Raw genomic sequence first — 461,373 nt, 5'->3', positions numbered from 1 at the left:
CTGGTTTTCTGCCACTGTTGAAGGGATTGTAAATAAGTGGCGAGGCAGAAAAGCAGCTATACATAGACGTGAGCAAGTGATTCGGCAGGGCCGTGGCATAGAGTTTAAAAAGCTGGGGCATGGTTATTGGGGAACCGTCAGTCAGTATATACCTGACGGGGAAGGGCGAATTAACATTGTTAAAAAAATTGCTAAAAAAAACTACTCTGATCAGGAAGTAAAGATTCTGGAAACGTTGAGTGGCTCTGATCACTGTGTTTCCATAGAAGAGCAGTGGAGTGATGATAAATATCATTATATAGCCATGGAGGATGCTGGTCTCGATATCGGTCGTTTGGTATACCGAAAAAATGGACGCGTTGGAGTTTACAAAAGAATGAACCATCTGGTCCGTATTTTTAAACGGAATGAGGGCTTTAAGGGAATCAATGAGATAAATGATGAGAGACTCTTATTTAAGAGTGTTATCTTTCAGAGCCTGGAAGGCTTGAGGTATATGCATGAGAAAAAAATTGTACACAGGGATATAAAGCCTTCAAATATAATGATTACCTACACCGGGCAGGTCAGAGTCGGCGATTTCGGTTGTGCAGTGGGAGTTGATGAAGCAACTCGCTTTAACGGTGATTTACGATATCAGCCTCCGGAAACATCCAGGCTCAGAAAAGGCAGCTATACAGAAAAAAGTGACATCTGGATGCTGGGTGCAACGATGACTGAAATGATATTGGGGAAGAGTGTCATCATGGGTTTTTTCAGGTTTGGTCCCAGGAATGTCACAGAGATTTTCGCGAGAATTGATAAGGCTTCAGCCTCAGAACGCATTTCAAAAGACACCGCAATGTTGCTCAAATCAATGCTGGCGGCCAATCCGGACGACAGGCCATCAGCTAATGAATTGCTTCTTAAAGACTACTTCCAGAAAGACCTGGAGAAGTTGAATCAGCTTCAAAAAGGATGGAAGGGCAGGGTTGGCGATTACCCTGATTTTAAGTTTAATGCTCATGAATGATAGCATTGAGTGGAGTATGGGTGATAGGCAATATGCATCACCCTTACCTTGTTTACTTTGATTTACCACCTTTCTTTTGGAAAAACTCAGGGTATCTACTCTTCAGTATGTCAACTATTTTATTCCTTGCCACTTGATTTACTTCGGGGGGTAGCCGGTCTTCCATTGTGGCCTCAGGATTATCTTTGCAATAATCTGTTTTGGCGTCTTGAATCATTTCTTTGATATAAAAGCCCAGTTTTCCCTGTGAAGATAATTCGCCCAGTTTGGAGATGACATTGATCATCCGATTCTCTGTCACATATTCGATAAAACCGGGGAAAGAATAATTATCTGTTTTTCTATCTGATTTATTTGGTTTAGCAATCTTGAGATTAAACTTGCCTATTCGATCACCTTTTTTCTCTATTTCCAGATATTGTTCTGCCCTTTTTTTCAATAAAAACGGACGGCTACCTCCTTTTATTAAAAAATCACAAGGCTGAATAACAATGCCTTCAATAAAGTCATGGACGGTCGGTGGTGCTGCAGCTGCAGCTTGTGAGGCAGGGGCTTCCGTGTTCGTGCTGGCGCGGGTAACTATGTTTTCCGGATCAAATGCCAACGCTTCCGTAAACGACAAATCGGAACGCAGAAGCGGCACAGGTTCTAATAAGTCAAATTCCATGTCTTTCATAAAGCCAAGAAATCGCTGGTGTGTTTGTGGTTTGCCATCCATTTCAATAATGAAGGGTGAAAATTTTTTCTCACCATAACTAATCCGTCGATTGATGTCTGAGCCAAAATACTCTCCTCTTAATGTGAGTGACTCACATCCTATAGCCTTGAGTGCAGACTGAATTTTTTTAAAGTCACCCAGATATTTTTTAAACGTCATAGGGGCATCGAAGAAAGGTTTTTCCGCCCTGACCTCTTGGTTTCTTGAAAAATACCGAATGCTATCAGCGCTGATCATAACGTTGAAGTTAGCACCATCCAGCTTTTCTGAAACGACATACAGGGCTTCGCTCAACCCGGGTTCACGTGCGAATATTTCATCGATGTATGATTGGTTTTTGCAGTCTTCTATGGATGGAAAAGGTTTAAACTCCGCTTTTATCTCTCTTTTTTCCAGATCCTTAGCATTGATGTCAGAGCCTTCAGGAAAGCCGCCGGGCTCGTTTGCTGCCAAATAGCCGTTGCCGACAGAAGATAGTGCAACCGGTTTAACCGCTAAACCGGAAAATTGGGCGGTAAGCTCTGCACAGGACTTACCTGCGTCATCCTGATTGGTGGACGAAGCAGAGACTGGCGGAGTATTTGCTGATAATGTTGATTGTATCTGGTGCTCCACAGGTTCGCTCCTGTAATTATTAAAGGCTCTATTTTGATTACGAACTGCTCTACAGTGAAAACTGACTGTAGGTCACGAAAAACAAGGATTGGGCAACATTACCGGACAATATGCTGACAACCTTTGTAGATAAAGGGCTTCAGCAATGTTCAACCCAGTAGCAGTCTGAAATCCTACAAGAGCCTTATTAAATTACCTTTCATTTGTTATTGAGACGCAGCCCGGAAGCTACGTAACCCAAGGTAGAGTAGCAGGTTGTTGGCAACCATCCAGTAAGGAGTGATTGATAATGAATGCTTGACTTCACAGATATGCTTGAATCATTTGCTTATTCAAACCAACTATTCTGCCACAGCAGGGTAGCCTCTCGACGAGAAGTGCCGTCCTGTGAAATTGCATTTAACCTGCAAATAATCCCGGCAGGATTGTTCGCGAATCAGCGCTCGTGTTATCTTCTCAGGTTAAACTACTGTGTTTATAGTCAGGGATTTCAGGGAGCCGAATGGCAGAGTCGGTCAGTAAAAAGAGTCATCAGTCGGATGAGAGCCCTTGGCTCGATGAGGGGCATCAGCCAGGCAAGAGCCTTCAGTCAGACAAAGACCCTCAGCCCATGAAAGGGCTGTCAGAAGAGTCTGCTTCCACACGACGGCGCAAACATTCAAACCAGGGCGCAGCAGTGACAGACATTCTCGCATCACGAGTGCGTGAAGGCATTATGTTTGGTTGGTTGGTACTGGCCGCTTTTCTGGCGTTGGCGCTGGCCAGTTACACCAAGGTTGATCCCGGCTGGTCTCATGTTGGCTCGGTTAAAGATATTGCCAACAGTGCTGGCAGAATCGGGGCATGGTCTGCCGATTTGCTGCTGACTCTGTTTGGGTTTCTGGCCTGGATGGTGCCGGTTATTCTGGTGGTCAAGGCGATTAAGGTTTTTCGCTGCCGACATGAACCGAACGAATGGAACGCCTGGTTGCTGTTGATTCGCAGTGTGGGCGTTATTCTGACCATTGCTTCCGGCGCAGCTCTGGCTTCACTTCACTATCATGCGTTAAGTGAGCTGTTTCCCTCGTCCAGCGGCGGTATTATTGGCGAGTTGCTGATTCAGCAGTTCCTGCCAGCTTTCAATGTGACAGGCAGTACACTGCTGCTGATGGCTTTGTTTCTTCTGGGCATGACGTTTTATACCGATCTTTCCTGGTTTCGTCTGATGGATAGTGTCGGCTATTGGAGTCTCCGTCTTGCCGTGTACTGCAAAGAGCAGTTGATCGCGCTTTATTTTGTGTTGAAAAAGAAGTTAGAAGCCAGAAAGCAAAAGCAGCCTGAGAAAAGTAATGTACCGCCGGTTAATAAGCAGGAACCTGCGTTAAAGCCTCAGGAGACGCATGCGCCTCCCGCTTCACTACTGGTGGCAGAGAAGACAGTCGATAGGCCCGAGGCTCCGGTCATCATTCCTCCTCCAGCGAGGGAAAAGCCGTTTCCACAGGTTGAAAATACGCTGCGTGGAAGTTTACCAACTGCTTCGTTGCTCGATGACGCCCGACACTCCGGTAAGGCCATGAGTCAAGAGTCATTGGACGAAATGTCCCGGTTGCTGGAACTGAAGTTGAAAGACTTCAACGTTGATGTCGAGGTCGTTGCCGTTCATCCCGGGCCGGTCATTACCCGTTTTGAGATTCAACCGGCACCCGGCACCAAGGCCAGTAAAATTACCAATCTGGCCAGTGACCTGGCACGGTCTCTGGCCGTGGTCAGTGTTCGGGTGGTGGAGGTGATTCCCGGAAAGTCGGTGATGGGTATTGAGATTCCGAATGATGACCGTCAAACCGTTTTCTTCAGCGAAATTATCTCGTCCAGAGCGTTTGATGAAGCACAATCTTCGATCAGCCTTGCGCTGGGGCATGATATTTCCGGTCAGCCCGTGATTGTTGATCTGGCCAAAATGCCCCACCTTCTGGTTGCCGGTACCACGGGCTCTGGTAAGTCTGTTGGTATCAATGCCATGATTTTGTCCATGCTGTTTAAGTCCAGCCCGGAAGATGTGCGATTGATCATGATTGACCCGAAAATGCTGGAGTTGTCGATCTATGATGGTATTCCGCATCTTCTGGCACCGGTAGTGACGGACATGAAAGAAGCGGCCAACGCCCTGCGCTGGTGTGTTGCGGAAATGGAACGTCGTTACAGGCTGATGGCGCACATGGGCGTACGCAACATTGCCGGTTATAACCGGAAGGTGAGAGATGCCATGGAAAAGGGTGAGCCGTTGTATGATCCCTTTTATCAGCCCGTTTCTTCAGAACCTTTTATCTCTGAAGACAAGCCACCAGAGTTAGAGACACTGCCCTTTATCGTTGTCGTCGTTGATGAATTTGCCGACATGATGATGATTGTCGGTAAAAAGGTTGAAGAACTGATTGCCCGTATTGCACAAAAGGCCCGGGCAGCCGGTATTCATCTGATTCTGGCCACACAGCGTCCATCGGTGGATGTTATTACCGGTCTGATTAAGGCCAATGTTCCCACACGCATCAGTTTTCAGGTATCCAGTAAAATTGACTCCCGAACCATTATCGACCAGGGAGGGGCTGAACAGTTACTGGGTCATGGCGACATGCTCTATCTGCCCCCGGGGACCAGTGTTCCTGTTCGTATTCATGGGGCTTTTGTTGCTGATGATGAAGTACACCGGGTGGTTGCAGACTGGCAGCAGCGCGGTGCTCCAGATTTTGTGGAAGAGATTCTCAATGGTATCAGCGAAAGTTCTGAAGGCAGTGCCTTCTCTGGCGGACTGGATAACAGTGAACAGGACCCGCTTTATGATGAAGCCGTTGCCTTTGTCACCGAGTCACGCAGGGCGTCCATTTCTTCGGTGCAGAGACAGCTGAAAGTGGGGTATAACCGGGCTGCTCGAATGATTGAAGCCATGGAGGCGGCAGGTGTCGTCAGCCCGGCATTGAGTAACGGCAATCGTGATGTCATCGCTCCACCACCGCCCAGGCATTAATTATCCGGATAAGTTCATTTATATGATCAAGACAACGCGGTTATTTACTGTTTTACCTATGGTTTTTGCTATGAGTATGCCGACCTGGTCTGCTCAACACAAACCAGTTCAATCCCCCTTGCTGGCCGGGGCTGAAAGCACTACCCCTGCCAATATGAAACATGACATGAACGCCGTTGGTGAGCTGGCTAAAAAGCTGCAGGCCATGAATACGGTCAGTGCCAATTTCTCTCAAAGTACGATTGATAAAAGTGGTCGGCCCAAAGTTGAGAAAGGGAGTATGCAACTGAAGCGGCCCAACCAGTTCCGCTGGAATATCACTTCACCGTTTAATCAGGAGATCATTGCCAAAGGTGGCAAACTCTGGATGCTTGACCCTGACTTTAAGCAGGTGGTGATTAAAAAGCAGAACAATCAGTCAGGACCGACTGCCGTCCAGCTGCTCAGCGGTGATGCCAGTGAGTTTCTGACAGAGTACGCTGTGACTCGCATGAACTATGGCCCTGAGGTGGTTTATACCTTGCGACCTCATAAAGCATCGGATCTTTTTGAAATGCTGGAAATCCATTTTTCCAGAAATGAGATCTCGGCCATCAGTATTGTGGACTCTCTTGGTGGTAAGCGACGAGTTGACTTTACCCAGGTGGATCTCAATCAACCGGTAGATGGTAAGTTGTTTGAACCGGACGTGAAGACATTAGAGAAGGCCGGTTTTGATATTATTGATGAGAGTGGGGTATGACCACACTCTTTGATGCCCCCGCTTCTGCGCGCTATGAACCCCTGGCGGCGAGAATGCGCCCGGGTAGACTCGATGACTACCTGGGGCAGGAACATATTCTTGCCAGGGGAAAACCGCTACGGGAAGCTCTGGAGCAGGGCATGCTCCATTCCATGATTTTCTGGGGCCCCCCGGGTGTCGGCAAGACAACATTGGCCAGACTCATTGCTACGAAAACCGATGCCCATTTCGAAACTCTTTCTGCCGTGCTCTCCGGTGTTAAAGATATTCGCGAAGCGGTGGCAAGGGCAAAGGATGAGCAGCGGTTTTATCAGCGAAAAACCGTACTGTTTGTTGATGAGGTTCATCGTTTTAACAAATCCCAGCAGGATGCTTTCCTCCCTCATATAGAAGATGGCACCGTTATATTTATCGGGGCCACCACAGAAAACCCATCATTTGAACTGAATAATGCATTGCTCTCCAGGGCCAGGGTCTATGTGCTGAAGTCGCTTGGGGAGGAGGCGCTTGGTCAACTGGTGGACCAAGCGTTAACCAATCAAGAAAGAGGGCTGGGCGGTAAGGGCATTCGGCTTGAGCAGAATGCCAGGGAGATTCTGATTCGCTATTCTGACGGGGATGGTCGTAAGGCCCTTAATACGCTTGAGGTTGCGTCTGACCTGGCTGAGAACGGCATTATCACTTCGGGTGCTGTTCAGGCCATTCTTGCTGATACAGGTCGTCGTTTTGATAAAGGCGGTGACGCGTTTTACGACACTATTTCAGCGTTTCACAAGTCTGTGCGGGGCTCTGATCCGAATGCGGCACTTTACTGGGCCGCTCGAATTGTTGACGGGGGAGGGGATCCGCTCTACGTGATTCGGCGGCTGGTGGCCATTGCCAGTGAGGATATTGGCAATGCCGATCCAAGAGCCCTGGAGATCACCATTAATGCCTGGCAGGCATTTGAGCGGCTGGGTGCTCCGGAAGGGCTTTTGGCCCTGGCCCAGGCAACGGTCTACTGCGCCAGCGCACCGAAAAGTAATGCGGTATACAAAGCTTGGAAAGCGGCATTGGCTGACGTTAAAAACAGCCCGTCCTATGAGGTACCTCATCATCTGCGCAACGCACCTACCCAATTAATGGGAAGTCTTGGCTATGGCAATGGTTATCGCTATGCTCATGATGAACCTAATGGCTATGCCGCAGGGGAGCGTTACTTTCCTGACGAGATGGATGTTCCGGACTATTACCAACCGAATGATCGGGGACTGGAGATTAAGATTAAAGAAAAGTTGGCCTGGCTCAGGCGTCTTGATGAAGATAGCACACAAAAACGGTAGCCTTATATCATATTATCCAATCATATTTCTTGGGCGTCTAAAAAAGATAACCTCCTGAATTGAAAAAAAGGACTATTCTATGTTGACAAATACTTCGATAACAGAAACCGGGTTAGATAGAACTATTCAACTATCAATAGATTCCGAATCAAATCAGCAAGCGACCTTTAATGATTTACCTGTCATAATAATCCAAAAAATCGCTTCTAAATTACCTTTGCCCGACGTTATACGATTAAAACATGCATGTAGACATGCATATCATTCCATTAACGAATACGACATTAATAAAGCAAAAACAAGATACACAGTTGAATTCAAAAATATGGAGAATATTGAATTCGAAAATCCAATACTTTATACAAAAGGTATGCAGCTATTTCATTGGAATAATGGAGTATTGGATATTGAAAAGAATACGCTTCCAAATATCAAAAAAATTTCCCATAGATTTGATTTAAATGAGTTCTCACTTCCCGGGTATGAGATTTCTAAACACAAAAGCAGCGGCTTGAATGATCCACTCTCCATACATACTGGACAACTTGAAAACGATCTGTATTTTGTACTGACTCTTAACCCCAGGCTATCATCACATTTTGTAGAATACAGTCACGAGCATCAGATGATTGGGTATGCTGGTGATAATAATCCAACATCCTATCCTGGTGAAAATAATCATGCTATGTACTGTGGAAGAACGTATGAAGGCGCAATCAAAACCTATGAGTTAGTATGTAAAAACTGTGACCTGGCAATTCACATAAGAGAATTGCTGGGATTTCAAAAAAAATACTATTGATTTTGATATAGTAAAAAAACATTTCATGACTATGATTTGCAAATTCAGTATCACTTGTCTGTAAGGATTCTCTGATGAAATACCCGTATATGCTGAACTACCTTTCTGTAGCAGCTGGGGGAGCCCTCGGGGCATTGGCACGTTCACTGATTTATGAGTGGTATGCAAAATCCGGAAATGAACAGTTGTTCCCGCTGCCGACGATAACGGTAAACATTATTGGGTCGTTGCTTATCGGGATTACCTGGTATTGTCTGGCAGAAAAAAGTCTGCTTCCTCCGGTCTGGAGGGATTTCACCACAGTAGGCTTTCTGGGAGCATTAACCACCTTTTCTACTTTTTCGCTGGATGTTTTCCGACTTTTTCAGTCCGACCGGTTGGTTGAAGCAATTGCCTATGTGTTGGTCAGCGTAATCTTATGCCTGGTTGGCACTTGGCTGGGTTACCAGGGTATTCGGGTGATCCTGAACGGCTAACTGCCATTACGTCCTGCTCACTATCTTTATCGAATGTCTCCGAGTCATGGTGTATGATCAGCAAGTTATCTATGACAAAAATCGTACACGTATGAAGTGGCTTGTCAGGATAAAAAAACCGTCGTCCAATCAGTTAATTTGGTAGGAATATGCTAGACCCCAAAATCGTTCGCAGCACTCCTGAGGCTGTGGCGGAACAGCTGTTAAAGAAGCACTATAAACTGGATGTTCAGCGTCTGGTTTCTCTGGAAGAGCGTCGCAAGTCGCTTCAGGTTAAAACTGAGCAGCTGCAGAGCGAACGTAAGTCGGGTTCCAGGGACTTTGGCAAGATCAAGGCGCAGGGCGGTGATGTTTCGGCACTTAAAGAGCGCATGGATCAGGTCAATGCCGAGCTTAAGGAGAATGAGCGGGCTCTGGCAGAATTACAGGATCAACTGAACAACATGCTGCTGGAAGTGCCTAACCTTCCAGATAGCTCCGTACCAGAAGGTAAAGACGAGAACGATAACGTTCTGGTTCGTACCTGGGGTGAACCACGGAAGTTCGAGTTTGACGTCAAAGACCACGTTGATCTGGGCGGAGTGCTGGGCCTGGATTTCGAAGCGGCCGCTCATATTTCGGGCTCCCGGTTTGCCATGCTGCGTGGTAAGATTGCCCGCCTGCACCGTGCGCTGGCTCAATTTATGCTGGATGTTCAGACCACTGAGCACGGCTATGAAGAAGTCATTACTCCGCTGCTGGTTCATGATAAAGCGCTTTACGGCACTGGCCAGTTGCCAAAATTTGGTGAAGATCTGTTCAAGACGGCCTGTGATGATGACACCGGAACTGATCAGAAGCAGTTTTTCCTGATTCCTACCGCGGAAGTAACCCTGACTAATCTGGTGCGTGAGCAGATTGTTGAAGCAGATCAACTGCCAATCCGTCTGACGGCGCATACTTCATGTTTCCGCAGTGAAGCGGGCAGTTATGGCCGTGATACCCGGGGTCTGATTCGGCAGCATCAGTTTGAAAAAGTTGAAATGGTACAGATCGTCCATCCTGAGAAATCCTACGATGCCCTGGAAGAGATGACCGGACACGCAGAAGCCATTCTACAAAAATTGGGTCTGCCTTATCGCGTAGTTGCACTGTGTGGTGGTGATATGGGCTTTGGCGCCGCCAAGACCTATGATCTTGAAGTCTGGCTGCCAGCACAGAATCAGTACCGTGAAATTTCCTCCGTGAGTAACTGTGTTGATTTCCAGGCACGACGCATGATGGCGCGTTTCCGCAATGAATCAGGCAAGCCGGAGCTGGTTCATACACTGAATGGTTCAGGCCTTGCAGTGGGTCGTACTCTGGTGGCTGTGCTGGAGAACTGCCAGGATGAAGAAGGCCGGATCCATATACCATTGGTGCTCCAGCCTTATATGGGCGGATTGAAGATTATAGAGTAATCTTCATGGTAAGTAGGGCTTCCATACAGGAAGCTCTACTTATTCTTATCTAGTTCTCGTCCAAAAACACAACCAATTGAAAACTGTAGATTTTATCCTGAAAAATTAAGTGGAGCCCTACTGCTATCTGGCGACTAAACTTCCCAAGAGCAAGAAACATAAGGGATTGCCAAAAACAGAGGACTCCAAATGCGCAAAAAACGCAACCCGCAGTGTAGTATGGAACTCCATTACGTACCTCATGAAATCTGCTCCCAGCTTTCCGGTATCTCGCAATGGCTTGACGCCCATCCACAGTTCAATGACTGGATTTATGAGGACTTAAGTTCTGGTGATAAACAGAACACTGGGCGGAACGGACTATCAGCAGAATCCGTTCTTCGTGCGGCACTCCTGAAACAGTATTTGAATTGTGATTATGACTACTTGTCGTTTGTTTTGATGGACTCCATGCTCTTTCGAGACTTTTGTCGCCTCGAACCAAACCAGCGCCCCAGTCGCTCCAGTTTGCATGGGCTCATCAGCCTTCTTACTGCATCTACATGGGAACGGATTAATAACTGTCAGCTAATGACCGCTAAAGATCAGGGTATTGAAAAAGGGCGCACTGTGGCTATTGACAGCACAGTCACCGAATCGGATATCAAACCTCCTTGCGACAGTGATCTTTTAGCCAGTTCCGTTAAAGAAATTTGTCGGCTGCTGGAACGGGGACAAACACTGACAGCGACACCGCTTTATGAATATACCCATCACAACCGAGCCGTAAAAGATGCGGCCAGAAAATGCATCTACGCTGGCAAAGAAGAGCGGCATCAGCATTATAAAAAACTGCTGCAGTTGACCCGAAAATCCCGGAAGGTACTTATCGAAGCTACTGTCACGCTAGCAAACGCCCGTCAGCAGGGGCAGTGTCTCCTGGCTGATGATGCCGACAAGTGGCAGGCAGATGTGGATCACCTGTTACCCCTGGTGGATGCAATAGTCTCCCAGACAGAGCGCAGGGTCTTTAAGGGTGAAAAGGTGCCAGCCCAGGAAAAAGTGGTTAGCCTGTATGAACCCCATACGGATATCATCGTAAAAGACAGGCGGCAAGTACAGTATGGCCATAAACTGAACCTGGTTCAGGGAAAAAGTCGATTGATCCTGGACCTGGTTATTGAGGAAGGTAACCCAGCGGATTCGGACCAATTCATTCCGATGATGGAAAGACAAAAAGAAATTTATGGTCGTGTACCTCGCCAGACAAGCGGTGACGGCGGATACGCGTGTCGCGCTAATTTGGAAAAAGCCAAGGCCATGGGAATCAGCGATGTAGCTTTTAATAAGAAGCGCGGACTTGAAGTCGAAGAGATGACTAAAAGTCAGTATGTGTATAAAACGCTCTTTCGCTTCCGGGCAGGTATTGAAGCGGGAATTTCGTGGCTAAAGAGATGTTTTGGGCTATCACGTTGCCACTGCAAGGGTTCTGAGCGTTTTGATTCTCATTGCTGGTTATCGGTGGTCTGTTACAACCTGGTGATTCTGGCCAGACACCCGGCACCATCCTGATAGCCACCTCCACGCTACATGAAAGTACCTTTCCAGCATGGTGGGAGGATGTTTTCTGCCTGCTTTTCGCGTTTTTCTCCAATATCCGTCCCAGATTAGAGAAAAAAAGGGAAGAGTTTTTGCGGCTCTCTGGAATTTCAGGAAATATCAAAACGCACGTACAATCTAATTATGATTGCCTGATGCGTTTTTGGACGAGAACTATCTAAGGTTTTTAAGCGTCGGCGTCTACAGCCAGATTTTTCAACCAGTATCTTGCCAGTACCCGGTAAAGCACCAGAATCGCTTTCGTCACTTCTTCCATCAGTGCACAGAGAAACACCAGATACAATGGCCAATGCCAGATATTCACTGCTGCCCAGGCCAGAGGAACACCCACACACCACATGCCAATCACATTGATGGCTACCGTAGCTTTCACATCACCGCCACTGCGCAAAATTCCAATAATTCCCGTCAAATTGATGACCCGGATACAGAGGGCAAAACCGGCAATGATGAGCACTTCACTGGCCATTTTTAAGGTGTCACCTTGAAATTTGCCGAACATTTTAACGATCGGCTCATTGAAGATCAGGGTAATAAAACCAATCAGCAGGGCAATTGCCGGGGCGGCCAGCATGAAATAGCGACTCTGTTTCCAGGCAAGCTCAAATTCTCCGGCACCGAGCTCTTTGCCAAGGATAATCGAGGTAGCGATAGCGAACCCGATAAACAGGGAAATCAGAACGCCTTCAACGGAAGAAATAGCGCTCATCACCGCCAGCTCAACAACCCCCATCTGGGCAAACATCAGATTGTAAAGAACCAGGCCAAAAGACCAGAGACCATCCTGAATCAGCATGGGGACACAAATACCAATATATTTAATCCAGTGTTGGCGATTGTTGCATTGCAACAGGTCAGCTTCAACTGGTATCAGGCCAGGACGAACAGCAAAGATGTAATAAACGAGTAAGGCAACCTGAATTAACCGTGAGATGGTTGTTCCCCAAGCCGATCCTGCCACTCCCAGCGCCGGAAAGCCAAAGTGGCCATAGATAAGCAGATAATTAAACAGCACATTCATAAGAATGGTGATAAAACCAATGCGAGTTGGGGTTTTTGCATCGTTATTGGTTCTCAGCAGTGCTTCCAGCGGGATGGTGATCGCCACGCAGAGGAAGGAGGGAGCCGTGATAATCAGATAACTGCTGCCCAGCGCTTTTAGCGTCTGGTCATTACTGACCAGCCCCATGATCTGTTCTGGAAAAAGCAGGTAGATAATGGCAAATGGTGTGGTGATAGCCAGTGCGGCAATAATGGTCTGAACCAGCGTCCTGCGCACGCCCTCCATATTTCGGGCACCAATATACTGCGCGGCCAGAATACTCATGCCACTGCCCAGGGCGGCAATCAGAATCAGATTAAAAAAGAAAATCCGGTTACCCATACCCACGGCGGCAACTTCTGTTTCCCCCAGCAGAGACACCATGAATATGTCAATTAACCCAAGCATTGAAAACATCATGGATTGCAGGGAAATTGGCAACGCCAGCTGCCAGAGATTGCGCAGGAAGTCCCTGTTTGGGGCTTTATTTTCAGTAGTTTGGCTGGTCATAAAGGAACTAACAACAGTAGAAAAAGCTTTATCGTCATGTTTGATATCAACTGTACTCTTTTAGTCGCATAAGATAGAAGTCGGAATTTTCCTTATTTTCGTTCTTTATATGCTTTTTATAACTTTAAAGAAGGCTCTTTTCGGGTTACAGACTGCTCTGCAATGAAAATTGGCCAAAGGCCTTGATATACAATGCCTTCAGGAAACTGCTGGCTAAATATTGCCAAGCCCTGCCACAGGAGGATTCCAGCCTGATTTATGAAATCAGCAGTCTGCAATACGAAAAGAGCCTTAAAGAATATATGATATAAAAACATTGTTGTCTTTGTTCTACCTTATGTTGGTAAACTCGTGGCATTCGAGGTTTGGCCATCTGCACTAACGGCCAGAACGGCATGAATTAACCGAAAAATAACGAGATGAACATGGACTATCTGCCATTATTTCTACAGGTACGTAATCAGCGCTGTCTGGTTGTGGGGGGGGTGAAATTGCCCTGCGTAAAATCAGGCTTCTCAAAGCTTCCGGTGCCGGTGTGCGAGTGGTGGCCAGAGAAATCTCTTCAGATATTCGTGAGTTTCTTGCCAGCAGTGATGACCAACTGTTGGAAAAAGTATTTGATAACCATGATCTGAACGATGTCTGTCTGGTCATTGCAGCAACCGATGATCAGGAGGTTAACCGGCAGGTGGCAATGTCGGCACAACAGCGACAGCTGTTCGTTAATGTGGTGGATGATGCGGATGTCGGAAATGCCGTAATGCCGGCTATTGTTGATCGCTCGCCAGTGGTGGTGGCTTTTTCTACCGGTGGAAAGGCTCCGGTGCTTGCCCGTCTCCTGAGACAGAAACTGGAAACTCTGTTGCCCCGGGGATATGGCCAGCTGGCTGCCCTGGCCGGCGAATGCCGTGATATGGTCAAGGCAAGGTTCAATCAGATCAATGACCGACGGTACTTCTGGGAGAACGTGTTGGCAGGTCCCGCTGCAGAAAAAGCACTGGCGGGTGATCTGCAGGGTGCCCGGAATTGGATTGAGCAGACTCTGGAAAACACAGCGGAGCAGAAGACCGGTGAAGTGTATCTGGTGGGTGGAGGGCCAGGTGATCCAGACCTGCTGACGTTTAAAGCGCTCCGGTTAATGCAGCAGGCTGATATTGTGCTTCACGATCGGCTGGTCTCTGAAGATGTTTTGGCACTTTGTCGTCGGGATGCAGATTATATCTATGTTGGTAAAAAGCGAGATAGACATGCGCGCCCCCAGGAAGAAATCAATGCACTGTTGGTCGAATTGGCCAAGGAGGGCAAGAGAGTTCTGCGCTTGAAGGGTGGTGACCCCTTTATTTTTGGGCGTGGTGGCGAGGAGATCGAAACACTGGCCAGTGAGGGTATACCTTTCCAGGTGGTGCCAGGTATCACTGCTGCTTCTGGCTGCGCCAGTTATGCCGGTATTCCCCTGACCCATCGGGATCACGCCCAGTCTGTTCGCTTTGTCACGGGGCACCTGAAAGGGGGCAGCTATGCGTTGAACTGGAATGAAATGCTGGATCCTGGTCAAACGCTGGTATTCTATATGGGATTGCTGGGGCTTTCCCGTATCTGCGAGGCGTTAATTGATCATGGGAGGGCTGAACAAACACCCATTGCCTTGATTCAACAGGGTACAACCCGGAACCAACGGGTTTTTACCGGAACGTTGGCTACGATTAATAAAATTATTGAGTCTGAAAAGGTAAAGGCTCCGACAATCATCATCATTGGCGATGTGGTTCGCCTGAGAGACAAATTAAGATGGTGTTAGCTGATTATTATTTTGGAATTTTGTATTGGACATGAAATACAGGTGCAGAGAAATCTCTGCAGTTTTCGTATGCTCGAGCTGAAGGTCTGATGATGTAATTGATTCCATCTATGGTTGTGAAGAACTTATAGTGGTTTTCATTGATGTCGTCCTGATTATGTCTTTTACCACTGTGACCTCGTAACTCACTGCTTATTACCGGATGATGCCTGGTGACATAACGGTTTATCGGCAGATATGACTTGACAGAATCGGGATTCACCTCGATAAAATCATGCTTGATATATTCAGGCTGTTCCTTGGCTGACTGTAACTGAGTTGGAGATGGTGCCATTTTATACTTACTGATTTCATCACGGCTAAAAGGCACATGTAGCTTTGTTAGCATAGTGTAATCATAAGGGGTGATTTTTCTGATTATTTCTGGTGATTTAATCAACGTATATCCATAGGGGGTATCTACTGCAGGCATGATATAAAGGCAGTTTTCTATATGGCATATGTCCTGATTTATGTCTTTTACTATTGCTTGCTTCAACGTTGGATAGTGTTGATTGAGAAATAAGGAAAATGGACTGTTATTTATTAGTGACAGGATGTTTACATCTCGTTTAATGGATATGGCCAGTATGGTGACAGGGCTTCCTTTATTATAACTCTGATGAAGGTAGCGACTGGCTGCAGCGATGCTTGGGGTACTGTATAAGCCAATACCATATACTTTGCGCTTTTGGTTAATGGTTTGGGGTTCAAAAAATCTCTCTTTCAGAATGGAGTTTCTACTGCGACCCATTTCATCATTTACGCAAGTGTATTTTCCTGCACGGAAAAAAATATTCGTATCCGCTGTTTTTGGGCAATTTTCATTTTGTATGAAATTTCTAATTGCCTTTTCTGTGGTGATATTGAATTCCGTAAATAAAGAAATTGTGCGTAAGTCCAGATTTATCTTTCTGGAAGCAAGATCATGAAACTGTTGAGGTAGATAATTGGATCTCACCTTAAATCGATCAGAAATAAAAGTGGATATATCTTCTTGGCTGAGACATTCAATTTCATGGCCTCTCAGGGTTTGGCATTCATCATCTAAAATATCGAGCAGCAAATTTACTCCCTGCTCAGTCGCCCCGGGATTAAGAAAAGATCGTATTTGTGACCGTATTATGCTGCGTTGCGACAAGTTGCTGCATAATTCAGTTTCACTGGTGTCCATGGGTTCATCTTTTATTGCAGGTACATTATCTCCCGGGTAAGGAAGAACATGGTGGCTGCCAAAATATGAACCTGGACTGTCGGTTCGGGTGGTTCCGGATGTAAGAGGGGTGGGCTCCGGGTTAGGATTAAAGGACAGAGGGTTCATTGCATTAAACTAATCTAAATGGGTTTTGGTATATTCCGTGCCGCTTAAGGAATATACCATGCGAATAAATTATTCGACGTTGATCTAACATGACAACGCTATTAATGGATCTGGATAAACAAACTGATAATTTAGTGCTTTCTTCAATTTATCACAATTCACCAGCCGGTAGGGCATGGGTTTATCAATAAAAATGGGGGGCTCAATGCCCATGATTTCACAGGACCGGGTGTAAAGCTGACGGCGGGTAGGGTGCTCATCCGCTGAGGCATTAAAGACTTCTCCATACAGGTTTTTGGCAATAATCTGCTCGATGATTTGCAGGCAGTCTTCACGGTGTATCATATTCACCGGGTCGTCAGCCCCGCCCAGCTCTTTGCCAGAAAAATAGCGGCCAGGTTGATATTCACCGCCAATAAGGCCAGAAAAACGAAGCACCGTGGTTTTCAGCTCGTCGTGTTGAGTGAACAGCTCTTCAATATCCAGCCATGCGGTATCAGAGAATGGGGACTCGATGCGAGCAGCATCTTCTTCGGTTACTTCAACATTATTTTGGGGGTAAACAGAAGTTGCACTGACCAGAATAATTTTTTTCACTCTGGACTGATCAATGTGTTTAAGCAGTGCTTTCATCTGGCGAAGGTAAAAGTGAGGTTGCCCATCGCCTTTTCCGGGTGGAATGTTGATGAAGAGAATATCGGTATCAAGAAACGACTCGATATCGCCCTCCGGTTCTGGTGACAGGCCGATCCTGTATGGCTCCATGCCAGCGGCAGAAATCGCTGCCATTTTTGCCTGTCGAGTGGTAGATCCTTTGACTGGATAGCCATCTTTCACCAGTCGATCGCCTAATGGCATGCCCAGCCAGCCACAACCCAGAATGCTGATGGTTTCTTTCATTATTGGTCTCTTGCTTGTCGAGGAAAAGGGCGATGAATTACAAATGCGAACTATTTTCGCTGATTGTTACCATAAATGAAACGGTTTTGAATAACCCAGTTATCCGGTAGGGATTCTCTGGAGCGTTCCAATGGCATAGAATAGCCGTGAAATTAATAGAGGAAGTGTTGCGTTGAACATTACATTTACTGAAGCCGCACAGAAGTATCTTGCCCAATTATTAGAAAAGCAAGGGGTTGAGGGGATTGGTGTACGCCTGTTTGTCAGTAATCCCGGCACACCTCATGCGGAAACCTGCCTTGCATACTGTAAGCCAGGGGAAGAGAAAGAGGGTGATCTGACGCTGGAGCTTGAGTATTTTAACTGCCATGTTGAAGGTTCCAGCGAACCTTTTCTTGAAGAAGCCATTGTTGATTTTGCTGAAGACAAGCTGGGTGGTCAGCTGACCATCAAGGCGCCTAACGCCAAGATGCCTAAAGTTAATCACGACAGTCCTTTGGATATGAAAATCAACTACTTCCTGCAGACAGAAGTAAACCCCGGGCTGGCTTCACACGGTGGTGTAGTATCACTGGTGGAACTGGATGATGGCATCGCTGTTCTTCAGTTTGGTGGTGGTTGTCAGGGGTGTGCTGCGGTCGACATGACCCTCAAGGATGGTGTTGAAAAAACGCTCATGGAGCGTATTCCAGAATTGAAGGGCGTGCGTGATGTGACCGACCACAGTAATACTGAGAATGCTTTTTACAAATAAAGCAGACCTTTTCGACGACGGGAGTGGCGTTCACTTCCTGACAGATGTTCTTTCTATTGATACCGTTGGATTCAGTTTCACCTTATGAAGTCTCCTCTTATTACCCGTGCCGGAAAAGAAACGCTTGAACAGGAGCTTCAGTATCTTTGGCAAGTCAAGCGGCCCGAGGTAACCCAGGCTGTTTCCGAGGCAGCTGCCCTCGGGGACCGGAGTGAGAATGCAGAATATAAAGAAGGGAAGCGACAGCTCCGTGAGATTGATCGCAGGATACGCTATCTCAGCAAGCGGCTGGAAATCCTGAAGGTGGTTGATTACTCGGCAGAACAGGAAGGAAAGGCATTTTTTGGTGCCTGGGTTGAGTTGGAGAGTGAAGAGGGTGAAATACTCCATTGCCGTATAGTGGGTGCTGATGAGATTGATACTAAAAACAAGCACATTACCATTGATTCACCAATGGCCAAGGCAATGATTGGGCGTCAGGTGGATGATGAAATCGTGGTAAATGCACCGAGTGGACGTAGAATCTGGTATATCAACAAAATACAGTATCAACCTTTTTCAGACGATGAATAGTCAAAGCTATGGTTTTTCAAGCTTTATTAATGGTATTTCTACCCTGTTTTGCGAAAGGGTAAAGATATCACTATAACTCTTGGGTATAATGGTGTATCTTTTTGCCCTTTTTGATATCCCAAACTCATTCAATCACCCAGTAGTCCAACGGAACTGTGAAGCGTTATAAACAGGCCATTTTATCCAATTTTTTTGTCACCGAAGACGGCAGTGCTGTACGCCATTTGGTGGAGGCAAATCTGGATATTGAGTCAAGAAGTGACCGTACGCTCTGTACCGAAGTCCTGAACAGTGATTGTCACTATGAGGTGCTGGTTAATGGCCACCTTTCCAGTGTCTGCATGATCTGTTCAGCCATTCTCGACCGCAGGATCAGCAATATGCCGGTCGAGCGTAAAGTCGTTTATGGTAAAAAGCAGGCTATGGATATCTATATTCCACCGGATAACCAGTTATCCCTTCCGGGCGTGATTGAGCCTGTTGCGGACGAAGAGCGTAAAATGATGGCTCTTATTGAAGAACAGCCCGAACAAATCGAACTGTTTATATGAGTAGGCATTGGTTCTACAGGGAGTGACTAACGGCGTCCTGGCAGAACATCTTTCAATTTATCCCTCATGCTGCGAAGCGTCTTCTCCGTCGTTTTCCAGTCAATACAGGCATCGGTAATTGAAACCCCGTACTGCAGGTCATCCAGGCTGTCAGGCATTTTCTGATTGCCCCAGCCAATATTGCTTTCCACCATCATACCGACAATTGATTTATTGCCTTCAATGATCTGGTTAGTGACATTCTCCATCACCAGTGGTTGCAGGGCAGGGTCTTTATTGGAGTTGGCATGAGAGCAATCAACCATGATGTTTGGCCTGATGCCTGCTTTTTTCAGTGCTTTCTCACACAGTGCCACACTTACCGAGTCATAGTTTGGCTTGCCATTGCCACCACGCAAAACAACATGGCCATAAGGGTTACCTTTGGTATGGGTAACGGCTACCTGTCCCTGACCATTCAGTCCGAGAAAACGGTGTGGGCTGGAAACGGACTGAAGGGCATTGATCGCCACTTCCAGTCCGCCATCGGTGCCATTTTTAAAGCCAACGGCAGAGGATAGGCCGCTGGCCATTTCGCGGTGAGTCTGTGACTCAGTCGTTCTTGCACCTATGGCAGACCAGGCAACCAGGTCCTGAAGATACTGTGGGGAGATTGGGTCGAGTGCTTCCGTAGCGGCAGGAATACCCATTTCGGCAACCTCCATCAACAGGCGGCGACCAATATGAAGACCTTCTTCAATTTTAAATGAGTCGTTTAAATGCGGATCGTTGATCAGGCCTTTCCAGCCAACCGTGGTTCTGGGCTTTTCAAAATAGACGCGCATCACCAGATACAATGTGTCATTCAGCTCTTCTCTGAGTGCTCTCAGCCGACGGGCATAATCTTTCGCGGCAGCAACATCATGGATTGAGCAGGGGCCTATTACCACAAACAGACGATGATCCGTGCTATCCAGAATGTCCCTGATCACTCCACGACTTTCAGAAACGGTTTTTGCTGCGACTTCCGTCAACGGAATCTCAGATTTGAGGCGCTCGGGGCTCAGCAGAATTTCCTGAGATTCAATATTGAGGTCTTCAATGGGTAAAACAGCCATCTGCACGATTCCGTATATAAAAAACTCGTTTAACATATCCTGATCAGTGGCGAGAGCTGATGCTGTAATTTCCACTGGTTTGATGAGGTTTTTTCACTTTATTCAAACTGACACAGGCCTGCAACCCTGGAAAAGTTTAAAAAAGGTATTTCAGGCCCAGTCCCAGCAGAATAATGGCCAATATGATGCGCATGAAAGTATCCGGCAGCTTCATACCGACACGGGTTCCCACATAGATTGCCGGAATAGAGCCCATCAACAGGCTACCTAACAGAATAAAGTCAACATTACCCAGCCAGATATGGCCAAAGCCTGCCAGTAACGTCAGTGGTACGGCATGAGCCAGATCGCTCCCCACTACCTTGACAGGTTTCAGCAGAGGATAGAGGAGAACAATGGCTGCAGTTCCCAGTGCTCCTGCCCCAACCGATGAAAGCGTGACCAGGACACCGAGGAAAATACCGGTCATAAATGTCAGAGGCGTCTGATACGCCTGTGGAATCATCGAGACACCGGAGCGCTGTCTTCTTTTCAAAAAAGGACCCATGAACAGCGACAGAGCAGTGAGGGTTAACATTATCCCAAGGCATAGTGTAAGGATCGGGCTATAATCAGCGCTTCTGTCAAAAAAAACCTTGAGTAGAACAATCGTCAGGGCTGTTGCAGGAAGACTGCCAGCACAGAGAATTTTGACCAGTGTCCAGTCAATACTTCTCTGACGGTGATGGACAATGACTCCGGTTGACTTGGTAATGGCTGCATACATCAGATCCGTGCCGATGGCGATATGGCTCGGGAAACCAAACATTAACAGCAGTGGTGTCATCAGCGAACCACCGCCAATACCTGTCAGGCCAACCGCAAATCCAACGCCGGCACCGGTGGCAATGTATGTTAGAAAATCCATAAGTATCCTGAAATTTATGGTCTAAAGTTATAAGTGGCCAAGGCGATGTTTGAAAATATTGACCAAAAATCGATGATTCGCTGGTAACTATATTGACTGGCTTGTATTCTGGAAAAGAATTTAATGTCATTTTTTTATACCTTATAGAACTAACGGATCCTGTCTCACTCTGTTCACTTTTGTCAGCACAACCTGCCTGACTGGAGGCCATCAATGAAGCTGCAACAACTGCGCTATATCTGGGAGGTCGCCCACCACGATCTCAACGTATCAGCTACTGCGCAGAGTCTATACACTTCTCAGCCCGGTATAAGTAAACAAATCCGGCTTTTGGAAGATGAACTTGGCGTTGAAGTTTTTGCCCGAAGCGGAAAGCATCTGACACGCATTACCCCGGCCGGTGAGAAAATCATTGATACTGCCGGTGAGATTCTGAGAAAGGTTGAGTCCATCAAGCAGGTTGCCCAGGAATTCAGTGATGAGCGCAAAGGAAGCCTTTCCATTGCGACGACTCACACTCAGGCTCGTTATGCTTTGCCAGGAATTATTCAGCAGTTTATTGATCAGTATCCCGATGTTGCTCTCCATATGCACCAGGGAACCCCCATTCAAATTGCCGAAATGGCGGCAGACGGTTCTGTTGACTTTGCTATCGCAACGGAAGCACTGGAGTTGTTCAACGACCTGGTGATGATGCCATGCTATCGCTGGAACCGCTGTGTATTGGTGCCCAAAGATCACCCGTTGACCCAGGTATCTGAATTGAGCCTGAAAGACATTGCCCGATATGCCATGGTAACTTATGTATTCGGCTTTACCGGTCGCTCCAAACTGGATGAAGCTTTTATGAATGAAGGGCTGTCGCCAAGGGTGGTGTTTACTGCGACAGATGCCGATGTGATCAAAACCTATGTGCGCTTGGGACTGGGTGTTGGAATCATTGCCAAAATGGCTTATGACCCTGAGCTTGACTCAGACCTGGTTCCGATGAGCGCAGATCACCTGTTTGAGCCAAGCATAACCAAGATCGGCTTTCGACGTGGTACGTTCCTGCGTGGATTTATGTACGATTTTATGGAAGAATTTGCCCCTCACCTGACCAAAGATGTGGTTCAGGAAGCTATACATCGCCATAACAAGGCGGAGGTTGATGAGCTTTTTTCACATGTTCAGCTGCCAAACCGGTAGTAATGTCTGAGCGGCTTGGTTCAAGCCGCCCTTTCCAGCACTTCCTTCACAAGCTTGAAATAAACGGTGTAAATTACCGGCTCGCTGCCTCCTTCTTCGACAATAAAAAAAGGTGCCTTATCTACCTGGTACATCTCTGCCAGTAATGTACCTGTACTGCCCGGATCATCATCAATAGCAGTGACAAATTGATCAATCCGATTAATATACCCTGAGCTTTCCAGTCTTTCCTGTACTTCCCGGCATTTTTTACAGAGATGGCCATCGGCCATTATCTTTTTAACCATGGTGATTTTCATCATCAATACTCCCAAGAGAATTGTTTTCATTGACCGAGGCTGCCATTGTAGCAACGGCTGTTTAGTCAATCATAGAATCAATACTTATATTTATAGGTTCCTATGCTATATTTTTGCCAAATCTGGCAGCCCGCAACACTGACTCCTTCGAGCCTGGCAAGGTCTTGAATAGTGGTGAATTCACCATGTTGGTTATTAAAAATAGGGTCTTTGCCCACAGGATAAAACAGTGCAGAACCATCTTACTCGAAATTTTGACTTTAATTTTTTTTCCCGGTTGTCACAGTCAACCATTAAGTCATGAAATCCCCTTGGCGGATTTGAATCAGGAAATGCAGTCTTCAGTTTCAGATGCAGGTTTTTATCCCGTTTACACTTGGTATCCCGCAACGCCTTCTGGTCATCGGCTCAGGATATATATTGAAGGTGATGGCAGGGGATGGCTTCGGTCGGGTCGAGCCTCATATGACCCAACACCATTAAATCGCCTTGTTCACCATCTTATGATGCACGATCTTTCCCCGGATATTGCTTATGTATCTCAGCCCTGCCAATACAAAATGGGTGCTGCCTGTAACAGAAATGTCTGGACGTTTGGGCGCTATAGCCAGAAAGTAGTTGACAGCATGAATGCGGTGGTGTCAGACATCAAGGCTAAGGGGGGATATAAGACACTGGAACTGGTTGGTTATTCTGGTGGTGGGACTGTTGCGCTGCTAATGGCCGCAACGAGGGACGATGTTATTTCCGTTCGTACCATTGCAGGAAACCTTGCCCCTCATTTTACCAATCAATTACACACTGCTTCAGCAATGCCGTTGGCGTTAAATCCTTCTGATTTTCGAGCAAAGCTGATGAGTGTACCCCAGATTCATTTTGTGGGGACTAATGATTCAGTTATACCCGAAACAGTCAGTCGTCATTATGCAAACACCATTGCAGACACTTCCTGTGTCACGATTAGCTCCATCGAAGCAGATCATCAAAAAGGGTGGATAAATTACTGGCCTCAACTACTTGCTGTCGAACCCCGGTGCAAAAGGTAGTTAATCAAATTGTTGATATGAACGGGTACCAGAACCTGCGGGCACTTTGTTAAGAAATTTGCTTTCCAGTGAATTCATCAGATTGGTCACTTTGGTAATGGATTCCTGGTATTCGTGTTCACAGTTTGAATCGGCAACAATCGCTCCTCCACCCCAGCAGTGCAGCTCACCATCTTTGGCCAGAATGGTTCGGATCGTAATACTGGTATCCATATTGCCATCACAGCTGATGTAGCCAATGGAGCCGCAGTAGATGGTGCGGGCCACCGGCTCCAGCTCCCTGATAATCTGCATGGATCGTATTTTCGGGGCACCGGTGATTGAGCCGCCGGGGAATGCACTTCTTAACAGGTCAAATGCATCATGATCCTCCAGAAGCTGACCCTCAACTGTACTGACCAGGTGATGAACATTGGCATAACTTTCCAGAGCAAATAACCGGGGAACAGAGATCGTACCTGTCTTACAGACCTTGCCCAGATCATTTCTCAGCAAGTCAACAATCATTAGATTTTCCGATTGATCCTTCTGGCTATTTTGCAACTCTTCAGCAATAGCACGGTCTTCTTCAGGGGAATGGCCTCTGGGGCGAGTGCCCTTGATCGGGTTGGTGGAAATATGGCCACTTTCCAGTCGTATAAACTGCTCTGGAGAGTGGCTGAGAATGGCCAGGTCGGGACGTGAAATAAACGCTGAGTAAGGTGCTTTGGTGATGGTTCTGAGTTTTTTATAGGCCTCCCACGAATTGCCGCTATAGGGGGCAGTAAAACGCTGGGTAAGATTAACCTCATAGCAATCTCCCGCCGTAATATAGTCCTGAATTTGCTGAAATGCCGTCTGGTACCCCTCACGGGTCTGTGTCGCGGTGAAGTTGTTGAGCAATTTGAATGACGGGCTGTCTGAGGGTTTAGCCATCTGATCAATAGTCGTCAGGATTAAATTTTTCCATGACTCTGATATGTCGGGATGAAACACCAGACAGGCCCGTCGTTCCTTGTGATCAGATATCAGTGCCCAGTGATAGCATCCGACGGACATAAGCGGTGTTGAAATATCACGATGGGCTATTCGACCTGACTCAAGGTATTCACACAGTTCATACCCCCAGAAACCAACCATACCGCCAACAAAAGGCAACCCCGCATTATCGACTTTGCTCATAGCATGCAGTCGATTCGATAAATGTGAAAAAGGCTCTGTTTCAGAAAGTGTTTTTATTTTTTGCTGAATGAGATCTTCAATAATCAGATCACCGCCTGAAGTGAAGGTAAAGTGTATTTCGGGGGCCGCAGTCATGATGTCATAACGGCTGAAATCGTCCTTATGAATTGCCCGGTTACCATCAAATGCCGAGCTATCCAGAAAACAGGGAAAAGGGAAATTAATAAACTGTTCAAAGTAGAGGCTGGTGTCGTCTTTATAGTCCAGTTCCAGGATCGTAAGAGTCTTCATAGAGGTGTCCGAACAAAACAGCTGGCATTTTAACCGGGGGCGGAGTGCAATGCTATCGTCAACAACCCATGAACCTGCAATGAAAAGATATAAATATCATTAGGCTTGGCAATTGCGGTAATTTTAGTGACAAATAGTGGCAAAACTTCCCTGTCAATTGCTCATAAAACCGTTTGAGAGCCTCTTAACTCATACTGTGACCATCAAACTCCAAAAGCCTGAATGCATAGTTGGTGAAGAGGGTAAGCATGTACACCTTATAGCAAGACCTGATTACCACCGACCCTACGTCGTGAGCCAACTGCTATAATAAACGTCGATAGTCATGTGTTTTGGAGGTAAAACTGATGTGTAAAAACACCATTCAGTTCCAAAAAGGCCTTGGCATTATGCAATTTCTGGCTAATTACGGCAGTGAAGAGCAGTGTGAGAACGCGCTGTCCTCTTGGCGCTGGCCAGATGGCTTCCAATGCCCGAAGTGTGGCTCCCGCAGTTTCTGCAAGCTTCACCGGAAAGCTGAATTCCAGTGCAATTGCTGCCGTTGCCAAACCTCGCTTACCAGTAACACTATCTTTGACTCAACAAAGCTGCCTCTAGCTACCTGGTTTCTGGGTATCTATCTCGTCACCCAGAATAAAGCGGGGATTTCTTGCCTGACGCTTCATCGACAACTTGGCATTTCCTACAATGCCGCATTGCGCATGAAACACAAACTCATGCAGGTCATGATGGAAAGAGATAACAGCTGGCAGTTGAGTGGTTTTGTTCAGATTGATGACGCCTATTGGGGCGGAGAGCGCCACGGAGGCCGCCGGGGCAGAGGCTCAGAGAACAAAGCCCCCTTCGTGGCCGCAGTTCAGACAGATGCTGATAACCACCCTATCTACATGAAGTTCAATGCCGTTGATAACTTCCGGCGAAAAACCATTCAGGAGTGGGCAGAACATGCCCTGAAAAAGGGTGTCCGGGCCGTCAGCGATGGCTTGTCCTGTCCTGTTTTCCGGGGTATTGAAGATGCCGGATGCCAGCACACAGCCATCATTACCGGTGGTGGGCATGCATCCATGGAGAATGAGTTGTTCACCTGGGTAAATACCATGCTGGGAAACGTGAAAACAGCGATTACCGGTACTTACCATAAGCTCGACCCCAAGCATCTGGGCCGTTATCTATCAGAGTTCAACTATCGGTTTAACCGGCGTTTTGATATGCCTTCAATGATCTCAAGGCTAGGTCGGGCTGCAGTCAATACAGCACCGATGCCGGATCGACTTCTCAAACTGCCAGACGTCCAGTGGAAACCGGGTTAGCCATCAACCGATAATTGAAAGTCAGTTGACGTATTAATATCATTATTTCGAATGATGATGTGGGTCTTTGCTTGTTCGGAGCGGTTATGAAACCGAATTTAGTTGATAATCTGGAGAACAAGCCGTCATGATGCCTGCTCCACCGGTAATACTGGAGAGGTTCTATTATTTCTTTACCGGGTTATAGACATAAAGAATGAAAAGCTGCACGTATATTCTTAAATTATCTTTCCCTGTGTCATGACGTACGATCAGTGGTAATCAGGTAGCAAGATAGGAGCATCGAAGGCGATGTAACATCCGTTAATTTCTCAACCAGTACTGTTATAGGCTGTAGACATTGGTGCTTCAGGGTTGGTAGTAGGTGTTGGCATTAGGGTTGATGATAACTCATCTTTATTCTGAGTACTTGAAGATAGCCAGGGAGCACTTGTGGTTCCTTTAAATTCAGGGGGTTCTGAGATGCTGGAAGATATAAATTGCAGAGTAGAAGGGAGAATGGTGTTGTTAGCAGTTATGCTTGCTCCCCCCCCGGGGGTATCAGGTAAACCCCTGGTATTATTAGACAAGGGCGAACTGACATGTCTGAACTCTAATTGCTTACTGTTGGCCAATCCAAATCCCAGTCCTAACCCCAGGCTTCCGATAATGACCACACCGATGCAAATGCCAACGGCAAGTTTTCCTTTGTTTGAGCTAAAAAATCCTCCTGTACTGTGATCTGTACTTGTACCTGAACCCGGAGCCGTTTTATCCTCGCTTTGAGGTAGCATAGATATTGATTCATAAGATGAATTGTTTATCGTCGTTTCCAAGATATGACACCATTTTAGTTTATTAGAGTTACCTTCAATTCCGTGCTATCAGCAAGGAACGTAGGTCCATTGCTCAAACAGTTTTCAGCCCAGCTCTTTTCAGCCCAACTCTTCTGACCGTTAAGCGCAGAGAAAGTAAAAAACTGTCTGCGGGATTAGCTTAGTCTCTTAACTCAAGACAATGCAGTATTCCTGAGATGTTTTTTAAATAAGCAATTGTGATCAATATAAAGTTATTTACCCTTTGAGCTTTGAGTTAATAGGTTGTTTTAAATATAGGTAGAAGCGCTAATTAAAGTTCGGTATAAATACCTCAGATTAAAATGTTGTCAAGGTTGCATCATGAATCAAAAGAATAATGCATTAGTTCGGCTGATAGCAGAGCAGGGTATTGTCACCGCTCCCGGTGTTTACGATGGTATTTCTGCTCGCCTCGGTGAGGAAGCCGGTTTCTCGGCATTATACGCTAGCGGTGGTGCCATTGCCCGCAGTACAGGTGTACCTGATATCGGTTTGCTGACACTGACTGAAGTGGTTGACCGGGTTCGTCAGATCGTTGCAGCCACCTCCCTGCCCGTGATTGCCGATGCGGATACCGGATTTGGCAATGAGGTGAATGTAAAGCGCACCGTTGAGCTGTTTGCCAATGCGGGCGTCAGTGCTTTTCACCTGGAAGACCAGGAGTTTCCAAAGCGCTGTGGGCATCTGGACGGCAAGTCTCTGGTATCTGTTGAAGAGATGTGTAAAAAAGTCTCGGTTGCCAGGAAATATGCGGGAGAGGTCACCGTCATCGCCCGTACTGACGCGATTGCCGTTACCGGCTTTGAAGAGGCAATAGATCGTGCCAGAGCTTATGTCGAAGCAGGTGCGGACATGCTGTTTGTTGAAGCGCCACAGACCATTGAACAGATTGAAGAAATTGCCAAACAGGCTCCCGGTCCCAAACTGATCAACATGTTCTACAGTGGTAAAACGCCGCTTGTGCCTACGGAAGACCTGAAAGCGATGGGTTATCAGCTGATCATTATCCCCTCTGACCTGCAGCGGGCTGCCGTCACGGCGATGCGTGAAGTTCTGCAGGTGATCAGACGTGACGGTAACAGTGGCGCTATCGCCGATGGTATGATGACGTTTCAGGAGCGTGAACAACTGGTGAAAACCAACGCCTTCCTGAATCCATAAATAGTCAATTTGAGGGAAGTCGTTTTTCAAAGAATCACCATAATTCCCGGTGAACGAAATAAATAAAGGCTCTTTTCGGGTTACAGACTGCTCTGCAATGAAAATTGGCCAAAGGCCTTGATATACAATGCCTTCAGGAAACTGCTGGCTAAATATTGCCAAGCCCTGCCACAGGAGGATTCCAGCCTGATTTATGAAATCAGCAGTCTGCAATACGAAAAGAGCCTAAATAAAAATGGAGAAGTACTATGTCTACGAACTCTGGTGAAGAAAAGAAGGGTGAAGAAAAGAAAGGTGAAGAAAAGAAAAGTACAGAAAAGAAATTAAGCGGTGCCGGTCTGCGTGGTCAGTCAGCGGGTGAAACCGCATTGTGTACCGTTGGCAAAACCGGTTCAGGCCTGACATACCGAGGTTATGACATCAAAGAGCTGGCGGATAAGGCCCAGTTTGAAGAAGTCGCCTATCTTCTGCTTTATGGCAAACTGCCGAACCAGGCTGAATTGACTGCCTACAAAACCAGGCTCAAAGGGCTTCGCTCTCTGCCCGATGAGCTGAAAACGGTTCTTGAACAGATACCTGCTGATGCTCATCCAATGGATGTGATGCGCACCGGTTGTTCAATGCTGGGTAATCTGGAAACCGAGCAGGATTTCTCCGAACAGAATAATCATATTGATCGCATGCTGGCCATTTTCCCGGGCATGATCAACTACTGGTACAACTTCAGTCACAATGGTGTTCGGGTTGATGTCGATACGGAAGCCGATTCCATCGCCGAGCAGTTCCTGTGGACCCTACACAACAAACAGCCTGAGCCACTCCACGTCCGGGTAATGCATTCTTCTCTGGTGCTTTACGCCGAACATGAGTTTAATGCGTCAACATTTACTGGTCGTGTTTGTGCTTCAACCCTTTCTGACATTCACAGCTGTGTGACCGGCGCAATCGGTTCACTACGGGGACCTCTCCACGGCGGCGCTAACGAAGCGGCTATGGACATGATCGAGAACTGGCGCTCTCCGGATGAGGCCGAAGAGAAGATCATGGGCATGCTGGCCCGCAAAGATAAAATTATGGGCTTTGGTCATGCCGTTTATCGCGAGTCTGATCCGCGTAATGCCATTATCAAAGCGTGGTCGCAGAAGTTGTCTGAACAGGTGGGTGATGAGTATCTGTACGCTGTTTCCGAGCGCGTTGAGGCGGTAATGCGGCGTGAGAAGAACCTGTTCTGTAATGCCGACTTCTTCCATGCTTCTGCCTACAACTTTATGGGCATCCCTACCAAGCTGTTTACCCCGATCTTTGTTTGTTCCCGGGTTGCTGGCTGGAGTGCTCACGTTATGGAGCAGCGGGCTAACAACCGGATTATCCGCCCATCTGCAGACTACATCGGACCTGAGAGCGCGGATTGGCTGGCGATTGAAGACCGCGATTAAGATCGCAAAGCGCACAGAGGAAATGATATCTTTGTGCCCTTTGTATGCTCCGTGGTCCATAACAATAAATTTCTTGCCCGGTGGACGTTCGACGTATGAACACTGATTTTCGTAAACCCTTACCCGGCACACTGCTGGATTATTATGACACCGGTGCAGCGGTGGAAGCGATTCAGCCGGGCGCCTGGAAAACCCTACCCTATACCTCCAGAGTGCTTGCTGAACAACTGGTGCGTCGCGGCGATCCGGCCATCCTGACTGATTCCCTGAAACAGATCATTGAGCGTAAGCGTGACCGGGATTTTCCCTGGTATCCTGCCCGTGTTGTCTGCCATGACATTCTTGGCCAGACCGCCCTGGTTGACCTTGCCGGATTGAGGGACGCCATTGCCGGGCAGGGTGGTGATCCTTCCAGGGTGAATCCGATTGTGCCAACCCAGTTGATTGTTGATCACTCTCTGGCGGTTGAGTATGGCGGTTATGATCCGGACGCGTTGGAGAAAAACCGGGCCATTGAAGATCGCCGGAATGAAGACCGTTTCCATTTCATCGAGTGGACCAAAACTGCCTTTGAGAACGTTGATGTGATTCCTGCCGGCAATGGCATCATGCACCAGATTAACCTGGAAAAAATGTCTCCGGTTATTCAGGCCCGTGCTGGTGTCGCTTATCCCGACACCTGTGTAGGCACCGACAGCCATACACCGCACGTGGATGCCCTGGGAGTTATCGCCATTGGTGTTGGTGGCCTGGAGGCTGAAACCGTGATGCTGGGTCGTCCTTCCATGATGCGTCTTCCTGATATCGTGGGTGTTGAGTTGACAGGTCAGCGTCCGCTAGGCATTACCGCGACTGATATCGTGCTGGCCCTTACCGAATTCCTGAGAAAAGAGCGTGTAGTGTCATCCTACCTTGAATTCTTTGGTGAAGGGGCGGCCAACCTGACCATTGGTGACCGTGCAACCATTTCCAACATGACACCGGAGTTTGGAGCTTCTGCCGGGATGTTCTATATCGATGAACAGACCATTGATTATCTGAAGCTCACCGGGCGTGAGCCGGAGCAGGTGGCGCTGGTAGAAAATTATGCCAAAACGATCGGTCTCTGGGCTGATGATCTGAAAACCGCTGAATATGAGCGAGTGTTAACCTTTGACCTCTCGACGGTTTGCCGGAATATGGCCGGGCCTTCCAACCCCCACCGCCGTTTACCAACCTCTGAGCTGGCCAATCGTGGCGTTGCACGACCCTATAAAAAAGACGAGGAAGAGCAAAAAGGTTTAATGCCCGATGGTGCCATCATCATTGCTGCTATCACCAGCTGTACCAATACCAGTAACCCCCGTAATGTGGTTGCTGCCGGTCTGGTGGCTCGTAAAGCCAATGAGCTGGGGCTTAAACGGAAACCCTGGGTGAAATCTTCTTTCGCACCAGGTTCCAAAGTTGCCAGGCTCTATCTTGAGGAAGCAGGGCTTCTTTCTGAAATGGAAAAACTGGGCTTTGGTATTGTCGCCTATGCCTGCACTACCTGTAACGGTATGAGTGGGGCTCTGGATCCCGGAATTCAGCAGGAAGTGATTGACCGGGGTCTGTATGCAACGGCCGTTCTCTCTGGCAACCGTAACTTTGATGGCCGGATTCATCCCTACGCAAAGCAGGCATTCCTTGCTTCTCCGCCATTAGTGGTCGCTTATGCAATTGCTGGTACTGTGCGCTTTGATATAGAAAAGGATGCTCTGGGTACAGATAAAGATGGCAATCCCATTACCTTGAAAAACATCTGGCCGAGCGATGAAGAGATTGATGGGATTGTTGCTGAATCCGTGAGACCGGAGCAATTTAACCAGGTGTACATTCCCATGTTTGATCTGGGTAAGGTGGAACGGGCAGAAAGTCCCCTGTACGACTGGCGCCCCGGGAGTACCTACATTCGCCGCCCGCCTTATTGGGAAGGTGCTTTGGCTGGTGAGCGCACCCTGAAAGGTATGCGCCCTCTGGCGGTACTGGGTGATAACATCACCACAGACCATTTGTCACCGTCCAATGCGATCCTGGCCAGCAGTGCAGCGGGGGAATATCTGGCGAAAATGGGGTTGCCGGAAGCAGACTTTAACTCCTATGCCACGCATCGTGGAGACCATCTGACGGCGCAACGGGCCACCTTTGCCAATCCGAAACTGCTTAATGAGATGTGTCTGGACGCGAACGGTGAAGTCAAGCAGGGCTCTCTGGCCAGAATTGAGCCAGAGGGTAAAGAAACCCGTATGTGGGAAGCCATTGAAACCTATATGCATCGTCGTCAACCGCTGATTATTATTGCCGGAGCTGACTATGGGCAGGGCTCATCCCGTGACTGGGCTGCCAAAGGAGTCCGGCTTGCCGGTGTTGAGGCCATCGTGGCAGAAGGATTTGAGCGTATCCACCGGACCAATCTGGTGGGCATGGGGGTACTGCCGCTGCAATTTATGGCTGGTACAACCCGCAAGACATTGGGTCTTGATGGTACTGAAACCTACGATGTTATTGGAGAGCGGACACCGGGAGCAACGCTGGCACTAATGATTCATCGTGCCAGCAGAGACACCCTTGAGGTACCGGTAACCTGCCGTCTGGATACCGCTGAAGAGGTATCTGTATACGAAGCTGGTGGTGTTCTGCAGCGCTTTGCCAAAGACTTCCTGGAATCCGAAGCTGCTGCCTGATTCACACAGGATTCTGTTGCCACGCTCTGTGTGGCAACCCCTAAGTGTTTTTTATAGACCCAAGCCTATGCATTCCCACCAGAGCGTGGGAACGAGGACTGAGAAAATGTCGCACCCTCCACAAATAAAAATTTCTGCTACTTATATGCGGGGCGGAACCAGTAAAGGCGTTTTTTTCAATCTCACGGATCTGCCAGAAGCTGCCCGGGTTCCGGGCAAGGCTCGTGATGCTCTACTGCTCCGGGTGATTGGCAGCCCGGATCCCTACGGTAAGCAGACTGATGGTATGGGTGGTGCCACGTCCAGTACCAGCAAAACGGTAATCCTTTCGAAAAGCACTCAGCCAGAGCATGATGTCGATTATCTCTTTGGTCAGGTAGCCATTGATAAACCTTTCGTAGACTGGAGTGGTAATTGCGGGAACCTGACCGCAGCCGTAGGTGCATTTGCCATCAGCAGTGGGCTGGTTGATGCAGAACGAGTACCTGACAATGGCATTGCACCGGTACGAATCTGGCAGGCTAATATCAAAAAAACCATTATTGCCCATGTGCCAATGACCAATGGCTCGGTGCAGGAAACGGGTGACTTTGTGCTGGATGGAGTGACTTTTCCGGCTGCTGAAGTTCAGGTTGAGTTTCTCGATCCTGCTGATGGCGAAGGAGCCCTGTTCCCGACAGGTCATCTGGTCGATGATCTGGAAGTCCCCGGTGTTGGTACTTTCAAGGCAACCCTGATCAATGCAGGCATTCCTGCTATTTTTGTCAATGCTAAAGACATTGGTTACCAGGGGACTGAACTTCAGGAAGTGATCAATGGCAATGAGAACGCCCTGGCCATGTTTGAGAGTATTCGGGCCCATGGAGCACTGCGGATGGGGTTGATCAGCAGTCTGGAAGAGTCCGCTATTCGGCAACATACGCCAAAAGTCGCTTTTGTTGCTGAACCCAAAAGCTATCTTTCTTCCAGCGGCAAAGCAGTTTCTGAAGATGATATCGACTTGCTGGTCAGGGCATTCTCCATGGGTAAACTTCATCATGCCATGATGGGAACTGCCGCTGTGGCCATTGGTACGGCGGCTGCCATTCCGGGAACTCTGGTTAACCTGGCTGCCGGCGGTGGTGAACGAAACTCTGTCCATTTTGGCCACCCATCGGGGACATTAAAAGTTGGGGCAGAAACCGTGTTGATTGATGGGCAATGGTCGGTGACCAAAGCGATCATGAGTCGAAGCGCAAGGGTATTAATGGAGGGCTGGGTCCGCTTGCCAGTTGAATGAAATTCTCCGAAGTACCCAATAAACCCGGCAGGAAGTTAGTCATGAGAGTTTGAACTCATAGTGAGGTCAGGACGCCACTGGCCAGTAACTTTACAATCAGTGCATTCAGCATGACCAATGGATTGACACCAAACGTAACGCCAAGGTTTGGCTGATTATCCCGTGTAACAAAACCAACGCCCGGGACCAGCTCACGAGGATCCAATTTTTCTTCATTAACGATATTGGCGGTTTCTGAACAGGTCGGATATATTGATTTCGGAATAATGTTTTGTTGTATATCGTTCACGAATCTGGCGCCATGGCCACACCAGTAGATAATCTCTCTAACTGCTCGTGACAGCAGTCCATCTTCATTCATGGCCTGACTCACTTGCTCTTCTGTGAACAGGGGAAACGCCTGGTGAAACAGAGTGACCAGGATTGTCTTTAGTTTATGCTCATGAATCAGCACGGACTCACTGTTATCGGAGTCGAACTGTTTTTGAAAACAGAGTGCATATTGCAATATCAGCCCCTGGGCATTTTTTGCCAGTTCTGAAAATGCCACCTTGGCGCGATCCTCTGATTTTTCAAAATCAAGAAATTTCTGACATCTGCTGGAGAAAAAATAATCTTCACCCAGCTCAATCATACTTTTCGTATCGCCCGAATCCCGCATGCCTACCAGCCCCACATTGGGATGTTGTGCAGCTTTTGTCCACTGAAGCATCCGTCCCTCGCTGGTGGCGCCCACATAAGACGATAGGACATGGTGTTTCCGGTTAGTTACTGAATCATGGTCAGCTGCCATTACTGCTGGAGCATATAATCCGCGACTGAATAAAAGACCACAATCATGGGCATACTTATAGAGTCCGTCAACAATCTGATCTGCCTCTGTTACGGGATTAAGATCGTAGGGGTATAAATGATAAGGCGCATCTTTTGTAGATTTCAGATGAAGGCAATAACCTGTCTTGCCATCAACAAAGCGACATTTCTCCTCCAGTTTGGCCTTTTTGGCTGGACTTGTGAATGTTACCAGATTATTTTGCACATCATCCCAACGGTATTTTCCGACCACTTTGGGAATCGAGCTTTTCAAGCCATGCCGACTGGCTATCTCTGCCATCAGGTTAATTTTATCGCCCTCTTTTGTGAGTTCTTCCGGTCTTTCCATATCGCTGAGAAATTTCAGATAATCCCAGCCATCATCCGTATGCTGAATAGCCAGCGTTCGTCCATTCACCAGGATAGATTTGTCCATGAATGATGCTGTCGTGGGAGGTTCCGTCCACCCCTGCGGACTGCCCAGTTTTTGCCAATCATTATCAAACTGATTTTCCTGTGGCTGATAATCTTTATCCAAGGATAACAGTAACTGCCAAATATTAGGGCTTTCCATATTATTCAGAGGGTGAACAGGATTGGGAAACAAGGTTTCCCGCTGTTTTGCACAATGAGGATTAGTTAACCAGTTTTTTATCACATGAATTCGATGGCTCTGAGGCGCAAGACGGAGAAATGACTCAATGATGTCAAAATGTAAAGTAGTGACGCTTCTGGTATACGCTACAAAACGATCATAAGAAACCGGTGATGTTGTCAAAGCCTCATTATGAGGATCAGGCCACAAGTCCGGACGATAACTTTTTAGTTTGGTTGTAAAGGTTGCCTCTTTCTTACGATGTTCCGATTCGGTCCGAATCCATGAAAGACCATCGATCAGAAGCCAGTCCATGAACTTCATGAAATCATCTGGCCGGTTCAGGCCATTACAGCATTTAGCCTTGCTGATCAGGATGTTCCAGGGCTCACTATACTCAGCATTTTGCTGTAAAAGATCGCTACTGTTTGTCCAAACGACATCATTCATTACCGTAAAAATTTTTCCCGCCCACAAGCTTACATCTCCCAGAACTAATTGTTTTTTATAGGCCGGTCCTGACCAATGTTTCAATTCACAACTTCCTTCCTGGGAAGTGGACATTTGTTCAACAACAAAATGGATAAAATCCAGTTCTATTTTGTCTGGAAACCGGCATTGTTGGTGCAAATGTTTTCCGTATTTATTGGGCAAGATCCATAAATAGGGAGCGAATCGATTCACAGTGCTGGCAAACAATCGTTCATTGGTCAAACCAGCCTCTTTGGCCATCAGAAAAAGAGAATTTTCAAGACTGACAGAGGCTTCTTTAAATGCCTGTCTGGTCAAGTTAATACCCATTTCATTCATTATTTCAGTGGATTGGTGCAGTCCTCCCAAAAGAGCAGCCATTGCTATTGGCTGCTGTTCATTTTTACAAAATAAACCAATGAGTTTGCGAGCTTCTTCCCGTGAATGTTGTGCGATAGCTTCAAGAACAAATACCATTATGAAGCTGTTTTTGTATCTGTTGACGCTTGCGCGATTAGATAATTTGTGGTTGCGGTAGCTATGCCTGATAATGTCTTCAATCATCCTGCTGGTATTACATTCACCACGGAGATAATTAAAGAAGACCATTAACCTTCTGTATGAAGCTGTCGGTATTGACTGTGCGATTGCTTCCTGAAATAGTCCTTCATTAACGGTTCTGGAAGTTAAAATCGTTTCGGTAAGCATGTCAAAGCGGGTATCAGCGTCAGCAAAAATAGCCTTGACGAATAACAGGTCCGGGCAGATCGGGCTACAGTTATCCACCAGCTTATTCATGGTATCGAAAGGGAGGTAAACAGTAGACTCAGGATTAGGATCAACCCAGACTGATGTTTGCCGGATGGGAAATCCTTGTTCAATAATATAGGTTAGTACTTCCAGGTTATCTTTTTCAATCCCCGCCCAAATAGCGATATCCCGTGCTAATGATTGAATATCATCCGCTATTTCTTTTCTCAATTGAGCATCATACTGTGTATTGTATTTCTCCCCGTTTAAGGTTTGACGATTAATATATTTATTGATCTTTATTTTAAACTTATCGACTTTATCCATTAAACCAGAATTAATGTGCAATTTATCAAATTGCTGATCAAGTCTCTTTAGTTCTGCTACGAGACGTTGTTTTTCAATATGTTTTGAAGAAAGTAATTCCAGCAGTTTTGGTTGATTTACTGCGCTATCACCAGAATTGATATCTACTATCTGATTATCTGTGGTCTTATCTTTTCTTCTGATAGCATTTTGGATGTCAGGTAAGGAGTGATTAATTGTAGATTCGGTAAACGCAGTCAAGTCATCCAAAGCTTTAGGGTTGGTTCCAGATGCTCTGGTATTATTAAACTGCGTACAGTTAGAAAACATGGATTTTGCAGAACATTTCCGGATGGCACCAGGGGTGATTCTTGAGATAGAGAATTCGCGGTTTAGAACTGGACGGGGTATAGATTCAAAGTTGGCAGGATTTATGGATCTGTCTTTAAATTCAGCTGACCGTACAGTCATTAATTTATGACTCCCTGCCCCTGTGCAAGGGCCAGATTCATAAGTTAACCTGGAGCTGGTCGTTTTATTGGTTAACGCCTCTGTTATATCCATTTATTTGTCCGTTTTTTGTTCACTTTTAGGTTCCATAGAATTATTGGACAATGAAACGAAAAAAAAATTCCAATTCTCGGAGTTGCAAGGAAATGATAGATGTTGTTCTCAAAGGACAGATGAGCAGTCCTCAGGGCCTGTTGCACTTTACATTATGATTATTTCAGCCTTCTTGTCAGATTGGCCTGATCCATTATCCGTGTGGCAATCTCTTCGACCTCTTCGACGGAAAACTCCGTCGCATCGATACAGCTATTTTAAATATTGTCATCGAATCGAGAGATTCTGACATCACGTGAAGCATGGCTCATTCCCGGTCGCCCTAAATAACGTTTTTTTCTATAACAAGTCACTGTTTCACAGGAATTTTCATAGGTTATTATGGTTGATGACTAATTGAGCAATCTTTCGGAAAGTACTGATCTAAAACAACTAATTTATTACAAAAAGGCCAAGGTTTTCTTTCATTTTTGCGGTAATATCCGGCCCCATCAAAGCGTTGGGACATCGTTCCATTTGACCGCCATTCATACTAACCCACCCTGACGGAGAAAACTCCAGTGAGAAAGACCAAGATCGTCTGTACCATCGGCCCTAAGTCTGAGTCCCATGAAATGCTGACCAAGCTGGTCGACAATGGCATGAATGTGATGCGACTGAACTTTTCCCATGGTGACTTTGACGAGCATGGTGCCCGTATTGCCCGTCTGCGTGATGTAATGGCTGAAACCGGTAAGCGTGTTGCCATTCTTCTGGACACCAAAGGTCCTGAAATTCGTACCGTGAAACTGCACAGTGGCGATGACGTCATGCTAACTGCAGGACAGGAATTTACCCTGACAACGGACACGTCTGTTGTTGGTGACAACACCCGTGTAGCTGTTACCTATGCTGGCCTGACGGCTGACCTGAAGGCAGGTAACACGGTCCTGCTGGACGATGGCCTGATTGAACTGACGGTAAAAGAAGTCAAGGCGCAGGAAATCGTCTGTGAAGTTAAGAACAATGGCGAACTGGGTGAAAACAAAGGGGTAAACCTGCCTGGTGTTAAGGTTAACCTGCCGGCTCTGTCTGAAAAAGATAAGGCAGACCTGATCTTTGGTTGTGAGCAGGGCGTTGATTTTGTCGCTGCCTCATTTATCCGTAAAGCCAGCGATGTGAAAGAGATCCGTGAGCTCCTGGATGCCAACGGTGGTAAGGAAATCCAGATCATTTCCAAGATTGAGAATCAGGAAGGTGTTGATAACTTCGACGAGATTCTGGCCGTTTCTGATGCCATCATGGTCGCCCGTGGTGATCTGGGTGTGGAAATCCCGGTTGATCAGGTGATCTTTGCTCAGAAGATGATGATCAACAAGTGTAACCGTGCCCGTAAGCCGGTTATCACTGCTACCCAGATGCTGGATTCGATGATCAAGAATCCTCGTCCAACCCGTGCCGAGGCCGGTGACGTAGCCAACGCTATTCTGGACGGCACCGATGCCGTTATGCTGTCCGGTGAGAGCGCCAAGGGTAAGTACCCGGCTGAATCGGTTGCGGTAATGGCAACTATCTGTAACAGCACTGATGGCAGCATGGAACTGCGTGTTGAAGACTTCGATGCCGAGATCGACAATTATCGCAGCATCACCCAGGCGGTATGCCGTGGTGCCGTCAAGACGGCTGATATCCTGGCGGCCAAGCTGATTATTGTTGCCACTGAACAGGGTAAGTCTGCACGTTCACTGCGTAAGTTCTTCCCCAAGGCCCAGATTCTGGCACTGACGTCTTCTGAAAAGACCGCCAACCAGTTGAGCCTGAGCAAAGGCGTTACCACTAGCCTGGTCCCACTGCAGGAAAACACTGATACTTTCTACAAGCTGGGTAAAGAGCTGGCTGTTAAGCACGGTTTCGTTCAGTCTGGTGATCTTGTGGTTATGGTTTCCGGTGCTCTGGTTGAGTCTGGTACAACCAATACTGCTTCTGTGCATGTGATCGATTAATTCCTGAGCTCTTTTTGAGCTCATCTTGCCTGCCCTTTCCTCATAAAGGATGAGGGGCAGGTAAGCATCGAATCAGAATACGTAAATCTTCCATCAGTTATCCTGCCTGATAGTCAGCCCGTCAATAGCCCGGTTTCTGATATCCAATAAATACTTTCGTGTTTACTGCCGACAATAAGTAGCATCAAGTTGCTTATGGGTTTCTGCAAATGAAGGGAATCATTTTCACTGAATTCATTGAAATGGTGGAATCCCGGTTTTCCGTTGAGGTCGCAGAGCAGATTATTGCCGCTGCTGAGCTCTCATCCGGCGGAAGCTATACATCACTGGGCACCTATTCACACCAGGAAATCCTGAATTTGGTGACCAGGCTTTCTGCCGTCAGTGGTGCCAATCCTGTCGATCTCCAATGTGCTTTTGGGGAGTATCTTTTTGGTCGTTTCAGCCAGGTACATCCTGAATTTTTTCAAGGGGTAAAAGGTTCTTTTGAATTTTTGAGTAAAGTGCAGGGGTACATCCATATCGAGGTCAGAAAGCTCTACCCTGATTCCAACCCGCCAAAACTCACTTGTAAACCTATTAATGAACACTGTATGGAGTTGCACTATGAGTCTCATCGTCCATTTGCGCCTCTGGCTCTGGGGTTGATCAAAGGGTGTGGGATGCATTTTGGTGAGCGCCTGAATATTCATTATGAGCCACTGACAGGAACCGGTGACGGTACCGAAGCTCGTTTTCATTTGACCATTGAAGGTTGATTGCGGATGGACGAGAAAGGCTGGCAAAAACGCTATGAACGGGAAAAACTTGCACGCCTACAAGCTGAAAAAATAGCCGAAGAAAAAACCCGGGAAATCTATTACCGCAACCTTGAATTGAAAAAGCTTGCTGAGAGCCTTGAAGAGCAGGTAAAAGAACGCACTCATCAGCTTGAGGTCAATAACAGTCGGCTGATTGAATCAAGAAATACACTGCGTGCACAACAGAGAGAGCTGCGGGACATCAATCAGCGTTTACAGGATAAAGCAACAGAACTGGAAAAAATCAGTCAACACCAATCCCAATTTCTGGCCAATGTATCTCATGAATTGAGAACACCGCTGAACAGCTTGATGATTCTCACCAGTATGTTGGCTGAAAATCATGAAGGTAATCTGACCGCTGACCAAGTCCAGTCAGTACAGATAATTTTCAACAGCGCCAATGAGTTGCTGGAAATTATTGAGGATATACTGGATATGTCCAGGGTCGAGGCCGGAGAACTCAGTATCCATTATGAAGATATTATCCTGGGCGATATATGGCGTAGTTTGACCGATCAGTTTATGCCTGTCAGTAAGGAAAAAGCGATCAACTTTGAGGTAATCAGTGCTCCCGACCTGCCAGAATGGATACATACAGATCGTAAACGTCTTAAACAGATCCTCAAAAATCTGCTGGCCAATGCTTTTAAATTTACGGCCAAAGGTGGGTCTGTAAGACTTCTGATTCATAAAGAAACCTGGCGCATTGGTAAAGACTATTCATCGCAGGGGCTCGTTTTTCAGGTAACTGATACCGGTATAGGTATTCCCCGGCAACAGCATGAAACTGTCTTTCATAAGTTCAAACAAGTTGATGGATCGTCCGGTAGAAAATACGGCGGGACTGGACTGGGCCTTTCCATTTCCAGAAAACTGGCACGTATGCTTGAGGGTGAACTCACGCTGGAGAGTGAAGAGGGCAAGGGATCTACTTTTTCATTATTGCTGCCACCCTTAACGCTGGTTACAACCGAAGAATCCACTCGACAGGTTGACAGTGATTTTTTTCTCGTCAGCGAAGAAGATATCTCCGAGCCCTTTTCAGGACAGGAAGTGTTACTGGTGGATGATGACCTGAGGAACAGTTTTGCCCTGTCACGCCTATTGGAAAGTCATGGACTCCGGGTTCACCTTGCGGAAAATGGACAGCAGGCACTTGATTTCCTGAAACAAAACAAACAGATTGATTTGCTTCTGCTGGATTTGATGATGCCGGAAGTCGATGGCTGTGAAGTGCTAAGACGACTCAGAGGGATGATCGAATTTCGCCTGATGCCAGTGATCATTCTGACGGCCAGCGCACTCAAAGATGATGAAATGCGTTGTCGGGCCGCCGGGGCAGATGACTATCTGCAGAAGCCTGTGGAAACCAGGGTATTAATGGATCATATTCGCAGCTGGATTGCTGTCTGACTCAGATTGGCTGACGGTTCTTCGGTGGTCATGTTGCTTGTAATATTGAAGCGTATTTTTCCGCATCAACATTACCTCCACTGCCAATAGCAACGACGGTTTTATTCTCAAAAAGTGCCGGGTTTTTCATAATTGCGGCAATGGCAACAGCACCACTGGGCTCTAGCACCAGATTCATCTCGTGAAAACTGAGCCTGACGGCATCATGCGCTTGTTGAGCATTGACTGTTATGCCTCTGACACCGGTTTGCAGTACGATGTCCAGGTTGGCAATACCGGGCTCCAGGGACAGTAAAGCATCACAGTCACACAAAACATGACCTTTGGCGCGGGAGCGCCTGCCTTTTTCAAGAGAGATACCCATCCCCTGGTAGCCATCGACTTCAACAGCCCATACCTGGGTACTGCTATCAAACACCAGGCTTGATCCCGCCACCAGGCTGCCACCACCAACGGGGCAGAGAATATGATCACAGGTTTTCCCGGTCATCGCCAGCTGTTCCTGAAGCTCCAGTGCTACAGATGCCTGGCCAATAATGATCTCGTTGTCATCAAATGGGTGAAGCAGGACCGCACCATGATCATGAGCTATTTTACGGGCAAAATCACTGGCAGCTTCCTCACGTGACGGTTCCTTGCCGTGGCAAAGAATGACCTCTGCACCATAATGCCTGGCATTATGTATTTTTGATTTGGGGGCGTCATGGGGCATCACCAGTTTGACCGGTATGTCCAGAAGCTGGCCGGCTGCTGACAGGCCAGCGGCAAAATTTCCGGAAGAGTACGCGATAACACCTTGTACTTTCTGACAATCTGTTAAATTTAACAGTCGGTAAAATGCACCCCGAAACTTAAAGGCCCCGGTAATTTGCAGAGACTCGGCTTTTATCAGCACTTCTCCCCGAATCAGTTCACTCAACGTGTCAGACTTTAGCAGGGGGGTTGTGCGCACATTGTTTCTTATTTGCTGAAAAGCATGATTTAACTTCAGGCAATCAGGAAGCTTGTTAACATTCGGTACTGCTGACATAACCTTGATATCTATAACTTATTGAAGGCAACCGTGCATGGATGTTGCTGTAGACTTTATAAGATAGTCAAAATTGGCTATCAGGTTTGAAAAGGTCAGGGGAGACAGGTTATACCGGCAACTGGAATATCCTGTGAATCGCTCTGAAACATCGGAATCAATGTGTTGCTGGATATCATTAAGGCTAGGACTTACGCATTGATGACACCGATAAATTTTGGTAGGAGGTGATCCTTCCCCTTTGCAAAACTCTCAATGAAAGCGCCTATTGTCTCTTTAAACAGCCCCCGTTGGTGCTGATAAATATTCGTAAACTCCTGCTCTATCTGCATTTTCTGGAGATAAACAAAAGCTAAAATTGCAGCAAATATATGGTTTCTGACGGGTCGTTCGCTGCGAACCTGAAAGTGCTCAATATGGCAAACCTGCTTGATCGCCCTGTGAAACTGTTCGATCTGCCAGTGCTGGTCATGGATCTGCTTGAAGTCATTGCGTTCAAAAGGGACTTCCTCTGGCAAGTAAACCACGTAGTGGCGACGCTGGTCTTTTAGCATCGTCCTGAACAACCGGATCTTACCGAAGTCTTTGAGCCATACATCCAGACCATTGTCGGGGATGTCGAGGTGTTGAACCTGCTGCCATTTACCTTTTTCCAGTGATACTGTCCTGTTTTTCTCAACGGCAAACATAAACCCAGTCTGATGGTTTTTAATCGTCTTCAGGTTAGTCGTGCAGCTGTACCAGGAGTCACCGGTAACGAACGCTGGCTTCAGCCCCCATACCAGCACTTCAATCAACATTTCACGGAAGTAGTCGTTTTTTGTCTTGTCTTCCGATTTGTCGTATATCCTGTAATTCACCGGCATATGGCGCCCGGATACGTCGGTGTAATAAAGGGTGATGAGGTTAACTCCCTTAACCACTCGGTGATGTTTACCCGACCAAAAGTGGCCAACCAGTGCCACGGAGTAGCTATAAGGTTTGTCGAGCACGCTGTCATCAACGCTCAGGGTGCCGCCAATAGGGTTTAAACTTTTGACTGCTTCATCGTACATATCTTTGGGCTGATAGTTTTCACGCTTAAGAAAGCGGTTTGCGCTATCGTGAGAAAAGTCGGTAACCTCGGCCAGTCTTGTGCATGTTGATGATTTTGGCTCACTAATCAAAAAGCCAATGTATTTTGCAAGAGTGCATCGTGCAGTGGTCGGTCGAGTGGTAGTTCTCACTTTCATCCCTGAAGACATCTGTTTTTTGGCATTATCAAATTTTAGAGCCTGTTGTCAATGCGTAAGTCCTAAAGGCAATTACAGAGTCCGCAAATCCTTAAAATCTTCTGGTCTTGCAATGGTCAAATTAGTTGACTATTTTCACAAGCCAATGCAGCAATCTTTATATGATGAATGAATCCGCAACTTCAAATTGAAAGTACTAATCTTTGATTGCCAATATAAAACAGGAGCGAACCAGCAGCATGTACCCTGCCAATGTTAGATCATCTCACTTTGTCCACCTCGATCATCACAGGGAAGATGTACACAATGCTGGCCATCATTCTGACGGGGACGATTCGGGAGAGGGTTGGCAGGTGGTCGGTGGATCAGGGAAGCGTAAAGGCAAAAAGAAAAGTCATTCAGGTTCTGCAGGCAAGTCTGTTGCCGGGTATTCCTCCAGCGCTGCCCGCTATCATGTTAATCCCCGATCGGGTAGGGTGCAGGGGCAGAAGACTGTGGTCGAAAAAGGTCTGCAACTCCGGTGTTGTCAGCCTTCAACCCCGGCCCGCTTGCCAGTGACTGATTATGCCAGAGGTGACGATTCTACTGCTCGTCAGTTAACTGCTGTGCAAGGGAAAAACAAAGTTAAATTGACACCTCTGGCGACCAGGCCCCGTTATGAGACTCCGCTGATTGATATTGGTGCCAATCTGGTTGGAAACAACCGTTTTCACGACTTGCCCGGGATGGTTGCTGATGCTGCCCGTTCAGGGGTTCGCACTATAATCATCACCGGCTCTTCTATTCCAGTATCCAGAGCGGCCCATAATGAGGTAATGAAATGGGAGAATTCCTCCCCTGTGCCAACTAGAGTAACTGACCACTTAACAGATAATGGCGCTTTCTCTGAATCCTCACGATGTTCTTTATACTACACCGTGGGATGTCATCCTCACCATGCCAAAGACTTTACCTGGCATGGTGGAATCCCGGCGATGAAAAATATCCTTGAGGAGGATCACAGTAGCTGCATCGCAGTGGGTGAGTGCGGGCTTGATTACCATCGTATGTTTTCGCCTGTTGAAGATCAAAAAGACGTTTTCCGGAAACAACTGGCAGTAGCTGTGGAAATGAAAAAACCGCTGTTTCTTCATGAGCGGGATGCTCATGACGATTTCATGGAAATTCTGGGCGATTATATAGAGCAATTACCCGCCAAAAACATGGCTTGTGTTCACTGTTTTACCGGCAATGACAAGGCTCTGCATAACTACATTGATCTGGGGTGCTCCATCGGAATCACCGGCTGGATTGCCGGTAGCCGGAATCGTGAACTGGTGGAAGCACTGCGTTCTATTGGCTGGGATGTTCTGCGGGACCGTCTTATGGTTGAGACTGATGCACCGTTTTTACTCCCCTTTCAGGTGATGTCCAGAAAAGATACTCCAGGGAAGGGCAATCAAAAAAGAGTCAATAATGTTCCTGCTAACCTGCCCTATGTGATCCATGCATTGAGCCTGGTACTGGATGTGGATGCAGAAGAGATTGCTGCTGCAACCACTCGGAATGCCAGGAATATATTCTCTCTTCCAGACTGAAACTCTATCTTGAACGCTCACCTGTTTATGGCAACCAACAAACGGTAAATTGGCAGTAACTATTCAGCACTGAGCAAAGGCATATTACAGTAATTCCGAACAGCTCTATGAAGTGATTGATATATGTCCATTCCCTGTTTTCTGGCAGACGACAAATAGCTGCGAATCCGTGCAAACATAGAACCACCGTCTGCACTCCTGAAGCAGCCTGAGATTTTCTGCTTTAACTTGGCCATTCGAACATCCCGCTCACTGCCATTGTTATCGAAGGGAATGGTAAAATCTGACATGAAGCGCAGTGTCTCAGCCTTGAACTCAGTGAGTCGTTTGAAGAGATTGTAAGCTTTAGTATTCTTGACTTTCTTGCGCTTAAGCTCCTCTCGTTGCTTCTCCATATAGACGACTTCTTTCATTAGAGCCCGCTGAAGCAACCGGTCATAAATCTTCTCGATTCGTTCACAGACAACACTTGGCATCTGTAGCATACCTATGGTCTTAAAGCCCTTGCAGTAATGCCAGGAAAGCCTCAGTAGCTTCATCAATCGCAACGCCAGTTGATTGCTGTCCCTATCAACAACACCCAAAAGCTCCCTCAGGTGATGGGCATTGCAAAGTACGTGAGTTGCCGCATATGCAAAATAGGATTTCCAATGATCATGAACCAGAACGCCTGCAAATGTTAGCAGTATGCCCATCGTGTCCATGGCCTCACGACCTCGCTTTTCAGACAAGTAGTAGAGCGTCCATTGTTCATCCCGCATAACGTGTAGCCAGTGCAAAGAGCCCTCGGCCCGCATACCCGTTTCATCGGCTCCGGCAACAGACGATTCCCGCAAGGCGTCACGAATAACCTCTTCAGTAGAAGCCAGATTTTCATAGGTTCTGGCCACAAAATTGGCGACAGTGCCTGCACTTACACTCATTTTATAGAGAGTATTAAAATACTCTGACACGCGCTTAAAAGGCAGGAAATGGTATTGGTTAAGATAGACGGCCATAGCCTGTGTGGCTGAGCCATATTGTGCGGCAGCGGTAACACCTTCCGGGAATTCAGCCTGATTCCGACAACCACAAGTGCAGATTTTTACTTCAGCTCTATGGGCCGTTACTTCAAATTCACCCGGTCTCCCTGGTTCAAACACCTGTCGTTCAATATATTTGACCGGCTCACTATCAAGAAGAGACGCCTGACATTTATTGCATTCTTTAACTGGAAGGTACTCAATATAGTCAGGGATATCGACCTGTTTAAGACAAGTGCCCTGATGCCCTTTCTTTCCACCGGCTTTATTACCAGAAGACTGTCTCAGACTTTTAGGATTGGGTTTTTCATCCGATGGATCGGTACCTTTATCTGCGGAAAGGTCGTCAGAATGATCTGGAGAATTACTGTTTTTAATCGGGTAAGGGCCGGTCTTTCTCCAGCCCTCCCCACAGCACCCGGCATGCGGGTCCGCACCGGGCGGTTCAACGATGATGGTGAAACCTGATCCATAAGTCTTTCAATGAAACAAGCCCAATTTTCGCGAGGTAACTGTTATTCAGTGCCTGTTGTACCGCATAGGTTTTACTCAGACGGTAATACCCTTTGCTGCTGGCTGCGATCTTGGCGGCGTTAATTTTATCAACGCCTAACCTGACCAGATTCTTAAAACGGGTTTTCGGCTTGCGCCATTGCTTCAGAAAGCAGCAACGGATTCGCCGACGTATCCATTGATCCAGCAGGGGAATTGGTCGGTGATATTCCGATAACCGGAAATACCCCATCCAACCCCGGATATATTGTGCCAATTTGCGTAACCGATGTTGCATTGAGACACCCCAGCGACGACTGGTCAACTTGAGTATCCGGTATTTGAATCGGTCCAGACACTTCTGGGCCCAGCGAACTTTCTTCCCTGTGAAGGTGAAACTCAGGAATTCGCTTTCTGTTGCTTTCACAACTTTACTTTTCCGGGAGTTAATCTTCAGTTTCAATTTGCGTTCAATGAATTGGGTAATGCTGTGCATCACCCGATCCCCTGCACGCTGACTTTTGACGAGAATCACAAAATCATCACAGTATCTTGCAAAGCAATGACCCCGATATTCAAGCTCCTTGTCGAGTTCGTCGAGGACCACATTAGACAGCAAGGGTGATAAAGGCCCACCCTGTGGCATGCCAACCCTGGTCGGGTAGACATTGCCCTCAATCATGACACCGGAGCGCAGGTAGCTACCAATCAGTTTCAGAAGGCGTTTGTCGCGGACCTTACGGGAGACCCTCGACATCAAAACGTCGTGATTAACCGTATCAAAGAATTTACTCAGATCAACGTCAACAGCGTAATGAAGCCCCCGGTTGATCAACTGCTTAACCTGACGGACTCCGTCGTGTGCTGACCGTCCCGGTCGGTAGCCGAAGCTGTTTGGAGAGAAACCCGGATCAAAGACAGGGGTCAGCACCTGCACAATGGCCTGCTGTATGACCCTATCCATCACGGTAGGGATTCCCAGCAAACGCTCACCGCCGTCCGGCTTTTCTATAACATGTCGGCGCACGGGTGATGGCTGGTAGGTTCCGTCCAATAAGGCTTGACGCACTGAAGGCCAATGCTGTTTGGCAAAGTCTGGATAAGCTTCAATAGTGACTCCATCAATACCCGGAGCACCCTTGTTGCTTTTGACCTGTTTCCATGCACTTGCCAGATTAGCCGGTTCAAGTACGCAATTTAGTAGATCATGGTTCAAAGCTGGTTAAAGATTCTGTCGCCAAGTACGGTGAGTCGCCGGACGGCTGCATCGCCTTGAGGGAATCAGTCTCCTCTTTGTCGTCGATGTTCGGCCCTTCGCTAACGACTTCCCATCCGTTAATGGCTTCTGTCGTACAGCTACTATGGCCTCTGCTGACTTCTGTCCAATCACCACGCGGAGTTACCTCTGCTGGCGCTATTGGTTGCCATCGGGTTTGCTCGAACAGGATGATGAGACCTGTTCGCCGAGCCTGTTGTAACCAGTGGCTGAGAACTGGGAATTACCAATCGCATGTTGAACAGATCTCCCCGGATAAGGACATGAACTTTCAGTGCACAACCGCCGCATTTACCGTGTCTCACGAACCATAGGGCTTTGTGATCCTTGGCTCACTCGCCCAGAGACTCAGCCTTATATGCGATTTCTGTACGTCGGCTCGCACCTTTGCACTCAGACTGCCTCCGCACAGCCCCTCGCGGGACTGCACTTGCCTTAAGCTAGTGGTTGTCATCAGCAGGCGTCTTTACCGCCAGTCAGATGTAGGTTCTCCCACAGGGGACTTTCACCCCATCAGTTCATGCCCATGCCGGGCGTACCAAGGTTTTTGATAACCATCAGACGATGGCGGCTTGCTGCTGTTTTGACTGTTCTTGCCAACCTTTTCTTCCAATTCTCGACATCGCTCTTCCAGACAGGCAACTCTCATCCGCAGCTCTGCATTCTCTTTCAAGAGAATCTCAGCCGACATAGTTGCGGGTAGTTCTGGAATCATGCTGGCGAATATTGTGGAAAAATGGTGCTTAAGAGGATGGTATAAAAATCAGAAAATTCCAGATTTATGTGGGGGTGCTGAACAGTTACAATTGGCATATGGCAACAATATTGACAAACACCGGTTGTGCAATTGCAATTTGTTGATGATTGAACTTATTCATAAGGAACATGTCTAAAATTTCGTTATTCAATTTGACAGAGGTTTGTGTAGATGTTTCCAATGATTCCCGGGATGCCTGCTTATCAAGCTTCTGTGCTGGGAAGTCAAAAAGCCTTTGATGGTAAAGGCAATAGTTCAAAAGGAGCTGCGGATCTCGACATAAAATTCAGCTCTGACTTCGCGAAGCACAGTGCTATTCGAATTCTAGAAGCACAGTGCTATTCGAATTCTATACGATGTCAAAAACTTTGTAAGATCACCGCAGACATACCACGAGGATGTGAAAGCGCTCCGGCATTTAATTTGTAACAGGTGGCTTGTCCCCTCAAGCATCGGTAAGACTTTTGCTCTTCGACAACCCAGCACTAAATACGCTGGGCAGCAGACAGCGCAAATCCTTACGGAGGTTGATTCTTTTCTGACATCCAAATTCACCTCTCTTGAGGATGGAGTTGCGCTCCGACGTTTACTTAATAAGAAGTCATTTGTCAATTCATCTTCAGGGGCTGGCAGCATGGTTCATCACAGAACAAAGCCAGAAGTTTCAAACCCTCTGCATTCGGGGTCATCAACAACCTATCAAAAAGTAATAGATAATTATGATAAGTTGGTGGAAGGTCTCTATGATTACCAGATAAAAAAACTGGCACGCAGGCTTACAAACAAAGGTGTTATTTCCAGTGGTGAGTTTTTTATTGTCTGTAGTAAACCAGCCGGTTCATCAAGGGCCAGGTCGCTCCTTGATATGGTAACCATGCCGAGTAATCCCAGGCTGTCACCGGACACAGCAGCTTCCAGGTTTGAACAAGCGCTAAGACTTGTGAATCCTGAGCTAGCCGGAAATATTTTCAATCATCAAGGATGAGCCCCATCTTCGATCAGGGGCTCCGGGTTCTAACGATTAAAACTGCTCTTCTTCCGTAGAACCGGTTAACGCGGTTACCGATGACTGCCCACCCTGGATAATCGTTGTCATATCATCAAAATAACCAGTACCAACCTCCTGTTGGTGGGCAACAAAGGTATAACCTTTTTCAGCAGCACCAAACTCTGGCTCCTGAACCATTTCTACGTAATGCTTCATCCCTTCACCCTGAGCGTAGTTATGAGCCAGTTCAAACATGTTGTACCACATGTTGTGAATGCCAGCGAGGGTAATGAACTGATACTTGTAACCCATATCGCTCAGTTCTTGCTGGAATTTGGCAATGGTTTTATCGTCCAGGTTTTTCTTCCAGTTAAAGGATGGTGAGCAGTTATAAGCCAGCAGTTGATCCGGGTACTCTGCTTTGATCGCTTCAGCAAACTTGCGGGCTTCATCCAGGTCTGGAGTTGCGGTTTCACACCACAGCAGATCGGCGTATGGTGCATAGGCAAGACCACGGGCAATAGCCTGATCAATACCAGCCCTGGTCCGGAAGAAACCTTCAGGCGTTCTTTCGCCCGTCAGGAATGCGGCATCGTAAGGATCGCAGTCGGAAGTGATCAGATCAGCGGCGTTGGCATCGGTACGGGCCAGAACGATGGTTGGTACATCAGCAACGTCAGCGGCCAGTCGAGCAGCAATCAGCTTCTGTATGGCTTCCCGGGTTGGCACCAGTACCTTGCCCCCCATGTGGCCACACTTTTTAACGGAAGCCAGCTGGTCTTCAAAGTGTACACCTGCAGCCCCGGCCTCAATCATGCCCTTCATCAGCTCATAGGCGTTCAGTACACCACCAAAGCCTGCCTCAGCGTCCGCAACAATCGGGGCAAACATGTCAACATAGCCTTTATCGCCGGGCTGCTTGTCGGCATTCCACTGAATCTGGTCGGCACGATGGAAGCTGTTGTTGATGCGTTTGACCAATGTCGGGACGGAGTCAACCGGGTAAAGCGATTGGTCAGGGTACATGGCACTGGCCGAATTATTATCTGCAGCGACCTGCCAGCCGGAAAGATAGATCGCTTCAATGCCTGCTTTAACCTGTTGGACTGCCTGGCCGCCAGTGAGGGCACCAAGACAGTTTACATAACCTTTTTTTGACTGGTTGCCATACACCAGATCCCAGAGTTTCTCGGCCCCCTGTCTGGCAATGGTGTTTTCGATGTTGACAGAACCTCTCAGACGGACAACGTCTTCCGCACTGTAGGTTCTTTTTACATTTTTCCAGCGCGGGTTCTCCGCCCAGTCCTTTTCAATGCGGGCAATTTCTTCAGAGCGATTGTAACGCGGCTTGTTAGAAAAGTAGCGAGCCATCTTATTTTTCCTCCCCCGGAAAGCGAGGCGTTGTTATGCGACCGTGTAACTGTTCAGCACCCCCACATAAATCTGGAATTTTCTGATTTTTATACCATCCTCTTAAGCACCATTTTTCCACAATATTCGCCAGCATGATTCCAGAACTACCCGCAACTATGTCGGCTGAGATTCTCTTGAAAGAGAATGCAGAGCTGCGGATGAGAGTTGCCTGTCTGGAAGAGCGATGTCGAGAATTGGAAGAAAAGGTTGGCAAGAACAGTCAAAACAGCAGCAAGCCGCCATCGTCTGATGGTTATCAAAAACCTTGTAAAAACAGTAATTCTCCAGATCATTCTGACGACCTTTCCGCAGATAAAGGTACCGATCCATCGGATGAAAAACCCAATCCTAAAAGTCTGAGACAGTCTTCTGGTAATAAAGCCGGTGGAAAGAAAGGGCATCAGGGCACTTGTCTTAAACAGGTCGATATCCCTGACTATATTGAGTACCTTCCAGTTAAAGAATGCAATAAATGTCAGGCGTCTCTTCTTGATAGTGAGCCGGTCAAATATATTGAACGACAGGTGTTTGAACCAGGGAGACCGGGTGAATTTGAAGTAACGGCCCATAGAGCTGAAGTAAAAATCTGCACTTGTGGTTGTCGGAATCAGGCTGAATTCCCGGAAGGTGTTACCGCTGCCGCACAATATGGCTCAGCCACACAGGCTATGGCCGTCTATCTTAACCAATACCATTTCCTGCCTTTTAAGCGCGTGTCAGAGTATTTTAATACTCTCTATAAAATGAGTGTAAGTGCAGGCACTGTCGCCAATTTTGTGGCCAGAACCTATGAAAATCTGGCTTCTACTGAAGAGGTTATTCGTGACGCCTTGCGGGAATCGTCTGTTGCCGGAGCCGATGAAACGGGTATGCGGGCCGAGGGCTCTTTGCACTGGCTACACGTTATGCGGGATGAACAATGGACGCTCTACTACTTGTCTGAAAAGCGAGGTCGTGAGGCCATGGACACGATGGGCATACTGCTAACATTTGCAGGCGTTCTGGTTCATGATCATTGGAAATCCTATTTTGCATATGCGGCAACTCACGTACTTTGCAATGCCCATCACCTGAGGGAGCTTTTGGGTGTTGTTGATAGGGACAGCAATCAACTGGCGTTGCGATTGATGAAGCTACTGAGGCTTTCCTGGCATTACTGCAAGGGCTTTAAGACCATAGGTATGCTACAGATGCCAAGTGTTGTCTGTGAACGAATCGAGAAGATTTATGACCGGTTGCTTCAGCGGGCTCTAATGAAAGAAGTCGTCTATATGGAGAAGCAACGAGAGGAGCTTAAGCGCAAGAAAGTCAAGAATACTAAAGCTTACAATCTCTTCAAACGACTCACTGAGTTCAAGGCTGAGACACTGCGCTTCATGTCAGATTTTACCATTCCCTTCGATAACAATGGCAGTGAGCGGGATGTTCGAATGGCCAAGTTAAAGCAGAAAATCTCAGGCTGCTTCAGGAGTGCAGACGGTGGTTCTATGTTTGCACGGATTCGCAGCTATTTGTCGTCTGCCAGAAAACAGGGAATGGACATATATCAATCACTTCATAGAGCTGTTCGGAATTACTGTAATATGCCTTTGCTCAGTGCTGAATAGTTACGCGACCGTTTAAATTCAAACAAATGTTTGATTTACGCCGACCATCCTAAACACCTGAGAAAGATTCTGGTAATTTATAAGCGTTATCTTGGGTATTTATAAAATGAATATTGCGCGCGTTGATCTGAATTTGATGGTTTACCTGGATGTTCTGCTCAGGGAGCGGAACGTAACCCGTGCCGCTGAACAGTTGGGCATTACCCAGCCCGCTATGAGCAACGGGCTGCGCAGACTGCGGGAGTTGTTTAATGACCCTCTGTTAATCCGGACCAGCGAAGGGATGACCCCAACAGAACGTGCACTTGAACTACAGCCACTGATTCGTGATGCATTACTGGCCATGGAGAAAACGATTCAGCCAAAAGAAAAGTGGCTCTTGTAGGATTTCAGACTGCTACTGGGTTGAACATTGCTGAAGCCCTTTATCTACAAAGGTTGTCAGCATATTGTCCGGTAATGTTGCCCAATCCTTGTTTTTCGTGACCTACAGTCAGTTTTCACTGTAGAGCAGTTCGCAATCAAAATAGAGCCAGAAAAGTTTGATCCTGAGCTCAGTCAGCGGGTATTCAGGATCATGGCTTCTGATTATGCGGAGTCAACCCTGATTCCCCTGGTGTTGAAACAGGTTCGCTCATTGGCACATCATGTGACACTGGATGTTTTAACGCCCAGTGATGTGAGTTTTCACGACGTAGAACAAGGCTGGGTCGATATGGCCATTAACCGTTTTGACAGTCTGCCCCAGTCGTTTTATCAATCCCGGATCTGGCAGGATGACTTTTCCTGTGTGGTCAGTAGAGAAAACCCGATACTGAATAACTTTACTCTGGACACCTATCTTCAAGCCCGGCATATCTGGGCCAGCAAAACCGGAATGGGTGTTGGTGTCGGAGTTAATCCTGAAGATGTTCAGCGACTGGGCTGGGTAGATGAAGCACTGGCTGCTGTTGGCAAAAAACGTAAAATCAGTGTTTTTACCCGCCATTATCAGGTGGCAATGCTGTTATCTGCCCAGAATGATCTGATCGCTACACTTCCCAGTCGGCTTGCGGATATTGAACGCTTTAGTAGAAAGCTCGCCGTTGTCAGTCCCCCGTTTGAAATTCCATCATTTGATCTATCCATGGCCTGGAGTCCTTTGCTGCATCATGATTCTGCGCATCAGTGGTTGAGACAGATAATTAAATCAGTGGCTGAAATGTGAGGCGACTAAAGTCATTGCGAGTGTTAACTGGAAATATCTCCTGGCCTCATTAACATGGAGGGTGGAATTGTTGTGCTTGAGAGAGACTATAGAGCGCCTGTGAGAGTTCTGCCTGCCGATTCGTTGACTTTTCCTTGTACATGGTTGCAGCATACTATACACGTCAGTTGCATAATAATGATAATCAGGAAGTGAGGTTAAAATGACTGAACGCATCCAGAAAGGCGGCCTGCAGGTAGCGCGGGTACTCCACGATTTACTGGTGAATGACATTGCTCCGGGAACCGGGGTTGATCCGGATAAGTTCTGGCGGTCACTTGAAGCGCTGGTTAATGACCTTGCCCCTGAAAACAAAGCACTTCTGGCCCGTCGGGATGAGCTTCAGCAGAAGATTGATGCATGGCACCGGCAAAACTGTTATACCGAAGAAAATATGTCTGAGTACAGGTCATTCCTTGAGGAAGCAGGTTATCTGCTGCCTGAGGGGGATGACTTTTCCATCTCCACCACCCATGTTGACAGTGAAATAGCTCGTCAGGCAGGACCCCAGCTGGTGGTTCCCGTTATGAATGCCCGTTTTGCCTTGAATGCTGCCAATGCACGCTGGGGTAGCCTTTATGATGCGTTGTATGGAACGGATGCTATTCCCGAAACTGAGGGTGCTGAAAAGGGGAAAGGGTATAACCCGATTCGTGGCAGGAAAGTGATTGAGTTTGGTCGTGAATTGCTGGATACAGCGGCTCCACTGGCTTCTGGTAGCCATAAAGAAGCCGCTTGCTATCGGGTGCTGGAAAACAGTCTGGCCATTTCGCTTGAGGATGGTTCCACAACATCCCTGAAAGAACCGGAAAAGTTTCTCGGCTATACCGGAATACCTGAAAATCCAGGCTCAATACTGTTGAAAAACAATGAATTGCATATTGATATTCGATTTAATTCTGAAGGTGTAATCGGAAGAGATGATGCTGCGGATATTCAGGATCTCATCGTTGAGGCTGCCATTACCACCATTATGGACTGCGAAGATTCAGTGGCGGCAGTTGATGCAGAAGACAAGGCCCTGGTATATCGCAACTGGCTTGGGCTGATGAAAGGCAACCTGGAGGATACGTTTGTTAAAGGTGACAAACCGGTGACCCGAAAGCTGAGTTCTGACCGGTATTACACGGCACCAGACGGTGGTGAACTGGTCTTACCCGGCAGAAGCCTGATGTTTGTACGAAATGTTGGCCACCTGATGACCAATGATGCCATTCTCGATGCCCGGGGTAATGAAATTCCGGAGGGCATTATGGATGGTATGTTCACCTCCCTGATTGCTATCCATGACCTGAAGAAAAAGGCAGGTAGCCAGCAGAACTCCCGGGAAGGCAGCATTTATATCGTCAAGCCAAAGATGCATGGGCCTGAAGAAGTCGCTTTTACCTGCAAGCTGTTTTCCCGTATCGAAGCGGCTCTTGATCTGCCTGCCAATACTTTAAAGGTCGGTATTATGGATGAAGAGCGCAGAACCTCCGTCAATTTGAAAGCCTGCATCCGCGAGGCCAGAGAGCGTATTGTCTTTATCAATACCGGTTTCCTGGACCGTACCGGGGACGAGATACACACCAGTATGGAAGCCGGCCCTGTTATTCCCAAAGGGGAGATGAAACAGTCCACCTGGATTCAGGCCTACGAAGATCATAATGTTGATATTGGTCTCCATACTGGCCTGCCTGGCAAAGCCCAGATTGGTAAAGGTATGTGGGCGATGCCGGATGAGATGGCAAAAATGATGGAGCAGAAAATAGCTCATCCCCTCTCAGGAGCCAACACCGCCTGGGTACCTTCTCCCAATGGCGCAACGCTTCACGCCGTTCATTATCACAGGGTTAATGTTCTGGCTCGTCAGGAAGCACTGGCCAGTCGTCAAAAAGCCAGTGTTGATGACATTCTGCAAATTCCGGTAATGAATGATCCTGGTAAATTGTCCGCAGAGTTGATCCAGAAAGAGCTGGATAATAACGCCCAGGGGATTCTTGGTTATGTGGTGCGCTGGATCGATCAGGGCGTTGGCTGTTCCAAAGTTCCGGATATCAACGACACTGGTTTAATGGAAGATCGTGCCACACTGCGAATTTCCAGCCAGCATATTGCCAACTGGCTTCGTCATGGTATCTGTTCAGAAGCGCAGGTAATGGAAACCATGAAGCGTATGGCGGTGATTGTAGACCGGCAAAATGCCACTGACACAGCTTACCAGCCCATGGCGCCAGACTTTGACAAGAGTATTGCCTTTGCTGCGGCCTGTGACCTGGTATTCAAGGGTTGTGAGCAGCCTAACGGTTACACCGAGCCTGTACTTCATAAACGCCGGAAAGAGTATAAAGCCGCCAATCCAGCTTAAAGACTGCCCGTGAATTCAAAAAACACACTCTCAATCAATTGGTTACGACGTTAATTGAGAGTGTATCCTCAATTTGACCAACGCTTCTCCCTATACTAATTTTCTCCAAGATTATCTTCTAAACCTCTTTGTTGAATGTTCCTATCTGATAAAGAGATAACCCTTTAACCGTTTTTCTGGTCTTGAGAATGGATATCGTATCCTCTCATTCAGTGCGAAACTGGATAATCACTGTTGCTGTTCTGTTGATTTTGCTGATCGCTGGCTATTTCTATATCGAATATCAGAAAAAATACCCGAACACCAATGATGCCTATGTTCATGGAAATATTATTTATATAGCGCCACAGGTTGGTGGTCGGGTTAGTATTGTCAATGTAGATAACTACGAGTATGTGCATGCGGGTGAGATGCTGATTCAGATTGATCCGGCGTCCTATGAGGCACAGCTCAATAAGGCAAAAGCTGCTTATCAGGTAGCGACAGAGGAAAACGAGGCTGACAGTGAGGGTATATTGGCAGCCAGCAGTAATATTTCCACTGCCGCAGCAAAACTGCGAAAAGTGCAATTAAACTTCAGACGTACCATGACACTGGTTGCTGAGGGTGTTCTCCCTGAGGAAGAGGCTGACACCGCCAGGGCCGCACTGATTACCGCACAGGATGCCCTGGCCAGTGCAAGGGCGTTTATGGCACAGCTGGTTGCTGAGCAGGGGGCTGAGGGTGAAGAGGCGCCAGCCGTTCAGGAAGCCGCCGCTACGTTAATGTTGGCCACCCTTAACCTGTCCTATACCAATATTTCCGCCCCTGCAGATGGAGAGCTGGGTAAAGTCAATATCCATCCGGGCAGTGTCGTAAATGAAGGGCAGGCCCTGATGCCATTGGTAGTTGCGGAAAGTTACTGGGTTCAGGCTAATTTCAAGGAGGATGATCTTGGCAGAATTCAGCCAGGCATGTCGGCCAGTGTTGAGCTGGATATGTATCCGGATAGCACGTTTACCGGCACCGTTGAGTCAATTTCACCGGCCAGTGGTTCTGCTTTTTCTCTACTCCCTCCCGAAAATGCCACCGGTAATTGGGTGAAAATTACTCAGCGCTTTCCGGTTAATATACGTTTGAAAGATGCTGATAATCAGCGGGGCAAAGAGCCACTTAGAGTAGGAGCCAGTGCCACGGTAACGGTGGATACCGTAGTCACTGCTAATGAGCCCTCCCATGAAAAATAGTGTTAGCCGGCAGGCGGTCACCATCACTATTATCATTTCCTCGCTGATGGTCATTATTGATACGACGGTAGCGAATGTTGCACTACCTGACATGATGGGATCCCTGGGAGCGACCTCAAATCAGATTACCTGGGTATTGACCAGTTTCACCATGGCGGAAGCCATCTGCATTCCTCTGGCGGGTTTTCTGACTCTGCGCTTTGGTGAGCGTCAATTACTGCTGTATTCCATTGGTGGGTTTGTGGTGATGTCTGCATTTTGTGGTCAGGCTGATTCACTGATGGAGATGGTGTTCTTCAGGATATTTCAGGGAATATTCGGTGCTTCTGTTATTCCGATGAGCCAGTCAATTCTTATGCAGGTCTATCCCAGGGAAGAGCGTGGACGTGCCATGGCTTTATTCTCCATTGGGGTTATGGTAGGGCCGGTTCTTGGTCCGGTGATTGGTGGAATTCTTACAGAACATCTGAACTGGCGCTGGGTTTTTTATATTAATCTGCCAGTTGGCATTGTCTGTCTATTTCTTATATTCAAAAACATACTGATCAGTAACCGTGGCAAAACTTCCATCGACTGGCTGCTGATTTTCAACATGGCCCTGGGTATTGGCCTTTTGCAAATGGTGCTTTCCCAGGGTAACGAAAAAACTGGTTCAGTTCGAATTTCATCCTGTTTTCTACCATTGCCAGTGTGCTTTTTATTATTGCCTTTGTTTTCCGCTCTTTTCACACCAAGGGAGAGATTGCACCGTTATGGATGCTAAGGGACCGGAACCTGGGGATTTCATGCCTGATCGTCAGCTGTTTTGCTGTTGGTACCTTTGGCGTACTACAGCTGCAACCCATGCTGCTTCAGGAGCTCCTGAATTATCCGGTGGAAACTTCCGGCTTTATTATGGCCCCCAGAGGTATTGCATCAGCAGTGGTTCTGATTATGGCTGCTCCTTTAATGGATAAGCTGGATAACCGGATTATGATATTTGTCGGTCTTGTGCTTAACGCCATTGGCGTCTGGCAAATGAGCCGATACTCCCTGGAAATTGATCCGTTCTGGATTATCCTGCCTTCTTTGATTCAGGGGGCCGGGCTGGGCCTGGTTTTTGCGCCATTGTCAAAGATGGCATTCTCGACACTCAGGCCAGAACTTATTCCCGGTGGTACCGCAATGTTTAACCTTTGCCGAACCATAGGTTCTTCAATTGGTATCGCCGTCATCAATACCTACTTCAGTTATGTGAAGCAGTTGGAGTGGCAGAGTCTGGGAGGAGCTTTGTCATTGGATAACAAGCTGTTACAAGATTATGCTGCGGTAAAGAGTGAAGCAATAACAAATACCAAATTTCTCGAACAGATTGCTGCCCTGCTCAAGCAGCAATCGACGATGCTGGCGTTTGTCTATTGCTTTATGCTTATGGTCTTTATCTATCTGACACTAATGCTGCTGCTGCCACTTCTCCGGGAAAAAACCAAAAGCAGTACATCATAAACCGGTTAAATGGCCAGGGCCTGTTCTACCGCATTACCAACATAGGTGGCTGGTGTCAGCGCTTTCAGGTCGGTCTTCACCTTGGCAGGAAGTTCCAGACCGTCAATGAATGTTGCCAGAGTCACTTTGGTAATGCCTTCCTGACCACGGGTCAGTGCCTTGAGCTTTTCGTATGGCTGTTCGATACCATAGCGGCGCATGACGGTCTGAATTGGCTCTGCCAGTACTTCCCATGCATTATCAAGGTCATGCTCAAGACGGGCAGGGGAAGCTTCCAGCTTGCCAATGCCCTTCAGAGTTGCGGCATAGGCAATCAGACTCTGCCCCAGGCCAACGCCCATATTGCGCAGTACCGTAGAGTCTGTCAGGTCCCGTTGCCAGCGGGAAACCGGCAGTTTGGTGGCAAGGTGCTGCATAATAGCATTGGCGATGCCCAGGTTGCCTTCCGAGTTTTCAAAATCAATCGGGTTGACTTTGTGGGGCATGGTTGAAGAGCCTACCTCACTGGCAACCGTCTTCTGCTTGAAATACCCCAGAGAGATATAGCCCCAGACATCCCGGTCAAAGTCGATCAGAATAGTGTTGAAGCGGCAGATGGCATCATAAAGCTCGGCAATGTAGTCGTGAGGTTCGATTTGGGTTGTGTAGGGGTTCCATGCCAGGCCCAGGCTGGTGACAAACTGTTCGGCATGTTCAGCCCAGTTCACTTCCGGGTAGGCCGACAGATGGGCATTGTAGTTACCGACAGCACCATTGATTTTCCCCATGGGGACAACGCTTTCAATCTGTGCCAGCTGACGTTTCAGTCGGTAAGCCACATTAGCCATCTCTTTACCAAGAGTGGTAGGAGAGGCGGTCTGGCCATGGGTTCTGGATAGCATGGGCTGGTCGGCATGAGTCCTGGCCAGCTGTTCAATGGCCGAGATGATGTTACGCATCTCAGGCAATACGACCTCTTCCATGCCAGTTTTCAGCATCAGGCCATGGGAGAGGTTATTAATATCTTCCGATGTGCAGGCAAAATGGACAAACTCACTGATTGTCGAGAGCTCATCATTCCCCTGAAAGCGCTCCTTGATCAGGTATTCCACCGCTTTAACATCGTGGTTGGTGGTGCGTTCAATCTCTTTCACCCGCTCAGCTTCTGCCATGGAGAAACCACTGACCAAACTATCCAGCAGCTGGCTGGCTTGTTCAGAAAGTGCCGGAACCTCGGAAATAGCAGAGTGGTTAGCCAGGGATTGCAGCCAGCGAACCTCCACCGCAACCCGAAAGCGGATCAGTCCATATTCACTGAAAATGGTTCTGAGGGATTGGGTCTTATCACCATAACGGCCATCAATGGGAGAGACGGCGGTCAGTGCATTCAGCTCCATGTTTTATGCCTTAAGCTCGGAGGAAAAGGGCGAATGATAACGGATACCTCAGTCAGATTCTAATCATTGGCCGGTTGGCCTGAATCAGAATGCGGACCAGGGGTAAAATCACAGGCGACTTTCCAATTCAGTGGATGAGTCAGGCACCGGGAAGTGCCCTTTGAAATTCAGCTTTACAGTCGCTTGAGGCCATCAAGTAACTTGTTTCGGCTGATGAACAGGTGCCAGCGACTGCCACCACACTGGCGCCAGAGAGTGGCAGAACGGATACCGGCCAATAAGATAGCCCTGATCCGGTTAGCGTTCACCGGGTTCTGCAGGTAGCGCATATCGCCAGCCACCTGTATTCGGGTTTTAAAGGTGCTGATGGTATCCAGGTAGATGCTGGCCAGACTGGCAATCACATTTTCGTGAAGCATGCCAAAATGTTCTACCTGTTCTTTGGTTCTATTGAGTCGCTCACCAATAGTGCTCAACATCTTTGGGTTACGACTCAGCTTTTTCTCGATATGAATCAGAGCCAGCGCATAGCGGATAACATCACCCTGAATGGCAGAGCTGTCCCTGCTTAACACGGACTCCAGGGTTTTTCGCCCCATGGCCAAACCATCGAAACCACCGTAAACCTGTGAAACATCATCCGGTGAGGTTACAAAAATACTGTGGATGGATGGGGTCAGAGCCTCTTCACTCAATTGCCCGGTCCTGGCCAGTTTGTCTACCAGCACTGCGGCTTGGAACAAGCCAGATAATGCAGCCGCCTGATCCTTTGTAGAATATCGCACCAATCTTCTTCTCTGGGGTTTCCGTTGTCGTTGAAAAGGTTTCCAGTTTCATCAAGGTTAAGCTGATGCTTGAGCCCGTGTTTCAATAACACCGCCGCCAAGGCACACATTCTCACCGTAAAGGTCATCATAAAAGACCACCGACTGGCCCGGAGTCACTGCTCTTTGCGGTTGATCAAAGATAACCCGGTAATCACCGTTGGCTTCCAGGGTAAGCGTACAGCCTTGATCCTGCTGGCGATAACGCACTTTTGCCTTAAGCTGGCAGGGCATCTGTGGCGCTTTTCCTGAAACCCAGTCAATGTGAGAGCAGGTCAGACTCTCTGAGAAGAGCAGGGGATGATCCTTACCCTGACCGGCGATCAGCACATTTCTTTCAAGGTCTTTTTCCAGGACATACCAGGGGGCTTCATCGGCATTTTTCAGTCCGCCGATCCCCAGTCCCTGCCTCTGGCCAATGGTGTGGTACATCAAGCCTGAGTGTTCACCAATCACTTTGCCATCTTCCGTTTCAATAGCACCAGGCTGTGCCGGCAGGTACTGCTGCAAAAAGTCCTTGAAGCGGCGTTCGCCAATGAAACAGATGCCCGTGCTGTCTTTTTTGTTGTGGGTAATCAGACCGTGTTCTTCGGCAATGCGTCGAACTTCAGTTTTCTCCAGATCACCGACCGGGAAGAGCGTACGGGCAATCTGTTCTTCGCTTACCGCATGGAGGAAGTAGGTTTGATCCTTACTATTATCAATCCCTTTCACCAGATAGCTATGGCCATCACGGTTCACGCGACGGCAGTAATGTCCCATTGCTATGTAATCGCTGCCGAGGGTTAGTGCGTAATCGAGAAAAGCTTTAAACTTGATCTCTTTATTACACAGAATGTCAGGATTCGGAGTTCTGCCGTTTTTGTATTCATTGAGAAAATGTTCGAAAACATTATCCCAGTATTCAGCGGCAAAATTGGCTTTATGTAGATGAATGCCAAGTTTATCACAGACTGCCTGGGCATCGGCCAGATCGGTCATTGCCGTGCAGTATTCAGACCCGTCATCTTCCTCCCAGTTCTTCATAAAAAGTCCTTCCACCTGGTAGCCCTGCTGTTGCAGAAGCAAAGCGGATACGGACGAGTCAACACCGCCGGACATGCCAACAATCACTTTGGTTTGGGAAGGATGCTTTATCACTGGGGTATACTGCCACCTGTCAAAAAATAGCGGGTCATTTTACCGTTCCCGGTAAATAAGCGCCATACTGCTGGAAATTTATAGTGGTAAATGCAGATAACGGTTTCGCTTTCGTAACAAAACGTCATTTATTCCTGGCTAAGGATGGTATATGGTATACGCGTTTTTGTGCGGTCAACTTGCCGCTGTCAGTAATTTTTCTACCTTACTGACAATGTTGTTGGATATGGCTGCATGCTTTAAATAACGACAAGAAGCGTTGAACCAGTCTTTCATCTGGTCAAACCGATGTTTAGCGAACGGAGTTGATAATGGGATACCAAAAGATCAAGGTGCCTGCCAACGGTGACAAAATCACTGTCAACGAGGACCTCTCCCTGAATGTTCCTGATACCCCAGTTATTCCTTATATCGAGGGCGATGGTATCGGTGCTGACGTTTCACCAGCCATGCTGAAAGTTGTTGATGCTGCTGTGAAGAATGCCTACAAAGGGCAACGTAAGATTGAGTGGATGGAAGTCTACTGCGGTGAGAAAGCTACCCAGGTTTACGATGACAATACCTGGCTTCCGGAAGAAACGCTTGAGGCGCTCAAAGAGTATGTTGTCAGCATTAAAGGTCCTCTGACAACGCCCGTTGGTGGCGGTATCCGATCATTGAATGTGGCTCTGCGCCAGGAGCTGGATCTGTTTGCCTGCATTCGTCCTGTTCGCTGGTTCAAGGGCGTACCAAGCCCGGTAAAAGAACCTGAAAAAACCGACATGGTTATCTTCCGTGAAAACTCGGAAGATATCTATGCGGGTATTGAGTGGCAGGCGGGCAGTGCCGAAGCCGATAAGCTGATCAGCTTCCTGCGCGATGAAATGGGCGTTTCCAAAATCCGGTTTGAGCAAGATTGTGGTATTGGTGTCAAGCCTGTTTCAAAAGAGGGCACCGAACGCCTGGTGAAGCAGGCGATTCAGTTTGCCATCGATAACAACCGTCAATCCGTTACCCTGGTTCACAAGGGTAATATCATGAAATTTACGGAAGGCGCCTTTAAGGATTGGGGTTACCAGACAGCGGTTGACTACTTTGGCGGCCAGCCTCTTGATGGTGGTCCATGGCATACTGTCAAAAACCCGAATACCGGTGAAGATATTGTCATCAAAGATGTTATTGCTGACGCGTTCCTGCAACAGATTCTCCTGCGCCCTGCAGAGTATGATGTCATTGCCACCCTGAACCTGAATGGCGACTACATTTCTGATGCTCTTGCTGCCCAGGTTGGTGGTATCGGTATTGCCCCTGGTGCCAACATCGGCGCGCCAACGGCTGTATTTGAAGCCACTCATGGCACTGCCCCAAAGTATGCAGGCCAGGATAAGGTGAACCCGGGTTCTGTCATTCTTTCTGCTGAAATGATGCTTCGTCACATAGGCTGGAATGAAGCGGCTGATCTCATTATCAAGGGTATGGATGGTGCCATCGATGCCAAGACCGTTACTTATGATTTTGAGCGACTGATGGAGGGCGCAACGTTAGTTAAGTGCTCTGAATTTGCCGATGCAATAATTAAACATATGTAAGTTTTCAGTTAACTTTTCATCAGTTAAAGCCGGAAATTCATTTCCGGCTTTAATCTTTGTCTGCACCTTTTGATGATCCTTATCTCCGTTGATCTTCCGCTGCTGTCGGTCATCCGATTAATTTCTGACAGCCCATCATTGTGATTTGCTCAAGTATCTTTAAAATGTTTAGGGGAGTAATAGGGAATTCGTCAATTTCTTAGTATATGAGTACTAATTTATCTTATGTTATCAAATGTCTGTAAACCGTGCCGATCAGTAATTTGTGCTCGTTGTTTTTTATGATTGGCTTTTTTTCTTGCCGGTGGTAAATACTGGCGGTGCCATGATTGTGCTGTTGGTTACCAGACAGTTAAGTTGCAAATTGAAGGTTGGCAGTCATAAAACCATGAGTAATCTCGAACTGTTTCGTCTAAGCTTGGAAAAAGAGGGAGAGGAACAGGAAGGTGATCTGGGCGTTGCAGTCGTTCCGGAAAAAACCAGACTGGCACCCCCTCCCATGTATCAGGTCTTGCTCCTGAATGATGATTTTACACCAATGGATTTTGTTGTTGAGGTACTGGAGAAGTTTTTCAGTATGCCGGAAGGGAAGGCGACTCAAATTATGCTGATGGTACATACCCAGGGAAAAGCCGTTTGTGGTGTATACAGCAAGGATGTCGCGGAAACCAAGGCTCAGCAGGTTAATGAATATTCCAGAGAAAACGACCATCCCCTGCTGTGCAAGACAGAAAAGGCCGATTAGCGTTTTCAAGGTTACACCATATGCTTAACAAAGACCTCGAAGCTACACTGAATAATGCATTTAAGGATGCCCGTGATAATCGTCATGAATTCATGACGGTTGAGCATCTTTTACTCGCTTTGCTTGACAATGAGTCCGCAGCAAGAGTGCTTGTTTCCTGCGGAATTGATCTTAATAAACTCCGCCAGGATCTCATTGAGTTTGTCAGCTCAACGACACCATTAATACCTGATGATGACAATGAGCGTGAAACTCAGCCAACCCTTGGCTTTCAGCGAGTGCTTCAGCGTGCTGTTTTTCATGTGCAAAGCTCCGGCAAAAAGGAAGTTACTGGAGCAAATGTACTTGTTGCTATTTTCAGTGAGCAGGAAAGCCAGGCTGTTTACTTCCTCAAGCAACAGGACGTGGCTCGCATAGATGTCGTAAATTTTATTGCCCACGGGATATCCAAGACCCCGGGGCAGGAGCTTGAAGAGCTCGGTCATGATCTTGCTGATGATATGGAACCCGAGAATAGCAGTGGTGGCAGCAAGAATCCCCTCAAGCTTTATGCTACGGATCTGAATGATCAGGCGCGCCTTGGTAGAATTGACCCTCTCGTTGGTCGAGCTGAAGAAGTTGAACGTGTCTGTCAGATTCTTACCCGTAGACGAAAGAACAACCCTTTACTGGTTGGCGAGGCCGGAGTTGGGAAAACGGCCATTGCGGAAGGTCTGGCTCGAAGGATTGTTGATGGTGACGTGCCTGAGGTTTTGTCCAAGGCTGTTGTTTACTCTCTTGATTTAGGGTCGCTCCTGGCTGGAACCAAGTACCGCGGTGATTTTGAGAAGAGATTCAAACAGCTTTTAGGTGAGCTCAAGAAACTGGATCATGCGATTCTCTTTATTGATGAAATTCATACCATTATTGGTGCAGGCGCTGCGTCTGGTGGAGTGATGGATGCATCAAACCTTCTTAAACCGATGCTGACTTCTGGAGATCTGCGTTGCATTGGCTCTACTACGTTTCAGGAGTTTCGCGGGATCTTTGAAAAAGATCGGGCGTTGGCAAGAAGGTTTCAGAAAGTGGATATCATCGAGCCTAATGTGGAAGACACCTTCCAGATACTTCTCGGGCTGAAAAAGAAGTTTGAAGAACATCATGTTATTGAGTATCAGGATGAAGCGCTGAAAGCAGCGGCCGAACTGGCAGATCGCTACATAAATGACCGTCATATGCCAGACAAAGCTATTGACGTTATTGATGAAGCTGGTGCGTATCAGAGGCTTCAACCTGAGTCTGAACGAAAGAAAATTATTGATGTTGATGATGTGGAAAGCATTGTCGCCAAGATGGCTAGAATTCCGCCAAAGTCTGTTTCTTCTTCTGACAAAGAACTGCTCGGTAAGCTTGAACGTAATCTGAAGATGGTAGTTTTCGGGCAGGATGATGCGATCACTTCATTATCCACAGCTATCAAGCTTTCAAGAGCAGGGCTCAAAGCACCTGAAAAGCCTGTTGGCTCCTTCCTGTTTTCAGGGCCGACGGGTGTAGGTAAGACAGAGGTTTGTCGTCAACTGGCTAAAGCCCTGGGTATTGAGCTTGTGCGCTTTGATATGTCTGAGTACATGGAAGCTCACACTGTGTCGCGTCTTATAGGCGCTCCCCCTGGTTATGTTGGGTTCGATCAGGGAGGCCTTTTAACCGAGGCAATTAATAAAACACCTCACTGCGTACTGTTACTTGATGAAATAGAGAAAGGGCACTCCGATGTCTTTAATCTGTTACTGCAGGTTATGGACCATGGCACATTAACAGACAACAATGGTCGTAAGGCTGATTTTCGTAATGTGATTTTGATCATGACCACCAATGCTGGTGCTGAAAACATGACCAGAAGCTCAATGGGCTTTCTTGAACAGGATCATACGACTGACGGCAATGAGGCCATTAAGAAAACCTTTACGCCTGAATTTAGAAATCGTCTGGATTCCATCATTCCTTTTGCCTCACTGAATGATGAAATTATTAAGCATGTGGTTGATAAATTCCTCACTGAACTTCAGGCTCAGCTTGATGAAAAGCGGGTTCAGCTGGATGTTGATGAAAAGGCTCGTAGCTGGCTGGCGGAGAAAGGATTTGATCGCCAAATGGGAGCAAGGCCTATGGGGCGTGTTATTCAGGAACATTTGAAAAAACCCATGGCTGAACAAATCTTGTTTGGAAAGCTTGCTGAACACGGCGGCAATGTGAAAGTGACTGTTCGTAAAGGGGTACTGCACCTCAAGTTTGAGGCAACCAAAAGCAGAGCTTCAGATCTTGAAGCTGTTGATGGTGGAGCAGGTTAGGAAGGACGGCAGGTAGGTGCTCAGCGTTGAGCACCGCAGTTAGCGAGAACGGTAGGTTATACGACCTTTAGTCAGGTCGTATGGAGTCAGTTCCACCTTTACCAGGTCGCCAGTTAGAATCCGGATGTAGTTTTTGCGCATTTTTCCCGAGATGTGCGCAGTAACAACATGGCCATTTTCCAGTTCTACTCGAAACATTGTATTGGGTAAGGTGTCAATAACGACACCTTCCATTTCCAGACTCTCTTCTTTTGCCATTAAATAACTACCTCAAAGGGGTTGGTACGGCTTGGTTAAATTTGTTGGGCATTCTGCCTGAAAACAGCCTGCAAAGCAAAGCACCCTTTGCTGTCGCAGGCGTATTATTTCACTTGTCTCCACTCCTGACTGATGTAAAGGTCCACAGGACGGTATTCAATTTTGTATTTCATTTTCTGGCAGTTGCGGATCCAATATCCCAAGTGGAGATAAGGTAATCTCAGCTTCTTTGCCTCAGCTATAAGCCATAAAATACAATATCGACCAAGACTTCGTTGTGAGTAATCAGGGTCATAAAAGGTATAAATCGCAGAAAGACTGGTTTGTAAATGATCCACAACCGATACCGCAAGCAACCGTTCATCCAAACGAAACTCATAAAATGATGTGAATTCGGTACTTTCAACCAAAAAAGAAGTGTATTGCTCAATCGTTGCAGGATGCATATCACCATCCTGATGGCATTGATTGATATACTTCTCATAGAGTAGGTAATGCTCATCCTGAAACTCTGCAGAAACTTTGGAAATCCGAAGTGCTGAGTTGCGATTCCAGGTCTTTCGTTGCGTCCGTCTCATTCGAAAGGAGTCTACAGGGATTCTTGCTGGTATGCAGGCTTGGCAGGTAATACAGTGGGGGCGGTAAATATGCTGACCACTTCGCCGAAACCCAACTTCAGCAAGCTCGCTGCACAACTGTTTAGTCAGCAGAATTTCCGGATCCATGAACAGTGTGGTTGCCTGCTCCTTTGGGAGGTAACTGCATTCATGGGGTTGCGTAACATAAAACCTGAAATTCTTATACTGGCTCATTATCAAAGGTCATTCCATTGCCATACTTGTTTCCAGTTTGCACAGGAAGGTGTCTGTGAGCAATAGCGCTCCAGATAATCCAAAAATCTGGTTCTTGAAATCAACTTGGCTCCCAGAGAGTCAAGATGATCTGAATAGACCTGACAATCAATCAGTTGAAACTGCCACACTGAAAGTTGTTCAGAAAGGGCTGCCATAGCAATTTTGGATGTATTACTCTTTTTGCTAAACATAGATTCTGCAAAAAAAATGCGCCCTAAAGCTACTCCATAAAGACCTCCAACAAGGCTATCTTCTTGCCAAACCTCGATAGAGTGTGCATGCCCTGCATCATTTAACGCAGTGTAGGCATCGATCATCGCATGGGTAATCCATGTTCCTTCCGAATCCCTGTGAGTGCTTGCGCAGGCTGCTATAACAGCAGAGAAATCGTAGTCAAATGTAACCTGGTAGAAATTCTTTCGGAGTAGTTTTCGCAATGAACGAGATAGTTTCAGCTCTCCTGGCTTCAGCACCATTCTTGGGGATGGTGACCACCATAAAATAGGGTCGCCCTCATTAAACCATGGGAAAATGCCTTTCTGGTAAGCCATTACCAAGGTATCAACCTCAAGATTGCCACCAATAGCTAACAGGCCGTCAGGCTGCTTTAGTGCATGATCGAGGGATGGGAACCCGGTAACACGATCTGGCAAAAGTATTATTGTGTCAGACATTATCTAAAGTATTGCTTTGTAAAGCTGTTTGGGTACATTAGTGCGGTGTATCATAATTTACTGCCCTATATCAGACTACCTTATAACCTAGGATTAGCCCATAAATTTACAAGTTAGCCAATAGCTGCAATTTGATGAGAAAGTCATCTGTTTTTTACAGTTCTCTGTTCATTTTTTCAGATAAACCTTTCCATATCTTTTTTTATGTATTAGACTGAATCTTCTAGTCTACTGATATTCTGCTTTTAACCAGCCGCTTAATGAAGAATAACTCATATCTTCTTAATATTTCTCTCGTTACAGTGCTAAATTTTCGCGCTGGTGGAAGCTTTTTATTATTTCCTATCTTTTAAAACTCCCCGGAGGTAATCGAATCTATGGGTACCCTGAGCATGGGCGGAAGCATTGATACAAGCAGTGAAATGGATATCATTGAACAGCAACGCCTGGCAGCTCTTATTGAAATTACAGAACAGCATAACCGGGAGGTAAGCCAGCTCAAATCGCGCCTGGAAACTGCTGAGAAGAAAGCTGAAAAAGCTGCTGCCCAGCTGAAGAACATGGAAAATGAACTGAAAGATCTGAGAGCCAGCAATCCTGATCGAATGAAGAAGCAGATCAAGCGTCTTCAAGAACAGAACCGCACGCTTACTGGTGAAAATAGTGGCCTGAAAACCAAGCAAAAGCAGCTTACCCAGCAGCTGAATACTGCAAATCAGGAGCTTGAGCAACTGAAGTCTGAAGAAACTGAAGCAGAAACTGATAAGGTGTAATTCCTTAAACTTGATTACTAACCTCAAGTAGTAACTCTCAGCAGGTACAGTAGGCATCCGGCGACTCCTCACCCCATATTTGGGTTGTTGCCGGCAAGTGCATTGCGAGTATTTGTTGTTGTCGGACCGCCTTGTAAGCCTTAAGTAATCTCTTCATAGCATGAGCAGGCTCTATACAGACACCAGCATTTCTGATGCCATCCCAGCACATTTTAATTAGACTGACTTTTGGCTTTACTCAACAGCAGGAGTGCATGTATGGATGATTGGTTTTCCTGTCAGTATGACAGCATTGATCATATTGAAAAATCCTTTGCCTTTAAAAAATACTCTCGAGCTATAGCATTCTGCAACACCATAGCCTGCTTGGCAGAGGCTCATGCCCACCACCCACGAATTGTAATTGAGTGGGGCAAAGTGACTGTTGCCTGGGGAACTCATCATTCAGATGAGGGTAGCGGCGTGCTTGCTATTGATCGAGCACTGGCACAACGCTGTGATGTTTTATATGAACAGATCAATACCCCCATTTCTTGATTTCCTGAAACCAGACCCTTGGGTATTCAGCCGGGGGTTATCTTGATTTCAGAGTGAGTAAATGTAAGCGGTTGGAGAATCGCATCTACCCCTAATTCCACCAATCCACTATTTTCAAATCATCGGCTTCGAGGTTCATGAGCAAAAGGCGTTCAACGCTGGCACCTTTGGCCTGTTGTGGAAGTTTGGCAAGCACATACCGGGACCAGTCGTAAGGCTCCAGACCATTGGCTTTAGCCGTTTCCACCAGGCTATAAAGTACGGTGCTAACCGGTGACGCACAGCCAATTCGCCAGTGCGCCATTAACCACAGGGCTTATTTTGCGGCTTTCCCAAACAATGGAATGCCCGCTTCTTTCGCCCATTCAATTATGCGTAATTCCTATAAATCATGACTTCTTTGAATTTTTTTTAATATTATAAAAAGATCTTAAGCTTTAATGGATGTTTTCTGATTCTGAATCATACTTACTGTGCTGGTTGGATCAGTTCCCCCCCATGATCACACCAGCTCAGGTTTATAATAACCTTGATATTCGGATTGTGCACCCATGTTTCACTCCTAATGGTCTTAGCCCGTGTATTCTTCCCCCAGAATCACGGGTTTCTTTTTGCCTGATATTCCTGATCTGTAGCTTAGAATCAATAACTTACAGCATTATCCTTACTTCAGTATCATTTTTGCTTTTCCGCATGTACCGCTAAAAAACGCTAAAAAAACTTGGCGAAAACTTGGCAGAGGTACACAAAGCCAAGTTTTGAGAATATAAAAAAGCCGGTCTATGATTTGACCGGCTGCATAATTGCGGCAATACTTGCCCTGTCGCGTCTGACGGTGTTGGTAGCACTTTGAGGCGGGGCAAGTTCCCGATCAGAAATGCGCGGCTTTAGAGCCGGGTGTCCTGATCTATAAAAGACCGCTTGCGGGAAAAATCAGGAGAGTGCCTTAAGCTCTTACCAGCCCCCGGCACCACTCTCATAATAATAAGTTTCAGTCAGTTAATTTTTCCTCTAACTGGCTGATGACCTGATTAATCATTCCAAGAGCAAAATCCAGCTTTGTTAAGGCTGCAAGATCGTCTGTACTTTCAAAACAATCATAACGTGCTGAATGGTCTTTTTTTGCAGAACAAGCCAAGGCTTGCAGTTTTTTCAGTATGCTGAGTGGATGGTTCATTTTGCGCCTCAATAACATCTCGTAAAAAGTGGCGCGATAGTGAACCTTGGGGCAATAACAAGAGTTGATCTAAATCAATTTTGGCTCTTTTCGAATTCCGAACTGCTGAACTATCCTTGGTGGATATAATTAGCCATCGCCAGCATTGACCATGAATATAGGCCGAATCTCAGATCTCATCAGTAATGACACCTGCTTTGAGATGATCCGTGAGAACCGCTGGCCAGATGGCACTGTTCTCTGTCCGCACTGTGATTCTGAGAATGTCAAAAAGAATGGACACGACAATGTGCAGGTAGAGTGCCAGCACTATTACTGTAGGCTAAGTTACCGTTAATGGTTGAATCAGCTAAACTCCCATAAAATCTACGTTGTAGGGGAGTGATATGCAATCTGAACTCTTCCAGAATTTTATTGATTCCATTTCAACATTAACCAGTGAACAGCGAGACATTCTTAACAACTCGCTCCTTAGTACTCAAATAGAGGTTACCGAGGTAGTAGAAACCACTGACTCTGAACCTGTTTACAGTGAATCTATACCCAATAACGATAATGCAACACCTGACGTAGAAAAGAGCATACTTGCCCAATTTGCCGAAAACCCCAGGTGCCCCAAATGCAAAAGCCATAGCGTTGGTCGCTGGGGCATACGAAATGGCCGACAGCGCTACCACTGCAAGACTTGCGACTCAACGTTTAACGCCTTTAGTGGAACGCCTTTGGCAAGGCTCAGGCACCCTGAAAAATGGAACAAGTACCTCGCAGGTATGACTCACTCTATGGTCTTGCGACCAGCTGCTGCTGAGAATGCCATTGACTTGAAAACTGCGTTCCGCTGGCGTCACCGCTTTCTTGAAGTGATTAATAATGATCAAGCAGAAGAGCTTTGTGGCATTACTGAGCTTGATGAAACATTTTTCCGTGAATCCTTCAAAGGGCAAAGAGAAGGCCTTCCACGGCCAACCCGAAAGCGGGGTAATGATCCCAACAAAGCCCGAAAAGTCCCGGTAATGGTGGCTCGGGACCGTAATCGAAATACCGTTGACGGTGTATTAGAAAACGAAAGTGCTAATGAATTGTGCAGGCATTTAAATGGCCGCATATCGATACAGGCCACGGTCTGTGCGGATGCACACCTCGCTCACGAAAAACTTGCTGACAAGCTTGGATTTGTCTTCAAGGAGCTGGTGACATCAGCAGGTCAACATGTTGTTGAAGGCATCTACCACATCCAGACTGTAAATTCTTATCACAGTCATTTAAAACGCTGGATTGGCGGCGTATTCCAAGGGGTTGCAACTCGTTACCTTCCCCATTATCTGGCCTGGAGGCGAGAACTGACGGCAGCAAAAAAATTAACTGTTGGCCGGTTGATCAGCAGAATTACTGAACATTGGTGCTTCCAACCATTAACGGTAACTTAGCCATTACTGTAAGTCCTGTAAGCGCTACTTCGATGACCTGACAAATACGGTTTTCGCAGGACACCACCGACCACTCAAAGTCTGGATTGCCTGTCTCTATTTAATGGGGCTGAACGTCTCCAACAGCCAGATAGCTCAGGAACTTGATCTGTGTGTCAGTGATGCACACCATATGACCACAGTCTTACGAAATGGTGTTGTTGACCGAAAGCCTGAAGTGATTCTTGATGGCGAAGTTGAATTCGACGAGGTCTACATTGTAGCTGGTCACAAGGGACACCCTGAAGCATTAAAAAAATCTGGATCGTCCACCGAGAAAAAGAAGGCTTAAAGGCGCTCCGGGCCGTGGGACTCTTGAAAAAGACAAACCGCCGGTATTGGGAATGATTCAAAGGGGAGGTCAGGTCATTATCAACATGCTGTCGAACGTTAAGAAGGCGACAATCGAACCATTTATCAAGAAACACGTAGCCCCACAGAGCCAGATTTATACCGATGAATACAACATCTATGATGACCTTGAAAGCTGGGGCTTCAGACATAAAACGGTCTGTCACGGCAAAGGTGAGTATGCTCGTGATGATGACAAAGACGGTATTTACGAGGTGCATGTTAATACTATGGAGGGGTTTTGGTCACTTCTACGCTCGTGGCTAAGGCCTCACAGGGGAATATCCCAAGAGGCTTTACCCCTTTACCTTGGCTTTTTTGAGTTTTTGCATAATATTGGCCGAAGAGGCAAAAGTCTTCTTCAGCCCTTAGTCAACTTGCTGGTTACATAGCAGTCTGGAATTGGAAAAGAGCCTCAATTTTTTAAAAAAGTATAACTCAGGCTCGACTTTAGAGTTTTAAGAGCACAATAGTTCCGGCGCATAATCTGCTAAAAGCAACCATCCCCAATGACGAAATTCGAGATGGTTGCCATGCTCACTTCAGATCATCAAGTAATCCTCAGGGAGCTCGCTTCATATACAACCTTTCTTGCTGGAGCGCTATCATCAACTGCAGTACCAACGTTCTGCGAACTGCTGTTCGGTTGCATGCTTTCAGCCGACGGCTTTGTTACACAGGCGTTGTTAACAATTGATTTTCATTGTGTGTGGAGCAGCTACCACCACTGGCTATCTCAGGGCAAGTGGCAATGGAAGAACTTGGCACGCCACTTGATCCGTCTGGTCTGCTCCAAAGCTCCTGAGAATCAACCTGTGGTCCTGGGGCTTGATGACTGGGTAATCGAACGGTTTTCCGACAAAGCCCCTGCTTGTCGTACACATCATCAACACAGCAAGAAACGCAATCGGCCGACGTACATCTGGGGGCAGTGTTGGGTTTCCCTGGCCATCATATTTGAGCGGGCTGCAGATGAAGTATTTACCGCCATACCGGTGATCTCATTTCCGACACCAGCTTCAGGTAACACCAGCAAACTGAAAATTGCCGTGGCCATGCTCAGGGTGGTACGCAATGAAGTGAAGGATCGAGTGCTACGCCTGCTAACCGATTGCTGGTATATGAACTGGACACTGATAAAGCCAGCTCTGGAAATGAACATAGAAGTTGTTGGTCAGATACCTTCAAATCGGGCCCTCTATGCTTTGCCGCCAGCACCCACCGTAAAGAAGCGAGGGCGCCCAAAAAAGTACGGCATCAAGATGACGACAGAACAGGTTAAGAAACTGCCGGAAGAAAAAGCAACAGTATGGATGTACGGCAAATTTCGCAAAATACGTTATCGTACCCTGATCTGTCGCGCCAGATTCCTTAAAGGTCGTGAAGTACGCGTCGTCTGGAGTCGCTTTGAAAATGACAAAGGTCTGACCGAAAGCAGAATATTCATCTCGACCAATCCGGAACTTGAGGGACTGGAGGTGCTTCGTGCCTATTCCCGGAGATGGCCGGTAGAGCCAATGTTTCACCAACTCAAACATGCTTTTGGCTGTTGCCATTTATGGCAGCAGAAATTGCGAACACTGCTTCGATGGATGCATTTGAAAATGGCAGGCTATGCATTATTGCAGTTATTAACCGTTTGTAAAAATCAGGCATGTCTGAATATTTCTCGGATACCCTGGAGAAGCCCGGATACAACCACTGCAGGCATGATGAAAATTGCTCTTTCAGGAATTATTCCGAGGTTCTCTATTCGCAAGGGCTGGAACAGATATAAGCAAAAATATGAGTTCAATTTTCGCGATCTGATCGACCAGTTAATACCGGATAATTCAGAAGCAGCATAACTAAAGGCTTTTAGGCAAAAAACGGAAGTAATAACGAACTTGGAAAAACAGTTCACTGATTTCGGCTTGCTTCACTATAAAAAGCTGACCGAATTATCGTTTTATACAGACTCTAAAGTCGAGTAACTCAGGGTTATTGAGAGAAAACCGGCATCAGTTAGGGGTTTTTCTTGCGCTATCAGTTCCCGCAACAGCTATTAAAAATAATGGCAAGGAAGCGCATCAGTGAAAGGAGGGTAGCAGCACTGGCAGGCGTGTCTCAGCCTGCCGTGTCCAAGTGGTGTAGTGGAAAGTCAGTGCCAAGGCTCGACACTTTCTATCAGCTTTGCCTCATCCTTGAGTCATCGCCTAATGAGTTGCTTGGGTGGGATACTCAGTGATAAAAATTCAATCCTTAACCTTTTTCGAGCAGGTGAAAGTGTCCAGTTATGGCTTTATGGCTCGCAGATTTAGAGATGCCCGTAAATTTGCCCGCCTCTTCAGAAGTGCGATTGCATCAACGTCATTTTCAGGTATAACCAGATACCGCTCCATTAATTTCAGTATCTGGTAGTCTGTTGCCTGCAGCTCTTCCTGTTCGCGATAGTAGCCTGTCTTAAGGTAGACATTAAGCTCCACCCACTGCACAGAAGCCTAATCTTGTACGCCCTGAACAACCATCCCGTGCAGGGTGTTCTCGTTTCGCATTATTTCCCCAGAAGTCCAGTAGCTTTTTAATGCATGAGACCAATGACTTTCCTGCATTTATCAACGATGAAATCACATTACCAAACAGGTGAGTCCCACTTTTCATCACCTTGTGCGTCGAGATTTCCTCAATGCTCCCACTTTCACAGAGGTTCGCCTGTGCAGCATGGGCAAGGTACCTTTTCAACGTCACAACCACAAAGGACATCAGAATCAGGCTAAACACCAGTGTCGCTGATTTGGTGTTAAAACGATGCCACCCTGAATAGGATTTGATCTCTTTGAAAATCAGCTCTATCTGCCACCGTAGACGATAGGCCTGGAGCACATCACTCAAGGTGAACTCCACCCGGTTCAGGTTGGTCACAACGAAAACCCACTTCTGTTTTTTGTCATTCCAGCGGACAACCAAGCGGAATGGCCAGGCTTTGAATCCCGGCCATTCTACATCCAGGTCGAGGCACTGGTCTTTGGGGAAGCCAGACAGTACATCCTTCAGTTTTTGTCCTTTGTAGCGATTGAGATTCTTGCCATCCTCCCGTACCGCGCTGAGTATCGTCGGGTTGATACTCTGAGGTGCCTTGCAGATAAAAGAACCCTCCCTGTCATCAATAGCGGCAAAGAGTTCCAGCTCAAAATAACCGGCATCCATTAGCATCAGGATATAGGCCATGGATGTTGGCAGTGGTGGCAGACAGTCTCTTTCTGAACGGGTATCTTCAGTCAGCTGCACCCGCACCAGGTTGTTGGTGAGAAGATCCATTGTCGTATGAAGCTCGACGGCAGCAGGACTGACCGTTGAGAACCTGCCGGGAAATGCTTCTTTCAGGGCATCATAGACAGCTTGTGACGAACCGTCCTGAATCAGAATGTGCTCAAACTCTGAAAATGGACTGTCTTCATCAAACGCCATGACTTTGCGGGAAAATATTTCCAGACACTGCACCCATAGCCACAGGATAAGAGTAGGCAGCGCGTCCTTTTTAGCTTGATTTGCCCAAGAACGATAAGAGACATTCAGCCCCGTCAACTCGTTAAATTTACGGTGTAGATCCGCCTGGGTATCGCAGTTTCCATCACCAGCGAGGGCATCGATCAGTGAGAGGATAAAATCCAAAGGACGGATATCTCGCTGTCGTATAGTAAAACCAAGCTGTTCCGCCATACTTAGGAGTTCTGACCGGTCGAAACAGGTCAACAGTTTTTTTCAACTAATCTACTATTTGCAGTACTCATCTTGTTCAGCCATTGATAATGGTTTCGAAGCTTTATTGTGGCTGTTCAAGGTGGGTTCTGCCGCCGGAAACGAACCTTTTTTGAGCTTAATGTCTACCCTAAGAGTAGCCTGTAGCCTCCTCATAGGTCATATAGACAAGCAGAACTTTATTATCCTTGGCCATTTGAACTTGCTGTGGATGCAAGGCAGTATCAATCAAGAATACCGTAGTTGCTGTGTGCAGCATGGGCGTTGTAGAGCTATCAAATGAGTATGTCCTTATGTCCTCATCTGGATCATTTGCAATAATTTTTATAATTTTATCCGCAAGCCTATTACATGCTGTTTCATCTCCAACGAAGTTCAGCTTCGTGCCTTTCCAGTCGTCAGGGGTGATGTTGTAATAATTAACCTCTGTCATTTACAGCCGTCCTTTAATCGTTATGGTGGGTACTGTCTGAGCGTTATTCGCAGCGCGGATACGAATGCCGGTAAGTTGCCCTGAATAATTGATGACTAAGTTCTTGGTAAAGAATTTCTCTCTTACTACAGAAGAGCTGTATGTGTGGCAAACAGGGTCTGAACCGGGATGAAACTGAGTGCAACACGTTCTCTTGGCTGTCCCCATTACATCACGGACTGAATCGTAATCAGTCCTTGGATTCCAGGCGCCCAAAGCGGTTATAGACCCATCTTTGGTAATGCCTTCTATGACAAAGGTGGATGGGTACTCGGTTCTATCTGTACAGGGAGAACCTGACCTGCAGTCGTTCAGAGACCAGCTCAATAAATATTGTAACTGTTCAGCACCCCCACATAAATCTGGAATTTTCTGATTTTTATACCATCCTCTTAAGCACCATTTTTCCACAATATTCGCCAGCATGATTCCAGAACTACCCGCAACTATGTCGGCTGAGATTCTCTTGAAAGAGAATGCAGAGCTGCGGATGAGAGTTGCCTGTCTGGAAGAGCGATGTCGAGAATTGGAAGAAAAGGTTGGCAAGAACAGTCAAAACAGCAGCAAGCCGCCATCGTCTGATGGTTATCAAAAACCTTGTAAAAACAGTAATTCTCCAGATCATTCTGACGACCTTTCCGCAGATAAAGGTACCGATCCATCGGATGAAAAACCCAATCCTAAAAGTCTGAGACAGTCTTCTGGTAATAAAGCCGGTGGAAAGAAAGGGCATCAGGGCACTTGTCTTAAACAGGTCGATATCCCTGACTATATTGAGTACCTTCCGGTTAAAGAATGCAATAAATGTCAGGCGTCTCTTCTTGATAGTGAGCCGGTCAAATATATTGAACGACAGGTGTTTGAACCAGGGAGACCGGGTGAATTTGAAGTAACGGCCCATAGAGCTGAAGTAAAAATCTGCACTTGTGGTTGTCGGAATCAGGCTGAATTCCCGGAAGGTGTTACCGCTGCCGCACAATATGGCTCAGCCACACAGGCTATGGCCGTCTATCTTAACCAATACCATTTCCTGCCTTTTAAGCGCGTGTCAGAGTATTTTAATACTCTCTATAAAATGAGTGTAAGTGCAGGCACTGTCGCCAATTTTGTGGCCAGAACCTATGAAAATCTGGCTTCTACTGAAGAGGTTATTCGTGACGCCTTGCGGGAATCGTCTGTTGCCGGAGCCGATGAAACGGGTATGCGGGCCGAGGGCTCTTTGCACTGGCTACACGTTATGCGGGATGAACAATGGACGCTCTACTACTTGTCTGAAAAGCGAGGTCGTGAGGCCATGGACACGATGGGCATACTGCTAACATTTGCAGGCGTTCTGGTTCATGATCATTGGAAATCCTATTTTGCATATGCGGCAACTCACGTACTTTGCAATGCCCATCACCTGAGGGAGCTTTTGGGTGTTGTTGATAGGGACAGCAATCAACTGGCGTTGCGATTGATGAAGCTACTGAGGCTTTCCTGGCATTACTGCAAGGGCTTTAAGACCATAGGTATGCTACAGATGCCAAGTGTTGTCTGTGAACGAATCGAGAAGATTTATGACCGGTTGCTTCAGCGGGCTCTAATGAAAGAAGTCGTCTATATGGAGAAGCAACGAGAGGAGCTTAAGCGCAAGAAAGTCAAGAATACTAAAGCTTACAATCTCTTCAAACGACTCACTGAGTTCAAGGCTGAGACACTGCGCTTCATGTCAGATTTTACCATTCCCTTCGATAACAATGGCAGTGAGCGGGATGTTCGAATGGCCAAGTTAAAGCAGAAAATCTCAGGCTGCTTCAGGAGTGCAGACGGTGGTTCTATGTTTGCACGGATTCGCAGCTATTTGTCGTCTGCCAGAAAACAGGGAATGGACATATATCAATCACTTCATAGAGCTGTTCGGAATTACTGTAATATGCCTTTGCTCAGTGCTGAATAGTTACTAAATATTGAACCACTATAGGAATAACAGCAGAGCTATCCCCAAACCGCACAAAGTTTTTGTACGCGGTCTCGCCTGCAATCTCAACCTGACCGTCTCCGGTGTAGTTGTAGGTCGCTACGGCTAGACTGGCGCTGGCATCATAAGAAATTATTTCGTATTCCTCTCCTTTGTTGTAGAAGTAGCGTATTGTGCCAACCCCCTGATCGGCAGTGGTTGGGGAAACAACCACATTGGAGCCAGATACTATAAGAGACCCTTCTATCACACCTCCCATAACTCGTGAGCCCTCAACAATGCCGCCCGATATATTTGATCCAGTTATATCTCCTGAAATGCGCGCATTGACTGCATAGAGAGACCCATCCTTGCGTACCTGGAATGGCGCTGTATCAGCTTCAAACCATTCTGCTCCCGACCAGAACCGAATCTCATTGATTGCTGGGTTTTGAGGGTCTACCGAACCATTCATACCTGCGGTATTACTCCCAGAGCCAGCAACAACCCTCATGGATGCATTAAACTCACGCCCGGTAAACGTGCCGCCCTCCACCTTTTCCGAGGTAATGCAGTTAGCCTTTAACATCGGAGTTTCGATATAGTCATCACCAATCACGGTTTCAAGAATCTGATCCGCTTTCGCTTCAAACTCCCCGGAAAAGGCAAGCCCGGTATTTCCCCAGTTATCAGCCCATGCCAGCCTGATAAACCAGTGAGAATCAGTTGGCACCGTAACACTGGTCAGCGCATTAACCGAAGTATGCAGCAGATTAGCCGCCGAAGGCTCAAAGCCTGAAGTCTGCGAGCCGTAAACTCTTAACTCCCTGATATCCGTATCAGCAGGCGTTGCGCATTCAATCATCAGGGTATTGAGCAGGCCGGTTACTTTTACACTACTCGGCACTGCTGGCACTGGGTTAGATGCTGTCAGCTCTCTCCAGGCACCAGAAACATTATTGCCATTCTCGGCACAAATCCGAAAGGTGAGCACACGTCCTGCAGTGTCCCGCTCCGCATCCTGATAGCTGTATTCGTAGCTTGTGAAGGTATGGTCAAGGTAAGCCTGCCTAACCACTCTGTCAGCGTGAATGACTTGTATCAGGTATCGAGCTGCAGCTGCCTCTCGCTCCCACTTCACTTTCAGCCCATTACCAGTGAAAGGCTCCGCCAGTAACGGCACCACTTGCCCAGGTGTATCGAACTCGCCGCCAGCGTTGACCTGAATCTCTGTCCATTCACCAAGGAGCGCACCGATACCCGCAACGCGAGCCGTGACCATGCCCGGATCGCATGAAAAACTGTGACTTGTCACATAGCTGGTTCCCGTTCCGGCAGGTTGCCATGTTTGCCGCCCGTCTTTGCTGTATTCGATCAGGTAGCGCTCAGAGTTGGGAGCCTGCCGCCAGCTGAGATTAATAACCGGCTGTGTGGTTGTGCCTCCCTGCGTTGCCCGTAAATCTTCCACCTTGCCGGGTGCAGGGTTAGGCAAGCCCAGATCGGGAGAAGGCGGTGGAGCTTCGCCAGAGTCGGCAGAATGTACCGTGTCAGATTCAATAAACCCGCTGATCTTTACGGTGTCATCATTGGCCGGTTGTACTGACGTGACTCTTACCCGCTTTGACCAGTTGGAGCCCTGGCCAATCATGTAATGGCTTGGCTCTGCGCTGTAAGTGTCAGTAACGATTGCAGGCAGGTCGCCCAATACCCGCACACGGTTAACGCCTGCCTGCTCAATCTTCTGAGGGGCTGAGGCTCTGCCGTATTTATCACGAATAGCAATGTACCAGTTTTCACCGGGCAGACTGATCTCATTGCCCAGTACCAATACATTCTCTTCAGCCGCCATCACATAGCCAGAAAACATCTGACCATTGCCCAACAGGTCGTGATTGACCAGCACAATCGAGCCGTAAGAAGGGATATAACCCTCGACGCCGGTCTTAAAGCTGACCATAACGCGCCGCTCACGATTGGAAGCAGCCAAGTACATTCCCTCGCGCCATGCCTGTTCGTGACTGGTGCAGCCAAACAGGCTGATCTCTTCGGGATTCTCGGCAGTTTCACCGGGCAGCTCGCAGAGAACGGTTTGCTCTTTGTAGCCTTTCTCTCTATCCCAATAGGTTGCCTTAACGCTGTCACTGGTGCGCTCAGAAGGCATCACGTAGTCAATGGACAGGTCAGAGTGTAGTGGTCAAGTAAAAATGGACACCTGATTAAGCCGCTTTCCTGAGTTCTTGTTGTTCAAAGTCCACAGGGCTCATGTAACCAAGATAAGAGTGAAGTCTGCGGTTGTTGTAGAACAAAATATAATCAACAACTGTCGCCTCAACATCTGCCCTTGTTTCGAAAATATAATGGTCAGTCCTTTCTCGTTTCATACTGCCAAAAAATCGCTCCGTTACTGCATTATCCCAGCAATTTCCCTTACGACTCATACTGCATATCATGCCGTATTCCCTGAGCTGAGCCTGATAGTCCAGCGAGGCGTACTGGCTTCCCTGATCTGAGTGGTGAAGCACTCCCGAACCAGGCTTACGACTCCACCACGCCATTCTCAAGGCTTCCAGCGGCAGCTCTGTGGTCATACGCTTGTCCATTGACCAGCCTACTATCTTCCGGGAATAGAGATCCATAACCACTGCCAGATACAGCCAGCCTTCGCGAGTCCATAGATAAGTGATATCAGTCGTATAGACCCTGTTTGCCTCTGTGACAGCAAACTCCCTGTTCAGAAGATTTTCTGCTACCGGAAGCTTATGCTTGCTATTCGTCGTCACCTTGAATTTTTTTGCATACTTCACAACCAGTCCCAAGCGCTTCATCAGTGTTGCTGCTTGATAGCGGCCAATATTGTAACCCTTGCCTTGCAGGGCTTTTGCCATTCTCCGGCTGCCATATGAGCGATCGGAGTCGATAAAAATTTGTTGTGCATCAGACTCCAGGCGGAACTGCTTGGCCAGAGAGTCCTTCTGATGTTCCTGTTGATTCTGCCAGCGATAAAAGCCACTGCGCCCAACCTGCATTACTTTACAGAGCACCTGCACCGGATAGGCCTCCTTCTCCTGTTGTATAAATGCAAATCTTACAACAGGTCTTTCGCGAAGAAGGCCGTCGCCTTTTTTAATATTTCCTGTTCCATTTTCAACTGGCGGTTTTCAGCTTCCAGCTCTTTTATTCGCTGCTGATCAGGCGTCAAAGCTTGCTGCCCTTTGCCTGGAAAAGACATTTCCTTTTTTTCATCCTGTTCCCGTATCCAGCGTCTCAGGTTGCCATCATTGATACCAAGACTTCTGGCAACCTCTGTTACAGCCTGCTTCTGCTCCACTACCATGGCAATGGCTTTACGCTTGAATTCCGGAGAATAATTTTTACGCTGCTTTGTCACTTTCTACCTCGTCACTAACTGCACTATTGTGCTTAACGAGGTGTCCTAAGTCATTAAACCACTTCAGTTTCTAATGGTTCCTGGATCGTAGACAGAACACTGGGATCTTTTACGCCGTAATGTCTGCGAAATTGAACGCGGCGTTCAATGAAGCATTTTTCAGTCTCAGGTCTCATGACTAAACGGCCTATTAAGATTTTCTATAGAAATATTAGCCGTTAATTGCTTTAGCCTATCTATTCAATGATGGCTTGAAGCTTTGCCAGGACTTCATTAACCAGTGCTTCGGGGGCACTCTCAACCTTCCTTGATTGCCTGGCCCTGAGGTCAATCATCCTCACGCCATTAATGAGCACTACTCCCTGAGTCTCTGTTCCCGTTCCCATCAATGGAACAGTAAAACCCTGTACACGGGCATAATTACCTCCCTGAGTAATCGGAGCAACCAGCGTAGAGCCAAGGCAGTTAAATGCTTTTACAGAAAGTACAAGGCAAGGTCGGCTCTCTCCTTGTACTTCTGATCCTGACACCGGGTTTAAATTCACTCTGACAATATCGCCACGTTCATAAACGCTCAAAGCATTTCATCCCCAGCAGGCAGGATAGAATCCCATTCGGTTAATTCTTCTGGCATTGAGGCTGACAGATCACATTGGGCCAGCAATTCATCTATTGAATAGTGTGGCCGGTTGGTAGCCTTGGTGATAACCAGGCTGTTCTTAACTTCCGCGATAACAACACTGTCACCGTCTTTAAGGTTCAGCCTTCTCAATAGCTCTGATGGTATGATGGCTCCTGATGAATTACCAATCCGCCTGATAACTGTATTCATACACAATTCCCATATTTTCACGTTATAACATATTATAACTTATTCAGGAAAAATCAAAAAAAATACTTGCAACCAATACGGTTACATTGCAACTTGTAACCAAGTTGGTTACACTTAGGGGCGAGGCAATGCAAACCGATGGGGATTAAGAAGTTCAGGCACAAAGGGCTAGAAGATTTCTTCTACGACGGAACCACCAAGGGAATTAACCCGAGGCTCTTTTCGAATTCCGAACTGCTGAACTATCCTTGGTGGATATAATTAGCCATCGCCAGCATTGACCATGAATATAGGCCGAATCTCAGATCTCATCAGTAATGACACCTGCTTTGAGATGATCCGTGAGAACCGCTGGCCAGATGGCACTGTTCTCTGTCCGCACTGTGATTCTGAGAATGTCAAAAAGAATGGACACGACAATGTGCAGGTAGAGTGCCAGCACTATTACTGTAAGTCCTGTAAGCGCTACTTCGATGACCTGACAAATACGGTTTTCGCAGGACACCACCGACCACTCAAAGTCTGGATTGCCTGTCTCTATTTAATGGGCTGAACGTCTCCAACAGCCAGATAGCTCAGGAACTTGATCTGTGTGTCAGTGATGCACACCATATGACCACAGTCTTACGAAATGGTGTTGTTGACCGAAAGCCTGAAGTGATTCTTGATGGCGAAGTTGAATTCGACGAGGTCTACATTGTAGCTGGTCACAAGGGCACCCTGAAGCATTAAAAAAATCTGGATCGTCCACCGAGAAAAAGAAGGCTTAAAGGCGCTCCGGGCCGTGGGACTCTTGAAAAAGACAAACCGCCGGTATTGGGAATGATTCAAAGGGGAGGTCAGGTCATTATCAACATGCTGTCGAACGTTAAGAAGGCGACAATCGAACCATTTATCAAGAAACACGTAGCCCCACAGAGCCAGATTTATACCGATGAATACAACATCTATGATGACCTTGAAAGCTGGGGCTTCAGACATAAAACGGTCTGTCACGGCAAAGGTGAGTATGCTCGTGATGATGACAAAGACGGTATTTACGAGGTGCATGTTAATACTATGGAGGGGTTTTGGTCACTTCTACGCTCGTGGCTAAGGCCTCACAGGGGAATATCCCAAGAGGCTTTACCCCTTTACCTTGGCTTTTTTGAGTTTTTGCATAATATTGGCCGAAGAGGCAAAAGTCTTCTTCAGCCCTTAGTCAACTTGCTGGTTACATAGCAGTCTGGAGTTGGAAAAGAGCCACCATTTTTTTAAGCCTGAAATAAGTTGCTCTGGATACTCCAGTCCTTTCCATTACGTCTCTAATGGACACTCCTTCGTTAATCATGGCCTTGGCTTGATCTCTACTCTTGTGAGGTTTCCTGCCAAATTTCACGCCTGATTTTTTGGCGGCTAAACGACCTTCGTTGGTGCGCTCAAGGATACGCTCTCGTTCGGCCTCAGCAACCGCTGCCAAAATCTGGATGATCATTGAAGTGGTTTAATGACTTAGGACACCTCGTTAAGCACAATAGTGCAGTTAGTGACGAGGTAGAAAGTGACAAAGCAGCGTAAAAATTATTCTCCGGAATTCAAGCGTAAAGCCATTGCCATGGTAGTGGAGCAGAAGCAGGCTGTAACAGAGGTTGCCAGAAGTCTTGGTATCAATGATGGCAACCTGAGACGCTGGATACGGGAACAGGATGAAAAAAAGGAAATGTCTTTTCCAGGCAAAGGGCAGCAAGCTTTGACGCCTGATCAGCAGCGAATAAAAGAGCTGGAAGCTGAAAACCGCCAGTTGAAAATGGAACAGGAAATATTAAAAAAGGCGACGGCCTTCTTCGCGAAAGACCTGTTGTAAGATTTGCATTTATACAACAGGAGAAGGAGGCCTATCCGGTTCAGGTGCTCTGTAAAGTAATGCAGGTTGGGCGCAGTGGCTTTTATCGCTGGCAGAATCAACAGGAACATCAGAAGGACTCTCTGGCCAAGCAGTTCCGCCTGGAGTCTGATGCACAACAAATTTTTATCGACTCCGATCGCTCATATGGCAGCCGGAGAATGGCAAAAGCCCTGCAAGGCAAGGGTTACAATATTGGCCGCTATCAAGCAGCAACACTGATGAAGCGCTTGGGACTGGTTTGAAGTATGCAAAAAAATTCAAGGTGACGACGAATAGCAAGCATAAGCTTCCGGTAGCAGAAAATCTTCTGAACAGGGAGTTTGCTGTCACAGAGGCAAACAGGGTCTATACGACTGATATCACTTATCTATGGACTCGCGAAGGCTGGCTGTATCTGGCAGTGGTTATGGATCTCTATTCCCGGAAGATAGTAGGCTGGTCAATGGACAAGCGTATGACCACAGAGCTGCCGCTGGAAGCCTTGAGAATGGCGTGGTGGAGTCGTAAGCCTGGTTCGGGAGTGCTTCACCACTCAGATCAGGGAAGCCAGTACGCCTCGCTGGACTATCAGGCTCAGCTCAGGGAATACGGCATGATATGCAGTATGAGTCGTAAGGGAAATTGCTGGGATAATGCGGTAACGGAGCAATTTTTTGGCAGTATGAAACGAGAAAGGACTGACCATTATATTTTCGAAACAAGGGCAGATGTTGAGGCGACAGTTGTTGATTATATTTTGTTCTACAACAACCGCAGACTTCACTCTTATCTTGGTTACATGAGCCCTGTGGACTTTGAACAACAAGAACTCAGGAAAGCGGCTTAATCAGGTGTCCATTTTTACTTGACCACTACAAGCCTGATTGGCGTGAAATGAGCGACAGGGTGGATGGTGCAAATCCAGATCAATCAGTGGACCTTTCTGGGCATTCTCCTGCCCCTGCTTCTCCCGGTGGCGACGCACCAGTTCTGCCAACGGCAGATCAGAGCGGCTGACCAGTATCACTGAGTAGCGGGGCACTGCCAGCCACTGTTTTCCGTCATGCCAGCGGCGGGTCACGACATACGTCTGCTGACGGTTCCACCCGGCAGGCTGGTGATAAGACAGGATCGCCTCTTCTGTGTTGTCACTGCGGATAGGCGTCCAGGCACTTTTGGGTAAACCCTCAATACAATCGAGTACTGGACGGCAGTAGTTGTCATTGGTGAAGCTGATAGAGAAGTCCCACGGACGGGCTTCAAACCATTCCACAACCTGTTTTCTGTAGTAGGCATTGTCCATTCTGGCCCAAACGGGGATGTCGTCACTCACCAAAGGCACGACATCATTCTCAAGCTGCTCTTGCCAGCCATAACAAACGTCAGAAGCCCCTGGGTTGAGGCTGTCTCTTGATCACAAATAGCTACCTTGTTCTATCATTTCTCACTGATAAAACAGGTCATGCTTCCACTTTCTCCTAAACCATGGTCAGAACTAACTTTTGGATGTGCTGATTTGGGCGATACTCGACGTACAAAACGACTTGTCAAAGTTGCTGCCGAGCTTTCAGCTCATACCGGTAATTCTTTGTCATCTTCATGCGAAGGTTATACCGCACTGGTAACTGGAGCTTACCGGCTGATTGAGAATGAGGCCGTAAAGCCTGAAGCAATAGCTGAGGCAGGCTTTCAGGCAACTGCCAAAATAGCGAGACAGTCTCGCCTACTTCTGGCTCTCGAAGATACAACAACCCTGGGTTATAAACCTGTCTCTTGATCACAAATAGCTACCTTGTTCTATCATTTCTCACTGATAAAACAGGTCATGCTTCCACTTTCTCCTAAACCATGGTCAGAACTAACTTTTGGATGTGCTGATTTGGGCGATACTCGACGTACAAAACGACTTGTCAAAGTTGCTGCCGAGCTTTCAGCTCATACCGGTAATTCTTTGTCATCTTCATGCGAAGGTTATACCGCACTGGTAACTGGAGCTTACCGGCTGATTGAGAATGAGGCCGTAAAGCCTGAAGCAATAGCTGAGGCAGGCTTTCAGGCAACTGCCAAAATAGCGAGACAGTCTCGCCTACTTCTGGCTCTCGAAGATACAACAACCCCCTGTGTCAGCATAGTTGTCGCCTCTCCTGAAATTAGAAATCTCAACAGGGGGCGGTCTATGAGTAATCAATGGCCCGCTATTCAGAAGAGTTCAAAGAGTCCATCATTCAGAAGATGATGCCACCCAATAATGTGCCAGTTTCGCAGTTGGTACGTGAGACTGGTATCTCTGATGTGACCCTGTACACTTGGCGAAAGAAAGCAGTATCTAAAGGAGTGCCTGTGCCGGGCGACGGAAAGAATCCAGATCAATGGACAACTGAAAACAAGTTAGCCGTAATCATTGAAACGGCTGCGTTAAATGAAGCAGAAATGGCTGAATACTGTCGTAAAAAAGGTCTGTTTGCTGAACAAATTCAGCAGTGGAAGGCTGCCTTTATTAACAGTGTTTCTGTCCAGCCTGAAAGTCAGTCAAAACAGCGTAAGGCGCTGTCTGACGAACACAAAAAAGATAAGAAAACCATCAAAAAGCTTGAGCGTGAACTCAATCGCAAGGACAAGGCGTTAGCAGAAACTGCTGCCTTGCTGGTACTCACAAAAAAGGCCCAAGAGATCTGGGGGGCGCCAGAGGACGATTAGTCTCTCTCCCGGATCGACAAAATGCTGTTAGCCTGATTAAACAGGCAGTTAAAGATGGGGCTCGTCAGTCAAAAGCCTGCAAAGCCCTTGGTCTTACAGAAAGAACTGTACAACGCTGGATGCAGGGTGATGACGTGCGCGCAGATAATCGCAAAAATGCTGACAGGCCAGAACCGGTTAACAAGTTTTCTGAAGCTGAGCGACAGGCGATTGTTGACGTCTGTAACAGCGAGCGGTTCAAAAGCCTTCCGCCCAGCCAGATTGTGCCCACATTGTTAGATGAAGGTCTCTATATGGGGTCTGAAAGGACATTTTACCGGGTGTTGGAGGAAACAGGGCAACAGCATCATCGGGGCAGTGCTGCCAAGCCAAACAGGTATAAGCCAACGTCCTGGTGTGCTACCGGACCCAACCAGGTCTGGTCCTGGGATATTACCTATCTGCGCTCTCCGATACGGGGGCAGTTTTATTACCTGTACCTGGTGATAGACATCTTTAGTCGTATGATTGTTACATGGGAAATTCATGAAACCGAATCAGCTGAGCATGCATCAGAAATGATCACTAAAGCCTGTATCAAACAGGGAATTGCAGCCTTGGAGTGGCCACTGGTTCTGCACTCAGATAATGGTAGTCCCATGAAGGGTGGCACTATGCTGTCAACACTGCAGCGTCTTGGGGTCGTGAGCTCATTCAGTCGTCCCCGGGTCAGTGATGATAACCCCTTTTCCGAGGCCATATTCAGAACCCTGAAATACCGCCCTGGTTATCCGCGCACGCCATTTGCTGATCTTGAAGCAGCACGTAGCTGGGTGCATGGTTTTGCCCAATGGTACAACGAAGAGCACAAGCACAGTGGGCTGAAATTTCTGACACCCGGGCAAAGGCATCGTGGTGAAACCAAGGTGCTTATGGCTAACCGCAGAAAGGTTTATGAACAAGCCAAAGAACGTCACCCAGAGCGCTGGGGAAAGAGGTCAACAAGGAACTGGGATCTGGCTGATGAAGTCTGGTTGAATCCCGACAGACCTGCTGATGATCAACTAAGCAAAGCCGCTTAAGTTGAGGCGACAACTATGTTGACAAACACCGACAACCCTGGGTTATAAACATGCTGTCAGATCCGAGCTTGGTGATCTTGGAGGTCCTGAAGGCTCTAAAACCAGAGGATTCCACGTCCACTCTGTCTTCTTGGTTGATGCGGATACAGAGCGAAGCATTGGGCTTATTGATCAAGAACGATGGGTTAGAGAGGACGTTCAGCGGGGGAAAAAGAACCAACGTCGTCAGCTACCTTACGAGGGAAAGGAAAGCTTTAAGTGGCAAAGAGCCTCTGAAAACACAGAACAAAGGATGGGGGGTAAAATGCCTGACATCATCAGTGTTTGCGACCGGGAGGCGGATATATACGAATATATGCACTACAAACTGGATAACCGACAGCGGTTTGTTGTAAGAGCTACACAAAACAGAATCCTGGTGGATGGCGAACTCTTATTATTTGATTCCTTAGCTCAGACTGAAGTGTTGGGGAAATATACGATAGTGGTTCCTCAAAAAGGAGGTAGAAAGAAGCGAAAGGCAACGCTGCAGGTCAAAAGAAAGAAGATGACAATACAGGCGCCGCAAAGGCCAGGCGGCAGGCCGGAACCGGTAACTATGAATATTGTGTCGGCTGAAGAGATTGGCAATGACTCCGAAGACCGTTTGCACTGGGTACTATTGACAACTGAAGATATTGAAACATTCGAAGACTGTCGCTCTATCATTCGATTTTACGAGCTCCGATGGCGAATAGAAGAGTTCCATAAGGCTTGGAAATCGGGAGCAGGAGTAGAAAGGCTTCGTCTGCAATCTCCGGATAACATTGAACGACTTGCGGTCATATTAATGTTTGTCGCTGTCAGACTAATGCAAATCCGTGAAGCATTAATGTTACCGAATGACAGGCAGCACAAAGACAGAAAGCTTTGGAGTGAAAAAACACTCGCGAATGAGGTGGTCAGTGATGATGAATGGCAGGTTCTCTGGCTAACCTATGAAAAAAAAGCGTTGCCCGATAAGCCGCCAACAGTCACTTGGCTGCTTCAAACGATTGCTCGGCTTGGTGGTTGGGGTGATTCAAAGCATACAGGGCAGCCCGGCTGGTTAGTGGTATGGGAAGGCTGGGCGAAATTGCAGGATCGGGTAAAAACCTGGCAGATAGCCCGGCAGTTCAGCGCTGGAGAGATGTGATCAAGAGTCAGGTTATAAACATGCTGTCAGATCCGAGCTTGGTGATCTTGGAGGTCCTGAAGGCTCTAAAACCAGAGGATTCCACGTCCACTCTGTCTTCTTGGTTGATGCGGATACAGAGCGAAGCATTGGGCTTATTGATCAAGAACGATGGGTTAGAGAGGACGTTCAGCGGGGGAAAAAGAACCAACGTCGTCAGCTACCTTACGAGGGAAAGGAAAGCTTTAAGTGGCAAAGAGCCTCTGAAAACACAGAACAAAGGATGGGGGGTAAAATGCCTGACATCATCAGTGTTTGCGACCGGGAGGCGGATATATACGAATATATGCACTACAAACTGGATAACCGACAGCGGTTTGTTGTAAGAGCTACACAAAACAGAATCCTGGTGGATGGCGAACTCTTATTATTTGATTCCTTAGCTCAGACTGAAGTGTTGGGGAAATATACGATAGTGGTTCCTCAAAAAGGAGGTAGAAAGAAGCGAAAGGCAACGCTGCAGGTCAAAAGAAAGAAGATGACAATACAGGCGCCGCAAAGGCCAGGCGGCAGGCCGGAACCGGTAACTAGTTCTCGTCCAAAAACACAACCAATTGAAAACTGTAGATTTTATCCTGAAAAATTAAGTGGAGCCCTACTGCTATCTGGCGACTAAACTTCCCAAGAGCAAGAAACATAAGGGATTGCCAAAAACAGAGGACTCCAAATGCGCAAAAAACGCAACCCGCAGTGTAGTATGGAACTCCATTACGTACCTCATGAAATCTGCTCCCAGCTTTCCGGTATCTCGCAATGGCTTGACGCCCATCCACAGTTCAATGACTGGATTTATGAGGACTTAAGTTCTGGTGATAAACAGAACACTGGGCGGAACGGACTATCAGCAGAATCCGTTCTTCGTGCGGCACTCCTGAAACAGTATTTGAATTGTGATTATGACTACTTGTCGTTTGTTTTGATGGACTCCATGCTCTTTCGAGACTTTTGTCGCCTCGAACCAAACCAGCGCCCCAGTCGCTCCAGTTTGCATGGGCTCATCAGCCTTCTTACTGCATCTACATGGGAACGGATTAATAACTGTCAGCTAATGACCGCTAAAGATCAGGGTATTGAAAAAGGGCGCACTGTGGCTATTGACAGCACAGTCACCGAATCGGATATCAAACCTCCTTGCGACAGTGATCTTTTAGCCAGTTCCGTTAAAGAAATTTGTCGGCTGCTGGAACGGGGACAAACACTGACAGCGACACCGCTTTATGAATATACCCATCACAACCGAGCCGTAAAAGATGCGGCCAGAAAATGCATCTACGCTGGCAAAGAAGAGCGGCATCAGCATTATAAAAAACTGCTGCAGTTGACCCGAAAATCCCGGAAGGTACTTATCGAAGCTACTGTCACGCTAGCAAACGCCCGTCAGCAGGGGCAGTGTCTCCTGGCTGATGATGCCGACAAGTGGCAGGCCGATGTGGATCACCTGTTACCCCTGGTGGATGCAATAGTCTCCCAGACAGAGCGCAGGGTCTTTAAGGGTGAAAAGGTGCCAGCCCAGGAAAAAGTGGTTAGCCTGTATGAACCCCATACGGATATCATCGTAAAAGACAGGCGGCAAGTACAGTATGGCCATAAACTGAACCTGGTTCAGGGAAAAAGTCGATTGATCCTGGACCTGGTTATTGAGGAAGGTAACCCAGCGGATTCGGACCAATTCATTCCGATGATGGAAAGACAAAAAGAAATTTATGGTCGTGTACCTCGCCAGACAAGCGGTGACGGCGGATACGCGTGTCGCGCTAATTTGGAAAAAGCCAAGGCCATGGGAATCAGCGATGTAGCTTTTAATAAGAAGCGCGGACTTGAAGTCGAAGAGATGACTAAAAGTCAGTATGTGTATAAAACGCTCTTTCGCTTCCGGGCAGGTATTGAAGCGGGAATTTCGTGGCTAAAGAGATGTTTTGGGCTATCACGTTGCCACTGCAAGGGTTCTGAGCGTTTTGATTCTCATTGCTGGTTATCGGTGGTCTGTTACAACCTGGTGATTCTGGCCAGACACCCGGCACCATCCTGATAGCCACCTCCACGCTACATGAAAGTACCTTTCCAGCATGGTGGGAGGATGTTTTCTGCCTGCTTTTCGCGTTTTTCTCCAATATCCGTCCCAGATTAGAGAAAAAAAGGGAAGAGTTTTTGCGGCTCTCTGGAATTTCAGGAAATATCAAAACGCACGTACAATCTAATTATGATTGCCTGATGCGTTTTTGGACGAGAACTAACTATGAATATTGTGTCGGCTGAAGAGATTGGCAATGACTCCGAAGACCGTTTGCACTGGGTACTATTGACAACTGAAGATATTGAAACATTCGAAGACTGTCGCTCTATCATTCGATTTTACGAGCTCCGATGGCGAATAGAAGAGTTCCATAAGGCTTGGAAATCGGGAGCAGGAGTAGAAAGGCTTCGTCTGCAATCTCCGGATAACATTGAACGACTTGCGGTCATATTAATGTTTGTCGCTGTCAGACTAATGCAAATCCGTGAAGCATTAATGTTACCGAATGACAGGCAGCACAAAGACAGAAAGCTTTGGAGTGAAAAAACACTCGCGAATGAGGTGGTCAGTGATGATGAATGGCAGGTTCTCTGGCTAACCTATGAAAAAAAAGCGTTGCCCGATAAGCCGCCAACAGTCACTTGGCTGCTTCAAACGATTGCTCGGCTTGGTGGTTGGGGTGATTCAAAGCATACAGGGCAGCCCGGCTGGTTAGTGGTATGGGAAGGCTGGGCGAAATTGCAGGATCGGGTAAAAACCTGGCAGATAGCCCGGCAGTTCAGCGCTGGAGAGATGTGATCAAGAGTCAGGGGTTGAGGCGGGCACTGGCCCACAGGTGCCCGATAAAAATACTGTGGAGCCAGTACTGCCGACTGCCGCTGTAGCCGACTTTAGCTTCCTGAAACAGATGGCCATCCACCTCAATCTCCGTTCCATCAAGAAAGATCGGAAGGTAACTTTTCTCCTTAACGACGTGTTCAATAACATCGGGGGCTACCTGTCGGCAGAGATCACGAATAACGCCGTACAACGCCTTCACAGAATCGGCCTTGAACCGGGAAAGATACTCTCCCATTCGCCTTGAGCCTCTGACATCTTCGAGGCCAAGCAGACTGACGGTTGGCCTGTCTTTTTGCAGAATATCCATATCAGAAAGGTGTCCGTTACCCGCACAGAAGTTGTAAATCAGTCCCAGCAGGCTGTCTTTATCATCACAACCTCGGTTACGTTTTTTGAGCTGGATATGGGTTGATAACTGCTCAGGCAATTTAAAACGACGGGCAAGGCGGGCGATAAAAAGAGCCCCAGCCATACCGGTTAGTTTAGCGTCAGTGAATTCGATCTCGATTTTTTCAGGCTTGGGAATTATCATCGTACTGCGTCCCTGTGTTGCACCTCGCAGGTGCTTCGTTGTTTGCACAGGTATTTTACCTGAACAGCACAGAGGGCGCTCCTTCCAGCCGACACAGCCTTTCATTTTCAAATCATTAAGCGGGACTTAAGGTAGATAGACAAAGGCATGTTTGATATTCCAGTCAATATTAATTCGCTCGATTACCCATCTGTAAGGCGCTGGCTTTCAAATAGCTTAACGTCATCGTTCGTAATCGCCACAGCAAGCCCTTATGCGTGGTTGACATAAATAAATGAAGAATGAATCCCGAAAGGGGTGAACTTTATATAAGAAGGCGTGTTCTTAGCTATAATTCAATTATTCAATTATTCAATTATTCAATTATTCAATTATTCAATTATTCAATTATTCAATTATTCAATGGATAATCCATATTTTAACTCACACTTCTTGTATCCAAATGTTCAGAAAGCGTATAAACCTGCTGTCTCAAGTAGCGGTTCAGTTTTGAATGACTATCCGCAGCGCAATGGCACGGTATTCGGACTGAAAGTTCAACAAACTACACCAAACAATCATTTAAACACCTTAAATCCGTATGGTGATAGCTTCCATAACCCATTCAGCGATTACCGCTTTCCAAAAGCGCTGGTGAGGGTTATTTATCATCAAGAACCTGAACGAAGTGAGCTATTAGGCTTATCAGATAAAACCAAGGCACAACAAAGCGACGAAAATATTCTTTATACCAGTCAATCAGGATTAAGAATCGATCGGGTTTGGAGTATGGCCGTTAAAGCGCATGCTCAGTCACACTCTATCAATGCTAATCATCCTCAATTTGATTCAACATTAAAAAACACTGCTGGAAATAGTTTTTCAGGTATGGGGCAATCAACCCCGCAAGTCTCTATTGATAATAACCTTCATCAACCAGTACCTATTCCTGGTCAAGATCGCATTGAAACATTTTCCAAGCCTGAAGCACCGGTTGCAATGATTACTCCACAACTCAATAGTGAAAAGTGTCAACAAAATAGATCTTCTGAAAATGAGTTTGATTTTAATGCTTCTGCTTCCGTTTCTGGTGAATCTCTGACTAGCTCTCCTGATAAGGACTCCCAAAAGGCTTACCGTGAATCCGAGAAAGGGAAGGCTACCCGGAAGGCTTACCGCAAGGCATACGAACAGTCTGAGAAACGGAAGGCTTACCGCAAGGCATACGAACAGTCTGAGAAACGGAAGGTTAGCCGCAAGGCTTACCTTGAATCTGATAAAGGGAAGGCTACCCGGAAGGCTTACCGTGAATCCGAGCAAGGGAAGGCCTATCAGAAGGCTTACTATGAAGTTTTCAAGAATACCGGTGATAGAGAACAAGCAAAAATTGCTGGTAAGCAAGCTACCGCTTTTATAAGAGAATCGAATAAAGCCAAGAATAGTGAGCTTGAATCAATATCCATTTTTCCTCTCCCCCCTCCGCCTCTCAGATTGACTGGAAAGTCAATAATCGAAGGGTAAGAAGGTAATGGTCGCTGTCCTCTGGATAGGCAAACGGCATAACCTGCTGGGCCTCTACGGGAGCACCATTTGGACGATCAAAATTAACGGAATACTGCCGGTTATCCGGGAGCGTTAATGTCATGGTTTTACTAACCGCTCTGGAGGTATTTTGTCTGAACAGCACAGGGAACGCTTCTTTCAATCCCTTTAGCCTTTCTTTTTCAATTCGTTAAGCGGGACTTAAGGTGGGTGGAATGAGGTTGCATCACGCGAGATTTCATGATCTACAGCGCTTTCTTTCTGTAGTTGCTCGATTTGCTGGGAGGACATGTAAAAATCTGCTTCTCGTCCCTCGAGCACTCTCTGGCCATGCCAAGGTAGTAGTCGATAATCTGCATGATGACTGTAATCCAGAAATGGATACTTGATAATCTGAAAGTAGGGAGAGTAATCAAAATCACTGGGAGTGCAAAGCTTAGGATTTCGTTGAAAAAGTTGTACGCCAGATTCACCATCATGTTTAACCAAAGGCAGGATGGGAAAATGAATAAAACTAAAGGCTTCTGCAATCATGGTTGAGCAAACGGTTTTTGTTTCCTGACCCGGAGAGTGTTGAAACAGTGAGGAGCCAAGTCTTCTGGGGAGAAAAGAGTAGGGGAAGAAGAATCTGGCAAGATCAAGAATCTGCCGGACGTTATAATCCATACCCAGCCGACTGGTCGCGTAGTGTATGACTTTCTGGCTATCGCTATAACTCAACCCTTTAGGGCGGCATATACGCAAATGCTCCCCTTCATAGTTTTTCAAGGGCTGGATTGCGGTACCAATTCCCAGTTCACTCTCAATAACCAGTTGTTCATCGGGGGAGCCTCCATAGGACTCACTGACCACCTGGCGAATTGTGTCATCCTCAATATCATGGAGTCGACCGATGTAAAGCATGGCATGTGACCATGGACTCTGAGTAGTTTGTTTAATGACTTGACTAACTCGGGATCTTCCCTCCACCAACAGGACATCGCAGGGCTTAATTTCGTGCCTGACACGTTCAAAATCACACAGGGGGCTTCCCGTGTTCTGAACATTACGGCTCAGCCAGTCAGTAAGACATCCCGCAACCATTTTGAAGAGTTTCATGCTCCAGTCCTGAGCCAATTCTTATTTCTTTATGTTAGCATTTGTTGTTATATAAATTATAAATAGAGATAAATTTGACATTTTTTTCATGTTTTCAAATGGTTAAATACAAGTGTCCACTAAATCATCAAAAAATTGTTATTCCCGAATAAAACAGAATAATGGGCCGAACAGCCAGCTTGGGAGAATGTTTTGTGAGCAGCCAATCTAATCCGGACAATATCGTTTCACATCTACAGTTTTTGAAAAAAAAGAAAGAGTTGCCTCCTGTTCACAGCTGGAACCCTCCTTTCTGTGGTGATATTGATATGCGCATCAGTCGGGATGGTCGATGGCACTACAACGGCTCCCCTATTGGCAGGGAATCAATGGTGAGACTATTTGCTTCAGTTCTCAGGCATGATGATGATGGTCACTACTACCTGGTCACTCCGGTGGAAAAAGTGAGAATTCAGGTTGATGATGTACCATTTATTGCGGTTTCTGCAGAGGTTCGCGATGGCTCAAACGGTCCTGAGTACTTGTTCAGTACCAATGTGGGCGATGAGGTGGTGTTGGATAGAGAGCATCCTTTGCAAATGATGAAGCACAAAGCAACTGGTGAGCTTGTACCTTACATCAGAGTCAGGGATCGATTGAATGCGTTAGTTAACCGAAATGTCTTTTACCAATTAATTGAAGAGGCTAGAGAAGTTGATGCAGGAGGTGGGATCGAGTTAAAAATCAGCAGTCAGGGAAGAGATTATTCGTTGGGATTTGTAGAGGGCGGTTGATCCGCCCTTATGTACGATGATTACATATTAGGGTAATTCGGGCCGCCAGCTCCTTCTGGTGCAATCCAGGTAATATTCTGTGCCGGGTCTTTGATGTCACACGTCTTACAGTGGACGCAGTTCTGACTGTTGATCTGAAACCGTTTTTCGGCAGTACCCTCATCAACAACAATTTCATAAACTCCTGCAGGGCAATACCTTTGTGCAGGTTCGTTATAGACTGGAAGGTTTTGCTTTAGAGGAATAACTGCATCTGCAAGCTGCAGGTGGCAGGGCTGATCTTCTTCGTGGTTGGTATTAGAGAGAAAAACTGAGCTCAAACGGTCAAATGTGATAACGCCATCGGGTTTCGGGTAGTTAATAGGGGTAGACTCTGCAGCGGGTTCAAGCTGAGCATAATCCGGAGTTCTGTCATGCAGGGTAAATGGTAATTTACCATTGAAGATATTTAGGTCCGTAAAGGCAAAGGCTGCGCCAAAGAGATTGCCGAACTTATGCATGGCCGGACCAAAATTCCGCTGCTGATGCAATTCTTTGTAAAGCCAGGACGTTCTGAATGCCTCATCAAACGAATCCAGCTTATTGCCACCTTCAGAACCTTCACTGACAGCTTTAAAAACCGCTTCAGCAGCAATCATTCCTGACTTCATAGCGGTATGTGAGCCTTTGATTTTTGCGCCGTTCATGGTTCCTGCGTCACAACCAATCAGGAGTCCGCCAAGGAAGGCCATTTCAGGCAATGACTGTGGACCGCCTTTGGCCAGCGCTCTTGCTCCGTAAGAAACACGTTTTCCACCTTCCAGATATTGTTTGATAACCGGACTCTTTTTGAATCTCTGGAATTCTTCAAAGGGGCTAAGATGCGGATTTGAATAGCTCAAGTCAGTAATGAGGCCCAGTACTACCTGGTTATTCTCAAGGTGATAGAGGAACCCTCCGCCCGTTGAGCCACTTTCAGCCAGTGGCCAGCCTGCGGTGTGAACAACCAAACCCTGTTGGTGTTTTTCTGGCGCAACGTCCCAAAGCTCTTTGATACCGATGCCGTAATGCTGAGGATCACGCCCCTCATCAAGATCGAAGCGGCTAATAAGCTGTTTGCCCAGGTGTCCACGACAACCTTCGGAAAAGAGGGTATATTTGGCATGAAGCTCCATGCCTGACATAAAGCTGTCTTTTTTTTCGCCAGCAGCTGAAATGCCCATGTCTCCAGTGGCGACCCCCTTTACGCTGCCATCGTCATTAAACAACACCTCTTGGGCAGCAAAGCCCGGAAAAATTTCAACGCCAAGCGATTCAGCCTGTTCTGCCAGCCAACGAGTGAGATTCCCCAGACTGATGATGTAATTACCTGTATTGTGCATGGTTTTCGGCACAAAAAGATCGGGTACTTTTATCGATTTTACTTCTGAGCGAAGTACATAAATTTCATCGGATGAAACTGGAGTGTTTAATGGGGCACCGAGCTCTTTCCAATTCGGGAATAATTCATTCAGGGCAGTTGGCTCAAAAACGGCACCGGAAAGAATGTGTGCTCCTACTTCAGAGCCTTTCTCTACAACACAGACACTGAGCTCTGTATTTTGTTCCTGTGATAATTGCATCAGACGACAAGCGGCCGACAAACCGGAAGGGCCTGCGCCCACGATAACGACATCAAATGCCATGGATTCGCGTTCCATGATGAGCTTCCTCCCTGTCGGAGTGTTATTTTTCAGACAACGATTAAAACAACTGTTTGAAATTCCTTGGCATTATACTCAGTGTTTCCTCTAATGAACAATACGTCCTTAATTCCCGCTTAAGAATGGATAGCTGATCGGATACTCTGTACCAGAAGCAAATTTGTACAGTTTTCATACAGGGTCGATAAAATGCTATCCAAATCAGCTCGTATTCATGGTGCAACCTGTGTGTTTTGCGTTCAATTATCACCCTTTAGGTAAAGCAGGGCTCCACAGCACTCTGTGTTATTCGTCAAGTCGGCAATCTTGGACTGATCAGCTGCAAATCGGCGGAGGCTTCATGTCCAGCCTGTTGCTGATCTCCAACAGCCATCCAAGATCTGCAGCCGTTTTGACGAACCACAATGTCCACTTTTTACCGCTATAGGTTAACCGGCCCACTGACCGGATCACTTTCCTGATCAGCGGGCGAATACCATGTCTTCTCTCTTTCTCTGGCAAAGCCTTGTACTGCAAAGCTCTCAGTAAAATCTGTGCCATTTGACCACAGGCGTAAAAAGCCTGATTGGCGTGAAATGAGCGACAGGGTGGATGGTGCAAATCCAGATCAATCAGTGGACCTTTCTGGGCATTCTCCTGCCCCTGCTTCTCCCGGTGGCGACGCACCAGTTCTGCCAACGGCAGATCAGAGCGGCTGACCAGTATCACTGAGTAGCGGGGCACTGCCAGCCACTGTTTTCCGTCATGCCAGCGGCGGGTCACGACATACGTCTGCTGACGGTTCCACCCGGCAGGCTGGTGATAAGACAGGATCGCCTCTTCTGTGTTGTCACTGCGGATAGGCGTCCAGGCACTTTTGGGTAAACCCTCAATACAATCGAGTACTGGACGGCAGTAGTTGTCATTGGTGACGCTGATAGAGAAGTCCCACGGACGGGCTTCAAACCATTCCACAATCTGTTTTCTGTAGTAGGCATTGTCCATTCTGGCCCAAACGGGGATGTCGTCACTCACCAAAGGCACGACATCATTCTCAAGCTGCTCTTGCCAGCCATAACAAACGTCAGAAGCCCCCGGGTTGAGGCGGGCACTGGCCCACAGGTGCCCGATAAAAATACTGTGGAGCCAGTACTGCCGACTGCCGCTGTAGCCGACTTTAGCTTCCTGAAACAGATGGCCATCCACCTCAATCTCCGTTCCATCAAGAAAGATCGGAAGGTAACTTTTCTCCTTAACGACGTGTTCAATAACATCGGGGGCTACCTGTTGCATATTCTGGTAACTCTTGAACACTCATTCTGGTAACACTTGAACACCCATTCTGGTAACACTTGAACACCTATTCTGGTTTCTTTTGAACACTTTTTGATGATTTCCAGAATCACCGTTCAAGCTTCCAGAAACGCTGTTCAACAGACCATAAACCGGTCTAATACAGCTAACAAATATCTTCTTATGCATTGATTTTCCATAACTTTGGCCGTTCTTATCTGTACCAAGAGAGGGAACCGGCCATGACAGAAAACAGGATTACCATGCGTAAGCTACTAGAAATACTCCGGATGCGGTTTGGCAGCCAACTCAGCTTCCGACAAATTTCCCGCAGTGTACGGGTCAGTGTGGGGACGGTATCCAACTACGTTAAGGCCTTTCAGGAATCGGAATTAAGCTGGCCCCTGGCAGAGGATATATCTGAGCCTGAGCTTATTCAGGCGCTGTTTCCCGATGCCTCGATAGCCAATCGAAAAGGGTTGATTGATCCTGACTGGGCTGAGGTGCATCAGGAACTGAAGCGCAAGGAAGTGACCAAACAACGACTCTGGGAAGAATACTGTCAGGCCCACCCCCTCAATGCCTACAGCTATGCCCAGTACTGTCACCGTTACAATCAGTGGCGTGGTTGTCAAAAGCGATCTATGCGACAGCTGCACAATGCAGGTGAAAAGTTATTTGTTGATTATGCCGGGCCAACCATGCCAATCATCAACCCGGACACCGGCGAAATTGCCCACAATGCCCAGATATTTGTGGCAGTGCTGGGAGCGTCCAACTATACCTACGCTGAAGCGACTCTGTCACAAAAAACAGAGGACTGGCTGGGGTCTCATGAACGGGCCTTTGAGTTCTTTGGTGGGGTGCCAGAAATTGTTGTGCCAGACAACCCAAAGTGCGCAGTTATCAAAGCCTGTCGGTACGAGCCGGATCTCAACCCATCATACCAGCACCTGGCTTGTCACTACCAGGTGGCAGTCATTCCGGCACGCCCCTACAAACCCAAAGACAAGGCCAAAGCAGAAGTCGGTGTACAGGTAGTGGAGCGGTGGATACTGGCCAGGCTTCGTCATGAAATGTTCTTTACCCTGGCAGAGCTGAACCTGCGGATACGTGAGCTGTTAATCGAACTGAACCTGAAGCCCTTTAAGCAGTTGCCAGGAACGCGACGTAGTGCGTTTGAACAACTGGATGAACCAGCCCTCAAGCCACTGCCGAAGCAATCTTTTGTGTTCGCTGAGTTTATCAAGGCCCGGGTGAATGTGGATTATCATATTATCTGCAAGGGGCACGCCTACTCGGTTCCCCATCAGCTTGCCAGGCAGGAAGTAGAAGTACAGGCGACTGAGCACTGCGTCACGATCTACGCTAACGGTAAAGTGGTGGCCAGCCACGCTCGCAAGCACACACGTGGATTTACGACGTTAGCAGTTCATATGCCGGAACGACATCGTCACCATCAGGATTGGACGCCTGAGCGTTTACTTAACTGGGCTAACGACATTGGTCAGGAAGTCTATTGTTTTATTCAATCACTGCTGGATAGCAAGGAGCATCCTGAACAAGCCTATCGAGCTTCATTGGGGCTGCTAAACCTGCAGCGGGAATATGGAACTGAACGACTCAACAACGCCTGCGCCCATGCCAGGAACATCGGGGGTTATCGGTTAAAAAATGTCCGATCAATCCTCCAGTCAGGCAAAGACCTGATGCCATTGGAGCCACAGTTAAAACAAACGACAGGTCCCTTGCATGATGATCACGAAAATATTCGTGGCGCTATTTGCTATCAATAACCGGAGGCGAACATGATCAATGAAACACTGGCTCGCCTTAGGTCACTGCGACTGACCGGAATGGCAGATGCCCTCAATCAACAGCTGGACCAGCCGGGCACCTACAGTAGCCTTAGCTTTGAAGAACGACTGTCGTTGCTTACTGAGCAGGAAGAAACAGAGCGAAACAATAAACGTCTGGCTCGGCTGCTCAGAAGCGCCCGGTTTAAACTGGCTGCCCGGATACACGACATTGACTATGAACACCCCAGAGGTCTCAAACAGAACCAGATGGCCAGCCTGTCTGGAGGAGGCTGGCTTGACCGGTACAGGAACCTGTTGATCACCGGACCTTGTGGTTCCGGTAAGAGCTACCTGGCCTGCGCCCTTGGGCACATGGCTTGTCTGAAAGGCTACAGTGTCCGGTACTATCGGATGTCCAGGCTACTGGATGAACTGATCCTTGCCCACGGTGATGGCAGCTACAGCAGGCAGTTGAAACAACTGGCAAAAGTAGACTTGCTGATTCTGGACGACTGGGGCCTGGAACCACTGACGCAGCAACAAAGGAACGATCTGCTGGAAGTCATGGATGACAGGCACGAGCAAGGTTCCACGTTGGTTACCAGTCAATTGCCCACCCGGAAGTGGCATGCCAGCATTGGTGATGAAACTCTGGCCGACGCCATTCTTGACCGGCTTATGCACAATGCCCACCGGATTGAACTCAAAGGCGAATCCATGCGCAAAAAGCTTGGAAAATTGGACGCAGTTGAACACCTGGTCTAAAAATCACACTGGGCAATGTGTAAGGAGTTCAGGGTGTTCAAATGAAACAGAATAGGTGTTCAAGTTAACCAGAATACGCACCTGTCGGCAGAGATCACGAATAACGCCGTACAACGCCTTCACAGAATCGGCCTTGAACCGGGAAAGATACTCTCCCATTCGCCTTGAGCCTCTGACATCTTCGAGGCCAAGCAGACTGACGGTTGGCCTGTCTTTTTGCAGAATATCCATATCAGAAAGGTGTCCGTTACCCGCACAGAAGTTGTAAATCAGTCCCAGCAGGCTGTCTTTATCATCACAACCTCGGTTACGTTTTTTGAGCTGGATATGGGTTGATAACTGCTCAGGCAATTTGAAACGACGGGCAAGGCGGGCGATAAAAAGAGCCCCAGCCATACCGGTTAGTTTAGCGTCAGTGAATTCGATCTCGATTTTTTCAGGCTTGGGAATTATCATCGTACTGCGTTCCTGTGTTGCACCTCGCAGGTGCTTCGTTGTTTGCACAGATATTTTACCTGAACAGCACAGAGGGCGATCCTTCCAGCCGACACAGCCTTTCATTTTCAAATCATTAAGCGGGACTTAAGGTGGCTAGTAAAAAACCGGGAGATTGAGATAAGAAATGTGGCTCTATTTGATTTCCGAACTGCTCTGCAGTGAAAATTGGATGTGGACCACGCAATGTAAGGCTTGAGGGCAAATTGCCGAGCAAAGCTCTGAGAGCCTTTAATGATAAGTGCTTCAGCCAGGTTCAATCTGGGAACAGTCTGTAATCCAATAAGAGCCAGAAATGTTTATATTTCTGAAAGAAATTAATTTTGGCTCTTGTAGGATTTCAGACTGCTACTGGGTTGAACATTGCTGAAGCCCTTTATCTACAAAGGTTGTCAGCATATTGTCCGGTAATGTTGCCCAATCCTTGTTTTTCGTGACCTACAGTCAGTTTTCACTGTAGAGCAGTTCGTAATCAAAATAGAGCCTTAATTTTTTTCGGTCAACTAACCCGAATGTTTCATAAACGCTGCTACAACCGTCATTCAGCACCCGTATCAGGAATAAATTTCCTGATACGGTCGCCCAAGAATTGAAATAATAGTCAACTGCCTTTCTTGGTACGCCCGGCATGGGCATGAACTGATGGGGTGAAAGTCCCCTGTGGGAGAACCTACATCTGACTGGCGGTAAAGACGCCTGCTGATGACAACCACTAGCTTAAGGCAAGTGCAGTCCCGCGAGGGGCTGTGCGGAGGCAGTCTGAGTGCAAAGGTGCGAGCCGACGTACAGAAATCGCATATAAGGCTGAGTCTCTGGGCGAGTGAGCCAAGGATCACAAAGCCCTATGGTTCGTGAGACACGGTAAATGCGGCGGTTGTGCACTGAAAGTTCATGTCCTTATCCGGGGAGATCTGTTCAACATGCGATTGGTAATTCCCAGTTCTCAGCCACTGGTTACAACAGGCTCGGCGAACAGGTCTCATCATCCTGTTCGAGCAAACCCGATGGCAACCAATAGCGCCAGCAGAGGTAACTCCGCGTGGTGATTGGACAGAAGTCAGCAGAGGCCATAGTAGCTGTACGACAGAAGCCATTAACGGATGGGAAGTCGTTAGCGAAGGGCCGAACATCGACGACAAAGAGGAGACTGATTCCCTCAAGGCGATGCAGCCGTCCGGCGACTCACCGTACTTGGCGACAGAATCTTTAACCAGCTTTGAACCATGATCTACTAAATTGCGTACTTGAACCGGCTAATCTGGCAAGTGCATGGAAACAGGTCAAAAGCAACAAGGGTGCTCCGGGTATTGATGGAGTCACTATTGAAGCTTATCCAGACTTTGCCAAACAGCATTGGCCTTCAGTGCGTCAAGCCTTATTGGACGGAACCTACCAGCCATCACCCGTGCGCCGACATGTTATAGAAAAGCCGGACGGCGGTGAGCGTTTGCTGGGAATCCCTACCGTGATGGATAGGGTCATACAGCAGGCCATTGTGCAGGTGCTGACCCCTGTCTTTGATCCGGGTTTCTCTCTCCAAACAGCTTCGGCTACCGACCGGGACGGTCAGCACACGACGGAGTCCGTCAGGTTAAGCAGTTGATCAACCGGGGGCTTCATTACGCTGTTGACGTTGATCTGAGTAAATTCTTTGATACGGTTAATCACGACGTTTTGATGTCGAGGGTCTCCCGTAAGGTCCGCGACAAACGCCTTCTGAAACTGATTGGTAGCTACCTGCGCTCCGGTGTCATGATTGAGGGCAATGTCTACCCGACCAGGGTTGGCATGCCACAGGGTGGGCCTTTATCACCCTTGCTGTCTAATGTGGTCCTCGACGAACTCGACAAGGAGCTTGAATATCGGGGTCATTGCTTTGCAAGATACTGTGATGATTTTGTGATTCTCGTCAAAAGTCAGCGTGCAGGGGATCGGGTGATGCACAGCATTACCCAATTCATTGAACGCAAATTGAAACTGAAGATTAACTCCCGGAAAAGTAAAGTTGTGAAAGCAACAGAAAGCGAATTCCTGAGTTTCACCTTCACAGGGAAGAAAGTTCGCTGGGCCCAGAAGTGTCTGGACCGATTCAAATACCGGATACTCAAGTTGACCAGTCGTCGCTGGGGTGTCTCAATGCAACATCGGTTACGCAAATTGGCACAATATATCCGGGGTTGGATGGGGTATTTCCGGTTATCGGAATATCACCGACCAATTCCCCTGCTGGATCAATGGATACGTCGGCGAATCCGTTGCTGCTTTCTGAAGCAATGGCGCAAGCCGAAAACCCGTTTTAAGAATCTGGTCAGGTTAGGCGTTGATAAAATTAACGCCGCCAAGATCGCAGCCAGCAGCAAAGGGTATTACCGTCTGAGTAAAACCTATGCGGTACAACAGGCACTGAATAACAGTTACCTCGCGAAAATTGGGCTTGTTTCATTGAAAGACTTATGGATCAGGTTTCACCATCATCGTTGAACCGCCCGGTGCGGACCCGCATGCCGGGTGCTGTGGGGAGGGCTGGAGAAAGACCGGCCCTTACCCGATTAATCCAACCACATGCTTTTCATGTCCATCGACCAATAGCACGTTGATACCCTGAAAGCAGAAAAACACCCAACGCGCTGTCGGGTTTTGGCAGGGTTTCCGCTTCATGTCCGGGAAAAACCGACTCTGTCGTTTTAGCTCATGCCTAATTCGATGCTGAATCGCCGCATACACTAACAGACACAGCGTCATCACCATCAGCAAGGCTTCTATTCGTTCCGGTTTCTTTAAAAACAGCGAAGAAACCAGAAACTCCGGGCTCTTCAAAAACCGAAAGCCACGCTCTACTGACTGTTGTGATTTGTAAGTACTTAGCACTTCTGCTGTACTCAGCCGACTGTCGTCCAGATCATTCGTCGCCAGCACAAAGCAACCCAGAGAACACTCTGCATCTTTGCGACAGTCAACGGATACCCAAGGATATCCGCTCACATAATATTCAATACTGTCCGGTTTAGAGCCTTTCTCCGGACGACCTACCTTGGTATAGCAGGGTTTCTCAGTAATGACAGGTTCCGCCTGACAATAAATAGTTTTCCTGATTACCACTGATCGTACGTCATGACACAGGGAAAGATAATTTAAGAATATACGTGCAGCTTTTCATTCTTTATGTCTATAACCCGGTAAAGAAATAATAGAACCTCTCCAGTATTACCGGTGGAGCAGGCATCATGACGGCTTGTTCTCCAGATTATCAACTAAATTCGGTTTCATAACCGCTCCGAACAAGCAAAGACCCACATCATCATTCGAAATAATGATATTAATACGTCAACTGACTTTCAATTATCGGTTGATGGCTAACCCGGTTTCCACTGGACGTCTGGCAGTTTGAGAAGTCGATCCGGCATCGGTGCTGTATTGACTGCAGCCCGACCTAGCCTTGAGATCATTGAAGGCATATCAAAACGCCGGTTAAACCGATAGTTGAACTCTGATAGATAACGGCCCAGATGCTTGGGGTCGAGCTTATGGTAAGTACCGGTAATCGCTGTTTTCACGTTTCCCAGCATGGTATTTACCCAGGTGAACAACTCATTCTCCATGGATGCATGCCCACCACCGGTAATGATGGCTGTGTGCTGGCATCCGGCATCTTCAATACCCCGGAAACAGGACAAGCCATCGCTGACGGCCCGGACACCCTTTTTCAGGGCATGTTCTGCCCACTCCTGAATGGTTTTTCGCCGGAAGTTATCAACGGCATTGAACTTCATGTAGATAGGGTGGTTATCAGCATCTGTCTGAACTGCGGCCACGAAGGGGGCTTTGTTCTCTGAGCCTCTGCCCCGGCGGCCTCCGTGGCGCTCTCCGCCCCAATAGGCGTCATCAATCTGAACAAAACCACTCAACTGCCAGCTGTTATCTCTTTCCATCATGACCTGCATGAGTTTGTGTTTCATGCGCAATGCGGCATTGTAGGAAATGCCAAGTTGTCGATGAAGCGTCAGGCAAGAAATCCCCGCTTTATTCTGGGTGACGAGATAGATACCCAGAAACCAGGTAGCTAGAGGCAGCTTTGTTGAGTCAAAGATAGTGTTACTGGTAAGCGAGGTTTGGCAACGGCAGCAATTGCACTGGAATTCAGCTTTCCGGTGAAGCTTGCAGAAACTGCGGGAGCCACACTTCGGGCATTGGAAGCCATCTGGCCAGCGCCAAGAGGACAGCGCGTTCTCACACTGCTCTTCACTGCCGTAATTAGCCAGAAATTGCATAATGCCAAGGCCTTTTTGGAACTGAATGGTGTTTTTACACATCAGTTTTACCTCCAAAACACATGACTATCGACGTTTATTATAGCAGCTGGCTCACGACGTAGGGTCGGTGGTAATCAGGTTATTTTTTGCGTGATTCGATGCTCTTATGTGGGCAATCGCTTGCTTACCAGCGATTTTTGCTTGTTCTCGATCACCGGTATTCTTGAAAGTATCACTGTAAGCCCTATGGTAAGCTCTCCCTTTCTCGGACTGCGGCCAGACTTGCCTGGCAGCTTTTCCTTTATCGGACTGTAAGTAAGCCCTCCATTTCTCAGACTTAGTATAATTCCTATGGTAAGTCTTCAGGTAAGCCTTCCGTTTTTCGGTTTGTGCGTAAGCTTTCTGGTAAGCCTTCCGTTTCTTAGAGTGTGCATAAACTTTCTGGTAAGCCTTCTGATAAGCCTTTCGTCTCCTGGACTGCTCGGGAGTTATTGCGAGCGTGAGGGGTAGAGGTTCGTCAGAACCGGACGATTCAGGTGCAGCAGTTTCTGCAGCTGTAACTTGCGACGGTACGTCATTATTAAACGGGGTAATTATAGCAACAGGACGGTCAACGGGACGTGATGATGGCTGAGAAAAACCAACTAATGAATTAACCGGTGGTAATTTTTGGGCTGTTTGTTGGGGGGTTGTTAAGGTTGAATGACTGAATGTCAAGTCATTATCAACAGGTCCGTTGGAAAAATCACAAGATAAAATTTCATCACTGCCTTCTAGTGAATAAAAATCAGGCATAATCAATTCATCTGTAGTGGTTGGTAAATGAGAAACTGAAAAATCACTAAGCGTTCGTGGAGGATATGATGTTCCCTGATTCATTACTTCCTGATTTAAATATCCACAATGGAGTGAATTAAGCGTTTGCGCAGAATAACCAGCGATACTTGGCTGTGAACAGGAAGTGCCAGTTGGTGCTGCGTATTCTTCTGCAAAGGCCTGCAAACAGGGGTTAGCAGAAACAAAGTCTAAGTTGAGTGTGTCCATTGAACTATTGAATTATTGAACTGTTGAATTACAGCTTAAGACTGCGCCTACATTATAAAAGTTCCTTTCAGAATCAATTTTCTGACAATTTATGTCAACCAATTATGCCAACCAAGCATAAAACTCTCTGTTCCAGAGACACAGCAGGTTGTAACGTTTCCCTATCCAGAGGACAGTAATCAATACCTTTTTAGTAACTGTTCAGCACCCCCACATAAATCTGGAATTTTCTGATTTTTATACCATCCTCTTAAGCACCCTCGACTTTAGAGTTTTAAGAGCACAATAGTTCCGGCGCATAATCTGCTAAAAGCAACCATCCCCAATGACGAAATTCGAGATGGTTGCCATGCTCACTTCAGATCATCAAGTAATCCTCAGGGAGCTCGCTTCATATACAACCTTTCTTGCTGGAGCGCTATCATCAACTGCAGTACCAACGTTCTGCGAACTGCTGTTCGGTTGCATGCTTTCAGCCGACGGCTTTGTTACACAGGCGTTGTTAACAATTGATTTTCATTGTGTGTGGAGCAGCTACCACCACTGGCTATCTCAGGGCAAGTGGCAATGGAAGAACTTGGCACGCCACTTGATCCGTCTGGTCTGCTCCAAAGCTCCTGAGAATCAACCTGTGGTCCTGGGGCTTGATGACTGGGTAATCGAACGGTTTTCCGACAAAGCCCCTGCTTGTCGTACACATCATCAACACAGCAAGAAACGCAATCGGCCGACGTACATCTGGGGGCAGTGTTGGGTTTCCCTGGCCATCATATTTGAGCGGGCTGCAGATGAAGTATTTACCGCCATACCGGTGATCTCATTTCCGACACCAGCTTCAGGTAACACCAGCAAACTGAAAATTGCCGTGGCCATGCTCAGGGTGGTACGCAATGAAGTGAAGGATCGAGTGCTACGCCTGCTAACCGATTGCTGGTATATGAACTGGACACTGATAAAGCCAGCTCTGGAAATGAACATAGAAGTTGTTGGTCAGATACCTTCAAATCGGGCCCTCTATGCTTTGCCGCCAGCACCCACCGTAAAGAAGCGAGGGCGCCCAAAAAAGTACGGCATCAAGATGACGACAGAACAGGTTAAGAAACTGCCGGAAGAAAAAGCAACAGTATGGATGTACGGCAAATTTCGCAAAATACGTTATCGTACCCTGATCTGTCGCGCCAGATTCCTTAAAGGTCGTGAAGTACGCGTCGTCTGGAGTCGCTTTGAAAATGACAAAGGTCTGACCGAAAGCAGAATATTCATCTCGACCAATCCGGAACTTGAGGGACTGGAGGTGCTTCGTGCCTATTCCCGGAGATGGCCGGTAGAGCCAATGTTTCACCAACTCAAACATGCTTTTGGCTGTTGCCATTTATGGCAGCAGAAATTGCGAACACTGCTTCGATGGATGCATTTGAAAATGGCAGGCTATGCATTATTGCAGTTATTAACCGTTTGTAAAAATCAGGCATGTCTGAATATTTCTCGGATACCCTGGAGAAGCCCGGATACAACCACTGCAGGCATGATGAAAATTGCTCTTTCAGGAATTATTCCGAGGTTCTCTATTCGCAAGGGCTGGAACAGATATAAGCAAAAATATGAGTTCAATTTTCGCGATCTGATCGACCAGTTAATACCGGATAATTCAGAAGCAGCATAACTAAAGGCTTTTAGGCAAAAAACGGAAGTAATAACGAACTTGGAAAAACAGTTCACTGATTTCGGCTTGCTTCACTATAAAAAGCTGACCGAATTATCGTTTTATACAGACTCTAAAGTCGAGTTAAGCACCATTTTTCCACAATATTCGCCAGCATGATTCCAGAACTACCCGCAACTATGTCGGCTGAGATTTTCTTGAAAGAGAATGCAGAGCTGCGGATGAGAGTTGCCTGTCTGGAAGAGCGATGTCGAGAATTGGAAGAAAAGGTTGGCAAGAACAGTCAAAACAGCAGCAAGCCGCCATCGTCTGATGGTTATCAAAAACCTTGTAAAAACAGTAATTCTCCAGATCATTCTGACGACCTTTCCGCAGATAAAGGTACCGATCCATCGGATGAAAAACCCAATCCTAAAAGTCTGAGACAGTCTTCTGGTAATAAAGCCGGTGGAAAGAAAGGGCATCAGGGCACTTGTCTTAAACAGGTCGATATCCCTGACTATATTGAGTACCTTCCGGTTAAAGAATGCAATAAATGTCAGGCGTCTCTTCTTGATAGTGAGCCGGTCAAATATATTGAACGACAGGTGTTTGAACCAGGGAGACCGGGTGAATTTGAAGTAACGGCCCATAGAGCTGAAGTAAAAATCTGCACTTGTGGTTGTCGGAATCAGGCTGAATTCCCGGAAGGTGTTACCGCTGCCGCACAATATGGCTCAGCCACACAGGCTATGGCCGTCTATCTTAACCAATACCATTTCCTGCCTTTTAAGCGCGTGTCAGAGTATTTTAATACTCTCTATAAAATGAGTGTAAGTGCAGGCACTGTCGCCAATTTTGTGGCCAGAACCTATGAAAATCTGGCTTCTACTGAAGAGGTTATTCGTGACGCCTTGCGGGAATCGTCTGTTGCCGGAGCCGATGAAACGGGTATGCGGGCCGAGGGCTCTTTGCACTGGCTACACGTTATGCGGGATGAACAATGGACGCTCTACTACTTGTCTGAAAAGCGAGGTCGTGAGGCCATGGACACGATGGGCATACTGCTAACATTTGCAGGCGTTCTGGTTCATGATCATTGGAAATCCTATTTTGCATATGCGGCAACTCACGTACTTTGCAATGCCCATCACCTGAGGGAGCTTTTGGGTGTTGTTGATAGGGACAGCAATCAACTGGCGTTGCGATTGATGAAGCTACTGAGGCTTTCCTGGCATTACTGCAAGGGCTTTAAGACCATAGGTATGCTACAGATGCCAAGTGTTGTCTGTGAACGAATCGAGAAGATTTATGACCGGTTGCTTCAGCGGGCTCTAATGAAAGAAGTCGTCTATATGGAGAAGCAACGAGAGGAGCTTAAGCGCAAGAAAGTCAAGAATACTAAAGCTTACAATCTCTTCAAACGACTCACTGAGTTCAAGGCTGAGACACTGCGCTTCATGTCAGATTTTACCATTCCCTTCGATAACAATGGCAGTGAGCGGGATGTTCGAATGGCCAAGTTAAAGCAGAAAATCTCAGGCTGCTTCAGGAGTGCAGACGGTGGTTCTATGTTTGCACGGATTCGCAGCTATTTGTCGTCTGCCAGAAAACAGGGAATGGACATATATCAATCACTTCATAGAGCTGTTCGGAATTACTGTAATATGCCTTTGCTCAGTGCTGAATAGTTACCTTTTTTTTTACCAGCTGGTGACCGGCATTGACCACAATCTGGTTGATCTCGTCCAGTATTTCCGGGGTGAACAGGGCGATATTATCCTGCAAAGTCTGGATGTGATAAGAGTGGGTACAGTACGGTCCGTGTCCGAGCATTTGCCGCAACGTACCGTGTTCATTGGCCAGCTCCTGAAGGCGGTCATAGTCACAGTTGATGGTCAGACGCAGGGAGCCAAAAATCAGTATTTTCCAGAGATCCATACCAGGGCGGCCATTGTCACGGCTGGCGGGTATCATTCGCTCAAGGGCCTGAAAAACCTGCTCTCTCAGCTCTGGGGTGACCCAGATATGCTGAAAAGCCCGCAAGAGGCGGGGTATGTCGTCCCTGGATTTGGGGTTGAAGGTGATGGCAGAGATATCGACCTCACCTAACTGCATTTGTGGCTTGATGGTTTGGCGCATTAGTGAGAAAACAGCCTGTCAGTGGAAATCTTCAATGATTAAGTTAGGCCACAGACTCCTGTTTTCAAGGGCTGATGGGTTTTCGGACAAGCACTAGTTAGCTCCTGGCCTTTCCGGCGTATAATGACCTGATAGCTAACACCCTTCTTACCGAGTCGTTTCCTGATAGTTGCCATTTCTGACTGTCGCCTTTTTACTTGTCACACACACTTTGTGTATACAGTATTGTCACATTTGACACAGTAGGCAATAGGAAGAGTCTTTATTTTACAGGGGGTTACAGGTAGGTCATTTTTTAGGAAGTATAAGCCGAAACAGGCTGTAAGGTATTGATATTAATATGGAAAATATAGATAGAAAGTTCTCCGTTGCGCCGATGATGGATTGGACTGACAGGCACTGTCGATACTTTCATCGGGTTCTCTCTGAACGGGCACTATTGTACACAGAGATGGTCACCACCGGTGCGCTGGTCTTCGGAGATAAAGACCGGTTTTTACAGCACGATGCATTTGAATACCCATTGGCCTTACAGTTAGGTGGTCATGATGCCAGCGACCTTGCCTTTTGTGCCGGGCTGGCAGAAGAGCGGGGCTATCAGGAAGTGAACCTGAACGTGGGCTGTCCCAGTGATCGCGTGCAAAATGGCCGTATTGGTGCCTGCCTGATGGCCGAGCCGGAAACCGTGGCCAATGCTGTGAAGGCCATGAAAGAGCGGGTGTCCATTCCGGTAACGGTAAAGCACCGTATTGGCATCAATGGCCGCGAGTCCTGGCAGGCGTTGCTGGATTTTGTCGGTACCGTTGCCGAAGCGGGGTGTGAGACCTTTATCGTTCATGCCCGTATTGCCGTTCTGGAAGGGCTTTCCCCCAAAGAGAATCGGGATATTCCCCCGTTGAAACCAGACTGGGTGTATAAGCTGAAAACTCAGTTTCCTGAGCTGACTATTGCCATTAATGGCGGTATCAAGACCTTTGAAGAGATAGACCATCACCTTAAGTATGTTGATGGTGTGATGCTGGGCCGTGAAGCTTACCAGAACCCATATCTGCTCTCAGACGTGGATGGTCGTCTTTATGGTGGTCAGCAACCAGTGAAGAGTCGCGCTGAAGTGATAGAGCAGATGCTCCCCTATATTGAGTCAGAGCTGTCTAAAGGGACATGGCTAAGCCACATGACTCGCCATATGCTGGGGCTTTATCATGGCGTACCCGGTGGTCGCCGCTTCCGCAGGCATATCAGTGAAAATGCTCATAAAGCCGGTGCGGGGGTTGATGTTCTGCTTGAGGCCGTCAGGCTTGTGGACAGTTTATAACATCTGTCATTGTCATCTGTCATCCGCCATCGAGCCTGAAGCAGGGGGTCAGGCTGTCGCTTCTGACTGCCTGCAGCGCTCCAGATGGTTAACCAGATCACTGAAGGCCTTTCGGTTGTTTTCATTCAGGCTCATAAGCGTCCTGTGGGCATCCAGCACCCGGGCATGGGTGGATTCCTCACTGCAGTCCTCACATTCAATTTCCTGGTATTCAGCGGTAGGGTTATCGACATCCTCAACAATGATGAAAATTCGCTCAAACCCCATGCTCATCAGGATTCTTGTGATATCAGGCTGGGGGGAGATCAGCACTGGCCGTTGGTCTATCTGCTTTCTGGCCATGATGGATAATTTGGCTAACAGGCCAAGTGATGTACTGTCGATGGTTTCAGCCTCAGAAAGGTCAACAATAACAGAACGAAACCCCGGCTGTTCAAAAACAGTCTGGAGAAAATATTCCAGACTGGAGCAAAGGGTGAGCCGAACTTCTCCGATCAGTTTCAGTACATAAGTACCTTCACTTTCGGCAAACTGAATTTTTCCCGGTGTCATAATCAGTATCGAGCCAGTATTAACATTGCGATGTCATCAGGTGCTTCCTGAATATCATTGAGTCCCAGTCGTTCTGTCAATATGTCTATGGTGTCGGCACCTTCTGCGATGACCGACAATAAATAATCTTCCTTTTCTTTAAGGCTTTTCTGGGGCAAAACCTCAAGAATACCATCAGAGAGGATAGTTAAGCTGAACTGCCGGGGCAAGTCTATAATGGCATCCTCATAGACAGCGTCTTCAAACAGTCCTACCGGTAAGCCTTTGCCCTCGAGGAAGTGGACTTTTTTGCCCGGTTCAGCGATGACTGGTAATGGAAAATGCCCGCCAAACGAGTAGGTAAGCGTCTGGTCACGGGTATTGACTATCCCGCCAAAAACGGTGACGTGTTTTCCCAGTCCGGTTTTCAGCAGGCTCTGGTTAATGTAACTGAGGACATGTGAAGGTTTGACCCTGATTTTACCGCCGTTGTCGTGATAGTCCTGCAGCAGGCTGATCGACATATGCTTCAGCAGCACCGTCACAAAGGCCGATGAGGCGCCATGTCCGGAAACATCGGCCAGATAAAAGGCAAAACTGTGGTCGCTCAGGGTGAAATAGTCGACAAAATCGCCACTTAAATAGAGGGATGGGATGATGCTATGGTCAACTTTGAAATCCTGGTATTCAAGCGGGTGTCTGGGGAACATATTCATCTGCACCTGACGGCCGGCTTTCTGGTCCTCCTGAAGCAGGGTCAGGCTGCTCTTTAACGAGTTGATGGCCTCTTCGAGGCTTGCCCGGTAACGCTTGTTTTCCATCAGTAACTGGGCCTTTTCCAGAGCCCGGTTGATGGCGTACTCTAACACCTCAAGATCAACGATCGGTTTCACCAGGAAATCGCTGGCACCAAGGTGAAGCGCTTCAACCACATCGGTCATGACGCCCGCACCGGAGACCACAATAAAGGGGATGTCACTGGCTTCGCTGCGCACCAGGCTCAGCATGGTCAGTCCATCCATGACCGGCATGCGCAGATCGCAGAGAATCAGGTCCGGTTGGCATTGACGAAAAATATGCAAACCTTGCTGCCCATTCTCCGCTTCATGGGTATTGAAACCACTTCCTTTCAGGTAAGCAACAATGCTTTCACGGACTATAGCGTCATCATCGATGACCAGAATGGTACTGCCGGTCATGGATACACCCGCAAAGTAAAGAGAATATAAGGACCAGCCTGAACCCGATGCATTCGGATAAAAAACCATATTAAAATGCCAAGTTAAGGGAAAAATACTCCCAAGCTGGCTTGGCTGCAAGGGAGAGTATTGGCAAATTGTAACTATTCAGCACTGAGCAAAGGCATATTACAGTAATTCCGAACAGCTCTATGAAGTGATTGATATATGTCCATTCCCTGTTTTCTGGCAGACGACAAATAGCTGCGAATCCGTGCAAACATAGAACCACCGTCTGCACTCCTGAAGCAGCCTGAGATTTTCTGCTTTAACTTGGCCATTCGAACATCCCGCTCACTGCCATTGTTATCGAAGGGAATGGTAAAATCTGACATGAAGCGCAGTGTCTCAGCCTTGAACTCAGTGAGTCGTTTGAAGAGATTGTAAGCTTTAGTATTCTTGACTTTCTTGCGCTTAAGCTCCTCTCGTTGCTTCTCCATATAGACGACTTCTTTCATTAGAGCCCGCTGAAGCAACCGGTCATAAATCTTCTCGATTCGTTCACAGACAACACTTGGCATCTGTAGCATACCTATGGTCTTAAAGCCCTTGCAGTAATGCCAGGAAAGCCTCAGTAGCTTCATCAATCGCAACGCCAGTTGATTGCTGTCCCTATCAACAACACCCAAAAGCTCCCTCAGGTGATGGGCATTGCAAAGTACGTGAGTTGCCGCATATGCAAAATAGGATTTCCAATGATCATGAACCAGAACGCCTGCAAATGTTAGCAGTATGCCCATCGTGTCCATGGCCTCACGACCTCGCTTTTCAGACAAGTAGTAGAGCGTCCATTGTTCATCCCGCATAACGTGTAGCCAGTGCAAAGAGCCCTCGGCCCGCATACCCGTTTCATCGGCTCCGGCAACAGACGATTCCCGCAAGGCGTCACGAATAACCTCTTCAGTAGAAGCCAGATTTTCATAGGTTCTGGCCACAAAATTGGCGACAGTGCCTGCACTTACACTCATTTTATAGAGAGTATTAAAATACTCTGACACGCGCTTAAAAGGCAGGAAATGGTATTGGTTAAGATAGACGGCCATAGCCTGTGTGGCTGAGCCATATTGTGCGGCAGCGGTAACACCTTCCGGGAATTCAGCCTGATTCCGACAACCACAAGTGCAGATTTTTACTTCAGCTCTATGGGCCGTTACTTCAAATTCACCCGGTCTCCCTGGTTCAAACACCTGTCGTTCAATATATTTGACCGGCTCACTATCAAGAAGAGACGCCTGACATTTATTGCATTCTTTAACCGGAAGGTACTCAATATAGTCAGGGATATCGACCTGTTTAAGACAAGTGCCCTGATGCCCTTTCTTTCCACCGGCTTTATTACCAGAAGACTGTCTCAGACTTTTAGGATTGGGTTTTTCATCCGATGGATCGGTACCTTTATCTGCGGAAAGGTCGTCAGAATGATCTGGAGAATTACTGTTTTTACAAGGTTTTTGATAACCATCAGACGATGGCGGCTGGCTGCTGTTTTGACTGTTCTTGCCAACCTTTTCTTCCAATTCTCGACATCGCTCTTCCAGACAGGCAACTCTCATCCGCAGCTCTGCATTCTCTTTCAAGAGAATCTCAGCCGACATAGTTGCGGGTAGTTCTGGAATCATGCTGGCGAATATTGTGGAAAAATGGTGCTTAAGAGGATGGTATAAAAATCAGAAAATTCCAGATTTATGTGGGGGTGCTGAACAGTTACCCTTGTCGATATTGAACTGGCGCAGGTCTTCCACCAGCAGGATGTCGGCGATTTTTCCGGGAGAGATGGAGCCGACCAAGTGGTCAATACGATAGGCCTCGGCGCTGTTCAGGGAACCCATCTGGATAGCCGTGATTGGGTCAACACCTGCAGCAATGGTCATACGGATCAGTTTATCCATATGCCCGTTTTCCAGGATTTCGGAAGGAATCACGTCGTCAGTACAGAAGCTGACCCGACGGGCCACCCGCGGATTGATATGCGTCACTACCTTCATATTTTCATGGAGGAAGTGGGAAATTGATGACTCACGAACCAGCAGGAACATGCCCTTACGGATTTTTTCCATGGCTTCGACATGATCGTAGCTTTCATGGTCAAGACGCACACCCGCACAGAGTACGGAGTTGAGACGGGTACCTGTGGTCATGGGGGCGCAGCCGAATATTGGCAGATTGTTCTCACCAGCCAGCTCAATGGCCTTCATGACGCCGTCATGTTTGTTTTCGACAAACTCGGAGACGGTTTCCCAGACGCCATACACTTCCGGCCATTTCTGAACTTCCTGATGCACTTCCGGGGTGACGTTAAACCCAACGGTGGATTCAGGCAGGGTGTAGGGAGCCGTGAAGGGCAGACCCCAGAACACTTTTAATGGACCCTGGTTGATTTCGTCCAGAACCTCGCGGACACCTTCCAAACCCGCTGTTACCAGATACTGATCCAGGCCGGAAACAATGCTGGTGGTGCCACAGGGCACCACGGCTTTGGCAAAGCTGGTCATGGACATTTTGCTGCACTCAATATGCAGGTGGCCATCAATCAGACCGGGCACCAGGTACTTGTTTTCAGCATCGATAATCTGAGTATTGTCACCGATATAAGCGTCAACATCTCCGGTAGCTACGATTCTGGAACGGTAAACGGCGATGTCCGCAGGGTAGATCTCTGCGGAGGTCACATTGACCAACTGGCCGTTTTTAATCACCAGGTCGGCAGGAATACGGGCAGCGCCAGCATCAATCAGGTCGCGCAGGTTTTCTTTAATCATGATGTTTTACTCAATACAAAAAAGGGCTTATCAAGGGCTTATAAAGAGCTTATAAAAAGGCGTAACGGGCCAGGAATACCACAGTCAACAGGGCGCATACCGGCGACACGTCGTGCCGTCTCCCGGAGGCCAGTTTGATTGTGGTATAGGTAATAAATCCAGTGGCAATGCCTTCGGTCAGGGTGAAACTGAAGGGAATCATCACCGTAGTGACAAAAGCCGGTGTCGCTTCTGTCAGATCGTCCCACCGGACGCGGGTGAGTTCCGAGGTCATCAGCAGCCCGACATAGATCAGGGCGCCTGCGGTGGCGTACGCGGGAATCATGCCGGCCAATGGTGCAAAGAAGATGGCCAGCAAAAATAACAGGCCAACGACTACAGCCATCAGCCCGGTGCGGCCGCCTTCAGCGACGCCTGTCGCACTTTCCACAAAAGGGCAAACAGAGGAGGTGCCCATGAATGCACCTGCTGCCGAACTGAGGCTGTCGACAAACAGGGATTTGGTGGCATTGGGATAGTTTCCGGTTTCATCGGCCAGGCCAGCTTTATCGGTCACGGCGACAAAGGTGCCGGCGGACTCAAACAGGCTGACCAACATGACCGAGATAATTACCCCCATCAGACTGAGATCAAGAGCGCCCATCAGGTCTAGCTGGCCCAGTACCGGAGCAATGCTCGGGGGCAGGGAGGCGATGCCCTGGTATTCCACATCGCCCAGTAGCCAGCCGAGAAAGGTAATGGTAATAATGGAGATCAGAACTGCCGCTTTAAAGCCACGCTGTACCAGCACCATCATCAGCAGAAAACCGGCACAGCCCAGTATAAACGGAATGGAGCGGACATCTCCGATGGTTACCATGGTGCTCGGCGTTGCCACGATAATGCCGGCATTGTGCAGACCCACCAAGGCAATCATCAGGCCGCAGCCGGTAGCAATGCCAATGCGTAGGCTTAAGGGAATGCTGGTGATGATGTAGGCTCGAAATACGGCAACGGCAGCAAACAGTAACGAGCCCCAGAAGATCACAGCCATGCCGGTCTGCCAGGCAAGCCCCATGCCGCCGACCAGCACAAAGGCCAGGTAGCTGTTCAACCCCATGGCCGGTGCCATGGCGATGGGCAGATTCTTAGGGTAGACATTAAGCTCAAAAAAGGTTCGTTTCCGGCGGCAGAACCCACCTTGAACAGCCACAATAAAGCTTCGAAACCATTATCAATGGCTGAACAAGATGAGTACTGCAAATAGTAGATTAGTTGAAAAAAACTGTTGACCTGTTTCGACCGGTCAGAACTCCTAAGTATGGCGGAACAGCTTGGTTTTACTATACGACAGCGAGATATCCGTCCTTTGGATTTTATCCTCTCACTGATCGATGCCCTCGCTGGTGATGGAAACTGCGATACCCAGGCGGATCTACACCGTAAATTTAACGAGTTGACGGGGCTGAATGTCTCTTATCGTTCTTGGGCAAATCAAGCTAAAAAGGACGCGCTGCCTACTCTTATCCTGTGGCTATGGGTGCAGTGTCTGGAAATATTTTCCCGCAAAGTCATGGCGTTTGATGAAGACAGTCCATTTTCAGAGTTTGAGCACATTCTGATTCAGGACGGTTCGTCACAAGCTGTCTATGATGCCCTGAAAGAAGCATTTCCCGGCAGGTTCTCAACGGTCAGTCCTGCTGCCGTCGAGCTTCATACGACAATGGATCTTCTCACCAACAACCTGGTGCGGGTGCAGCTGACTGAAGATACCCGTTCAGAAAGAGACTGTCTGCCACCACTGCCAACATCCATGGCCTATATCCTGATGCTAATGGATGCCGGTTATTTTGAGCTGGAACTCTTTGCCGCTATTGATGACAGGGAGGGTTCTTTTATCTGCAAGGCACCTCAGAGTATCAACCCGACGATACTCAGCGCGGTACGGGAGGATGGCAAGAATCTCAATCGCTACAAAGGACAAAAACTGAAGGATGTACTGTCTGGCTTCCCCAAAGACCAGTGCCTCGACCTGGATGTAGAATGGCCGGGATTCAAAGCCTGGCCATTCCGCTTGGTTGTCCGCTGGAATGACAAAAAACAGAAGTGGGTTTTCGTTGTGACCAACCTGAACCGGGTGGAGTTCACCTTGAGTGATGTGCTCCAGGCCTATCGTCTACGGTGGCAGATAGAGCTGATTTTCAAAGAGATCAAATCCTATTCAGGGTGGCATCGTTTTAACACCAAATCAGCGACACTGGTGTTTAGCCTGATTCTGATGTCCTTTGTGGTTGTGACGTTGAAAAGGTACCTTGCCCATGCTGCACAGGCGAACCTCTGTGAAAGTGGGAGCATTGAGGAAATCTCGACGCACAAGGTGATGAAAAGTGGGACTCACCTGTTTGGTAATGTGATTTCATCGTTGATGAATGCAGGAAAGTCATTGGTCTCATGCATTAAAAAGCTACTGGACTTCTGGGGAAATAATGCGAAACGAGAACACCCTGCACGGGATGGTTGTTCAGGGCGTACAAGATTAGGCCTTTGTGCGGTGGGTGGGGCTTAATGTCTACCTTAAGTGGGCAGATTAGCCAACAGGCCCATGGCAATGCTGCCAATGGCGGCGATCAGGCAGGTGGTGACAAATACTGCCTGGGCATCCATTCCCGCAGCGGAAAGAATCTGTGGATTTACAAAGATGATATAGGCCATGGTCAGGAAGGTGGTTATGCCGGCCATTACTTCCTGGCGGATATGGGTGCCCTTGGACCGAAGTTGAAATTGACGCTCTATCCATCCGGTCTTTTCCGGCGCAGGACATTGGGATTCAGTAATATGACGGGACGCTTCAATAGCCGCAGTAGTCATTACAAACTCGGATGGGAAATCAATGGATGATGTTGAACGATTGTTCTATTAAAAAATATTATACGAGCGTTTAAATTAATTGCATTATATAAAACAAGGGTTTGCGTAAATTACTTAACGTTGTAGGTATCTTGTGAGCGTCATGATGAATGACCAGCCCGAATATTTCATAAATAAGAGCAGGTTCCGCCCAATCACCTGATATGATTGGGTCGACTAAAAAAAAGCTTCGGAAGAAGCAATCCGGAACCTGCTATGACGAAACATACACAAGAAACCCTTCGTTTTCACCCTGTTAATGGTAAAACTGTCAGAGCTGATTTTAACGGAGGGGAGTTGTCCTCCGATTTTGGCGCGCTGCTGCTTCGTGAAATGGCCATCCGCAGCGAGCTAATTCCCCGGCTCGTCAAGGCAATCCAGGACAAACGACATCAATCCTATATTGACCATTCCATGCAGGATCTTCTGACGCAAAGAGTGCTTCAAATGGCCTGCGGTTATCAGGATGCCAATGACAGCAACCATTTGCGCAAGGACCCGATGTTCAAGCTGGCTGTTGGTCGCAGTCCTCTGAATGCCGAAACCCATCTGGCATCAGCCCCCACATTTTCACGACTCGGGAAGGGCTTGTCCCGCAGGGATATATACGACCTGGCCTACGCCTTTGCAGAGCATTTTCTCAGCAGCTATAAAAAACCGCCCAAGCTGGCAGTCATTGATCTGGACCACACAGCCAGCCTGACCCACGGTGCTCAACAGTACAGCTTGTTCAACACCAAATACGGCAATACCTGCTATTTGCCACTGATGATTTTTGAAGGTTTGAGCGGGAAGTTGATCACAGCCATTCTGCGGCCCGGGAAAACACCCTCAGGGCGGGAAAATGCCGCCATTGTTAAACGTCTTTTGACGCTGATCCGGCAGTCATGGCCGAAAACACATCTGATCATCCGGGGAGACAGTCACTTTTCCCAACCTGAGCTGATGCACGTTGTTGAGCAGGATAAAGCTGCTGATTACGTGCTGAGTAAAGGCGCTGGGCATCCAACGGCCTTACGGCCAATGTCGGATGAAAGCATGGCGGAAGCTCGCCTCTGCCTCCAGGCACGTACAGCTTACGCTCGATTGAATAAGTTACCGATACCTTACCGAGTGCGTCTGTATGGCGAGGCACAGTATCAGGCGAAGAGCTGGAAAGGGCTGGATACACGTGTCATATATAAGGCTGAAGTGAACCAGATGGGTGATAACCCTCGCTTTGTCGTAACCTCCATCAAGAATGCCTCGGCCCGGTGCATTTATGAGCAGTTCTATTGTCCCAGAGGACAGGATGAAAACTACATCAAACACCTGAAAAATGATCTGTCCTGTGATCGGACATCGGATATGAGCTTTCGGGCGAATGCATTGCGTATGTACTACGCCTGTGCTGCGTACGTTCTGCATTACGAAATGAGAACCACTGTATTGAAGGATACAGAGATGCAGAGGGCTCAGCCTTCAACAGTGATCGCCAAGCTGTTCAAAATTGCCGTTAAGGTGGTGGAGTATAAAGACCGAGTTAAGTTACATCTGCCCAGCAGTAACCCAATGAAAGTGTTGCTACAACGAGTGACGGAAGCTTTTGCTGCCATTCCAGTTCTCAGACCGGGATAACAGACACAGCTTTTCGGTTGGGGAGGCGTTTTATTGGATCAGCTGAAGGAGGTTGAGGGTTCGGTGCGCCTGGTGTCAGGTAAATCGTTATGTTTTTTGACATAAAGCCATGGCGGGACGCAATATCAATGCAGAAAAATACGCTGCTACGATTTGGCAGGCCATGTTTGTTCAAAAAAACATCAGCCGTTCGAGTTGTAGCAGCGTTTATGAAACATTCGGGCTAGGAGGCTGTCCGAGAATAGCCTGATTAAGTATAATCAGGCATTTTCTGCCCACTTTGTTGTTGCCGAAACGGATGTCATCAATCAAATTCAAAGATAACCCTGCTGATTTTGACCAGCACCTGATGTTCCCATCGAACATCTTCGACCTGCTGCCACCAGATCATGATTGCTTCGTTTTTGAAGATATCTTCAAGCATATCGACACCTCTGAAGTGGAAAAGCAGTATCACCATCTTGGCCAGAATGCCTACCACCCACGACTGATTATATCGATCCTGATCTATGCCTATAGCCATGGTGTGTTCAGCTCCAGGGAGATTGAACGGCGCTGCAATCAGGACTTGGCTTTCATGTATATCGCCAAACAGCACTGCCCAAATTTCCGGGTGCTCAGTGACTTTCGTAAAAACCAGGCCACCTTTTTTAAAAGCAGTTTCAAACAGAGCGTGCTGCTCGCCCGGGAACTACAGATGGCCTCGCTGGGCCACATCGCTCTTGATGGTTCCAAATTCAAAGCCGACTCATCAAAGCATAAGGCCATGAGCTACGCACGACTTAAGGCCAAAGAAGCTGAATTAATGGCTGAAGTTGAGGCCCTGATTAAAAAAGCCGAAACCAGTGACAGTGAAGAGGACGATGCTTATCAGCAGGAGACTGGCTACAGCATTCCTGAAGACTTGCAATTCAAGCAGGAACGGTTAGAGAAAATCCAGGAGGCCAAAAAAGCGCTTGAAGAACGGGAACAGGCCCTGAATCCCGATAAGCCGATAGACGACAAAAAGCAAATCAGCTTTGCTGATCATGATGCCAGGATCATGGGTAAAAAAGGCAGTGGCTATCAGTACAGTTATAACGCCCAGATCAGCGTCGACAGCGATAATGGTATCATTGTTGGCCAGCACATCAGCCAGCATGCCAATGACAAGCAGGAAGTAAAGCCTGCACTTGAAGCCATTGCAGAAGCAACAGATAACGCGTCCATTGGCAAAATGAGTGAGGATAATGGCTATTACTCAGGGCCCAACCTGCAAGCGTTTGATGATGCGAACATTGACGCTTACATGGCTACGGATCGACAGGAGAAGCCTGCAACAGAGGGACTGGAAGACTCTGACAGAAAGTTTGTCAAAGCGGATTTTATTTACCATGAAGCAGACGACAGCTTTACCTGCCCTGCCGGTGAGAAGCTGATTTATAACACGGCTAGCAAAGCAAAACACAAAAGCTACCGCGTCAGTAAAGATATCTGCCGGGATTGCCCGTTACGTAAAAGGTGCAGTGGTGACAACAAAGACCCGGGGAAAGTGATTCGCACAGACCGCCACGAAGCCATACGCCAGGCGATGAACCGCAAAATGGAAACCAAAGAGGCCAAAGCGGTTTATGAGCGTCGCAAGGTGATTGCGGAACCGCCTTTTGGCCAAATCAAGAACTCAGGATTCAGAGGGTTCAGTGTCCGGGGTAAGGAAAAAGTGGCTGGAGAATTTTCACTGGTCTGCAGTGCTTATAATTTCAAAAAAATTGTCAAATCGGTTTCAACGGGATCAATCCGTCTTGAAGAAGCAAAAAGGCTTAAAATGGCAGCATAAAGGCAAGCAAAAGGGTAAAAAACGCAATTTTTACCCCAAAACAGGCTAAATTTAGGTCAATATTTGATCAGCCAAGAAAATGCTGAAGCTTTCGTTTTTTCAATAGCTAGTTCTCGGACAGCCTCCTAGGAGGTTGGTTTGCCCTATTCATCTATTGTTGTGCTGACCGGTGCGGGAGTCTCTGCTGAATCGGGAATCAGAACGTTCCGGGCCAGTGACGGGCTTTGGGAGGACCATCCTGTTGAGGATGTTGCAACACCTGAAGGTTACGCTCGAAACCCCGCACTGGTGCAACGATTTTACAATGACCGGAGACGGCAATTGCAAACCGTTGTGCCCAACCGGGCCCATCAGGTACTGGCAGAGTTTGAACGTCAGTTCTCTGGGAGTTTTCTTCTGGTGACTCAGAACGTGGACGATCTGCATGAAAGGGCAGGGAGCAAGCAGCTGATTCACATGCATGGAGAATTGTTGCAGGTTCACTGTCAGGAGACAGGGCAGGTTTTTTACTGGGATCAGGATGTTACCGTTGATACTCAATGTGAATGCTGCGGTATTGCTGGTAACCTCCGCCCTCATATTGTCTGGTTTGGTGAGGTACCGTAGTTGTAGACATTACCCAAGATAATTTTAACCTCAAGCTTAGCGGTGTGGTACTGAATCAGGCTGATAAAATACGAATTAATCTAAATTATTTGTAAAGATTTCCTTTCTTTTTGTGATATATACGACGATGTATTTGTATAGCACTTTTCATCTACAGGTGAGTTAGATGTATCTAGAACATCCGTAGATGCATCTATAAGCAAATCTAAAAAAACTATACGACAATGTTTAATGTTAAAGAGGGTGAGACGTCCTCTAAGCCCCTATTTACAAGGGGTTAGAGGAGTTCTAAGCTCTTCAGAACTTCAAAGAGGAGCTGGTTATGAAGGCACTACTGAAATTTGAACCTAAGCAGGAAAAGAAGAGGCTTTTGTTCTGTAACATTGGTTACATGAAAGACTATAAAGGTAATACAGAAGATGACTGTATCGAAGGAGGTGGGTCTTTTGTAGACGAAGAAGGGTATGGTCATGAAGTATGTAACTTTGTCCTTGAGACCAACAAAAAGAATGCTTTCGGATATGTTCAGACTTCTAACAATGGTCAGATCAACATAGACCGCTTAGGGGCAGAAGCACTGGATGAGTATATAAGGGGCGTTGATATTGTCTTTACTGCAAAACATCCAGAAGGTGGTACTGTCATTATTGGTTTTTATCTGGATGCTAAGGTGTACAGGCACTATAAGCAGTTCAAGTGTACACCAGACATTTATGCTGAAAATGATATCAATGGTTATCGAATATGTGCGCTTAAGGAGAACTGCTTTCTGATAGCACCAGAGGAAAGAACCTTTTTTATTCCAAGAGGCTGTAAAGGTGGTATTGGTCAATCGAATGTGTGGTACGCCGATACACCAGAAGCTAGGTTCACTAGAAGAAGGGTACTGAAATACATTGATGCTATAGCCAAATAGTAATCACTTTTATCTTATCGAATACCAAATCTTTGTTAGTAAAGAAGGTACTCATTAAATTAAATTAACCTCTGATTCGATTATGAGTTTCATTAACTCCTTGGGTGTGTTTTGCTCTAAAGAAATACATCCAAGGATATGATCAAATATATAATGCACTTGGTTTTCTGAGAAAATGTTATTGCTTACAACATCAAAAGGTATCGAATTTGTATGTTCATATAGGTACATAAAATAAGCATCGCGTAATAAATTAATATCAAGATCATTTTTTTTATATTTTCTTGATGGAATGACATCTTTCGATATGTACAGTAACTGAGCAATTTGTTTATCTGTAACTTCTGGCCTTCGATATAAGAGATCACATCTATCAACTAGCTTTCTATTTCTGAATGGTAGTTTTTGAATGACCTCTTGTATTCTTAGCTTAATCAATTTTCTTTTTATAGAAGTGTAGTTTCTGAGTCCAGGTATTCTTATATCTATGAACTCTCTTTGTGTCATGTAGTCCAATGCTTTCGTCTTATTCCTTTCTTTATAATGCCTATATGTGTACTTAGAAGTGTATAGACTCACACCTTTATTAAATTTTGACATCTATAATGACTCCGATTAATGAGCTGCTAGGCGTGTATATCAGATGATATACCATTGGCTCTTCTGGACTGAATATGTTTGTTTCGCAGTGTTTTATGGTTGCTGAGATGTAAAATATTTCAGGGCTTCATCGTATAAACAGTTAATGTCGCTTCTATTTGCTGGGTCACTTAGATAGACATGAACTTCCACATTGTTAGTATTAATATCTATATTCTTATTGTTTGCATCTTTTGTCAGGTAATCCTCTGGATTCCCATTCTGTATACATGAACTGAATTTATTGTACTGCTTCAAATGGTATAGTTGATTAAAAACAGACGACCTTACATCAATCGCTTTTTCAATTAGGATTAGTGTGTTTTGTACGAAATATACGACGATTCCATGTTCTTGCCAACTCTGGAGATGTTCATTGTATTCATTAATATAAAAATTGTACGAAGGTAAAACATGTGAAGTTTCGAAATAGTTGAGAATTTTCATTGTTTCCATCCTCCGTTGAAGTTCTTGATGGGGGATTTTTCATTTCTCTCTCTCTGCATGTATTCAGAACCGAACGTGCTCTGTGTATTATTGGGGTTATCTTCTTTCGTACCGCCAGCTAATTCAACAATACGAGCAATATCTCTGTCCATCACATCGCTGTCTTTGAGCTCGGGCATTTTCTTTTCTTTTTGCTTAATAACAAAGTCGTCTAGCTTTATATCTGTGTATAGCTCAGTATTTGTATTGGTATTCTTAATCGTGCTAGTCATTTTATCTAATGATCCGAAATCATAATGATCAATATCATGTTTATTCTTAGTTGTAGGAATCTTCATTGATTCATGTAATTGGACTAGCTCTGCTTGTAAAGCTAGTTTGTGCTTAATAATTGACATAATGGCTTTGTCATTTCTTTGCTGGTAAGCTTCAAATAACTGTGTATCTGTATTTTTCACTTTCATATTATCGCTGTATTTTTTAAGGATGCTGTCAATAGTACTTCTGGCTATCCCTGTACTTTCAGAGATGTACTTTTTGGAGATACCTGCTTTATGACATTCCACTATTAATTTCATTAATTTCTCATTTGTTTTCTTAGGCATAACTTATCTCCTTTTGCTTTTTCTGTTGGAGTTCTTGTATCGTTTTCGCTGAGTGTTTGATTTGTCGAGAGCTTTGAGAAGTGATAATAAAAGACTGCCTGCTGCAATTGAGCCCTTAGCAATACCTGAAAATATTTTGTTAAAAGTACTAGTTTCGGTTGCTTTTTTAGCTGTATTAATTCTTCTTGCAAGTATTGCTTTTTCTTCACTTGAAGCTGCTTTGTAATTATTCTTCATTGACTCAATATCATCTCTGATAGCTTTCTGGAGTGCTTTAACATTTGAAGAAGTCATGTTTTTAGCTAATGTACTCATCTTTTTAATATTTCTTTCATTTGCTTGCTGTTCTTCAGCTATAGCAATTAAGGTGCTTCCAGCAGTACCAAACTGTCGTGTATTGTTTTGGAACTTCTTACTCTGTATGTCGACATTGAATTGTTGACGCATCAAGTCTTGAAGTTCTTGTACTTCTTTTTTGGAAGCTCTGTACTTGCCAGTGAACAAGTTTTCAATCTTCTGCATTGTACTTCTTGCTTGCATTGGTCGTATTGGTTTTGGGTCTAGTACTTCTACCTGATCATCTTTGTCAGCAGTGACCTTTTCACTGCGTTCTATATCGGATGATGTGCGTTCACTGCTCTCTGTATCTTTAATATCATTGGGGTTATGTACTGTACTATTTGTATTCAAGTCTTCATAATCAAAGTCCTGTCTGGAAGCGGTGGGAGTCTCTATTCCATAGTGAGCCTGAGCTTTAAGATTTAGCATATCTGTTGTTGTTTTATCTAAAACAGATTTCCCTGTCTCATTATCCATCCATTTACGACCATCGAAGTTGTATACTTTTGATCCTTTCTTGATCTTCGTACCTTCTGGTACTTCTTTCTGTTTGAACATGTACGATGTAGGCTGAACAACTCTATCGTTGCTTTGGGCGTATGGGTTCTCATAGTCTGTGCTGGTAAGCCGTCTAAGCCCTGTACTGTCATGTTCTATATCATATGATCCTGTTGGGTCTGAGACTCTAATAGCACCAGCATGGTATTCAGGGCGCATACCTCCTTTAAAGGCGCAATTGCCATGAGTTCTTCTTTTCTCCCAAGAGTCATCATTGCATTGAACATCACTGCCTATTCTTAGTGATGGCTTAGTTGCTTCAGTAAGAAACTCGATTGAAATATTAATCGATTCAAGTAGCTCATTATGATTTTCTTTTTGAACTGCCTCTAATATCCGTGCGTGTACATAATCCTTCATTTAACTCTCCATTTGATACCCCATGTTTCTTTTAACTATTTATTGCTACACGGATGTAGTGAAAGGGCTAAATATTTGTAACTACAAAAGGAGATTTCATGAAAAGTGAGTTCAGAACTGAAAGATACGTCGCCTTGGACATAGAAACATTTGATGTTGTTTATATTGGTTATTGCAAGGCTGATCCAGAAGTTAAGCAAGAAATAAAGAATGCCTTTGATGATCTACAGTACATAATAGAAAATACTGGATCAAATATAGATATAAATGACTTGTGTATAGTTGGTTTTAAGACGTTGGGGCTTTTTAAAGAAAACTCGACTGTTAAGAGGAAAGCTCAGTTACTTAAAAAAGAAATTGAGCATTTTGAACCAGTATTGAATATGGAAAGCCGTAAGCATACAAGGCAGAAATTAGATGAAATTAATAAAAGGGAGGATGATTAATGAATGGAAAGCTAAATTCAAAAGCTAGAATTCAAAAGCTGCCGCAGACACAAGATGAATTACAACATGATATTGATGTTTTAGATATGCAGCTTAGTAGAATGGACTCCGGAAGCGTTGATTCGAATGATAATGAATTTTCAATAGCACAGGAGCTACGTCACTTAATGGATACAATGGAAGTTCCAAGAGTACGAAAAGAAGATGTAGGCACAGATGAGTTAGTAGAAAACCCACTGCTTGGAATTGCTGCTCGTGCTGCTGGTACTGCAATAGGATCAGGTGTAGCAAAGAAAATAACTTCTGAAAGTACCTGTTCATGTGTATCTAGTAGGGATGATATCCGAGCTTGCTTAGACAACCTAACAAGTTTAGAGGATGAAGTACCTGAAGAAGAGAGAGAGTTAACTTTAGATGATGAAATCACTCTGAACAGGGCAGAACGAATTATGCAGAACACAAGTAAGGAAACTGTAGATTCACCAGAAGTTGAGCTTATGAGAAGTACTATGGATTCACTAGATAGTGATGAAGATCAGCTTATGGATCAGTTCATGGCAATTGCACTTGAACTAAAAGCAAAAGGGAGAATATGAGAATGAGTTCAAGTAAGAAACACTCTGTAGTAAATGGCCTTAATATATTAAAGTCCAAAGCTGGAATGAGCTTATCACCTGAAGTTGAAGAGATATTTTTAGATGTTCTTGATGAAATATACTCAGATGCTGCTAATGCTATGAGAGAAGAACTATCAGAAAGATACAGAAGGGATAAGGAAGATATCATAGTAGGTCTAGAAAAAATGGCACAGGATAACCTCCAAGAGTTAAAGGACTACTGTATTACTAGTGCTGCACAAGTATTAAAAAAACAAAGACAAAAAGATATGGAGGTTTTACAGCGTAAGTTAGCAGAGCTAGATGCAGATATGGCATTACGTAAAGGGGAACTACAGGATGAGATTCAGCAGAAATTAGCAGGCTTTAACCGTCTTATGGAGCATGTTGTTTCTGAGGAAATGTCTGAATTACTACAACATCTCCTAGAAGCAAAAAAGAATAATTTTGGTAGGGAAATTTATGATGCTTTCTATAAAGAGTTTATGGGTACTCAATTTAATGAGCATAAAGTTCTTTATGAAATGAAACATAAAGCCCTGAATATGAAGAAAGAACATATTATTGTTAAGCAGCAACTAGATGAAAGTAAGCAAAAGAACAGAGTCTTGGAAAAACAGAGTAGACTGCTTGAAGACACCATAAAGAGAAAGGAAGTTATCGGAGAGCTACCAATTCAAGATTCTCTTAAAAATGGAGTGTATGAGAGTTATGAGTCTGTACCTACAGAGAAACTTGATAGTGTACTTCGAGCAGCTATACAGAATGGTACTTTGTTAGACTTTTATAAGAATAGGAAAGGTAAGGAGCAGTTTTCGTCTGTGCGTACAAAAAAACAAACCTCCAAGGAGCAGTCTGCTATGGAGCCAGTACAAACCGAAGGTGATTACTTCTTAACCGATGATTACTTCTTAACCGACCTCGATAGTCTGTTAAGTAAGGCAGGGCTGCCAGCTCATACTGACACTTTGACTCGTTCAGTAACCAATGTAGGCCGTAAATGAATATTTTTAAAACGAAAGCCAGTCAATTGTTCAGCTGGCTTTCCATTTAGCGTGTTCTTCTAGAAGATAATCAATTCCTCCCTTGTGGTCATGTGAGCCATCGAAGTACTTGATCATATTTTCATAATAAACATCTGGATAGTTGTGCTGAACAGCAATTTTCCTGAATTTGCCATATCCCGGCTCGTTGTTATCTTTCCATAGTTGGTATATTTCGGGTAGATGTTTCCAAGCAAGAAGATTTAGAGGCTTTTTCTTTGTCATCCCATGCTCCCAAGGCAATGTTCCATACATATGACTGTCCTTGCCTTTTCTCCCATATGTGGGATGATCTTTTCCTTTTCTCTTGAGGATATGTCTATCTCCCATCTCTGCCTTGTTCTGCTTCTGTGTAATGAAACGACAATTGCCCATGACATATCCTCCGGTATCGCCAATACGACCTAGTTGATAGGCATTAGAGCCTCTACCTATCTGCTTTGGCTCTGTGATATCTGCATTGAAAGCCAACTGCAAATATTCATCTTGTGTTAGATCAAACGGAATGTTTACTTTTTTTGCATTTCTTTTCTTCTGACGCCATTTATTACCAAAGCCGATCATTGTCGAGTATTTGTACTTCGCACTAGAGCTTTTATTCAATTGCAAATGTCCTAAAGTGATCTGTTCATTTATCCAGTTGTTGAATTCCATATTTTCCTTTTTTTTAAAATTAAAAAACAATTAGTATATTTTAACATTTTTAATATGAGCTCATATGAGCTCAAAAAAAAGCCCAGACAATTAATTGTCTGGGCATTTTCTAGAACACATTAGGATTGTGCGTTATTGATTATACGTACTATTTATTAGCAAGTACTTTTGGTTCTCGTTGTTAATACATGCCTTCCATTTATCGCTAGCTTCAATAGATAGTTGGCGGTAAACGTCTTTATCTGCTTCAGTCTTAGCTTTTCCTCTTTCAGTAAGCATCTGCTGCATGTACTGCCATTCACCTGTACATGCTGTTTTTGCTTTAGTTCTAGAGTTCTCCTTCTGTTTCTCTGGCATAGAGTCCCATTGGGCTTGCCATAAACTGTCTTGTCGTTTTGTGTCAGCAGTGACCTTCTCACTGCGTTCTGTGTGCTGTTGTGTGCTGGTGATGGCTGATGCAGTACATGCAATCCCAAGTGCACCAGCAATTACAAGTACACGCTTCTTGTGATGAGCTGTAGGAGCTTTCCTATAAGCCTTAGTTGCATAAACAATTCCCCATAAGCCACCAGTACAAAGTGTCCCTAGTGCGTGAAGAAAGTGTTGTTTCTTTGATAAGCCATTTGATTTAGGTGAGTAGGTATTCATGATATGTACTTATGATAGTTAGAATGGAAAGGGGGCTTCCCCCTTAATTAATTAAGCGTCTTTTTTCTTTCTACTATTCTTGATTTTGTTGTACACATCTTGTATTGCTGAATCGAAAGTCCCTTTGAGTACCTCTTTTTTCATGGAGTCTAATGCTTTAGATGGATCATAATCAGCAGGTACAATCAACATAGTGTCACCATCTTCATTAATTTGTATTGGTGTTACACCGAAGCGGATACGACATACAAGTTTATCTTCACCTTCATATTGCATTATTTTGGTTTCGTATCTCATCATTGTACGAAGTTCTTCAATAGTCCTTACTGTTTCATTTGAGGTATATACCTTTTTTGCAGTTACCGCTTGAGCAAAGAAATCATTTTTAGTAATGGCCATCTGCTTATCTCCGTCTGTTATTGATTAATGTGTGTTTCTATGTGGCCTATTACAATGTCATGTATTCGTTTACTCAACTATTTCGTTATAAAAATACGATACTGATTTTTTATCTGTAACTCCGAGAATATAAAAAAGCGCAATCGTGATTTTAAGTGCTCATTTATAATTTCTAACGGGAGTTGTTAGATATCGCACATTAGGTACTACAATCATCTATACCCACCTTAGAATGGATTTTTGATGGGATGTTGGTGGTTATGGTTTGTATATGTGGGAGAAGTAAAAAAAATATTTTGAGAGCCAGGGACTGTATAGGGAATAAAAAAGAGGCTTAAGCCCCTTTTAGAATACAAAGTAAACTAGTCGATTATTGCTAGTTCGCTTTCGGTAGCTCTTGCTCTATGGAAGTGATAATAGTCATGGAATAGTTCGTTGAGTCTTTGATAGTGCTCTAATGCTGAGCCTGATGCCTGTTTGCCTTTTTCGTAGTAAAACCCGCAGAGATGGGACAGGGCGAACATTGTGGCGCACCTGCTAAATTGATAATTAGATATTGTATATTCACGTCCCCAAGTATCATTAGCAACAACGATCCTGTCTTTTTCACCTTGGTATATTGCAATTAAACCAGATTCGTCATTTTCATTTTCAATGTAATATTCCCACTGACCACCATTATACTCTGGGTTGATTTTTCCTGCTGCATTAAAAAGAATGTTTTCTAGTAGCATTGCATCTGTTCCAAGTTCCTTGAATATATCTACTTTTCTCATTGTAATGCTCGCTTAATATGCGTTGGAGTTTGTTATTAAGTACTGAGTGCCGTTGAATTCGAAGGTACAAATCTCACCATTGATTTCTAAGTCACGTCCATAGCTTTGGTAGTCGAAGTACTGTTTAGCAATATCTGGAAGTTCCATTTCCTGTATTAAATCATGTGCATAATCTTCAATGGAGTCTGTTGTGATATGAATATCATCTATGTAGGCTAAAGCATCATTAGGATTTTTATGAAGGCAATCTATTAAGTACTGGAAAGCAGCAAGTTTCTCGCCGCTTTGGTATTGGATTTCATCTATGATCTCAAAATACTCTTCTACTGAACTGCATTTATCAAATAGCTCTTGTGAACCAGTATCCCCATCTATGTACTGTACTTCATGTTCAAAATCACCGCAGAAGTGTTCGATGAGGTCAATTTGCTTAGCTGCCTGTAGCTTTACCTCATACTCTTCAGATGAGCTGAAATAGAAGTAGGAGAGTTCTTGGTTGTATGGTACTGCACATAGAACCTCCATATCCCTTGTGTTGCATGGTTTGTTTAGTTTTTTAACTTGCATGACTTACCCTATCTGTACGACACATGTCAGTTATGTAAGGTAATGTCATGCTCAGAATTGTTCAATAATTGAACGATAAAGAATTTCTATTGTGTTTATGTTCAGGGGTAAGTGCCTCGTATAGATGTATATTCTTTATGTGGTTATTTTTACGAGATAAATTCCTCAATAATCTGATATATGCAGGAATATAAGTTTTTATAATTTTTTTTGAGGTACTGGCGCAAATTTTAGAGGTCTCCCGCCATATTACGAATGCAGAGAGAACAAACGTTCATAACTGCACATAGCGTCTAGGTCTTTCTGACCAGTCTAAAAAAGTAAAACTATATATTGGGAGTTCATCATGGGTAATTTCTTCGATATCGCTAAAACTGTAAACAATGTTCGTGTAAACAAAAAGGAGCTTACAATTCAGGATAAGCGCAATATTGCAAAGCCACATGTACAGGTAAAGGGTAATGATCTGTACGCTTGGGTCAAATATGGGGTTTTCATTCTGGAAGTAAATGAGCAAGGTGATAAGAAATATGTAGTTCCTGCTGATCAATTTACTGAGGATCAAGCAAGGGTTGCAATTCAAGAGCGTATTGATGACGGAACATTTGATACCAATATTGAACGTGCATTTCAAAAAACACGTGAAATCGCTGCAAATCGTAAAAAATAAGATTCAATAATTATAATTTTCAAAACTAATAGCCCTATTAATTTAGGGCTCTATATTATAGGGGTTCAATATGTCTAGTTTTACTATTATTTCAGCTGATGTTGATTATACAGATGATGTGCATGTATCAAAACTTGCAGGTGCATATAAAGACTTAAAAAATGGTATGTCACCAGATGATGTTCAATTTAAACATCTCATCAAATATTCCGAGCTTAGTTTTTTGATTTCACATCTGAATAGGGGGTCATTACTTTGTTATAAAAATGATGATGTTGAATATTGGTATGTTGATAAGGATACCAGTTCTTTGGCTATTTCTGCTTTTTTGCATGGATATGACATTGATACAGTACAGGAAGAATGTGAATTAAGCATTTGTGAAGTACTTTATCTTTATCATTTTGTTGAATTGGATCGGTTGCAAACATTTGGTACAGATGACCCTAAAGATTACGAAGAAATCGAAAATTTCCTTCAGTCAATTATGGACGCTGTAAAGTATATTTCAAAAAATGAAACTATGAGTAAAATTTATCAATTCTTAATGAAGAAGATGAAAGTTTGGAAGTAACTCATGTTGATGTTTTTGCAGAGGATTTTGATCCTTGTAAGTTTAAAGTATATATTCCAGGATCGGAGGAATAATTTAAGTATTATCACCAAATAGGGGGGGGCGTAGCCCCCTTTTTTGCGTTTATGGCTCAAAATTTTCAATCACCCATCCAGTTCTCAGGGTGACAATTCTCACAGACAGTCATTTCGCCTACAGTTGATAGAAAAAACTGAGGTGTCCAAGATTCACACCTGTCACATTTGTACTCTATTTCTAATGAATCCTCATTTTCACAAAATACACACCTAAAACCGCTATCAGATTCATCATCTTGTACTAACATACCTTTCTGATTGCATTCTGGACAGTCATAGCTTGTAAATTCGTATAGATGAGAGTCGATCATACGATCTTTAGGACTCACCCCTCGACATAGTTCACTATGTTTATCTATCTTACCTTTCAATAATATTTGTGCTTCCTTCAGATTCTGCTCATACTCATCTGAAAGGGTCTCAAATACTTCTTGACGATCCTCATTTAACGCCAAATCCATATCATATAGATCCATACAGTCTATAAATGGTGTGATTTCCCTTATCAAATAACCCAGTTTAAGCCTCACTTCTTTTGGGTTGAAAGAGAAATCAAAGTGTTCGATATCATTTCGTAAGTCTTTTATTGAATCTATACAGTCTTCAAGTTCTGAATCTAAAAATAAAACACCTGTTTTTGTGCATTTGTGGCATTTGTTGATTTCAACTGCATCAGATACCGTTATTGTGTGAGGACGACTGTTCTTAAGCAATTTATTGAATTCATACCCATTGGAAGCTAGTTTTTCATAAGCTTCTACAATATTAAGGTTATCTATACCATGTTCTGTTTTAAATTTACTTTTATTAAGATTTCTATATACATCGCTATAGACTAAGTGCGGAGTGTACTTCTGTACAGAATACTTGAGCGTAAGTTCAACAAAATGCGCCATATGTAAGATAGCGAACTTATGTGCTTTTATATCACCATTTTGTCCTTGTTCAAATTTCGATAATGACTCATTAAGACTATCAATTGCATTTTGAACAATTGTTAATTTGTATTCCATTAGTACACCAGACTCTGATTTGTTGGGTAGTATATCTAACTAGCTGGTCGTATTGAAGACGTGGAAATTAGTGGTGCATTGCGTGAATTGCTTATTTTCATTTTTTGTGTCAGCAGTGATCTTGTCACTGCGTTCTGTATGTATTTTTTTGCGGCAGCTACATCGTAAAGTTTCGTGCAGCACAAGCGGAAAATTCTACGGAACCTAACATCTCAGCGAAGCTACCTGACCCTGAACAATTACCTAGATATGTACATCCAACAAACAAATAAGAAATGGGAAGTGTGTTCTGCTGGGATGTGATCCCAAAGGGATTGCAGTCCGAAGGGCAAATACTAACGCTGTCGCTTCCAGTTCTTTGTTGTATTGGCCTCAGGTGTGGTGGGCATAACGAAGTGAGGGCAGAGGCCAATGGAGCAGTGAGCTGCGAGTGATTGATTACTGGAAGTAATACAAGAAGGAGTGGACGCAACGCTACTATTATGTAAGTAACTAGCGGCGGAAAAAGTGTTGCGTTTCTATGCCAATACTCCCCAGATCCTCATTTACGTAGGGCTATAGGCATTTAGGTATACATCCCAGCCAATCACATCCCAGCGGAAAATGGGTTGCTTTTCTATGCCAACACTCCAGCAAGCCACTAACTCCCAAGATCATTTTCTAACCAATAACCCTCATGAATTACTCGAGCATGAAAATTGTTTTAATAAACTACGCAACAAAAAAAGCGCATTATAAGCAACTTTTGTTGTTTTCTATTAAATACAATAGAACGCAACGGCAAAGCTAATCAGGGAGAGCAATAATGCAACGATTTACTACCAAGCTATACATCAACGCAGATGATACAGAAATTAATGGTCATACATACAGAAAGGATACAATCACAGGTTTTATTAATTTAACAATAGGAATAGATGGTGTTCCGTTATTAGATGAAACAACAACGCTCTATGTTAATACAACCACTGAATTAAAAAATGACAGGCTTAATACAATTCTAGGTGCTTGGTCTTATGGTTTTAAAGGAAGACTAAAAAGCACACAATTATTCTACAAATCACATTATGAAAATGTTGTTGTTGTTTCTGGAACAGTAACTAAAGACATTAATGGAGGTAAAGGTAAGAAAGCTATTGGTTGCTGGATGGCTGCATATGATAAGCAGATATTAGTATTTGAATTACATCTTGCAGATGGGAGTATTAGACGTGTAACACAAGATGATTTATTTGATACTAATTCACATAACCAAAAAGAATCAGATTTCTTAGAGTTCGTAGTTATTGATAATACATTAGATACCAACATTAGTATTCAAATGTCTAAGGCTAAAACAGATAAGAAGGTGACAGGTAGGTTTACTGATGATCATAGAGCAGAAATACTTGGTTACATGAAAAAAGGTGCAAAGGATTCACAACTAGCAAAACTATATGGAAAGAATAGAAGCACCATGAAAAGACTAAGAGATAAATTTAAGAAGGAAGGCAAGTTATAAATATGGCAATTACAGGAGGGGTTAAATGAAATGCAAGAAATTGAACGTCTTCGTCTAATGATATTTAAATTGAAAGAAAATGGAACACCACAACATAAGATAGATGAGCTTGTTCGTGGGTGGATAAGAGAAGTTAGAGAATTAGGGAGTACAAGAAATGATTGATGATATGGAAGAATTTTTTAAAAAGGCGAAAGATGATTTCATGAATAATAATGATGAACCTAAGATTGAGCGTTCTATAGGCTTTAATGTCCAGAAGAAGTCCCGTTCTAAGTTTCTCTTGGAGTCAATACAAGCTTTTAATAGACTTGAGAATCTCGGCTATATCACTTGGAGTTAAAAAAATGCATAAAAAACAGATCCCTAGAAATTATCTTTTCATTATTAAAACTGATAATCCAATCAAAACTCTAGATGAACTAACTATACCTATTGATTACAAGTTTCTGAAAGATATGTCTAAGAAAGAGCTTAATGAATTACTACGGAATGATTTAGTTAATGAAGTTCTACATGCAAAAATAAAAAATGCAGATCAAGTAATAGCTATCAGGTTTACTATAAGTGCAGATCCAAGAGATATGTTCCCAGAGCATCAGTTCAAACAAGAGCTGCATTATTCAGGTTATAGTGTAATCCGTACTATACCGTTATGGATGTCTGAAGATACTCCAAAATTTAAGATATCAACTGAAGCTGCAAAAGCTATTAAGAAAGATATTGATAGTACTAAAATTCAAATGCATGATCAGAAGATGTTAGATGTACAAGTACAACAAATGATGTCCCAGAACCCGATGTATCATAATATTAAAAGACGATGATGACGTTATCTGTATTCATGCATCTGTTTTCAATTCTCACGAAAGGGGTTTATTTACCCTTAGTCATTCTCTAAATCCCCTTACATAACATGCTATATCAGTATCAGTACTTTAAACCTCATCCATTCCAATCACCGCAGACACCTATCACAGCATCACCGCAGACACCCATCACCCCATCCCTGTATTTGCATCAATAAATACTGTATATAAATTGGCTTTATAGGGAGACATGGTATGGAAACAAAAGAGCTACGTAAACGAAAGAAGAACGTGCTTCTTAATACAAGTGAAAGGCAGGCAGTTAGAGAATTAGTAAATCATGGCTATATGAAGGTCGATATTGCAAAGAAATTTAATGTTTCAGTAAGCACTATTGACCGTATTGTACAGGAGGGAGGTGATTAATGTCTTTATCCAATTACCATACAAGTACTTCTGAAGATGTTTTGTTACCAAGTGGCGGAATCTGGTATACAGATGTTGATGTTGAATTTAAAACGATTGAACCATTAGTTTCAGTAAGAGCTTTAACGGCTAGAGATGAGCTAACACTTTCAAACCCTACAAAGCTATTGAATGGAACAGGGGTTTCTGAAGTAATCGAATCTTGTTGTCCTAACGTAAAAAATGCATGGGTATTATCAGCTGCTGATGCAGAAGCAATACTTTTAGCTATTCGATTAGCATCTAGGCAGAAAGATTACAATCTTAATGTTCAATGTCCGGAATGTGGGCAAGATGGACTTCATACAAGAGATATTCAGAATCTTGTAGATAGAATACTACCATTGACCATTGAAGATAAAGAGAAGTACAAGATTCCATTAAGTAGCGGTGTTGTTTTGCAGCTAAAGCCTAATACACTAAAAAGCTTAGCCTATGGATTCAAAAAGAAGATGGCATTGACCAGTCTTGCAGCGAATGAAGAGGTTCTTAACTCGTTGCCACCTGAAGAGGTGATGAAAAATATAAAAAACATAGGAAATGAATTGTGTCAAATGGAGTTAGAAATCATGTTTGACTCTATTGAGAACATAGAGTTGCCAGATGAAAGATTAACAAAAGTGTATGATGCTAAAGAAATAAAAAGTTTTTTGATGCAGTTACCATCTAGTGATACTAAAGCTATTAATAAGGCTTTAGAGCCATTAGCTGAGTTAGGTATTCCCAAGGTGTTAGAGCTTGCATGTCATAAATGCTCTTATGAGTGGGATCAAAAAGCAAACTTCTATAACCCTCAGGCTTTTTCATAGCTGGTTTGCTAGAAAGCCCAGAGCAAGCCAGCATATCGTTGAATGAGTTAGATGAAAGGGCAGGTGAAATTAAAAAAAATATTGATGATATGGTTATTCATCTTCCAAATGTATCACCAACTGAGGCGTGGGAAATGCCATTTCAGCAAAGGAAGACTCTTATTGAGTCCTACAACAAAAAAATAAAAAAAGAGAATGACTCGATGAATAAGTAAGGGAGTTATATGTCAGCACTAGTAAATGCGCTCGTAGATTTGTCTAAGTCACAAAATGATTTATTAGGTATACAAGAACAAATATTAAATGAGATGAGACTAGTTACTGGTAACTCATCTAGGTCTTCTAATACTTCAAAAGGTATAAAGAATAGAATTAATTCTACTAACTCGAATCAAACATTCGATTTTACTTCTTTGTCAGAAACTGTTGGTGACTTTATGAGTTTCAATAACTCAAATGCTATCCCTGATTTAGCTAATGGACTGGGTTCTGTGATAGGGCAGTTCGGTCCGATGGGCACAGCATTTGAGTTAATCATTCAAACTGGTACTGAACTTTATAAGTACATGAATGAACAGCTTCAGCAGTATATCAATGTCAATGAGGCTGGATTGAGAGCAGAAGGTGGTATGTTGGGATTATCTAAGGCAGCAGCTCGTAGTCGTATGGACTTAGATGACTTCAGTTCAGTACTAATACAGAACTCTGAATATCTAGCAGGTTTTGGCAGTACTGCCCCTATGGTTCTTGGCGACTTGATGAGTTCATTCCGTGAAATGGAGCTTACTAATGGTCAGTTAAATATCCAGAACAAAGAACTTGCACAGACAGTAGTAGATTACATGAGTACCCAGAAGACATATGGTTTGTGGGACGCCATGACAAAAGCTCAGCAAAGACAGGGACTCCGCGAGTACATCGAAGAGCTTAATGAAATGTCCCAAGTACTAGGTAAATCCCGACGAGAGTTATCGGAAGGATTACGTGTAGCTTCTGAAAAGCTTGACGGTATGGGGACAGTTCAAGCTCTGATCAATAAAGGGTATGCCGAAGCACAAGCTCAAGCTATTACCAATGCTATAAATGCAGGTCTAGATGTTTTTGGTGAACAAGCAGATTTTCTACAACAAATGATACATAAACGTATTAGGGGGAAGGCACTATCGGATAGTGAACGTCAGATAGCTGCTGTAAGTGGTCTGATGTCTGTAATTAATGATGTTGCAGGCCAAGCACAGCAGGGTCTAATAGAAGGTGCTGAAGGGGCAAAAATTGTTCAGGATTTGGTACAAAAAGCATCCACTGAAACACAGATGAGGCTTACTCAAGCAGAGTTTGTTTTGGGTGAACAAGCTAATGTTCTTACAAGGTTTCACGCTGCTGTTAGAAGGAGTAATAAACAGGTACAAACAGCACAAGAATTGTCAGATGAATTTTGGGATACAGCAATATCCAGTATGAATAATTATTTCAGTGGGTTTATCTCAGAGCTTACCGTTTTCGGAATCGAAGGGGTTAACAGTATTAAGTTTTTCGTCGATAACTGGGATTTTGTTTGGGAAGATATGCTCAACTGGGTTAGATCGAATTTCACAAAAGACAATCTAGTTAAATGGGGCGGTATGTTACTATCGAGTTTACTAGATTCAGTAAGTAACACATTGTCGATGTCATGGGGTATGTTGTTAGACGCATTAGGGGGAATTATAGAGTTAACTGGTGCTGCTGCTGTTGGTTTGTTTGGTGATAAATTTGGTGCTGAGATTGAGAATATCTACAAAGGTATTGCTGATTCTTTATATGAGTTTTCAGATTTTCTACCAGAATTGTTTGATAAGATGAGGTCTAAGATTCCAGAGTGGTTAGGCGGGCTTAGTGATGAAGAATTTAATAAGAGACAACAAGAACGACGTAAAGCGAGAGAGGAAGAGAATAAGAGACAGCTAGAAATGGATAAAACTTATTCAAGTCGAAGATCATCATATGAAACACAATCTGAAGCAATAAAATATAATTTACGTAGCGCATTTCTAGATGATGAGAAACAATTGCCGCCAGTTCCTAAATCACAGATTGCTCCAGCACTGAATGAATATCGTGATCAATTTTCTTTCAATAAGCCAGTTGTTAAAAGTAAATCCGAAAGTGCTGCTTTACTACCTAATGATGCAATAACAAATAAACTAGATGATCTTATTAATATTACGAAACAAGGTGTTAGTACAAATAATAAACTCCTCAAGTTGCAAAAAGGGAAAGTATTCATTAATGATATTCCAAATTTATAGGAGTGGAAAATGAAAAATGCTGCAAAGGGCTTTAATCCTGTACTTTTAGATACAGAGCTTAAAAGTGATTCTAATATAATATTCAGCTCTCAAAATAATCATAATGTTAATCTGTATGATTATTTTGAACCTTACAGAAATCCATTGTTAGGATTACATAACTCTACTTGGACTGCCAAATTATACATGATGTCAGCTAGTGGTTTTAGGCAGTTTCAAAGAGACCCAAAGCAAGATGTTCCGGAGGTTGTAATTGCTGAAAGTGGTGTTACAAGCTCCTTTGAAATAAAAAATATTGAAATTAAATCAGTTGCTCCAGGTACACCAAGGACAAAAAATTCCAGTGTTCAACTAGTTGATATTGAAATTTATGAGCCGTATGGAAGAACCTTGCTTGATCGGTTGGATAATGCAGCTTTTTCACTTGGGATACAAACGTTAAGTAAAATCCCATTATTGCTAGACATTGGTTATAAAGGATATGACCCTATAACAAATAAACCAGTAGACTTAGGTGCATACGGAAGAACTTATAGGATACAAGTGCAAAATATTGATATTGACCCTGAAGGTGGTGCAGGTACAACATATACTTTTAAATGTACTTTTATGAACTTTCTACATGATCCAGATACTTGGTTTCTAGGTGAGCAGGTAGAATTTACATCTAAAAATACAGTTCAAGATTTTGCTAATGAGTTAGAGAGTGTAATTAATTCTATTGATGAGGCTCAGTTCAAAGATAGAGTTCAAACAGGAAATGGTGAAGTACAACCTGAGAGTTATCGAAAAATTATTGTTCAGCCATCAATTGGAAACCTTAAAGTTCAGAGCAAGAAAGGTACTTCGAACACTACTTGGTCTTTCGCTCCTGATTTTAGTATAGGTAAAATATTTGATTTAGTAATGGATCAAGTAATATCAGATGATGGTGTCTACAAAAGGCAGTTTATACAGGTTGTACCTGTATATGATTATGCTGGTTATGATCCAGTTAGAAAAACACCCATTTACCTGATTACGTATTATGTAATTCAATACAGTACGGCTGATAGTACAAGCCTACAGCAATTGAATATACCTGAAAGTAATTCTTTATCTGCTTTGCGTACGATACAAAATGCAGCATTAAAAAGTACTGACGGTAGATTAGGTATAAAGTCCTATGAGTATACATTTACAGGACTCAATAATGAGATACTTGATTTGAGTGCTAATTATAATGATTTGTACTCATATGTTTCTGAGAGAAACATCGAAAGTCGTTTAGATAAGAATAACAGAGATGGTTTTTACGTGTCCGACGCTCAGCCTGCCGATCCAGTGTTAGTTACATCTAATGGTAATCCGAAAAATCTTTACAACTACAATCCAAGTAGTATTGATACAGTTAATTCGTCTACTCAGAATATTAGAGATTTTAGTTCTTTTCAAAGAAATACAAGTTCTATCCAGATTCCAATTAGTTATGGAGAGACTGAAACAGCAATAGGCACAAAAAATAATAATGATAGTTTAGCTTCAGCAATAAAAAGAGTAGAGAGAAGTAATTATTATAATGGGCTACACCTACAAACTATTTCACTGTCCGTTGTTGGTGATCCGTATTGGCTAATTGGTTCAGAAGAAGAGTTTAAAGGAGAGCTTATTGATATTATTAATGAACGGAAAAGATCATTAGTGGATGGGACTACATTACAAATGGACTCCTTACGTCATGAGCCGTACTTTTTATTAAGATTCATTGACTCAGCAGTACCTGATACTGAGACTGGTCTTGCATATCCTACAGGCCAAGAAGTACAGAACCTTTTCAGGGTAGAAACTGTAGTTCACACTTTTGATGAAGATGGATTCACACAGGATATTACTGGGGTTCTGATTACCAGAACCCTCTAGTAATTTTCAGATTATTTCAACAGATCTGTTGTTTATAGCTCATAAACTGATTTGAGCTGTATAATTAGCTTGTTGATGATCATCTTTTGGGAATCATCCAGATTGTACCTCGTACGAGACATATAAAACTCTATCTCCTCAACCTGTTCTTCCCATGACATCCGTTTCATAGATGTGCCATTCTTTACTGAGTTCTCACGTTGTACCATAAGCTGTATGTTGTCTGGATGTATTGCATTTGAACCATGCTCTTTTATTGTTTTAGCATGTTCGAAAGCAAATAGCGACTTTCCACCAAATACATCATTTATTGATGTTTTAATTCTGTCAATTTCATCATATCGCCATTTAGCAAATGAATCTAATGAGTCATATGTCTCACGCTCTATAATATCTCTATTAATACTATCAGTTTCAATGTCAGTATCATCTACTACAATATGAGGGATGATCATTTTACAGATTTCAATAAAATCTGTGTCTATTTGAAACTCAATGTACTTGCCATGAATTCTTTTCAACTTTGGGTGATCAATGAATGCATGACTAATAGACTTAAAGAAATCAGCGTCTCCATAAAATCCAAGCCCAGCGTTTCCCCAGAACTCTATGCCGTATAGACCTGATTTCCTATAGAATCTATAGGACTCATAGTGTTTAGCATTTGACTGCCCTTTAAAGGTCAGGATTTTATTTAGACCTGACTCTTCAGCCGCCATTGCGAGAAAATCACGTTGTTCCTCTTTTGTCATGTTTTCCATAAACACTTTAATTCCTGAGGATCATTCTGTGTGTTTTAATTATTTTAGGTTCGCATCTATAATTTCACGAATCTCGTTTAAATGAGACTCAGTAAACATTTCATAACCCTTTGGAGCACTATTATTTAGAACAAGGTTCTTTATTACTCTTAACTTGTACTTAATCGACTCTTCACTACGATTCAGTTTAATTTTATGAATATTGGCATAGCTAAATTCATATACTTTTACGTACTCAACTACTGCCTGTACTTCTTCTTTTGTCCATTTAGTATTATTCATTAAATTCCTAGTACTCAAATAGTTATAGGTATTGTTTGATGTATCCTAAAAATCATCACCATTTAAACATAGTGTGATACGATCAGCTGTTTCGTTGTACTGCTCTATTGCACCATCTACTATTGATGGAATCCAAGTAACAACACCATTATCTTTGAAGCTTCCTGCACCAAGTGAGCCTGAGTTGGCTTGGTTAAAATTCAGCCGATCAAACTTGAACTTCAAACTACTTCCATCAATTTTCGCTGTCACATTATGCTTCAAATTATATGTGAGGTTCATTAGACCAAATGAGTCTTTCGCAACTCTTGTAGTCTGCTCAACCCCCATTGCCATAGACTCTGATGATGCAGTAAGAGCACCTTTAGCTTGTTCAGTGTTTGAGTCGTTTAACTTATATACATTGCCAGTTAAAGCACCCCTAGAGTACTGCGTACCACTGAAAGACACATCACTAGCTGAAATGTTCGAGGCGATACATACACCAAGGTCTGCTTTAGGCTGTACTTTTCTGCTTGTGCGGTAAGAAGTCATAATGCCATCTTTACCGTATATCCCTGTGTAACCAACTCCTTCAGGAGCTTCTTTAGCTTCAAAGGAACCTGTAGCACATCCAGCTAAAATTGTGGAAGCAATAAATGGAATAATCACTTTTTTCATTAATGCGTACCTTATTTTATAATTTCAAATCAATTTGATCGTAGTAAGCAGTGATTGACTATTATTTGTACATGTACTGACAAAAGTTATGAAATATTATGTTTATAAATTATTAGCACTAGAAATGTTATCAATAGGTAAATAAAGATTTAATAGGTACTTGTACGCAAATTGCAATGTATACGTAAGCAGTACATCATTCTGAGGAATGATTTTATCTTTTTTGTATTCCTATAAACGCCATTTCATCAGCTGAATTTATAATCTCACTTAGTTTTTCCATCGTCTTCCTGTATCTAATATGATTTGGTTTTACACCGGAATCAATTAATCTATTATGTACAAGTTGCCACGCTTCGCTAATTGTTATTCCGTCTAGCAGATGTGGGTTGTATAGTCCTAAATTCAAATCTCTGTAATTCATATTGAATATTCCTTTGTTATTTCTTCTGGATGTGACTATTAGATGTTCTTTCAGTCATATTTAGCGTGTTCCTTTAACAAATAATCTATTCCTCCTTTGTGATTATTTGTTCCATTGAAGTACTTGATCATTTTTTCATAGTTGATATCTGGAAAATTGTACTGAACAGCTAATGATCTGAATTTGCCACATCTAGGGGAATTATTATCTTTCCATAGCTGATATAATCCGGGGAGTTGTTCCCAAGCAGACATACTTTCTTGATTATTTTTTGCTTTGCCAGTTTTCCAAGGCAAACGCCCATATGAGGGATGATCTTTGCCTGTTCTGCCGTACATATGATTGTCTTTGCCTCTTTTCCCGTACATATGATGATCTTTGCCTTTCCTCTTGCAGCCATGTCTATCTCCCATTTCTTTCTTGTTTTGCTTTTGAGTGATGAATCTGCAATTGCCCATGACATATCCTCCGGTATCTCCAATACGTCCTAGCTGGTAATCATTAGAGGCAAGGCCGATCTGTTTTGGATGAGATAGACCTGCATTGAAAACCAACTGCAAATATTCATCTTGTGTTAGGGAGAATTCAATGTTTACTTTTTGGCTCTTTTCGGGTTACAGACTGCTCTGCAATGAAAATTGGCCAAAGGCCTTGATATACAATGCCTTCAGGAAACTGCTGGCTAAATATTGCCAAGCCCTGCCACAGGAGGATTCCAGCCTGATTTATGAAATCAGCAGTCTGCAATACGAAAAGAGCCTACTTTTTTTGCATCGGATTTCTTGCTAGACCATTTCCTTCCGAACCCAATTATCGTATTATATTTGTATTCAGCACTAGATCTTGTATTCAATTGCAAATGTCCTAATTGGATCTGTTCATTTAGCCAGTTGTTGAATTCCATATGTGTCCTTTGGTATATAGAAATAAATTGTTGGATGTGATTGTCTGAGATGAATTACACATCAGTGAATACATCAAATAATTATCTCAATGATTGTCTGAGATGAATTACACATCAGTGAATACATCAAATAATTATCTCAATGATTGTCTGAGATGAATTACACATCAGTGAATACATCAAATAAGGCTCTTTTCGTATTGCAGACTGCTGATTTCATAAATCAGGCTGGAATCCTCCTGTGGCAGGGCTTGGCAATATTTAGCCAGCAGTTTCCTGAAGGCATTGTATATCAAGGCCTTTGGCCAATTTTCATTGCAGAGCAGTCTGTAACCCGAAAAGAGCCTCAAATAATTATCTCAATGATTGCTGTGACGTAGTGATGAAGTAATTATCTCAGATGAATTACATATCAATGATTGTCTGAGATGAATATCTATTGCACATTACTTCGTAATGGCAAACAGTTACGCAATCCATATACGCTTACTCCGTAAGCTAATGAATTACTAACTGTATCTTTATTAATTAATTATTAAAGGCTCTATTTTGATTACGAACTGCTCTACAGTGAAAACTGACTGTAGGTCACGAAAAACAAGGATTGAGCAACATTACCGGACAATATGCTGACAACCTTTGTAGATAAAGGGCTTCAGCAATGTTCAACCCAGTAGCAGTCTGAAATCCTACAAGAGCCTTATTAAATATATATTGCTGAAGGTGATGTTCACATCAATCCCTGCAAAGGGACTATTGATTCAGTACTTGCTGACGGAGCCAGAACGCACCACAAATAGATCTTTAGGAAGCAGGTTAGCGGTCTCTCCCTCTGTAAGGCTTTTTATAAGCCAAACAACAAATCTGTCATCGCAACTAACGGTCGGTGATGATCTCACCTCTATATACATAAGCTATTTGTGGCAACTAATGTATATCTGCACCTCAAAGGGCGCATCACTTGGGTTTGTGTTTAAGTTTAATGTCCAAAATCTTAGTTCCTGCATTCCATCGTGGTTATAGGCAGGTTTCTTAAACTGACACGGTTGTAGCTACCTCATACATAGCTGATTATTTCACAGCACTCTGCGTTTATTTGTTAATGCTACATTGTGGGCTATTTAGGGGTATTTGAAAGGGCTAGATGTTTGGGATTTAGTAGTAAGGCTTTATTACATTATAACAAATTTATTGTGAGCAATTTCTCATATAATGGCTCATCCACTGAGCCTATTAACTTTATGCTGCTATAGATGGGCAAGCGTGCCAGCATCGATTTTCGCAGTCGTGCCAACAGTCTGTATGCTCTTCCCTTGCCATTGGCTCTCCAAACTCCTGTTCATATAAATCCCTGGACTTGTAAAATGATTTTTTTAAGTCCTGAGAATCTTCCTCTCCTCTCATGCCAAAATACGGGTAATGATGCATGATCCCACCAAATAGGGCATTGCAATCTCTTTCATAAGCCCTTGTATCTAAAATGTGGTAATGCCAAAAATTATCCATGATTTTATTCGGCACCATTCCTTTTCCGAACTTCAGACACATAGTCAAATAACGCTTGTACTCCAATTCACCACTCTCACATTGTTCGTCACTCCAGCCGAGACCTTCATCCTTTTCCTTTAGCTTCATCTTGATCATTCCGAAATCAATCTTAGCTATGTCTGGGTGTACACCTTTTGCAACGAAATACTGAATTTCATCTTCAGTAATAGCATCTGGATATACCAAATTTTTAGCTTCATGTATGGCTGATGTCATATCCTGTATTTCCTCTGTTAACGTTTATTGTTACTTAATCCAATATCTTGTTAGATGTCTGTCCTTGTCCCCTTGTATTTCTGTTCTTCCATGTAGAACTCTTTTGTTATTCAGGATTAGTACATCATTTGCTTCTAGCCTGAACTTAAGTGGTTTGCTTTCTTCGATTAATTCTTTAAGTTTCTGGAAATGAATATTTACTCTGTCTTTGTCATCCATTAACCAGTAGGAATAATAGACTTCTAAATCATTAGATTCGGATTTGCTTAGAATAGGGTGCTGCTCTGCATCATCGTCGAATACTTTATGCTCATATGCATGTATCCCCCGTAGTGCCTGCACGTCATGATTTGAAAGTTTTGGGAGTATTAGATTAGTGTCAAGGAGTACACTTTCACCACCAGCAGTACTCTGTTTATGACAGTACCATGCAATGTAATTCACTGCATGATGGTCTGTGTGAAGCTTAAGTTCTCGGTCGGATGTAACTAAAGCTCTTGAGTTTATGTTTACCTGAACTTCTGTTGTGTACACAATTTGACCTAAATCAGATGCGAACTTTTGAAGTTCTTGTATTGTGCTACCTCTAATGATGCAGTAACCATTCTCTTGAAGTCCATTTAGGGCATCTCTCATACAGCAGTACCATTCCGTTATGGGATTTTTGTTCATGTGGTCAGCAGTGAAGGTAGACCACTCTGTAGTACTTGCAAGCGCAGATGTCAGCTAAAGTCTTGTGCCTCAATCTTGTGCCTCAAGAAGTGCTATATGTTGTGGGAAACAGCACTATTCGCTGAATGTAAGGGTGATATCTGTACCACTAATGATGAAGCCATACTTCGCATACCAAAGCTCAAGTCTGCTTATGTCACCTTCCATTCGACCTTTAAGGGCTGTGACATTAGTTGCTTCACAAAGAGCTATTACATGTTGAAGTAATTTACTGCCTATACCTCTATTGCGAAATGTTGCTTTTCGGTTGAGAAAGGGTAGAAGGGTGCGTTTTTTTGTGTCTGGTCTGACATAGATATCTACTAGTGTTGCTACATCACCATCTAGTGAAATATAAGCATGTCCAAGCCTATTTCCTTCTTTGTCATAGGCTATAAGGGAGCAACCAGAAGGGCGGAATTCTTGTATCTGCTTGATGGTAATTTCCACTATCACCTTCCTTTGGTTCTAAAGTACAGCTTAAGAGGCTTATATCAGAGTATTTTGTGGTTAGGCAAGCGGTAGCTACTGACTCAAAGGCTACGGAGTTGTACCATAGTCAACTCATGAAATGTTGCCGGAGAGTGCTACCTAGCAGTGGTTTTGCCTGCTTGTACATAGAGAATTAGGTTAAAAATCAAGCAATAGCTATCGTGAACCACGCTACGCAAGGACTTCTGAGGGTGCTTGCTAAATCATCGGGCGGTAGCGTGAGTTTTATCTTCAAAGATTGGTGATATTGGACATACGATCAACATGTGTCTATAGAATCTGGTACACCACATATTCGGTGCAGAATATTCACTTTTCTTGAGGTTAAGCCAATGCATCCTATAGCTACATACAGTTGTATTCAAAAGATTACTCTAGATGCCTTATTTACAGGCATACAAAGAAAATATGATTCATTGATGTTTAAAATGAATCCAGAGTACCCAGACAGTAAACTTCAAGATGAGCTGGCAGATATAGGTTCTCTACTTAAAGAGATTAATGATAAAAGATATAATCTTATACAATGGAATGTCTTTAGTGATGCTTATAGTGTTGCTTCTAAATATATTGATATTGTGTCTAGCGTTTCTTCTATTTGTAATGACTTTCTAGGAAATCATGATCAGATTTTAATTATAAAAGAGAAGATTATTCAGTTAGGGTTTGATCATTTTAATGCAATTGGTTGCTTTCCTTTTGATATTGATTCTGATGATTACAAGGCTTTTGAGTACTTCGTAAAATACAATCAATTTAATGGTTTTTGTGATTATGACCTTCATTCAAAAGGCCACTTGGCTTTATGGTATCAAGCTAATACTCAGTTTTGCATAGACATAAAATCTAACCATGATTTTGCCGCTGCTAATGGCAGTGTTTCACCTTTTAATATATTTTTCAGTCGCGAGTTTGCTCAGAAAGTCTATTTGTATAAAAAATTGAAAGAAATTTAATTACAGTCCAGATGAGATAGGGATGTCCTTTATGAATTTGTTTGATGAGTTGTATTTGCCTGATCATTATCACGTTGGTTTTAATGATCTTAAATCAGCAGTGGATGCTTTAAATAAAAGCCTACATGAACTAGATGATAACTTTATTAATGCAGAATCTGGTGAAGTGCTTATAGTAAAGCTTCGAACTGTATACTTAGGATTGCTAAATGTTAATAACAACATTTACCCAACTGCTGAGTACATGAAAGAATTTTGTAGTGGTTTTATTGATCTTATATGTCAACTTGAAGAGTTCTCTATGATTGATGACTTTGGTATTCCTGAATTTGATTATTACAGAGAATTGGTTGTTAAATGTGGATTTGAACACTTCGAAAAAGTTTATGCTTATAGCCCGAACTCTATAGATTATAAAGCATATGAGTTTTTTGTTAAAACTGGAGCTGAAGGAGTCTATGGGAAAAAGGATTATGGCTTTTATGAACAAGAATATTTGGATCAATTGTTTTTAGAAAATAAAAAGTTATTTCTTGAAATGTATCTTGAACATGTAAGACCTATGGAAAACATGTACAGTGACATGCATTTTGGTGAAGGTGACTTGACGATAACTCGTTTCCCTTTGTTTGCTCATGAATCCTACGAGAAAGTGGTTGAGCAATATAGAAAGCTATTGGCTTTATAATCAAAAATCTACTTCAGAGAAGTTTTTATGAATAGGTTAATCGCTCTATTTTTTTGCTTCGCCTTCGCTGCTGTTTCCAATGCTGATGTAGTTAAAAAGAGCAACTCAGGTATTTGCCATGATAGAAGCTCCACCTACTACAGCAGGACAAAGAACTTCACTCCCTATGACTCCGTTCAAGATTGTATTAACTCCGGTGGGCGCTTACCCAAGGGATCAAAGTCTCAGCCAGATGGTACACTTCATAGTAGTAAAGTAAGTACATCCAGCTCCGGCTCAATCCCTAAGTACAAACGTTCATATTTTGGTTCTTGGGCTGATGATGACCGAGACTGTGTAAATACTCGCCATGAGCTTCTTATGAAGCAAAGCACCAGCACTATTGATACAGGCTCTAACAAATGCACAGTTCAGAGGGGTAGATGGTTAGACCCGTATACAGGTAAGACATTCTATAACGCTAGAGATGTAGACATTGACCACTTAGTGCCCCTGAAGTGGGCATGGGATCATGGAGCGTATACGTGGACACCTGAAAAGCGTAAACAGTTTGCTAATGACGAGGTTAACCTGTTTGCAGTACAGGCAAGTGTAAACCGTGAAAAAGGTGCATTAGGTGTACTTGATTGGCTACCACCAGCAAAGTCTTTTCACTGCCAGTACGTACTGAGGTTTACTCGTGTTGTTAAGAACTATGGTCTTGTTCTATCTGATTATGAGCAAAGGCAGTTCAAGGGACTAAAAGAACAGAAGTGCGGAAAGTAAGGATATGACATTTAACGAACTAGAAGAGTACATCTCCAAGAAGATGAAAATGTCCCATGTGTATCAGCCCGTAATGCTCATGGAGCTACTTGAGCACAGAGGGGCATGTCATCAGGCAGATATAGCTAAAGCAATACTCAGTAATGACATTAGTCAGATCGAGTACTACATCAAGACAACTAATAGCATGGTTGGTCAGGTACTCAGGAAGAATGGTGTTGTTCAGAAAGATGGAAAGATGTACTCCTTGAATGGCTTTGACTCATTATCTGAACTAGAAGTACAAAAGTTGAAGCACCTGTGTCAGAAACGGCTAATAGACTTCATCGAAAGTCGTGGTGATTCTGTATGGTCGCATAGGAAAAAGTCATCTGGATACATAAGTGGCACTGACAGATATGAAGTACTTAAAAGAGCAAAGTTTCATTGTGAACTATGTGGTATTTCAGCTCAGGAAAAAGCACTAGAAGTAGACCACATTATCCCTAGAAATTGTGGTGGCTCAGATGACCTTACTAACCTTCAAGCATTGTGTTATTCATGTAACTCAATGAAGAAGGACAGGGACGATACCGATTTTCGAGTAGTACGTGAATCATATGAACACAGAGAAAAGGGCTGTCTCTTCTGTGAAATACCCCAAGATCGAGTTATTGCCTCTAATGAACTTGGGTACGTGATTCGTGATGGATACCCAGTAACTGAAGGACATAGCCTTATCATCCCTAAGCGACATGCTGAAACGTACTTTGACCTTGGACAGGCAGAAGTGAATGCTCTGAATCAGCTGTTACAGCAGCAGAAAGTAGCACTACAGGAAAGTGATTCGAGTATTACAGGCTTTAATATCGGATTGAATTGTGGTGAAGATGCAGGGCAGACAATATTTCATTGCCATATGCACCTGATACCAAGAAGAAAAGGGGATGTAGAAAAGCCTAAAGGTGGTGTAAGGCATACAATCCCAGGCAAGGGAGAATATTAGGGATTTGAACTACTTACCCAATAATTTGTCTACAATTGGTTCTTATAAAAAGAAATAAAAATTAAAGGATTATGAAGATTAGGTAATATATTCAATGGGTTACAGAAGGCGGTATAGTTCCGGACAGTCACAAGCTATTGAGCACGTAAGAGCATTCAATGCATTCTCGGCAAAGCTCGGACCAGTTGTTAAAGATGTACAAGGTGCATTCTTCGACCTTAGTAATAGGCAGCTCAATGAGCTTTTTAGTAGGTATGGTGAAGAGCACAGTCTAAAGGCAGAAAATTATGCTCGTGAGACTTTTCCTAGGTGGAAAAGTGGTGCGACCAAGATGTCTGGTCAGACTATGGAGCGATTGCTTAATCTTGTTCCAAAGTACTTAACATTTGATCAGAGATACGAAATCCTTAAGAGGCTATGTTTGCACTTTGAAGAAAAGGGCAAAAATGAATATGTTCGTGTAGATAAGGATGATATTCAGGCAGGTATCAATAAGTTAGATACTGCAATTGCTTCTTTTCTCGATTTTGATATCTTGAAGCACCTTCCATCACACGTTACTGAAACAGCTACTTGGTTGAATGATAATGACGTGGTTGCTTCAAGGGCACTGCTATCTCAGATTGATCAAGAGAGGGCAAGGCAAATAAAGGCTATTGTAGATAAAAATAGACCTCATTTGATTAAGATGCTTCAGTATCCAAATAATACTCGTTTTCGTGAGCGTATTGAATTTCCTAATGGGGGGATAACTGTTGAGCTGTATAAAGATTCATTTTGTGTAGTTGCTAGCTACCTTTATGACTCACCAGAGCACCCAGATGTAAGAGCACTTAGAAAATTTAGGAATGATTACCTGTTGGAAAATAAGCTAGGTACATTATTTGTGGATTGGTATTACAGAAAAGGATCTAGTGTAGTTGTCTTTTTGAAAAATCATAAGCTAATTGGAAAGGCTGTTAAGTCATTGTTAGCTGCATTTGTGTACTGTATAAAAAGGAATAATAAGAATGTCTGATAATAATCCATTGCAAAAGGATCAAAGTTCCAGCTCAAATACTAACAGTACAGAGGTAACTCAGCGAACACAAAACACTGATCTTGCACCTGCTGATTTATTGAATAATGCAATGAGGAATCTTACTCAAGAGCAGGTAAATGCTATTTCACAAAAAGCAACTGATGAAGCTCTACGACTACAGGTAAAGCAACAGGAACAACTACTAGATGAAGAGGCTGCTAGAAGAGAAACATTAACCCATATTGATACTTTTAATGACTTATCTAAAGAGGGGCGTGCTACTAGACATCATGTAAAAAGCTCTATGAAAACAGGTTCTGGGACAAGGGACATAGAGAGCAAGTCAGGAGCAACTTGTTTTGTAGCTACATGTGCCTTTGAAGGGCAACATCACCCAACTGTACAAAACCTTCGTTACTTCCGAGATAGTACTTTAGCTAATTACAAGCTCGGTAATAGTTTTATTCATTGGTACTACAAAAATGGTCCGATAATGGCTAAAAAACTTGATAATATGCCCATTTTTAAGCCGTTTGTGCGTTATTTTCTTAATGTCCTAGTAAAGTGCTTGCCAAAGCCTGAGTAAAATGAAGGTCTTGTTAATTTGTAGCTTTGTATAAAGCGAAAGGGCAGGTAAACTGCCCTTGTAAAATAGAAGTCAAAGAACGTTGTGATGTCTTAATGCAAGGAAAGCATTAATATCACGTGAGTACATATTCATAGCCTCAGTGCGTATCTCTTGAGTAATATATTCTTTGCTATGTACTACTTTATATGAGTAACCAGAATGCTTGATAACCATAGCAACAACAGCATCTGAATTTTTAATATTTTCTCTTCTTGCTTCAATAAGAATCCTCTCTAATGTTACTGCGTCCTTACCATTAGATGTCATTCTTTGTAATATATGTTCTATTACATGTTTTTGAGCATCAGTTAAGGATTTCTTTTCAGTTTGCTTATCCAAAATGTCAACAAGAAACCTCATATTGCTAGTTGTCAATGCAGGATCAGGCAAAAGCTTTTCTAATATTTTCTCAAACATTGTTTGACTATAGTCTTCTTTCTGCATGAGCCAGCTTAAGACAGCACCAGCAACTGATTCAGCATTTAGCCCGCCAGTGCTACAAATGATAAACCACTCGGAAAACTCATCTATATCAATTACCTTGTTAGCATACATCATAAACATCAACTGACAGCTATTCAGAGTGGTAATACCTATCCTCAGTGAAAGTGATGCCAAGTTAGGGTCATCTGTAACAAAAAAACGATCCTCGTGCCCATAACATGCGAGAAGACTATCCCTTGAGCTTGCTTCAAGTATTTCTATGAGTTTTTTGTCGGAACCAGTGATTTCCTGAGCTGGTACAGAGTCTATAGGTGTAATCTTATGCTCATCATAGGCTTCTATGATTGCTGAACAGTTCGCAATATGCTTCTGTATTGACTCTTCACTGTGTGAAGACTTTGTTGGTGCATTGAGAGTCCTATCCCAGCCCATAGTCATGTTATTAGGCTGAATACTTTTAGCTTCTTCCCTATCGTAAAAGATTTGCTGAATAGCGACTGAAACAGCAGAAACTTTAGGCCAGAGCTTTGGAATTAGGTTTGGCTTTCCATAAAGTATTCCTAAACCTACTAGAACAGTTATATCTAGTACAGCTATAGTCTTATCTTTCAGTGAATAAAGCAGGTTCTGGTCAACGCTGTAGCTGAATCCAAAACGCTGATCTGTGTCCTTGGTTAAGAAGGTATTCCATGCCTGTACATTATTAGCTATATGCCCCATAACAGTCAGATAAGGCAATTTTCTATCAAAAATATTTTGCTCTATTCCTGCAATGTAGTCAGCTTTCTGCTTCAGTAATTCCATTAGAGGAGCAATCATTTCTTCAGGTGTACCATTTTCAGGTAGTGATATCTGATGAAAACGATCACTATCTTTATACTTAGGTAGTTGCTTTTCAGCGTACTTATATGCCCAGAGGTAAGGGGAGTAGATAGCTTGTATTGTTAAATTACCGGAAACAGTGTCACCAACAGACTTTCCTATGAAGTTCTGAGCATATCGAATCTCAGAGCTATTTACGTCATTAACCCTTGAAATTTTTGATGCAGCTGTATCAAAAACTAGAATTTCTCCGTTACTCAGCTCAACAGCACATTTATCTTGTACAACATCCCCAGTGTATGTCCAATCAAAAGCTGCATTTCTTCCGTGCAGGCTGAGGATGTATAAGATGTAGTTCTCTAGAAGGTCTGCTTCTCGTGGTTGCTCAAGGACTTGTTTATACCACTCAGGAAGTACTTGCTCAGGCTCCAAACAATGAGAGACTACACGCAAGTAATCGAGTTGGTCATTCAACCTTCCCTCTGGCCAGAGTCCCCATTTTTGTACTTTATCCTGTACCTGTTGCTTCCAGTTTTTATGCTGAAGAGTTGCCTGCATCCATCTAGTACGATACGGCAATGCGTACTTTTCGGGGATTTTCCCGATGGTTTTTTCAATCTCCTTCTTAAATGCAGTGATATTCTTGGTAATCTGTATAAAAGTTAGGTGATGGTGCTTAAGAGGCATATATGCCTCAAGCGGTGCTTCATTACTGAATTTGCTGAACCAAAAATCAGTGCGCTTCCTTAGATTCGTCTGTAGAAGTGCATACATGAAATCAGCAAATGCACGACCATATCCTGCACCAACTTCAGTAAAAATTTCTTCGTATAGCTCTATTGCTAGCTCGGCTTGCTCACACTGGAACAGATAGTATGCTCTTGTGATTCGATATCTGAGCTTTTGAGGGGCTAAACCTAGTAGGAACTCAATGCTTGATGACTTTTTCACCTCATCATCATCAGCTGCATTGTACTTATGATAAGCCATTTGCATTGAGTAATAGAGGTCATCAATATCCTCCAGATTCATTGTTAGTTCTGGATCAATGAGCTTTCGTTCTGGAGCATCTAGAGGGCAGACCTCAACTGCCTTGTCCCACCTTCCAAGACTTATTAAGGCTAGTGTCCAGTAGTTGTTCAGCTTGGACTGCTTTTCTTCAGATAAACTTTCAATGACATTTACAATCGCTTCATAGTCATTGACTTCCTGATAACATCCCAGAACATGTGTGATTATTTCTGTAGGAAGTTCTTTTACTTCAAGGTCTTTGTATATCTCAAGTGCTTCTTCTGGCTTGTACAGTAGAGACTTAATAACTGCAAGCGTGTCTAGTGCATTGACTTGATGAAAACTAAGTTCTCTATATTTTTGGACTATATCCTGTACTTCATCTTCTATTGCTCGTAAGGGAGCATATAATGATATAGGCAGGTGAATACACTCAATCAGGGATGGATTGCTTGTAATTTCTGTTAAGTTGATTTGAGCGTAAAATAGTCTGAATTTCAGGCTGTTATAGACACCTTCTTCTGTGTGATGCCTTATGGCATCTAATGTTTTTCTGGCCTGCTCAAAGTTTTGCTTTTCGGACTCATACTCTGCTAGACATGTAAATGCATAATAATTATCAGAATTTGAGGTCTTCTCATTATCCTCAAGCCATGTTCTAAGGACTTCTGCTGCGGAGTTTTGAAGCTCGTCAACCCCAGACTCCATCAATACTGATAGTACAGTAGGGTTACTTTTCTCCAGTAAAAAGAATGCCTTCAATGTATCAGTTACATCAGCATCATTTGCACTGTTAGAATCACGGTCAATCAGCGTTTTCCATACCCGAAACTCAGTAACTAGTTGTATTTCATCGGGGAGCGAAGAGTACCAATCCTGTGCCTCTGCATGATTCTTACGAATCCAGCAAAAGTTCAAGTAAGTATTACCAATAGACTTTCTTCTTTTAGGGTCAAAGCTACAGAAGGTTTCTAGGTTTACTAGAGGCTTGATATGTTTATGTGCTTGATCCCAATCGTTGCGAACAAATGCCGTAAGAAAGTCAGCCAGAAGCTCTTCTGAGATGTTTTTAGGGACTATTTTTTGTACATCTTTGTATACAGTTATATCTGTCTTTTTGAACTCTCCGCTGAAGTTCTCAAATGATAGGTGCTCTTCTACCTTCCCCTGAGGGTTTTCGTAAATCGTAGTTTTGCCATCGAAGGTGTTATTAGTAAAATCAACCACCGAGAGTACCCAATAGTTCAGTTACTGATGTGTACAGGGCATGAGCTTCCTGTGAAGTGCCTACCACTGTTTGTGCTGTTTCAACCCAACTTTGTAGTTTTCCTACAAAGGTGCTGATAACTCCAGGGCTATCTGATGATGAGGAGCTGGCGAGTGTAGAATGGGCATCATCTACAATCTTCTGAAGGCTTTCAGTATGCTCGTCTCTAGCAGGGAGTTGTACTAATTGCTCTTGAAGAGCTTGAAGGAGCTGTAGAACTTCCTCTGCTGAAATACCACTGTTGTTTACCTGTGTACCACTACCTTCGTTTATCTGGACACTTCCATTGAATGTATTGTTGTAGAAATTTGCCATGATCTTACTCGCACTAGTGTATTAGTATTATTGTCCTATAGTGCAGGCAGGGGGCACAAGTGGAGGGCTGACGCTGGTAGTAGGTAATATCCGCTATTGGTGTATTAGGTCCAATTTTTACTACTGAATTATGGGGTGTCTATCAATACTCCCAGTATTTCAGTTATTTCATCTATACGTTTTTCAGCATGATTAGCACTATATTTCTCATGAAGTAGTAAAGTGATTATCTGCTTGATGGTCTCATCATGACCCTCTAGAGCATTTAGGATTCCACGTAATAGAATTGTATGGTTTTCCTGCTCTTTTTTTATACTCTTCACGTCAGCAAGTAGTTCCTCTACATCTGTGGTCAAGTCATCAATGGCATCCTTAACGTCGAAGTTACCACTAAGCATTTCTTTCATTTGCTGAATATTCATACTCTACTCGTACTTCGTTTAGCATTATGCACGTCAGAGGGTATATGCCTTTGATACACTGCAATTGCCGCTATCTACTGATTTGTTCATTCTCCTATATGGGGGCGTCTTACTACAAGCTCATTAAGGCTAACACTCACTGCACTATACAAAATGTACAAAATAATGATCATCGTTGGGTGATATTTGAGCGATGTCGTGTATGAAGGCAAAATGTAATTTACTAGAACGGTCGTACTGTTATTTTACATTAGGTGTTTAGATGCGTATTTGTACTTACAAGAGGGTCAGTACCAAAGAACAGGGAAAATCAGGGTTAGGTCTCGAAGCACAGCAGAGGGACATAGACCTGTACCTAAAACATTATGCAGTACATCATGAAGTGCTGGCAGAATTTACAGATGTGGAATCAGGTAAAACCACAGACAGGGATGGTTATCAGCAAGCCCTCAAATTGTGTAAGGAAAAAGGGGCTGTTTTGCTGGTGGCAAAACTTGACCGTATTTCACGTGATGTTGAGACAATAGCAGGGCTGATAAAACAAGTAGACCTGAAAGTTGCCTGTATGCCACAAGCGGATAAGTTTCAGATTCATTTATACGCAGCACTGGCAGAGCAAGAAAGGGATTTCATTAGTTTACGTACTAAGCAGGCACTTCAGGCAAAGAAGGCTCAAGGTTATAAACTGGGCAATGAAGCCAATTTTCACAATAACAGGGATAAAGCAATAAAGCAGGCCAGTACAACCAGATCAAATAAAGCCAATGCAAAGGCTGAACAGTTAAAAGGTATAGTCCAGCCACTCAGGTCAGCAGGAAAAACGCTCCAATACATAGCAGATCAGTTAAACGCTATGCAAATCAAAACTACTAGAGGCGGTGAATGGTCACATGTCACTGTTATGCTGCTTATTAAGCGAATAGAGGAGCAATCAAAGTTGCTCACGTAAAAAATGTTAAAATGTAATACAGACAGGGTTAACCCTAGTCTCTGTATATGCTTTAAGAGCTGTCTTTTAGTGCTCGAACCTGTTGCCTGAGTTGCTCTTTCTGAGCCCAGTACATATCTATCTCATTACCTATCTGCTCAAGCACCCTTGTTTTCTCATTTATTTTAACCTCAAGGTTATCAAGTACTTCCTGAAGTAATTTCTCAAAAACTGCTGGCAGCACCACACGGAAGATGACGTGAAGCCTCCTCAATCAGGTTACTCAATCTCGGAAATAACCCATCGCCCATTAGTCGGCTTTTCAGATAATCCCAAAAAGAGAGACCATACAGGCGACACGTTTTTTTCAGGCTGGCAAAGGTGTCGCGACATTGCCGCCCCAAATCGCTTCGCGTCCCACTACTGATCTTTCGTCGTTTAACATATTCTCGTATCTGACTCTCGCTCAGGTTGTTGTGCAGCGGTAAGCTCGGGTCATCCAGAACCAGTAATAGCTCTTCCTTGATTACAGCCAACCCTGACAGAGCATCCTGAAGAAGCCCACTGCACGTTTGGGTTTGGATCAGCGCCTGGAACCCCTGTCGTACTTTTATTGCCTTTTTTTCAGTTGGCTCTGTCTTGAAGTCTTTAAGGTCATCGTAAATGGCCCAGAACCATGTCCGAAGCCATTTCTGAGCCATGGCCTGCTGATCATTGACCGGATGAACTTTTGCCAGCCCTCGCTCTGCATGTATCCAGCACTGGCTGTGTTTGAAAACGTCGAACTGCCTTGCCCCATCACTGAAGGTGGTAAGATGTCCTGCTCCATGCTGTATCAGGCTGCCATAAATCATGGCTTCACTGGCCTGCTGGCGCCGTCTACCAGTTAGTCTCAGGTCTTTCATACATTCTTCCCAGGCTTCATGGCTCAGGAAGGTGACGCCTCTGTATGGATTAAGAACGCGTAGCCACTTTTTGGGGTAATCCAGTTTTTCCAGATAGATCAAGGCATCGTCGGTGAACGTGTAAGTTGACCATGGGCGGTGCAGTAGGCTTACGAAATTTTCCCGGCTTTTGCTGTCTGTGCTCTCGAACCAGGCAAAGGACTCGTTATTGATGATGGTGCAGTAACCGTTCTTCCCCTTATGCCTTGTTCCCGTGTCGTCTGTCTGGATATAACTTGAACAGCGAATACCTGTAGTCAACAGCTCATCTTTCTCAGCATGGAACTGCTCGTGTCCTTTCGTCAGAAGCTGGCTGAGTTCCCCGCTGGAAATAGAGATTCCAATGTCCCATAGCCAGTCCAGCAGTTCTGGCTGGGTAACGGAGCAACCATGATACTGGTGCAGAACGTAGGCCTGCAGCATTGGCCCGTAATGATGTCCATGAAGGCTGGCTGGCGGTTTGGCCGTAATGGTTTGTCCATCGGGTGTCACCCATTGCTCTAAAAGATATTCAATACTGGATGTTTGTATTGTCAGTTCCTGAACATGAAAAGGGGTGGTTCCATTCCTGATTGATCCCTCCGGAACATCAGTGGCAGCAATGGGTATGGATTTTTCCGCCGATGGCTTTCGGGGCTGTTTACGCTGCTTTCTGGTTTTCTCGTTGGGCTTCTTAACCTTCTGCTTTGACGAGGTGTCTGGGCTGGCTCCATCGTTACCCTCAGGAGCGGATGGATCTCCATCAGGGCTGCCGGTGTCATCATCGGGAGGTTTGGTGTTTGGTTTGATGTCAGGCTTTGCGGGCAGTTTTTTTAGACGACGAATCTCTGCTTCAAGCAATTCTATCTGCTCTTTGAGCTGAATGATCTGCTCTTGCTGCTGAGTGATGAATCTCAGTAGATCTTCAGGTTGTAACTGCTGGTGTTCTAGAAAAGCCATGGTGAGAGGATAGACGACTGACCGAAATTATCCTGCTTCCAGCACTTTTTGAGAAATTACTTCCTGAAGTGACTTCTGGTGATCCATTAGAAGCTTTGAATGAGCAATCTCTTCGAGAGATATCCCGTTGTTACGTGCCCAGTGCTTCGCTTTTTTCTTGATCAGAGTTAACCTGTCCATCTCACTACGAAGGTGTCGTACATTTTCTTGAAGGTCACTTTCCTCTGTTTTCATCCTCTTAAGCTTGTGCTCTAGTGCACTTGCATCTCTCTCATAAACTGCCAATGATTTAGAGGCAATTTTTAGCTTGTCATGGACTCCTCTGAGATTTTTAATTTTCGCGTAATAGTCTGATATTTCCTTGGATTTCATGGTCTTTATCAGCTCTAAATTCTCTATTTCTTCTAAGAGCTTGTCCTTTTTCTCCTGTATTTCCTTTTTACTTCTAAGCTCATCAGCTTTGATTTCTGCTACTGCATGTGCCTCTTGCTCTAGTGTTAACTTAATAGTCACAGATTACTTCCCCGTAGCGTGTATAAGCCTTTGAGTACTTTTTGTTCGAAACGAAATGCCATGTCACCTTAAAACCCAGTGCCTTGAGTACTCTTGCCTTTGCTATATCATCGTGATTGTCAACGACCTCAACTATGTGTTGAGTTTCAGGGTTATAGCAGTCAAGCACATACTTTGAACCGTCTGTGAATAGCATTGTTTCTTCAAGAACGTAACCCTTATCTCTGTACCTAATCTGTTCTTGAATATGCCTGTCAGTAGCATCAAGGTGTCCTTCCTCACCTCGTGCTGCATGAGTACTATCTTCTAACCTGAAATGTGATCCAACATTGCTATCAGGTCTGATAGCTACTGGATAGAGGCGAGCTTGCAGGGCAGGGGAGTCGTATAACTCCTCTGAATGTACTATAGGGTCTTCAATAGTTATTGCTTTGCCTGACTTGGTGAAGGCGAATGGGTTTTTGGGCTGCTTTTTGGTTTTCTTCATTGATCAATACATCCGATGTACCAAGAGCTACAGCACAGAATATACAAGAAATAATTTCTATATTGCATATAAAACAGTAATTGCCTGACCTCCATGTCAGGCAGGGGTACAGCTATTTCAACTGGCTACGGAAGTTTATAACCTGTTGATCTGAAATGTCAGAGTTATAACAGAGTGGCGCATAACCACCAGATCGACTGTATGCACTTCTACCTCCACAACTTCTACCAGCACTGTCAGAGAAGTATGGACATGGACAGTTGCCGGGATACCCCATAATTGAGTTTTGTATGATGAGCTGCCTGATCTCATTGTCAGTTGCGTATGATGCATGTAAGCAGCTTTGTCCCCGTTTTACATATCCGTAATTACAGATCCAACCATTACCAAGGCCGTTAAGTTTCGCATTAACTGGAATTTTTATTGCTATGCACTGGTTGCCATTTCTTTCAAAACCTCTGTCACATACCCAGCCACTTCCGTATACATCAATCTTTGCGTTTTGAGGCAGAACTACACGGGTACATTGATTTCCATCTCTCCTGTATCCCCGCTCACATACCCAGCCACTTCCGTATACATCAATCTTTGCGTTTTGAGGCAGAACTACACGAACGCATTGGTTATTTTGTCTACGGTATCCCCGCTCACATACCCAGCCGCTTCCATACACATCTATTTTTGCGTTTTGAGGCAGAACTACACGGGTACATTGATTTCCATCTCTCCTGTATCCCCGCTCACATACCCAGCCACTTCCATATACATCTATTTTTGCGTTTTGAGGCAGAACTACACGTCTGCATTGATTTCCATCTCTCCTGTATCCCCGCTCACATACCCAGCCGCTTCCATATACATCTATTTTTGCATTCTTAGGGAGTACTACAGCTTTACACTGATTTCCTAGTTGGTAGTAGCCTCTATCACATGTCCAACCTTGGTGTGTAAACTGTGTGTAGTGCGAGTTGGCAGGGATGGCAGCAAAAACTTCAGCTGAAGCAAAGCAGAGTAATAAGGCAAAAAAGGGATGTAATCTATGTGATTTTGTCATAGTAGCTGAAGGAGGTGTATATCTATATTCTATGGGTTAGTCTGTGATCATTGGTTCTGATCAACTGAAGTGCGGGGCTTTAATCTAATCGACATATTGGTACATGTCAGCTAAGAAAGATTACGTACCGTTTACAGCATACTTAGCCCGATATTCATCGGGCTCAGGTACATTTAAAGTCAGCTACTGTAAAACCTACTCCTGAATTTCTGGTAGTCCAGCTTCACATCCTCCTTCTTGCCGTTCTTGTACTGCACATGCATCACAAGGTCATTGAAGTTAAAGTCCACTCGCTCAATGTACGTTAAGATACGTTCTCTTATTTCTTGCCTTGAGTCCCTTGCGCTTAACATGGTTTTAGCAACATTGGTCTTTAAACCTTGCTGGATTTCATTCTGTTTTTGCACATTGACTATTTGACTCTGTAAGTCCTGCTGATGCTGTCTTATGACATCAGCTTGAACCTGAAGCTCCTGTAATTTGTTCGCTAAGGCTGCAACATCTGGTGCAGTCATAAGAGCCTCTGTAATACGTCCCTGCATAGCATGTATTTCTTGTAGCTGCTGGTCAGCTTTATCAAGCTCATTTTGTATTTCAATAACTTCTTTATGTTGGTAGCCAGTACTGAGCATGTGCTTTGCGAGAGCCTTGAATAATGCTCTCTCTACTTCAGTTTTCCTAAATGAACCACGCTGACATGTACCTTCTCTTAATGAGTCTCTACATTGGATGTAGTAGAAAACCTTGCCCATCTGGTTTTTGGTTTTCTGATGGTGCATTGGGGCAGAACATAAAGAGCAAAAACTAAGACCCACCAGCAGATTTGCATATGGGTCAACGACCCTTGCTCCTCTGTTCTTCTTGTTCTTGTTCAGTGACGCTTGGAGTTTATGCCATTTGTCCTCATCAATAAGTGCTGGGAGAAAGTCACGTTTCCATTTCTCTGGATACGGGCGATCATCAATTTTTGCATAATGGCCGAGTAGGGCAGGGTTCCTTAGTAGTACACCTATGTACGATACTGTCCATCTACCAGATTTTGTAAAAGCTGGAATCTCTTGTTCATTCAACTGCTTAATAATTGTTCTTATACCTGTACCTGAAATGCACATATCTATAACTTTCAGGACTGCACTACATCTTTCTGGGTGTAGCTCAATACCTGAGTCTGTTTTGTGCATGAAAGCTGGTATCTGTCCCCCAGTAACCTTTTTACTATCAAATACTCTTTTCCAGTAGGCTTTTTGCCTTTCTGATTTAACTAGTGATTCATCATGTGCCCTTGCCATTACAGCGAGAGAAACTATCAATTGTGTCCAGTTACCCTGTATTGCCTCTACTGAGTATACCTGTCTGTCAGTTAGTGTATGTACTGTTACACCGGCATTTATAAGGTTCATGAACAGAGGGAGTACTGTGTTTACAGCTTGACGGGATAGACGGTCAAGGGACTCTACAATTAAGTGAACTGGGGTTGGTATTTCACCAGACTGTATCATTTGAAGCAGTTGACCCAGTGCAGCATCAGGGTCTAAATTCTTGCCTTTAAACGCAGAGATGCCTTGATCGGATATAGAATCCAATAGTTCAAGATTATTGTCAGAACAGTACTTTTCGGCTTGTGCTTGCTGACGCTCTATGGAGGTGGCTTGCTGCTGGCTAGAACTGAAACGTGCATACGAAATAGCCCGCTCCCGCTTTATTGCTGGTGCTGAATGCAGAGCCTCAGATTTTGCTGGTGGTAGAGTAGAGCTGCTGGGAGCAACTTGTAACGATGACTGCTTTACTTCTGATGTCTTCATGGCTGGCACATTACCATTTTATAGCTAAAAATTATATGGGGTAATGTTTACGATATGCCCTTGCAGATGGATAACATCTATCAGGCACTGTCAGACTGTGATCTGTTTGTTTCGATCGGAACATCCGGAAATGTCTATCCTGCTGCCGGGTTCTTTCAGGAAGCGGCAGCTGCGGGAGCAAGAACTGTTGAATTGAATCTTGAGCCGGGCAATCATGGCTCGTTATTTGATGAGCAATTTTACGGACCGGCTACCGAAGTGGTTGACCGTTTCTTCAGCACCCTTATGTGATATGGATTTAGGAAACTTAGTACAGAAACTCTGGTCTGAAGCAAGGATGTATTGCTGCTTCAGGAGCTGAAAATGTGGCCAGCTAATGCTGCTAATATGACTCTCGCTGAAATCTCTGAATATCAACATAGAGAGGATCCCGGGCTTGCGCAGGAGCAAGCCCGGACGCTACGAAAAGTGATTGCCTATTATAAATATGCAAGAGTTCTGGATTCTGAAGAGTTAGATACCCTTAAAACTTATATAATCAGTGCCGGAGAGCCTGAAATAACCGAAATCAAATCACTGCAAGAGTTATCTGCAAGAGTCATCAGAAGGGCATTACTGGATGTTTCAATGATTTCAACCGACGCCAGGAGTTTGGGACTCACCGATCCATGCCATCGACAAATACAACCGGGATTCCTATCCGATCATCATGGTAAGTTGGTTGATGAACAATTAAAACGTCAATTAAGACCAATATGTGTGCCTGGAGCTGCAAACATAAATTTACCTTATATCGAATTCCTTTATTATCTTCGTTCGCTCAGTTGGGAAGTCTATAAAGATGATCATATTGAGCGATTTTTCAGGGACGTTGTATTTGCAGGCTATACAGCAGCTGCAAAATGGGCATTGAAGGTAGGTGGGCCAAAAGTTGAGGAAATAATCCCTGAAGTCCGTAGTGAGGTTGCTAACTTGGGGGATTATACTGCCGCACAGACCCTGTTAGATCTCGGTGTTGGTGCGTTTACTCAAGAGGAAAAAGATCAGTGCCTGAAACGTGCCATGGGTTTGTGGACTTCTGCTGAAAATATCAAAAGCTGGATTCAATTGGGTGGCCGAATAGACGACAAGTTTCTGGATAATAGGTTGAGATTAGCTGCAGCTAATAATTATTACCAGGTTTCGGAATACAGTAAAATATTGGCGGAGTTTTATCCCAGGGACAAACTTGACCAAAATTTAATGGCTGCCGTATCCGACAATGATCTGACCCAGGCAAGGCAATGGCAGTTACTGGGTGGAAAAGCAGCCACATCAGAAGTTGAAGAGCGCATTGAACAGCATTGCAGGAACCATCAATTATCTAAACGATAGTATTGTATTTGATAAATGACTACGGGTGAGCAACCAGTGATTGCCCTTCAGTTTCGATCGATATTTATAGATATTTTATATAAATCTATAATTTTAAATTACTTTACGGGATACGACGGATAGATATAGTCTCACCTTATAAAAAAGCTACAAGCTGAAAATGAATTATCTTCAGATTATAAGGAAGGGACTATCATGACGCAGGTCTATCAGGATAACGCTCAGGCTATCGGTAATACGCCGCTGGTAAAGCTGAATCGCTTGGCAAAAGGCCGGGAGATATATGTAAAAATAGAGTCCAGAAATCCTGCAAACAGTATCAAATGCCGTATTGGTGCCAGCATGATCTGGGATGCAGAGCGCTCCGGAAAGTTGCTGCCGGGTATGGAGTTGATTGAACCCACCAGTGGTAACACCGGCATTGCCCTGGCCTTTGTTGCGGCTTCCCGGGGAATCCCGCTGACGCTGACCATGCCTGCTTCCATGAGCCTTGAACGTCGTAAAGTCATGAAGGCACTGGGTGCTACCATCATTTTGACTGAACCGGCAAAAGGCATGCCCGGTGCCATTGCCAGGGCGAAAGCACTGGCGGAAGAAAACCCGCAAAAGTATCTGTTGCTGCAGCAGTTTGAGAATCCCGCCAACCCCCGAATTCATGAGGAGACCACTGGCCCGGAAATCTGGAATGCACTGGATGGCAAGATTGATATTTTTGTCGCAGGTGTTGGCACGGGAGGAACCATTTCTGGTGTATCCCGCTACATTAAGGAGATCCAGGGCAGGAAAATCAAGTCAGTTGCCGTTGAGCCAAGTGCGTCCCCAGTCATCAGCCAGACCCTGGCGGGCGAAGAGGTTAAGCCTGCGCCCCATAAGATTCAGGGGATTGGCGCTGGATTTATTCCAGCAAACCTTGATCTCCGGCTGGTGGATCAGGTTGAGCAGGTTTCCAATGAAGACGCTATGGAGACCGCCCACCGGTTAATGCGGGAAGAGGGTATCCTGGCAGGTATTTCTGGTGGTGCCGCCGTGAGTGCTGCCCTGAAAGTGGCAGAGCAACCAGGAAATAACGGTAAGTCAATTGTGGTTATTTTGCCAGATTCAGGTGAGCGCTACCTGTCCACAGCGTTGTTTGAAGGCGTCTTTTCTGAAAATGAAAGTGTTCAGTAACTGATGTATATCACACAGCTAATGAAAGGCACGAAGAATTCTTTGTGTCTTTTTGTCTGTTTTATGATCCGTTAATGAACCTCAGGAATTTGCCGATAAGCCAATGGACAACAGTCGTTTGATGTGAGAATCTGATTAATGTTTCTACGCAAGGATTTGCGTTCAACCCAGAGAAAAAAACAGAGCTTTTCCATGCAAAAAAGGACTTTATACATCGGTAATTTGGCGTATACCGCCGTTGAAGAGGATCTTGAACAGGCTTTCGAATCATTTGGTGTTATTGAAGACATCAAACTGATGAGGGATCGGGAAACCGGGCGCTCCAGGGGCTTTGCATTTATCACTTTTGAAAAGGAGACGGAAGCTGCAGCCGCCAGGACCATGGACGGTGCGGAAGTAGCCGGACGTCCACTAAGAGTGAATGATGCTCGACAGAAGGAGTCAGGCCAGCGGGATCCAGCCAAGAGACGACCCAAGTCTTTTAATAACAATTTTAATCGCTAATGATTTAATCTGATATCAATCTGATCGGTACGCAGTTTTGTTCCTGAAAACTCGGAAATTAGCGGGTGCTTGGCAATATATTTTTCGTTATCGCTTTGCCGGGAACCCAACAGTTGTCTGAAGACACCTCTATAGCGACTGGGTTAACCCGAGCCAAAGCTATTTGTTGCAGTAAGGATTTCTGGATAATACCAGCAGTGGCTTTGCTGGAAGTGCTGTTTCACTCCGGATAACCGTGACCTACTCTCCTAGGAGGCTGTCCGGGAATAGCGCCCGTAGCGAGGATGGCAGAAAATTGAGGATAAAAATCCGGTTTTGTGAGGTGAATAGTGGTTCTATTTGCCGAACAAAACCGGATTTTTAGCCCAATTTTCTGCCACCGCAGTAGGGCAGTCTATTCTCGGATAGCCTCCTAGGAGGCTGTCCGAGAATAGCCTGATTAAGTATAATCAGGCATCTTCTGCCCACTTTGTTGTTGCCGAAACGGATGTCATCAATCAAATTCAAAGATAACCCTGCTGATTTTGACCAGCACCTGATGTTCCCATCGAACATCTTCGACCTGCTGCCACCAGATCATGATTGCTTCGTTTTTGAAGATATCTTCAAGCATATCGACACCTCTGAAGTGGAAAAGCAGTATCACCATCTTGGCCAGAATGCCTACCACCCACGACTGATTATATCGATCCTGATCTATGCCTATAGCCATGGTGTGTTCAGCTCCAGGGAGATTGAACGGCGCTGCAATCAGGACTTGGCTTTCATGTATATCGCCAAACAGCACTGCCCAAATTTCCGGGTGCTCAGTGACTTTCGTAAAAACCAGGCCACCTTTTTTAAAAGCAGTTTCAAACAGAGCGTGCTGCTCGCCCGGGAACTACAGATGGCCTCGCTGGGCCACATCGCTCTTGATGGTTCCAAATTCAAAGCCGACTCATCAAAGCATAAGGCCATGAGCTACGCACGACTTAAGGCCAAAGAAGCTGAATTAATGGCTGAAGTTGAGGCCCTGATTAAAAAAGCCGAAACCAGTGACAGTGAAGAGGACGATGCTTATCAGCAGGAGACTGGCTACAGCATTCCTGAAGACTTGCAATTCAAGCAGGAACGGTTAGAGAAAATCCAGGAGGCCAAAAAAGCGCTTGAAGAACGGGAACAGGCCCTGAATCCCGATAAGCCGATAGACGACAAAAAGCAAATCAGCTTTGCTGATCATGATGCCAGGATCATGGGTAAAAAAGGCAGTGGCTATCAGTACAGTTATAACGCCCAGATCAGCGTCGACAGCGATAATGGTATCATTGTTGGCCAGCACATCAGCCAGCATGCCAATGACAAGCAGGAAGTAAAGCCTGCACTTGAAGCCATTGCAGAAGCAACAGATAACGCGTCCATTGGCAAAATGAGTGAGGATAATGGCTATTACTCAGGGCCCAACCTGCAAGCGTTTGATGATGCGAACATTGACGCTTACATGGCTACGGATCGACAGGAGAAGCCTGCAACAGAGGGACTGGAAGACTCTGACAGAAAGTTTGTCAAAGCGGATTTTATTTACCATGAAGCAGACGACAGCTTTACCTGCCCTGCCGGTGAGAAGCTGATTTATAACACGGCTAGCAAAGCAAAACACAAAAGCTACCGCGTCAGTAAAGATATCTGCCGGGATTGCCCGTTACGTAAAAGGTGCAGTGGTGACAACAAAGACCCGGGGAAAGTGATTCGCACAGACCGCCACGAAGCCATACGCCAGGCGATGAACCGCAAAATGGAAACCAAAGAGGCCAAAGCGGTTTATGAGCGTCGCAAGGTGATTGCGGAACCGCCTTTTGGCCAAATCAAGAACTCAGGATTCAGAGGGTTCAGTGTCCGGGGTAAGGAAAAAGTGGCTGGAGAATTTTCACTGGTCTGCAGTGCTTATAATTTCAAAAAAGGCTCTTATTGGATTACAGACTGTTCCCAGATTGAACCTGGCTGAAGCACTTATCATTAAAGGCTCTCAGAGCTTTGCTCGGCAATTTGCCCTCAAGCCTTACATTGCGTGGTCCACATCCAATTTTCACTGCAGAGCAGTTCGGAAATCAAATAGAGCCTCAAAAAAATTGTCAAATCGGTTTCAACGGGATCAATCCGTCTTGAAGAAGCAAAAAGGCTTAAAATGGCAGCATAAAGGCAAGCAAAAGGGTAAAAAACGCAATTTTTACCCCAAAACAGGCTAAATTTAGGTCAATATTTGATCAGCCAAGAAAATGCTGAAGCTTTCGTTTTTTCAATAGCTAGTTCTCGGACAGCCTCCTAGGTCATATGCTGCTCCAGTTACTGTAGACCCCACGATAGCTCCCATGTAAAAATCATTCGCAGTGGGTGCATCGGACACGCCATAAGTAGCGGCAACATGTTTGACTGCAACCATGGCACAAGCTCCGACTGCAGTTCCGACACTAACTCCGTAAACTTTACTGACACCAGCGGCAACCCCGAGAGCCCCGATAGAAGCCGTGGAAATAATTATTGCAGTAGCGCCAATGATTGTGTCAGAACCCAAAGGTTCGTTATTCATCGCGTAAGAACAGGCAAGACCACCGTAGATAGCAGTGAGAGAAAGCTTAATAGTTTTGCCAAAGATTGGAATAGCTTTTGATGAAATACTTACCATTCGATCAAACAATGAGCTATTGATGAACTGTTTTACCTCGTCATCAGTTAATGGTTTTGTACATAAGAGGCATTTCTTTTGACCAGAAAGTTCCATCCATCCCTGCATGCATGATCTACCAAAAGCATGTCCGCATGTCAGTTTGAAGGGGCTGCATTGTTCTGCATCGTGACATATTAAACATCCAAAACCATTAATGGTATCCATATGAAAACCTGACAGTTTCAATTTGTGGCATCCTTACCTACGACATCTGCATCTGGTTTTGGTTCCCTGTGGGTGCAGGGAGGTTGCAGGGAGTTTGCTAGGAGGGTGCTGGGAGGCTGACAGGGAACTATGGGGGAGTCGTTCGCTGTTTCCGTGCTTCAAAAGCAGCACTGATTAACTCTTGGGTATAGGCTTCCAAAGGTTGGTTAAAAATCTGTTGGGTATTTCCCTGCTCGACAATCTCTCCCCCCTGCATCACGATAATTCGATGACTCATTGCTTTAACCACGGCAAGGTCATGGCTGATAAAAATATAACTGAGGTGGTATTTTTTTTGCAGGTTACGCAGTAAATCAATGATCTGTGATTGGACGGTTCTGTCCAGGGCTGACGTTGGCTCGTCCAGAACAATCAGTTTAGGCTTAAGAGCAAGAGCCCTGGCAATGGAAATACGCTGTCGCTGACCACCGGAAAATTCGTGGGGATAACGGTGGCGGTACTCCGGGTCAAGGCCAACATCATTCAATGCCGCAATGATCAGTTCCTCACGATTGGTTTCAGTGGCCAGTTTATGAATGTCCAGACCTTCACCGACAATGTCAGCAACGGTCATACGCGGGCTGAGACTGCCAAATGGGTCCTGAAATACGATCTGCATTTCCCGTCGCAATGGCCTGAACTGCTTCTGGTTCATGTTGTCGATGCTGGTCTCTTCAAACTGTATCAGGCCTTCGGATGTCTGTAGTTTCAGCAGTGCCATACCCAGCGTTGTTTTACCGGAACCGGACTCACCCACAATGCCAACTGTTTCGCCCAGGTTGATGGTTAGCGACAAATCAGTGACGGCCTTTACGTAACCCACTGTTTTTTTGAAAAAGCCTTTTTTGATTGGGAACCAGACTCTGATCTTTTCGCCAGTTAACAGGTTTGTGGGGTTTTCGCTCAGTGGCTCAGGTTCCCCATCCGGTTCGGCATTGAGCAGGTCGATGGTGTAGGGGTGCTGAGGTGCACTGAATACGGACTCGGTAACGCCTTGCTCAACAATCTCACCGTCTTTCATCACACAGATTCGATCCGAAACATGACGAATCAGGTTAAGATCATGACTGATAAATAGAATGGCCATGCCCAGTTTCTGTTGAAGGTCTGCCAGCAGACTGAGAATTTGTCGTTGAACGGTAACGTCCAGCGCGGTTGTTGGTTCATCGGCGATCAGCAGTGTTGGCTCACAGGCAAGGGCCATGGCAATCATTGCCCGCTGTCGCTGTCCACCGGACAACTCATGGGGATAGGCCTTCAAACGGCTTTTTGCATTACGGATACCCACCAGTTCCAACAATTCAAGTGTCTTTGCCGTTGCTGCCCTGTTTTTCAGGCCAAGGTGTATACCCAGTACTTCGCCTATCTGCTTTTCGATGGTATGAAGTGGATTGAGTGCTGTCATCGGCTCCTGAAAGATCATGCTGATCTTGTGTCCACGAATGTTGCGCATTTGTGATTGGGATAAATCGAGCAGGGCCTCATTGGCAAAAAGTATGTCTCCGGAGTAATGGGCATTTTCCGGAAGCAGTTGCAGAATGCTCAGCGCAGTAATGGATTTGCCAGAGCCGGACTCCCCGACCAGGCCAACGGTTTCTTTGCAATTCACAGAGAACGAAACACCTTTAACGGCTTCAACACTGTGCTCGCCTTGTTGAAAGCAAATCCTGAGATTGTTAATGGCCAATAATGGATTATCCATAAAGATTCGATGCTCTATTTGTCGCTCTTTAGTTTGAATAGTATTTTCTTGGGTCCAGTGCATCTCTGCACGCTTCACCAATAAACACCAGTAACGTCAGCATAATGGACATGACCAGAAATGCCGTGATACCCAGCCAGGGCGCCTGAAGGTTGTTTTTGCCCTGGGCAATCAATTCGCCAAGGGAAGGGGAGCCTGCAGGCAGGCCGAAACCCAGGAAATCCAGAGAGGTGAGGGTGGTAATGGCCCCCGTCAGAATAAAGGGCATAAACGTGACGGTAGCGATCATGGCGTTGGGTAAAATATGCCGGAACATCAGGCGCCCATTGGTCATCCCGAGAGCCCTGGCGGCTCGAACATACTCCAGGTTTCTGCCCCGGAGAAACTCGGCGCGCACCACATCAACCAGTGCCATCCACTGGAATAACAGCATGATCCCCAGCAACCACCAGAAACCGGGCTCGACAAAACTGGAAAGGATGATCAGCAGGTAGAGGTTGGGCATACCTGACCAGATCTCAATAAACCGTTGTCCGAACAGATCGATCTTGCCACCGTAAAAGCCCTGAAGAGCACCAACTGCAACACCGATGACGGTGCTGAAAAAGGTCAATGCCAAACCAAAAAGTACCGAAATGCGGAAGCCGTATATAACCCGCGCGAGGACATCACGACCCTGATCGTCTGTGCCCAGCCAGTTATCAAGAGAAGGGTGGGCGGGCGCAATACGGGCGTAATTGATGGTGTCGTAACTGTAGCGAATGGGCGGCCATAGCATCCACCCTTTGGGCTCGATCAGCTCTCTGGCGAAGTCCTGTCGGTAGTCCATCTCCAGTTCAAACTCGCCGCCGAAAGTGGTTTCCGGATAGATGACGAAGGTCGGGAAATAGGGACTGCCCTCATACCAGAGCAGCAGCGGCTTATCGTTAGCAACCACCTCTGCCAGCAGGGTAATCACAAAGAGCGTGCTGAATATCCAGAGTGAAATATAACCCCGGCGATTCTGCTTGAAATTCTGCCAACGACGCTGGTTGAGCGGATTAAGTTTGAATCTTGTCATTCCACGTCAGTCTCTGGCTTCGAAATCAATACGGGGGTCAACGGCAACATAAGTAAGGTCACCGACGAGTTTGATCAGCATACCCAGCAGGGTGAAGATATAAAGAGAGCCAAAAACCACGGGATAATCGCGGTTGATGGCAGCTTCATACCCGAGCAAGCCGAGCCCATCCAGAGAGAAAATAATTTCAATCAGTAATGAGCTGGTAAACAGAATGCCAATCAACGCCGCAGGGAAGCCGGAAATCACCAGTAGCATGGCATTACGGAAAATATGGCCATACAGTACCTTATGATCGTCCAATCCTTTGGCTCTGGCCGTTTGCACATACTGTTTGTGGATTTCATCCAGAAATGAATTTTTGGTCAGCATGGTCAGCGTGGCAAAACCACTGATGACCATACAGATAATGGGAAGAATCATGTGCCAGATATAATCCCGGATCTGACCTACCAGGCTTAACTCGTCGAAGTTGTCTGATACCAGGCCTCTCAGTGGAAAAACGTTCCAGTAACTGCCGCCGGCAAAGAGCACAATTAACAGAATGGCCAAAAGAAAGCTTGGGATTGCATACCCTGTGGTGATGATAGCGCTTGACCAGATATCGAACCGACTGCCGTGTTTCAATGCCTTGCGAATGCCCAGTGGAATGGAGATCAGGTAGATGATCAGGGTACTCCAGAGGCCCAGTGAAATAGAAACCGGCAGCTTCTCCCTGATAAGGTCTACTACTTTGGCATCGCGGAAAAAGGAGTCTCCAAAGTTAAAGGTAAGGTAGTTTTTGATCATCTGTAGAAACCGTTCATGGGCGGGCTTGTCAAAACCGTACAGTTTCTCGATATCTTTGATCAGTTCCGGGTCAAGACCTCTGCGTCCACGGTATTCGCCACTTTCATCCAGGCTCATCTGCTGTACTTCGGAATTGCCGGAGCCTCCGATTCGACTGATGGCATTGACTTCGAACCCTTCAAGCTTGGCAATCATCTGCTCTACAGGGCCACCGGGGGCTGCCTGAATGATGACAAAATTAACCAGCATGATCCCGAACAGGGTTGGGATCATCAGGGCAAGCCGTCGCAAAATGTAGCTGCTCATGGAGACTTCCTGTTATGCGTTTTTGTGAGCATGGTTGATTCTCCTGGCTGTGAAATCCAGATCTGAAACTTTGTTGTGAAATCCAGATCTGAAACTTTGTTGTGAAACCCTGATCTGAAACCCTGATCTAAAACCAGAGCTGCCAAAACAGAAAACCTTCATTTTATGGCCAGGGTTCCCGGTGAATGGTGAAAGGTTAACGGTTCTTTCTGCGACGATAAATCCAGACAGGAATAAGGCCCAGCAAGATGAGTCCCGAGTATAACCACAAGCGGTCATTTTCAGCTTGAACTGCTGGTGCTTCGGTATCGTCATTGCTCGGGGATGAAGTACTGGTTGCTTTGGTTGCATCCGGTTGGCTGTCGATCCACCAGGAGTAAATATCAGTACTGTACAGAGGTTCTGATTTTGGCCTGGCCAGCTTGTTGGAATGAGCGATTCGATCATAAGGGTAGTACCATTGAGGAATCATGTACTCTCCCCACAGAAGCACCCGATCCAGTGCTTTTACTGCGGTCGTTAGCTCTTCCCGGCTGTCGGCATTAATCACATGATCAATCATGGCATCCACTACCGGATCTTTGATTCCCATGTAATTGCGGCTACCTTTGGTGTCTGCGGCCTTGCTTCCCCAGAAACCCGTCTGTTCATTACCCGGAGAGGCCGATTGACCATAGCCCGCAACGATCATGTCATAATCAAAGTCACGAATACGGTTAATGTATTGAGAGATATCAACGGTTCGGATATTCAGTTCAATACCCATTTGTTCAAGGTTTTTCTTGAAGAGAAGCGCCACCCGCTCAAGAGAAGGTTGGGCGAGCAGTAACTCAACCTCTAAGGGTTGACCACGCTTATCGACCAGCTTGTTGTTCTCCAGGCGCCAGCCAGCTTTTTTCAGCAGCGTCAGTGCTTCTTGCAGTTGAGGTCGGATATTGCCGGAACCATTGGTCACCGGAACGCTGTAAGGCTTGGTAAAGAGATCTGCAGGTAATTGACTGCGCCATGGTTCAAGGAGTGTCAGCTCATCGCCCTCAGGAATGCCACTGGCTTCCATACCTGAATTGCCAAAATAGCTCTTCGAACGGAGGTGACTGTCATGGAAAAGGTTGCGATTCAGCCACTCGAAATCCATTGCATAGCCCATGGCTTTTCGAACCAGAGGGTCCTGGAAGAAGTCCCGTCGCAGGTTGAATGCAAAGCCCTGGATAGGTGCCGGGTTCCGGGTAGGGATGGTGGCCAGAATCAGTTCGCCCCGATGTACAGCGGGAACGTCATAGGCAGTGGCCCAGTTTTTGGCAATATTTTCATGGCGCAGGTCATATTCGCCCGCTTTCAGTGCCTGAAGGGCAACATGTTCGTCTCGATAGTAGTCGTAACTGATCTCATCAAAATTATAACGGCCTTTATTAACGGGTAGATCTTTTGCCCAGTAATCGCTGACTCGCTGATAGGCAATACTCCGGCCCCCATCAACATGCTTGACCTGATAGGGACCACTGCCAAGAGGAATGTTCAATGAGGTGGAGGAAAAATCATTCTCATCCTGTTCCCAGTGATGTTGAGGGAGAATGGGCAGTTCAGACAAAATGAAAGGCAATTCCCGGTTATTGGCATGTTTGAATGTGAATTTGACCCGACTGTCAGAAAGAACGGTGACGGAGTCCACATCTGAGTAGTAACTGCGATAGAAAGGGTGTCCCTGACTGGTCAGCAGTTCAAAGGTGTATTTTACATCGTTGGCAGTGATGGGTTTACCATCATGAAAACGGGCATCGGGGTTGAGGTTATAGGTAATACTGCTGTTATCAGGGGCTTTTTCTGCTGACTCGGCCACCAGTGGGTAGAGGGAGAAAGGCTCATCACGGCTCTGGGTCATCAAGGTATCATAAATCAGCCCAATGCCGGTGACCGGTGTTCCTTTGTTGGTATATGGATTGAGGCTGTCGAAGGTACCACTGGCTGCCATACGAAGACTGCCGCCTTTGGGGGCATCTGGATTAACATATTCAAAATGTGTGAAGGGTTGATCCGGACTACCGTATTTCGCTTCTCCGTGAAGTACCAGTGACGTTTTTGCGATAATATCCTGTGATCCAGGTGTCTGTCCGGAGGGGACGGCTGATGACAAGCTGGAATAAGAGAGGGTAACCCCAAGGGTGAGTGCTGCAAGTTTGAGATAGCCAGAATTCATTACCATTATAAGAAACCGTTAGTGTTTAAAAATCGCTATACAGTCTTGTTTATAAATAATCGTTCTAATATAGACTTAACCATGAGTAGCTGTTAAGTGCCAGTAATGCTTTTGCAATCATGCTGACCTCATATCAAAACTCCCACCACCAGGTGCTCAGGCCATTTTCAAAAGGGGGGGCAAGTTCGGGGTGTTTCAGTCCTGGCCGGTAAACCACTGGCCAATAGGGGAGATACCATTGAGGAATGACCGCATAGTGCCAGAGTACAATCCGGTCAATTGCTCTGGTGTAAAGGATTAACTCTTCGCGACTTGTTGCCATGATGGCTTTATCAATCAGGTTATCCAGCGACTCAAGTTTTATGCCCGAAAGGTTCTGTCCAGCCTCACTGTCAGCACTGGTACTACTCCAGAAATTTTTCAGCTCAGTACCGGGTGTAATGCCGGGGTAAAAACCATGAATGATTATATCAAAATCAAACTTGCGAACACGGTAGATGTATTGTGAGGTGTCTACTGTATTAATGCTTGCCGATATCCCCAGTTCCTTGAGGTTACGGGCAAACGGAATAACAAAACGTTCATGTTCCGGGTTGGTAAGAAGAATTTCAAACTGAATCGATTGGCCATTCTGGTTTTGAAGTACTTTGTTTTGGTATTCAAAACCGGCTTCTTTCAGTAGTTTCAGAGCTTGTATCTTGTTTTTCCGCCAGTTGCCAGAACCATCTGTCTGTACAGGCTGCCATTGGGAGGTAAACAGCTCATCAGGAAGTTCTGCTGACCAGTGAGCAAGTATTTCTTTCTCTTTGACCGATGGTGGTTCAATAGCTGCAAGGTCTGAGTTAGAAAAAAGACTATAGGCCTGATAGTACATCCCAAAAAAAAGGTGTTGATTCATCCAGTTGAAATCAAGAGCCTGTGCTATGGCTTTTCGGACCAGTCGATTCCCAAAAACGGGCTTTCTGAGATTGAAGACAAAAGCCCTCATGCCCAGGCTTTTATTATAAATTTTCTCCCGGATGAAGTTGACCTGACCCGGTTTCTTTTGTTGGTAAGCTTGAGACCAGCTTCTTGGATTGGTATCAATACGCAGGTTGTACTCTCCCTTTTTAAACGCTTCAAGAGCAATACCATCATCACGATAGTAGTCGGTTCTGACAATATCAAAATTATGTCGTCCTTTGTTTACGGGTAAGTCAGCGGCCCAATAGTCCCGGACTCGTTCATAGGTAACAAAGCGGCCGGGGCTGAAATCTTTCACCCGGTAAGGCCCACTGGCCAGTGGAGGCTTCAGTGTTGCCTTAAAAAGATCATTCTCTGGCTGTTGCCAGTAGTGTGCTGGCAGCACCCGGAGTTGTGACAGTCGAAGAATAAGGCTCTTTGCTGGTGGTTCGGAAAAACTGAAACGAACGGCTTTGGGGGATATTATCTCAACTTTTTCAATAATCCCATAAAGGTGCTTATAGTGAGGTGGGCCCCGTTCCTGCAAAGACTGAAACGTATAGACAATATCTTCTGATGTGATGGGATGTCCATCATGAAAGCGGGCGTTCGGATTGAGGTGATATGTGACCCATCGGAAATCGTCCGGGTATTCAATTTGTTGAGCAATCAGTCCATAGACTGAATAGGGTTCATCACCCGATTTCACCATCAATGGGTCATTCAGAAAGTAGCTGCCATCAGCCCAGGAACCTTTTGGGGCAAAAGTATTAAAGGTATCAAAACTGCCGATCCTTCCCTTTCTCAGTATGCCGCCTTTTGGTGCATTGGGGTTTGTGTAGTCAAAGTGGGTAAAATCTTCCGGGTAGTGAAGCGAGTCATGAAAGCTAAGACCATGAGCCGTTGTTGAGCTTTTATCTGGCGGTGTTGCAGAAGCAGGTATAGAGTACAAAAGAGTGACTACAACAATTCCTTTTATCAAATCGTCATACATACGACAGGTTCCTTACAATTACCCTGACTGATCAATCCTTGCAGTACCACCAGGTACTTAAATCCAATGCATAGTGCGCTGGGTTATTCGGGTATTTCAGTTGCTTCTTATGCACTACCAGCCAGTCAGGTTGATACCATAGTGGCAGCACATAGTGATTCCAGAGAATGATTCGATCCATTGATTTAATGAGTATTAACAGCTCCTCCCGGGAATTTGCCCGGGGAATTTTCTCTGTCAGTTTATCGATGGATTCAAGCTTTATGCCCGCAATGTTTCTGGAACCATGCAGGTCAACAGTGCCTGAACCCCAGAGGCTTGCCTGCTCTGTACCTGGTGAAGGGGTATGGGGAAAGGTGTGCATGACCATATCAAAGTCCTGGTTTCTGACTCTTTCAACATATTGGGCAACGTCCACGGTTCGTATATTGAGTCTGATGCCCATACTTTCGAGCATCTTTTGTACTGGAATGAAGATGCGTTCGTCCTCAGAAGAAGATAACAGGATTTCAAGCTCAAGCGGTTGACCGTTATGGTTGATCAGTTTGTTTTTCTTGATGAACCAGCCACTTTGCTGTAGCAGTGAAAGTGCTTTTCTTTTCCGATCTCTACGGGTGATACCCGGTTCATCCCCCGGTGGAACCCAGGCCTGATGCAATGCTACTTCCGGGATTTCAGTTTTCCATGTGAAGAGCAGCTCTTGTTCCTGTACAGACGGTTTTTCCGAAGCGCCCAGTTCTGTTCCGGCAAAAACACTGTCAGCCCTTTTGTACATGCCATGGAATAAGTGTTGATTGATCCAGTCAAATTCGATGGCATACCCCAGCGCCTCTCTGACACGCGGGTCTGATAGATGCGCTCTTCTGGAGTTATAGGTAATGGTTAAGGTCTGGGGGTTATGATTGCTTAAAGAGGAGCGAGTCAATTGGTTTTTTTGCAGTGATTCATCTCGTATCTGGTTATGCCATACACGGGGGTCGCTAACGGCCTTGAGATCGAATTCCCCTTTCTGCAGGGCTTCTAAAAGGACATTGCTATTTCGATAATAGTCGTACTGAATTCGGTCAAAATTGTGCCTTCCGCGGTTAACTGGCAGATCCTTCCCCCAGTAGTTTTCTACTCTGGCAAATGTTATTGAGCGTCCGGGTACTATTCTTACGGGTTTATAGGGGCCACTGCTGAGTGGAATCTCCATGCCGGGAGACGAGAAATCGCGTTCCGCCCAAAAATGTTTTGGAAGAATTGGCATTTGCCCCAGAATTAATGGCAACTCTCTGTTATTACTGTGCCTGAAAACAAAAAGAGCCCTGTCGTTACCCGTGACTTCTACCTTCTCGACATCCTGGTAGAACTGCTTGTAAAACGTTGAACCCTGTTCCCTGAGCAGATCAAAGCTGAACTTGACATCATCAGCTGTCACTGGTTTACCATCATGAAATCGGGCCTTTGGGTTTATGTAAAAGGCTGCCCAGGTATTATCAGGTGCCAGTTCAATTCGTTCTGCAATGAGGCCATATTTTGTCAGTGGTTCATCCCAGGATCTGGCCAGTAGCGTGTCATGCATCATGTGGCTGCCAGCTACTGCGGTCCCCCGATCAATATAAGGGATCAGGCTGTCAAAATGACCGATAACGCCCTGTTTCAGCTCCCCCCCCTTAGGGGCATTGGGATTGACATAGTCAAAATACTCGAAACCCTCGGGATACTTGGGCTCACCATAAAGACTGATGGCGTGCCTCGTCTTGCTGTTCTGACCGTCTGCATAGTCTATTGCAGATAACACTGGACTGGTGCTGCCCAGCAAAGCACAAATGATCAGCGGTGTTGTTAAACTGAAGAATATTGACCGCATAGCCGTAATCCCAATTCCTGCTCTTATCAGGTTATCGACTTTCCTTGTTGTTTTGTTCAGTCCACCAGGTATTCAAACTAAATCCATAAGGCGGAAAGCTTTCCGGATGTTTCAGGTGTTGCCACCAGGCTATTCGATGGGTATTCCCATGCCAGTTCAGTATCCCGTAGTGCTGCCATAATAGAATCCGGTTCAGTGCTGATGTGGCAGTTTCCAGGTCGTTTTTGCTGGTGGCATTCATGATGCTTTCAATCATGGCGTCAACGGCAGGATCTTCAAGTCCCATCAAGCTTCTGCCATCACGCTTATTGACACTCCCGGAGTGGAAAAAGTCCAGCAGCTCTTCCCCCGGATGCTGTCGTAATGGATAAATGTACTGAGTCATATCGAATTCATGATTTCTCAGTCGTCGGTAATATTGGGCCAGATCCATGCGCTGGAGTGTTACTTCTATACCAATTGCTTTCAGGTTTTTCATAAACGGAAACACGATACGTTCAAACTGAGAGTCGGCATAATAGATAGTTCTCGTCCAAAAACGCATCAGGCAATCATAATTAGATTGTACGTTCGTTTTGATATTTCCTGAAATTCCAGAGAGCCGCAAAAACTCTTCCCTTTTTTTCTCTAATCTGGGACGGATATTGGAGAAAAACGCGAAAAGCAGGCAGAAAACATCCTCCCACCATGCTGGAAAGGTACTTTCATGTAGCGTGGAGGTGGCTATCAGGATGGTGCCGGGTGTCTGGCCAGAATCACCAGGTTGTAACAGACCACCGATAACCAGCAATGAGAATCAAAACGCTCAGAACCCTTGCAGTGGCAACGTGATAGCCCAAAACATCTCTTTAGCCACGAAATTCCCGCTTCAATACCTGCCCGGAAGCGAAAGAGCGTTTTATACACATACTGACTTTTAGTCATCTCTTCGACTTCAAGTCCGCGCTTCTTATTAAAAGCTACATCGCTGATTCCCATGGCCTTGGCTTTTTCCAAATGGCTCTATTTTGATTACGAACTGCTCTACAGTGAAAACTGACTGTAGGTCACGAAAAACAAGGATTGGGCAACATTACCGGACAATATGCTGACAACCTTTGTAGATAAAGGGCTTCAGCAATGTTCAACCCAGTAGCAGTCTGAAATCCTACAAGAGCCTTCCAAATTAGCGCGACACGCGTATCCGCCGTCACCGCTTGTCTGGCGAGGTACACGACCATAAATTTCTTTTTGTCTTTCCATCATCGGAATGAATTGGTCCGAATCCGCTGGGTTACCTTCCTCAATAACCAGGTCCAGGATCAATCGACTTTTTCCCTGAACCAGGTTCAGTTTATGGCCATACTGTACTTGCCGCCTGTCTTTTACGATGATATCCGTATGGGGTTCATACAGGCTAACCACTTTTTCCTGGGCTGGCACCTTTTCACCCTTAAAGACCCTGCGCTCTGTCTGGGAGACTATTGCATCCACCAGGGGTAACAGGTGATCCACATCGGCCTGCCACTTGTCGGCATCATCAGCCAGGAGACACTGCCCCTGCTGACGGGCGTTTGCTAGCGTGACAGTAGCTTCGATAAGTACCTTCCGGGATTTTCGGGTCAACTGCAGCAGTTTTTTATAATGCTGATGCCGCTCTTCTTTGCCAGCGTAGATGCATTTTCTGGCCGCATCTTTTACGGCTCGGTTGTGATGGGTATATTCATAAAGCGGTGTCGCTGTCAGTGTTTGTCCCCGTTCCAGCAGCCGACAAATTTCTTTAACGGAACTGGCTAAAAGATCACTGTCGCAAGGAGGTTTGATATCCGATTCGGTGACTGTGCTGTCAATAGCCACAGTGCGCCCTTTTTCAATACCCTGATCTTTAGCGGTCATTAGCTGACAGTTATTAATCCGTTCCCATGTAGATGCAGTAAGAAGGCTGATGAGCCCATGCAAACTGGAGCGACTGGGGCGCTGGTTTGGTTCGAGGCGACAAAAGTCTCGAAAGAGCATGGAGTCCATCAAAACAAACGACAAGTAGTCATAATCACAATTCAAATACTGTTTCAGGAGTGCCGCACGAAGAACGGATTCTGCTGATAGTCCGTTCCGCCCAGTGTTCTGTTTATCACCAGAACTTAAGTCCTCATAAATCCAGTCATTGAACTGTGGATGGGCGTCAAGCCATTGCGAGATACCGGAAAGCTGGGAGCAGATTTCATGAGGTACGTAATGGAGTTCCATACTACACTGCGGGTTGCGTTTTGGCTCTTTTCGTATTGCAGACTGCTGATTTCATAAATCAGGCTGGAATCCTCCTGTGGCAGGGCTTGGCAATATTTAGCCAGCAGTTTCCTGAAGGCATTGTATATCAAGGCCTTTGGCCAATTTTCATTGCAGAGCAGTCTGTAACCCGAAAAGAGCCTGCGTTTTTTGCGCATTTGGAGTCCTCTGTTTTTGGCAATCCCTTATGTTTCTTGCTCTTGGGAAGTTTAGTCGCCAGATAGCAGTAGGGCTCCACTTAATTTTTCAGGATAAAATCTACAGTTTTCAATTGGTTGTGTTTTTGGACGAGAACTAGATAAATATCAGCTTCATGGGCTGCCGGGTTATCTTATTGATCAACTTACCCTGTTGTAATTCCCATCCTGCCTGATTGAGCAGGGTTAATGCCTGCTTTTTGCTGTCCTTGATATTCCCGTCTCCTTTTGTTGCCGGAAAAGTAAAGGGCTGGGTAAAGAGTTTCTCTGGGAGTCTGTCTGAAAACGGCTTCAGCAATTGACGTTCAGCGGGAGAGGGTAGGGTGAGTGCAGGTGGAGGTGAATGAGGGAAGTAGCTTTGGGTTCGGGTATAGGCGTTATGAAATATCGCTTTGGAAATCCAGTTCCAGTCATGCATCAGGCTGATTGCCTCACGGACTCTACGGTCCTGAAAATACGGTTTTCTTATGTTGAACACATACGTTCTTGCGCCATAGGACATGCGGTGGGGGATTTCACGGCGAATGATCAACCCTTTATTTACTGCTTCAAAGTGATAGCCGGTTGCCCAGTTTTTCGATTGTACTTCGAGATATGCATCAGTATGTCCACTTTTAAACGACTCAAATGCCATCTGGATATCGTGGTAAAAGTGCAGAGACACTTTATCGAAGTTATGTTTTCCCCGGTTTACCGGGAGATCTTTACCCCAGTAATCGTTTACCCTTTCCATTTCGATTAACTTGCCAGGTACTACTCGGCTTATTTTGTAGGGACCGCTGGACAGTGGTGCTATCAATATTGTTTTATGAAAATCACGGTCTTGCCAGAAGTGTTCAGGAAGTACGGGTAGCTCAGCAAGTTGCAGAGGAAACATTATTGGATAGGGTGGTTTCAATTTGAATACAAGATGGTTGGGAGTCGGTGTTTCAATACTCTCTATATACCTGTCCATACCGCTGAAACGCCCATAAGGCAGTGATGTCAGTGTATTGAATGAAAAAACAACATCTCTGCTGGTAATGGGGTGATCATCATTAAATTTAGCTCCTTTATTAAGTTTGAATTCCAGTCGATTGTTTTTTCGAGAGTATTTTACGGATTCGGCAATCAGTGCATACACAGAATCCTGTTCATCCATAGGGCCATTGGCGCTGGCCGAGCTTACCATTAGCGTTTCGTTCAACTCACTGAAACCGTATTTTGGCATAGATGATACACTCGATGGGGGAACCCCCTTACCGTTGTAGGCATTTAAAGTATCAAAGGTACCATGTATCGCCAGCCTTAAATGGCCTTGCCTGGGCGCTTGCGGATTCGTGTAATCAAAAGCATAAAAATCAGCAGGGTATTTCGGATCGCCGAACAGGGTCAGGGCGTGTCGCCATGTATCTTCCTCATCCATTGCCAACAGGTTGTTGCTGACAATGAAATCGGGTAAGGGCCGGTCTTTCTCCAGCCCTCCCCACAGCACCCGGCATGCGGGTCCGCACCGGGCGGTTCAACGATGATGGTGAAACCTGATCCATAAGTCTTTCAATGAAACAAGCCCAATTTTCGCGAGGTAACTGTTATTCAGTGCCTGTTGTACCGCATAGGTTTTACTCAGACGGTAATACCCTTTGCTGCTGGCTGCGATCTTGGCGGCGTTAATTTTATCAACGCCTAACCTGACCAGATTCTTAAAACGGGTTTTCGGCTTGCGCCATTGCTTCAGAAAGCAGCAACGGATTCGCCGACGTATCCATTGATCCAGCAGGGGAATTGGTCGGTGATATTCCGATAACCGGAAATACCCCATCCAACCCCGGATATATTGTGCCAATTTGCGTAACCGATGTTGCATTGAGACACCCCAGCGACGACTGGTCAACTTGAGTATCCGGTATTTGAATCGGTCCAGACACTTCTGGGCCCAGCGAACTTTCTTCCCTGTGAAGGTGAAACTCAGGAATTCGCTTTCTGTTGCTTTCACAACTTTACTTTTCCGGGAGTTAATCTTCAGTTTCAATTTGCGTTCAATGAATTGGGTAATGCTGTGCATCACCCGATCCCCTGCACGCTGACTTTTGACGAGAATCACAAAATCATCACAGTATCTTGCAAAGCAATGACCCCGATATTCAAGCTCCTTGTCGAGTTCGTCGAGGACCACATTAGACAGCAAGGGTGATAAAGGCCCACCCTGTGGCATGCCAACCCTGGTCGGGTAGACATTGCCCTCAATCATGACACCGGAGCGCAGGTAGCTACCAATCAGTTTCAGAAGGCGTTTGTCGCGGACCTTACGGGAGACCCTCGACATCAAAACGTCGTGATTAACCGTATCAAAGAATTTACTCAGATCAACGTCAACAGCGTAATGAAGCCCCCGGTTGATCAACTGCTTAACCTGACGGACTCCGTCGTGTGCTGACCGTCCCGGTCGGTAGCCGAAGCTGTTTGGAGAGAAACCCGGATCAAAGACAGGGGTCAGCACCTGCACAATGGCCTGCTGTATGACCCTATCCATCACGGTAGGGATTCCCAGCAAACGCTCACCGCCGTCCGGCTTTTCTATAACATGTCGGCGCACGGGTGATGGCTGGTAGGTTCCGTCCAATAAGGCTTGACGCACTGAAGGCCAATGCTGTTTGGCAAAGTCTGGATAAGCTTCAATAGTGACTCCATCAATACCCGGAGCACCCTTGTTGCTTTTGACCTGTTTCCATGCACTTGCCAGATTAGCCGGTTCAAGTACGCAATTTAGTAGATCATGGTTCAAAGCTGGTTAAAGATTCTGTCGCCAAGTACGGTGAGTCGCCGGACGGCTGCATCGCCTTGAGGGAATCAGTCTCCTCTTTGTCGTCGATGTTCGGCCCTTCGCTAACGACTTCCCATCCGTTAATGGCTTCTGTCGTACAGCTACTATGGCCTCTGCTGACTTCTGTCCAATCACCACGCGGAGTTACCTCTGCTGGCGCTATTGGTTGCCATCGGGTTTGCTCGAACAGGATGATGAGACCTGTTCGCCGAGCCTGTTGTAACCAGTGGCTGAGAACTGGGAATTACCAATCGCATGTTGAACAGATCTCCCCGGATAAGGACATGAACTTTCAGTGCACAACCGCCGCATTTACCGTGTCTCACGAACCATAGGGCTTTGTGATCCTTGGCTCACTCGCCCAGAGACTCAGCCTTATATGCGATTTCTGTACGTCGGCTCGCACCTTTGCACTCAGACTGCCTCCGCACAGCCCCTCGCGGGACTGCACTTGCCTTAAGCTAGTGGTTGTCATCAGCAGGCGTCTTTACCGCCAGTCAGATGTAGGTTCTCCCACAGGGGACTTTCACCCCATCAGTTCATGCCCATGCCGGGCGTACCAAGAAAATAACGATGCACTGTTGTCTTTTCAGGATGATCAACGATCCGAACCTTCCGGCAGAAAATCTATGAGAATAGCATCTGCGGGAAGGTGGGCCGGGCTTGTTTCAGAAGCTGCGTGTTACATTGACAAATAATGTGACCTGCTGGCCGGGGTGAATGTATTTGTCACTCATATCACTGTTCCAGTCCCTGATTTGGTTAACATTCACATTAAATTTTGACGCAATTTTGGCCAGAGAGTCACCGGAACGAACTTTATAATGTACCTTCCGCACTACCGCATTTTGAGAGCCTTGTTTCTTCCAGACAACCAGCTTCTGATTAACTTGCAGAGTGTCCCTGGGAGACAGGTTATTCCAACGGGCCAGCTCGTTAACACCCACATTGTACTTCCGGGCAATGGTCCAGAAGCTGTCGCCAGCCTTTACCAGATACTCAACTTTGTAACGACCATTCACAGAACGATTCTGTTTTTGCTGCAAGACGCTGGCTGGCACTGAGTGTGTAACTTTCCGCCGTTTTGGCAGCTACCGGGATTATCAAACCCTGACCAATACGAATGAGGGTGCTGCTGAGGTTATTGGCCTCAGTAATCACATTCACACTGGTTTGGTATTTCATGGCAATAGAGCCCAGAGTATCCCCGGATTTTACTGTATAGCGATGCCATTGTACTCGCTTCTCTGGTGGCAGGCTGGCCAGCTGAGTTCGGAAATGCTCGGCATGAGTCACTGGTACGACCAGGTGGTGAGGACCTTCGGGGGGCGTTGACCAGCGGTTCAGTCCGGGGTTCAGTCGGTAGAGTTCTTCCAGTTCAACACCCGACAGTTTCGATGCTTTGGCCATATCCAGCTGACTACCGGTATGTACTTTGTCGAAATAGGGCTTATTCGGTATTTTGTCCAACTGGACACCAAATTTTGATGGATTGCGAACCACTTTACCGAGGGCAATCAGTTTTGGCACATAGGCAGTCGTTTCACTGGGAAGATCAAGCGCCCAGAAGCGTGTGGATTTACCGAGATTTTTGTTTTTTCGAACAGCCCGCTGTACCCGGCCGGGGCCAGAATTAAAGGCTGCCAGAGCCAGCTCCCAGTCCCCAAACATATTGTACAGGCTTTGCATGTAGTCCAGAGCTGCACGGGTAGAGTGGACAACATCCCGGCGACCGTCATACCACCAGTTCTGATCGAGGCCATAGTGTTCACCCGTTTCAGGCATAAACTGCCAGAGTCCTGAAGCGCCTGCATGAGAGTATGCGAAAGGGTCAAAGCTACTCTCCACAATCGGCATCAATGCCAGTTCCAGGGGGACATTTCTTGCCTCGGCTTCTTTGACGATGAAATAGAGATAAGGCTCTGATCGTTTGGAAATCTGGCTGAAATAGAATTTGTTATGCTTATACCAGTCCAGTTCGGCCTGAATTCTCGGGTCATTCTGGTCAAGATCCATTGCCAGGCCTGACTGAATCCGAATCCACAGGTCGTCTACCACAACAGGGGCTTTTTTTACCGGGGTTATCTTCTCTGGTTTTTTTACCTGCAGCTTTTCAACAGAAGGTGCTGTTTCCTTCTTGATGGTTGATGCCGAGGAAGAGGGCGATGTACTCACCAGATGGCAACCAGTCAGAAACAGTGAAAAGGCCAGCGTCGGCAGAGTCCGTCGGGGTGCTGTCGGGCCAAAAGTAAATCGCTGGCCTTTTAAGTAGGGGGCTTTGGTCATATATTGGGTTCTGGGTATTATCAGTTCATTATTTTACCACTATCAAAAATTATCCTTCCATGCTCGGATTACCCTTAGAACGTCAACTGGGCTGGCATTTGAGGACGGATCCCTGTCAGAGGCGGCTTGAATGACTTCCGGTTGGTCTGATCTCAAAAATGGATTTGTGTTCAGTTCCTGTCTTAGTGTTGAGGGCACAGTAGGCCGATTTTCAGAGCATAGCTCAGCAACTTGCATAACTTGTTCCTGTAGCTTCTGGTTATTTGGCTCCACTGCCCGGGCAAATTTCAAATTTGCCTGAGTGTATTCATGGGCACAATAAATCCGTGTGTTGTCAGGTAGTGAAGCCAGACGTGACAGACTGCTATACATTTGTTCAGCCGTCCCTTCAAATAATCGGCCGCAACCACCAACAAATAGAGTGTCTCCACAAAAGAGTGCTGGATTTTTATCGGCGCCAGAATCCGTAAAGTAAGCAATATGATCCAGAGTGTGGCCAGGCGTAGCAAGAATGTTAAAATGGCAGCCACTGAGTTCGATCGTATCATTATCATGCAGGGTGTGAGTGATTCCCTTAATGCTCTGGTTATCAGGGCCGTAAACCGGAATATTTCTGTTGCGGGTCAGTTCACCGATTCCGCCGGTATGATCAAAGTGGTGGTGAGTAATGAGAATGCCAGCCAGGTTGAGTCCATGACGGTTCAGTACCTCTTCAACTGGTTGGGCATCACCCGGATCAACGACAAATGCATTCTTGCTATCCGGCGAGTGAAACATCCAGATGTAGTTATCATTAAATGCGGGTATGGGAGATATAATAAGCATCACGCTACCTGTCCTTTACATACATCCCTGTGATCATCATTGATTTACTGCACGGGGAGTAATAGTCATAGTTGAGAGCCTGCATGGGGCAGGTGAAGATGTTATAGCCGACGCCTGCTGATGGCATAGAATAATTTTTTCTGTATAAACTCGGCGATAAGGAGGTTAACATGAAGAGGACTGATGATGAAAAGTGCCTGAGGGGTTCATAGATCAGGTCTGAAACAAGTATTGACTGTTTATTGGTACAATAATTTGCATGATTCGACGATTTCGGAAAAGGATCAAAAGCAGTCTCTGTGACCGTATTGGAGACTTGCGCCACTGGTTGGATACTGACTCAGGAAGGTTACTGGTTGACTATGAAAAAAGCCTGCTGGAACGGGAGTTAGGTACCATCTTTGGTTTCCATGCAGGACAATATTCGGCATCCTGGCATCGAGACTTGATGTTCAGCAGCCCGGTAAGAAGACAGTTTATCCTCGGTTCCAGCTATCTTACCGATTGTCCAAGGCCACAGGTGATGGCTGATCCCCATTACTGGCCAGTTTCACCGGGAAGTCTTGACCTTGTTCTGCTGCAACACACGCTGGAGATTGCGGATAGTCCTCATCGTTTGTTGAGTGAGGCAGCAAATACCATTATCCCGGACGGCAAACTGGTCATTATTGGCTTCAACCCCTACAGCATGACTAATATTGCACGGTGGTGTGTACCAGTTCAGCGTCGTCTTCTCAGGGATGCTCACTTTATTTCGACGTCCAGGTTGAAAGACTGGCTTGTGCTGCTCAATTTCAGAGTTGAGAGAATCGTTTATGGCAGTTATGTACAACCGCTGAAACGCTTCTTTACCGGCTTGCGTGGTGACCTTATTGAAGAAAGGCTGGAACAGCTTCAGCTACCGGTTGGTGGTTTTTATATGATGATTGCCACCCGTGAAACCCCGGGGCTGACACCTGTAAGAAAGGTGTGGTCTGACGTGCGCAGGGGGGTTGTCGGTCAGCCATTGACCCGACCAAGTGCTGGTAGAACCACCAGTACCGTGAAAGCAAACAGAGACTGGAGTTCTTTTGAGTCAGACCGTTGAAATTTTTACCGATGGTGCCTGTAAAGGCAACCCCGGCCCGGGAGGTTGGGGTGTGTTACTCCGTTACGGTAAAGTAGAGAAAACGCTTTTTGGCAGTGACCCTGAAACGACGAATAACCGGATGGAACTGAGGGCAGCGATTGAAGGGCTTAAAGCGCTGAAACGACCCTGCTCCATCATTCTTACTACCGATTCTCAATATGTTCGCAAGGGAATCACGGAATGGATGGCAGGCTGGAAACGGAAAAACTGGAAAACAGCTGCCGGTAAGCCCGTTAAGAATCAGGATCTCTGGCAACAGCTGGATGAACAGAATCAGCGCCATGATATCGATTGGCGATGGATCAAAGGCCATGCCGGTCATCGGGAAAATGAAATTGCTGACCAGTTGGCCTGTAAGGGAGCGGAAGCCTGCAAAAAGTAGACATCCTCTCTGGCAAAGATTTGAGAACAGTTAACCCATGCGACAGATAATTCTTGATACAGAAACCACCGGTATTGACCCTAAACAAGGCCATAGAGTTATTGAAATAGGCTGTGTGGAGATGATTGACCGGAAGTTGACCGGCAATCATTACCATGTCTATATCAATCCGCAGCGGGTGATTGAGCAGGAAGCAATCAACGTCCACGGCATTACCAATGAGTCTCTGGTAGATAAGCCGATCTTCAGTGCTATTGCCGATGAATTCCTGGATTTTATCCGCGGGGCTGAGCTGGTTATTCATAATGCAGCGTTCGATGTTGGTTTTATCAACCACGAATTTTCGCTGCTGCGTCGTGGTTTCCCCAATGTAGAAGAGTGCTGCGGAGTTCTTGACACATTGGCACTGGCCCGGAAAAAACACCCTGGCCAGAAGAACAACCTGGACGCTTTATGTAAGCGCTACTTTATAGATAACTCTTCCCGAACCCTGCACGGTGCGCTGCTGGACTCTGAGATTCTGGCAGAAGTCTATCTTGCGATGACAGGGGGGCAGACGGCACTTTCGCTGAGTGGCAGTGATGATAATGCCGGTGATTCGGAAGGGGAGGGCAGTGCTATTCGGCGACTGGCTCCCGGCAGGGCTGAACTTCGCGTGATCTCTGCCAGTGATAATGAGTTGCAGAACCATCAAAACAAACTGGAACAGATTCAAAAAAAATCGGGCAACTGCCTCTGGCTTGCTAACGACTAGGAGTCTGCCTTGGAACTGAACCATGATCTTACTAATGTATGTGAAGTGAACTATTTGCCTTTGCAAGGCCTGCAACCTGAACTGAATGCCCAGTGTTGGCTGATACTTTTTGAAGGGCAAATTGTTCTTAATGGAGAAAACCCTGAAGCAAACTTCCTTTGGTACTGTCTCAAGAGGTTTGAACCGGCAATCAAACAAGTGCCTATAGTCACGGGTTATCTTCATGGAAAGTCAGTCGGGATTGTTGAGCTCTCAAGTCTCACTATTGAAGCGGATACAGTTAGTGTCAGAGCATTACTATCTGTGTCAGACTCAACGGTCTACAGCTTCCTTAGTCATGCTCTGCAAATCCTGACCTCGCGCAGAGAACATGCCTTTTGTGGCTGTTGTGGACAGCATACCGGGGAAAAAGAGGGAGAGTGGGCCATGGTTTGTCTTAACTGTGGACACCATGCTTATCCCAGGATTTCTCCTTGTGTCATTGTTCTGGTGACAAGGGGGGATGAAATGCTTCTGGTCCAACATCATCGCCACGGTAAGGCGTCAACCATGCACACGCTGGTGGCCGGTTTTGTTGAGCCCGGAGAGAGTGCTGAAGAGGCCGTTCATCGAGAAGTACTGGAAGAAACAGGCCTCAAACTGAGCAATCTTCATTACTGTTTCAGCCAGAGCTGGCCTTTTTCTCATTCATTAATGATGGGGTTCCATGCCGAATACAAAAGTGGTGAGCTGGTTCTTGAAGACGAGGAACTCTGCTTTGCTGGTTGGTTTCATCGGGATAACCCACCAGAACTACCTCTAGAATTTACCATAGCGAGAAAGCTGGTGGACATTTTTATATGACGCAATATTATCCAATCATATTATTTGCTATTTAAAAAATAAACGAAACTTCGTACCTATGTTATCAATATCTCTTATCGGCAATATTGGTTGAGTGTCGTTGCTATGATCATACAAAGAAGGCCAGCCCACAAATAGGCTGGACTGGATGGTTTGGGATTAATTTTTCGGGGAGGATATAAAGTTAACAGTCGTCTATTAGTTAGGGAATAGGGCATTAAGCTTAGTCGCTAACATCATATTTCCTTCAGCTCGCAACTTACCCATCATGAATGCCTGCATGCCATCCATTTCACCGGACATGACACCCACCATGGTTTTGCTGTCCATGATCAGGGTTACGCTTGGATCGTCATGAGCGCCAGCAACGATATCGAAGTTCCCATCTTTAATAACCAGATGGTAGGTATCCGCATCTTCAATATCAAACTGGAAAACCTCATCGAGGCCAGCAGCTGCATCTGCATTGAAGCGGGTTTTCATGGACTCAATGATCTCAGCGACAGTGCTCATAGTGACTTTATCCTTTTTCTTGGCGTTAAGCATTTGTGGCTCCAACAAAACCAAGGTTATGAGTATTGGCCGTATGTGTCAATGCAATTCAAACGTACGTATTAATGTCTGCTGGTAACAATTTCCTGCCCCATCATTTTTTATAGTCCCCGGCGATGATAAATAAGTTATCCTATAGACAATTTTGATATTGAGACTCACAAGCCTTTCTGAGGAGGTCCCTTTGGATTATCTGGCAGACTTTTTTTTGTTTCTTGCTAAAACCGTCACCCTGATTGGCGGTGTGGCAATTTTGGTGGCTCTGGTGACTGCAATTGGCCAGAAAGCCAAGAAAATGCACAAGGGGCATCTTGAGATTACTTGCCTGAATGAACACTATGAGCACCTTCAGACTGAGTTGAAGCATGCGTTGCTGGATAAGGCTGAGCTGAAAAAAACGGTCAAAGAAGAGAAAGAGAAGGCCAAGCTGGAGAAAAAAGCCAAAAAAAATAAACCCTGTGAGGAAGTGATAAAACCAAAAGTTTTCATCCTTGATTTTCACGGTGATATCAAAGCTTCTGCGGTCAAATCGCTCAGGGAGGAGATTACTGCGGTGCTTTCTCTGGCAGACAAAGAGCGAGACGAAGTCATTATCCGCCTGGAAAGTGGTGGAGGACTGGTTCATTCCTATGGTTTAGCTGCATCCCAGCTGAAACGAATCCGAGATAAGGGGGTTAAGTTGACGGTCACTGTCGACAAAGTTGCTGCGAGCGGGGGCTATATGATGGCTTGTGTTGCCAATCATATTGTTGCAGCACCTTTTGCAATACTGGGCTCAATTGGCGTAATGGCACAATTGCCCAATGTTCATCGTCTTTTGAAAAAACATGATGTTGATATTGAGCTACACACGGCTGGTGAATTCAAGCGCACTCTGACGGTACTTGGGCAAAATACGGAAAAGGGACGTCAAAAATTTATCCAGGATATGGAAGATACACATCTACTGTTCAAAGACTTTGTCAAGATGGAAAGGGAAGTGGTAGATATTAATCAGGTTTCCACGGGTGAGATCTGGTACGGCCTGAAAGCTTTGACACTCAACCTCATTGATGAAATCAGCACCAGTGATGAATATATCTACCGGAAGGTAGATGAGGCAGACCTGGTACAGGTTGAGTATGTGATAAAGAAAGGAGTTGCCGACAAGTTTGGTCTGGCTGCTGAGACAGCCCTGGATAATACTCTGATGAAATGGTGGGGGAGATTTAGTACCAGCCGATTCTTTTCCTAGGAGGCTGACCGAGAATAGCGCCCGTAGCGAGGATGGCAGAAAATTGAGGATAAAAAGCCGGAAATTTTTCGTGAATAGTGGTTCTATTTGCTAAAAATTTCCGGCTTTTTAGACCAATTTGCTGCCACCGCAGTAGGGCAGACTATTCTCGGTCAGCCTCCTAGAAGCGCTCATGGCTCTTTTTTATACGGTATTCATTGCCTTTAGTTTTTGTCCTGAACGGGTCCATTTTTTTGAACTATAGACCTAATTATCAGTCTAAAAATTAACTATTTTTTGAGGGGCAGAAAATGAATTCCGTTGGAGCATCAGTAGCGGCTCATTACAATCATAGTCAGCTTGAGGCTGAAAATATCGTTTGCCATGCAAAGCATTGGACGCATTCCCGAACCGTACGAGTAGTAGCTGGGGTAGCCGTCTTAACCTTGGGGGGGGCTTGCGGGCTTGGCAGTTTCTTTTTTTGCCAGTAGCATTGCTGCAATTATTGCTGCAAGTGCAGTCACTGTAGTGCTTGGCATTGCTGTGATTGGGTATTTTTCCCATCATAACGATAGGAGCAGTAATGCACCACAGCTTGATATAGAGCCACCAGCGACCCTCTCAGCTGGTGCCGGAAATCCTGCTGCAGCCCCAATTCAGCCACCTCCATACAATACGTCCTACGCGCCACCTCCGCCATATTCACCTTATGCATCGCCTCCTCCAGGCTATACCTCCTTTGGAATACCGGCCTCAGAAGTAACAAACCCCTATGAGCTGCCACCAACTTATAAAGAGATAGGCTCGGAAAAATTTATACGTATGCAAGAGGCGAATGTGGATTATTTGTTGAGGCAGCATGGGGAAAGCATTTACCGAAGTAGTCGAGATGGTAACTGTCTGTATGATTCAGCAGCACATCAATGTCCGGAAATAGCCAGAGATGCAACAGATCTTCGCCATCAGGTTGGTTTTTTTGCAAGAAATTGGCAACAGCGCTACCAACATGGCAACATAAATTTTTCACCTATCGAAGCCCGAGCCTATGCGCGGTTACAAGGTGATGTCAGTTATGAAGCTGGGGATACCGTCATAACCAACGGACTTGAAGAAATAGAAACTCCAGGATGTTTTTCTGACCATATTGACACTTTCTTCCTGGCACAAGTTGCCAGAATGCCAGTCATCGTCATAGATACTGATAACAATGTGACTATTGCTGTCGATGAAAATGGCAGATCCATGGACTGGCTTGAAACTTATGATCGTAACTTGGTTCCAAGCAGAAAAATTCTCCTGGTGCGTGATGGTCCCCACTTTATGGGACGAAATTTGGAACAAAATTAATTATTTATTTAGTTCCAAATCAGTGTTAATCCCTTCTCAAGCGTTCTGACAAGGCGATAGGGGATTCAAAGCGGAATACAACAATATAAGAAGATATCAGTAGTGTGAGTATCGCTGTTGCCTGGATAATATGTGCTGAAATCTCACCAATCATATTCTGCCCACTGGCAAAAGCGGCTATCAGTATTGAAAACTCACTGGTCTGACCTAATCGAAAGCCGACTTCCCAGGCTGTGGAACGCTTTTCACTGACCCTGCGCAGCAGAAAACCAAAAACCACCGGTTTAATGAGAATAACTGCTCCTGCCATCACCAGTGCCGGGATAAGCACATGGCTTAGCAGATCGAGGTTGAAACTGGCCCCGATAGAAAAGAAAAAGAGAACCAGGAAAAAGTCCCGTAACGGTTTGAGATTGATGGCAATGTATTGGGCGATTGGACTGGTCGCAATACTTATTCCAGCAATAAATGCTCCAATTTCATAGGAGAGATTCAAGCTGTGCGCTAATTCTGCGAAGCCCAGACACCAGCCCAAGACCATTAGAAACAGATATTCATGATAACGGTCAAAGCGGGTCATTAATGGTAACAGCAGGTATTTGACCAGCATAATGGCGATGAAAATCAGTGCTGGCAGGGCAATAAATGCCATGATCAGTTCACTGTAGTTGGCACTGTGTGATGGGTCCAGATTGTAAAGCAACAAGAGTGCAATAATGGCCATTAAATCCTGCAGAAGCAGGAGACTGACCATGATTTCACCCGTGTGTTTATGATGCAGTACGGTCGTTGGCAAGAGCTTTATGCCAATAATCGTACTGGAGAACATCATGGTTGCACCAATGATGATTGACTCATTATGGGGCAGATCAAATGACAGCCCGAGTCCATAGCCCGTTAAGGCAAAAAGAAATGAACTCACTAAACCAACGGTGGCCGTTTTCCTGAGCAGGTGAGCAAGATGACTTGGCTGCATGTCAAGCCCAAGCAGAAACAGCAAAAAGATGATGCCTACATGGGCAATATCATTGAGTAGATTGGTGTCATTAACCACTTCCAATCCGAACGGACCCAGTATGGCACCAAGAGCGATGTAAGCAACCAGCAAGGGCTGACGGGTGAATAAGGCGCCAGTAGCAAGAACCGCTGCCCCGGTGAAAATAAGAAAAAAGGAGAAGAGCAGGGAACCGCTTTCCATCATTCAGGCTCATTCTTAGATTATTTATGGAAAGGACAGTATAACCAACAGTTTGATTTTCGCGCAGCAGATGAGGCAAATCTCTTCCAATATAGGAAGAGATTTCAAACTGTGGCTAAAGCTGATGTCTTAACCGGTACACTGGTGATAATTTATCGGCAGTGGCTTGATAGTCCGCACTGAATGTTTGCAGAGCCGCCAGTGCATGATCCGGATTCTGGTCTTCCCTTAATCTGAAGCTACTGAATCCACAACGCCTGAGGTAATAGATCTGGTCGACAAGAATGTCGCCTATCGCCCTTATATCTCCGGGATAATCAAGGCGTTCCCGAAGCAGACGAGCCAGAGAATAACCACGACCATCAATAAACTTTGGGAAGTTAATGGCAATGACTTCAAACTGGTGCAGAGTATTTGCCACTGTTTCAGGCTCGTCGGCGCTATCAAACCAGATGCCAACCTGACCATTATGCCGACCATTGGCTTTGATCGCATGATCAATTGACGAAATATGCAGTAGCACATGACCTTCCGGTAAGATGGGCTCTTCCGGAGCCTGCAGCAGGACCTGAAAGTCATCATTACTTATTTGCTGATCCTTAAGCAGCTTTGGCATAAACCCTCTCCTTGAATGGCTGAATACCAACCCGTCGACAGGTATCAATAAAACGCTCTTCCGGAGTACGGAGTTCGATGTAAGTCTTCAGGATTTTATCGATGACGTCAGGAATTTCATCCATTTTGAATGATGGTCCAAGGATCTTACCCAGCGACGCGTCATGCCCTGAAGCACCACCGACCTGAACCTGGTAATACTCTTCACCTTTACGATCAACACCGAGAATACCAATATGGCCCACATGGTGATGACCGCAGGCATTCATACAGCCGGAAATATTCAGATCCAGTTCGCCAATATCATGTAAAAAATCGATATCATCAAACCGTCGCTGAATGTTTTCTGCTAAGGGAATGGAGCGGGCATTAGCCAGTGCGCAGAAGTCGCCGCCCGGGCAGCAGATCATATCGGTCAGGAGCCCCTGGTTAGGTGTTGCAAGGTTCAGGGGTTTCAGGTTCAACCATAATTCATGAAGTCTCCTTTGGGGCACATCGGCAAAAATCAGATTTTGCTCATGGCTGACTCTGAGTTCACCAAAGCTGAACTCGTCAGCAAGGTCAGAAATGGCTTCCAGTTGTTCAGCACTGGCATCTCCCGGAGCATCAGCAGTTGCCTTTAGTGTCAGAGTGACTGCACTAAAACCGGGCTTTTTGTGAGGATGTACATTTCTTCGGAGCCACCATTGAAAATCCGATTCAGAAGATAAAGCCAAGTCAGTCAAGTTGATATTGGTTAGCTCCGGGTAGTCCGGCTCAGAAAAAAAAGATTGAACCCGATCAATCTCCTGTTGGGTAAGTTTGGCTTCTGTTTCTTTCAGATAAGACCACTCTTGTTCAACTTTTTTCGAGAACACCGCCGGAGTAAGCGCTTTAATCAGAATTTTAATTCGTGCTTTGTACTTGTTATCCCGCCGTCCGTAACGGTTATAAACCCTCAGCACTGCATCCAGATAGCTCAGGAGATGCTCTGGTTCGAGGGATGGTTTGATAATGGAACCAACCATAGGGGTTCTTCCAAGACCGCCACCGGCCAGTATTTTAAAGCGCACGTCGTTATTCTCATTCAAGAAAGCATGAATACCGATATCATGCACCTGTGTTGCTGCCCGATCCTGTTCACTGCCACAAACCGCTATCTTGAATTTTCTTGGCAGATAAGCAAACTCCGGATGGAAAGTGGACCATTGCCGGATAATTTCACACCAGGGGCGGGGATCAATAATCTCATCGTACGCTACACCAGCAAACTGATCGGTAGTCGTATTACGGATACAGTTGCCGCTGGTCTGAATAGCATGCATTTGAACAGAGGCCAGTTCCTCCAGAATTTCCGGCACTTCTTCCAGCCGTGGCCAGTTCAGCTGAAGGTTCTGTCGGGTGGTAAAGTGGACATAGCCTTTATCATAGCGTCTGGCAATGTAGGCTAGCTTACGCATCTGTCTACTACTCACCATTCCATAAGGAATGGCAATTCGCAACATAGGGGCAAAGCGCTGAACGTAAAGTCCATTCTGAAGTCGAAGAGGCAGGAACTCATCTTCTGGCAACTCGCCGGCGAGAAAGCGACGAGTCTGATCCCGGAACTGCAGGACTCGCTCATCGACCATCTGTTGGTCGTAATTATCGTATTTATACATGAATGGTTCGTCTGTTTGGCCACATCCAGGAAACAGGTCATAAACCTGGGACACTGAGAGAGTACTCGTTTTTAGATATACGTAAAACTACTATTTATTAATAAAATTAGGCTAAAAAGTAATAATCGAAAGAGGGCAATAAGTTGATGGTTGGTCAGGATTTCGCTAATTTGAATGGGCTAGGAGGCTGACCGAGAATAGACTGCCCTACTGCGGTGGCAGCAAATTGGTCTAAAAAGCCGGAAATTTTTAGCAAATAGAACCGCTATTCACTAAAAATTTCCGACTTTTTATCCTCAATTTTCTGCCATCCTTGCAACGGGCGCTATTCTCGGTCAGCCTCATAGGGCAAAAATACAACCTATTTACCGGATCAAGGAGATAAATAATGAAAGACAGTACAGCTGATGCCATTGCGGCTGTAGCATTGATAATGCTGGTAGTTGTGACGGCTGTATACTGGGTAAGCTCTCAGTGAAGGCTCATGAGTTTTGAGCTACCACATGGACCACCGCTATGAGTATCAAAACCAATAATACAGTTCCTGCGATACCAGCGATGATGAAGTGCGCTGGGTTACCCTTTTGAAAATCCCTTTCCAGATTGGCCCTTTTTTGAACACCGAATGCAGCAGACAGCGTACTTAAAATCACAGATTTTATACCTGTCCCTTTTTTATCTGACATTAGCCAACTCTCATTATTAGCTGTAAATCTGATTATTTTATGAGCTTGCTATTGAAGTTGGCAAACGGGGTAGGCTAATTGATGATGATAACCCTGATGCTGTAGTGAGTGTCTCTGGCTGCAAAGTAGCCAATCCAGCTGTCTTTATCAGCTTCTGTCCATGATACCAGTTGATCAGCAAGCATCTGGGTGCCCTTGGCTCCAAGATCTTTTAAATAGGGAATCAGTATATAGGCCATTGCTCCGAGAACCAGTCCATTGGTTGCAGATGTCACGGCTTTTTGCCAGGCAATATTGAAACCACCTGTTGTGTAGTAGTTCAATACCCCATTCATGACGTAATAAGTTGCTATCGGGAGGATAGTTGCTGCTGCTACCGGAACGACATAGTCTTTGATAGTCTCCGGTAGAGGAATCAGTTGATAGCCTGTTGAAGCAATCGCTTCTGCTCGCTCACCTATAGAAGTTATCTGGTGTTGCAGGTTATCAAACAGGTCTCCATTCCCGGGGCTTGAAAGGTTCAGGTGGCTCAGGCGATCATCCTGTCCTGCTGGTATCATTTCTTTTACCTGGTAAAAACGATACCCGATTTCAAGTAGTCCGACGCCTGTGGCGAGGGCATAAGCTGATGTTGCATCCCAACCTCTTCCTTTAAAGAACCTCATATAGCCTTTGTGAATGATGTATTGAATACTGGTCTTGATCGAGTTGTTAAATTGACCGGCAAGGTCAGGCAAATATTCAAATCCCAAATCCCTGCGAATCAGAGACAGTGCGCCTCCGGGAACATTGGCAAAAATATTGAATCCATACCCGACCATCAGCATGGCAATACCGTCGATGGTTTCATCATTCATAGCGTAGAGCATGGGCCATTTCCCAAAGACCTGATACAAACGATCTTCATTGCGTAGCGTTTTCAATGAACTGGCGACAGCAGAAGAAATACAATCAAACATTCGATTGGTGGGTGTTGTCCTCAGGAATAATTTGAACGTTTCAGCCTTACTTCTCTCTATTGCATTCTTTTTAATTTTATTGGAGCTTGCTTCCGCTGCTGTAGGTCTGTCTGGATCATCGGTAACCGGCTCGCCATGATTTGACAGCAGAGCATATGTTGTGAAACCTTCAACAAAATCTGCAGAACACTGGGCGAAGAGAGAATCAGTATTCGAAAAGACTTGGTTTTGAGCCAGGTTCCTGATTGAGTGAACAACATCAATGTCCAGTAGCAGATAATTCCAGCGTAACAGGGTTGACCAGAAAGAGAGTGGCTGCCATGTAACCATGTTCATGGCAATGATAGGGATCACTTGGGGGACAAAAGCACCCACGGCAGCAATCCTGGAAAGATTCTCTTCTTTTTCAAGTATGACTTTTATTTTTTTACCTATCATTTTATCAGTATTTAGTGTTAGTTTAATGAAACGGTCATCGTTTACCTCATCAACTTCTCTACTTTCAACTTTTCTATTTTCAACAAGACCATCCTGATCATGCCAGTACATTTCTTTTGTCCCTGAATATTCTTTCCTGAAGAAAGCCTGATCATATTCCGATCGAAATCTTATGGGAATTGTTCCGTATACTTGATCTTTTAATAGTACGGTGTCAATTTCAATATGAATCGGGCTATTATCTTTTACGATAGTCTCAACAGAATTATTATCAGGAGATAGCTTCTGAATAAATGCATTAGAGTTAAGGGATACAAATGAGAAAATAAAAACACTCAGAATTTTTTTACAATTGAATGTCTGATGTAAAATTGATGCCAAGGATATTTGACAAAAGTGAACAGCTGTTTCGGGCATGGATGATTTAATATTATTTCTGAAAAGTAATCGGTGAGTCATTTTTAAATACCTCAGTATCAGCCTATCCTTTACCGCAGCAAAACCTGAAACAATTCGTTTTAAGGTAATTATCACTCTTAATAAGAAAAATCTTATAAATTTTAAACGAATTCAGTGTTTTTTTATCATAATCAATTGAGATATATTTTATTTTTTTATTTCTTTTGTATTTTTCATGAAAACATTAATTAATTCTTATATAAAGATGTTTGGAATTGCTTCCCCATTAATCAATGTTCGTGTCTGGGTGAAGTGGTTAATCTTCAGTTAATACATCTATACGATAACGAATTGTATCCGCCAGGAAAAATTCAGACCAGCCTCCTGGCTCTGCATTCATATATTGAAGAATTGGCTTCTGTATAGCGTGTGCAGCCAGAATGCCATATCTCTGAAGAACGGGTGAGATCAACTGAGTAGCAGCACCCAGGACCATTCCTTCATAGGCGCTATCGAATAGTTTAAAAACGGGAGATGACACATCATAGCCAGCAGCAACATTAGCTATTTTAAAGGTACCATAAAGAACAGCAGGTATTGTAACACCCAGCATTAGCAGCTGATGATCAGATAACTCGGACAGCGGCAGGGCTTTATTGATTGAGACACTAATTGCTTCGGCACGCTTGGTCAAAGAATTTACCTGATGGGTTTGGTCGCGACCTGCCATACCCTGTTGGCCATAAAGCCTCAACAGGATTTCAATAATACCAGCACCCGTGGCCAGAGGCAGAGCGTAGCGCTCATTGAAATGGTGATATTGGAGTTGGCCTTTAAAGAACTCTTCATACCCTGATTGAAGGGTGTATTGGACCGCTTTTATGATTGATCGGTCCAGTTCCGTTTGCAAGGCAAGATCATTAGTAGCATTAGAAAAACCAATGTTTTTTTTCACTAACTTAAAGAAGTCTCCAGCTTCAAAAGCAAATGTGTTAAATCCATAGCCGACCATAATTTTTGATAGACCATTGATTGATACTTTGTTCATATTTTTCAAATAATACCACTCATCACCGATTTGACTTTCCTGAATCTCAGACAATGTTGATGATAACACGGTTGACATACAGTCCATCAGTCTCTTGAAAGGTGCGCCCATGACATACGTTCGAAATGTTTGGATTTTTGTCTTGGTAGATGAAGCATTCTCTCCGTAATTTGCAGACTCAAAGAGAAGAAACCCTTCGATAAAATCTGCTGAACATTGTGCTGCTAAAGTTTTTTGGTCGCCAAACGTTTGGCTGAGGACAAGATTTCGAATCGATTTAGTAATATCGCCTCCCAGTATTCTATAATTCCATCTCATCAGTGCTTCATAGAAAATTACTGGCTTCGGACCAAATTTAACTTCATCCATCAGGATAATCGGAAGGATTTGAGGAAAAAATGCAGCCATTGCTGACAGCCTGGAAAGATCCTTTTCTTTTCTTATGGTAATTTTTACATTCTTATCAAGATGACCTGGGTCCGGGCTAAGTTTGATATATATGAATGAGTCATTATTCGCAGTATTGATTTGCCCATGTTCCAGTATATTTATCTGATTATTCCATAATATCTGTTGCTCACCATTTTCAAATGTTAATCTGTCGTTATCTAAAATAAGCTGTACAGGAATCCTACCCTGAAGATCTTTCTCAAGAGCTTTGGTGTCTAAAGTAATTGTGACTTCCTGCAGATCTGGATTAGTTATTTCTAAATCCTGATTCATTTCTGGTGATAGTATGAGAACCTGATCTTCATGAAATGAATAAACCAGTGAAGCGTTGCACAACATGAAAATTATCAGCAACAAACAGGTAAACAGGAATGATCGGAAATAGCTGAAGCGGTAATCAGACAACGTTATTTTTGGCATACCTACCATCCAGAATAGGAGGGCATTCCATTGCCATTTGACTCTAAGGCAGAGTATTTCGAGCTAGCTTTTTGCCCAAAACAGTCCGGTTAATATAAATGTTTTATCCTTATTATTAGTCAATAAATTAGTCAAAAAGTTTCTCAATGTGAGAAATATCGCTATTACTTCCCGTTAAAACAACAATATCACCGGCATTCAATATCATTCTGGCTTGGGGTTGTAAGACCATATTTTTGCGACGAACCTCAACAATTGATACGTCAGTTCCCTTAAAATCAAGAGACTCGATGGTTTTCTGATCAGCCGCACAATGTTTGCTCAGGGTAACGGCATGGCGATAAGTTTTCTTGTCATTTTCCATAAGATAATCACTGATGCCCGGATAAAAGCCGTTCAGGATTTCATACCCTTTTGTCCTGGCCTCATGGACTCTTTGACGTACATGGGCAGGATTCATGCCCAGCATCAATAAGGCGTGTTTAACAATAACCAGGCTTGATTCGAGCACTTCCGGAATAACCACCGTTGCTCCGGCTTTTTTCAATTCATCAGACTGACTATCATCCCGTGTACGCACAAGAACAGGAACCTGAGGAAATTGTTGTCGCACAGCCTGTAATATTTTCAGAGCATTGTCGGAACGATCGATACAGATGACCACCTGACTTGCTCGCTCCAAACCAACCGCCATGAGCAGCTCTAACTTACGGCAATCTCCAAAGAAGACCGGATCTCCGGCAAGTCCGGCTTCGTGAACATGGAGAGGATCATCATCAATAGCAACATAAGCTTTGTTTTCCTGAGTCAAGAAACGGGCAATGGTTTGCCCTACACGGCCATAACCACAGATCAGGGTATGATGATGTATATGCGCAGTTTGCTTGCGGACTTCCTCTTCTTTCACCCGGTGAATGCTCTGTTCAGATTTATCGAACTTGACCAGCTTGACAATGGCATTGCTGTTCCTGATAAGAAGTGGGGCAATGATCATCGACAGGATAGTAACCGCGAGAACAACAGAGGTCAGGTTGCCGCCACTTTCGCCATATTGTGATGCCAGGGCAACCAGCGCAAAACAGAACTCGCCACCCTGTGCCAGTGACAAGCTGGCTCTAAGAGAGATATTCTTGGTTTCCGCAAAAGTTCTGGCCAGGGTATAAATCACCAGGAACTTAAAGACGATCAGTGCCACAGTACCGAGAAGAATCTCTTTCCAGAACGTTGCCAGAACGTTCATATCCAGCATTAAGCCCACTGAGACGAAAAACAGCCCAAGGAGCACATCACGAAATGGCTTGATATCTGCTTCAACCTGGTGCTTGTAGTGACTCTCGCCCATCATCATGCCGGCTACAAATCCCCCCAGAGCCATGGAAAGATCCATTGCATGAGACAACCAGGCGGCCATCAGGGCAATAACCAGTGCCATAAGAACAAACAGTTCTTCAGACCTGGCCTTGGCAACCTCGTGGAAAATAAGTGGCAGAACCCACTTGCCGATTGCCAGCATGATCACTACAAACACAACACCTTCAGCAAAAGCAAATCCAAGAGAGGATGCGATGGAACCACTCCCTCCACCAATCAGGGCGGGGATCATAATCAGGAAGACAACGGCAGCAATATCCTGAAAAAGAAGAACTCCGATTGCCAGCTGCCCCTGACGGGAACGTATTTCATTGCTCTGGGTGAGTTCTTTAGACACAATCGCTGTGGAGGAGAGAGCCAGTGCTGATGCACAGACAAGTGATGTGAGTACTGCGAAATCAAAGGCGATCAAACCCGCAAAAATCCCAATGCCTGTCAGTAGTACCTGCAGTCCACCAAAGCCAAACACCTCCTTTTTCATGGCCATAATGGTTTTCATCGAGAATTCGAGACCGAGTGTAAAGAGGAGAAAAACCACGCCAATTTCGGCCAGCAGGGCAATATCAAAATCCTGCTGTATCAGTCCCGAGGTTGTCGGCCCAAGAATGATGCCCACAAATAAATAGCCAAGACTTTCAGGCAGTTGGAACCGTTTAAAAAAGGCAATAGTGACCGCTGACAGAGCCAGAATAAGCATAAGTTGATTAAAAAATGTAAAGTCCATGGGATCGCCAGCTGAATTTATTAGTACCCGATAAGAGTATAAGCAAAAACACTGTATTGTAGTTATATCTACATAATCTTTACTCACTCTATGGTTATTTATCGCTATGATAGATTCGCTTTTTAGGGGATAGTTTATGCTTCAACTGACTTTATATACCACTTCCGGATGTCATCTTTGTGAAGAGGCTGAAGAAATGCTGAATCTTTTACAAAATCAGCAGATCTGTCGATGGGTGGCAGTAGAAATAAGTGAGGATGACTTTCTGGTTGATCGCTATGGCGTCAGGATTCCCGTCATCGCTACAGAAGGGGGCAGGGAACTTGGATGGCCATTTACCGCTGTGGCGTTGAATGACTGGCTGATACAAGACGTTTCAGGATAGGATAGAATGATCGACGGTTGTTAATTGGCAGGGATCGCATGATTAACCACGCTCTGGCTCAAAGACGAGAGTCCCGTCAACAGAAGGCAACGTCTGAGCCTGATGACAGCTTCTCTGGAAAACAGTCTGAAAAAAAATCTGGAAAGAATGTGACTGAAGACAAAAACCGGCTACTCAAGCAAGCAACCTACGCTTCGGTTGCCACTGCAAGCATTCTGATCATCGCTAAGCTCATGGCCTGGTTTATGACCGGTTCCATGAGTCTGCTGGCTACTTTGCTGGATTCCACGATGGATATTCTGGCCTCCCTGATTACCTTATTTGCCGTCAGGATTGCCATTGCGCCGCCGGATGAAGATCATCATTTTGGCCATGGGAAGGCTGAGCAGCTTGCCGTATTGGCTCAGTCAGCCTTTATTGGCGGCTCGGCGATTGTACTGGTACTTAACACTCTTGACCGGATAACGGGTGAAGATGTTGTGCTGGATAATGAAAGCGCAGGTATCATGGTTATGGTCTTTTCGATCATCGCCACCCTGATACTGTTGTCCATTCAGCGCTATGTCATCCGAAAAACCAACTCAGCAGCGATAAAGTCTGATTCACTTCATTATCAAGTGGATCTTCTGACCAATATTATGGTGCTGGCGGCCCTAATAGGGACTAGCTATGGCTATCATCAAGTGGACAATATTCTTGCTTTGCTGATTGGCGGTTATATGCTGTTCAGTGTCAGAAGCCTTGCCTGGGAAGCGATCCAGCAATTGATGGATCAGGCGCTGCCAGAGAAAGAACTTCAGGAAATCGAGCGGCGAGCCCTCTCTGTAGACGGGGTCCTGGGTATTCATGACGTCAGGACCCGGGTGTCAGGCTCAATACCGTTTATTCAGATGCATCTTGACCTTGAACCAAATACGCCGCTGATCTATGCCCACGAACTGGGGGTGCAGGCAAAGCGAGCAGTACTTGAATACCTGCCCGATGCGGATGTTATTGTTCATCTTGACCCTGAAGGCCATGATGATGAGCCGTAAGATTAAAGAATGCCAGTGATGTCTCTCTGGTTTGCCGGGCAATCTGTTCCGGGGAAAGCCCGGTGTGCGTGGCAATCATCTGAACAACCTCACTAAGAAAGGCCGGTTCATTTCTCCGGCTTTTCGGCTTTTTCGTCAATGATCTTGGCAGTAGCCATGGTGAATCGGTTTCCACCATCAATCGATTTACCGGAATATCCTTTACCAGCGGGTGAAGGTGGGTTCCCCGTCGTTCATCACAGATCCATCCGGTCATGCCAATATGGCAGTCCAGGTCCAGATATCGATACAGGGCTTTCTTATCGGCTGTAAAGCAGTGTACAACCAGCTTGCTGACCTGGTCACGATAGTTTTTGATGATGTCAGCAAAGCGTTCTGAAGCCTCTCTTTCATGGCAGAACAGGGGCAGACCGCACTCTATAGCCAGCTCCAACTGCTGCTCAAATACTTTCTCCTGAACCGGCCGGGGAGAAAAGTCACGGTTAAAATCCAGACCGGTTTCACCAACTGCAACCACCTCTGGCTCACTGAATAAAGCTTTTAGCTCCCTGAAGGTATGGGCATTTGCGCCTTTGGCTCCATGCGGGTGGATACCTGCGGTAGAAAAGCATAGGCCAGGGTAGTTTCGGGCCAGATCCAGTACCTCCTGTGACTCTGCCAGGGAGGTGCCAGTGAGGATCATTGTTGTTACTCCGTGCTCTACAGCTCGACTGATGACCTCGTCACGGTCTTTGTCAAAAGCCTTATCACTGAGGTTAACGCCTATATCAACCAGCTGCAGTGTCATTGAGAGTCCTGTGATAACCAATACATTTTGCAGGATATTTTGCTGCTCATTGTTCTCATAAACAAGCGATAGCCTTATCCTTATGGGCGAATAATACCCTGACCAACGAAGCGACAGGAGCAGGAGCTGATGCAAATAACCAGGCTGGCGATCTATCCGATCAAATCAACAAGCGCAATTTCCCTTGAAAGTGCCCTTGTAACCCATAGAGGTTTTGCACATGATCGCCGCTGGCTGGTGACTGATGAAAATGGCAAGTTTATCACTCAGCGACAATATCCAGTCCTGGCAACCATAGCCACCTCCATCGTGGATGGAGGATTATTAATTACACGGCCCGCTGCTGAGAACCTCTATGTACCCATACCGGAAGAGGGGACTTATGCTTCGACAGTAACGGTCTGGAAGGACGATTGTCAGGCTCTTGATGCCGGGGATAATGCTGCTCAGTGGTTCAGTGATTTCCTGAAGATGAAATGCAGGCTGTTTTATCAGCCGGAACGGTCAATACGACCAACCGATGCCCGGTACTCAACACCGAAGGATCACACCAGTTTTGCCGACGGTTTCCCCTTTCTTCTCACCAATGAAACATCTTTAGATGATTTGAATCAACGCCTGGCAAATGCAGTGCCCATGTCCCGTTTCCGCCCCAATATCGTCATCAATGGTCATCAGCCCTATGAAGAAGATACCTGGTCAGTGATTATGATCGGTGATATCACCTTTCGGGTCGCCAAACCCTGTTCCCGGTGTGTGATGACAACCATCAACCCCGAAACCGGAGAGAAAGAAGGGAGAGAACCACTGTTTACACTGGCTCAATATCGTCGAACGGAGATGGGTGTTATTTTTGGTCAGAACCTTATTCCTGATCGGGAAGGGATTATCCGGATAGGGGATAAGGTCACGATTTTGAAATAAGTGTTTTCAGGCAATAGCAGAGACTACTGCCTGAAGTTGCTGTGACTGGTTTACTGAGCCACCTTTCTATCCTGCCTTCGGCCAGCGATGACCAGAAGGCAAGGGGTTAGAACCAGTGTCAACAGGGTGGCAAATGCCAACCCTCCGGCAATGGAGGTGGATAGCTGATTCCACCACTGGGCAGTAGGACCGCCAATCTCGAGTCGATGATTGAACAGATCAATATTGGTGGAGAGCACCATGGGCAGAAGTCCCAGGATGGTCGTGATGGTGGTCAACATCACAGGTCGAAGGCGTTGGGCTCCGGTTCGCAAAATGGCTTCTTCCGCTTTCATGCCCTGTTTACGCAACAGATTATAGGTATCAATCAGCACGATATTATTGTTCACTACAATGCCGGCCAGTGAAATGACCCCGATGCCACACATCACAATACCAAAGGGTTTTCCTGCCAGCAGTAATCCAAACAAAACACCACCGGTAGAAAGTACCACCGCCGACATAATCAGGAACGCCTGGTAGAAACTGTTGAACTGCGTCACCAGAATCATGGCCATCACAAACAGAGCAATGGCGAATGCCTTGATCAGAAACTGGCTGCTTTCCTGTTGGTCTTCATTCTGCCCTTTGATGGTAAAGCTGACTTCCTGTGGTACACCCAATGTATCGAGCTGCGCTTTCAATTCGGGCAGCAGGTCATTGAGGAGAATGCCTTCGGCCAGATTGGCACCGACACTGACGGTTCGTTTACCATCCAGATGCTTGATGCTGTCAACCTTGGGGACTATCTCCCGGGTAGTGAAATTGTTGATCGGTACCAGGCCCGCCCGGGTCATTAACCGGAGCTGGTCGATACTCTCAAGGTGGCGGTCGGATACAGGGAAACGAATACGAATGTCCACTTCATCACTACTGTCATCCGGCCGATAACTCCCGACCCTTAAACCAGAGGTCACCAGACGGACAAGGCCGCCGGCACTGCTGACATCAGCACCGTAACGGGCAGCACCAGCACGGTCGACATCAATACGCCATTCATAGCCGGGGGTAGGGCCGTCATCCTCCAGGTTGGTGAAGCCATCGATGTCGGCGAGAACCGTTCTGACCTTGCCAACGGTTTCGTGCAGCATATCAAGGTCATTGGCACTGATGACCAGCTCCAGAGGTTTTCCCTGGGGAGGGCCATCTTTTCTTCGTTCAACGGTGATATCGAGTCCGGCGAAATGCGAAAGTTTCTGTTTAATCTCTTCTGCCACCAGTGCTGCTTTTCGGCGATACTTCCAGTCCACCATATTCAGGCGGATTGTCCCCACTTCCTGGTTATCCCCGGTTCGTGCGTACAGTGTTTCTAATTCTGGCTGCTGAAGCAGGATCGCTTCTACCTTTCTCAGGATTTCATCCTTCTCATCAATGGACAGGTTGCTGGAGTTCACCCGCACCTTGACCATGATGTTATTGGTATCAACATCAGGAAAGAACTCAAAGCCTTTGCCAAAAGTAATAAAGGCAAGGTAAATGGCTGCTACCATGGCCATACCCGAGAACAGTATTGTTAACGGGTGTTGGATCGCTTTTGACAACGTGCGAATATAAACCCCGGTCCAACCGGGAACATTGTGTAAATCTCCGGTTTCCGCTTCGCTGATAGAGCGCTTTTCCAATGCACTGAGCCGTCTGGGCTTGCCAATAAGGGAGCCAATGGTGGGTATAAAAATCAGAGCCATCACCAGAGATGCAGAGAGGGTAGCAATCAGGGTCAATGGCAGGTACATCATCATCTCACCCATAATACCCGGCCAGAACATCAGCGGGAAAAAGGCGGCAAGCGTGGTTGCTGTTGAGGCAATAATTGGCCATGCCATGCGTAACGAGGCTTCCTGATAGGCCTGCTTACGGACAACTCCCTCACTCATTTTACGGTCAGCATACTCGGTGACTACAATGGCTCCATCAACCAGCATGCCGACGGCCATCATGAGAGAGATCAGGACCACCATGTTAATGGTCAGGCCCATCATGGCGATGATCAAAATACCGGTCAGAAAAGAGCCGGGAATGGCAATGGCTGCCAATACGGCGCTGCGCAAGCCCAGTGCCCCGACAATGACCGTAACCACCAGAATGATGGCCGCCAGAACACTGTTCTGCAGATCGTTGACCATATCCACCACATCGACTGACTGATCACCCACGTAGTCAACCTTCAGGGTTTTGGGCGCCAGTTTCTGGCCTTCGGTAATAATGCCTTTTGCCAGTCCTACCGTTTCAATGATGTTTTCCCCGGGGCGCTTCTTGATTTCCAGGGCAATACTGTTTTGTCCGTTCATTCTGGCGTAACCGCCACCATCTTTAAACGTACTGAGCACGCTGGCAATATCACCGAAGGTAATGACCCGGTCGCCGTCTGCTTTGACCGGCTGAGAGAGAATATCAGCCGGTGTTTTGTAAACAGCAGGCACCTTGACCGAGAATCGTCCCTTACCATTATCCAGATTGCCAGCAGCAACCAGTTGGTTATTTTGGGAAACCAGATTGATAACATCGGCGGGAACCAGCCCATAACTTTCCAGCTTGAGCGGGTTAATAATCACATCAACAACTTCCTCCCGGTCACCTGCGATATCCACCTCCAGTATCTGCTTTCTGGATTCAAGCACATCTCTTAGCTCACGGGCTATTCTGACCAGTGCACGTTCAGGTAAGTTACCGGACAGTACAGCCGTAATCACCGGCTCCATACTGGCAAAGGAGATCTGGTTGATAATAGGCTCATCGGTACCCTGGGGCAGCTTACTTTTGGCCAGATTAACTTTATCCCTGACGTCTGCCAGGACCTCATCCGTGTCCAGACCCGCGATAAACTCCAGAGTGATGGAAGCATGAGACTGGGATGCTGTTGCCTTGAGTTCCTTAACACCTTCTATTGCCCTGAGTTCGTTTTCCAGGGGGAGTACCAGCAGCCGCTCGGCATCTTCCGGCGATATACCTTCGTGTGAAACGGAGATATAAATAACCGGAATCGTGATGTCAGGACTTGACTCTTTGGGAATAGTAAGATAGCTGGCAAGGCCGGAAATCAGGATTAAAGCCAGCATCATCATGACGGTACGGGTTCGCATCAGCGATGCGGCAATCAGACTTTGCATTGGCCATTACTCCCCGGCAACCAAAGAAGCATCAGGGTTGATGACATCAACCTGATCACCGGATCGAACGAAGCCCTGACCTCGAGTTATGACTCTGGCCTGTTCGGGTATGCCAGTTACCCAAAGACGGTTACTCTCAGACTTGACCACATTCACCGGGGTGAATTGAACCCGATTGCCCGACGTTACCCATTTGATACCGGGTTCACCAGCCTCACTCAACGCAAGCCAGGCAGGACTTATTTCAAGTGCCATGACTTCTTCCATCAACAGATCGGCCTCAACACTGAGGCCGGCGGGAATTTTCATGTCGGGATTCGGGATAGTTAACTCAACTGAAAATGTTCGGGTCGATGCATCAGCCTGTCGATCAATAAAGCGAATCGTGGCTTTGCTGGTTGCTCCACCGAGAAATCGAACAACAGCACTCTGGCCGGACGCAAAGTGATTAATATGATTCTGGGGAACATCTACATGAACCACCAGTGGATCAAGGTCGAGAATTTCAGCCACAGGTTTGCCTTTATCAATAAAGTCACCCACTTCCACATAGCGCTTGTTAAGAATGCCGGAAACAGGGGCCTTAATCAGGGTGTTTTCCCATTGGGTCTGAAGTTGCTTTTTCTGCGACAGTGCCTCAGCCAGAGAGGCCTCTAGCTGAGTAATCTGATTATCGGCGATGTGTTTTTTCTTTTGTAATGAAAGGGCGGACTGGTAATCCTGTTCAGCTTGTCTGACCCGTGTTTCAGCAGATTTCAATTGAGCTTTCAGACTGCCTTCGCGCAGTTGGATAATTTCATTTCCCGCAGCGAGCAGTTGACCACGTTCAGCACTGATATTAATGACTTGAGCTGCCAGCTCGGCACTGACGGTTACAGTCCGGTCAGTTTCCGTTGTGCCATAGAGTGTGAGCGTGCGTTTTACCGCTATTTGCTCAAAGTGAGAGGCCTGGACAACGGGAACCACCGCATCCTCACGGCTATCCTGAGCAGGAGGGGCAACTTTTTCAGTGTCGTTGATATTAACGACATCAGCCGTCAGCAGGTAGATACCGATGCCAGCCGCAATCACACCGGCGACTAACCATGAGCCGTTTACATTGACTAACTTTTGCACTCTTGCATTACCCCGGTTTCATATTCTTATTTTTGATTTGGCCGTCATTGCCCTGACGCGTGTTCGTTTTTTAGCGTCTGCACGGTGAGTAACTGAAGCGTTTATATAAAAATACAACACCGGACGCATATTAATATCCTTAAGTTGTGCAATTCTCGCAATATCTCCTTGGAAATGCGACCAGTTTCTTATGGTTTATGAAGAAGATGAAAGAAATCAGCAACTCTGTGCAAATATTAACAGAGTTCAAGGGAATTCCAATAAACTAGCTAGTTGAGACTGCTAGCCTCAAGGGAAGATTGAAGACCCGAGCTGATCACTGGACGAAGCACATCTGACATTGAGTATTCGTAATAGTGATGCGGTACATGGTGATAGCCAAAGCTGGCAAAGGTTAAAACAGTTTGAATGCCATGCGGCAGAGAGGGCTCCATTGCCATTTCAAACAAAGTATGTCCTAAATGCATGACGCCAAAAATATCTTCCCATATGCCATGGTCATGATCGTGATAATGCTTCTGACCACCATTAATAAACTCGCCAACACCGTTTGTGTGATCAACAATCTCCGCAATATGAAAGCCGGCCCCAATAAGGCTGGTCAGCTTGTTAAATACTGAAGAAGAACCAGTAGTTACTGATCCGTGAGTGTGACTATGACTATGTGCTCCTAAACCAACGATTGATCCAGTGTGTTTAATAAAGTCCATTCCATGTAAACCAGACCAACTAAATCACCGTAGCCAATAATGGTTTTAAAGATCGGATCTCTGTAGAGTTTCCAGCGATCAAGTACATGGATAGATTCTGGTATCTTCTTATGATTGAAAACAATAACCATCGAATAGCTCTCACCAATATCAAGCGTCATGAACTCAGCATTGATAGAGCTTACTAACTTCTTGAAGTCCTTATCAGACAGTTTGTGCCGTTCTGGCTTAAATAAATGAAGTGTCTCAGAGTTTTTAGTTTCACCGATCAGATAGTCAGAAATTTTGGTAATCTGTTCCAGCTCTGTTGAGGCATGATAAATGAGAGAAGGGTGTAGCTGGGCAATCACAGCTCTTGTGATCGGATTATCGTAATCACCAAGTGACAGCTTATCATAATCAATACTTAATGGAATTTTGGTTTCCCTACTGTCTTTTTTTATGGCTACTGCACCAAACTCTGACAAGTTATTTAGATCTCTTTGAAAGTGCCCCTGGAACTTCATACCTCTTAACGAAGCCGGTGTAACAACGGATTGGTAATCGCCATCCTGTTCAAATTCCAATGTTGATTGACAACTATTGCTTTGTTCGAAGCAGAAAACGCTAATCACAGCTTTGGTTATTTCTTTGTTCAGGTAGTTTAAGGAAATCTCATGATTTTCAACGCTATTTTCTAACCCCGCCAGTAAACTGCCTGGTAGAGAGATAGCGAGTAACATCAATAGCATTCTACTTTTTTGAAAAGCGGCCATATTTATATCCCAATCATTTGTTATTGATTGGCCTTATAATAGACCGCCTTTCGAATGTTACAAATGCGAATGATTATCAAATGATAAAAATGGTATTTATTTGTCCAGTGAAAACTCTGCGATAACAGGCGCATGATCAGAGGGTTTCTCCATTGCTCTGATATCATAATCAATCGTTACAGAATGGCATGCTTGCATTAATGGGGCCGTTGCTAAAACACCATCTATTCTCAACCCCCTTTTTGGATCACTCTCAAAACCACGACTGCGGTAATCAAACCAGCTAAACCGCCTGTCTTCAGTAGGGTATAGGACTCTAAAACAATCCGTTAGGCCCCAATCAAGCAGCCGATCAAACCACACCCGTTCTTCCGGTAAAAAACTGCATTTACCGGTTCTGAGCCATCGTCTGGCATTATCAGGGCCAATGCCAATATCCAGGTCTGTATGAGAGATATTAAAGTCACCAATAACTAAAATATTGGAGAGAGGGGAACATGAGTTATGCAGATAACGCTGTAGATCATTGTAAAACTTCTCTTTGTCTGCGAATTTGGTTAGGTGGCTGCGATTTTCTCCTTGGGGAAAATACCCATTAATCACCCGTAACATATGCCCATTCAGTTCGTAGTCTCCGATAATCAGCCGACGCTGGGCTTCAGAAGGGGCTGCCGGGAATCCTTTTTGTACATTCAATGCCGGAGTCTTACTGAGTAATGCAACTCCATAATGGGTTTTCTGACCATGAAACAAGACGTTGTAGCCCATGCTTTCGATAGCTTTAACCGGGAATTGCTCATCAGATACTTTGATCTCCTGAAGGCCTATTAAATCAGGACTATAGTAATCAATTACTTGCGACAGTTGATGTAAGCGCGCCCTCAACCCGTTCACATTAAAGCTGACTATTTTCATCGTTTTATCATAATATCAGGTTAGTTAGGTTGTTCATTATATTGGTTTTGGTATTTTTGTGACATCCCAAGATGTTATCTATTTAACATAATATATATTATGCGAATACAAATAGGGCCGATATCAACCCCGACATCCAGAAAAAAAATACCCGTCGAGGGCCTTATTCACGACAATATATGCGTAATGTCTTTTTTTAGAGAATTTTTTCAAAAATTAGTTGTCAAACACTTTACTAATATTAGAGAAATCTACTTATTAGACGTCATCATGCTCTATCCGCCTTCAGTCGTAATAAATGGCGGGCTATATGGTAATCTGGATACTCTATTACTGGACGGAACTCCATTTGAATGCTTGTTTCCTAACGTAACAGTTTTGTTACCCGCTGCCGAAATATTTAACGACTGTAAACGGAAACTTGCTATAACAGTAGAAAACTGTCTAACATTTATTCTGGTATAGCAGTCGCCGTAACGGTTGTACAGACTAGGCTTAAGCCTAATAGCATGGAAATTAAACGACGCTACTAGTCCACAACAAACCTCATAACTAACTAGAGAAAGGTAACTGCCAATGACTTTAAAAGGTCTTATCAAATTAACCCAGTTGATGCAGGAACAACCACTGACGGTTATCCAGTGGCAAATTCTCCTCGTTGTTGCAGAAAACCCCGGGGAAACCATTACTGATCTTGTAAATGCGGAAAAGCTCACCTGTGGCACTCCAAGTGATATCGCTGTCAGCGTTAAACGTCTTGGTGAAGGGCGTCACGACAGGCCCGGACTGGGGCTGATTAAAAAGGTCCAGCATGAAGATGATGGCCGCTATTTCAAGCTGACATTGACAGCAAAAGGTAAAAAGCTGGTTGAAAAGATTAAGCAGAAAGCTCGCTACCTGAAATGAGCAAGCCATTATTACAGGGGCTCTACAGAATTGTGGGAGTGTTATAGAAGTTACTCTTCAGGGCCCTTGTTCTCTCCCATATTCTTATCCTCGCTGTATCCACGCTGAACTCTACAGGCATGGTCCAAGAGATGCTGGTTAAGCGGAGCATTTTCTTACTCTTGGTTTCTACTCCCCCGCTTAACAGCTTCTCTCCCTCCCTACAGCCTTTCTTCATGCTTTCATCCCTTCATTTTGACAGATTTTTTTAGATTTTTCATTTTACTGCCGGTAAGTTCAGTTACCGGCAGTAAAGCTTTGTCTGGATAAACTGATAATACCAGTATTATAATACTGGTATTATCAGTTCTATCGATAGTTAGGATATGCAGAAAATGAAGGATTCAGAGCAGGACAAACTAAGAAGGCAGCACGTTTTCAGTATTCTTGATGACTTGAAAGAGAAAGGAGAGAGAATTAATGCTGACAAGGTCGCCAGGTTAGGGAAAATGGGGAAGCAGACCATACTGCCCTATTACAATGAATGGCGATATTTAGGCGCTCTTGGTGAAGCTGAGGAGCTTGAATTGCCGGATGATCTGGTCAGAGGCATGAAAAGAGGGATTGCGCAGTGGAAGCATCAATTATCAGAAGAACAGCGGACTTTTGAAGAATCTGCAAACCAGGAGATCGATGAGCTAAAGGAAAGCCTGAGTCAGCTTTTAGATAAAAATGATCAACTGGCCCGAAGCAACTCTGAGCTGCAGGGTCAGATGCAACGGCTCAGCGCAGAGCTTGATGCAACAAAGCTTACGCTGGAACAAAACAATGAGAACTTGAGGGAGCTGGAGTCACGCCTGAAATCAGAACAGCGACAAACTGAGCAGCTACACACGGCTGCCGCTGAACAAAAAGCCAATCATCTTCAGGCTATAAACCATCTTGAAAAACAGATGGACCAGAGAAGCCAGGAGCAGCTCAATCACTGGATCGGCGTAGTTGATGATGAACGAAGGCTAAAACAGGCACTGGAAAAGAAGATCAGTAATCTGCAGCAAGAGCAGCAGGAGTCGAAAAGAAATAATCTGGAGCTGCAAAGCCGACTGGACAGCAAGTCCAGAGCATATATTCAGGTTTGTGAGGAAAGAAATGGCCTGTCTTTGGAGAAAGGTAAAGCAGAGAGTGTTGTTCAACTTGCCCATCAGTTAATGGTGCTGCTGGACTGCGATCAGAGCAATGTATTAGGCTCAGTGCGCACTCTACTTGCTGGGTCCAGAGAGTCTCACCTGGTGCAGGAACAATACAGGGCCGCGATATCAGATAAAAAAAAGCTGGAAAGCCGTCTACTGGTAGCGGAAGAGCGGCTCGATGAAATCACCACGCTTCGCCTTGAACTTGAAAGAACTCGCGGTATTGCCGAGGCTTTTGAAAAAGCACTGTCTAAAAAAACGGATTCTTCTGAGGTGGAACAGTGAGCCAGCCGACCAACCCTGCCATTTTTCTGAATACCTGCCCTGCCCTGCCTGCTCATCATCATGAAAACGATAACATGATGGGAGCGAGAAGCGACGGTGAAGCAATGACGCTTTTTCTTAATAAGTCTGGCGCCCGTTCAGAAGAGACCCTGCGCCGTTATGAAAGAGAAATAACCCGACTGACTGCCTTTTTATACATTGAATTGAGGGTTGGGTATAAAGATGTCCGTCTTAAACACCTGCAAGCCTATGTGAATTTCATACAAAATCTACCTCAGCGCTGGCTAATGCCCGGAGTCCTTCCCGGTCAGCCCGATAGGATTATGTTTAAATCTCACATTAAATCAGGCAAAAGTACCGATCAGGTTATTGATGTGCTGTCCTCTTTTTTCTCTTTTCTTGAGAAAAACCGTTATACCTCGGGAAATCCGGCTGCATCACTCATTCGGTCGGGAGAAAAGGTAGCTCGTGGCAGTACTGTTATCCGGTATTTTTATGATAATGAGTGGCAATTTATTAAAGAGTGCCTGGCAAGTCTACCAATGAGCACTGAAAGAGAGCGGCTCGAATCAGCTCGTACCCGCCTTATCCTTTCCTTAAGCTACGGCTTGGCGTTACGGGAATCTGAACTGACAGGACACACTTGCTCAGACATACATCCCGATAATGACCGTGGTTTTTATCTCAGTATTTTGGGTAAAGGCAGAAAAAGAAGGCAGGTACCTATAAATGAAGCGCTTCAACAGCAAATCATTGAATACAGGTACATGAATGGATTCTCAGGTCTTCACGGAGACAACTTTCCCTTGGCACCGAAGACGCGCAAAAACAATGGCCTGATCGCTTCGCTTTCAGCCAGAGGGCTTCGGTATTGGTGGCAATCATTCATGGATGATTGCCAGCGCAAAGCCTCACCAGATATCAGGGGGCGGTTACAGGGATTACCGTTCCATACACTGCGCCATACGGCGCTGACACATCTGTCTCGAAAAATGGACATCGAAGATCTTGCTATATTTGCAGGTCATGATTCAATCAATACCACAAGCCAATACTACCATGCAGAAGCAAGTAGACTAAAAAAGATGGCTGCCGATCATCATATCTGATTAACAGGAAAAGAAGACCATATCACTATGAGAAATGGTTGTTACGGTTAATAGGGGAGGAATTCTTCCATTAATGGTCTGGGGTCTGATTACTTATGCATCAGGGAAGGTCATGAACTATTGCCAGGGCTGTAAAAAACCACTTAAAGGCCAATGGGTTAAGGCAATGGGCGCGCGGTGGCATCCGGGGTGCTTCAAGTGCCGTAGCTGCAAGAAACCATTGGGTGGAAAGGCTTTTGTTGTATTCAGGAACCAGGCCTTCCATCCTGACTGCCTGAGGTGTCCAAGTTGCAGAAAGCCCGTCAAGGGTAACTATGTCGAACTGGATAAAATGCCATGGCATCCGGTTTGTGCACAAAAACAGACCGCCCCACTCTGCTCAGTCTGTCGAAATCCTCTGACTCAAAATTACTTTGTGGACTTTTGGGGGAATTCTTTTTGCAATAATCATGATGGTCATCCGGAATGCTCCAGCTGCAGCCGACTTGTTTGTGAACATCTTACCAATGGTGGCATGCAGTATCCGGACGGGGTTGTTATCTGTAACAGGTGCAGCCTTAACGGCGTTTCCACTCAGGAACGCGCCGACAGCATTGCTGTTGAAATGCGATCAGCTCTGGCATCGGTTGGGCTCAGACTGAACTCGACGCAGACACCTATCAAACTCTGTGGGCGTGATGAGCTAAATGACGCCAGCCATCACGACTTTCACGAAAACCATCCCATTCTAGGCGTGACTCGTACCACGACGACTCACCATAAAGGACGAATATTAGCCAGAAATTTTGATTGCATATTAATCCAGATAAACCTGCCGGAAGAACATTTCCGAACGGTAATGATTCATGAACTCACCCATGCCTGGTTTTTTTATAATTATTATGAAAACCTGCCATTAAAAATAGAGGAAGGTATGTGCGTATTAATGGAGTATATCTGGCTGAAAAATCTTAATACCAAAGATGCTGAATTTCGAAGAAAGCAAATAGAGCTTAGTACGGACCCGATTTATGGTGATGGATTTCAGGAAGCCAGAGAGTCATTGAAACATATGCCTCTAGCCTCACTTCTGGAGTTCATCAAAGATAAAAAAAAATTCCCTGGTCGCTGGAGTTCTTTCTTTTTTTAATGGAGGCGAGTACCGGAGTCGAACCGGTCTAAATGGAGTTGCAGTCCACTGCATAACCGCTTTGCTAACTCGCCCTTATTAGAAGAAGCAAACTGAATGGTGCCCGAGGCCGGACTCGAACCGGCACGATCTTGCGATCGAGGGATTTTAAGTCCCTTGTGTCTACCAATTTCACCACTCGGGCAGCTTTTAAATAGTACAGAGTAAATACATAAAAAAACAGGCTTAAGCCTGCAATTTTATTATGGAGGCGAGTACCGGAGTCGAACCGGTCTAAATGGAGTTGCAGTCCACTGCATAACCGCTTTGCTAACTCGCCATTCTTAAAAGAATAAACTTGGAGCGGGAAACGAGGTTCGAACTCGCGACCTCAACCTTGGCAAGGTTGCGCTCTACCAACTGAGCTATTCCCGCACACTTTATAAAAACAGTGCCGGATGACTCTGGATTACTTCTGACATCACCCGAACACGGAGCGTATTGTAGATTTTTTTGCTTTGATGTCAACCGCTTTCCGTCACATCAGTCAGGCTTGTTGAAGGGAGAAAGATCTGGCCAGGCTGCCTGCAGATAAATATACATAGACCATAGTGTCAGAATTGCAGAAAGATACAGCAAAAGAATTCCAAGAAAACCAATCCAGGAATCAATGGGTACTGGTGATAATAGTAATAAGGTAATGGCTGTCATTTGAGCCATGGTTTTCGCCTTGCCGATCATGCTAACAGCAACACTAGTCCGCTTACCGAGTTCGGCCATCCACTCTCTCAGGGCAGAGATCACGATCTCTCGTCCAATAATGATCAGAGCTGGCACCGTCACCCAGAAGGCACGAAATTCATCAATCAGCAGGCACAGTGCGGTCGCAACCATTATTTTGTCGGCAACCGGATCAAAGAATGCACCGAAAGGGGTTGTTTGGTTGAGTCGACGCGCAAGATACCCGTCGAACCAGTCCGTTGCTGCGGCGAAGGCAAATATCCCTGCACAGGCAAGATAACTCCACCCAAATGGGAGATAAAAAATAATAATGAAAAATGGAAGCAGAACAATTCGTGTTAGTGTTAGAAAATTCGGGACGTTCATAACTACTTGATTAAGCCCTTGTGCTGCAAGGCTAAGGAGCATTCAGCTGGCAGCCTTGGGACGTTTTTGGTACGGTCTGAAGTATCGCCTTGCGGTTTCCGGATGTTCATATAGAGCCAGAAATCAAAGCAGGGAATTCTCCGGGCATACGTTACACAGTACTGCCCACAGGCGCTAGTCATTATGCAAATATTCATGTATTTGTTGCGCCAGCCTCAGGCTGATGCCTTCAACTTTTTTTAACTCTTCAATAGTTGCATTACTCACTCCTTCGCGTCCACCAAAGAACTTCAACAGTGCAGATCGCCTTTTGCTGCCAATACCCGGAATATCTTCCAGCACAGAACGTTTCCTTGCCTTTTGCCTGCGCTGTCGATGACCCGTGATCGCAAATCGGTGCGCTTCATCCCTGATCTGCTGTATCAACAGCAATGCAGCCTCAGCCCCTTCCGGGTTGATTTCCTGATCACGGTAAATCAGTGTTTCAAGCCCCGGCTTTCGAGTGACGCCCTTAGCGACGCCAAGCAAGGGAATCTGCAGGCGAAGCTTTGTCATTACCTCGCCAGCCTTGCCCAGCTGCCCCTTACCCCCATCAATGATGATAAGATCCGGCCTTGCCCCCTCCCCTTCACTGGCCTCAGCAAGTTTCTGGTAGCGCTTTTCAAGAGCAAGGGCCATGGCGGCATAATCATCACCAAGCTCTATACCTGTGATATTGTAACGTCGGTATTCACTGAAAACCGGTCCATCGGGACCAAATACCACACAGGATGCGACGGTTGCTTCCCCCATGGTATGACTGATGTCGAAACATTCCATACGCAGAATGGGGTTCGCAATGCCAAGCAAATCCTTAAGTTGCATGTATCGCTGATTTAGATGGCTCTTGCTTGCCAGATGGCTTTCAAGATTTTGCAGCGCATTTTTATTGGCCAGACTTAACCAATCGAACCGTTCAGAGCGAACTTTGCTCTTGATTTTGATTCTCTTACCAGAAACAGCCTTGATCGCTTCTTCAATAGTCTCTGGGCCGGTTAGCTCAAACGGAACCACGATCTCCTCGGGAAGGTCACGACAGGCAAACAACCTTACATAAAACTGGGCCATAAAATCTTCCAGATAGTCAGACCGTTCAGCTTCCAGTTTAAAGTCAGGAAAGTAATACTTATGGCCAAGCACCCTGCCAGAGCGGACAAAGAGAACGTCAAAACAGGTATTACCCCCCACTTGAGCAAACCCAATCACATCGATATCACCAGCCGATTTGGTCACCGCCTGTTGTTCCTGAACCGCCCTTAGATGATTGATTTTATCCCGTGTTGTAGCCGCCTCTTCAAAATCCAGTAATTCTGCAGCAACTTCCATACGTTTTATCAGTGACCGGAGTAACTGCTGGTCCTTTCCATCAAGGAATTGCCGGGCATCGTCAACATCCTGCTGGTATTCTTCTTTTGAGACCAGGCCAACACAAGGGGCCTTGCAACGGTTGATTTGATATTGCAGGCAGGGCCTGGTTCTATTCTTGAAATAGGTGTCAGTACACTGACGTATTTTGAAAATCTTCTGAAGCAGATGAAGACTTTCACGGACTGCTGCGCCACTGGGGTAAGGCCCATAATATTGGCCTTTTTGCCGCTTACGTCCGCGACATGAGTCCATTCTGGGAAAATCATCATCAGAAATATAAATATAGGGGTATGACTTATCGTCTCTCAACAATATGTTGTAAGGCGGCTTTCTGTCTTTTATCAGGTTTTGCTCAAGCAGAAGCGCCTCAGTTTCAGTATGGGTAATCGTCAGTTGAATATCCGCAATCTTGCTCACCAAAGCCATGGTTTTGGTGGTAAGTCCCGTTGCTCTGAAGTAGCTGGAGAGGCGATTTTTTAGATTTTTAGCTTTACCTATATAGAGTGTCTTGCCGCTCTGATCACGCATATCGTAGACGCCCGGACGGCTCGACACCTGTTCCAGAAACGATTTGTGATCAAACTTTTTGCTTTCTACACTGCCTGTCATGAAACACCAAACACACGTTTATCAAGCCATCCACTAATTATATCTTCAGGGACAGCAGAAACGAACAAGAGCCTCTTACCATTAGCTTATTGATATCAAGCATTGCTGGCTATTGACTTAAACTCCAAAATCAAGGTAACTGTTAAGGCAAAATATAACTAAGACAAAATATAACTACAGGACAACAGGATGTTATCCAAAACAGCAGGCACGTATTTTGTAGCCTTCACACTCCCTCTAATCCCTTGCCTATCGGCTGCCGATGTCATGTGGACTTACAACACCGATATTGATAAAACACCTCATTTTTTACGGATAAACCGAATTTCTGAAACATCTCCTCCCGCTGAAGAAGTTCAGGGAGTTGAAATTGATGGACGCTATGCCATGAGTGATAGGTTGGGAATAGTCGCCCGTTATAGTTTTGGCAGTGGCGACGCAGTGGAAGATGGTCAAACCAGCGACAGTAAACTGAAAATTGTTGATATCGGTATAACCTATGGATTGCCACTCAACGATCAACTGTTCTACGAATTAAAGGCAGTGTACAACTATCGGCAAAGCTCCTTCTCTGAGAACGAAGGAGCCACAGAGAAAGAAAGTCAACGTTCAATTCGCCTGACGCCCCGCGTACGTTACGATATCAACAGCTACCTGCAAGCCCGTGCCTTGATTGAATTTGAAAAGCCCGAACATGAAGATCTGGGTTCTGAAGCGGCAATATATCTGACATTGACCCCGATAAACAAACTGGCACTTGACTTCAAATTTGGCAAAGGCCTCACCACCACTAATCATAATGATCCGGATGAGGGCGGAAAATGGAGTAACGATGCATGGTATGTTGAGCCCAGGGTCAGTTACCGTATCAACTCAACAGTGAGTATTGAAGCTGGCTATCGGGACAAAAAAGAAGGAGGCCGACTTGTCGATTTTGGTGCGGTTGTATTTTTTTAATCTTGTCCTGCAAGGAAATAGTAACTGAAATTACGCAGCTGACAACGCTCAGCTGCCCCCACGAAGCTTTCAATCCAGTCATCTGTCAGATAACTAATGAGAAAATCAGCGCGAGACTACTAAAGATATCTTCACAATATGCTATCAACCAGGTCGTGACGAATAGCCAGGTGTGTCAGCTCTACATCACTGGCGATACTAAGCTTTTCAAACATCCGGTAACGGTAGCTGTTGACTGTTTTCGGGCTTAGACAGAGTTTGTCAGATATTGTCTGAACCTTCTCACAATTGACGATCATCAGAGCAATCTGCATTTCACGGTGCGAAAGCTGACTGAAAGGAGAAGTGCCATCAGGCTCAATAGCTTTCAAAGCCATCTGCTGAGCAATTTCAGGGGAGATATATTTCTTTCCAGCAAAGACCGTGCGAATTGCTGTCACCATGTCAGTAATATTTGAACTTTGGCTCTATTTTGATTACGAACTGCTCTACAGTGAAAACTGACTGTAGGTCACGAAAAACAAGGATTGAGCAACATTACCGGACAATATGCTGACAACCTTTGTAGATAAAGGGCTTCAGCAATGTTCAACCCAGTAGCAGTCTGAAATCCTACAAGAGCCTGAACTTTTAGTGACATATCCTGAAGCACCGGCTTCAAGCAGCTTGGCGGGAAATGGGTCATCCATACAGACAGTTACGGCAATAACTTTGGCATGAGGGTTGATCTGGCAGATTTTCCTGGTTGCTTCGAGCCCGCCAATTCCGGGCATTCTAATATCCATTAAAGTAACATCCGGAGTGAATTCCCGATATAGACTAATGGCCTCTTCACCACTGACAGCCTGGGCAATAATTTCAACGCCATCAACGTCGGCTAGCATGCGTGAGATTCCAGCTCTCACTAAATCATGATCATCCGCCACCAGAACTCTTATCACAATTTACTCCGGTACGTTTCTTATAGTTTTACTGTGATCGATTATGCACAGAGTTGATGAGTCTTAAAACCCCCAAAGAAAAAAAGACAAAAGACTGATAGAAAAACTCTAATTATTTAATAAAAATACCACTTTCAATGAAAGTGGTATTTTATTAAAAGACATATGTCTTTTCTTATTAGAGCTTTCCTTCAAGTTCCGGAATAGTTTCAAACAGGTCAGCTACTAAACCATAGTCTGCAACCTGAAATATAGGCGCTTCTTCATCTTTGTTGATAGCAACAATCACTTTACTGTCCTTCATTCCAGCCAGATGCTGAATGGCTCCTGAGATGCCAACGGCAACATACAGGTTAGGAGCAACAATCTTGCCGGTTTGTCCCACCTGCATGTCGTTGGGCACATAGCCTGCATCAACCGCAGCACGCGATGCGCCGACTGCTGCGCCAAGCTTATCGGCTACTTTGTAAAGTAACTCAAAATTTTCTCCATTACCCATGCCTCGACCACCGGACACAATAATGTCCGCAGCAGCCAGTTCAGGACGGTCAGACTTAGCCAGCTCCTCACTGACAAAGCTGGATATTCCGGCATCATGGCTGCTGGCAACGGTTTCTACACTTGCAGATCCACCTTCTGCAGAAACCGGGTCGAAACCAGTGCCTCGAACGGTAATCACCTTAATTGCTGCGCTGGACTGAACCGTTGCGATAGCATTGCCGGCATAGATCGGCCGCGCATAAGTATCTTCACTTTCCACACGGATGATGTCCGATATCTGATCAACATCCAGTAGCGCTGCTACTCGTGGCATCATATTTCTGGCATCTGTTGAGGTCGATGCCAGTATGTGAGAATAATCCTTGCCCAGTTCAGCAACCAGCAGGCTTACATTTTCTGCAAGTCGGTTTTCCAGTGCCACATTCTCGGCCAGCAATACTTTTGATACACCCGATATTGTAGAGGCCTGCTCTGCAACTTTTCTACACCCGGACCCAGCTACCAGCAGGTGAATCTCTCCTCCGATTGCGGTGGCCGCTGCAACCGTATTCAGAGTTCCCGCTCCGAGAGTGCTGTTATCATGATCAGCAACGACTAATATGGCCATTAGATCACCTTCGCCTCATTTTTTAATTTTTCTACCAGCTCATCCACGCTGGCCACCTTGATACCCGCCTGTCGTTCTGCAGGTGGCTCTACTTTGATGGTGGTTAAAGTAGATGACACTGTAACGCCCAGATCTTCTGGTGTTTTAACGTCCAGAGGCTTACGCTTGGCTTTCATAATATTGGGCAGCGATGCATAGCGTGGCTCATTAAGACGCAAATCCGTGGTGATCACTGCGGGCAGTTTCAGACTTAATGTCTGCAATCCACCATCCACTTCACGGGTCACATTAACGTTGTCTCCATCAACATTGACTTCTGAGGCATAAGTTGCCTGAGACATACCGGCCAGTGCAGCAAGCATCTGACCGGTCTGGCCATTGTCACTGTCGATGGATTGTTTACCCAGAAGAACAAGGTCAGGCTTTTCTTCATCAACAATGGCCTTAAGCAGTTTGGCAACTGCCAGGGAACCCAGTAGCTGATCAGTCTGAACCTGAATGCCACGGTCTGCACCAAGAGCCAATGCCGTCCGTATCTGCTCCTGGCACTCTTTGGCTCCAAGGGATACCGCAACGATTTCTGTGGCAACACCTTTCTCTTTCAGTCTTACGGCTTCTTCAACAGCAATTTCACAGAAAGGATTGATTGCCATTTTGACGTTGGTGAGATCGACGTCAGTGTTATCCGCCTTCACCCGAACCTTGACGTTATAGTCAATGACTCTTTTGACGGCTACTAATATTTTCATGAGTTCGCAGCCTTCCCTTATCGTTATTGGCTTGATCTTGAATTATCGAACAGATAACGAACAACCGGACAGACAAATTTTATTATCATTCAGCAACCTGTGTTCACACATCTGTGCACTCGAAGTCTACCAGTACGTCAATAAGGGTTCAAACGTATGTTTAAACCAGTTTCCTTAAGTCCCGCTTAATGATTTGAGGCTCTTTTCGAATTCCGAACTGCTGAACTATCCTTGGTGGATATAATTAGCCATCGCCAGCATTGACCATGAATATAGGCCGAATCTCAGATCTCATCAGTAATGACACCTGCTTTGAGATGATCCGTGAGAACCGCTGGCCAGATGGCACTGTTCTCTGTCCGCACTGTGATTCTGAGAATGTCAAAAAGAATGGACACGACAATGTGCAGGTAGAGTGCCAGCACTATTACTGTAAGTCCTGTAAGCGCTACTTCGATGACCTGACAAATACGGTTTTCGCAGGACACCACCGACCACTCAAAGTCTGGATTGCCTGTCTCTATTTAATGGGGCTGAACGTCTCCAACAGCCAGATAGCTCAGGAACTTGATCTGTGTGTCAGTGATGCACACCATATGACCACAGTCTTACGAAATGGTGTTGTTGACCGAAAGCCTGAAGTGATTCTTGATGGCGAAGTTGAATTCGACGAGGTCTACATTGTAGCTGGTCACAAGGGACACCCTGAAGCATTAAAAAAATCTGGATCGTCCACCGAGAAAAAGAAGGCTTAAAGGCGCTCCGGGCCGTGGGACTCTTGAAAAAGACAAACCGCCGGTATTGGGAATGATTCAAAGGGGAGGTCAGGTCATTATCAACATGCTGTCGAACGTTAAGAAGGCGACAATCGAACCATTTATCAAGAAACACGTAGCCCCACAGAGCCAGATTTATACCGATGAATACAACATCTATGATGACCTTGAAAGCTGGGGCTTCAGACATAAAACGGTCTGTCACGGCAAAGGTGAGTATGCTCGTGATGATGACAAAGACGGTATTTACGAGGTGCATGTTAATACTATGGAGGGGTTTTGGTCACTTCTACGCTCGTGGCTAAGGCCTCACAGGGGAATATCCCAAGAGGCTTTACCCCTTTACCTTGGCTTTTTTGAGTTTTTGCATAATATTGGCCGAAGAGGCAAAAGTCTTCTTCAGCCCTTAGTCAACTTGCTGGTTACATAGCAGTCTGGAATTGGAAAAGAGCCTGATTTGATTACCACTGATCGTACGTCATGACACAGGGAAAGATAATTTAAGAATATACGTGCAGCTTTTCATTCTTTATGTCTATAACCCGGTAAAGAAATAATAGAACCTCTCCAGTATTACCGGTGGAGCAGGCATCATGACGGCTTGTTCTCCAGATTATCAACTAAATTCGGTTTCATAACCGCTCCGAACAAGCAAAGACCCACATCATCATTCGAAAGGCTCTATTTTGATTACGAACTGCTCTACAGTGAAAACTGACTGTAGGTCACGAAAAACAAGGATTGAGCAACATTACCGGACAATATGCTGACAACCTTTGTAGATAAAGGGCTTCAGCAATGTTCAACCCAGTAGCAGTCTGAAATCCTACAAGAGCCTTCGAAATAATGATATTAATACGTCAACTGACTTTCAATTATCGGTTGATGGCTAACCCGGTTTCCACTGGACGTCTGGCAGTTTGAGAAGTCGATCCGGCATCGGTGCTGTATTGACTGCAGCCCGACCTAGCCTTGAGATCATTGAAGGCATATCAAAACGCCGGTTAAACCGATAGTTGAACTCTGATAGATAACGGCCCAGATGCTTGGGGTCGAGCTTATGGTAAGTACCGGTAATCGCTGTTTTCACGTTTCCCAGCATGGTATTTACCCAGGTGAACAACTCATTCTCCATGGATGCATGCCCACCACCGGTAATGATGGCTGTGTGCTGGCATCCGGCATCTTCAATACCCCGGAAACAGGACAAGCCATCGCTGACGGCCCGGACACCCTTTTTCAGGGCATGTTCTGCCCACTCCTGAATGGTTTTTCGCCGGAAGTTATCAACGGCATTGAACTTCATGTAGATAGGGTGGTTATCAGCATCTGTCTGAACTGCGGCCACGAAGGGGGCTTTGTTCTCTGAGCCTCTGCCCCGGCGGCCTCCGTGGCGCTCTCCGCCCCAATAGGCGTCATCAATCTGAACAAAACCACTCAACTGCCAGCTGTTATCTCTTTCCATCATGACCTGCATGAGTTTGTGTTTCATGCGCAATGCGGCATTGTAGGAAATGCCAAGTTGTCGATGAAGCGTCAGGCAAGAAATCCCCGCTTTATTCTGGGTGACGAGATAGATACCCAGAAACCAGGTAGCTAGTTCTCGTCCAAAAACACAACCAATTGAAAACTGTAGATTTTATCCTGAAAAATTAAGTGGAGCCCTACTGCTATCTGGCGACTAAACTTCCCAAGAGCAAGAAACATAAGGGATTGCCAAAAACAGAGGACTCCAAATGCGCAAAAAACGCAACCCGCAGTGTAGTATGGAACTCCATTACGTACCTCATGAAATCTGCTCCCAGCTTTCCGGTATCTCGCAATGGCTTGACGCCCATCCACAGTTCAATGACTGGATTTATGAGGACTTAAGTTCTGGTGATAAACAGAACACTGGGCGGAACGGACTATCAGCAGAATCCGTTCTTCGTGCGGCACTCCTGAAACAGTATTTGAATTGTGATTATGACTACTTGTCGTTTGTTTTGATGGACTCCATGCTCTTTCGAGACTTTTGTCGCCTCGAACCAAACCAGCGCCCCAGTCGCTCCAGTTTGCATGGGCTCATCAGCCTTCTTACTGCATCTACATGGGAACGGATTAATAACTGTCAGCTAATGACCGCTAAAGATCAGGGTATTGAAAAAGGGCGCACTGTGGCTATTGACAGCACAGTCACCGAATCGGATATCAAACCTCCTTGCGACAGTGATCTTTTAGCCAGTTCCGTTAAAGAAATTTGTCGGCTGCTGGAACGGGGACAAACACTGACAGCGACACCGCTTTATGAATATACCCATCACAACCGAGCCGTAAAAGATGCGGCCAGAAAATGCATCTACGCTGGCAAAGAAGAGCGGCATCAGCATTATAAAAAACTGCTGCAGTTGACCCGAAAATCCCGGAAGGTACTTATCGAAGCTACTGTCACGCTAGCAAACGCCCGTCAGCAGGGGCAGTGTCTCCTGGCTGATGATGCCGACAAGTGGCAGGCCGATGTGGATCACCTGTTACCCCTGGTGGATGCAATAGTCTCCCAGACAGAGCGCAGGGTCTTTAAGGGTGAAAAGGTGCCAGCCCAGGAAAAAGTGGTTAGCCTGTATGAACCCCATACGGATATCATCGTAAAAGACAGGCGGCAAGTACAGTATGGCCATAAACTGAACCTGGTTCAGGGAAAAAGTCGATTGATCCTGGACCTGGTTATTGAGGAAGGTAACCCAGCGGATTCGGACCAATTCATTCCGATGATGGAAAGACAAAAAGAAATTTATGGTCGTGTACCTCGCCAGACAAGCGGTGACGGCGGATACGCGTGTCGCGCTAATTTGGAAAAAGCCAAGGCCATGGGAATCAGCGATGTAGCTTTTAATAAGAAGCGCGGACTTGAAGTCGAAGAGATGACTAAAAGTCAGTATGTGTATAAAACGCTCTTTCGCTTCCGGGCAGGTATTGAAGCGGGAATTTCGTGGCTAAAGAGATGTTTTGGGCTATCACGTTGCCACTGCAAGGGTTCTGAGCGTTTTGATTCTCATTGCTGGTTATCGGTGGTCTGTTACAACCTGGTGATTCTGGCCAGACACCCGGCACCATCCTGATAGCCACCTCCACGCTACATGAAAGTACCTTTCCAGCATGGTGGGAGGATGTTTTCTGCCTGCTTTTCGCGTTTTTCTCCAATATCCGTCCCAGATTAGAGAAAAAAAGGGAAGAGTTTTTGCGGCTCTCTGGAATTTCAGGAAATATAAAAACGAACGTACAATCTAATTATGATTGCCTGATGCGTTTTTGGACGAGAACTAGCTAGAGGCAGCTTTGTTGAGTCAAAGATAGTGTTACTGGTAAGCGAGGTTTGGCAACGGCAGCAATTGCACTGGAATTCAGCTTTCCGGTGAAGCTTGCAGAAACTGCGGGAGCCACACTTCGGGCATTGGAAGCCATCTGGCCAGCGCCAAGAGGACAGCGCGTTCTCACACTGCTCTTCACTGCCGTAATTAGCCAGAAATTGCATAATGCCAAGGCCTTTTTGGAACTGAATGGTGTTTTTACACATCAGTTTTACCTCCAAAACACATGACTATCGACGTTTATTATAGCAGCTGGCTCACGACGTAGGGTCGGTGGTAATCAGGTAATGATTTGAAAATGAAAGGCTGTGTCGGCTGGAAGGAGCGCCCTCTGTGCTGTTCAGGTAAAATATCTGTGCAAACAACGAAGCACCTGCGAGGTGCAACACAGGGACGCAGTACGATGATAATTCCCAAGCCTGAAAAAATCGAGATCGAATTCACTGACGCTAAACTAACCGGTATGGCTGGGGCTCTTTTTATCGCCCGCCTTGCCCGTCGTTTCAAATTGCCTGAGCAGTTATCAACCCATATCCAGCTCAAAAAACGTAACCGAGGTTGTGATGATAAAGACAGCCTGCTGGGACTGATTTACAACTTCTGTGCGGGTAACGGACACCTTTCTGATATGGATATTCTGCAAAAAGACAGGCCAACCGTCAGTCTGCTTGGCCTCGAAGATGTCAGAGGCTCAAGGCGAATGGGAGAGTATCTTTCCCGGTTCAAAGCCGATTCTGTGAAGGCGTTGTACGGCGTTATTCGTGATCTCTGCCGACAGGTAGCCCCCGATGTTATTGAACACGTCGTTAAGGAGAAAAGTTACCTTCCGATCTTTCTTGATGGAACGGAGATTGAGGTGGATGGCCATCTGTTTCAGGAAGCTAAAGTCGGCTACAGCGGCAGTCGGCAGTACTGGCTCCACAGTATTTTTATCGGGCACCTGTGGGCCAGTGCCCGCCTCAACCCAGGGGCTTCTGACGTTTGTTATGGCTGGCAAGAGCAGCTTGAGAATGATGTCGTGCCTTTGGTGAGTGACGACATCCCCGTTTGGGCCAGAATGGACAATGCCTACTACAGAAAACAGGTTGTGGAATGGTTTGAAGCCCGTCCGTGGGACTTCTCTATCAGCGTCACCAATGACAACTACTGCCGTCCAGTACTCGATTGTATTGAGGGTTTACCCAAAAGTGCCTGGACGCCTATCCGCAGTGACAACACAGAAGAGGCGATCCTGTCTTATCACCAGCCTGCCGGGTGGAACCGTCAGCAGACGTATGTCGTGACCCGCCGCTGGCATGACGGAAAACAGTGGCTGGCAGTGCCCCGCTACTCAGTGATACTGGTCAGCCGCTCTGATCTGCCGTTGGCAGAACTGGTGCGTCGCCACCGGGAGAAGCAGGGGCAGGAGAATGCCCAGAAAGGTCCACTGATTGATCTGGATTTGCACCATCCACCCTGTCGCTCATTTCACGCCAATCAGGCTTTTTACGCCTGTGGTCAAATGGCACAGATTTTACTGAGAGCTTTGCAGTACAAGGCTTTGCCAGAGAAAGAGAGAAGACATGGTATTCGCCCGCTGATCAGGAAAGTGATCCGGTCAGTGGGCCGGTTCTTAGGGTAGACATTAAGCTCAAAAAAGGTTCGTTTCCGGCGGCAGAACCCACCTTGAACAGCCACAATAAAGCTTCGAAACCATTATCAATGGCTGAACAAGATGAGTACTGCAAATAGTAGAGGCTCTTGTAGGATTTCAGACTGCTACTGGGTTGAACATTGCTGAAGCCCTTTATCTACAAAGGTTGTCAGCATATTGTCCGGTAATGTTGCTCAATCCTTGTTTTTCGTGACCTACAGTCAGTTTTCACTGTAGAGCAGTTCGTAATCAAAATAGAGCCATAGTAGATTAGTTGAAAAAAACTGTTGACCTGTTTCGACCGGTCAGAACTCCTAAGTATGGCGGAACAGCTTGGTTTTACTATACGACAGCGAGATATCCGTCCTTTGGATTTTATCCTCTCACTGATCGATGCCCTCGCTGGTGATGGAAACTGCGATACCCAGGCGGATCTACACCGTAAATTTAACGAGTTGACGGGGCTGAATGTCTCTTATCGTTCTTGGGCAAATCAAGCTAAAAAGGACGCGCTGCCTACTCTTATCCTGTGGCTATGGGTGCAGTGTCTGGAAATATTTTCCCGCAAAGTCATGGCGTTTGATGAAGACAGTCCATTTTCAGAGTTTGAGCACATTCTGATTCAGGACGGTTCGTCACAAGCTGTCTATGATGCCCTGAAAGAAGCATTTCCCGGCAGGTTCTCAACGGTCAGTCCTGCTGCCGTCGAGCTTCATACGACAATGGATCTTCTCACCAACAACCTGGTGCGGGTGCAGCTGACTGAAGATACCCGTTCAGAAAGAGACTGTCTGCCACCACTGCCAACATCCATGGCCTATATCCTGATGCTAATGGATGCCGGTTATTTTGAGCTGGAACTCTTTGCCGCTATTGATGACAGGGAGGGTTCTTTTATCTGCAAGGCACCTCAGAGTATCAACCCGACGATACTCAGCGCGGTACGGGAGGATGGCAAGAATCTCAATCGCTACAAAGGACAAAAACTGAAGGATGTACTGTCTGGCTTCCCCAAAGACCAGTGCCTCGACCTGGATGTAGAATGGCCGGGATTCAAAGCCTGGCCATTCCGCTTGGTTGTCCGCTGGAATGACAAAAAACAGAAGTGGGTTTTCGTTGTGACCAACCTGAACCGGGTGGAGTTCACCTTGAGTGATGTGCTCCAGGCCTATCGTCTACGGTGGCAGATAGAGCTGATTTTCAAAGAGATCAAATCCTATTCAGGGTGGCATCGTTTTAACACCAAATCAGCGACACTGGTGTTTAGCCTGATTCTGATGTCCTTTGTGGTTGTGACGTTGAAAAGGTACCTTGCCCATGCTGCACAGGCGAACCTCTGTGAAAGTGGGAGCATTGAGGAAATCTCGACGCACAAGGTGATGAAAAGTGGGACTCACCTGTTTGGTAATGTGATTTCATCGTTGATGAATGCAGGAAAGTCATTGGTCTCATGCATTAAAAAGCTACTGGACTTCTGGGGAAATAATGCGAAACGAGAACACCCTGCACGGGATGGTTGTTCAGGGCGTACAAGATTAGGCCTTTGTGCGGTGGGTGGGGCTTAATGTCTACCTTAAGTGGGCCGGTTAACCTATAGCGGTAAAAAGTGGACATTGTGGTTCGTCAAAACGGCTGCAGATCTAGGATGGCTGTTGGAGATCAGCAACAGGCTGGACATGAAGCCTCCGCCGATTTGCAGCTGATCAGTCCAAGATTGCCGACTTGACGAATAACACAGAGTGCTGTGGAGCCCTGCTTTACCTAAAGGGTGATAATTGAACGCAAAACACACAGGTTGCACCATGAATACGAGCTGATTTGGATAGCATTTTATCGACCCTGTATGAAAACTGTACAAATTTGCTTCTGGTACAGAGTATCTGATCAGCTATCCATTCTTAAGCGGGAATTAAGGTCTTATATCAACAAATATGTCAACACACCCCTGCCGCTGTTAAACTACCGATCATTTCAATTCGCCAATCATCCGATATTGTCAGCAACAGGCCCCAGCACATATGACAGCAAATATTATTGATGGCAAAGCCATTGCCCTGCAACTGACCAACTCCATCGCCGAACAGGTTAAAAAAAGATCGCTACAAGGCCTCCGGGCTCCGGGGTTGGCCGTTATTCTGATTGGCAACGACCCCGCTTCAAAAGTTTATGTAGGAAAAAAAAGACAGGACTGCGAACGGGTGGGCTTCAAGTCCGTATCCCACGACCTGCCAGCCACCACCAGCGAGCAGCAACTGCTGGAGCTGATCGACAGCCTGAATACTGACCCGGAAATTGATGGCATCCTGGTACAGCTACCTTTACCTGAGCATATTAATAGCGAGCTGGTGATTGAGCGTATCCGTCCTGACAAAGATGTCGATGGCTTTCATCCTTACAACATTGGCAGACTGGTTCAGCGTATCCCACTGCTGCGCCCATGCACACCGAAAGGGGTTATGACATTACTGGAAAGTACAGGTCAGTCCATTCGGGGCAAGAATGCCGTTATTGTCGGCGCCTCCAATATTGTGGGTCGGCCAATGACCATGGAATTGTTACTGGCAGGCTGTACCACAACCACCACTCATCGCTTTACTGAAGATCTTGCCGTCGAAGTAGCCCGAGCAGATATTCTGGTGGTAGGCGCAGGCAAACCCGGGCTGGTTAAGGGCGCATGGATTAAGCCCGGAGCGGTGGTCATTGATATTGGTATCAACCGGATGGAAGATGGCAGACTGGTTGGCGATGTGGAGTTTGATGCAGCGCAAGAAAGAGCATCATGGATCACCCCGGTTCCTGGTGGTGTTGGCCCAATGACCGTGGCAACACTCCTTGAGAACACGCTGTATGCTGCAGATCATCTGCACCATTAAATCGACAGCATTCAAGCCCGGCAGCAGACTTGCTGCCGGCCAGTAGTTCAGGCACCAAGGCCGGCAAAGCATTCCAGAAAGATTTCCTCTTTCCATTCAGAACAATGTACCAGATACAAATTGTCTGACTCCTCCCAATCGTTCTCCTGCCCATTAATACGGATTTCCAACACTGGATGCTCACTGAAAATTACCAGCCTCCCCCCCTGTCTGAGCCGACCTTCAAGGCGCACGCCGCTGTCTTTCCTATACACCATCTGATCAAAAACCGCACAAGCAGGCAGAATCTTATCTTCCAACCCAAGACAAACCAATGACTCTTCAGGATAGAACAGCATCAGATCTGAACCATTCTGACCAAGCCGTATTTCAGGCAGATCAGAATGGCTGAAGCATTGGCGTCGAGCCGGCCAGTAAACCAGCCATTTGCCTCTGCCATTGTCAATGGATGATGCAGTGATACGTTCGGTAATCGGCTGATGATCTTCTGCAATATTGAATAAGGCAAGAGCACCTACTTAAGGTAGACATTAAGCTCCACCCACTGCACAGAAGCCTAATCTTGTACGCCCTGAACAACCATCCCGTGCAGGGTGTTCTCGTTTCGCATTATTTCCCCAGAAGTCCAGTAGCTTTTTAATGCATGAGACCAATGACTTTCCTGCATTCATCAACGATGAAATCACATTACCAAACAGGTGAGTCCCACTTTTCATCACCTTGTGCGTCGAGATTTCCTCAATGCTCCCACTTTCACAGAGGTTCGCCTGTGCAGCATGGGCAAGGTACCTTTTCAACGTCACAACCACAAAGGACATCAGAATCAGGCTAAACACCAGTGTCGCTGATTTGGTGTTAAAACGATGCCACCCTGAATAGGATTTGATCTCTTTGAAAATCAGCTCTATCTGCCACCGTAGACGATAGGCCTGGAGCACATCACTCAAGGTGAACTCCACCCGGTTCAGGTTGGTCACAACGAAAACCCACTTCTGTTTTTTGTCATTCCAGCGGACAACCAAGCGGAATGGCCAGGCTTTGAATCCCGGCCATTCTACATCCAGGTCGAGGCACTGGTCTTTGGGGAAGCCAGACAGTACATCCTTCAGTTTTTTCCTTTGTAGCGATTGAGATTCTTGCCATCCTCCCGTACCGCGCTGAGTATCGTCGGGTTGATACTCTGAGGTGCCTTGCAGATAAAAGAACCCTCCCTGTCATCAATAGCGGCAAAGAGTTCCAGCTCAAAATAACCGGCATCCATTAGCATCAGGATATAGGCCATGGATGTTGGCAGTGGTGGCAGACAGTCTCTTTCTGAACGGGTATCTTCAGTCAGCTGCACCCGCACCAGGTTGTTGGTGAGAAGATCCATTGTCGTATGAAGCTCGACGGCAGCAGGACTGACCGTTGAGAACCTGCCGGGAAATGCTTCTTTCAGGGCATCATAGACAGCTTGTGACGAACCGTCCTGAATCAGAATGTGCTCAAACTCTGAAAATGGACTGTCTTCATCAAACGCCATGACTTTGCGGGAAAATATTTCCAGACACTGCACCCATAGCCACAGGATAAGAGTAGGCAGCGCGTCCTTTTTAGCTTGATTTGCCCAAGAACGATAAGAGACATTCAGCCCCGTCAACTCGTTAAATTTACGGTGTAGATCCGCCTGGGTATCGCAGTTTCCATCACCAGCGAGGGCATCGATCAGTGAGAGGATAAAATCCAAAGGACGGATATCTCGCTGTCGTATAGTAAAACCAAGCTGTTCCGCCATACTTAGGAGTTCTGACCGGTCGAAACAGGTCAACAGTTTTTTTCAACTAATCTACTATTTGCAGTACTCATCTTGTTCAGCCATTGATAATGGTTTCGAAGCTTTATTGTGGCTGTTCAAGGTGGGTTCTGCCGCCGGAAACGAACCTTTTTTGAGCTTAATGTCTACCCTAAGAGAGCACCTACAACTCCAATTCTATTGGTCACTTTGAGTAACTTGCCAGAATAGAGGGGGTTTTCAAATAATTGCTCTTGAGCCACCTTTCCCTGTTGGTCGCAGCGAACGATCCGGCCATCATTAAATACCAGCTTCATCAGTTGCTCAGCATCGGTCTGCCCAAACGGATCGCTGGTATAAATTGGCCCGCCACTCATCGCCCTCAGCAGCGCGTGAGCATCAGAGTCTTCATGAATAGTCCACCACATATCCCAGTCACCGACAAAAAAGGCATCATGAAACACCGCGTTATAAGCATTCTGAAGAGCATGTTCCTGGAGATTACCGCTTTTCTTTGGGAAAAAATCATCACTGTTACGAGCAAGAGCAGATGACGGGCGATGCCAGAGCTGATCGCTGGCCATCCCCATGCAGTTGATCAGTTGTCCGTTAAAATGAAGCCCTGCTGACGCTTCAAGCGCCTGATGCGCCACTCTGGATACTTTTCCGGGAAAATCCCTGTATTTATAGTGGTTTGCAAGATTACTCTGAACATCGACTTTAATGAAATCGACTCCCTGCCGAGCCAGATAGTCGTGCCAGCCGTGCCAAAAGCGAAATGCTTCCCCTTCAGAGGTTGGGGGCAACTTTCTTGTTGAGTCCAGTTCATCTAACCGAACAGGAAAGCTAGCCTCCGCATCTATCCCCTCCCACTGACCGGTAAGAGCGTGCCACACTCCCATCCAGGGGATACCATAGTCATCCCCAAGGGTCTGTTTCAGACCGGCAAGCCCAGCCGGAAATTTCTCCCGATCTTCTTGCCATGACAAGAGCCGACGATCTTTCTCTTCAGACCAGCCATCATCCACCAGCATCCATTTCACCGGAATACCTTTGGATTGGAACTCCCGAGCTTTTGCGATGACTGCATCCTCATTTACATCAAGATAGCAGGCATCCCAACTGCACCAACCAAGATAGTTAAACACCTCGGGCAACGTACGCTGCTCTCTTGGTCTGGAATAGTGCGATAAATGATTACGTCCCAACTTTACATTATCATCAATTAATAGAAATGGGTCGGTACTGACACCATAAATGCCAATCAAGCCGGAAAAATCTCTTATTCCCGATTTTGCAGATGCCACTACCAACTCAAGGCCAGCGACCTCCCCACCCTGAAATTCACACCGTACCTGTTCATCACATACTGCCAACAGATGGTGATACTCTTCTCCCAGAGCATACAGTAAAGACTGTGTCTTCTCTGGCAGATTGTTCAGGGCACGATCAAAATGAGGCCTTGTCCACCAGCTGTTATAAAGATAATGGGCACACAAACCGGAAATATCGCCCAAGGAAGCGATATTAATTCTAATAGCGCAAAGAGGGTGCCAACTGTACCCCGGCCAACTGATCCCTTTGCTGATCTCTGCACTCAGAGATAACAACAACTGCCTTCCTTTTGTCTCCAGAGACAACCTGACTGACAACCAGTCATCGTATATAAATATCCCCGGCTGTCCTGACCATGTCAGAGCATATTCCTCCTCGTTATCCAAACGAACATAAACAGTGATCCCCTGACACACCATGGACTGGTCAAAACACAGATTTATCAGCTGATCTTTTTCACGAAGAGAGTACATAACGGCCTCAACTGCATCATGGAAAACACGATTTCATCCATTGCATACAGTATTTCCCAAAATCGGATATACGACAGTGAAAAATCTAATAAATAGATTATTTACCATATCAAACGATGGGCCAATCAGCTGATAGCACACATTTGCAATGGGAGAGACTCGGCGCATGTTACCTGCACAAGAAAAACCAAACGAAAAGTAACATTTTCACCAACAACACACATCACAACAACAACCTGATTTCCAAATTGAAGCGAGTTTAAACCATTGAAATCCACGTTAACTGACGCTCAAGCAGGTAATGCAAACTGCATCAGGCATAAAGAATAGGAAAAAACCATATAATAAAAAACATTGGCATGAAATATGCCTTCTATTGATCTTAACGTTTTCGTATTGACACTTGGCTTAATGGAATAAGTACAGCTGCCGACATCATTTTTCTTCATAAATTTTGTCAGGATCATCCGGGACTCTTCAATGAACAAACCATCACCTAGCAGCATGAAAGCCTACCTCAGACAGATGGGGATGGTGACTCTTCCCGAAACCCCTGGCGACCTTGAAAAAGAGTACTATCGACAGATTTACCGTGTGTTGCCCAGGGAACAGGCGCTGTCACTCCCCGTCAAGAAAGCCCGTTCAAAAACCTCCATCCAGAAAAGCAGAGAAAAAAAACATCCCTGACCCCTGACAGTGAACCAGATCGACTTAGTGATCCGGACTTTCAATCGATCAAGCTGTCGCTGATATCGCAACAGTTAACCAATAGATATAGAAATGTTTATTATAAACAGCCAAGTCCCTATCACTCTATCGTGCTGGAAAGCGGTGTTCTAATGGCAGTAGATCCCAGGCAAATTAAAAATTTACGCCCTGTGAAGGTGTGAATTGATGGAAACATCCGTTGTTTATAGGACCACCTGGAGTGGAGGGCGGCAAAAAGTGGAGTGAGGCAAAAAATGGAGTGAAGCAAAAAATGGCCTGGACAAGCCTGAATTAATTCAGGCTTCCCGGCCCGGCCGATTAATCAAAAACTATACGTTTTTTATTTTTTTCCAACATTCTACTACCAACGTATTTAACTTTATCCAAATCATCAAAGCTCTGATAAGGGCCATGCTGATCACGATGCTTCACGATTTCCATTGCGATACGAGGCCCAACCCCCAAAAGCCCTTGGCTCTTTTCGTATTGCAGACTGCTGATTTCATAAATCAGGCTGGAATCCTCCTGTGGCAGGGCTTGGCAATATTTAGCCAGCAGTTTCCTGAAGGCATTGTATATCAAGGCCTTTGGCCAATTTTCATTGCAGAGCAGTCTGTAACCCGAAAAGAGCCAAGCCCTTTATCCAGCTGCTCAATAGTCGCCTGATTCACATTAACCTTCTGATCATCAGACCAGGCTTTCTGGTCAGCGCCGAATACAGAAATACTGAAAAAAGATGCGACCAGAAAGATAAAGCTTTTGATATTCATATCAATGACTCCTTGATATTGATACACAGTTACGTATGGGATCGCTCAGTTGATTAAACCATCCTTAACAACAGTCAAGGCAATGCGAGAAGTAACTGCAAGACAGAAAAGTCATGAGCAGATAAATGGATCAAATTATCACGCCGCCGGAGCCCCCCCAAAAAACTGTTCTTTAAAGGTAACTGTTCAGCACCCCCACATAAATCTGGAATTTTCTGATTTTTATACCATCCTCTTAAGCACCATTTTTCCACAATATTCGCCAGCATGATTCCAGAACTACCCGCAACTATGTCGGCTGAGATTCTCTTGAAAGAGAATGCAGAGCTGCGGATGAGAGTTGCCTGTCTGGAAGAGCGATGTCGAGAATTGGAAGAAAAGGTTGGCAAGAACAGTCAAAACAGCAGCAAGCCGCCATCGTCTGATGGTTATCAAAAACCTTGTAAAAACAGTAATTCTCCAGATCATTCTGACGACCTTTCCGCAGATAAAGGTACCGATCCATCGGATGAAAAACCCAATCCTAAAAGTCTGAGACAGTCTTCTGGTAATAAAGCCGGTGGAAAGAAAGGGCATCAGGGCACTTGTCTTAAACAGGTCGATATCCCTGACTATATTGAGTACCTTCCGGTTAAAGAATGCAATAAATGTCAGGCGTCTCTTCTTGATAGTGAGCCGGTCAAATATATTGAACGACAGGTGTTTGAACCAGGGAGACCGGGTGAATTTGAAGTAACGGCCCATAGAGCTGAAGTAAAAATCTGCACTTGTGGTTGTCGGAATCAGGCTGAATTCCCGGAAGGTGTTACCGCTGCCGCACAATATGGCTCAGCCACACAGGCTATGGCCGTCTATCTTAACCAATACCATTTCCTGCCTTTTAAGCGCGTGTCAGAGTATTTTAATACTCTCTATAAAATGAGTGTAAGTGCAGGCTCTGTCGCCAATTTTGTGGCCAGAACCTATGAAAATCTGGCTTCTACTGAAGAGGTTATTCGTGACGCCTTGCGGGAATCGTCTGTTGCCGGAGCCGATGAAACGGGTATGCGGGCCGAGGGCTCTTTGCACTGGCTACACGTTATGCGGGATGAACAATGGACGCTCTACTACTTGTCTGAAAAGCGAGGTCGTGAGGCCATGGACACGATGGGCATACTGCTAACATTTGCAGGCGTTCTGGTTCATGATCATTGGAAATCCTATTTTGCATATGCGGCAACTCACGTACTTTGCAATGCCCATCACCTGAGGGAGCTTTTGGGTGTTGTTGATAGGGACAGCAATCAACTGGCGTTGCGATTGATGAAGCTACTGAGGCTTTCCTGGCATTACTGCAAGGGCTTTAAGACCATAGGTATGCTACAGATGCCAAGTGTTGTCTGTGAACGAATCGAGAAGATTTATGACCGGTTGCTTCAGCGGGCTCTAATGAAAGAAGTCGTCTATATGGAGAAGCAACGAGAGGAGCTTAAGCGCAAGAAAGTCAAGAATACTAAAGCTTACAATCTCTTCAAACGACTCACTGAGTTCAAGGCTGAGACACTGCGCTTCATGTCAGATTTTACCATTCCCTTCGATAACAATGGCAGTGAGCGGGATGTTCGAATGGCCAAGTTAAAGCAGAAAATCTCAGGCTGCTTCAGGAGTGCAGACGGTGGTTCTATGTTTGCACGGATTCGCAGCTATTTGTCGTCTGCCAGAAAACAGGGAATGGACATATATCAATCACTTCATAGAGCTGTTCGGAATTACTGTAATATGCCTTTGCTCAGTGCTGAATAGTTACCTTTAAAGATGTACTCGGTGGTGTTGCACTACGCACTTGAATTATTGTGAAGGAATAGTGTCCCACTTATTTTGAAGCTTCCGGCATATGCAGTACTGAGACCTTTCTATTCTTCAGAATTCAGGCTTTATCGCAGTAGTCCGATATTCCCATTACCAATCCTGACTATCTAAACCATACTTAAGTGCATTCACTATTGAAATTACTGGATAAGTCTCAAAATAGAATATCCAGGATACAACAGACCGGGTTGATGCACAGAGTAACGGACAAGCCTAACCTTCCATGAAGTCAGCTACACCATACCTCTGCAGTAGAACGTCAACCAGACTTTCTTCTTAAACCAGCGTTTACAGACAGACTCTATGACAGACCAGGATCCAAACAACCCCGAAGTGATCAGTGGGGACGAAGACAGTCAAAAAACCAGCACCGGACTTGTACTTCCCCATCAGGTGCTGCCAGATAAACTTTATCTGATCCCCGTTTCCAACCGCCCTTTCTTTCCTGCACAGGTTCAGCCGCTGGTGTTCAGTAATCAGGAGTGGGGAGAGACTCTGCAACGGGTTGGTCAGAGCCCTCATAAAGCAGTTGGTCTCAGCTTTGTCGGCCGAATGCCGGGAACAGATGTCGCACCCGAAGATTTTCCCCAGGTCGGGTGCGTGGTAAAAATCCATAATATTATTTCAGATAATGATCAGGTCCAGTTTATAGCCCTGGGCATGCAACGATTCAGGATACGACAGTGGTTGCGCCGTCGGCCTCCCTATCTTGTTCAGGTAGACTACATCAACACACCTGAAGACGACAGCGACGAAGTAAAAGCCTATGCGCTTGCCCTGATTCAGGCAATCAAAGAACTTATCCCACTAAACCCTTTATACAGCGAGGAGCTGAAAAATTATCTGAATCGCTTCAGCCCCAAAGATCCTTCGCCCCTGGCAGACTTCGCAGCGGCCATTACCACTGCCCCCGGACAGGAACTTCAGGAGGTACTTGAAACCATTCCTGTTCAACGCAGAATGGAAAAAGTGCTGGTTCTGATTCGCAAAGAGCAGGAGGTCGCCCGCCTCCAAAGTGAAATCAATGCGGAAGTTAATCGGAAAATCAGCAATCACCAGCGCGAGTTCTTTCTGAAGGAACAGCTTAAAGTCATTCAAAAAGAGCTGGGTATATCGAAAGATGACCGAACTGCCGAGATTGAACAGTTCGAGCAAAGACTGGAAAAGCTGCTTGTCCCGGAAAGTGCGAAAAGAAAAATGGATGACGAGCTGAAAAAGCTTTCTATCCTGGAAACCGGCTCTCCGGAATATGCAATTTGCAGAAATTATCTGGACTGGGCAACGTCTGTTCCCTGGGGCCTTTACTCCGAAGATAATCTCGACCTCCATCACGCAAGAAACGTACTCAATTCAGACCATGACGGTCTCGATGACGTTAAAGAGCGCATTGTTGAGTTTCTGGCAGTGGGTGCTTACCGGAAAGAAGTGTCCGGCTCCATTATGTTGCTTGTTGGCCCCCCTGGCGTCGGCAAAACCTCTATTGGCAAGTCTGTCGCCAGGGCCCTGGACCGGAAATTTTACCGTTTTAGCCTTGGCGGCATGAGAGATGAAGCTGAGATTAAAGGACATCGTCGAACTTATATTGGCGCGTTACCCGGCAAGCTGGTTCAGGCACTGAAGGAGGTAGAAGTCTCAAATCCGGTCATTATGCTTGATGAGATTGATAAAATTGGTGCTTCCTTCCGGGGTGATCCGGCATCAGCGCTGCTCGAAGTATTGGACCCTGAGCAAAATACCGAGTTTCTTGACCACTACCTGGACATGAGAATTGATCTGTCAAAAGTACTGTTCATTTGTACCGCCAATCAGCTGGATACTATCCCGGGCCCACTGCTTGATCGCATGGATGTGATCAGGCTTTCCGGCTATATCACCGAAGAGAAGGTGGCTATTGCAAAGAATCACTTATGGCCCAAACAACTTGACAAAGCCGGCCTGAAAAAAAACCAGCTTAAAATGTCAGATACCATCTTCCGCAAAATCATTGATGGCTATGCACGGGAAGCAGGGGTTCGTCATTTTGAGAAATTATTGCAGAAAATCATTCGAAAAGTTGTCGTCAAATTCCTGGAAAATGGTGAAAGTAAACTGACTGTTTCGGCTAAAAACCTGGAAGACTTTCTTGGCGCACCCTACTTCCGCAAAGAAAAAACAATGGAAGGCATTGGTATTGTCACGGGTCTAGCCTGGACCGCCATGGGCGGTGCCACACTCCCTGTTGAAGCCTGTCTTATACACCATCAAAGAGCGGGTTTTAAACTGACTGGCAAGCTTGGTGAGGTAATGAAAGAATCGGCTGAAATCTCATACAGCTATACGACCAGCAACGCTAAAAAACTGGGCATCAAGGAAGACTTTCTGAAAACAGCATTTATCCATTTGCATGTTCCGGAAGGCGCCACCCCGAAAGATGGCCCTAGTGCCGGTATAACCATGACCACGGCTCTAATCTCTCTGGCCAGAGGTATTAAACCTCTGAAAAATCTGGCGATGACCGGAGAGCTGACTCTGACAGGCAAAGTATTGGCAGTTGGCGGTATCAGGGAAAAGGTGATTGCGGCGCGACGACAAGGAATTATGAAACTGATTTTACCGGAAGATAACAGGAGAGACTTTGATGAGCTACCGGATTATATCCGCGAAGGCATCTCTATCCATTTTGCCAGCCAGTATGATGATGTATATAAGGTTGCATTTCCAGCAACCAGCGGCCAGCAAAAGCGAGGAAAAAAAGGCTAGCAGAACTCAAACCGTATACTACGGTGAATAAAAAGCGCCACCTGTTCAGGTGGCGCTTTCTCAATCACTCTTTCAATAGCAGCGGGAACTAATCCCGTTTGGACACGCTAGTGAGCATTCATATTTTGGGCCGTACAATAAATTATTTCAAATGATATATAAGATGTAATAAGCATATTAGAGATTATTAAAATAATAAAAATATATAAATTTAAACGACACTGATCATCTGCATCACTGCACGATCACATCTCAGGGCATGCAATCCTGCGATTGCATGAAAAGATTCAAAAAGCCATATCATCATCTGATTGATTCCAGATAACTCTTGACGGTAGTGACAATAGCCTGAGTCTGACTATCTATTTCCAGGTTAACTCTCCCTCCAACTTCGGCTGCTCCAAATGAGGTAATTTTTAAGGTTTCTGGAATGAGATGAACGCAAAAGCGCCCATCTTCCACCTTCTCACCAATAGTCAAACTACAGCCATTTAAAGAAACATAGCCTTTAGGGAGAAGATAGTCTTTCCATTCAGGCGCAAACTGAAAGAACACGGTCACATTGTTTTCTTCCTGTTTGATTTCGCAGATCTCAACCGTATCGTGAATATGACCAGAGAGAAGATGCCCTCCAATCTCATCACCAAAACGCGCAGCTCTTTCAATATTAACCTTATCACCTTCTTCGAGCGCCCCCAGGTTAGTCACCCTTAGCGTCTCTTTCATCACATCGAAAGTGGCACTTTCCTGGTCAAAAGCAACCACCGTCAAACAGCATCCATTCACCGCAATACTGGCTCCGGATTCAAGGCCTTCCAGCAATGCGGACGGCAAAAGCACAGTAATACGGTTCAGTTCGTTGAACTTTTCAATTCGACCAACTGGAAAAAATCCTTTCACAATACCTGTAAACATACACTACCTATCGTCGCCAAAAACGTTGGCACACATCAGAATGTTTCAAGACAGTGAACCAGTCTCTCAAGAGCAACCAGACTGTCTGGTGTATAATTTCGGTGGTTCCGGTTATCCAGCACCTCTGCCGGTGATTCCAGCACCACACTGGCAACCTCTTCTTTCTGCAGGGTCACAGGACCATCATAATAACAGCTGTAAACCCGCCCCCAGACCTGACAGTCAGCATTATGGAAAAAAAAGTGAAAATGGGGAGTGATCGGCACATTCGCAATACCCAGCTCTTCGGCCAGCTCCCGTTCAGCCGCCTGATCGTAGCTTTCTCCCTCAACAACCACTCCCCCCGTAGCAGGATCATAGAAGCCCGGGTAAATATCCTTATTCAGCGTCCTTTCCTGCACATAAAGTTGCCCTTTTGAATTGAAGACAAAAATATAGGTCGCCCGATGGCACAGTGCTTCCTCTCGCATTATCTCCCTGGGTACTGACCCAAGAACAAAATTGTGATCATCAACCACCACCACACTTTCCACAGGAACTTCCACACGCACTTCCACAGACGCTTCCACCGCTTGCTGGTCAGGCATCGAGATCTCCTGTTATCTGTCTTTCATTTGTTATTATGGCAAGATCTTATATTAGCGATTGGTAATCGAAAACTGGAAATTTGTCAGAGAAACCCTATTTCGTCAAGACTGATCTTAACCGGATAAAAACAGTATAATGGGCTCCTGGTTATAGGAATTTTGTAACTGTTCAGCACCCCCACATAAATCTGGAATTTTCTGATTTTTATACCATCCTCTTAAGCACCATTTTTCCACAATATTCGCCAGCATGATTCCAGAACTACCCGCAACTATGTCGGCTGAGATTCTCTTGAAAGAGAATGCAGAGCTGCGGATGAGAGTTGCCTGTCTGGAAGAGCGATGTCGAGAATTGGAAGAAAAGGTTGGCAAGAACAGTCAAAACAGCAGCAAGCCGCCATCGTCTGATGGTTATCAAAAACCTTGTAAAAACAGTAATTCTCCAGATCATTCTGACGACCTTTCCGCAGATAAAGGTACCGATCCATCGGATGAAAAACCCAATCCTAAAAGTCTGAGACAGTCTTCTGGTAATAAAGCCGGTGGAAAGAAAGGGCATCAGGGCACTTGTCTTAAACAGGTCGATATCCCTGACTATATTGAGTACCTTCCGGTTAAAGAATGCAATAAATGTCAGGCGTCTCTTCTTGATAGTGAGCCGGTCAAATATATTGAACGACAGGTGTTTGAACCAGGGAGACCGGGTGAATTTGAAGTAACGGCCCATAGAGCTGAAGTAAAAATCTGCACTTGTGGTTGTCGGAATCAGGCTGAATTCCCGGAAGGTGTTACCGCTGCCGCACAATATGGCTCAGCCACACAGGCTATGGCCGTCTATCTTAACCAATACCATTTCCTGCCTTTTAAGCGCGTGTCAGAGTATTTTAATACTCTCTATAAAATGAGTGTAAGTGCAGGCACTGTCGCCAATTTTGTGGCCAGAACCTATGAAAATCTGGCTTCTACTGAAGAGGTTATTCGTGACGCCTTGCGGGAATCGTCTGTTGCCGGAGCCGATGAAACGGGTATGCGGGCCGAGGGCTCTTTGCACTGGCTACACGTTATGCGGGATGAACAATGGACGCTCTACTACTTGTCTGAAAAGCGAGGTCGTGAGGCCATGGACACGATGGGCATACTGCTAACATTTGCAGGCGTTCTGGTTCATGATCATTGGAAATCCTATTTTGCATATGCGGCAACTCACGTACTTTGCAATGCCCATCACCTGAGGGAGCTTTTGGGTGTTGTTGATAGGGACAGCAATCAACTGGCGTTGCGATTGATGAAGCTACTGAGGCTTTCCTGGCATTACTGCAAGGGCTTTAAGACCATAGGTATGCTACAGATGCCAAGTGTTGTCTGTGAACGAATCGAGAAGATTTATGACCGGTTGCTTCAGCGGGCTCTAATGAAAGAAGTCGTCTATATGGAGAAGCAACGAGAGGAGCTTAAGCGCAAGAAAGTCAAGAATACTAAAGCTTACAATCTCTTCAAACGACTCACTGAGTTCAAGGCTGAGACACTGCGCTTCATGTCAGATTTTACCATTCCCTTCGATAACAATGGCAGTGAACGGGATGTTCGAATGGCCAAGTTAAAGCAGAAAATCTCAGGCTGCTTCAGGAGTGCAGACGGTGGTTCTATGTTTGCACGGATTCGCAGCTATTTGTCGTCTGCCAGAAAACAGGGAATGGACATATATCAATCACTTCATAGAGCTGTTCGGAATTACTGTAATATGCCTTTGCTCAGTGCTGAATAGTTACGGAATTTTAATTTTCCCCGACCGGCACAATCTGTAATTTTCACTCGATTTCAATCCACAGGTCCCGATATTTAGTTAGTTCTCGTCCAAAAACGCATCAGGCAATCATAATTAGATTGTACGTGCGTTTTGATATTTCCTGAAATTCCAGAGAGCCGCAAAAACTCTTCCCTTTTTTTCTCTAATCTGGGACGGATATTGGAGAAAAACGCGAAAAGCAGGCAGAAAACATCCTCCCACCATGCTGGAAAGGTACTTTCATGTAGCGTGGAGGTGGCTATCAGGATGGTGCCGGGTGTCTGGCCAGAATCACCAGGTTGTAACAGACCACCGATAACCAGCAATGAGAATCAAAACGCTCAGAACCCTTGCAGTGGCAACGTGATAGCCCAAAACATCTCTTTAGCCACGAAATTCCCGCTTCAATACCTGCCCGGAAGCGAAAGAGCGTTTTATACACATACTGACTTTTAGTCATCTCTTCGACTTCAAGTCCGCGCTTCTTATTAAAAGCTACATCGCTGATTCCCATGGCCTTGGCTTTTTCCAAATTAGCGCGACACGCGTATCCGCCGTCACCGCTTGTCTGGCGAGGTACACGACCATAAATTTCTTTTTGTCTTTCCATCATCGGAATGAATTGGTCCGAATCCGCTGGGTTACCTTCCTCAATAACCAGGTCCAGGATCAATCGACTTTTTCCCTGAACCAGGTTCAGTTTATGGCCATACTGTACTTGCCGCCTGTCTTTTACGATGATATCCGTATGGGGTTCATACAGGCTAACCACTTTTTCCTGGGCTGGCACCTTTTCACCCTTAAAGACCCTGCGCTCTGTCTGGGAGACTATTGCATCCACCAGGGGTAACAGGTGATCCACATCGGCCTGCCACTTGTCGGCATCATCAGCCAGGAGACACTGCCCCTGCTGACGGGCGTTTGCTAGCGTGACAGTAGCTTCGATAAGTACCTTCCGGGATTTTCGGGTCAACTGCAGCAGTTTTTTATAATGCTGATGCCGCTCTTCTTTGCCAGCGTAGATGCATTTTCTGGCCGCATCTTTTACGGCTCGGTTGTGATGGGTATATTCATAAAGCGGTGTCGCTGTCAGTGTTTGTCCCCGTTCCAGCAGCCGACAAATTTCTTTAACGGAACTGGCTAAAAGATCACTGTCGCAAGGAGGTTTGATATCCGATTCGGTGACTGTGCTGTCAATAGCCACAGTGCGCCCTTTTTCAATACCCTGATCTTTAGCGGTCATTAGCTGACAGTTATTAATCCGTTCCCATGTAGATGCAGTAAGAAGGCTGATGAGCCCATGCAAACTGGAGCGACTGGGGCGCTGGTTTGGTTCGAGGCGACAAAAGTCTCGAAAGAGCATGGAGTCCATCAAAACAAACGACAAGTAGTCATAATCACAATTCAAATACTGTTTCAGGAGTGCCGCACGAAGAACGGATTCTGCTGATAGTCCGTTCCGCCCAGTGTTCTGTTTATCACCAGAACTTAAGTCCTCATAAATCCAGTCATTGAACTGTGGATGGGCGTCAAGCCATTGCGAGATACCGGAAAGCTGGGAGCAGATTTCATGAGGTACGTAATGGAGTTCCATACTACACTGCGGGTTGCGTTTTTTGCGCATTTGGAGTCCTCTGTTTTTGGCAATCCCTTATGTTTCTTGCTCTTGGGAAGTTTAGTCGCCAGATAGCAGTAGGGCTCCACTTAATTTTTCAGGATAAAATCTACAGTTTTCAATTGGTTGTGTTTTTGGACGAGAACTAGTTAAATATAGGACTTACGCATTGACAACAGGCTCTAAAATTTGATAATGCCAAAAAACAGATGTCTTCAGGGATGAAAGTGAGAACTACCACTCGACCGACCACTGCACGATGCACTCTTGCAAAATACATTGGCTTTTTGATTAGTGAGCCAAAATCATCAACATGCACAAGACTGGCCGAGGTTACCGACTTTTCTCACGATAGCGCAAACCGCTTTCTTAAGCGTGAAAACTATCAGCCCAAAGATATGTACGATGAAGCAGTCAAAAGTTTAAACCCTATTGGCGGCACCCTGAGCGTTGATGACAGCGTGCTCGACAAACCTTATAGCTACTCCGTGGCACTGGTTGGCCACTTTTGGTCGGGTAAACATCACCGAGTGGTTAAGGGAGTTAACCTCATCACCCTTTATTACACCGACGTATCCGGGCGCCATATGCCGGTGAATTACAGGATATACGACAAATCGGAAGACAAGACAAAAAACGACTACTTCCGTGAAATGTTGATTGAAGTGCTGGTATGGAGGCTGAAGCCAGCGTTCGTTACCGGTGACTCCTGGTACAGCTGCACGACTAACCTGAAGACGATTAAAAACCATCAGACTGGGTTTATGTTTGCCGTTGAGAAAAACAGGACAGTATCACTGGAAAAAGGTAAATGGCAGCAGGTTCAACACCTCGACATCCCCGACAATGGTCTGGATGTATGGCTCAAAAACTTCGGTAAGATCCGGTTGTTCAGGACGATGCTAAAAGACCAGCGTCGCCACTACGTGGTTTACTTGCCAGAGGAAGTCCCTTTTGAACGCAATGACTTCAAGCAGATCCATGACCAGCACTGGCAGATCGAACAGTTTCACAGGGCGATCAAGCAGGTTTGCCATATTGAGCACTTTCAGGTTCGCAGCGAACGACCCGTCAGAAACCATATATTTGCTGCAATTTTAGCTTTTGTTTATCTCCAGAAAATGCAGATAGAGCAGGAGTTTACGAATATTTATCAGCACCAACGGGGGCTGTTTAAAGAGACAATAGGCGCTTTCATTGAGAGTTTTGCAAAGGGGAAGGATCACCTCCTACCAAAATTTATCGGTGTCATCAATGCGTAAGTCCTAAAATATAGTTTTGTCCTGACACGTATCTGTTAGCACAATGAGGCTGCCGGACACCAGACACAATCCTCAAAGGGGGCATAATGAGTAAACCTAATGTAGTCTCCGCCATTGTTAACCCGGTTGGTTCCATGCGCGTTCTGTCCAGCCGTGAGGTCAATATTCTTCAGGATAATACCAAAGTCGGCCTGCACCGCCTGTTCCGCCAGTGCGCCCTGGCGGTGTTAAGCGATGAGATGGAAGGTGACAGCGCAGAAGAGCTGTTACAAACCTATGCCGATTTTGATATCCGCATTGTCCAGGAACACCGTGGGCTAAAACTTGAGCTGATCAATGCGCCCGCCTCCGCATTTGTTGATAAGAAGCTGATCCGGGGTGTTCGGGAAAACCTGTTTTCTGTACTCAGGGATATTTTGTATGTCTCTTCCCTGATTACCAACAACCAGCGCTTCAGTCACGAAAGCTCATCAGACATCACTCATCTGGTGTTTGAAGTACTCAGAAATGCCAACGCCTTCATTACTAAACAGACTCCCAGTATCGTTGTCTGCTGGGGCGGTCACTCCATTGGCCGTGATGAATATGAATACACAAAGCTGGTCGGCTATCAACTGGGCCTCAGAAGGATGAATATCTGTACTGGCTGTGGTCCGGGTGCAATGAAAGGCCCAATGAAAGGCGCCTACATCGGGCATGCTAAACAGCGCATCAGCCATGGTCGCTTTATTGGGTTGACTGAACCGGGCATCATCGCTGCAGAATCACCTAACCCCATTGTAAATGAGCTGATTATCCTGCCAGATATTGAAAAGCGTCTGGAAGCCTTTGTCCGTCTGGGACACGGCATTATCGTATTTCCTGGCGGCGCTGGTACCTGTGAAGAGATTCTTTACCTGATCGGTATTCTCCTGCACCCGGACAATAAAGACATTCCCATGACCATGATCCTGACAGGACCCGCCGGTTCAGAAGCGTACTTTGAACAGATTGATAAGTTCATTGGCAATACATTGGGAAAAGAAGCACAGGAAAAGTACCAGATCATCGTCAATGATCCAGCAAAAGTGGCAACAATCATGGCAAAGGGGCTGGAAAAAGTGACTCGCTTTCGTCGCCGCCGTGGGGATGCCTACTACTTTAACTGGCTGTTAAAGATTGACAGGGAGTTCCAACAACCTTTCGAACCAACGCATGAAAACATGGCCAACCTGGAGCTGCATAGCCGTCTTCCTGCTCACCAGCTGGCAGCGAACCTGCGTCGTGTTATGTCTGGCATTGTTGCTGGTAATATCAAAGAAGACGGTGTTAACCTGATCCGCGAACATGGCTCATACAAGCTCAGTGGTGAACCGGAACTGATGCAACAGATAGATAAACTCCTGCAGTCTTTTGTTGCGCAGTACCGGATGAAATTACCCGGAAGCCATTACCAGCCCTGCTACGAAATCATTCAATCCTGACTTTTTGTTAATCCTGCCTGGACAGGTCATTTCGACTTCTTCAGGCCCTGTTTATAACAACAAATACCGAAACGGCCATTCACAGAAAAAATAGTGGTTATTTCGGTCTTTACTTAACTTGAAAAACACCTTTCGCTATACTGCCTGCGCGACCAGTGCCACTGGTAAAGATTTCCTTGGAACATCTGACGGACCCATAAGATCATAATGGTTTGTCGAAGGATCGCCCAAGAGCCTGCCACAGATGATGAGGGTAGAACTCGTGTTAGAAGCCTACAGAAAACACGTCGAAGAGCGTGCCCAAGAAGGTGTCCCACCAAAGCCGCTGAATGCAGAACAGGTGTCAGGCCTGGTTGAACTGCTGAAAAATCCACCCGCCGGTGAAGAACAATTCATTCTGGACCTCCTTGAAAATCGCATTCCTCCCGGTGTTGACGAAGCAGCCTATGTAAAAGCCGGATTTCTTTCCGCTATTGTTAAGGGCGAAGCTGAATCGCCACTGGTTGACAATAAAAAAGCCGTTGAACTGCTGGGCATGATGCTGGGTGGTTACAATATTGAAACCCTGATTGCCCTTCTGGACAGCACTGAGCTGGGTGAGCTTGCCGCTGAGCAGCTGAAAAACACTCTGCTGGTGTTCGACTCTTTCCACGATGTGGAAGAAAAAGCCAAAGCTGGCAACGCCAATGCCCAGGCCGTTCTCAAATCCTGGGCTGATGCAGAATGGTTCACCCGACGTGATGCCGTGCCTGAAAGCATCAAGGTCGCGGTATTCAAGGTGACCGGTGAAACCAACACCGATGATCTGTCCCCGGCCCCTGATGCCTGGTCCCGTCCGGATATTCCTCTGCACGCCCGGGCCGCCTACAAGATGACCCGGGATGGTCTTGAGCCTGAAGAGCATGGTGTTACCGGCCCGCTGAAGCAAATTGAAGCCATCAAAAGCAAAGGCCTGCCGGTTGCATTTGTGGGTGACGTTGTCGGTACCGGTTCTTCCCGTAAGTCTGCCACTAACTCGGTGCTCTGGTTCTTTGGTGATGATATCCCTGGTGTCCCCAATAAGAGAGCCGGCGGTATCTGTATAGGCAGCAAAGTTGCCCCTATATTCTTCAACACCATGGAAGATGCCGGTGCCCTGGTTTTTGAAGCCCCGGTTGATCAGCTGAATATGGGTGATGTTATCGAAATTCGCCCCTACGATGGCAAGATACTCTCTGAATCCGGTGAAGTTCTGTCTGAGTTCACGTTCAAATCCGATGTAATTCTTGACGAAGTGCAGGCCGGTGGCCGTATCAACCTGATCATCGGTCGTGGACTGACTGACAAGGCGCGCGAAGCACTGGACCTCGGCCATTCCGACATATTCCGCCGCCCGCAACCACCCAAAGAATCTACCCATGGTTTTACCCTGGCCCAGAAGATGGTCGGCAAAGCCTGCGGTGTTACCGGCGTTCGTCCTGGTCAGTACTGTGAACCCAAAATGACCACTGTTGGCTCTCAGGACACTACCGGCCCGATGACCCGTGATGAATTGAAGGACCTGGCCTGTCTGGGCTTCTCTTCAGACCTGGTCATGCAGTCTTTCTGTCACACGGCGGCCTATCCAAAGCCAGTGGACGTGGAAACTCACCACACCCTGCCGGACTTCATCATGAACCGTGGTGGCGTTGCCCTGCGTCCCGGTGACGGCATCATCCACAGCTGGCTGAACCGCATGCTGCTGCCTGATACCGTGGGTACTGGCGGTGACTCCCACACCCGTTTCCCGCTGGGTATCTCTTTCCCTGCTGGTTCCGGCCTCGTGGCATTTGCCGCGGCAACCGGTGTTATGCCACTGGATATGCCTGAGTCTGTGCTGGTTCGCTTCAAGGGTGAAATGCAGCCTGGCATCACGCTCCGTGACCTGGTGCACGCCATTCCACTCTACGGCATCAAGCAAGGCCTGCTGACCGTTGAGAAGAAAGGTAAAAAGAATGCCTTCTCCGGCCGGGTACTGGAAATTGAAGGACTTGAAAACCTCACCGTTGAACAGGCCTTCGAACTTTCTGATGCTTCTGCTGAGCGTTCTGCTGCTGGCTGTACCATCACCCTGTCTGAAGAGTCCATCACCGAATACCTGAAGTCCAACGTCACTATGCTGCGCTGGATGATCAGCGAAGGTTATGGTGATGCCCGTACCCTGGAGCGCCGTGCCCGCAAGATGGAAGAGTGGTTGGCCAATCCAGTCATGATGCGTGCGGATGCCGATGCAGAATACGCTGAGGTGATCGAAATCGATCTGGCGGACATCAAGGAGCCTATTCTCTGTGCGCCAAACGATCCGGACGATGCACGCACGCTATCGGATGTTGCCGGTGACAAGGTCGATGAAGTGTTCCTTGGCTCCTGTATGACCAATATCGGCCACTTCCGTGCTGCCGGGAAATTACTGGAACAGAACCATGACCCGCTGAAGACCCGCTTCTGGATGTCGCCGCCCACCAAAATGGACAAGGCCCAACTGGAAGAGGAAGGCTATTACAACATCTATAACGACAATGGTGTACGGACCGAAATCCCCGGCTGTTCCCTGTGCATGGGTAACCAGGCACGGGTAGAGCCAGGCGCAACGGTACTCTCTACCTCTACCCGTAACTTCCCTAACCGCCTGGGGGATGGCGCTAACGTGTACCTCTGCTCTGCTGAACTGGCATCTGTCGGTGCCATTCTTGGCAAAATCCCAACTGTGGCAGAGTATATGGAATACGCCAGCAACCTGGATGCCATGGCCGGTGACGTCTATCGCTATCTCAATTTCGACCAGGTAGAGTCTTATCAGAAGGCGGCTGACGATATCATCGCCAAAGCCAGCTGATAAATTGTTGCGTTAATCGTCACAAGAGCCCCTGTTTTCAGGGGCTTGAAACCTTGTTCCCACAGTCCTGGGGTTGTCGCGAAATCCTTAAAAAGTTCTCTCCGCGCAGGTCGGTTCGCTCGCGCACCGACCTACCTCCGGGAGGGTTCTTCAGTGTTTGGCGACAACCTTTAACCTCGGTCCCATGCTCTGCGTGGGAATTCATACTGGAGTTCACAGGCATTCTTGTTGCAGGCAATTTATCGGGAATTTAGGGTAAGCATTCCCACGGAGGAGAGGTTGTCGCAAAACCCTCGTTCCCACGCAGAGCGTGGGAACGAGATGTCCAGAGTGTCCGCAGGGTTTTGCGACAACCTCAGGACCGTGGGAACGAAATCAAACACAGCAATGAAACTCTATGGATATTAACTACCCTTCGCCTGAATCTTTGTTCACACCAGAACTGATCACGTGGATCAAAGACAACATCCCTCTGCTGAATAACATGGCAGTCAGTTTTGATCAGTTCAAGGATGGAGAGTTAGTCATCAGCTGCCCACTGACGCCCAATATTAACGATAAAGGAACCGCTTTTGGTGGCAGTATTGCCGCGCTTGCTACTATCTGTGGTTGGCTATTTACCACATTGCATGCCAGAACCCGCATAGAAGACTGCGCTGCCGTTATTGCCGACTCCAGACTGACCTACCATGTCCCCGGCAAAGGCCACATATCAGCCCACTGCAACGCCACAGTTCCAGACTCTTTTTTTGATCGTTTGAATGAGCGTCGCAATGTCAAACTGGAATTAACGGTTGAGTTATATTCAACAGATAAAGCAGAGAAGTCACCCATAAACATCGCAACCTATAAAGGCATTTATGTGGCGATGCCCTGATAACTTACAGTTGCCTGATCATCTTACTCAACTGGTCAAGCAACGGTTTATCCATTCTCACACGCTCCGAATAAGCCAACTGAATATAGAGATCAACGATCGGCAATAACTGAGTACCCATCGCCTCATTTTCAGCGCTCACTCTCAAGGCGAAATCTTTTGGCCCTTCCCCTGTCTGACGTTTAAACCCGCGATCAACCAGCTTACGCTCCAGTCGTAGCCAGAGCTTTTGATGAGGATTTAGCGCTGGCCTTTGAAAGAGAGCAAAGACCCCAAAAAGGATAAGAAACAGCGCCAATAATGCACCAAGCACACCGATCTGCTGCCAGTAAAAGGACGAAGTACCAAATAACTCCCTCATAAAAGACTGCTGCTTTTCCTGCTGGTACTGTACCACGGACTTCTGCCAGCGGTACTCAAGTCGCTCCCAGCCCTGTCGAACCGACTTGAAAAAACCGGCCTGAGCAAAACGGTAAGCCAGAGGGATCTGCCCCTGCAGCAATCCACCCTGCTCAATCATGTCATCAATGCCAAGATCAATGCGTTCCGGAGCTACCGCTGCAGTGGGATCAAAACGAATCCACCCCTGCCCTTCAACCCAAATCTCTGCCCAGGCATGGGCATCCCGCTGAAGTACTCTGACCACCTTTTCTGCAGGTAAGTATTCCCCTCCGAGATAACCCGTCACGATGCGCGCGGGTATCCCCACTGAGCGCATCATAAACACAAAGCTGCTGGCATAATGCTCACAAAACCCTCTCCGGTGCACAAACAGGAATTGATCGACCTCATTCTGATCCATTAACGGTGGGGATAATGTGTAGTAAAAAGGCTTCTGATTGAAATAGTCCATTAGCAGCTGCCCCATGGTAACCGGATCCCGACCGGATTCGGCGAATAACTGTTGCGCCAAAATACGGCTCTGGACGTTTCCATTGACAGGCAACGACTTATTAAGAGCCAGTAACCAGGAAGGCATAGCAATCGTCTGTGCTACTACGCTTTGCCGGGTGGGCTGGTATAAACGTCGTTCAAAAACCGGCTTATCCGCTTCCAGTCGCAAGCTTCTCAAAACCGTTGCCTGTGGAACCGATGCAGCGGCCATCCCCAGAACAGGAAGCCACTGTCGACCATTGGGTTCCAATAAGATTTCATAGTTGTACTGCCCGGGCTGAACCTGCCACCAGCCATCGATAACTGGCGACCTGCTCTGCCAGTCTCGCTCATCCTCAATGTCTCCCGGAAACTGGTTCAACAAATCTGTCAGGTCACTTTGCCACCACTGTTCACCATCATATTGATCAAGAACCAGCGTTCTCCAGTAACGTTCCCTGGCCGGTGGTACAGAACCCGTAAACTGGGCCCGGAAAGCCAGCTCATAAGACTGGCTGAGCCTTGCCACATCTCCTGGCTGCATCGTGTCAGATAACCCGGTTTTAGCCTCTCCTTCTGGCCAGGGCACTGCCCATAATGGACCAAGACGGGGAACAAAAATAAAAAGAGCCAGTGTTAAAGGCAGGGCCTGCAGCAGCATAAAACCGGTAAAACGAAGAGTGTCTTTTATGGGAAAACTTGCAGAAACACTATGTACTGGCGAATACATCCCATGAATCGCTGCCACCAGTACCCCCAGACACAGTAACTGGTATAGTGCCTGCAACAGGGACTGGGAATAAATCACCCCGGCTCCCACTACAAAAAAGCCGATATAGGCGATCACCAGCGCGTCCCTGCGCGTTTTCATTTCCAGCATTTTCAATGCATAACCGGTCACCAGAAAAGTCACCGCCAACTCCAGTGACAACGGCAATCCAGAAGCAGTGACAATAAGTACCAGGGAGAGAACCACCAACAGCCGTCTAAGCAAATCCGAAGGCCAGGCTCCCCTGCCAAACCAGATAAGTGCGCGCCAAATCACCGTGAGCACCAGCAGAGGAAGCACCGACATTGGCAGGACCTCAAGCACCGGCAATGCCACCATAACCTGTGCAACCAATAGCCAGAGCGTGGCATAACGGGAAACGGACGGGCTAGCCATTTACCCCTCCAGAAACGGCCATACCATCATCCAGTTCATACAGCGCCAGCACTTCCAAACACCGTTTCAAATGCAACTCACCAGTTGATGGAGCCAGCTTCTGCCCTGACATGACCAGACCATAGGCATATTGTTGCTTATCGCACTCCAGGCACCAGGCGGTCAGAACAGAAAGTCTTTGCTCAAGATCTCCTTCCGGCACCTGATCCAGGGAAAACCAGAGTTCACGGCCTGATGGTTGATCAAACTGTTTGGTCAGTAGTTCTCCTGTCCGGGCATAGCCCTGCCAGAAAACATGGGCAGGAGGGTCTGTCTGCTGATAACTTCTAAACCCGGCAAAGTCGTCAAAGCCAGATGCTGTCAATGATCGCTCACCATCGTCCGCTATATCACTCTCCGGTAATGGGTAACGGTCATCAGGTGCAGGATAAACCACCGAACGAAAATCCAGGCGAACCCAGCTCCATGCCCGGCATAATCCCAGGGGGTAAACACTTTCTATACGCAATCGCCCGGGCCGGAACCATCCCCGAGACCCAGCCCGGGCAACCAGCCGCTGTTCCGTATCACGATCAAAGCTGACCAGAACAGACTCCGTTTCCGGCCAGCCAATAGCGATAGAGTAGCGTCTGCACCGTCCACCGAGACACTCTATCGATACGGGTATAAACTCACCGGCGTGCCCGGCTTCAGCCCCTTTGGCCACCAGGGTAATACCGGCCAGGTTCCGCCAGGTATGAAGAATGGATAATAAAAAGAGGCTCAGCATAAAAAAGCAAAGCCCATAAGCCAGTGAATTGCGGTAATTGACCGCCACCAGAAAAATCACCAGTACCATGGAGAGCCAGAAGAATCCGGAGCCTGTGGGCACAATATAAATACGACGCTGGTTAAGCTGAATCCGGGTCGCTCTGGGCGTACGCTGATCAGCCCACTGCTGAAAATGGTTATTTAGCCAACGCCAGGATGGAGTAAAAAGTGAGTCTTTCATCGATGAAATACTTAAGCCATGGCGTTAATGCGGCCAAGGAGTTCACCCGGTGATATGCCCTGTTTCTGCATGGTCAGCCGGTGAGTGGCAACCGGGACAAACACCGCCTGAATATCTTCCGGAATCAGGTAGTCCCTGCCATCTATGTAAGCCCAGGCACGGGCTGCCTGTAACAATGCCAAACCCGCCCTTGGCGACAAACCAACGGCAAAATGCCCCTCTTCGCGAGTGGCCTTCAGTAATCGAAGCACATAGTCCAGTAACAGGTCACTGGCGTGAACGTTATCAACCTCCTGCTGCATTGACAGAAATGCTCCGGGTGTCACTGACTGAACCAGCTGGCTGACCAGAAATCGCCCGGCCTCTCCCCGGAGAATGGCTTTTTCTGAATCGGTATCCGGATAGCCCATGGGAATGCACAGTAAAAAGCGATCCATCTGCGATTCAGGCAATGGAAAGGTTCCCTGCTGTGTCAACGGATTCTGGGTGGCAATCACCACAAACGGCTCAGGCAAAGACCTGGCCTGCCCTTCTACGGTCACCTGTCGCTCTTCCATGGCTTCCAGAAGCGCACTCTGGGTTCGGGGTGAAGCCCGGTTAATTTCATCAGCCAGCAGCAGCTGGGAAAACACAGGACCTGGCTTGAACCGGAATTCAGATGACGCCTGATCAAAAATAGAAACGCCCAGAATATCAGCCGGCAACAGGTCACTGGTAAACTGAATTCGTTGATAATCCAGCCCCAGCAATCGGGCCAGTGACAATGCCAGTGCGGTTTTCCCCATACCCGGCAGATCTTCGATTAACAGATGACCCCGGGCTAACATACAGCACAGTGCCAACCGAAGTTCCCGGTCTTTCCCCCGAATAACACCAGACAGTGCGTCCAGAGAGTTCCGCAACGTTGAGTTCATAAATGATGGTTCCAGCTTTGCTTTTCTTAAGATCGCCGTCCCTGGACAGCAACACACTGGTCTTACAATAACTGCCTGAGTCCCTTTTCAAGATCAGCTTTCAGGTCATCAATATTCTCAAGACCAACGGCAATTCGAACCAGACTTTCTGTAATGCCTGACTTTACCTTGTCTTCATTGGACAAACGGCAGTGGGTTGTTGTTGCCGGATGGGTGATGGTCGTCCGGGTATCACCCAGATTGGCAGTACGGGACATAATCTGTACACGGTCAATCACTTTCCAGGCTGACTCCCGGCCGCCTTTTACCTCAAAGGCCAGCACACCACCAAACCCTTTCTGCTGTTTTCTGGCCATTTCATGGCCCGGATGGGAACTTAACCCGGCATAATGGACTCGCTCCACAGCCGGATGTTGACTGAGCCAGCACGCCAATTCCGAAGCATTACGACAATGGGCGTCCATACGCACAGAAAGGGTCTCCAACCCTTTATAAAACACCCAGGCATTGAACGGACTCATGGTTGCCCCTGCCGCCCGTTGCCATAAGTGAACTTCATCCACGAGCTGTTTCCTGCCAACGACCATGCCACCCAGGCAGCGTCCCTGGCCATCAATGTATTTTGTGGCCGAATGCACCACCAGGTCAGCACCAAAAGAGAGTGGACGTTGCAGGGCTGGCGTACAGAAGCAGTTATCCACCATAAGCAAAGCGTTGTTACTGTGGGCAATCTCCGCCAGAAGCTCAAGATCGGCAATATCACTCAATGGATTGGAAGGGGTTTCCAGAAATAGAAGGCGGGTTTGTGGTGTCATCGCCTCACGCCACTGCTGATAATCCACCAGATCCACAAACGTGGTGTTAACCCCAAACTTTGCAAAATATTTGGCAAAGAGGGTAAATGTGGTGCCAAATACATTGCGGGAACAAATGACATGATCGCCACTTTTCAGCAGGGACATACCGGTGCCAAGAATCGCGGCCATACCAGAAGCCGTGGCACAGGCGGTAATCTCGTCGTCAACTTCACGGCCTTCCAGCACGGCCATGCGCGCTTCCAGCATCTGTAGTGAAGGGTTAGTATAACGGGAATAGACGTTACCTGGCTCATCCCCTGCAAACACAGCCTGAGCCTGGGCAGCGCTGTCATAGACAAAACTTGAACTGAGATAAATCGCTTCACTGTGCTCACGCTGGTCACTGCGAAACGAACCTGCCCGGATAGACTGGGTTGCAAATGCCAACGCCTCAGTCAAATCATGATCATTCATGGAACTTCCTGAATTACCGCGTATTTTTTATGAGTTATAGCTATACCAGTCCGTTAACATACCAGAACAGGGAACAAATCCACAGCATGCTTTGAGCAAATTTCCGTTATTATTGCCAACAGTAAGTAGCTGGCCATATTAAATCGAATATTTCTGGCTACTTGGGCTGGTACTATGCGAGGCACAACGGCTGACTCTTGATCACATCTCTCCAGCGCTGAACTGCCGGGCTATCTGCCAGGTTTTTACCCGATCCTGCAATTTCGCCCAGCCTTCCCATACCACTAACCAGCCGGGCTGCCCTGTATGCTTTGAATCACCCCAACCACCAAGCCGAGCAATCGTTTGAAGCAGCCAAGTGACTGTTGGCGGCTTATCGGGCAACGCTTTTTTTTCATAGGTTAGCCAGAGAACCTGCCATTCATCATCACTGACCACCTCATTCGCGAGTGTTTTTTCACTCCAAAGCTTTCTGTCTTTGTGCTGCCTGTCATTCGGTAACATTAATGCTTCACGGATTTGCATTAGTCTGACAGCGACAAACATTAATATGACCGCAAGTCGTTCAATGTTATCCGGAGATTGCAGACGAAGCCTTTCTACTCCTGCTCCCGATTTCCAAGCCTTATGGAACTCTTCTATTCGCCATCGGAGCTCGTAAAATCGAATGATAGAGCGACAGTCTTCGAATGTTTCAATATCTTCAGTTGTCAATAGTACCCAGTGCAAACGGTCTTCGGAGTCATTGCCAATCTCTTCAGCCGACACAATATTCATAGTTACCGGTTCCGGCCTGCCGCCTGGCCTTTGCGGCGCCTGTATTGTCATCTTCTTTCTTTTGACCTGCAGCGTTGCCTTTCGCTTCTTTCTACCTCCTTTTTGAGGAACCACTATCGTATATTTCCCCAACACTTCAGTCTGAGCTAAGGAATCAAATAATAAGAGTTCGCCATCCACCAGGATTCTGTTTTGTGTAGCTCTTACAACAAACCGCTGTCGGTTATCCAGTTTGTAGTGCATATATTCGTATATATCCGCCTCCCGGTCGCAAACACTGATGATGTCAGGCATTTTACCCCCCATCCTTTGTTCTGTGTTTTCAGAGGCTCTTTGCCACTTAAAGCTTTCCTTTCCCTCGTAAGGTAGCTGACGACGTTGGTTCTTTTTCCCCCGCTGAACGTCCTCTCTAACCCATCGTTCTTGATCAATAAGCCCAATGCTTCGCTCTGTATCCGCATCAACCAAGAAGACAGAGTGGACGTGGAATCCTCTGGTTTTAGAGCCTTCAGGACCTCCAAGATCACCAAGCTCGGATCTGACAGCATGTTTATAACCCAGGGTTGTTGTATCTTCGAGAGCCAGAAGTAGGCGAGACTGTCTCGCTATTTTGGCAGTTGCCTGAAAGCCTGCCTCAGCTATTGCTTCAGGCTTTACGGCCTCATTCTCAATCAGCCGGTAAGCTCCAGTTACCAGTGCGGTATAACCTTCGCATGAAGATGACAAAGAATTACCGGTATGAGCTGAAAGCTCGGCAGCAACTTTGACAAGTCGTTTTGTACGTCGAGTATCGCCCAAATCAGCACATCCAAAAGTTAGTTCTGACCATGGTTTAGGAGAAAGTGGAAGCATGACCTGTTTTATCAGTGAGAAATGATAGAACAAGGTAGCTATTTGTGATCAAGAGACAGGCACAACGGAGGGAGCATAGCCGTAGCTATGTGACCGGAGTTGTAACGAAGCAGAGTGCCGGCACAAGGAGTCAGAAATATATGATTTAAGGCTCTTTTCGAATTCCGAACTGCTGAACTATCCTTGGTGGATATAATTAGCCATCGTCAGCATTGACCATGAATATAGGCCGAATCTCAGATCTCATCAGTAATGACACCTGCTTTGAGATGATCCGTGAGAACCGCTGGCCAGATGGCACTGTTCTCTGTCCGCACTGTGATTCTGAGAATGTCAAAAAGAATGGACACGACAATGTGCAGGTAGAGTGCCAGCACTATTACTGTAAGTCCTGTAAGCGCTACTTCGATGACCTGACAAATACGGTTTTCGCAGGACACCACCGACCACTCAAAGTCTGGATTGCCTGTCTCTATTTAATGGGGCTGAACGTCTCCAACAGCCAGATAGCTCAGGAACTTGATCTGTGTGTCAGTGATGCACACCATATGACCACAGTCTTACGAAATGGTGTTGTTGACCGAAAGCCTGAAGTGATTCTTGATGGCGAAGTTGAATTCGACGAGGTCTACATTGTAGCTGGTCACAAGGGACACCCTGAAGCATTAAAAAAATCTGGATCGTCCACCGAGAAAAAGAAGGCTTAAAGGCGCTCCGGGCCGTGGGACTCTTGAAAAAGACAAACCGCCGGTATTGGGAATGATTCAAAAAGGGGAGGTCAGGTCATTATCAACATGCTGTCGAACGTTAAGAAGGCGACAATCGAACCATTTATCAAGAAACACGTAGCCCCACAGAGCCAGATTTATACCGATGAATACAACATCTATGATGACCTTGAAAGCTGGGGCTTCAGACATAAAACGGTCTGTCACGGCAAAGGTGAGTATGCTCGTGATGATGACAAAGACGGTATTTACGAGGTGCATGTTAATACTATGGAGGGGTTTTGGTCACTTCTACGCTCGTGGCTAAGGCCTCACAGGGGAATATCCCAAGAGGCTTTACCCCTTTACCTTGGCTTTTTTGAGTTTTTGCATAATATTGGCCGAAGAGGCAAAAGTCTTCTTCAGCCCTTAGTCAACTTGCTGGTTACATAGCAGTCTGGAATTGGAAAAGAGCCTGATTTAATATGGTTAGCTACTTACATCCTCACCACTGGAATCAACCGATAATATGGCACCAACGCTGCTACTGATTGATGCTCTTAACCTGATACGCCGCATCCATGCTGCAATCCCCTCAAGGGAACCTCAGGCCGATGAAAACCAACAGGTGGATGGTGCCTTATCTGCAACACTGTCGTCCGTACAAAGAGCCATTAAAGAGTGCAACCCAAGCCATATTCTGATGGTCTTTGATGGCGACCCTCCTACCTGGAGACACCAGCTTCTGCCAGGGTATAAAGCACAGCGTAAGCCGATGCCTCTGGTCTTGCGCCAGAGGCTGGTTGAATTCAATAATGCTTTTCGCCAGATAGGGATAATGACGTTTCGTCGCAATGGCATAGAAGCTGATGACGTGATTGGCGCCATTACCCACAAGGCCATTGCCGCCAATGTCAAAACGGTGATTCTGTCAACAGACAAGGCATACCGACAGCTGCTGCATTCGTCACTGGTCATACAGCGGGATCATTTCCAGAAAGAGAATTTTGACCGTGTTTCTGTCTGCACAGAGTATGGAATGCCCCCTGAACAGTTACTGGACTACTGGGGTATTGCAGGCGTTGGAGATGTTCCCGGCGTGGAAGGCGTAGGAAAGAAAGGTGCGTCGGAGTTAATTAACCAATTTGGCAGCTTACGAGCGATATTTGAGCCTGAAGTGGCACATGGGGAGAAGGTGAAAGGAGCTTTGAAAAAGGTGTTGACGCAGAGGGAACAAGCGGAGTTATCGGTACGTTTGGCAACGTTACAATATGATGTGGAATTAGGGTTGAGCTTAAAAGACCTGCGATACAAACCGGAAGAGAGCAAGGCAAGCCGGATAAACCAGCCTGCCTGATTGGCTTCCGTTCCCAGGCTCCGGAGGTTGTCGCGAAACCCTTAAAAATGGTCTCTCCGCGTAGGTCGGTTTGCTTGCAAGCCGACACCCGAACCAACCGCCATGCACCATGATCTCTGGGTTTCTGGTGCATGACGGTTGGTGCAAGAGTCGGCTTTTATGCCCTGTGGGTGCGCAGGCGAACAGACCTACCTTGGGAAGCGTTCTTCAGGGTTTCGCGACAGCCTCTCCGAGGGTGTCGCGATGAGCTAAGAACCGTGGAGGGACAAAACGAGTTAAAGCTCCCCTTCGTTGTGAAGATCAATAATATCACTCTGAGCCTGACGACTATCCTCATTACGGCTGGAAGCCAGTTGCTCCAGATAATCATCATCAATATTACCGGCCACATAGCGACCATCGAAAACAGAGCAATCAAAATCTTTAATGGCCGGGTTGAGGGAGGAAACCGCTTTCTTGAGATCTTCCAGATCCTGAAAAATCAGCTTATCCGCGCCGATCAGTTCACAAACCTCCTGATCCGTACGGCCATGGGCAATCAGCTCTTCCCGGGTCGGCATATCGATGCCATAGACATTGGGATAACGAATGGCGGGAGCCGCTGAACAGAAATACACCTTCTTTGCCCCGGCATCCCTGGCCATCTCAATAATCTGCTCACAGGTGGTGCCACGGACAATGGAATCATCCACCAGCAGCACATTCTTACCGGCAAACTCCTGGTGAATGGCATTCAGCTTCTGGCGAACCGACTTCTTACGAATGGCCTGACCGGGCATGATAAAGGTTCGGCCAATATAGCGATTCTTAACAAAGCCTTCCCGATAAGGCAGGCCCAGGCGGGTTGCCATCTCCAGGGCAGAGTTTCGGCTGGTATCCGGAATGGGCATCACCACATCAATATCATGATCAGGCCATTCCCGGAGGATTTTATTGGCCAGAGTCTGCCCCATACGCAGACGGGACTGATAAACATAAATACCATCGAGACTGGAATCCGGGCGGGCCAGATAAACGTACTCAAACATGCAGGGAGTGAGTACACCGGGCACACATTGGAAAGTATGGAGCTGTCGCTGCTCATCAATATAGATGGCTTCTCCCGGAGCCACATCACCCACAAGCTCAAAGTCGAGGGCATCAAGAGCCACGGATTCTGAGGCCAGCATGTACTCAGTACCGTTTTCGGTTTCCCGCTTACCATAGACCAGGGGCCGAATGCCGTGGGGATCCCGGAACCCTACCATGCCATGGCCATTAATCAGGGCCACAACAGCAAAACCACCCTCACAGCGCTGGTAAACACCGGTCACAGCCTTGAATACATCTTCTGCCAGCGGTTTGTGCTTACCCTCTTTAGCCAGCTCATGGGCAAAAACATTCAGCAGGATTTCAGAGTCGGAGTGGGTATTAATATGGCGGAGGTCACTTTCAAACAGCGACTGTTTAATATCATCCGCATTGGTCAGATTACCGTTATGGGCTAAAGCGATGCCATAAGGAGAATTCACATAGAATGGCTGGGCTTCGGCTGAACTGGACGTACCCGCCGTGGGGTAACGAACATGCCCAAGGCCTGAGCAGCCATTAAGCCGCTTCATGTGACGGGTACGAAAAACATCCTTTACCAGCCCGTTATCTTTACGCAGGAAAAAGCGACCATCATCCAGAGTCACCATCCCCGCAGCGTCCTGCCCCCTGTGTTGCAGCACAGTCAGCGCATCGAACAACAGCTGGTTAACATTCACCGTTGCCGAGATACCGACAATTCCACACATGCACTCATCCTCAGGATTGATCAGCTGAAAACGTTATCGGACCCGGCAACAGCTAATGATTAAAATTGCCTGTTCAATCACCTGAAACCCGATTATGCCTGATAACGGAGAGCCTGAGATCATACGCTAAATCAGTGAATTGCGAAAACCACAACATTTCTTAAGACCAGCAAACTGCGAAAAAGTTTTGCAGAGCACAGGGCAGGATCGTCCTTGATACCCATATCCTGATCTGGTGGCTGTCCAGCTGCCATAAGTTAAGTCCAGCCGCACGTAATGCCATTGAACAGGAACAAAAAACCATTAGCTAATCAGCTTTGCATCAACGGCCCCATAAGATCAACCACCGTCTGCTTGGACCAGTCTGCCAGCAGCATAAAGTGGGGCAAAAGCACCGACTGCTGCCAGGCCTGATCCTGCTCCAGTGGAGCCAGCGTCAGCAAACCAATAAGAATCGTCACCAGCAAACAGCCCCGCAAACCGCCAAACGCCATGCCCAGAATACGGTCAGTACCCGACAGCCCCGTCACCTGAACCAGTTCAGCGATAATACGATTCACCAGCGCACCCACCATCAGCATTGCAACAAACAGCAAAGCGCAGGCCGCCATTACCCGAATTGATGGGGTTGCTATGTAATCAGTCAATCGTTCTGACAGGGCCCCACCAAACGACCAGGCGACAAAAATAGCGGCCAGCCAGGTCAACAGGGAGAGAACTTCTTTAAAAAAACCGCGTTTCAAACTGATCAGCGCGGAGATGATAACAATACCGGCGATAAGCCAGTCGATCCAGGTGAAGGCCAAAACAAATCCTCAAGAAATAAAAAACACAGGGCAGACCAGTTAATATTGAATCAAGGCATTTTCAGCACTTCTTTAATAGCATCAAGGTACTTATTGATCACAACCCTTTCATCAAACTCTCGCTCCATTTTATCCCGGCTCCTCTGTCCCATCATTAATCTTTGTTGATGGCCAGCCAGGATAATTTTCTCCATTTTACAGGCCAGATCTTGAGAGCTTCTTGGTGCACAGAGAAAACCATTCATACCATCATCAACGGTCTCACGGCAGCCAACATTATCGGTTGTCACCAACGGTTTCCCCATCGCGCCAGCTTCCAAAAGACTTTTTGGAACTCCTTCGCGGTAATATGAGGGCAAGACAACACAATCCACCCTGGCAATTTCATCCTCAACAGCATCGGAGGTACCCAAATATTTCACATTCCCCATGGAAACCCAGGTATCCATCGTTCTTTCAGATACAGCAGATGGGTTATCTACATCGAGAAAACCCAGTAGCAAAAATTCAGTATTGGGATAATTGGCCTTCAGTACTGCAGCAGCTTCAACATACTGTTGAATCCCTTTATCGTATAGCATACGCGCTATTAACAAAAAACGTACAACGCCATCATCAGGTGCTGCCGTATACTTGAAGCGGGTAAGGTCAGCACCAGACCCGGGCAGTCTATCCGTTATCTTCGCAGGAGCAATTCCATGCTTAAGAAAAAGTTGACGGTCGTCTTCATTCTGAAAAAAAAGCTTCCGGGCTAAGGGTTGACTGATACGGTACAAAATTCTGGCCAGCTTAGACGCCAGATTCTCATTAATAAACAAAACCCCCAAGCCTGCAATATTATTGATACAGGCTGCACCAGCTAACTTGCCAGCAAGGGTACTGTAAATATTATTCTTGGGAGTGAAATTGAGGACCACATCCGGCTTTATTTTGAAATAAATCCTGCAAAACTTCAGAAATGTTTTGATGTCATTTACAGGATATTTCCCACCAGCATCAATTGGGACGTGGATGAATTTGCATCCTAAATCAGCGAGCCGAGCCGAATATTCATCATAAGGCGCAATAGCAAAAACCTGGTACCCCTCATGAACCATTGCAGCGATAGTTTTTCTTCTGAAGTTATAAAGATACCAGCTTGTGTTTGATGTAATGGCTATTTTTTGACTCAAAACTATCAGTTCTCCCAAACATCACAAAAGTTTCGTGCCATTTTATTTAAGCCATAATGATCGGTTATCCGTTTACAGCTCAATTGACATCTCTCATTCCATACTTGAGCATTCTCATTGAACTCACTTAACGCTGACTCGATAGAATCTGCAAGAACAACAGGGTTACCCGGAGCCACAACCCAACCGTAATCCCCAACAATCATTGATGCATCTCCCACATCAGTAACAACACAAGGGGTTCCATAAAGCATGGCCTCCGCAACAACGTTTGGGAATGCCTCACCATGAGATGAGGAAAGGACATGCAAATCAAGACCAGCCATCACAGAAGGTATGTCAGCTCTTGCGCCAAGGAGTTTGACACGATGCTGTAGATTGCATGAACTGATAAGCTCCATAAGCTCAGTGTTGGATGAGTCAACGCCAGGGCCAATTAGCACGCAATTAAAATCCACCAACTTATCCTGAAGCAATGAAATAGCTTTAATAAGCCCAGTATGATCTTTCTGAGTATTATATCGAGCTACCATACCAACAAGAGGTGAGTCTTTAGCAAAACCAAATTTCTCCACCAACTCTCTACGAAAAGAATCACCTTCCACCTCACTTTTTGCCACATAGCCATTCGGTATAACGAGAAAATTATTCGTATAACCAATATCCAAGTGACTATCGACGGCCCGTTGCGCACAGCAAATAATCTTTCTCGGTGCCCATGGAGAAATCAGAGCACATAACTTTGCAACAGCAAAAGTTTTAGAGATACGTTTATCAGACCCAAAGTCAGAATGCCTTACCCCCCAATAAACATTCCTTATGCCTGCAAGCCTTGCCAGCATGCCCCCAACCAAGTCTGCATGATACATCCACGTTTGAACCACATCAGGTTTCTCGTTCTTCAACATAGAGTAGAGTTGAAAAACCCCCTTGAAGGACAACGCTCCATTTTTCATGTTCAAACAAATAACTTGAACACCTAAAGACTCAATGAAGTCCGCATATTTCCCTCTATCAGTCAAGGAAATAACAACATGCTGATGTAATGATTCAGCAGTCAATAATCTGTATAGAGCACCTTCCGCACCACCGTCATTAAGGCCAGAAATAATATGAGCTACTCTCAAAACTCTACTCCTGGTCAGCATCAAGCCATGCCTGAAACATTAGAATATTCCACAACAAATATGACCAGTTTCGGTGACCAGACAAATGTTCTTGCCATAATAAAGAAACTGAAACTGAATCAAGAAAGCCTTCCTGCACAAGTCTTTCAGGATCTAACAATTCATTTGCCCAGTCTTTCAATGGCCCCCTTAGCCAGTCTCCAACAGGCACTCCAAATCCCATTTTGGGTCTATCAACAATAGACTTTGGTACAAGCCGATATAAAATCTGTTTCAATGGCCACTTGGACATCCCATTTTTGAATTTAAACGACGTCGGTAACGAATATGCAAACTCAACAATTCGATAGTCTAATAAAGGAACTCTTGTTTCTAAAGAGACGGCCATTGCTGCTCGATCTACCTTAACGAGAATATCATCAGGCAAATACATTAAGCCATCAAAAAGCATTAGTCGCTCGACATCAGAAAAAAGAGTTAAATCAGTGGAATAATAATCTGATAATACACTTGGCTCTATTGAGTGCTTTACAATTTGAGTAGGTGACTGATGATGAGAAATAAGTTTAACATAAAGGTTTTCTAATGATGATGAATTAATAAGTCGACTACCTTTATTTATTCTATCACCAATTAAACTATTACCACCCGGAGAGAAAAGATTAGCAGCCGAATTCAAATGATGAGGATTTATAGCTCCTAATAGTTTACCAGCGGGTTCCCTTAGACCAGGAGGAATCCTTGATACTTTATTCCAAATATTAGTTGCAAATTGATACCTGTTATAACCACAAAATAGTTCATCACCTCCATCGCCAGATAATGACACTGTCACTTTTTTTCTGGCAAGTTCAGACACTAAATAGGTAGGTATTTGAGAAGGGTCTGCAAAAGGCTCATCATATATTTTTGGAAGTTTTGGAATAACATCCATTGCCACTGAAGGAGAGACATAAAACTCGGTATGCTCTGTACCAAGAAATTCAGCTACTGACCTGGCATGCTCAGCCTCATTAAATTTATCTTCATTAAATCCAATACTAAAGGTTTTTATAGGTGTATTAGATTCTGACTGCATAATAGCAGCAACAAGGGATGAATCTATACCACCAGATAAAAATGCACCAACAGGAACGTCAGATAAAAGTTGTTGTGATATTGAACTTCTAATAAGAGACTCAAGATGGTCTACCGCATCCGTATCAGCACCTTGAAACTTATTTTGTTTATTCTCGGTGGCTTTATTAATAAAAGACCAATATTTTTTCTTAATACCATTTTTCTGCTTATCAGAAATGATTAAAAAACTCCCTGCCTCAAGCTTATTAATAGATTTATAGATTGAATAAGGTGCAGGTATATAACCATAACGTACAAACAAACTCAAAGCATCTCGATTTAACTCAGCATCAAAATCAGGATGTTTTTTGAGAGCTTTTAATTCAGAGCCAAATAGAAAAGTACCATTATTCCATCCGTAATAGAGAGGTTTTTCACCAACCCTATCTCGAGCAATAGTCAAAGTCTGATCTTTATTATCCCAAACAGCTAAGGAGAACATTCCCAGCAGTAAGGATAGTGTTTTTTCAATACCCCACTGATCAAAGCAAGCTAGTATAGTTTCTGTATCAGAATGACCAGACCATTGGATGGCCTGTACTTTTTCTAGCTGCTTTCTGAGATCAAGATGATTATAAATCTCACCATTAAAAACAATAACAAATCTATTAGCCTTAGATAGCATAGGCTGGCGACCTGCAGATGATAAATCCTGAATAGCAAGTCGACGATGAGCAAATCCTATATTTTCATTACGATCTATCCAAACACCACTTCCATCAGGACCGCGATGCCTTATAGAAAGGCTCATTTTATCAAGTACAGTAAAATCATTATCACTTTTTTTTGCAGGAGAATATAAACCGACAAATCCACACATGAAAATATTCAGGCCAATAAAAAATCAGGTAAAAGATGTGAATAAATTGATAAGTGTTTTTTCGAACTTAGACATTGAATACACACTTAATAATTTATTTTTAATTTTTTTTGGTTGTTTCCAAGTGATATACTTTCCAATTGCTTCAGCAAGAGAGAAAATATTCGAATGATCTATAAATTTACGAGGATAGCTTGTATTCAAAGATATCTCACTAAATGACGGCAGATAAAGTCCAAAAAAAGGAATACTCATATTTATTGCATCTGTCATTATCAAACCATGAGATTCAGAACTTGAAAGACTTATTAAGGCATCGGCATTATTCGATATATAGTCAAGACTAACCCTACCTAAATACTCAACAGTTGTTAGCACACTACCTTCAATTCTATCAATAATTAACTGATCTTGAATATCACCACATAAGTAAATCTTATGTGGAACTTCCAAATTAGTAAGAGCACTCGATAAATTAATAACTTCAAAATTCCGTTTTCGTGAACAAATTGTTGCCGGATAGAAAATCGAATAGGATGAAGTCGGCAAATCTGTAAATTTACGACTTAGCTGCATATCAACAACTGGATTATAAAGAAGAATTGAATCAGCGTCATCCAACCCTTCTTTAACAGTTTGACTAACATAAACTCTATAATCACTAAGAAAAAACTTAATCTTTCTTTTAAGACCACTCCCTGTGAAAAAGTGAACATGCCAAATTAACTGAATACCTAGTATTTTTGCAATAACTCCATAGAAGATAAGCGACATTGTATCATGAACATAAATACAACTTGGTCGATTTTTTATTAAGTAAATAAGCTCACAAAAAAAACAATAAACCAACATCCCGATAAAAACAATTTTTCTCCTACGAATATCGGGCAAAATCCTAGCAAATGGTTGAAGGTCTGACTGCTCAATAAAGGCCCGCATAATAACGTTAAACCCTCCCTTCCTGAGAGTTTCATAAGCCATTTTCATTACAATATGAGAACCACCAGTATCAGGATATAAAGAAGCAATATATATCATTTAAAAATATACTTTCGGGCATAAAAAACAAAAACAAGAAGTAAATAAGAAAAATAAACAAGCAAATTAAAAAATATTCCAACCACAGAAAAAGCAAGTTCATCAAGAAATAATAACTTAATTAAAAAAATAACCAAAAGAGAAAAAGAAAAAAATAAATATGGCTTACGAACTTTTTTTATTTCAAACTTCACCCCCTTCACTATCAGCAAACTAAAAATAATTTCGGATAATGCTGTAGAAACTGCAACACCAGTTATACCAAAATGCCTTATTAGTATAGCCCCAAGAATGACATTAAAAAAAGCAGACAAGATACTACTTCTAAGCAATATATACTGTTTATTTTTAACAGCAGCAATGGCTGAAACAGGACCAACATATGCAACAATAAGCATCCCTGATAACAGTACATATAACGCTACTCCTCCAGCACTGTATTCTTCAGGTAATAAAAAACCATATATTATTGGGTAGGAGCCAATTACAGAGAAAAAAACAACTATTCCTACGGTGCGGCTAAAATCAACAGCTCTATCAAATTCTTCAATCTGATTTTTTTCACTTAACGAACTAATTTTTGCAATCAATAGAGATGTTATAGAAATTACAGATAAAGATTTCAGCAATGATGCAAATAAGTATGCGATATTGTAATAAGCCAGTTCTTTACTCTCAGCCATTATCTTAATTATAAAGCTATCTCCCCAAAGATATATAAAAGACATCAAGCCAGACATCATCAAGGGAAAAGAGTAACCAGCGACAGTCTTAATTTCACACCACTCAAGAATTCGAACCTTTCGATTTAATAAAAAGAATCCAATTACTATTACACAAAAAAGCAAGAAAGAAACAAAAAACAGAGATTTCACATAGACATTATAATCAGATATAAAGCCTGTAAAAAAAGAGAAAAAGATAAGGATCAACGGAGCTAGTCGTGTCACAAGAGAAGCAAAAAACTCACTACCTAACACCCCTCCTCTAACTATAGATTGCTTTTCAAAGTTCGAAAAAAAAGCCGACAGAACACCTATAAAATAAATATAAAAAGAGTTTGTGATACTAAAACCAAAAAAGCTTATTAAGGTAATAGCAAGTGGTGATAAAACTATTGAAATCAAAAAAATAAAAGAGAGATTCGTATAAAGAATATCTTTACCATATCTTTCATAATATCTTAAAATTGCATTAGACAACCCCATACCTAAAAATATTGAGCATACCACACTCAGTGTCATAGAAAAGTTAATCATCCCAACATCTTCACTTGGTAAGATATTAGGAAGAGTCATATTAACTAAAAAACCAAGCCCCATAACCAAAGGCATGGTAATCAATTTCAAAGAGCTTTTTTTTACTACACTAAATGACATAATCAATTATTCAATATAGATTTTTCTGTTTCAGCAATAAAAAACTCAGATATTCTTTTAAGATTTTCAGTAGTCAAAACTACATCCTTATTCAGATTAGGCTCACAGAAGTTTATCCTCCATGAAGATTTCAGTAGTGAGGCAATAAAATCCACCACTTCATCTCTTGGAGTAATATGCGAAAGCTCAATCTCAATTAGTTTCCGCCAATCCTTAATAGAAATATTATCCAGAGCTGTAACACCAGGGCAGTTCCTGAATATTGTCTCACCTAGAATAAAAGAAGGCTTTCCGAGCATTGCTGCTTCAAAAGCAGCAGTTCCGGTAATTGAAAATACTGCTTTGGATTTCTTTTGGACTTTTAAACTATTCTCAAAGGGATTTACAATTACAACATTTGGAATATTTCCTAATCGTTTATAAAAATCCAGTTCTCTCTTGCCAACCATTTGCGGATGTTCTTTAACAACAACAGCACACCCTAGCGGCAATGACTTAGAGATAGCTTCGATTACAAACACCTGATCAAGCCATAGTGGAGCCAATAACATTGTACTGGCTTCAGGTTGGACATGAAGTGGGAAATAAACGAAATTTTCAGGTATAGGTGAATATTCTTTAAATCTCTTTTGATAGTAGCGCCTTCCTCTAACAACAACATTGTTATACACCCGTTCGATTACGCCCTCCTTTGTGTGATCCCCTTTATACTCACCAGAAATATATTTCCTGTAAATATACCTTATGCCTCGAAAAGCAAGACCTATATCAAAGTTAAATTTTCCAGATTGATTAATTTCATAAGATGGTTTCTCATACTTATCACAAATATCTTCAATGGCCTCAGCCGCTATTTTTAAATCCTCTTCTGTCAAATCTTCCAGGTTAGGTTCAAATTTTTCTTGAAGCGTGCTTGACTGTATCTGATAGTCCTTGATTCGAGTGTGAACCGGCTTTATGAAAGGTATCATCCTTTTTTCCCCAACAACCTTACCTACATAGTGGGGCATTGAGGCATAAGCATTTGTATAGACAACATCAGGATTTACTTGGTCAAATAATTTTTCATAAAAACCATAAGTTTCAATTACTCGTTTACTTATTTCGTACTCATTTAGCTTTACCCAGTTTCGATCTGCCCAAACACCATTCCAAATTACTCCAGCCCCATACATATCCTGAAGTGCATCGAGTTTATTAGCAGAGAATTCAACCTTACTAAAGTCCTCTAAGAAGTCTTGTAGCACAGTTAAACTGGCCAGGCCACAGTCTACATACTCCTTTGCATACATTCTCCCAATAACAAGAACATGGATAGAAGCTTCCGGCCATCTTTCTTTTACTGATTTAATAACTTCACGCCAGATATATGCAAAGTCCCAGTCAGAAATTACAAGTATACTTTTCAAAACAAGCCTTTAATTTTAACAACCTAAACTACAGGTTCTAACGATCATCAAAAATTTATTTTAATTTCTTTTGAGCCAACAATAAAACTTTAAGAACTAAACCAAATATCTTTCGATTACAAAAGCTTCAGCCTTAGTGATTCCATGTGTTGCACCACGCAAAATTGCTAGAGCTTCGATACACTCCAAACTTCTACTGTGAGGAAAGACTCGAAGCTCTTCTTTGTATGCATTTAGTGCATTAACTTTTTTTCCCCAGTAGTCACTTATATCGACAATATACTGGGGGTTAAAGACTGGTCTTTGAGTAGAATTCCATTCGGTACTGGATAAAACTTCAAAAGAAAATATCTTTCTAATGCTGTTTCCATTTTGTGGCCTGCAAGCTGTCATCACTGCCTGATTAACTATACGATGATCAATATTGAGATCATCTGCAAAGTGTGTATATACAATATTAGGCTGATATGTACTGATAACGCTCTCGATTGGCTTTACAATTTCAAGCAATGGCAGACTATCCATCTTATTATCAGGGAAATCAAGTTGCTGATAGTCTTTTGTACCAAGTGCACTTAAGGCTTTGATTGCTGCACTATTTCTTATTTCACAAGCTGCTTGCTGAGTCCCCCGAGAAGATACACCATCTGTCATGAACAAGATCTTTACATGATCTCCTTCAGCAATATGTCGGGCAATTGTACCACCACACCCTAGAGTCTCATCATCAGCATGCGCTGCTACTACAAGAATTTTATTCATTGATTAGTTTCCACGAAGTAGCTGTGCCTCGATCAATGTTCTGATTAACTGTTTTACCAATTAGTTCATCAAAATACTTAGGAGCTAAACCATAACCTGGACGAATCCTGCGAATATGATGTTTAGTTATTGCTTCGCCAGCCTTGATATCTTTCACGAAGTAAATTGAACGCCTAAATTTCATGCTGGGCTCTTCAACTGGTTTCCTTTCATAACCAGCTATACCTATTGACTTCCATGCCACTTCAGTATCCATACAAAGTTGCCTTAGTTCATCTGGTTCCATAGAGAATTCGGAATCTGGCCCTTTATCGTTGCGGCTTAAAGTCACATGTTTTTCAATGACACGTGCCCCTAAAGCTACTGACGCTATTGCAACAGCAGTACCTAGAGTATGGTCAGACAAACCACCAACACAATCAAATTTTTCAGCAATATCTGCTATTGTTGCTAGGTTGGCTTGTTCTGCTGGTGCAGGATAAGCACTAATACAATGCAGAACAACAAGTTCTTCACATCCATGTGCTTTTGCTGTCATAACAGCTTCTTCAATTTCTTTAAAATTAGCCATTCCTGTAGACATAATAATGGGCTTACCAGTTTGAGCAACCCGTTTAATCAAAGGCAAATCAGTAAGCTCGAAGGAGGCAATTTTATACGCTGGTGCGTTGAGTGATTCTAATAAATCAACGGCTGACTCATCAAAAGGTGTTGAGAATACAGTGATACCAATTTCACGCGCTTTATCAAACATGGCTTTGTGCCATTCAAATGGTGTATGAGCCCACTCATAAAGATCATAAAGCTTATACCCATCCCATAATCCTCCGATTATCTGGAAGTCTGGTTTATTACAATTGATAGTCATCGTATCAGCTGTATATGTTTGTAATTTTATTGCATCTGCACCTGAAGCTTTTGCCATTTCAATGGTTTTCAAAGCTCGATCAATTGAACCATTATGGTTAGCAGACAGTTCAGCAATAATATATGGCTTGTGTTGACAACCGATTTTTTGGCCATTTATTTCAATAGTTTTCATATAACACTCAAAATTTTTCAATAAATTTTACTCGAGCAGTAAGCTCACCCGTTGCATCAATTTTGGCTTTATCAAACTCTAGACGCACACTACCATACTGTATAAATGCCTTAGGGTATGTTTCTGCATCTAACATACGAATATGGTCGTATAATACTTCAAGAGTTGCTGACTCAGGAAGCTTACTCTGATCTTTAGTACGGCGTTTGAACACCGTTGCAATTCCTGACTGTGCTTCTGGGGTAGGTTCTTCTGTCACAATATAATTGATTAGATCAAAGATCTCCGGTGCCATGCGCTCAAAAATTTCTTGGGCAGAACCAGATAAATCTAGAGGTATTTTTTTATAAACAGGGCCTGCATCGAGCTCATCAATCATTTTTAGAGCACTTAACTTTGTTTTCTTATGGCCTCGAACAATAAGGTTTTGCAAAGGACTCCCTCCCCTACCATAGGGTACATCTGCCATATGAAAGCAGACGCATTCCCAACGTTTTAAAACTTCATTGGGAACAATCCAGCTCCAGTGAGGAAAAAATATATATCTTGGATTTATCTTTTCCAAATTTTCTATAGTTAACTCTTCAGGTGAAGTTATTAAATTCCATTCTCCAGGAAAATTACACACCTTCTTATTAAATTGATCTGTATTCCATTTCTTTATCGTGGCAACTATATATTGGTTATTCATGGCATTCTGAAATTTTAATGTAGTATTTTCTACCATTAAGCGTTACATAGGCAGGATAGCGTTCATTATCTACTACACGTAATAGATCAAACTGTTCAGCTATAGTTTTATCAGGGTTTAATTCACTATCTGATGGAGTTCTTCTGAAATAAAAACTTTCTTCACCCAATTGTGACTGAGGTGATAGCTCTGGGTATTTATTAAGAAAATTCTGACACACTCTAATCGTTGCCTGCCCTTGTAATTCTCTCCATTCATCGCAAAGCTCATGGCCTGAAAGTTCAATTATATCTTTTAACCAGATTCGTCCACTATCAACATTTTCGAGAGCTTCTATCAAGCATACAGGTATAGTCTTTTTACCTTCCAGGATTTGCCAGGCAACCGGGGCAAAACCTTTTCCTTTCGGTAAATCACTTTCATGCACTACCAAATTCAAAAAGCTAAGTGCCAACTTTTGAGGTTTCACTATCTTAGTACAACCAAGGTAGAAGCTAACATCTGCAGTCACCAAGTTATCCTGAGATCGACAGTAATTAACGGTAAACCCCTGCTTTTCAGCCCAATCTACTAAAAGATCTGTATAAGGTAGAATCCATGAATCATTATCGACCAGAATATTAATGCTTTTGATTGAGTTCATTTTCCAACGTCTCGATGACTCGCCGAACACCTACCCCATCACATACTTTAAGGCTGTCACTCACCATTCTCATGTAAGCTTCGGGTTTTCTTACTTCATTCAACAAGTGGTTAAGTTCGAACGAACTAAAATCAACTGGTAAGTAAAAGCAGGCACCTGATTTAGATAAATTATTTGCAATAGTTTTTTGATTATCCGCAAAGGCCATAACAAGACCAGGCAAACCTAGTGCACAACGCTCCCAAGAACTCGTTCCTGCCGCACCAATACAGAAATCATGTTCTATAAGTAACTGACTGATATCATTTGAGCCTACAATCAACGATGCGTTATCAATACTCTTACATAACTGCTCAATATGTTGTTTATGCATAGCCGTTGGACCGAGTACAACGGTAATTTTTTTGATCTCTTTATGAGAAGCTATAGCATTGAGAACTGTTGCAGACTTATTCAGGTGGTCAGTACCGCCCATCATAATTAGCAACCGATCAAGACCAATTTTTGAACGAATTTTCCTGTGCTGAATTATTTCTTTATTATCAACCAAAAAAACATCTCGTAGCAAAGCATACTTGGTTCCCAAAAGCTTTATAGTTCTTTGAGGTAGTAAATTAGCATAAGCATTAGCAGACCGACCAAGAGTTTGATCCAGCAATACCTCACAGCAATGTTCCCGGTCTGCCAGATCATCAATTACCATTATTTTGCTTTCTGGAAATTTCTTCTGCATTGTTTTTTGCCAGCTACAGTCTAAACCGTAGTGATCTACAATGATCCAGTCTGGGCAACCTGCAAGATTCTGCTGAATAGCCCTACTTGACTCAAGTGCATCCTGCTCTTGTGAACCCCCAACCCAGTGGGCATGTTGTAACTTTTTAGTCTTCTCTGACGGCCCCACGTCCAGTATCACCGGGGTAAAGCCATAGCTGGCAATAAGTGTACTTAAATTACCTGGATGGTTTTTACAGATAATTAATATCTGATGCTTCTGAAGCCTGAGTTTCTTAGCCAATGTAAGGCAACGCATTACATGACCGGTACCTATTTCATGGGAGGCATCAGCACGAATAACAATATACATGTGTTACCTTAGAGTAACTGGAATAATCGCTCAGCCCGCTCCCAATCTTCTGGAGTATCAATATCTTGAACCCTATGGCGGTCTAGCATAACAAGACGGGAGGCAGAACCAAACAGAGGCTCAGCCCTTTGCCAGGCTTCTGCCTTTCCCCAGTAAAACAGCCCAGCATCATGGTATGCCTCTTCTAAATCCTGAGAACGTGTTAGTAGATGCTCAGGCTGAAACATTGAAACTTTACCATGGCCATCTATCTTCAATGCCCGCTGAATTGGAAACGCAAAGGTGGTTGCAGAGAAAGCATAATGACACTCAGAAGCTTTCATTAGCTTCAGCCCCTGGAGAAGATCTTCCACTTGTATGAATGGAGCGGTAGCGTAGATGCAACAAACAAGTTTAGGTGTTTGGCCCTGATAAGATAACCAGTTCACCGCATGACGGATAACGTCAACAGTAGTAGCGTAGTCATCAGACAGCTTTTCTGGACGAACAAAAGGCACCTCAGCACCATAATTACGCGCTACTTCAGCGATCTCCGCATCATCCGTGCTGATGATAATACGGTCAAAGCAATTTGCCTTGCGCGCAGCTTCGATTGACCATGCAATCATCGGTTTGCCATGAAATAACTTAATGTTTTTTCGAGGGATTCGTTTACTTCCCCCCCGGGCTGGAATGATTGCAATTTTCATCTGCCAAGTACTTCTGTTAATACATTAACAACCTGATCCTGCTGATCAATGGTCATGTTATGAAACATTGGCAGAGAGATCGCTTCTTGATAGTACTGTTCAGCATTAGGGAAATCACCGACCCTGAAACCAAGGTTTTGATAATAGGGTTGGGTATGAACCGGAATGTAGTGTAAATTAACCCCAATACCTTGTTCTTGCAGCTGTCTGAATACCTCTGAATGGCTTTTATTAATTTTATCCAACTGAAGACGAATTACATAAAGGTGTAACCCAGAGTAAGTGCTCGGTAGCTGATAGGGTAGTGTAATAGGTAAACTAGCTAACTTATTATTATATCTCTGTGCTAACTCATGACGCTTCGCTACGAAGCTGTCTAACCTCTCAATCTGCGAAATACCCAATGCAGCCTGTAACTCGGTCATCCGATAGTTATACCCCAGCTCAATTTGCTGGTAATACCAGCTACCATGAGAAGACTCTGTCATTAACGACTGATCCCGGGTTATACCATGGCTTCGAAACAGTGCCATTTTCTGAGCAAGTTTTTGGTCATTGGTTAGAGCAGCGCCGCCTTCAGCAGTAGTAATAATTTTGACTGGATGGAAACTGAAGACAGTAATATCTGCATACTGGCAATTACCTATGGGTGATCCATGGTATTTACCACCGATTGCATGAGACGCATCTTCAATAATCTTAACTCCATACTCTTGGGCCAGATTATATATCTTCTCCATTTCACAGGGCTGCCCGCACAAGTGCACGGGTACAAGTATTTTAGGGAGTGTTCCCTGTTTTTTAGCAACTGCCAGCTTTTCAGCTAATGCTTTTGGGCAGAGATTATATGTGTTTGGGTCAATATCTACAAAGTCTACTTGCGCACCGCAATAGAGCCCACAGTTAGCAGATGCAACGAAAGTGACAGGACTTGTCCAGAGCCAGTCACCAGGCCCCAACCCAAGAGCAAGACATGCGATATGCAAGGCAGAGGTAGCGCTATTGACAGCAAAAGCGTATTTAGCACCGGTATACGCCATAAGTGCGTGCTCAAAAGCAGGCACCTGTGGCCCCTGTGTTAAAAAATCAGACTTGAGGGTTTGCACAACAGCATCAATATCTTGCTGTGTTATCTCTTGTCGACCGTAGGGAATCATGCCATGTCCGCCATACGGTTAAACTCAATAATTTCCGAAATATCTAAAAAGTGATTGTTTTTTCCCGAATGATATTCATAACCCTGCTGAACCGTCGCTCCCTTTTCACCTAATGCATTAACATGGTAGTCGTTATCACTATCTACAAAGTTAATAGTTGGGGCAATGACATAGTGATCATCAAACTCAATAGTTAAGTGGGAGTCGTCAGCAGGGCACATAATTTCATGAAGCTTTTCACCAGGGCGAATCCCAATGATTTTTTGATCCAATCCTGGCGCCATGGCTGAAGCCAAGTCAACTATTCTAACTGAAGGAATTTTCGGAACAAAAATTTCTCCACCCTTCATGCGGTCAAAGTTTTTTAGTACAAAGTCAACCCCTTGTTGCAGGGTAATCCAGAATCTTGTCATCTCCTGATGAGTAATAGGTAAAAAATTAGAGCCTTCAGTAATCATCTTTCTAAAAAATGGAACTACAGACCCCCGGGAACCTACAACATTGCCATATCGAACAACTGCAAACCGTGTATCATGACCACCTGCCATGTTATTTGCTGCAACAAACAGTTTGTCGGATGCAAGCTTGGTTGCACCATACAGGTTTATGGGATTTGCTGCCTTATCAGTAGAAAGCGCTATTACCTTAGTGACATTATTATCTAATGCCGCATGAATAACGTTCTCTGCACCATGGATATTAGTCTTGATGCATTCCATTGGGTTGTATTCAGCTGCAGGAACTTGTTTTAGTGCTGCAGCATGAATAACGTAATCAATACCACGCATGGCCTGAGTCATACGATCGCGATCTCTTACATCTCCAATAAAATAACGCATGCAAGGATGGTTAAACTCCTGCTGCATATCAAACTGTTTTAGTTCATCCCGAGAATATACAACAATCCTTTTTGGATTGTAGCGTTCAAGAATAGTCTTGGCATAGAGCTTTCCAAATGAGCCAGTACCACCAGTAATCAGCACAGATTGGTTATTAAACATTTACCACCCTCTAAAATTTATCTAGCTTCATCAAAAGACTAAAGCTTTAACTAATATAATCATTCAAATCTTTTTAATATCAAAATTCTGCTATCAGATTATTTTTATTTTTCATTTTCTCAGCATATAAATGGGTGAAAGTCTCATACTGACAAGTACTATGGATCTACTTTATTAGGAAATGGGTTGACATTGTCGTAATTAACGCTGATCTTGGCTCGATAGCTGAATGACAGTAGCCGCCAACCCTACCAAACCAGTCGCTCTGGATTAAAGACCTCAGCGTTAGAATCCCCTGGTCTCCCGGATTTCTCCAAAGCATTCCCGAACATTTCATGTGCTGAGTAACCAGTGCTTTGCTTGCTGCTCAATCACTCCTGAGCCGATGGGGAGACTTTTTGACAAATGCTCTACGTACATCCGTGAGTTATTTTTTCTGGTGTATTCCAGTTCGGTCTTAAGCTTGGATCGGCGCGGGTGTTTTTTGTGTTGGTAAGCCAGAGCCTTGATGACTTTGTCAATTCCGCCAGCTTCTTCTTTCAGAGTATGCCGGTACGTTTTGAACTTCTTTTTAGCCTTAGGACTTTGAAGGTTTTGCCATCCTACAGCAGACTAACTGCTATATGATCGGTTTGCTTTTTTTGCTGTTAATGTCAATCTTCAGCGTAAAATCAAACAATTATTGATCAACAACATACTTTTCCCGAATCACTTTCCGGAAATTCTCAGGCACCTGATCCCAAACAAAAAGATCGACCCGAAATGGCAGGTAACTCTCTTTCAGCGCCTTCCGAAGCTTAGCGATCGCAATCGCCCCGGGCTGGAAAAGGCAATCATATCAGGGTCCGATGCGAAATGGGCCTTGCCATTGACTCTTGAGCCAAAAGCCAAGACTCCGATACTTGGCAAATGTTTTTTAGCAACACCTGTAGAAACAACAGTTCATTGTGCCTCAGGTCAAGATGTACCGGGGGATGACCGGTAGAGCGATTCATAACCAGGGTTTCCCGCTCATGGTTTCGTATAAGGCAACCGCATCCTTTATAAAAGTACCCATTAAATCAAGTGCGACATTTGCTTTTTCGCCATCATAATCATCGGATGTACCAATGCGGCTATCTGCATAGATCAACCATTGGCCAACATCCGAAGGCAACAATCGGTTTTCATTGGCAATACGGAATAACGTTTTCGGACTGTTGGGGACATCAGGTAACCCCAGGCTGATTTTCAAATAGCGATTTAGCACTTTCCACATGCAGTCATCATTCCTTTTTTTAGCATTCAAAAGAAAGATTAACTACTTATCACTTACAATGTGTCAGAAGTGATCTCTTAAGTTAGCACCATTGAGATCATAAACGCTTTTTATTCACACATTAATCAGGCAAAGCACCCTCGATTAAACGCAGCCACTGCAATAACTCTTTCTGACTCTCACTTAGCCCAACCTTGCCTGAGAGATTGTTCTCAAGTCTCTTGAGATCTTCAGCCGCGTCTACATCCTGTTCCTTTGGCAAGTAGTGAATATCCCTGCCTTCCAAATGAGAGACCAGTTCGTTAAATGTCGTGTCCTTGCTGTAGGTTACGCTTTCCCAGACTTTCCTGAGTACGGGGCGTCCCGTGCCGAAGAAGTAAAAACCTCCATCCTCCGCTGGTCCCACTATGCATAAATCTGGATCATGCTTTATCTGTGCAATGGCACTGACCAGGCGCTCGCTGCAAAGTTGAGGGCTGTCCGATCCAATCATCACAACGCCATCATAGTCATCAAAGAGTCTCTCAGAGATCGTCGCGAGCCTTGCTCCAAGATCACCCTCCCCGGTCCACAATGCGGGATACCCCCGTCCATTAAACTGCACTGGTCCATCTTCTTCAGCGAGCGCCCAGTGCGGGAACACCTCGACTTTGCTGGTCGCTACAACAGACAACATCATGTCGTGCGTACAGGCAATGCTTCGCGAGTAGAATGCTTCAGCCAACTCCACGCCGACAGTCGAGGCAAGCCGCGACTTAACCGGCGACAGCCCTATCGTCTTGGCAAAAATCGCAACAGCTATCTTCATCGGAATACTCGCATCAGCTGCCGCCGTTTCAGCTCCAGCCAATTGGGCACAGCCTGCACAATGGTCAGCCAGACGTGCTTCACAGTAACAGATAACCAGCCACCCTTGCGGTACTTGCGAGCTGATGTGTGAACCGGTGCAGGGAGCCGAATAACCGGGTATCCCTCCTGCCTTACCTTCCAGACAAAGACGTGGTCTTCGCCATAAGCCAGATCTTCACGATATCCGCCTAACCTGAAAAAGAGTACCTTCGGTATTAAGAACCCCTGATCACCAAACGGAATCTTCATCCACCCTGCTCTCCAGCGAACCGCCCTTTCATTCCAGCCCATTGCCTTTGGTCCATCATCCAGGAACTTCAGATCAAAAAAGTAGAGGGCTTCGGCTTTCCTGGCTATCCCATGACCCAGTTGCTTAAGTGTTTCCTGATTAATCCGCGAATCCCCATGCAAAAACCAGATCATGTCGTGTATTGCCCTATGAGCGCCCGCATTCATCTGCCCCGCCCTTCCTTGCCCTTCGCGGCAAACAGTGAGCCTGACGTTTTCGGAAATACCAGATACATCCGGGTTAACATTCTGTTCGCCAGGACAAATAATAATCTCGCTATTTTCCGGCAATTGCAGCTGTGGAATGAGGTCGACCCAGGCATCATCATTGGGCGCAATTGGGATGATGACCGAAACGGGCATATCTGAAACTAAGCTCGCAGCACTTCCAGCATGGCCAGCTGCTCTTCATTCAATGCTCTGTCAGGGGTGAGCACCGCCATTTCAAGTGCTTTACGGTAGTCTTCATCAATCGTCGGCAAGGGCAAAGCCAACAGTGCCATCAGCAGTTCCCTGGCCTTCGCAAGGCTTGCGTTAAACCGTGCTATCACCGCCTGAACCGTCACATGTTGATCAGGATCATCAAGCCAGCAATCATAATCGGTGGCGATGCAGATGGTTGCGTAAGAGAGCTGCGCCTCACGGGCGAGGAAAACTTCCGGAACATTGGTCATGCCGACAAGATCGCATCCGGCTCGCCGCATGAAACAGCTCTCGGCCTTTGTACCAAGGCGCGGCCCCTCAACGCAGGCGTAGGTCTTATCCATATGCAACTTGACGGCTTTTTCCTGCGCTACCTGCTTCACCCAACCGGACAGTGCAGGGCAGGTTGGTACCGCAGTGGAAACGTGCGCAGCAATGCCATTACCGAAGAAGGTAGCCTCGCGCTTACCTTTGGTGAGGTCGAGATATTGAGAGGGAATGGAAAAATCGCCAGGCGCAATTTCTTCGCGCAGACTGCCAACCGCTGAGAACCCCAATACCATTCGCGCACCGGCCTGCTTAAGCGCATACATATTTGCCCGGTAATTGATCTCGTGGGGCAGGAAGGCATGCCCCTTACCATGGCGAGGTAAGAATAGAATTTCCCTGTCGCCTGATTTCAGCGTGCTCAGCGGCGCAGATGGCGTGCCGAACGGTGTATCGACTTCTTCTTCTGATACCAGTTCCAGACCTTCAACGTCGTAAAGACCTGTTCCCCCAATGATTGCCAGCATTTGTCAGTTACCCGAGAATGTCTAATTTTTTACGCTGCAAGCGCCGCCGCCGAGCACGCAGAACTTTGCGCAGAACACATGATTGAGCGAAACCGGTTTCGACGCTTCTACAAGCGTTGGTCCCAGATCAAACTGCCGGTCATAGGCAAGTAGTGTACACGACTGAACCGTTGGGCGATCATCGCCCTTGTGCTTCACTACCATGCGGGAGGATGAGCACATCATGTCGGACGGATCGACATTCAAAATGCCCCAGCAATCGGTGGTGATCTCGGGAACATCCTCAGCAGGTTCCATTTCAGGAAACAGGACCAGTTGCTTGCGATCGAACGCATTGATCTTGATGTTGTTGTCGGCAAAGAACCTGGCAAACCCTGACCTTAGCTTCTCTTCTTCCTCGCCCCAGCGGGTGCGTCCGCCAATATCGATGGTGAACTCGTTGTCAGACAGCCATTTAAGCCCCAGCATCATTGGCTTCCAGCTGTTTTTGCCGCGCTCATCCTCATGCAGTTCCGGTTGGAAGTGATCGACCGATACCCGCAGTGTCATCTTCGATCCGAATTTATGATTAAGCCGAAGCAGATCGTCTGCGCATTTCATCATCGGCCTCATGGCATTGGTCAGTACCAGCAACTCAAAGCCTCGCTCCAGCACGCTCTCCATGATCGGAATGATGTCCGGGTTCATGAAAGGCTCGCCGCCGGTGATGCCAATTTCGGTCGTGCCTAAATCCTGATCCCTGATCTCGTTGAGATAGGTGACCACTTCCCCATGGGAGATGTAAACCAGCCGGTCATTCCCGGGCGTGGCAATATAGCAATTCTTGCATGCCAGATTGCATAGGGTTCCGGTATTAAACCATAAGGTCGACAAGTGCTTCAGGCCGACTTTGGCACGGGGCTCGCCTTTTGCTGTCCAGTCAGGGTTTGAAAACTTGCCGGACTTTTCAAGCGCTTCTTTATTGATAATCAAGTTCATGCAGTTCATTCCGGTTGGCGAGACAGCTTAGCCCCTCATAACCCCAGTAATACGTTAGCTTTTCAATCTTGGAAAAACAGCCAAAGGTTAACGATATCTGTCTTTCACCACCACTATCAGGAAGAGTCTTTTTGCTGTTTGACTATTGAATAACAACATACTTTTCCCGTATCACTTTCCGGAAATGCTCAGGCACCTGATCCCAAACAAAAAGATCGACCCGAAATGGCAGGTTACTCTCTTCCAGTGCCTCCCGAAGTTCAGCTATCGCAATCGCCTGTTCCGGGCCGGAAAAGGTGACCATATCAAGATCCGATGCTGAATGGGCCTTGCCATTGACTCTTGAGCCATAAGCCCAGACTTCGATATCTGGCAAATGTTTTTTCAGCAATGCCTGTAGCACTAACAGTTCATCGTGCGTCAGGTCAAGGTGTTCCGGGGGATGATCGGTAGAGCAGTTCATAATCAGGGTTCCCCGCTCATCGTTTCGTATAGGGCAACCGCATCCTTAATAAAAGCGCCCATTAAATCAAGCCCGAGGCAAAACAGCGCCATAGCGCAAGGCAAAATCCCGAATGTTGCGATAGACCGTTAATAACTCGCTGACCAGCGGCAAGGCCCGGTTCAACGTCTCGGCATTCAGTTCACTGTCTTCCGGGTAGTCATGGGCAAAAGCGTTGTGCACCTCACGAAATAGAGGCCATTGGGCTGCATTATCAATCGCCCCTATTTTTTCCAGCCGGTTGAGCTGGTCGATAAAGGTGTTCAACGCCCCCTGCTCTCCCACCAAATCCAGCACCTGAGGAAAGAGTTTTGCTCCCATGGCATCCTGTAATTTACTAAACCGGGTGGCAAATTGATCCATGTACGCCACTTCAGCCGGGGCAAGGTTTTCAAACGCTTTGGCACTCAATGGCAACAGGCTTTTCACTTCGGCCATCACCCATTCAAGGCGCAAGGCATGACGGTCACAAATCCAGAGGGTGTGCCCGATAACGTCGGCAATTTGTCGTCCGCTACCCATTCCTTTGTCCTGCTCGGTTGCCATTCAATTGAATCCCGGTATTTCTGGCTTCATGGTGAATCCCTTCCCGGGGTTTTCCTCGTCGGTAGATGACCAGGTCAATTTTCTGGTCACCGATGTGCTGCTTGATGGCAACCAGGCTGTGGAGTTTGGCATCAATAACCGCTTCCGGGCTTTGCAGGTCAGTTTCTATATAGAGGTCAATATCACCACCACGCTGGTTATCATCAACTCTGGAGCCAAAGAGCCAGATATCAGTTTTGGCACCAAAGTAATGCTGAAGCACGTTGCAAATATGGCCCGCCTGTTTGTTTGTGATTCTCAATGGTATTGACCTGCCATTATTATTTATTCTTAGGGTAGACATTAAGAAAACTGAAATCGCCAAAAAATAGAGATCAACTACTCTGGCAGGGGATGAGCGGCTTTATAAACCGTAGATACCATCTCTCAGGATCAGCCTCAAGCTATTTGAGGCTGATATTTACTTTGGTGTTTTCCAAAACCAAAACAAACCTGTACAAGCTTCTGCATTGCTGCTCCGATCACTTGCATTTTGGTCTTCCCATTCATCAATAGCCGTTGATACTGGCCTTTTTATCCGGGTCATACTGGCTAGCCCCTGACTCTGATATCAGCAAACCCAACCCTGCGCAAGCAAGGTAGGTCTGTGCGTAAATGCCAGCTCTCCGATTCAGCCTCAAGCTAACTGAGGCTGATATTCTTTCTGGTGTTTAACAACACCAAAACAAATTTGTACAAGCTTCCGCATTGCCGCTCCAATCGCTTGCATCTTGGTCTTGCCATTAGACAATAGCCGCTGATACTGGGCTTTTATATCGGGGTTATGCTTGATAGCCACTACTGCGGCCATATACAACTTGGCTCTGATATGAGCAGGCCCCACCTTGCTCAAGTGGCTTCGCCCTTTCTGTTCACCAGACTCCCGTAGTCTGGGCACCAAGCCAAGAAAAGCCGCAACACTGCTCCCCGCCTTGAAACTTCGACTATGGATTATTGATAACATCCATCTGGAAACCACTGGGCCAATCCCCTTGATGGTTAGCATTAGTCTACGGTCTGTCTTTAAGTGCGGAAACTGATCAATATGATCATTGATCTCTCGTTCAACCCTATTTTTCTCGGCTTTTAGCTCTTTGATCATTTTGTCCAATGAGGCTAAAACCACTTGTGATGACTGCGTAATTTCTGCTTTTTCCAGTCGATTCTTTTCTCTGAGCAAGTCGCTTTCCAGCGCTTCCAGTCGTGCTAGCATTGACTTCAGCTTACGAATTTCGTCCGGCTCTGGCTTCCATAGCTGAATACCATTCTGATGACCAAACCTGGCCAAAACAGCACTGTCTTTTTTATCGGTTTTCTGAAGCGTTCCAAGCCCCTTGGCAAAGTTTCTCACCCTGGATGGATTGACCACATTCACAAGAAAATCAGCCCCATGCAGGTAATAAGACAGGACTTCATGATAAATACTGGTTGCCTCCAGAACGATATAAATCTCTTCAGGTTTCGCCTTGGTATTATCCAGCAACCACGTGGCAAGCTGCTGATGACCTTTAGGAGTGTTATCAAACACCTTGGTCTTTACCTTGTTCTTTTCTGGATCTTTCAGCCACAGGCAGTCCAGCTTATTCTTGCTAACATCCACACCGACGTAATTATAATTAATCATCTCTCATTAGCCTTGTACATGCGGCATCACTGCGAAGCAGGTGCCTGGATACCATCCAATATTTTAGAGATAGATCAGGCTCAGGGATTTATCTACACCACAACATCAAATAGCGTTAAGGTCGGTTACAATCTCACTGAACCTGTTGGAACCTTGGTAGCTAGTTCTCGTCCAAAAACGCATCAGGCAATCATAATTAGATTGTACGTGCGTTTTGATATTTCCTGAAATTCCAGAGAGCCGCAAAAACTCTTCCCTTTTTTTCTCTAATCTGGGACGGATATTGGAGAAAAACGCGAAAAGCAGGCAGAAAACATCCTCCCACCATGCTGGAAAGGTACTTTCATGTAGCGTGGAGGTGGCTATCAGGATGGTGCCGGGTGTCTGGCCAGAATCACCAGGTTGTAACAGACCACCGATAACCAGCAATGAGAATCAAAACGCTCAGAACCCTTGCAGTGGCAACGTGATAGCCCAAAACATCTCTTTAGCCACGAAATTCCCGCTTCAATACCTGCCCGGAAGCGAAAGAGCGTTTTATACACATACTGACTTTTAGTCATCTCTTCGACTTCAAGTCCGCGCTTCTTATTAAAAGCTACATCGCTGATTCCCATGGCCTTGGCTTTTTCCAAATTAGCGCGACACGCGTATCCGCCGTCACCGCTTGTCTGGCGAGGTACACGACCATAAATTTCTTTTTGTCTTTCCATCATCGGAATGAATTGGTCCGAATCCGCTGGGTTACCTTCCTCAATAACCAGGTCCAGGATCAATCGACTTTTTCCCTGAACCAGGTTCAGTTTATGGCCATACTGTACTTGCCGCCTGTCTTTTACGATGATATCCGTATGGGGTTCATACAGGCTAACCACTTTTTCCTGGGCTGGCACCTTTTCACCCTTAAAGACCCTGCGCTCTGTCTGGGAGACTATTGCATCCACCAGGGGTAACAGGTGATCCACATCTGCCTGCCACTTGTCGGCATCATCAGCCAGGAGACACTGCCCCTGCTGACGGGCGTTTGCTAGCGTGACAGTAGCTTCGATAAGTACCTTCCGGGATTTTCGGGTCAACTGCAGCAGTTTTTTATAATGCTGATGCCGCTCTTCTTTGCCAGCGTAGATGCATTTTCTGGCCGCATCTTTTACGGCTCGGTTGTGATGGGTATATTCATAAAGCGGTGTCGCTGTCAGTGTTTGTCCCCGTTCCAGCAGCCGACAAATTTCTTTAACGGAACTGGCTAAAAGATCACTGTCGCAAGGAGGTTTGATATCCGATTCGGTGACTGTGCTGTCAATAGCCACAGTGCGCCCTTTTTCAATACCCTGATCTTTAGCGGTCATTAGCTGACAGTTATTAATCCGTTCCCATGTAGATGCAGTAAGAAGGCTGATGAGCCCATGCAAACTGGAGCGACTGGGGCGCTGGTTTGGTTCGAGGCGACAAAAGTCTCGAAAGAGCATGGAGTCCATCAAAACAAACGACAAGTAGTCATAATCACAATTCAAATACTGTTTCAGGAGTGCCGCACGAAGAACGGATTCTGCTGATAGTCCGTTCCGCCCAGTGTTCTGTTTATCACCAGAACTTAAGTCCTCATAAATCCAGTCATTGAACTGTGGATGGGCGTCAAGCCATTGCGAGATACCGGAAAGCTGGGAGCAGATTTCATGAGGTACGTAATGGAGTTCCATACTACACTGCGGGTTGCGTTTTTTGCGCATTTGGAGTCCTCTGTTTTTGGCAATCCCTTATGTTTCTTGCTCTTGGGAAGTTTAGTCGCCAGATAGCAGTAGGGCTCCACTTAATTTTTCAGGATAAAATCTACAGTTTTCAATTGGTTGTGTTTTTGGACGAGAACTAGCTAATCAAGATTCCTTGAGAGATACAAGGTCGGTTCCCCGTACAGGGGAGCCGACGGTCTTTTCCCCGCCGCCAACTCCAGTGTTGAGAAGTGCACGGCGGTTGGGACACGAGTCGGCTTCCTTCAGAAACCGACCTACGTCGAAACATATGCAGCCCAACGAATCTGTCCTTAATGTCTACCCTAAGATTCTTTATTAAACCAGAAGCATTCTGAAATTTTCAGGGCTTATACCGCAGGCAGTACTTTCGCACCCGTTCAGCAATATCCAGCAGAATGGGTGTAGCCTGCAACGTTTCAGGAAAAATAACACTCAGCGCTTCCGGCTGGTATTCGTGGGCAATGCTGTTACGCAATTCCCGGATTTCGATAAACCGCTGGGCATCCTCAATCAGCCCTTTTTTTTCTGCACGGTTGATTCTGTCCCTGACAGTGCCGACATCATCCAGGTCAATGGTGTCGATCAGGCGAAATATTTTTTGTAACAGAAGATCGTTAAAGCGGGCAAATCGTGCGGTGAGTGATTCGAATTTTTCCAGGTCTTCCTGTTCCGGCACCTGGTCATTAGTCTGTGGTATGGCCTGACAGCGATCCAGCGACCATTTTAGCAGGGCTTCCATCTGGGCCATGGCCAACAGCTGCTGTTCCAATAACAGGATTCTATCGGTATTTTTTTTCTCTGCCTGATGCTTTTTGCCTGACTCGTGGCTCATAGCCGGATTCCCTCTACCAGAGCGATACGGGTGAATGGATCAGTATCGTCTGCGGCAATCACCAGGTCAATTTTCTGCTCTCCGATAAGGTCGTGCAGAGCCAACCGTATGCCTGTCCTGTCTTTTAAACCCAATGTTTTTGACAGGATGAGCAGGTCAATATCCCCTCCTTTTGCCTGGTCATTCGCCCTTGAGCCAAATAACCATATTTGCGCCTCGGGGTCTGCCTGATATATCACCTTTCTAATGGCGTTTTGCTCTTCGGTCGTGAGTCTCAATGTTGCTTAACCTATTTAGAAACGCTGTGAAGAGACAGTGCAGGTCTTTTATTTTTTATAGTCAATGTCGTTTAATCACTAACCAAGCCTGACCCCTTGCCTGGCAATCTCATGAATGGCCTGCGCTTCATGCCGGGTATCATGAATCAGAACATCCACTTTCAATTCACCCCAGCGGTCTTCAAATGCCAACCGGAAGTTAATTTTTCGTTCCAGGGAATTACCGATATTGTCTGCCTCTATATACAGGTCGATATCTCCCCCTTTTTTTGCATCATCAGCCCGGGAGCCAAACAGCCAGACGCGGGCATTTGCTGCTACATGTTTTCTCGCGAGTTCGACGATACTCTGTGCCATCGCCTCAGATATCCGCACGCTCTATCTCCGTTAGCTCTACTCCTTGCTGGTCACAGTAACGGTGAACATTCTCAGCAACCTGAAGCAGCAAAGGCGTATTCTGCCACGCCATATTTAACGCACTCACCCTTTCTGCCTCCGCTTCCGGATAGTCATGGGCAAACGCATTTCGAATTTCACGCCACTGTCGCCATTGATCAGCAGAGTTCAGAATCCCCCGTTTTTCTATCCGGTTAAGAATATCTGCCATGCTGACCGGCTCTTCATCCTCAGCCAGCAGCAAACTACGAAACACTTTGCCACCGAGACAGTCCTGAAGATCGCCATAGCGAACACGAAAGGCGTCCAGTTTTTCCATCAGGTCTTCATCGGCGCTGTGCAAATCCTCCGCTGTCAACGGTAAGTCTGCCTTCAGCCTGACGACAGAAACAGACAACCGGGTAGCCGTGCGACAAGCCTGGGACCAGTTCTGCACCAGCATTTTCAGGTATGAAGTATTCAGGGTCATCTTGGAATCCATCGATGCGCTTGCCACTATTATTATTCAATAATACGGATATAACGATTCAAAGCCTCTTCCTGGGCGCTGGTCACCATATCAATAAATCCCCCGTAGTTCTTTTGGGTAAGCGCTTTATCCAGCGCCTCATAATAGGCCAGACGGTTTTCCTTGCGGATAATGACCGGCAAGTAGCCAGTGCCCATCAAATCAAAGTTCATTAACAGCCGGGCGGTTCGGCCATTGCCATCCACGAAGGGATGAATACCCACAAAATCCACATGCAGCCGGGCAGACCGCTCCAGGGGGTGATAGCTCTGCTGCTGGTACCATTCAACCAAATCATTCATCAGCTGCGGCAAGTGGTAATGTTCCGGGGGCGTGTGCTTGGCACCAGCGATGACAACATTTTGCTGGCGGTATCGACCCGCATTGCCATCATCTATATTTTTCAGCACTAACTGGTGAATACTTTTTACCAGTCTTTCGCTGAATGGCTCATCCCTTTCTACAACAGACTCCACCCAGGCAATAGCCTCACGGTGATTAATGGCCTCAAAATGCTCCCGGAGGGATTTACCCCCAACGGTAATACCCTCAAGTACTACCTTTGTTTCTTTCAGGGTTAAGGTATTTCCCTCAATGGCATTTGAGTGGTATGTCCACTCCAGAACCAGGGCCTCATGGAGTGACCGGACGGTTTCTTTCGGTAGAGGCCTTAAGGTATCAAGCTGTTGCTTAAGTGCATCAATCTGGTCAAAGCGGTTTGTGTTGTTCATTTGGCCTCAGGGTCTGCCGGTTAAATCACCTTTATGGTTTAATCGGTCTTTTGCCTTGCTGCAACCTGTAATGCTTCAGATTTCAAAACCTGTCGGACACGTCGCCTGGTATTTCCAACGGTATCTTGTTTGGCCGCAGCCACCTTGCCTACCCCGATGGCATAGAGTCCAAACAGCACAAGGAAAATCGCAAATTGTCCGTAAGCCGGAGTCCCTGAAAAATGCAACAACAGACCCGCGCTATTAACCACCAGCTGCATGCTTAATAGTGCCAGCAAGGCCCTTTCAGAAGTTAGCCCGGCATCCAATAGTAGATGATGCATATGACTTCTGTCTGGCTTAAATGGATTCCTTCCTTTAATTGCCCTGTGCATGATTGTTGATGCCATATCCATCAAAGGCAAGCCAAGCACAAACAAGGCCGTAGCCGGGTCAATAAAAGCAGGCCGAAGCGGAAGAGAGTCCTGCGAAGAGCGAATCAGTAGCCATACCAGAGTAAAGCCAAGCAGCATGGAACCTGCATCGCCAAGAAATATTTTTTTAAAGCCCGGGTAAAGCTGCAAGTTAAAAGCAAGAAAGGCTCCCAGGCCTGCAATAATTGAAATGATCGGAACAAGTGAAGACCCTGTGTCGCCCAACAGGATGACAAAGGTGCACATCGATAACAGACAAAGTCCGGCAGCAAGACCATCAATACCGTCTATCATATTCAGACAGTTGATGGCTCCAAATACCGCAATGATGGTAAAAGGTACCGCTATAACCATCGGCATTTGAATACTACCAAAACCGAACAGGTTACCAAGGTCTTTCAGTACCACTCCGGCACCAAATATCATCATACATGCAGCAATTCCTTCGGCTAATAACCGGACTCTGACCCCTAACCCGAACCGGTCGTCATAAGCACCGGTAAACACCATAAGCGCAGCAGCAGTTAAAAAATAATAAAGCTCAGATCCGACCTTCCCCCATATCAAGCTGGTTACTGTCACCGTAAAAAATAGTGCCACACCACCAACCATTGGGGTTGCCTTATCGTGCTGTTTTCTTCCCCCTGGCTCATCAATCAGGCCAAACCGATAGGCAAGCGGCTTGAGAAATTTTATAAGAAGGGCCGTAAAGAGAAAGGTAAGCAGCAGTTTTATAAGTTGCTCAATCATATAAACCAATCAAAAAGCACGCTACCGCCCGTCGACTTAAGTATATGCCGAAACAACTGAGCGAAAAACAACAGATTTGCAAGGACAAACCGTCACAGTAGCGTAAGTTTTTTATATAACACACTGACGTAAAAAAGGCTTATTAAGGCCTGATCACATCAGCAGCTTTACAAGAAAAGGCATTCTACACGACGGTCAGGAAGTAATCACGATGAGAAAAGCTTTTCTCCGTGATTTTTATGAGGGAATTAAACATAGTACCAAAGCCGAGTCGATTGAGTACCTCACTCCTGTGACCGCTCCTTCACTGGCAGAGCCAGAGCATCTGGTGGTTTTTATCTATCTCCTCGCGAAAACTATCGGGAATACTGTGCCAGGCAAGCGCCTGGACAATAATGGGTATATTAGAGTCTCGCAGGGTTTCGAGAAACAGGCTCAACTGCTCATAGTCTGTCATCTTATCCTGGTCCGGGGGAAAGTGCACAACGAGATCCAGGTCACTGGTGTCATGATTAGTCCCCTTGACCCGGCTACCGTAAGCCCAGATTTCAGTACCCGGGGCAAATATCTGTTCGGCAATGGCACAGATTGCCTTGCAGTCCTTATCCCTGAGATCAATCATTGTCCGCTTGCCCTGAATGCTGCTTTATGGATTTTTCAAGGGCCTGTGCATCTACCACGAAGTCAGGCAATAATTTCAAGGTGTATTCGGCAAATTTTTTCCCATAGTCATGAGCGGTATTGTTGCGATTAGCACGGTAAGCCAACCAGCGCTCGACCTGTTCCAATGACAGCAAATCATGCTGAGCAGCTTGCCGGAAGACCTCTTTGAACACCATTCGATCAACCGCTTTGGGGCTATGCATAAAATCCTTCAAACATTTGCGCAGCAACTTGCCAGCCTGTTCAAGGATGATCTCAAACTCTTTCACACAGGCAGATCGGTACATCTCATAATCGATACTGCCATCTTCAGCCTGGATAACTTTTTCGTAGGCCATATCAAGGGTCCTAATACAGCGATTGAAGAACGTTGTATCTATTGTCATATCGTTTTCCTGAATGGACCTCCACAGAATGCGTGAAGAGTTGCTACTAACCTGAGTTGAGGGCCTATTATGGAACATACCGAACCAGTATACCGTCAAGCCCCATCGCTTTCTTGATGGTAACTTTTATCTGCTGAAGTTCATCTGGACGCACTTCAGGACCAATATAAACCCGATAAAAAACCTTGCTCTTTTCTGTAGCAATTTTTTTCTGGAAAGCACTGTACCCCTTCTTTTTCAGCTGCCGCTCCAGATTATCAGCGTTAGTTTTATCAGCAAAGGTCGCCAGCTGCAGGGACCAGGCTTTAAGATGCCCTTTTTCGTCTACACCTGTCGCCTTATCAGTACGAACATTTTCTGGCTGCAGAACAATTTCAGCAGAAGACGACACCACTTCAACAACATCCTGAGGAATATCAAGCTGATCAACAAATGCAGGCACCGGAGGGGATTCAAGCTTCGGAGCTTCAGGGGAAGATCTGGAGGTAACCAGGGGATGAGTCTCTCCTCCCCTGAAAAGTGCAGGCGCAATAATGATTAATAAGGCCAGCAATACGACAGCACCTATTAGTCTTTGTTTAAGTCCCTCGCCCAAGATGCGCTCCATAATAAAAGATAAACAGTACTCATTCCTGCACAGAGAGCGGGAAGTCAATTAAATGATAATGCCTGAAACTCATTGCATCTTAAGCGAATTCCATCTAACCGTCATTCAGCACCCGTATCAGGAATAAATTTCCTGATACGGTCGCCCAAGAATTGAAATAATAGTCAACTGCCTTTCTTGTAATCCAACCACATGCTTTTCATGTCCATCGACCAATAGCACGTTGATACCCTGAAAGCAGAAAAACACCCAACGCGCTGTCGGGTTTTGGCAGGGTTTCCGCTTCATGTCCGGGAAAAACCGACTCTGTCGTTTTAGCTCATGCCTAATTCGATGCTGAATCGCCGCATACACTAACAGACACAGCGTCATCACCATCAGCAAGGCTTCTATTCGTTCCGGTTTCTTTAAAAACAGCGAAGAAACCAGAAACTCCGGGCTCTTCAAAAACCGAAAGCCACGCTCTACTGACTGTTGTGATTTGTAAGTACTTAGCACTTCTGCTGTACTCAGCCGACTGTCGTCCAGATCATTCGTCGCCAGCACAAAGCAACCCAGAGAACACTCTGCATCTTTGCGACAGTCAACGGATACCCAAGGATATCCGCTCACATAATATTCAATACTGTCCGGTTTAGAGCCTTTCTCCGGACGACCTACCTTGGTATAGCAGGGTTTCTCAGTAATGACAGGTTCCGCCTGACAATAAATAGTTTTTGACTGCCATTCATCGAACGCACGCAATGCGTCGGTTTCACACTTGAAGGCTTTTTTGGCCAGTTTACTGGTCAGCGCTTCTGCTTCTTTCTCAGACTTCTTTAGCATTTTTTTCAGCAGTGTTTTTTGTTCGCTCTTTCGAGCCTGCTCGCTGCGGACCAGAATCCAGCGCTGGGAGACACCCGCATGATCTGACAGCATTTCATGACTCTCATAGCCCTCAGCACCCTCCACTGGTGTCATTTCACAAGAAGCGACACTGTCAATCAGTTCTCTGGCTTCTTTGATTTTTGACGGAACCCGGGTGATAAATTGCTGGCCCTGCTGATGAAGTATCTGTACGTTATCTGTTGTATAAAGTGCTGCATCACCAATCAGGTAGCGATTATTCAGGGCTTCCCGGTAGGATTTCAAATGGCTGCTGATGACTTTTTTAAAGTTTTTATTGTCGTTTACGTTGCCACTGGACGCTTTCATAAAAACGGGAATACCGGCCTGATTTTCCGTCATCATCAGCAGTATTGCCTGGTTGAGCTCGGGTCGATGATCCCTGCTGTATCCACGACAGAGTTTGATACAGTGCATATCTTCTTCGTCGACGTCAGATTCGCTGTTATAAACGCCGTCCACATGCAAGCTTGTTGAGTCAAGGTTCAGAGCCTTGCACGGCAGTTTTAAGACATTCACTGCCTTGACAGCCAGCGATAAATAGACCTCACTTACATCCAGTTCAAAAAGCTGATCCAGGGCTCTGCCGAGTACACTGTCGTTAATGTGTTCGGGTTTAATACCGGGCCTGATGAGTTTATCCAGCGGTTTATCAGCATGAAACTCCGGGAACATATGAAGCGTGCGGGCAGTGAACCCAAGGCCGTTAAGCAGCATTGATACTACGGTTTCGCCAAAGGAAATATTCCGGTGTTCAGATTGGTTAGGAACCAGGGAATCCAGATGATTAGAGATACCGAGTTCTTTGCACATACCGGCAACCAAACCCATATGATCGATACGTTGAATGTGGAACTGATGAGGATGCATTGGACATGTTCATTCTGAGAATTTTTTACATTTTAGCCGGTGTAGGGAAATTCTCAGATTGAGTGCTGAATGACGGATCTAATTCTACAAGAAGGCAGAAATTATTCGTCAGGGCAGACTGGGAGAACTGTATGTCACCTCGTTCTCATGCTCTGCGTGGGAATGCATACCGAAGCTCACAGACATTCTCGTTACTGGCAGTTTATCGGGAACTTGGGGTAGGCATTCCCACGGAGGAGAGGCTGTCGCAAAACTCTCCGGACACCTCGTTCCCACGCTCCGCGTGGGAATGCATACGGATCTGGCAGCATGAGAAAGAGCCACTGCCTGGTAGGGTTTTCGGGGGCTCCATGCGAGTATGGTATCTGTGGCGGGACCGGTATGCATTCCCACGCGGAGCATGGGAACGAGATGTCCAGAGTGTCCACAGGGTTTTGCGACACCCTCAGGACCGTGGGAACGAGACGAAGCTAAATCCGGTTATCACGGTGCATGGCTCTTGGCCAAGGCAACAGATACCGTCATAAACGACCCCGTAACCAGCACCCTGTCTCCAGAAGTTGAGTTTGCCAGGGCATGATGCAATGCTTCAGCAACATTCTGATAGTGATTAACTGGATACCCCCGGGCGAGAAGCTTCTGTGCCAGCTCCTGTTCAGGCAGTGCCCTTGGAGACTCAAACTGGGCAACATACCACTCATCAATATTGCTGCTTATGCAATCGACAACTGCCATGTAATCCTTGTCCTTGCACATGGCAATAACCACCCGAGTCTTCCCTTCAACCGGAAACTCTTCAAGTCGTTGTTTTAGCATTTCTGCTGCCTGGGGATTGTGCGCAACATCAAGCACAACATCAATCGACTCACCAGACTCATTTTCCATCATCAACTTCTGGAATCGCCCGGTAACCGATACCTGTGATAAGCCTTGTTGAATAGCCTCAATGGCAATAGGTTCAGGCAAAAATTGCAGCGCCTGCAATGCGGTCGCTGCATTATCAATCACCACATTGGGAACCGGCAGGTTTTCCAGCTTCCGGTTTTCACCACCGGACCAATGCCATGTATTACCCGACCTTTTCAGGGTAAACGCCTCTCCCCTGCAATACAGGGAACTGCCAAGACGCTCAGCCATTTCAGTGATGGCATGCGGCACTGGCTGATCGCCAAATATTGCCGGTTTACCGGCACGGAATATGCCTGACTTCTCTTTGGCAATGGCTTCAATGCTGTAGCCAAGGTATTCCTGGTGGTCCAGCGCCACCGTCGTAATTACTGATACATCCGGGTCAACCACATTGGTAGCATCCAGTCGCCCACCCAGACCCACCTCTATCAACGCAACATCCACCTCAGCCCTTTTAAAGCAATCAATGGCAGCAAGGGTGGCAAATTCAAAGTAGGTTAACCATGTCGTTTTACGGCCATCATCTATCTTCTCAAAGGCATCACATAGCCACTCATCACTCACCTGTTGGCCATTGATGCGAATTCTTTCGTTAAACTTGAGAAAATGCGGTGAGGTAAATAGCCCTACCTTATATCCGGCAGCCAGCAGCACTGCTTCAAGAACGGCCAGCGTTGAACCTTTGCCATTGGTGCCCCCAACGGTAATAACGAACGGCGCAGGCTTGAGCAAATCCAGCTTTTCACCCACCAGGCGAATCCGGTCCAACCCAAAGTCGATCTCATTTTCTGGACGCGTCTCTTCCATCCAGGTTAACCACTGTGAAAGGCTTTTTTCTTTCTGTGCAAAAGAGGACAACGTCACATCTCCAGACGTATACATTCCCACGCATGGCCCTCAGGGCCCGTGGGAACGAGGAAACAATCTATTTATGCCCGGTATGCATTCCCACGGGGGAGAGGGTGTCGCAAAACCCTCCAGACTACTCTGACCATCTCGTTCCCACGCTCCGCGTGGGAATGCATACCGATCCTGCCACAAATACCATACTCGCATGGAGCCCCCGAAAACCCTACCAGGCAGTGGCTCTTTCTCCTGCTGCCAGAGCCGTATGCATTCCCACGCGGAGCGTGGGAACGAGGGTTTTGCGACACCCTCGGGACCGTGGGAACGAGGTGCTTGTGTATGCATAACAACGCTTGGATGTACTAGGCAACTGCGGCAGGATCTACAAATTCCACATCAGCATCCGGCCTGCCCTGCATTTTCCGGCAAAGCCTGGCGATGGTGGAACGCATCTCAGATCGTGAAACAATCATATCAATTGCCCCGTGATCCAGCAGAAATTCACTGCGCTGAAAACCTTCCGGCAGTTTTTCCCTTACCGTCTGCTCAATAACCCTGGGGCCGGCAAAACCAATCAGGGCTCCGGGCTCAGCCATGTTGATATCACCCAACATGGCAAGACTGGCAGAGACACCACCGTATACCGGATCAGTCATCACCGAGATGTAGGGAATGCCTGCCTGACGCATTCTTTCCAGTGCTGCACTGGTTTTAGCCATCTGCATCAGAGAAAACAGGGCTTCCTGCATCCGGGCACCGCCACTGGCAGAAAAACAGATCAGCGGCATCTTCTCTTTCAGGCATAGCTCGGCAGCCAGGGCAAACTTTTCTCCGACCACAGAGCCCATGGAACCACCCATAAAAGAAAACTCAAAGGCAACGGCAGCGACCGGAATGTCCTCGACGGTGCCACGCATAGCCACCAGGGCATCCTTTTCGCCGGTCTGTTTTTGCGCGGCTGTGAGTCGATCACGGTACTTTTTAGTATCACGAAACTTCAAACGGTCATTGGGCTCCAGGTCAGCAAACAGCTCTTCCCTTCCCTCCCGGTCGAGAAAGTAGTCCAGCCGCGTGCGGGCACTGATTCTCATATGATGCTGGCACTTGGGACAGACACCCAGATTCCTGTCCAACTCTGGACGATAGAGAACGGCCTCACACTTCACGCATTTGCGCCAAAGCCCTTCTGGTACACTGCTGTTTTTCTGCGCATTGGCAGAACGTGATAACGATGGAATCAGTTTATTGACTAACCAGTTGCTCATTCATTCATCCTGTCATCGTCCATAGCTGAGCGTATTTCGGCAATTCTGCTGGCAACACGGTCAATGGCGGCCTGCCCTTCACTGCCATACTGAGCCAGCTCAGATACCAGAACACTGCCCGCAATAACACCATCTGCTACCCGCCCAATCGCTGCAGCAGACTCACCATCACGGATGCCAAAACCAACACACACCGGCACATTGGCAAAGCGCCGGATGTGATTGACCCGCTCTTCAACTTCTGTCGTATTCAATGTTGCTGCGCCGGTTACCCCTTTCAGGGATACATAATAGAGATAACCGCTGGCAACGCTGCAGATTTTGGTTATTCGTTCATCGGACGTGGTGGGCGTAATCAGGTTAATCATATCCATACCACAGTCATGCAGCATAACCAGGAGATCACCTGCCGCCTCCGGTGGCAGATCCACCATTAACACACCATCAACACCCGCCTGACTGGCCAACTCAACAAACCGGTCATACCCCATGATCTCTACCGGATTGAGATAGCCCATCAGGACAACCGGTGTGACATTATCCCTTGCCCGGAATTCAGAAACCATTGCAAAAACGTCATACAATGTAACACCGTGTGATACTGCCCGCTCATGGGCCTGGGCAATCACCGGACCATCAGCCACCGGATCTGAGAAAGGAAAGCCTAGCTCAATCATATCCGCACCATTGTCAACCAGCTGATGCATAACGTCGACGGTCTTTCCCGGAGGGTCACCCGCAAGAATGTAAGGTATCAGTGCCTTACGCTCTTGCCCCCGCAACCTTTCAAAGCAGGTTTTAATTCTGTTCGTTTCAAGACTCATGCTCTGCCCACCTTATACTTCGAGGCCGTCAATAGCGGCAACCGTATGAATATCCTTATCACCACGGCCTGACAGGTTACAGATAATGATCTGGTCTTTGTCCATCGTGGGCGCGAGTTTATCAACCCATGCCAGGGCATGGGCACTTTCCAGCGCAGGCATAATACCCTCAAGGCGGGTCAGCTTACGGAACGCCGCCAGGGCCTCTTCATCCGTTGCCGCCGGGTATTGCGCACGGCCGATATCTTTCAGGTAGCTATGCTCTGGGCCAATCCCCGGGTAGTCCAACCCGGCTGAAACAGAGTGACTCTCGATAATCTGGCCATGTTCATTGGTCATCAGGTACGTTCTGGCCCCCTGCAGCACGCCCGGGCGACCGGAACTCATTCGGGCCGCATGTTTATCGGTATCAACACCGTGCCCTGCCGCTTCAACACCGTACAGCTTGACGTCTTTATCCAGGATAAATTCATGGAACAGCCCCATGGCATTAGAGCCACCACCCACACAGGCAACCAGTGCATCCGGCAGGCGCCCTTCCTTTTCCAGAATCTGCCGACGGGCTTCCCGGCCAATAATACTCTGCAGATTGCGCACCATTTCCGGATAGGGTGATGGACCACAAACCGTACCCAGCAGGTAGAAGGTGTCTTCAGGGCGCGCCACCCAGTCCCTGAGCGCTTCATTAATGGCGTCTTTCAGCGTCTGGGAACCGGTTTCTACCGGAACCACGGTGGCGCCCAGCAGCTTCATGCGATAGACGTTCAATGCCTGACGTTTAACATCCTTGGCGCCCATATAGACGACACATTCCAATCCAAGGCGAGCGGCCACTGTTGCCGAGGCAACACCGTGCTGGCCCGCACCGGTTTCGGCAATAATCCGGGTTTTGCCCATATGTCTGGCCAGCAGCGCCTGACCAACCGCATGGTTGATTTTATGGGCACCGGTATGATTCAGGTCTTCGCGCTTCAGGTAGATCTTTGCGCCACCAAGCGCCTGAGTCCAGCGCTCAGCATAATAGAGCGGTGAAGGACGACCGACAAAGTCTGCCAGGTCACGGTCAAAATCTTCCTGAAAATTCTTGTCCCGCCAGAGCTCTCGCCAGGTGCGATCAAGGTCTTCCAGCGCACCCATCAGGGTTTCGGCCACGAAACGTCCACCGTAACGGCCAAAATTCCCCATTAGATCTGGTTGTTCGTACCTGTGTTCTTCAGAGAAACGAACGTGGGATTCAGAAATTTCTTGATCGACCATCATCTTCCCGCCGCCTTGATAAAGGCTTTGATTTTGTCGTGATCCTTAATGCCAGGCTGGCTCTCTACGCCACTGCTGACATCAACTCCATAGGGTCGAACCCTGTTAATTGCCTGAGCGATATTGTCAGGACTCAGACCTCCGGCAAGCACCAGAGGTTTATTCAGCTCATGGGGTATCAAATCCCAGTCAAAGGATTCACCGGTACCACCAGCCTCTCCGGGCTTATAACTATCAAGAAGGTAGCCACAAGCCGTTTTGTAGGGAGCTACGCTATCAATTACCGGGATTTCCGACCGAACGCGGAATGCCTTCATATAACGGACCCCCCAGCGGGCGCACTCGGTTTCCGGTTCATTACCATGAAATTGCAGAAGTGAGAGAGGAACCGCACCCAGAACCGATTGCATCAGTTCATCAGAGGCATCCACAAACAGCCCAACCACCGAGACAAACGGTGGCAGTACCCGGACAATCTCCACGGCCTGCTTAACCGTGACATAACGACGGCTTTTCCGGTAAAACACCAGACCAATGGCATCAGCGCCGCATTCAGCAGCGATCAGACCGTCCTCAACACGGGTAATTCCACAGATTTTTATACGAGGAGATACTTCCATTTCCCGGTGTTCTCTTTCCCACGCCCGGCGTCTGGAAACCATCCAGAATACCGTATCAACAACAGGGTAAGGGCTTGAAGGCGCTTCCATACTGTCAATGCAAAGAGCAATCCACAGATCAATACAGAAGAATAGGCAACCCCTGAGCGATCGTAGATATTATCAGAACGTGCCGGTGATTACTGCACCTGACTCCGGAAAAAGCGTCAATTTACAGCGGAATTAACGGGGCAATAAAGTGCGGATTTGATTCGCTGGCCACAAGACCGAATACCTCATCGTATCCTGCATCAACAAAATACAGTCCACAGGGCGAAGCGGTTACGCCACCTTGTGCACGATCCCGGGCATCCAGCACCTCTTTTGCCCAAACGGGTTCCCGCTTGCCACAGCCCACCGCCATTAACACACCAGCAAAGTTACGAATCATATGATGCAAAAACGCATTGGCCTGAACATCAATAACAATCAGTGGCCCGTGGCGGGAAACATCAAGCCGGGTCACCTGCCTGACCGGATTCTTTGCCTGACATTGAATAGCCCGATAGGAAGTGAAGTCGTGTTCACCCAGCAGATATTCTGCCGCTGCCTTCATCCGTTCAACATCCAGAGGCCGATAATTCCAGGTCACCCCCTTGGAAAGGTGTGCGGGCCGAATGGGGTGATTGTAAATAACGTAACGATAACGTCGCCAGAGAGCAGAAAAACGGGCATGAAAGTCGTCAGAAACCGGCTTTACCCAGTTCACGGCAACATCATCCGGCAAATTAGCATTAGCACCATAGGCCCATCCACGATCGGTACGAACAGCATCCGTATCGAAGTGAATGATCTGATTGCAGCCATGAACCCGGGCATCCGTTCTTCCTGCACAGATAACGGATACCGGATGGTTAGCGACTTTTGAAAGCGCTGCTTCTACAGCAGCCTGCACAGTGGGTAAACCGGTTTTAAGAGTCTGCCAACCAAAAAACCTGGAGCCGTCGTATTGAACGCTGGCAGCATAACGGGGCATGAATAAAATACACCTGAAGTTATCAACTAAAAGACTTGTGTTGTCCTTCCTACAACGGTTGATTCTTGCGAGTTACTCATTCTCATAGGACGGAACCGAGCACCCTGCGATGACCTTAACCGAGTACTAGCCCGGATATTTCATAAACTGCCCCGAATCTCGCGCAGGACTTTGTCGCTCTAAGGGATTTTGCGAGGGAGTGCCGTACCGGGGAGTACGGTCGACTGAGCAAAACTTCCTTAGAGCGGCAAAGGACAAGCGAGAGCGGGAGCAGGTTTATGAAATATCCGGGCTAGAGTTCTTTATAGACCTTGGAGTCATGTCCGGCAATCCAGCACAACAGGATGTTAACCGATCAATTGGATCCGGTGTTATCCATTAGTGACATGGCTTCCTGCTTCTGCTCATCATTGCCTTGCTCAACCACTTCCAGCAGGATCGCAGAGGCCCCTTCCATATCACCCATATCGATATAGGCTCTGGCCAGATCGAGCTTGGTGGCAACCTCATCCCCCTCTGACAGGAAGTCAAGATCATCATCCAGAGAAGCTTCGAGATGCGAACCGCCCTCATCAGAGAAAGCAGCCTGACTGTCCTGGGCCAGAACATCGTCTACCTCAGAACCAAAATCAAGGTCATCCAGTTCATCAAGCTCATTAAGCTCATCAAGCTCATTCATCTCTGGCTGTGCCAGAGCTTCAGGCTCTTCCTCCAGATCGAAATCATCCAGATCAAAGTCCAGATCATCCAGAGAGTCTACGCTCTGCTCATCAGAATCCAGTTCAAGTCCATCCAGATCAAGGTCTGGCATCTCATCGGTTTCATCCGGCACTGAAACGCCTGAAAATTCATCAGAGAATCTGGCCTTAAAGACATCCGCTTCACGCATCGCGGCAGAATCACCCGATGCCTCCAGATCGGCCAAGGCCTGATTAAACTTTTCAAGATCGCCACTTTCTGAATGAACTTCAACGAGCTTCAGCTTAAGGTCAGTTCTTCCGGGTTCATTCAAGATGGCCTGACTCAACAGCTCATCAGCCTGATTCAAGCGACCATACGCAATATAGATATCTGCCTCACTCAGCGGATCTTCTGTCTGCTGAGTCGTTTCCCCCTCCGCTTCCAGTTCATCAACAACCGATTCATCGATGGCCAGCGCTTGATCAAATTTCAGTTCATCCTCTGCGCTGGGAGAGGCTACCGGCTTTGGGGAGGCATCAACCGGTGCCTCCTTACTCAAGTTGAGAGATGGAATATCCGTATCGTCTTCATCATCCAGCGCTTCCTTCTGCTTTCTGCGACGCTTATAAAGGAGCCAGCCTGCTCCTCCCAAAGGCATCAGAGCCAGCAGAAGCAACAGCAGTGGCTTACCAAAGAGTGCATCCATGATGCCAGGCTTATTCACCGTTTCAGGCTGGCGCTGCGCGGGTAACGGTGGTGCTGACACAACCTGATTCTGCAGCGCAGCCATCTGATCATCTTTCATGGCGACCAGACGTTTCAGTGTGGCGATCTGATCATCAAGATCTTTCAACCTGCTCTTGAGTTCTGCATTCTCGCGGCTCAGCTTATCAAGCTGTTCACGGGTCATGGCCAGCTCAGTCTGCAGCACTGCATTATTACCATCAGCGTCCCCGCCGAGGTCCTGTCCACGTCCGGTAGCCGCTTCACCAGAGACGATAGCCAGCTTGCCATCAACCGGCTGAAGAGAATCTCTGGCGACTGATGGCGTTCTTCTCGTAGCGTCCAGTTGAGCCACCTGGCTACGCCCCTGCCACTCACGATTCTGTCTGGACACATCAGCAATCGCTTCACGGACCGTCATACGGGTAATATCATTGCGGTCGGGAATCCGGAGAACCTGCCCACTCTTGAGTCGATTGATGTTGTTATCAATAAACGCCTGTGGGTTTCCACGCTGAATCGCCAGCATGGTTTGCTGCACCGTCACGCCGGAATCAGGGCGCACGCTCTCTGCGATGTCCCAAAGGCTGTCATTCCTGCTGACACGATAAGTCCGGGATGAGTCATCACCCATACCCGAAGATGCGGCATTCTGACCGGAAGAAATCGGCTGCGCCGGTTGTTGTTGAGCAGAACCGGTATATACAACAGGCTCTGGTGACGGAATATTGTTATGGTTTATTTCGGGCGACTCGTCCCATACAGGGTTCGTCCCATAACGAGGCGGAGTAGAAGTGGGCTGCACGACAGGCGCTGAAGTTTGACCATTAAAGACAGGAGGATCAAGGAGCAGGGTATACTCTTTCAACAGCCGACCGCTTGGCCAATGCACCTCAACCAAAAAATTGAGGTAAGGCTCATGAACAGGGCCTTCACTGGTGATCCTGATCAAACCTTTGCCATCCGGGCCGACTTCGGATTTAAACCGAAGGTTATTCAATATGAATGGACGCTCAACTCCAGCCCGCTCAAAATCTGATTTACTGGCCAGGTTGGACAGGATCTCATTGCGGGTAAGATCGTTAACCTGCATTAACTCGATCTCCGCCACCAGGGGCTGATTCAAAGCTGAATACAGCTTCACCTCCCCCAGACCCAGCGCATGGGAATTAATTGACGCAATACCCCCTGCCAGCGCTGACATCACTACTACAAGTTTTTGCAGTTTCATCGTGAATCCTTGTTTTATACATAGACTGCCTGAGCCCCTTGTGCCTTCAACTATCGTGAAAGCAGCCCCCTTTCCCTATACAGCAAGGAACGCCAGCCAGTTGGCCTAAGTTATCACTTAGCAAAGTCTTTTATCAATAACCCAATCAATTCAACAGCATGAACAGCACTTCTCTTGAAGCTATCGGCCACCATCCAGAAACTCAAGTCTGTTGCATAATCTGATTGCTGGCGGATCTTGCCAATATGCAGCTGATCACTTCCCGCTGCGTCCTCAAGGGTCGGCATATCAGAACCATCAGCCACTGAAACTTCGGGAAGTTCTGACAGTAAAGACGGTATTTCCGGAATATCAACCGGCTGGACAGTATCCAGATCGATGATATAGCTGTCACCAAAAAATACCGGGGTTGTAATGCAGGTCACACGGATATCCAGCTCCTCTCCCAGGATCATCAGGAGTTCACTGCGCATATCGGCTTCATTGGCAATTTTCCCGCCTTCCCCTGCATCAACTTCCGGAATCAGGTTGTAGGCCAGGCGAGCGGAAAAGTCTCCACACTCTACCGGTTTTCCGTTGAGCAGTTCAATGGTTTGCTGACGCAGGGCATCGACACCCTTGTTACCAAGCGAAGCGACCGGCCGCATGACCACCAGGTTCATACGACGGATAGTAAATCGCTGGTGAAGCTTTTGCAGCAACGGGAGCAAGCAGGCAACGGCAGACCCGGGTACGGCAAAGTAACGGTTATCCATCGCCTCTTCGATAAAATGCGCATTCAAGTCAACCATTACCGGCACGGTATAGCCCTGGGATGCCGCCCCCCTGGAGGCATCAATAATGACACAACCACTCTCAACTGCCCGGGTCATCAGCTCCACATTTCGGTCACACCCGGCCGGCATCACCAGAAAGTCGGTAGCCGAAAAATCTGCTTCATCAGCAGCAACAAACTCCAGAGTTTCTCCATGAAACTCAACAGAGCCCTGAACCTGCGACGATTCAGTGAGTGGATAAAGGCCCATCACCGGCAGCGGATTACCACCAAACAGCTGTTCTTCCAGTTGCCGAACCAGTGTTTCACCAGCCAGTGTATCGGCAGCGTAAATAGCAATATTGTATGTTCGGTTCATGGATAAAAGGCCCCATCAGCCAAAGAAAACCGGTGGTATGGCGCTGTTTTCAGCCAAAACCACACAAATGATACAAAAACGTCGACTTTATACAGGGCATAGATATCAGGCAAGCGGTTTCAGACCGTTCCTTTGGAAAGTTTGAAATGTCCCCGGGCAATGGCTATCGGTAACTCCCGGTTACTCTGCCAGGCGGTCACCGCCACATTGGCCACCCTGGCCCCCTGACGACAGACTTCACATTGTGCAAAGGTATCCTTTGGCTGCCCGGAACGCAGGTAATCAATCGAGAAGTCAATAATCTTGGGCAACCTGGGCTCATCCATAAACAGCATCAAGTGCAGGGCCGCTGACATTTCCATAAAACCACCAATTACCCCCCCATGAATAGCAGGCAGTAACGGGTTACCGATATTGGTCATCTGATGGGGCAGGGTAAACAGGGCATCATCTCCCACCGGGCTACACTGCATACCGATCAGGCTGGCATAGGGAATGCCACTGGTCAGCATACGATAATCCCTCGAGTCTCTGGCATCCTTTATGATTTTTGCAAACCCGGATTGTTCGATCCCTGCCCTCATTGGAAACGCTCCTGCATCGACTTTATCGAGTTTTGTCCAATTCGCATAAAGGTGCCTACCGCATGGGCAATGGGTTGATCACGACTCGCCTGGTAGGCTACGCCCCGGGTAAAGACCATGGATCGCGTGATATGGTAAGCCTCGGCAAATGCCCGAACCGGCTTGTCGGGCTGTGCGGTGGTCATGTGATCAATACGCAGATCCAGTGTCGGGCAGACTTCCAGCTGCTCCATACGGGTGAATACTGCAAGACCGCAACAGGAATCCATCAATGTGGTTATCGCCCCCGAGTGAATGACACCGGTTTCCGGGTTCCCTATCAGCCGGTTGTCGTAGGGCATTGCCAGCTCAATGCCATGGCGATCCGCTCTGACCAATGACATATTCAAGTGAAGACAATGAGGAATAACTTTGACAAAGTTGCTGGCAAAGTCTGTCAGCTGTTGTTCCGTTAACATAATTCATTCGTTTTCTGGTTATTTTTTATCAGAGTAAAATCGTCAACATACGACGCAGTGGCTCTGCCGCCCCCCACAACAGCTGATCACCGACCGTAAATGCGGTCAAATAATCAGGGCCCATATTCAGCTTTCGAAGACGTCCCACCGGGATACCAAGACGCCCGGTTACCGCAGCAGGTGACAACTGATGCATAGTCTCTTCCCGGTGGTTTGGAACCACGGAGACCCAGTCATTAGCCCCGGCAATCATGGCTTCGATATCTGCCATGGGAATATCCTTACGCAGTTTAATGGTCAGGGCCTGGCTGTGGCAACGCATAGCACCAATACGAACGCAGATACCATCCACCGGAACCGGTGCAGCCTGGCGTCCCAGGATTTTGTTGGTTTCTGCCTGAGCCTTCCACTCTTCGCGGCTTTGCCCATTGTCCAGCTCTTTATCAATGTAAGGAATCAGACTTCCAGCCAGTGGCACACCAAACTCACTCTGCGGAAGATCAGTACTGCTTAAAAGAGCGGATGTCTTGCAATCAATATCGAGAATGGCACTGGCCGGGTCAGCCAGTTCAGCAGCAACATTGTTCTGGATACAGCCCATCTGGCTGATCAGCTCACGCATGTTTTTGGCACCGGCACCGCTGGCCGCCTGATAGGTCATGGCACTGACCCACTCAACGGCATCCTGCTGAAAAAGCCCACCCATGGCCATCAACATCAGGGAAACCGTGCAGTTACCACCGATAAAATTCCTGACACCATCATTCAGCGCGCGGTCAATCACCTCACGGTTTACGGGATCAAGAATCACCACCGCATCGTCATTCATCCGCAGGGAGGACGCTGCATCAATCCAATATCCCCGCCAGCCACTGTCACGCAATGGCTGGAAGACTTTACCCGTGTAATCGCCACCCTGGCAGGAAATAATAACGTCCATTTCACCGAGGGCATCGATATCATGGGCATCCTGCAAGTCACCCACAGGCACACCGATATCCGGCCCCGGCTGACCCAGCTGGGAAGTGGTAAAGAAAACAGGCTCTATGCCTTTCCCCTGCAAGCGGGCAAAGTCATTCTCTTCCTGCATCCGCTCCATCAATACGGAGCCAACCATTCCTCTCCAGCCAACAAAACCCACTTGTTTCATACTGCTCTCCCCCAAAGCGTGGCCTCTGTCGAAGACAGGCAGCAGAGGCCGCAAACTTGATAAACGTTATACACTCAACAAACTGTTAACCACCGCATCCCCCATTTCGGCGGTTCCCATTAACTGACAACCTTCAGAGGCAATATCTGCGGTACGATAGCCTTTATCCAGAACATCACTGACTGCTTTTTCAATTGCATCCGCTGCTTTACTTGCTCCCGTAGAAGAGCTATTTGCGAGTGAGGAGCCTTCAGCTAATGAAGAGCCTTCAGCTAATGAAGAGCCTTCAGCCAATGAAAAGCGAAGCAACATCGCCAGCGACAAAATCTGAGCCAGAGGATTCGCCTTGTTTTTCCCGGCGATATCCGGTGCCGAGCCATGAACCGGTTCGTACATTCCCTGATGCCTTTCGTTCAGGGATGCTGACGGCAACATACCAATAGAGCCGGTTAACATCGCCGCACAGTCGCTGAGAATGTCACCAAACATATTACCAGTCACCATCACATCAAACTGTTTGGGTGCCCGGACTAACTGCATGGCGGCATTATCTACATACATATGGCTCAGCTCAACATCGTTGTAGCCTGCGGACTCTTCGACAACCACCTCACGCCAGAGACCAGTCACTTCCAGAACGTTGGACTTGTCCACCGAACAGAGTCGTCCACCCCGCTTTCGGGCAGCTTCAAAAGCCACTTTGGCGATACGGCGAATTTCAGACTCCCGGTAGACATAGGTGTTATAACCTTCGCGCTCTCCATTTCCCAGAGTCCGGACGCCCCGGGGCTCACCAAAATAGATGCCACCGGTCAGTTCCCGCACAATAAGGATATCCAGACCAGCCACCAGCTTTGGCTTCAGGCTCGATGCCCCGGCCAATTGTGGGAAAAGCATTGCCGGACGGAGGTTGGCAAAAAGGTCCAGTTCAGAGCGAAGCTTCAACAGCCCTTTTTCAGGGCGGTTAGCCATGGGTTGATCATCCCACTTCGGACCACCCACCGCACCAAACAGAATCGCATCCGAGTGCCTGGCCAGTTCAAGGGTTTCATCACTCAGCGGGACACCATCATGATCAATAGCAGCACCACCAACCAGACCATGACTGACGTCAATATCCAGCCCGAAGCGCTGTTTGGCCGCATCCAGCACTTTCAGAGCCTCAGCCATTATTTCAGGACCAATACCATCACCCGGAAGGCATAAAATCTGCTTACTCATGAAAAGCTCCGCAGTTAATTATTATTACTGGTGAATAACCAGGGATTATCTTCTTTATAACGCTGTTCGAAAATACGGATATGATCCGCATCCTGCAGGGTCAGACCAATATCATCCAGACCATTGACCAGGCAGTGACGACGAAATGCATCAATGCTAAACGACAGTTCCCCGCCATCAGGCTTAACCACCACTTCACGCTGAAGATCGACCGTCAGCTGGTACCCCTCATTAGCTTCCACTTCATTGAACAGCTGCTCTACCACCCCGACAGGCAGCGTGATCGGGAGAATACCGTTTTTAAAACAGTTGTTATAAAAAATATCCGCAAAGCTTGTTGCGATGACACAGCGGAAACCAAAATCATCCAGAGCCCAGGGTGCGTGTTCCCGGCTGGAGCCACAGCCAAAATTCTGCCTGGCCAGCAGGATGGACACACCCTGATAACGGGACTGGTTCAGGACGAAATCCGGATTCAGCGGTCGTTTAGAGCAATCCTGCCCCGGATAGCCCTCGTCCTGATAGCGAAGCTCATCAAAGAGATTGACACCAAAGCCGGTTCGTTTGATGGACTTGAGAAACTGCTTGGGAATGATCATGTCCGTATCAACGTTGGCACGATCCAGGGGAGCAACCAACCCCTGATGAACAGTAAAAGCCTGCATGATTTCTCCCTCCTCAAGCCACCGTTACAGATGTTTGACCATCAACATCACGAACATCAACAAAATGGCCCGCAATGGCAGCCGCAGCAGCCATTGCCGGACTGACCAGATGGGTGCGCCCGCCAAAGCCCTGACGACCTTCAAAATTACGGTTAGAGGTCGATGCACAGTGCTCTCCCTGTCCCAGTTTATCGGCATTCATGGCCAGACACATGGAACAGCCCGGCTCACGCCATTCAAGGCCCGCCTCAACAAAAATCCTGTCCAACCCTTCGGCCTCAGCCCGGGCTTTCACCAGGCCAGAGCCTGGCACAACCAGCGCCTCTTTAACCGTGTCAGCCACTCGCTTGCCTTTGACGACAGCTGCCGCTTCGCGCAAATCTTCAATCCGGGAGTTGGTACAGGAACCGATAAACACCCGATCAACCGGAATGTCGGTAATCTTTTGGCCAGCAGTTAATCCCATGTACTTCAGGGCACGGGCATAAGCCTCCTTTCGGGTCTCATCCGGCGCATCCTGCGGGAAAGGTACCCGGGCATCAACCGGCAGCACCATCTCCGGTGAAGTTCCCCAGCTCACCTGTGGTTTGATCTTATCACCATTAAGTACGACAACTTCATCAAAAACGGCATCACTGTCTGAATGGAGTGTTTTCCAGACGTTAACCGCCTGATCCCATTGTTCACCCCGAGGGGCAAACGGCCTGCCCTGCACATAATCGATGGTTGTCTGGTCTACGGCTACCATTCCGGCGCGGGCGCCTGCCTCGATGGCCATGTTGCAGAGGGTCATCCGGCCTTCCATGGTCATATTGCCAATGACATCACCAGCAAATTCAATGGCAAAACCGGTGCCGCCCGCTGTACCAATATGACCTATGATGGCAAGGATGACATCTTTAGGGGTGACCCCGGTTCCCAGGGAACCATCCACCCGAACCAGCATGTTCTTCATCTTCTTGGCCACCAGACACTGGGTCGCCAGAACATGCTCAACTTCCGAGGTTCCGATACCGTGGGCCAGCGCGCCAAAAGCGCCGTGTGTTGATGTGTGGGAGTCACCACAGACTACGGTCATGCCGGGCAACGTAGCGCCCTGTTCCGGACCAACCACATGAACAATACCCTGGCGCTGATCCTGCATATCAAACTGGGTGATACCAAAATGGTCACAGTTTTCATCCAGCGTCTTTACCTGGATTTTCGACACCGGATCCGCAATCCCTTCAATACCGTGCTGACGTTCATTCAACGTGGTGGGTACATTGTGGTCAGGTGTGGCAAGGTTAGCGTCCAGACGCCAGGGCTGACGGCCGGCCAGCTTCAGACCTTCAAAAGCCTGTGGAGAGGTCACTTCATGGAGCAGCTGCCGGTCGATATAAATCAATGCAGAGCCATCATCACGCTGACGGACAAGGTGGGCATCCCACAACTTGTCATAAAGCGTTTTGCCCCCGCTTTTCCCATTGAAAGCCTGGCCAGCCATCGAACCATCCTCGTTCATGTAATAAAATAGAAAAAGATTGTTTTTGTTTGATTTATAAACAGTTTTACTACTGTCTTCAGAGCATTTTCATCATACAGCGTTCAGCTTATCCTCAACACGGCCTATCCTAGCCGCTGATAAAAAATTACTCAAATTCATCTTTTTTGTGCTGTTGATAACTTTCTGAAATCAATCGACTCACAAGCGGGGGAAAAACTGTTTCTGACCCAACCTGCGGTTAGCAAAAGAATGAAGTGAAAGGTCCGCTTGCCATTGCCACCAGCCATCCTGTCGGCTTACGACGTCTGACTTATACTTCGAAAGACTTCACCAGAACTTACCCTGAGGTGAAGCTGGATATCCGGTTTGTTGATTCAGAAGCCTGTTACGAAATGTTGAGTCGCGGGAAAATAGAACTGGACATTATCACGCTGCCTCCGGATCGTCAGCCTACTATTTATTATTCTGAAAAACTCTGGTACTAACTAATGATATCGTTTGTTGCTAACCCAGACTCTAAAAAGAGTCGGTTTAACATCAGGTTTCTGCTCCACTTATCGACTTCACCAACAATATTTCTGACATTGCCGTGCAGGACATTACTAAGCTGACCGTGACACTGACCAAGTATTTTCCTGCTTTTTTCTTTCTCTGACATCTCACACAATCTATGCCTTAATTCTTCAATTTGAGGCAAATAGAATTCTGATTTGAAGTGATCGAGCTTATGTTGAGCTTTTGCGGCCTTACCTTGCGTTTTAAGGGTACGTTTATTCAGATACACTGCGTATAGCTTAGATCTTGTCTGCTCAAATCTCTTTCTTTTCTCAACGCTTTGAATAAAGCGCGAATCCAATGGCTTCAACTCAACACCTCCGCACCAACGCAGATGATTTTGAGCTTCTTTACACAGTAAATTCCACCAAAAAACTAACTGACCGGAATGGGTTGAGACATCCGAAAATCTCACAAACCTCTTTTGTATTTTCAGGTAAAGCCCATCAATATGCTCAACCAGGTAATCACCAGTGTGGAAAAAATCCCCCTTGAGTTCATCAAAGCATTTCATAAAATAGTCAATATCATCTGCCACTATTTGGTGTTTAAGCACTTCCATTTCATTTGCATTCAATACCACAGCAAACCTCAGGGCATCTTTACGCTGGATATCGGAATTCCCCGCCAACCGCCTCCCCCCATGATCACGAATGCTTTCTGTGTAACACTCCTCCCCACCAGAGCTATCACTTTCCTGCCAAACACTGTCACTAGAGTCCGTGCTATCCGGTGGCAGTAATGTGATGGACTCATCTACATCACTTTCCGATACACTGCCCCCAAAACCGGAGTCATACCGACTTAGAGCTTTACGTTCGGGTTCAAAAGTATCATCTGATCGACTTTTACTCTTTGTTAATTCACCATCCCCGCTTTCAGCTTTTTGATGGCTCCGCTGTAGACTCCCATCACTTGTATCAGATATCACCTTGCGGCCTGAATATTTACCCTCGGTATTTTTGGCTGCATCAGGATTCAATCCGTCTGCCAGTCTTCCACTGGCCGTATAACAATTGTTCTGATTTATAGGCTGTGTCGGCATAATAATCCAAAGTAATGATTAACTACCAATTATTCGACTCAACTTAAAATTTATATAGTTTAAGCGAATCAAATCTCTCCGGGTTCCCCTGCAGAGAGCAAAAACTGGACGCCAATACTTTTCTCATGAACAGACTTATTCCGATAGGGAGCCGTTAACTGCTGCAATTATGTAACGGCCACTGCCATGACTCCTGACTCCGGATTAAACCAAGTGCACAACCGATTTAGAGATTAGTATAAATCGCGATCTATAACGTAAAAACCATCATTCATACTTACATGAAGTCAAACAGAACAGAAACAGCACTCGCCGCCTGCCTGCTGCAGGAGTATAATTACGCCCCCACCTTTTTAAGAGCCAAGAGATCGTAGTTTATGTTCAAGGCATTAGTACTGAAGCAGCAGAACAAAAACACTGTCGCTTCCATAGAACAGCTGGATGAATCAACCCTGCCAGCAGGGGACGTCATGGTTGGTGTTGAATATTCATCACTGAATTACAAGGATGGCCTGGCCATCACCGGGAAAGGAAAGATTATCCGTGAATTCCCGATGGTGCCGGGCATCGACTATGCTGGCCGGGTGCTCTCTTCACAAGACGACCGGTATCAGCCCGGTGACGCCGTTATCCTGACCGGCTGGGGTGTTGGTGAAAATCACTGGGGAGGCATGGCCGAAAAAGCCAGCGTACCTGCTGACTACCTGGTTGCCATGCCCTCTGGACTGGACAGCCGTAAAGCAATGATTATTGGTACTGCAGGCCTGACCGCCATGCTCTGTGTCATGGCACTGGAAGACGCCGGCATTACCCCTGAGAAAGGTGAAGTTCTGGTCACTGGCGCCAGCGGTGGTGTTGGCAGTGTCGCCGTGACACTGCTGGACCAGTTGGGTTATCAGGTGGTGGCGGCTTCCGGTCGTCCGGAAAACAATGAGTGGTTAACATCCATCGGGGCTGACCGGGTTATTGGTCGTGCAGAATTGCTTGAACCTGCCCGCCCACTGGAAAAGCAACTCTGGGCCGGTTGCATTGATACCGTCGGCAGTAAGGTGCTTGCCAAGGTGCTGGCACAGATTGATTACGAAGGCGCTGTTGCAGCCTGTGGTCTGGCCGGTGGCTTTGATCTGCCAACAACGGTTATGCCGTTCATTCTGAGGAGCGTAAAACTGCTGGGCGTCGATTCAGTCATGTGTCCATTTGAAAAACGCATGCAGGCATGGTACCGGATTGCAGAATTACTGCCTGAGTCTTACTACCGCGATGCAGCTACAGAAATTGAACTGACGGCAGTACCCGAACTGGCGGAAGCCATTACCAATGGACAAGTCACCGGCAGAACACTGATTAACTGAAGTTACGCAGCTAACAGCTCTCTCAGCTGCCCCAACGAAGCTTTCAGCCCTGCCATATAGATTTTGGCTCTGAGCTGAAAGTGATTCAGATTTACTTTCAATGACAATACTTCCAACCTGAAGGCTGAGTAAATTGAAAGAAAGATATGATTACTCTGTGTTCTCACAGTATGCGCCGGTGACTTGGCCATTGACGCATTCGATTTCAGCGTTTTATGGAAGACCTCGACTTTCCACCGTTTCTCGTAGATTGCCTTGAGAGTCTCGGCATCACAGTCAAGATCGCTGCAAACCAGATAGAGAATGCCTGTGCTTCCGTCTTTGTTTTTAAAGACCTGACGGTATAGCAGAACAGGGAAATCGACACCTGCTATCCACCCTTGTACAGGCTTATCTTCTGAAAAATCAACAGTATCTATACGCTGTGAACGGCCTTGTAATTTGTCGTCCAGACTGAGGGATACCTTGCGGTTTGACTTCATCGCCATCAGGAAATGTTTATTACAGTCGTGTCGAATAAACATCATATTGTCGTTTGAGCAAAACCAGCTATCTGCAAGGACATAGCGGAACATAAGCTGGTTATGGCAGCAAATCATCAGCATCTCCCGCATCATTTCATTTTTGGTTTGCTCTGCATATCGTCTTACCTTTTTTGTCTTCAAGTCGGTGTACAGGATGGTTTTCTCGATCAATTTATAGGCGACAGGAATCGACGCATCTCCGGCATGGTAGTGTGCATTGAGCAGATTTATACCTTTCACGGTGCGATTTTTTGTATGATCAAAATGCCAGGTGTTCAGGGCATTCTCTTTGCTGAACTGCTTTTCCTGAATCGTATCGTCAAAGATCAAAACCCCATCACTGCACTCAACCTGTCGCACGACGGGTTTAACGTAAAGCCATAAGTCACGACTGGTAAACTCATTGTTTGAAAGCAATCGGGTGAATTGGTCATGACTGTAGACATTATCCAAAAGCTCTGACACTCCCGTTGCAGTGGTCTTCCCAGACGACGACAACAGGTAGTCAGAATAAAGTTCTATGAGATCATTTTTCATGCCACCAATAATGGCTGATTTTCAGCAAGGTGCGTAACTTGAGTGATTAAGTTGTAATACCCACTCCAGCTTCTAAACTTTTCTCAGGAAGTCTGCTGGTCAGGCTCCCTGACTCGTCAGATGCAGCTACCCAAAAGCGTCTGGCAGACCCTCAATACCTTGCACCATTGCTCAGGAGACATAGAGTTTAAAACGCAAGGTTCAAGGCTTCGTTTCTCATATATTGCCATTGCCAGATAATGAACCACCGCCCGGTACTCTATGTGATTGGCCTGTTCCTGACCGCGATGGCCAAGTTTATGCTCATTCCTGTCATCTATGATCTGCTGACAGGTGATTCTGATATCTGGGAATTTGTGGCTGCTGCAGCTATTACCCTGATTACGGGGGGTGCCCTGACCATCAATTTCAAGCCAGAGCACTTTAATATGAAACCCAGTCAAGTCTTTGTGCTGACCACACTCTGCTGGCTGGCAGTATGTACTTTTGCAGCACTTCCCTTCTGGTTCAAACTCCCCATCAGTTACACCGACGCTTTTTTTGAAACCATGTCGGGCATTACCACCACCGGGTCCACTATATTGACAGGTCTGGATCGTATGGCCCCCGGTATATTGCTCTGGCGGTCACTGCTGCAGTGGTTTGGTGGCATCGGTTTTATTGTGCTGGCTGTTGCCGTTCTGCCATTTCTCAAAGTGGGTGGTATGCGGTTGTTCCAGAGTGAATCTTCCGACTGGTCCGAGAAAGCAATGCCCCGCTCAGGCAGCATTGCCAAACGTATCGTTACTGTCTATCTGATCATGACGGCTATCTGCGCCTACCTTTATTTCCTGGGCGGCATGACCGGATTCGAAGCGGTCAACCATTCGATGACCACGGTATCAACCGGCGGGTATTCCACCTCAGATGCTTCCATGGGACTATTTAATAACCCGTTTATCATCTGGACAAGCACCCTGTTCATGATATTGGCCAGCTTGCCCTTTGTTCTGTTTGTTCGCTGCATGCGGGGTGAAGTTAACTGTCTTTATCAGGATACACAAGTACAGGCCTTTATCGGTTTTGTGGTTGCCGTCTGGCTGGTGTTGTCTATCTGGTTATGCTTCCACTCTGACTACACCTTTTTACAATCGCTGACCCTGGTCTCCTTTAACACCACCTCAACCATCACCACCACAGGCTTTGCCTATGGCGACTATACGTTATGGGGCGGCTTTGCCAACCTGATGTTTTTCTTTCTGCTGTTCGTGGGTGGCTGCTCCGGGTCAACGGCGGGGGGGATCAAGATCTTCCGCTTCCAGATCGGAGGAAAGTTGCTCAACATCCAGTTGAAGCAACTGGTCCATCCAAGGGCCTGTTTTGTACAAACCTATAATGGCCAGCAAATCAGCAGTGAAATTCTCCGTTCACTGATCGGTTTCAGCTTCTTCTTCATCCTGCTCATTGCGTTGATGAGCCTGTTATTGTCCCTCTGTCATCTTGACCCGATAACCAGCATTACCGGTGCCACCACAGCCGTATCCAATGTGGGTCCCGGCCTGGGAACAATCATTGGCCCGGCCGGCAATTTCAGCTCGCTTCCGGATACCGCCAAATGGATATTAAGCGCCGGAATGCTCCTTGGCAGACTTGAGGTTATTACCGTTCTTGTGCTTTTTACACCTGCGTTTTGGAAAGGCTGAGCAATTCACTCTCAAAAGCCATGGCCAGAAGCCATACCCCTTCTTAAAAACTGATTAATTTCAGTAGCCACTACATTCACCTTTGGCTTGAAAGATAACCGTTGTTTTTCCTTTTTGCGGGCATCCCTGAAGGGGTTTAACCAATTTGCGATAGAACGCATCTGCTCACCATAATGTTTGTTAATATTACGATACACATACGCCAGAGAGCTCAGGTAAGCCGCCACATTAAGGCCTGCGGATGAACCAGGGACAATCTCAGGATGTGTCTTAAGTCGATCAAGACCCGGTTCGAAATCACCATCAATAGTCACTGGTATAAAGCTTTTAACCTCGGGGTAATGATAATCCAGATACTGACGTAAACCTTTCAATAGCAACTCAGCAGCTTTTTTATCATCACCAATAAGATGAAACCCCCAACCAGCAGAATGGAGAATCCATATATCATTTGGGAAATGCATACAAGCTTCCCGGCAAAGGCACCCGACAACATCCCGATATTTATGAGGCAGGTGATAATAATCGGAAAACAGCCCATTCAACTCTCTCCAATAATTCCACCTGGTCTTCCTTCCGGGTTGCGGAAGCTCAGTTGCCATAATTTCTGAATATATATCGTGAACAGTGTCTTCTTTGACTTTTCTGGCAGAGCAAGGTCGTGCCATTGGATAGGATTGGACAGAATTTATTGTTTCTGAATTTCGAGGATAAACAGTTTGATTTTTCAACCCCCCTTTAGCTTTATTTTTTCTTTTACCTTTGTGCTTTTTACTACGAGCGACTATAGCTTGTGTTTCAACATCCGGCTGCAGGGAGCTGATATCATCCTGACCCGGAGACTGATCAAGATCCTCCAGAGCATCCCTGTTTGCTATGAGTAGCATGTTACTGGCAGCCTTACTCTCATAGAACTCCTCCCGCCAACTGATGCCTTTACCTCTATAATAATCAGCAGCCTGCCTGCAGGCCTTAACAATAGCATCGTTATCGCCCATCTTTTCCAGACAGGCAATCCATTCTTCGAATACCGGAACTTTATTTTGTCCACTGGCCAAAGACTGGTATATACGCCTTGCTGCATCAACAGCACCCGACTTTTCTTCACACCGGGCCTGCATAAATTGTTTCAATACACCCGCAGAAGGCTGTAGACGGTAAAACCATTCGTAACATTCAAGCAATCTACTAGCATCCTGAGGAGATTTTTCTAATACACAAACAGTTGCCGTATGCAAAAACTGCAACAGCCCAATATACTGGATAAAATTTTTGGGATCATCCAGGTCCTTATCCAGAAAATTCAGACAACCACTTTTTACGCGGGAAATCACCACGTCCGGGTGGACCTCTTTTCCTACCAGCAAACTGAAATGTAAAGGCTGGACCATTAACTCATCACAATCCCCACGCCCCTTTTTCATGTTCAGAAATTCTTTTTCCAGCCGCATTAAATCACGAGATCGCCCAAAGCTTTTTAAAGCCACTTTTACCGGTAACTCAGGGCTAAAGTATGATGAGCAACCGTCACTACTGTCAATGTTCAGGCAGCAGCCAATAACATTAAAAAGATAATACATATCCCAAGTCAGGTACCATCTATGAAATCCTGCAACAACTTTCAATTCGCCATGACTTAGCATGATTCTGTAGATTAATTCAACAATTTCTCCACATTCATACCGTACAGCATGACTCATTTTTTCATCTTCATCGTCACTATGATCGCGCATCACTTTTTGCAAAATGAAAAACATACATCTTAAAAAATGATAAGAACTGTGGAAATCAGACAATATTTCAAGAAGACTGGTAATATCTTGTTGACTTACTTTTTTATGCTCATCCTTTAAATCAACAGAAAGTTTTTCTGAAATACGCTCCAAATCCCTTAACTTTATCTCATTTTCAATTTTCAGTTCATTCTTCTTTTTTTTCAGTTGAGAAACTGTCATTTTTTCCCTGGAAACAGAACCCAGTTTATCATCATTAAAGCCGGAACCTTTTTCCATAACATCGATGGCTTTTACCAGGTAAAGATATTCCTGAGACCTGGCATCAAAAAAAACAGAACTAAAGCCTGAAGATCCCATGTAATTATCGGTGGTCCTCGGCTCTGCAGTGCGCTTTGAAAGACTGTCCGTTACAGTCGCTTGAGCTGCCCCCAAGTTGTTTTGTAAAAGATCGTCATGAGTTTCAGAGCTCTTACTTCTAGCATCTGAGGCTGAGGCTGAGGCTGAGGTTGTAGATACAGAATGGAAAAAATTATAGTCTGAGGAATTCATAATAATTCATTAAACATTACCAACATAGATGCTTTAGACATTAGAATTGGTACAAAGTGCCTAAATATAACAATTACATAACGATCCATGTCCAAAATCAGATCAACATGAGCATTCAGGCAATTAAGCTATTTTGCAGAGCATCAGACAGTTTAGACTCATCAACCGTTAAGGGGAACATAGCCCCCAGATGTGCCCTGTGCGTTGAGTACAAGATGTAAACCCGGAGAAAATATGTAACTGTTCAGCACCCCCACATAAATCTGGAATTTTCTGATTTTTATACCATCCTCTTAAGCACCATTTTTCCACAATATTCGCCAGCATGATTCCAGAACTACCCGCAACTATGTCGGCTGAGATTCTCTTGAAAGAGAATGCAGAGCTGCGGATGAGAGTTGCCTGTCTGGAAGAGCGATGTCGAGAATTGGAAGAAAAGGTTGGCAAGAACAGTCAAAACAGCAGCAAGCCGCCATCGTCTGATGGTTATCAAAAACCTTGTAAAAACAGTAATTCTCCAGATCATTCTGACGACCTTTCCGCAGATAAAGGTACCGATCCATCGGATGAAAAACCCAATCCTAAAAGTCTGAGACAGTCTTCTGGTAATAAAGCCGGTGGAAAGAAAGGGCATCAGGGCACTTGTCTTAAACAGGTCGATATCCCTGACTATATTGAGTACCTTCCGGTTAAAGAATGCAATAAATGTCAGGCGTCTCTTCTTGATAGTGAGCCGGTCAAATATATTGAACGACAGGTGTTTGAACCAGGGAGACCGGGTGAATTTGAAGTAACGGCCCATAGAGCTGAAGTAAAAATCTGCACTTGTGGTTGTCGGAATCAGGCTGAATTCCCGGAAGGTGTTACCGCTGCCGCACAATATGGCTCAGCCACACAGGCTATGGCCGTCTATCTTAACCAATACCATTTCCTGCCTTTTAAGCGCGTGTCAAAGTATTTTAATACTCTCTATAAAATGAGTGTAAGTGCAGGCACTGTCGCCAATTTTGTGGCCAGAACCTATGAAAATCTGGCTTCTACTGAAGAGGTTATTCGTGACGCCTTGCGGGAATCGTCTGTTGCCGGAGCCGATGAAACGGGTATGCGGGCCGAGGGCTCTTTGCACTGGCTACACGTTATGCGGGATGAACAATGGACGCTCTACTACTTGTCTGAAAAGCGAGGTCGTGAGGCCATGGACACGATGGGCATACTGCTAACATTTGCAGGCGTTCTGGTTCATGATCATTGGAGGCTCTTTTCGAATTCCGAACTGCTGAACTATCCTTGGTGGATATAATTAGCCATCGCCAGCATTGACCATGAATATAGGCCGAATCTCAGATCTCATCAGTAATGACACCTGCTTTGAGATGATCCGTGAGAACCGCTGGCCAGATGGCACTGTTCTCTGTCCGCACTGTGATTCTGAGAATGTCAAAAAGAATGGACACGACAATGTGCAGGTAGAGTGCCAGCACTATTACTGTAAGTCCTGTAAGCGCTACTTCGATGACCTGACAAATACGGTTTTCGCAGGACACCACCGACCACTCAAAGTCTGGATTGCCTGTCTCTATTTAATGGGGCTGAACGTCTCCAACAGCCAGATAGCTCAGGAACTTGATCTGTGTGTCAGTGATGCACACCATATGACCACAGTCTTACGAAATGGTGTTGTTGACCGAAAGCCTGAAGTGATTCTTGATGGCGAAGTTGAATTCGACGAGGTCTACATTGTAGCTGGTCACAAGGGACACCCTGAAGCATTAAAAAAATCTGGATCGTCCACCGAGAAAAAGAAGGCTTAAAGGCGCTCCGGGCCGTGGGACTCTTGAAAAAGACAAACCGCCGGTATTGGGAATGATTCAAAGGGGAGGTCAGGTCATTATCAACATGCTGTCGAACGTTAAGAAGGCGACAATCGAACCATTTATCAAGAAACACGTAGCCCCACAGAGCCAGATTTATACCGATGAATACAACATCTATGATGACCTTGAAAGCTGGGGCTTCAGACATAAAACGGTCTGTCACGGCAAAGGTGAGTATGCTCGTGATGATGACAAAGACGGTATTTACGAGGTGCATGTTAATACTATGGAGGGGTTTTGGTCACTTCTACGCTCGTGGCTAAGGCCTCACAGGGGAATATCCCAAGAGGCTTTACCCCTTTACCTTGGCTTTTTTGAGTTTTTGCATAATATTGGCCGAAGAGGCAAAAGTCTTCTTCAGCCCTTAGTCAACTTGCTGGTTACATAGCAGTCTGGAATTGGAAAAGAGCCTCATTGGAAATCCTATTTTGCATATGCGGCAACTCACGTACTTTGCAATGCCCATCACCTGAGGGAGCTTTTGGGTGTTGTTGATAGGGACAGCAATCAACTGGCGTTGCGATTGATGAAGCTACTGAGGCTTTCCTGGCATTACTGCAAGGGCTTTAAGACCATAGGTATGCTACAGATGCCAAGTGTTGTCTGTGAACGAATCGAGAAGATTTATGACCGGTTGCTTCAGCGGGCTCTAATGAAAGAAGTCGTCTATATGGAGAAGCAACGAGAGGAGCTTAAGCGCAAGGTAACTATTCAGCACTGAGCAAAGGCATATTACAGTAATTCCGAACAGCTCTATGAAGTGATTGATATATGTCCATTCCCTGTTTTCTGGCAGACGACAAATAGCTGCGAATCCGTGCAAACATAGAACCACCGTCTGCACTCCTGAAGCAGCCTGAGATTTTCTGCTTTAACTTGGCCATTCGAACATCCCGCTCACTGCCATTGTTATCGAAGGGAATGGTAAAATCTGACATGAAGCGCAGTGTCTCAGCCTTGAACTCAGTGAGTCGTTTGAAGAGATTGTAAGCTTTAGTATTCTTGACTTTCTTGCGCTTAAGCTCCTCTCGTTGCTTCTCCATATAGACGACTTCTTTCATTAGAGCCCGCTGAAGCAACCGGTCATAAATCTTCTCGATTCGTTCACAGACAACACTTGGCATCTGTAGCATACCTATGGTCTTAAAGCCCTTGCAGTAATGCCAGGAAAGCCTCAGTAGCTTCATCAATCGCAACGCCAGTTGATTGCTGTCCCTATCAACAACACCCAAAAGCTCCCTCAGGTGATGGGCATTGCAAAGTACGTGAGTTGCCGCATATGCAAAATAGGATTTCCAATGATCATGAACCAGAACGCCTGCAAATGTTAGCAGTATGCCCATCGTGTCCATGGCCTCACGACCTCGCTTTTCAGACAAGTAGTAGAGCGTCCATTGTTCATCCCGCATAACGTGTAGCCAGTGCAAAGAGCCCTCGGCCCGCATACCCGTTTCATCGGCTCCGGCAACAGACGATTCCCGCAAGGCGTCACGAATAACCTCTTCAGTAGAAGCCAGATTTTCATAGGTTCTGGCCACAAAATTGGCGACAGTGCCTGCACTTACACTCATTTTATAGAGAGTATTAAAATACTCTGACACGCGCTTAAAAGGCAGGAAATGGTATTGGTTAAGATAGACGGCCATAGCCTGTGTGGCTGAGCCATATTGTGCGGCAGCGGTAACACCTTCCGGGAATTCAGCCTGATTCCGACAACCACAAGTGCAGATTTTTACTTCAGCTCTATGGGCCGTTACTTCAAATTCACCCGGTCTCCCTGGTTCAAACACCTGTCGTTCAATATATTTGACCGGCTCACTATCAAGAAGAGACGCCTGACATTTATTGCATTCTTTAACCGGAAGGTACTCAATATAGTCAGGGATATCGACCTGTTTAAGACAAGTGCCCTGATGCCCTTTCTTTCCACCGGCTTTATTACCAGAAGACTGTCTCAGACTTTTAGGATTGGGTTTTTCATCCGATGGATCGGTACCTTTATCTGCGGAAAGGTCGTCAGAATGATCTGGAGAATTACTGTTTTTACAAGGTTTTTGATAACCATCAGACGATGGCGGCTTGCTGCTGTTTTGACTGTTCTTGCCAACCTTTTCTTCCAATTCTCGACATCGCTCTTCCAGACAGGCAACTCTCATCCGCAGCTCTGCATTCTCTTTCAAGAGAATCTCAGCCGACATAGTTGCGGGTAGTTCTGGAATCATGCTGGCGAATATTGTGGAAAAATGGTGCTTAAGAGGATGGTATAAAAATCAGAAAATTCCAGATTTATGTGGGGGTGCTGAACAGTTACCCCTGATCTACACCTCGGGCACCACCGGCGAGCCCAAAGGCGTTATGCTGGACTATGCCAATATGGCAGCCAGCTTCCGTGGCCATGACCAGATTATCCATCTGGACAGTCTGGATACCTCTTTGTGCTTCCTGCCACTGAGCCATATTTTTGAGCGTGGCTGGAGTTTTTATGCGCTTGCCCGTGGTGTAACCAATGTTTACCTCAAAGACCCCCATCAGGTCAGCGACGCTCTGAAAACCGTTAAACCAACGGTGCTTTGTGTCGTTCCCAGGTTCTTTGAAAAGGTCTATACCACCATTCACAGTAAAGTTTCCACCGCGCCATTTATTCGGCGTATGATTTTTAATACTGCAGTTAACATCGGCAGCGCCCATATGGAATACCGCCGCAAAGGTGTTGCGGCTCCTGCTTATCTGGAGAAGCTCAACAGTATCGCGGACAACATGGTATTCAGCAAAATTCGTCAAGGCCTGGGCGGTAACATCCGGTTTATACCCTGTGGTGGCGCTCGTCTTGATGACGACATCAACCGCTTCTTCCACGCCATTGGTATTGATGTGAAAATCGGTTACGGCATGACCGAAACCGTAGCAACCGTGACCTGCTTCCGTGATACTGAATTTGAATTTGGCTCCTGCGGGATTCCCCTGCCTGGCATCCGGGTCCGTATCAGTGCAGAAGGTGAAATCCAGGTTAAAGGTGATACGGTAATGCGTGGCTATTACAAAAAGCCGGAAGAAACCGCTAAAACCTTTACGGCTGATGGCTGGTTGCATACGGGTGATGCAGGGCTAATCGATGAAAACGGCGCACTGCGCATGACCTGACTCTTGATCACATCTCTCCAGCGCTGAACTGCCGGGCTATCTGCCAGGTTTTTACCCGATCCTGCAATTTCGCCCAGCCTTCCCATACCACTAACCAGCCGGGCTGCCCTGTATGCTTTGAATCACCCCAACCACCAAGCCGAGCAATCGTTTGAAGCAGCCAAGTGACTGTTGGCGGCTTATCGGGCAACGCTTTTTTTTCATAGGTTAGCCAGAGAACCTGCCATTCATCATCACTGACCACCTCATTCGCGAGTGTTTTTTCACTCCAAAGCTTTCTGTCTTTGTGCTGCCTGTCATTCGGTAACATTAATGCTTCACGGATTTGCATTAGTCTGACAGCGACAAACATTAATATGACCGCAAGTCGTTCAATGTTATCCGGAGATTGCAGACGAAGCCTTTCTACTCCTGCTCCCGATTTCCAAGCCTTATGGAACTCTTCTATTCGCCATCGGAGCTCGTAAAATCGAATGATAGAGCGACAGTCTTCGAATGTTTCAATATCTTCAGTTGTCAATAGTACCCAGTGCAAACGGTCTTCGGAGTCATTGCCAATCTCTTCAGCCGACACAATATTCATAGTTACCGGTTCCGGCCTGCCGCCTGGCCTTTGCGGCGCCTGTATTGTCATCTTCTTTCTTTTGACCTGCAGCGTTGCCTTTCGCTTCTTTCTACCTCCTTTTTGAGGAACCACTATCGTATATTTCCCCAACACTTCAGTCTGAGCTAAGGAATCAAATAATAAGAGTTCGCCATCCACCAGGATTCTGTTTTGTGTAGCTCTTACAACAAACCGCTGTCGGTTATCCAGTTTGTAGTGCATATATTCGTATATATCCGCCTCCCGGTCGCAAACACTGATGATGTCAGGCATTTTACCCCCCATCCTTTGTTCTGTGTTTTCAGAGGCTCTTTGCCACTTAAAGCTTTCCTTTCCCTCGTAAGGTAGCTGACGACGTTGGTTCTTTTTCCCCCGCTGAACGTCCTCTCTAACCCATCGTTCTTGATCAATAAGCCCAATGCTTCGCTCTGTATCCGCATCAACCAAGAAGACAGAGTGGACGTGGAATCCTCTGGTTTTAGAGCCTTCAGGACCTCCAAGATCACCAAGCTCGGATCTGACAGCATGTTTATAACCCAGGGTTGTTGTATCTTCGAGAGCCAGAAGTAGGCGAGACTGTCTCGCTATTTTGGCAGTTGCCTGAAAGCCTGCCTCAGCTATTGCTTCAGGCTTTACGGCCTCATTCTCAATCAGCCGGTAAGCTCCAGTTACCAGTGCGGTATAACCTTCGCATGAAGATGACAAAGAATTACCGGTATGAGCTGAAAGCTCGGCAGCAACTTTGACAAGTCGTTTTGTACGTCGAGTATCACCCAAATCAGCACATCCAAAAGTTAGTTCTGACCATGGTTTAGGAGAAAGTGGAAGCATGACCTGTTTTATCAGTGAGAAATGATAGAACAAGGTAGCTATTTGTGATCAAGAGACAGGCGCATGACCGAGCGCATCAAGGAGTTGATGAAGACCTCCAACGGTAAATACATCGCACCACAATACATCGAAGGAACGCTGACCAAAGATCGCTTTATTGAACAGATTGCCATTATTGCCGATGCCAGAAACTATGTGACGGCGCTGATTGTTCCCGCATTCGAGGCCCTGGAAGAACACGCAAAAGCCCTGAATCTGAAATACCAAAACCACAAGGAGCTGGTTCAACACAGCAGCATTCAGGAACTGATCCAGGAGCGGGTCAACAAAATCCAGAAAGGGCTGGCCAAATTTGAGCAAGTGAAGAAATTCACGCTGCTGCCCAAAGAGTTCTCCATTGAACTGGGCGAAATCACGCCAACCTTGAAACTGCGTCGTAAAATTATTATGAAGCGTTTCCGGAAAGAGATTGAAGCTATGTACGCCCCCAAGGCTAAAGCCTGATAATTCAACCATCACAAGAAAGGCATCCAGGCGGATGCTTTTTTTATTCCTTGTCACCCAGCCGGATAAAACGTTCGCAAGTGCCTGATTGTATATTGCACAATGGTAATCACTTCCATAAAATCTGCGGATTTATTTTCCTATGGCCTGATGCCGATCTTCTATGTCAAACATTCAACAATACAACTTCACCTATAACGATATTCATAACACCATTTGCAATTCGGCAAAAACCATCGTCGGGCTTGGCTATAAGCCTGACTATCTGCTGGCCATTGGCGGTGGCGGCCTGATTCCTGCACGCATCATGCGAACCTACATCAATCGCCCTATCCTGATTGTTTCCCTGTCCCGATACTCTGATGAGACCGGAACGGCACCGGCCGGCCAGCCCATCAAACTGCAATGGCTGGAAACAGATATCAACCTGTCCGGCAAGAAAGTATTGGTGATTGATGAAGTAGACGACGAAAGAACAACGCTTGAATTTACGCTGCAGCACCTGTTTGACAGTCACCCGGAGGCTGAGTTTTCTGCCTTTGTCGTGCACAACAAAAAGAAGGAGAAGAAGGGACGGCTACCTGAGCAGCTCAAGCATTTCTTTGTGGGCGAAGAGATTGAAGATTACTGGATCAACTACGCCTGGGATGCCGAAAACATTGACGCCTTTGGCCAATAGATCATCCTGAACTGAACAGCAAAAAGGCTTCCACCCGGAAGCCTTTTTGCTGTTCTAAACCACTGGTGCCGGGCTGATGACATCGGCATTTTGCGCCCGATGCCGCATCAAATGATCCATCAGGGTAATCGCCATCATCGCTTCTGCAATGGGTACTGCACGAATACCGACGCAGGGGTCATGACGCCCTTTGGTCACTACCGTTACCAACTCGCCCTGCCCGTTAATCGACCGTCCCGGCGTGGTAATACTGGACGTTGGCTTCAGGGCGATATGAGCAATAACATCCTGTCCAGAGCTAATACCTCCCAACGTGCCACCCGCATGGTTGGAAAGGAAGCCATCCGGGGTAATCTCATCCCGGTGCTCGGTGCCTTTCTGGCTGACACAGGCAAATCCGTCACCGATTTCCACACCCTTTACCGCGTTAATGCTCATCAAAGAGTGCGCCAGATCCGCATCCAGGCGATCAAAGACCGGCTCACCCAGCCCGGGCGGAACACCCATAGCCATGACGGAAACCCGGGCTCCCACGGAGTTACCTTGTGAACGAAGACTGGTAATCAACGCTTCCATTTGCGGAACCTTATCCGCATCCGGTGAGAAGAATGGGTTGTTGCCAATCTCATCCCAGTCAAGCTTTTCAACACGGATATCACCGATCTGGGACAGCCAGCCACGCACTTCAATACCCCGAGACTGCAGATACTTGCGGGCAATAGCGCCGGCAGCCACCCTCATGGCCGTTTCCCTGGCGGATGAACGACCACCACCGCGATAATCCCGAACACCGTATTTGTGGGTGTAGGTGTAATCAGCATGACCGGGTCTGAAGAGATCCTTGATATTGGAGTAATCCCCGGAGCGCTGATCCTGATTTTCAATTAACAGGCCAATGGGAGCACCGGTAGTCACCCCCGCAAAAACACCAGAAAGGATCTTGACCTGATCAAGCTCACGACGTTGGGTTGTGAATCTGGAGGTACCAGGCTTACGGCGATCCAGATCAACCTGCAGATCCGCTTCTGTTAATGGCAATCCGGGAGGACAACCATCAACAATACAACCCAGTGCCAGACCGTGGGACTCCCCAAAGGTAGTGACCCTGAACAGTTGTCCTATACTATTTCCTGCCATACCTATGCGATCTCATTGTTATTTTCAGACAACCCCCTTATAGGGCTTTTAACCGTTGCTTAAACAAACCCTGATGTTTTCTGCAATCTTCAGCGGACAAAACCAGAACGCCATGTCCGCCTTTGTCAAAATCAGGCCAGACAAACGGTACTTCCGGATACTCATCCTGTAAAGCCCACTGACTGTTGCCCACTTCCAGCACCAGCAGGCCCTGTTCATCCAGATAATCACTCGCCTCCGCCAGAATGGTACGGGCGAAATCAAGCCCATCATCTCCGGCAGCCAGACCCAGCGCTGGTTCGTGGGTAAATTCTTCCGGCATATCGGACATATCTTCAGCATCCACATAAGGGGGATTACTCAGAATCAATTGATACTTTGGGCGCTCTGGCAAGGCATCAAAAAAACCAAACAGGTCAGACTTAATGGCTTGCACCCTGCCCCAGAGTTCATGGCGATCAATATTGATATTCGCTACTTCCAGAGCATCTTCAGAAATATCCAGCAGATCAACCTGGGACTCAGGAAAAGCATGCGCTGCAGCAATGCCGATACAACCGGAACCTGAACACAGGTCAAGCACACGACTGACCTCAACATCCCCCAGCCATGGCTGAAACTGCTGAAGAATCAGTTCGGCCATGGGAGAACGGGGCACCAGCACCCGCTCATCCACATAAAATGGCATAGCGCAAAACCACGCCTGATTGACAAGATAGGCCAGGGGTTTACGACTGACTGCCCGTTCTTCAATCAGGCTGGCCAGTTTTTCACGTTCACGATGGGTTAAACGACTGTCAAGATAGTGGTCGGGAAGATCCCAGGGCAGCTGCAATACCTGAAAAATCAGATGCAGCGACTCATCCAGCGCATTATCACTGCCATGACCAAAGAACAGGCCAGCCTCATTAAAGCGGGTTGCTCCCCAGCGTACAAAGTCTCGAATAGACACCAGTCCTTCGCAGGACTCATTGGAACCTGTCACATTTGCTCCTTCGAATTCGAAACCCCGGGATTTTCACGGTGAGCCGAACCCTTACTGCCTTATATAGGCGGCATAAAATAGCATATTCCTTGCTCAGGGGTAACGACTGACTAAAAGTTAGCAAATAACCCGCCGTCATCATCTCAGTCGGAGAGATAATACTCAATGGTCGCAACCACCCGGACTTTCTTGATGTGCGGGTTATTCCGGTCACGGTTACTGATTGAAAACTGCCCTTGGGACGCTCTTTTGATTTTCCCCAGCTCACTCCGGGAATCCGAGGCAAATTTTCCGGCCACTTCCCGGGCTTTGCGAGTTGCCTCCTCAATCATTTCCGGCTTCACGTCATTCAACCGGGTAAACAGGTACTCTGGCTGTGAACCATAGTTACCACCGGTAAACACAATACCGTCTCGCCCAAGGTCTGAGAGCTTGCCCATTACTGAGCGCACTGCATCAATATTTCCGGAATAGACAGTGATGGTTTGCAGAGCGGTATACCGGAACTCCGGACGACTGCTGTTGCCATATTGATTAGCTGATTTATCGGTAATATCAGGCGACATCAGACTGATTTCATCAACCGCGATGCCACTCTTCTCCAGAAACGCCCTGATTCTGTCGGTATTGTTCTCAATCGTGCGATAAAGTGTCTTCAAATCATTATCGGCCGCTGAAAATTGAATCGGCCAGATTACGACATCTGCCTGATACTCCCTCTCCGATAGCCCTTTGACCGTAACGCTTCTCTCATACAGCTTGTAATCGATGGCTGCATTCGCCAACAAATACCCCAGACAGGAAAGCCCCAGAAAAACAGAAATGCCCAATATCAGGGCACTGACTCTACCGGTACTCATCTTTCTTCCACCTGTTTTTTTATAAAAACCAATCCATCCTTAGCCCCCCCATTGCATCAGAACAGACTGGTGCCTCTTTCACTGCTTCATTGTTATTGGCAAGGAAAAAAAGGAGCTAAATGCGTAAAGTACTCCACATCTCTGAGGCGAGCCAGCCTGATAAAAAAAATCCTTATTAGACTTTTTTTGCAGAGTGAAGCAACTCCACCCGCTTATTCATCATATCCTGGTACGAGCCTTGTCGGGTAACGCTGTCCAGAACCAGAATAAGCTGTTCATGCAAATGCTGCCTGAGACTCCCGGGGGTTTCATCGGATGTATATCGGTCAACAATCTGTTCAATAGCGGTCGTGATCAGACTGGCAGAGCGCAGCACTTCAGCTGCCACTTTCGGCTCACCCGATTTAAGTGCCGCAATGGCCTGCATCAGTTTTTCCACCGATTCTTTATTTTGGCCTTCTTTGATCTGATTTGATCTGATCTTCTTTGATCTGATCCTCTTTGACCTGTTCTTCCCGCAATCGCTCTTTCAATACCTCCATAAATTCAGCATTGGACATAGCGTCGATAGCGAGCAGAACCCCCCTCTGGATGACAAGAATGCCCTCAAGCCTCCCCTCACCAGTCCTGATTAATGGATTCAGATCGATGCCCAGACTCTGGGACAAAAGTTTTAATTGCACATGCTCTGTCATTTCATAAAGATCCGACCTGTTCTGCTGAACGCTCTGTGCCCCATTACCCGATGCCCTTCCACTATTGCGATTGATAGAAACAATATCATCAATCACCCTTTGTAACGCCAGTGAGCCTGTATTCGCAACGGATGGGGACACATTAGAAGCAACAACACTCAGAGACTCAGCTTCTTCACCTGCAGACCTTTGCTCCAGGGACTCTCTGCTTACCAGGGCTTTTGACAGAAGCCCCTTGATATCTTCAGATGATGCCACCATAACACCTTGAAGAGCCGCTTGAAGTGTTGGAACGGGTATCACCCGTGGGGCAAGAAAATAGTCAGCCTTTTCAGTCTGACTTTGAGAGACAGAGTTCGTCTGATCATAACCGGAAGCTACCTTGTCAACTGCCCCTTCTATAGGCTGCCCGGCCACAAGCTCTGCCGTTTCAGACTCCTGCCGCCAGGACTGTATATCTCCGGATCCTGATATCTCACTCATACACTAGTGTAGTGCGTCATTCTGTTTAGAGCTTAAGCGGCGATTTGCACGAACTACCTTTTCCAGTATGTCATTTGCCTTAGCTGTCCAGATATAAGGCTTTGGTTGGCGATTGTGTTTCTCAATATATTCTTCAATTGACTTCACCAGTTCGGGAACGCTGGTAAAAACACCCCGTCGTAAACGCTGGACTGTCAGATCTCGAAAAAAAGCGCTCAACCATATTCAGCCACGACGCTGAAGTGGGTGTGAAATGAACATGAAAACGCGGATTTTTTTTCAACCATTCTTTAACTTTCGGATGCTTATGAGTGGCGTAATTGTCACAGATAAGGTGCAGACTTTTCTCCTTCGGTGTTTCCCTGTTTTATTTGTTTCAGGAACTTTAACCACTCTTCATGTGTATGACGTTGTTGGCACTGACCAATAACCTGCCCATTAAGAACATTGAGTGCTGCAAATAAGGTAGTTGTTCCATGACGTTTATAATCGTGTGTCATTGTGGCTGCTCGCCCTTTTTTTAAAGGCAAGCCAGGCTGGGTTCGATCCAATGTTTGAACCTGACTTTTTTCATCACAGCATAAAACCAAGGCATGTTCGGGAGGGCTCAGGTACAGCCCAACAATATCCTCCAACTTTTCCACAGAGTTTGGGTCACGAGAGACTTTGAATGTCTTTTCAAGGTGGGGCTTGAGGCCATGCGCCTTCCAGACTCGCCGAACGCTGGCTTCACTTACGCCACTGACAGAAGCCATGGAGCGAGTACTCCAATGAGTGTATGCACTCAAAAACCGTACTTGATCCACACGACAACCATTGCGCAGCACTCTCGATTTTCTGAGCCAATCTCGGGAATGTTCCGCTACCTGTAAGCCTATCTGTTAAATAGTGCCAGAATGAAAGCCCATATTGTCGACAGGTTTATATTGGTCGAAATCAAGTTAGCCCGAATGTTTCATAAACGCTGCTACAACTCGAACGGCTGATGTTTTTTTGAGCAAACATGGCCTGCCAAATCGTAGCAGCGTATTTTTCTGCATTGATATTGCGTCCCGCCATGGCTTTATGTCAAAAAACATAACGATTTACCTGACACCAGGCGCACCGAACCCTCAACCTCCTTCAGCTGATCCAATAAAACGCCTCCCCAACCGAAAAGCTGTGTCTGTTATCCCGGTCTGAGAACTGGAATGGCAGCAAAAGCTTCCGTCACTCGTTGTAGCAACACTTTCATTGGGTTACTGCTGGGCAGATGCAGCTTCACACGGTCTTTATACTCCACCACCTTAACGGCAATTTTGAACAGCTTGGCGATCACTGTTGAAGGCTGAGCCCTCTGCATCTCTGTATCCTTCAATACAGTGGTTCTCATTTCGTAATGCAGAACGTACGCGGCACAGGCGTAGTACATACGCAATGCATTCGCCCGAAAGCTCATATCCGATGTCCGATCACAGGACAGATCATTTTTCAGGTGTTTGATGTAGTTTTCATCCTGTCCTCTGGGACAATAGAACTGCTCATAAATGCACCGGGCCGAGGCATTCTTGATGGAGGTTACAACAAAGCGAGGGTTATCACCCATCTGGTTCACTTCAGCCTTATATATGACACGTGTATCCAGCCCTTTCCAGCTCTTCGCCTGATACTGTGCCTCGCCATACAGACGCACTCGGTAAGGTATCGGTAACTTATTCGTAACTATTCAGCACTGAGCAAAGGCATATTACAGTAATTCCGAACAGCTCTATGAAGTGATTGATATATGTCCATTCCCTGTTTTCTGGCAGACGACAAATAGCTGCGAATCCGTGCAAACATAGAACCACCGTCTGCACTCCTGAAGCAGCCTGAGATTTTCTGCTTTAACTTGGCCATTCGAACATCCCGCTCACTGCCATTGTTATCGAAGGGAATGGTAAAATCTGACATGAAGCGCAGTGTCTCAGCCTTGAACTCAGTGAGTCGTTTGAAGAGATTGTAAGCTTTAGTATTCTTGACTTTCTTGCGCTTAAGCTCCTCTCGTTGCTTCTCCATATAGACGACTTCTTTCATTAGAGCCCGCTGAAGCAACCGGTCATAAATCTTCTCGATTCGTTCACAGACAACACTTGGCATCTGTAGCATACCTATGGTCTTAAAGCCCTTGCAGTAATGCCAGGAAAGCCTCAGTAGCTTCATCAATCGCAACGCCAGTTGATTGCTGTCCCTATCAACAACACCCAAAAGCTCCCTCAGGTGATGGGCATTGCAAAGTACGTGAGTTGCCGCATATGCAAAATAGGATTTCCAATGATCATGAACCAGAACGCCTGCAAATGTTAGCAGTATGCCCATCGTGTCCATGGCCTCACGACCTCGCTTTTCAGACAAGTAGTAGAGCGTCCATTGTTCATCCCGCATAACGTGTAGCCAGTGCAAAGAGCCCTCGGCCCGCATACCCGTTTCATCGGCTCCGGCAACAGACGATTCCCGCAAGGCGTCACGAATAACCTCTTCAGTAGAAGCCAGATTTTCATAGGTTCTGGCCACAAAATTGGCGACAGTGCCTGCACTTACACTCATTTTATAGAGAGTATTAAAATACTCTGACACGCGCTTAAAAGGCAGGAAATGGTATTGGTTAAGATAGACGGCCATAGCCTGTGTGGCTGAGCCATATTGTGCGGCAGCGGTAACACCTTCCGGGAATTCAGCCTGATTCCGACAACCACAAGTGCAGATTTTTACTTCAGCTCTATGGGCCGTTACTTCAAATTCACCCGGTCTCCCTGGTTCAAACACCTGTCGTTCAATATATTTGACCGGCTCACTATCAAGAAGAGACGCCTGACATTTATTGCATTCTTTAACCGGAAGGTACTCAATATAGTCAGGGATATCGACCTGTTTAAGACAAGTGCCCTGATGCCCTTTCTTTCCACCGGCTTTATTACCAGAAGACTGTCTCAGACTTTTAGGATTGGGTTTTTCATCCGATGGATCGGTACCTTTATCTGCGGAAAGGTCGTCAGAATGATCTGGAGAATTACTGTTTTTACAAGGTTTTTGATAACCATCAGACGATGGCGGCTTGCTGCTGTTTTGACTGTTCTTGCCAACCTTTTCTTCCAATTCTCGACATCGCTCTTCCAGACAGGCAACTCTCATCCGCAGCTCTGCATTCTCTTTCAAGAGAATCTCAGCCGACATAGTTGCGGGTAGTTCTGGAATCATGCTGGCGAATATTGTGGAAAAATGGTGCTTAAGAGGATGGTATAAAAATCAGAAAATTCCAGATTTATGTGGGGGTGCTGAACAGTTACACTTATTCAATCGAGCGTAAGCTGTTCGTGCTTGCAGGCAGAGGCGAGCTTCCGCCATGCTTTCATCCGACATTGGCCGTAAGGCCGTTGGATGCCCAGCGCCTTTACCCAGCACGTAATCAGCAGCTTTATCCTGCTCAACAACGCGCATCAGCTCCGGCTGGGAAAAGTGACTGTCTCCCCGGATGATGAGCTGTGTTTTCGGCCATGACTGCCGGATCAGCGTCAAAAGACGTTTAACAATGGCGGCATTTTCCCGTCCTGAGGGTGTTTTCCCTGGCCGCAGAATGGCTGTAATCAACTTCCCGCTCAAGCCTTCAAAAATCATCAGTGGCAAATAGCAGGTATTGCCGTATTTGGTGTTGAACAAGCTGTACTGTTGAGCGCCGTGGGTCAGGCTGGCTGTGTGGTCCAGATCAATGACTGCCAGCTTGGGCGGTTTTTTATAGCTGCTGAGAAAATGCTCTGCAAAGGCGTAGGCCAGGTCGTATATATCCCTGCGGGACAAGCCCTTCCCGAGTCGTGAACATGTGGGGGCTGATGCCAGATGGGTCTCGGCATTCAGAGGACTGCGACCGACAGCCAGCTTGAACATCGGGTCCTTGCGCAAATGGTTGCTGTCATTGGCATCCTGATATCCGCAGGCCATTTGAAGCACTCGTTGCGTCAGAAGATCCTGCATGGAATGGTCAATATAGGATTGATGTCGTTTGTCCTGGATTGCCTTGACGAGCCGGGGAATTAGCTCACTGCGGATGGCCATTTCATGCAGTAACAGCGCGCCAAAATCGGAGGACAACTCTCCTCCGTTAAAGTCAGCTCTGACAGTTTTACCATTAACAGGGTGAAAACGAAGGGTTTCTTGTGTATGTTTCGTCATAGCAGGTTCCGGATTGCTTCTTCCGAAGCTTTTTTTGGTCGACCCAATCATATCAGGTGATTGGGCGGAACCTGCTCTTATTTATGAAATATTCGGGTTAGGCAATTTTAGTCGAAGAATTGTGCGGATATGATTTTTTTACCTTGTCTGCATCCCTTCTGGCTGTAGTGCTTCAGAATTCATCGGGAATTGCTGCACCAACATGGTAAACGAGGTTGAGTAGGTTAATTCCTTTAACCGATCAACCAAATACGTGATCAAAGTGCCAGGCTATGAGGTCATTTTCGTCGCTATATTGTTTCTCCTGAGTGGTGTCATCAACAATAAGTACACCGTCGTTCTTTTCTACTTGTCTTACGACAGGTTTTACATATTGCCAGAGCGTTTTGCTATCAAAATGGTTGCGAGATAGCAGGCGGGTTATTTGATCATGACTGTACGCCCCGTCCACAAGTGATGACAATTGAGTTGCTGTCGTTTTGCCAAAGGAAGACAGAAGATAATCACTATAGAGTTCAAACAGTTCTTTTTTCATGCGTTACGGCATGGCAGATTTTGTCAAGTGCGTAACATGAGTTTATAAAAGCGCTCTGCTTCACTGGCATCCCCAAAAAGGAATACCATATCGTCAGCGTACCTCACCATTTCCGCCCGCCCTTTGATGTGAGAACGGCTTACCTCGGCAAACCATTCATCTATCACGTAGTGCAGATAGATATTGGCCAGCACTGGCGACAGGATAGCCCCTTGCGGACATCCTTCCCGATTGTCGGATACTTGCTTGTGTTCCATCACAGGTGCTGTAATCAGGACTTCTATCAGCCTGAGAAAACGCTGGTCTGATATCTTCATTCGCAAAATCTTCATCAGCTCCCTGTGAGGAATTCTGTTGAAGTACTTGCAGATATCAATTTCTACCACAGCACCATCCCGAATTCGGGAACTGGACTGCAGCAAAGTCCTCAAAGCATCGTGACAACTCAAGCCGGGCCTGAATCCGTATGAGCACGGTAGAAACAGCGGTTCGTATATCTTGCCAAGGATTTGACTGGCTGCAAGTTGCACCAGTTTGTCTTCAAAGCAGGATATGACCAGTGGCCGTTTGCTCCCATCCTCTTTCGGGATTTCAGTGACCCTCGCGGGTTTTGGCCTGTAAGTCCCACGGCGAATGCGCTGGAGAAGGTGTTTCAGATTTTCATCCAGTTTTACGCCGTAAGTCTCCTTTGTCTCACGGTCAATACCTACGGCTTTATTCCCGTTCAACCGATGGAATTGCTCCTTCAGCATGTCAACATTTAGCAGGTGACCAAGGTTATTGAACACCATTTGTCTGTCGTATGCCGATTTCTCACCTATGCGCTCAAGTTTCGTTAACCATGATTGTCCGTCGTTGCTGAGTACGGTCATTGTTTCTCTCTCACGCTCGATCTATCTGCCAGCCCTTCGCTCACGGTCGTTACCCGCTTCATCACTACTATGACTGACTCCGACTTCCATAGAGCCATCTGTAAAGCCTCGTGTTTTGCACTTGTACTTAACATACTCAATCCTTTGAGAGCCCTATGGATCTCCTGGGTTCAGTCGTATATCTCTATAAACTCGCCGACGCCTGCGACTCCGGAGGGTAGTGCTGCTCGGATTCCCAGATTGACCTTACACAGCACTCTTGGGCCTGCTGCCTGCATAAGAGCATCGGCACCCACAACAGGTGGTATTTCGGAGCTGTCACGTTCACCATTTGGTTTCGGCTCGGATATTTCACTGTCTACGCTTCATCACTGTTGTTACCTCCAGCAACGCAAGACTCGCTATACGGTGGAGCTGGTTCTCCTTCCGCAACGGGACTTTCACCCGCAAGATATACGCCGCTTATCCCAGCGCACTATGCATTCCCACGGGGGAGCGTGGGAACGAGGTGCTTGTGTATGTATAACAACGCTTGGCTGCACTATGCACTAGGAGGCTGTCCGAGAATAGCCTGATTAAGTATAATCAGGCATCTTCTGCCCACTTTGTTGTTGCCGAAACGGATGTCATCAATCAAATTCAAAGATAACCCTGCTGATTTTGACCAGCACCTGATGTTCCCATCGAACATCTTCGACCTGCTGCCACCAGTGCATATTCTGGTAACTCTTGAACACTCATTCTGGTAACACTTGAACACCCATTCTGGTAACACTTGAACACCTATTCTGGTTTCTTTTGAACACTTTTTGATGATTTCCAGAATCACCGTTCAAGCTTCCAGAAACGCTGTTCAACAGACCATAAACCGGTCTAATACAGCTAACAAATATCTTCTTATGCATTGATTTTCCGTAACTATTCAGCACTGAGCAAAGGCATATTACAGTAATTCCGAACAGCTCTATGAAGTGATTGATATATGTCCATTCCCTGTTTTCTGGCAGACGACAAATAGCTGCGAATCCGTGCAAACATAGAACCACCGTCTGCACTCCTGAAGCAGCCTGAGATTTTCTGCTTGGCTCTATTTTGATTACGAACTGCTCTACAGTGAAAACTGACTGTAGGTCACGAAAAACAAGGATTGAGCAACATTACCGGACAATATGCTGACAACCTTTGTAGATAAAGGGCTTCAGCAATGTTCAACCCAGTAGCAGTCTGAAATCCTACAAGAGCCTTCTGCTTTAACTTGGCCATTCGAACATCCCGCTCACTGCCATTGTTATCGAAGGGAATGGTAAAATCTGACATGAAGCGCAGTGTCTCAGCCTTGAACTCAGTGAGTCGTTTGAAGAGATTGTAAGCTTTAGTATTCTTGACTTTCTTGCGCTTAAGCTCCTCTCGTTGCTTCTCCATATAGACGACTTCTTTCATTAGAGCCCGCTGAAGCAACCGGTCATAAATCTTCTCGATTCGTTCACAGACAACACTTGGCATCTGTAGCATACCTATGGTCTTAAAGCCCTTGCAGTAATGCCAGGAAAGCCTCAGTAGCTTCATCAATCGCAACGCCAGTTGATTGCTGTCCCTATCAACAACACCCAAAAGCTCCCTCAGGTGATGGGCATTGCAAAGTACGTGAGTTGCCGCATATGCAAAATAGGATTTCCAATGATCATGAACCAGAACGCCTGCAAATGTTAGCAGTATGCCCATCGTGTCCATGGCCTCACGACCTCGCTTTTCAGACAAGTAGTAGAGCGTCCATTGTTCATCCCGCATAACGTGTAGCCAGTGCAAAGAGCCCTCGGCCCGCATACCCGTTTCATCGGCTCCGGCAACAGACGATTCCCGCAAGGCGTCACGAATAACCTCTTCAGTAGAAGCCAGATTTTCATAGGTTCTGGCCACAAAATTGGCGACAGTGCCTGCACTTACACTCATTTTATAGAGAGTATTAAAATACTCTGACACGCGCTTAAAAGGCAGGAAATGGTATTGGTTAAGATAGACGGCCATAGCCTGTGTGGCTGAGCCATATTGTGCGGCAGCGGTAACACCTTCCGGGAATTCAGCCTGATTCCGACAACCACAAGTGCAGATTTTTACTTCAGCTCTATGGGCCGTTACTTCAAATTCACCCGGTCTCCCTGGTTCAAACACCTGTCGTTCAATATATTTGACCGGCTCACTATCAAGAAGAGACGCCTGACATTTATTGCATTCTTTAACCGGAAGGTACTCAATATAGTCAGGGATATCGACCTGTTTAAGACAAGTGCCCTGATGCCCTTTCTTTCCACCGGCTTTATTACCAGAAGACTGTCTCAGACTTTTAGGATTGGGTTTTTCATCCGATGGATCGGTACCTTTATCTGCGGAAAGGTCGTCAGAATGATCTGGAGAATTACTGTTTTTACAAGGTTTTTGATAACCATCAGACGATGGCGGCTTGCTGCTGTTTTGACTGTTCTTGCCAACCTTTTCTTCCAATTCTCGACATCGCTCTTCCAGACAGGCAACTCTCATCCGCAGCTCTGCATTCTCTTTCAAGAGAATCTCAGCCGACATAGTTGCGGGTAGTTCTGGAATCATGCTGGCGAATATTGTGGAAAAATGGTGCTTAAGAGGATGGTATAAAAATCAGAAAATTCCAGATTTATGTGGGGGTGCTGAACAGTTACGATTTTCCATAACTTTGGCCGTTCTTATCTGTACCAAGAGCTGACTCTTGATCACATCTCTCCAGCGCTGAACTGCCGGGCTATCTGCCAGGTTTTTACCCGATCCTGCAATTTCGCCCAGCCTTCCCATACCACTAACCAGCCGGGCTGCCCTGTATGCTTTGAATCACCCCAACCACCAAGCCGAGCAATCGTTTGAAGCAGCCAAGTGACTGTTGGCGGCTTATCGGGCAACGCTTTTTTTTCATAGGTTAGCCAGAGAACCTGCCATTCATCATCACTGACCACCTCATTCGCGAGTGTTTTTTCACTCCAAAGCTTTCTGTCTTTGTGCTGCCTGTCATTCGGTAACATTAATGCTTCACGGATTTGCATTAGTCTGACAGCGACAAACATTAATATGACCGCAAGTCGTTCAATGTTATCCGGAGATTGCAGACGAAGCCTTTCTACTCCTGCTCCCGATTTCCAAGCCTTATGGAACTCTTCTATTCGCCATCGGAGCTCGTAAAATCGAATGATAGAGCGACAGTCTTCGAATGTTTCAATATCTTCAGTTGTCAATAGTACCCAGTGCAAACGGTCTTCGAAGTCATTGCCAATCTCTTCAGCCGACACAATATTCATAGTTACCGGTTCCGGCCTGCCGCCTGGCCTTTGCGGCGCCTGTATTGTCATCTTCTTTCTTTTGACCTGCAGCGTTGCCTTTCGCTTCTTTCTACCTCCTTTTTGAGGAACCACTATCGTATATTTCCCCAACACTTCAGTCTGAGCTAAGGAATCAAATAATAAGAGTTCGCCATCCACCAGGATTCTGTTTTGTGTAGCTCTTACAACAAACCGCTGTCGGTTATCCAGTTTGTAGTGCATATATTCGTATATATCCGCCTCCCGGTCGCAAACACTGATGATGTCAGGCATTTTACCCCCCATCCTTTGTTCTGTGTTTTCAGAGGCTCTTTGCCACTTAAAGCTTTCCTTTCCCTCGTAAGGTAGCTGACGACGTTGGTTCTTTTTCCCCCGCTGAACGTCCTCTCTAACCCATCGTTCTTGATCAATAAGCCCAATGCTTCGCTCTGTATCCGCATCAACCAAGAAGACAGAGTGGACGTGGAATCCTCTGGTTTTAGAGCCTTCAGGACCTCCAAGATCACCAAGCTCGGATCTGACAGCATGTTTATAACCCAGGGTTGTTGTATCTTCGAGAGCCAGAAGTAGGCGAGACTGTCTCGCTATTTTGGCAGTTGCCTGAAAGCCTGCCTCAGCTATTGCTTCAGGCTTTACGGCCTCATTCTCAATCAGCCGGTAAGCTCCAGTTACCAGTGCGGTATAACCTTCGCATGAAGATGACAAAGAATTACCGGTATGAGCTGAAAGCTCGGCAGCAACTTTGACAAGTCGTTTTGTACGTCGAGTATCGCCCAAATCAGCACATCCAAAAGTTAGTTCTGACCATGGTTTAGGAGAAAGTGGAAGCATGACCTGTTTTATCAGTGAGAAATGATAGAACAAGGTAGCTATTTGTGATCAAGAGACAGGTACCAAGAGAGGGAACCGGCCATGACAGAAAACAGGATTACCATGCGTAAGCTACTAGAAATACTCCGGATGCGGTTTGGCAGCCAACTCAGCTTCCGACAAATTTCCCGCAGTGTACGGGTCAGTGTGGGGACGGTATCCAACTACGTTAAGGCCTTTCAGGAATCGGAATTAAGCTGGCCCCTGGCAGAGGATATATCTGAGCCTGAGCTTATTCAGGCGCTGTTTCCCGATGCCTCGATAGCCAATCGAAAAGGGTTGATTGATCCTGACTGGGCTGAGGTGCATCAGGAACTGAAGCGCAAGGAAGTGACCAAACAACGACTCTGGGAAGAATACTGTCAGGCCCACCCCCTCAATGCCTACAGCTATGCCCAGTACTGTCACCGTTACAATCAGTGGCGTGGTTGTCAAAAGCGATCTATGCGACAGCTGCACAATGCAGGTGAAAAGTTATTTGTTGATTATGCCGGGCCAACCATGCCAATCATCAACCCGGACACCGGCGAAATTGCCCACAATGCCCAGATATTTGTGGCAGTGTTGGGAGCGTCCAACTATACCTACGCTGAAGCGACTCTGTCACAAAAAACAGAGGACTGGCTGGGGTCTCATGAACGGGCCTTTGAGTTCTTTGGTGGGGTGCCAGAAATTGTTGTGCCAGACAACCCAAAGTGCGCAGTTATCAAAGCCTGTCGGTACGAGCCGGATCTCAACCCATCATACCAGCACCTGGCTTGTCACTACCAGGTGGCAGTCATTCCGGCACGCCCCTACAAACCCAAAGACAAGGCCAAAGCAGAAGTCGGTGTACAGGTAGTGGAGCGGTGGATACTGGCCAGGCTTCGTCATGTAAATGTTCTTTACCCTGGCAGAGCTGAACCTGCGGATACGTGAGCTGTTAATCGAACTGAACCTGAAGCCCTTTAAGCAGTTGCCAGGAACGCGACGTAGTGCGTTTGAACAACTGGATGAACCAGCCCTCAAGCCACTGCCGAAGCAATCTTTTGTGTTCGCTGAGTTTATCAAGGCCCGGGTGAATGTGGATTATCATATTATCTGCAAGGGGCACGCCTACTCGGTTCCCCATCAGCTTGCCAGGCAGGAAGTAGAAGTACAGGCGACTGAGCACTGCGTCACGATCTACGCTAACGGTAAAGTGGTGGCCAGCCACGCTCGCAAGCACACACGTGGATTTACGACGTTAGCAGTTCATATGCCGGAACGACATCGTCACCATCAGGATTGGACGCCTGAGCGTTTACTTAACTGGGCTAACGACATTGGTCAGGAAGTCTATTGTTTTATTCAATCACTGCTGGATAGCAAGGAGCATCCTGAACAAGCCTATCGAGCTTCATTGGGGCTGCTAAACCTGCAGCGGGAATATGGAACTGAACGACTCAACAACGCCTGCGCCCATGCCAGGAACATCGGGGGTTATCGGTTAAAAAATGTCCGATCAATCCTCCAGTCAGGCAAAGACCTGATGCCATTGGAGCCACAGTTAAAACAAACGACAGGTCCCTTGCATGATGATCACGAAAATATTCGTGGCGCTATTTGCTATCAATAACCGGAGGCGAACATGATCAATGAAACACTGGCTCGCCTTAGGTCACTGCGACTGACCGGAATGGCAGATGCCCTCAATCAACAGCTGGACCAGCCGGGCACCTACAGTAGCCTTAGCTTTGAAGAACGACTGTCGTTGCTTACTGAGCAGGAAGAAACAGAGCGAAACAATAAACGTCTGGCTCGGCTGCTCAGAAGCGCCCGGTTTAAACTGGCTGCCCGGATACACGACATTGACTATGAACACCCCAGAGGTCTCAAACAGAACCAGATGGCCAGCCTGTCTGGAGGAGGCTGGCTTGACCGGTACAGGAACCTGTTGATCACCGGACCTTGTGGTTCCGGTAAGAGCTACCTGGCCTGCGCCCTTGGGCACATGGCTTGTCTGAAAGGCTACAGTGTCCGGTACTATCGGATGTCCAGGCTACTGGATGAACTGATCCTTGCCCACGGTGATGGCAGCTACAGCAGGCAGTTGAAACAACTGGCAAAAGTAGACTTGCTGATTCTGGACGACTGGGGCCTGGAACCACTGACGCAGCAACAAAGGAACGATCTGCTGGAAGTCATGGATGACAGGCACGAGCAAGGTTCCACGTTGGTTACCAGTCAATTGCCCACCCGGAAGTGGCATGCCAGCATTGGTGATGAAACTCTGGCCGACGCCATTCTTGACCGGCTTATGCACAATGCCCACCGGATTGAACTCAAAGGCGAATCCATGCGCAAAAAGCTTGGAAAATTGGACGCAGTTGAACACCTGGTCTAAAAATCACACTGGGCAATGTGTAAGGAGTTCAGGGTGTTCAAATGAAACAGAATAGGTGTTCAAGTTAACCAGAATACGCAACCAGATCATGATTGCTTCGTTTTTGAAGATATCTTCAAGCATATCGACACCTCTGAAGTGGAAAAGCAGTATCACCATCTTGGCCAGAATGCCTACCACCCACGACTGATTATATCGATCCTGATCTATGCCTATAGCCATGGTGTGTTCAGCTCCAGGGAGATTGAACGGCGCTGCAATCAGGACTTGGCTTTCATGTATATCGCCAAACAGCACTGCCCAAATTTCCGGGTGCTCAGTGACTTTCGTAAAAACCAGGCCACCTTTTTTAAAAGCAGTTTCAAACAGAGCGTGCTGCTCGCCCGGGAACTACAGATGGCCTCGCTGGGCCACATCGCTCTTGATGGTTCCAAATTCAAAGCCGACTCATCAAAGCATAAGGCCATGAGCTACGCACGACTTAAGGCCAAAGAAGCTGAATTAATGGCTGAAGTTGAGGCCCTGATTAAAAAAGCCGAAACCAGTGACAGTGAAGAGGACGATGCTTATCAGCAGGAGACTGGCTACAGCATTCCTGAAGACTTGCAATTCAAGCAGGAACGGTTAGAGAAAATCCAGGAGGCCAAAAAAGCGCTTGAAGAACGGGAACAGGCCCTGAATCCCGATAAGCCGATAGACGACAAAAAGCAAATCAGCTTTGCTGATCATGATGCCAGGATCATGGGTAAAAAAGGCAGTGGCTATCAGTACAGTTATAACGCCCAGATCAGCGTCGACAGCGATAATGGTATCATTGTTGGCCAGCACATCAGCCAGCATGCCAATGACAAGCAGGAAGTAAAGCCTGCACTGGAAGCCATTGCAGAAGCAACAGATAACGCGTCCATTGGCAAAATGAGTGAGGATAATGGCTATTACTCAGGGCCCAACCTGCAAGCGTTTGATGATGCGAACATTGACGCTTACATGGCTACGGATCGACAGGAGAAGCCTGCAACAGAGGGACTGGAAGACTCTGACAGAAAGTTTGTCAAAGCGGATTTTATTTACCATGAAGCAGACGACAGCTTTACCTGCCCTGCCGGTGAGAAGCTGATTTATAACACGGCTAGCAAAGCAAAACACAAAAGCTACCGCGTCAGTAAAGATATCTGCCGGGATTGCCCGTTACGTAAAAGGTGCAGTGGTGACAACAAAGACCCGGGGAAAGTGATTCGCACAGACCGCCACGAAGCCATACGCCAGGCGATGAACCGCAAAATGGAAACCAAAGAGGCCAAAGCGGTTTATGAGCGTCGCAAGGTGATTGCGGAACCGCCTTTTGGCCAAATCAAGAACTCAGGATTCAGAGGGTTCAGTGTCCGGGGTAAGGAAAAAGTGGCTGGAGAATTTTCACTGGTCTGCAGTGCTTATAATTTCAAAAAAATTGTCAAATCGGTTTCAACGGGATCAATCCGTCTTGAAGAAGCAAAAAGGCTTAAAATGGCAGCATAAAGGCAAGCAAAAGGGTAAAAAACGCAATTTTTACCCCAAAACAGGCTAAATTTAGGTCAATATTTGATCAGCCAAGAAAATGCTGAAGCTTTCGTTTTTTCAATAGCTAGTTCTCGGACAGCCTCCTAGAGGGAACTCACCGATTGATTGTCAGTTCATTTTCCATAAAGGCGCTTAGAAACAATGAACATTACCTCAATGCCAGGCAGTTCGCACAGTTCACAGTATGCCCCTGAATCTTTGGTGATTGTGGTTCAGGCGTTCAATGCCCGTTGATCACACCCCCGCAGCCCATCCGCAGCACCCGTCATTTTTTCAGTTGAGATTTGCCCTGTATACCATAAAATAGCCGGACAACAACGTAACAAGATCATTGTGCCAGGCATGATGACTAACGGAAAAATGACCATGCTGTTATCCTCCCTTAAACGCCCTCTCGCATTGCTGACTGCGCTAATGCTCAGTGCTCAGGCCCATGCTGCGCTCTCCCTGGACCGGGTGATTGTCTATTTCAAGCCCGATGAGTTGCCCCGTCAGGATGTGGTGGTTTTTAATCCCGATCCTGAGAATCTCTACCTGCAAACTGAGGTCTACCACGTTATCAATCCGGGTACTGAGCAAGAAGAACGTGTTCGTGTCACCGATCCTGAGAAGCTCAAACTGTTGGCTACGCCCGCAAAAGCCATTATTCCACCCAATAGCCGTAAAACCGTCCGTTTGGTCAGTTTGGAAACCCCGCAGGATAAGGAGCTGGTCTACCGTGTCACCTTCCGCCCGATGGTGGGTGAGCTGGAAGCCCAGCAGACCGCTATCAAAATATTGGTGGCTTACCAGGCGCTGGTGTTTGTGCGCCCACAGAATCCGGAATATAACGTGGCGGCCACGGTTAGTAATGGCAAGATGATGTTTATCAACAGTGGCAATATGAACGTGGTGCTGCGGAACGGTAAGTACTGCATTAGCGAGGACATTTGTACCAATTTAGACGATGGTACTCGCATCTATGCCGGAGGTAGTTGGGAGATGCCCCTGCCGGAAGGTTCAGCCCCCGGTCGGGGCTATATTCAATACGGGATGTTTGACGGGGAATTTGAGGAAGCTCAACGGTTTGCATTGTGACACCGGGGGGCAAACTTGACCCCAAACTTTACTTTGCCTCAACAGTAACAGTCATGGTATCCCGGTACACACCAGCACTGGCGGCATTTATGTCGTCTTTATCGGCTTGTATAGTGAAGGACATATTGGGAATGTTTTCACAATTCTCTGCTTTATCATTAGCTGACCAGAAACCGAGGGCGCGGTGATGGTGATCTTTATCAAAAGTTTTTGGTGGTCTCTGGCCTAGTTTTGATTCAACTGTAATGGTGTAGGATATTCGCCCATCGTTGGAATTTCTGAGTTCGAACGGTTCATTTTTATCGTCAGCAATGTCACCACCATTGAAATGTAACTTCACCCCACCATTAGTTGTAGTGGTCAAGTAAAAATGGACACCTGATTAAGCCGCTTTCCTGAGTTCTTGTTGTTCAAAGTCCACAGGGCTCATGTAACCAAGATAAGAGTGAAGTCTGCGGTTGTTGTAGAACAAAATATAATCAACAACTGTCGCCTCAACATCTGCCCTTGTTTCGAAAATATAATGGTCAGTCCTTTCTCGTTTCATACTGCCAAAAAATTGCTCCGTTACCGCATTATCCCAGCAATTTCCCTTACGACTCATACTGCATATCATGCCGTATTCCCTGAGCTGAGCCTGATAGTCCAGCGAGGCGTACTGGCTTCCCTGATCTGAGTGGTGAAGCACTCCCGAACCAGGCTTACGACTCCACCACGCCATTCTCAAGGCTTCCAGCGGCAGCTCTGTGGTCATACGCTTGTCCATTGACCAGCCTACTATCTTCCGGGAATAGAGATCCATAACCACTGCCAGATACAGCCAGCCTTCGCGAGTCCATAGATAAGTGATATCAGTCGTATAGACCCTGTTTGCCTCTGTGACAGCAAACTCCCTGTTCAGAAGATTTTCTGCTACCGGAAGCTTATGCTTGCTATTCGTCGTCACCTTGAATTTTTTTGCATACTTCACAACCAGTCCCAAGCGCTTCATCAGTGTTGCTGCTTGATAGCGGCCAATATTGTAACCCTTGCCTTGCAGGGCTTTTGCCATTCTCCGGCTGCCATATGAGCGATCGGAGTCGATAAAAATTTGTTGTGCATCAGACTCCAGGCGGAACTGCTTGGCCAGAGAGTCCTTCTGATGTTCCTGTTGATTCTGCCAGCGATAAAAGCCACTGCGCCCAACCTGCATTACTTTACAGAGCACCTGCACCGGATAGGCCTCCTTCTCCTGTTGTATAAATGCAAATCTTACAACAGGTCTTTCGCGAAGAAGGCCGTCGCCTTTTTTAATAGGCTCTTTTCGTATTGCAGACTGCTGATTTCATAAATCAGGCTGGAATCCTCCTGTGGCAGGGCTTGGCAATATTTAGCCAGCAGTTTCCTGAAGGCATTGTATATCAAGGCCTTTGGCCAATTTTCATTGCAGAGCAGTCTGTAACCCGAAAAGAGCCTTTTAATATTTCCTGTTCCATTTTCAACTGGCGGTTTTCAGCTTCCAGCTCTTTTATTCGCTGCTGATCAGGCGTCAAAGCTTGCTGCCCTTTGCCTGGAAAAGACATTTCCTTTTTTTCATCCTGTTCCCGTATCCAGCGTCTCAGGTTGCCATCATTGATACCAAGACTTCTGGCAACCTCTGTTACAGCCTGCTTCTGCTCCACTACCATGGCAATGGCTTTACGCTTGAATTCCGGAGAATAATTTTTACGCTGCTTTGTCACTTTCTACCTCGTCACTAACTGCACTATTGTGCTTAACGAGGTGTCCTAAGTCATTAAACCACTTCACCAACTCGTGGCTTGGTTTTTACCTCGTTCCCTTTGCCTGGGAACGAGGTAAAAGCTGGGGCGCAGGTCATCGGGCACTTAATGCTTGAGGCAGGTGTTCAATCATGTGCCGGTCCCGGGTGATAAGGGGGCAATCGCAAAATATGGCATCAGCTGCGATCAGTCGGTCAAATGCATCTCGTGTCCAGTAAATACCGATGGCGGTTTGAATAAGGCCGGCAATCGCTGTGGTAGAACAGGTCAGGCCAATTTCACCGTACAGATCAGCAACAATCTGGCCCGGCGTGCAGGTGATGCGCTTAATCTCAAACAGGTATTGCAACTCCAGCCTGGCCATTTCCGGCAGAACGATGTCTTGGCTTTCCAGCGCTTTCCGGGCTGGCCGGGAGATCATGGATAACATGTTGCTGTGCAGGAAGACCGCAATGTGGGTATCAATCAAAACCATGGTCTTTATCCCACTGGTGAGTGGTCTCTGTTACCAGCTCGTCAGGACTGTTCAGGTTATTGGTGCAGAGGGTATCGCGCCTCTTGAGGTTATCCAGCTTTGACGATGAGGTTGTCACAAGGTCCAGCTTAAGCAGATTGTCGCCCCGTTTAATGGTCAGGGGTCGGCCACTGGCAATCACTTCGTCAACCAGCTGGTAGATGTTCTTGCGAAGCTGGGTCAGTGTTACCTTTTCGACTCCCCGTGCCGTTGTGGATGAGTCTTTTTCCATGTAAGGGCTCCTGAGATTACACGTACGTAATAAAATATAGAATGTACGTACATCGTTAGCAAGGAAAATCTGGGTCAGGTCTTTCATTATGCACATCCAATGCCGTCTATTAGAAAGACTTGGAAATTTAGAACCCTGGCCAACCTGACCTCGGCTTCTGTGGGATTTGGTCAGGTGTTGACGTTGCATTATCTTGCTCTACTTTTTTGCTCTGTGTTGATTGCCTGGGCGGCATTGAGGACAAGGTTGATGATGTACTGAATACGAGGCTATTGGATAATATTTGATGACAAAGTGCACACAATCACTATACTGGCCCTATGAAAAGCTTTAACTGGAGCGCCGAGAAGAACCAGCAGCTGATTGATCAGCGCGGTAAATCATTTGAAGAAGTTATCTTTCATATTCAAAACGGCGACCTTCTGGATGATATCGCCCATCCTAACGTTGTTGACTACCCGCACCAGAGGGTGTTTGTTGTTAACGTGACGGGCTATGCCTGGCTGGTGCCCTACGTCGAGAGCGAAAAGGAGGTCTTCCTGAAGACCCTGATACCGAGCCGAAAGTTTACCCGAGATTATCTGGAAGGTGATTCATGACAAAAAAAAATACGTTGGATCAAGAGGAGCAGTCACTACTTAATGCCCTGGAAGCAGGTGACTATCAGTCCACGTTGACCCCGGAACGCAAAGCTGAGCTGGAGAGTGTTGCTGCAGAGACTTTTAAAAAGGATAAGCGCATCAACATCCGTATCTCCCACCGTGATTTGCTGGCCATACAATCCCGTGCCCTGCGTGAAGGAATCCCTTATCAGACATTGGTTTCCAGTATTATCCATAAGTATCTTTCTGGTTCTTTGGTGGAGGTGAAGCCAGGCTCTTGACATCCTCCCACTACTAAATCTCAAGCGGTTAATAGAGAGAGCTGGGGGTCATATATGGTCCGCCCCGCATTGCAAGGAAAAGTTGTCACAACGGCTTTTAAAGAGTAATGCTTCCATATATCCGGCCTCTTAAGGTAGACATTAAGCCCCACCCACCGCACAAAGGCCTAATCTTGTACGCCCTGAACAACCATCCCGTGCAGGGTGTTCTCGTTTCGCATTATTTCCCCAGAAGTCCAGTAGCTTTTTAATGCATGAGACCAATGACTTTCCTGCATTCATCAACGATGAAATCACATTACCAAACAGGTGAGTCCCACTTTTCATCACCTTGTGCGTCGAGATTTCCTCAATGCTCCCACTTTCACAGAGGTTCGCCTGTGCAGCATGGGCAAGGTACCTTTTCAACGTCACAACCACAAAGGACATCAGAATCAGGCTAAACACCAGTGTCGCTGGCTAAGTTACCGTTAATGGTTGAATCAGCTAAACTCCCATAAAATCTACGTTGTAGGGGAGTGATATGCAATCTGAACTCTTCCAGAATTTTATTGATTCCATTTCAACATTAACCAGTGAACAGCGAGACATTCTTAACAACTCGCTCCTTAGTACTCAAATAGAGGTTACCGAGGTAGTAGAAACCACTGACTCTGAACCTGTTTACAGTGAATCTATACCCAATAACGATAATGCAACACCTGACGTAGAAAAGAGCATACTTGCCCAATTTGCCGAAAACCCCAGGTGCCCCAAATGCAAAAGCCATAGCGTTGGTCGCTGGGGCATACGAAATGGCCGACAGCGCTACCACTGCAAGACTTGCGACTCAACGTTTAACGCCTTTAGTGGAACGCCTTTGGCAAGGCTCAGGCACCCTGAAAAATGGAACAAGTACCTCGCAGGTATGACTCACTCTATGGTCTTGCGACCAGCTGCTGCTGAGAATGCCATTGACTTGAAAACTGCGTTCCGCTGGCGTCACCGCTTTCTTGAAGTGATTAATAATGATCAAGCAGAAGAGCTTTGTGGCATTACTGAGCTTGATGAAACATTTTTCCGTGAATCCTTCAAAGGGCAAAGAGAAGGCCTTCCACGGCCAACCCGAAAGCGGGGTAATGATCCCAACAAAGCCCGAAAAGTCCCGGTAATGGTGGCTCGGGACCGTAATCGAAATACCGTTGACGGTGTATTAGAAAACGAAAGTGCTAATGAATTGTGCAGGCATTTAAATGGCCGCATATCGATACAGGCCACGGTCTGTGCGGATGCACACCTCGCTCACGAAAAACTTGCTGACAAGCTTGGATTTGTCTTCAAGGAGCTGGTGACATCAGCAGGTCAACATGTTGTTGAAGGCATCTACCACATCCAGACTGTAAATTCTTATCACAGTCATTTAAAACGCTGGATTGGCGGCGTATTCCAAGGGGTTGCAACTCGTTACCTTCCCCATTATCTGGCCTGGAGGCGAGAACTGACGGCAGCAAAAAAATTAACTGTTGGCCGGTTGATCAGCAGAATTACTGAACATTGGTGCTTCCAACCATTAACGGTAACTTAGCCAGTGTCGCTGATTTGGTGTTAAAACGATGCCACCCTGAATAGGATTTGATCTCTTTGAAAATCAGCTCTATCTGCCACCGTAGACGATAGGCCTGGAGCACATCACTCAAGGTGAACTCCACCCGGTTCAGGTTGGTCACAACGAAAACCCACTTCTGTTTTTTGTCATTCCAGCGGACAACCAAGCGGAATGGCCAGGCTTTGAATCCCGGCCATTCTACATCCAGGTCGAGGCACTGGTCTTTGGGGAAGCCAGACAGTACATCCTTCAGTTTTTGTCCTTTGTAGCGATTGAGATTCTTGCCATCCTCCCGTACCGCGCTGAGTATCGTCGGGTTGATACTCTGAGGTGCCTTGCAGATAAAAGAACCCTCCCTGTCATCAATAGCGGCAAAGAGTTCCAGCTCAAAATAACCGGCATCCATTAGCATCAGGATATAGGCCATGGATGTTGGCAGTGGTGGCAGACAGTCTCTTTCTGAACGGGTATCTTCAGTCAGCTGCACCCGCACCAGGTTGTTGGTGAGAAGATCCATTGTCGTATGAAGCTCGACGGCAGCAGGACTGACCGTTGAGAACCTGCCGGGAAATGCTTCTTTCAGGGCATCATAGACAGCTTGTGACGAACCGTCCTGAATCAGAATGTGCTCAAACTCTGAAAATGGACTGTCTTCATCAAACGCCATGACTTTGCGGGAAAATATTTCCAGACACTGCACCCATAGCCACAGGATAAGAGTAGGCAGCGCGTCCTTTTTAGCTTGATTTGCCCAAGAACGATAAGAGACATTCAGCCCCGTCAACTCGTTAAATTTACGGTGTAGATCCGCCTGGGTATCGCAGTTTCCATCACCAGCGAGGGCATCGATCAGTGAGAGGATAAAATCCAAAGGACGGATATCTCGCTGTCGTATAGTAAAACCAAGCTGTTCCGCCATACTTAGGAGTTCTGACCGGTCGAAACAGGTCAACAGTTTTTTTCAACTAATCTACTATTTGCAGTACTCATCTTGTTCAGCCATTGATAATGGTTTCGAAGCTTTATTGTGGCTGTTCAAGGTGGGTTCTGCCGCCGGAAACGAACCTTTTTTGAGCTTAATGTCTACCCTAAGTATCCGGCCTTGGGGTGAGGTCTCACTGCCAAAACCCAAAGTATTGTGGGCAGGCTTTGATTCTTGGAGGAAAATCGGGGTCAAAAAATCGGAGGAAAAATAGGACACCCATATATATCTTGGTTGAGAAAATGGGTGTCCTGTTTTTCTATTTTTTCCCTATTTCTTGGGTGGTATCCCCCAATACAAATTATCAACAAAATCGATGAGATGTGTAGATTTGACAAAATACGGCAATGCCGTACACTTCTAGTCTATGATTTTCATTGAAACAAGCAAATTTACCAAGCTGCTTTCTGATTATTTATCGGATGATGAATACAGAATGTTGCAATGGCATCTACAGGAAAAGCCGGACTCTGGTGATATTGTCCGTGGTAGCGGCGGTGTTCGAAAAGTGCGTTGGGCTCCTGAAGGCAAAGGTAAAAGCAGTGGTGTTCGAGTAATTTACCACTGAAAAAAGAGTGACTACGAAATATGGATGCTCACAATTTACAGTAAATCTGAGCAAGCCACTATTCCTGGCCATATTCTCAAGAAAATTACGGAGGCTATCGAAAATGAGTAAAAGAGATATAGGTCAAGAAATTCTTGATGGCATTGAGGAGATTAAAGCTTTCAAGTCCGGTGAAGGTAAGCTTAAAACTTCTATCCTTTCCGATCCGTCACCTGCTAAAGAAATCAGGAAAAAGTTAAAGCTTTCGCAGTCTGCTTTTGCTGGCCTTATGGGTGTCAGCATAAGAACCATACAAGATTGGGAGCAAGGTCGCCGAAGCCCCCAAGGCCCAGCAAAAGCACTGCTAAGAATCGCAGAGCAATGCCCTGAAGTGTTTCAAGAGTTGCAATAATTGTAACTTCTCAAAAACTGCTGCAAAAAGTGTGGGGGGGGGGTACAAATCGGGGTCTTGATTCTTGAATGTTTCAGGCTTGATCGGGCTTAGAGTTAGTCACTATGATTTGCCCGTAACTATCAGGATTTACCCAATAACATTATTGGCACCATTGTCAATGCCAACACCACAAATAACGCATCGTAGGCAGGGTGTTTTGCATACGTGGCTACTTCCAGTGCTTTGAACCATAATCGCTCACTGCTGGTTACCGACGTGATCAGTGCTTCGGCTCGTTCGGTTGCCTGTATGGCCTGTTGCAGGCTCAATTGCTGATGGGTTATCCACTGCCAGAGGCAACATTGCACAACTCGGCCCGGAACAGGTCAGGCACATGAATGTGTTCGGTTTTTTCCAATACGGCCAGGGCTTCCTGCCGGTGTACGGGTTCATTAAACAGTGCATAGGCAAAGACCATGGTATCGATAACGGCTCGGGTCATGGTCGCCCTTCCTGTCGCCAAGCGTCCATCTCTTTGGCTGAGGTTTCCGGCAGCTCTTTCCAGCTGTTTTTTATAGCTTGAATCAGATCAGACTTCTGTTGATAGCGGGCTTCAAGCAGTTCCCGCACTTCTTGCTCCATGGAGCGGTTGCCAGCTTTGGCGCTGGCTTTTAATCGTTCGATCAGTTCGTCCGGCAGGTTACGGATGGTCAGGGTGGCCATGGATTTTGCTTCCTTAATATATGTAATCCATTACCCATGCACAGCTACTCTTCGGCATTGACCAGCCTGACGTGGTATCGGGGAAATACCGAATCAACCGAGACCAGTTCAAGCCCATCCGCAATGGCCTGGGCAACCAGCAGGCGGTCAAACGGGTCTTTATGAATCATGGGAAGGGTTCCGGACAGCTCGCCGTGGTATGGTTGGATAGGTAGCGGAGTGAAGCCTTCCTCTTCAAGAATCGAAGATAGCCCATCGGGAGCATTCAGCTTGCCCAGCCTTTTCTTAATGGCGATCTCCAGAATGGATGCAGCGCTGACATAAACCACGTTCTCTGCATTGGCAATCAACGAGCGGGTCTTTGACCCTAAACGACTATGGTCTTTAATCCACCAGAGAAAAACGTGGGAGTCCAGCAATAAGTGCCGGATACTCATTCGTCACTCTCAAACAGTTCGATGATATCATCATCTGTGCCATCCGCAGAGTCACCAAAAGCGGCATCAGGCAGGTGGACTTCATCCTTGTATCGACCGGGCTTACGGGCTTTTCGTTCACGGTAGGGTACCAGCTCAAGGTAGGGTTTGCCTGCTCTGGAGATAATGACCCGTTCTCCACGCCAGGCCATTTCGCCAAGTTGAGAAAGGCGGGTCTTGGCTTCATGCATATTGATAACCTGTCCAGGTTCGCCAGCGGATGACTCGGACATGGGCAAATCCTCCGGTTTGTTTAGCTAACAGTAGCTAACCTTTAGAGGACTGGCAAATAAAGGAGAACGAGATAAAAACGAAACCATTTTGTCGCCCTGCCCGGCAACGCTAGCGATTGACCCTGCATTGGAAAAAGTACTTAAGACCAAGTTAGAATAGTCCCACGTCACTTTTTTACAACGCATTACAGGATAACCGTTTGCCAAGCTCATCTCGTCATCGCATTGCATTGCATAGAGAGTACGGTGTGCCCGAATCTACAGAAGTGAATAATTAACAAGGAATCAAGGATCAAGCGTGTGAATCATTCTCCTGCGATTATTGTTCGTTCGGTTGTCGTAACGGTGCTGATACTCTTGCCCACGTTGACTTTTGGCACTGAGCCCATCGCTTACGATGACCCACTGGAAAGCTGGAACCGTAAGGTGTTCAAACTGAATGAAACCCTGGACAACTATGCACTGAAGCCCGTTGCCAAGACCTATAACGTTGTGACACCCAGGCCGGTGCAAACTTTAGTCAGCAACTTCTTCAGCAATCTTGGTGAGCTGAGAAATATCGCCAGTGCCGGCTTCCAGCTCAAGGTACAGGATGTACTGGTTTCCTCCGTTCGCCTGATCATCAATTCTACTGCTGGCATGCTGGGTCTGATTGATGTAGCGACACCACTAGGGCTTGACAAGCGCTATAGCGATTTCGGGCTGACTTTTGCCAACTGGGGCGTGCCGTCCGGGCCTTATCTTGTCCTCCCCTTTCTTGGCCCGGGCACCGTCCGTTCTGGCGTTGGCCTGATTCCTGACGCGTTAACCAATCCGTTAGCCTACTATGAACCTGAGCGTGCCAGCTGGATTGCCGGCGGTATTGACATCATCAATAGTCGCGCGCAACTCCTTGATGCTGAAGAGCTGATACTCGGAGACCGTTACACGTTTATCAGAGATACTTATTTACAACGACGTGAATATTTAATTACCGGCCAGCAGCCTGAAGATGACTTCTGAAGATCAACCGTGAATGACCATCACATCCGCCTGTGGCTGCCATGACTTTAAGCAAACACATTAATTTGCCGTAACTGTTCAGCACCCCCACATAAATCTGGAATTTTCTGATTTTTATACCATCCTCTTAAGCACCATTTTTCCACAATATTCGCCAGCATGATTCCAGAACTACCCGCAACTATGTCGGCTGAGATTCTCTTGAAAGAGAATGCAGAGCTGCGGATGAGAGTTGCCTGTCTGGAAGAGCGATGTCGAGAATTGGAAGAAAAGGTTGGCAAGAACAGTCAAAACAGCAGCAAGCCGCCATCGTCTGATGGTTATCAAAAACCTTGTAAAAACAGTAATTCTCCAGATCATTCTGACGACCTTTCCGCAGATAAAGGTACCGATCCATCGGATGAAAAACCCAATCCTAAAAGTCTGAGACAGTCTTCTGGTAATAAAGCCGGTGGAAAGAAAGGGCATCAGGGCACTTGTCTTAAACAGGTCGATATCCCTGACTATATTGAGTACCTTCCGGTTAAAGAATGCAATAAATGTCAGGCGTCTCTTCTTGATAGTGAGCCGGTCAAATATATTGAACGACAGGTGTTTGAACCAGGGAGACCGGGTGAATTTGAAGTAACGGCCCATAGAGCTGAAGTAAAAATCTGCACTTGTGGTTGTCGGAATCAGGCTGAATTCCCGGAAGGTGTTACCGCTGCCGCACAATATGGCTCAGCCACACAGGCTATGGCCGTCTATCTTAACCAATACCATTTCCTGCCTTTTAAGCGCGTGTCAGAGTATTTTAATACTCTCTATAAAATGAGTGTAAGTGCAGGCACTGTCGCCAATTTTGTGGCCAGAACCTATGAAAATCTGGCTTCTACTGAAGAGGTTATTCGTGACGCCTTGCGGGAATCGTCTGTTGCCGGAGCCGATGAAACGGGTATGCGGGCCGAGGGCTCTTTGCACTGGCTACACGTTATGCGGGATGAACAATGGACGCTCTACTACTTGTCTGAAAAGCGAGGTCGTGAGGCCATGGACACGATGGGCATACTGCTAACATTTGCAGGCGTTCTGGTTCATGATCATTGGAAATCCTATTTTGCATATGCGGCAACTCACGTACTTTGCAATGCCCATCACCTGAGGGAGCTTTTGGGTGTTGTTGATAGGGACAGCAATCAACTGGCGTTGCGATTGATGAAGCTACTGAGGCTTTCCTGGCATTACTGCAAGGGCTTTAAGACCATAGGTATGCTACAGATGCCAAGTGTTGTCTGTGAACGAATCGAGAAGATTTATGACCGGTTGCTTCAGCGGGCTCTAATGAAAGAAGTCGTCTATATGGAGAAGCAACGAGAGGAGCTTAAGCGCAAGAAAGTCAAGAATACTAAAGCTTACAATCTCTTCAAACGACTCACTGAGTTCAAGGCTGAGACACTGCGCTTCATGTCAGATTTTACCATTCCCTTCGATAACAATGGCAGTGAGCGGGATGTTCGAATGGCCAAGTTAAAGCAGAAAATCTCAGGCTGCTTCAGGAGTGCAGACGGTGGTTCTATGTTTGCACGGATTCGCAGCTATTTGTCGTCTGCCAGAAAACAGGGAATGGACATATATCAATCACTTCATAGAGCTGTTCGGAATTACTGTAATATGCCTTTGCTCAGTGCTGAATAGTTACTCGACAAGGTAATCGCCAAGGGCAAATTGGTGGTTGATGGCGGCAAGATGGCAGTTGATCTGCAGCCTCCGCCGCGCAGTGAAATACTCTCTTCGAAGTTGAGAATCCCATCCATTACCCCGGCTGATATGAAGGTATACACCGATCTGAAAACCGACAGGGTCAATGTACTGTCCATGGAGGTGGATTTTGACGTGCCGTTTGTCCGTCGTCGTCGGGATGTTACGCTCAAGGTTGAGAATGGTGTGGTGCTTCCGGATGTCGAGAACGATGTGCTCTATGCTACGGTGGTTGAACGTTTTGGCAAGAATGGTAACAAGCCGGTGGCTTTTGTTTCCGGCTGGAAACTGAAAGCCGGCGCCATGGCCAGCTCCAAGGCACCGGATGACAACAACATTGTCTGCATCGGCACTAACTCTGAAGACATGTCCATTGCCATCAACTATCTGGCAGAAAAAGGTGGTGGTCAGGTCATTGTGAAAGATGGCGAGGTGGTTGACTTTATCCATCTGCCTATCTGTGGCATCACCTCCGATATCAGCCCTAAAGCGATGGCAGCAGCCGAGATTAAGATGAAGGCAGTCACCCGGGCACTGGGCTGTGACCTCCCAGACCCGATCTTCTACATGTGCTGCCTGGAAATCACAGCCATTCCAGATTATGCCATGACTGACCTGGGTGCAGTGAGTTTTGCCGGGCAGAGCGTCTTTAATCCAGTACTCAGCGCCGCTGAATAACCCAGAAGACCTCGACACAACAACGCCTCGTTCCCACGGTCCACCGTGGGAATGCATACCCCCCACTGCCCGGTCACTCCCGGGGGAACGAGGAGTGATTACCTGACATACATTCCGGAAAATATGAAATAACTGATCGATATGGCCGCAGGCCGAATCCCCGTAGATACTCTGATTATCAACTGTAAAGTGGTGGACGTCTTTAACCAGCGCCTGATTGATGGACCACTGGCCCTGGGCATGGGCAAAGTCATTGGTATCGGTGATTATCAAGCCGATGAAATCATTGACGCCAACGGCGGCATTGTGATGCCAGGCCTGATTGACAGCCATGTGCATATTGAGTCGTCTTCCATCACTCCGCCCCAGTTTGCCCGAATTGTTCTGCCCCACGGCACCACCACGATCATTGCCGACCCCCATGAAATCGCCAATGTCTGCGGTCTTGATGGTATTCGCTATATGCTGGATGCGTCCAGAAATCTGCCACTGAATGTGAAAATCATGCTGCCCTCCTGCGTACCGGCAACACCTTTTGAGGAAGCGGGAGCAAAATTACTGGCAGAAGATCTGGCTGAACTGATCAACCATCCGGATGTACTGGGGGTTGGTGAAGTCATGGACTTCCCTGCCGTCGTCAATGGTGATGACGACATGCTGGCCAAAGTGAAACTGGCACACGACCATGGCTATATTGCAGATGGCCACAGCCCCGGATTGAAGGGGTTGGAGCTTCAGGCCTATGCCATGGCCGGCATTAAAACCGACCATGAATGCTCCAGTATTGACGCGATGCTGGCCCGAATCCAGATGGGCATGTATATTCAAATCCGCGAAGGCTCTGCCTGTAAAGACCTGCTGGCGCTGGTGAAAGGCGTCAATGCCGGCAACGCCCGCCGCTGCCTGTTCTGTACCGATGACCGCGAGCCAAAGGATATTATCCATGGCGGTCATATCAATAAAAACCTGCGCCTGGCCGTTGAAGCCGGTATTGACCCGATCATGGCCATTACCATCGGCACCCTCAATGCAGCAGAGTGTTACGGCCTGAAAAAGAAAGGAGCCCTGGCCCCCGGTTACGATGGCGATGTGGTGATCGTTGACGATTTGCAGAGTTTTAAGGTCAATCGCGTACTCTGTGCTGGTCAGGAAGTTGCCCGCCACGGCGAATTGCTGGTTGATATTGAAGACTATCACTGCCCTTCCGTCATGAATACGGTCAATCTGGCACCACTGAGTGTTGAGAACTTCCGGTTACCGCTGAGTTCTGAAAAAGCCAGAGCGATCGGTGTACTTCCCGGCGGGGTGCTGACCAAAGCCCTGGAGGTGGCCGTGCAAGCTGATCACCACGGCCTGTTCCATACCCGCCTGAACCCGGGACTGAATAAGCTGGCCGTGATTGAGCGTCATAAAGCGTCCGGCAATATGTCCCTGGCCATTCTGGCCGACTATGGGCTGACTGGCGGGGCAGTTGCCACCACCGTTTCCCACGACTCCCAGAACATTGTTGTGGTAGGTGATAACGATCAGGATATGTTGACGGCCGTAAAGCAGGTTGAATCCATCGGTGGCGGTTTTGTTCTGGTGCACAATGGTGATGTGATTGGTGAACTGCCATTACCAATAGCCGGCCTGATGTCGGATCAGAGTGCCGAGACCGTCGCTAACACCATGGGAGAGTTGTTAGACAGGGCACGAAATACGCTGGGAGTGAATGCCAATATTCAACCATTGATGACCCTGGTCTTTATGAGCCTGCCAGTGATTCCGGAACTGAAGCTGACATCAAATGGGCTGTTTGACGTCAGAACTTTTTCATTTGCTGAAACCAGTATTATTTAATCCCGGTACCCGTCTGGTAATAACCGCTTATTACCAGACTCTATAGTGAACACATTTAATTTGAAGTTCAAAAGTCAGGGATCTCAACTGTTATAGCCGTTCCAGCAACGATCGATCTAAAAAATGCTATCCTCAAGTCACCAGAATTTCTGAATGAGGCCATCTCTTGATACCCTCGTATCAGTCAGCATAAATGGGAGGGGTTTAATTTATCCAAAAATGATGCAAGGCTTAAGTCTGAACCATTAACTTGCCTTATTAATGTCAGGACTTTGATCCCTAATCTTAATGGTTCATAGTCTCTACAATCGAACTCCAAATGAATATTGTTCTCCCTGCTCAGGTGTACACGTGCAATATGCAATATTTCTTCTTTGGTTAATTTGAAAGCCAGATCCATGCTTGTTAAATCAGGCATTACTTCCTTATAACTGAATTTGTTAGTAGCCACCGCATTCAGCAAACCCTTTTCATCAGGACAAGAAAGCGCATTTATAAAGAAATCTATCACTTTTCGATATGTAGAACCGGGGATAGAGACTTCTCCTTCAACCAGCGCGATTATTTCACGGCCAAGCAGGGCAATTTGCTTTGGGGACCATTCTGAATCAAGCTTCGAGGCAACGATACTTTTTGCTTCAACCCCGACAATCTGGTTCACATCCTGTTGTGAAGTCTCTTGAAAAGGGGAACTCCCCCTGGATGTTGATGTATGAGAAACTGGCGTCATAAAATAAACCTCATAACTAAATCAGTGGATTAGTTAATTCAGACCGTAGTACAGCAGTAAAGTTCCAAAGACCAGGTATGCTCATTCTCAAACTGAATGACAGGTTTTCAGCCCCGCAAAAGACGCACGTTAACAGCCATTAAGGAAATCTCCTGAAACCAGATTCCTTCGAAGTTCCTCTGTGAATTGCAGTATCAACAGGAATGTCCATAACTGGCAATGATGTTACTCAAGGCCAGTTATCCAGATAATTTCAAAATGCCCAGAAAGGATTTTCCATTTCCAGACTTAGCGGCTTTCCATAGCCCGGAACATTAACCTGTTTGTCACTGAACTCTAAATCAGAGCCATCCAGCACACCGTCTCCAAACCGATAAACAGGCTTTGCTTCCCCAGTCTGGCAACGTTGTTCATAATCCTCCTGCTGACGGGTGACTGACTCGTTTTTCCGCTGCCATTGAGTCAGGGTCCTATCGCCATGACGGGCTTGCAGCATTTTTCGGGTTAATTCAGGACTGAGCAGCAGTGCTGTGGCATTGTTACCACCAAAACCTTTGGCATTAATCAGCGCAAGATCCACCTGACCAACACCGGTTTCCAGATGATTCAGCAGAATATTGAGTTTTTCCGAGTAAACATCGTCAGCCAGGCCACTGATCGTTGTGATACCGGGAATGATCCCATGCTTCCATACGCCCAGTGTTGCCATGATCTGATCACCACCGGCTGCGCCAATGGAGTGGCCAACATAACTTTTCACAGCGGCAACCGGCCAGCTCTCCATGCCAAACACTTTTGCGGTTTCACTGAGAATCTGTGATTCAGTCACCCGGTTCTGAGGAGTGCCTGTACCATGAGCCTGAACAAAGCTCCGATAGCGCAGGGCATCATCACCGGCAATGGCCCTTCCCAGAGCGGCAGCACGTGCAACGGTCAAATGATTACCAGCACCCGGTGCTGAAATGGACTTTTTATAGCCATCGGCGTTGATGAATACATCCGCCACCGCTCCGAGAATCTCTGCGCCACACTCAAGAGCCAGTTCATCATCCATCAGAACCAGAAACTGGCTGGATTCAGCAATTGTAAAGCCAGCATTATCACCAAATGGCCGACAAGCTCTTCTCCAGTCCGGGTTTGCAGCATCAGATAGCCCGTCCAGGCTTCGAAGGGCAGCATCCGTTGTCAAGGCTCCCATGGTGGAATAACCTTCCATGACCTCCGGGGTAACAGGTGCTTCACTGTTACCGACAATCACCAAACGGCGGCGTCCACTGCGAATTTCAGAAGCGGCCTGCTCCAGGTTATAAAGCATGGTGGCACAGGCACCCATCCCAGTCCCGGTGCCACCCAGTGAGCCCAGAATATAAGCATTGATAAAATCTGCGGACATCTCGGCAAAACCCAGTGGACACTGCTTGGAAGTCACCCGCTTACCCATCAAACGGGACTGAAGCATGCCGCCATTGCCGTTAAAATCAAGCTGACTCATGGCACTACCGGAATATACCGCTACCTGTTCAGGGCTTAGCTGTTGCTTAATCGCATTCCAGTCCATACCGGAAGAATAGATAGCATCGGACGCACCGAACACCGTCATTGTCAGTGATCTGGGATGGTTCCGGGACTGGTACAGTTTTTCAGGAGCAAAACCGCTCGGTAACTGACCCGCAACACTGACCAGCGATTCACGGGTTGAAGGAACCATCAACTGCTGGGTGCCTTCTGTTTTCACCTTGATTTGACCATCTTCCAGTTTTTCTAACTGCCAGCCAGCGGGCAGTGGATTCGGTAAACGACGTCCTTGAAGGATAAATTCAGATCCGGCCTCAGCCTGAATGGCCTGGTGAATGGGAATGGCTTTATGATTAAACAGGTTGTTTTCCAGCTGTCGAATCAAGGTTCCAGACAGAATATCTTCCCGGCTGCTCCCTTCTGGCAGATTTCTTAGCGTTTTAAGCGCAGCCAGGGTATCACGCTGCGACTGATCACTCAGACATTCCAGCACCAAACGACGGTAACCATGAAAACCAGACGTTCTTCCAGCCGGGCTGATCCCACCTTGAGCAACAATAACGGGTAATCTGGACAAACCACACTCCTGTATAACAACGGAATTATCTGCCACTCAGTCTGGGTAGAGATCAGGTTGTTATGAAGGCAAATTAAGAATCAAATGAAGTTGGCACTAGTTTAATGATTTCGTGATAAACTTAACCGGATGAGAAAGACACAGATACCGACAGAAAAGACGCACAGGTGAGCGATTTTCATACAAATGCTGCAACAACCTCCCCCCATTGAGTTGAACCGGGTGCTGATACCCATGGTAGAGCATATGATCAGTACCAGTGTGACGTTGCCGCTTGAGATGCTTGAAGCGGCAATGACGTACACCAGGCTGTCCTCAAATAAAAAAAGTATTGAGGTTCACTTCTGCGCCAGAACGCCAGCCCCCGTCATCACCACTGGAGGACTGAGACTCACGCCCGACAGAACCTTTAAACAGAGCGGCTATGGTGATCTGATCCTGATTCCTGCGCTTTGGCGCAACCCGATTCCGGTGGTCAGGAAACACCCCGAAATCGTTGAATGGTTACAACGTCAATACGATTCTGGTGCCGTATTTGCAGCAGCAGGCACCGGAGTGGCCTTTATGGCAGCTACCGGGCTTCTGGATACAAAACCAGCAACAACACACTGGTTTTACATGGAAAAATTACAGCGTTTTTTTGCTGAGATTGAGTTCAAACCCAATCACCTGATTACCCGTGCTGGTCGTATCTACTGCGCTGGCAGTGTCAATTCAGTGGCCGATCTGATGGTGCATCTCATTGGTGTCGCCCTGGGGGAATCCATTGCCCAGAAGGTTGAGCAGCAGTTCTCCCATGAAATCAGAAAGCCTTTCAAAGACACCCATTTTGCTGAAGATCATGTGACGGCACACCAGGATGAAGTGATCGTTTCCCTGCAGGACTTTATCCATCACCATTTTGCCAGTGTGATTTCTCTTGCTGAGCTTGGCCAACGGTCCGGTTTGAATTCCCGGACACTGAATCGCCGCTTTCAGCAGGCAACCGGTTCACCGCCCATGGAGTATCTCCGAAAAATCAGGCTTGATCAGGCCAGAGATCTGTTAAAAAATACGAACCTGGGTATTGCAGAATTAGCTCTTCAGGTGGGATATGCCGACGCCGACTATTTTTCCAGATTATTCAAGCGTCGCTATCAGCTCACGCCTTCTGAATTTCGCAGAAGTGTCCGGGGCAAACTGTTCTACCTGAACGACACCCCAATGGAATGATTACAGTAAACCCCGGAAACGTCCGGGGTATTGGAGACTCCCTCACATGTTTCTGAAAAAACACGCGCTGGCCGCAGGATTGTTTTCCCTCTGCCTTTCATCTGCTAGCCTGGCTGCCTCCCCGCTGGGCATTTGGAAAACCATTGATGACAGCTCAGGTGAAGCAAAAAGTTATGTCACGATTTTCGAAGATAATGGCAAGCTCTCCGGCAAAGTGACCCGGATTATTGACCCAGCCAAACAGGACAGTATTTGCGACCAGTGCCAGGACGATCTGAAAGATCAGAAAATTCAGGGTATGACCATACTCTGGGATATGGAAAAACAAGGGAGCAAGTACGATGACGGAAAAATCGTCGATCCTGAGTCCGGCAAAGTCTACAGCGCTAACATGAAAGTTCTGGAAGATGGACGCAAACTGGAAGTCCGGGGCTACATCGGTTTCTCGCTGATTGGCCGCTCACAAACCTGGGAACGCGTTGAAGATTAATAGATAATTCATTGAACTCATTAATAATTACTACAATATCTCTGATTGCAGCCGGTCTGATCACCGGCTCAATTCTGTTCTGGACCCTACGCCTCGGCATCGGCCCTACCCCTACCTCCCGGAGAGTCAGGACCGCTATCAGAGATGTACTTCCCGATGATGTACCCGGTGATATTGTCGAGCTTGGCTGCGGCTGGGGACACCTGATTCCCACATTAAGAGAAAAATATCCTGATGGAAAGATTAAGGTCTGGGAGCGTTCTCCAATTCCGGCCCTATTTACTCAAACATGCTACGGTATTGATGTAAAAAGAGCGGATTTCTTTCAGGCAGACCTCGGTAATGCCGGCCTTATTGTTTGTTATTTGTACCCCGGAGCTATGGAGCGTGTTGAACAGGAACTGCTCCCTCAACTACCAACCGGTTGCTGGTTAATTACCCATACATTCAGCCTTTCTGGCAGAAAACCGGTTCAGGCCATCAAGGCCGACGATCTGTATAAGACCCCCATTTACCTGTATCAGGTTGGCTGAAACGTCAGTCACTTCTCAGTTAAGATTAAACACCGGTATTTGCTGTGCCTTGCCCTGCCAGCGATATATTTCCAACTCAGCAGGATCACAGGAAACACAGCCCTTCTTGCAGGCCAGAAAGCAGCCCGGCTGCTCGCAGCTCAACTGACCTTTCCTTAACCAGTGAGAGAGCATCCCTCTCATGGCCTCCGGTGACGTATTGAATTTCACACTGAGATCAGCCAGAGAACAAACTTTCTGCTGTTTCAAATAATCACGAATGTTGATCAGCATGATCAGCCCCCGGGACTTCAGGTTTCGGTTAACGGCCAAAGCTACTGACAGTGCTTATGGCCACTTTGCCTCTACTACATCACTGTGGACTGACATCCATCCGCCCTTGCAATACCGTAGCTCCCATCCGTTTCATCAAGGTAACCACAATAAACATCATCAGTATTACCGATATCACCCAGAGCAGGGTTTCACCAGGCTGTACAGACACCAGTGACAGCTGATAGTAAACAGTGGCAACAGCATAGCCAAGGAAGAACGTCCATCCGGCAATGAACAGCGCCCATCCCAGGCTTGTTTCCCGGTAAATAGCGCCCAGTGCTGCTACGCAGGGAGTATAAAGAAGGATCATTAATAAGTAGGCAATAACCGCAGCATGACTTGGGAACAGGCCAGCCATGACAGAGAAAGTGCTGACCGTAACGGCCTGATCTTCTGCAACCGCATCCAGATCAGTCAGATCGCCAACGCCAACTCCCAGTGGATCTGTCAGCGTTCCACTTAAACCACTCAGATTGGCCGGAATCGTTGCAATGGCTTCCTTGATACCTGCCAACAGGTCAAAATCCGCTTCACCCTGAGTTTCAGCATTTTCAGAAGCGGCAATCGCACCATACATTGAGTCAAGAGTACCAACAACGGCTTCTTTCGCCAGAATACCAGTAAACAGGCCTACAGCCGCTGGCCAGTTTTCTTCCGTCATGCCCATGGGGGCAAACACAGGGGTAATGGTTTGGCCAATCTTGCTGAGCATTGAACTCTGAGTGTTCTGGTGACCGAAAGAGCCATCGGTACCGATAGCATTCAGGGTGTTCAACACGACCACAACCATGACAATCGCCTTGCCAGCACGCAGGAGAAAAGCTTTGAGACGGTCCCATGTGCGTAACATTACCTGGGTCACCGATGGCAAGTGATAATTTGGCAACTCCATGATGAATGCCGAACTATCGCCACTGAGGATACTCTGTTTGAGAATCAATCCGGTAAATATCGCCGCCAGAATACCCACCAGGTAGAGGATAAACACAACATTCTGACCTGACTCAGGAAAAAAGGCAGCAGCAAACAGGGCATATACGGGCAAACGGGCCCCGCAAGACATAAAGGGTGCCATGGAGATCGTCAACAGGCGATCCTTCTCGTTATCCAGTGTTCGTGCTGCCATGATCGCTGGCACGTTGCAGCCAAAGCCAACCAGCATCGGCACAAATGCTTTGCCGGGAAGACCGAGAAGACGCATTAGCCGGTCAATGACAAAAGCAGCTCTGGCCATATATCCCGAATCTTCCAGTATGGAAAGGAACAGAAACAAAAAAGCAATGACCGGAATAAAGGTCGAAACGGTCTGGATACCACCACCCACACCATCAGCCAGAAGTGTCACAACCCAGGCAGGAGCACCAACAGAGTTCAGCCAGTGGCCGAGTCCGTCCACCAGCAGAGTCCCGGTAAAAATATCAAAGAAATCAATAAAGACGCTGCCGACGTTAATGGTGAACATGAACATCAGGTACATGACACCAAGGAAAATGGGAAACCCCAACACCCGGTTCAGTACCACACGATCAATGGATTCGGTCAGTCGATGACTGGCAACACCTCTCTCACGAATCACTGACGCCATGATATGACCCACTGCATCGTAACGTCGACTGGCCAGTATAATGTCCAGATCTTCCTCATGGGCCGCTTCAATGATATGACGCTGCTGAGTGGCCACATCAACCACTTGTCTGGTCAGTTCCGGGAGCGGGACACGGTCACCCTCCAATAACTTCAATGCATACCAACGTCGGGAAAGCGGATTATCAAGAACCGCTGACTCTTCGAGAGTCGATTCAATAACACCAATGGCCTGTTCCAGCTGTTCACCAAGATTCATCGGTGGAGCCACTGAAATACCATTATCCAGAAAGTCATTAATGTCTGTTAAAAAGGCTTTGATATTGCCTGTCTTACTGGCAACCAGTGGCAGCACTGGGCAGCCAAGCTCCTCAGAGAGCTGATCAATATCAATGTCCATGCCTTTTTCTTTGGCAACGTCCATCATATTGAGAACGACAATGACCGGAACCCCCATATCCAGCAATTGAGTGGTCAGGTACAAATTTCTTTCTATATTTGAGGCATCAAGAATATTGATGATCAAATCTGCTTCACGCTTGAGGATGTAGTCACGGGCCACCTTCTCATCAAGAGAGACGTCGCTGTCCACAACATCCAGGCAGTACGTCCCGGGCAGATCAACAACTTCAATGGAGTGATTTTCAAAGGTATAAAAGCCACTGCGCTTTTCAACCGTTACCCCGGGCCAGTTACCAACCCGCTGCCGGGCACCTGTTAACGCATTGAACAGCGTTGTCTTACCACAGTTAGGGTTCCCTACGATTGCAACAATATGCTTTTTCATACTCTGGCAACCTCAACAACTGCGGCTTCATCCTTTCGAATAGACAATTGGAAGCCTCTGACTTCCAACTGAATTGGATCTCCCAAAGGAGCAACACGACAAACCGTGAACCGGGTTCCGGGCGTCAATCCCATTGCCAGCAACTTTCGCCGGTAGGCGCTGCCAGCATCCAGAAATGCTGTCACCCGGCCACATTCACCGCTCTTCAGCTCACCCAGTGTCACCTTCATCTACTTATCTCCGCAGGCATCATGTCTCAGTTTTGGAAACGCTTTCTCTGCACTGCAGGCAATGATTCTCAAAACGCCCAAAATATTTCAACTCAAATCATATGCCAGGAACAAAAGCCTAATTTTTGTAGGTTTTTTAGTTTGAAATGGTGGGTGCCTGACAAATTTTCGACTGATAAAAATATATACGCAAATGAGAATTGTTACAATTTAGAGAGCGATTAACGAACCCTGTTTATTGACCAGTGTCAATTCACGTCATTTGTACATCAGTGTAATTCGGGCCAGATCGGTAAAATCTGCGATGTATGCAGTAAAGATCGACTGGTTAGCAGGACAGCCAATCAGTCGTTCCTTGAAGTATTAATAACTGACAAGCAGGCATCTTATGGAATCGATGGGTACATCGCACCAGACATAAACTGAAGAATGCGGTTAACCTGGCAGCTGTAACCAAACTCATTGTCATACCAGACATAGAGTACACAGCGTTTTCCATCAACGATGGTGGCCTGTCCATCAACTACACCAGCACGGCGGCTACCCACAAAATCACTGGAAACCGCTTCAACAGATGTGACATAGTCCACCTGTTTCTGCAGTCTTGAATACAGTGACGTTTCCCTGATGAAGCTATTAAGCTCTTCAACTGTCGTCGCCTTTGCCAGGGAAAGATTAAGGATTGCCAGTGAAACATTCGGGGTTGGCACCCGAATGGCGTTACCCGTCAACTTACCCTCAAGTTCAGGCAAAGCTTTGGCAACGGCTTTCGCCGCTCCGGTCTCGGTAATCACCATATTCAGGGCAGCACTGCGCCCACGACGCTCACCTTTGTGATAGTTGTCGATCAGATTCTGATCATTGGTGTAGGAGTGAACCGTCTCAACATGACCATATTCAACACCAAACTGATCATGAATGGCCTTTAAAACCGGAGTAATAGCGTTAGTAGTACAGGAGGCGGCGGAAAGAATCTGATCCGTTGGCTCAATATCTTTATGATTTACCCCATAAACGATATTCTTGATATCCCCTTTACCCGGTGCCGTCAACAGGACTCTGGATACCCCCCTGGACTGCAAATGCTGGCTTAGTCCTTCTTTGTCGCGCCATTTCCCGGTATTGTCGACAACCACCGCATGATGAATGCCATACTGCGTGTAATCAATAGCATCCGGAGAGTTCGAATAGATTACCTGAATGGCCACACCATTGGCATAGATGACTTTATTCTCTTCATCGACAGAAATAGTGCCCTGAAAAGAACCATGAACGGAGTCACGACGCAGGAGGCTTGCGCGCTTCTGTAGATCATTTTCTGCACCACCGGGCCTGACGACAACGGCTCTCAGATTAAGGCCTGCCCCACTGCCAGCACGCTCAATCAGAATTCTGGCCATTAACCGACCAATTCGTCCAAAGCCATACAATACTACATCCTGACCAGGCTCCAGAGTCTGCTTATGGCCGTTGGCCACGGGTGCTACCTTTTCGGTCACATACTCATCCAGAGAACGCCCTTCACTCTCAGAACGATAACCAACAGCCAGCTTGCCAATATCGATACGGGATGGTCCCAGATCAAGGCCACTGAGAATCTCAAGTACAGGGTAAGTCTCACGAACAGAAAGACCATTATCTTCAATCTGACGGACAAACTTATGGGCTTTCAGGAGATTAATGACGGAGCGGTTAATGACGGGTCGTCCAAAAATAGACGTGACAACGTTGTGATTTCTATAAAGCTGGCCGATCAACGGGATCATTGACTCAGCCAGTGCTTCACGTTCTTTCCAGTCCTGAAAACGGTCTGTTGCCACGATAAATTCCCGTTTATTATTGCTATTTCAGATTCAGCCCCGTCATTGGGACTATTGTTTTGCCAGTATTATCCTTATTGGAGGTATCTGAGGCAACAAAGATCAACAAACATTATCATCAGCAATATTGACGCACGAAATTTTTACCCTTTTCAGTCATTTCACCCTGCGAATACTGGGAGAAAAGAATCACAAAGGCTACAATCCACCTCTTGTGTCGGTATGTGTAAAAATATCCGCAGCCAATTCCGGACAAATTCTCGTCATTTGGGTTAATCAGGAGGACCTTCAGAATTTTCATGTTTCAACACACTATCCCTCTGCCAACTCATCCCGGCGACAAGCTTCAATGGGGAAACCTCTCTAAAACCGGACCTGCCTTTACCATTTCCTGTGCTGCGGTAAGGGACAACCATCCGCTGATGATTATTACCCCAGACAGTTCATCAGCGAGCCGACTCGAAGAAGAGCTGGCCTTTTTCCTTGCTGAAGAGGGGCACATAGACGTTCAGCAAATGCCGGACTGGGAAATATTACCCTACGATACCTTCTCACCCCATCAGGATATTATTTCCCAGAGACTGTCAACGCTTTACCACCTTCCTTCGGCCGACAACCGTGACAGAAAAAAAGTGCTGATTGTGCCAGTCACCACGCTGTTACATCGTTTGTGCCCGAAAAGCTATTTACTTGGCAGCGGCCTGTCTTTGCAACCGGGAACCCGGTTTATCATTGATGAACGCCGAGGCCAGTTTGAACAGGCAGGGTATCGCTGTGTCGACTCAGTGATGGAACATGGTGAGTTTGCCATCCGTGGTTCTATTGTTGATATTTTTCCTATGGGGGCTGAGACGCCTTATCGGGTTGACCTCTTTGATGATGAGATAGAATCTCTGAGAACTTTTGATCCTGAAACCCAGCGTTCCATTGCAACGGTTCAGGAAATAGAACTGTTACCAGGACACGAATTTCCCCTGGATAAGCAAGGGATAGAGCTATTTCGCAGCAACTTTCGGGAAACTTTTGACGTTAACTATCGTGAATGCCCAATTTACCAGGACATTAGCGGGGGGATTGCCAGCCCTGGCATTGAATACTACCTGCCTCTCTTCTTCCGGGAAACGTCCACGCTGTTTGACTACATTCCACAAAATACCCGAATACTGGTCTATGATGCCATGGACTCATCCCTGGACCATTTTTATTCGGATGTTCACTCACGTTATGAAAACCGACGCGTTGACCCCCAAAGGCCGATTCTCCCGCCCTCCAGGGTGCTGATGCCTTCTGAAGAGTTACATCGCAGACTGAACGACTTCCCCAGAGTGACATTGTTTGAACAGCCTGTTGCACCTAAAGCCGGTCGGTTTAACCTGAATTGCCAAGCGTTGCCGGAACTGACCATTAATGCCCGGCTTGAGCACCCACTGGCACACCTCAACACTTTCATCAATGGCATCAATCATGTCCTTCTGGTCGCCGAAAGCGCCGGGCGGAGAGAAGTATTGCTGGAGCTGCTGAGTCAAAATAATATAACCCCTGACCTTTGCGATAGCTGGCCCGGGTTTCTCAGAGAAAAGCCGGCCCTCGCTGTCTGTACCGGGCTACTGGATAACGGACTGTATTTACCGGAAGAACAAATTGCTGTTATCCCGGAAGCTCTTTTGCTCGGCCAGAGAGTACAACAGAGCCGGCGAAGAAAAGTGGATGATGAACAAAGTGCTGACCAGGTTATTCGCAATCTTACAGAACTGAGAATCGGCGCACCTGTCGTTCATATTGACCATGGCGTTGGCAGGTACAGAGGACTGGAAACACTGGTAGTGGATGGCCAGACCACTGAGTTCCTGACCCTGGAATATGCTAACGAAGCCAAACTCTATGTTCCTGTGGCGTCTCTTCACCTGATTTCCCGATACACCGGTGCTGATGATGAACTTGCCCCACTCCATCGGCTGGGTAGCGACCAATGGAGCAAGGTGCGTCGAAAGGCCGCAGAAAAAGCAAGAGATGTGGCCGTTGAACTGCTGGACATTTATGCCCGCCGGGAAGCTCGAAAAGGGTTTCCGTTCATCAAGCCAGAGCAAAACTACCTGGCCTTTGCTGCTGCCTTTCCGTTTGAAGAGACACCCGATCAACAACAGACAATTGCAGCCGTCATTCATGATATGTGCGCCCCAAAACCAATGGACCGGCTGGTCTGCGGTGATGTTGGCTTTGGTAAGACAGAAGTTGCCATGCGTGCCGCCTTCCTTGCTGTCCACAGCGGGAAACAGGTGGCAATTCTAGTGCCAACCACCCTTCTGGCACAGCAGCACTATGAAAGCTTTAAGGATCGCTTTGCCGATTGGCCGGTAGAAATTGATGTTATTTCACGATTCAAGTCGCAGAAATCGGTGGATCAGGCAAAAGAGCGGCTCACGGAGGGCAAACTGGATATCATTATTGGTACCCACAAGATTCTTCAGGGTGACCTTACATTTAAAGACCTTGGCCTTCTGATTATTGATGAAGAGCACCGCTTTGGGGTCCGCCATAAAGAAAAGCTCAAATCATTAAGATCCGAGGTTGATATCCTGACGCTGACCGCAACACCGATCCCAAGAACACTCAATATGGCCATGTCCGGTATTCGTGACCTGTCGATTATTGCAACACCACCGGCACGGCGGCTGTCCGTTAAAACCTTTGTTCGTCAATATGATCAGCCCCTGGTAAAAGAAGCGATTCTCCGGGAACTGCTTCGTGGCGGACAGGTATACTATCTCCATAATCAGGTTGAAACCATTGAGAAAGTAGCGAGTGACCTGCAGGAGCTGATTCCGGAAGCAAGGGTCGTCACAGGTCATGGTCAGATGCGTGAACGTCAGCTCGAACAGGTAATGTCAGACTTTTACCATAAGCGTTACAACGTTCTGATATGCACAACCATTATTGAAACCGGTATCGATATCCCCAATGCCAATACCATCATCATCAACAGAGCCGACAAATTCGGACTGGCGCAACTGCATCAGCTGAGAGGCAGGGTTGGCCGCTCACACCATCAGGCATATGCCTACCTGTTAACACCGCCACCAAAAGCCATCACTGCTGACGCCGTGAAACGGCTTGAAGCAATTACCGAGGCTCAAACACTGGGTGCCGGTTTCATGCTGGCCTCGAACGATCTGGAGATCAGAGGAGCTGGCGAACTGCTGGGTGAAGGTCAGAGTGGCCAGATACAGAGCGTAGGGTTTACGCTCTACACCGAGATGCTTGAACGGGCCGTTGCTGCCATTCGCAATGGCGAAACACCCAATCCGGACCAGCCTTTGAACCATGGCACCGAAGTGAATTTACGGCTTCCGGCCCTTTTACCTGAGGACTATATTCATGATGTTCATAGCCGCTTAATCCTCTATAAGAGAATTGCCGCTGCTGATAATGAGGAAAAGTTGAAAAACCTTCAGGTTGAGCTGATCGATCGATTTGGTCTGTTACCCGATCCGGCCAAAAACCTGTTCCGCCAGATGAAGTTAAAACTCCATGCTCAGAGACTGGGAATCAAGAAGGTTGACGCCAGCAGTAAAGAGGCAAGGGTAGAGTTTGAAGAACAGCCCAATGTCGATCCCATGCTGATTATTCAACTTATTCAGTCAAGCCCACAGCAGTTCAGACTGGAAGGAAGCAGCATCTTAAAGTACATTGACTCAATGGACACTCCAGAGCAGAGGTTTAAGGCGACAGAAGTACTTCTGGCCAGGCTTGCTGGTTAAAAGCTTATGGGCACCAGTAGATATCTTACTGTTTTCAGGCAGCTTAATGCTGCCGAAAAAATGTCATACCCCTGATTCTGGATTGGGAAATCCAAGGATATTCTGCATGAAAAAACTTCAGTTTATCGCATTGTCGATAGCACTACTGTTAAATTTACCACTTTCTGCTTCACAAAAAGAGAGCAATGGAAAGCCTGACGCTTCATGGTATCAGGTGGATCTTGTCGTTTTTCGTTACCTCAATAATGACAGTGGCGAAGCCTGGCCAACTGTTGCTGGTTACCGGTTACCGACAAAGGCAATCAGACTGAAAACTCATTCTGCAGGTTCTGCTGATAACAGCCCCCTGTTTGAAATTGTTGCGCCTGACAACCAGCTTTCCAGACAACCTGATATTGTGCGTGATGCCTACATCGCTTTACCAGCCAATGAAAGATTACTGAACAACCAGGTGACTTCACTTGAGAAATCGGGGAGTTATCAGGTGATTACCCAAAAAGCATGGCGAATGCCGGTAAGTTCTGAATCAGGTAAGCAACCGATTGCAATCCGGGCTTTGATTGGTGGGCAGGACACTCTGTTGCTGCAGGGAACGGTCAGCGTCAGTGAAGAACGTTTTCTGCATGTTGACATTGATCTTTGGCTGAATAAATTAAGCCCGGAATCCCTTTATTCGACACTCTCCGGAAAACAGCATAAATATAATCAAAAGACATCCGGCGTTCTTGCTGATTCTCATACAGGATCTGACAATCTGGTTAGACTGCATGATGGTTCGCCACCTCTGCGCATAACTGATAACTTTCAAATCAAACAGCGAAGGAGAATCCGCAATACAAAGGAAATTCAATACATAGACAGCCCGGAGATTGGAGTTCTCATCAAACTTACTCCCTATGATCGCCCTGACGCCCTGGTAGAAACGGGAATGACAATTTCACAATATAGCAGCTGAAGCCGTTACAGCTGGTGTTGCAAAAAATGAGCAAGCAGGTTAACTCCTGATCTGCTTACTCATGATAAAACTGTTTTTATCTCCATCCGTTTGATACTCAACGTTATCCATCAAACTCTGGACGATTGGCAATCCTCTCCCACTGCATAGCCACGCTGCGGGATCATCAGGATCCACTGAAAAATCTCTGTTACTTAGCTTCCCTTGATCCATTGGCTTACCCCAATCACTGATGGTCAGCATTAAGGAATTTTTCAAAAGACTCACCCCGACTTCAACCTTATGGCCCTTTTCATTACCATAAGCGTGTTCAATGGCATTATTAACAATCTCCACAACACACAGCTCCACACGGTTCACCTCGACCGGGGAGAGTGTTGTCATGGCACAAAGTCCTCGGACCGCCATGGCAATCAGGGTTGTATTCGCCAGCTCACTGTCAATCTCAAGCCGGACGGCCTGCCCCTTTTCCTCCGTCATGACTACTTCTCCCCAATGGCCTCAGTCACCGTCGGTAGAATGGTAAACAGCTTATCCATGGAGGTAAGACTAAAAAGATCCATGACAGCGGGTTGTGCGCCAGCCAGTTTCATTGACCCTGCTCCACCCATTTTTTTCAGAGCTGCAACCAGTGCACCCAAACCACTACTGTCCATAAAACGCACCGGGGACAAATCAATCACCAGGTTATCGGAGCCACTGTCAATTTGGTCAAAAAGGTAAACCCTCAGAGGCTCTGATATAGAAGCATCAAGCCGGGTTTCATCAATAGATACGATGGTATGCCCGGCATCAATTTTAGATTCAAATGGCATGTTGCTCTCCTTGCGTCATAAGCCTTGCGTTATAAACCTTGAGTTATAAACCTTGCGTTACAAACATTGTATAATTATCAGGCAGCCAACATTTATTTATGGTCGCCACTCCAATACCAGATAAGTTACATCATCCTCAAAAACATCAGCGCCTGCCCAGTTAATAATGTCCTGTTCAACCCGGCTGATCATGGATTCAATTGAATGATCAAAAGCATCTTCCAAAGAAGATATCAGACGGTCTTCCCCAAACATTTCACCGGTATTGTTTTCGCACTCCGTCACACCGTCAGTATACAGAAAAAGCCTGTCACCGGGTTGAAGCTGGATAGTGACATTCTCATAGGTCATACCAGGCATCATGCCGATAGGTACTCCACCACAGGTGATTTTTTCGACAGATTTTGAGCCACTTTTCAGCCACAGGGATGGTGGATGCCCAGCCTGCGACAGGGTAACTGAGCCGGTTCGACTGTTTATTACCCCATAAGCTATGGTGAAATAGAGCATCGCCTCAGGATTCGCCTGAAACTGCTCATTCAGACTCACCAGCACTTCATCGGGTTCTTTCAACCGATAGAAAGGTGGTTTGTTGAATGACTCCTTAACCAGTGAACCGCCTCCATCTTCACGAAGAATATTGTTCAGTGAAAAAGAAAACAGAGCTGACGGAACACCATGACCAGCTACGTCCAGCTGATAGAAACCCAGCGTCTCTCCATCAAGTGCCTGATAACCAAACATATCCCCGCCGAGAATGCGGCTTGGTTTGAAGTACCAGTTAAAATCAACATTCTGTATTTTGGCCGGTTCAGACAGCAGACGGGCCTGTGTTTCTGCCGCTGACTCCAGATCTTTTTCGATGGTATGAATTTTATGTTCAAGAGCAACTTTTAATTCAATAATGCGGATACCAGCATTCAAGCGTGCACCAAGCTCATCAAAATCGACAGGCTTATTGATAAAATCATCAGCACCACGATTAATGCCTTCTACCATGGCCTCACGATCCGAATTACCCGTGAGCAGAATGAAGTAGACATAGTAGCCAATATGACTTTTACGGATAGCCTCACAGAGTTCTATACCGTCCATATTTGGCATCATCCAGTCGCTGATAACGATCCGGATATCAGGATGGTTTTCCAGAACGCTCAGCGCTTCATAGCCGTCCGATGCTTCAAAAACACGATGCCCCCGTTTTTTCAAAGCCACAGAGAGAATCATTCTCTGGTCACGAGCATCCTCAACAATTAATATATCCATCAGTTTTATTATCAGTCTTAATTGTATTTAATACAGCTATTAGGTTATCGACCCATCTGAAAGAATCCTTCGAGTCGGATAAGCAAATGACGCCCCTTCTTCATCAACAACCGCTGCAACCAGAAGTAAAATAGACTCCTGAGCCTTTAAAAAGCCAACGCGATCTGTTCTGGTAATATGCACCCTGACTTGGCACAAAAGGGCAGAATCATCATAACGGATGAATACCGCATAATGAGGCTCACGATTGTCAACCTCAGGAATCTGCTGAATAAGATCATCTATTCGACTGAGAATACGGGACATTTTTCCAATGTCCTCATAACGGAGGGAGAAATGTTCAATCATCCGGCGGTTTCTCATTCGCGTGGCATTCTCGACAACAATCCCGGTAAAGATTGAGTTTGGAACATAAATAGGCCGCCGATCAAAGGTTCTTATTTTTGTCAGACGCCAGCCAACCTTTTCGACATGCCCTTCAATTGACCGGTCCGGGGAGCGAATCCAGTCACCCTCAGTAAAAGGACGATCCAGCATCAGCATTAAGCCACCAAAGAAGTTGGCCAGCCAGTCCTTGGCAGCAAGACCAAGAATAATACCGCCAATACCACCAAAGGCCAGAAGCGTTGACAGGCTATACCCGAAGACCTGAGCAATGCTCAGAAATGTTGCAACAACGATAATCAGCTGCACTGAACGGGCAATCACTGAAGGTGATAAGCGCTTGCGCCACCGCCCTCCCATGGCATCCAGCACCCGGTCGACATTCAGGCTGATTTCCCAGATGAGCCAGGCAGGATATATGGTCAGAATGAGTTTTTGAAACAGGAGAAGCGTTTCATTGATACCGGACCACTCTATTCCCGGCCAGTAATGAGCCGAATAGAGAACGAACATCACCCAGGGTAGCGTCAACAAGGGCCGACGCAGAATACGACTGGCCAGACTCCAGAATACCCATTTTTGCCCATTTAGCTCGCTGTCTGCCAACCACTTTATTCCATAAAAAGCGGCTGCAGCCAGACAAAACGCAATAATTAAATGAGAGTAGAACGAAATAAGTTCGGGGTTCATGATTGGGATCATTCAGAAATTTCAGTTGGTTATTTTTATAAATTGTAGCCAGTTTGTTTAATACCCTCTTCCAGTTAATACCATCAACTTAACAAAAAACAGCAACAACCTTCATCAACCATTTGCCATCATCAGGTTTTTACAGCCTCAAGAGGAGACGCCTCCGCACGCTCCTTGATGTCAGTTAGCCCAGCCTCCGGATTACCATAAGATAAATCCAGAGTACGGGTCGGGAACGCAATATCCGCCTCATGACTGTGTATAATGCTGATAGTCTCAAGCAACACTTTCTCTTGAATCAGAAGGTACGCTGCCCAGTCTGTGGTTTTGGTAAAACAGTAAATCTGACAATCAAGACTCGATGCACCAAAACTGATAAAATTCACCATAATAATCTTATCCTGATCAATACCATCATGACGCCTCAGATAGCTGCGGATATCTTCAAGAATCGAATTCACTTTATCGCTGTCTTGATACCTTAATCCAAAGAACTGTTTAACCCGTCGATTTTGCATCCGGGAGGGGTTTTCTACCGAGATATTCATAAATGTAGCGTTCGGAACATAGAGAGGGCGTCTTGAAAAAGTCAGAATACGAGTCTGCCGCCAACCAATATACTCTACAGTACCTTCTATTTTTTTTCCGGAGAGCTAACCCAGTCTCCTACCCGAAATGGCTTATCGAGATAGATCATCCAACCGCCAAAGAAATTAGCCAGCATGTCTTTGGCGGCAAAACCCACAGCAAGCCCACCCACCCCACCAAAGGCAAGGATACCGGAAAGGCTATAACCCAGGGCCTGCATGGCAACAAGAACGCCGGTAATGATGACAGCCACTCTCATCAGGCGACACAATGCAATAACCGATGTCTGATCCAGTTTCTTCTTGCGATCAACCTGCAGGAAGTGATGCTCAAGTGCCTTGATAAACGAGAAAAAAACCCAGCAGAATAGAACAATGACCAACAGATCCCGAAAACTAAGAAGGCGCTCAAACAGACTGTTTCCGGTTCCTTTCCATATTTCTTCTGCTGACCAGCTTAACCCGACAATCCAGATAAAGAGAAAAAACGGTTTCTGACCTGCTGCCAGCAGTGCATCGTCCCAATAACTCTGAGTGGCTTCCGCTTTAGTCTTGAGTTTGCCGAAAAACTTGCCGGCAAGATACCGGGCAAAAGCTGTCAGCAAGACAGCAATCACTGACTGAATCATCCAGTCAGGAATGTTGGCTGTTATAAAGGATAAAAAGTCCATGGATACACCACAACGTTTAACCAAAACAGGAGAAAAAGGACCGGAAGAAAGGTAATTTCTCAAAAACTGCTGGCAGCACCACACGGAAGATGACGTGAAGCCTCCTCAATCAGGTTACTCAATCTCGGAAATAACCCATCGCCCATTAGTCGGCTTTTCAGATAATCCCAAAAAGAGAGACCATACAGGCGACACGTTTTTTTCAGGCTGGCAAAGGTGTCGCGACATTGCCGCCCCAAATCGCTTCGCGTCCCACTACTGATCTTTCGTCGTTTAACATATTCTCGTATCTGACTCTCGCTCAGGTTGTTGTGCAGCGGTAAGCTCGGGTCATCCAGAACCAGTAATAGCTCTTCCTTGATTACAGCCAACCCTGACAGAGCATCCTGAAGAAGCCCACTGCACGTTTGGGTTTGGATCAGCGCCTGGAACCCCTGTCGTACTTTTATTGCCTTTTTTTCAGTTGGCTCTGTCTTGAAGTCTTTAAGGTCATCGTAAATGGCCCAGAACCATGTCCGAAGCCATTTCTGAGCCATGGCCTGCTGATCATTGACCGGATGAACTTTTGCCAGCCCTCGCTCTGCATGTATCCAGCACTGGCTGTGTTTGAAAACGTCGAACTGCCTTGCCCCATCACTGAAGGTGGTAAGATGTCCTGCTCCATGCTGTATCAGGCTGCCATAAATCATGGCTTCACTGGCCTGCTGGCGCCGTCTACCAGTTAGTCTCAGGTCTTTCATACATTCTTCCCAGGCTTCATGGCTCAGGAAGGTGACGCCTCTGTATGGATTAAGAACGCGTAGCCACTTTTTGGGGTAATCCAGTTTTTCCAGATAGATCAAGGCATCGTCGGTGAACGTGTAAGTTGACCATGGGCGGTGCAGTAGGCTTACGAAATTTTCCCGGCTTTTGCTGTCTGTGCTCTCGAACCAGGCAAAGGACTCGTTATTGATGATGGTGCAGTAACCGTTCTTCCCCTTATGCCTTGTTCCCGTGTCGTCTGTCTGGATATAACTTGAACAGCGAATACCTGTAGTCAACAGCTCATCTTTCTCAGCATGGAACTGCTCGTGTCCTTTCGTCAGAAGCTGGCTGAGTTCCCCGCTGGAAATAGAGATTCCAATGTCCCATAGCCAGTCCAGCAGTTCTGGCTGGGTAACGGAGCAACCATGATACTGGTGCAGAACGTAGGCCTGCAGCATTGGCCCGTAATGATGTCCATGAAGGCTGGCTGGCGGTTTGGCCGTAATGGTTTGTCCATCGGGTGTCACCCATTGCTCTAAAAGATATTCAATACTGGATGTTTGTATTGTCAGTTCCTGAACATGAAAAGGGGTGGTTCCATTCCTGATTGATCCCTCCGGAACATCAGTGGCAGCAATGGGTATGGATTTTTCCGCCGATGGCTTTCGGGGCTGTTTACGCTGCTTTCTGGTTTTCTCGTTGGGCTTCTTAACCTTCTGCTTTGACGAGGTGTCTGGGCTGGCTCCATCGTTACCCTCAGGAGCGGATGGATCTCCATCAGGGCTGCCGGTGTCATCATCGGGAGGTTTGGTGTTTGGTTTGATGTCAGGCTTTGCGGGCAGTTTTTTTAGACGACGAATCTCTGCTTCAAGCAATTCTATCTGCTCTTTGAGCTGAATGATCTGCTCTTGCTGCTGAGTGATGAATCTCAGTAGATCTTCAGGTTGTAACTGCTGGTGTTCTAGAAAAGCCATGGTGAGAGGATAGACGACTGACCGAAATTATCCTGCTTCCAGCACTTTTTGAGAAATTACGAAGAAAGGTTGAAGTCACACTGGCCTTATAACTATAAACCAGTACATCGACTTTGAGATTGATCAAAGACATACCCCGGTTCAGGCCAGATTGCACAGATATATCTGAACAGAAAAGCTGTATCAGCCAAGCTGTATATCAATCTTGGTACCGGCATCTACACGGTCAAACAGATCGATAATATCTTCCCCATGCATACGGATGCACCCCCGTGACCCTGGCTCTCCCATCACGGCAGTATCCGGTGAGCCATGGATATATATGAAGCGACGCATGGTATCAACATTACCAAGCCGGTTATATCCGGGCTCTAGGCCACTGAGCCATAAAATTCTGGTTAATATCCAGTCTCTTCTTTCGGGATACAACGTCCGGAGTTCAGGTGAATAAATTTCACCAGTAAAGCGACGTCCGATAAACACAGAGTTAACCGGTAGGTCTGCCCCAATTTTAGCCCGAATAACATGAAGCCCGAGAGGCGTCTGCCAGCTTCCCTCCTGCTGCCCGGTTCCCTTGCTTGCTGTAGAAATAGAATAAACACGGCATTTGCCGCCCCTCTTATGAAGCACCATCTGCTGACTGGCAATATGAACAGTAAGATGCATCGGTAAATCAAGCTCGCTAATCTTTAAATGATCCATCAGATGTGTGCTCTGAGGCCTGCAGCCATAAAAGGAACCATCTTCCTCATGATATCTTCCAGTTCACTCTCAACCCCATAATCGCTTTCCGCGATAGCTCTTAGGGCATCTGCCCCGGAAAGAGTAAAAACAGCAGAACCCAAGATAAAATAAACTCTCCAGAACAGATCATTCATTGGCAAATCAGGACAGGCCTTTACCAGCAACTGAAGATAAGCCTGGAATACTTCCCCATAGACTTGCCGCAGGTATTTTTTCAAATGCCCCTGCCCCTGAGTGTAAGCTAACCCGATCAACCTCATACAAACCGGGAGATCCTCAGGACTACGAGGTTGCACTGCCATAATCTGATCCACCAGCAAATGAAGTATTTGTTCCAGATCAATAGCATCATTATTATCCTGATATGTGACAAGTGCACTGGAAAGATTACTGACAAAAGGATCAAGAAAACGGGAAAAGACAGCCTGGATAAGGGATTTTTTGGAACCGAAGTGATAATTAACAGCAGCCAAGTTAACACCCGCCTGACTGGTAATTGACCGCAGCGAGGTCTCTGCAAATCCATGCTCAGCAAATAACTTCTCTGCAGCGTCCAGAATCCTGTCTACCGTCGCTGACTGTGACATGCCGGTAAAACCTCCATTGTAAACATTTGTTTAAAACTAACGTTTGTCAACTGAAACATCAAGTTGGTATTTGAGATATGTAGTTGCAGCCAGCTGAATACTGTATATAATCACATATACTGTATAAAAACACAGATCTAATCATGTATAAATTGACCAAGCGCCAGACTGAGATTCTTGAACTGATCAAGTCTCATATCGAAGAAACCGGCTTCCCGCCTACACGTGCAGAAATCGCACAGACATTCGGTTTCCGATCACCTAATGCTGCAGAAGAACATCTCAGAGCTCTTGCACGCAAGGGAGCCATTGAAATCACCCCCGGAACCTCAAGAGGTATTCGCATACCTGGCACAGAATATTCCGGTCTGCCTATTGTAGGACAGGTTTCTGCAGGAAGTCCCATTCTTGCTCAGGAACATATTGAAGACCACCTGTCCATCAACCCCGATTTCTTTTCACCCAAAGCGGACTTCATGCTTCGGGTAAAAGGAATGAGCATGAAGAATATCGGCATCCTTGACGGCGATCTGCTGGCAGTTCATAAAACCTCAACAGTATCAAATGGTCAGATTGTCGTAGCCAGAATTGAAGACGAAGTGACCGTTAAACGTTTTGAACAAGTTAAGAACACGGTTTATCTTCACCCTGAAAACGAAGAATTCCAGACAATCGAAGTAGACCTCAGCGTTGATAACTTCGCTATCGAAGGACTGAGTGTGGGGGTTATCAGGAACTAAAACCTTACCTGACGATCTCTGATGTAGAGGACCTGACATGCAAGCATTAACACCATCATCCAGTCAGAACGATGATACCACCTTCACTGACGGTGAACCTGCCAGCTTTATTGATGAGCTGATTCTTTCAGGCCCGCCCTGGCAGTCAGGACGTTTCCTGAGGTCTGTACTGAATGAGCTGGCTAACGATCAGGATCAACGCTGGCTTACTCTGATACTGTCCAGTGAACAGGCAAAAAACACAATAAACTGGCTGAAGTCATCCGGAATCAGCAGACACCGCCTCCAGGTTCTCAATCCTTCCGCACAGGCAGACCCGCTAAAGCTGACTCGAAAAGCTTTGGCCTCCGGCACCAGTCACACCGTCGTCAGCTGGATCAAGCAGATGGATAATATCACACTGTCTGAACTGGAAACCGCCGCCCGTTCAGGTCGCTGTCAGGGATTGGCAATCAGGAGCAGAGGATAACCTGAGGGGCAAAATGACAGTTAATGAAGAACCCGGTTTTCAGGGATGTACTCACCAGCGTCAGCTTCTGTTTTACGCCCCACTTCAGCTATGCAGGCATCCAACATAGCCTTGGCAACTTCCACCTGATCTCCCTGGAGAAAGTCGAGCAACTCCCGGGAGAATGACATAGTAACCAGAGGCTCAGCGTTCTCCTCATCACTGCGACGCAATACGATTGGGTGAAAGTCTCATATTGATGAGTACTAACGTTCAAGATCACCCTTCCCTGATGAAAATGGAATCACATTATCACTGACCATATTTACCTTAGCCCGGTACGTTACCGACAGCAGCATCCAGCCACAGTCGAACCAACCACTTTGAATTAGTGACCTGAGTGTCAGAATGCCTTGCCCCCCGGGACACCGCCAACGCATTCCCGAACACTTCATTCGCTGTGTAACCAGCGTTTTACAGGACGCCTCAATGACCCCTGAGCCTATGGGCAGGTTGCGCGACAGGTGTTCTGCATAATTCATCCGTAACCGGTTTTTTCTGAAGTACTTTAACTCTGTCTTTAATTTCGATCGGCGGGGATGCTTGCTATGCTGGTAAGCCAGTGCCTTGATTATTTTTTCAACCCCACCCGGCTCCTCCTTCAGGATATGTCGGTAGGTGCTGAATTTCTCTTTGGACTTCGCGCTATTTTCACCGTAAGCCAGGTCAAATGCCTTCTTCAGGTGTTCTGCCGCATGGTAATAATCAACAATTTCTTCTCCCTCCGGTAGCTCTTTGGTGAAGTATGTCCAATTGTCCCGGGCTCCATCTGCCACTTTGACCAGAGTCAGATTTGGCTTTTGCTGAAGCACCTTATCCAGAAGGTTTGAAAGGGATTTTTTCAATGTCGCTTTCTTGCTTTCAGGCATTCGTCCCATCCTGATCGTAGAGAGGCGATCTCCCTGGTCATCGTAAAACGACAGTGTTCCACAACTGGCCTCCTGACAACCTGCTGGCCCTCGGGTACGTTTGCCATCAGCAACACTCTTTTCACGTTTCTCCTGACGCTTGCCGTCTTTCATTGGTAGCATCACACCGTCAAGGGAAGCAGCTACCGTCACCGCGTCAGGCGGTACTGTGAGATTCTCCGCGAGAAGGGTCTCGAAAGGGTCAAGGTGCTGCTCCCATTGTTCGTTGAGTTTTTTGGGAAGACGTGCCAGAGAGCTGGTTGAGGGTGACATATTCCCCATTAGATCGAGTAAGCTTTTTACGTCCGCGGGCGGCAACTGGGCAACCATCCATGCTGCTTGCTTCGCAGCCTTTGGTAACCAGTAGCCTTCTACAACGCCAGCCTTGAGCTCTAAAGGGACAATGCACTTATCCCCGGCATTGCGGTAGAGGCTGCGCAATACCCGGACAGGTCCTGCTGCTGACTGGTAGGTTTGATAGCTGCGTAATGCCTGGTGATACACGACCCCATTCACTTCGATAGAAGCTTTATTGATGTCTAATTTTTGCAGTTCTTCTGCCAGTATTTCTCGCTCCGCCTGAATAAAGAGGGAGTGAATCTCGTTTTCATGATCCTCAAAATGCTGGATTGGATTATTGGACTGACGAAGGAGGGTCAGTTTTTGCTGCAGTTGGTCAATAGCAGGACAGGAATCATTGGCGACTTTGGTTAGTGGCTGACATACTTCCATCGGAGCGGCCTCTCACAGTTGACTCTTTGTTTGCTGTTAGAATCATAGCTGTGTTTGGCTGCTCTCCATTCAGTTTGAAAAATTTGGTGTTACGTCTGTTTGCTGTAGCTCAAGGCCTGTGGGTGTGATCAATATGAGACTTTCACCCATACGATTTCACCGGAAGGTAGTTCAACAATTTCAAGAAACGACGCTGACATAAAGTAACACCGGAATTTTTGGTTAGCAATGAAGCATTGTGCATGAGGCTGCAAAGCCTTTCAAGACATCGGCCATTGTCAATAGCTGAATATTGCTGACAATGAATAAACATGAAAATTTGTGAAGTTTACCACTCAAGGCTGAAGTTACGACTGTAGGTAACCAGTTCCTTCAACGATTCAAGCACAGAATGAAAACCTTCCGGCTGATCAAACCGAACACTATCTGCATTGAACAGGGGAATTTCATTCTTATCAACACTTTTGCGCTGGATAGGCATTGAACAATCCTGATGGCTTTTTAATAACGCCGACAACCAGGAATCATGTTGTTCAAGACGTTCAATGAATTGCAATTCAGTAGAAACCTCTCCTTTAAGATGAACACTGTTAATTGCCTCATCAAGCGATGGCAATTGATTTACCGGCAAACGGTAATTAGTCATAATTTCAGCCAGTAACGACCGATAAGCCTGAACCATTGCATTCAGACAAGCCTCGCGAAATGCCGGCTTGGCAAGATCATCTGCTTCCTCTTCCCAGGCATCCAGCAACAAACGGGAGTGAAAGAGCATTTTATTGGTGTATCCCTGCCAATTGTTTGTCATAACCAACTCCATCAATCTTCCACACCAAAAGTTCATAAACAGGCATAACATGACAGGGCTAATAGCCCTGTCTGGCGAACCAGGAGATTGAGAGAAACTAACTGGACTGGCGCTTTTTAGTCTGTTTTTCATTCCAGCTACCTTCATCATAGGTAGCACTCCAACCCGTTGCCTTACCATCCAGCTCTGACATAACGTATTGCTGTTTAGTCTTACGACTGAATCGAATAATGGCCGGGTTTCCATCAGGGTCCTGGCGGGGAGCATCCATCAGATAACCATACTTAGGATCAATCATTGCCTGATGTGGCAACAGTTCTGCCACCAAGGGAGCACGGGTTTCCCTGTTCTTGGGAAATTGACTGGCCGCCAGGAACAATCCGGAAGCGCCATCCCTGAGCACGTAATGATCATCAACTTTGACACACTTTAACTCAGGCATAGGCACTGGCTCCATTTTGGGTGGCGCTGGCTCACCACTTTTCAACAACTTCCTGGTGTTCTTGCATTCACTGTTAGTACAACCAAAATATTTACCAAATCGCCCCGTTTTCAACTGCATTTCACTGCCGCACTTATCACACTCGAGTACGGGACCATCATAACCTTTTAACTTATAACTCCCCTTCTCCACTTCAAACCCGGAACAATCAGGATTATTACCACAGACGTGTAACCTTCTCTGCTCATCTATCAGATAGCTTTCCATAGCGGTAGAGCACTTGGGACAACGACGCATCGCTCGTAGGGCATTAACCTCGGCATATTCATCATCAGCATCTTCCACCTCTTCGCCCGGAACCAGGTTAATCGTCGTTTTACAGCGTTCCTTTGGTGGCAAAGAATAACCGGAGCAACCGAGAAACACCCCGGTAGATGCAGTGCGAATCATCATCGGGCGATGGCAAGTCGGACACTCAATATCGGTCAGGGAGGGTTCATTGGTACGCATCCCTCCCTCACTCTGTTCCGCCTGTGTCAACTGCAGCGTAAAATCGGTATAAAAATTATCAAGAACCTGCTTCCAGTTTTTTTCACCCTCAGCAATATCGTCCAGTTTCTCTTCCATTCGTGCAGTAAAGTGATAATCCATGAGTTCATTGAAAGACTCATTCAAACGATCAGTCACAATATCGCCCATTTTTTCAGCATAAAAACGGCGACTCTTCACCGAAACGTAACCACGATCCTGAATAGTAGAGATAATCGACGCATAGGTTGACGGCCGGCCAATGCCCTGCTTCTCCAATTCCTTCACCAGTGCCGCTTCGCTGAAACGGGCAGGAGGTCGGGTGAACAGCTGTTTAGGGTCCAGTTTTTGTAGATTCAGGGCCACACCTTTCTGAAGGTCTGGCAGAATCACATCTTCACCTTTTCTGGCCAGAGGCTTTTGCACCCGGGTATAGCCATCAAACTTCAATGTTCGCCCCCTGGCCTTGAGCTGATAGCCCTTAACGTCTACGACCAGCGAAGTACTGAGATACTCGGCCGGCGTCATCTGACAAGCAACAAACTGGCACCAGATCAAATCATACAGACGCTCTGCATCACGCTCCATTCCAGAGAGGCCATCCGGTTTTAATGTGACACTGGAGGGGCGTATTGCTTCGTGGGCTTCCTGGGCACCTTCCTTGCTACTGTATATATTCGGTTGCACCGGGCAGTACTGATCACCATATTGCCGGGTAATAAAGGACCGGGCACTTTCTACCGCATCCTGACTAAGATTGGTCGAATCGGTTCTCATATAAGTGATATAACCGGCTTCATAGAGACGCTGAGCCAACATCATGGTTTTCTTTACGCTAAAGCCAAGGCGGGTGCTGGCCGCCTGCTGAAGCGTTGATGTGATAAAGGGTGCTGAGGGTTTACTCCGGGTTGGCTTGTCTTCGCGATTGGTAAGGGAGTATTGCCCCTGCTGAAGCTGAGTCAATGCTTTATCGGCTTCGGCCTTGCTTATCGGCCTGAAACTGGCGCCATTCTCTTTAATGACCTGAAAGCGAACCACATCATTACCGACAGCCAGAAGATCCGCATACACTTCCCAGTATTCTTCAGGAGTGAAGCTGCGAATCTCCCGCTCACGCTCAACCACCAGCTTAACAGCAACGGATTGAACACGCCCTGCAGATAGCCCACGGGCAATTTTTGCCCAGAGCAGAGGAGAAACCATATAACCAACGACACGGTCCAGGAACCGGCGAGCCTGCTGAGCATCGACCCGATCCTGATTTAACTGCCCGGGAGATTCAAAGGCAGACTGAATCGCTTTTTTGGTAATTTCATTAAAGACAACACGACGATAGCGATCCGGGCTACCACCGATAGCCTGCTGCAAATGCCAGGCAATGGCTTCTCCCTCACGGTCCAAATCCGTTGCGAGATAGATGGTGTCAGCACTTTCAGCCAAACGGGTCAGTTCGTCAACGACTTTTTCCTTTCCCGGCAGAATCTGGTAATGCGCTGCCCAGCCATTATCAGGGTCGATCCCCATGCGCTCGATCAACTGCTCACGGGCTTTGATTTTCTTGCGGCGCTCACGTTCCTCAGGTGAGAGTTTTTTGGACTCAGCGGCAGCCCTGGCCCTGGCTTTTGCATCCACGGCTTTTTTCGGCCCACCCGCGGTTGGCAAATCCCGGATATGACCCACGCTGGATTTGACAACAAAGTTTTTGCCCAAATACTTGTTGATGGTTTTCGCCTTGGCTGGCGACTCCACAATAACTAGCGATTTACCCATGCTGCCTTACACGTCCTGTCATCTGTTCCAATGTTCTGGCTGGTCAGATCTGTGAGCAGATAAATCGCCCATCATACTCAATATTCAGACCTGCTGAAATAGAGCCTTATGGCCAGAACAAGAAAAGCCGGGATAGAAATTGCTTCAATATATAAGGCGAAGTCAATAATCGGTCAAGGAAAACCATCAACCTCTTTCCCGTAAAGGAGTGGGTTATTTTCCTGTATGATCCCGGGCAGAGCCTCATTTCCTGCACTTTAAAGCCCTTATCCGACTTGAATATTCTGGCCACATTTTCACTCTGACAATTTAACACTCAGACCCGTAACAAATAAGCAGCCTGATTAAGGTATTACTTTATCCAAGGGAACCAGCTATGCGAACCAGAATATTTTCATGGTAATCAGTAACGGCTGAAACCTTTAAACGCTTAACATGGTTTTACCTGATAACTCAACCGTAACTATTCAGCACTGAGCAAAGGCATATTACAGTAATTCCGAACAGCTCTATGAAGTGATTGATATATGTCCATTCCCTGTTTTCTGGCAGACGACAAATAGCTGCGAATCCGTGCAAACATAGAACCACCGTCTGCACTCCTGAAGCAGCCTGAGATTTTCTGCTTTAACTTGGCCATTCGAACATCCCGCTCACTGCCATTGTTATCGAAGGGAATGGTAAAATCTGACATGAAGCGCAGTGTCTCAGCCTTGAACTCAGTGAGTCGTTTGAAGAGATTGTAAGCTTTAGTATTCTTGACTTTCTTGCGCTTAAGCTCCTCTCGTTGCTTCTCCATATAGACGACTTCTTTCATTAGAGCCCGCTGAAGCAACCGGTCATAAATCTTCTCGATTCGTTCACAGACAACACTTGGCATCTGTAGCATACCTATGGTCTTAAAGCCCTTGCAGTAATGCCAGGAAAGCCTCAGTAGCTTCATCAATCGCAACGCCAGTTGATTGCTGTCCCTATCAACAACACCCAAAAGCTCCCTCAGGTGATGGGCATTGCAAAGTACGTGAGTTGCCGCATATGCAAAATAGGATTTCCAATGATCATGAACCAGAACGCCTGCAAATGTTCTTAAGGTAGACATTAAGCCCCACCCACCGCACAAAGGCCTAATCTTGTACGCCCTGAACAACCATCCCGTGCAGGGTGTTCTCGTTTCGCATTATTTCCCCAGAAGTCCAGTAGCTTTTTAATGCATGAGACCAATGACTTTCCTGCATTCATCAACGATGAAATCACATTACCAAACAGGTGAGTCCCACTTTTCATCACCTTGTGCGTCGAGATTTCCTCAATGCTCCCACTTTCACAGAGGTTCGCCTGTGCAGCATGGGCAAGGTACCTTTTCAACGTCACAACCACAAAGGACATCAGAATCAGGCTAAACACCAGTGTCGCTGATTTGGTGTTAAAACGATGCCACCCTGAATAGGATTTGATCTCTTTGAAAATCAGCTCTATCTGCCACCGTAGACGATAGGCCTGGAGCACATCACTCAAGGTGAACTCCACCCGGTTCAGGTTGGTCACAACGAAAACCCACTTCTGTTTTTTGTCATTCCAGCGGACAACCAAGCGGAATGGCCAGGCTTTGAATCCCGGCCATTCTACATCCAGGTCGAGGCACTGGTCTTTGGGGAAGCCAGACAGTACATCCTTCAGTTTTTGTCCTTTGTAGCGATTGAGATTCTTGCCATCCTCCCGTACCGCGCTGAGTATCGTCGGGTTGATACTCTGAGGTGCCTTGCAGATAAAAGAACCCTCCCTGTCATCAATAGCGGCAAAGAGTTCCAGCTCAAAATAACCGGCATCCATTAGCATCAGGATATAGGCCATGGATGTTGGCAGTGGTGGCAGACAGTCTCTTTCTGAACGGGGTGGCAGACAGTCTCTTTCTGAACGGGTATCTTCAGTCAGCTGCACCCGCACCAGGTTGTTGGTGAGAAGATCCATTGTCGTATGAAGCTCGACGGCAGCAGGACTGACCGTTGAGAACCTGCCGGGAAATGCTTCTTTCAGGGCATCATAGACAGCTTGTGACGAACCGTCCTGAATCAGAATGTGCTCAAACTCTGAAAATGGACTGTCTTCATCAAACGCCATGACTTTGCGGGAAAATATTTCCAGACACTGCACCCATAGCCACAGGATAAGAGTAGGCAGCGCGTCCTTTTTAGCTTGATTTGCCCAAGAACGATAAGAGACATTCAGCCCCGTCAACTCGTTAAATTTACGGTGTAGATCCGCCTGGGTATCGCAGTTTCCATCACCAGCGAGGGCATCGATCAGTGAGAGGATAAAATCCAAAGGACGGATATCTCGCTGTCGTATAGTAAAACCAAGCTGTTCCGCCATACTTAGGAGTTCTGACCGGTCGAAACAGGTCAACAGTTTTTTTCAACTAATCTACTATTTGCAGTACTCATCTTGTTCAGCCATTGATAATGGTTTCGAAGCTTTATTGTGGCTGTTCAAGGTGGGTTCTGCCGCCGGAAACGAACCTTTTTTGAGCTTAATGTCTACCCTAAGTGCAAATGTTAGCAGTATGCCCATCGTGTCCATGGCCTCACGACCTCGCTTTTCAGACAAGTAGTAGAGCGTCCATTGTTCATCCCGCATAACGTGTAGCCAGTGCAAAGAGCCCTCGGCCCGCATACCCGTTTCATCGGCTCCGGCAACAGACGATTCCCGCAAGGCGTCACGAATAACCTCTTCAGTAGAAGCCAGATTTTCATAGGTTCTGGCCACAAAATTGGCGACAGTGCCTGCACTTACACTCATTTTATAGAGAGTATTAAAATACTCTGACACGCGCTTAAAAGGCAGGAAATGGTATTGGTTAAGATAGACGGCCATAGCCTGTGTGGCTGAGCCATATTGTGCGGCAGCGGTAACACCTTCCGGGAATTCAGCCTGATTCCGACAACCACAAGTGCAGATTTTTACTTCAGCTCTATGGGCCGTTACTTCAAATTCACCCGGTCTCCCTGGTTCAAACACCTGTCGTTCAATATATTTGACCGGCTCACTATCAAGAACTCGACTTTAGAGTTTTAAGAGCACAATAGTTCCGGCGCATAATCTGCTAAAAGCAACCATCCCCAATGACGAAATTCGAGATGGTTGCCATGCTCACTTCAGATCATCAAGTAATCCTCAGGGAGCTCGCTTCATATACAACCTTTCTTGCTGGAGCGCTATCATCAACTGCAGTACCAACGTTCTGCGAACTGCTGTTCGGTTGCATGCTTTCAGCCGACGGCTTTGTTACACAGGCGTTGTTAACAATTGATTTTCATTGTGTGTGGAGCAGCTACCACCACTGGCTATCTCAGGGCAAGTGGCAATGGAAGAACTTGGCACGCCACTTGATCCGTCTGGTCTGCTCCAAAGCTCCTGAGAATCAACCTGTGGTCCTGGGGCTTGATGACTGGGTAATCGAACGGTTTTCCGACAAAGCCCCTGCTTGTCGTACACATCATCAACACAGCAAGAAACGCAATCGGCCGACGTACATCTGGGGGCAGTGTTGGGTTTCCCTGGCCATCATATTTGAGCGGGCTGCAGATGAAGTATTTACCGCCATACCGGTGATCTCATTTCCGACACCAGCTTCAGGTAACACCAGCAAACTGAAAATTGCCGTGGCCATGCTCAGGGTGGTACGCAATGAAGTGAAGGATCGAGTGCTACGCCTGCTAACCGATTGCTGGTATATGAACTGGACACTGATAAAGCCAGCTCTGGAAATGAACATAGAAGTTGTTGGTCAGATACCTTCAAATCGGGCCCTCTATGCTTTGCCGCCAGCACCCACCGTAAAGAAGCGAGGGCGCCCAAAAAAGTACGGCATCAAGATGACGACAGAACAGGTTAAGAAACTGCCGGAAGAAAAAGCAACAGTATGGATGTACGGCAAATTTCGCAAAATACGTTATCGTACCCTGATCTGTCGCGCCAGATTCCTTAAAGGTCGTGAAGTACGCGTCGTCTGGAGTCGCTTTGAAAATGACAAAGGTCTGACCGAAAGCAGAATATTCATCTCGACCAATCCGGAACTTGAGGGACTGGAGGTGCTTCGTGCCTATTCCCGGAGATGGCCGGTAGAGCCAATGTTTCACCAACTCAAACATGCTTTTGGCTGTTGCCATTTATGGCAGCAGAAATTGCGAACACTGCTTCGATGGATGCATTTGAAAATGGCAGGCTATGCATTATTGCAGTTATTAACCGTTTGTAAAAATCAGGCATGTCTGAATATTTCTCGGATACCCTGGAGAAGCCCGGATACAACCACTGCAGGCATGATGAAAATTGCTCTTTCAGGAATTATTCCGAGGTTCTCTATTCGCAAGGGCTGGAACAGATATAAGCAAAAATATGAGTTCAATTTTCGCGATCTGATCGACCAGTTAATACCGGATAATTCAGAAGCAGCATAACTAAAGGCTTTTAGGCAAAAAACGGAAGTAATAACGAACTTGGAAAAACAGTTCACTGATTTCGGCTTGCTTCACTATAAAAAGCTGACCGAATTATCGTTTTATACAGACTCTAAAGTCGAGTATCAAGAAGAGACGCCTGACATTTATTGCATTCTTTAACCGGAAGGTACTCAATATAGTCAGGGATATCGACCTGTTTAAGACAAGTGCCCTGATGCCCTTTCTTTCCACCGGCTTTATTACCAGAAGACTGTCTCAGACTTTTAGGATTGGGTTTTTCATCCGATGGATCGGTACCTTTATCTGCGGAAAGGTCGTCAGAATGATCTGGAGAATTACTGTTTTTACAAGGTTTTTGATAACCATCAGACGATGGCGGCTTGCTGCTGTTTTGACTGTTCTTGCCAACCTTTTCTTCCAATTCTCGACATCGCTCTTCCAGACAGGCAACTCTCATCCGCAGCTCTGCATTCTCTTTCAAGAGAATCTCAGCCGACATAGTTGCGGGTAGTTCTGGAATCATGCTGGCGAATATTGTGGAAAAATGGTGCTTAAGAGGATGGTATAAAAATCAGAAAATTCCAGATTTATGTGGGGGTGCTGAACAGTTACAGAATAAGAATAAGAAGAATAAACTGACCCCGCCCCGATACCGGCATCACCATTACCACGGAGCGCTTTCACATTGCAGTTAATCGCAGTGATGTTGGCAATGCTTCCAGAAACATAGCCTGCCCCGATACCGACATCATAATAATTAGAAGAATAACCAGAGTTTTCCACCGTGCAGTTGATTGCTGTGATGTTAGCGAAAGTTCGCGGTGAATAGACAATTCCTCCGCCGATACCAGCATGCTCTTCAGCTCGGACAGAGCAATCAACTGCTGTGATATTGGCAACATTTCCTTCGCTGATTACACCCCCTACAATTGCCCCGTCCTCATCACTGTCAACATGAGCATTTTCAACCCGGATATTACTAACTGTCCCACCGCGTGAAACTCTACAGGCCACCACCCCGGCCGGTTCATTGTACCCTGTGGACCGTATACTGGCATCCGTGAAACGCAGGCTATCAACCTCACCCTCCAGATTGTTCAAAAAGCAGTGGCGAAGATTCTCAATGGTATGACCCCGACCATAGTACTTACCGTTAAATGGGTAATGCTTGCTGCCAATGGGTTCGAGTAATCCACCACCATCAATATCCGCAGTCTGGAAGTAATTACCACCCAGTGGATAGTCCGGGTCACGGCCGAACTTGGCCAGGGTTTTGGCATCCGGCACCGGCTTCCACCCTTCTTTACTGCCGGAGCTGCCAGATGGGGATGCAGCTGCCCCAGCACTCAGGCCCGACAAGGCACCCAGTGCCACGGCAGCTTTCGGTAGCTGGCCAAGGCCGACGGAGGCGGTGGCCGGTGGGCTGGTGCGTTGTCGTGTTTGCTGCGGTTTCTTTTTTTTCCTGCCTTTGTCGTTTGTTGGGGAGCCATCCACTGAGCTGTTTGCGTGGCTCTGCTCTGGCGGCGAACCTTTAGTCGCGTCAAAAAGATCCCTGAGCCGGGCCGCTGAGGAAAGCGTGACAAAGCCCTCCAGCATCGTGCCGATCTCCGCTGGTAGCACCGTATAAGGCGACACCAGCCGGGCACCCAGCGCAACACCCTGAAAAAAGCTACTGTCCTGCCCATCGGGGCTGCCAAACGTGCTGTCTCTTGATCACAAATAGCTACCTTGTTCTATCATTTCTCACTGATAAAACAGGTCATGCTTCCACTTTCTCCTAAACCATGGTCAGAACTAACTTTTGGATGTGCTGATTTGGGCGATACTCGACGTACAAAACGACTTGTCAAAGTTGCTGCCGAGCTTTCAGCTCATACCGGTAATTCTTTGTCATCTTCATGCGAAGGTTATACCGCACTGGTAACTGGAGCTTACCGGCTGATTGAGAATGAGGCCGTAAAGCCTGAAGCAATAGCTGAGGCAGGCTTTCAGGCAACTGCCAAAATAGCGAGACAGTCTCGCCTACTTCTGGCTCTCGAAGATACAACAACCCTGGGTTATAAACATGCTGTCAGATCCGAGCTTGGTGATCTTGGAGGTCCTGAAGGCTCTAAAACCAGAGGATTCCACGTCCACTCTGTCTTCTTGGTTGATGCGGATACAGAGCGAAGCATTGGGCTTATTGATCAAGAACGATGGGTTAGAGAGGACGTTCAGCGGGGGAAAAAGAACCAACGTCGTCAGCTACCTTACGAGGGAAAGGAAAGCTTTAAGTGGCAAAGAGCCTCTGAAAACACAGAACAAAGGATGGGGGGTAAAATGCCTGACATCATCAGTGTTTGCGACCGGGAGGCGGATATATACGAATATATGCACTACAAACTGGATAACCGACAGCGGTTTGTTGTAAGAGCTACACAAAACAGAATCCTGGTGGATGGCGAACTCTTATTATTTGATTCCTTAGCTCAGACTGAAGTGTTGGGGAAATATACGATAGTGGTTCCTCAAAAAGGAGGTAGAAAGAAGCGAAAGGCAACGCTGCAGGTCAAAAGAAAGAAGATGACAATACAGGCGCCGCAAAGGCCAGGCGGCAGGCCGGAACCGGTAACTATGAAGGCTCTTTTCGTATTGCAGACTGCTGATTTCATAAATCAGGCTGGAATCCTCCTGTGGCAGGGCTTGGCAATATTTAGCCAGCAGTTTCCTGAAGGCATTGTATATCAAGGCCTTTGGCCAATTTTCATTGCAGAGCAGTCTGTAACCCGAAAAGAGCCACTATGAATATTGTGTCGGCTGAAGAGATTGGCAATGACTCCGAAGACCGTTTGCACTGGGTACTATTGACAACTGAAGATATTGAAACATTCGAAGACTGTCGCTCTATCATTCGATTTTACGAGCTCCGATGGCGAATAGAAGAGTTCCATAAGGCTTGGAAATCGGGAGCAGGAGTAGAAAGGCTTCGTCTGCAATCTCCGGATAACATTGAACGACTTGCGGTCATATTAATGTTTGTCGCTGTCAGACTAATGCAAATCCGTGAAGCATTAATGTTACCGAATGACAGGCAGCACAAAGACAGAAAAATGTTACCGAATGACAGGCAGCACAAAGACAGAAAGCTTTGGAGTGAAAAAACACTCGCGAATGAGGTGGTCAGTGATGATGAATGGCAGGTTCTCTGGCTAACCTATGAAAAAAAAGCGTTGCCCGATAAGCCGCCAACAGTCACTTGGCTGCTTCAAACGATTGCTCGGCTTGGTGGTTGGGGTGATTCAAAGCATACAGGGCAGCCCGGCTGGTTAGTGGTATGGGAAGGCTGGGCGAAATTGCAGGATCGGGTAAAAACCTGGCAGATAGCCCGGCAGTTCAGCGCTGGAGAGATGTGATCAAGAGTCAGGCCAAACGTGAAGGCAGGACCGTCATCCGGTTGTGCCGACGGTTGCATCCCGGGGGGGGCATAACCAGGATGCCACGACTGCAAAAACGGGATTAAACCGTCCCGGAAAGCGACCTTCAACCCTGCCCATGCGCCCCACTCACCCCCAGGCTGAACCGGTACGGAGGCCGAGGCAGTGGATGCGCCTGTTGACTGAACGGTAGATTGGGATATCAACGTTATTCCCTCACGAAAAATAATGGCAAGGGTAGACAAGCCTCAGGCAGTGAAAGGAACCGTTTGAATTATTGGTAATGGGCTATGCGCAAAAATCTTATAAAACAGGAAAAACCCGGGCAGGTAGTTAATGAACTGTGTAATAAGTCAGTCGGCGGGTTCCACTGATTGTCGTTTGAAGCACCAAATGCTTCAAACGACAGAACCGACTTACATCGAGACTAAACGACGATCAAACCCTTTCAAAAATCGTCGTTATACCTTGACCCAGACCTACACACATTGTTGCCAGCCCCAGGGTTCCACCATTTTGTTTCATCACATTCAGAAGTGTGCCTGAAATTCGCGCTCCCGAGCATCCGAATGGGTGACCAAGCGCAATGGCCCCTCCGTTCAAGTTGACCTTTTCATCCATTTTATCCAGCAGCTTGAGGTCTTTCAGTACGGACAGTGCCTGAGCAGCAAAAGCCTCATTCAGTTCGACATGATCAATATCATCCATGGTCATGCCCATACGCTTAAGCGCCTTTTTACTGCTGGGCACCGGTCCATACCCCATAATGGAAGGATCAACACCGGCAACCGCCATGGCCCTGACCACCGCCATTGGCTGCACACCAAGGTCCTTAGCCCGCTGGGCTGACATAACGATCATACAGGAGGCGCCATCGGTAATCTGGGAGGACGTTCCCGCCGTTACCGTACCCTTGGGGTTAAATGCAGGCTTAAGCTGTGACAACGCTTCTACCGTGGTTTCCGGGCGGATGGTTTCATCCCGGGTAAAAAGTGCAAGGTTTCCGTCGGCATCATGCCCCTGCATCGGGATAATTTCATCGTTGAAATGACCTGCTTCGGTGGCAGCCCAGGCACGCTGATGGGAACGGACACCAAATTCATCCTGTGCCTGACGACTGATGCCGTGCATAGTGCCCAGCATTTCGGCAGTCAGCCCCATCATACCGGCTGCCTTGGCGCCGTATTTGGACAGCCTCGGGTTCGGATCCACTCCGTGCATCATGCCCACATGCCCCATATGCTCGACACCACCGACCACAAAGACATCACCGTTATTGGTCTGAATGGCCTGAACGGCACTCTGCAGGGCACTCATGGATGATCCGCACAGACGGCTGACCGTCTGGGCACCGGAGGTATGGGGAATGGGTGTCATCAGCGATGCCATCCGGGCAATGTTCCAACCCTGCTCCAGGGTCTGGTTTACACAGCCCCAGATAACATCTTCCACCTCAGCCGGGTTCACTTCTGGATTGCGGTTAAGTAACCCGGTAATCAACTCGGCAGACAGGGTGTCAGCACGCACATGACGGTACATGCCACCCTTGGAGCGCCCCATCGGGGTACGCCCGAAATCAACAATTACAGCATCTCTTGGGTTCAGGCTCATGGTATTCTCGCTTTTATATTCCCTGAAAATGGTTCGGTAACTTAAGACTCATGTATTTATTCAAAGAGCCATCAACCGTAGAAGGTCTTGCCTTCACGAGCCATCTCCCGGAGCTTATCAGTCGGCACATACAGTGGGCTGATAGCAGCGTACTGGTCCGCAAGCTCAACAAACTCTGCCACCCCCAGGCTATCAATATACTTCAGGGCACCACCGCGGAAGAGCGGGAAGCCAATACCCATAATCAGCGCCATATCCGCTTCAGCGACCGAGTCAACAATGCCATCTTCCAGCGTACGAACGGTTTCCATACACAGAGGCACCATCATACGGGCGATAATCTCCTCATCCTCAAAGGATTTACGTTCAGCACAAACTTCATTCAACAAGTCATAAACGGACTCATCAACCACCTTCTTGGGCTTACCTTTTCTGTCCTGCTCATACTGATAGAAACCGGCCCCGTTTTTCTGACCAAAGCGCTGGTTGTCAAACATTACGTCGAGCGCGTTTTTAAAGTCACGTTTCATGCGATCCGGATACCCTTCCGACATGACACTTTCAGCATGAATACCGGTATCAATGCCCACCACATCCATAAGATAGGCAGGTCCCATTGGCCAGCCAAAGCGCTCCATGACCTTGTCTATCTGCTGGAAATCGGCCCCGTCACGCAGCAAGGCAGAGAAACCACCAAAGTATGGGAACAGGACACGATTCACCATAAATCCGGGGCAGTCATTAACCACCACCGGTGTTTTACCCATCTTGCGGGCATACTCAACCACCGTTGCTACGGTGGCATCGCTGGTCTTTTCGCCACGGATAACCTCAACCAGTGGCATGGCATGAACAGGGTTGAAGAAGTGCATGCCACAGAACTGTTCGGGACGCTTCAGATCACTGGCCAGCTCGTTAATGGAAATGGTGGAGGTATTGGATGTCAGAACAGCTTGCTGGGCAACCTGGTTCTCTACGTCCGCCAGCACCGTTTTCTTAACTTTCGGGTTTTCCACAACGGCTTCAATAACGACATCGACGCCCTCAAAGTCACCGTAGGACAGCGTGGGTATAATATTATTCAATACACTCCCCATCTTACCGGCATCCATACGCCCCCGGGCGACACGCTTGGAGAGCAGTTTGGTGGCTTCAGCCAGGCCAAGATCCAGTCCATCCTGGCTGATGTCTTTCATCAGAATGGGCGTACCTTTCAAGGCGGACTGACAGGCAATACCGCCACCCATAATGCCCGCACCCAACACCGCCGCCTTGTTGGTTTGAGCGGCAATACCGGCAGATGCCTTGGCTTTTTTCTTAAGCTGCTGATCATTCAGGAACAGGCCAACCAGAGCATCACACACCGAGGACTTGGCCAGTTTAATAAACCCTTTTGCTTCCACTTCAAGGGCCTTGTCACGCTCCATGAAAGCGTGCTTCTGAATCGCCTTGACTGAGGCTATTGGCGCCAGCATATGGGGTCCGGCCTGCTTTTTAACGACTGCAGAGGTGGTTTCAAACACCATCATCGCTTCAATCGGCGGCAGTTTCAGCTTGCCTTTTTTCTCCTGCTTTCTGGCCTGGTAATCCAGTTCACCATTCAGGCAGCGACGAATCACGGCTAGCGCAGAATCTTTCAGTTTCTCAGGGGCAACCACGGCATCGACAGCGCCAACTTGTAACGCCGCATCAGGACGATACTCTTTGCCGCTGGCGATCCATTCCACCGCATTATCCGCACCGATCAACCTGGGTAATCTGACCGTGCCGCCCCATCCCGGGTAGATACCCAGTTTCACTTCCGGCAAGCCAACCCTGGCTTCTGTGGAAAGCACCCGGTAATCCGCACACAGACAGATTTCAAAACCACCACCCAAGGCAATGCCATTCACGGCCGCCACGGTTGGCATATCAAGATCTTCAAATCCGGAAAATACCTTATTCACCGCCATCAGTCCGGCCAATAACGTTTCATCATCCTGCTGAAAAGTTCGGGTAAATTCATTGATATCAGCACCAACGATGAATACGTCTTTACCACTGGTGAGAATAAGACCTTTGATATGGTTATCAGCACGGATGGCATCCAGCGCAGCAGCCAGGTCCTCAATGGCAGAGCGACTGAACTTATTGACACTTTCGCCGTCAAGATTGAACTGCAGCTCGGCGATACCATCTTCCACAGGCAGAACCCTGAACGCCTTCCCCCGGTAGATCATGAACGTCTCCTTTCGGATTGAAGATAGATAGGCTAACAATGACGAAGTGACCTGCCAGCGATTAAACAGGCTGATCATTTTTTACGTTAACTATGGTAGCTATCTGATTATTATTGCTTTACTTCCCGGTAAATTCATACGCTTGTTTGAATTTATTGCCTACCTTCTGTGAAATGGTGTTTAAAGTCAAGCTTGAATAACCATGAAAAAGCCATTTTCTCCCAGACTTGCGCAGCCATTTTAACAAGACTATTCATCAAATAAGCAGCGAGTTACCAATCTGGATCATTGTTTATGATGAATTGCTGGACAGACAGCTAAGAAAACCATGAATAAAAGCAAAATAGGCCTTACAATGGAAATGCCATGACTTGAGAAGACCTCATGCACACCATAGCCTCCTCAATGTACTTTATTGCTTATCATGAGAAATCTCGACAGCGGTCCAGATATTACAGGGCGGATCACTTTTTGCATCTATTGAAGAAGGAAGACAGCTTATGAGCCTCTACAAGCACGTTCTGGTAGCGATCGATTTGTCCGACGAAGCCGATGAGGTGCTCGAGAAAGCAAAATCCATTGCCGAGAAAAACCAGGCCAGACTGACCATGGTTCATGTTGTCGAACCGCTCAGCGTGGCTTATGGCAGTGATATCCCTCTCGACCTCACCACCCTGCAAGATGAAATCACCGAACAGGCAAAGGAGCGTATTGCCCGTCTGGCCGACTCAATCCAGCTGAAGAAAGGGGAGCAACATGTCGTGTATGGGCTACCCGAACGGGAGGTTCATCGCATTGCAGAAGAGTCAGACGTTGACCTGATTGTCGTTGGCAGCCATGGCCGTCATGGGCTGGCCCTGATTCTCGGGTCCACTTCAACCAGCATCCTGCATGGTGCCAACTGTGATGTACTGGCCGTACGAGTCGGTAAAAACAACGGATGATTTAATGATAAAGAAGAGCCACATCATAGACTCTGCGGCTCTTCCTGACTTATTTTTACATCTGCATATTATCCAGCGCTTCCCACCGTTCCATTTTCTGTTCTATCAACTCATTGAGTTCAGTCAACCTGTTAAGAGCAGTCTGGACTTCTGACGCGTCTCCCTGATAAAAACCCGACTCAGCGGTTTGAGCTTCCAGTTCGCTGAGCTCTTCTTCAAGGGCTTCAATCTCACCGGGCAAAGCATCCAGTTCGCGCTGCAGTTTGTAACTGAGCTTCTTTTTTACCGGCTTGCTGACGACTTCAGCCTGACTTGGCCGGGTTTTAGTCTTTTCCTCTTTTTTTACAACCGACGCTTCAGCCACCAGGCTGGAAATTGAGCCTCCCTGGTGCAACCAGTCATCAAATCCACCCACATACTCACTAATATGACCACCCGGCTCAAAGACAAGTGTACTCGACACCACATTATCCAAAAATGTCCGATCGTGGCTGACCAGTAGAATGGTGCCAGTGAACTCAACCAGTAGTGACTCCAGAAGCTCCAGTGTCTCAACATCCAGGTCATTGGTAGGTTCGTCCATTACCAGCAAGTTGGCAGGTTTGCTGAACAGGCAAGCCAGCAGGAGCCGGTTTCGCTCGCCCCCCGAAAGCGCCTTGACCGGAACACGACAACGGCCAGGAGGAAACAGAAAGTCCCCCAGGTAGCCAATAACATGCCGACTCGAACCATTAATGGTGATACTCTCACGCCCTTCAGCCACGTTATCTATGACGGTTTTGTCAAGGTCCAGCTGATTACGCAGCTGATCAAAATAAGCCACCTCAAGTTTGGTTCCCATTTTGACAGAGCCTGATTCCGGCTGGCGATTACCCAGAAGGATATTTAGCAGGGTTGATTTTCCTGCCCCGTTTGCACCAATCAAGCCGATCTTGTCACCACGCATTAACCGAAGACTGAAGTCTTTGATCACAGTGTGCTGATCAAAGGACTGGGAAATGTCCCTGGCTTCAAGCACCAGCTTTCCAGACGTTTCTCCCTGCTCCAGTCCAAAGCTGGCATTACCCTGTACCTCACGGCGCTGACGACGTTCCTCCCTGAGCTTCTTCAGGTCACGAACCCGACCTTCGTTACGGGTGCGACGCGCTTTAATCCCCTGACGGATCCACGCTTCTTCTTGCGCGAGCTTTTTATCAAACAGGGCATTCTGTTCAGCCTCTACCTCAAGCGCGTGAGCCTTACGCTCCAGAAAGGTTTTATAGTCACATTCCCAACTGGTCAGCTGGCCCCGGTCAAGCTCAACAATGCGGGTCGCCAGCGACTGGAGAAATGAACGGTCATGGGTGATAAAGAGCAGGGCGCCGGAGAAATCCTTCAGCTGCTTCTCGAGCCAGTCGATGGCGATAATATCAAGATGGTTAGTCGGCTCATCCAATAACAACAGATCGGGTTCTCCCACCAGCGCTCTGGCCAGTTCAACCCGCCGACGCCAACCACCGGAAAGTTCTTTCATCTGTTTTTCAGCAGGAAGCCCCAGCTTCTGAATAACCGTATCCACCTTTTGACTGAGGCTCCAGCCATCCACAGACTCCAACTGCTGCTGGACTTTCTCCAGTGCTTTCATATCAGCGTCAGTGCTGATGTTCATGGATAAGGTATGATAACGACTGATCAGTTCACCGACCGTCTCAAGGCCTGAGGCAACCACGTCATAAACTTTCTTATCATCCTGATCAGGCAGATCCTGGTTCAGCACCCCTACCTTCAGGCCAGGCTTACGCCACAAGGTACCATCATCCGACAGGATACTGCCGGATACCAGCTTCATCATGGTAGACTTGCCTGCTCCATTGCGGCCCAATAAACAGACCCTCTCACCTTTTCGAATCTGAAATTCGGCATGCTCCAGCAGAGGTTGGTCGCCATAAGCCAGGCTGACCTTTTCGAATCTAAGTAACGGCATTATCCATCCAGGCGGTGAAGCCCTTTGCCAGCGATTTGCACCAGCAAAGGTTTATCAACTGAAAGCGTTGCATAAAAACAGGTTAGAATAACGTCAACTACCAGCAATGGGTAGCCGTATCACTGTTTTTTCAGGCAAATTGCTACAACCAAAGCCATCAGCTGACAGAGCAATAAAGGTACAAAGGCCAGCTGATAGTCCTGCACAGACAAGGCGCTCAACCCATCGCGCCCTGTACCTTCCAGGATAAACCCGATCAACAACTGCATGACAGGGCCGGCCAACAGCATGGAGCCATTGGTGATAGCCAGCAGGATTCCCACACGCTCTGGCGGGCTGATACTTTTCACAACAGAGAATGCGAGCATATAGCCGCCACTACTGACCCCTGCCATAAAACAGATCACTGCCATGACCATCATGGAACACGGGCAGAAAATCAACAGACTGAACAAGACAGGAGAAGCAATAGCACACACCACCATCACTTTTCGCATAGATTCTGCCACACAGGCCAGCCAACCCTGTAGGGGAGCCCCAATGGCAGCTCCGATAAAAATTAGCGCTACCATATCAGCAACGGCTTCCCGCCCGACGGAAAAACGCTCGTAAAAGAAAGGGATTCCCCATAAGCCACCAAAACTGGTAATAACAGCAAAAAGGCCAAAACCATATAAACAACGTAACTGTTCAGCACCCCCACATAAATCTGGAATTTTCTGATTTTTATACCATCCTCTTAAGCACCATTTTTCCACAATATTCGCCAGCATGATTCCAGAACTACCCGCAACTATGTCGGCTGAGATTCTCTTGAAAGAGAATGCAGAGCTGCGGATGAGAGTTGCCTGTCTGGAAGAGCGATGTCGAGAATTGGAAGAAAAGGTTGGCAAGAACAGTCAAAACAGCAGCAAGCCGCCATCGTCTGATGGTTATCAAAAACCTTGTAAAAACAGTAATTCTCCAGATCATTCTGACGACCTTTCCGCAGATAAAGGTACCGATCCATCGGATGAAAAACCCAATCCTAAAAGTCTGAGACAGTCTTCTGGTAATAAAGCCGGTGGAAAGAAAGGGCATCAGGGCACTTGTCTTAAACAGGTCGATATCCCTGACTATATTGAGTACCTTCCGGTTAAAGAATGCAATAAATGTCAGGCGTCTCTTCTTGATAGTGAGCCGGTCAAATATATTGAACGACAGGTGTTTGAACCAGGGAGACCGGGTGAATTTGAAGTAACGGCCCATAGAGCTGAAGTAAAAATCTGCACTTGTGGTTGTCGGAATCAGGCTGAATTCCCGGAAGGTGTTACCGCTGCCGCACAATATGGCTCAGCCACACAGGCTATGGCCGTCTATCTTAACCAATACCATTTCCTGCCTTTTAAGCGCGTGTCAGAGTATTTTAATACTCTCTATAAAATGAGTGTAAGTGCAGGCACTGTCGCCAATTTTGTGGCCAGAACCTATGAAAATCTGGCTTCTACTGAAGAGGTTATTCGTGACGCCTTGCGGGAATCGTCTGTTGCCGGAGCCGATGAAACGGGTATGCGGGCCGAGGGCTCTTTGCACTGGCTACACGTTATGCGGGATGAACAATGGACGCTCTACTACTTGTCTGAAAAGCGAGGTCGTGAGGCCATGGACACGATGGGCATACTGCTAACATTTGCAGGCGTTCTGGTTCATGATCATTGGAAATCCTATTTTGCATATGCGGCAACTCACGTACTTTGCAATGCCCATCACCTGAGGGAGCTTTTGGGTGTTGTTGATAGGGACAGCAATCAACTGGCGTTGCGATTGATGAAGCTACTGAGGCTTTCCTGGCATTACTGCAAGGGCTTTAAGACCATAGGTATGCTACAGATGCCAAGTGTTGTCTGTGAACGAATCGAGAAGATTTATGACCGGTTGCTTCAGCGGGCTCTAATGAAAGAAGTCGTCTATATGGAGAAGCAACGAGAGGAGCTTAAGCGCAAGAAAGTCAAGAATACTAAAGCTTACAATCTCTTCAAACGACTCACTGAGTTCAAGGCTGAGACACTGCGCTTCATGTCAGATTTTACCATTCCCTTCGATAACAATGGCAGTGAGCGGGATGTTCGAATGGCCAAGTTAAAGCAGAAAATCTCAGGCTGCTTCAGGAGTGCAGACGGTGGTTTTATGTTTGCACGGATTCGCAGCTATTTGTCGTCTGCCAGAAAACAGGGAATGGACATATATCAATCACTTCATAGAGCTGTTCGGAATTACTGTAATATGCCTTTGCTCAGTGCTGAATAGTTACTAAACAACAAAGCGTCAGGGAGACTCGATCCAATGGCGGCTTATCGCTCACTTTGAGTTCAGAGCCAACTTCACACGTCACTTTATGCAACTTGGCATCACTGACCGATATGGGCGGTGTGCTTTTAACAAAGATGGCTATTATGCCGGCAAGTACAACACCAAAAATGGCAGCAGCCTGCATTGCGCCCTGCCATCCATAAGCTTCCATGATATTCGGCAATATCAGTGGACCAAGCCCTCCACCAGCCAAAGCAAAGGCTTCTATCACCCCGGCGAGCGTTGGAAAATAACGTTCTGGAAACCAGCGACTGGCCAGGGTCATACACACCACAATCACCGGCGAAGTCACCACTCCCATAAACGCCCGTGATGCACAGGCAGAAAACAACGTTTCAGAAACACTGAACCAGTAACAGCCAATGGCCATCAAGGCACTGCAAATCACCAGTAAAACCCTGGCATTGCAATGATCGGCCAGATAGCCTCCCGGCACCTGGAAAAGCAGATAAAAACAGAGAAAACTGCTGGTTAACCAGCCAATATCTGCAACATCAAGATCAAAGGCAGACATCAACTGGGGAACCATTACGGATGGCGCCCCCTGAAGCAGAAATTGATAAGAACAGAATAATGCCGCTATTGCGCAGACAAAAACGCCTCTGAGGCATATGGAACTTGTTGCCACCGTACTTACTCCCTGACTATCCCTCCACCCTTTCCCTGTATGAAGCACCAGCAACACGGGGTCTGAGCAGAATTAGATTAGATGACGAGTAAAAAGTTCATTAAATAATCAACAGAGCACAGGTGAGTTTGAAGCTATCCGACATAAATAGCTCAAATAGGTAGATTTATAGACTGAAAATATGAAATATCCGGGTTAAGGTATTATGCGTTCAATGACCCTACCCATTCCGGGAGCAAGCATCTCTACCTCCAGAACCAGAGCCATTCCTGTTTGGAAGGAAGGACCAAGCTTAGGAGTTCCGTCACATAGCAAGCCGACAAGATAGCTGACCATGGGCATATGACTGGCTAATAAAACGACACCGGAATCCGGGAGAGCATCAAGCACTTTTGATGGATCACCATCAGGTTCCAGCTCATCCAGCGTTGTAACCTTGAGCCCAAACCCTTCTGCCACGATGTGGCCCGTTTGCTGGGCCCGAAGATACGGACTGGCAAAAACACAATCTACCCTCTGGCCAGCCAATAAAGCAGTGGTATCCCTCACCTCACGAAGACCTTGTCCGGTGAGACTCCTTTCCTGATCCGAAGGAGCAGACCATGATGCCTGGCCATGGCGCATAATGATCAGTTTCATGATTTAATCATTATCCGATTCATTGAGTTCTTTTTCTCCGCCTTTTACCGCTTTTTCACCACAGCCAAACGCCCTGTCTCTACCAGAGGCAGGCCAGTCTGAGAAAGGATAGGGTTTAACATCAACGTTGTAGGTCAAAAAACCCGCAATTTGATAGATATACTGGTTCACACCGCCACTGAATTTCAACAGCCGGTCATTCGGCTCGCCCATGACAAATCCATGAACCGCCTGAACAATGGCAATCAGCATTACCAGAAACGCAGCAAGATAAGCCACAAAAGCAAAAACCACCATAAAGACCAGCCTCAACCAGCGAGACTCTGACTTAAGATTATTAACTATTTTTTCTTCCATTACGGTTCTCTCTATAGTTTCTTAACCAAAGTTTCTTAACCAAAGTTTGTTAATAAACGCTTTTTAACTAACGTTATCTTAATAAAGTCCAACTATTATCTGGACATAAACTCCACATCCGTTTTCTGTTCCCGGAGCATCATTCCCTTAACAAGAGTGCCAATGGCATTGCCTTCAAAAATAATGCTGTACAAACCGTCCACCAGAGGCATATACACCCCCAGTTCATCGGCCTTCTGCTTTACCTGTTTAAGAGTATTCACCCCTTCCGCGACCTGTCCCAATTTCGCCTCTGCTTCATCAAGAGAACAGCCTTCTCCCAGGGCATAACCAACCCGAAAATTTCGACTCAGATCAGAAGTGCAAGTGGCAACAAGATCACCAACCCCGGCCAATCCCAGAAATGTCATCGGGTTTGCGCCGAGTGTCACAGCAAAGCGACTCATTTCTGCCAGACTTCGGGTGATCAACATACTTTGGGTGTTCTCCCCCATTCCCAGTGCCGCACCCATTCCAGAGACGATGGCATAAATATTCTTCAAGGCACCTGCCAGCTCCACACCATAAACATCCGTATTGGAATAAACCCTGAAGTAATCACAATGCAAAACGGTCTGCACAATCTGGCAAAGGTCTTCATCTTCACTGGCAATAACCGTTGCTGTCAGCGCCTTGGCAACGATCTCGCGAGCCAGATTGGGGCCGCTCAGAACACCGATACGGGCATTTTCAAGCTCCTCCGTCAGAATCTGACTCATCAGATCAAAGGTCACTGGCTCAATACCTTTTGTAGTACTGATCACGATCTTGCCGGAAAGCAGTCCATTGGTTTTTCTGACCACCTCCCTGAACGATTTGCTGGGAATAGCAATAAGAACGATATCTGCATCAGCGACCACAGCCGATAGATCAGTACTAGCGCTAACGGAGGGATGAATCCTGAATTCGGGAAGGTATCTGGCATTCACATGATCATCTTTAATACTCCTGACCTGCCCGGCATCCCTCATCCAGAGCTTCACCCTGTGGCCATTGTTTGCAGAGATATCAGCCAGAGCCGTTCCAAAACTGCCACCGCCAAGAACAGCGATTGTATATTCATTAGCACCGCCATTTGCATCGGTGCCATGTGGCCTGTCTGTCATATAGTTAATCCCGGTTTACACACTCAAAAGCTGCAGCAAAATATCTTAAGGCCAGCGCTAATAGGAATGCTGTATTTAATCACACTAGTGGATAGGGTTGCACAGAAGCGAGCAAGCAGAAACTGAATTTTTTCTAATATCAGTAATCATCCTGAAGATTGTACGATAGAACAAATCTAGCAAACCATTCCTGACTGTATTACCTTTACTTGCCATGTAAGGGTAATTGCCTTCGCAGGCTCTTTACCATCTGCAGATACTTTGTGAATTATGCCAGTTATGCAACAGACCTGACGCATACCAGCTTGCTGGTAGTAAAAAGCGACGAAACTTATCATTGACCACTTTTTCAGCAGCTCAGTGTTGTCTTTTTGTTACAAAGAGTCCAACAGCACTATGACAGATAAAAAGCAATGGTATAGTTCAACTCCGGAACGATAGTAGTGCATTTGCAAGACTGTTAGGATTAAGCGGGGTCATCGGCCTCTGATATGAATGCCGTATCGGCAGGGAAGTCCCGATCAGTGTATCGGCTTCCGGGTGTCATCACTGGCCTGATGCCATGAAGGTGCTGGACCTTCCAGGAACCAATAAACTAATGAAGCAACCATTGAAATCTGACCTTAGACACGAAGCCGTTAGCCAACAAACGACCGTTAGCCAACAAACGACCGTTAGCCAACAAACAGCCGTTAGCCAACAAACAGCCGTTAGCCAACAAAACGCCTTCAGCAAAGAAGATTTGTTACGCTGCTCACAGGGCGAGCTTTTTGGTGCCGACAATGCTCAGCTACCAGCCCCTGATATGCTGATGCTTGATCGCATCGTTCGCATTTCTAAAGAAGGCGGCGCCTATGGCAAAGGTGAGATCATCGCAGAACTGGATATCAATCCAGACCTCTGGTTCTTCTCCTGTCACTTCCCCGGGGACCCTGTTATGCCGGGATGTCTCGGGCTTGACGCCATGTGGCAGCTGGTTGGCTTCTACCTGGGCTGGATGGGCAACCCGGGGCGGGGACGGGCCCTTGGCAGTGGTGATGTTAAATTTACCGGCCAGATCCTGCCCACTAATCAAAAAGTGACATACCGAATTGACATTAAACGAATCATCACACGAAAACTGGTTCTGGGCATTGCCGATGGATCAGTCAGTGTTGATGGTCGGGAAATTTATACTGCGGAAGGGCTGCGAGTCGGTCTTTTCCAGAACACGGACTCTTTCTGATTTCCCTGTTCCCTCTTGTCACTTGAATGAGAGGGATAACTGAAATCTGACTCTGGTTTTTTCTGACTTAAACAGGCTATTCAGGTTGACATCAATGAAACGTGTTGTAGTTACAGGGATTGGCATCACATCCTGTCTGGGCATCACCCAGGATGAGGTAGCCGAGAGCCTTAGACTTGGGCGCTCCGGTATTCGCTTTAACGAAAGTTATCAGGAGCATGGTTTCCGGAGTCAGGTATCCGGCACAGTAGACATCGATTTCGAACAGTTTATTGATCGCAAGACCCTGCGCTTTATGGGCAACGCCGCTGCCTATGCCTATATTGCCATGAAGCAGGCGATTGAAGATGCCGGCCTCACTGAAGAACTGGTTTCCAACCCACGCACCGGACTGATTGCTGCATCCGGTGGAGCCTCATCAGAAAATATTGTCGACTCTGCTGACATCATGAGAGAAAAAGGTGTCAAGCGCGTTGGCCCATATCGTGTTACCCGCACGATGGGCAGTACCGTTTCAGCATGCCTTGCAACGCCTTTTAAAATCAAGGGTGTTAACTACTCAATTACCTCCGCCTGTGCAACCAGTGCACACTGTATCGGCAATGCCATTGAACAGATCCAGCTCGGCAAGCAGGACATCGTCTTTGCGGGTGGCGGTGAAGAAGAGCACTGGACACAAACCGGTCTGTTTGATGCCATGGGAGCACTGAGCACCAAATACAATGCAACACCTCAGCAGGCGTCCCGTGCCTACGATGCAGACCGTGACGGCTTCGTTATTGCTGGTGGTGGTGGCATGATTGTTGTCGAAGAGCTCGAGCACGCCAAAGCCCGTGGCGCCAAAATTTACGCTGAGATCACCGGCTATGGTGCCACTTCTGATGGTTATGACATGGTAGCACCTTCTGGCGAAGGCGCGGCCCGCTGTATGCGCATGGCCATGGAAGCCATTAAAGCTCCTATCGATTACATCAATACTCACGGTACCAGCACGCCTGTAGGTGATGTGGCTGAATTGAAAGCACTGATTGACGTGTTTGGTGACAAGATGCCAGTCATCAGCTCAACCAAATCGTTGTCCGGACACTCACTGGGCGCTGCGGGGGTTCAGGAAGCCATATACTGTCTGTTAATGATGAAGCACAACTTCATTACCGCTTCTGCTAACGTAGATAACCTGGATGAAGCCGCTAAAAACCTGCCAATTCTGGTTGGTGAGGCTCGTGAACAAACCCTGAACCGGATTATGTCCAATAGCTTTGGTTTTGGTGGTACAAACGCCTGCCTGGTCTTTGAGCGTTACCAAGGGTAACTCTCTCTCAATTGATCAATAAGCCGGCCTTGTGCCGGTTTTTTCTTGATTTTATATTTACCGAAACAAATCCTCTTAGGCTCTTTTCCAATTCCAGACTGCTATGTAACCAGCAAGTTGACTAAGGGCTGAAGAAGACTTTTGCCTCTTCGGCCAATATTATGCAAAAACTCAAAAAAGCCAAGGTAAAGGGGTAAAGCCTCTTGGGATATTCCCCTGTGAGGCCTTAGCCACGAGCGTAGAAGTGACCAAAACCCCTCCATAGTATTAACATGCACCTCGTAAATACCGTCTTTGTCATCATCACGAGCATACTCACCTTTGCCGTGACAGACCGTTTTATGTCTGAAGCCCCAGCTTTCAAGGTCATCATAGATGTTGTATTCATCGGTATAAATCTGGCTCTGTGGGGCTACGTGTTTCTTGATAAATGGTTCGATTGTCGCCTTCTTAACGTTCGACAGCATGTTGATAATGACCTGACCTCCCCTTTGAATCATTCCCAATACCGGCGGTTTGTCTTTTTCAAGAGTCCCACGGCCCGGAGCGCCTTTAAGCCTTCTTTTTCTCGGTGGACGATCCAGATTTTTTTAATGCTTCAGGGTGTCCCTTGTGACCAGCTACAATGTAGACCTCGTCGAATTCAACTTCGCCATCAAGAATCACTTCAGGCTTTCGGTCAACAACACCATTTCGTAAGACTGTGGTCATATGGTGTGCATCACTGACACACAGATCAAGTTCCTGAGCTATCTGGCTGTTGGAGACGTTCAGCCCCATTAAATAGAGACAGGCAATCCAGACTTTGAGTGGTCGGTGGTGTCCTGCGAAAACCGTATTTGTCAGGTCATCGAAGTAGCGCTTACAGGACTTACAGTAATAGTGCTGGCACTCTACCTGCACATTGTCGTGTCCATTCTTTTTGACATTCTCAGAATCACAGTGCGGACAGAGAACAGTGCCATCTGGCCAGCGGTTCTCACGGATCATCTCAAAGCAGGTGTCATTACTGATGAGATCTGAGATTCGGCCTATATTCATGGTCAATGCTGGCGATGGCTAATTATATCCACCAAGGATAGTTCAGCAGTTCGGAATTCGAAAAGAGCCTCCTCTTATTAATAAAAAACCCAACATAATATCACAAAACAAGGAATGATCATTGTGATCTGCATCAAAACACGAAATGCACAATTTCTGTACAGTGCGCAGCAACTGATTAATTACTGACCGGATAACACCACATGTCACAGACCTTGACGCAACCCATTGCTATAAATGACGCCTCAACAGGCGGCTGGGAGAAACGTGATACACAATGGATGCTGACACTGTTTGGCACTGCAATAGGCGCCGGCGTGCTATTTTTGCCTATTAACGCTGGCCTCGGTGGTATCTGGCCACTGATTCTGATGACCATCCTTATTGGACCCATGACATTTCTTGCCCATCGCGGTCTGAATCGTCTGTGCCTGTCCTCGAAAAATCCAGAAGCCAATATTACCGAAACGGTTACAGAACATTTTGGTCAGAAGGCAGGTAGCCTGATCACTCTGGGTTATTTTGCCTCCATCTACCCTATCCTTCTGATCTACGGCATCGGCATTACCAACACCGTAAGCTCTTTGATGGTCAATCAGCTGGGGATGGAAGAGCCAAACCGTGCAATCCTGAGCTTTGTGCTGGTAGCAGCCATGGTAAGTGTTATGATCGCCGGCCAGAAAACAGTACTGAAAGTGACCAACGCCATTGTCTATCCACTGATTGCGGTACTTTTGGGAACTTCTCTCTATCTGATCCCTCAGTGGAATACTGCCCAGTTTGAAGCATCGGTTTCTGCTGGCGACTTCCTGAAAACCGTATTCCTGACCATTCCGGTTCTGGTCTTTGCTTTCAACCATTCTCCTGCCGTCTCTTCTTTTGCTGCAACCTATCGCAAGGAGTTGGGAAATGACGCAGAACATCAGACCAGCAAAACATTGAAACGCACCACCATGATGCTGGTCGGTTTTACCATGTTCTTTGTCTACAGCTGTGTGCTTACCCTGTCTCCGGCTGAACTTCTGCAGGCCAAGGCCGCCAACCTGCCAATTCTGTCCATTTTTGCCGAACGCACTGATAACCAGATCTTTGCCTGGCTGGCTCAAGTGGTTGCTATTGTCGCGATCTCTTCATCATTTTTTGGGCACTACATGGGCACCCGGGAAGGCCTTCAGGGCATGATCGTCAATCGTGCCAAAGCTCGTGGCAAGCAAGTGAGCCTGAAAGCTGTTGATAAGGGAATTATTGTCTTCATTACTCTGTCTGTATGGGCTGTAGCTTATGCCAATGTCAGTGTTATGGGTATGATCGAGTCTCTGGTTGCCCCCATCCTGGCCATGATCCTGTTCATCCTGCCGGTTTATGCGACCCATAAAGTACCTGCAATGGGAAAATATCGTTCAAAAGCCAACATTTTCACCGTTGTAATGGGTCTGATTGCCATTACCGGCTTCATTACATCTCAGTTGATCTAACACCTGCCGGGGCCCTGACTGCCCCGGAACAGTCACAGTCCTAATACGGAAAACCGGGAGAGCAAATAGCTCTCCCGTTATTTCAGTCCAGAATCAATAACGGCACAATAGGATAAGCATTTTTCAGGTAAAAATGTCTGAACAGCCATGAGCAACAACCAGGCAATAGGCTGAAAGACACTCATAATGTCGCCGTTTTCTTGAAATCTTTTTATAGAGCCAGCAAAGACTATGCTCAGCATTTTTGATATTTTCAAAACAGGCATTGGCCCATCCAGCTCACACACGGTTGGTCCAATGTGGGCAGGCCATCGTTTTTTAAATGCGCTTGAAGAAAAAGGCATTCTATCCAGCATCTCATCCATAGCCGTTGGCCTCTATGGTTCACTGGCACTGACGGGTGTTGGCCATGGAACCGATAAAGCCGCCCTGCTTGGCCTGGCCGGTTATCGTCCGGATACTATTGATCCGGATCAGGCTGATCAGATTTTTGCACAGATCAAAACCAATAAAGTACTCCAGCTGGCCGGTAAACACCCCATTACTTTTGATTACGATACACACCTGATTTTTCATAATGGAGAAACACTGCCAGAACACCCCAATGGCATGCGGTTTTTCGCCTCTGACAGCAATGGCGTTGTTGTTTATTACACAACTTATCTCTCCATTGGCGGCGGCTTTGTGGTCAGTGCCGATGAGTTCAATCAACCAGAGACTGCAAACAACAAGGAAGCTTCATGCCCGATTCCTTATCCATTCAGAACTGCCGCAGAGCTTCTTGATCTTTGTCATGCGCACAACCTGACCATTGCTCAGTTAACTACAGAGAATGAGGCTGCCCGCCATAATGGGAATGTGGATCTGGTGAATGCCAAAATTGATGCCATTTGGGCGGTTATGCACGCCTGCATCGAACGAGGCTTACGCATGGAAGGAACCCTCCCGGTCAGCGGACTGAAACGCCGTGCAGCCGATATGCATAAAAAACTGACCAGCAACCCTGAAGCCATGTTGATGGATCACTTTGCCATCATGGACTGGGTAACCCTGTTTGCCATGGCCGTTAATGAAGAAAATGCCTGTGGGGGCCGTGTAGTTACAGCACCAACAAACGGCGCTGCTGGCGTTATCCCGGCAACTCTGGCCTATTACACTCGCTTTATCTCCCGAAATAATCAGCAGGGAATTCGTGACTTTATTGCCACAGCAGCTGCCATCGGCTCGCTGATCAAGATGAATGCGACCATCTCCGGAGCCGAAGCCGGCTGCCAGGCCGAAGTAGGCTCTGCATGCTCAATGGCAGCCGCAGCGTTAGCTGCCGTTCAGGGAGCAACCATGGAACAGGTGGAAAATGCCGCTGAAATCGGCATGGAACATCATCTGGGCATGACCTGCGACCCCATTGCCGGACTGGTTCAGATTCCCTGTATTGAGCGCAACGGCATGGCCGCCATCAAGGCCATCACTGCAGCACGCCTTGCCATGCGTGGCGATGGCGACCATGCGGTGTCTCTGGATAGCTGCATTGAAACCATGTACAGGACCGGGCTGGACCTTCAGGCTAAATACCGGGAAACATCGTTGGGCGGTCTGGCGGTGTATGCTAGGGCACAACCCATCAAAATCGTCAATATGGCATCCTGAACGGGATCATCCGTCTGATAACAAAAAGGCGAAGTCATGACTTCGCCTTTTTACAGCTAAACCCGCTATTTTCAGTCGGCCATTTCCAGCAACAGCTTGTTAAGACGTTTGACATAAGCCGCTGGATCGTCCAGCTGACCACCCGCCGCCAAACTGGCCTGATCAAAGATGACATGAGTGAGATCGGCAAAACGATCTTCATCAGCTTCTTTATCCAGACGTCCAATCAATGGGTGTTCCGGGTTAATCTCAAAGATCGGCTTGGACTCCGGCATGCTCTGGCCAGCAGCTTCCATAATGCGGCGCATCTGCAAACCCATATCTTGTTGCCCAACCACCAGACAGGCCGGAGAATCGGTCAGACGATGAGTCACCCGAACCGCTTCGACATCAGCACCAAGCACATCCTTGATGCGCTTGACCAGATCTTTATTCTCTTTGGCGGCCTCTTCCTGAGCCTGCTTCTCTTCTTCAGAATCCAACTTGCCGAGGTCCAGGTCACCACGGCCAATATCGACGAATGACTTGCCATCAAACTCGAACAGATGCGACATCAACCACTCATCAACGCGGTCAGAAAGCAACAGAACTTCCAACCCTTTCTTGCGGAATACCTCCAGATGAGGGCTATTGGCTGCCGCTTTAGGCGTCTCTGCGGTTATGTAGTAGATCTTGTCCTGACCTTCCTTCATCCGGGAGACGTACCCTTCCAGCGATTGATCCTGTTCAACACCCTGGCTGTGAGTAGATGAGAAACGCAGAAGCTTGGCAATACGTTCGCGGTTGGCATAATCTTCTGCAGGTCCTTCTTTCAGCACCTGGCCAAACGCTTTCCAGAAGCTGACATACTCCTCAGGTTCTTTCTTCGCCAATTTTTCCAGCATATCCAGCACACGCTTGGTCAGCGCAGTTTTCATGCTGTCTACTGCCGGATCTTTCTGCAATATTTCACGGGAAACGTTCAGTGACAGATCATTAGAGTCAATGACACCCTTGATAAAACGAAGATACATAGGCAGAAACTCATCCGCCTGATCCATGATAAACACACGCTGAACATAGAGTTTCAACCCTTTCTGCATATCACGGTTATACAGGTCAAAGGGGGCTTTGGCGGGAATGTAAAGCAAGCTGATGTATTCCAGCTTCCCTTCAACCCGGTTATGGCTCCACTTCAGCGGATCGGTATGGTCATGACTGATGTGTTTGTAAAACTCTTTGTACTCATCATCCGTAATGTCACTGCGGGACCGGGTCCACAGGGCTTTCGCTGTATTAACCGTTTCCCACTCAGGTGTTTTGTCTTTCTCTTCTTTTTCTTCCTCTGCCGTCGGCATCACTTCCTTGCGCATCAGGATTGGCATGGAGATATGGTCAGAGTATTTACGGATGATATTACGCAGGCGCCAACCATCAGCAAACTCTTCCGCTTCCGGCTTCAGGTGCAGAATAATGGTTGTCCCCCGCTTCTCTTTCTCGATTGGCTCAACAGTAAACTCACCGGAGCCATCAGACACCCAACGAACAGCCTCTTCGCTGTCTGCCTTGCGGGTTTCAACGGTCACCTTGTCAGCAACGATAAATGCGGAATAAAAACCGACACCAAACTGACCGATCAGCTGAGAATCTTTCTTCTGGTCACCGGTCAGTGTTTTCAGGAAATCCGCCGTACCGGATTTGGCAATGGTCCCCAGATGGGCAATGACATCTTCACGGTTCATACCAATACCGTTATCAGCCACCGTGACGGTTTTTGCTTCCTTGTCGAAATCCACTCTGATTTCAAGGTTAGGGTCACTTTCCAGCAGCGCACTGTTATGGAGAGCCTGGTAACGGAGCTTGTCTGCTGCATCGGAAGCATTGGAAATCAGCTCCCGTAAAAAAATCTCACGATTGGAATACAGAGAGTGAATCATCAGGTGCAGAAGCTGTTTCACCTCAGTCTGAAAACCCAGTGTCTCTTTTTTCTCTTCGACTGCCATTAGAACCTCAATCCCGGTTAATCATCACATTGAGTATTTAGGTAATCAGTAAATATGGGCAGTACATGAGATTTCAACCCTCTTGAGGTCTTTGGTCATTAAATTTCATTTTATCTTCAGTGGCTGTTTTCATATGATGGCCAATTGATGCAAAATGCACCATTGTCGGTTTTTTTCATATCGACCAGCATTTCATTTTAACGGGTAATACCAGCGCCGCCTTTTCGCAGCAAATAAAGGAAGGCGGTCAATATAACTAGCTGCCATTTTTTCAGTGGCGGTTGTTGGAGAGTCAATGTCGGAATTGCAGTATTTTTGGGGCTGGGTAGTTTACCTGGCAGGCGCCATCGGTTGTCTGCTGAGCCTGTGGTTTGTGGTTCGTAAATGGCACCCTCGGGTAAAGCGGCCTCTGATGATGGCTTTTGCGGTACTGTTTTTCCTGCCGGGCACTATTCACCCCGAACAGAGCTTTCTTGGTCCGGCATTCCTTATCAGCCTTTATGATGGCCTTAGCCAGGGCGTTGAAGCCATGTGGCGATCAGGTCAGGCTGTTGCCATTACCGCCAGTATCGCCGCGCTTACCGGCGTGTTATTACCTGTCGCCAGGGTAAAAACAGAAGCTCCTGACCAAAAGCCAAAACCCGATACAGGCAAAAGCAGTCACGCTCGGCGTGAACGTAAAGAACCTTTATAAAGAAATCTTGAACTTAACAGCGATTTTTAAGCCAATGTGTGAACTTCTCGGAATGAGCGCCAACACCCCTACCGACATTGTGTTCAGCTTCAGCGGCCTGATGCAGCGTGGCGGTAAAACCGGACCCCACAGTGATGGCTGGGGAATTGCATTCTATGAAGGAAAAGGTGTACGAGAGTTCCGTGATCCAAACCCCAGCTGTGATTCTGAAATTGCCGACCTGGTGTGCCGCTACCCGATCAAAAGCACTATTGTGATCAGTCATATACGGCAAGCAAATGCAGGAAGAATTGCACTGGAAAACACACACCCCTTTACCCGGGAACTCTGGGGCAAATACTGGACTTTTGCTCATAATGGCCAGTTAAAAGGCATCAAAAAATCCCCATTGCAACACTACTTTCCAGTGGGAACCACGGACAGTGAGTACGCTTTTTGCCGGATCATGGATCAGCTGCGTGAGCGCTTCCCCAAACCACCCAAAAGAGTGAGTACGCTGCAACGCTTTATCTGGAAACTCTGTGATGAACTGCGTGAGTTGGGCGTATTTAATATGTTGCTGACTGACTCCCGTTATCTCTATTGCTACTGCAGCACGCGATTGACCTGGATAACTCGCAGAGCACCTTTCGACCAGGCCAGCCTCAAGGATGCCGACATCACGGTGGATTTTGCCAGGGAAACCACAGTAAACGATATTGTTACTATAGTGGCCACTGCCCCATTAACCATTGATGAAGACTGGCATCCTCTTCAGCCCGGCGAGATGGTGGTTTTTGATAATGGGGAACTCACTAAACCGTTAATGAACCGGATAAAAAAAGACCTGTGTAAAAAATCTGAATAACTGAAAACCAGACTTCATCAAGCCATTATAATTAACCGGGCTCTTTCCAGTTCAGCTACTTAAACTTTACCCGGGGTTTATTAATGAGTACACCCATCAGCAGGTCTGCGTCAGCAAATGCTATCAACACCAGCCACCTTGATGAAAGTCTATATCAGGCAAAAGTCACCAGAAATCCCGGACACGTCTTGTTCCATGGCAGGAGTACCAGAGAATTTCCCAAGCCGGTTAACATGACAACGTTCACAATAGAAGATGAAACAGCAGGTCCTTGCCAATCAGCGATTAATGACAGATCTTTTAACTTAAGGAAAGAACACGTTGCCTCGCATTCAAGCTTAACGCCACCCCAATCAAAAATGGCTGATAGTCAAATAGGTGTGCGCCAGAATCGACTGACTGCGCCATCCCCGGACTCATCCTCTTCATTACCGCCAAATAATCGTGCAGCATACATCATTAACCTGCACACCTTAGGGTTAGAAAACGGCTCATTACCAAGTGATGGTTCAGAGCCCGGCTGTCTCAAAAATCTTAACTGGTGGGAACGCAATAAACAGTGGAATAGTACCTTTATTATCAGCACGCTGGCAGCAGCAGCGACCGTAACGGCTTCCCTTATTTCAGACATTATCGACGATGGAGATCATGCACTTTTCCAGCGATCAGGGTCCGTAATTGTCTGCTGGGCACTGTTGGTGACATTTATAACCCTCAGAAAGCGAAGTGAAAAACTGCCAAGCCACCAGCTGATGATTGAATCACCCAATCAGAGAATATCCCGAAAAGAGGGCATGACATTAAGGGAGCTATCTGAAGCGATGGGGAATGCAAGAATCACAGAAAGGAGGGTCAAAAGAACAGCCAGTGAGTGCGACTGGGTAATCCTGTTGGCAAGTATTATCGGTACCCTGATTTGGGGGTATGGAGATTTAATCGTCAAATAAGCCTGCGCCACAACTTACCTGCACCCAGAACGTTGAAGTTGCTTCGGGGGCGCCCAGACGGGGTCGCCCAGACGGGGTCGCCTGGACAGAGTCGCCCAGACGGGTGCATTCAGATGAACGCTGTTCTCGAACAGCCTTATGGCGTCTTAATACCCTGATGATACAATTTGCGACAACTTATCCCTCTTTTCTGGTTATTAGTGAAGCTTTTGGCTATATAATCCCCCCTCACTAATGAATTCAGTCAAACTTACCTCAAATTCTGATACCCCGTATCACCATAGGCAGGAGACCTTCGGGTCATGACAGCAAGCTCTTTCTTCACACAACCAGGGTTGGTATTCGCTCGGGCACTTCCAAGCAAACCCGGGACAATCCTGGTGATTGCCCTGACATGCCTGGCAACTATTACCCAGGCACCCCTATCCCATGCAGACCCAAAAAGAGAAGCCCCTGCGGTAACGGCCTTTCCAGTGATGGAAACCACATTGCAACAACATTTAATGGCACTGGGAAACCTGAAAGCCAACCAGTCAGTTGACATTACCCCGCAAATCAATGGTCGTATTGTTGCTCTTCACCTGAAAGATGGTGCTCACGTCAAATCAGGAAAATTGCTGGTTGAACTGGATGACCGAGAGCAGGCAGCTATTACCGCCCAAGCGCGAATTGCCTTTGAGGATGCCCATCGTCAACTGGACTATATGGAAACACTGATCACCAGGAAAGCCATCTCCGTGGAAGAACTCAAGGCCCAGCGCGCGACGGTTGACCGTCTTGAAGCCGCGTTACAGGCTGAATTGGCCATATTGGACCACTATACGCTGGAAGCACCTTTTAGCGGAATGTTGAGCTTCCACGAACAGAGCGCTGGCGCCCTTCTTAATGCTGGTACCGTACTGACCACGCTGGATGATCTCAGTACCATGAAATTGACCTTTGACCTGCCGGAAAACGCCCTCAGCTATATCAGAAAAGGTGCTCAGATTTCTGCCACCACCGATGCCTGGCCCGGAAAAACCTTTACCGGCACCATCGACAGCATCAACCCCCGGATTGATCCGGTCAACCTGACCTTTCAGGTCAGAGCCTTGCTTGATAACCCTGACTCACACCTTCTGCCGGGCATGCTCATGCGCACCTCTATTGAGCGTTCGAACGAGCAACCCCTCCTGGTTGTGCCTTCCCGCAGCATCCTGTTTGATGGTAATCGCCGTTATGTTTTCGTGATTAACGAGCAAAACCAGGTGGAACGCAGAACCATTACCACCGGGCAAACCATTGATCAGTACATTGTGGTGTTAACCGGATTGGCCAAAGGCGAGATGGTGGTTAATGAAGGTGCAGTAAAAGTGACCGATGGCCACCGGGTAAAAGTGCTTGAGGTACTGGGAAAAGGACAGCCTGCTCTCTCTTCCAATCCGGTTAAACCGGCAGCTGCGGATGGATTGCTCTAACCATGATACTGTCTGATTTATCCATCAAACGACCAGTATTTGCCACTGTCGTCAGTCTGTTGCTGATCACCTTCGGAGTTGTCTGCTTCCGGATGTTACCGATTCGGGAGTTGCCAGATATTACCCCACCTACGGTGATGGTTTATACCGGGTATGCCGGGGCTTCTGCCGAGGTTATGGAAAGCAAGGTCACCAATGTCATTGAAGATCAGCTCGGCGGTATTGAAGGGGTGCGTTTTATTGCAAGCACCAGCCTTAATGGTACGTCACGGATTAATATCGAGTTCTCTCCCGACCGGGATATGGAAACCGCAGCCAATGATGTCCGCGAAGCCATGTCGCGGGTTATCTGGCGCCTTCCGGATGATGCCGAGTCACCCATTGTCTGGAAGAATGATGGCAGTGGCGAAACCATTATCGATGTCAGCCTGCAAAGTGACACCATGTCACTGATTCAGCTTACTGACTATGCGGAACGAACCCTGCAGGACCGCCTTTCCCTTATTGATGGCGTCAGCTCGGTTGACATCATGGGTGCCCGGGAATATGTCATGCGCATTGAACTGGATGCCCAGTCAATGGCTGCCCGCCAGATCACTACCAGCGACGTACGCAGCGCCCTGCGCCGCGACAACGTTGAGCTTCCTGCCGGGGAATTAACCGACAGTTTGAGAACGCTGCCCGTCCGGGTCAATCGTGACTACAACACCATTGGCGATTTCCGTCGTCTGCTTATTCGTCAGGATGGCAGCAGCAAAGTTTATCTTGAGGATATTGCCACCATACGTACCGAGGCAAAAGAGATCGAGACACTGGCAAAAGCCAATGGCCGGAACGTATTGAGCCTTGGCATTGTGCCACTTTCCCAGGCCAACCCGCTGGAAGTCATTCAGAACGTGAAAGATGAGATCAATGCGTTCGCCCCTTTCCTTCCGGAAGGCACCTACATGACCACCACACGGGACTCTTCCATTTACATCCAGTCAGCCATTGATGAAGTGTATGCCACCCTGGCCATGACCATTGCCCTAGTGGTACTGGTTCTTTATATCTTTCTTGGCAATCTCCGGGCCACCCTGATTCCGGCCGTTACGGTGCCGGTTTCCCTGATCAGTGCGTTTATCGTCATTCACCTGCTGGGCTACTCCATCAACCTGCTGACCCTTCTGGCGCTGGTTCTGGCCATTGGCCTGGTGGTGGATGATGCGATTGTGGTTCTGGAAAATATCCACCAGCACCTGGAGCGTGGTGAACCTCCCCTGGTCGCTGCCTGGAAAGGTGCCCGGGAGGTGAGCTTTGCCGTGGTGGCAACCACGGTGGTTCTGGTGATGACATTTGTACCCATCGTATTTATGGAGGGCACCGTTGGTCGGCTCTTCTCGGAATACGCCGTGACGCTTATTGGTGCTGTGGTTTTCTCAAGCCTGATCGCCCTGACCCTGTCGCCAATGATGAGTTCTCAGCTGCTGAAGCTGAATGTAAAACCGTCAAAGGCCAGCCAGCTGATCGAAAAATCCCATCAGTGGCTCACAAACGTTTACCGACGAGCGCTGGCAAAAATGCTCAAATTCCAATGGGCGGGCCTGATTTTACTGATGGCATCTCTGGGGTTGACGGTTGTGCTCTACCCTTTGATTCCCCAGACTTTCACACCCGCTGAAGACCGGGGTGAGTTTATTGTCATCGTCAAGGGTCCTGAAGGCGCTAACTATGACAGTATGGAAGAAAGCATGCTGCAGCTGGAAGCGAAACTCCTGCCAAACCTGAATGAGGGTCTCCTGCAGTACCTGTTTGTCCGCTCCCCGGGCTGGGGTGGCAACGGCACTAACTCAGGCATTCTGATCGGCACACTGGAAGACTGGGATGACCGGGATGTCAGCGCTGCCGAAGTCATGGGTCAGGTACGTCAGCTTGTGGCGGATATTCCCAATGTCCGGGCCATTCCTGTTATGCGTTCCACCATCGGTGGCCGCTCCGAATCCCCTGTTCAATTTGTACTGGGTGGTGGTTCCTTTGATCAACTGGTGGAATGGGCCGATGTTATTGCTGAAAAGGCTCGTGAGAACCCGGGGCTGCAAGATGTTGATATTGACTTCAACCAGAATCAGCCCCAGCTGGAGATCACCATTGACCGGGAGCGGGCCCAGGAGCTCGGTGTTTCTGCAGAAGAAATCGGAGCAACCCTGGAAACCATGCTGGGCGGTGTGACAGACACCACCTTTATGGAGCGTGGTGAGGAATACGATGTTTTCCTGCGTGCCGGGGAAGACGCCTTTACCAGTACTCTTGACCTGGCTTCGCTCTACGTCCGCTCCCATACGACTGGCGAGTTGATCCGTCTCGATAATCTGGTGTCCGTGGTGGAAGTGGGTAAAGCAGCCATGCTGAAGCACTACAACCGCAACCGGGCAATCACCATCTCCGCCAACCTCGAAGGAAACTACTCCATTGGCGAAGCACTGGAGTTTCTCGACCAACAGGTGGTCGAACACCTGCCTCCGGAGGCTATTGTCAACTACAAAGGGGAATCCCTGAACTATCGATCCAACCAAAGTGATATTTTCTTTGTTTTTGCCATGGCCATGCTGGTGGTGTACTTGGTGCTGGCTGCCCAGTTTGAAAGCTTTGTTCACCCGATGATTGTTATGCTCACGGTTCCCCTGGGTATTTCCGGGGCACTGTTTGGTCTTTACATCAGTGGTGAAACCCTGAATATCTTCAGCCAGCTGGCCATGATCATGATGATCGGACTATCGGCCAAGAATGGCATTCTGGTTGTGGAGTTCATCAACCAGCTCCGGGATCAGGGGAGGTCCTTTAACGAGGCAGTGCTTGAGGCATCAGCGTTGCGACTCCGCCCTATTCTGATGACCGCGCTTACCACGGTGGTTGGTGCCATTCCTCTGCTGCTGGCAACAGGTGCCGGTTCAGAGTTCCGGTTCTCGATAGGCGTCGTTGTTTTTGCCGGGGTAACCGTCTCAAGTCTGTTAACCCTGTTTGTGGTCCCATCCATATATGCATTGATTGCCAGAAAAACCACATCTCCGGATCATGTGACAAGACAACTTGAGAAATTGCTGACTCACTGACTGTCCACAATATGAACCAAGAAGTTACTCAGGCCAGTACTGGTTGCCGATTGGCTCGATAACAACCTGGTTCATTATCAAATAGCGCTATTGTAGCGCTATTGAATTCCGGGATTAGCTCGAGACACCCGCCATTGCGCCATTAATTTATCTACCTCTTTCCTGAATTCCTCAGGGGGTAGCCTCTTTGAGATTAATTGAAATACTGCATGCCGCACCTCATCCTCAGTTATTGACCAGGTTCTCAAAAATTCAAGTAGACTGTCCTGTAATTCAGGATATTGTTGTAACATCATCAACCAGTATTTTTGATCTTCGTCACTTACCATGGGGAAACCAGGTTCAGCGGAACTGTCATCACTGTCCAGCAGTTTCATTAATGAAGGCATAATGTTGTCCAGAGACCTCCTTGCTTCATCGGTCATATCGCACTGAGAGTCAATGAGTATCTTGGCCCTGAACAACGCTGCTGTTTCTTTTGGAATCTTTACATGACAGGTGTAGCCTCTGTTAAACAGCTCAATAACCTTGCTCTCCAGACTACCTCTGACACCATAAGGCATAATCTTCAAGACCTCGTGCTTAAGGGTGGCCCAGTTTACTTTATCCGAGTCATAATCACCCAGATTATGCAGGCAGCGAACGATCTGGTCCGCATATTGACTTCTCACGGCTTCATCAGACTCTTGACGAAGTTTTTCCATAGCGCCAAGCACGGTATAGGTAGCCATCACCGTATTTCTGGAGACTTTTTGTGCATTACCCAAGTCAATAAAATAAATAGACAGTTGGCCATCCTCAACGGCGACCATCACATTACCATCATGCATGTCCGCATTAAAAAATCCGGTCTGAGCATAACAGTAAGACCAATATTCGAATGCCAGTCTTTTCAGACTGAACCTGAAGGCTGACAAATGATCGTCAGTCAGTTTTTCAGGATCAATATTAAATAACTTTGCCGCAATACCCCGAAGTTCAGGCTGGTCATTTTCACTTAGCGTAGCCCCCTCAATTTTTTCCATGCCTAAAGCGTGAGGAGAGGCCGTGTCCCCATAAACGGCCGGGACTTTATAATTAACCGGAAGCTTGCGAAGTAACCTGCCGGTGTCCGGGTGCCGAATAGGCCACCCATCTGGACGGGATGGTAGCTCAAATGCACATTCCGGTAAGTCACTTTGTCTGATATTGTAAATATGCTGTTGCTCGATGGCCTTGATGGCATAAGCCTGCTGCCTTGTTCTGTTGGCTTCAGTGATCAGATTCACTTCTTCCTTGATACTGTCAAAAAATGAGCAAAAGGCATGCTTGGTCCCTTTCTCCATTACGCTGGGTGAAAAGAAAGTAATTAGCCCCAACATGAACCTGAGAACCCGCAAATCTGAATAAACCCGGGTTTCACTGGACGAGGAAACGGTCTTGACAATCAGATGACCTCCTCCCTTAAGGATAATCTCATTGACTTCACCAATTGAACCGGTACCCAGGTTTACCCGTTCATCCAATCGATCCGGGTCGTAATCTATACCCGCTTCATCAAGACAGTGAATAAGCTCGGCTTTAGTCATTGGCTTATTGCTGTTGGTGACGTGAGACAGGGCCTTGGTAAAGCGCTCATGGTCATCACCAAACAAGTCTTTGGCAATGGCAGGAGAACTGCAGGCAAACTGTATTCCCTTTACCAGAATCCCGCCCCGGGATCGTTCTGCAGCGTTTTTGATACTGTCTACACTGTTCCCGTTCCACCAGATGCTGAAGATAATCCCCAGCATCCTGAACGTTCTGAAACAACTGGCAAACCCGTTTTTGATCTGTACACCCAGCCACTCAACAGAAGAAAGTGTACGAGGCTGCCTGCCAACAATAACCTGATCTTCAGGTACTTTAGAGGGGTTATCCGGGTCAAACGGTTGTTGTTCCAGGTTCACAACAGGCGGGACAGACTGGACCCTGTGAAACCCATAGCCTGGCTGATAAGCCTCAGGACCATAAGGAGAACCATAAGGAGAACCATAGGGTGCTGTACGCGGCATATAGGTCGCTGAATGAACACCTTGAGATAATGGATCAACCCGGTCATCTCCATAGAAGTAACCTGGTTGATTTGGAATAGCGCTGGCGGGATTAAAATATCCATTATCAGAAATCATCGATTTAGCTCCCTATTGTTATTAGCGGAAACATTACTGATTAAATCAAAAAAGTGAATTAATCAGTGATATTAATGTTCTTACAGTGTTTATTTATTAATTGAGACTGAATAAAAGAAAAAAAGTTCATTATTACTTCAGTCAAAGTAAACTGATTACAAAAAACGTAACTATTCAGCACTGAGCAAAGGCATATTACAGTAATTCCGAACAGCTCTATGAAGTGATTGATATATGTCCATTCCCTGTTTTCTGGCAGACGACAAATAGCTGCGAATCCGTGCAAACATAGAACCACCGTCTGCACTCCTGAAGCAGCCTGAGATTTTCTGCTTTAACTTGGCCATTCGAACATCCCGCTCACTGCCATTGTTATCGAAGGGAATGGTAAAATCTGACATGAAGCGCAGTGTCTCAGCCTTGAACTCAGTGAGTCGTTTGAAGAGATTGTAAGCTTTAGTATTCTTGACTTTCTTGCGCTTAAGCTCCTCTCGTTGCTTCTCCATATAGACGACTTCTTTCATTAGAGCCCGCTGAAGCAACCGGTCATAAATCTTCTCGATTCGTTCACAGACAACACTTGGCATCTGTAGCATACCTATGGTCTTAAAGCCCTTGCAGTAATGCCAGGAAAGCCTCAGTAGCTTCATCAATCGCAACGCCAGTTGATTGCTGTCCCTATCAACAACACCCAAAAGCTCCCTCAGGTGATGGGCATTGCAAAGTACGTGAGTTGCCGCATATGCAAAATAGGATTTCCAATGATCATGAACCAGAACGCCTACAAATGTTAGCAGTATGCCCATCGTGTCCATGGCCTCACGACCTCGCTTTTCAGACAAGTAGTAGAGCGTCCATTGTTCATCCCGCATAACGTGTAGCCAGTGCAAAGAGCCCTCGGCCCGCATACCCGTTTCATCGGCTCCGGCAACAGACGATTCCCGCAAGGCGTCACGAATAACCTCTTCAGTAGAAGCCAGATTTTCATAGGTTCTGGCCACAAAATTGGCGACAGTGCCTGCACTTACACTCATTTTATAGAGAGTATTAAAATACTCTGACACGCGCTTAAAAGGCAGGAAATGGTATTGGTTAAGATAGACGGCCATAGCCTGTGTGGCTGAGCCATATTGTGCGGCAGCGGTAACACCTTCCGGGAATTCAGCCTGATTCCGACAACCACAAGTGCAGATTTTTACTTCAGCTCTATGGGCCGTTACTTCAAATTCACCCGGTCTCCCTGGTTCAAACACCTGTCGTTCAATATATTTGACCGGCTCACTATCAAGAAGAGACGCCTGACATTTATTGCATTCTTTAACCGGAAGGTACTCAATATAGTCAGGGATATCGACCTGTTTAAGACAAGTGCCCTGATGCCCTTTCTTTCCACCGGCTTTATTACCAGAAGACTGTCTCAGACTTTTAGGATTGGGTTTTTCATCCGATGGATCGGTACCTTTATCTGCGGGTAACTGTTCAGCACCCCCACATAAATCTGGAATTTTCTGATTTTTATACCATCCTCTTAAGCACCATTTTTCCACAATATTCGCCAGCATGATTCCAGAACTACCCGCAACTATGTCGGCTGAGATTCTCTTGAAAGAGAATGCAGAGCTGCGGATGAGAGTTGCCTGTCTGGAAGAGCGATGTCGAGAATTGGAAGAAAAGGTTGGCAAGAACAGTCAAAACAGCAGCAAGCCGCCATCGTCTGATGGTTATCAAAAACCTTGTAAAAACAGTAATTCTCCAGATCATTCTGACGACCTTTCCGCAGATAAAGGTACCGATCCATCGGATGAAAAACCCAATCCTAAAAGTCTGAGACAGTCTTCTGGTAATAAAGCCGGTGGAAAGAAAGGGCATCAGGGCACTTGTCTTAAACAGGTCGATATCCCTGACTATATTGAGTACCTTCCGGTTAAAGAATGCAATAAATGTCAGGCGTCTCTTCTTGATAGTGAGCCGGTCAAATATATTGAACGACAGGTGTTTGAACCAGGGAGACCGGGTGAATTTGAAGTAACGGCCCATAGAGCTGAAGTAAAAATCTGCACTTGTGGTTGTCGGAATCAGGCTGAATTCCCGGAAGGTGTTACCGCTGCCGCACAATATGGCTCAGCCACACAGGCTATGGCCGTCTATCTTAACCAATACCATTTCCTGCCTTTTAAGCGCGTGTCAGAGTATTTTAATACTCTCTATAAAATGAGTGTAAGTGCAGGCACTGTCGCCAATTTTGTGGCCAGAACCTATGAAAATCTGGCTTCTACTGAAGAGGTTATTCGTGACGCCTTGCGGGAATCGTCTGTTGCCGGAGCCGATGAAACGGGTATGCGGGCCGAGGGCTCTTTGCACTGGCTACACGTTATGCGGGATGAACAATGGACGCTCTACTACTTGTCTGAAAAGCGAGGTCGTGAGGCCATGGACACGATGGGCATACTGCTAACATTTGCAGGCGTTCTGGTTCATGATCATTGGAAATCCTATTTTGCATATGCGGCAACTCACGTACTTTGCAATGCCCATCACCTGAGGGAGCTTTTGGGTGTTGTTGATAGGGACAGCAATCAACTGGCGTTGCGATTGATGAAGCTACTGAGGCTTTCCTGGCATTACTGCAAGGGCTTTAAGACCATAGGTATGCTACAGATGCCAAGTGTTGTCTGTGAACGAATCGAGAAGATTTATGACCGGTTGCTTCAGCGGGCTCTAATGAAAGAAGTCGTCTATATGGAGAAGCAACGAGAGGAGCTTAAGCGCAAGAAAGTCAAGAATACTAAAGCTTACAATCTCTTCAAACGACTCACTGAGTTCAAGGCTGAGACACTGCGCTTCATGTCAGATTTTACCATTCCCTTCGATAACAATGGCAGTGAGCGGGATGTTCGAATGGCCAAGTTAAAGCAGAAAATCTCAGGCTGCTTCAGGAGTGCAGACGGTGGTTCTATGTTTGCACGGATTCGCAGCTATTTGTCGTCTGCCAGAAAACAGGGAATGGACATATATCAATCACTTCATAGAGCTGTTCGGAATTACTGTAATATGCCTTTGCTCAGTGCTGAATAGTTACATCTGCGGAAAGGTCGTCAGAATGATCTGGAGAATTACTGTTTTTACAAGGTTTTTGATAACCATCAGACGATGGCGGCTTGCTGCTGTTTTGACTGTTCTTGCCAACCTTTTCTTCCAATTCTCGACATCGCTCTTCCAGACAGGCAACTCTCATCCGCAGCTCTGCATTCTCTTTCAAGAGAATCTCAGCCGACATAGTTGCGGGTAGTTCTGGAATCATGCTGGCGAATATTGTGGAAAAATGGTGCTTAAGAGGATGGTATAAAAATCAGAAAATTCCAGATTTATGTGGGGGTGCTGAACAGTTACCAAAAAACCATTATTATTTATCGATTAATAAGACATTAAAATCAGACGGATAAATAACTCATATTTCAAATTCAGATTATCAATGGCGAGTCGCTGAAACAATCGGCAGCAGTAAACACCGTACAAGAGAAATATTGATTGGAGGGATATTGAGCGGTATTTATGATGTAACTAGTTCTCGTCCAAAAACGCATCAGGCAATCATAATTAGATTGTACGTTCGTTTTGATATTTCCTGAAATTCCAGAGAGCCGCAAAAACTCTTCCCTTTTTTTCTCTAATCTGGGACGGATATTGGAGAAAAACGCGAAAAGCAGGCAGAAAACATCCTCCCACCATGCTGGAAAGGTACTTTCATGTAGCGTGGAGGTGGCTATCAGGATGGTGCCGGGTGTCTGGCCAGAATCACCAGGTTGTAACAGACCACCGATAACCAGCAATGAGAATCAAAACGCTCAGAACCCTTGCAGTGGCAACGTGATAGCCCAAAACATCTCTTTAGCCACGAAATTCCCGCTTCAATACCTGCCCGGAAGCGAAAGAGCGTTTTATACACATACTGACTTTTAGTCATCTCTTCGACTTCAAGTCCGCGCTTCTTATTAAAAGCTACATCGCTGATTCCCATGGCCTTGGCTTTTTCCAAATTAGCGCGACACGCGTATCCGCCGTCACCGCTTGTCTGGCGAGGTACACGACCATAAATTTCTTTTTGTCTTTCCATCATCGGAATGAATTGGTCCGAATCCGCTGGGTTACCTTCCTCAATAACCAGGTCCAGGATCAATCGACTTTTTCCCTGAACCAGGTTCAGTTTATGGCCATACTGTACTTGCCGCCTGTCTTTTACGATGATATCCGTATGGGGTTCATACAGGCTAACCACTTTTTCCTGGGCTGGCACCTTTTCACCCTTAAAGACCCTGCGCTCTGTCTGGGAGACTATTGCATCCACCAGGGGTAACAGGTGATCCACATCGGCCTGCCACTTGTCGGCATCATCAGCCAGGAGACACTGCCCCTGCTGACGGGCGTTTGCTAGCGTGACAGTAGCTTCGATAAGTACCTTCCGGGATTTTCGGGTCAACTGCAGCAGTTTTTTATAATGCTGATGCCGCTCTTCTTTGCCAGCGTAGATGCATTTTCTGGCCGCATCTTTTACGGCTCGGTTGTGATGGGTATATTCATAAAGCGGTGTCGCTGTCAGTGTTTGTCCCCGTTCCAGCAGCCGACAAATTTCTTTAACGGAACTGGCTAAAAGATCACTGTCGCAAGGAGGTTTGATATCCGATTCGGTGACTGTGCTGTCAATAGCCACAGTGCGCCCTTTTTCAATACCCTGATCTTTAGCGGTCATTAGCTGACAGTTATTAATCCGTTCCCATGTAGATGCAGTAAGAAGGCTGATGAGCCCATGCAAACTGGAGCGACTGGGGCGCTGGTTTGGTTCGAGGCGACAAAAGTCTCGAAAGAGCATGGAGTCCATCAAAACAAACGACAAGTAGTCATAATCACAATTCAAATACTGTTTCAGGAGTGCCGCACGAAGAACGGATTCTGCTGATAGTCCGTTCCGCCCAGTGTTCTGTTTATCACCAGAACTTAAGTCCTCATAAATCCAGTCATTGAACTGTGGATGGGCGTCAAGCCATTGCGAGATACCGGAAAGCTGGGAGCAGATTTCATGAGGTACGTAATGGAGTTCCATACTACACTGCGGGTTGCGTTTTTTGCGCATTTGGAGTCCTCTGTTTTTGGCAATCCCTTATGTTTCTTGCTCTTGGGAAGTTTAGTCGCCAGATAGCAGTAGGGCTCCACTTAATTTTTCAGGATAAAATCTACAGTTTTCAATTGGTTGTGTTTTTGGACGAGAACTAACTATTCAGCACTGAGCAAAGGCATATTACAGTAATTCCGAACAGCTCTATGAAGTGATTGATATATGTCCATTCCCTGTTTTCTGGCAGACGACAAATAGCTGCGAATCCGTGCAAACATAGAACCACCGTCTGCACTCCTGAAGCAGCCTGAGATTTTCTGCTTTAACTTGGCCATTCGAACATCCCGCTCACTGCCATTGTTATCGAAGGGAATGGTAAAATCTGACATGAAGCGCAGTGTCTCAGCCTTGAACTCAGTGAGTCGTTTGAAGAGATTGTAAGCTTTAGTATTCTTGACTTTCTTGCGCTTAAGCTCCTCTCGTTGCTTCTCCATATAGACGACTTCTTTCATTAGAGCCCGCTGAAGCAACCGGTCATAAATCTTCTCGATTCGTTCACAGACAACACTTGGCATCTGTAGCATACCTATGGTCTTAAAGCCCTTGCAGTAATGCCAGGAAAGCCTCAGTAGCTTCATCAATCGCAACGCCAGTTGATTGCTGTCCCTATCAACAACACCCAAAAGCTCCCTCAGGTGATGGGCATTGCAAAGTACGTGAGTTGCCGCATATGCAAAATAGGATTTCCAATGATCATGAACCAGAACGCCTGCAAATGTTAGCAGTATGCCCATCGTGTCCATGGCCTCACGACCTCGCTTTTCAGACAAGTAGTAGAGCGTCCATTGTTCATCCCGCATAACGTGTAGCCAGTGCAAAGAGCCCTCGGCCCGCATACCCGTTTCATCGGCTCCGGCAACAGACGATTCCCGCAAGGCGTCACGAATAACCTCTTCAGTAGAAGCCAGATTTTCATAGGTTCTGGCCACAAAATTGGCGACAGAGCCTGCACTTACACTCATTTTATAGAGAGTATTAAAATACTCTGACACGCGCTTAAAAGGCAGGAAATGGTATTGGTTAAGATAGACGGCCATAGCCTGTGTGGCTGAGCCATATTGTGCGGCAGCGGTAACACCTTCCGGGAATTCAGCCTGATTCCGACAACCACAAGTGCAGATTTTTACTTCAGCTCTATGGGCCGTTACTTCAAATTCACCCGGTCTCCCTGGTTCAAACACCTGTCGTTCAATATATTTGACCGGCTCACTATCAAGAAGAGACGCCTGACATTTATTGCATTCTTTAACCGGAAGGTACTCAATATAGTCAGGGATATCGACCTGTTTAAGACAAGTGCCCTGATGCCCTTTCTTTCCACCGGCTTTATTACCAGAAGACTGTCTCAGACTTTTAGGATTGGGTTTTTCATCCGATGGATCGGTACCTTTATCTGCGGAAAGGTCGTCAGAATGATCTGGAGAATTACTGTTTTTACAAGGTTTTTGATAACCATCAGACGATGGCGGCTTGCTGCTGTTTTGACTGTTCTTGCCAACCTTTTCTTCCAATTCTCGACATCGCTCTTCCAGACAGGCAACTCTCATCCGCAGCTCTGCATTCTCTTTCAAGAGAATCTCAGCCGACATAGTTGCGGGTAGTTCTGGAATCATGCTGGCGAATATTGTGGAAAAATGGTGCTTAAGAGGATGGTATAAAAATCAGAAAATTCCAGATTTATGTGGGGGTGCTGAACAGTTACTTTATGATTAATACCGCGTAGGTATTAAAGCAGCGATTAGCTGTGCTGATTGAATACTGGGCGCAGAAACTAAATCTGGTCCCAGTGAATTTCATTCCCGTGAATTCGCTGGGCTGACAGGTAATAAACAACCTGCCCGGCTTCCACCCGGTCATTACCGGGCGGGTTGAGTCTGAGATCGTTTCCAGTGGTCGATTCTGCTACTCCAAGCGCTATCGCTTCGTAATGCACCTTGAAAAACTCCAGCAGACGGCCAAAAGTCGTGCCCCCAAAGTCTTCAGGTACCCGGACACTGTACTGAGTTGGCCCAATCAACGTCGATAACAACTGCTGCTGAACCCGGGAAGACCCCGGATCCTGGGCAGAGCGAACCAGTAGCTCCATGGAGATATTACTGTGACACTCTATTTGCGGGCAGTGGGAGTGGAGTAAGTCTACCATCTGTTGATTTTCAAACCAGGCAACGATATGAGCTGTTGTTTTTGTCGCAGCAATGCCCAAACAGGTTGCCAGCGTCTGATCATCAGAATCACGAAACACGATCACCCTGGCCGCATTATCGATACCGGTTCTCTGCATAAAAGTTGGGTCGGTCAGGCTTTCCCCCCGAACGAACAACACCTGCTCAGGAAAGGGGTTCTCCATCTCCTGGCTGGTACACAGTAATACCTTGCGATTCTCGCGACGACTATCCCCAAAAATCAACGCCACCATTTTCGGGGTGTGATTACGGTTCCAGCCAAAAATAACGATATGATTTTTCAACCCTGAGTAATCCCCCCTACCCTGCATTCCCCTTCTCCATACTGTCATAAAAAATGATGAAAGCTTTCCCAGAACGGCAGCAAGGAGCACCACACCGCCGGGTAGAATAAACAAGGCAGCCCATACCCGCCCCAACGCACTACCGGGACTCAGATCACCATACCCGACAGTGGTCGATGTAGTAACATAAAAATAGAACCACTGATCAAAAGGCAGAAGTGCTGATTCACTGGCCAGCCACATCAGTGCCCAGGACAAAATGAAGTGGCCAAGCAAAACCAACAGCAAAGCCAGCCAGCTCAGTTTCAGGAACTGATGGTGGAAAAAACGCAAAGTTGATTTAAGAAAACTCAAGTCACCCGCTCCATAATTGCCCCGGGAGCCTGTCGAGCCCAAGAGCCTGAAAATCTATATGTGTACGATAGTAACATATAGAGACATCTCATTAACTTATAACATCGATGATTCCGATTATTTCAAAGCATAAAAAATGCTATTTTCGGAATAAATAGCGATCATCGTACTAATGATTGGCATAAACACGGATTGCTGAACAATCGTACCTGTCGCATTCTCCGCCTCTTTTCTATCTAGTTCTCGTCCAAAAACGCATCAGGCAATCATAATTAGATTGTACGTTCGTTTTGATATTTCCTGAAATTCCAGAGAGCCGCAAAAACTCTTCCCTTTTTTTCTCTAATCTGGGACGGATATTGGAGAAAAACGCGAAAAGCAGGCAGAAAACATCCTCCCACCATGCTGGAAAGGTACTTTCATGTAGCGTGGAGGTGGCTATCAGGATGGTGCCGGGTGTCTGGCCAGAATCACCAGGTTGTAACAGACCACCGATAACCAGCAATGAGAATCAAAACGCTCAGAACCCTTGCAGTGGCAACGTGATAGCCCAAAACATCTCTTTAGCCACGAAATTCCCGCTTCAATACCTGCCCGGAAGCGAAAGAGCGTTTTATACACATACTGACTTTTAGTCATCTCTTCGACTTCAAGTCCGCGCTTCTTATTAAAAGCTACATCGCTGATTCCCATGGCCTTGGCTTTTTCCAAATTAGCGCGACACGCGTATCCGCCGTCACCGCTTGTCTGGCGAGGTACACGACCATAAATTTCTTTTTGTCTTTCCATCATCGGAATGAATTGGTCCGAATCCGCTGGGTTACCTTCCTCAATAACCAGGTCCAGGATCAATCGACTTTTTCCCTGAACCAGGTTCAGTTTATGGCCATACTGTACTTGCCGCCTGTCTTTTACGATGATATCCGTATGGGGTTCATACAGGCTAACCACTTTTTCCTGGGCTGGCACCTTTTCACCCTTAAAGACCCTGCGCTCTGTCTGGGAGACTATTGCATCCACCAGGGGTAACAGGTGATCCACATCGGCCTGCCACTTGTCGGCATCATCAGCCAGGAGACACTGCCCCTGCTGACGGGCGTTTGCTAGCGTGACAGTAGCTTCGATAAGTACCTTCCGGGATTTTCGGGTCAACTGCAGCAGTTTTTTATAATGCTGATGCCGCTCTTCTTTGCCAGCGTAGATGCATTTTCTGGCCGCATCTTTTACGGCTCGGTTGTGATGGGTATATTCATAAAGCGGTGTCGCTGTCAGTGTTTGTCCCCGTTCCAGCAGCCGACAAATTTCTTTAACGGAACTGGCTAAAAGATCACTGTCGCAAGGAGGTTTGATATCCGATTCGGTGACTGTGCTGTCAATAGCCACAGTGCGCCCTTTTTCAATACCCTGATCTTTAGCGGTCATTAGCTGACAGTTATTAATCCGTTCCCATGTAGATGCAGTAAGAAGGCTGATGAGCCCATGCAAACTGGAGCGACTGGGGCGCTGGTTTGGTTCGAGGCGACAAAAGTCTCGAAAGAGCATGGAGTCCATCAAAACAAACGACAAGTAGTCATAATCACAATTCAAATACTGTTTCAGGAGTGCCGCACGAAGAACGGATTCTGCTGATAGTCCGTTCCGCCCAGTGTTCTGTTTATCACCAGAACTTAAGTCCTCATAAATCCAGTCATTGAACTGTGGATGGGCGTCAAGCCATTGCGAGATACCGGAAAGCTGGGAGCAGATTTCATGAGGTACGTAATGGAGTTCCATACTACACTGCGGGTTGCGTTTTTTGCGCATTTGGAGTCCTCTGTTTTTGGCAATCCCTTATGTTTCTTGCTCTTGGGAAGTTTAGTCGCCAGATAGCAGTAGGGCTCCACTTAATTTTTCAGGATAAAATCTACAGTTTTCAATTGGTTGTGTTTTTGGACGAGAACTAGATAAGCCAACTAGGTAGCCCCCTGACCTTTCCCAAAGGTGTTGTATAAGTCAGGACGCCCGACATTGCGTGCGCTGTCCTGAATTCGGAGATGACCCCGCCCTAGTTCTGGTATCTAGCCAGTTCATGGACGAGCGGGGCCAAGCCTAACACAAACACATGATATTTGTGAATTCGCAAGACGAAAACCCGCGAATCAGGCGTCCAAATGATAGCAACCGAGGATACGATATGAAAACCCGTTCTGCCCTGGTCCAGATGGCCAGGCAACAACAACGACGTCGGATACAGCAGGATGTCCGGCGGCTAAGTTACCGTTAATGGTTGGAAGCACCAATGTTCAGTAATTCTGCTGATCAACCGGCCAACAGTTAATTTTTTTGCTGCCGTCAGTTCTCGCCTCCAGGCCAGATAATGGGGAAGGTAACGAGTTGCAACCCCTTGGAATACGCCGCCAATCCAGCGTTTTAAATGACTGTGATAAGAATTTACAGTCTGGATGTGGTAGATGCCTTCAACAACATGTTGACCTGCTGATGTCACCAGCTCCTTGAAGACAAATCCAAGCTTGTCAGCAAGTTTTTCGTGAGCGAGGTGTGCATCCGCACAGACCGTGGCCTGTATCGATATGCGGCCATTTAAATGCCTGCACAATTCATTAGCACTTTCGTTTTCTAATACACCGTCAACGGTATTTCGATTACGGTCCCGAGCCACCATTACCGGGACTTTTCGGGCTTTGTTGGGATCATTACCCCGCTTTCGGGTTGGCCGTGGAAGGCCTTCTCTTTGCCCTTTGAAGGATTCACGGAAAAATGTTTCATCAAGCTCAGTAATGCCACAAAGCTCTTCTGCTTGATCATTATTAATCACTTCAAGAAAGCGGTGACGCCAGCGGAACGCAGTTTTCAAGTCAATGGCATTCTCAGCAGCAGCTGGTCGCAAGACCATAGAGTGAGTCATACCTGCGAGGTACTTGTTCCATTTTTCAGGGTGCCTGAGCCTTGCCAAAGGCGTTCCACTAAAGGCGTTAAACGTTGAGTCGCAAGTCTTGCAGTGGTAGCGCTGTCGGCCATTTCGTATGCCCCAGCGACCAACGCTATGGCTTTTGCATTTGGGGCACCTGGGGTTTTCGGCAAATTGGGCAAGTATGCTCTTTTCTACGTCAGGTGTTGCATTATCGTTATTGGGTATAGATTCACTGTAAACAGGTTCAGAGTCAGTGGTTTCTACTACCTCGGTAACCTCTATTTGAGTACTAAGGAGCGAGTTGTTAAGAATGTCTCGCTGTTCACTGGTTAATGTTGAAATGGAATCAATAAAATTCTGGAAGAGTTCAGATTGCATATCACTCCCCTACAACGTAGATTTTATGGGAGTTTAGCTGATTCAACCATTAACGGTAACTTAGCCATGTCCGGCGCTACCTGCAAGCTGGCGGTCAGATCCGGAAAGTGACCAGCAACCCGGCACAAGGCATTAACCCGGTCAACCTGAATGATCTGATCACGCTGAAAGGCTTTTACCGTGAAATCTGAACAGGGCTTACGGTCAATCAAATCGGGTAAGGGCCGGTCTTTCTCCAGCCCTCCCCACAGCACCCGGCATGCGGGTCCGCACCGGGCGGTTCAACGATGATGGTGAAACCTGATCCATAAGTCTTTCGTAACTGTTCAGCACCCCCACATAAATCTGGAATTTTCTGATTTTTATACCATCCTCTTAAGCACCATTTTTCCACAATATTCGCCAGCATGATTCCAGAACTACCCGCAACTATGTCGGCTGAGATTCTCTTGAAAGAGAATGCAGAGCTGCGGATGAGAGTTGCCTGTCTGGAAGAGCGATGTCGAGAATTGGAAGAAAAGGTTGGCAAGAACAGTCAAAACAGCAGCAAGCCGCCATCGTCTGATGGTTATCAAAAACCTTGTAAAAACAGTAATTCTCCAGATCATTCTGACGACCTTTCCGCAGATAAAGGTACCGATCCATCGGATGAAAAACCCAATCCTAAAAGTCTGAGACAGTCTTCTGGTAATAAAGCCGGTGGAAAGAAAGGGCATCAGGGCACTTGTCTTAAACAGGTCGATATCCCTGACTATATTGAGTACCTTCCGGTTAAAGAATGCAATAAATGTCAGGCGTCTCTTCTTGATAGTGAGCCGGTCAAATATATTGAACGACAGGTGTTTGAACCAGGGAGACCGGGTGAATTTGAAGTAACGGCCCATAGAGCTGAAGTAAAAATCTGCACTTGTGGTTGTCGGAATCAGGCTGAATTCCCGGAAGGTGTTACCGCTGCCGCACAATATGGCTCAGCCACACAGGCTATGGCCGTCTATCTTAACCAATACCATTTCCTGCCTTTTAAGCGCGTGTCAGAGTATTTTAATACTCTCTATAAAATGAGTGTAAGTGCAGGCACTGTCGCCAATTTTGTGGCCAGAACCTATGAAAATCTGGCTTCTACTGAAGAGGTTATTCGTGACGCCTTGCGGGAATCGTCTGTTGCCGGAGCCGATGAAACGGGTATGCGGGCCGAGGGCTCTTTGCACTGGCTACACGTTATGCGGGATGAACAATGGACGCTCTACTACTTGTCTGAAAAGCGAGGTCGTGAGGCCATGGACACGATGGGCATACTGCTAACATTTGCAGGCGTTCTGGTTCATGATCATTGGAAATCCTATTTTGCATATGCGGCAACTCACGTACTTTGCAATGCCCATCACCTGAGGGAGCTTTTGGGTGTTGTTGATAGGGACAGCAATCAACTGGCGTTGCGATTGATGAAGCTACTGAGGCTTTCCTGGCATTACTGCAAGGGCTTTAAGACCATAGGTATGCTACAGATGCCAAGTGTTGTCTGTGAACGAATCGAGAAGATTTATGACCGGTTGCTTCAGCGGGCTCTAATGAAAGAAGTCGTCTATATGGAGAAGCAACGAGAGGAGCTTAAGCGCAAGAAAGTCAAGAATACTAAAGCTTACAATCTCTTCAAACGACTCACTGAGTTCAAGGCTGAGACACTGCGCTTCATGTCAGATTTTACCATTCCCTTCGATAACAATGGCAGTGAGCGGGATGTTCGAATGGCCAAGTTAAAGCAGAAAATCTCAGGCTGCTTCAGGAGTGCAGACGGTGGTTTTATGTTTGCACGGATTCGCAGCTATTTGTCGTCTGCCAGAAAACAGGGAATGGACATATATCAATCACTTCATAGAGCTGTTCGGAATTACTGTAATATGCCTTTGCTCAGTGCTGAATAGTTACAGTCTTTCAATGAAACAAGCCCAATTTTCGCGAGGTAACTGTTATTCAGTGCCTGTTGTACCGCATAGGTTTTACTCAGACGGTAATACCCTTTGCTGCTGGCTGCGATCTTGGCGGCGTTAATTTTATCAACGCCTAACCTGACCAGATTCTTAAAACGGGTTTTCGGCTTGCGCCATTGCTTCAGAAAGCAGCAACGGATTCGCCGACGTATCCATTGATCCAGCAGGGGAATTGGTCGGTGATATTCCGATAACCGGAAATACCCCATCCAACCCCGGATATATTGTGCCAATTTGCGTAACCGATGTTGCATTGAGACACCCCAGCGACGACTGGTCAACTTGAGTATCCGGTATTTGAATCGGTCCAGACACTTCTGGGCCCAGCGAACTTTCTTCCCTGTGAAGGTGAAACTCAGGAATTCGCTTTCTGTTGCTTTCACAACTTTACTTTTCCGGGAGTTAATCTTCAGTTTCAATTTGCGTTCAATGAATTGGGTAATGCTGTGCATCACCCGATCCCCTGCACGCTGACTTTTGACGAGAATCACAAAATCATCACAGTATCTTGCAAAGCAATGACCCCGATATTCAAGCTCCTTGTCGAGTTCGTCGAGGACCACATTAGACAGCAAGGGTGATAAAGGCCCACCCTGTGGCATGCCAACCCTGGTCGGGTAGACATTGCCCTCAATCATGACACCGGAGCGCAGGTAGCTACCAATCAGTTTCAGAAGGCGTTTGTCGCGGACCTTACGGGAGACCCTCGACATCAAAACGTCGTGATTAACCGTATCAAAGAATTTACTCAGATCAACGTCAACAGCGTAATGAAGCCCCCGGTTGATCAACTGCTTAACCTGACGGACTCCGTCGTGTGCTGACCGTCCCGGTCGGTAGCCGAAGCTGTTTGGAGAGAAACCCGGATCAAAGACCTGACTCTTGATCACATCTCTCCAGCGCTGAACTGCCGGGCTATCTGCCAGGTTTTTACCCGATCCTGCAATTTCGCCCAGCCTTCCCATACCACTAACCAGCCGGGCTGCCCTGTATGCTTTGAATCACCCCAACCACCAAGCCGAGCAATCGTTTGAAGCAGCCAAGTGACTGTTGGCGGCTTATCGGGCAACGCTTTTTTTTCATAGGTTAGCCAGAGAACCTGCCATTCATCATCACTGACCACCTCATTCGCGAGTGTTTTTTCACTCCAAAGCTTTCTGTCTTTGTGCTGCCTGTCATTCGGTAACATTAATGCTTCACGGATTTGCATTAGTCTGACAGCGACAAACATTAATATGACCGCAAGTCGTTCAATGTTATCCGGAGATTGCAGACGAAGCCTTTCTACTCCTGCTCCCGATTTCCAAGCCTTATGGAACTCTTCTATTCGCCATCGGAGCTCGTAAAATCGAATGATAGAGCGACAGTCTTCGAATGTTTCAATATCTTCAGTTGTCAATAGTACCCAGTGCAAACGGTCTTCGGAGTCATTGCCAATCTCTTCAGCCGACACAATATTCATAGTTACCGGTTCCGGCCTGCCGCCTGGCCTTTGCGGCGCCTGTATTGTCATCTTCTTTCTTTTGACCTGCAGCGTTGCCTTTCGCTTCTTTCTACCTCCTTTTTGAGGAACCACTATCGTATATTTCCCCAACACTTCAGTCTGAGCTAAGGAATCAAATAATAAGAGTTCGCCATCCACCAGGATTCTGTTTTGTGTAGCTCTTACAACAAACCGCTGTCGGTTATCCAGTTTGTAGTGCATATATTCGTATATATCCGCCTCCCGGTCGCAAACACTGATGATGTCAGGCATTTTACCCCCCATCCTTTGTTCTGTGTTTTCAGAGGCTCTTTGCCACTTAAAGCTTTCCTTTCCCTCGTAAGGTAGCTGACGACGTTGGTTCTTTTTCCCCCGCTGAACGTCCTCTCTAACCCATCGTTCTTGATCAATAAGCCCAATGCTTCGCTCTGTATCCGCATCAACCAAGAAGACAGAGTGGACGTGGAATCCTCTGGTTTTAGAGCCTTCAGGACCTCCAAGATCACCAAGCTCGGATCTGACAGCATGTTTATAACCCAGGGTTGTTGTATCTTCGAGAGCCAGAAGTAGGCGAGACTGTCTCGCTATTTTGGCAGTTGCCTGAAAGCCTGCCTCAGCTATTGCTTCAGGCTTTACGGCCTCATTCTCAATCAGCCGGTAAGCTCCAGTTACCAGTGCGGTATAACCTTCGCATGAAGATGACAAAGAATTACCGGTATGAGCTGAAAGCTCGGCAGCAACTTTGACAAGTCGTTTTGTACGTCGAGTATCGCCCAAATCAGCACATCCAAAAGTTAGTTCTGACCATGGTTTAGGAGAAAGTGGAAGCATGACCTGTTTTATCAGTGAGAAATGATAGAACAAGGTAGCTATTTGTGATCAAGAGACAGATCAAAGACAGGGGTCAGCACCTGCACAATGGCCTGCTGTATGACCCTATCCATCACGGTAGGGATTCCCAGCAAACGCTCACCGCCGTCCGGCTTTTCTATAACATGTCGGCGCACGGGTGATGGCTGGTAGGTTCCGTCCAATAAGGCTTGACGCACTGAAGGCCAATGCTGTTTGGCAAAGTCTGGATAAGCTTCAATAGTGACTCCATCAATACCCGGAGCACCCTTGTTGCTTTTGACCTGTTTCCATGCACTTGCCAGATTAGCCGGTTCAAGTACGCAATTTAGTAGATCATGGTTCAAAGCTGGTTAAAGATTCTGTCGCCAAGTACGGTGAGTCGCCGGACGGCTGCATCGCCTTGAGGGAATCAGTCTCCTCTTTGTCGTCGATGTTCGGCCCTTCGCTAACGACTTCCCATCCGTTAATGGCTTCTGTCGTACAGCTACTATGGCCTCTGCTGACTTCTGTCCAATCACCACGCGGAGTTACCTCTGCTGGCGCTATTGGTTGCCATCGGGTTTGCTCGAACAGGATGATGAGACCTGTTCGCCGAGCCTGTTGTAACCAGTGGCTGAGAACTGGGAATTACCAATCGCATGTTGAACAGATCTCCCCGGATAAGGACATGAACTTTCAGTGCACAACCGCCGCATTTACCGTGTCTCACGAACCATAGGGCTTTGTGATCCTTGGCTCACTCGCCCAGAGACTCAGCCTTATATGCGATTTCTGTACGTCGGCTCGCACCTTTGCACTCAGACTGCCTCCGCACAGCCCCTCGCGGGACTGCACTTGCCTTAAGCTAGTGGTTGTCATCAGCAGGCGTCTTTACCGCCAGTCAGATGTAGGTTCTCCCACAGGGGACTTTCACCCCATCAGTTCATGCCCATGCCGGGCGTACCAAGGGCAAAAATGGCGAGCGCGAGTTTTGCCGCCGGGTGGCCACCCTGACCAATGGCCGCGTCAACCTGCGGCGCAACCTGGCGCAGTGCCGCGACAGCGGCGACGATACCGGGGCCGCCAACGCCGTGGGTCAGTTCAGCATTGAAATCAAGCGCTGGCAATCCGTCAGCGATGCCCGGTTGCGAGACTGGTGGTCGCAGTGTTACCGCAATGCCAGCGCCCGGGAAAAAATTCCGGTACTGGCCTTTCGTGCTGATCACCAAAGCTGGCAGGTCATGATGCACCCGGATACCTTTTTTTCTGAAGAGGATGTGCGCGGCTGTATCCGTATGGACATCGAATTGTTCTGCCAGTGGCTGCTGCACCCCGTTTCCTTTTCCATGGACCAGGATCGCTGATATGCGACGCAAACCGGACGTGATTGATGTGCTGCTGGAGTACTGGGCCAGCTGGTATTACATCTATGCCACTGAGGATTTCAGCCTGGGTAACAGTCAGCTGTTTCAGTTTGTACAGGCAAGCCATGGCGAAAGCCGGCCATTATGGCTTGGCACCCGCAGTAACCGGAAGATTCTGGCGCTGAACCATGACCTGATCGACCGGTTGCCAATCCGCCAGGTCATCCTGCTGGTCATTATTTACGGTACGCCGGGACCGATTTACCAGAAAGCCAGGTTATTAAAAAAAACCGTCAGCCAGTTGCAAACCCTGTGCCGAAAAGCCCGGCGTATCGCGTTAAATCATATCCCCAACCACCTGACAGCGGAGATATCCCACCGTGATCGTTACCGGCATTGAAGCGCAAAATCAACGGGTACTGCACGGCCATTGCCACCAGTGCCTGCACCGCATCAAGACTGAACGCAATCCCTGGCGGCTGGTGCAGCTGCTGGATCATGAACTGGCGCACCGACAGCGGCGACGGCTGATCAACGGGTTGCTGCGGCGGCTGGATTATTGGAGGCCATCATGACGTTTTATTTTACTTTTGGTCACGGACATATCGGTTTTCCCGGTTACGTGAGAATCACCGCACCGGATGCCGACAAGGCACGGGAGACCATGGTCAGGTATTACGGCCAGAAGTGGTGCGGGCAGCTGGACAGCCTGGGCGAAGTGCATCCGCTGGATCGTCACCTGCAGGACACCCTGGTATGGCCGGAGTAGAGAAAGTGAAGATCAATATGGACCACATGCGCTGGCAAATGACCGGTGCGCTCAATCACCTGGGTCGTGACCTGGTGGCATTGCTGATCAATTTGCCGGAGCAGGAACGGGACGACCTGATGGCCGCCTTCAGTGAGCTGGCAAGTTACATCGGCGGGTTGAACTGCATGTACATGGACAACGACCCGCTGTTCAGTGACGTCAGTGAAAAGGTGTCGGTGATGGATATTTACGAAGTGATGAACAACCAGGACTGAAGCACCGGCCCCGGAGCATGTGGTGATGTCGCGGGCCGGTGGCTGACTGGACTCAGCGGTTACAGTATAAGACAGTTTGCAGGTGTGGGTATGAAGGCAATCCGGTGGGACGACGGGAAGGACTGTGCGGTGCTGGAGAAGTATTGCAAAAAGTGCGGTGACTTTTATCCGATGACCAGTGAATTCTGGTACCGGGACAAGCGCTCAAAGGATGGGTTCAGGCATTGTTGCAAGGGGTGTTATTCGGAGTTGCCGTCGGTAATGCAACGACTAACTTATTGAAACGTTGATACGCGAATTTTACGGGTGCCTATGGATGATGATGAACTGTTCATGCGTGCCTTGACTTTAACATTCACCGTACCAATATGTGTGCCCACCGACGTCAATTCAGAAAACATTTGTCGGGCAGCACCGCCGGTAGTTCTCATGTTGTCACTGACCTGGATCACGTCATTAATATACAGTTCAATATAAGCGGTATGGTCTTCTGGCTGGTTAATGGCAATAGGCGATACAGAAATGTAGCAATAGACTCGGTGTATGGTGACATTGGCATTAACCAAAGTAACCCAGGACGTACCAAAAGAACTGGACAAGGTATCCACCAGATAGGTTTTATAAACATCGCCAATAATGTGATCGGCATACACAGTGCCTTCAAATTCGCCTTTCTGAGCATAAATAGTGCCGTCTTGGTAAACCCGAAAGGGCGCTGAGTCCTTGTTAATATTGCCCGCCCATAACCTGACATCAGAATTTAACGCAGACAGACCCACCAATTCATTGCCGTTACCTACATATAATGTACCGTCAATCACGCCGTTAGAGCTGAACAAACGCCCAGTCTTGTCCACTTTAAACGGTGCCAACTTTACATTATCAACATTGGCACCTGACCAGAAACGAATATTCTCCATCAAAGCATTATTCGGGTAAGCTGAGCCATTCATACCTGCCGTGTTATTTCCGGTACCCGCCGTAATGGTCGACGTTGCCGAAATCTCCCGCCCGGTAATGGCATCCGAAGCCACCTTGCCAGCGGTCACCGCATTGGCTTTCAGCATCGGCGTACTGATGCTGTCCGGCCCGATCTCGGTTTCGGTGATTTGCCGGGCTTCGGCTTCAAACTCACCACTGAAGTTCAGATCGGTCGCGCCCCACTGGTCTACCCACGCCAGGCGCACCCACCATCGGGTGTTGACCGGCACCGGCACACTCAGCAAAGCGTTTTTAGAGGTGGCCAGCAAATTGGCCGGTGACGGCGTAAAGCCACTGCGCTGTTCACCATAGACCCGCAACTCCCGCAGGTCGGTGTCGTCCGGATGGTGGCACTGTACCATGAGGGTGTTCAGCAGCCCGGTCACCTCCACATTGTCGGGCACCGCTGGCGGCGGATTGGTGGCCGTCAGCTCACCATACGCTCCCAGCACCCCGTTGCCATTCTCTGCCGCGACCTTCACCGTTAAAGTGCGACCAGCCGCGTCCTGCTGTGCGTCGGTGTAGTAGTAGCTGTACTGGCTGATGTTGCGCTCCAGATACAACGACCGCACCTCGATGCCGTGGCTGATGACCCGCACCACGTACCGGGCGGCCGCCGGTTGCGGGTCCCACCGCACCTTCAACGCGTCACCGGTAAACGGTTCAACCAGCACCGGCAGAACCAGGCCCGGCGTATCAAAATCACCGCCGGCATTGACGACAATGTCGGCCCATTCACCGCTTATGGCACCCACGGCAGCAACGCGGCAAGTCAGCAGGCCCACCTCAGCAGCAAACTCATGCTGGTTGATAAACGACTGGCCAGAACCTGCCGGTTGCCAGGTCTCCCGGCCGTCGGCGGAGTACTCAATCAGGTAACGGTCGGCACCCACGGCGATGGCCCAGGACAGGAAAATGACCGGTGCATGCACCGTGCCACCCTGGGTCGCCAACAAATTGCTGATCACCAGGCCCGGTGGTGGGTGGTTTCACCTCCGGCGGTGGCGGTGGCAGCACGCCCTGGTCCACGGTGTGGACAAATGCCGATTCAATGCAACCGGCAATGGTGATCTTGTTGTCCGCCTCCGGCGTGATGGCGGTGATCTTGACCGGCCAGCTGACCTTTGCGCCCTGCCCGATCAGGTAGTGCGTCGGCTCCCGGTCGCTGTCTTCTTCTATATAGGGCAAGGTATCCAGCACCCGCACCCGGTTGGGTGCAACGGCTTCTATCGGCAATGGCGCGGAGGGTGCGCCGTGGCGGTCGCGCACAATGCAGTACCAGTGCTCACCGTCCAGATTGACGTCGCTGGACAGGGTCAGCACCGATCCGCTGACCGCTTCGACAATGCCACCAAACTGCTGGCCTGCACCCATCAAGTCGTGGTTGATGATCACCAGGTCACCGAAGGTGGGGATATGGCCCTCCAGCCCGGTGGTCCAGCTCACCATCTGCCGCCGCTCCCGGTTGCTGGCGGACAGGTACATGCCCTCCCGCCAGGCCTGTTCATATTGGGTGCAGCCGAACAGCGTCACTTCCTGCGGGTTGTCGGCAGTGTCGTTCGGCAACTGGCAGGTAATGGTGGTTTCGCTGTAGTCACGGGTTTCGTCCCAGTAGGTAATCTTCACCGCGTCGGCGGTGCGGTCGTCGTGCATGACGTAATCGACGGAGAAGTCGCTCATGTTGGCCATGCCGAACACCTGCGACGGCACGTCTATCTGCTGGTCGCGGATAAAGCGGATCAGGTTGCCTTGCCTGACCGGTCCGCTGCGGCACACCTGGCCGATCTTGCCCAGGCCGTCCCACAGGGATTGTTCGGTATCAAAACGGCCATCAAACCGGTCGCCTCGTTCATCAAACAGGGCTGCCAGATAGTGCAGGCCGGCCAGGTCCAGTTCACTGTCGGCAAAGTCGCCGCCATAGCGGGCGCGCACGGCATCGGCAAAGGCCCAGGCCGGGTTGCGGTTGATCTGCGGCGCGCTCCAGCCGTCGGGCGACCAGACCGGCACCAGTCGTTCGTTCAGCAGGTTGACCAGCCGACTGGCGCTGTCCGACAGGTTGGCCGACGCCCGCACGCGCATGGCCAGCAGGGTCACGTCGCCGTACTCGTTGTCGTCAACCAGAAAGCCCTTGATGGCACCCAGCTGACAGTTGCGCACCTCGTGGTCCGGTCCCTTTCCGGTGCTGCGGCTGACCGTGACCCGGTAACGGCCGGGCGCGACGTCGGCGGCCAGGGTGCGGCGGATGGCGGTGCGGGTGCAGTCGCTGATGCTGCCATTGAACACCGTCACGCCACCGCCGGTGGGATTGCCATCGTCGTCCACGGTTTCTGCGCTGATCTGCAAACTGACGCCGACGCTGTACTCATCGCCGTTGTCTTCGTTAACACCCATCAGCCCGCCGGGAAATACCACGTCCACGGCAATGCGGCTGATTTCAGTCTCCACCGCATTAACAATGTACGGCCCCAGGGTGATGGCTTCGGACATGTCCTGGCCACCGGCTTCGGCGGCGGTGACCACGGCGGTGTGAAACAGCGTGACCCTGCCCAGGGGCGGGATGATCTCGGTGGTGACTTCGGCGAAGTTTTCTATCGGCGTGTCTTCCAAACGGATATCACTGACCCGGTTCTCGCCCTGGCCGATGCAGAACAGCTGGTACAAATACTGTTCATTGGATTCGTATTCTGAATAGGGCTTGGCGGCAAAGTCGGGGTAAATGCGCATGCGGCCATAGTTGGCCGGGATCGGTGAGCCGAGGCGTGCAGCGTTGCCCTGGGCACCTAACGAATAGGTGGATGATCCGGTGGACGGTGTGGCGCTGTTGGGCAGGCCCGGTGGTGGGAACACGGCATTAATCAGCATACCGCCACCAATCATGATGGCAGCTTGAGATATTCCAACCTGAAATGCTGAATACCCAACATTTAACCAGGCAGCTGCCAGACCACCAGTCCAGACCGTCAACGCAATCATGGCAATGGCTGCCAGCGGGTTGGTGCCGCTGTCGCCACCGGTAGGCAGCGTGACAAAACAGACTGGTTCGTCAATAGGCTGATCATACTCTGCCCGCAGCAGCTCCCTGTCACCATACACGCACACAGTGGGCAAGCGATTCAGGCGTATTTCACCGCCATGATCGTTCAGCCACTGCTGTATGGTCAGGGTGCTTTCTACGGGATAACGGGTAATATCAGACAGGTCAAACGGATTGTTTAACCAGAGCACTTCAGGTTTGTTCATAACAGAAAGAACGTCATAAATCCTTGTGGCGATAAAACGTCGGGTTCACCCACCCATTCTGCTCCAGCGTCACCCGGTCCTCAAACACTACACCGGCCTGACGGTGACAATGCAAAAACCGCCCACCCATGATATCCAGCCACAACCCGCAATGGGTGGCGCGGTGGTGACCGGGCGTAAAGAACACCAGGCACCAATGCTCCGGCTTCGGGATCGGCTGCCAGGGCGACAGGTTGTTGTCGTCCTCAAAGGCTTTGAGTACCTGGCGCAGGTTGTCGGCATCGATGGCAATGGCGGGCAAATCAATCTGCAGGCAATCCCGGTAGATATCCCGCACCAGGGTCCAGCAGTCCTGCTGGCCATTGACCCAGGGTCGGCCAATGTATGAGTTGAAAGTTGAAGGTTGAAAGTTTAAAGGGGGTGCAATTGTCGGGCTTTTCACTTTCCACTTTCCACTTTCAACTAAGACCGGGAAACCGGTCACTGGTGTAGTTCTCTTTCGGGAACGGCAGATTGGCCGGATTGATGTGCGCCGCCGTCAGCGTCACGCTGGTCATGGTGGCGCTGGCATTGCGGATCGCCAGCTTGATGCTGGACAGCCGGGTAATGCGGTCGTCGCCCTCGTCCACCAGGTACGGCCTGAACACCACCTGAATGCTGTCACCGGAGCGGCTGGCAATGTCCAGGTACGGCGTCATAAAGCCGCTGACGTTATCGACAGTAATCTGCAACGACGGGTCCGGCTCTTCGCTGATGGGCGGTCGCTTGATGCTGAAAAAGAACGGCGTGAACTCCACCGTGTCGCCGGTCTCAATCTCAGCAGTCAGCGGGTCGTTGTCGGCGACAATGCGCAGCGGTTGAGTAAACTGCGGGTGCATCAGCTCCAGGGTGTAGAGCATGATGCGGGTGTCGTCGGCGTTGGCGTAGGCTTCTTTTTCGGCGGGGGTCATTTTCAGTAAACAGTAGACAGTGGCCGGTGATCAGTGACAAGACGGTTAGCCCTGGTCCAGATTGGGCAACAGGTTATCAAACGGTTTGGCGGCCAGTGCCGTTTTCAGCTGGTTTAACGCACTGCGAAAACCGGCCTGGTTCTCTACCGGTACACCCACTTCAGCGGTCATCTGTTCCTCACTCATCAACGTGACCGATTCAGCGGCGCGGGTAATCTTGGCCAATCCCTGCTGAAGATGGTTGACACCTTCAGCGGTCAACTGGCCCATGGGCAAACTGGCGTTGTATACAAATCGTGCCATGGTTACACCTCGTTCATGACTAGTGTGTTCAGTGTCTCAACCTGTTTTTTCAAAGCCAGGGCTTCGGCTTTGATTTTGGCCTGCTGTTCTCGTTTAATGCGTTGCTGTCTGGCTTGGCCGTTGGTAATGTAAATGCGGTTGTCGATGTATACCGGCATTGGTAGCGGTTTATTACCCTCTTTCAGCCATTGCTGGTATTCCTGCCAGTCGAAGTTGTCGGTGCAGTCTGGGATGTAAGCTAGGTCTGATAAGCGAAGGACGCCGGTTTCAGTTAATTGATACATAACAATCATCTAAAGTTCAGCGGAGGCTGTGTAATGCAAAACAAGTGTTTTTGCAGCACCACCGGTATTAAAATTAACATCCATTGATAATCCCGACTGATTGCCGCCTATAGCTGCTCCAGCAGTCAATGCAAACTCGCCACCATGATGTAATTGTGCCGCACTATTTACTTTCCCAGTGTCTGGATTGTAGGCAGTAAATGTTGGGTTTGTTCTCATGGTTACCGGAAATACTGTTCTTCCAAAAATGAAATTTTGAAACCATCCCGTTGCTGATGTATTGAATGCTATTCCAACCGCTGAATTTCCTGGGGAAGTTGATGTTCCAGGAGCTATACCCAAAGGGTAAGAAGTTTGAAAATACCTCTGACACTTAGCCAGATTGGTTTCGGGATCGTCGGGAATAAATGGGGTGACTACTGAACCAAATTCTAATTTTGGCCTACGTATTAATATGGTATTACCGTCTGTCGCAATAGAACCAAGCACAAGATGATAGGCCAAATAATTTACATTTGATAAATCCACATCTGAAAAATCTAATGTGACTGATCGCTCTGTCCAAGCATTAGCTGGTATATGGACAATTTGACTTAACGTTTTTCTGGGCTTTCCATCCGTGTACTCAACCAGTAATTCAAGATTTATATCGCCTGCCATTGTGCTGCTATGCACTTCCACAGATAATGTCATTTTTTTGTTTTGACGATCACCATTAAAACTCGACTTTAGAGTTTTAAGAGCACAATAGTTCCGGCGCATAATCTGCTAAAAGCAACCATCCCCAATGACGAAATTCGAGATGGTTGCCATGCTCACTTCAGATCATCAAGTAATCCTCAGGGAGCTCGCTTCATATACAACCTTTCTTGCTGGAGCGCTATCATCAACTGCAGTACCAACGTTCTGCGAACTGCTGTTCGGTTGCATGCTTTCAGCCGACGGCTTTGTTACACAGGCGTTGTTAACAATTGATTTTCATTGTGTGTGGAGCAGCTACCACCACTGGCTATCTCAGGGCAAGTGGCAATGGAAGAACTTGGCACGCCACTTGATCCGTCTGGTCTGCTCCAAAGCTCCTGAGAATCAACCTGTGGTCCTGGGGCTTGATGACTGGGTAATCGAACGGTTTTCCGACAAAGCCCCTGCTTGTCGTACACATCATCAACACAGCAAGAAACGCAATCGGCCGACGTACATCTGGGGGCAGTGTTGGGTTTCCCTGGCCATCATATTTGAGCGGGCTGCAGATGAAGTATTTACCGCCATACCGGTGATCTCATTTCCGACACCAGCTTCAGGTAACACCAGCAAACTGAAAATTGCCGTGGCCATGCTCAGGGTGGTACGCAATGAAGTGAAGGATCGAGTGCTACGCCTGCTAACCGATTGCTGGTATATGAACTGGACACTGATAAAGCCAGCTCTGGAAATGAACATAGAAGTTGTTGGTCAGATACCTTCAAATCGGGCCCTCTATGCTTTGCCGCCAGCACCCACCGTAAAGAAGCGAGGGCGCCCAAAAAAGTACGGCATCAAGATGACGACAGAACAGGTTAAGAAACTGCCGGAAGAAAAAGCAACAGTATGGATGTACGGCAAATTTCGCAAAATACGTTATCGTACCCTGATCTGTCGCGCCAGATTCCTTAAAGGTCGTGAAGTACGCGTCGTCTGGAGTCGCTTTGAAAATGACAAAGGTCTGACCGAAAGCAGAATATTCATCTCGACCAATCCGGAACTTGAGGGACTGGAGGTGCTTCGTGCCTATTCCCGGAGATGGCCGGTAGAGCCAATGTTTCACCAACTCAAACATGCTTTTGGCTGTTGCCATTTATGGCAGCAGAAATTGCGAACACTGCTTCGATGGATGCATTTGAAAATGGCAGGCTATGCATTATTGCAGTTATTAACCGTTTGTAAAAATCAGGCATGTCTGAATATTTCTCGGATACCCTGGAGAAGCCCGGATACAACCACTGCAGGCATGATGAAAATTGCTCTTTCAGGAATTATTCCGAGGTTCTCTATTCGCAAGGGCTGGAACAGATATAAGCAAAAATATGAGTTCAATTTTCGCGATCTGATCGACCAGTTAATACCGGATAATTCAGAAGCAGCATAACTAAAGGCTTTTAGGCAAAAAACGGAAGTAATAACGAACTTGGAAAAACAGTTCACTGATTTCGGCTTGCTTCACTATAAAAAGCTGACCGAATTATCGTTTTATACAGACTCTAAAGTCGAGCATTAAAAAACCCAGCAAAATAAATAGCTTCTATATAGTGAACAATATTTAAGTCTATTTTTCCAACGGGTCTTAGGTTTACATAATAAGTTTCTTGTGACGATTGCCCATATTGAAAGGAGTTGAAATTAACCTGTTGCCCTGTATTAATCCAGAATTTCCAACGATCACAAAAGTAAGTTTGACCTGGGCCAGCAATGCCGCCATAAATAGCACGTTGATTAACGGAAAAATCAGCATTCATCAACAAATTCGGATTACTTATAGCTTTTAAACTGGCCGCAGCTGCCTCTGACCTATCCGCTTCACTTTCTGACCGATCTGCCTGCTGTGTAGCCGTACTGGCAGAACCAGCAGCTGCTGTCTCACTGACTCCAGCCTGGCCGGCACTTTCTTGAGCATTCTGTTCAGCTGTCTGAGCGACAGAAGCAGACTGTTGTGCGGCGGTTTCGCTGACTTTGGCATTATTGGCCGAGTTCAAGGCATCGCTGGCAGAACTGCCTGCTGATGTAGCACTGCCCTGTGCCTGGCTGGCACTGCTGGCACTGGCGTTTTCGCTGGCCTTGGCTTGGGTGGCGCTGGCTTCAGCCCGGTTTGCACTGGCGGAACTGTTGGCGGCAGAATCCGAACTTTGTCGGGCATAATGCAGGCTGGAATACAACTCATCATCTACCAGGTTATCAACCGGATTGGCTGCCCAGGCTTGGGCCAAAGTCGCCTGTTGGGTGGCAATAGTTGCCGATTGACTGGCTTGCCCGGATGCACCGGTTGATGTGGCCGCACTGGCTGCCGCTGCCGTGGCGCTGTCAGCCGCATCGGAGGCCGATTGGTTGGCCTCGGTTTCACTGGCCAAAGCATTGCGGGCAGACGTCGTCGCCTGTGTGGCACTGTCAGCCGCTGCCTGCTCACTGCTGGCCGCTTCAGTCGCACTGGCCTCGGCCTCTTGCGCTTTTTCACTGGCCGTAATAGCGCTGGTTGCGCTGTCACCGGCACTGTCCAATGCGGACTGGCTGGCGCTGTCAGCACGATCCGCCGCAGCGGTGGCATCATTCACCGCCTGATCCAGCGACCCGAACTTCTGTTCAATGGTCTCCTGGGTTTCCTGGTAACAGTCCTCAATCATTTTTTTCGGAGAGCGCACCGTGTTGCCCGGTGCCACCTCCACCACGGTGTTTTCATTGCCGGTGATGATCTCGGTGGTCAGTGCCACGTCGTTTTTCAGTTCATCCGTGGCCTGGATGATTTCCTGGTCAATCTGTCGGCTCATGGCGCTGAACTCCACTGCAAGGGCCATTCGGTGTGTATAAAGTCGTGCAGCGGGTCATCAAAGGTGCCGTCGGTGATGCCAATGCCGCCCAGCAGTTCACCGGCCAGTTGGTCATTTGACATGACCGGTGGCTGTGGCACATAAAGGCTGGCGGTGACTTCAAAAAAATCCCGCACCGGGTTGATGGTCAGCGGCCCGTCAAACCTTGCAGTAGTCGAGGTCATGCCGTTGTAGGCAGGCAGGTCAATCTCAAAGTATTTGCCGCTGGCCTGGCGGTGAAACTGCTCCAGCTGACCGCATTGCTCCTGGTTGACCACCCAGCACACCGTGTCGGTGACACCGCGCTTGCGCACCGTGCGCCGCTGGCGTTGCCAGGCGTCAAAGGTCTGCGGTGTCTGCTCGCCTTTCAGGTTGCGGCTGTAACCGCTGCGGCACAGGTCAATAGACGGCGGAAACGGCATAATCAATCTCGGCTTCGCTGGACAGCGACCAGCTGCTGCCGTTCAGGCTGGCCTGCACCGGCGCAATGAACCGCGCCCGGCCCGCACGGCCACACCAGGCGATATCAAAGCGCGACACGCCGTCGTGCAACCGCCAGCGGTGCCAGGCTTCAAAAATGCGGAATTGGTGCTCGGTCAGGGTCCAGCTCAGTTGCAGGGTCTGGCGGTGGTTCGGGTTGAGCACCCGACTGCGCGGCGCAATGTCGCCTTCGCTGGTCAGTCGGTGTTCGGCGGTTTCGAAGGTGCTGCCGGCCAGCGGGTCCGGCAGTGCGGGTGGGTAGTAGGCCATAATTACGGGTCATTGCTGGTAGTACTAATATTCGGTACTATTGCGGCTATACTGTTGATGAAGTAAAACCATGAAAAAGAAGCATGCCACGACACTGCGCAAGCTCTTTGCCAGGCCAATCAGCGGCAGCATTCACTGGGCGGATATTGAAAGCTTGTTTATTGCCCTTGGTGCCCGGATCGAAGAACGTGAAGGCAGCCGGGTCAAGGTGGTGCTGTTCGGTGAGGTGCGGATCTTTCACCGCCCACACCCGTCACCGGATACCGACAAGGGCGCGGTGGCCAGTATCCGCCGGTGGCTGGAAAACAATGGAGTGACGCCATGATTAACCAGATGACCATTAACGGCTATATCGCCGTCATTACTTACGATCCGGAGATTGACCTGTTCCGGGGTGAATTCGTCGGCCTGAACGGCGGCGCTGATTTTTACGCGGCGGATGTCAAGAGCCTGCACCAGGAAGGCAAGGTCTCCCTGAAGGTGTTTCTGGATGCCTGCAAGGAGGAAGGCATTGAACCGCGCAAGGCGTTCTCCGGCAAGCTGAACCTGCGCATTGACCCGGATCTGCACGAATCCGCCAGTGTCGCTGCCGCCGCCAGTAACCGCAGCCTGAACCAGTTGATTAATGACGCGTTGCGTCAGTCGCTGAATTAGTGGCTGACCATTTACTTGATGCCGCGCAAATGGTCTTTCAGGCTCCACAAAGGTTCTTGTGGCGTCTGGCGGCTACTCAATAGCTTTTACGTGACAGCGCATACCGTCCTTCCAGTGTGCGCGCCAGTCCCTGGCCTCGGCTAATCTGTTCATTCATACGGCTGTCCACCTGTTTCATAAACACTTCAATGATGTCGCCCTGTTCCGTCTGCCGGGTACGGGTTTCAGCCGTCTCGCCGGGCTGGGTGTAGATATTGACCTGGGTGTTGCCGCCCAGTTTGTGGTTCGGTGTGATGTTGCCGCTGTTGCTGGCGGTGAACAGCTCCGGGCCTTTTTCGCCCACCAAATAAGTCTGGCCCCGCATGACCGGGCCGCCGGTGGCTTTGCCAGGGACCAGACCCATGCCCTGCAACAATGGCTGGGTGATATTGGCCTGGATGGCGATGCGCAGGATGTCATTGATGATGCTTTCGGCCAGTCGCCCGAAGTCCATTTGTCCTTTTGTAACCATATTGGCCAGCTCGGTGCTGAAGCTGTTAGCCCAGTTGGTGGCCGCCATGGCCATGGTGTCGGTGCTGGCGTTGATGGCCTTGGCCAGGCCGTCGAAACTGGTGGCCTGTTCGTCGTTGGCTGCTTCGGTCTGCGCTTTCAGCCGGGTCAGTGCCTCTTCGCGCACGGCTTCGGCCTGCAGTAAATACTCCGTTTGCAGCTGTAACAGGTTGTCGTAACCGGCTTTTTCCAGCTGTTCCCTGGTCAGTTGCAGCGCACCGATCTGCTCGACCTGTTTCAGGTAGTTCTGGTTGATCAGCTGTTCCTGGGTGGCAAAGGTGCGGGTCAGGCTGTCCAGGAGGCGCTGGTTTTCGCCAATGATACTGTCAGTGGTTTGTTTGACCGTGGTCGCCACGTTGCTGCTGTTGCCACCGGTGATCGTACCCGGTTGGTTTGTTAATCGCTCCTGCAGTTTTTTTTCTGCTTCGGCTTCCTTGGCCTGAAGGTCCCAGCGTTTTTCGGCCAGCGTCTTGATCTCTTCGCGCAGTTTGATGGCCTGCGTGTTCAACGCCGCCAGTCGTGCGCTGCCGTTGTAGCTGCCGGGATTTTTTTCCAGCAGAGCAATACTGGCATTGACGTGGTCCAGCTCTTCTTTTAAATCGGCACCGCGTTCAATCATACCTTCCAGGGTACGCGGGTCTTCGGCCCAGCTGTCGAACTGTGTACCCAAGTACTCCAGCGCGTCACTGATGACCTTGCCCAGCCACTCAATCTGTCCGGCGGCACCGGCCACACCTTTGGCAAAGGAAGTGGACAACTGGTTGCTGACCCGGTTAATCATCTTTTCCGATTCGCGCAGGGCAGTAATGTCGGCCTGTGACATAATGACGTTGGCGTCACGGGCTTCCTGCGCCAACCGGTGATAAGCGTCGCCGTTGTTCTCCAGCAGCGGGATCAGCTTGCTGGCGTCGTTAGCAATGGCCTCCAAATAGAACACTTGTTGCTCCATCGGCACATTGGCGTCTTCCATGGCCTTTTTGACCCGCAGCAGCACGTCCGGACCGGATAATCCTTGCAGCTGTTCAGCCGTTAAACCGACCCTGGGTGCCACTTGCTCAAAGAAGTCCCTGAACTCACCGCCACCGGTGGCAATGAAGTCACCCAGCTTGTCCTGCACGTCCTTGCTGATGTCACCCAGTTTTTCAGCGGAGATGCCAAACTGGTTGGTGGCGTAGGCCGCCGCCTGGAAGTCTTCAACCGACTGCCCGGCCAGCTGCGCCATGATGTCGATCTGCTTGGCGTTGGCCAGCGTTTTGTTGAACTGGTTAATGGCGGCTGCAAATCCCAGGTACCCGGCCGCCATGCCGGCAATATTGCGTGACAGGTTGCTGAAGCTGCGCTGCATTTGCCGGGTGTAGCGCTGTGTATCGCGGTTCGCTTCCCGC

General features: G+C 46.8%; 443 protein-coding genes, 4 tRNA genes and 12 pseudogenes (2 of these 459 cut by a window edge). 187 read left to right on the top strand and 272 right to left on the bottom strand.

Annotated elements, in window-relative coordinates; translation table 11 throughout:
* On the top strand, positions 1 to 1,012 hold the 3' portion of the coding sequence (locus MJO57_RS16760) for a protein kinase (protein WP_305881887.1). The gene continues 47 nt to the left of window position 1, outside the view; only the last 1,012 of its 1,059 coding nucleotides appear in the window; its start codon lies beyond the left edge, outside the window; the stop codon is at positions 1,010 to 1,012.
* A 52-nt stretch (positions 1,013 to 1,064) separates the two neighbouring features.
* On the opposite strand, the gene MJO57_RS16755 is transcribed toward MJO57_RS16760, so the two are convergent.
* Positions 1,065 to 2,345: an RNA ligase family protein gene (locus tag MJO57_RS16755; protein ID WP_252017386.1), complete on the bottom strand. Its 1,281-nt coding sequence runs from the start codon at positions 2,343 to 2,345 to the stop codon at positions 1,065 to 1,067.
* Between the two features lie 502 nt (positions 2,346 to 2,847).
* Between MJO57_RS16755 and MJO57_RS16750 the strand changes: the two genes are divergently transcribed.
* The 7 genes from MJO57_RS16750 to MJO57_RS16720 all read left to right on the top strand — a co-directional run bounded on the left by MJO57_RS16750 (position 2,848) and on the right by MJO57_RS16720 (position 11,678).
* Positions 2,848 to 5,346, top strand: a complete 2,499-nt coding sequence (locus MJO57_RS16750; protein ID WP_256491619.1) for a DNA translocase FtsK — start codon at positions 2,848 to 2,850, stop codon at positions 5,344 to 5,346.
* Entirely contained in the window at positions 5,315 to 6,088 is a 774-nt protein-coding gene (lolA, locus tag MJO57_RS16745) for an outer membrane lipoprotein chaperone LolA (protein ID WP_252027050.1), read from the top strand. Before MJO57_RS16750 ends, lolA begins: the two co-directional genes overlap by 32 nt.
* Positions 6,085 to 7,410 (top strand): replication-associated recombination protein A, encoded by a 1,326-nt coding sequence (locus MJO57_RS16740; RefSeq protein ID WP_252017385.1) that lies wholly within the window; start codon positions 6,085 to 6,087, stop codon positions 7,408 to 7,410. Before lolA ends, MJO57_RS16740 begins: the two co-directional genes overlap by 4 nt.
* A 79-nt stretch (positions 7,411 to 7,489) precedes the next feature.
* The gene (locus MJO57_RS16735; protein ID WP_252017384.1) at positions 7,490 to 8,212 is read left to right on the top strand and encodes an F-box protein; all 723 of its coding nucleotides are present in this window, start codon (positions 7,490 to 7,492) and stop codon (positions 8,210 to 8,212) included.
* 74 nt (positions 8,213 to 8,286) lie between these two features.
* Complete coding sequence (crcB, locus tag MJO57_RS16730; RefSeq protein ID WP_252017383.1) at positions 8,287 to 8,688, top strand: fluoride efflux transporter CrcB; 402 nt, start codon at positions 8,287 to 8,289, stop codon at positions 8,686 to 8,688.
* Between the two features lie 149 nt (positions 8,689 to 8,837).
* Complete coding sequence (gene serS / locus MJO57_RS16725) at positions 8,838 to 10,127, top strand: serine--tRNA ligase (RefSeq protein ID WP_252017382.1); 1,290 nt, start codon at positions 8,838 to 8,840, stop codon at positions 10,125 to 10,127.
* 189 nt (positions 10,128 to 10,316) lie between these two features.
* Positions 10,317 to 11,678 (top strand): ISNCY family transposase, encoded by a 1,362-nt coding sequence (locus MJO57_RS16720; RefSeq protein ID WP_252017318.1) that lies wholly within the window; start codon positions 10,317 to 10,319, stop codon positions 11,676 to 11,678.
* 214 nt (positions 11,679 to 11,892) lie between these two features.
* Here MJO57_RS16720 and MJO57_RS16715 read toward each other — a convergent pair whose 3' ends face one another.
* Positions 11,893 to 13,278: an MATE family efflux transporter gene (locus MJO57_RS16715; protein WP_252017381.1), complete on the bottom strand. Its 1,386-nt coding sequence runs from the start codon at positions 13,276 to 13,278 to the stop codon at positions 11,893 to 11,895.
* A 535-nt stretch (positions 13,279 to 13,813) separates the two neighbouring features.
* On the opposite strand from MJO57_RS16715, the gene cysG reads away from it, so the two are divergent.
* Positions 13,814 to 15,076: a siroheme synthase CysG gene (cysG, locus tag MJO57_RS16710; RefSeq protein ID WP_371924634.1), complete on the top strand. Its 1,263-nt coding sequence runs from the start codon at positions 13,814 to 13,816 to the stop codon at positions 15,074 to 15,076.
* A gap of 7 nt (positions 15,077 to 15,083) precedes the next feature.
* On the opposite strand, the gene MJO57_RS16705 is transcribed toward cysG, so the two are convergent.
* Both MJO57_RS16705 and MJO57_RS16700 read right to left on the bottom strand, forming a co-directional pair.
* Entirely contained in the window at positions 15,084 to 16,181 is a 1,098-nt protein-coding gene (locus tag MJO57_RS16705) for a hypothetical protein (RefSeq protein WP_252017380.1), read from the bottom strand.
* Positions 16,182 to 16,520: 339 nt separating this feature from the next.
* Positions 16,521 to 17,225, bottom strand: coding sequence for a hypothetical protein (locus tag MJO57_RS16700; protein WP_252017379.1), 705 nt, complete (start codon positions 17,223 to 17,225; stop codon positions 16,521 to 16,523).
* Positions 17,226 to 17,508: 283 nt separating this feature from the next.
* On the opposite strand from MJO57_RS16700, the gene nfuA reads away from it, so the two are divergent.
* The 3 genes from nfuA (at position 17,509) to MJO57_RS16685 (ending at position 19,214) form a co-directional block, all read left to right on the top strand.
* Positions 17,509 to 18,090 carry a Fe-S biogenesis protein NfuA gene (gene nfuA, locus MJO57_RS16695; RefSeq protein ID WP_252017378.1) on the top strand — a complete coding sequence of 194 codons (582 nt, stop codon included), beginning with the start codon at positions 17,509 to 17,511 and terminating at the stop codon, positions 18,088 to 18,090.
* Positions 18,091 to 18,174: 84 nt separating this feature from the next.
* The gene (gene greB / locus MJO57_RS16690; protein WP_252017377.1) at positions 18,175 to 18,663 is read left to right on the top strand and encodes a transcription elongation factor GreB; all 489 of its coding nucleotides are present in this window, start codon (positions 18,175 to 18,177) and stop codon (positions 18,661 to 18,663) included.
* A 155-nt stretch (positions 18,664 to 18,818) separates the two neighbouring features.
* Positions 18,819 to 19,214 (top strand): hypothetical protein, encoded by a 396-nt coding sequence (locus tag MJO57_RS16685; RefSeq protein WP_252017376.1) that lies wholly within the window; start codon positions 18,819 to 18,821, stop codon positions 19,212 to 19,214.
* 26 nt (positions 19,215 to 19,240) lie between these two features.
* On the opposite strand, the gene MJO57_RS16680 is transcribed toward MJO57_RS16685, so the two are convergent.
* A complete protein-coding gene (locus MJO57_RS16680; RefSeq protein ID WP_252017375.1) occupies positions 19,241 to 20,311 on the bottom strand; it encodes a 3-deoxy-7-phosphoheptulonate synthase in 1,071 nt (356 codons plus the stop codon).
* Between the two features lie 136 nt (positions 20,312 to 20,447).
* On the bottom strand, positions 20,448 to 21,218 hold the full coding sequence (locus MJO57_RS16675) for a sulfite exporter TauE/SafE family protein (RefSeq protein ID WP_252017374.1): 771 nt from the start codon (positions 21,216 to 21,218) through the stop codon (positions 20,448 to 20,450).
* Between the two features lie 213 nt (positions 21,219 to 21,431).
* Between MJO57_RS16675 and cysB the strand changes: the two genes are divergently transcribed.
* On the top strand, positions 21,432 to 22,406 hold the full coding sequence (gene cysB, locus MJO57_RS16670) for an HTH-type transcriptional regulator CysB (protein WP_252017373.1): 975 nt from the start codon (positions 21,432 to 21,434) through the stop codon (positions 22,404 to 22,406).
* A gap of 20 nt (positions 22,407 to 22,426) precedes the next feature.
* Here cysB and MJO57_RS16665 read toward each other — a convergent pair whose 3' ends face one another.
* Entirely contained in the window at positions 22,427 to 22,735 is a 309-nt protein-coding gene (locus tag MJO57_RS16665) for a hypothetical protein (protein ID WP_252017372.1), read from the bottom strand.
* 134 nt (positions 22,736 to 22,869) lie between these two features.
* On the opposite strand from MJO57_RS16665, the gene MJO57_RS16660 reads away from it, so the two are divergent.
* Positions 22,870 to 23,751 (top strand): alpha/beta fold hydrolase, encoded by an 882-nt coding sequence (locus tag MJO57_RS16660; RefSeq protein WP_252017371.1) that lies wholly within the window; start codon positions 22,870 to 22,872, stop codon positions 23,749 to 23,751.
* Here MJO57_RS16660 and pabB read toward each other — a convergent pair whose 3' ends face one another.
* Positions 23,752 to 25,203, bottom strand: a complete 1,452-nt coding sequence (gene pabB / locus MJO57_RS16655; RefSeq protein WP_252017370.1) for an aminodeoxychorismate synthase component I — start codon at positions 25,201 to 25,203, stop codon at positions 23,752 to 23,754.
* 347 nt (positions 25,204 to 25,550) lie between these two features.
* On the opposite strand from pabB, the gene MJO57_RS16650 reads away from it, so the two are divergent.
* The gene (locus tag MJO57_RS16650) at positions 25,551 to 26,513 is read left to right on the top strand and encodes an IS1595 family transposase (protein ID WP_252017369.1); all 963 of its coding nucleotides are present in this window, start codon (positions 25,551 to 25,553) and stop codon (positions 26,511 to 26,513) included.
* A 311-nt stretch (positions 26,514 to 26,824) separates the two neighbouring features.
* Here MJO57_RS16650 and MJO57_RS16645 read toward each other — a convergent pair whose 3' ends face one another.
* Complete coding sequence (locus tag MJO57_RS16645; protein ID WP_252017368.1) at positions 26,825 to 27,328, bottom strand: hypothetical protein; 504 nt, start codon at positions 27,326 to 27,328, stop codon at positions 26,825 to 26,827.
* Positions 27,329 to 27,670: 342 nt separating this feature from the next.
* Here MJO57_RS16645 and MJO57_RS16640 point away from each other — a divergent pair, with 342 nt between their 5' ends.
* The 4 genes from MJO57_RS16640 to prpF all read left to right on the top strand — a co-directional run bounded on the left by MJO57_RS16640 (position 27,671) and on the right by prpF (position 33,927).
* A complete protein-coding gene (locus tag MJO57_RS16640; protein ID WP_252017367.1) occupies positions 27,671 to 28,510 on the top strand; it encodes an oxaloacetate decarboxylase in 840 nt (279 codons plus the stop codon).
* Positions 28,511 to 28,758: 248 nt separating this feature from the next.
* Positions 28,759 to 29,946: a 2-methylcitrate synthase gene (prpC, locus tag MJO57_RS16635; protein WP_252017366.1), complete on the top strand. Its 1,188-nt coding sequence runs from the start codon at positions 28,759 to 28,761 to the stop codon at positions 29,944 to 29,946.
* Between the two features lie 95 nt (positions 29,947 to 30,041).
* Positions 30,042 to 32,648, top strand: coding sequence for a Fe/S-dependent 2-methylisocitrate dehydratase AcnD (acnD, locus tag MJO57_RS16630; RefSeq protein ID WP_252017365.1), 2,607 nt, complete (start codon positions 30,042 to 30,044; stop codon positions 32,646 to 32,648).
* A 106-nt stretch (positions 32,649 to 32,754) separates the two neighbouring features.
* Positions 32,755 to 33,927 carry a 2-methylaconitate cis-trans isomerase PrpF gene (prpF, locus tag MJO57_RS16625; RefSeq protein ID WP_252017364.1) on the top strand — a complete coding sequence of 391 codons (1,173 nt, stop codon included), beginning with the start codon at positions 32,755 to 32,757 and terminating at the stop codon, positions 33,925 to 33,927.
* Between the two features lie 55 nt (positions 33,928 to 33,982).
* Here prpF and MJO57_RS16620 read toward each other — a convergent pair whose 3' ends face one another.
* Positions 33,983 to 37,426: a hypothetical protein gene (locus MJO57_RS16620; RefSeq protein WP_252017363.1), complete on the bottom strand. Its 3,444-nt coding sequence runs from the start codon at positions 37,424 to 37,426 to the stop codon at positions 33,983 to 33,985.
* Between the two features lie 560 nt (positions 37,427 to 37,986).
* Between MJO57_RS16620 and pykF the strand changes: the two genes are divergently transcribed.
* The 3 genes from pykF to MJO57_RS16605 all read left to right on the top strand — a co-directional run bounded on the left by pykF (position 37,987) and on the right by MJO57_RS16605 (position 41,624).
* Complete coding sequence (pykF, locus tag MJO57_RS16615) at positions 37,987 to 39,408, top strand: pyruvate kinase PykF (protein ID WP_252017362.1); 1,422 nt, start codon at positions 37,987 to 37,989, stop codon at positions 39,406 to 39,408.
* A gap of 209 nt (positions 39,409 to 39,617) precedes the next feature.
* Positions 39,618 to 40,166: a heme NO-binding domain-containing protein gene (locus MJO57_RS16610; RefSeq protein WP_252017361.1), complete on the top strand. Its 549-nt coding sequence runs from the start codon at positions 39,618 to 39,620 to the stop codon at positions 40,164 to 40,166.
* A gap of 6 nt (positions 40,167 to 40,172) precedes the next feature.
* The gene (locus tag MJO57_RS16605; protein WP_252017360.1) at positions 40,173 to 41,624 is read left to right on the top strand and encodes an ATP-binding protein; all 1,452 of its coding nucleotides are present in this window, start codon (positions 40,173 to 40,175) and stop codon (positions 41,622 to 41,624) included.
* Positions 41,625 to 41,652: 28 nt separating this feature from the next.
* Here the strand turns inward: MJO57_RS16605 and MJO57_RS16600 are convergent, their stop codons facing one another.
* Both MJO57_RS16600 and MJO57_RS16595 read right to left on the bottom strand, forming a co-directional pair.
* Entirely contained in the window at positions 41,653 to 42,576 is a 924-nt protein-coding gene (locus tag MJO57_RS16600) for a threonine/serine dehydratase (RefSeq protein WP_252017359.1), read from the bottom strand.
* 269 nt (positions 42,577 to 42,845) lie between these two features.
* Positions 42,846 to 43,880: a transposase gene (locus tag MJO57_RS16595; RefSeq protein ID WP_252026884.1), complete on the bottom strand. Its 1,035-nt coding sequence runs from the start codon at positions 43,878 to 43,880 to the stop codon at positions 42,846 to 42,848.
* A gap of 245 nt (positions 43,881 to 44,125) precedes the next feature.
* On the opposite strand from MJO57_RS16595, the gene MJO57_RS16590 reads away from it, so the two are divergent.
* Positions 44,126 to 45,463, top strand: a complete 1,338-nt coding sequence (locus MJO57_RS16590; protein WP_252017358.1) for a TatD family hydrolase — start codon at positions 44,126 to 44,128, stop codon at positions 45,461 to 45,463.
* A 59-nt stretch (positions 45,464 to 45,522) separates the two neighbouring features.
* Here MJO57_RS16590 and MJO57_RS16585 read toward each other — a convergent pair whose 3' ends face one another.
* The 3 genes from MJO57_RS16585 to MJO57_RS16575 all read right to left on the bottom strand — a co-directional run bounded on the left by MJO57_RS16585 (position 45,523) and on the right by MJO57_RS16575 (position 48,968).
* Positions 45,523 to 46,773 (bottom strand): IS66 family transposase, encoded by a 1,251-nt coding sequence (locus tag MJO57_RS16585; RefSeq protein ID WP_256493353.1) that lies wholly within the window; start codon positions 46,771 to 46,773, stop codon positions 45,523 to 45,525.
* A 157-nt stretch (positions 46,774 to 46,930) separates the two neighbouring features.
* A complete protein-coding gene (gene ltrA, locus MJO57_RS16580; protein ID WP_252017357.1) occupies positions 46,931 to 48,193 on the bottom strand; it encodes a group II intron reverse transcriptase/maturase in 1,263 nt (420 codons plus the stop codon).
* Between the two features lie 565 nt (positions 48,194 to 48,758).
* Positions 48,759 to 48,968 carry a DUF6444 domain-containing protein gene (locus MJO57_RS16575; RefSeq protein WP_252017356.1) on the bottom strand — a complete coding sequence of 70 codons (210 nt, stop codon included), beginning with the start codon at positions 48,966 to 48,968 and terminating at the stop codon, positions 48,759 to 48,761.
* Here MJO57_RS16575 and MJO57_RS16570 point away from each other — a divergent pair.
* From MJO57_RS16570 to MJO57_RS16560, 3 genes are all read left to right on the top strand, one after another.
* A complete protein-coding gene (locus tag MJO57_RS16570) occupies positions 48,967 to 49,146 on the top strand; it encodes a hypothetical protein (protein ID WP_252017355.1) in 180 nt (59 codons plus the stop codon). The two genes, MJO57_RS16575 and MJO57_RS16570, sit on opposite strands and share 2 nt — an antisense overlap.
* A 35-nt stretch (positions 49,147 to 49,181) precedes the next feature.
* Positions 49,182 to 49,439, top strand: coding sequence for a hypothetical protein (locus MJO57_RS16565; RefSeq protein ID WP_252017354.1), 258 nt, complete (start codon positions 49,182 to 49,184; stop codon positions 49,437 to 49,439).
* A gap of 205 nt (positions 49,440 to 49,644) precedes the next feature.
* Positions 49,645 to 49,995: a hypothetical protein gene (locus tag MJO57_RS16560; RefSeq protein WP_252017353.1), complete on the top strand. Its 351-nt coding sequence runs from the start codon at positions 49,645 to 49,647 to the stop codon at positions 49,993 to 49,995.
* A gap of 36 nt (positions 49,996 to 50,031) precedes the next feature.
* Here the strand turns inward: MJO57_RS16560 and aceA are convergent, their stop codons facing one another.
* Positions 50,032 to 51,369 carry an isocitrate lyase gene (gene aceA, locus MJO57_RS16555; protein WP_252017352.1) on the bottom strand — a complete coding sequence of 446 codons (1,338 nt, stop codon included), beginning with the start codon at positions 51,367 to 51,369 and terminating at the stop codon, positions 50,032 to 50,034.
* Position 51,370: 1 nt separating this feature from the next.
* The gene (locus MJO57_RS32805; protein WP_256491608.1) at positions 51,371 to 51,505 is read right to left on the bottom strand and encodes a hypothetical protein; all 135 of its coding nucleotides are present in this window, start codon (positions 51,503 to 51,505) and stop codon (positions 51,371 to 51,373) included.
* Here MJO57_RS32805 and MJO57_RS16550 point away from each other — a divergent pair.
* From MJO57_RS16550 to MJO57_RS16520, 7 genes and pseudogenes are all read left to right on the top strand, one after another.
* Complete coding sequence (locus MJO57_RS16550; RefSeq protein WP_252017330.1) at positions 51,504 to 53,018, top strand: IS66 family transposase; 1,515 nt, start codon at positions 51,504 to 51,506, stop codon at positions 53,016 to 53,018. The two genes, MJO57_RS32805 and MJO57_RS16550, sit on opposite strands and share 2 nt — an antisense overlap.
* Positions 53,019 to 53,124: 106 nt before the next feature.
* Positions 53,125 to 53,385, top strand: a pseudogene (locus tag MJO57_RS16545) (LysR family transcriptional regulator); the annotation flags it as partial.
* A 210-nt stretch (positions 53,386 to 53,595) separates the two neighbouring features.
* Entirely contained in the window at positions 53,596 to 54,225 is a 630-nt protein-coding gene (locus MJO57_RS16540; RefSeq protein WP_252017351.1) for a LysR substrate-binding domain-containing protein, read from the top strand.
* A gap of 202 nt (positions 54,226 to 54,427) precedes the next feature.
* The gene (locus MJO57_RS16535; protein WP_252017350.1) at positions 54,428 to 56,611 is read left to right on the top strand and encodes a malate synthase G; all 2,184 of its coding nucleotides are present in this window, start codon (positions 54,428 to 54,430) and stop codon (positions 56,609 to 56,611) included.
* A 188-nt stretch (positions 56,612 to 56,799) separates the two neighbouring features.
* The gene (locus tag MJO57_RS16530) at positions 56,800 to 57,837 is read left to right on the top strand and encodes an HlyD family secretion protein (RefSeq protein WP_252017349.1); all 1,038 of its coding nucleotides are present in this window, start codon (positions 56,800 to 56,802) and stop codon (positions 57,835 to 57,837) included.
* Positions 57,827 to 58,600, top strand: coding sequence for an MFS transporter (locus MJO57_RS16525; protein WP_252017348.1), 774 nt, complete (start codon positions 57,827 to 57,829; stop codon positions 58,598 to 58,600). Before MJO57_RS16530 ends, MJO57_RS16525 begins: the two co-directional genes overlap by 11 nt.
* Positions 58,594 to 59,322 (top strand): MFS transporter, encoded by a 729-nt coding sequence (locus MJO57_RS16520; protein WP_371924885.1) that lies wholly within the window; start codon positions 58,594 to 58,596, stop codon positions 59,320 to 59,322. Before MJO57_RS16525 ends, MJO57_RS16520 begins: the two co-directional genes overlap by 7 nt.
* 5 nt (positions 59,323 to 59,327) lie before the next feature.
* Here the strand turns inward: MJO57_RS16520 and purB are convergent, their stop codons facing one another.
* The 3 genes from purB to mnmA all read right to left on the bottom strand — a co-directional run bounded on the left by purB (position 59,328) and on the right by mnmA (position 62,659).
* Complete coding sequence (gene purB / locus MJO57_RS16515; RefSeq protein ID WP_252017346.1) at positions 59,328 to 60,698, bottom strand: adenylosuccinate lyase; 1,371 nt, start codon at positions 60,696 to 60,698, stop codon at positions 59,328 to 59,330.
* A 173-nt stretch (positions 60,699 to 60,871) separates the two neighbouring features.
* Positions 60,872 to 61,483, bottom strand: a complete 612-nt coding sequence (hflD, locus tag MJO57_RS16510; protein WP_256491599.1) for a high frequency lysogenization protein HflD — start codon at positions 61,481 to 61,483, stop codon at positions 60,872 to 60,874.
* Between the two features lie 57 nt (positions 61,484 to 61,540).
* Positions 61,541 to 62,659, bottom strand: a complete 1,119-nt coding sequence (mnmA, locus tag MJO57_RS16505; protein WP_371924884.1) for a tRNA 2-thiouridine(34) synthase MnmA — start codon at positions 62,657 to 62,659, stop codon at positions 61,541 to 61,543.
* A 314-nt stretch (positions 62,660 to 62,973) separates the two neighbouring features.
* Between mnmA and icd the strand changes: the two genes are divergently transcribed.
* The 3 genes from icd to clpA all read left to right on the top strand — a co-directional run bounded on the left by icd (position 62,974) and on the right by clpA (position 67,302).
* Positions 62,974 to 64,230, top strand: coding sequence for an NADP-dependent isocitrate dehydrogenase (icd, locus tag MJO57_RS16500; protein ID WP_252017344.1), 1,257 nt, complete (start codon positions 62,974 to 62,976; stop codon positions 64,228 to 64,230).
* Between the two features lie 388 nt (positions 64,231 to 64,618).
* Positions 64,619 to 64,975: an ATP-dependent Clp protease adapter ClpS gene (gene clpS / locus MJO57_RS16495; protein ID WP_252027048.1), complete on the top strand. Its 357-nt coding sequence runs from the start codon at positions 64,619 to 64,621 to the stop codon at positions 64,973 to 64,975.
* A gap of 20 nt (positions 64,976 to 64,995) precedes the next feature.
* Positions 64,996 to 67,302, top strand: a complete 2,307-nt coding sequence (clpA, locus tag MJO57_RS16490) for an ATP-dependent Clp protease ATP-binding subunit ClpA (protein ID WP_252017343.1) — start codon at positions 64,996 to 64,998, stop codon at positions 67,300 to 67,302.
* Between the two features lie 39 nt (positions 67,303 to 67,341).
* Here the strand turns inward: clpA and infA are convergent, their stop codons facing one another.
* The 3 genes from infA to aat form a co-directional block, all read right to left on the bottom strand.
* The gene (gene infA, locus MJO57_RS16485) at positions 67,342 to 67,560 is read right to left on the bottom strand and encodes a translation initiation factor IF-1 (RefSeq protein WP_252017342.1); all 219 of its coding nucleotides are present in this window, start codon (positions 67,558 to 67,560) and stop codon (positions 67,342 to 67,344) included.
* A 104-nt stretch (positions 67,561 to 67,664) separates the two neighbouring features.
* Positions 67,665 to 68,372 carry an arginyltransferase gene (locus tag MJO57_RS16480; RefSeq protein WP_252017341.1) on the bottom strand — a complete coding sequence of 236 codons (708 nt, stop codon included), beginning with the start codon at positions 68,370 to 68,372 and terminating at the stop codon, positions 67,665 to 67,667.
* A 2-nt stretch (positions 68,373 to 68,374) separates the two neighbouring features.
* Entirely contained in the window at positions 68,375 to 69,088 is a 714-nt protein-coding gene (gene aat, locus MJO57_RS16475) for a leucyl/phenylalanyl-tRNA--protein transferase (RefSeq protein ID WP_252017340.1), read from the bottom strand.
* Between the two features lie 377 nt (positions 69,089 to 69,465).
* Between aat and MJO57_RS16470 the strand changes: the two genes are divergently transcribed.
* Complete coding sequence (locus MJO57_RS16470; protein ID WP_252017339.1) at positions 69,466 to 69,861, top strand: hypothetical protein; 396 nt, start codon at positions 69,466 to 69,468, stop codon at positions 69,859 to 69,861.
* A gap of 258 nt (positions 69,862 to 70,119) precedes the next feature.
* On the top strand, positions 70,120 to 70,398 hold the full coding sequence (locus MJO57_RS16465; protein ID WP_252017338.1) for a 4a-hydroxytetrahydrobiopterin dehydratase: 279 nt from the start codon (positions 70,120 to 70,122) through the stop codon (positions 70,396 to 70,398).
* A gap of 91 nt (positions 70,399 to 70,489) precedes the next feature.
* Here MJO57_RS16465 and MJO57_RS16460 read toward each other — a convergent pair.
* Both MJO57_RS16460 and MJO57_RS16455 read right to left on the bottom strand, forming a co-directional pair.
* Positions 70,490 to 70,666: pseudogene (locus MJO57_RS16460) on the bottom strand (transposase domain-containing protein); the annotation flags it as partial.
* Between the two features lie 723 nt (positions 70,667 to 71,389).
* Complete coding sequence (locus tag MJO57_RS16455) at positions 71,390 to 71,575, bottom strand: hypothetical protein (RefSeq protein WP_252017337.1); 186 nt, start codon at positions 71,573 to 71,575, stop codon at positions 71,390 to 71,392.
* Between the two features lie 151 nt (positions 71,576 to 71,726).
* Between MJO57_RS16455 and MJO57_RS16450 the strand changes: the two genes are divergently transcribed.
* The 6 genes from MJO57_RS16450 to MJO57_RS33300 all read left to right on the top strand — a co-directional run bounded on the left by MJO57_RS16450 (position 71,727) and on the right by MJO57_RS33300 (position 75,619).
* Complete coding sequence (locus MJO57_RS16450; RefSeq protein ID WP_252017336.1) at positions 71,727 to 71,912, top strand: transposase; 186 nt, start codon at positions 71,727 to 71,729, stop codon at positions 71,910 to 71,912.
* Between the two features lie 49 nt (positions 71,913 to 71,961).
* The gene (locus tag MJO57_RS16445; protein ID WP_252017335.1) at positions 71,962 to 73,002 is read left to right on the top strand and encodes an IS1595 family transposase; all 1,041 of its coding nucleotides are present in this window, start codon (positions 71,962 to 71,964) and stop codon (positions 73,000 to 73,002) included.
* Positions 73,003 to 73,105: 103 nt separating this feature from the next.
* Positions 73,106 to 73,333 carry a hypothetical protein gene (locus MJO57_RS16440; RefSeq protein WP_252017334.1) on the top strand — a complete coding sequence of 76 codons (228 nt, stop codon included), beginning with the start codon at positions 73,106 to 73,108 and terminating at the stop codon, positions 73,331 to 73,333.
* Complete coding sequence (locus MJO57_RS16435; protein WP_252026893.1) at positions 73,302 to 73,784, top strand: IS1595 family transposase; 483 nt, start codon at positions 73,302 to 73,304, stop codon at positions 73,782 to 73,784. Before MJO57_RS16440 ends, MJO57_RS16435 begins: the two co-directional genes overlap by 32 nt.
* A 117-nt stretch (positions 73,785 to 73,901) precedes the next feature.
* On the top strand, positions 73,902 to 75,239 hold the full coding sequence (locus MJO57_RS16430; RefSeq protein ID WP_252017304.1) for a transposase: 1,338 nt from the start codon (positions 73,902 to 73,904) through the stop codon (positions 75,237 to 75,239).
* 206 nt (positions 75,240 to 75,445) lie between these two features.
* The gene (locus MJO57_RS33300; RefSeq protein ID WP_371924883.1) at positions 75,446 to 75,619 is read left to right on the top strand and encodes a helix-turn-helix transcriptional regulator; all 174 of its coding nucleotides are present in this window, start codon (positions 75,446 to 75,448) and stop codon (positions 75,617 to 75,619) included.
* Between the two features lie 227 nt (positions 75,620 to 75,846).
* Here the strand turns inward: MJO57_RS33300 and MJO57_RS16425 are convergent, their stop codons facing one another.
* The 3 genes from MJO57_RS16425 to MJO57_RS16415 form a co-directional block, all read right to left on the bottom strand.
* Entirely contained in the window at positions 75,847 to 77,124 is a 1,278-nt protein-coding gene (locus MJO57_RS16425; protein WP_256491593.1) for an IS4 family transposase, read from the bottom strand.
* 136 nt (positions 77,125 to 77,260) lie between these two features.
* Entirely contained in the window at positions 77,261 to 77,563 is a 303-nt protein-coding gene (locus MJO57_RS16420; protein WP_252017332.1) for a hypothetical protein, read from the bottom strand.
* Positions 77,564 to 78,028 (bottom strand): hypothetical protein, encoded by a 465-nt coding sequence (locus MJO57_RS16415; RefSeq protein WP_252017331.1) that lies wholly within the window; start codon positions 78,026 to 78,028, stop codon positions 77,564 to 77,566.
* Here MJO57_RS16415 and MJO57_RS16410 point away from each other — a divergent pair.
* Positions 78,027 to 79,541: an IS66 family transposase gene (locus tag MJO57_RS16410; protein ID WP_252017330.1), complete on the top strand. Its 1,515-nt coding sequence runs from the start codon at positions 78,027 to 78,029 to the stop codon at positions 79,539 to 79,541. The two genes, MJO57_RS16415 and MJO57_RS16410, sit on opposite strands and share 2 nt — an antisense overlap.
* Here MJO57_RS16410 and MJO57_RS16405 read toward each other — a convergent pair.
* The 4 genes from MJO57_RS16405 to MJO57_RS16390 all read right to left on the bottom strand — a co-directional run bounded on the left by MJO57_RS16405 (position 79,528) and on the right by MJO57_RS16390 (position 83,761).
* Positions 79,528 to 81,714 (bottom strand): host specificity factor TipJ family phage tail protein, encoded by a 2,187-nt coding sequence (locus MJO57_RS16405; RefSeq protein WP_256493351.1) that lies wholly within the window; start codon positions 81,712 to 81,714, stop codon positions 79,528 to 79,530. The genes MJO57_RS16410 and MJO57_RS16405 overlap by 14 nt on opposite strands.
* Before the next feature lie 43 nt (positions 81,715 to 81,757).
* Positions 81,758 to 82,875, bottom strand: a protein-coding gene (locus MJO57_RS16400) for an IS3 family transposase (protein WP_252027047.1) whose coding sequence is annotated in 2 segments (ribosomal slippage) — positions 81,758 to 82,644 and positions 82,644 to 82,875 — 1,119 coding nt in all. Because the reading frame shifts where the segments join, the coding sequence is not laid out codon by codon here.
* Positions 82,876 to 83,165: 290 nt separating this feature from the next.
* Positions 83,166 to 83,507: a type II toxin-antitoxin system ChpB family toxin gene (locus MJO57_RS16395; protein WP_252017328.1), complete on the bottom strand. Its 342-nt coding sequence runs from the start codon at positions 83,505 to 83,507 to the stop codon at positions 83,166 to 83,168.
* The gene (locus MJO57_RS16390) at positions 83,504 to 83,761 is read right to left on the bottom strand and encodes an AbrB/MazE/SpoVT family DNA-binding domain-containing protein (protein WP_252017327.1); all 258 of its coding nucleotides are present in this window, start codon (positions 83,759 to 83,761) and stop codon (positions 83,504 to 83,506) included. Before MJO57_RS16390 ends, MJO57_RS16395 begins: the two co-directional genes overlap by 4 nt.
* 283 nt (positions 83,762 to 84,044) lie before the next feature.
* Between MJO57_RS16390 and MJO57_RS16385 the strand changes: the two genes are divergently transcribed.
* Together MJO57_RS16385 and MJO57_RS16380 are read left to right on the top strand one after the other, a co-directional pair.
* Positions 84,045 to 84,314, top strand: a complete 270-nt coding sequence (locus tag MJO57_RS16385; protein ID WP_252017326.1) for a transposase — start codon at positions 84,045 to 84,047, stop codon at positions 84,312 to 84,314.
* 185 nt (positions 84,315 to 84,499) lie between these two features.
* A complete protein-coding gene (locus MJO57_RS16380; protein WP_252026893.1) occupies positions 84,500 to 84,982 on the top strand; it encodes an IS1595 family transposase in 483 nt (160 codons plus the stop codon).
* Here MJO57_RS16380 and MJO57_RS33295 read toward each other — a convergent pair.
* Both MJO57_RS33295 and MJO57_RS16370 read right to left on the bottom strand, forming a co-directional pair.
* Positions 84,975 to 85,079 (bottom strand): annotated as a pseudogene (locus tag MJO57_RS33295) (hypothetical protein); the annotation flags it as partial. The gene MJO57_RS16380 and the pseudogene MJO57_RS33295 sit on opposite strands and share 8 nt — an antisense overlap.
* A gap of 41 nt (positions 85,080 to 85,120) precedes the next feature.
* Positions 85,121 to 85,235, bottom strand: a pseudogene (locus tag MJO57_RS16370) (recombinase family protein); the annotation flags it as partial.
* Positions 85,236 to 85,301: 66 nt separating this feature from the next.
* On the opposite strand from MJO57_RS16370, the gene MJO57_RS16365 reads away from it, so the two are divergent.
* Genes MJO57_RS16365 through MJO57_RS16355 form a run of 3 tightly spaced genes read left to right on the top strand, consistent with a single transcriptional unit; the run spans position 85,302 to position 86,472 of the window.
* Positions 85,302 to 85,604, top strand: coding sequence for a transposase (locus tag MJO57_RS16365; RefSeq protein ID WP_252017325.1), 303 nt, complete (start codon positions 85,302 to 85,304; stop codon positions 85,602 to 85,604).
* 59 nt (positions 85,605 to 85,663) lie between these two features.
* Positions 85,664 to 85,888: an IS3 family transposase gene (locus tag MJO57_RS16360; RefSeq protein WP_252017324.1), complete on the top strand. Its 225-nt coding sequence runs from the start codon at positions 85,664 to 85,666 to the stop codon at positions 85,886 to 85,888.
* Between the two features lie 20 nt (positions 85,889 to 85,908).
* A complete protein-coding gene (locus MJO57_RS16355) occupies positions 85,909 to 86,472 on the top strand; it encodes an IS3 family transposase (protein ID WP_252017323.1) in 564 nt (187 codons plus the stop codon).
* On the opposite strand, the gene MJO57_RS16350 is transcribed toward MJO57_RS16355, so the two are convergent.
* Complete coding sequence (locus MJO57_RS16350) at positions 86,473 to 86,967, bottom strand: hypothetical protein (RefSeq protein WP_252017322.1); 495 nt, start codon at positions 86,965 to 86,967, stop codon at positions 86,473 to 86,475.
* Positions 86,968 to 87,087: 120 nt separating this feature from the next.
* Between MJO57_RS16350 and MJO57_RS16345 the strand changes: the two genes are divergently transcribed.
* From MJO57_RS16345 to MJO57_RS16315, 7 genes are all read left to right on the top strand, one after another.
* Positions 87,088 to 87,402: a transposase DNA-binding-containing protein gene (locus tag MJO57_RS16345; protein ID WP_252017321.1), complete on the top strand. Its 315-nt coding sequence runs from the start codon at positions 87,088 to 87,090 to the stop codon at positions 87,400 to 87,402.
* Between the two features lie 48 nt (positions 87,403 to 87,450).
* Entirely contained in the window at positions 87,451 to 87,861 is a 411-nt protein-coding gene (locus tag MJO57_RS16340; RefSeq protein WP_252017320.1) for a transposase DNA-binding-containing protein, read from the top strand.
* A protein-coding gene (locus tag MJO57_RS16335; RefSeq protein WP_252017319.1) for an IS3 family transposase occupies positions 87,813 to 89,383 on the top strand; the annotation gives its coding sequence in 2 pieces (ribosomal slippage) (positions 87,813 to 88,287 and positions 88,287 to 89,383; 1,572 coding nt in all). Before MJO57_RS16340 ends, MJO57_RS16335 begins: the two co-directional genes overlap by 49 nt.
* Before the next feature lie 37 nt (positions 89,384 to 89,420).
* Complete coding sequence (locus MJO57_RS16330; protein WP_252027045.1) at positions 89,421 to 90,557, top strand: IS4 family transposase; 1,137 nt, start codon at positions 89,421 to 89,423, stop codon at positions 90,555 to 90,557.
* Complete coding sequence (locus MJO57_RS16325) at positions 90,544 to 91,212, top strand: IS4 family transposase (protein WP_252027044.1); 669 nt, start codon at positions 90,544 to 90,546, stop codon at positions 91,210 to 91,212. The genes MJO57_RS16330 and MJO57_RS16325 overlap by 14 nt, the downstream gene beginning before the upstream one ends.
* 51 nt (positions 91,213 to 91,263) lie before the next feature.
* A complete protein-coding gene (locus MJO57_RS16320; protein WP_252017318.1) occupies positions 91,264 to 92,625 on the top strand; it encodes an ISNCY family transposase in 1,362 nt (453 codons plus the stop codon).
* A gap of 207 nt (positions 92,626 to 92,832) precedes the next feature.
* Entirely contained in the window at positions 92,833 to 93,408 is a 576-nt protein-coding gene (locus MJO57_RS16315) for an IS4 family transposase (protein ID WP_252017317.1), read from the top strand.
* Positions 93,409 to 93,415: 7 nt separating this feature from the next.
* Here MJO57_RS16315 and MJO57_RS16310 read toward each other — a convergent pair whose 3' ends face one another.
* Positions 93,416 to 93,982 carry a transposase gene (locus MJO57_RS16310; protein ID WP_252017316.1) on the bottom strand — a complete coding sequence of 189 codons (567 nt, stop codon included), beginning with the start codon at positions 93,980 to 93,982 and terminating at the stop codon, positions 93,416 to 93,418.
* Between the two features lie 318 nt (positions 93,983 to 94,300).
* Between MJO57_RS16310 and MJO57_RS16305 the strand changes: the two genes are divergently transcribed.
* On the top strand, positions 94,301 to 95,482 hold the full coding sequence (locus MJO57_RS16305) for a hypothetical protein (protein WP_252017315.1): 1,182 nt from the start codon (positions 94,301 to 94,303) through the stop codon (positions 95,480 to 95,482).
* Positions 95,483 to 95,704: 222 nt separating this feature from the next.
* On the opposite strand, the gene MJO57_RS16300 is transcribed toward MJO57_RS16305, so the two are convergent.
* The gene (locus MJO57_RS16300) at positions 95,705 to 96,601 is read right to left on the bottom strand and encodes a YiiX/YebB-like N1pC/P60 family cysteine hydrolase (protein WP_252017314.1); all 897 of its coding nucleotides are present in this window, start codon (positions 96,599 to 96,601) and stop codon (positions 95,705 to 95,707) included.
* Between the two features lie 194 nt (positions 96,602 to 96,795).
* On the opposite strand from MJO57_RS16300, the gene MJO57_RS16295 reads away from it, so the two are divergent.
* Positions 96,796 to 97,374, top strand: coding sequence for a DUF1285 domain-containing protein (locus MJO57_RS16295; protein ID WP_252017313.1), 579 nt, complete (start codon positions 96,796 to 96,798; stop codon positions 97,372 to 97,374).
* A 20-nt stretch (positions 97,375 to 97,394) separates the two neighbouring features.
* Here MJO57_RS16295 and MJO57_RS16290 read toward each other — a convergent pair whose 3' ends face one another.
* The gene (locus tag MJO57_RS16290) at positions 97,395 to 99,053 is read right to left on the bottom strand and encodes an electron transfer flavoprotein-ubiquinone oxidoreductase (RefSeq protein ID WP_252017312.1); all 1,659 of its coding nucleotides are present in this window, start codon (positions 99,051 to 99,053) and stop codon (positions 97,395 to 97,397) included.
* 318 nt (positions 99,054 to 99,371) lie between these two features.
* Positions 99,372 to 100,349 carry a transposase gene (locus tag MJO57_RS16285; protein WP_252017311.1) on the bottom strand — a complete coding sequence of 326 codons (978 nt, stop codon included), beginning with the start codon at positions 100,347 to 100,349 and terminating at the stop codon, positions 99,372 to 99,374.
* Between the two features lie 221 nt (positions 100,350 to 100,570).
* Here MJO57_RS16285 and istA (MJO57_RS16280) point away from each other — a divergent pair, with 221 nt between their 5' ends.
* Together istA (MJO57_RS16280) and istB (MJO57_RS16275) are read left to right on the top strand one after the other, a co-directional pair.
* Positions 100,571 to 102,124, top strand: a complete 1,554-nt coding sequence (istA, locus tag MJO57_RS16280; RefSeq protein ID WP_252017310.1) for an IS21 family transposase — start codon at positions 100,571 to 100,573, stop codon at positions 102,122 to 102,124.
* A 12-nt stretch (positions 102,125 to 102,136) separates the two neighbouring features.
* Complete coding sequence (gene istB / locus MJO57_RS16275) at positions 102,137 to 102,892, top strand: IS21-like element helper ATPase IstB (protein ID WP_252017309.1); 756 nt, start codon at positions 102,137 to 102,139, stop codon at positions 102,890 to 102,892.
* Positions 102,893 to 102,895: 3 nt separating this feature from the next.
* Here istB (MJO57_RS16275) and MJO57_RS16270 read toward each other — a convergent pair whose 3' ends face one another.
* Positions 102,896 to 103,348 (bottom strand): hypothetical protein, encoded by a 453-nt coding sequence (locus MJO57_RS16270; protein ID WP_252017308.1) that lies wholly within the window; start codon positions 103,346 to 103,348, stop codon positions 102,896 to 102,898.
* Between the two features lie 1,255 nt (positions 103,349 to 104,603).
* On the opposite strand from MJO57_RS16270, the gene MJO57_RS16265 reads away from it, so the two are divergent.
* From MJO57_RS16265 to MJO57_RS16255, 3 genes and pseudogenes are all read left to right on the top strand, one after another.
* On the top strand, positions 104,604 to 104,990 hold the full coding sequence (locus MJO57_RS16265) for a hypothetical protein (protein WP_252017307.1): 387 nt from the start codon (positions 104,604 to 104,606) through the stop codon (positions 104,988 to 104,990).
* A pseudogene (locus MJO57_RS16260) lies at positions 104,978 to 105,373 on the top strand (reverse transcriptase domain-containing protein); the annotation flags it as partial. The gene MJO57_RS16265 and the pseudogene MJO57_RS16260, both read left to right, overlap by 13 nt.
* Before the next feature lie 21 nt (positions 105,374 to 105,394).
* Entirely contained in the window at positions 105,395 to 105,868 is a 474-nt protein-coding gene (locus MJO57_RS16255; protein WP_371924882.1) for a group II intron maturase-specific domain-containing protein, read from the top strand.
* 60 nt (positions 105,869 to 105,928) lie between these two features.
* On the opposite strand, the gene MJO57_RS16250 is transcribed toward MJO57_RS16255, so the two are convergent.
* The 3 genes from MJO57_RS16250 to MJO57_RS16240 form a co-directional block, all read right to left on the bottom strand.
* Positions 105,929 to 106,486 (bottom strand): IS1634 family transposase, encoded by a 558-nt coding sequence (locus MJO57_RS16250; RefSeq protein ID WP_256491585.1) that lies wholly within the window; start codon positions 106,484 to 106,486, stop codon positions 105,929 to 105,931.
* A gap of 254 nt (positions 106,487 to 106,740) precedes the next feature.
* Positions 106,741 to 107,697 (bottom strand): IS1595 family transposase, encoded by a 957-nt coding sequence (locus MJO57_RS16245; protein ID WP_252017306.1) that lies wholly within the window; start codon positions 107,695 to 107,697, stop codon positions 106,741 to 106,743.
* A 51-nt stretch (positions 107,698 to 107,748) separates the two neighbouring features.
* Positions 107,749 to 108,681: a hypothetical protein gene (locus tag MJO57_RS16240; RefSeq protein ID WP_252017305.1), complete on the bottom strand. Its 933-nt coding sequence runs from the start codon at positions 108,679 to 108,681 to the stop codon at positions 107,749 to 107,751.
* Positions 108,682 to 109,006: 325 nt separating this feature from the next.
* Here MJO57_RS16240 and MJO57_RS16235 point away from each other — a divergent pair, with 325 nt between their 5' ends.
* Both MJO57_RS16235 and MJO57_RS16230 read left to right on the top strand, forming a co-directional pair.
* Positions 109,007 to 110,344: a transposase gene (locus tag MJO57_RS16235; RefSeq protein WP_252017304.1), complete on the top strand. Its 1,338-nt coding sequence runs from the start codon at positions 109,007 to 109,009 to the stop codon at positions 110,342 to 110,344.
* 155 nt (positions 110,345 to 110,499) lie between these two features.
* The gene (locus MJO57_RS16230) at positions 110,500 to 112,014 is read left to right on the top strand and encodes an IS66 family transposase (RefSeq protein WP_252017303.1); all 1,515 of its coding nucleotides are present in this window, start codon (positions 110,500 to 110,502) and stop codon (positions 112,012 to 112,014) included.
* A 4-nt stretch (positions 112,015 to 112,018) separates the two neighbouring features.
* Here MJO57_RS16230 and MJO57_RS16225 read toward each other — a convergent pair.
* A pseudogene (locus MJO57_RS16225) lies at positions 112,019 to 112,465 on the bottom strand (ISNCY family transposase); the annotation flags it as partial.
* A gap of 340 nt (positions 112,466 to 112,805) precedes the next feature.
* Here MJO57_RS16225 and dusA point away from each other — a divergent pair.
* A complete protein-coding gene (gene dusA / locus MJO57_RS16220; RefSeq protein WP_252017302.1) occupies positions 112,806 to 113,780 on the top strand; it encodes a tRNA dihydrouridine(20/20a) synthase DusA in 975 nt (324 codons plus the stop codon).
* A gap of 48 nt (positions 113,781 to 113,828) precedes the next feature.
* Here the strand turns inward: dusA and MJO57_RS16215 are convergent, their stop codons facing one another.
* From MJO57_RS16215 to MJO57_RS16195, 5 genes are all read right to left on the bottom strand, one after another.
* Positions 113,829 to 114,332 carry an STAS domain-containing protein gene (locus MJO57_RS16215; RefSeq protein WP_252026866.1) on the bottom strand — a complete coding sequence of 168 codons (504 nt, stop codon included), beginning with the start codon at positions 114,330 to 114,332 and terminating at the stop codon, positions 113,829 to 113,831.
* Between the two features lie 2 nt (positions 114,333 to 114,334).
* Positions 114,335 to 115,510 (bottom strand): SpoIIE family protein phosphatase, encoded by a 1,176-nt coding sequence (locus MJO57_RS16210; RefSeq protein WP_252026864.1) that lies wholly within the window; start codon positions 115,508 to 115,510, stop codon positions 114,335 to 114,337.
* Positions 115,511 to 115,653: 143 nt separating this feature from the next.
* A complete protein-coding gene (locus tag MJO57_RS16205) occupies positions 115,654 to 117,168 on the bottom strand; it encodes an IS66 family transposase (protein WP_252026862.1) in 1,515 nt (504 codons plus the stop codon).
* A 48-nt stretch (positions 117,169 to 117,216) separates the two neighbouring features.
* On the bottom strand, positions 117,217 to 118,308 hold the full coding sequence (locus MJO57_RS16200) for an amidohydrolase family protein (protein WP_252026860.1): 1,092 nt from the start codon (positions 118,306 to 118,308) through the stop codon (positions 117,217 to 117,219).
* Between the two features lie 49 nt (positions 118,309 to 118,357).
* Positions 118,358 to 119,500, bottom strand: coding sequence for an NCS2 family permease (locus MJO57_RS16195; protein ID WP_252026858.1), 1,143 nt, complete (start codon positions 119,498 to 119,500; stop codon positions 118,358 to 118,360).
* Positions 119,501 to 119,575: 75 nt separating this feature from the next.
* Between MJO57_RS16195 and MJO57_RS16190 the strand changes: the two genes are divergently transcribed.
* Positions 119,576 to 120,853, top strand: coding sequence for an IS4 family transposase (locus tag MJO57_RS16190; RefSeq protein WP_256491693.1), 1,278 nt, complete (start codon positions 119,576 to 119,578; stop codon positions 120,851 to 120,853).
* A 14-nt stretch (positions 120,854 to 120,867) separates the two neighbouring features.
* Here MJO57_RS16190 and MJO57_RS16185 read toward each other — a convergent pair.
* Positions 120,868 to 121,155, bottom strand: a pseudogene (locus MJO57_RS16185) (solute carrier family 23 protein); the annotation flags it as partial.
* Positions 121,156 to 121,410: 255 nt separating this feature from the next.
* Between MJO57_RS16185 and MJO57_RS16180 the strand changes: the two are divergent.
* The 4 genes from MJO57_RS16180 to MJO57_RS16165 all read left to right on the top strand — a co-directional run bounded on the left by MJO57_RS16180 (position 121,411) and on the right by MJO57_RS16165 (position 126,149).
* Positions 121,411 to 122,811, top strand: a complete 1,401-nt coding sequence (locus MJO57_RS16180) for an IS1380 family transposase (protein ID WP_252026856.1) — start codon at positions 121,411 to 121,413, stop codon at positions 122,809 to 122,811.
* A 298-nt stretch (positions 122,812 to 123,109) separates the two neighbouring features.
* The gene (locus MJO57_RS16175; protein WP_252017502.1) at positions 123,110 to 124,627 is read left to right on the top strand and encodes an IS1182 family transposase; all 1,518 of its coding nucleotides are present in this window, start codon (positions 123,110 to 123,112) and stop codon (positions 124,625 to 124,627) included.
* Positions 124,628 to 124,765: 138 nt separating this feature from the next.
* On the top strand, positions 124,766 to 125,233 hold the full coding sequence (locus tag MJO57_RS16170; protein WP_371924853.1) for a Sir2 family NAD-dependent protein deacetylase: 468 nt from the start codon (positions 124,766 to 124,768) through the stop codon (positions 125,231 to 125,233).
* Positions 125,234 to 125,555: 322 nt separating this feature from the next.
* Positions 125,556 to 126,149 (top strand): hypothetical protein, encoded by a 594-nt coding sequence (locus tag MJO57_RS16165; protein ID WP_252026854.1) that lies wholly within the window; start codon positions 125,556 to 125,558, stop codon positions 126,147 to 126,149.
* A gap of 54 nt (positions 126,150 to 126,203) precedes the next feature.
* Here the strand turns inward: MJO57_RS16165 and MJO57_RS16160 are convergent, their stop codons facing one another.
* From MJO57_RS16160 to MJO57_RS16150, 3 genes are all read right to left on the bottom strand, one after another.
* Positions 126,204 to 126,749, bottom strand: coding sequence for a hypothetical protein (locus MJO57_RS16160; RefSeq protein ID WP_252026853.1), 546 nt, complete (start codon positions 126,747 to 126,749; stop codon positions 126,204 to 126,206).
* 482 nt (positions 126,750 to 127,231) lie between these two features.
* Positions 127,232 to 127,840 (bottom strand): hypothetical protein, encoded by a 609-nt coding sequence (locus tag MJO57_RS16155; RefSeq protein ID WP_252026851.1) that lies wholly within the window; start codon positions 127,838 to 127,840, stop codon positions 127,232 to 127,234.
* Between the two features lie 3 nt (positions 127,841 to 127,843).
* Positions 127,844 to 129,097 (bottom strand): hypothetical protein, encoded by a 1,254-nt coding sequence (locus tag MJO57_RS16150; protein ID WP_252026850.1) that lies wholly within the window; start codon positions 129,095 to 129,097, stop codon positions 127,844 to 127,846.
* A 98-nt stretch (positions 129,098 to 129,195) separates the two neighbouring features.
* Here MJO57_RS16150 and MJO57_RS16145 point away from each other — a divergent pair, with 98 nt between their 5' ends.
* From MJO57_RS16145 to MJO57_RS16135, 3 genes are read left to right on the top strand one after another with little or no spacing between them, the layout of a single operon-like run.
* On the top strand, positions 129,196 to 129,543 hold the full coding sequence (locus MJO57_RS16145; protein ID WP_252026848.1) for a hypothetical protein: 348 nt from the start codon (positions 129,196 to 129,198) through the stop codon (positions 129,541 to 129,543).
* Complete coding sequence (locus tag MJO57_RS16140; protein WP_252026847.1) at positions 129,543 to 130,139, top strand: hypothetical protein; 597 nt, start codon at positions 129,543 to 129,545, stop codon at positions 130,137 to 130,139. Before MJO57_RS16145 ends, MJO57_RS16140 begins: the two co-directional genes overlap by 1 nt.
* A gap of 2 nt (positions 130,140 to 130,141) precedes the next feature.
* Positions 130,142 to 131,164 (top strand): hypothetical protein, encoded by a 1,023-nt coding sequence (locus MJO57_RS16135; protein WP_252026845.1) that lies wholly within the window; start codon positions 130,142 to 130,144, stop codon positions 131,162 to 131,164.
* 30 nt (positions 131,165 to 131,194) lie between these two features.
* Here MJO57_RS16135 and MJO57_RS16130 read toward each other — a convergent pair whose 3' ends face one another.
* The 5 genes from MJO57_RS16130 to MJO57_RS16110 all read right to left on the bottom strand — a co-directional run bounded on the left by MJO57_RS16130 (position 131,195) and on the right by MJO57_RS16110 (position 134,247).
* The gene (locus MJO57_RS16130) at positions 131,195 to 131,857 is read right to left on the bottom strand and encodes a hypothetical protein (RefSeq protein ID WP_252026843.1); all 663 of its coding nucleotides are present in this window, start codon (positions 131,855 to 131,857) and stop codon (positions 131,195 to 131,197) included.
* Between the two features lie 132 nt (positions 131,858 to 131,989).
* A complete protein-coding gene (locus MJO57_RS16125; RefSeq protein WP_252026841.1) occupies positions 131,990 to 132,505 on the bottom strand; it encodes a hypothetical protein in 516 nt (171 codons plus the stop codon).
* Positions 132,506 to 132,556: 51 nt separating this feature from the next.
* Positions 132,557 to 132,904: a hypothetical protein gene (locus tag MJO57_RS16120; RefSeq protein WP_252026839.1), complete on the bottom strand. Its 348-nt coding sequence runs from the start codon at positions 132,902 to 132,904 to the stop codon at positions 132,557 to 132,559.
* Between the two features lie 362 nt (positions 132,905 to 133,266).
* On the bottom strand, positions 133,267 to 133,680 hold the full coding sequence (locus MJO57_RS16115) for a hypothetical protein (RefSeq protein WP_252026837.1): 414 nt from the start codon (positions 133,678 to 133,680) through the stop codon (positions 133,267 to 133,269).
* Between the two features lie 12 nt (positions 133,681 to 133,692).
* Positions 133,693 to 134,247, bottom strand: coding sequence for an antirestriction protein ArdA (locus MJO57_RS16110; protein ID WP_252026835.1), 555 nt, complete (start codon positions 134,245 to 134,247; stop codon positions 133,693 to 133,695).
* Positions 134,248 to 134,593: 346 nt separating this feature from the next.
* Between MJO57_RS16110 and MJO57_RS16105 the strand changes: the two genes are divergently transcribed.
* Entirely contained in the window at positions 134,594 to 134,917 is a 324-nt protein-coding gene (locus MJO57_RS16105; RefSeq protein WP_252026833.1) for a hypothetical protein, read from the top strand.
* A 70-nt stretch (positions 134,918 to 134,987) separates the two neighbouring features.
* Positions 134,988 to 135,491, top strand: coding sequence for a hypothetical protein (locus tag MJO57_RS16100; RefSeq protein ID WP_252026831.1), 504 nt, complete (start codon positions 134,988 to 134,990; stop codon positions 135,489 to 135,491).
* Positions 135,492 to 135,630: 139 nt separating this feature from the next.
* Here the strand turns inward: MJO57_RS16100 and MJO57_RS16095 are convergent, their stop codons facing one another.
* On the bottom strand, positions 135,631 to 136,581 hold the full coding sequence (locus MJO57_RS16095) for a hypothetical protein (RefSeq protein WP_252026829.1): 951 nt from the start codon (positions 136,579 to 136,581) through the stop codon (positions 135,631 to 135,633).
* 805 nt (positions 136,582 to 137,386) lie between these two features.
* Here MJO57_RS16095 and MJO57_RS16090 point away from each other — a divergent pair.
* From MJO57_RS16090 to MJO57_RS16055, 9 genes are all read left to right on the top strand, one after another.
* Positions 137,387 to 138,082: a helix-turn-helix domain-containing protein gene (locus MJO57_RS16090; protein ID WP_252026827.1), complete on the top strand. Its 696-nt coding sequence runs from the start codon at positions 137,387 to 137,389 to the stop codon at positions 138,080 to 138,082.
* 30 nt (positions 138,083 to 138,112) lie between these two features.
* A complete protein-coding gene (locus MJO57_RS32800; protein WP_256493310.1) occupies positions 138,113 to 138,247 on the top strand; it encodes a hypothetical protein in 135 nt (44 codons plus the stop codon).
* Positions 138,240 to 138,425 (top strand): hypothetical protein, encoded by a 186-nt coding sequence (locus MJO57_RS16085; RefSeq protein WP_252026825.1) that lies wholly within the window; start codon positions 138,240 to 138,242, stop codon positions 138,423 to 138,425. Before MJO57_RS32800 ends, MJO57_RS16085 begins: the two co-directional genes overlap by 8 nt.
* A gap of 4 nt (positions 138,426 to 138,429) precedes the next feature.
* Positions 138,430 to 138,909, top strand: a complete 480-nt coding sequence (locus MJO57_RS16080; protein WP_252026823.1) for a hypothetical protein — start codon at positions 138,430 to 138,432, stop codon at positions 138,907 to 138,909.
* Positions 138,910 to 139,146: 237 nt separating this feature from the next.
* Positions 139,147 to 139,317, top strand: a complete 171-nt coding sequence (locus tag MJO57_RS16075; protein WP_252026821.1) for a helix-turn-helix domain-containing protein — start codon at positions 139,147 to 139,149, stop codon at positions 139,315 to 139,317.
* Entirely contained in the window at positions 139,317 to 140,165 is an 849-nt protein-coding gene (locus tag MJO57_RS16070) for a hypothetical protein (protein WP_252026819.1), read from the top strand. The genes MJO57_RS16075 and MJO57_RS16070 overlap by 1 nt, the downstream gene beginning before the upstream one ends.
* A 38-nt stretch (positions 140,166 to 140,203) precedes the next feature.
* A complete protein-coding gene (locus MJO57_RS16065; RefSeq protein ID WP_252026818.1) occupies positions 140,204 to 140,380 on the top strand; it encodes a hypothetical protein in 177 nt (58 codons plus the stop codon).
* A 9-nt stretch (positions 140,381 to 140,389) separates the two neighbouring features.
* The gene (locus MJO57_RS16060; RefSeq protein ID WP_252026816.1) at positions 140,390 to 142,453 is read left to right on the top strand and encodes a hypothetical protein; all 2,064 of its coding nucleotides are present in this window, start codon (positions 140,390 to 140,392) and stop codon (positions 142,451 to 142,453) included.
* A 9-nt stretch (positions 142,454 to 142,462) separates the two neighbouring features.
* The gene (locus MJO57_RS16055; RefSeq protein ID WP_252026814.1) at positions 142,463 to 144,352 is read left to right on the top strand and encodes a hypothetical protein; all 1,890 of its coding nucleotides are present in this window, start codon (positions 142,463 to 142,465) and stop codon (positions 144,350 to 144,352) included.
* A gap of 32 nt (positions 144,353 to 144,384) precedes the next feature.
* On the opposite strand, the gene MJO57_RS16050 is transcribed toward MJO57_RS16055, so the two are convergent.
* From MJO57_RS16050 to MJO57_RS16030, 5 genes are all read right to left on the bottom strand, one after another.
* Complete coding sequence (locus MJO57_RS16050) at positions 144,385 to 145,113, bottom strand: hypothetical protein (protein WP_252026812.1); 729 nt, start codon at positions 145,111 to 145,113, stop codon at positions 144,385 to 144,387.
* A 39-nt stretch (positions 145,114 to 145,152) separates the two neighbouring features.
* The gene (locus MJO57_RS16045; RefSeq protein ID WP_252026810.1) at positions 145,153 to 145,395 is read right to left on the bottom strand and encodes a hypothetical protein; all 243 of its coding nucleotides are present in this window, start codon (positions 145,393 to 145,395) and stop codon (positions 145,153 to 145,155) included.
* 45 nt (positions 145,396 to 145,440) lie between these two features.
* Positions 145,441 to 146,055: a hypothetical protein gene (locus MJO57_RS16040; protein ID WP_252026808.1), complete on the bottom strand. Its 615-nt coding sequence runs from the start codon at positions 146,053 to 146,055 to the stop codon at positions 145,441 to 145,443.
* 214 nt (positions 146,056 to 146,269) lie between these two features.
* Positions 146,270 to 146,479, bottom strand: coding sequence for a hypothetical protein (locus MJO57_RS16035; protein WP_252026806.1), 210 nt, complete (start codon positions 146,477 to 146,479; stop codon positions 146,270 to 146,272).
* Between the two features lie 50 nt (positions 146,480 to 146,529).
* The gene (locus MJO57_RS16030; RefSeq protein ID WP_252026804.1) at positions 146,530 to 147,039 is read right to left on the bottom strand and encodes a hypothetical protein; all 510 of its coding nucleotides are present in this window, start codon (positions 147,037 to 147,039) and stop codon (positions 146,530 to 146,532) included.
* A 514-nt stretch (positions 147,040 to 147,553) separates the two neighbouring features.
* Here MJO57_RS16030 and MJO57_RS16025 point away from each other — a divergent pair.
* A complete protein-coding gene (locus MJO57_RS16025; RefSeq protein ID WP_252026802.1) occupies positions 147,554 to 147,763 on the top strand; it encodes a hypothetical protein in 210 nt (69 codons plus the stop codon).
* 859 nt (positions 147,764 to 148,622) lie between these two features.
* Here the strand turns inward: MJO57_RS16025 and MJO57_RS16020 are convergent.
* The 3 genes from MJO57_RS16020 to MJO57_RS16010 form a co-directional block, all read right to left on the bottom strand.
* The gene (locus MJO57_RS16020; RefSeq protein WP_252026800.1) at positions 148,623 to 149,147 is read right to left on the bottom strand and encodes a hypothetical protein; all 525 of its coding nucleotides are present in this window, start codon (positions 149,145 to 149,147) and stop codon (positions 148,623 to 148,625) included.
* A gap of 30 nt (positions 149,148 to 149,177) precedes the next feature.
* Positions 149,178 to 149,819 (bottom strand): TauD/TfdA family dioxygenase, encoded by a 642-nt coding sequence (locus MJO57_RS16015; RefSeq protein ID WP_252026798.1) that lies wholly within the window; start codon positions 149,817 to 149,819, stop codon positions 149,178 to 149,180.
* 114 nt (positions 149,820 to 149,933) lie between these two features.
* Positions 149,934 to 150,308: a GNAT family N-acetyltransferase gene (locus MJO57_RS16010; protein WP_252026796.1), complete on the bottom strand. Its 375-nt coding sequence runs from the start codon at positions 150,306 to 150,308 to the stop codon at positions 149,934 to 149,936.
* Between the two features lie 308 nt (positions 150,309 to 150,616).
* On the opposite strand from MJO57_RS16010, the gene MJO57_RS16005 reads away from it, so the two are divergent.
* The 6 genes from MJO57_RS16005 (at position 150,617) to MJO57_RS15980 (ending at position 155,351) form a co-directional block, all read left to right on the top strand.
* Positions 150,617 to 151,306, top strand: a complete 690-nt coding sequence (locus MJO57_RS16005; protein WP_252026794.1) for a hypothetical protein — start codon at positions 150,617 to 150,619, stop codon at positions 151,304 to 151,306.
* Between the two features lie 31 nt (positions 151,307 to 151,337).
* The gene (locus MJO57_RS16000) at positions 151,338 to 151,994 is read left to right on the top strand and encodes a hypothetical protein (protein WP_252026792.1); all 657 of its coding nucleotides are present in this window, start codon (positions 151,338 to 151,340) and stop codon (positions 151,992 to 151,994) included.
* 27 nt (positions 151,995 to 152,021) lie between these two features.
* On the top strand, positions 152,022 to 152,759 hold the full coding sequence (locus tag MJO57_RS15995) for an HNH endonuclease family protein (protein ID WP_252026790.1): 738 nt from the start codon (positions 152,022 to 152,024) through the stop codon (positions 152,757 to 152,759).
* Between the two features lie 4 nt (positions 152,760 to 152,763).
* Entirely contained in the window at positions 152,764 to 153,744 is a 981-nt protein-coding gene (locus MJO57_RS15990) for an HIT domain-containing protein (RefSeq protein WP_252026788.1), read from the top strand.
* Positions 153,745 to 153,838: 94 nt separating this feature from the next.
* A complete protein-coding gene (locus MJO57_RS15985) occupies positions 153,839 to 154,762 on the top strand; it encodes a CFI-box-CTERM domain-containing protein (RefSeq protein ID WP_252026787.1) in 924 nt (307 codons plus the stop codon).
* Positions 154,755 to 155,351: a CFI-box-CTERM domain-containing protein gene (locus MJO57_RS15980; protein ID WP_252026785.1), complete on the top strand. Its 597-nt coding sequence runs from the start codon at positions 154,755 to 154,757 to the stop codon at positions 155,349 to 155,351. The genes MJO57_RS15985 and MJO57_RS15980 overlap by 8 nt, the downstream gene beginning before the upstream one ends.
* Positions 155,352 to 155,423: 72 nt before the next feature.
* Here the strand turns inward: MJO57_RS15980 and MJO57_RS15975 are convergent, their stop codons facing one another.
* The 3 genes from MJO57_RS15975 to MJO57_RS15965 all read right to left on the bottom strand — a co-directional run bounded on the left by MJO57_RS15975 (position 155,424) and on the right by MJO57_RS15965 (position 159,674).
* Positions 155,424 to 158,897, bottom strand: a complete 3,474-nt coding sequence (locus tag MJO57_RS15975; RefSeq protein WP_252026783.1) for a lipopolysaccharide assembly protein LapB — start codon at positions 158,895 to 158,897, stop codon at positions 155,424 to 155,426.
* Positions 158,890 to 159,252, bottom strand: a complete 363-nt coding sequence (locus MJO57_RS15970; protein WP_252026781.1) for a hypothetical protein — start codon at positions 159,250 to 159,252, stop codon at positions 158,890 to 158,892. Before MJO57_RS15970 ends, MJO57_RS15975 begins: the two co-directional genes overlap by 8 nt.
* Before the next feature lie 128 nt (positions 159,253 to 159,380).
* Entirely contained in the window at positions 159,381 to 159,674 is a 294-nt protein-coding gene (locus tag MJO57_RS15965) for a hypothetical protein (protein WP_252026779.1), read from the bottom strand.
* A 262-nt stretch (positions 159,675 to 159,936) separates the two neighbouring features.
* Here MJO57_RS15965 and MJO57_RS15960 point away from each other — a divergent pair, with 262 nt between their 5' ends.
* Positions 159,937 to 160,623 (top strand): recombinase family protein, encoded by a 687-nt coding sequence (locus MJO57_RS15960; RefSeq protein WP_252026777.1) that lies wholly within the window; start codon positions 159,937 to 159,939, stop codon positions 160,621 to 160,623.
* A gap of 203 nt (positions 160,624 to 160,826) precedes the next feature.
* On the opposite strand, the gene MJO57_RS15955 is transcribed toward MJO57_RS15960, so the two are convergent.
* The 4 genes from MJO57_RS15955 to MJO57_RS15940 all read right to left on the bottom strand — a co-directional run bounded on the left by MJO57_RS15955 (position 160,827) and on the right by MJO57_RS15940 (position 166,341).
* A complete protein-coding gene (locus MJO57_RS15955; RefSeq protein ID WP_252017470.1) occupies positions 160,827 to 162,485 on the bottom strand; it encodes a transposase in 1,659 nt (552 codons plus the stop codon).
* Between the two features lie 27 nt (positions 162,486 to 162,512).
* Positions 162,513 to 162,998: a hypothetical protein gene (locus MJO57_RS15950; RefSeq protein WP_252026776.1), complete on the bottom strand. Its 486-nt coding sequence runs from the start codon at positions 162,996 to 162,998 to the stop codon at positions 162,513 to 162,515.
* Complete coding sequence (locus tag MJO57_RS15945) at positions 162,988 to 163,485, bottom strand: hypothetical protein (protein ID WP_252026774.1); 498 nt, start codon at positions 163,483 to 163,485, stop codon at positions 162,988 to 162,990. The genes MJO57_RS15950 and MJO57_RS15945 overlap by 11 nt, the downstream gene beginning before the upstream one ends.
* A gap of 1,233 nt (positions 163,486 to 164,718) precedes the next feature.
* Positions 164,719 to 166,341 (bottom strand): recombinase family protein, encoded by a 1,623-nt coding sequence (locus MJO57_RS15940; protein ID WP_252026772.1) that lies wholly within the window; start codon positions 166,339 to 166,341, stop codon positions 164,719 to 164,721.
* A 66-nt stretch (positions 166,342 to 166,407) separates the two neighbouring features.
* On the opposite strand from MJO57_RS15940, the gene MJO57_RS15935 reads away from it, so the two are divergent.
* The 5 genes from MJO57_RS15935 (at position 166,408) to MJO57_RS15915 (ending at position 171,367) form a co-directional block, all read left to right on the top strand.
* Positions 166,408 to 166,632, top strand: a complete 225-nt coding sequence (locus tag MJO57_RS15935) for a hypothetical protein (RefSeq protein ID WP_371924851.1) — start codon at positions 166,408 to 166,410, stop codon at positions 166,630 to 166,632.
* Between the two features lie 72 nt (positions 166,633 to 166,704).
* Positions 166,705 to 167,715 (top strand): hypothetical protein, encoded by a 1,011-nt coding sequence (locus MJO57_RS15930; RefSeq protein WP_252026770.1) that lies wholly within the window; start codon positions 166,705 to 166,707, stop codon positions 167,713 to 167,715.
* 195 nt (positions 167,716 to 167,910) lie between these two features.
* Positions 167,911 to 168,882: a cysteine synthase A gene (gene cysK / locus MJO57_RS15925; protein WP_252026768.1), complete on the top strand. Its 972-nt coding sequence runs from the start codon at positions 167,911 to 167,913 to the stop codon at positions 168,880 to 168,882.
* 138 nt (positions 168,883 to 169,020) lie between these two features.
* Positions 169,021 to 169,386, top strand: coding sequence for an RNA-binding protein (locus MJO57_RS15920; protein ID WP_252026766.1), 366 nt, complete (start codon positions 169,021 to 169,023; stop codon positions 169,384 to 169,386).
* A gap of 487 nt (positions 169,387 to 169,873) precedes the next feature.
* Positions 169,874 to 171,367, top strand: a complete 1,494-nt coding sequence (locus MJO57_RS15915; RefSeq protein WP_252026764.1) for an IS1182 family transposase — start codon at positions 169,874 to 169,876, stop codon at positions 171,365 to 171,367.
* Positions 171,368 to 171,658: 291 nt separating this feature from the next.
* On the opposite strand, the gene MJO57_RS15910 is transcribed toward MJO57_RS15915, so the two are convergent.
* From MJO57_RS15910 to gloB, 15 genes are all read right to left on the bottom strand, one after another.
* Positions 171,659 to 172,252: an E3 ubiquitin protein ligase gene (locus tag MJO57_RS15910; RefSeq protein WP_252026762.1), complete on the bottom strand. Its 594-nt coding sequence runs from the start codon at positions 172,250 to 172,252 to the stop codon at positions 171,659 to 171,661.
* A 127-nt stretch (positions 172,253 to 172,379) separates the two neighbouring features.
* Positions 172,380 to 174,071 carry an ABC transporter ATP-binding protein gene (locus tag MJO57_RS15905; RefSeq protein ID WP_256493309.1) on the bottom strand — a complete coding sequence of 564 codons (1,692 nt, stop codon included), beginning with the start codon at positions 174,069 to 174,071 and terminating at the stop codon, positions 172,380 to 172,382.
* On the bottom strand, positions 174,022 to 175,053 hold the full coding sequence (locus tag MJO57_RS15900; RefSeq protein WP_252026760.1) for an ABC transporter permease: 1,032 nt from the start codon (positions 175,051 to 175,053) through the stop codon (positions 174,022 to 174,024). Before MJO57_RS15900 ends, MJO57_RS15905 begins: the two co-directional genes overlap by 50 nt.
* 6 nt (positions 175,054 to 175,059) lie before the next feature.
* On the bottom strand, positions 175,060 to 176,148 hold the full coding sequence (locus MJO57_RS15895) for a microcin C ABC transporter permease YejB (RefSeq protein WP_252026759.1): 1,089 nt from the start codon (positions 176,146 to 176,148) through the stop codon (positions 175,060 to 175,062).
* Positions 176,149 to 176,344: 196 nt separating this feature from the next.
* On the bottom strand, positions 176,345 to 178,348 hold the full coding sequence (locus MJO57_RS15890) for an extracellular solute-binding protein (protein WP_252026757.1): 2,004 nt from the start codon (positions 178,346 to 178,348) through the stop codon (positions 176,345 to 176,347).
* Positions 178,349 to 178,475: 127 nt separating this feature from the next.
* Positions 178,476 to 179,993 (bottom strand): extracellular solute-binding protein, encoded by a 1,518-nt coding sequence (locus MJO57_RS15885; protein ID WP_252026755.1) that lies wholly within the window; start codon positions 179,991 to 179,993, stop codon positions 178,476 to 178,478.
* Positions 179,994 to 180,309: 316 nt separating this feature from the next.
* Complete coding sequence (locus tag MJO57_RS15880) at positions 180,310 to 182,130, bottom strand: extracellular solute-binding protein (RefSeq protein WP_252026753.1); 1,821 nt, start codon at positions 182,128 to 182,130, stop codon at positions 180,310 to 180,312.
* Positions 182,131 to 182,161: 31 nt separating this feature from the next.
* On the bottom strand, positions 182,162 to 182,920 hold the full coding sequence (locus MJO57_RS15875; RefSeq protein ID WP_252026751.1) for a hypothetical protein: 759 nt from the start codon (positions 182,918 to 182,920) through the stop codon (positions 182,162 to 182,164).
* Complete coding sequence (locus MJO57_RS15870; protein WP_252017717.1) at positions 182,857 to 183,126, bottom strand: transposase; 270 nt, start codon at positions 183,124 to 183,126, stop codon at positions 182,857 to 182,859. Before MJO57_RS15870 ends, MJO57_RS15875 begins: the two co-directional genes overlap by 64 nt.
* 117 nt (positions 183,127 to 183,243) lie before the next feature.
* On the bottom strand, positions 183,244 to 184,356 hold the full coding sequence (locus MJO57_RS15865; protein WP_252026749.1) for an ISNCY family transposase: 1,113 nt from the start codon (positions 184,354 to 184,356) through the stop codon (positions 183,244 to 183,246).
* Between the two features lie 333 nt (positions 184,357 to 184,689).
* On the bottom strand, positions 184,690 to 186,066 hold the full coding sequence (locus MJO57_RS15860) for an ABC transporter substrate-binding protein (protein WP_252026747.1): 1,377 nt from the start codon (positions 186,064 to 186,066) through the stop codon (positions 184,690 to 184,692).
* Positions 186,067 to 186,093: 27 nt separating this feature from the next.
* Positions 186,094 to 187,356, bottom strand: coding sequence for a group II intron reverse transcriptase/maturase (gene ltrA / locus MJO57_RS15855; RefSeq protein ID WP_252017357.1), 1,263 nt, complete (start codon positions 187,354 to 187,356; stop codon positions 186,094 to 186,096).
* Positions 187,357 to 188,063: 707 nt separating this feature from the next.
* The gene (locus tag MJO57_RS15850) at positions 188,064 to 188,417 is read right to left on the bottom strand and encodes a LysM peptidoglycan-binding domain-containing protein (protein WP_252026745.1); all 354 of its coding nucleotides are present in this window, start codon (positions 188,415 to 188,417) and stop codon (positions 188,064 to 188,066) included.
* The gene (locus MJO57_RS15845) at positions 188,395 to 189,570 is read right to left on the bottom strand and encodes a transglycosylase SLT domain-containing protein (protein WP_252026743.1); all 1,176 of its coding nucleotides are present in this window, start codon (positions 189,568 to 189,570) and stop codon (positions 188,395 to 188,397) included. Before MJO57_RS15845 ends, MJO57_RS15850 begins: the two co-directional genes overlap by 23 nt.
* Before the next feature lie 153 nt (positions 189,571 to 189,723).
* Positions 189,724 to 190,506 carry a hydroxyacylglutathione hydrolase gene (gene gloB, locus MJO57_RS15840; protein ID WP_252026742.1) on the bottom strand — a complete coding sequence of 261 codons (783 nt, stop codon included), beginning with the start codon at positions 190,504 to 190,506 and terminating at the stop codon, positions 189,724 to 189,726.
* Positions 190,507 to 190,765: 259 nt separating this feature from the next.
* On the opposite strand from gloB, the gene MJO57_RS15835 reads away from it, so the two are divergent.
* The 4 genes from MJO57_RS15835 to nudC are packed head-to-tail and all read left to right on the top strand — an operon-like array spanning position 190,766 to position 193,614.
* Positions 190,766 to 191,593, top strand: a complete 828-nt coding sequence (locus MJO57_RS15835; protein ID WP_252026740.1) for a methyltransferase domain-containing protein — start codon at positions 190,766 to 190,768, stop codon at positions 191,591 to 191,593.
* The gene (rnhA, locus tag MJO57_RS15830; protein ID WP_252026738.1) at positions 191,577 to 192,017 is read left to right on the top strand and encodes a ribonuclease HI; all 441 of its coding nucleotides are present in this window, start codon (positions 191,577 to 191,579) and stop codon (positions 192,015 to 192,017) included. The genes MJO57_RS15835 and rnhA overlap by 17 nt, the downstream gene beginning before the upstream one ends.
* 37 nt (positions 192,018 to 192,054) lie before the next feature.
* Complete coding sequence (dnaQ, locus tag MJO57_RS15825; protein ID WP_252026736.1) at positions 192,055 to 192,771, top strand: DNA polymerase III subunit epsilon; 717 nt, start codon at positions 192,055 to 192,057, stop codon at positions 192,769 to 192,771.
* Between the two features lie 45 nt (positions 192,772 to 192,816).
* Positions 192,817 to 193,614, top strand: a complete 798-nt coding sequence (gene nudC / locus MJO57_RS15820; protein ID WP_371924881.1) for an NAD(+) diphosphatase — start codon at positions 192,817 to 192,819, stop codon at positions 193,612 to 193,614.
* A gap of 198 nt (positions 193,615 to 193,812) precedes the next feature.
* Here the strand turns inward: nudC and MJO57_RS15815 are convergent, their stop codons facing one another.
* Complete coding sequence (locus MJO57_RS15815; RefSeq protein ID WP_256493308.1) at positions 193,813 to 194,160, bottom strand: SCP2 sterol-binding domain-containing protein; 348 nt, start codon at positions 194,158 to 194,160, stop codon at positions 193,813 to 193,815.
* Between the two features lie 190 nt (positions 194,161 to 194,350).
* On the opposite strand from MJO57_RS15815, the gene sohB reads away from it, so the two are divergent.
* Both sohB and MJO57_RS15805 read left to right on the top strand, forming a co-directional pair.
* The gene (gene sohB, locus MJO57_RS15810; protein WP_252026733.1) at positions 194,351 to 195,400 is read left to right on the top strand and encodes a protease SohB; all 1,050 of its coding nucleotides are present in this window, start codon (positions 194,351 to 194,353) and stop codon (positions 195,398 to 195,400) included.
* 444 nt (positions 195,401 to 195,844) lie between these two features.
* Positions 195,845 to 196,726 carry an OTU domain-containing protein gene (locus MJO57_RS15805; RefSeq protein ID WP_252026731.1) on the top strand — a complete coding sequence of 294 codons (882 nt, stop codon included), beginning with the start codon at positions 195,845 to 195,847 and terminating at the stop codon, positions 196,724 to 196,726.
* A 25-nt stretch (positions 196,727 to 196,751) separates the two neighbouring features.
* Here MJO57_RS15805 and MJO57_RS15800 read toward each other — a convergent pair whose 3' ends face one another.
* From MJO57_RS15800 to MJO57_RS15770, 7 genes are all read right to left on the bottom strand, one after another.
* Entirely contained in the window at positions 196,752 to 197,924 is a 1,173-nt protein-coding gene (locus MJO57_RS15800) for a cation:proton antiporter (RefSeq protein WP_252027040.1), read from the bottom strand.
* A 115-nt stretch (positions 197,925 to 198,039) separates the two neighbouring features.
* Entirely contained in the window at positions 198,040 to 198,540 is a 501-nt protein-coding gene (locus tag MJO57_RS15795) for a DUF934 domain-containing protein (RefSeq protein ID WP_252026729.1), read from the bottom strand.
* Entirely contained in the window at positions 198,524 to 200,179 is a 1,656-nt protein-coding gene (locus tag MJO57_RS15790; protein WP_252026727.1) for a nitrite/sulfite reductase, read from the bottom strand. Before MJO57_RS15790 ends, MJO57_RS15795 begins: the two co-directional genes overlap by 17 nt.
* 482 nt (positions 200,180 to 200,661) lie before the next feature.
* Positions 200,662 to 200,865: a DUF2970 domain-containing protein gene (locus tag MJO57_RS15785; protein WP_252026725.1), complete on the bottom strand. Its 204-nt coding sequence runs from the start codon at positions 200,863 to 200,865 to the stop codon at positions 200,662 to 200,664.
* Between the two features lie 74 nt (positions 200,866 to 200,939).
* Positions 200,940 to 202,679 (bottom strand): hypothetical protein, encoded by a 1,740-nt coding sequence (locus tag MJO57_RS15780; protein ID WP_252026723.1) that lies wholly within the window; start codon positions 202,677 to 202,679, stop codon positions 200,940 to 200,942.
* Between the two features lie 298 nt (positions 202,680 to 202,977).
* Complete coding sequence (locus MJO57_RS15775) at positions 202,978 to 204,564, bottom strand: hypothetical protein (RefSeq protein ID WP_252026721.1); 1,587 nt, start codon at positions 204,562 to 204,564, stop codon at positions 202,978 to 202,980.
* Between the two features lie 142 nt (positions 204,565 to 204,706).
* Positions 204,707 to 206,761: a cation:proton antiporter gene (locus MJO57_RS15770; RefSeq protein ID WP_252026719.1), complete on the bottom strand. Its 2,055-nt coding sequence runs from the start codon at positions 206,759 to 206,761 to the stop codon at positions 204,707 to 204,709.
* Positions 206,762 to 206,810: 49 nt separating this feature from the next.
* On the opposite strand from MJO57_RS15770, the gene MJO57_RS15765 reads away from it, so the two are divergent.
* Both MJO57_RS15765 and MJO57_RS15760 read left to right on the top strand, forming a co-directional pair.
* Positions 206,811 to 207,059: a glutaredoxin family protein gene (locus MJO57_RS15765; RefSeq protein ID WP_252026717.1), complete on the top strand. Its 249-nt coding sequence runs from the start codon at positions 206,811 to 206,813 to the stop codon at positions 207,057 to 207,059.
* A gap of 149 nt (positions 207,060 to 207,208) precedes the next feature.
* A complete protein-coding gene (locus MJO57_RS15760; protein ID WP_252026715.1) occupies positions 207,209 to 208,093 on the top strand; it encodes a cation diffusion facilitator family transporter in 885 nt (294 codons plus the stop codon).
* On the opposite strand, the gene MJO57_RS15755 is transcribed toward MJO57_RS15760, so the two are convergent.
* Positions 208,050 to 208,880 carry a TatD family hydrolase gene (locus tag MJO57_RS15755; RefSeq protein WP_252026713.1) on the bottom strand — a complete coding sequence of 277 codons (831 nt, stop codon included), beginning with the start codon at positions 208,878 to 208,880 and terminating at the stop codon, positions 208,050 to 208,052. The genes MJO57_RS15760 and MJO57_RS15755 overlap by 44 nt on opposite strands.
* A 129-nt stretch (positions 208,881 to 209,009) precedes the next feature.
* Between MJO57_RS15755 and MJO57_RS15750 the strand changes: the two genes are divergently transcribed.
* Positions 209,010 to 209,804 (top strand): MOSC domain-containing protein, encoded by a 795-nt coding sequence (locus MJO57_RS15750; protein ID WP_252026711.1) that lies wholly within the window; start codon positions 209,010 to 209,012, stop codon positions 209,802 to 209,804.
* A 50-nt stretch (positions 209,805 to 209,854) separates the two neighbouring features.
* Here MJO57_RS15750 and MJO57_RS15745 read toward each other — a convergent pair whose 3' ends face one another.
* The 5 genes from MJO57_RS15745 to xthA form a co-directional block, all read right to left on the bottom strand.
* Complete coding sequence (locus MJO57_RS15745; RefSeq protein ID WP_252026709.1) at positions 209,855 to 212,950, bottom strand: efflux RND transporter permease subunit; 3,096 nt, start codon at positions 212,948 to 212,950, stop codon at positions 209,855 to 209,857.
* 6 nt (positions 212,951 to 212,956) lie between these two features.
* A complete protein-coding gene (locus MJO57_RS15740; RefSeq protein WP_252026708.1) occupies positions 212,957 to 214,066 on the bottom strand; it encodes an efflux RND transporter periplasmic adaptor subunit in 1,110 nt (369 codons plus the stop codon).
* Positions 214,067 to 214,335: 269 nt separating this feature from the next.
* The gene (locus MJO57_RS15735; protein ID WP_252026706.1) at positions 214,336 to 214,776 is read right to left on the bottom strand and encodes a hypothetical protein; all 441 of its coding nucleotides are present in this window, start codon (positions 214,774 to 214,776) and stop codon (positions 214,336 to 214,338) included.
* Positions 214,737 to 215,531, bottom strand: coding sequence for a hypothetical protein (locus MJO57_RS15730; RefSeq protein WP_252026704.1), 795 nt, complete (start codon positions 215,529 to 215,531; stop codon positions 214,737 to 214,739). Before MJO57_RS15730 ends, MJO57_RS15735 begins: the two co-directional genes overlap by 40 nt.
* 96 nt (positions 215,532 to 215,627) lie before the next feature.
* A complete protein-coding gene (gene xthA, locus MJO57_RS15725; protein WP_252026702.1) occupies positions 215,628 to 216,446 on the bottom strand; it encodes an exodeoxyribonuclease III in 819 nt (272 codons plus the stop codon).
* A gap of 576 nt (positions 216,447 to 217,022) precedes the next feature.
* Here xthA and MJO57_RS15720 point away from each other — a divergent pair.
* From MJO57_RS15720 to MJO57_RS33290, 4 genes are all read left to right on the top strand, one after another.
* Complete coding sequence (locus MJO57_RS15720; RefSeq protein ID WP_020583484.1) at positions 217,023 to 217,352, top strand: MarR family winged helix-turn-helix transcriptional regulator; 330 nt, start codon at positions 217,023 to 217,025, stop codon at positions 217,350 to 217,352.
* A 365-nt stretch (positions 217,353 to 217,717) separates the two neighbouring features.
* The gene (locus MJO57_RS15715) at positions 217,718 to 218,806 is read left to right on the top strand and encodes a DNA-binding protein (protein ID WP_252026701.1); all 1,089 of its coding nucleotides are present in this window, start codon (positions 217,718 to 217,720) and stop codon (positions 218,804 to 218,806) included.
* Complete coding sequence (locus tag MJO57_RS15710; RefSeq protein WP_252026699.1) at positions 218,803 to 219,915, top strand: tyrosine-type recombinase/integrase; 1,113 nt, start codon at positions 218,803 to 218,805, stop codon at positions 219,913 to 219,915. The genes MJO57_RS15715 and MJO57_RS15710 overlap by 4 nt, the downstream gene beginning before the upstream one ends.
* Before the next feature lie 34 nt (positions 219,916 to 219,949).
* Entirely contained in the window at positions 219,950 to 221,044 is a 1,095-nt protein-coding gene (locus MJO57_RS33290; protein ID WP_371924850.1) for a protein DA1, read from the top strand.
* Here the strand turns inward: MJO57_RS33290 and MJO57_RS15700 are convergent.
* From MJO57_RS15700 to uvrC, 6 genes are all read right to left on the bottom strand, one after another.
* Positions 221,045 to 221,118, bottom strand: a tRNA-Cys gene (locus MJO57_RS15700).
* 23 nt (positions 221,119 to 221,141) lie between these two features.
* Positions 221,142 to 221,228: transfer RNA gene (locus MJO57_RS15695), tRNA-Leu, on the bottom strand.
* Between the two features lie 61 nt (positions 221,229 to 221,289).
* Positions 221,290 to 221,363 (bottom strand) — tRNA-Cys (locus tag MJO57_RS15690).
* Positions 221,364 to 221,382: 19 nt separating this feature from the next.
* Positions 221,383 to 221,458, bottom strand: a tRNA-Gly gene (locus tag MJO57_RS15685).
* 108 nt (positions 221,459 to 221,566) lie between these two features.
* Positions 221,567 to 222,130, bottom strand: coding sequence for a CDP-diacylglycerol--glycerol-3-phosphate 3-phosphatidyltransferase (pgsA, locus tag MJO57_RS15680; RefSeq protein ID WP_252027039.1), 564 nt, complete (start codon positions 222,128 to 222,130; stop codon positions 221,567 to 221,569).
* A 174-nt stretch (positions 222,131 to 222,304) separates the two neighbouring features.
* Positions 222,305 to 224,146: an excinuclease ABC subunit UvrC gene (uvrC, locus tag MJO57_RS15675; RefSeq protein ID WP_256493306.1), complete on the bottom strand. Its 1,842-nt coding sequence runs from the start codon at positions 224,144 to 224,146 to the stop codon at positions 222,305 to 222,307.
* A 189-nt stretch (positions 224,147 to 224,335) separates the two neighbouring features.
* Between uvrC and MJO57_RS15670 the strand changes: the two genes are divergently transcribed.
* Positions 224,336 to 225,103: a porin family protein gene (locus tag MJO57_RS15670; protein ID WP_252026694.1), complete on the top strand. Its 768-nt coding sequence runs from the start codon at positions 224,336 to 224,338 to the stop codon at positions 225,101 to 225,103.
* 131 nt (positions 225,104 to 225,234) lie between these two features.
* Here the strand turns inward: MJO57_RS15670 and MJO57_RS15665 are convergent.
* The 4 genes and pseudogenes from MJO57_RS15665 to MJO57_RS15650 all read right to left on the bottom strand — a co-directional run.
* A pseudogene (locus MJO57_RS15665) lies at positions 225,235 to 225,552 on the bottom strand (LuxR C-terminal-related transcriptional regulator); the annotation flags it as partial.
* 129 nt (positions 225,553 to 225,681) lie between these two features.
* Positions 225,682 to 226,044 carry a response regulator gene (locus tag MJO57_RS15660; RefSeq protein ID WP_252026692.1) on the bottom strand — a complete coding sequence of 121 codons (363 nt, stop codon included), beginning with the start codon at positions 226,042 to 226,044 and terminating at the stop codon, positions 225,682 to 225,684.
* 178 nt (positions 226,045 to 226,222) lie between these two features.
* Positions 226,223 to 227,152, bottom strand: coding sequence for an electron transfer flavoprotein subunit alpha/FixB family protein (locus MJO57_RS15655; RefSeq protein ID WP_252026690.1), 930 nt, complete (start codon positions 227,150 to 227,152; stop codon positions 226,223 to 226,225).
* Positions 227,152 to 227,901 (bottom strand): electron transfer flavoprotein subunit beta/FixA family protein, encoded by a 750-nt coding sequence (locus MJO57_RS15650; RefSeq protein ID WP_252026688.1) that lies wholly within the window; start codon positions 227,899 to 227,901, stop codon positions 227,152 to 227,154. The genes MJO57_RS15655 and MJO57_RS15650 overlap by 1 nt, the downstream gene beginning before the upstream one ends.
* Positions 227,902 to 228,167: 266 nt before the next feature.
* On the opposite strand from MJO57_RS15650, the gene MJO57_RS15645 reads away from it, so the two are divergent.
* Positions 228,168 to 228,656: a transposase gene (locus MJO57_RS15645; protein WP_252018121.1), complete on the top strand. Its 489-nt coding sequence runs from the start codon at positions 228,168 to 228,170 to the stop codon at positions 228,654 to 228,656.
* A complete protein-coding gene (locus MJO57_RS15640) occupies positions 228,625 to 229,107 on the top strand; it encodes an IS1595 family transposase (RefSeq protein ID WP_252026893.1) in 483 nt (160 codons plus the stop codon). Before MJO57_RS15645 ends, MJO57_RS15640 begins: the two co-directional genes overlap by 32 nt.
* 459 nt (positions 229,108 to 229,566) lie before the next feature.
* Here the strand turns inward: MJO57_RS15640 and MJO57_RS15635 are convergent, their stop codons facing one another.
* On the bottom strand, positions 229,567 to 230,301 hold the full coding sequence (locus MJO57_RS15635; RefSeq protein WP_256493322.1) for an IS1595 family transposase: 735 nt from the start codon (positions 230,299 to 230,301) through the stop codon (positions 229,567 to 229,569).
* A 112-nt stretch (positions 230,302 to 230,413) separates the two neighbouring features.
* Here MJO57_RS15635 and MJO57_RS15630 point away from each other — a divergent pair, with 112 nt between their 5' ends.
* Entirely contained in the window at positions 230,414 to 231,775 is a 1,362-nt protein-coding gene (locus tag MJO57_RS15630; RefSeq protein WP_252017318.1) for an ISNCY family transposase, read from the top strand.
* Positions 231,776 to 231,981: 206 nt separating this feature from the next.
* Here MJO57_RS15630 and MJO57_RS15625 read toward each other — a convergent pair.
* A pseudogene (locus MJO57_RS15625) lies at positions 231,982 to 232,230 on the bottom strand (transposase); the annotation flags it as partial.
* A gap of 197 nt (positions 232,231 to 232,427) precedes the next feature.
* On the opposite strand from MJO57_RS15625, the gene MJO57_RS15620 reads away from it, so the two are divergent.
* From MJO57_RS15620 to folD, 3 genes are all read left to right on the top strand, one after another.
* Positions 232,428 to 233,645, top strand: coding sequence for a transposase (locus MJO57_RS15620; RefSeq protein WP_252026674.1), 1,218 nt, complete (start codon positions 232,428 to 232,430; stop codon positions 233,643 to 233,645).
* Between the two features lie 299 nt (positions 233,646 to 233,944).
* Positions 233,945 to 235,222 carry an IS4 family transposase gene (locus MJO57_RS15615; protein WP_256491693.1) on the top strand — a complete coding sequence of 426 codons (1,278 nt, stop codon included), beginning with the start codon at positions 233,945 to 233,947 and terminating at the stop codon, positions 235,220 to 235,222.
* Positions 235,223 to 235,675: 453 nt separating this feature from the next.
* A complete protein-coding gene (gene folD, locus MJO57_RS15610; protein WP_252026673.1) occupies positions 235,676 to 236,530 on the top strand; it encodes a bifunctional methylenetetrahydrofolate dehydrogenase/methenyltetrahydrofolate cyclohydrolase FolD in 855 nt (284 codons plus the stop codon).
* Between the two features lie 47 nt (positions 236,531 to 236,577).
* Here the strand turns inward: folD and MJO57_RS15605 are convergent, their stop codons facing one another.
* From MJO57_RS15605 to MJO57_RS15590, 4 genes are all read right to left on the bottom strand, one after another.
* The gene (locus MJO57_RS15605) at positions 236,578 to 236,868 is read right to left on the bottom strand and encodes a hypothetical protein (RefSeq protein ID WP_252026672.1); all 291 of its coding nucleotides are present in this window, start codon (positions 236,866 to 236,868) and stop codon (positions 236,578 to 236,580) included.
* Between the two features lie 192 nt (positions 236,869 to 237,060).
* A complete protein-coding gene (locus MJO57_RS15600) occupies positions 237,061 to 237,594 on the bottom strand; it encodes a transposase (protein WP_256493400.1) in 534 nt (177 codons plus the stop codon).
* A 41-nt stretch (positions 237,595 to 237,635) separates the two neighbouring features.
* Positions 237,636 to 238,304: a hypothetical protein gene (locus MJO57_RS15595; protein WP_252026670.1), complete on the bottom strand. Its 669-nt coding sequence runs from the start codon at positions 238,302 to 238,304 to the stop codon at positions 237,636 to 237,638.
* Positions 238,305 to 238,468: 164 nt separating this feature from the next.
* Entirely contained in the window at positions 238,469 to 240,109 is a 1,641-nt protein-coding gene (locus MJO57_RS15590) for a Sip1-related alpha-galactosidase (protein ID WP_252026668.1), read from the bottom strand.
* 480 nt (positions 240,110 to 240,589) lie between these two features.
* Here MJO57_RS15590 and MJO57_RS15585 point away from each other — a divergent pair, with 480 nt between their 5' ends.
* Positions 240,590 to 240,796, top strand: coding sequence for a hypothetical protein (locus tag MJO57_RS15585; protein WP_252026666.1), 207 nt, complete (start codon positions 240,590 to 240,592; stop codon positions 240,794 to 240,796).
* Between the two features lie 339 nt (positions 240,797 to 241,135).
* Here MJO57_RS15585 and MJO57_RS15580 read toward each other — a convergent pair whose 3' ends face one another.
* From MJO57_RS15580 to MJO57_RS15570, 3 genes are all read right to left on the bottom strand, one after another.
* Positions 241,136 to 241,399 (bottom strand): helix-hairpin-helix domain-containing protein, encoded by a 264-nt coding sequence (locus tag MJO57_RS15580; protein WP_252026664.1) that lies wholly within the window; start codon positions 241,397 to 241,399, stop codon positions 241,136 to 241,138.
* The gene (locus MJO57_RS15575; protein ID WP_252026662.1) at positions 241,396 to 241,587 is read right to left on the bottom strand and encodes a hypothetical protein; all 192 of its coding nucleotides are present in this window, start codon (positions 241,585 to 241,587) and stop codon (positions 241,396 to 241,398) included. The genes MJO57_RS15580 and MJO57_RS15575 overlap by 4 nt, the downstream gene beginning before the upstream one ends.
* Before the next feature lie 74 nt (positions 241,588 to 241,661).
* Positions 241,662 to 241,856 carry a hypothetical protein gene (locus MJO57_RS15570; RefSeq protein ID WP_252026660.1) on the bottom strand — a complete coding sequence of 65 codons (195 nt, stop codon included), beginning with the start codon at positions 241,854 to 241,856 and terminating at the stop codon, positions 241,662 to 241,664.
* On the opposite strand from MJO57_RS15570, the gene MJO57_RS15565 reads away from it, so the two are divergent.
* Positions 241,855 to 243,369: an IS66 family transposase gene (locus tag MJO57_RS15565; protein ID WP_252018111.1), complete on the top strand. Its 1,515-nt coding sequence runs from the start codon at positions 241,855 to 241,857 to the stop codon at positions 243,367 to 243,369. The two genes, MJO57_RS15570 and MJO57_RS15565, sit on opposite strands and share 2 nt — an antisense overlap.
* A 369-nt stretch (positions 243,370 to 243,738) precedes the next feature.
* Positions 243,739 to 246,174 carry an endopeptidase La gene (lon, locus tag MJO57_RS15560; RefSeq protein ID WP_252026658.1) on the top strand — a complete coding sequence of 812 codons (2,436 nt, stop codon included), beginning with the start codon at positions 243,739 to 243,741 and terminating at the stop codon, positions 246,172 to 246,174.
* 303 nt (positions 246,175 to 246,477) lie between these two features.
* Here the strand turns inward: lon and MJO57_RS15555 are convergent, their stop codons facing one another.
* From MJO57_RS15555 to MJO57_RS15545, 3 genes are all read right to left on the bottom strand, one after another.
* On the bottom strand, positions 246,478 to 247,089 hold the full coding sequence (locus tag MJO57_RS15555) for a riboflavin synthase subunit alpha (protein WP_252026656.1): 612 nt from the start codon (positions 247,087 to 247,089) through the stop codon (positions 246,478 to 246,480).
* 35 nt (positions 247,090 to 247,124) lie between these two features.
* Complete coding sequence (gene yfcD, locus MJO57_RS15550; protein WP_252026654.1) at positions 247,125 to 247,676, bottom strand: NUDIX hydrolase YfcD; 552 nt, start codon at positions 247,674 to 247,676, stop codon at positions 247,125 to 247,127.
* 114 nt (positions 247,677 to 247,790) lie between these two features.
* Positions 247,791 to 247,928 (bottom strand): hypothetical protein, encoded by a 138-nt coding sequence (locus MJO57_RS15545; RefSeq protein ID WP_252026652.1) that lies wholly within the window; start codon positions 247,926 to 247,928, stop codon positions 247,791 to 247,793.
* On the opposite strand from MJO57_RS15545, the gene MJO57_RS15540 reads away from it, so the two are divergent.
* Positions 247,927 to 249,441: an IS66 family transposase gene (locus MJO57_RS15540; protein WP_252017330.1), complete on the top strand. Its 1,515-nt coding sequence runs from the start codon at positions 247,927 to 247,929 to the stop codon at positions 249,439 to 249,441. The two genes, MJO57_RS15545 and MJO57_RS15540, sit on opposite strands and share 2 nt — an antisense overlap.
* Positions 249,442 to 249,724: 283 nt before the next feature.
* On the opposite strand, the gene MJO57_RS15535 is transcribed toward MJO57_RS15540, so the two are convergent.
* Positions 249,725 to 251,086 (bottom strand): ISNCY family transposase, encoded by a 1,362-nt coding sequence (locus MJO57_RS15535; protein ID WP_252017318.1) that lies wholly within the window; start codon positions 251,084 to 251,086, stop codon positions 249,725 to 249,727.
* Between the two features lie 218 nt (positions 251,087 to 251,304).
* Between MJO57_RS15535 and MJO57_RS15530 the strand changes: the two genes are divergently transcribed.
* The 4 genes from MJO57_RS15530 (at position 251,305) to MJO57_RS15515 (ending at position 257,533) form a co-directional block, all read left to right on the top strand.
* A complete protein-coding gene (locus MJO57_RS15530) occupies positions 251,305 to 252,339 on the top strand; it encodes a transposase (RefSeq protein ID WP_252027038.1) in 1,035 nt (344 codons plus the stop codon).
* Positions 252,340 to 252,425: 86 nt separating this feature from the next.
* The gene (ppnN, locus tag MJO57_RS15525) at positions 252,426 to 253,802 is read left to right on the top strand and encodes a nucleotide 5'-monophosphate nucleosidase PpnN (RefSeq protein ID WP_252026650.1); all 1,377 of its coding nucleotides are present in this window, start codon (positions 252,426 to 252,428) and stop codon (positions 253,800 to 253,802) included.
* A gap of 262 nt (positions 253,803 to 254,064) precedes the next feature.
* Positions 254,065 to 256,656 carry a bifunctional aconitate hydratase 2/2-methylisocitrate dehydratase gene (gene acnB, locus MJO57_RS15520; protein WP_252027037.1) on the top strand — a complete coding sequence of 864 codons (2,592 nt, stop codon included), beginning with the start codon at positions 254,065 to 254,067 and terminating at the stop codon, positions 256,654 to 256,656.
* Between the two features lie 397 nt (positions 256,657 to 257,053).
* Positions 257,054 to 257,533: a YiiD C-terminal domain-containing protein gene (locus tag MJO57_RS15515; RefSeq protein WP_252026648.1), complete on the top strand. Its 480-nt coding sequence runs from the start codon at positions 257,054 to 257,056 to the stop codon at positions 257,531 to 257,533.
* Between the two features lie 4 nt (positions 257,534 to 257,537).
* Here MJO57_RS15515 and MJO57_RS15510 read toward each other — a convergent pair whose 3' ends face one another.
* From MJO57_RS15510 to MJO57_RS15490, 5 genes are all read right to left on the bottom strand, one after another.
* Entirely contained in the window at positions 257,538 to 259,571 is a 2,034-nt protein-coding gene (locus MJO57_RS15510; RefSeq protein WP_252026646.1) for a DUF3488 and transglutaminase-like domain-containing protein, read from the bottom strand.
* On the bottom strand, positions 259,564 to 260,562 hold the full coding sequence (locus tag MJO57_RS15505; RefSeq protein WP_252026644.1) for a DUF58 domain-containing protein: 999 nt from the start codon (positions 260,560 to 260,562) through the stop codon (positions 259,564 to 259,566). The genes MJO57_RS15510 and MJO57_RS15505 overlap by 8 nt, the downstream gene beginning before the upstream one ends.
* Positions 260,563 to 260,573: 11 nt before the next feature.
* Positions 260,574 to 261,476, bottom strand: a complete 903-nt coding sequence (locus MJO57_RS15500; protein ID WP_252026642.1) for a MoxR family ATPase — start codon at positions 261,474 to 261,476, stop codon at positions 260,574 to 260,576.
* Positions 261,477 to 261,538: 62 nt separating this feature from the next.
* Positions 261,539 to 262,747, bottom strand: a complete 1,209-nt coding sequence (locus tag MJO57_RS15495) for an O-succinylhomoserine sulfhydrylase (RefSeq protein WP_252026640.1) — start codon at positions 262,745 to 262,747, stop codon at positions 261,539 to 261,541.
* A gap of 201 nt (positions 262,748 to 262,948) precedes the next feature.
* Positions 262,949 to 264,376, bottom strand: coding sequence for an IS4 family transposase (locus tag MJO57_RS15490; RefSeq protein WP_252017676.1), 1,428 nt, complete (start codon positions 264,374 to 264,376; stop codon positions 262,949 to 262,951).
* Positions 264,377 to 264,594: 218 nt separating this feature from the next.
* Here MJO57_RS15490 and MJO57_RS15485 point away from each other — a divergent pair, with 218 nt between their 5' ends.
* The 3 genes from MJO57_RS15485 to MJO57_RS15475 all read left to right on the top strand — a co-directional run bounded on the left by MJO57_RS15485 (position 264,595) and on the right by MJO57_RS15475 (position 266,440).
* A complete protein-coding gene (locus MJO57_RS15485) occupies positions 264,595 to 265,083 on the top strand; it encodes a transposase (protein ID WP_252018121.1) in 489 nt (162 codons plus the stop codon).
* Positions 265,084 to 265,128: 45 nt separating this feature from the next.
* On the top strand, positions 265,129 to 265,536 hold the full coding sequence (locus tag MJO57_RS15480) for an IS1595 family transposase (protein WP_256493349.1): 408 nt from the start codon (positions 265,129 to 265,131) through the stop codon (positions 265,534 to 265,536).
* A gap of 76 nt (positions 265,537 to 265,612) precedes the next feature.
* The gene (locus MJO57_RS15475) at positions 265,613 to 266,440 is read left to right on the top strand and encodes a 5'-3' exonuclease H3TH domain-containing protein (RefSeq protein ID WP_252026638.1); all 828 of its coding nucleotides are present in this window, start codon (positions 265,613 to 265,615) and stop codon (positions 266,438 to 266,440) included.
* A 275-nt stretch (positions 266,441 to 266,715) separates the two neighbouring features.
* Here the strand turns inward: MJO57_RS15475 and purF are convergent, their stop codons facing one another.
* From purF to pseB, 16 genes are all read right to left on the bottom strand, one after another.
* On the bottom strand, positions 266,716 to 268,218 hold the full coding sequence (gene purF / locus MJO57_RS15470) for an amidophosphoribosyltransferase (protein WP_252026636.1): 1,503 nt from the start codon (positions 268,216 to 268,218) through the stop codon (positions 266,716 to 266,718).
* A 311-nt stretch (positions 268,219 to 268,529) separates the two neighbouring features.
* A complete protein-coding gene (locus tag MJO57_RS15465) occupies positions 268,530 to 269,024 on the bottom strand; it encodes a CvpA family protein (RefSeq protein ID WP_252026634.1) in 495 nt (164 codons plus the stop codon).
* Positions 269,025 to 269,074: 50 nt separating this feature from the next.
* Positions 269,075 to 270,214 (bottom strand): glycosyltransferase family 4 protein, encoded by a 1,140-nt coding sequence (locus tag MJO57_RS15460; protein ID WP_252026632.1) that lies wholly within the window; start codon positions 270,212 to 270,214, stop codon positions 269,075 to 269,077.
* Positions 270,202 to 271,344 (bottom strand): glycosyltransferase, encoded by a 1,143-nt coding sequence (locus MJO57_RS15455; protein WP_252026630.1) that lies wholly within the window; start codon positions 271,342 to 271,344, stop codon positions 270,202 to 270,204. Before MJO57_RS15455 ends, MJO57_RS15460 begins: the two co-directional genes overlap by 13 nt.
* The gene (asnB, locus tag MJO57_RS15450; RefSeq protein ID WP_252026628.1) at positions 271,328 to 273,262 is read right to left on the bottom strand and encodes an asparagine synthase (glutamine-hydrolyzing); all 1,935 of its coding nucleotides are present in this window, start codon (positions 273,260 to 273,262) and stop codon (positions 271,328 to 271,330) included. The genes MJO57_RS15455 and asnB overlap by 17 nt, the downstream gene beginning before the upstream one ends.
* A gap of 24 nt (positions 273,263 to 273,286) precedes the next feature.
* Positions 273,287 to 274,300 (bottom strand): hypothetical protein, encoded by a 1,014-nt coding sequence (locus tag MJO57_RS15445; protein WP_252026626.1) that lies wholly within the window; start codon positions 274,298 to 274,300, stop codon positions 273,287 to 273,289.
* A complete protein-coding gene (locus tag MJO57_RS15440) occupies positions 274,297 to 275,679 on the bottom strand; it encodes an oligosaccharide flippase family protein (RefSeq protein WP_252026624.1) in 1,383 nt (460 codons plus the stop codon). The genes MJO57_RS15445 and MJO57_RS15440 overlap by 4 nt, the downstream gene beginning before the upstream one ends.
* Positions 275,680 to 275,681: 2 nt before the next feature.
* Positions 275,682 to 277,088 carry a hypothetical protein gene (locus MJO57_RS15435; protein WP_252026622.1) on the bottom strand — a complete coding sequence of 469 codons (1,407 nt, stop codon included), beginning with the start codon at positions 277,086 to 277,088 and terminating at the stop codon, positions 275,682 to 275,684.
* Between the two features lie 96 nt (positions 277,089 to 277,184).
* A complete protein-coding gene (locus MJO57_RS15430) occupies positions 277,185 to 277,850 on the bottom strand; it encodes a PIG-L deacetylase family protein (RefSeq protein ID WP_252026621.1) in 666 nt (221 codons plus the stop codon).
* A complete protein-coding gene (gene pseI / locus MJO57_RS15425) occupies positions 277,843 to 278,892 on the bottom strand; it encodes a pseudaminic acid synthase (RefSeq protein WP_252026619.1) in 1,050 nt (349 codons plus the stop codon). Before pseI ends, MJO57_RS15430 begins: the two co-directional genes overlap by 8 nt.
* Positions 278,893 to 278,899: 7 nt before the next feature.
* Positions 278,900 to 279,619: a formyltransferase family protein gene (locus MJO57_RS15420; RefSeq protein ID WP_252026617.1), complete on the bottom strand. Its 720-nt coding sequence runs from the start codon at positions 279,617 to 279,619 to the stop codon at positions 278,900 to 278,902.
* Positions 279,576 to 280,226 carry a UDP-glucuronic acid dehydrogenase gene (locus MJO57_RS15415; RefSeq protein ID WP_252026615.1) on the bottom strand — a complete coding sequence of 217 codons (651 nt, stop codon included), beginning with the start codon at positions 280,224 to 280,226 and terminating at the stop codon, positions 279,576 to 279,578. Before MJO57_RS15415 ends, MJO57_RS15420 begins: the two co-directional genes overlap by 44 nt.
* Positions 280,204 to 281,310 (bottom strand): UDP-2,4-diacetamido-2,4,6-trideoxy-beta-L-altropyranose hydrolase, encoded by a 1,107-nt coding sequence (gene pseG, locus MJO57_RS15410; protein ID WP_252026613.1) that lies wholly within the window; start codon positions 281,308 to 281,310, stop codon positions 280,204 to 280,206. The genes MJO57_RS15415 and pseG overlap by 23 nt, the downstream gene beginning before the upstream one ends.
* Before the next feature lie 8 nt (positions 281,311 to 281,318).
* Entirely contained in the window at positions 281,319 to 281,999 is a 681-nt protein-coding gene (gene pseF / locus MJO57_RS15405; RefSeq protein WP_252026611.1) for a pseudaminic acid cytidylyltransferase, read from the bottom strand.
* Complete coding sequence (gene pseC, locus MJO57_RS15400; RefSeq protein WP_252026609.1) at positions 281,996 to 283,156, bottom strand: UDP-4-amino-4,6-dideoxy-N-acetyl-beta-L-altrosamine transaminase; 1,161 nt, start codon at positions 283,154 to 283,156, stop codon at positions 281,996 to 281,998. The genes pseF and pseC overlap by 4 nt, the downstream gene beginning before the upstream one ends.
* Entirely contained in the window at positions 283,153 to 284,157 is a 1,005-nt protein-coding gene (gene pseB / locus MJO57_RS15395; RefSeq protein ID WP_252026607.1) for a UDP-N-acetylglucosamine 4,6-dehydratase (inverting), read from the bottom strand. The genes pseC and pseB overlap by 4 nt, the downstream gene beginning before the upstream one ends.
* 682 nt (positions 284,158 to 284,839) lie before the next feature.
* Here pseB and MJO57_RS15390 point away from each other — a divergent pair.
* Positions 284,840 to 285,142 carry a hypothetical protein gene (locus tag MJO57_RS15390; protein ID WP_252026597.1) on the top strand — a complete coding sequence of 101 codons (303 nt, stop codon included), beginning with the start codon at positions 284,840 to 284,842 and terminating at the stop codon, positions 285,140 to 285,142.
* Positions 285,143 to 285,148: 6 nt separating this feature from the next.
* On the opposite strand, the gene MJO57_RS15385 is transcribed toward MJO57_RS15390, so the two are convergent.
* From MJO57_RS15385 to leuC, 34 genes are all read right to left on the bottom strand, one after another.
* The gene (locus MJO57_RS15385; protein WP_252026595.1) at positions 285,149 to 285,415 is read right to left on the bottom strand and encodes a nucleotidyltransferase substrate binding protein; all 267 of its coding nucleotides are present in this window, start codon (positions 285,413 to 285,415) and stop codon (positions 285,149 to 285,151) included.
* A 121-nt stretch (positions 285,416 to 285,536) separates the two neighbouring features.
* Positions 285,537 to 286,265: a DUF2064 domain-containing protein gene (locus tag MJO57_RS15380; protein ID WP_252026593.1), complete on the bottom strand. Its 729-nt coding sequence runs from the start codon at positions 286,263 to 286,265 to the stop codon at positions 285,537 to 285,539.
* Positions 286,220 to 286,915 carry a glycosyltransferase gene (locus tag MJO57_RS15375; RefSeq protein ID WP_252026591.1) on the bottom strand — a complete coding sequence of 232 codons (696 nt, stop codon included), beginning with the start codon at positions 286,913 to 286,915 and terminating at the stop codon, positions 286,220 to 286,222. Before MJO57_RS15375 ends, MJO57_RS15380 begins: the two co-directional genes overlap by 46 nt.
* 8 nt (positions 286,916 to 286,923) lie before the next feature.
* Positions 286,924 to 287,769 carry an S-methyl-5'-thioadenosine phosphorylase gene (gene mtnP / locus MJO57_RS15370; RefSeq protein WP_252026589.1) on the bottom strand — a complete coding sequence of 282 codons (846 nt, stop codon included), beginning with the start codon at positions 287,767 to 287,769 and terminating at the stop codon, positions 286,924 to 286,926.
* A 21-nt stretch (positions 287,770 to 287,790) separates the two neighbouring features.
* A complete protein-coding gene (locus MJO57_RS15365) occupies positions 287,791 to 288,747 on the bottom strand; it encodes a radical SAM protein (protein WP_252026587.1) in 957 nt (318 codons plus the stop codon).
* A 142-nt stretch (positions 288,748 to 288,889) separates the two neighbouring features.
* Positions 288,890 to 289,210, bottom strand: coding sequence for a nucleotidyltransferase family protein (locus MJO57_RS15360; protein ID WP_252026585.1), 321 nt, complete (start codon positions 289,208 to 289,210; stop codon positions 288,890 to 288,892).
* Positions 289,211 to 289,276: 66 nt separating this feature from the next.
* Positions 289,277 to 289,795: a hypothetical protein gene (locus tag MJO57_RS15355; RefSeq protein WP_252026583.1), complete on the bottom strand. Its 519-nt coding sequence runs from the start codon at positions 289,793 to 289,795 to the stop codon at positions 289,277 to 289,279.
* Positions 289,764 to 290,096, bottom strand: coding sequence for a nucleotidyltransferase domain-containing protein (locus MJO57_RS15350; protein WP_252026581.1), 333 nt, complete (start codon positions 290,094 to 290,096; stop codon positions 289,764 to 289,766). Before MJO57_RS15350 ends, MJO57_RS15355 begins: the two co-directional genes overlap by 32 nt.
* 375 nt (positions 290,097 to 290,471) lie before the next feature.
* Positions 290,472 to 291,458, bottom strand: a complete 987-nt coding sequence (locus MJO57_RS15345) for an IS110 family transposase (protein WP_252026579.1) — start codon at positions 291,456 to 291,458, stop codon at positions 290,472 to 290,474.
* Positions 291,459 to 291,823: 365 nt separating this feature from the next.
* A complete protein-coding gene (locus MJO57_RS15340; RefSeq protein WP_252017318.1) occupies positions 291,824 to 293,185 on the bottom strand; it encodes an ISNCY family transposase in 1,362 nt (453 codons plus the stop codon).
* Between the two features lie 361 nt (positions 293,186 to 293,546).
* A complete protein-coding gene (locus MJO57_RS15335) occupies positions 293,547 to 294,038 on the bottom strand; it encodes a hypothetical protein (protein ID WP_252026577.1) in 492 nt (163 codons plus the stop codon).
* Positions 294,035 to 294,316, bottom strand: a complete 282-nt coding sequence (locus tag MJO57_RS15330) for a nucleotidyltransferase domain-containing protein (protein ID WP_252026575.1) — start codon at positions 294,314 to 294,316, stop codon at positions 294,035 to 294,037. The genes MJO57_RS15335 and MJO57_RS15330 overlap by 4 nt, the downstream gene beginning before the upstream one ends.
* Before the next feature lie 78 nt (positions 294,317 to 294,394).
* Positions 294,395 to 294,673 (bottom strand): nucleotidyltransferase domain-containing protein, encoded by a 279-nt coding sequence (locus MJO57_RS15325; RefSeq protein ID WP_252026573.1) that lies wholly within the window; start codon positions 294,671 to 294,673, stop codon positions 294,395 to 294,397.
* A 4-nt stretch (positions 294,674 to 294,677) separates the two neighbouring features.
* Positions 294,678 to 295,181 carry a hypothetical protein gene (locus MJO57_RS15320; RefSeq protein WP_252026571.1) on the bottom strand — a complete coding sequence of 168 codons (504 nt, stop codon included), beginning with the start codon at positions 295,179 to 295,181 and terminating at the stop codon, positions 294,678 to 294,680.
* Between the two features lie 32 nt (positions 295,182 to 295,213).
* Entirely contained in the window at positions 295,214 to 295,951 is a 738-nt protein-coding gene (locus MJO57_RS15315; protein WP_252026569.1) for a Fic family protein, read from the bottom strand.
* 38 nt (positions 295,952 to 295,989) lie between these two features.
* On the bottom strand, positions 295,990 to 297,114 hold the full coding sequence (locus MJO57_RS15310; protein ID WP_252026567.1) for an MraY family glycosyltransferase: 1,125 nt from the start codon (positions 297,112 to 297,114) through the stop codon (positions 295,990 to 295,992).
* 304 nt (positions 297,115 to 297,418) lie between these two features.
* On the bottom strand, positions 297,419 to 297,736 hold the full coding sequence (locus MJO57_RS15305; protein ID WP_252026565.1) for a nucleotidyltransferase family protein: 318 nt from the start codon (positions 297,734 to 297,736) through the stop codon (positions 297,419 to 297,421).
* Positions 297,729 to 298,163 carry a nucleotidyltransferase substrate binding protein gene (locus MJO57_RS15300; protein ID WP_252026563.1) on the bottom strand — a complete coding sequence of 145 codons (435 nt, stop codon included), beginning with the start codon at positions 298,161 to 298,163 and terminating at the stop codon, positions 297,729 to 297,731. Before MJO57_RS15300 ends, MJO57_RS15305 begins: the two co-directional genes overlap by 8 nt.
* 67 nt (positions 298,164 to 298,230) lie before the next feature.
* A complete protein-coding gene (locus MJO57_RS15295) occupies positions 298,231 to 298,758 on the bottom strand; it encodes an SPOR domain-containing protein (RefSeq protein ID WP_252026561.1) in 528 nt (175 codons plus the stop codon).
* A 129-nt stretch (positions 298,759 to 298,887) separates the two neighbouring features.
* Positions 298,888 to 300,525 (bottom strand): IS1634 family transposase, encoded by a 1,638-nt coding sequence (locus tag MJO57_RS15290; RefSeq protein ID WP_252019985.1) that lies wholly within the window; start codon positions 300,523 to 300,525, stop codon positions 298,888 to 298,890.
* A 483-nt stretch (positions 300,526 to 301,008) separates the two neighbouring features.
* Positions 301,009 to 302,316 (bottom strand): bifunctional tetrahydrofolate synthase/dihydrofolate synthase, encoded by a 1,308-nt coding sequence (gene folC, locus MJO57_RS15285; RefSeq protein ID WP_256493305.1) that lies wholly within the window; start codon positions 302,314 to 302,316, stop codon positions 301,009 to 301,011.
* Between the two features lie 326 nt (positions 302,317 to 302,642).
* Entirely contained in the window at positions 302,643 to 303,545 is a 903-nt protein-coding gene (gene accD / locus MJO57_RS15280) for an acetyl-CoA carboxylase, carboxyltransferase subunit beta (protein ID WP_252026557.1), read from the bottom strand.
* Positions 303,542 to 304,369 (bottom strand): tryptophan synthase subunit alpha, encoded by an 828-nt coding sequence (trpA, locus tag MJO57_RS15275; RefSeq protein ID WP_252026555.1) that lies wholly within the window; start codon positions 304,367 to 304,369, stop codon positions 303,542 to 303,544. Before trpA ends, accD begins: the two co-directional genes overlap by 4 nt.
* A 12-nt stretch (positions 304,370 to 304,381) precedes the next feature.
* Positions 304,382 to 305,629 carry a tryptophan synthase subunit beta gene (gene trpB / locus MJO57_RS15270; protein ID WP_252026553.1) on the bottom strand — a complete coding sequence of 416 codons (1,248 nt, stop codon included), beginning with the start codon at positions 305,627 to 305,629 and terminating at the stop codon, positions 304,382 to 304,384.
* Positions 305,626 to 306,288, bottom strand: coding sequence for a phosphoribosylanthranilate isomerase (locus tag MJO57_RS15265; protein WP_256493304.1), 663 nt, complete (start codon positions 306,286 to 306,288; stop codon positions 305,626 to 305,628). Before MJO57_RS15265 ends, trpB begins: the two co-directional genes overlap by 4 nt.
* Positions 306,289 to 306,457: 169 nt before the next feature.
* Positions 306,458 to 307,261 carry a tRNA pseudouridine(38-40) synthase TruA gene (gene truA / locus MJO57_RS15260; RefSeq protein WP_252026549.1) on the bottom strand — a complete coding sequence of 268 codons (804 nt, stop codon included), beginning with the start codon at positions 307,259 to 307,261 and terminating at the stop codon, positions 306,458 to 306,460.
* 355 nt (positions 307,262 to 307,616) lie between these two features.
* Positions 307,617 to 309,896 (bottom strand): FimV/HubP family polar landmark protein, encoded by a 2,280-nt coding sequence (locus MJO57_RS15255; RefSeq protein ID WP_252026547.1) that lies wholly within the window; start codon positions 309,894 to 309,896, stop codon positions 307,617 to 307,619.
* A gap of 113 nt (positions 309,897 to 310,009) precedes the next feature.
* Positions 310,010 to 311,029: an Asd/ArgC dimerization domain-containing protein gene (locus MJO57_RS15250; protein WP_252026545.1), complete on the bottom strand. Its 1,020-nt coding sequence runs from the start codon at positions 311,027 to 311,029 to the stop codon at positions 310,010 to 310,012.
* A 119-nt stretch (positions 311,030 to 311,148) separates the two neighbouring features.
* Positions 311,149 to 311,613 (bottom strand): PaaI family thioesterase, encoded by a 465-nt coding sequence (locus MJO57_RS15245; RefSeq protein WP_252026543.1) that lies wholly within the window; start codon positions 311,611 to 311,613, stop codon positions 311,149 to 311,151.
* On the bottom strand, positions 311,610 to 312,071 hold the full coding sequence (locus MJO57_RS15240) for a PaaI family thioesterase (RefSeq protein ID WP_252026541.1): 462 nt from the start codon (positions 312,069 to 312,071) through the stop codon (positions 311,610 to 311,612). Before MJO57_RS15240 ends, MJO57_RS15245 begins: the two co-directional genes overlap by 4 nt.
* Positions 312,072 to 312,099: 28 nt before the next feature.
* Entirely contained in the window at positions 312,100 to 313,221 is a 1,122-nt protein-coding gene (asd, locus tag MJO57_RS15235; protein ID WP_252026540.1) for an aspartate-semialdehyde dehydrogenase, read from the bottom strand.
* 66 nt (positions 313,222 to 313,287) lie between these two features.
* The gene (gene leuB, locus MJO57_RS15230) at positions 313,288 to 314,442 is read right to left on the bottom strand and encodes a 3-isopropylmalate dehydrogenase (protein WP_252026538.1); all 1,155 of its coding nucleotides are present in this window, start codon (positions 314,440 to 314,442) and stop codon (positions 313,288 to 313,290) included.
* Positions 314,443 to 314,456: 14 nt separating this feature from the next.
* A complete protein-coding gene (leuD, locus tag MJO57_RS15225) occupies positions 314,457 to 315,107 on the bottom strand; it encodes a 3-isopropylmalate dehydratase small subunit (RefSeq protein ID WP_252026536.1) in 651 nt (216 codons plus the stop codon).
* Positions 315,108 to 315,120: 13 nt separating this feature from the next.
* Positions 315,121 to 316,593, bottom strand: coding sequence for a 3-isopropylmalate dehydratase large subunit (gene leuC / locus MJO57_RS15220; protein ID WP_252026534.1), 1,473 nt, complete (start codon positions 316,591 to 316,593; stop codon positions 315,121 to 315,123).
* A 254-nt stretch (positions 316,594 to 316,847) separates the two neighbouring features.
* On the opposite strand from leuC, the gene MJO57_RS15215 reads away from it, so the two are divergent.
* Positions 316,848 to 317,078 carry a LysR substrate-binding domain-containing protein gene (locus MJO57_RS15215; RefSeq protein WP_252026532.1) on the top strand — a complete coding sequence of 77 codons (231 nt, stop codon included), beginning with the start codon at positions 316,848 to 316,850 and terminating at the stop codon, positions 317,076 to 317,078.
* Here the strand turns inward: MJO57_RS15215 and MJO57_RS15210 are convergent.
* Complete coding sequence (locus MJO57_RS15210) at positions 317,075 to 318,130, bottom strand: hypothetical protein (protein WP_252026531.1); 1,056 nt, start codon at positions 318,128 to 318,130, stop codon at positions 317,075 to 317,077. The genes MJO57_RS15215 and MJO57_RS15210 overlap by 4 nt on opposite strands.
* 440 nt (positions 318,131 to 318,570) lie before the next feature.
* Between MJO57_RS15210 and MJO57_RS15205 the strand changes: the two genes are divergently transcribed.
* On the top strand, positions 318,571 to 319,545 hold the full coding sequence (locus tag MJO57_RS15205; protein WP_252026529.1) for an MDR family oxidoreductase: 975 nt from the start codon (positions 318,571 to 318,573) through the stop codon (positions 319,543 to 319,545).
* 2 nt (positions 319,546 to 319,547) lie between these two features.
* Here the strand turns inward: MJO57_RS15205 and MJO57_RS15200 are convergent, their stop codons facing one another.
* The gene (locus tag MJO57_RS15200; RefSeq protein WP_252017920.1) at positions 319,548 to 320,606 is read right to left on the bottom strand and encodes a transposase; all 1,059 of its coding nucleotides are present in this window, start codon (positions 320,604 to 320,606) and stop codon (positions 319,548 to 319,550) included.
* 239 nt (positions 320,607 to 320,845) lie between these two features.
* Here MJO57_RS15200 and MJO57_RS15195 point away from each other — a divergent pair, with 239 nt between their 5' ends.
* Entirely contained in the window at positions 320,846 to 322,288 is a 1,443-nt protein-coding gene (locus MJO57_RS15195; RefSeq protein ID WP_252026527.1) for a TrkH family potassium uptake protein, read from the top strand.
* A gap of 11 nt (positions 322,289 to 322,299) precedes the next feature.
* Here the strand turns inward: MJO57_RS15195 and MJO57_RS15190 are convergent, their stop codons facing one another.
* Complete coding sequence (locus MJO57_RS15190; RefSeq protein WP_252026525.1) at positions 322,300 to 324,573, bottom strand: hypothetical protein; 2,274 nt, start codon at positions 324,571 to 324,573, stop codon at positions 322,300 to 322,302.
* 168 nt (positions 324,574 to 324,741) lie between these two features.
* Positions 324,742 to 324,900 carry a hypothetical protein gene (locus tag MJO57_RS15185; RefSeq protein ID WP_252026523.1) on the bottom strand — a complete coding sequence of 53 codons (159 nt, stop codon included), beginning with the start codon at positions 324,898 to 324,900 and terminating at the stop codon, positions 324,742 to 324,744.
* Here MJO57_RS15185 and MJO57_RS15180 point away from each other — a divergent pair.
* The 4 genes from MJO57_RS15180 to MJO57_RS32790 all read left to right on the top strand — a co-directional run bounded on the left by MJO57_RS15180 (position 324,899) and on the right by MJO57_RS32790 (position 327,168).
* A complete protein-coding gene (locus MJO57_RS15180; RefSeq protein ID WP_252026521.1) occupies positions 324,899 to 325,873 on the top strand; it encodes a transposase in 975 nt (324 codons plus the stop codon). The two genes, MJO57_RS15185 and MJO57_RS15180, sit on opposite strands and share 2 nt — an antisense overlap.
* 22 nt (positions 325,874 to 325,895) lie before the next feature.
* Positions 325,896 to 326,384: a transposase gene (locus tag MJO57_RS15175; RefSeq protein ID WP_252018121.1), complete on the top strand. Its 489-nt coding sequence runs from the start codon at positions 325,896 to 325,898 to the stop codon at positions 326,382 to 326,384.
* Positions 326,353 to 326,835 (top strand): IS1595 family transposase, encoded by a 483-nt coding sequence (locus MJO57_RS15170; protein ID WP_252026893.1) that lies wholly within the window; start codon positions 326,353 to 326,355, stop codon positions 326,833 to 326,835. Before MJO57_RS15175 ends, MJO57_RS15170 begins: the two co-directional genes overlap by 32 nt.
* A 93-nt stretch (positions 326,836 to 326,928) precedes the next feature.
* Positions 326,929 to 327,168 (top strand): hypothetical protein, encoded by a 240-nt coding sequence (locus tag MJO57_RS32790; RefSeq protein WP_371924846.1) that lies wholly within the window; start codon positions 326,929 to 326,931, stop codon positions 327,166 to 327,168.
* On the opposite strand, the gene MJO57_RS15160 is transcribed toward MJO57_RS32790, so the two are convergent.
* Positions 327,155 to 328,669 carry an IS66 family transposase gene (locus MJO57_RS15160; RefSeq protein ID WP_252017330.1) on the bottom strand — a complete coding sequence of 505 codons (1,515 nt, stop codon included), beginning with the start codon at positions 328,667 to 328,669 and terminating at the stop codon, positions 327,155 to 327,157. The genes MJO57_RS32790 and MJO57_RS15160 overlap by 14 nt on opposite strands.
* Here MJO57_RS15160 and MJO57_RS15155 point away from each other — a divergent pair.
* Positions 328,668 to 329,588 (top strand): long-chain fatty acid--CoA ligase, encoded by a 921-nt coding sequence (locus tag MJO57_RS15155; protein ID WP_305881919.1) that lies wholly within the window; start codon positions 328,668 to 328,670, stop codon positions 329,586 to 329,588. The genes MJO57_RS15160 and MJO57_RS15155 overlap by 2 nt on opposite strands.
* 7 nt (positions 329,589 to 329,595) lie before the next feature.
* Here MJO57_RS15155 and MJO57_RS15150 read toward each other — a convergent pair whose 3' ends face one another.
* Positions 329,596 to 331,023, bottom strand: a complete 1,428-nt coding sequence (locus MJO57_RS15150; RefSeq protein ID WP_252017676.1) for an IS4 family transposase — start codon at positions 331,021 to 331,023, stop codon at positions 329,596 to 329,598.
* Positions 331,024 to 331,086: 63 nt separating this feature from the next.
* Here MJO57_RS15150 and MJO57_RS15145 point away from each other — a divergent pair, with 63 nt between their 5' ends.
* Positions 331,087 to 331,527, top strand: a complete 441-nt coding sequence (locus tag MJO57_RS15145) for a hypothetical protein (protein ID WP_252026519.1) — start codon at positions 331,087 to 331,089, stop codon at positions 331,525 to 331,527.
* Positions 331,528 to 331,690: 163 nt separating this feature from the next.
* Positions 331,691 to 332,206 carry a phosphoribosyltransferase gene (locus MJO57_RS15140; RefSeq protein ID WP_252026517.1) on the top strand — a complete coding sequence of 172 codons (516 nt, stop codon included), beginning with the start codon at positions 331,691 to 331,693 and terminating at the stop codon, positions 332,204 to 332,206.
* Positions 332,207 to 332,260: 54 nt separating this feature from the next.
* Here the strand turns inward: MJO57_RS15140 and aroC are convergent, their stop codons facing one another.
* From aroC to MJO57_RS15080, 12 genes and pseudogenes are all read right to left on the bottom strand, one after another.
* Positions 332,261 to 333,343, bottom strand: a complete 1,083-nt coding sequence (gene aroC, locus MJO57_RS15135; RefSeq protein WP_252026514.1) for a chorismate synthase — start codon at positions 333,341 to 333,343, stop codon at positions 332,261 to 332,263.
* Between the two features lie 37 nt (positions 333,344 to 333,380).
* Positions 333,381 to 334,328, bottom strand: a complete 948-nt coding sequence (gene prmB / locus MJO57_RS15130; RefSeq protein WP_252026512.1) for a 50S ribosomal protein L3 N(5)-glutamine methyltransferase — start codon at positions 334,326 to 334,328, stop codon at positions 333,381 to 333,383.
* Between the two features lie 143 nt (positions 334,329 to 334,471).
* Positions 334,472 to 335,188, bottom strand: a complete 717-nt coding sequence (locus MJO57_RS15125; RefSeq protein ID WP_252026510.1) for an SIMPL domain-containing protein — start codon at positions 335,186 to 335,188, stop codon at positions 334,472 to 334,474.
* Positions 335,189 to 335,363: 175 nt separating this feature from the next.
* Entirely contained in the window at positions 335,364 to 335,627 is a 264-nt protein-coding gene (locus tag MJO57_RS15120; protein ID WP_252026508.1) for a hypothetical protein, read from the bottom strand.
* A 7-nt stretch (positions 335,628 to 335,634) separates the two neighbouring features.
* The gene (locus tag MJO57_RS15115) at positions 335,635 to 336,366 is read right to left on the bottom strand and encodes a hypothetical protein (protein WP_252026506.1); all 732 of its coding nucleotides are present in this window, start codon (positions 336,364 to 336,366) and stop codon (positions 335,635 to 335,637) included.
* A gap of 3 nt (positions 336,367 to 336,369) precedes the next feature.
* A pseudogene (locus MJO57_RS15110) lies at positions 336,370 to 337,142 on the bottom strand (IS630 family transposase); the annotation flags it as partial.
* Between the two features lie 392 nt (positions 337,143 to 337,534).
* Positions 337,535 to 338,038, bottom strand: a complete 504-nt coding sequence (locus MJO57_RS15105) for a transposase (protein WP_371924845.1) — start codon at positions 338,036 to 338,038, stop codon at positions 337,535 to 337,537.
* Positions 338,039 to 338,067: 29 nt separating this feature from the next.
* Positions 338,068 to 339,582, bottom strand: a complete 1,515-nt coding sequence (locus tag MJO57_RS15100) for an IS66 family transposase (protein ID WP_252017330.1) — start codon at positions 339,580 to 339,582, stop codon at positions 338,068 to 338,070.
* Between the two features lie 48 nt (positions 339,583 to 339,630).
* Positions 339,631 to 340,551, bottom strand: a complete 921-nt coding sequence (locus tag MJO57_RS15095; protein ID WP_252026504.1) for an IS1380 family transposase — start codon at positions 340,549 to 340,551, stop codon at positions 339,631 to 339,633.
* A gap of 241 nt (positions 340,552 to 340,792) precedes the next feature.
* The gene (locus MJO57_RS15090) at positions 340,793 to 341,086 is read right to left on the bottom strand and encodes a transposase (protein ID WP_252026502.1); all 294 of its coding nucleotides are present in this window, start codon (positions 341,084 to 341,086) and stop codon (positions 340,793 to 340,795) included.
* Between the two features lie 23 nt (positions 341,087 to 341,109).
* Positions 341,110 to 341,958 (bottom strand): reverse transcriptase domain-containing protein, encoded by an 849-nt coding sequence (locus tag MJO57_RS15085; RefSeq protein WP_252026500.1) that lies wholly within the window; start codon positions 341,956 to 341,958, stop codon positions 341,110 to 341,112.
* Positions 341,959 to 343,089: 1,131 nt separating this feature from the next.
* The gene (locus MJO57_RS15080) at positions 343,090 to 344,559 is read right to left on the bottom strand and encodes an IS66 family transposase (protein WP_252018048.1); all 1,470 of its coding nucleotides are present in this window, start codon (positions 344,557 to 344,559) and stop codon (positions 343,090 to 343,092) included.
* Between MJO57_RS15080 and MJO57_RS32785 the strand changes: the two genes are divergently transcribed.
* Positions 344,558 to 344,692 (top strand): hypothetical protein, encoded by a 135-nt coding sequence (locus MJO57_RS32785; protein ID WP_256493301.1) that lies wholly within the window; start codon positions 344,558 to 344,560, stop codon positions 344,690 to 344,692. The two genes, MJO57_RS15080 and MJO57_RS32785, sit on opposite strands and share 2 nt — an antisense overlap.
* Positions 344,693 to 344,699: 7 nt before the next feature.
* Here MJO57_RS32785 and MJO57_RS15075 read toward each other — a convergent pair whose 3' ends face one another.
* Entirely contained in the window at positions 344,700 to 346,127 is a 1,428-nt protein-coding gene (locus MJO57_RS15075) for an IS4 family transposase (RefSeq protein ID WP_252026498.1), read from the bottom strand.
* Between the two features lie 81 nt (positions 346,128 to 346,208).
* Between MJO57_RS15075 and istA (MJO57_RS15070) the strand changes: the two are divergent.
* From istA (MJO57_RS15070) to MJO57_RS15055, 4 genes and pseudogenes are all read left to right on the top strand, one after another.
* A pseudogene (istA, locus tag MJO57_RS15070) lies at positions 346,209 to 347,763 on the top strand (IS21 family transposase).
* A 12-nt stretch (positions 347,764 to 347,775) separates the two neighbouring features.
* Entirely contained in the window at positions 347,776 to 348,531 is a 756-nt protein-coding gene (istB, locus tag MJO57_RS15065) for an IS21-like element helper ATPase IstB (protein WP_252017309.1), read from the top strand.
* A gap of 111 nt (positions 348,532 to 348,642) precedes the next feature.
* Positions 348,643 to 350,046 carry an IS1182 family transposase gene (locus tag MJO57_RS15060; protein WP_371924880.1) on the top strand — a complete coding sequence of 468 codons (1,404 nt, stop codon included), beginning with the start codon at positions 348,643 to 348,645 and terminating at the stop codon, positions 350,044 to 350,046.
* Between the two features lie 408 nt (positions 350,047 to 350,454).
* Positions 350,455 to 351,165 (top strand): molecular chaperone, encoded by a 711-nt coding sequence (locus tag MJO57_RS15055; RefSeq protein WP_252026496.1) that lies wholly within the window; start codon positions 350,455 to 350,457, stop codon positions 351,163 to 351,165.
* 28 nt (positions 351,166 to 351,193) lie between these two features.
* Here the strand turns inward: MJO57_RS15055 and MJO57_RS15050 are convergent, their stop codons facing one another.
* The 6 genes from MJO57_RS15050 to MJO57_RS15025 all read right to left on the bottom strand — a co-directional run bounded on the left by MJO57_RS15050 (position 351,194) and on the right by MJO57_RS15025 (position 353,671).
* Positions 351,194 to 351,529, bottom strand: a complete 336-nt coding sequence (locus MJO57_RS15050) for a hypothetical protein (RefSeq protein ID WP_252026494.1) — start codon at positions 351,527 to 351,529, stop codon at positions 351,194 to 351,196.
* An 18-nt stretch (positions 351,530 to 351,547) separates the two neighbouring features.
* Entirely contained in the window at positions 351,548 to 352,459 is a 912-nt protein-coding gene (locus MJO57_RS15045) for an IS3 family transposase (RefSeq protein ID WP_252027035.1), read from the bottom strand.
* The gene (locus MJO57_RS15040; protein ID WP_252026492.1) at positions 352,417 to 352,569 is read right to left on the bottom strand and encodes a hypothetical protein; all 153 of its coding nucleotides are present in this window, start codon (positions 352,567 to 352,569) and stop codon (positions 352,417 to 352,419) included. The genes MJO57_RS15045 and MJO57_RS15040 overlap by 43 nt, the downstream gene beginning before the upstream one ends.
* On the bottom strand, positions 352,566 to 352,886 hold the full coding sequence (locus MJO57_RS15035) for a transposase (RefSeq protein WP_252026490.1): 321 nt from the start codon (positions 352,884 to 352,886) through the stop codon (positions 352,566 to 352,568). Before MJO57_RS15035 ends, MJO57_RS15040 begins: the two co-directional genes overlap by 4 nt.
* Before the next feature lie 133 nt (positions 352,887 to 353,019).
* Positions 353,020 to 353,400, bottom strand: coding sequence for a PIN domain-containing protein (locus MJO57_RS15030; RefSeq protein ID WP_252026488.1), 381 nt, complete (start codon positions 353,398 to 353,400; stop codon positions 353,020 to 353,022).
* Entirely contained in the window at positions 353,387 to 353,671 is a 285-nt protein-coding gene (locus MJO57_RS15025; RefSeq protein ID WP_252026486.1) for a type II toxin-antitoxin system Phd/YefM family antitoxin, read from the bottom strand. The genes MJO57_RS15030 and MJO57_RS15025 overlap by 14 nt, the downstream gene beginning before the upstream one ends.
* A 320-nt stretch (positions 353,672 to 353,991) precedes the next feature.
* Between MJO57_RS15025 and MJO57_RS15020 the strand changes: the two genes are divergently transcribed.
* Both MJO57_RS15020 and MJO57_RS15015 read left to right on the top strand, forming a co-directional pair.
* Positions 353,992 to 354,270, top strand: a complete 279-nt coding sequence (locus MJO57_RS15020; protein ID WP_252026484.1) for a hypothetical protein — start codon at positions 353,992 to 353,994, stop codon at positions 354,268 to 354,270.
* Complete coding sequence (locus MJO57_RS15015) at positions 354,267 to 354,554, top strand: antitoxin (protein WP_252026482.1); 288 nt, start codon at positions 354,267 to 354,269, stop codon at positions 354,552 to 354,554. Before MJO57_RS15020 ends, MJO57_RS15015 begins: the two co-directional genes overlap by 4 nt.
* 141 nt (positions 354,555 to 354,695) lie before the next feature.
* Here the strand turns inward: MJO57_RS15015 and MJO57_RS15010 are convergent, their stop codons facing one another.
* Entirely contained in the window at positions 354,696 to 355,001 is a 306-nt protein-coding gene (locus MJO57_RS15010; protein ID WP_252017680.1) for a hypothetical protein, read from the bottom strand.
* Between the two features lie 76 nt (positions 355,002 to 355,077).
* Between MJO57_RS15010 and MJO57_RS15005 the strand changes: the two genes are divergently transcribed.
* Positions 355,078 to 356,118: an IS1595 family transposase gene (locus MJO57_RS15005; RefSeq protein WP_252017335.1), complete on the top strand. Its 1,041-nt coding sequence runs from the start codon at positions 355,078 to 355,080 to the stop codon at positions 356,116 to 356,118.
* On the opposite strand, the gene MJO57_RS15000 is transcribed toward MJO57_RS15005, so the two are convergent.
* The gene (locus MJO57_RS15000) at positions 356,078 to 357,058 is read right to left on the bottom strand and encodes an IS4 family transposase (protein WP_252026480.1); all 981 of its coding nucleotides are present in this window, start codon (positions 357,056 to 357,058) and stop codon (positions 356,078 to 356,080) included. The genes MJO57_RS15005 and MJO57_RS15000 overlap by 41 nt on opposite strands.
* 430 nt (positions 357,059 to 357,488) lie before the next feature.
* Between MJO57_RS15000 and MJO57_RS14995 the strand changes: the two genes are divergently transcribed.
* Together MJO57_RS14995 and MJO57_RS14990 are read left to right on the top strand one after the other, a co-directional pair.
* The gene (locus MJO57_RS14995) at positions 357,489 to 357,689 is read left to right on the top strand and encodes a hypothetical protein (RefSeq protein WP_252026478.1); all 201 of its coding nucleotides are present in this window, start codon (positions 357,489 to 357,491) and stop codon (positions 357,687 to 357,689) included.
* 103 nt (positions 357,690 to 357,792) lie between these two features.
* Positions 357,793 to 358,080 (top strand): DNA-binding transcriptional regulator, encoded by a 288-nt coding sequence (locus MJO57_RS14990; protein ID WP_252026476.1) that lies wholly within the window; start codon positions 357,793 to 357,795, stop codon positions 358,078 to 358,080.
* Between the two features lie 122 nt (positions 358,081 to 358,202).
* On the opposite strand, the gene MJO57_RS14985 is transcribed toward MJO57_RS14990, so the two are convergent.
* From MJO57_RS14985 to MJO57_RS14965, 5 genes are read right to left on the bottom strand one after another with little or no spacing between them, the layout of a single operon-like run.
* Entirely contained in the window at positions 358,203 to 358,430 is a 228-nt protein-coding gene (locus MJO57_RS14985; protein WP_252026474.1) for a hypothetical protein, read from the bottom strand.
* The gene (locus MJO57_RS14980) at positions 358,403 to 358,564 is read right to left on the bottom strand and encodes a PIN domain-containing protein (RefSeq protein WP_252026472.1); all 162 of its coding nucleotides are present in this window, start codon (positions 358,562 to 358,564) and stop codon (positions 358,403 to 358,405) included. Before MJO57_RS14980 ends, MJO57_RS14985 begins: the two co-directional genes overlap by 28 nt.
* Entirely contained in the window at positions 358,561 to 358,785 is a 225-nt protein-coding gene (locus MJO57_RS14975; RefSeq protein ID WP_252026470.1) for a hypothetical protein, read from the bottom strand. The genes MJO57_RS14980 and MJO57_RS14975 overlap by 4 nt, the downstream gene beginning before the upstream one ends.
* Before the next feature lie 44 nt (positions 358,786 to 358,829).
* A complete protein-coding gene (locus tag MJO57_RS14970; RefSeq protein ID WP_252026468.1) occupies positions 358,830 to 359,222 on the bottom strand; it encodes a type II toxin-antitoxin system VapC family toxin in 393 nt (130 codons plus the stop codon).
* Positions 359,219 to 359,494 (bottom strand): type II toxin-antitoxin system Phd/YefM family antitoxin, encoded by a 276-nt coding sequence (locus tag MJO57_RS14965; protein ID WP_252026466.1) that lies wholly within the window; start codon positions 359,492 to 359,494, stop codon positions 359,219 to 359,221. Before MJO57_RS14965 ends, MJO57_RS14970 begins: the two co-directional genes overlap by 4 nt.
* Positions 359,495 to 359,794: 300 nt before the next feature.
* On the opposite strand from MJO57_RS14965, the gene MJO57_RS14960 reads away from it, so the two are divergent.
* From MJO57_RS14960 to ade, 4 genes are all read left to right on the top strand, one after another.
* Complete coding sequence (locus MJO57_RS14960; RefSeq protein ID WP_252026464.1) at positions 359,795 to 360,496, top strand: VacJ family lipoprotein; 702 nt, start codon at positions 359,795 to 359,797, stop codon at positions 360,494 to 360,496.
* Positions 360,497 to 360,655: 159 nt separating this feature from the next.
* Entirely contained in the window at positions 360,656 to 362,170 is a 1,515-nt protein-coding gene (locus MJO57_RS14955) for an IS66 family transposase (RefSeq protein ID WP_252017330.1), read from the top strand.
* A gap of 33 nt (positions 362,171 to 362,203) precedes the next feature.
* Positions 362,204 to 362,911, top strand: a complete 708-nt coding sequence (locus MJO57_RS14950) for an adenine deaminase C-terminal domain-containing protein (protein ID WP_252026462.1) — start codon at positions 362,204 to 362,206, stop codon at positions 362,909 to 362,911.
* A 141-nt stretch (positions 362,912 to 363,052) separates the two neighbouring features.
* Positions 363,053 to 364,753, top strand: a complete 1,701-nt coding sequence (gene ade / locus MJO57_RS14945; protein WP_252026460.1) for an adenine deaminase — start codon at positions 363,053 to 363,055, stop codon at positions 364,751 to 364,753.
* Between the two features lie 184 nt (positions 364,754 to 364,937).
* On the opposite strand, the gene MJO57_RS14940 is transcribed toward ade, so the two are convergent.
* Together MJO57_RS14940 and MJO57_RS14935 are read right to left on the bottom strand one after the other, a co-directional pair.
* Positions 364,938 to 365,483 (bottom strand): hypothetical protein, encoded by a 546-nt coding sequence (locus MJO57_RS14940; RefSeq protein ID WP_252026458.1) that lies wholly within the window; start codon positions 365,481 to 365,483, stop codon positions 364,938 to 364,940.
* A 253-nt stretch (positions 365,484 to 365,736) separates the two neighbouring features.
* A complete protein-coding gene (locus tag MJO57_RS14935) occupies positions 365,737 to 367,491 on the bottom strand; it encodes a beta-ketoacyl synthase (RefSeq protein ID WP_371924844.1) in 1,755 nt (584 codons plus the stop codon).
* Positions 367,492 to 367,761: 270 nt separating this feature from the next.
* Here MJO57_RS14935 and MJO57_RS14930 point away from each other — a divergent pair, with 270 nt between their 5' ends.
* From MJO57_RS14930 to MJO57_RS14920, 3 genes are read left to right on the top strand one after another with little or no spacing between them, the layout of a single operon-like run.
* The gene (locus MJO57_RS14930) at positions 367,762 to 368,787 is read left to right on the top strand and encodes a GlxA family transcriptional regulator (protein WP_252026456.1); all 1,026 of its coding nucleotides are present in this window, start codon (positions 367,762 to 367,764) and stop codon (positions 368,785 to 368,787) included.
* Positions 368,788 to 368,833: 46 nt separating this feature from the next.
* Entirely contained in the window at positions 368,834 to 369,277 is a 444-nt protein-coding gene (locus MJO57_RS14925) for a DUF2147 domain-containing protein (RefSeq protein ID WP_252026455.1), read from the top strand.
* An 11-nt stretch (positions 369,278 to 369,288) separates the two neighbouring features.
* Positions 369,289 to 369,810, top strand: a complete 522-nt coding sequence (locus MJO57_RS14920; RefSeq protein ID WP_252026453.1) for a hypothetical protein — start codon at positions 369,289 to 369,291, stop codon at positions 369,808 to 369,810.
* A gap of 15 nt (positions 369,811 to 369,825) precedes the next feature.
* Here MJO57_RS14920 and MJO57_RS14915 read toward each other — a convergent pair whose 3' ends face one another.
* From MJO57_RS14915 to MJO57_RS14900, 4 genes are all read right to left on the bottom strand, one after another.
* A complete protein-coding gene (locus tag MJO57_RS14915) occupies positions 369,826 to 370,122 on the bottom strand; it encodes a FeoC-like transcriptional regulator (protein ID WP_252026451.1) in 297 nt (98 codons plus the stop codon).
* A 40-nt stretch (positions 370,123 to 370,162) separates the two neighbouring features.
* Positions 370,163 to 372,496, bottom strand: a complete 2,334-nt coding sequence (feoB, locus tag MJO57_RS14910; protein WP_252026449.1) for a Fe(2+) transporter permease subunit FeoB — start codon at positions 372,494 to 372,496, stop codon at positions 370,163 to 370,165.
* On the bottom strand, positions 372,493 to 372,726 hold the full coding sequence (locus MJO57_RS14905; RefSeq protein WP_252026447.1) for a FeoA family protein: 234 nt from the start codon (positions 372,724 to 372,726) through the stop codon (positions 372,493 to 372,495). The genes feoB and MJO57_RS14905 overlap by 4 nt, the downstream gene beginning before the upstream one ends.
* A 386-nt stretch (positions 372,727 to 373,112) precedes the next feature.
* Positions 373,113 to 374,546 carry a glyceraldehyde-3-phosphate dehydrogenase gene (locus MJO57_RS14900; protein WP_252026445.1) on the bottom strand — a complete coding sequence of 478 codons (1,434 nt, stop codon included), beginning with the start codon at positions 374,544 to 374,546 and terminating at the stop codon, positions 373,113 to 373,115.
* Positions 374,547 to 374,845: 299 nt separating this feature from the next.
* Here MJO57_RS14900 and mfd point away from each other — a divergent pair, with 299 nt between their 5' ends.
* Complete coding sequence (mfd, locus tag MJO57_RS14895; RefSeq protein ID WP_252026443.1) at positions 374,846 to 378,304, top strand: transcription-repair coupling factor; 3,459 nt, start codon at positions 374,846 to 374,848, stop codon at positions 378,302 to 378,304.
* Between the two features lie 106 nt (positions 378,305 to 378,410).
* On the top strand, positions 378,411 to 379,259 hold the full coding sequence (locus MJO57_RS14890) for a CsiV family protein (protein ID WP_252026440.1): 849 nt from the start codon (positions 378,411 to 378,413) through the stop codon (positions 379,257 to 379,259).
* A 39-nt stretch (positions 379,260 to 379,298) separates the two neighbouring features.
* On the opposite strand, the gene MJO57_RS14885 is transcribed toward MJO57_RS14890, so the two are convergent.
* From MJO57_RS14885 to MJO57_RS14845, 9 genes are all read right to left on the bottom strand, one after another.
* Complete coding sequence (locus MJO57_RS14885; RefSeq protein ID WP_252026438.1) at positions 379,299 to 379,739, bottom strand: ATP-binding protein; 441 nt, start codon at positions 379,737 to 379,739, stop codon at positions 379,299 to 379,301.
* 2 nt (positions 379,740 to 379,741) lie between these two features.
* Entirely contained in the window at positions 379,742 to 380,074 is a 333-nt protein-coding gene (locus tag MJO57_RS14880) for an STAS domain-containing protein (RefSeq protein WP_252026436.1), read from the bottom strand.
* Positions 380,075 to 380,170: 96 nt separating this feature from the next.
* A complete protein-coding gene (locus MJO57_RS14875) occupies positions 380,171 to 381,340 on the bottom strand; it encodes a PP2C family protein-serine/threonine phosphatase (RefSeq protein WP_256493300.1) in 1,170 nt (389 codons plus the stop codon).
* Between the two features lie 39 nt (positions 381,341 to 381,379).
* Positions 381,380 to 382,414 carry a mechanosensitive ion channel family protein gene (locus MJO57_RS14870; RefSeq protein ID WP_252026434.1) on the bottom strand — a complete coding sequence of 345 codons (1,035 nt, stop codon included), beginning with the start codon at positions 382,412 to 382,414 and terminating at the stop codon, positions 381,380 to 381,382.
* Between the two features lie 131 nt (positions 382,415 to 382,545).
* The gene (locus MJO57_RS14865) at positions 382,546 to 382,962 is read right to left on the bottom strand and encodes a hypothetical protein (protein ID WP_371924843.1); all 417 of its coding nucleotides are present in this window, start codon (positions 382,960 to 382,962) and stop codon (positions 382,546 to 382,548) included.
* Positions 382,963 to 383,048: 86 nt separating this feature from the next.
* Complete coding sequence (locus MJO57_RS14860) at positions 383,049 to 383,630, bottom strand: mechanosensitive ion channel family protein (protein WP_252026432.1); 582 nt, start codon at positions 383,628 to 383,630, stop codon at positions 383,049 to 383,051.
* 101 nt (positions 383,631 to 383,731) lie between these two features.
* Positions 383,732 to 385,390, bottom strand: coding sequence for a transposase (locus MJO57_RS14855; RefSeq protein WP_252017470.1), 1,659 nt, complete (start codon positions 385,388 to 385,390; stop codon positions 383,732 to 383,734).
* A gap of 183 nt (positions 385,391 to 385,573) precedes the next feature.
* Positions 385,574 to 386,092: a L,D-transpeptidase gene (locus tag MJO57_RS14850; RefSeq protein ID WP_256493299.1), complete on the bottom strand. Its 519-nt coding sequence runs from the start codon at positions 386,090 to 386,092 to the stop codon at positions 385,574 to 385,576.
* Positions 386,092 to 386,721, bottom strand: coding sequence for a TetR/AcrR family transcriptional regulator (locus tag MJO57_RS14845; RefSeq protein ID WP_252026431.1), 630 nt, complete (start codon positions 386,719 to 386,721; stop codon positions 386,092 to 386,094). The genes MJO57_RS14850 and MJO57_RS14845 overlap by 1 nt, the downstream gene beginning before the upstream one ends.
* 143 nt (positions 386,722 to 386,864) lie before the next feature.
* Here MJO57_RS14845 and lexA point away from each other — a divergent pair, with 143 nt between their 5' ends.
* Together lexA and MJO57_RS14835 are read left to right on the top strand one after the other, a co-directional pair.
* On the top strand, positions 386,865 to 387,461 hold the full coding sequence (lexA, locus tag MJO57_RS14840) for a transcriptional repressor LexA (RefSeq protein WP_252026429.1): 597 nt from the start codon (positions 386,865 to 386,867) through the stop codon (positions 387,459 to 387,461).
* Between the two features lie 37 nt (positions 387,462 to 387,498).
* Entirely contained in the window at positions 387,499 to 387,930 is a 432-nt protein-coding gene (locus tag MJO57_RS14835) for a CDP-glycerol--UDP-pyrophosphoryl-N-acetylglucosaminyl-N-acetylmannosamine glycerophosphotransferase (protein ID WP_252026427.1), read from the top strand.
* 20 nt (positions 387,931 to 387,950) lie between these two features.
* On the opposite strand, the gene MJO57_RS14830 is transcribed toward MJO57_RS14835, so the two are convergent.
* The 7 genes from MJO57_RS14830 to MJO57_RS14800 form a co-directional block, all read right to left on the bottom strand.
* Positions 387,951 to 388,142 carry a hypothetical protein gene (locus MJO57_RS14830; protein ID WP_252026425.1) on the bottom strand — a complete coding sequence of 64 codons (192 nt, stop codon included), beginning with the start codon at positions 388,140 to 388,142 and terminating at the stop codon, positions 387,951 to 387,953.
* Positions 388,143 to 388,175: 33 nt separating this feature from the next.
* The gene (locus tag MJO57_RS14825) at positions 388,176 to 389,609 is read right to left on the bottom strand and encodes a hypothetical protein (protein ID WP_252019822.1); all 1,434 of its coding nucleotides are present in this window, start codon (positions 389,607 to 389,609) and stop codon (positions 388,176 to 388,178) included.
* Between the two features lie 328 nt (positions 389,610 to 389,937).
* On the bottom strand, positions 389,938 to 390,417 hold the full coding sequence (locus MJO57_RS14820) for a DUF6586 family protein (protein ID WP_252026423.1): 480 nt from the start codon (positions 390,415 to 390,417) through the stop codon (positions 389,938 to 389,940).
* Between the two features lie 97 nt (positions 390,418 to 390,514).
* The gene (gene topA, locus MJO57_RS14815) at positions 390,515 to 393,157 is read right to left on the bottom strand and encodes a type I DNA topoisomerase (protein WP_252026421.1); all 2,643 of its coding nucleotides are present in this window, start codon (positions 393,155 to 393,157) and stop codon (positions 390,515 to 390,517) included.
* A 463-nt stretch (positions 393,158 to 393,620) separates the two neighbouring features.
* Positions 393,621 to 394,256, bottom strand: coding sequence for a transposase (locus MJO57_RS14810; RefSeq protein ID WP_252026419.1), 636 nt, complete (start codon positions 394,254 to 394,256; stop codon positions 393,621 to 393,623).
* Entirely contained in the window at positions 394,256 to 395,560 is a 1,305-nt protein-coding gene (locus tag MJO57_RS14805; protein WP_256493298.1) for an IS4 family transposase, read from the bottom strand. Before MJO57_RS14805 ends, MJO57_RS14810 begins: the two co-directional genes overlap by 1 nt.
* A gap of 21 nt (positions 395,561 to 395,581) precedes the next feature.
* Positions 395,582 to 396,172 carry a transposase gene (locus MJO57_RS14800; protein ID WP_252026415.1) on the bottom strand — a complete coding sequence of 197 codons (591 nt, stop codon included), beginning with the start codon at positions 396,170 to 396,172 and terminating at the stop codon, positions 395,582 to 395,584.
* 104 nt (positions 396,173 to 396,276) lie between these two features.
* Between MJO57_RS14800 and MJO57_RS14795 the strand changes: the two genes are divergently transcribed.
* The gene (locus MJO57_RS14795; protein ID WP_252017304.1) at positions 396,277 to 397,614 is read left to right on the top strand and encodes a transposase; all 1,338 of its coding nucleotides are present in this window, start codon (positions 396,277 to 396,279) and stop codon (positions 397,612 to 397,614) included.
* Between the two features lie 112 nt (positions 397,615 to 397,726).
* On the opposite strand, the gene MJO57_RS14790 is transcribed toward MJO57_RS14795, so the two are convergent.
* Entirely contained in the window at positions 397,727 to 398,140 is a 414-nt protein-coding gene (locus tag MJO57_RS14790; RefSeq protein ID WP_252017959.1) for a DUF6444 domain-containing protein, read from the bottom strand.
* Entirely contained in the window at positions 398,137 to 399,213 is a 1,077-nt protein-coding gene (locus MJO57_RS14785) for a hypothetical protein (RefSeq protein ID WP_252026413.1), read from the bottom strand. The genes MJO57_RS14790 and MJO57_RS14785 overlap by 4 nt, the downstream gene beginning before the upstream one ends.
* Before the next feature lie 165 nt (positions 399,214 to 399,378).
* Between MJO57_RS14785 and MJO57_RS14780 the strand changes: the two genes are divergently transcribed.
* The gene (locus MJO57_RS14780; RefSeq protein ID WP_252026412.1) at positions 399,379 to 400,401 is read left to right on the top strand and encodes an IS4 family transposase; all 1,023 of its coding nucleotides are present in this window, start codon (positions 399,379 to 399,381) and stop codon (positions 400,399 to 400,401) included.
* Positions 400,398 to 401,009 (top strand): IS4 family transposase, encoded by a 612-nt coding sequence (locus tag MJO57_RS14775; protein WP_252026410.1) that lies wholly within the window; start codon positions 400,398 to 400,400, stop codon positions 401,007 to 401,009. The genes MJO57_RS14780 and MJO57_RS14775 overlap by 4 nt, the downstream gene beginning before the upstream one ends.
* 459 nt (positions 401,010 to 401,468) lie before the next feature.
* Here the strand turns inward: MJO57_RS14775 and fadA are convergent, their stop codons facing one another.
* Both fadA and fadB read right to left on the bottom strand, forming a co-directional pair.
* Entirely contained in the window at positions 401,469 to 402,641 is a 1,173-nt protein-coding gene (gene fadA / locus MJO57_RS14770; RefSeq protein WP_252026408.1) for an acetyl-CoA C-acyltransferase FadA, read from the bottom strand.
* A 71-nt stretch (positions 402,642 to 402,712) separates the two neighbouring features.
* A complete protein-coding gene (gene fadB, locus MJO57_RS14765) occupies positions 402,713 to 404,860 on the bottom strand; it encodes a fatty acid oxidation complex subunit alpha FadB (RefSeq protein WP_252026405.1) in 2,148 nt (715 codons plus the stop codon).
* 500 nt (positions 404,861 to 405,360) lie between these two features.
* Here fadB and MJO57_RS14760 point away from each other — a divergent pair, with 500 nt between their 5' ends.
* Positions 405,361 to 405,804 carry a universal stress protein gene (locus MJO57_RS14760; protein WP_252026403.1) on the top strand — a complete coding sequence of 148 codons (444 nt, stop codon included), beginning with the start codon at positions 405,361 to 405,363 and terminating at the stop codon, positions 405,802 to 405,804.
* Between the two features lie 55 nt (positions 405,805 to 405,859).
* Here the strand turns inward: MJO57_RS14760 and MJO57_RS14755 are convergent, their stop codons facing one another.
* Both MJO57_RS14755 and MJO57_RS14750 read right to left on the bottom strand, forming a co-directional pair.
* Positions 405,860 to 407,767, bottom strand: coding sequence for an ATP-binding cassette domain-containing protein (locus MJO57_RS14755; protein ID WP_252026401.1), 1,908 nt, complete (start codon positions 407,765 to 407,767; stop codon positions 405,860 to 405,862).
* Between the two features lie 119 nt (positions 407,768 to 407,886).
* Positions 407,887 to 408,540, bottom strand: coding sequence for a hypothetical protein (locus MJO57_RS14750; RefSeq protein WP_252026399.1), 654 nt, complete (start codon positions 408,538 to 408,540; stop codon positions 407,887 to 407,889).
* Between MJO57_RS14750 and MJO57_RS14745 the strand changes: the two genes are divergently transcribed.
* Positions 408,539 to 410,053 carry an IS66 family transposase gene (locus MJO57_RS14745; RefSeq protein ID WP_252017851.1) on the top strand — a complete coding sequence of 505 codons (1,515 nt, stop codon included), beginning with the start codon at positions 408,539 to 408,541 and terminating at the stop codon, positions 410,051 to 410,053. The genes MJO57_RS14750 and MJO57_RS14745 overlap by 2 nt on opposite strands.
* Here the strand turns inward: MJO57_RS14745 and MJO57_RS14740 are convergent.
* The 4 genes from MJO57_RS14740 to MJO57_RS14725 all read right to left on the bottom strand — a co-directional run bounded on the left by MJO57_RS14740 (position 410,040) and on the right by MJO57_RS14725 (position 412,885).
* On the bottom strand, positions 410,040 to 410,744 hold the full coding sequence (locus MJO57_RS14740) for an MFS transporter (RefSeq protein ID WP_252026397.1): 705 nt from the start codon (positions 410,742 to 410,744) through the stop codon (positions 410,040 to 410,042). The two genes, MJO57_RS14745 and MJO57_RS14740, sit on opposite strands and share 14 nt — an antisense overlap.
* A 195-nt stretch (positions 410,745 to 410,939) precedes the next feature.
* Entirely contained in the window at positions 410,940 to 411,383 is a 444-nt protein-coding gene (sixA, locus tag MJO57_RS14735) for a phosphohistidine phosphatase SixA (RefSeq protein WP_252026395.1), read from the bottom strand.
* Between the two features lie 3 nt (positions 411,384 to 411,386).
* Entirely contained in the window at positions 411,387 to 411,740 is a 354-nt protein-coding gene (locus MJO57_RS14730; protein ID WP_252026393.1) for a DUF4389 domain-containing protein, read from the bottom strand.
* A 95-nt stretch (positions 411,741 to 411,835) separates the two neighbouring features.
* On the bottom strand, positions 411,836 to 412,885 hold the full coding sequence (locus MJO57_RS14725; RefSeq protein WP_252026391.1) for an NAD(P)H-dependent glycerol-3-phosphate dehydrogenase: 1,050 nt from the start codon (positions 412,883 to 412,885) through the stop codon (positions 411,836 to 411,838).
* A 709-nt stretch (positions 412,886 to 413,594) separates the two neighbouring features.
* On the opposite strand from MJO57_RS14725, the pseudogene fabA reads away from it, so the two are divergent.
* Both fabA and fabB read left to right on the top strand, forming a co-directional pair.
* A pseudogene (fabA, locus tag MJO57_RS14720) lies at positions 413,595 to 414,110 on the top strand (3-hydroxyacyl-[acyl-carrier-protein] dehydratase FabA); the annotation flags it as partial.
* 94 nt (positions 414,111 to 414,204) lie between these two features.
* Positions 414,205 to 415,422, top strand: a complete 1,218-nt coding sequence (gene fabB / locus MJO57_RS14715; protein WP_252026389.1) for a beta-ketoacyl-ACP synthase I — start codon at positions 414,205 to 414,207, stop codon at positions 415,420 to 415,422.
* Between the two features lie 101 nt (positions 415,423 to 415,523).
* Here the strand turns inward: fabB and MJO57_RS14710 are convergent, their stop codons facing one another.
* A complete protein-coding gene (locus MJO57_RS14710) occupies positions 415,524 to 416,006 on the bottom strand; it encodes an IS1595 family transposase (protein WP_252026893.1) in 483 nt (160 codons plus the stop codon).
* The gene (locus MJO57_RS14705) at positions 415,975 to 416,463 is read right to left on the bottom strand and encodes a transposase (RefSeq protein WP_252018121.1); all 489 of its coding nucleotides are present in this window, start codon (positions 416,461 to 416,463) and stop codon (positions 415,975 to 415,977) included. The genes MJO57_RS14710 and MJO57_RS14705 overlap by 32 nt, the downstream gene beginning before the upstream one ends.
* A 215-nt stretch (positions 416,464 to 416,678) precedes the next feature.
* On the opposite strand from MJO57_RS14705, the gene MJO57_RS14700 reads away from it, so the two are divergent.
* Positions 416,679 to 417,938, top strand: a complete 1,260-nt coding sequence (locus MJO57_RS14700) for an aromatic amino acid transport family protein (RefSeq protein WP_252026387.1) — start codon at positions 416,679 to 416,681, stop codon at positions 417,936 to 417,938.
* A 77-nt stretch (positions 417,939 to 418,015) separates the two neighbouring features.
* Here MJO57_RS14700 and MJO57_RS14695 read toward each other — a convergent pair whose 3' ends face one another.
* Positions 418,016 to 418,225 carry a hypothetical protein gene (locus tag MJO57_RS14695; protein WP_252027167.1) on the bottom strand — a complete coding sequence of 70 codons (210 nt, stop codon included), beginning with the start codon at positions 418,223 to 418,225 and terminating at the stop codon, positions 418,016 to 418,018.
* Positions 418,226 to 418,235: 10 nt separating this feature from the next.
* On the opposite strand from MJO57_RS14695, the gene MJO57_RS14690 reads away from it, so the two are divergent.
* Positions 418,236 to 419,585: an L-serine ammonia-lyase gene (locus MJO57_RS14690; protein ID WP_371924841.1), complete on the top strand. Its 1,350-nt coding sequence runs from the start codon at positions 418,236 to 418,238 to the stop codon at positions 419,583 to 419,585.
* 71 nt (positions 419,586 to 419,656) lie between these two features.
* Here MJO57_RS14690 and htpG read toward each other — a convergent pair whose 3' ends face one another.
* Positions 419,657 to 421,567, bottom strand: coding sequence for a molecular chaperone HtpG (gene htpG / locus MJO57_RS14685; RefSeq protein WP_252026383.1), 1,911 nt, complete (start codon positions 421,565 to 421,567; stop codon positions 419,657 to 419,659).
* Positions 421,568 to 421,979: 412 nt separating this feature from the next.
* On the opposite strand from htpG, the gene MJO57_RS14680 reads away from it, so the two are divergent.
* From MJO57_RS14680 to MJO57_RS14660, 5 genes are all read left to right on the top strand, one after another.
* On the top strand, positions 421,980 to 422,261 hold the full coding sequence (locus tag MJO57_RS14680) for a hypothetical protein (RefSeq protein WP_252026381.1): 282 nt from the start codon (positions 421,980 to 421,982) through the stop codon (positions 422,259 to 422,261).
* Between the two features lie 34 nt (positions 422,262 to 422,295).
* Positions 422,296 to 423,108 carry a class II glutamine amidotransferase gene (locus tag MJO57_RS14675; protein ID WP_252026379.1) on the top strand — a complete coding sequence of 271 codons (813 nt, stop codon included), beginning with the start codon at positions 422,296 to 422,298 and terminating at the stop codon, positions 423,106 to 423,108.
* A gap of 83 nt (positions 423,109 to 423,191) precedes the next feature.
* Positions 423,192 to 424,055 carry a hypothetical protein gene (locus MJO57_RS14670; protein ID WP_252026377.1) on the top strand — a complete coding sequence of 288 codons (864 nt, stop codon included), beginning with the start codon at positions 423,192 to 423,194 and terminating at the stop codon, positions 424,053 to 424,055.
* A 302-nt stretch (positions 424,056 to 424,357) separates the two neighbouring features.
* The gene (locus MJO57_RS14665) at positions 424,358 to 425,512 is read left to right on the top strand and encodes an efflux RND transporter periplasmic adaptor subunit (RefSeq protein WP_252026375.1); all 1,155 of its coding nucleotides are present in this window, start codon (positions 424,358 to 424,360) and stop codon (positions 425,510 to 425,512) included.
* Between the two features lie 2 nt (positions 425,513 to 425,514).
* Positions 425,515 to 428,601 (top strand): efflux RND transporter permease subunit, encoded by a 3,087-nt coding sequence (locus MJO57_RS14660; protein WP_252026373.1) that lies wholly within the window; start codon positions 425,515 to 425,517, stop codon positions 428,599 to 428,601.
* A 98-nt stretch (positions 428,602 to 428,699) separates the two neighbouring features.
* Here MJO57_RS14660 and MJO57_RS14655 read toward each other — a convergent pair whose 3' ends face one another.
* The gene (locus tag MJO57_RS14655) at positions 428,700 to 430,169 is read right to left on the bottom strand and encodes an AarF/UbiB family protein (protein ID WP_252026371.1); all 1,470 of its coding nucleotides are present in this window, start codon (positions 430,167 to 430,169) and stop codon (positions 428,700 to 428,702) included.
* Between the two features lie 752 nt (positions 430,170 to 430,921).
* Positions 430,922 to 432,313 carry an IS66 family transposase gene (locus MJO57_RS14650; protein ID WP_252026369.1) on the bottom strand — a complete coding sequence of 464 codons (1,392 nt, stop codon included), beginning with the start codon at positions 432,311 to 432,313 and terminating at the stop codon, positions 430,922 to 430,924.
* Here MJO57_RS14650 and MJO57_RS14645 point away from each other — a divergent pair.
* Positions 432,312 to 433,826 carry an IS66 family transposase gene (locus MJO57_RS14645; protein WP_252017330.1) on the top strand — a complete coding sequence of 505 codons (1,515 nt, stop codon included), beginning with the start codon at positions 432,312 to 432,314 and terminating at the stop codon, positions 433,824 to 433,826. The genes MJO57_RS14650 and MJO57_RS14645 overlap by 2 nt on opposite strands.
* On the opposite strand, the gene MJO57_RS14640 is transcribed toward MJO57_RS14645, so the two are convergent.
* Positions 433,813 to 434,052 carry a DUF6444 domain-containing protein gene (locus MJO57_RS14640; protein ID WP_252025658.1) on the bottom strand — a complete coding sequence of 80 codons (240 nt, stop codon included), beginning with the start codon at positions 434,050 to 434,052 and terminating at the stop codon, positions 433,813 to 433,815. The genes MJO57_RS14645 and MJO57_RS14640 overlap by 14 nt on opposite strands.
* On the opposite strand from MJO57_RS14640, the gene MJO57_RS14635 reads away from it, so the two are divergent.
* On the top strand, positions 434,051 to 434,194 hold the full coding sequence (locus MJO57_RS14635) for a hypothetical protein (RefSeq protein WP_252026367.1): 144 nt from the start codon (positions 434,051 to 434,053) through the stop codon (positions 434,192 to 434,194). The genes MJO57_RS14640 and MJO57_RS14635 overlap by 2 nt on opposite strands.
* Positions 434,195 to 434,517: 323 nt before the next feature.
* Here the strand turns inward: MJO57_RS14635 and MJO57_RS14630 are convergent, their stop codons facing one another.
* The 6 genes from MJO57_RS14630 to MJO57_RS14605 all read right to left on the bottom strand — a co-directional run bounded on the left by MJO57_RS14630 (position 434,518) and on the right by MJO57_RS14605 (position 442,440).
* Positions 434,518 to 435,879 (bottom strand): ISNCY family transposase, encoded by a 1,362-nt coding sequence (locus MJO57_RS14630; protein WP_252017318.1) that lies wholly within the window; start codon positions 435,877 to 435,879, stop codon positions 434,518 to 434,520.
* Positions 435,880 to 436,019: 140 nt separating this feature from the next.
* Positions 436,020 to 437,534: an IS66 family transposase gene (locus MJO57_RS14625; protein WP_252018111.1), complete on the bottom strand. Its 1,515-nt coding sequence runs from the start codon at positions 437,532 to 437,534 to the stop codon at positions 436,020 to 436,022.
* Positions 437,535 to 437,692: 158 nt separating this feature from the next.
* Positions 437,693 to 438,742: a potassium channel family protein gene (locus tag MJO57_RS14620; protein ID WP_252026365.1), complete on the bottom strand. Its 1,050-nt coding sequence runs from the start codon at positions 438,740 to 438,742 to the stop codon at positions 437,693 to 437,695.
* Positions 438,743 to 439,183: 441 nt separating this feature from the next.
* Complete coding sequence (locus MJO57_RS14615) at positions 439,184 to 440,545, bottom strand: ISNCY family transposase (RefSeq protein ID WP_252017318.1); 1,362 nt, start codon at positions 440,543 to 440,545, stop codon at positions 439,184 to 439,186.
* 445 nt (positions 440,546 to 440,990) lie between these two features.
* Positions 440,991 to 442,031, bottom strand: coding sequence for an IS1595 family transposase (locus MJO57_RS14610; RefSeq protein ID WP_252017335.1), 1,041 nt, complete (start codon positions 442,029 to 442,031; stop codon positions 440,991 to 440,993).
* 208 nt (positions 442,032 to 442,239) lie between these two features.
* On the bottom strand, positions 442,240 to 442,440 hold the full coding sequence (locus MJO57_RS14605; RefSeq protein WP_252026363.1) for a hypothetical protein: 201 nt from the start codon (positions 442,438 to 442,440) through the stop codon (positions 442,240 to 442,242).
* On the opposite strand from MJO57_RS14605, the gene MJO57_RS14600 reads away from it, so the two are divergent.
* Positions 442,439 to 443,953 (top strand): IS66 family transposase, encoded by a 1,515-nt coding sequence (locus tag MJO57_RS14600; RefSeq protein WP_252017851.1) that lies wholly within the window; start codon positions 442,439 to 442,441, stop codon positions 443,951 to 443,953. The two genes, MJO57_RS14605 and MJO57_RS14600, sit on opposite strands and share 2 nt — an antisense overlap.
* Here MJO57_RS14600 and MJO57_RS14595 read toward each other — a convergent pair.
* From MJO57_RS14595 to MJO57_RS14585, 3 genes are read right to left on the bottom strand one after another with little or no spacing between them, the layout of a single operon-like run.
* Positions 443,920 to 444,909, bottom strand: coding sequence for a reverse transcriptase domain-containing protein (locus MJO57_RS14595; protein WP_252026361.1), 990 nt, complete (start codon positions 444,907 to 444,909; stop codon positions 443,920 to 443,922). The genes MJO57_RS14600 and MJO57_RS14595 overlap by 34 nt on opposite strands.
* Positions 444,906 to 446,333, bottom strand: a complete 1,428-nt coding sequence (locus MJO57_RS14590) for an IS4 family transposase (protein WP_252017676.1) — start codon at positions 446,331 to 446,333, stop codon at positions 444,906 to 444,908. The genes MJO57_RS14595 and MJO57_RS14590 overlap by 4 nt, the downstream gene beginning before the upstream one ends.
* A 38-nt stretch (positions 446,334 to 446,371) precedes the next feature.
* Positions 446,372 to 446,698, bottom strand: coding sequence for a hypothetical protein (locus MJO57_RS14585; protein ID WP_252026359.1), 327 nt, complete (start codon positions 446,696 to 446,698; stop codon positions 446,372 to 446,374).
* A gap of 636 nt (positions 446,699 to 447,334) precedes the next feature.
* Between MJO57_RS14585 and MJO57_RS14580 the strand changes: the two genes are divergently transcribed.
* From MJO57_RS14580 to MJO57_RS14560, 5 genes are read left to right on the top strand one after another with little or no spacing between them, the layout of a single operon-like run.
* The gene (locus tag MJO57_RS14580) at positions 447,335 to 447,697 is read left to right on the top strand and encodes a hypothetical protein (RefSeq protein ID WP_252026357.1); all 363 of its coding nucleotides are present in this window, start codon (positions 447,335 to 447,337) and stop codon (positions 447,695 to 447,697) included.
* Position 447,698: 1 nt separating this feature from the next.
* Positions 447,699 to 448,097, top strand: coding sequence for a hypothetical protein (locus MJO57_RS14575; protein ID WP_252026355.1), 399 nt, complete (start codon positions 447,699 to 447,701; stop codon positions 448,095 to 448,097).
* Complete coding sequence (locus MJO57_RS14570) at positions 448,078 to 448,272, top strand: hypothetical protein (protein WP_252026353.1); 195 nt, start codon at positions 448,078 to 448,080, stop codon at positions 448,270 to 448,272. The genes MJO57_RS14575 and MJO57_RS14570 overlap by 20 nt, the downstream gene beginning before the upstream one ends.
* Entirely contained in the window at positions 448,257 to 448,466 is a 210-nt protein-coding gene (locus tag MJO57_RS14565) for a hypothetical protein (RefSeq protein WP_252026351.1), read from the top strand. The genes MJO57_RS14570 and MJO57_RS14565 overlap by 16 nt, the downstream gene beginning before the upstream one ends.
* Entirely contained in the window at positions 448,454 to 448,723 is a 270-nt protein-coding gene (locus MJO57_RS14560; RefSeq protein WP_252026349.1) for a hypothetical protein, read from the top strand. Before MJO57_RS14565 ends, MJO57_RS14560 begins: the two co-directional genes overlap by 13 nt.
* Before the next feature lie 275 nt (positions 448,724 to 448,998).
* Here MJO57_RS14560 and MJO57_RS14555 read toward each other — a convergent pair whose 3' ends face one another.
* Genes MJO57_RS14555 through MJO57_RS14525 form a run of 7 tightly spaced genes read right to left on the bottom strand, consistent with a single transcriptional unit; the run spans position 448,999 to position 455,243 of the window.
* Positions 448,999 to 450,657 carry a hypothetical protein gene (locus MJO57_RS14555; RefSeq protein WP_252026347.1) on the bottom strand — a complete coding sequence of 553 codons (1,659 nt, stop codon included), beginning with the start codon at positions 450,655 to 450,657 and terminating at the stop codon, positions 448,999 to 449,001.
* A complete protein-coding gene (locus MJO57_RS14550; RefSeq protein WP_252026345.1) occupies positions 450,572 to 452,944 on the bottom strand; it encodes a host specificity factor TipJ family phage tail protein in 2,373 nt (790 codons plus the stop codon). Before MJO57_RS14550 ends, MJO57_RS14555 begins: the two co-directional genes overlap by 86 nt.
* A gap of 13 nt (positions 452,945 to 452,957) precedes the next feature.
* Entirely contained in the window at positions 452,958 to 453,386 is a 429-nt protein-coding gene (locus tag MJO57_RS14545) for an NlpC/P60 family protein (protein ID WP_256493348.1), read from the bottom strand.
* A 16-nt stretch (positions 453,387 to 453,402) separates the two neighbouring features.
* On the bottom strand, positions 453,403 to 453,894 hold the full coding sequence (locus MJO57_RS14540) for a DUF1833 family protein (RefSeq protein WP_252026341.1): 492 nt from the start codon (positions 453,892 to 453,894) through the stop codon (positions 453,403 to 453,405).
* 45 nt (positions 453,895 to 453,939) lie between these two features.
* Complete coding sequence (locus MJO57_RS14535; protein ID WP_252026339.1) at positions 453,940 to 454,197, bottom strand: hypothetical protein; 258 nt, start codon at positions 454,195 to 454,197, stop codon at positions 453,940 to 453,942.
* Positions 454,198 to 454,199: 2 nt separating this feature from the next.
* Positions 454,200 to 454,490 carry a hypothetical protein gene (locus MJO57_RS14530; RefSeq protein WP_252026337.1) on the bottom strand — a complete coding sequence of 97 codons (291 nt, stop codon included), beginning with the start codon at positions 454,488 to 454,490 and terminating at the stop codon, positions 454,200 to 454,202.
* Complete coding sequence (locus MJO57_RS14525) at positions 454,491 to 455,243, bottom strand: hypothetical protein (protein ID WP_252026336.1); 753 nt, start codon at positions 455,241 to 455,243, stop codon at positions 454,491 to 454,493.
* A 25-nt stretch (positions 455,244 to 455,268) separates the two neighbouring features.
* On the opposite strand from MJO57_RS14525, the gene MJO57_RS14520 reads away from it, so the two are divergent.
* Entirely contained in the window at positions 455,269 to 456,606 is a 1,338-nt protein-coding gene (locus tag MJO57_RS14520) for a transposase (RefSeq protein ID WP_252017304.1), read from the top strand.
* 112 nt (positions 456,607 to 456,718) lie between these two features.
* Here the strand turns inward: MJO57_RS14520 and MJO57_RS14515 are convergent, their stop codons facing one another.
* Genes MJO57_RS14515 through MJO57_RS14505 form a run of 3 tightly spaced genes read right to left on the bottom strand, consistent with a single transcriptional unit; the run spans position 456,719 to position 458,785 of the window.
* Complete coding sequence (locus MJO57_RS14515; RefSeq protein ID WP_252026334.1) at positions 456,719 to 458,023, bottom strand: hypothetical protein; 1,305 nt, start codon at positions 458,021 to 458,023, stop codon at positions 456,719 to 456,721.
* The gene (locus MJO57_RS14510; protein ID WP_252026332.1) at positions 457,993 to 458,463 is read right to left on the bottom strand and encodes a hypothetical protein; all 471 of its coding nucleotides are present in this window, start codon (positions 458,461 to 458,463) and stop codon (positions 457,993 to 457,995) included. The genes MJO57_RS14515 and MJO57_RS14510 overlap by 31 nt, the downstream gene beginning before the upstream one ends.
* The gene (locus MJO57_RS14505; RefSeq protein ID WP_252026330.1) at positions 458,435 to 458,785 is read right to left on the bottom strand and encodes a hypothetical protein; all 351 of its coding nucleotides are present in this window, start codon (positions 458,783 to 458,785) and stop codon (positions 458,435 to 458,437) included. Before MJO57_RS14505 ends, MJO57_RS14510 begins: the two co-directional genes overlap by 29 nt.
* Before the next feature lie 70 nt (positions 458,786 to 458,855).
* Between MJO57_RS14505 and MJO57_RS14500 the strand changes: the two genes are divergently transcribed.
* Both MJO57_RS14500 and MJO57_RS14495 read left to right on the top strand, forming a co-directional pair.
* Positions 458,856 to 459,110, top strand: coding sequence for a type II toxin-antitoxin system HicA family toxin (locus MJO57_RS14500; protein WP_252026328.1), 255 nt, complete (start codon positions 458,856 to 458,858; stop codon positions 459,108 to 459,110).
* The gene (locus MJO57_RS14495; protein ID WP_252026326.1) at positions 459,107 to 459,439 is read left to right on the top strand and encodes a type II toxin-antitoxin system HicB family antitoxin; all 333 of its coding nucleotides are present in this window, start codon (positions 459,107 to 459,109) and stop codon (positions 459,437 to 459,439) included. Before MJO57_RS14500 ends, MJO57_RS14495 begins: the two co-directional genes overlap by 4 nt.
* Positions 459,440 to 459,515: 76 nt before the next feature.
* Here MJO57_RS14495 and MJO57_RS14490 read toward each other — a convergent pair whose 3' ends face one another.
* Positions 459,516 to 461,373 carry the 3' portion of a phage tail tape measure C-terminal domain-containing protein gene (locus MJO57_RS14490; RefSeq protein WP_252026325.1) on the bottom strand. It continues 74 nt past the right edge of the window, so the window shows 1,858 of its 1,932 coding nt (coding positions 75-1,932); the start codon falls outside the window, past its right edge — the gene reads right to left on this strand; its stop codon occupies positions 459,516 to 459,518.

The organism is Endozoicomonas sp. SCSIO W0465, assembly GCF_023716865.1.
In the GTDB taxonomy this organism is placed as follows: domain Bacteria; phylum Pseudomonadota; class Gammaproteobacteria; order Pseudomonadales; family Endozoicomonadaceae; genus Endozoicomonas.
Note: the sequence above shows the minus strand (reverse complement) of the source record. Positions and strands in the feature narration are given on the sequence as shown.

Bases quoted from the DNA above. Each gene is read 5' to 3' on its own strand.
- istB (WP_252017309.1), top strand. From the start codon at position 102,137: ATGATCAATGAAACACTGGCTCGCCTTAGGTCACTGCGACTGACCGGA.
- MJO57_RS15360 (WP_252026585.1), bottom strand. From the start codon at position 289,210: ATGAACTGCTCTACCGATCATCCCCCGGAACACCTTGACCTGACGCAC.
- MJO57_RS15605 (WP_252026672.1), bottom strand. From the start codon at position 236,868: ATGCTGTTCTATCCTGAAGAGTCATTGGTTTGTCTTGGGTTGGAAGAT.
- aroC (WP_252026514.1), bottom strand. From the start codon at position 333,343: ATGGCAGGAAATAGTATAGGACAACTGTTCAGGGTCACTACCTTTGGG.
- MJO57_RS15620 (WP_252026674.1), top strand. From the start codon at position 232,428: ATGATAATTCCCAAGCCTGAAAAAATCGAGATCGAATTCACTGACGCT.
- MJO57_RS15415 (WP_252026615.1), bottom strand. From the start codon at position 280,226: ATGAACTCAATCAAAAGCATTAATATTCTGGTCGATAATGATTCATGG.
- MJO57_RS14630 (WP_252017318.1), bottom strand. From the start codon at position 435,879: ATGCGCAAAAAACGCAACCCGCAGTGTAGTATGGAACTCCATTACGTA.
- dnaQ (WP_252026736.1), top strand. From the start codon at position 192,055: ATGCGACAGATAATTCTTGATACAGAAACCACCGGTATTGACCCTAAA.
- MJO57_RS14650 (WP_252026369.1), bottom strand. From the start codon at position 432,313: ATGCTGGCGAATATTGTGGAAAAATGGTGCTTAAGAGGATGGTATAAA.
- MJO57_RS16565 (WP_252017354.1), top strand. From the start codon at position 49,182: ATGTTTCCAATGATTCCCGGGATGCCTGCTTATCAAGCTTCTGTGCTG.
- MJO57_RS15765 (WP_252026717.1), top strand. From the start codon at position 206,811: ATGCTTCAACTGACTTTATATACCACTTCCGGATGTCATCTTTGTGAA.
- MJO57_RS15455 (WP_252026630.1), bottom strand. From the start codon at position 271,344: ATGCTGACCAGGAGTAGAGTTTTGAGAGTAGCTCATATTATTTCTGGC.
- MJO57_RS15305 (WP_252026565.1), bottom strand. From the start codon at position 297,736: ATGATTGATCTCAGGGATAAGGACTGCAAGGCAATCTGTGCCATTGCC.
- MJO57_RS16720 (WP_252017318.1), top strand. From the start codon at position 10,317: ATGCGCAAAAAACGCAACCCGCAGTGTAGTATGGAACTCCATTACGTA.
- MJO57_RS16390 (WP_252017327.1), bottom strand. From the start codon at position 83,761: ATGAATACAGTTATCAGGCGGATTGGTAATTCATCAGGAGCCATCATA.
- MJO57_RS15155 (WP_305881919.1), top strand. From the start codon at position 328,668: ATGCTGGCGAATATTGTGGAAAAATGGTGCTTAAGAGGATGGTATAAA.
- MJO57_RS16310 (WP_252017316.1), bottom strand. From the start codon at position 93,982: ATGATAATTCCCAAGCCTGAAAAAATCGAGATCGAATTCACTGACGCT.
- MJO57_RS16540 (WP_252017351.1), top strand. From the start codon at position 53,596: ATGGCTTCTGATTATGCGGAGTCAACCCTGATTCCCCTGGTGTTGAAA.
- MJO57_RS16070 (WP_252026819.1), top strand. From the start codon at position 139,317: ATGTCTTTATCCAATTACCATACAAGTACTTCTGAAGATGTTTTGTTA.
- MJO57_RS15935 (WP_371924851.1), top strand. From the start codon at position 166,408: ATGGATAACATCTATCAGGCACTGTCAGACTGTGATCTGTTTGTTTCG.
- infA (WP_252017342.1), bottom strand. From the start codon at position 67,560: ATGGCAAAAGAAGAGAGTCTGGAAATGGAAGGTGTCGTTATTGACACC.
- MJO57_RS15200 (WP_252017920.1), bottom strand. From the start codon at position 320,606: ATGAAAAATGATCTCATAGAACTTTATTCTGACTACCTGTTGTCGTCG.
- MJO57_RS14590 (WP_252017676.1), bottom strand. From the start codon at position 446,333: ATGCTTCCACTTTCTCCTAAACCATGGTCAGAACTAACTTTTGGATGT.
- MJO57_RS16530 (WP_252017349.1), top strand. From the start codon at position 56,800: ATGGATATCGTATCCTCTCATTCAGTGCGAAACTGGATAATCACTGTT.
- MJO57_RS16430 (WP_252017304.1), top strand. From the start codon at position 73,902: ATGACGAAATTCGAGATGGTTGCCATGCTCACTTCAGATCATCAAGTA.
- MJO57_RS32800 (WP_256493310.1), top strand. From the start codon at position 138,113: ATGCAAGAAATTGAACGTCTTCGTCTAATGATATTTAAATTGAAAGAA.
- MJO57_RS15540 (WP_252017330.1), top strand. From the start codon at position 247,927: ATGATTCCAGAACTACCCGCAACTATGTCGGCTGAGATTCTCTTGAAA.
- MJO57_RS15175 (WP_252018121.1), top strand. From the start codon at position 325,896: ATGAATATAGGCCGAATCTCAGATCTCATCAGTAATGACACCTGCTTT.
- MJO57_RS14990 (WP_252026476.1), top strand. From the start codon at position 357,793: ATGAGTAAAAGAGATATAGGTCAAGAAATTCTTGATGGCATTGAGGAG.
- MJO57_RS14750 (WP_252026399.1), bottom strand. From the start codon at position 408,540: ATGCTGGCGAATATTGTGGAAAAATGGTGCTTAAGAGGATGGTATAAA.
- MJO57_RS15255 (WP_252026547.1), bottom strand. From the start codon at position 309,896: ATGAAACTGCAAAAACTTGTAGTAGTGATGTCAGCGCTGGCAGGGGGT.
- MJO57_RS15965 (WP_252026779.1), bottom strand. From the start codon at position 159,674: ATGAATATTCAGCAAATGAAAGAAATGCTTAGTGGTAACTTCGACGTT.
- clpA (WP_252017343.1), top strand. From the start codon at position 64,996: ATGCTTAACAAAGACCTCGAAGCTACACTGAATAATGCATTTAAGGAT.
- purB (WP_252017346.1), bottom strand. From the start codon at position 60,698: ATGGAGCTGAATGCACTGACCGCCGTCTCTCCCATTGATGGCCGTTAT.
- MJO57_RS16235 (WP_252017304.1), top strand. From the start codon at position 109,007: ATGACGAAATTCGAGATGGTTGCCATGCTCACTTCAGATCATCAAGTA.
- MJO57_RS15080 (WP_252018048.1), bottom strand. From the start codon at position 344,559: ATGATTCCAGAACTACCCGCAACTATGTCGGCTGAGATTCTCTTGAAA.
- MJO57_RS15420 (WP_252026617.1), bottom strand. From the start codon at position 279,619: ATGGTAGAAAATACTACATTAAAATTTCAGAATGCCATGAATAACCAA.
- MJO57_RS15570 (WP_252026660.1), bottom strand. From the start codon at position 241,856: ATGCTGGCGAATATTGTGGAAAAATGGTGCTTAAGAGGATGGTATAAA.
- MJO57_RS16560 (WP_252017353.1), top strand. From the start codon at position 49,645: ATGGTTCATCACAGAACAAAGCCAGAAGTTTCAAACCCTCTGCATTCG.
- MJO57_RS16000 (WP_252026792.1), top strand. From the start codon at position 151,338: ATGAATTTGTTTGATGAGTTGTATTTGCCTGATCATTATCACGTTGGT.
- MJO57_RS16035 (WP_252026806.1), bottom strand. From the start codon at position 146,479: ATGAATTACAGAGATTTGAATTTAGGACTATACAACCCACATCTGCTA.
- MJO57_RS15795 (WP_252026729.1), bottom strand. From the start codon at position 198,540: ATGCCAAAGCTGCTTAAGGATCAGCAAATAAGTAATGATGACTTTCAG.
- MJO57_RS15945 (WP_252026774.1), bottom strand. From the start codon at position 163,485: ATGAAGAAAACCAAAAAGCAGCCCAAAAACCCATTCGCCTTCACCAAG.
- MJO57_RS15205 (WP_252026529.1), top strand. From the start codon at position 318,571: ATGTTCAAGGCATTAGTACTGAAGCAGCAGAACAAAAACACTGTCGCT.
- pseG (WP_252026613.1), bottom strand. From the start codon at position 281,310: ATGTATATTGTTATTCGTGCTGATGCCTCCCATGAAATAGGTACCGGT.
- MJO57_RS16575 (WP_252017356.1), bottom strand. From the start codon at position 48,968: ATGATTCCAGAACTACCCGCAACTATGTCGGCTGAGATTCTCTTGAAA.
- MJO57_RS15655 (WP_252026690.1), bottom strand. From the start codon at position 227,152: ATGGCCATATTAGTCGTTGCTGATCATGATAACAGCACTCTCGGAGCG.
- lon (WP_252026658.1), top strand. From the start codon at position 243,739: ATGACAGACCAGGATCCAAACAACCCCGAAGTGATCAGTGGGGACGAA.
- MJO57_RS14645 (WP_252017330.1), top strand. From the start codon at position 432,312: ATGATTCCAGAACTACCCGCAACTATGTCGGCTGAGATTCTCTTGAAA.
- pgsA (WP_252027039.1), bottom strand. From the start codon at position 222,130: ATGAACGTCCCGAATTTTCTAACACTAACACGAATTGTTCTGCTTCCA.
- ade (WP_252026460.1), top strand. From the start codon at position 363,053: ATGGCCGCAGGCCGAATCCCCGTAGATACTCTGATTATCAACTGTAAA.
- cysB (WP_252017373.1), top strand. From the start codon at position 21,432: ATGAAGCTGCAACAACTGCGCTATATCTGGGAGGTCGCCCACCACGAT.
- MJO57_RS16180 (WP_252026856.1), top strand. From the start codon at position 121,411: ATGACGAAACATACACAAGAAACCCTTCGTTTTCACCCTGTTAATGGT.
- MJO57_RS15960 (WP_252026777.1), top strand. From the start codon at position 159,937: ATGCGTATTTGTACTTACAAGAGGGTCAGTACCAAAGAACAGGGAAAA.
- MJO57_RS14635 (WP_252026367.1), top strand. From the start codon at position 434,051: ATGCTGGCGAATATTGTGGAAAAATGGTGCTTAAGAGGATGGTATAAA.
- MJO57_RS16715 (WP_252017381.1), bottom strand. From the start codon at position 13,278: ATGACCAGCCAAACTACTGAAAATAAAGCCCCAAACAGGGACTTCCTG.
- MJO57_RS16700 (WP_252017379.1), bottom strand. From the start codon at position 17,225: ATGGCAGCGATTTCTGCCGCTGGCATGGAGCCATACAGGATCGGCCTG.
- MJO57_RS14865 (WP_371924843.1), bottom strand. From the start codon at position 382,962: ATGAATATCTCGGTAGAAAACCCCTCCCGGATGCAAAATCGACGGGTT.
- prpC (WP_252017366.1), top strand. From the start codon at position 28,759: ATGTCTACGAACTCTGGTGAAGAAAAGAAGGGTGAAGAAAAGAAAGGT.
- MJO57_RS15585 (WP_252026666.1), top strand. From the start codon at position 240,590: ATGAACAAACCATCACCTAGCAGCATGAAAGCCTACCTCAGACAGATG.
- MJO57_RS14495 (WP_252026326.1), top strand. From the start codon at position 459,107: ATGATTAACCAGATGACCATTAACGGCTATATCGCCGTCATTACTTAC.
- MJO57_RS15115 (WP_252026506.1), bottom strand. From the start codon at position 336,366: ATGAGTGAGATATCAGGATCCGGAGATATACAGTCCTGGCGGCAGGAG.
- MJO57_RS15300 (WP_252026563.1), bottom strand. From the start codon at position 298,163: ATGACAATAGATACAACGTTCTTCAATCGCTGTATTAGGACCCTTGAT.
- MJO57_RS15445 (WP_252026626.1), bottom strand. From the start codon at position 274,300: ATGATATATATTGCTTCTTTATATCCTGATACTGGTGGTTCTCATATT.
- MJO57_RS32785 (WP_256493301.1), top strand. From the start codon at position 344,558: ATGCTGGCGAATATTGTGGAAAAATGGTGCTTAAGAGGATGGTATAAA.
- MJO57_RS15365 (WP_252026587.1), bottom strand. From the start codon at position 288,747: ATGAACTTGATTATCAATAAAGAAGCGCTTGAAAAGTCCGGCAAGTTT.
- MJO57_RS15025 (WP_252026486.1), bottom strand. From the start codon at position 353,671: ATGGAAAAAGACTCATCCACAACGGCACGGGGAGTCGAAAAGGTAACA.
- MJO57_RS15630 (WP_252017318.1), top strand. From the start codon at position 230,414: ATGCGCAAAAAACGCAACCCGCAGTGTAGTATGGAACTCCATTACGTA.
- MJO57_RS14600 (WP_252017851.1), top strand. From the start codon at position 442,439: ATGATTCCAGAACTACCCGCAACTATGTCGGCTGAGATTCTCTTGAAA.
- MJO57_RS14690 (WP_371924841.1), top strand. From the start codon at position 418,236: ATGTGGGCAGGCCATCGTTTTTTAAATGCGCTTGAAGAAAAAGGCATT.
- MJO57_RS15645 (WP_252018121.1), top strand. From the start codon at position 228,168: ATGAATATAGGCCGAATCTCAGATCTCATCAGTAATGACACCTGCTTT.
- MJO57_RS15715 (WP_252026701.1), top strand. From the start codon at position 217,718: ATGCAGAAAATGAAGGATTCAGAGCAGGACAAACTAAGAAGGCAGCAC.
- MJO57_RS15735 (WP_252026706.1), bottom strand. From the start codon at position 214,776: ATGGACTTTATTAAACACACTGGATCAATCGTTGGTTTAGGAGCACAT.
- MJO57_RS15245 (WP_252026543.1), bottom strand. From the start codon at position 311,613: ATGAGGGCAGGGATCGAACAATCCGGGTTTGCAAAAATCATAAAGGAT.
- MJO57_RS15980 (WP_252026785.1), top strand. From the start codon at position 154,755: ATGTCTGATAATAATCCATTGCAAAAGGATCAAAGTTCCAGCTCAAAT.
- MJO57_RS14850 (WP_256493299.1), bottom strand. From the start codon at position 386,092: ATGGATCATTTAAAGATTAGCGAGCTTGATTTACCGATGCATCTTACT.
- MJO57_RS14835 (WP_252026427.1), top strand. From the start codon at position 387,499: ATGCAAGCATTAACACCATCATCCAGTCAGAACGATGATACCACCTTC.
- MJO57_RS15940 (WP_252026772.1), bottom strand. From the start codon at position 166,341: ATGAAGACATCAGAAGTAAAGCAGTCATCGTTACAAGTTGCTCCCAGC.
- MJO57_RS16140 (WP_252026847.1), top strand. From the start codon at position 129,543: ATGAATGGAAAGCTAAATTCAAAAGCTAGAATTCAAAAGCTGCCGCAG.
- MJO57_RS14955 (WP_252017330.1), top strand. From the start codon at position 360,656: ATGATTCCAGAACTACCCGCAACTATGTCGGCTGAGATTCTCTTGAAA.
- asnB (WP_252026628.1), bottom strand. From the start codon at position 273,262: ATGTGTGGATTTGTCGGTTTATATTCTCCTGCAAAAAAAAGTGATAAT.
- MJO57_RS14860 (WP_252026432.1), bottom strand. From the start codon at position 383,630: ATGATTCAGTCAGTGATTGCTGTCTTGCTGACAGCTTTTGCCCGGTAT.
- truA (WP_252026549.1), bottom strand. From the start codon at position 307,261: ATGCCCCGTTATGCTGCCAGCGTTCAATACGACGGCTCCAGGTTTTTT.
- MJO57_RS14725 (WP_252026391.1), bottom strand. From the start codon at position 412,885: ATGACAGACAGGCCACATGGCACCGATGCAAATGGCGGTGCTAATGAA.
- feoB (WP_252026449.1), bottom strand. From the start codon at position 372,496: ATGAAAAAGCATATTGTTGCAATCGTAGGGAACCCTAACTGTGGTAAG.
- crcB (WP_252017383.1), top strand. From the start codon at position 8,287: ATGAAATACCCGTATATGCTGAACTACCTTTCTGTAGCAGCTGGGGGA.
- MJO57_RS32805 (WP_256491608.1), bottom strand. From the start codon at position 51,505: ATGCTGGCGAATATTGTGGAAAAATGGTGCTTAAGAGGATGGTATAAA.
- MJO57_RS15920 (WP_252026766.1), top strand. From the start codon at position 169,021: ATGTTTCTACGCAAGGATTTGCGTTCAACCCAGAGAAAAAAACAGAGC.
- MJO57_RS15440 (WP_252026624.1), bottom strand. From the start codon at position 275,679: ATGTCATTTAGTGTAGTAAAAAAAAGCTCTTTGAAATTGATTACCATG.
- lolA (WP_252027050.1), top strand. From the start codon at position 5,315: ATGTCATCGCTCCACCACCGCCCAGGCATTAATTATCCGGATAAGTTC.
- MJO57_RS15315 (WP_252026569.1), bottom strand. From the start codon at position 295,951: ATGAACAACACAAACCGCTTTGACCAGATTGATGCACTTAAGCAACAG.
- MJO57_RS16210 (WP_252026864.1), bottom strand. From the start codon at position 115,510: ATGACCGGCAGTACCATTCTGGTCATCGATGATGACGCTATAGTCCGT.
- MJO57_RS14875 (WP_256493300.1), bottom strand. From the start codon at position 381,340: ATGGATATATTAATTGTTGAGGATGCTCGTGACCAGAGAATGATTCTC.
- MJO57_RS15310 (WP_252026567.1), bottom strand. From the start codon at position 297,114: ATGATTGAGCAACTTATAAAACTGCTGCTTACCTTTCTCTTTACGGCC.
- MJO57_RS16130 (WP_252026843.1), bottom strand. From the start codon at position 131,857: ATGGAATTCAACAACTGGATAAATGAACAGATCACTTTAGGACATTTG.
- MJO57_RS15755 (WP_252026713.1), bottom strand. From the start codon at position 208,880: ATGACACTGCAGCTGGTTGATATAGGCGTTAACCTCAGTGATAAGGCT.
- MJO57_RS15750 (WP_252026711.1), top strand. From the start codon at position 209,010: ATGCAAATAACCAGGCTGGCGATCTATCCGATCAAATCAACAAGCGCA.
- fadA (WP_252026408.1), bottom strand. From the start codon at position 402,641: ATGAGCCTGAACCCAAGAGATGCTGTAATTGTTGATTTCGGGCGTACC.
- MJO57_RS15325 (WP_252026573.1), bottom strand. From the start codon at position 294,673: ATGGCACAGAGTATCGTCGAACTCGCGAGAAAACATGTAGCAGCAAAT.
- fabB (WP_252026389.1), top strand. From the start codon at position 414,205: ATGAAACGTGTTGTAGTTACAGGGATTGGCATCACATCCTGTCTGGGC.
- MJO57_RS14780 (WP_252026412.1), top strand. From the start codon at position 399,379: ATGCTTCCACTTTCTCCTAAACCATGGTCAGAACTAACTTTTGGATGT.
- MJO57_RS15100 (WP_252017330.1), bottom strand. From the start codon at position 339,582: ATGATTCCAGAACTACCCGCAACTATGTCGGCTGAGATTCTCTTGAAA.
- MJO57_RS15895 (WP_252026759.1), bottom strand. From the start codon at position 176,148: ATGAGCAGCTACATTTTGCGACGGCTTGCCCTGATGATCCCAACCCTG.
- MJO57_RS16115 (WP_252026837.1), bottom strand. From the start codon at position 133,680: ATGAGAAAAGTAGATATATTCAAGGAACTTGGAACAGATGCAATGCTA.
- accD (WP_252026557.1), bottom strand. From the start codon at position 303,545: ATGAGCAACTGGTTAGTCAATAAACTGATTCCATCGTTATCACGTTCT.
- MJO57_RS16245 (WP_252017306.1), bottom strand. From the start codon at position 107,697: ATGTGTAAAAACACCATTCAGTTCCAAAAAGGCCTTGGCATTATGCAA.
- MJO57_RS16160 (WP_252026853.1), bottom strand. From the start codon at position 126,749: ATGTCAAAATTTAATAAAGGTGTGAGTCTATACACTTCTAAGTACACA.
- MJO57_RS15125 (WP_252026510.1), bottom strand. From the start codon at position 335,188: ATGAGTACCGGTAGAGTCAGTGCCCTGATATTGGGCATTTCTGTTTTT.
- MJO57_RS15790 (WP_252026727.1), bottom strand. From the start codon at position 200,179: ATGTATAAATACGATAATTACGACCAACAGATGGTCGATGAGCGAGTC.
- MJO57_RS16535 (WP_252017350.1), top strand. From the start codon at position 54,428: ATGACTGAACGCATCCAGAAAGGCGGCCTGCAGGTAGCGCGGGTACTC.
- MJO57_RS16360 (WP_252017324.1), top strand. From the start codon at position 85,664: ATGCAGGTTGGGCGCAGTGGCTTTTATCGCTGGCAGAATCAACAGGAA.
- MJO57_RS16750 (WP_256491619.1), top strand. From the start codon at position 2,848: ATGGCAGAGTCGGTCAGTAAAAAGAGTCATCAGTCGGATGAGAGCCCT.
- MJO57_RS14925 (WP_252026455.1), top strand. From the start codon at position 368,834: ATGTTTCTGAAAAAACACGCGCTGGCCGCAGGATTGTTTTCCCTCTGC.
- MJO57_RS16270 (WP_252017308.1), bottom strand. From the start codon at position 103,348: ATGATAATTCCCAAGCCTGAAAAAATCGAGATCGAATTCACTGACGCT.
- pseI (WP_252026619.1), bottom strand. From the start codon at position 278,892: ATGAAAACTATTGAAATAAATGGCCAAAAAATCGGTTGTCAACACAAG.
- MJO57_RS15000 (WP_252026480.1), bottom strand. From the start codon at position 357,058: ATGGCGGAACAGCTTGGTTTTACTATACGACAGCGAGATATCCGTCCT.
- MJO57_RS16200 (WP_252026860.1), bottom strand. From the start codon at position 118,308: ATGATTAAAGAAAACCTGCGCGACCTGATTGATGCTGGCGCTGCCCGT.
- MJO57_RS15020 (WP_252026484.1), top strand. From the start codon at position 353,992: ATGAAAAGCTTTAACTGGAGCGCCGAGAAGAACCAGCAGCTGATTGAT.
- MJO57_RS15970 (WP_252026781.1), bottom strand. From the start codon at position 159,252: ATGGCAAATTTCTACAACAATACATTCAATGGAAGTGTCCAGATAAAC.
- MJO57_RS15575 (WP_252026662.1), bottom strand. From the start codon at position 241,587: ATGAATATCAAAAGCTTTATCTTTCTGGTCGCATCTTTTTTCAGTATT.
- MJO57_RS16385 (WP_252017326.1), top strand. From the start codon at position 84,045: ATGAATATAGGCCGAATCTCAGATCTCATCAGTAATGACACCTGCTTT.
- MJO57_RS15320 (WP_252026571.1), bottom strand. From the start codon at position 295,181: ATGACCCTGAATACTTCATACCTGAAAATGCTGGTGCAGAACTGGTCC.
- istB (WP_252017309.1), top strand. From the start codon at position 347,776: ATGATCAATGAAACACTGGCTCGCCTTAGGTCACTGCGACTGACCGGA.
- MJO57_RS16290 (WP_252017312.1), bottom strand. From the start codon at position 99,053: ATGGAACGCGAATCCATGGCATTTGATGTCGTTATCGTGGGCGCAGGC.
- MJO57_RS16570 (WP_252017355.1), top strand. From the start codon at position 48,967: ATGCTGGCGAATATTGTGGAAAAATGGTGCTTAAGAGGATGGTATAAA.
- MJO57_RS14795 (WP_252017304.1), top strand. From the start codon at position 396,277: ATGACGAAATTCGAGATGGTTGCCATGCTCACTTCAGATCATCAAGTA.
- istA (WP_252017310.1), top strand. From the start codon at position 100,571: ATGACAGAAAACAGGATTACCATGCGTAAGCTACTAGAAATACTCCGG.
- dusA (WP_252017302.1), top strand. From the start codon at position 112,806: ATGGAAAATATAGATAGAAAGTTCTCCGTTGCGCCGATGATGGATTGG.
- MJO57_RS14790 (WP_252017959.1), bottom strand. From the start codon at position 398,140: ATGATTCCAGAACTACCCGCAACTATGTCGGCTGAGATTCTCTTGAAA.
- MJO57_RS15185 (WP_252026523.1), bottom strand. From the start codon at position 324,900: ATGCTGGCGAATATTGTGGAAAAATGGTGCTTAAGAGGATGGTATAAA.
- MJO57_RS16075 (WP_252026821.1), top strand. From the start codon at position 139,147: ATGGAAACAAAAGAGCTACGTAAACGAAAGAAGAACGTGCTTCTTAAT.
- MJO57_RS16740 (WP_252017385.1), top strand. From the start codon at position 6,085: ATGACCACACTCTTTGATGCCCCCGCTTCTGCGCGCTATGAACCCCTG.
- MJO57_RS16150 (WP_252026850.1), bottom strand. From the start codon at position 129,097: ATGAAGGATTATGTACACGCACGGATATTAGAGGCAGTTCAAAAAGAA.
- fadB (WP_252026405.1), bottom strand. From the start codon at position 404,860: ATGATCTACCGGGGGAAGGCGTTCAGGGTTCTGCCTGTGGAAGATGGT.
- MJO57_RS16050 (WP_252026812.1), bottom strand. From the start codon at position 145,113: ATGGAAAACATGACAAAAGAGGAACAACGTGATTTTCTCGCAATGGCG.
- MJO57_RS15495 (WP_252026640.1), bottom strand. From the start codon at position 262,747: ATGAATGATCATGATTTGACTGAGGCGTTGGCATTTGCAACCCAGTCT.
- MJO57_RS16175 (WP_252017502.1), top strand. From the start codon at position 123,110: ATGTCATCAATCAAATTCAAAGATAACCCTGCTGATTTTGACCAGCAC.
- MJO57_RS14605 (WP_252026363.1), bottom strand. From the start codon at position 442,440: ATGCTGGCGAATATTGTGGAAAAATGGTGCTTAAGAGGATGGTATAAA.
- MJO57_RS16445 (WP_252017335.1), top strand. From the start codon at position 71,962: ATGCAATCTGAACTCTTCCAGAATTTTATTGATTCCATTTCAACATTA.
- MJO57_RS16085 (WP_252026825.1), top strand. From the start codon at position 138,240: ATGATTGATGATATGGAAGAATTTTTTAAAAAGGCGAAAGATGATTTC.
- MJO57_RS15240 (WP_252026541.1), bottom strand. From the start codon at position 312,071: ATGTTAACGGAACAACAGCTGACAGACTTTGCCAGCAACTTTGTCAAA.
- MJO57_RS15195 (WP_252026527.1), top strand. From the start codon at position 320,846: ATGAACCACCGCCCGGTACTCTATGTGATTGGCCTGTTCCTGACCGCG.
- MJO57_RS16465 (WP_252017338.1), top strand. From the start codon at position 70,120: ATGGATGATTGGTTTTCCTGTCAGTATGACAGCATTGATCATATTGAA.
- MJO57_RS15500 (WP_252026642.1), bottom strand. From the start codon at position 261,476: ATGAACTCAACGTTGCGGAACTCTCTGGACGCACTGTCTGGTGTTATT.
- sixA (WP_252026395.1), bottom strand. From the start codon at position 411,383: ATGAAACTGATCATTATGCGCCATGGCCAGGCATCATGGTCTGCTCCT.
- ppnN (WP_252026650.1), top strand. From the start codon at position 252,426: ATGAGTAAACCTAATGTAGTCTCCGCCATTGTTAACCCGGTTGGTTCC.
- MJO57_RS15880 (WP_252026753.1), bottom strand. From the start codon at position 182,130: ATGCGGTCAATATTCTTCAGTTTAACAACACCGCTGATCATTTGTGCT.
- MJO57_RS15590 (WP_252026668.1), bottom strand. From the start codon at position 240,109: ATGTACTCTCTTCGTGAAAAAGATCAGCTGATAAATCTGTGTTTTGAC.
- MJO57_RS15800 (WP_252027040.1), bottom strand. From the start codon at position 197,924: ATGGAAAGCGGTTCCCTGCTCTTCTCCTTTTTTCTTATTTTCACCGGG.
- MJO57_RS14855 (WP_252017470.1), bottom strand. From the start codon at position 385,390: ATGGCTTTTCTAGAACACCAGCAGTTACAACCTGAAGATCTACTGAGA.
- MJO57_RS14880 (WP_252026436.1), bottom strand. From the start codon at position 380,074: ATGCCATTTGAATCTAAAATTGATGCCGGGCATACCATCGTATCTATT.
- MJO57_RS15910 (WP_252026762.1), bottom strand. From the start codon at position 172,252: ATGGATACCATTAATGGTTTTGGATGTTTAATATGTCACGATGCAGAA.
- MJO57_RS15355 (WP_252026583.1), bottom strand. From the start codon at position 289,795: ATGGCAACCGAGCAGGACAAAGGAATGGGTAGCGGACGACAAATTGCC.
- MJO57_RS14515 (WP_252026334.1), bottom strand. From the start codon at position 458,023: ATGGCCCTTGCAGTGGAGTTCAGCGCCATGAGCCGACAGATTGACCAG.
- aceA (WP_252017352.1), bottom strand. From the start codon at position 51,369: ATGGCTCGCTACTTTTCTAACAAGCCGCGTTACAATCGCTCTGAAGAA.
- MJO57_RS15090 (WP_252026502.1), bottom strand. From the start codon at position 341,086: ATGAAAAAAGAACTGTTTGAACTCTATAGTGATTATCTTCTGTCTTCC.
- MJO57_RS15180 (WP_252026521.1), top strand. From the start codon at position 324,899: ATGATTCCAGAACTACCCGCAACTATGTCGGCTGAGATTCTCTTGAAA.
- MJO57_RS14670 (WP_252026377.1), top strand. From the start codon at position 423,192: ATGAGTACACCCATCAGCAGGTCTGCGTCAGCAAATGCTATCAACACC.
- MJO57_RS15475 (WP_252026638.1), top strand. From the start codon at position 265,613: ATGGCACCAACGCTGCTACTGATTGATGCTCTTAACCTGATACGCCGC.
- MJO57_RS16605 (WP_252017360.1), top strand. From the start codon at position 40,173: ATGGACGAGAAAGGCTGGCAAAAACGCTATGAACGGGAAAAACTTGCA.
- MJO57_RS16040 (WP_252026808.1), bottom strand. From the start codon at position 146,055: ATGAAAAAAGTGATTATTCCATTTATTGCTTCCACAATTTTAGCTGGA.
- MJO57_RS16020 (WP_252026800.1), bottom strand. From the start codon at position 149,147: ATGACATCAGCCATACATGAAGCTAAAAATTTGGTATATCCAGATGCT.
- acnD (WP_252017365.1), top strand. From the start codon at position 30,042: ATGAACACTGATTTTCGTAAACCCTTACCCGGCACACTGCTGGATTAT.
- MJO57_RS16640 (WP_252017367.1), top strand. From the start codon at position 27,671: ATGAATCAAAAGAATAATGCATTAGTTCGGCTGATAGCAGAGCAGGGT.
- MJO57_RS16100 (WP_252026831.1), top strand. From the start codon at position 134,988: ATGTCTAGTTTTACTATTATTTCAGCTGATGTTGATTATACAGATGAT.
- pabB (WP_252017370.1), bottom strand. From the start codon at position 25,203: ATGAAGACTCTTACGATCCTGGAACTGGACTATAAAGACGACACCAGC.
- MJO57_RS15430 (WP_252026621.1), bottom strand. From the start codon at position 277,850: ATGAATAAAATTCTTGTAGTAGCAGCGCATGCTGATGATGAGACTCTA.
- MJO57_RS14760 (WP_252026403.1), top strand. From the start codon at position 405,361: ATGAGCCTCTACAAGCACGTTCTGGTAGCGATCGATTTGTCCGACGAA.
- MJO57_RS15985 (WP_252026787.1), top strand. From the start codon at position 153,839: ATGGGTTACAGAAGGCGGTATAGTTCCGGACAGTCACAAGCTATTGAG.
- MJO57_RS14625 (WP_252018111.1), bottom strand. From the start codon at position 437,534: ATGATTCCAGAACTACCCGCAACTATGTCGGCTGAGATTCTCTTGAAA.
- MJO57_RS15745 (WP_252026709.1), bottom strand. From the start codon at position 212,950: ATGCAAAGTCTGATTGCCGCATCGCTGATGCGAACCCGTACCGTCATG.
- topA (WP_252026421.1), bottom strand. From the start codon at position 393,157: ATGGGTAAATCGCTAGTTATTGTGGAGTCGCCAGCCAAGGCGAAAACC.
- MJO57_RS15545 (WP_252026652.1), bottom strand. From the start codon at position 247,928: ATGCTGGCGAATATTGTGGAAAAATGGTGCTTAAGAGGATGGTATAAA.
- MJO57_RS15780 (WP_252026723.1), bottom strand. From the start codon at position 202,679: ATGCCCGAAACAGCTGTTCACTTTTGTCAAATATCCTTGGCATCAATT.
- leuD (WP_252026536.1), bottom strand. From the start codon at position 315,107: ATGCAGGCTTTTACTGTTCATCAGGGGTTGGTTGCTCCCCTGGATCGT.
- MJO57_RS14540 (WP_252026341.1), bottom strand. From the start codon at position 453,894: ATGACCCCCGCCGAAAAAGAAGCCTACGCCAACGCCGACGACACCCGC.
- MJO57_RS16415 (WP_252017331.1), bottom strand. From the start codon at position 78,028: ATGCTGGCGAATATTGTGGAAAAATGGTGCTTAAGAGGATGGTATAAA.
- MJO57_RS14705 (WP_252018121.1), bottom strand. From the start codon at position 416,463: ATGAATATAGGCCGAATCTCAGATCTCATCAGTAATGACACCTGCTTT.
- MJO57_RS16620 (WP_252017363.1), bottom strand. From the start codon at position 37,426: ATGGATATAACAGAGGCGTTAACCAATAAAACGACCAGCTCCAGGTTA.
- pseC (WP_252026609.1), bottom strand. From the start codon at position 283,156: ATGATTCCCTACGGTCGACAAGAGATAACACAGCAAGATATTGATGCT.
- pseB (WP_252026607.1), bottom strand. From the start codon at position 284,157: ATGTTTAATAACCAATCTGTGCTGATTACTGGTGGTACTGGCTCATTT.
- MJO57_RS15075 (WP_252026498.1), bottom strand. From the start codon at position 346,127: ATGCTTCCACTTTCTCCTAAACCATGGTCAGAACTAACTTTTGGATGT.
- trpA (WP_252026555.1), bottom strand. From the start codon at position 304,369: ATGAGTCTTGAAACGAACAGAATTAAAACCTGCTTTGAAAGGTTGCGG.
- MJO57_RS16240 (WP_252017305.1), bottom strand. From the start codon at position 108,681: ATGGACACACTCAACTTAGACTTTGTTTCTGCTAACCCCTGTTTGCAG.
- MJO57_RS15730 (WP_252026704.1), bottom strand. From the start codon at position 215,531: ATGGCCGCTTTTCAAAAAAGTAGAATGCTATTGATGTTACTCGCTATC.
- MJO57_RS15375 (WP_252026591.1), bottom strand. From the start codon at position 286,915: ATGCCCGTTTCGGTCATCATCCCAATTGCGCCCAATGATGATGCCTGG.
- MJO57_RS14560 (WP_252026349.1), top strand. From the start codon at position 448,454: ATGGCCGGAGTAGAGAAAGTGAAGATCAATATGGACCACATGCGCTGG.
- MJO57_RS16120 (WP_252026839.1), bottom strand. From the start codon at position 132,904: ATGGCCATTACTAAAAATGATTTCTTTGCTCAAGCGGTAACTGCAAAA.
- prpF (WP_252017364.1), top strand. From the start codon at position 32,755: ATGTCGCACCCTCCACAAATAAAAATTTCTGCTACTTATATGCGGGGC.
- MJO57_RS15670 (WP_252026694.1), top strand. From the start codon at position 224,336: ATGTTATCCAAAACAGCAGGCACGTATTTTGTAGCCTTCACACTCCCT.
- MJO57_RS15145 (WP_252026519.1), top strand. From the start codon at position 331,087: ATGACCGAGCGCATCAAGGAGTTGATGAAGACCTCCAACGGTAAATAC.
- MJO57_RS16650 (WP_252017369.1), top strand. From the start codon at position 25,551: ATGTGTAAAAACACCATTCAGTTCCAAAAAGGCCTTGGCATTATGCAA.
- MJO57_RS33290 (WP_371924850.1), top strand. From the start codon at position 219,950: ATGGTTGTTACGGTTAATAGGGGAGGAATTCTTCCATTAATGGTCTGG.
- MJO57_RS16420 (WP_252017332.1), bottom strand. From the start codon at position 77,563: ATGACAGAGGTTAATTATTACAACATCACCCCTGACGACTGGAAAGGC.
- MJO57_RS15890 (WP_252026757.1), bottom strand. From the start codon at position 178,348: ATGGTAATGAATTCTGGCTATCTCAAACTTGCAGCACTCACCCTTGGG.
- MJO57_RS14615 (WP_252017318.1), bottom strand. From the start codon at position 440,545: ATGCGCAAAAAACGCAACCCGCAGTGTAGTATGGAACTCCATTACGTA.
- MJO57_RS14930 (WP_252026456.1), top strand. From the start codon at position 367,762: ATGCTGCAACAACCTCCCCCCATTGAGTTGAACCGGGTGCTGATACCC.
- MJO57_RS15340 (WP_252017318.1), bottom strand. From the start codon at position 293,185: ATGCGCAAAAAACGCAACCCGCAGTGTAGTATGGAACTCCATTACGTA.
- MJO57_RS16145 (WP_252026848.1), top strand. From the start codon at position 129,196: ATGAAAAGTGAGTTCAGAACTGAAAGATACGTCGCCTTGGACATAGAA.
- icd (WP_252017344.1), top strand. From the start codon at position 62,974: ATGGGATACCAAAAGATCAAGGTGCCTGCCAACGGTGACAAAATCACT.
- MJO57_RS14905 (WP_252026447.1), bottom strand. From the start codon at position 372,726: ATGAAGGTGACACTGGGTGAGCTGAAGAGCGGTGAATGTGGCCGGGTG.
- MJO57_RS16125 (WP_252026841.1), bottom strand. From the start codon at position 132,505: ATGAATACCTACTCACCTAAATCAAATGGCTTATCAAAGAAACAACAC.
- MJO57_RS14680 (WP_252026381.1), top strand. From the start codon at position 421,980: ATGATGGCTTTTGCGGTACTGTTTTTCCTGCCGGGCACTATTCACCCC.
- mtnP (WP_252026589.1), bottom strand. From the start codon at position 287,769: ATGCTGGCAATCATTGGGGGAACAGGTCTTTACGACGTTGAAGGTCTG.
- MJO57_RS16675 (WP_252017374.1), bottom strand. From the start codon at position 21,218: ATGGATTTTCTAACATACATTGCCACCGGTGCCGGCGTTGGATTTGCG.
- MJO57_RS14980 (WP_252026472.1), bottom strand. From the start codon at position 358,564: ATGACCCGAGCCGTTATCGATACCATGGTCTTTGCCTATGCACTGTTT.
- MJO57_RS15485 (WP_252018121.1), top strand. From the start codon at position 264,595: ATGAATATAGGCCGAATCTCAGATCTCATCAGTAATGACACCTGCTTT.
- MJO57_RS14755 (WP_252026401.1), bottom strand. From the start codon at position 407,767: ATGCCGTTACTTAGATTCGAAAAGGTCAGCCTGGCTTATGGCGACCAA.
- MJO57_RS16055 (WP_252026814.1), top strand. From the start codon at position 142,463: ATGAAAAATGCTGCAAAGGGCTTTAATCCTGTACTTTTAGATACAGAG.
- MJO57_RS14655 (WP_252026371.1), bottom strand. From the start codon at position 430,169: ATGACTAAAGCCGAGCTTATTCACTGTCTTGATGAAGCGGGTATAGAT.
- MJO57_RS14940 (WP_252026458.1), bottom strand. From the start codon at position 365,483: ATGACGCCAGTTTCTCATACATCAACATCCAGGGGGAGTTCCCCTTTT.
- MJO57_RS16735 (WP_252017384.1), top strand. From the start codon at position 7,490: ATGTTGACAAATACTTCGATAACAGAAACCGGGTTAGATAGAACTATT.
- MJO57_RS15555 (WP_252026656.1), bottom strand. From the start codon at position 247,089: ATGTTTACAGGTATTGTGAAAGGATTTTTTCCAGTTGGTCGAATTGAA.
- MJO57_RS15565 (WP_252018111.1), top strand. From the start codon at position 241,855: ATGATTCCAGAACTACCCGCAACTATGTCGGCTGAGATTCTCTTGAAA.
- MJO57_RS16135 (WP_252026845.1), top strand. From the start codon at position 130,142: ATGAGTTCAAGTAAGAAACACTCTGTAGTAAATGGCCTTAATATATTA.
- MJO57_RS16315 (WP_252017317.1), top strand. From the start codon at position 92,833: ATGAATATTGTGTCGGCTGAAGAGATTGGCAATGACTCCGAAGACCGT.
- pseF (WP_252026611.1), bottom strand. From the start codon at position 281,999: ATGAAAATTGCAATCATTCCAGCCCGGGGGGGAAGTAAACGAATCCCT.
- MJO57_RS16165 (WP_252026854.1), top strand. From the start codon at position 125,556: ATGAAGGCACTACTGAAATTTGAACCTAAGCAGGAAAAGAAGAGGCTT.
- MJO57_RS14500 (WP_252026328.1), top strand. From the start codon at position 458,856: ATGAAAAAGAAGCATGCCACGACACTGCGCAAGCTCTTTGCCAGGCCA.
- MJO57_RS14745 (WP_252017851.1), top strand. From the start codon at position 408,539: ATGATTCCAGAACTACCCGCAACTATGTCGGCTGAGATTCTCTTGAAA.
- greB (WP_252017377.1), top strand. From the start codon at position 18,175: ATGAAGTCTCCTCTTATTACCCGTGCCGGAAAAGAAACGCTTGAACAG.
- MJO57_RS14775 (WP_252026410.1), top strand. From the start codon at position 400,398: ATGAATATTGTGTCGGCTGAAGAGATTGGCAATGACTCCGAAGACCGT.
- MJO57_RS15190 (WP_252026525.1), bottom strand. From the start codon at position 324,573: ATGAATTCCTCAGACTATAATTTTTTCCATTCTGTATCTACAACCTCA.
- MJO57_RS16680 (WP_252017375.1), bottom strand. From the start codon at position 20,311: ATGGCTGTTTTACCCATTGAAGACCTCAATATTGAATCTCAGGAAATT.
- MJO57_RS16520 (WP_371924885.1), top strand. From the start codon at position 58,594: ATGCTAAGGGACCGGAACCTGGGGATTTCATGCCTGATCGTCAGCTGT.
- MJO57_RS16095 (WP_252026829.1), bottom strand. From the start codon at position 136,581: ATGGAATACAAATTAACAATTGTTCAAAATGCAATTGATAGTCTTAAT.
- MJO57_RS16230 (WP_252017303.1), top strand. From the start codon at position 110,500: ATGATTCCAGAACTACCCGCAACTATGTCGGCTGAGATTTTCTTGAAA.
- cysK (WP_252026768.1), top strand. From the start codon at position 167,911: ATGACGCAGGTCTATCAGGATAACGCTCAGGCTATCGGTAATACGCCG.
- MJO57_RS14525 (WP_252026336.1), bottom strand. From the start codon at position 455,243: ATGCGCCGGAACTATTGTGCTCTTAAAACTCTAAAGTCGAGTTTTAAT.
- MJO57_RS14820 (WP_252026423.1), bottom strand. From the start codon at position 390,417: ATGACAAACAATTGGCAGGGATACACCAATAAAATGCTCTTTCACTCC.
- mfd (WP_252026443.1), top strand. From the start codon at position 374,846: ATGTTTCAACACACTATCCCTCTGCCAACTCATCCCGGCGACAAGCTT.
- MJO57_RS15335 (WP_252026577.1), bottom strand. From the start codon at position 294,038: ATGAGCCACGAGTCAGGCAAAAAGCATCAGGCAGAGAAAAAAAATACC.
- MJO57_RS15915 (WP_252026764.1), top strand. From the start codon at position 169,874: ATGTCATCAATCAAATTCAAAGATAACCCTGCTGATTTTGACCAGCAC.
- MJO57_RS15150 (WP_252017676.1), bottom strand. From the start codon at position 331,023: ATGCTTCCACTTTCTCCTAAACCATGGTCAGAACTAACTTTTGGATGT.
- MJO57_RS15650 (WP_252026688.1), bottom strand. From the start codon at position 227,901: ATGAAAATATTAGTAGCCGTCAAAAGAGTCATTGACTATAACGTCAAG.
- folD (WP_252026673.1), top strand. From the start codon at position 235,676: ATGACAGCAAATATTATTGATGGCAAAGCCATTGCCCTGCAACTGACC.
- MJO57_RS14995 (WP_252026478.1), top strand. From the start codon at position 357,489: ATGATTTTCATTGAAACAAGCAAATTTACCAAGCTGCTTTCTGATTAT.
- MJO57_RS14965 (WP_252026466.1), bottom strand. From the start codon at position 359,494: ATGTCCGAGTCATCCGCTGGCGAACCTGGACAGGTTATCAATATGCAT.
- MJO57_RS16110 (WP_252026835.1), bottom strand. From the start codon at position 134,247: ATGCAAGTTAAAAAACTAAACAAACCATGCAACACAAGGGATATGGAG.
- MJO57_RS15015 (WP_252026482.1), top strand. From the start codon at position 354,267: ATGACAAAAAAAAATACGTTGGATCAAGAGGAGCAGTCACTACTTAAT.
- htpG (WP_252026383.1), bottom strand. From the start codon at position 421,567: ATGGCAGTCGAAGAGAAAAAAGAGACACTGGGTTTTCAGACTGAGGTG.
- MJO57_RS16450 (WP_252017336.1), top strand. From the start codon at position 71,727: ATGAATATAGGCCGAATCTCAGATCTCATCAGTAATGACACCTGCTTT.
- MJO57_RS15955 (WP_252017470.1), bottom strand. From the start codon at position 162,485: ATGGCTTTTCTAGAACACCAGCAGTTACAACCTGAAGATCTACTGAGA.
- MJO57_RS15250 (WP_252026545.1), bottom strand. From the start codon at position 311,029: ATGAACCGAACATACAATATTGCTATTTACGCTGCCGATACACTGGCT.
- MJO57_RS16155 (WP_252026851.1), bottom strand. From the start codon at position 127,840: ATGCCTAAGAAAACAAATGAGAAATTAATGAAATTAATAGTGGAATGT.
- MJO57_RS14845 (WP_252026431.1), bottom strand. From the start codon at position 386,721: ATGTCACAGTCAGCGACGGTAGACAGGATTCTGGACGCTGCAGAGAAG.
- MJO57_RS15995 (WP_252026790.1), top strand. From the start codon at position 152,022: ATGAATAGGTTAATCGCTCTATTTTTTTGCTTCGCCTTCGCTGCTGTT.
- leuC (WP_252026534.1), bottom strand. From the start codon at position 316,593: ATGGCTGGCCAGGCTTTCAATGGGAAAAGCGGGGGCAAAACGCTTTAT.
- MJO57_RS16345 (WP_252017321.1), top strand. From the start codon at position 87,088: ATGCTTCCACTTTCTCCTAAACCATGGTCAGAACTAACTTTTGGATGT.
- MJO57_RS16015 (WP_252026798.1), bottom strand. From the start codon at position 149,819: ATGAACAAAAATCCCATAACGGAATGGTACTGCTGTATGAGAGATGCC.
- MJO57_RS16480 (WP_252017341.1), bottom strand. From the start codon at position 68,372: ATGAGCCAGTATAAGAATTTCAGGTTTTATGTTACGCAACCCCATGAA.
- uvrC (WP_256493306.1), bottom strand. From the start codon at position 224,146: ATGACAGGCAGTGTAGAAAGCAAAAAGTTTGATCACAAATCGTTTCTG.
- MJO57_RS15515 (WP_252026648.1), top strand. From the start codon at position 257,054: ATGGATATTAACTACCCTTCGCCTGAATCTTTGTTCACACCAGAACTG.
- MJO57_RS16060 (WP_252026816.1), top strand. From the start codon at position 140,390: ATGTCAGCACTAGTAAATGCGCTCGTAGATTTGTCTAAGTCACAAAAT.
- MJO57_RS15505 (WP_252026644.1), bottom strand. From the start codon at position 260,562: ATGAAAGACTCACTTTTTACTCCATCCTGGCGTTGGCTAAATAACCAT.
- MJO57_RS16105 (WP_252026833.1), top strand. From the start codon at position 134,594: ATGGGTAATTTCTTCGATATCGCTAAAACTGTAAACAATGTTCGTGTA.
- MJO57_RS16340 (WP_252017320.1), top strand. From the start codon at position 87,451: ATGCTTCCACTTTCTCCTAAACCATGGTCAGAACTAACTTTTGGATGT.
- MJO57_RS14575 (WP_252026355.1), top strand. From the start codon at position 447,699: ATGCGACGCAAACCGGACGTGATTGATGTGCTGCTGGAGTACTGGGCC.
- MJO57_RS16205 (WP_252026862.1), bottom strand. From the start codon at position 117,168: ATGATTCCAGAACTACCCGCAACTATGTCGGCTGAGATTCTCTTGAAA.
- clpS (WP_252027048.1), top strand. From the start codon at position 64,619: ATGAGTAATCTCGAACTGTTTCGTCTAAGCTTGGAAAAAGAGGGAGAG.
- MJO57_RS16080 (WP_252026823.1), top strand. From the start codon at position 138,430: ATGCATAAAAAACAGATCCCTAGAAATTATCTTTTCATTATTAAAACT.
- xthA (WP_252026702.1), bottom strand. From the start codon at position 216,446: ATGAAAATAGTCAGCTTTAATGTGAACGGGTTGAGGGCGCGCTTACAT.
- MJO57_RS15720 (WP_020583484.1), top strand. From the start codon at position 217,023: ATGACTTTAAAAGGTCTTATCAAATTAACCCAGTTGATGCAGGAACAA.
- MJO57_RS14640 (WP_252025658.1), bottom strand. From the start codon at position 434,052: ATGATTCCAGAACTACCCGCAACTATGTCGGCTGAGATTCTCTTGAAA.
- MJO57_RS15085 (WP_252026500.1), bottom strand. From the start codon at position 341,958: ATGACCGTACTCAGCAACGACGGACAATCATGGTTAACGAAACTTGAG.
- MJO57_RS16440 (WP_252017334.1), top strand. From the start codon at position 73,106: ATGGGGCTGAACGTCTCCAACAGCCAGATAGCTCAGGAACTTGATCTG.
- MJO57_RS14810 (WP_252026419.1), bottom strand. From the start codon at position 394,256: ATGTCTACCTTAAGAACATTTGCAGGCGTTCTGGTTCATGATCATTGG.
- MJO57_RS14535 (WP_252026339.1), bottom strand. From the start codon at position 454,197: ATGGCACGATTTGTATACAACGCCAGTTTGCCCATGGGCCAGTTGACC.
- MJO57_RS15095 (WP_252026504.1), bottom strand. From the start codon at position 340,551: ATGACGAAACATACACAAGAAACCCTTCGTTTTCACCCTGTTAATGGT.
- MJO57_RS16665 (WP_252017372.1), bottom strand. From the start codon at position 22,735: ATGAAAACAATTCTCTTGGGAGTATTGATGATGAAAATCACCATGGTT.
- MJO57_RS16215 (WP_252026866.1), bottom strand. From the start codon at position 114,332: ATGACACCGGGAAAAATTCAGTTTGCCGAAAGTGAAGGTACTTATGTA.
- asd (WP_252026540.1), bottom strand. From the start codon at position 313,221: ATGAAACAAGTGGGTTTTGTTGGCTGGAGAGGAATGGTTGGCTCCGTA.
- MJO57_RS16320 (WP_252017318.1), top strand. From the start codon at position 91,264: ATGCGCAAAAAACGCAACCCGCAGTGTAGTATGGAACTCCATTACGTA.
- MJO57_RS15055 (WP_252026496.1), top strand. From the start codon at position 350,455: ATGCTGTTATCCTCCCTTAAACGCCCTCTCGCATTGCTGACTGCGCTA.
- folC (WP_256493305.1), bottom strand. From the start codon at position 302,316: ATGTATACGTCTGGAGATGTGACGTTGTCCTCTTTTGCACAGAAAGAA.
- MJO57_RS16410 (WP_252017330.1), top strand. From the start codon at position 78,027: ATGATTCCAGAACTACCCGCAACTATGTCGGCTGAGATTCTCTTGAAA.
- MJO57_RS14730 (WP_252026393.1), bottom strand. From the start codon at position 411,740: ATGGAAGAAAAAATAGTTAATAATCTTAAGTCAGAGTCTCGCTGGTTG.
- MJO57_RS15385 (WP_252026595.1), bottom strand. From the start codon at position 285,415: ATGTGGAAAGTGCTAAATCGCTATTTGAAAATCAGCCTGGGGTTACCT.
- MJO57_RS15265 (WP_256493304.1), bottom strand. From the start codon at position 306,288: ATGGTTTCCAGACGCCGGGCGTGGGAAAGAGAACACCGGGAAATGGAA.
- MJO57_RS15510 (WP_252026646.1), bottom strand. From the start codon at position 259,571: ATGGCTAGCCCGTCCGTTTCCCGTTATGCCACGCTCTGGCTATTGGTT.
- trpB (WP_252026553.1), bottom strand. From the start codon at position 305,629: ATGATGGTCGATCAAGAAATTTCTGAATCCCACGTTCGTTTCTCTGAA.
- MJO57_RS14610 (WP_252017335.1), bottom strand. From the start codon at position 442,031: ATGCAATCTGAACTCTTCCAGAATTTTATTGATTCCATTTCAACATTA.
- MJO57_RS16525 (WP_252017348.1), top strand. From the start codon at position 57,827: ATGAAAAATAGTGTTAGCCGGCAGGCGGTCACCATCACTATTATCATT.
- MJO57_RS14825 (WP_252019822.1), bottom strand. From the start codon at position 389,609: ATGGAAGTATGTCAGCCACTAACCAAAGTCGCCAATGATTCCTGTCCT.
- MJO57_RS15835 (WP_252026740.1), top strand. From the start codon at position 190,766: ATGATTCGACGATTTCGGAAAAGGATCAAAAGCAGTCTCTGTGACCGT.
- gloB (WP_252026742.1), bottom strand. From the start codon at position 190,506: ATGCTTATTATATCTCCCATACCCGCATTTAATGATAACTACATCTGG.
- MJO57_RS14785 (WP_252026413.1), bottom strand. From the start codon at position 399,213: ATGCTGGAGGGCTTTGTCACGCTTTCCTCAGCGGCCCGGCTCAGGGAT.
- serS (WP_252017382.1), top strand. From the start codon at position 8,838: ATGCTAGACCCCAAAATCGTTCGCAGCACTCCTGAGGCTGTGGCGGAA.
- MJO57_RS15345 (WP_252026579.1), bottom strand. From the start codon at position 291,458: ATGATTAATTATAATTACGTCGGTGTGGATGTTAGCAAGAATAAGCTG.
- MJO57_RS15785 (WP_252026725.1), bottom strand. From the start codon at position 200,865: ATGTCAGATAAAAAAGGGACAGGTATAAAATCTGTGATTTTAAGTACG.
- aat (WP_252017340.1), bottom strand. From the start codon at position 69,088: ATGTCTGACACAATAATACTTTTGCCAGATCGTGTTACCGGGTTCCCA.
- MJO57_RS15815 (WP_256493308.1), bottom strand. From the start codon at position 194,160: ATGCTTAACGCCAAGAAAAAGGATAAAGTCACTATGAGCACTGTCGCT.
- MJO57_RS16470 (WP_252017339.1), top strand. From the start codon at position 69,466: ATGGGTACCCTGAGCATGGGCGGAAGCATTGATACAAGCAGTGAAATG.
- MJO57_RS15595 (WP_252026670.1), bottom strand. From the start codon at position 238,304: ATGGCGGAACAGCTTGGTTTTACTATACGACAGCGAGATATCCGTCCT.
- MJO57_RS16090 (WP_252026827.1), top strand. From the start codon at position 137,387: ATGCAACGATTTACTACCAAGCTATACATCAACGCAGATGATACAGAA.
- MJO57_RS33300 (WP_371924883.1), top strand. From the start codon at position 75,446: ATGGCAAGGAAGCGCATCAGTGAAAGGAGGGTAGCAGCACTGGCAGGC.
- MJO57_RS16590 (WP_252017358.1), top strand. From the start codon at position 44,126: ATGTACCCTGCCAATGTTAGATCATCTCACTTTGTCCACCTCGATCAT.
- MJO57_RS14870 (WP_252026434.1), bottom strand. From the start codon at position 382,414: ATGAACCCCGAACTTATTTCGTTCTACTCTCATTTAATTATTGCGTTT.
- MJO57_RS15865 (WP_252026749.1), bottom strand. From the start codon at position 184,356: ATGGAACTCCATTACGTACCTCATGAAATCTGCTCCCAGCTTTCCGGT.
- MJO57_RS15030 (WP_252026488.1), bottom strand. From the start codon at position 353,400: ATGGTTTTGATTGATACCCACATTGCGGTCTTCCTGCACAGCAACATG.
- MJO57_RS15005 (WP_252017335.1), top strand. From the start codon at position 355,078: ATGCAATCTGAACTCTTCCAGAATTTTATTGATTCCATTTCAACATTA.
- MJO57_RS15290 (WP_252019985.1), bottom strand. From the start codon at position 300,525: ATGCATCCTCATCAGTTCCACATTCAACGTATCGATCATATGGGTTTG.
- MJO57_RS14520 (WP_252017304.1), top strand. From the start codon at position 455,269: ATGACGAAATTCGAGATGGTTGCCATGCTCACTTCAGATCATCAAGTA.
- MJO57_RS14505 (WP_252026330.1), bottom strand. From the start codon at position 458,785: ATGGCCTACTACCCACCCGCACTGCCGGACCCGCTGGCCGGCAGCACC.
- MJO57_RS14550 (WP_252026345.1), bottom strand. From the start codon at position 452,944: ATGAACAAACCTGAAGTGCTCTGGTTAAACAATCCGTTTGACCTGTCT.
- MJO57_RS15490 (WP_252017676.1), bottom strand. From the start codon at position 264,376: ATGCTTCCACTTTCTCCTAAACCATGGTCAGAACTAACTTTTGGATGT.
- MJO57_RS16610 (WP_252017361.1), top strand. From the start codon at position 39,618: ATGAAGGGAATCATTTTCACTGAATTCATTGAAATGGTGGAATCCCGG.
- MJO57_RS15990 (WP_252026788.1), top strand. From the start codon at position 152,764: ATGACATTTAACGAACTAGAAGAGTACATCTCCAAGAAGATGAAAATG.
- MJO57_RS16455 (WP_252017337.1), bottom strand. From the start codon at position 71,575: ATGAACCATCCACTCAGCATACTGAAAAAACTGCAAGCCTTGGCTTGT.
- MJO57_RS14885 (WP_252026438.1), bottom strand. From the start codon at position 379,739: ATGACGGAGGAAAAGGGGCAGGCCGTCCGGCTTGAGATTGACAGTGAG.
- MJO57_RS14970 (WP_252026468.1), bottom strand. From the start codon at position 359,222: ATGAGTATCCGGCACTTATTGCTGGACTCCCACGTTTTTCTCTGGTGG.
- MJO57_RS14975 (WP_252026470.1), bottom strand. From the start codon at position 358,785: ATGGCCACCCTGACCATCCGTAACCTGCCGGACGAACTGATCGAACGA.
- MJO57_RS16550 (WP_252017330.1), top strand. From the start codon at position 51,504: ATGATTCCAGAACTACCCGCAACTATGTCGGCTGAGATTCTCTTGAAA.
- MJO57_RS15140 (WP_252026517.1), top strand. From the start codon at position 331,691: ATGTCAAACATTCAACAATACAACTTCACCTATAACGATATTCATAAC.
- MJO57_RS14890 (WP_252026440.1), top strand. From the start codon at position 378,411: ATGAAAAAACTTCAGTTTATCGCATTGTCGATAGCACTACTGTTAAAT.
- leuB (WP_252026538.1), bottom strand. From the start codon at position 314,442: ATGAGTAAGCAGATTTTATGCCTTCCGGGTGATGGTATTGGTCCTGAA.
- MJO57_RS14665 (WP_252026375.1), top strand. From the start codon at position 424,358: ATGACAGCAAGCTCTTTCTTCACACAACCAGGGTTGGTATTCGCTCGG.
- MJO57_RS15160 (WP_252017330.1), bottom strand. From the start codon at position 328,669: ATGATTCCAGAACTACCCGCAACTATGTCGGCTGAGATTCTCTTGAAA.
- MJO57_RS15900 (WP_252026760.1), bottom strand. From the start codon at position 175,053: ATGACAAGATTCAAACTTAATCCGCTCAACCAGCGTCGTTGGCAGAAT.
- MJO57_RS16045 (WP_252026810.1), bottom strand. From the start codon at position 145,395: ATGAATAATACTAAATGGACAAAAGAAGAAGTACAGGCAGTAGTTGAG.
- MJO57_RS15535 (WP_252017318.1), bottom strand. From the start codon at position 251,086: ATGCGCAAAAAACGCAACCCGCAGTGTAGTATGGAACTCCATTACGTA.
- purF (WP_252026636.1), bottom strand. From the start codon at position 268,218: ATGTGTGGAATTGTCGGTATCTCGGCAACGGTGAATGTTAACCAGCTG.
- yfcD (WP_252026654.1), bottom strand. From the start codon at position 247,676: ATGCCTGACCAGCAAGCGGTGGAAGCGTCTGTGGAAGTGCGTGTGGAA.
- MJO57_RS16300 (WP_252017314.1), bottom strand. From the start codon at position 96,601: ATGAAACTCTTCAAAATGGTTGCGGGATGTCTTACTGACTGGCTGAGC.
- MJO57_RS14530 (WP_252026337.1), bottom strand. From the start codon at position 454,490: ATGATTGTTATGTATCAATTAACTGAAACCGGCGTCCTTCGCTTATCA.
- MJO57_RS15930 (WP_252026770.1), top strand. From the start codon at position 166,705: ATGTGGCCAGCTAATGCTGCTAATATGACTCTCGCTGAAATCTCTGAA.
- MJO57_RS14660 (WP_252026373.1), top strand. From the start codon at position 425,515: ATGATACTGTCTGATTTATCCATCAAACGACCAGTATTTGCCACTGTC.
- MJO57_RS14675 (WP_252026379.1), top strand. From the start codon at position 422,296: ATGTGTGAACTTCTCGGAATGAGCGCCAACACCCCTACCGACATTGTG.
- lexA (WP_252026429.1), top strand. From the start codon at position 386,865: ATGTATAAATTGACCAAGCGCCAGACTGAGATTCTTGAACTGATCAAG.